Annotated in this window: 355 protein-coding genes and 3 tRNA genes (1 of these 358 cut by a window edge); 176 read left to right on the forward strand and 182 right to left on the reverse strand. The window is 69.1% G+C overall.

Translation table 11 applies throughout. From position 1 onward, the window contains the following. Nucleotides 1-110 precede the first annotated feature (110 nt). The gene (locus CMC5_RS01240; RefSeq protein ID WP_082362146.1) at nucleotides 111-1,427 is read left to right on the forward strand and encodes a S1C family serine protease; all 1,317 of its coding nucleotides are present in this window, start codon (nucleotides 111-113) and stop codon (nucleotides 1,425-1,427) included. A gap of 177 nt (nucleotides 1,428-1,604) precedes the next feature. Continuing rightward, nucleotides 1,605-2,378 (forward strand): Stp1/IreP family PP2C-type Ser/Thr phosphatase, encoded by a 774-nt coding sequence (locus CMC5_RS01245; protein WP_050428705.1) that lies wholly within the window; start codon nucleotides 1,605-1,607, stop codon nucleotides 2,376-2,378. Between the two features lie 153 nt (nucleotides 2,379-2,531). Here the strand turns inward: CMC5_RS01245 and CMC5_RS01250 are convergent, their stop codons facing one another. From CMC5_RS01250 to CMC5_RS01265, 4 genes are all read right to left on the reverse strand, one after another. Continuing rightward, nucleotides 2,532-2,948, reverse strand: a complete 417-nt coding sequence (locus tag CMC5_RS01250; RefSeq protein ID WP_050428706.1) for a hypothetical protein — start codon at nucleotides 2,946-2,948, stop codon at nucleotides 2,532-2,534. Further along, entirely contained in the window at nucleotides 2,945-3,598 is a 654-nt protein-coding gene (locus tag CMC5_RS01255) for a sigma-70 family RNA polymerase sigma factor (RefSeq protein WP_156338027.1), read from the reverse strand. Before CMC5_RS01255 ends, CMC5_RS01250 begins: the two co-directional genes overlap by 4 nt. A 184-nt stretch (nucleotides 3,599-3,782) precedes the next feature. Beyond that, a tRNA-Gln gene (locus CMC5_RS01260) sits at nucleotides 3,783-3,856 on the reverse strand. Nucleotides 3,857-3,895: 39 nt separating this feature from the next. Further along, nucleotides 3,896-5,080, reverse strand: a complete 1,185-nt coding sequence (locus tag CMC5_RS01265; RefSeq protein WP_156338029.1) for a DUF4339 domain-containing protein — start codon at nucleotides 5,078-5,080, stop codon at nucleotides 3,896-3,898. An 814-nt stretch (nucleotides 5,081-5,894) separates the two neighbouring features. On the opposite strand from CMC5_RS01265, the gene CMC5_RS01275 reads away from it, so the two are divergent. After that, nucleotides 5,895-6,488 carry a hypothetical protein gene (locus CMC5_RS01275; RefSeq protein ID WP_050428709.1) on the forward strand — a complete coding sequence of 198 codons (594 nt, stop codon included), beginning with the start codon at nucleotides 5,895-5,897 and terminating at the stop codon, nucleotides 6,486-6,488. A gap of 55 nt (nucleotides 6,489-6,543) precedes the next feature. Here the strand turns inward: CMC5_RS01275 and CMC5_RS01280 are convergent, their stop codons facing one another. From CMC5_RS01280 to CMC5_RS01325, 10 genes are all read right to left on the reverse strand, one after another. Next, nucleotides 6,544-7,116, reverse strand: coding sequence for a hypothetical protein (locus tag CMC5_RS01280; protein WP_050428710.1), 573 nt, complete (start codon nucleotides 7,114-7,116; stop codon nucleotides 6,544-6,546). A 30-nt stretch (nucleotides 7,117-7,146) separates the two neighbouring features. Further along, nucleotides 7,147-7,785, reverse strand: coding sequence for a glutathione S-transferase family protein (locus CMC5_RS01285; protein ID WP_050428711.1), 639 nt, complete (start codon nucleotides 7,783-7,785; stop codon nucleotides 7,147-7,149). A gap of 48 nt (nucleotides 7,786-7,833) precedes the next feature. After that, nucleotides 7,834-10,455, reverse strand: a complete 2,622-nt coding sequence (locus tag CMC5_RS01290) for a hybrid sensor histidine kinase/response regulator (protein WP_050428712.1) — start codon at nucleotides 10,453-10,455, stop codon at nucleotides 7,834-7,836. 667 nt (nucleotides 10,456-11,122) lie between these two features. After that, complete coding sequence (locus CMC5_RS01295; RefSeq protein WP_082362147.1) at nucleotides 11,123-12,577, reverse strand: OmpP1/FadL family transporter; 1,455 nt, start codon at nucleotides 12,575-12,577, stop codon at nucleotides 11,123-11,125. 27 nt (nucleotides 12,578-12,604) lie between these two features. Then, nucleotides 12,605-14,362, reverse strand: a complete 1,758-nt coding sequence (locus CMC5_RS01300; protein WP_050428713.1) for a hypothetical protein — start codon at nucleotides 14,360-14,362, stop codon at nucleotides 12,605-12,607. An 18-nt stretch (nucleotides 14,363-14,380) separates the two neighbouring features. Further along, entirely contained in the window at nucleotides 14,381-16,309 is a 1,929-nt protein-coding gene (locus tag CMC5_RS01305) for a hypothetical protein (RefSeq protein WP_050428714.1), read from the reverse strand. A gap of 98 nt (nucleotides 16,310-16,407) precedes the next feature. Next, the gene (locus CMC5_RS01310; RefSeq protein WP_082363350.1) at nucleotides 16,408-17,649 is read right to left on the reverse strand and encodes a ketopantoate reductase family protein; all 1,242 of its coding nucleotides are present in this window, start codon (nucleotides 17,647-17,649) and stop codon (nucleotides 16,408-16,410) included. A 91-nt stretch (nucleotides 17,650-17,740) separates the two neighbouring features. After that, the gene (locus tag CMC5_RS01315) at nucleotides 17,741-18,688 is read right to left on the reverse strand and encodes a diacylglycerol/lipid kinase family protein (protein WP_050428715.1); all 948 of its coding nucleotides are present in this window, start codon (nucleotides 18,686-18,688) and stop codon (nucleotides 17,741-17,743) included. Nucleotides 18,689-18,797: 109 nt separating this feature from the next. Next, nucleotides 18,798-19,796 (reverse strand): NAD-dependent epimerase/dehydratase family protein, encoded by a 999-nt coding sequence (locus CMC5_RS01320; RefSeq protein WP_050428716.1) that lies wholly within the window; start codon nucleotides 19,794-19,796, stop codon nucleotides 18,798-18,800. After that, nucleotides 19,793-24,643 (reverse strand): AMP-binding protein, encoded by a 4,851-nt coding sequence (locus CMC5_RS01325; RefSeq protein WP_050428717.1) that lies wholly within the window; start codon nucleotides 24,641-24,643, stop codon nucleotides 19,793-19,795. Before CMC5_RS01325 ends, CMC5_RS01320 begins: the two co-directional genes overlap by 4 nt. Before the next feature lie 338 nt (nucleotides 24,644-24,981). Between CMC5_RS01325 and CMC5_RS48885 the strand changes: the two genes are divergently transcribed. Continuing rightward, nucleotides 24,982-25,437, forward strand: coding sequence for a DUF6484 domain-containing protein (locus CMC5_RS48885; RefSeq protein WP_425394850.1), 456 nt, complete (start codon nucleotides 24,982-24,984; stop codon nucleotides 25,435-25,437). Nucleotides 25,438-26,546: 1,109 nt separating this feature from the next. Here the strand turns inward: CMC5_RS48885 and hutU are convergent. Then, nucleotides 26,547-28,223 (reverse strand): urocanate hydratase, encoded by a 1,677-nt coding sequence (gene hutU, locus CMC5_RS01345; RefSeq protein ID WP_050428720.1) that lies wholly within the window; start codon nucleotides 28,221-28,223, stop codon nucleotides 26,547-26,549. 127 nt (nucleotides 28,224-28,350) lie between these two features. Between hutU and CMC5_RS01350 the strand changes: the two genes are divergently transcribed. Continuing rightward, nucleotides 28,351-28,641 (forward strand): hypothetical protein, encoded by a 291-nt coding sequence (locus CMC5_RS01350; protein WP_156338031.1) that lies wholly within the window; start codon nucleotides 28,351-28,353, stop codon nucleotides 28,639-28,641. On the opposite strand, the gene CMC5_RS01355 is transcribed toward CMC5_RS01350, so the two are convergent. The 4 genes from CMC5_RS01355 to CMC5_RS01370 form a co-directional block, all read right to left on the reverse strand. Continuing rightward, nucleotides 28,617-30,710, reverse strand: coding sequence for a protein kinase domain-containing protein (locus CMC5_RS01355; RefSeq protein WP_050428722.1), 2,094 nt, complete (start codon nucleotides 30,708-30,710; stop codon nucleotides 28,617-28,619). The genes CMC5_RS01350 and CMC5_RS01355 overlap by 25 nt on opposite strands. Before the next feature lie 6 nt (nucleotides 30,711-30,716). Next, nucleotides 30,717-31,619, reverse strand: a complete 903-nt coding sequence (locus tag CMC5_RS01360; protein WP_050428723.1) for a hypothetical protein — start codon at nucleotides 31,617-31,619, stop codon at nucleotides 30,717-30,719. A gap of 111 nt (nucleotides 31,620-31,730) precedes the next feature. Beyond that, complete coding sequence (locus CMC5_RS01365) at nucleotides 31,731-32,561, reverse strand: hypothetical protein (protein ID WP_245678216.1); 831 nt, start codon at nucleotides 32,559-32,561, stop codon at nucleotides 31,731-31,733. A gap of 91 nt (nucleotides 32,562-32,652) precedes the next feature. Next, entirely contained in the window at nucleotides 32,653-32,958 is a 306-nt protein-coding gene (locus CMC5_RS01370; RefSeq protein WP_050428724.1) for a YfhL family 4Fe-4S dicluster ferredoxin, read from the reverse strand. Nucleotides 32,959-33,278: 320 nt separating this feature from the next. Between CMC5_RS01370 and CMC5_RS46345 the strand changes: the two genes are divergently transcribed. The 6 genes from CMC5_RS46345 (at nucleotide 33,279) to lpdA (ending at nucleotide 39,881) form a co-directional block, all read left to right on the forward strand. Continuing rightward, nucleotides 33,279-33,878, forward strand: a complete 600-nt coding sequence (locus CMC5_RS46345; RefSeq protein ID WP_063796193.1) for a hypothetical protein — start codon at nucleotides 33,279-33,281, stop codon at nucleotides 33,876-33,878. A gap of 17 nt (nucleotides 33,879-33,895) precedes the next feature. Continuing rightward, nucleotides 33,896-34,972, forward strand: coding sequence for a HEAT repeat domain-containing protein (locus CMC5_RS01380; protein ID WP_050435635.1), 1,077 nt, complete (start codon nucleotides 33,896-33,898; stop codon nucleotides 34,970-34,972). 63 nt (nucleotides 34,973-35,035) lie between these two features. Continuing rightward, nucleotides 35,036-35,668: a DUF4149 domain-containing protein gene (locus CMC5_RS01385; RefSeq protein ID WP_245678217.1), complete on the forward strand. Its 633-nt coding sequence runs from the start codon at nucleotides 35,036-35,038 to the stop codon at nucleotides 35,666-35,668. A 48-nt stretch (nucleotides 35,669-35,716) separates the two neighbouring features. Continuing rightward, on the forward strand, nucleotides 35,717-36,925 hold the full coding sequence (locus CMC5_RS01390; protein WP_245678218.1) for a thiamine pyrophosphate-dependent dehydrogenase E1 component subunit alpha: 1,209 nt from the start codon (nucleotides 35,717-35,719) through the stop codon (nucleotides 36,923-36,925). A 224-nt stretch (nucleotides 36,926-37,149) separates the two neighbouring features. Further along, the gene (locus CMC5_RS43855) at nucleotides 37,150-38,220 is read left to right on the forward strand and encodes a hypothetical protein (RefSeq protein WP_050428725.1); all 1,071 of its coding nucleotides are present in this window, start codon (nucleotides 37,150-37,152) and stop codon (nucleotides 38,218-38,220) included. A gap of 254 nt (nucleotides 38,221-38,474) precedes the next feature. Then, a complete protein-coding gene (gene lpdA / locus CMC5_RS01400; protein ID WP_050428726.1) occupies nucleotides 38,475-39,881 on the forward strand; it encodes a dihydrolipoyl dehydrogenase in 1,407 nt (468 codons plus the stop codon). Between the two features lies 1 nt (nucleotide 39,882). Here lpdA and CMC5_RS01405 read toward each other — a convergent pair whose 3' ends face one another. Then, nucleotides 39,883-40,875, reverse strand: a complete 993-nt coding sequence (locus tag CMC5_RS01405) for a hypothetical protein (RefSeq protein WP_050428727.1) — start codon at nucleotides 40,873-40,875, stop codon at nucleotides 39,883-39,885. A gap of 314 nt (nucleotides 40,876-41,189) precedes the next feature. On the opposite strand from CMC5_RS01405, the gene CMC5_RS01410 reads away from it, so the two are divergent. After that, nucleotides 41,190-42,623, forward strand: a complete 1,434-nt coding sequence (locus CMC5_RS01410; protein WP_050428728.1) for a vWA domain-containing protein — start codon at nucleotides 41,190-41,192, stop codon at nucleotides 42,621-42,623. Between the two features lie 39 nt (nucleotides 42,624-42,662). Here the strand turns inward: CMC5_RS01410 and CMC5_RS01415 are convergent, their stop codons facing one another. The 3 genes from CMC5_RS01415 to rplU form a co-directional block, all read right to left on the reverse strand. Continuing rightward, nucleotides 42,663-43,496 (reverse strand): HAD family hydrolase, encoded by an 834-nt coding sequence (locus tag CMC5_RS01415; RefSeq protein ID WP_050428729.1) that lies wholly within the window; start codon nucleotides 43,494-43,496, stop codon nucleotides 42,663-42,665. Nucleotides 43,497-43,633: 137 nt separating this feature from the next. Continuing rightward, a complete protein-coding gene (rpmA, locus tag CMC5_RS01420; RefSeq protein WP_050428730.1) occupies nucleotides 43,634-43,894 on the reverse strand; it encodes a 50S ribosomal protein L27 in 261 nt (86 codons plus the stop codon). Between the two features lie 19 nt (nucleotides 43,895-43,913). Beyond that, complete coding sequence (gene rplU, locus CMC5_RS01425; RefSeq protein WP_050428731.1) at nucleotides 43,914-44,222, reverse strand: 50S ribosomal protein L21; 309 nt, start codon at nucleotides 44,220-44,222, stop codon at nucleotides 43,914-43,916. A 450-nt stretch (nucleotides 44,223-44,672) separates the two neighbouring features. Between rplU and CMC5_RS01430 the strand changes: the two genes are divergently transcribed. Then, complete coding sequence (locus tag CMC5_RS01430; RefSeq protein ID WP_156338033.1) at nucleotides 44,673-48,383, forward strand: hypothetical protein; 3,711 nt, start codon at nucleotides 44,673-44,675, stop codon at nucleotides 48,381-48,383. 313 nt (nucleotides 48,384-48,696) lie between these two features. Here CMC5_RS01430 and hxsA4 read toward each other — a convergent pair whose 3' ends face one another. The 9 genes from hxsA4 to CMC5_RS01475 form a co-directional block, all read right to left on the reverse strand. Beyond that, on the reverse strand, nucleotides 48,697-48,942 hold the full coding sequence (gene hxsA4 / locus CMC5_RS49080) for a His-Xaa-Ser repeat protein HxsA4 (protein WP_050428733.1): 246 nt from the start codon (nucleotides 48,940-48,942) through the stop codon (nucleotides 48,697-48,699). A gap of 43 nt (nucleotides 48,943-48,985) precedes the next feature. Continuing rightward, the gene (gene hxsB / locus CMC5_RS01440) at nucleotides 48,986-50,485 is read right to left on the reverse strand and encodes a His-Xaa-Ser system radical SAM maturase HxsB (RefSeq protein WP_050428734.1); all 1,500 of its coding nucleotides are present in this window, start codon (nucleotides 50,483-50,485) and stop codon (nucleotides 48,986-48,988) included. Then, nucleotides 50,482-50,754 carry an HxsD-like protein gene (locus tag CMC5_RS01445; protein ID WP_050428735.1) on the reverse strand — a complete coding sequence of 91 codons (273 nt, stop codon included), beginning with the start codon at nucleotides 50,752-50,754 and terminating at the stop codon, nucleotides 50,482-50,484. The genes hxsB and CMC5_RS01445 overlap by 4 nt, the downstream gene beginning before the upstream one ends. Then, the gene (gene hxsD / locus CMC5_RS01450; protein WP_082362150.1) at nucleotides 50,751-51,314 is read right to left on the reverse strand and encodes a His-Xaa-Ser system protein HxsD; all 564 of its coding nucleotides are present in this window, start codon (nucleotides 51,312-51,314) and stop codon (nucleotides 50,751-50,753) included. The genes CMC5_RS01445 and hxsD overlap by 4 nt, the downstream gene beginning before the upstream one ends. A gap of 16 nt (nucleotides 51,315-51,330) precedes the next feature. Continuing rightward, complete coding sequence (locus CMC5_RS01455) at nucleotides 51,331-53,046, reverse strand: MopE-related protein (protein WP_169796425.1); 1,716 nt, start codon at nucleotides 53,044-53,046, stop codon at nucleotides 51,331-51,333. A gap of 108 nt (nucleotides 53,047-53,154) precedes the next feature. Then, nucleotides 53,155-54,120, reverse strand: a complete 966-nt coding sequence (locus tag CMC5_RS01460; RefSeq protein ID WP_050428738.1) for a radical SAM protein — start codon at nucleotides 54,118-54,120, stop codon at nucleotides 53,155-53,157. Further along, on the reverse strand, nucleotides 54,120-55,037 hold the full coding sequence (locus tag CMC5_RS01465) for a radical SAM protein (protein WP_050428739.1): 918 nt from the start codon (nucleotides 55,035-55,037) through the stop codon (nucleotides 54,120-54,122). Before CMC5_RS01465 ends, CMC5_RS01460 begins: the two co-directional genes overlap by 1 nt. Further along, nucleotides 55,037-55,555 carry a hypothetical protein gene (locus CMC5_RS01470; protein ID WP_050428740.1) on the reverse strand — a complete coding sequence of 173 codons (519 nt, stop codon included), beginning with the start codon at nucleotides 55,553-55,555 and terminating at the stop codon, nucleotides 55,037-55,039. Before CMC5_RS01470 ends, CMC5_RS01465 begins: the two co-directional genes overlap by 1 nt. A 293-nt stretch (nucleotides 55,556-55,848) precedes the next feature. Next, entirely contained in the window at nucleotides 55,849-58,461 is a 2,613-nt protein-coding gene (locus CMC5_RS01475) for an ATP-dependent Clp protease ATP-binding subunit (protein WP_082362151.1), read from the reverse strand. A gap of 76 nt (nucleotides 58,462-58,537) precedes the next feature. Here CMC5_RS01475 and grxC point away from each other — a divergent pair, with 76 nt between their 5' ends. Continuing rightward, on the forward strand, nucleotides 58,538-58,828 hold the full coding sequence (gene grxC, locus CMC5_RS01480; protein WP_050428741.1) for a glutaredoxin 3: 291 nt from the start codon (nucleotides 58,538-58,540) through the stop codon (nucleotides 58,826-58,828). A gap of 154 nt (nucleotides 58,829-58,982) precedes the next feature. Here grxC and CMC5_RS01485 read toward each other — a convergent pair whose 3' ends face one another. Further along, nucleotides 58,983-60,710, reverse strand: a complete 1,728-nt coding sequence (locus CMC5_RS01485) for an OmpA family protein (protein ID WP_050428742.1) — start codon at nucleotides 60,708-60,710, stop codon at nucleotides 58,983-58,985. Between the two features lie 323 nt (nucleotides 60,711-61,033). Between CMC5_RS01485 and CMC5_RS01490 the strand changes: the two genes are divergently transcribed. The 4 genes from CMC5_RS01490 to CMC5_RS01505 all read left to right on the forward strand — a co-directional run bounded on the left by CMC5_RS01490 (nucleotide 61,034) and on the right by CMC5_RS01505 (nucleotide 65,757). Beyond that, entirely contained in the window at nucleotides 61,034-61,870 is an 837-nt protein-coding gene (locus CMC5_RS01490) for a PEGA domain-containing protein (protein WP_169796426.1), read from the forward strand. After that, a complete protein-coding gene (locus CMC5_RS01495) occupies nucleotides 61,867-63,894 on the forward strand; it encodes an NHL repeat-containing protein (protein WP_050428744.1) in 2,028 nt (675 codons plus the stop codon). Before CMC5_RS01490 ends, CMC5_RS01495 begins: the two co-directional genes overlap by 4 nt. A 44-nt stretch (nucleotides 63,895-63,938) precedes the next feature. Beyond that, nucleotides 63,939-64,700 carry a glutathione S-transferase gene (locus CMC5_RS01500; protein WP_050428745.1) on the forward strand — a complete coding sequence of 254 codons (762 nt, stop codon included), beginning with the start codon at nucleotides 63,939-63,941 and terminating at the stop codon, nucleotides 64,698-64,700. A 64-nt stretch (nucleotides 64,701-64,764) separates the two neighbouring features. Beyond that, nucleotides 64,765-65,757: an amidohydrolase family protein gene (locus CMC5_RS01505; protein WP_082362152.1), complete on the forward strand. Its 993-nt coding sequence runs from the start codon at nucleotides 64,765-64,767 to the stop codon at nucleotides 65,755-65,757. A gap of 43 nt (nucleotides 65,758-65,800) precedes the next feature. Here the strand turns inward: CMC5_RS01505 and CMC5_RS01510 are convergent, their stop codons facing one another. After that, nucleotides 65,801-66,757, reverse strand: a complete 957-nt coding sequence (locus CMC5_RS01510) for a hypothetical protein (RefSeq protein WP_050428746.1) — start codon at nucleotides 66,755-66,757, stop codon at nucleotides 65,801-65,803. 222 nt (nucleotides 66,758-66,979) lie between these two features. Here CMC5_RS01510 and CMC5_RS48890 point away from each other — a divergent pair, with 222 nt between their 5' ends. Further along, entirely contained in the window at nucleotides 66,980-67,312 is a 333-nt protein-coding gene (locus CMC5_RS48890; protein WP_342673921.1) for a hypothetical protein, read from the forward strand. A 119-nt stretch (nucleotides 67,313-67,431) separates the two neighbouring features. On the opposite strand, the gene CMC5_RS01520 is transcribed toward CMC5_RS48890, so the two are convergent. The 5 genes from CMC5_RS01520 to CMC5_RS01540 all read right to left on the reverse strand — a co-directional run bounded on the left by CMC5_RS01520 (nucleotide 67,432) and on the right by CMC5_RS01540 (nucleotide 72,565). After that, nucleotides 67,432-69,399: a permease gene (locus CMC5_RS01520; RefSeq protein WP_050428748.1), complete on the reverse strand. Its 1,968-nt coding sequence runs from the start codon at nucleotides 69,397-69,399 to the stop codon at nucleotides 67,432-67,434. 127 nt (nucleotides 69,400-69,526) lie between these two features. Beyond that, on the reverse strand, nucleotides 69,527-69,988 hold the full coding sequence (locus tag CMC5_RS01525; protein WP_050428749.1) for a Fur family transcriptional regulator: 462 nt from the start codon (nucleotides 69,986-69,988) through the stop codon (nucleotides 69,527-69,529). An 80-nt stretch (nucleotides 69,989-70,068) separates the two neighbouring features. After that, nucleotides 70,069-70,524: an ArsR/SmtB family transcription factor gene (locus CMC5_RS46810; RefSeq protein WP_218920217.1), complete on the reverse strand. Its 456-nt coding sequence runs from the start codon at nucleotides 70,522-70,524 to the stop codon at nucleotides 70,069-70,071. Nucleotides 70,525-70,590: 66 nt separating this feature from the next. Continuing rightward, nucleotides 70,591-71,772: a glycine oxidase ThiO gene (gene thiO / locus CMC5_RS01535; protein WP_245678221.1), complete on the reverse strand. Its 1,182-nt coding sequence runs from the start codon at nucleotides 71,770-71,772 to the stop codon at nucleotides 70,591-70,593. 85 nt (nucleotides 71,773-71,857) lie between these two features. Continuing rightward, nucleotides 71,858-72,565, reverse strand: coding sequence for a hypothetical protein (locus CMC5_RS01540; protein ID WP_245678222.1), 708 nt, complete (start codon nucleotides 72,563-72,565; stop codon nucleotides 71,858-71,860). 194 nt (nucleotides 72,566-72,759) lie between these two features. Between CMC5_RS01540 and CMC5_RS01545 the strand changes: the two genes are divergently transcribed. From CMC5_RS01545 to CMC5_RS01570, 6 genes are read left to right on the forward strand one after another with little or no spacing between them, the layout of a single operon-like run. After that, nucleotides 72,760-73,284 (forward strand): hypothetical protein, encoded by a 525-nt coding sequence (locus tag CMC5_RS01545; RefSeq protein WP_050428751.1) that lies wholly within the window; start codon nucleotides 72,760-72,762, stop codon nucleotides 73,282-73,284. Between the two features lie 20 nt (nucleotides 73,285-73,304). After that, on the forward strand, nucleotides 73,305-73,706 hold the full coding sequence (locus CMC5_RS01550; protein WP_050428752.1) for a hypothetical protein: 402 nt from the start codon (nucleotides 73,305-73,307) through the stop codon (nucleotides 73,704-73,706). 42 nt (nucleotides 73,707-73,748) lie between these two features. Next, nucleotides 73,749-75,437 carry a signal recognition particle protein gene (ffh, locus tag CMC5_RS01555; RefSeq protein ID WP_050428753.1) on the forward strand — a complete coding sequence of 563 codons (1,689 nt, stop codon included), beginning with the start codon at nucleotides 73,749-73,751 and terminating at the stop codon, nucleotides 75,435-75,437. A 6-nt stretch (nucleotides 75,438-75,443) separates the two neighbouring features. Further along, the gene (locus tag CMC5_RS01560; RefSeq protein ID WP_050428754.1) at nucleotides 75,444-77,567 is read left to right on the forward strand and encodes a patatin-like phospholipase family protein; all 2,124 of its coding nucleotides are present in this window, start codon (nucleotides 75,444-75,446) and stop codon (nucleotides 77,565-77,567) included. Beyond that, nucleotides 77,564-78,754: a hypothetical protein gene (locus tag CMC5_RS01565; RefSeq protein WP_156338037.1), complete on the forward strand. Its 1,191-nt coding sequence runs from the start codon at nucleotides 77,564-77,566 to the stop codon at nucleotides 78,752-78,754. Before CMC5_RS01560 ends, CMC5_RS01565 begins: the two co-directional genes overlap by 4 nt. A gap of 22 nt (nucleotides 78,755-78,776) precedes the next feature. Continuing rightward, nucleotides 78,777-80,336 (forward strand): carbohydrate-binding family 9-like protein, encoded by a 1,560-nt coding sequence (locus tag CMC5_RS01570; protein ID WP_050428756.1) that lies wholly within the window; start codon nucleotides 78,777-78,779, stop codon nucleotides 80,334-80,336. A gap of 44 nt (nucleotides 80,337-80,380) precedes the next feature. On the opposite strand, the gene CMC5_RS01575 is transcribed toward CMC5_RS01570, so the two are convergent. Then, entirely contained in the window at nucleotides 80,381-81,022 is a 642-nt protein-coding gene (locus CMC5_RS01575; RefSeq protein ID WP_050428757.1) for a universal stress protein, read from the reverse strand. A 159-nt stretch (nucleotides 81,023-81,181) separates the two neighbouring features. On the opposite strand from CMC5_RS01575, the gene CMC5_RS01580 reads away from it, so the two are divergent. Beyond that, entirely contained in the window at nucleotides 81,182-83,161 is a 1,980-nt protein-coding gene (locus CMC5_RS01580; protein WP_050428758.1) for an ABC-F family ATP-binding cassette domain-containing protein, read from the forward strand. An 82-nt stretch (nucleotides 83,162-83,243) separates the two neighbouring features. Here CMC5_RS01580 and CMC5_RS01585 read toward each other — a convergent pair whose 3' ends face one another. Together CMC5_RS01585 and CMC5_RS01590 are read right to left on the reverse strand one after the other, a co-directional pair. Beyond that, nucleotides 83,244-85,547 (reverse strand): S46 family peptidase, encoded by a 2,304-nt coding sequence (locus tag CMC5_RS01585; protein ID WP_082362153.1) that lies wholly within the window; start codon nucleotides 85,545-85,547, stop codon nucleotides 83,244-83,246. A gap of 204 nt (nucleotides 85,548-85,751) precedes the next feature. After that, complete coding sequence (locus tag CMC5_RS01590; RefSeq protein WP_050428759.1) at nucleotides 85,752-86,012, reverse strand: hypothetical protein; 261 nt, start codon at nucleotides 86,010-86,012, stop codon at nucleotides 85,752-85,754. Between the two features lie 242 nt (nucleotides 86,013-86,254). On the opposite strand from CMC5_RS01590, the gene CMC5_RS01595 reads away from it, so the two are divergent. From CMC5_RS01595 to CMC5_RS01630, 8 genes are all read left to right on the forward strand, one after another. After that, the gene (locus tag CMC5_RS01595; protein ID WP_050428760.1) at nucleotides 86,255-86,635 is read left to right on the forward strand and encodes a response regulator; all 381 of its coding nucleotides are present in this window, start codon (nucleotides 86,255-86,257) and stop codon (nucleotides 86,633-86,635) included. A 5-nt stretch (nucleotides 86,636-86,640) separates the two neighbouring features. Continuing rightward, nucleotides 86,641-88,755, forward strand: a complete 2,115-nt coding sequence (locus CMC5_RS01600; RefSeq protein WP_063796458.1) for a chemotaxis protein CheA — start codon at nucleotides 86,641-86,643, stop codon at nucleotides 88,753-88,755. Continuing rightward, nucleotides 88,752-89,183, forward strand: a complete 432-nt coding sequence (locus CMC5_RS01605; RefSeq protein WP_050428762.1) for a chemotaxis protein CheW — start codon at nucleotides 88,752-88,754, stop codon at nucleotides 89,181-89,183. Before CMC5_RS01600 ends, CMC5_RS01605 begins: the two co-directional genes overlap by 4 nt. Beyond that, complete coding sequence (locus tag CMC5_RS01610) at nucleotides 89,180-91,801, forward strand: methyl-accepting chemotaxis protein (RefSeq protein ID WP_050428763.1); 2,622 nt, start codon at nucleotides 89,180-89,182, stop codon at nucleotides 91,799-91,801. Before CMC5_RS01605 ends, CMC5_RS01610 begins: the two co-directional genes overlap by 4 nt. After that, the gene (locus CMC5_RS01615; RefSeq protein ID WP_050428764.1) at nucleotides 91,798-93,825 is read left to right on the forward strand and encodes a HEAT repeat domain-containing protein; all 2,028 of its coding nucleotides are present in this window, start codon (nucleotides 91,798-91,800) and stop codon (nucleotides 93,823-93,825) included. The genes CMC5_RS01610 and CMC5_RS01615 overlap by 4 nt, the downstream gene beginning before the upstream one ends. Then, entirely contained in the window at nucleotides 93,825-94,649 is an 825-nt protein-coding gene (locus CMC5_RS01620; RefSeq protein WP_050428765.1) for a CheR family methyltransferase, read from the forward strand. The genes CMC5_RS01615 and CMC5_RS01620 overlap by 1 nt, the downstream gene beginning before the upstream one ends. Beyond that, nucleotides 94,646-95,710 carry a chemotaxis-specific protein-glutamate methyltransferase CheB gene (gene cheB, locus CMC5_RS01625; protein WP_050428766.1) on the forward strand — a complete coding sequence of 355 codons (1,065 nt, stop codon included), beginning with the start codon at nucleotides 94,646-94,648 and terminating at the stop codon, nucleotides 95,708-95,710. Before CMC5_RS01620 ends, cheB begins: the two co-directional genes overlap by 4 nt. A gap of 71 nt (nucleotides 95,711-95,781) precedes the next feature. Then, a complete protein-coding gene (locus CMC5_RS01630; RefSeq protein ID WP_169796427.1) occupies nucleotides 95,782-97,455 on the forward strand; it encodes an ATP-binding protein in 1,674 nt (557 codons plus the stop codon). Between the two features lie 561 nt (nucleotides 97,456-98,016). Here CMC5_RS01630 and CMC5_RS01635 read toward each other — a convergent pair. The 12 genes from CMC5_RS01635 to CMC5_RS01695 all read right to left on the reverse strand — a co-directional run bounded on the left by CMC5_RS01635 (nucleotide 98,017) and on the right by CMC5_RS01695 (nucleotide 111,929). Next, nucleotides 98,017-98,769 carry a hypothetical protein gene (locus CMC5_RS01635; RefSeq protein ID WP_050428768.1) on the reverse strand — a complete coding sequence of 251 codons (753 nt, stop codon included), beginning with the start codon at nucleotides 98,767-98,769 and terminating at the stop codon, nucleotides 98,017-98,019. A 363-nt stretch (nucleotides 98,770-99,132) separates the two neighbouring features. Beyond that, nucleotides 99,133-101,232, reverse strand: a complete 2,100-nt coding sequence (gene glyS, locus CMC5_RS01640) for a glycine--tRNA ligase subunit beta (protein WP_050428769.1) — start codon at nucleotides 101,230-101,232, stop codon at nucleotides 99,133-99,135. Nucleotides 101,233-101,244: 12 nt separating this feature from the next. Beyond that, nucleotides 101,245-103,584, reverse strand: a complete 2,340-nt coding sequence (locus CMC5_RS01645; RefSeq protein ID WP_156338039.1) for a serine/threonine-protein kinase — start codon at nucleotides 103,582-103,584, stop codon at nucleotides 101,245-101,247. A gap of 92 nt (nucleotides 103,585-103,676) precedes the next feature. After that, entirely contained in the window at nucleotides 103,677-104,483 is an 807-nt protein-coding gene (dapB, locus tag CMC5_RS01650) for a 4-hydroxy-tetrahydrodipicolinate reductase (RefSeq protein ID WP_050428771.1), read from the reverse strand. Continuing rightward, on the reverse strand, nucleotides 104,480-105,391 hold the full coding sequence (gene dapA / locus CMC5_RS01655; protein WP_050428772.1) for a 4-hydroxy-tetrahydrodipicolinate synthase: 912 nt from the start codon (nucleotides 105,389-105,391) through the stop codon (nucleotides 104,480-104,482). The genes dapB and dapA overlap by 4 nt, the downstream gene beginning before the upstream one ends. A gap of 805 nt (nucleotides 105,392-106,196) precedes the next feature. Further along, nucleotides 106,197-108,308 (reverse strand): serine/threonine-protein kinase, encoded by a 2,112-nt coding sequence (locus CMC5_RS01665; protein WP_082362155.1) that lies wholly within the window; start codon nucleotides 108,306-108,308, stop codon nucleotides 106,197-106,199. 63 nt (nucleotides 108,309-108,371) lie between these two features. Next, nucleotides 108,372-108,803 (reverse strand): hemerythrin domain-containing protein, encoded by a 432-nt coding sequence (locus tag CMC5_RS01670; protein ID WP_050428775.1) that lies wholly within the window; start codon nucleotides 108,801-108,803, stop codon nucleotides 108,372-108,374. Nucleotides 108,804-108,884: 81 nt separating this feature from the next. Further along, entirely contained in the window at nucleotides 108,885-109,373 is a 489-nt protein-coding gene (locus CMC5_RS01675; protein WP_050428776.1) for a hypothetical protein, read from the reverse strand. A gap of 137 nt (nucleotides 109,374-109,510) precedes the next feature. Continuing rightward, nucleotides 109,511-110,212, reverse strand: a complete 702-nt coding sequence (locus CMC5_RS01680) for a hypothetical protein (RefSeq protein ID WP_050428777.1) — start codon at nucleotides 110,210-110,212, stop codon at nucleotides 109,511-109,513. Nucleotides 110,213-110,216: 4 nt separating this feature from the next. Continuing rightward, nucleotides 110,217-110,510 (reverse strand): hypothetical protein, encoded by a 294-nt coding sequence (locus CMC5_RS01685; RefSeq protein WP_050428778.1) that lies wholly within the window; start codon nucleotides 110,508-110,510, stop codon nucleotides 110,217-110,219. A gap of 52 nt (nucleotides 110,511-110,562) precedes the next feature. After that, nucleotides 110,563-110,982, reverse strand: coding sequence for a hypothetical protein (locus CMC5_RS01690; RefSeq protein ID WP_245678224.1), 420 nt, complete (start codon nucleotides 110,980-110,982; stop codon nucleotides 110,563-110,565). Further along, nucleotides 110,964-111,929, reverse strand: coding sequence for a prepilin peptidase (locus CMC5_RS01695; protein WP_050428779.1), 966 nt, complete (start codon nucleotides 111,927-111,929; stop codon nucleotides 110,964-110,966). Before CMC5_RS01695 ends, CMC5_RS01690 begins: the two co-directional genes overlap by 19 nt. A 78-nt stretch (nucleotides 111,930-112,007) precedes the next feature. On the opposite strand from CMC5_RS01695, the gene CMC5_RS01700 reads away from it, so the two are divergent. Beyond that, nucleotides 112,008-113,234 (forward strand): formylglycine-generating enzyme family protein, encoded by a 1,227-nt coding sequence (locus CMC5_RS01700; protein WP_050435644.1) that lies wholly within the window; start codon nucleotides 112,008-112,010, stop codon nucleotides 113,232-113,234. Here CMC5_RS01700 and CMC5_RS01705 read toward each other — a convergent pair. From CMC5_RS01705 to CMC5_RS01730, 5 genes are all read right to left on the reverse strand, one after another. After that, the gene (locus tag CMC5_RS01705) at nucleotides 113,221-113,634 is read right to left on the reverse strand and encodes a CesT family type III secretion system chaperone (RefSeq protein ID WP_050428780.1); all 414 of its coding nucleotides are present in this window, start codon (nucleotides 113,632-113,634) and stop codon (nucleotides 113,221-113,223) included. The two genes, CMC5_RS01700 and CMC5_RS01705, sit on opposite strands and share 14 nt — an antisense overlap. Before the next feature lie 64 nt (nucleotides 113,635-113,698). Then, nucleotides 113,699-114,568, reverse strand: a complete 870-nt coding sequence (locus CMC5_RS43865; RefSeq protein ID WP_156338041.1) for a hypothetical protein — start codon at nucleotides 114,566-114,568, stop codon at nucleotides 113,699-113,701. 356 nt (nucleotides 114,569-114,924) lie between these two features. Next, on the reverse strand, nucleotides 114,925-115,989 hold the full coding sequence (locus tag CMC5_RS01720) for an alpha/beta fold hydrolase (protein WP_245678226.1): 1,065 nt from the start codon (nucleotides 115,987-115,989) through the stop codon (nucleotides 114,925-114,927). Further along, nucleotides 115,970-116,197, reverse strand: coding sequence for a TIGR04563 family protein (locus CMC5_RS01725; RefSeq protein ID WP_044244894.1), 228 nt, complete (start codon nucleotides 116,195-116,197; stop codon nucleotides 115,970-115,972). The genes CMC5_RS01720 and CMC5_RS01725 overlap by 20 nt, the downstream gene beginning before the upstream one ends. Before the next feature lie 188 nt (nucleotides 116,198-116,385). Further along, on the reverse strand, nucleotides 116,386-118,296 hold the full coding sequence (locus CMC5_RS01730; RefSeq protein WP_245678228.1) for an aconitase family protein: 1,911 nt from the start codon (nucleotides 118,294-118,296) through the stop codon (nucleotides 116,386-116,388). Nucleotides 118,297-118,623: 327 nt separating this feature from the next. On the opposite strand from CMC5_RS01730, the gene CMC5_RS01735 reads away from it, so the two are divergent. From CMC5_RS01735 to CMC5_RS01750, 4 genes are read left to right on the forward strand one after another with little or no spacing between them, the layout of a single operon-like run. After that, nucleotides 118,624-119,961, forward strand: a complete 1,338-nt coding sequence (locus tag CMC5_RS01735) for a protoporphyrinogen/coproporphyrinogen oxidase (RefSeq protein WP_063796194.1) — start codon at nucleotides 118,624-118,626, stop codon at nucleotides 119,959-119,961. Next, entirely contained in the window at nucleotides 119,958-120,668 is a 711-nt protein-coding gene (locus CMC5_RS01740; RefSeq protein WP_050428785.1) for a glycosyltransferase family 2 protein, read from the forward strand. Before CMC5_RS01735 ends, CMC5_RS01740 begins: the two co-directional genes overlap by 4 nt. A 30-nt stretch (nucleotides 120,669-120,698) precedes the next feature. Next, nucleotides 120,699-122,591, forward strand: a complete 1,893-nt coding sequence (locus CMC5_RS01745) for a glycerol-3-phosphate dehydrogenase/oxidase (protein WP_245678230.1) — start codon at nucleotides 120,699-120,701, stop codon at nucleotides 122,589-122,591. Next, nucleotides 122,576-123,838: an FAD-dependent oxidoreductase gene (locus CMC5_RS01750; protein ID WP_082362156.1), complete on the forward strand. Its 1,263-nt coding sequence runs from the start codon at nucleotides 122,576-122,578 to the stop codon at nucleotides 123,836-123,838. The genes CMC5_RS01745 and CMC5_RS01750 overlap by 16 nt, the downstream gene beginning before the upstream one ends. On the opposite strand, the gene CMC5_RS01755 is transcribed toward CMC5_RS01750, so the two are convergent. Continuing rightward, nucleotides 123,835-125,154: a S41 family peptidase gene (locus CMC5_RS01755; protein WP_245678231.1), complete on the reverse strand. Its 1,320-nt coding sequence runs from the start codon at nucleotides 125,152-125,154 to the stop codon at nucleotides 123,835-123,837. The genes CMC5_RS01750 and CMC5_RS01755 overlap by 4 nt on opposite strands. 351 nt (nucleotides 125,155-125,505) lie before the next feature. On the opposite strand from CMC5_RS01755, the gene CMC5_RS01760 reads away from it, so the two are divergent. The 4 genes from CMC5_RS01760 to rpsT are packed head-to-tail and all read left to right on the forward strand — an operon-like array spanning nucleotide 125,506 to nucleotide 128,142. Then, complete coding sequence (locus tag CMC5_RS01760) at nucleotides 125,506-126,093, forward strand: RNA polymerase sigma factor (protein WP_050428786.1); 588 nt, start codon at nucleotides 125,506-125,508, stop codon at nucleotides 126,091-126,093. After that, nucleotides 126,090-127,604, forward strand: coding sequence for a hypothetical protein (locus CMC5_RS01765; protein WP_050428787.1), 1,515 nt, complete (start codon nucleotides 126,090-126,092; stop codon nucleotides 127,602-127,604). Before CMC5_RS01760 ends, CMC5_RS01765 begins: the two co-directional genes overlap by 4 nt. Before the next feature lie 55 nt (nucleotides 127,605-127,659). Further along, a complete protein-coding gene (locus tag CMC5_RS01770) occupies nucleotides 127,660-127,851 on the forward strand; it encodes a hypothetical protein (RefSeq protein ID WP_050435649.1) in 192 nt (63 codons plus the stop codon). Between the two features lie 9 nt (nucleotides 127,852-127,860). Then, the gene (gene rpsT / locus CMC5_RS01775; protein WP_050428788.1) at nucleotides 127,861-128,142 is read left to right on the forward strand and encodes a 30S ribosomal protein S20; all 282 of its coding nucleotides are present in this window, start codon (nucleotides 127,861-127,863) and stop codon (nucleotides 128,140-128,142) included. 288 nt (nucleotides 128,143-128,430) lie between these two features. Here the strand turns inward: rpsT and polA are convergent, their stop codons facing one another. From polA to CMC5_RS01795, 4 genes are all read right to left on the reverse strand, one after another. Continuing rightward, on the reverse strand, nucleotides 128,431-131,136 hold the full coding sequence (gene polA / locus CMC5_RS01780) for a DNA polymerase I (protein ID WP_050428789.1): 2,706 nt from the start codon (nucleotides 131,134-131,136) through the stop codon (nucleotides 128,431-128,433). A 54-nt stretch (nucleotides 131,137-131,190) separates the two neighbouring features. Continuing rightward, complete coding sequence (locus tag CMC5_RS01785) at nucleotides 131,191-132,489, reverse strand: carboxypeptidase regulatory-like domain-containing protein (RefSeq protein ID WP_050428790.1); 1,299 nt, start codon at nucleotides 132,487-132,489, stop codon at nucleotides 131,191-131,193. A 9-nt stretch (nucleotides 132,490-132,498) separates the two neighbouring features. Continuing rightward, on the reverse strand, nucleotides 132,499-132,732 hold the full coding sequence (locus CMC5_RS01790; RefSeq protein WP_050428792.1) for a hypothetical protein: 234 nt from the start codon (nucleotides 132,730-132,732) through the stop codon (nucleotides 132,499-132,501). 109 nt (nucleotides 132,733-132,841) lie between these two features. Continuing rightward, complete coding sequence (locus tag CMC5_RS01795) at nucleotides 132,842-134,686, reverse strand: S8 family peptidase (RefSeq protein WP_050428793.1); 1,845 nt, start codon at nucleotides 134,684-134,686, stop codon at nucleotides 132,842-132,844. A gap of 123 nt (nucleotides 134,687-134,809) precedes the next feature. Here CMC5_RS01795 and CMC5_RS01800 point away from each other — a divergent pair, with 123 nt between their 5' ends. The 3 genes from CMC5_RS01800 to CMC5_RS01810 all read left to right on the forward strand — a co-directional run bounded on the left by CMC5_RS01800 (nucleotide 134,810) and on the right by CMC5_RS01810 (nucleotide 138,769). Further along, nucleotides 134,810-136,042 (forward strand): aminotransferase class I/II-fold pyridoxal phosphate-dependent enzyme, encoded by a 1,233-nt coding sequence (locus tag CMC5_RS01800; protein WP_050428794.1) that lies wholly within the window; start codon nucleotides 134,810-134,812, stop codon nucleotides 136,040-136,042. Between the two features lie 104 nt (nucleotides 136,043-136,146). Continuing rightward, nucleotides 136,147-137,694 (forward strand): Kelch repeat-containing protein, encoded by a 1,548-nt coding sequence (locus tag CMC5_RS01805; protein WP_050428795.1) that lies wholly within the window; start codon nucleotides 136,147-136,149, stop codon nucleotides 137,692-137,694. Continuing rightward, complete coding sequence (locus tag CMC5_RS01810) at nucleotides 137,678-138,769, forward strand: sulfate ABC transporter substrate-binding protein (protein ID WP_050428796.1); 1,092 nt, start codon at nucleotides 137,678-137,680, stop codon at nucleotides 138,767-138,769. The genes CMC5_RS01805 and CMC5_RS01810 overlap by 17 nt, the downstream gene beginning before the upstream one ends. On the opposite strand, the gene CMC5_RS01815 is transcribed toward CMC5_RS01810, so the two are convergent. The 8 genes from CMC5_RS01815 to CMC5_RS01850 all read right to left on the reverse strand — a co-directional run bounded on the left by CMC5_RS01815 (nucleotide 138,754) and on the right by CMC5_RS01850 (nucleotide 148,745). Beyond that, the gene (locus tag CMC5_RS01815; RefSeq protein WP_050428797.1) at nucleotides 138,754-139,872 is read right to left on the reverse strand and encodes a S8 family serine peptidase; all 1,119 of its coding nucleotides are present in this window, start codon (nucleotides 139,870-139,872) and stop codon (nucleotides 138,754-138,756) included. The two genes, CMC5_RS01810 and CMC5_RS01815, sit on opposite strands and share 16 nt — an antisense overlap. A 75-nt stretch (nucleotides 139,873-139,947) precedes the next feature. Further along, nucleotides 139,948-142,053, reverse strand: a complete 2,106-nt coding sequence (locus tag CMC5_RS01820) for an HTTM domain-containing protein (protein ID WP_050428798.1) — start codon at nucleotides 142,051-142,053, stop codon at nucleotides 139,948-139,950. A 14-nt stretch (nucleotides 142,054-142,067) separates the two neighbouring features. After that, nucleotides 142,068-144,266, reverse strand: a complete 2,199-nt coding sequence (locus tag CMC5_RS47170) for a DCC1-like thiol-disulfide oxidoreductase family protein (RefSeq protein ID WP_063796195.1) — start codon at nucleotides 144,264-144,266, stop codon at nucleotides 142,068-142,070. 2 nt (nucleotides 144,267-144,268) lie between these two features. Next, nucleotides 144,269-145,381, reverse strand: a complete 1,113-nt coding sequence (locus tag CMC5_RS01830) for a tryptophan 2,3-dioxygenase family protein (RefSeq protein ID WP_050428799.1) — start codon at nucleotides 145,379-145,381, stop codon at nucleotides 144,269-144,271. A 97-nt stretch (nucleotides 145,382-145,478) separates the two neighbouring features. Next, entirely contained in the window at nucleotides 145,479-146,126 is a 648-nt protein-coding gene (locus tag CMC5_RS43870) for a hypothetical protein (RefSeq protein WP_050428800.1), read from the reverse strand. Beyond that, nucleotides 146,116-146,637 (reverse strand): hypothetical protein, encoded by a 522-nt coding sequence (locus CMC5_RS01840; protein WP_050428801.1) that lies wholly within the window; start codon nucleotides 146,635-146,637, stop codon nucleotides 146,116-146,118. Before CMC5_RS01840 ends, CMC5_RS43870 begins: the two co-directional genes overlap by 11 nt. A gap of 73 nt (nucleotides 146,638-146,710) precedes the next feature. After that, nucleotides 146,711-147,085, reverse strand: a complete 375-nt coding sequence (locus CMC5_RS01845) for a hypothetical protein (protein ID WP_050428802.1) — start codon at nucleotides 147,083-147,085, stop codon at nucleotides 146,711-146,713. Between the two features lie 16 nt (nucleotides 147,086-147,101). Further along, a complete protein-coding gene (locus CMC5_RS01850) occupies nucleotides 147,102-148,745 on the reverse strand; it encodes an MBOAT family O-acyltransferase (RefSeq protein WP_245678232.1) in 1,644 nt (547 codons plus the stop codon). Between the two features lie 11 nt (nucleotides 148,746-148,756). On the opposite strand from CMC5_RS01850, the gene CMC5_RS01855 reads away from it, so the two are divergent. Together CMC5_RS01855 and CMC5_RS01860 are read left to right on the forward strand one after the other, a co-directional pair. Continuing rightward, on the forward strand, nucleotides 148,757-149,293 hold the full coding sequence (locus CMC5_RS01855) for a hypothetical protein (protein ID WP_050428803.1): 537 nt from the start codon (nucleotides 148,757-148,759) through the stop codon (nucleotides 149,291-149,293). 5 nt (nucleotides 149,294-149,298) lie between these two features. After that, nucleotides 149,299-150,099 carry a polysaccharide deacetylase family protein gene (locus CMC5_RS01860; RefSeq protein ID WP_050428804.1) on the forward strand — a complete coding sequence of 267 codons (801 nt, stop codon included), beginning with the start codon at nucleotides 149,299-149,301 and terminating at the stop codon, nucleotides 150,097-150,099. 474 nt (nucleotides 150,100-150,573) lie between these two features. Here CMC5_RS01860 and CMC5_RS01865 read toward each other — a convergent pair whose 3' ends face one another. Continuing rightward, the gene (locus CMC5_RS01865) at nucleotides 150,574-151,302 is read right to left on the reverse strand and encodes a DUF4145 domain-containing protein (RefSeq protein WP_218920218.1); all 729 of its coding nucleotides are present in this window, start codon (nucleotides 151,300-151,302) and stop codon (nucleotides 150,574-150,576) included. 1,812 nt (nucleotides 151,303-153,114) lie between these two features. On the opposite strand from CMC5_RS01865, the gene CMC5_RS01875 reads away from it, so the two are divergent. Then, nucleotides 153,115-153,777, forward strand: coding sequence for a DUF2914 domain-containing protein (locus tag CMC5_RS01875; RefSeq protein WP_050428806.1), 663 nt, complete (start codon nucleotides 153,115-153,117; stop codon nucleotides 153,775-153,777). A gap of 424 nt (nucleotides 153,778-154,201) precedes the next feature. Continuing rightward, nucleotides 154,202-154,990: a SirB1 family protein gene (locus CMC5_RS01880; RefSeq protein ID WP_050435653.1), complete on the forward strand. Its 789-nt coding sequence runs from the start codon at nucleotides 154,202-154,204 to the stop codon at nucleotides 154,988-154,990. A gap of 120 nt (nucleotides 154,991-155,110) precedes the next feature. On the opposite strand, the gene CMC5_RS47175 is transcribed toward CMC5_RS01880, so the two are convergent. After that, entirely contained in the window at nucleotides 155,111-156,856 is a 1,746-nt protein-coding gene (locus CMC5_RS47175; protein WP_050428807.1) for a sensor histidine kinase, read from the reverse strand. A 2-nt stretch (nucleotides 156,857-156,858) separates the two neighbouring features. On the opposite strand from CMC5_RS47175, the gene CMC5_RS01890 reads away from it, so the two are divergent. Both CMC5_RS01890 and CMC5_RS47180 read left to right on the forward strand, forming a co-directional pair. Further along, on the forward strand, nucleotides 156,859-159,612 hold the full coding sequence (locus CMC5_RS01890) for a sensor domain-containing diguanylate cyclase (protein WP_050428808.1): 2,754 nt from the start codon (nucleotides 156,859-156,861) through the stop codon (nucleotides 159,610-159,612). Nucleotides 159,613-159,656: 44 nt separating this feature from the next. Then, on the forward strand, nucleotides 159,657-160,193 hold the full coding sequence (locus CMC5_RS47180) for a hypothetical protein (protein WP_245678234.1): 537 nt from the start codon (nucleotides 159,657-159,659) through the stop codon (nucleotides 160,191-160,193). A 75-nt stretch (nucleotides 160,194-160,268) separates the two neighbouring features. On the opposite strand, the gene CMC5_RS45595 is transcribed toward CMC5_RS47180, so the two are convergent. After that, on the reverse strand, nucleotides 160,269-162,032 hold the full coding sequence (locus tag CMC5_RS45595) for an outer membrane protein assembly factor BamB family protein (RefSeq protein ID WP_050428809.1): 1,764 nt from the start codon (nucleotides 162,030-162,032) through the stop codon (nucleotides 160,269-160,271). Continuing rightward, complete coding sequence (locus CMC5_RS45600) at nucleotides 162,029-162,991, reverse strand: HEAT repeat domain-containing protein (RefSeq protein ID WP_169796428.1); 963 nt, start codon at nucleotides 162,989-162,991, stop codon at nucleotides 162,029-162,031. The genes CMC5_RS45595 and CMC5_RS45600 overlap by 4 nt, the downstream gene beginning before the upstream one ends. 423 nt (nucleotides 162,992-163,414) lie before the next feature. Here CMC5_RS45600 and CMC5_RS45605 point away from each other — a divergent pair, with 423 nt between their 5' ends. The 10 genes from CMC5_RS45605 (at nucleotide 163,415) to CMC5_RS01955 (ending at nucleotide 174,364) form a co-directional block, all read left to right on the forward strand. Continuing rightward, the gene (locus CMC5_RS45605; protein WP_050428811.1) at nucleotides 163,415-164,539 is read left to right on the forward strand and encodes an AAA family ATPase; all 1,125 of its coding nucleotides are present in this window, start codon (nucleotides 163,415-163,417) and stop codon (nucleotides 164,537-164,539) included. A 100-nt stretch (nucleotides 164,540-164,639) separates the two neighbouring features. Beyond that, the gene (locus CMC5_RS01915) at nucleotides 164,640-165,179 is read left to right on the forward strand and encodes a DUF2505 family protein (protein ID WP_050428812.1); all 540 of its coding nucleotides are present in this window, start codon (nucleotides 164,640-164,642) and stop codon (nucleotides 165,177-165,179) included. A gap of 2 nt (nucleotides 165,180-165,181) precedes the next feature. Continuing rightward, complete coding sequence (sppA, locus tag CMC5_RS01920) at nucleotides 165,182-167,710, forward strand: signal peptide peptidase SppA (protein WP_245678235.1); 2,529 nt, start codon at nucleotides 165,182-165,184, stop codon at nucleotides 167,708-167,710. Between the two features lie 21 nt (nucleotides 167,711-167,731). Then, nucleotides 167,732-168,661 (forward strand): ABC transporter ATP-binding protein, encoded by a 930-nt coding sequence (locus CMC5_RS01925; RefSeq protein WP_050435654.1) that lies wholly within the window; start codon nucleotides 167,732-167,734, stop codon nucleotides 168,659-168,661. A 25-nt stretch (nucleotides 168,662-168,686) separates the two neighbouring features. After that, entirely contained in the window at nucleotides 168,687-169,325 is a 639-nt protein-coding gene (locus tag CMC5_RS01930) for a hypothetical protein (protein ID WP_050435655.1), read from the forward strand. Next, the gene (proB, locus tag CMC5_RS01935; RefSeq protein WP_050428814.1) at nucleotides 169,318-170,472 is read left to right on the forward strand and encodes a glutamate 5-kinase; all 1,155 of its coding nucleotides are present in this window, start codon (nucleotides 169,318-169,320) and stop codon (nucleotides 170,470-170,472) included. The genes CMC5_RS01930 and proB overlap by 8 nt, the downstream gene beginning before the upstream one ends. A gap of 264 nt (nucleotides 170,473-170,736) precedes the next feature. After that, nucleotides 170,737-171,279 carry a hypothetical protein gene (locus tag CMC5_RS01940; protein WP_050435656.1) on the forward strand — a complete coding sequence of 181 codons (543 nt, stop codon included), beginning with the start codon at nucleotides 170,737-170,739 and terminating at the stop codon, nucleotides 171,277-171,279. Nucleotides 171,280-171,548: 269 nt separating this feature from the next. Beyond that, nucleotides 171,549-172,346 carry a trypsin-like serine peptidase gene (locus CMC5_RS01945; RefSeq protein WP_050435657.1) on the forward strand — a complete coding sequence of 266 codons (798 nt, stop codon included), beginning with the start codon at nucleotides 171,549-171,551 and terminating at the stop codon, nucleotides 172,344-172,346. 170 nt (nucleotides 172,347-172,516) lie between these two features. After that, nucleotides 172,517-173,152 (forward strand): signal peptidase I, encoded by a 636-nt coding sequence (gene lepB, locus CMC5_RS01950; RefSeq protein WP_050428815.1) that lies wholly within the window; start codon nucleotides 172,517-172,519, stop codon nucleotides 173,150-173,152. A gap of 429 nt (nucleotides 173,153-173,581) precedes the next feature. After that, complete coding sequence (locus CMC5_RS01955; protein ID WP_156338047.1) at nucleotides 173,582-174,364, forward strand: FHA domain-containing protein; 783 nt, start codon at nucleotides 173,582-173,584, stop codon at nucleotides 174,362-174,364. Between the two features lie 18 nt (nucleotides 174,365-174,382). On the opposite strand, the gene CMC5_RS01960 is transcribed toward CMC5_RS01955, so the two are convergent. The 5 genes from CMC5_RS01960 to CMC5_RS01980 form a co-directional block, all read right to left on the reverse strand. After that, nucleotides 174,383-175,048, reverse strand: a complete 666-nt coding sequence (locus CMC5_RS01960) for a GbsR/MarR family transcriptional regulator (RefSeq protein ID WP_050428817.1) — start codon at nucleotides 175,046-175,048, stop codon at nucleotides 174,383-174,385. A gap of 51 nt (nucleotides 175,049-175,099) precedes the next feature. Beyond that, a complete protein-coding gene (locus CMC5_RS01965; RefSeq protein WP_050428818.1) occupies nucleotides 175,100-175,750 on the reverse strand; it encodes a TlpA family protein disulfide reductase in 651 nt (216 codons plus the stop codon). 51 nt (nucleotides 175,751-175,801) lie between these two features. Then, a complete protein-coding gene (locus CMC5_RS01970) occupies nucleotides 175,802-178,039 on the reverse strand; it encodes an FG-GAP repeat domain-containing protein (protein WP_050428819.1) in 2,238 nt (745 codons plus the stop codon). Between the two features lie 47 nt (nucleotides 178,040-178,086). Next, nucleotides 178,087-179,616 (reverse strand): B12-binding domain-containing radical SAM protein, encoded by a 1,530-nt coding sequence (locus tag CMC5_RS01975; protein WP_050428820.1) that lies wholly within the window; start codon nucleotides 179,614-179,616, stop codon nucleotides 178,087-178,089. A gap of 215 nt (nucleotides 179,617-179,831) precedes the next feature. Next, the gene (locus tag CMC5_RS01980; protein ID WP_050428821.1) at nucleotides 179,832-182,246 is read right to left on the reverse strand and encodes a DNA internalization-related competence protein ComEC/Rec2; all 2,415 of its coding nucleotides are present in this window, start codon (nucleotides 182,244-182,246) and stop codon (nucleotides 179,832-179,834) included. 261 nt (nucleotides 182,247-182,507) lie between these two features. Here CMC5_RS01980 and CMC5_RS01985 point away from each other — a divergent pair, with 261 nt between their 5' ends. From CMC5_RS01985 to CMC5_RS43890, 6 genes are all read left to right on the forward strand, one after another. Further along, nucleotides 182,508-183,686, forward strand: coding sequence for a S1 family peptidase (locus CMC5_RS01985; protein ID WP_218920219.1), 1,179 nt, complete (start codon nucleotides 182,508-182,510; stop codon nucleotides 183,684-183,686). A gap of 7 nt (nucleotides 183,687-183,693) precedes the next feature. After that, a complete protein-coding gene (locus CMC5_RS01990; RefSeq protein ID WP_050428823.1) occupies nucleotides 183,694-184,599 on the forward strand; it encodes an ABC transporter substrate-binding protein in 906 nt (301 codons plus the stop codon). Continuing rightward, nucleotides 184,596-185,348: a TlyA family RNA methyltransferase gene (locus CMC5_RS01995; RefSeq protein WP_050428824.1), complete on the forward strand. Its 753-nt coding sequence runs from the start codon at nucleotides 184,596-184,598 to the stop codon at nucleotides 185,346-185,348. The genes CMC5_RS01990 and CMC5_RS01995 overlap by 4 nt, the downstream gene beginning before the upstream one ends. A gap of 142 nt (nucleotides 185,349-185,490) precedes the next feature. After that, nucleotides 185,491-186,669: an ABC transporter substrate-binding protein gene (locus CMC5_RS02000; protein WP_245678238.1), complete on the forward strand. Its 1,179-nt coding sequence runs from the start codon at nucleotides 185,491-185,493 to the stop codon at nucleotides 186,667-186,669. A 24-nt stretch (nucleotides 186,670-186,693) separates the two neighbouring features. Further along, nucleotides 186,694-187,575, forward strand: coding sequence for a branched-chain amino acid ABC transporter permease (locus CMC5_RS02005; protein WP_050428826.1), 882 nt, complete (start codon nucleotides 186,694-186,696; stop codon nucleotides 187,573-187,575). A 28-nt stretch (nucleotides 187,576-187,603) separates the two neighbouring features. After that, nucleotides 187,604-188,212, forward strand: a complete 609-nt coding sequence (locus CMC5_RS43890; RefSeq protein ID WP_050428827.1) for a hypothetical protein — start codon at nucleotides 187,604-187,606, stop codon at nucleotides 188,210-188,212. A gap of 86 nt (nucleotides 188,213-188,298) precedes the next feature. Here CMC5_RS43890 and sdhB read toward each other — a convergent pair whose 3' ends face one another. From sdhB to CMC5_RS02025, 3 genes are read right to left on the reverse strand one after another with little or no spacing between them, the layout of a single operon-like run. Further along, nucleotides 188,299-189,171, reverse strand: coding sequence for a succinate dehydrogenase iron-sulfur subunit (gene sdhB, locus CMC5_RS02015; RefSeq protein WP_050428828.1), 873 nt, complete (start codon nucleotides 189,169-189,171; stop codon nucleotides 188,299-188,301). Next, a complete protein-coding gene (gene sdhA / locus CMC5_RS02020) occupies nucleotides 189,168-191,195 on the reverse strand; it encodes a succinate dehydrogenase flavoprotein subunit (RefSeq protein ID WP_050428829.1) in 2,028 nt (675 codons plus the stop codon). Before sdhA ends, sdhB begins: the two co-directional genes overlap by 4 nt. A gap of 46 nt (nucleotides 191,196-191,241) precedes the next feature. Then, nucleotides 191,242-191,973 (reverse strand): succinate dehydrogenase/fumarate reductase transmembrane subunit, encoded by a 732-nt coding sequence (locus CMC5_RS02025; protein WP_050435658.1) that lies wholly within the window; start codon nucleotides 191,971-191,973, stop codon nucleotides 191,242-191,244. Nucleotides 191,974-192,131: 158 nt separating this feature from the next. On the opposite strand from CMC5_RS02025, the gene CMC5_RS02030 reads away from it, so the two are divergent. After that, nucleotides 192,132-193,937, forward strand: a complete 1,806-nt coding sequence (locus CMC5_RS02030) for an ABC transporter substrate-binding protein (RefSeq protein WP_050428830.1) — start codon at nucleotides 192,132-192,134, stop codon at nucleotides 193,935-193,937. A gap of 693 nt (nucleotides 193,938-194,630) precedes the next feature. On the opposite strand, the gene CMC5_RS02035 is transcribed toward CMC5_RS02030, so the two are convergent. Beyond that, the gene (locus CMC5_RS02035) at nucleotides 194,631-197,111 is read right to left on the reverse strand and encodes a DUF2169 family type VI secretion system accessory protein (protein ID WP_082362162.1); all 2,481 of its coding nucleotides are present in this window, start codon (nucleotides 197,109-197,111) and stop codon (nucleotides 194,631-194,633) included. Nucleotides 197,112-197,258: 147 nt separating this feature from the next. Between CMC5_RS02035 and CMC5_RS02040 the strand changes: the two genes are divergently transcribed. From CMC5_RS02040 to CMC5_RS02050, 3 genes are all read left to right on the forward strand, one after another. After that, nucleotides 197,259-199,475 carry a LysM peptidoglycan-binding domain-containing protein gene (locus CMC5_RS02040; RefSeq protein ID WP_050428832.1) on the forward strand — a complete coding sequence of 739 codons (2,217 nt, stop codon included), beginning with the start codon at nucleotides 197,259-197,261 and terminating at the stop codon, nucleotides 199,473-199,475. A gap of 132 nt (nucleotides 199,476-199,607) precedes the next feature. Continuing rightward, the gene (locus tag CMC5_RS02045; RefSeq protein ID WP_050428833.1) at nucleotides 199,608-200,855 is read left to right on the forward strand and encodes an aminotransferase class V-fold PLP-dependent enzyme; all 1,248 of its coding nucleotides are present in this window, start codon (nucleotides 199,608-199,610) and stop codon (nucleotides 200,853-200,855) included. Nucleotides 200,856-201,134: 279 nt separating this feature from the next. After that, a complete protein-coding gene (locus CMC5_RS02050) occupies nucleotides 201,135-202,943 on the forward strand; it encodes a cytochrome-c peroxidase (protein WP_050428834.1) in 1,809 nt (602 codons plus the stop codon). Nucleotides 202,944-203,147: 204 nt separating this feature from the next. Here the strand turns inward: CMC5_RS02050 and CMC5_RS02055 are convergent, their stop codons facing one another. From CMC5_RS02055 to folP, 3 genes are read right to left on the reverse strand one after another with little or no spacing between them, the layout of a single operon-like run. Next, entirely contained in the window at nucleotides 203,148-204,083 is a 936-nt protein-coding gene (locus CMC5_RS02055) for a CdaR family protein (RefSeq protein ID WP_050428835.1), read from the reverse strand. Further along, complete coding sequence (gene cdaA, locus CMC5_RS47185) at nucleotides 204,080-205,333, reverse strand: diadenylate cyclase CdaA (RefSeq protein ID WP_082362163.1); 1,254 nt, start codon at nucleotides 205,331-205,333, stop codon at nucleotides 204,080-204,082. The genes CMC5_RS02055 and cdaA overlap by 4 nt, the downstream gene beginning before the upstream one ends. Continuing rightward, nucleotides 205,330-206,235, reverse strand: a complete 906-nt coding sequence (folP, locus tag CMC5_RS02065) for a dihydropteroate synthase (protein WP_082362164.1) — start codon at nucleotides 206,233-206,235, stop codon at nucleotides 205,330-205,332. The genes cdaA and folP overlap by 4 nt, the downstream gene beginning before the upstream one ends. A gap of 236 nt (nucleotides 206,236-206,471) precedes the next feature. Here folP and CMC5_RS02070 point away from each other — a divergent pair, with 236 nt between their 5' ends. After that, nucleotides 206,472-208,292, forward strand: a complete 1,821-nt coding sequence (locus CMC5_RS02070) for an HDIG domain-containing metalloprotein (protein WP_082362165.1) — start codon at nucleotides 206,472-206,474, stop codon at nucleotides 208,290-208,292. A gap of 51 nt (nucleotides 208,293-208,343) precedes the next feature. After that, nucleotides 208,344-210,071, forward strand: a complete 1,728-nt coding sequence (locus CMC5_RS02075) for an acyl-CoA dehydrogenase family protein (protein ID WP_050428836.1) — start codon at nucleotides 208,344-208,346, stop codon at nucleotides 210,069-210,071. A gap of 12 nt (nucleotides 210,072-210,083) precedes the next feature. On the opposite strand, the gene CMC5_RS02080 is transcribed toward CMC5_RS02075, so the two are convergent. Next, nucleotides 210,084-210,575, reverse strand: a complete 492-nt coding sequence (locus CMC5_RS02080) for a hypothetical protein (protein ID WP_245678239.1) — start codon at nucleotides 210,573-210,575, stop codon at nucleotides 210,084-210,086. A gap of 275 nt (nucleotides 210,576-210,850) precedes the next feature. Beyond that, nucleotides 210,851-211,732, reverse strand: coding sequence for a DUF362 domain-containing protein (locus tag CMC5_RS02085; protein ID WP_156338049.1), 882 nt, complete (start codon nucleotides 211,730-211,732; stop codon nucleotides 210,851-210,853). A gap of 586 nt (nucleotides 211,733-212,318) precedes the next feature. Here CMC5_RS02085 and CMC5_RS02090 point away from each other — a divergent pair. From CMC5_RS02090 to CMC5_RS02110, 5 genes are all read left to right on the forward strand, one after another. After that, complete coding sequence (locus CMC5_RS02090) at nucleotides 212,319-212,918, forward strand: ComEA family DNA-binding protein (protein WP_169796429.1); 600 nt, start codon at nucleotides 212,319-212,321, stop codon at nucleotides 212,916-212,918. 46 nt (nucleotides 212,919-212,964) lie between these two features. Further along, nucleotides 212,965-214,446, forward strand: a complete 1,482-nt coding sequence (locus CMC5_RS02095; RefSeq protein ID WP_050428839.1) for a UDP-N-acetylmuramate--L-alanine ligase — start codon at nucleotides 212,965-212,967, stop codon at nucleotides 214,444-214,446. A gap of 661 nt (nucleotides 214,447-215,107) precedes the next feature. After that, entirely contained in the window at nucleotides 215,108-215,929 is an 822-nt protein-coding gene (locus CMC5_RS02100) for a cupredoxin domain-containing protein (protein WP_156338051.1), read from the forward strand. A 3-nt stretch (nucleotides 215,930-215,932) separates the two neighbouring features. Next, on the forward strand, nucleotides 215,933-217,645 hold the full coding sequence (locus tag CMC5_RS02105) for an MXAN_5187 family protein (protein ID WP_050428841.1): 1,713 nt from the start codon (nucleotides 215,933-215,935) through the stop codon (nucleotides 217,643-217,645). Nucleotides 217,646-217,680: 35 nt separating this feature from the next. Further along, a complete protein-coding gene (locus CMC5_RS02110; protein ID WP_082363361.1) occupies nucleotides 217,681-219,270 on the forward strand; it encodes an OmpP1/FadL family transporter in 1,590 nt (529 codons plus the stop codon). 16 nt (nucleotides 219,271-219,286) lie between these two features. On the opposite strand, the gene CMC5_RS02115 is transcribed toward CMC5_RS02110, so the two are convergent. From CMC5_RS02115 to CMC5_RS02135, 5 genes are all read right to left on the reverse strand, one after another. Beyond that, complete coding sequence (locus CMC5_RS02115; protein ID WP_050428842.1) at nucleotides 219,287-219,799, reverse strand: DUF2085 domain-containing protein; 513 nt, start codon at nucleotides 219,797-219,799, stop codon at nucleotides 219,287-219,289. Nucleotides 219,800-219,801: 2 nt separating this feature from the next. After that, nucleotides 219,802-220,359 (reverse strand): uracil-DNA glycosylase, encoded by a 558-nt coding sequence (locus CMC5_RS47190; protein WP_050428843.1) that lies wholly within the window; start codon nucleotides 220,357-220,359, stop codon nucleotides 219,802-219,804. A gap of 401 nt (nucleotides 220,360-220,760) precedes the next feature. Further along, complete coding sequence (gene trxB, locus CMC5_RS02125) at nucleotides 220,761-221,720, reverse strand: thioredoxin-disulfide reductase (RefSeq protein ID WP_050428844.1); 960 nt, start codon at nucleotides 221,718-221,720, stop codon at nucleotides 220,761-220,763. Between the two features lie 177 nt (nucleotides 221,721-221,897). After that, nucleotides 221,898-222,332, reverse strand: a complete 435-nt coding sequence (locus tag CMC5_RS02130) for a hypothetical protein (RefSeq protein ID WP_156338054.1) — start codon at nucleotides 222,330-222,332, stop codon at nucleotides 221,898-221,900. 343 nt (nucleotides 222,333-222,675) lie between these two features. After that, nucleotides 222,676-223,287, reverse strand: coding sequence for a biopolymer transporter ExbD (locus tag CMC5_RS02135; protein WP_245678240.1), 612 nt, complete (start codon nucleotides 223,285-223,287; stop codon nucleotides 222,676-222,678). Between the two features lie 613 nt (nucleotides 223,288-223,900). On the opposite strand from CMC5_RS02135, the gene CMC5_RS02140 reads away from it, so the two are divergent. After that, a complete protein-coding gene (locus tag CMC5_RS02140; RefSeq protein WP_050428847.1) occupies nucleotides 223,901-227,656 on the forward strand; it encodes a serine/threonine-protein kinase in 3,756 nt (1,251 codons plus the stop codon). A gap of 294 nt (nucleotides 227,657-227,950) precedes the next feature. Here CMC5_RS02140 and CMC5_RS02145 read toward each other — a convergent pair whose 3' ends face one another. The 3 genes from CMC5_RS02145 to CMC5_RS02155 form a co-directional block, all read right to left on the reverse strand. Next, a complete protein-coding gene (locus tag CMC5_RS02145) occupies nucleotides 227,951-229,582 on the reverse strand; it encodes a SulP family inorganic anion transporter (RefSeq protein WP_245678242.1) in 1,632 nt (543 codons plus the stop codon). Nucleotides 229,583-229,636: 54 nt separating this feature from the next. Then, nucleotides 229,637-230,308 (reverse strand): carbonic anhydrase, encoded by a 672-nt coding sequence (locus CMC5_RS02150; RefSeq protein ID WP_050428848.1) that lies wholly within the window; start codon nucleotides 230,306-230,308, stop codon nucleotides 229,637-229,639. A gap of 260 nt (nucleotides 230,309-230,568) precedes the next feature. Continuing rightward, the gene (locus CMC5_RS02155) at nucleotides 230,569-231,819 is read right to left on the reverse strand and encodes a GNAT family N-acetyltransferase (protein WP_050428849.1); all 1,251 of its coding nucleotides are present in this window, start codon (nucleotides 231,817-231,819) and stop codon (nucleotides 230,569-230,571) included. A gap of 35 nt (nucleotides 231,820-231,854) precedes the next feature. Between CMC5_RS02155 and CMC5_RS02160 the strand changes: the two genes are divergently transcribed. Beyond that, nucleotides 231,855-233,861, forward strand: coding sequence for a thioredoxin domain-containing protein (locus CMC5_RS02160; RefSeq protein ID WP_050428850.1), 2,007 nt, complete (start codon nucleotides 231,855-231,857; stop codon nucleotides 233,859-233,861). 210 nt (nucleotides 233,862-234,071) lie between these two features. Then, nucleotides 234,072-235,265 carry a DUF6882 domain-containing protein gene (locus tag CMC5_RS02165; RefSeq protein ID WP_156338057.1) on the forward strand — a complete coding sequence of 398 codons (1,194 nt, stop codon included), beginning with the start codon at nucleotides 234,072-234,074 and terminating at the stop codon, nucleotides 235,263-235,265. Here CMC5_RS02165 and CMC5_RS02170 read toward each other — a convergent pair. Together CMC5_RS02170 and CMC5_RS02175 are read right to left on the reverse strand one after the other, a co-directional pair. Then, the gene (locus CMC5_RS02170) at nucleotides 235,262-236,473 is read right to left on the reverse strand and encodes an argininosuccinate synthase (protein WP_050428852.1); all 1,212 of its coding nucleotides are present in this window, start codon (nucleotides 236,471-236,473) and stop codon (nucleotides 235,262-235,264) included. The two genes, CMC5_RS02165 and CMC5_RS02170, sit on opposite strands and share 4 nt — an antisense overlap. Before the next feature lie 70 nt (nucleotides 236,474-236,543). Then, the gene (locus CMC5_RS02175; protein WP_156338060.1) at nucleotides 236,544-237,938 is read right to left on the reverse strand and encodes a hypothetical protein; all 1,395 of its coding nucleotides are present in this window, start codon (nucleotides 237,936-237,938) and stop codon (nucleotides 236,544-236,546) included. Between the two features lie 212 nt (nucleotides 237,939-238,150). Here CMC5_RS02175 and CMC5_RS02180 point away from each other — a divergent pair, with 212 nt between their 5' ends. Beyond that, nucleotides 238,151-238,795: a hypothetical protein gene (locus CMC5_RS02180; RefSeq protein WP_050428854.1), complete on the forward strand. Its 645-nt coding sequence runs from the start codon at nucleotides 238,151-238,153 to the stop codon at nucleotides 238,793-238,795. 160 nt (nucleotides 238,796-238,955) lie between these two features. Here CMC5_RS02180 and CMC5_RS02185 read toward each other — a convergent pair whose 3' ends face one another. Continuing rightward, nucleotides 238,956-239,336, reverse strand: coding sequence for a hypothetical protein (locus CMC5_RS02185; RefSeq protein WP_050428855.1), 381 nt, complete (start codon nucleotides 239,334-239,336; stop codon nucleotides 238,956-238,958). A gap of 163 nt (nucleotides 239,337-239,499) precedes the next feature. Here CMC5_RS02185 and CMC5_RS46815 point away from each other — a divergent pair, with 163 nt between their 5' ends. Together CMC5_RS46815 and CMC5_RS02195 are read left to right on the forward strand one after the other, a co-directional pair. Next, on the forward strand, nucleotides 239,500-240,471 hold the full coding sequence (locus tag CMC5_RS46815; RefSeq protein ID WP_050428856.1) for a histone H1-like repetitive region-containing protein: 972 nt from the start codon (nucleotides 239,500-239,502) through the stop codon (nucleotides 240,469-240,471). A 367-nt stretch (nucleotides 240,472-240,838) separates the two neighbouring features. Continuing rightward, nucleotides 240,839-241,390, forward strand: a complete 552-nt coding sequence (locus CMC5_RS02195) for a DUF2231 domain-containing protein (RefSeq protein ID WP_050428857.1) — start codon at nucleotides 240,839-240,841, stop codon at nucleotides 241,388-241,390. Between the two features lie 56 nt (nucleotides 241,391-241,446). On the opposite strand, the gene CMC5_RS02200 is transcribed toward CMC5_RS02195, so the two are convergent. The 4 genes from CMC5_RS02200 to CMC5_RS02215 all read right to left on the reverse strand — a co-directional run bounded on the left by CMC5_RS02200 (nucleotide 241,447) and on the right by CMC5_RS02215 (nucleotide 246,100). Beyond that, complete coding sequence (locus CMC5_RS02200) at nucleotides 241,447-241,938, reverse strand: response regulator (RefSeq protein WP_082362167.1); 492 nt, start codon at nucleotides 241,936-241,938, stop codon at nucleotides 241,447-241,449. A gap of 147 nt (nucleotides 241,939-242,085) precedes the next feature. After that, entirely contained in the window at nucleotides 242,086-243,153 is a 1,068-nt protein-coding gene (gene miaA, locus CMC5_RS02205; protein ID WP_245678244.1) for a tRNA (adenosine(37)-N6)-dimethylallyltransferase MiaA, read from the reverse strand. Then, complete coding sequence (mutL, locus tag CMC5_RS41900; protein ID WP_082363364.1) at nucleotides 243,150-245,453, reverse strand: DNA mismatch repair endonuclease MutL; 2,304 nt, start codon at nucleotides 245,451-245,453, stop codon at nucleotides 243,150-243,152. Before mutL ends, miaA begins: the two co-directional genes overlap by 4 nt. Beyond that, a complete protein-coding gene (locus CMC5_RS02215) occupies nucleotides 245,450-246,100 on the reverse strand; it encodes a hypothetical protein (protein ID WP_063796197.1) in 651 nt (216 codons plus the stop codon). The genes mutL and CMC5_RS02215 overlap by 4 nt, the downstream gene beginning before the upstream one ends. A 188-nt stretch (nucleotides 246,101-246,288) precedes the next feature. On the opposite strand from CMC5_RS02215, the gene CMC5_RS02220 reads away from it, so the two are divergent. The 3 genes from CMC5_RS02220 (at nucleotide 246,289) to CMC5_RS02230 (ending at nucleotide 250,718) form a co-directional block, all read left to right on the forward strand. Then, on the forward strand, nucleotides 246,289-247,617 hold the full coding sequence (locus CMC5_RS02220; RefSeq protein WP_082363365.1) for an RNA polymerase factor sigma-32: 1,329 nt from the start codon (nucleotides 246,289-246,291) through the stop codon (nucleotides 247,615-247,617). 3 nt (nucleotides 247,618-247,620) lie between these two features. Continuing rightward, on the forward strand, nucleotides 247,621-248,463 hold the full coding sequence (gene rsmI, locus CMC5_RS02225; RefSeq protein ID WP_050428861.1) for a 16S rRNA (cytidine(1402)-2'-O)-methyltransferase: 843 nt from the start codon (nucleotides 247,621-247,623) through the stop codon (nucleotides 248,461-248,463). A gap of 146 nt (nucleotides 248,464-248,609) precedes the next feature. Beyond that, nucleotides 248,610-250,718, forward strand: coding sequence for a DUF2169 family type VI secretion system accessory protein (locus CMC5_RS02230; protein WP_050428862.1), 2,109 nt, complete (start codon nucleotides 248,610-248,612; stop codon nucleotides 250,716-250,718). 9 nt (nucleotides 250,719-250,727) lie between these two features. Here CMC5_RS02230 and CMC5_RS02235 read toward each other — a convergent pair whose 3' ends face one another. The 6 genes from CMC5_RS02235 to CMC5_RS02260 are packed head-to-tail and all read right to left on the reverse strand — an operon-like array spanning nucleotide 250,728 to nucleotide 258,218. Then, nucleotides 250,728-251,336, reverse strand: coding sequence for a hypothetical protein (locus CMC5_RS02235; RefSeq protein ID WP_050428863.1), 609 nt, complete (start codon nucleotides 251,334-251,336; stop codon nucleotides 250,728-250,730). A gap of 27 nt (nucleotides 251,337-251,363) precedes the next feature. Continuing rightward, a complete protein-coding gene (locus CMC5_RS02240; protein WP_050428864.1) occupies nucleotides 251,364-252,599 on the reverse strand; it encodes a DUF4150 domain-containing protein in 1,236 nt (411 codons plus the stop codon). Next, entirely contained in the window at nucleotides 252,590-253,705 is a 1,116-nt protein-coding gene (locus CMC5_RS02245; protein ID WP_050428865.1) for a beta-ketoacyl synthase N-terminal-like domain-containing protein, read from the reverse strand. Before CMC5_RS02245 ends, CMC5_RS02240 begins: the two co-directional genes overlap by 10 nt. A 30-nt stretch (nucleotides 253,706-253,735) precedes the next feature. Beyond that, a complete protein-coding gene (locus tag CMC5_RS02250; RefSeq protein ID WP_050428866.1) occupies nucleotides 253,736-254,734 on the reverse strand; it encodes a DUF2169 family type VI secretion system accessory protein in 999 nt (332 codons plus the stop codon). Then, the gene (locus CMC5_RS02255; protein WP_050428867.1) at nucleotides 254,718-256,004 is read right to left on the reverse strand and encodes a TIGR02270 family protein; all 1,287 of its coding nucleotides are present in this window, start codon (nucleotides 256,002-256,004) and stop codon (nucleotides 254,718-254,720) included. The genes CMC5_RS02250 and CMC5_RS02255 overlap by 17 nt, the downstream gene beginning before the upstream one ends. 3 nt (nucleotides 256,005-256,007) lie before the next feature. Next, entirely contained in the window at nucleotides 256,008-258,218 is a 2,211-nt protein-coding gene (locus CMC5_RS02260; RefSeq protein WP_245678245.1) for a type VI secretion system Vgr family protein, read from the reverse strand. A 403-nt stretch (nucleotides 258,219-258,621) separates the two neighbouring features. On the opposite strand from CMC5_RS02260, the gene CMC5_RS02265 reads away from it, so the two are divergent. Continuing rightward, entirely contained in the window at nucleotides 258,622-259,020 is a 399-nt protein-coding gene (locus tag CMC5_RS02265) for a hypothetical protein (protein ID WP_050428869.1), read from the forward strand. Nucleotides 259,021-259,878: 858 nt separating this feature from the next. Here the strand turns inward: CMC5_RS02265 and CMC5_RS02270 are convergent. From CMC5_RS02270 to CMC5_RS43900, 3 genes are all read right to left on the reverse strand, one after another. Then, nucleotides 259,879-260,694 (reverse strand): DNA adenine methylase, encoded by an 816-nt coding sequence (locus tag CMC5_RS02270; RefSeq protein WP_245678246.1) that lies wholly within the window; start codon nucleotides 260,692-260,694, stop codon nucleotides 259,879-259,881. Between the two features lie 395 nt (nucleotides 260,695-261,089). Further along, complete coding sequence (locus CMC5_RS46820) at nucleotides 261,090-261,782, reverse strand: hypothetical protein (protein WP_050428870.1); 693 nt, start codon at nucleotides 261,780-261,782, stop codon at nucleotides 261,090-261,092. Between the two features lie 6 nt (nucleotides 261,783-261,788). Then, nucleotides 261,789-262,055: a hypothetical protein gene (locus tag CMC5_RS43900; RefSeq protein ID WP_156338063.1), complete on the reverse strand. Its 267-nt coding sequence runs from the start codon at nucleotides 262,053-262,055 to the stop codon at nucleotides 261,789-261,791. Between the two features lie 773 nt (nucleotides 262,056-262,828). Between CMC5_RS43900 and CMC5_RS02285 the strand changes: the two genes are divergently transcribed. From CMC5_RS02285 to CMC5_RS02295, 3 genes are all read left to right on the forward strand, one after another. After that, nucleotides 262,829-263,560, forward strand: a complete 732-nt coding sequence (locus CMC5_RS02285) for a hypothetical protein (protein WP_050428872.1) — start codon at nucleotides 262,829-262,831, stop codon at nucleotides 263,558-263,560. A gap of 64 nt (nucleotides 263,561-263,624) precedes the next feature. Continuing rightward, nucleotides 263,625-264,284 (forward strand): peptide-methionine (S)-S-oxide reductase MsrA, encoded by a 660-nt coding sequence (msrA, locus tag CMC5_RS02290; RefSeq protein WP_050428873.1) that lies wholly within the window; start codon nucleotides 263,625-263,627, stop codon nucleotides 264,282-264,284. A 233-nt stretch (nucleotides 264,285-264,517) separates the two neighbouring features. Next, nucleotides 264,518-265,384 carry a DNA adenine methylase gene (locus CMC5_RS02295; RefSeq protein WP_050428874.1) on the forward strand — a complete coding sequence of 289 codons (867 nt, stop codon included), beginning with the start codon at nucleotides 264,518-264,520 and terminating at the stop codon, nucleotides 265,382-265,384. A gap of 42 nt (nucleotides 265,385-265,426) precedes the next feature. On the opposite strand, the gene CMC5_RS02300 is transcribed toward CMC5_RS02295, so the two are convergent. Beyond that, nucleotides 265,427-268,573, reverse strand: coding sequence for an alpha-amylase family glycosyl hydrolase (locus tag CMC5_RS02300; protein ID WP_050428875.1), 3,147 nt, complete (start codon nucleotides 268,571-268,573; stop codon nucleotides 265,427-265,429). A gap of 180 nt (nucleotides 268,574-268,753) precedes the next feature. Beyond that, nucleotides 268,754-269,713 (reverse strand): carbohydrate-binding protein, encoded by a 960-nt coding sequence (locus CMC5_RS02305; protein WP_050428876.1) that lies wholly within the window; start codon nucleotides 269,711-269,713, stop codon nucleotides 268,754-268,756. Nucleotides 269,714-270,001: 288 nt separating this feature from the next. On the opposite strand from CMC5_RS02305, the gene CMC5_RS02310 reads away from it, so the two are divergent. From CMC5_RS02310 to CMC5_RS02325, 4 genes are all read left to right on the forward strand, one after another. Beyond that, nucleotides 270,002-270,688, forward strand: coding sequence for an N-acetylmuramoyl-L-alanine amidase family protein (locus CMC5_RS02310; protein WP_245678247.1), 687 nt, complete (start codon nucleotides 270,002-270,004; stop codon nucleotides 270,686-270,688). A gap of 20 nt (nucleotides 270,689-270,708) precedes the next feature. Further along, the gene (locus tag CMC5_RS02315; protein WP_050428878.1) at nucleotides 270,709-272,949 is read left to right on the forward strand and encodes a M1 family metallopeptidase; all 2,241 of its coding nucleotides are present in this window, start codon (nucleotides 270,709-270,711) and stop codon (nucleotides 272,947-272,949) included. Continuing rightward, nucleotides 272,940-273,911 (forward strand): hypothetical protein, encoded by a 972-nt coding sequence (locus CMC5_RS02320; RefSeq protein WP_218920220.1) that lies wholly within the window; start codon nucleotides 272,940-272,942, stop codon nucleotides 273,909-273,911. The genes CMC5_RS02315 and CMC5_RS02320 overlap by 10 nt, the downstream gene beginning before the upstream one ends. Nucleotides 273,912-273,988: 77 nt before the next feature. Next, on the forward strand, nucleotides 273,989-274,963 hold the full coding sequence (locus CMC5_RS02325) for an alpha/beta fold hydrolase (protein WP_050428880.1): 975 nt from the start codon (nucleotides 273,989-273,991) through the stop codon (nucleotides 274,961-274,963). Between the two features lie 117 nt (nucleotides 274,964-275,080). On the opposite strand, the gene CMC5_RS02330 is transcribed toward CMC5_RS02325, so the two are convergent. Continuing rightward, nucleotides 275,081-276,016 (reverse strand): STAS domain-containing protein, encoded by a 936-nt coding sequence (locus CMC5_RS02330; RefSeq protein ID WP_050428881.1) that lies wholly within the window; start codon nucleotides 276,014-276,016, stop codon nucleotides 275,081-275,083. A 309-nt stretch (nucleotides 276,017-276,325) separates the two neighbouring features. Between CMC5_RS02330 and CMC5_RS02335 the strand changes: the two genes are divergently transcribed. The 11 genes from CMC5_RS02335 to CMC5_RS02385 all read left to right on the forward strand — a co-directional run bounded on the left by CMC5_RS02335 (nucleotide 276,326) and on the right by CMC5_RS02385 (nucleotide 290,510). Then, on the forward strand, nucleotides 276,326-277,018 hold the full coding sequence (locus tag CMC5_RS02335; protein WP_050428882.1) for an RNA polymerase sigma factor: 693 nt from the start codon (nucleotides 276,326-276,328) through the stop codon (nucleotides 277,016-277,018). Nucleotides 277,019-277,023: 5 nt separating this feature from the next. Further along, a complete protein-coding gene (locus CMC5_RS02340; RefSeq protein WP_156338066.1) occupies nucleotides 277,024-277,698 on the forward strand; it encodes a hypothetical protein in 675 nt (224 codons plus the stop codon). Beyond that, nucleotides 277,695-279,200: a DUF8173 domain-containing protein gene (locus tag CMC5_RS02345; protein ID WP_050428884.1), complete on the forward strand. Its 1,506-nt coding sequence runs from the start codon at nucleotides 277,695-277,697 to the stop codon at nucleotides 279,198-279,200. The genes CMC5_RS02340 and CMC5_RS02345 overlap by 4 nt, the downstream gene beginning before the upstream one ends. 378 nt (nucleotides 279,201-279,578) lie before the next feature. Next, nucleotides 279,579-280,445, forward strand: coding sequence for a hypothetical protein (locus CMC5_RS02350; protein ID WP_156338069.1), 867 nt, complete (start codon nucleotides 279,579-279,581; stop codon nucleotides 280,443-280,445). Next, nucleotides 280,445-280,906, forward strand: coding sequence for a type II toxin-antitoxin system VapC family toxin (locus CMC5_RS02355; RefSeq protein ID WP_050428886.1), 462 nt, complete (start codon nucleotides 280,445-280,447; stop codon nucleotides 280,904-280,906). The genes CMC5_RS02350 and CMC5_RS02355 overlap by 1 nt, the downstream gene beginning before the upstream one ends. A 120-nt stretch (nucleotides 280,907-281,026) precedes the next feature. After that, a complete protein-coding gene (locus CMC5_RS02360) occupies nucleotides 281,027-283,810 on the forward strand; it encodes a M1 family metallopeptidase (RefSeq protein WP_050428887.1) in 2,784 nt (927 codons plus the stop codon). A 66-nt stretch (nucleotides 283,811-283,876) separates the two neighbouring features. Beyond that, a complete protein-coding gene (locus tag CMC5_RS02365; RefSeq protein ID WP_050428888.1) occupies nucleotides 283,877-285,127 on the forward strand; it encodes a hypothetical protein in 1,251 nt (416 codons plus the stop codon). Between the two features lie 11 nt (nucleotides 285,128-285,138). Further along, a complete protein-coding gene (locus CMC5_RS02370; RefSeq protein WP_050428889.1) occupies nucleotides 285,139-286,506 on the forward strand; it encodes a hypothetical protein in 1,368 nt (455 codons plus the stop codon). 54 nt (nucleotides 286,507-286,560) lie between these two features. After that, nucleotides 286,561-288,549 (forward strand): serine/threonine protein kinase, encoded by a 1,989-nt coding sequence (locus tag CMC5_RS43905; protein WP_050428890.1) that lies wholly within the window; start codon nucleotides 286,561-286,563, stop codon nucleotides 288,547-288,549. After that, a complete protein-coding gene (locus CMC5_RS02380) occupies nucleotides 288,546-289,988 on the forward strand; it encodes a hypothetical protein (protein WP_050428891.1) in 1,443 nt (480 codons plus the stop codon). The genes CMC5_RS43905 and CMC5_RS02380 overlap by 4 nt, the downstream gene beginning before the upstream one ends. A 15-nt stretch (nucleotides 289,989-290,003) precedes the next feature. Then, the gene (locus tag CMC5_RS02385) at nucleotides 290,004-290,510 is read left to right on the forward strand and encodes a hypothetical protein (RefSeq protein ID WP_050428892.1); all 507 of its coding nucleotides are present in this window, start codon (nucleotides 290,004-290,006) and stop codon (nucleotides 290,508-290,510) included. Nucleotides 290,511-290,712: 202 nt separating this feature from the next. On the opposite strand, the gene CMC5_RS02390 is transcribed toward CMC5_RS02385, so the two are convergent. From CMC5_RS02390 to CMC5_RS02410, 5 genes are all read right to left on the reverse strand, one after another. After that, nucleotides 290,713-292,560 (reverse strand): ABC transporter ATP-binding protein, encoded by a 1,848-nt coding sequence (locus CMC5_RS02390; RefSeq protein ID WP_050428893.1) that lies wholly within the window; start codon nucleotides 292,558-292,560, stop codon nucleotides 290,713-290,715. A 51-nt stretch (nucleotides 292,561-292,611) separates the two neighbouring features. Continuing rightward, nucleotides 292,612-293,670, reverse strand: coding sequence for a metallophosphoesterase (locus CMC5_RS02395; protein ID WP_245678248.1), 1,059 nt, complete (start codon nucleotides 293,668-293,670; stop codon nucleotides 292,612-292,614). Between the two features lie 105 nt (nucleotides 293,671-293,775). Then, complete coding sequence (locus CMC5_RS02400) at nucleotides 293,776-295,146, reverse strand: RsmB/NOP family class I SAM-dependent RNA methyltransferase (protein WP_050428894.1); 1,371 nt, start codon at nucleotides 295,144-295,146, stop codon at nucleotides 293,776-293,778. A gap of 45 nt (nucleotides 295,147-295,191) precedes the next feature. After that, a complete protein-coding gene (rseP, locus tag CMC5_RS02405; protein WP_050428895.1) occupies nucleotides 295,192-296,865 on the reverse strand; it encodes an RIP metalloprotease RseP in 1,674 nt (557 codons plus the stop codon). 64 nt (nucleotides 296,866-296,929) lie between these two features. Next, on the reverse strand, nucleotides 296,930-297,586 hold the full coding sequence (locus CMC5_RS02410; RefSeq protein ID WP_050428896.1) for a hypothetical protein: 657 nt from the start codon (nucleotides 297,584-297,586) through the stop codon (nucleotides 296,930-296,932). A gap of 162 nt (nucleotides 297,587-297,748) precedes the next feature. Here CMC5_RS02410 and CMC5_RS02415 point away from each other — a divergent pair, with 162 nt between their 5' ends. Further along, complete coding sequence (locus tag CMC5_RS02415) at nucleotides 297,749-299,770, forward strand: hypothetical protein (RefSeq protein ID WP_050428897.1); 2,022 nt, start codon at nucleotides 297,749-297,751, stop codon at nucleotides 299,768-299,770. Between the two features lie 245 nt (nucleotides 299,771-300,015). Here CMC5_RS02415 and CMC5_RS02420 read toward each other — a convergent pair whose 3' ends face one another. Further along, the gene (locus CMC5_RS02420; protein WP_082362171.1) at nucleotides 300,016-300,513 is read right to left on the reverse strand and encodes a TraR/DksA family transcriptional regulator; all 498 of its coding nucleotides are present in this window, start codon (nucleotides 300,511-300,513) and stop codon (nucleotides 300,016-300,018) included. Nucleotides 300,514-300,625: 112 nt separating this feature from the next. Continuing rightward, the gene (locus CMC5_RS02425) at nucleotides 300,626-302,215 is read right to left on the reverse strand and encodes a bifunctional metallophosphatase/5'-nucleotidase (RefSeq protein ID WP_050428899.1); all 1,590 of its coding nucleotides are present in this window, start codon (nucleotides 302,213-302,215) and stop codon (nucleotides 300,626-300,628) included. 239 nt (nucleotides 302,216-302,454) lie between these two features. On the opposite strand from CMC5_RS02425, the gene CMC5_RS02430 reads away from it, so the two are divergent. Then, entirely contained in the window at nucleotides 302,455-303,060 is a 606-nt protein-coding gene (locus CMC5_RS02430; protein WP_156338072.1) for a hypothetical protein, read from the forward strand. Between the two features lie 285 nt (nucleotides 303,061-303,345). On the opposite strand, the gene def is transcribed toward CMC5_RS02430, so the two are convergent. Beyond that, nucleotides 303,346-303,921: a peptide deformylase gene (gene def, locus CMC5_RS02435; RefSeq protein WP_050435665.1), complete on the reverse strand. Its 576-nt coding sequence runs from the start codon at nucleotides 303,919-303,921 to the stop codon at nucleotides 303,346-303,348. A 206-nt stretch (nucleotides 303,922-304,127) separates the two neighbouring features. Here def and CMC5_RS02440 point away from each other — a divergent pair, with 206 nt between their 5' ends. The 3 genes from CMC5_RS02440 to CMC5_RS02450 all read left to right on the forward strand — a co-directional run bounded on the left by CMC5_RS02440 (nucleotide 304,128) and on the right by CMC5_RS02450 (nucleotide 306,300). Continuing rightward, nucleotides 304,128-305,342: a hypothetical protein gene (locus tag CMC5_RS02440; protein WP_050428901.1), complete on the forward strand. Its 1,215-nt coding sequence runs from the start codon at nucleotides 304,128-304,130 to the stop codon at nucleotides 305,340-305,342. A gap of 28 nt (nucleotides 305,343-305,370) precedes the next feature. Further along, nucleotides 305,371-305,658, forward strand: coding sequence for a hypothetical protein (locus CMC5_RS02445; RefSeq protein ID WP_050428902.1), 288 nt, complete (start codon nucleotides 305,371-305,373; stop codon nucleotides 305,656-305,658). 183 nt (nucleotides 305,659-305,841) lie between these two features. Then, on the forward strand, nucleotides 305,842-306,300 hold the full coding sequence (locus tag CMC5_RS02450) for a hypothetical protein (RefSeq protein WP_050428903.1): 459 nt from the start codon (nucleotides 305,842-305,844) through the stop codon (nucleotides 306,298-306,300). Between the two features lie 68 nt (nucleotides 306,301-306,368). Here the strand turns inward: CMC5_RS02450 and CMC5_RS02455 are convergent, their stop codons facing one another. The 3 genes from CMC5_RS02455 to CMC5_RS02465 form a co-directional block, all read right to left on the reverse strand. Beyond that, nucleotides 306,369-307,478, reverse strand: a complete 1,110-nt coding sequence (locus tag CMC5_RS02455; RefSeq protein WP_050428904.1) for a UDP-N-acetylmuramate dehydrogenase — start codon at nucleotides 307,476-307,478, stop codon at nucleotides 306,369-306,371. A 141-nt stretch (nucleotides 307,479-307,619) separates the two neighbouring features. Next, complete coding sequence (locus CMC5_RS02460) at nucleotides 307,620-311,528, reverse strand: hypothetical protein (protein ID WP_050428905.1); 3,909 nt, start codon at nucleotides 311,526-311,528, stop codon at nucleotides 307,620-307,622. A gap of 176 nt (nucleotides 311,529-311,704) precedes the next feature. Continuing rightward, the gene (locus CMC5_RS02465) at nucleotides 311,705-315,070 is read right to left on the reverse strand and encodes a hypothetical protein (RefSeq protein ID WP_050428906.1); all 3,366 of its coding nucleotides are present in this window, start codon (nucleotides 315,068-315,070) and stop codon (nucleotides 311,705-311,707) included. Between the two features lie 821 nt (nucleotides 315,071-315,891). Here CMC5_RS02465 and parA point away from each other — a divergent pair. The 6 genes from parA (at nucleotide 315,892) to tssI (ending at nucleotide 325,402) form a co-directional block, all read left to right on the forward strand. After that, nucleotides 315,892-316,575 (forward strand): ParA family partition ATPase, encoded by a 684-nt coding sequence (gene parA, locus CMC5_RS02470; protein ID WP_050428907.1) that lies wholly within the window; start codon nucleotides 315,892-315,894, stop codon nucleotides 316,573-316,575. Continuing rightward, nucleotides 316,526-317,554 carry a hypothetical protein gene (locus tag CMC5_RS02475; protein WP_050428908.1) on the forward strand — a complete coding sequence of 343 codons (1,029 nt, stop codon included), beginning with the start codon at nucleotides 316,526-316,528 and terminating at the stop codon, nucleotides 317,552-317,554. The genes parA and CMC5_RS02475 overlap by 50 nt, the downstream gene beginning before the upstream one ends. A gap of 400 nt (nucleotides 317,555-317,954) precedes the next feature. Further along, nucleotides 317,955-318,317 carry a c-type cytochrome gene (locus CMC5_RS02480; RefSeq protein ID WP_156338075.1) on the forward strand — a complete coding sequence of 121 codons (363 nt, stop codon included), beginning with the start codon at nucleotides 317,955-317,957 and terminating at the stop codon, nucleotides 318,315-318,317. A 264-nt stretch (nucleotides 318,318-318,581) separates the two neighbouring features. Beyond that, nucleotides 318,582-319,430: a peptidoglycan-binding protein gene (locus CMC5_RS46355; RefSeq protein WP_082362173.1), complete on the forward strand. Its 849-nt coding sequence runs from the start codon at nucleotides 318,582-318,584 to the stop codon at nucleotides 319,428-319,430. A gap of 38 nt (nucleotides 319,431-319,468) precedes the next feature. Then, nucleotides 319,469-321,352 (forward strand): type VI secretion system Vgr family protein, encoded by a 1,884-nt coding sequence (locus CMC5_RS02490; RefSeq protein WP_082362174.1) that lies wholly within the window; start codon nucleotides 319,469-319,471, stop codon nucleotides 321,350-321,352. A gap of 96 nt (nucleotides 321,353-321,448) precedes the next feature. Continuing rightward, a complete protein-coding gene (gene tssI / locus CMC5_RS02495; RefSeq protein WP_082362175.1) occupies nucleotides 321,449-325,402 on the forward strand; it encodes a type VI secretion system tip protein TssI/VgrG in 3,954 nt (1,317 codons plus the stop codon). A gap of 260 nt (nucleotides 325,403-325,662) precedes the next feature. Here the strand turns inward: tssI and CMC5_RS02500 are convergent, their stop codons facing one another. After that, nucleotides 325,663-327,699, reverse strand: a complete 2,037-nt coding sequence (locus CMC5_RS02500) for a serine/threonine-protein kinase (protein WP_169796434.1) — start codon at nucleotides 327,697-327,699, stop codon at nucleotides 325,663-325,665. A 451-nt stretch (nucleotides 327,700-328,150) separates the two neighbouring features. Between CMC5_RS02500 and CMC5_RS02505 the strand changes: the two genes are divergently transcribed. The 3 genes from CMC5_RS02505 to CMC5_RS02515 are packed head-to-tail and all read left to right on the forward strand — an operon-like array spanning nucleotide 328,151 to nucleotide 330,662. Next, a complete protein-coding gene (locus CMC5_RS02505) occupies nucleotides 328,151-329,314 on the forward strand; it encodes a hypothetical protein (protein WP_050428913.1) in 1,164 nt (387 codons plus the stop codon). A 3-nt stretch (nucleotides 329,315-329,317) separates the two neighbouring features. Continuing rightward, nucleotides 329,318-329,833, forward strand: coding sequence for a tRNA (adenosine(37)-N6)-threonylcarbamoyltransferase complex ATPase subunit type 1 TsaE (gene tsaE / locus CMC5_RS02510; RefSeq protein WP_050428915.1), 516 nt, complete (start codon nucleotides 329,318-329,320; stop codon nucleotides 329,831-329,833). A 25-nt stretch (nucleotides 329,834-329,858) separates the two neighbouring features. Then, nucleotides 329,859-330,662, forward strand: a complete 804-nt coding sequence (locus CMC5_RS02515; protein ID WP_082362177.1) for an MlaE family ABC transporter permease — start codon at nucleotides 329,859-329,861, stop codon at nucleotides 330,660-330,662. Nucleotides 330,663-330,692: 30 nt separating this feature from the next. On the opposite strand, the gene CMC5_RS02520 is transcribed toward CMC5_RS02515, so the two are convergent. Continuing rightward, nucleotides 330,693-331,871: a beta/alpha barrel domain-containing protein gene (locus CMC5_RS02520; protein WP_050428916.1), complete on the reverse strand. Its 1,179-nt coding sequence runs from the start codon at nucleotides 331,869-331,871 to the stop codon at nucleotides 330,693-330,695. 66 nt (nucleotides 331,872-331,937) lie between these two features. Next, on the reverse strand, nucleotides 331,938-332,930 hold the full coding sequence (locus tag CMC5_RS02525) for an ArsA family ATPase (protein WP_050428917.1): 993 nt from the start codon (nucleotides 332,928-332,930) through the stop codon (nucleotides 331,938-331,940). 154 nt (nucleotides 332,931-333,084) lie between these two features. On the opposite strand from CMC5_RS02525, the gene CMC5_RS02530 reads away from it, so the two are divergent. Then, nucleotides 333,085-333,807, forward strand: coding sequence for an O-methyltransferase (locus CMC5_RS02530; RefSeq protein ID WP_050428918.1), 723 nt, complete (start codon nucleotides 333,085-333,087; stop codon nucleotides 333,805-333,807). Beyond that, complete coding sequence (locus CMC5_RS02535; protein WP_050428919.1) at nucleotides 333,804-334,571, forward strand: phosphoadenylyl-sulfate reductase; 768 nt, start codon at nucleotides 333,804-333,806, stop codon at nucleotides 334,569-334,571. Before CMC5_RS02530 ends, CMC5_RS02535 begins: the two co-directional genes overlap by 4 nt. Nucleotides 334,572-334,578: 7 nt before the next feature. On the opposite strand, the gene CMC5_RS02540 is transcribed toward CMC5_RS02535, so the two are convergent. Next, nucleotides 334,579-335,205, reverse strand: a complete 627-nt coding sequence (locus tag CMC5_RS02540) for a hypothetical protein (protein WP_050435668.1) — start codon at nucleotides 335,203-335,205, stop codon at nucleotides 334,579-334,581. 103 nt (nucleotides 335,206-335,308) lie between these two features. On the opposite strand from CMC5_RS02540, the gene CMC5_RS02545 reads away from it, so the two are divergent. Then, nucleotides 335,309-335,932 carry a TetR/AcrR family transcriptional regulator gene (locus CMC5_RS02545; RefSeq protein ID WP_050428920.1) on the forward strand — a complete coding sequence of 208 codons (624 nt, stop codon included), beginning with the start codon at nucleotides 335,309-335,311 and terminating at the stop codon, nucleotides 335,930-335,932. On the opposite strand, the gene CMC5_RS02550 is transcribed toward CMC5_RS02545, so the two are convergent. From CMC5_RS02550 to CMC5_RS02560, 3 genes are all read right to left on the reverse strand, one after another. Continuing rightward, nucleotides 335,922-338,138, reverse strand: a complete 2,217-nt coding sequence (locus CMC5_RS02550) for a molybdopterin oxidoreductase family protein (RefSeq protein WP_050435669.1) — start codon at nucleotides 338,136-338,138, stop codon at nucleotides 335,922-335,924. The two genes, CMC5_RS02545 and CMC5_RS02550, sit on opposite strands and share 11 nt — an antisense overlap. Nucleotides 338,139-338,218: 80 nt before the next feature. After that, nucleotides 338,219-339,238 carry an LLM class flavin-dependent oxidoreductase gene (locus CMC5_RS02555; protein ID WP_050428921.1) on the reverse strand — a complete coding sequence of 340 codons (1,020 nt, stop codon included), beginning with the start codon at nucleotides 339,236-339,238 and terminating at the stop codon, nucleotides 338,219-338,221. A gap of 84 nt (nucleotides 339,239-339,322) precedes the next feature. Further along, nucleotides 339,323-340,774, reverse strand: coding sequence for an aminotransferase-like domain-containing protein (locus CMC5_RS02560; RefSeq protein ID WP_156338078.1), 1,452 nt, complete (start codon nucleotides 340,772-340,774; stop codon nucleotides 339,323-339,325). A 148-nt stretch (nucleotides 340,775-340,922) separates the two neighbouring features. Here CMC5_RS02560 and yedA point away from each other — a divergent pair, with 148 nt between their 5' ends. Further along, the gene (yedA, locus tag CMC5_RS02565; RefSeq protein WP_082362179.1) at nucleotides 340,923-341,957 is read left to right on the forward strand and encodes a drug/metabolite exporter YedA; all 1,035 of its coding nucleotides are present in this window, start codon (nucleotides 340,923-340,925) and stop codon (nucleotides 341,955-341,957) included. Nucleotides 341,958-342,083: 126 nt separating this feature from the next. On the opposite strand, the gene CMC5_RS02570 is transcribed toward yedA, so the two are convergent. The 4 genes from CMC5_RS02570 to CMC5_RS02585 form a co-directional block, all read right to left on the reverse strand. Next, the gene (locus CMC5_RS02570; protein ID WP_156338081.1) at nucleotides 342,084-343,949 is read right to left on the reverse strand and encodes an IgGFc-binding protein; all 1,866 of its coding nucleotides are present in this window, start codon (nucleotides 343,947-343,949) and stop codon (nucleotides 342,084-342,086) included. Between the two features lie 233 nt (nucleotides 343,950-344,182). Then, a complete protein-coding gene (locus CMC5_RS02575) occupies nucleotides 344,183-344,638 on the reverse strand; it encodes a universal stress protein (RefSeq protein WP_050428923.1) in 456 nt (151 codons plus the stop codon). A gap of 209 nt (nucleotides 344,639-344,847) precedes the next feature. Then, nucleotides 344,848-345,873 (reverse strand): hypothetical protein, encoded by a 1,026-nt coding sequence (locus tag CMC5_RS02580; RefSeq protein WP_050428924.1) that lies wholly within the window; start codon nucleotides 345,871-345,873, stop codon nucleotides 344,848-344,850. 112 nt (nucleotides 345,874-345,985) lie between these two features. Beyond that, nucleotides 345,986-348,049 carry an ATP-binding response regulator gene (locus CMC5_RS02585; RefSeq protein ID WP_050428925.1) on the reverse strand — a complete coding sequence of 688 codons (2,064 nt, stop codon included), beginning with the start codon at nucleotides 348,047-348,049 and terminating at the stop codon, nucleotides 345,986-345,988. Here CMC5_RS02585 and CMC5_RS45620 point away from each other — a divergent pair. Then, complete coding sequence (locus tag CMC5_RS45620; RefSeq protein WP_050428926.1) at nucleotides 348,048-348,275, forward strand: hypothetical protein; 228 nt, start codon at nucleotides 348,048-348,050, stop codon at nucleotides 348,273-348,275. The two genes, CMC5_RS02585 and CMC5_RS45620, sit on opposite strands and share 2 nt — an antisense overlap. On the opposite strand, the gene serS is transcribed toward CMC5_RS45620, so the two are convergent. Next, nucleotides 348,259-349,560 (reverse strand): serine--tRNA ligase, encoded by a 1,302-nt coding sequence (gene serS / locus CMC5_RS02595; protein ID WP_050428927.1) that lies wholly within the window; start codon nucleotides 349,558-349,560, stop codon nucleotides 348,259-348,261. The genes CMC5_RS45620 and serS overlap by 17 nt on opposite strands. Nucleotides 349,561-349,606: 46 nt before the next feature. Next, entirely contained in the window at nucleotides 349,607-352,351 is a 2,745-nt protein-coding gene (acnA, locus tag CMC5_RS02600; RefSeq protein WP_050428928.1) for an aconitate hydratase AcnA, read from the reverse strand. Between the two features lie 104 nt (nucleotides 352,352-352,455). Here acnA and CMC5_RS02605 point away from each other — a divergent pair, with 104 nt between their 5' ends. From CMC5_RS02605 to CMC5_RS02620, 4 genes are all read left to right on the forward strand, one after another. Next, complete coding sequence (locus CMC5_RS02605; RefSeq protein ID WP_050428929.1) at nucleotides 352,456-353,415, forward strand: SOS response-associated peptidase; 960 nt, start codon at nucleotides 352,456-352,458, stop codon at nucleotides 353,413-353,415. Nucleotides 353,416-353,448: 33 nt separating this feature from the next. Next, nucleotides 353,449-354,408: a hypothetical protein gene (locus tag CMC5_RS02610; RefSeq protein WP_050428930.1), complete on the forward strand. Its 960-nt coding sequence runs from the start codon at nucleotides 353,449-353,451 to the stop codon at nucleotides 354,406-354,408. Between the two features lie 601 nt (nucleotides 354,409-355,009). Beyond that, a complete protein-coding gene (locus CMC5_RS02615) occupies nucleotides 355,010-357,397 on the forward strand; it encodes a sulfatase-like hydrolase/transferase (RefSeq protein ID WP_050428931.1) in 2,388 nt (795 codons plus the stop codon). Nucleotides 357,398-358,022: 625 nt separating this feature from the next. Beyond that, complete coding sequence (locus CMC5_RS02620; RefSeq protein ID WP_050428932.1) at nucleotides 358,023-359,300, forward strand: hemerythrin domain-containing protein; 1,278 nt, start codon at nucleotides 358,023-358,025, stop codon at nucleotides 359,298-359,300. A gap of 145 nt (nucleotides 359,301-359,445) precedes the next feature. Here the strand turns inward: CMC5_RS02620 and CMC5_RS02625 are convergent, their stop codons facing one another. The 7 genes from CMC5_RS02625 to CMC5_RS02655 all read right to left on the reverse strand — a co-directional run bounded on the left by CMC5_RS02625 (nucleotide 359,446) and on the right by CMC5_RS02655 (nucleotide 370,983). Then, a complete protein-coding gene (locus CMC5_RS02625; protein WP_050428933.1) occupies nucleotides 359,446-363,318 on the reverse strand; it encodes a response regulator in 3,873 nt (1,290 codons plus the stop codon). Nucleotides 363,319-363,504: 186 nt separating this feature from the next. After that, nucleotides 363,505-364,593, reverse strand: coding sequence for an isocitrate/isopropylmalate dehydrogenase family protein (locus tag CMC5_RS02630; protein WP_245678249.1), 1,089 nt, complete (start codon nucleotides 364,591-364,593; stop codon nucleotides 363,505-363,507). 16 nt (nucleotides 364,594-364,609) lie between these two features. Further along, nucleotides 364,610-365,722, reverse strand: coding sequence for an alanine dehydrogenase (gene ald, locus CMC5_RS02635; protein ID WP_050428934.1), 1,113 nt, complete (start codon nucleotides 365,720-365,722; stop codon nucleotides 364,610-364,612). A 288-nt stretch (nucleotides 365,723-366,010) separates the two neighbouring features. Then, nucleotides 366,011-367,654 carry a DUF4388 domain-containing protein gene (locus CMC5_RS02640; protein WP_169796436.1) on the reverse strand — a complete coding sequence of 548 codons (1,644 nt, stop codon included), beginning with the start codon at nucleotides 367,652-367,654 and terminating at the stop codon, nucleotides 366,011-366,013. Nucleotides 367,655-367,679: 25 nt separating this feature from the next. Beyond that, on the reverse strand, nucleotides 367,680-369,845 hold the full coding sequence (locus CMC5_RS47195) for a diguanylate cyclase domain-containing protein (protein WP_245678250.1): 2,166 nt from the start codon (nucleotides 369,843-369,845) through the stop codon (nucleotides 367,680-367,682). A 5-nt stretch (nucleotides 369,846-369,850) separates the two neighbouring features. Further along, complete coding sequence (dapF, locus tag CMC5_RS02650) at nucleotides 369,851-370,642, reverse strand: diaminopimelate epimerase (RefSeq protein ID WP_050428937.1); 792 nt, start codon at nucleotides 370,640-370,642, stop codon at nucleotides 369,851-369,853. After that, the gene (locus CMC5_RS02655) at nucleotides 370,639-370,983 is read right to left on the reverse strand and encodes a DUF167 domain-containing protein (protein ID WP_050428938.1); all 345 of its coding nucleotides are present in this window, start codon (nucleotides 370,981-370,983) and stop codon (nucleotides 370,639-370,641) included. The genes dapF and CMC5_RS02655 overlap by 4 nt, the downstream gene beginning before the upstream one ends. Before the next feature lie 149 nt (nucleotides 370,984-371,132). Between CMC5_RS02655 and CMC5_RS02660 the strand changes: the two genes are divergently transcribed. Next, nucleotides 371,133-371,951 carry a hypothetical protein gene (locus tag CMC5_RS02660; protein WP_050428939.1) on the forward strand — a complete coding sequence of 273 codons (819 nt, stop codon included), beginning with the start codon at nucleotides 371,133-371,135 and terminating at the stop codon, nucleotides 371,949-371,951. A gap of 67 nt (nucleotides 371,952-372,018) precedes the next feature. Here the strand turns inward: CMC5_RS02660 and CMC5_RS02665 are convergent, their stop codons facing one another. Continuing rightward, nucleotides 372,019-372,612 carry a hypothetical protein gene (locus tag CMC5_RS02665; RefSeq protein ID WP_050428940.1) on the reverse strand — a complete coding sequence of 198 codons (594 nt, stop codon included), beginning with the start codon at nucleotides 372,610-372,612 and terminating at the stop codon, nucleotides 372,019-372,021. Between the two features lie 113 nt (nucleotides 372,613-372,725). Here CMC5_RS02665 and CMC5_RS02670 point away from each other — a divergent pair, with 113 nt between their 5' ends. The 3 genes from CMC5_RS02670 to bioD all read left to right on the forward strand — a co-directional run bounded on the left by CMC5_RS02670 (nucleotide 372,726) and on the right by bioD (nucleotide 375,063). Further along, nucleotides 372,726-373,058 carry a cell division protein ZapA gene (locus CMC5_RS02670; RefSeq protein WP_050428941.1) on the forward strand — a complete coding sequence of 111 codons (333 nt, stop codon included), beginning with the start codon at nucleotides 372,726-372,728 and terminating at the stop codon, nucleotides 373,056-373,058. Next, a complete protein-coding gene (locus CMC5_RS02675) occupies nucleotides 373,058-374,179 on the forward strand; it encodes an aminotransferase class I/II-fold pyridoxal phosphate-dependent enzyme (RefSeq protein ID WP_050435673.1) in 1,122 nt (373 codons plus the stop codon). Before CMC5_RS02670 ends, CMC5_RS02675 begins: the two co-directional genes overlap by 1 nt. Nucleotides 374,180-374,346: 167 nt before the next feature. Beyond that, the gene (gene bioD, locus CMC5_RS02680) at nucleotides 374,347-375,063 is read left to right on the forward strand and encodes an ATP-dependent dethiobiotin synthetase BioD (protein ID WP_245678251.1); all 717 of its coding nucleotides are present in this window, start codon (nucleotides 374,347-374,349) and stop codon (nucleotides 375,061-375,063) included. 607 nt (nucleotides 375,064-375,670) lie between these two features. Here bioD and CMC5_RS02690 read toward each other — a convergent pair. Then, on the reverse strand, nucleotides 375,671-376,333 hold the full coding sequence (locus tag CMC5_RS02690; protein WP_050428944.1) for an ABC transporter ATP-binding protein: 663 nt from the start codon (nucleotides 376,331-376,333) through the stop codon (nucleotides 375,671-375,673). Between the two features lie 4 nt (nucleotides 376,334-376,337). After that, entirely contained in the window at nucleotides 376,338-377,681 is a 1,344-nt protein-coding gene (locus CMC5_RS02695) for a serine/threonine-protein kinase (RefSeq protein WP_050428945.1), read from the reverse strand. Between the two features lie 1,514 nt (nucleotides 377,682-379,195). Between CMC5_RS02695 and dnaN the strand changes: the two genes are divergently transcribed. The 4 genes from dnaN to clpB all read left to right on the forward strand — a co-directional run bounded on the left by dnaN (nucleotide 379,196) and on the right by clpB (nucleotide 387,002). Next, nucleotides 379,196-380,326, forward strand: coding sequence for a DNA polymerase III subunit beta (gene dnaN, locus CMC5_RS02705; protein ID WP_050428947.1), 1,131 nt, complete (start codon nucleotides 379,196-379,198; stop codon nucleotides 380,324-380,326). Nucleotides 380,327-380,412: 86 nt separating this feature from the next. Further along, nucleotides 380,413-381,531: a DNA replication/repair protein RecF gene (gene recF, locus CMC5_RS02710; RefSeq protein WP_245678252.1), complete on the forward strand. Its 1,119-nt coding sequence runs from the start codon at nucleotides 380,413-380,415 to the stop codon at nucleotides 381,529-381,531. A 280-nt stretch (nucleotides 381,532-381,811) separates the two neighbouring features. Further along, complete coding sequence (gyrB, locus tag CMC5_RS02715) at nucleotides 381,812-384,292, forward strand: DNA topoisomerase (ATP-hydrolyzing) subunit B (protein ID WP_050428949.1); 2,481 nt, start codon at nucleotides 381,812-381,814, stop codon at nucleotides 384,290-384,292. A gap of 100 nt (nucleotides 384,293-384,392) precedes the next feature. Beyond that, complete coding sequence (gene clpB / locus CMC5_RS02720; RefSeq protein ID WP_050428950.1) at nucleotides 384,393-387,002, forward strand: ATP-dependent chaperone ClpB; 2,610 nt, start codon at nucleotides 384,393-384,395, stop codon at nucleotides 387,000-387,002. Between the two features lie 36 nt (nucleotides 387,003-387,038). On the opposite strand, the gene CMC5_RS41925 is transcribed toward clpB, so the two are convergent. The 6 genes from CMC5_RS41925 to CMC5_RS02750 all read right to left on the reverse strand — a co-directional run bounded on the left by CMC5_RS41925 (nucleotide 387,039) and on the right by CMC5_RS02750 (nucleotide 394,360). Continuing rightward, nucleotides 387,039-388,280 (reverse strand): CinA family nicotinamide mononucleotide deamidase-related protein, encoded by a 1,242-nt coding sequence (locus CMC5_RS41925; protein WP_082362184.1) that lies wholly within the window; start codon nucleotides 388,278-388,280, stop codon nucleotides 387,039-387,041. A gap of 43 nt (nucleotides 388,281-388,323) precedes the next feature. Next, a complete protein-coding gene (locus CMC5_RS41930; protein ID WP_342673922.1) occupies nucleotides 388,324-389,220 on the reverse strand; it encodes a formylglycine-generating enzyme family protein in 897 nt (298 codons plus the stop codon). Between the two features lies 1 nt (nucleotide 389,221). Beyond that, complete coding sequence (locus tag CMC5_RS02730) at nucleotides 389,222-390,049, reverse strand: hypothetical protein (RefSeq protein ID WP_218920222.1); 828 nt, start codon at nucleotides 390,047-390,049, stop codon at nucleotides 389,222-389,224. A 722-nt stretch (nucleotides 390,050-390,771) separates the two neighbouring features. Beyond that, nucleotides 390,772-391,416: a hypothetical protein gene (locus tag CMC5_RS02740; protein WP_050428954.1), complete on the reverse strand. Its 645-nt coding sequence runs from the start codon at nucleotides 391,414-391,416 to the stop codon at nucleotides 390,772-390,774. Between the two features lie 122 nt (nucleotides 391,417-391,538). Beyond that, nucleotides 391,539-392,090 (reverse strand): cytochrome c-type biogenesis protein, encoded by a 552-nt coding sequence (locus CMC5_RS02745; RefSeq protein ID WP_050428955.1) that lies wholly within the window; start codon nucleotides 392,088-392,090, stop codon nucleotides 391,539-391,541. Next, nucleotides 392,087-394,360, reverse strand: coding sequence for a heme lyase CcmF/NrfE family subunit (locus CMC5_RS02750; RefSeq protein ID WP_082362185.1), 2,274 nt, complete (start codon nucleotides 394,358-394,360; stop codon nucleotides 392,087-392,089). The genes CMC5_RS02745 and CMC5_RS02750 overlap by 4 nt, the downstream gene beginning before the upstream one ends. A gap of 162 nt (nucleotides 394,361-394,522) precedes the next feature. On the opposite strand from CMC5_RS02750, the gene CMC5_RS02755 reads away from it, so the two are divergent. The 3 genes from CMC5_RS02755 (at nucleotide 394,523) to CMC5_RS02765 (ending at nucleotide 400,284) form a co-directional block, all read left to right on the forward strand. Beyond that, entirely contained in the window at nucleotides 394,523-395,845 is a 1,323-nt protein-coding gene (locus tag CMC5_RS02755; RefSeq protein ID WP_281180818.1) for a LeuA family protein, read from the forward strand. Nucleotides 395,846-395,932: 87 nt separating this feature from the next. Then, nucleotides 395,933-397,132 carry an acetyl-CoA C-acetyltransferase gene (locus CMC5_RS02760; RefSeq protein ID WP_050428956.1) on the forward strand — a complete coding sequence of 400 codons (1,200 nt, stop codon included), beginning with the start codon at nucleotides 395,933-395,935 and terminating at the stop codon, nucleotides 397,130-397,132. 404 nt (nucleotides 397,133-397,536) lie between these two features. Then, the gene (locus CMC5_RS02765) at nucleotides 397,537-400,284 is read left to right on the forward strand and encodes a carboxypeptidase regulatory-like domain-containing protein (protein ID WP_156338090.1); all 2,748 of its coding nucleotides are present in this window, start codon (nucleotides 397,537-397,539) and stop codon (nucleotides 400,282-400,284) included. 47 nt (nucleotides 400,285-400,331) lie between these two features. Here the strand turns inward: CMC5_RS02765 and CMC5_RS02770 are convergent, their stop codons facing one another. Then, nucleotides 400,332-400,613, reverse strand: a complete 282-nt coding sequence (locus tag CMC5_RS02770) for a hypothetical protein (protein WP_245678253.1) — start codon at nucleotides 400,611-400,613, stop codon at nucleotides 400,332-400,334. Between the two features lie 393 nt (nucleotides 400,614-401,006). Between CMC5_RS02770 and CMC5_RS02775 the strand changes: the two genes are divergently transcribed. Both CMC5_RS02775 and CMC5_RS02780 read left to right on the forward strand, forming a co-directional pair. Next, nucleotides 401,007-401,660: an HAD family hydrolase gene (locus tag CMC5_RS02775; RefSeq protein ID WP_245678254.1), complete on the forward strand. Its 654-nt coding sequence runs from the start codon at nucleotides 401,007-401,009 to the stop codon at nucleotides 401,658-401,660. After that, nucleotides 401,657-402,979 carry a hypothetical protein gene (locus CMC5_RS02780; RefSeq protein WP_082362187.1) on the forward strand — a complete coding sequence of 441 codons (1,323 nt, stop codon included), beginning with the start codon at nucleotides 401,657-401,659 and terminating at the stop codon, nucleotides 402,977-402,979. Before CMC5_RS02775 ends, CMC5_RS02780 begins: the two co-directional genes overlap by 4 nt. 84 nt (nucleotides 402,980-403,063) lie before the next feature. On the opposite strand, the gene CMC5_RS02785 is transcribed toward CMC5_RS02780, so the two are convergent. Beyond that, entirely contained in the window at nucleotides 403,064-403,456 is a 393-nt protein-coding gene (locus CMC5_RS02785) for an acyl-CoA thioesterase (RefSeq protein ID WP_063796198.1), read from the reverse strand. Nucleotides 403,457-403,631: 175 nt separating this feature from the next. Here CMC5_RS02785 and hpt point away from each other — a divergent pair, with 175 nt between their 5' ends. Both hpt and CMC5_RS02795 read left to right on the forward strand, forming a co-directional pair. Beyond that, nucleotides 403,632-404,159, forward strand: coding sequence for a hypoxanthine phosphoribosyltransferase (gene hpt / locus CMC5_RS02790; protein WP_050428961.1), 528 nt, complete (start codon nucleotides 403,632-403,634; stop codon nucleotides 404,157-404,159). Beyond that, nucleotides 404,156-404,482 (forward strand): tetratricopeptide repeat protein, encoded by a 327-nt coding sequence (locus CMC5_RS02795; RefSeq protein ID WP_050428962.1) that lies wholly within the window; start codon nucleotides 404,156-404,158, stop codon nucleotides 404,480-404,482. Before hpt ends, CMC5_RS02795 begins: the two co-directional genes overlap by 4 nt. Here CMC5_RS02795 and CMC5_RS02800 read toward each other — a convergent pair. Genes CMC5_RS02800 through CMC5_RS02810 form a run of 3 tightly spaced genes read right to left on the reverse strand, consistent with a single transcriptional unit; the run spans nucleotide 404,479 to nucleotide 407,126 of the window. Then, nucleotides 404,479-405,846 (reverse strand): replication-associated recombination protein A, encoded by a 1,368-nt coding sequence (locus CMC5_RS02800; protein ID WP_050435676.1) that lies wholly within the window; start codon nucleotides 405,844-405,846, stop codon nucleotides 404,479-404,481. The genes CMC5_RS02795 and CMC5_RS02800 overlap by 4 nt on opposite strands. A gap of 5 nt (nucleotides 405,847-405,851) precedes the next feature. Beyond that, nucleotides 405,852-406,394 carry a TlpA disulfide reductase family protein gene (locus tag CMC5_RS02805; protein WP_050428963.1) on the reverse strand — a complete coding sequence of 181 codons (543 nt, stop codon included), beginning with the start codon at nucleotides 406,392-406,394 and terminating at the stop codon, nucleotides 405,852-405,854. 9 nt (nucleotides 406,395-406,403) lie between these two features. Continuing rightward, the gene (locus CMC5_RS02810; RefSeq protein WP_245678255.1) at nucleotides 406,404-407,126 is read right to left on the reverse strand and encodes a YggS family pyridoxal phosphate-dependent enzyme; all 723 of its coding nucleotides are present in this window, start codon (nucleotides 407,124-407,126) and stop codon (nucleotides 406,404-406,406) included. Between the two features lie 227 nt (nucleotides 407,127-407,353). Between CMC5_RS02810 and CMC5_RS43915 the strand changes: the two genes are divergently transcribed. After that, nucleotides 407,354-407,641 carry a hypothetical protein gene (locus CMC5_RS43915; protein ID WP_218920223.1) on the forward strand — a complete coding sequence of 96 codons (288 nt, stop codon included), beginning with the start codon at nucleotides 407,354-407,356 and terminating at the stop codon, nucleotides 407,639-407,641. 45 nt (nucleotides 407,642-407,686) lie between these two features. After that, the gene (locus CMC5_RS43920) at nucleotides 407,687-407,998 is read left to right on the forward strand and encodes a hypothetical protein (RefSeq protein WP_050428965.1); all 312 of its coding nucleotides are present in this window, start codon (nucleotides 407,687-407,689) and stop codon (nucleotides 407,996-407,998) included. Nucleotides 407,999-408,031: 33 nt separating this feature from the next. Here CMC5_RS43920 and CMC5_RS02825 read toward each other — a convergent pair whose 3' ends face one another. Further along, on the reverse strand, nucleotides 408,032-408,547 hold the full coding sequence (locus CMC5_RS02825) for a cyclic nucleotide-binding domain-containing protein (protein WP_050428966.1): 516 nt from the start codon (nucleotides 408,545-408,547) through the stop codon (nucleotides 408,032-408,034). A 10-nt stretch (nucleotides 408,548-408,557) separates the two neighbouring features. Beyond that, nucleotides 408,558-409,016, reverse strand: a complete 459-nt coding sequence (locus CMC5_RS02830) for a GNAT family N-acetyltransferase (protein ID WP_050428967.1) — start codon at nucleotides 409,014-409,016, stop codon at nucleotides 408,558-408,560. A 75-nt stretch (nucleotides 409,017-409,091) separates the two neighbouring features. Here CMC5_RS02830 and rpe point away from each other — a divergent pair, with 75 nt between their 5' ends. From rpe to CMC5_RS02850, 4 genes are all read left to right on the forward strand, one after another. Further along, complete coding sequence (gene rpe, locus CMC5_RS02835) at nucleotides 409,092-409,799, forward strand: ribulose-phosphate 3-epimerase (RefSeq protein WP_050428968.1); 708 nt, start codon at nucleotides 409,092-409,094, stop codon at nucleotides 409,797-409,799. Beyond that, on the forward strand, nucleotides 409,796-411,232 hold the full coding sequence (locus CMC5_RS02840; protein ID WP_050428969.1) for a hypothetical protein: 1,437 nt from the start codon (nucleotides 409,796-409,798) through the stop codon (nucleotides 411,230-411,232). Before rpe ends, CMC5_RS02840 begins: the two co-directional genes overlap by 4 nt. A gap of 305 nt (nucleotides 411,233-411,537) precedes the next feature. After that, the gene (locus tag CMC5_RS02845) at nucleotides 411,538-411,765 is read left to right on the forward strand and encodes an MbtH family protein (RefSeq protein ID WP_050428970.1); all 228 of its coding nucleotides are present in this window, start codon (nucleotides 411,538-411,540) and stop codon (nucleotides 411,763-411,765) included. Between the two features lie 124 nt (nucleotides 411,766-411,889). After that, a tRNA-Ser gene (locus tag CMC5_RS02850) sits at nucleotides 411,890-411,979 on the forward strand. 244 nt (nucleotides 411,980-412,223) lie between these two features. Here the strand turns inward: CMC5_RS02850 and CMC5_RS02855 are convergent. The 4 genes from CMC5_RS02855 to CMC5_RS02870 form a co-directional block, all read right to left on the reverse strand. Next, complete coding sequence (locus tag CMC5_RS02855; protein WP_050428971.1) at nucleotides 412,224-413,411, reverse strand: DNA sulfur modification protein DndB; 1,188 nt, start codon at nucleotides 413,409-413,411, stop codon at nucleotides 412,224-412,226. Between the two features lie 530 nt (nucleotides 413,412-413,941). Then, nucleotides 413,942-414,916, reverse strand: coding sequence for a glycoside hydrolase family protein (locus tag CMC5_RS02860; RefSeq protein WP_156338093.1), 975 nt, complete (start codon nucleotides 414,914-414,916; stop codon nucleotides 413,942-413,944). 29 nt (nucleotides 414,917-414,945) lie between these two features. Next, on the reverse strand, nucleotides 414,946-416,223 hold the full coding sequence (locus tag CMC5_RS02865) for a DUF2403 domain-containing lipoprotein (RefSeq protein WP_425394851.1): 1,278 nt from the start codon (nucleotides 416,221-416,223) through the stop codon (nucleotides 414,946-414,948). 65 nt (nucleotides 416,224-416,288) lie between these two features. Further along, a complete protein-coding gene (locus tag CMC5_RS02870; protein ID WP_050428974.1) occupies nucleotides 416,289-417,566 on the reverse strand; it encodes a hypothetical protein in 1,278 nt (425 codons plus the stop codon). A gap of 373 nt (nucleotides 417,567-417,939) precedes the next feature. Between CMC5_RS02870 and CMC5_RS02875 the strand changes: the two genes are divergently transcribed. From CMC5_RS02875 to CMC5_RS02920, 10 genes are all read left to right on the forward strand, one after another. Continuing rightward, the gene (locus tag CMC5_RS02875) at nucleotides 417,940-418,986 is read left to right on the forward strand and encodes a leucine-rich repeat domain-containing protein (RefSeq protein WP_050428975.1); all 1,047 of its coding nucleotides are present in this window, start codon (nucleotides 417,940-417,942) and stop codon (nucleotides 418,984-418,986) included. Between the two features lie 260 nt (nucleotides 418,987-419,246). Next, the gene (locus CMC5_RS02880; protein ID WP_050428976.1) at nucleotides 419,247-420,275 is read left to right on the forward strand and encodes an AraC family transcriptional regulator; all 1,029 of its coding nucleotides are present in this window, start codon (nucleotides 419,247-419,249) and stop codon (nucleotides 420,273-420,275) included. A gap of 373 nt (nucleotides 420,276-420,648) precedes the next feature. Then, nucleotides 420,649-421,578, forward strand: coding sequence for a LysR family transcriptional regulator (locus CMC5_RS02885; protein WP_050428977.1), 930 nt, complete (start codon nucleotides 420,649-420,651; stop codon nucleotides 421,576-421,578). Between the two features lie 969 nt (nucleotides 421,579-422,547). Beyond that, nucleotides 422,548-423,315, forward strand: coding sequence for a hypothetical protein (locus tag CMC5_RS02890; protein ID WP_050428978.1), 768 nt, complete (start codon nucleotides 422,548-422,550; stop codon nucleotides 423,313-423,315). A 391-nt stretch (nucleotides 423,316-423,706) separates the two neighbouring features. Continuing rightward, complete coding sequence (locus CMC5_RS02895) at nucleotides 423,707-424,135, forward strand: hypothetical protein (protein ID WP_050428979.1); 429 nt, start codon at nucleotides 423,707-423,709, stop codon at nucleotides 424,133-424,135. A 407-nt stretch (nucleotides 424,136-424,542) separates the two neighbouring features. Beyond that, nucleotides 424,543-425,649: a type III polyketide synthase gene (locus CMC5_RS02900; RefSeq protein ID WP_050428980.1), complete on the forward strand. Its 1,107-nt coding sequence runs from the start codon at nucleotides 424,543-424,545 to the stop codon at nucleotides 425,647-425,649. After that, nucleotides 425,643-426,215 carry an isoprenylcysteine carboxyl methyltransferase family protein gene (locus CMC5_RS02905; RefSeq protein WP_050428981.1) on the forward strand — a complete coding sequence of 191 codons (573 nt, stop codon included), beginning with the start codon at nucleotides 425,643-425,645 and terminating at the stop codon, nucleotides 426,213-426,215. The genes CMC5_RS02900 and CMC5_RS02905 overlap by 7 nt, the downstream gene beginning before the upstream one ends. Next, nucleotides 426,208-426,474: an acyl carrier protein gene (locus CMC5_RS02910; protein WP_245678256.1), complete on the forward strand. Its 267-nt coding sequence runs from the start codon at nucleotides 426,208-426,210 to the stop codon at nucleotides 426,472-426,474. Before CMC5_RS02905 ends, CMC5_RS02910 begins: the two co-directional genes overlap by 8 nt. A gap of 56 nt (nucleotides 426,475-426,530) precedes the next feature. Further along, nucleotides 426,531-428,309 carry an AMP-binding protein gene (locus CMC5_RS02915; protein ID WP_082363371.1) on the forward strand — a complete coding sequence of 593 codons (1,779 nt, stop codon included), beginning with the start codon at nucleotides 426,531-426,533 and terminating at the stop codon, nucleotides 428,307-428,309. Continuing rightward, the gene (locus tag CMC5_RS02920) at nucleotides 428,306-429,427 is read left to right on the forward strand and encodes an NAD(P)/FAD-dependent oxidoreductase (protein ID WP_050428983.1); all 1,122 of its coding nucleotides are present in this window, start codon (nucleotides 428,306-428,308) and stop codon (nucleotides 429,425-429,427) included. Before CMC5_RS02915 ends, CMC5_RS02920 begins: the two co-directional genes overlap by 4 nt. A 6-nt stretch (nucleotides 429,428-429,433) precedes the next feature. On the opposite strand, the gene CMC5_RS02925 is transcribed toward CMC5_RS02920, so the two are convergent. The 3 genes from CMC5_RS02925 to CMC5_RS02935 all read right to left on the reverse strand — a co-directional run bounded on the left by CMC5_RS02925 (nucleotide 429,434) and on the right by CMC5_RS02935 (nucleotide 430,850). Further along, nucleotides 429,434-429,763, reverse strand: coding sequence for a GlsB/YeaQ/YmgE family stress response membrane protein (locus tag CMC5_RS02925; RefSeq protein WP_050428984.1), 330 nt, complete (start codon nucleotides 429,761-429,763; stop codon nucleotides 429,434-429,436). Between the two features lie 57 nt (nucleotides 429,764-429,820). Continuing rightward, nucleotides 429,821-430,060: a hypothetical protein gene (locus CMC5_RS02930; RefSeq protein WP_050428985.1), complete on the reverse strand. Its 240-nt coding sequence runs from the start codon at nucleotides 430,058-430,060 to the stop codon at nucleotides 429,821-429,823. A 121-nt stretch (nucleotides 430,061-430,181) separates the two neighbouring features. Beyond that, nucleotides 430,182-430,850: a histidine phosphatase family protein gene (locus CMC5_RS02935; protein ID WP_063796469.1), complete on the reverse strand. Its 669-nt coding sequence runs from the start codon at nucleotides 430,848-430,850 to the stop codon at nucleotides 430,182-430,184. A gap of 396 nt (nucleotides 430,851-431,246) precedes the next feature. Here CMC5_RS02935 and exaC point away from each other — a divergent pair, with 396 nt between their 5' ends. The 3 genes from exaC to CMC5_RS02950 all read left to right on the forward strand — a co-directional run bounded on the left by exaC (nucleotide 431,247) and on the right by CMC5_RS02950 (nucleotide 433,483). After that, entirely contained in the window at nucleotides 431,247-432,767 is a 1,521-nt protein-coding gene (exaC, locus tag CMC5_RS02940) for an acetaldehyde dehydrogenase ExaC (RefSeq protein WP_050428987.1), read from the forward strand. A gap of 14 nt (nucleotides 432,768-432,781) precedes the next feature. Beyond that, the gene (locus CMC5_RS02945; protein ID WP_050435679.1) at nucleotides 432,782-433,171 is read left to right on the forward strand and encodes a DUF779 domain-containing protein; all 390 of its coding nucleotides are present in this window, start codon (nucleotides 432,782-432,784) and stop codon (nucleotides 433,169-433,171) included. Between the two features lie 225 nt (nucleotides 433,172-433,396). Next, a tRNA-Ser gene (locus tag CMC5_RS02950) sits at nucleotides 433,397-433,483 on the forward strand. 297 nt (nucleotides 433,484-433,780) lie between these two features. Here CMC5_RS02950 and CMC5_RS02960 read toward each other — a convergent pair. From CMC5_RS02960 to aspS, 3 genes are all read right to left on the reverse strand, one after another. Beyond that, nucleotides 433,781-435,163, reverse strand: coding sequence for a DUF4388 domain-containing protein (locus CMC5_RS02960; RefSeq protein ID WP_050428989.1), 1,383 nt, complete (start codon nucleotides 435,161-435,163; stop codon nucleotides 433,781-433,783). A gap of 102 nt (nucleotides 435,164-435,265) precedes the next feature. Then, nucleotides 435,266-435,592 carry a hypothetical protein gene (locus CMC5_RS02965; protein ID WP_050428990.1) on the reverse strand — a complete coding sequence of 109 codons (327 nt, stop codon included), beginning with the start codon at nucleotides 435,590-435,592 and terminating at the stop codon, nucleotides 435,266-435,268. 5 nt (nucleotides 435,593-435,597) lie between these two features. After that, the gene (gene aspS / locus CMC5_RS02970; RefSeq protein WP_050428991.1) at nucleotides 435,598-437,526 is read right to left on the reverse strand and encodes an aspartate--tRNA ligase; all 1,929 of its coding nucleotides are present in this window, start codon (nucleotides 437,524-437,526) and stop codon (nucleotides 435,598-435,600) included. A gap of 242 nt (nucleotides 437,527-437,768) precedes the next feature. On the opposite strand from aspS, the gene CMC5_RS02975 reads away from it, so the two are divergent. Then, a complete protein-coding gene (locus CMC5_RS02975) occupies nucleotides 437,769-439,700 on the forward strand; it encodes a hypothetical protein (protein WP_245678257.1) in 1,932 nt (643 codons plus the stop codon). Nucleotides 439,701-439,798: 98 nt separating this feature from the next. Here the strand turns inward: CMC5_RS02975 and CMC5_RS02980 are convergent, their stop codons facing one another. The 3 genes from CMC5_RS02980 to CMC5_RS02990 are packed head-to-tail and all read right to left on the reverse strand — an operon-like array spanning nucleotide 439,799 to nucleotide 444,149. After that, nucleotides 439,799-441,973, reverse strand: coding sequence for a transglutaminase TgpA family protein (locus tag CMC5_RS02980; protein WP_050428992.1), 2,175 nt, complete (start codon nucleotides 441,971-441,973; stop codon nucleotides 439,799-439,801). Beyond that, nucleotides 441,970-443,172, reverse strand: a complete 1,203-nt coding sequence (locus CMC5_RS02985) for a DUF58 domain-containing protein (protein WP_082362190.1) — start codon at nucleotides 443,170-443,172, stop codon at nucleotides 441,970-441,972. Before CMC5_RS02985 ends, CMC5_RS02980 begins: the two co-directional genes overlap by 4 nt. Before the next feature lie 11 nt (nucleotides 443,173-443,183). Further along, entirely contained in the window at nucleotides 443,184-444,149 is a 966-nt protein-coding gene (locus CMC5_RS02990) for an AAA family ATPase (RefSeq protein ID WP_050428993.1), read from the reverse strand. Nucleotides 444,150-444,396: 247 nt separating this feature from the next. Between CMC5_RS02990 and CMC5_RS02995 the strand changes: the two genes are divergently transcribed. The 5 genes from CMC5_RS02995 (at nucleotide 444,397) to CMC5_RS03015 (ending at nucleotide 449,162) form a co-directional block, all read left to right on the forward strand. Continuing rightward, entirely contained in the window at nucleotides 444,397-445,581 is a 1,185-nt protein-coding gene (locus tag CMC5_RS02995) for a decaprenyl-phosphate phosphoribosyltransferase (RefSeq protein ID WP_245678258.1), read from the forward strand. A 1-nt stretch (nucleotide 445,582) separates the two neighbouring features. Further along, nucleotides 445,583-446,302 (forward strand): CPBP family glutamic-type intramembrane protease, encoded by a 720-nt coding sequence (locus CMC5_RS03000; protein WP_050428994.1) that lies wholly within the window; start codon nucleotides 445,583-445,585, stop codon nucleotides 446,300-446,302. 41 nt (nucleotides 446,303-446,343) lie between these two features. Further along, the gene (locus CMC5_RS03005; RefSeq protein ID WP_050428995.1) at nucleotides 446,344-447,477 is read left to right on the forward strand and encodes a UTP--glucose-1-phosphate uridylyltransferase; all 1,134 of its coding nucleotides are present in this window, start codon (nucleotides 446,344-446,346) and stop codon (nucleotides 447,475-447,477) included. A 69-nt stretch (nucleotides 447,478-447,546) separates the two neighbouring features. Beyond that, entirely contained in the window at nucleotides 447,547-448,212 is a 666-nt protein-coding gene (locus tag CMC5_RS03010; RefSeq protein ID WP_050428996.1) for an NUDIX hydrolase, read from the forward strand. A gap of 5 nt (nucleotides 448,213-448,217) precedes the next feature. Beyond that, nucleotides 448,218-449,162, forward strand: coding sequence for an NAD(+)/NADH kinase (locus CMC5_RS03015; RefSeq protein WP_245678259.1), 945 nt, complete (start codon nucleotides 448,218-448,220; stop codon nucleotides 449,160-449,162). A 72-nt stretch (nucleotides 449,163-449,234) separates the two neighbouring features. Here CMC5_RS03015 and CMC5_RS03020 read toward each other — a convergent pair whose 3' ends face one another. After that, the gene (locus CMC5_RS03020) at nucleotides 449,235-450,221 is read right to left on the reverse strand and encodes a PEGA domain-containing protein (RefSeq protein ID WP_050428998.1); all 987 of its coding nucleotides are present in this window, start codon (nucleotides 450,219-450,221) and stop codon (nucleotides 449,235-449,237) included. Nucleotides 450,222-450,456: 235 nt separating this feature from the next. On the opposite strand from CMC5_RS03020, the gene CMC5_RS03025 reads away from it, so the two are divergent. Continuing rightward, nucleotides 450,457-450,792 (forward strand): HU family DNA-binding protein, encoded by a 336-nt coding sequence (locus CMC5_RS03025; RefSeq protein ID WP_050428999.1) that lies wholly within the window; start codon nucleotides 450,457-450,459, stop codon nucleotides 450,790-450,792. Between the two features lie 52 nt (nucleotides 450,793-450,844). Here the strand turns inward: CMC5_RS03025 and CMC5_RS03030 are convergent, their stop codons facing one another. Next, nucleotides 450,845-451,546: a hypothetical protein gene (locus tag CMC5_RS03030; RefSeq protein ID WP_082362193.1), complete on the reverse strand. Its 702-nt coding sequence runs from the start codon at nucleotides 451,544-451,546 to the stop codon at nucleotides 450,845-450,847. Between the two features lie 88 nt (nucleotides 451,547-451,634). On the opposite strand from CMC5_RS03030, the gene CMC5_RS03035 reads away from it, so the two are divergent. Next, nucleotides 451,635-452,936: a citrate synthase gene (locus CMC5_RS03035; RefSeq protein WP_050429001.1), complete on the forward strand. Its 1,302-nt coding sequence runs from the start codon at nucleotides 451,635-451,637 to the stop codon at nucleotides 452,934-452,936. 271 nt (nucleotides 452,937-453,207) lie between these two features. Here CMC5_RS03035 and CMC5_RS41940 read toward each other — a convergent pair whose 3' ends face one another. Next, on the reverse strand, nucleotides 453,208-455,016 hold the full coding sequence (locus tag CMC5_RS41940) for a serine/threonine-protein kinase (RefSeq protein WP_082362194.1): 1,809 nt from the start codon (nucleotides 455,014-455,016) through the stop codon (nucleotides 453,208-453,210). A gap of 18 nt (nucleotides 455,017-455,034) precedes the next feature. Further along, entirely contained in the window at nucleotides 455,035-455,178 is a 144-nt protein-coding gene (locus CMC5_RS43925; protein ID WP_156338099.1) for a hypothetical protein, read from the reverse strand. Between the two features lie 311 nt (nucleotides 455,179-455,489). Between CMC5_RS43925 and CMC5_RS03045 the strand changes: the two genes are divergently transcribed. The 4 genes from CMC5_RS03045 (at nucleotide 455,490) to ggt (ending at nucleotide 461,362) form a co-directional block, all read left to right on the forward strand. Further along, the gene (locus tag CMC5_RS03045) at nucleotides 455,490-456,596 is read left to right on the forward strand and encodes a hypothetical protein (protein WP_050435683.1); all 1,107 of its coding nucleotides are present in this window, start codon (nucleotides 455,490-455,492) and stop codon (nucleotides 456,594-456,596) included. 46 nt (nucleotides 456,597-456,642) lie between these two features. Further along, entirely contained in the window at nucleotides 456,643-457,713 is a 1,071-nt protein-coding gene (locus CMC5_RS03050) for a hypothetical protein (RefSeq protein ID WP_050429002.1), read from the forward strand. 964 nt (nucleotides 457,714-458,677) lie between these two features. Continuing rightward, on the forward strand, nucleotides 458,678-459,397 hold the full coding sequence (locus CMC5_RS03055) for a hypothetical protein (RefSeq protein ID WP_050429003.1): 720 nt from the start codon (nucleotides 458,678-458,680) through the stop codon (nucleotides 459,395-459,397). A gap of 111 nt (nucleotides 459,398-459,508) precedes the next feature. Continuing rightward, nucleotides 459,509-461,362 (forward strand): gamma-glutamyltransferase, encoded by a 1,854-nt coding sequence (gene ggt, locus CMC5_RS03060; protein WP_050435684.1) that lies wholly within the window; start codon nucleotides 459,509-459,511, stop codon nucleotides 461,360-461,362. Here the strand turns inward: ggt and CMC5_RS03065 are convergent. Continuing rightward, on the reverse strand, nucleotides 461,341-461,373 hold the 3' portion of the coding sequence (locus CMC5_RS03065) for a universal stress protein (protein WP_245678260.1). It continues 486 nt past the right edge of the window; 33 of the gene's 519 nt are visible here — the last part of the coding sequence; its start codon lies beyond the right edge, outside the window; its stop codon occupies nucleotides 461,341-461,343. The two genes, ggt and CMC5_RS03065, sit on opposite strands and share 22 nt — an antisense overlap.

Consider the following 461,373-nt stretch of genomic DNA (forward strand, 5'->3'; position numbering starts at 1 on the left):
GTCGCCACGCCACGGGCGCTCGGGACCCTTCTCTCAACGTACACTGGTCCACCCTTTGCAAACGGCCCCGACCGCAGCACACTCCGTATCTGCGAACAGGAGCCCGCCCCATGACCGAGATCCGCCATCCGAACCTCGCGCCCGCCGCCCCTGTCGGCCCCGCGGTTGACACCTCACCTGTGAATCGGTGGCGACGGTGGCTCTCGGCCTCCCTTGCCCTCTGCCTGTCCGGACTCGTCGGCGGGTCCACGGCGCTGGCGCAACCTGCACCCGAGCAAGGCGGATCCCAGGACGACGCCGAGGAGGAAGCCGCTCCGCCGGCACCTCCTCCTCGACCGACCAAGAAGAAGGCCCCTCCCCCGCTGCCCGCCCCGACCGCGGACGCCGAGACCCCCGACGAAGAAGGCGGCGAGGTCAAGCCCCCGAAGCCTGCCAAGAAGGCCTCCAAGGAAGCATCCCAGGAAGAGAAGATGCTGCGCGGCGTGGTGACGATCGGACGCGGCGATCAGGTGCTCGGCATGGGCAGCGTGCTCGCTGGTGATGGCCGCATCCTCACCGCCCTCTCGTCGCTCGGACCCGGCAATCATCTCGAAGCTCGCTACGCCGATGGATCGCAGGTGCGGGTCAAGGTCGGTCACCACGACCGCGTCTGGGACCTGGCCTTGCTCGTCCCGCAGAGCGGCAAGTGGAAAGAAGGGCTCACCGCCTCGGTCCGCAACCCCGTCCGTCAGGACGCTGCCATCCGCTCGTTCTCGACGAGCCGAGGCAAGCCGACCGCCGTGTCGATGGTCCTCCGCGGCCGCCGCTCGCTCCTCGGAGGCGACGATCAACAGCTCGACGACGTCCTGGAGCTCGGCTCGCGCGTCTCGCCCACCGATCTCGGCTCCCCCATCATCGACGAAGAGGGCCGGGTCGTCGGCGTCCTCGGCCGGGGCTGCGCCCCCAGCGAGGGCGACAAGCCGTGCTCCCCCGTGGCCTTTGGCGCCCCCATGGAAGCGATCCGCAATTTTTTGCGGTCCGTTCCCCCCACCGCGGTCCAGCCGTCAGGCTGGCTCGGGATCCAGGGGATTGGGGAGACGGGTCCCCTCGCCAAGGGGGTCCGGGTCACCGGCGTCCACCCCGGGGGTCCAGCGGAGGAAGCGAAGCTCAAGGGGGGTGAAAAAGGGGCCGCCGACATGATCCTGGCGGTGGATGGCATCCCGGTCACCAGTCCGGAGGCACTGTCGGATGCTGTCAGGACCCACGCCGTCGGAGAGAAAATTCCTCTCATCGTTCTAGGTAGCGATGGCCGCTACCGGCAGGTCGCCGTTACTCTGCGTGCGGCTCCCGATGCCAAGGCGACGTCTGCCAAACCCCAGCCTGCCCCCAGCACGCCTCCAGCAGCCGATGCACCACGCGGAAAAGCTCCTGCACCCACGCCGCGCTGAGGCTGATAAATTCCCGGGGCGACCGCTACCCACAAAGGAGTTTTGTCCCACGCGCGCGATCCCGTTGACACGTTGCCGATAGAACCTCCAGGATGACCGCTGGAGCCGCCGGCTCTAGCCGCGCTTTCAAGCGCGCCTCTCCGGGCCCGCCGTGACGGGCTCGCTTCCGGGTGACTCGTGGCTCAACCGTTCCGCATCGAAGTCGCCGGCGAGACCAACGTCGGGCGCAAGCGCAACCACAACGAAGACAACTTCGGCATCTTGGTTGAGTACGGCCTGTTCATGGTGGCCGATGGGATGGGGGGCCATGCCTCCGGTGAAGTCGCCTCCAAGATGGCGGTCGACTCCATGCAAGAGTTCTTCGCGGCAACGCAGGAGGACCCGGAGCGAACGTGGCCTTACAAGATGGACCGGACCAAGGGCTACGAAGAGAACCGGCTCATCACCGGGATCAAGCTGGCCAACCTCCGTATCTACGAGACCGCGCAGCGTGAAGCGCGCAAGCGGGGGATGGGCACGACCTTCGTCGGCATCTTCACCGCGAACGACGGCATCTACATCGCCCACGTCGGTGACAGCCGGGTCTACCGGTTCCGCGACGGCAGCCTCGAGATGCTCACCGAGGATCACTCGCTCCTCAACGACTACATCAAGATGAAGCGGCTCACGCCCGAGGAGATCGCGAACTTCCCTCACAAGAACGTGATCGTCCGCGCCCTTGGCATGAAGGACACGGTGAAGGTGGACACGCGCTTCGAGATCCCGAAGCTGAACGATGTCTACCTGCTCTGCTCCGACGGCCTCTCCGGTCCGGTCACCGACGAAGAGATCGCCGAGATCCTCGGCCGGTACACCGACATCCAGACCGCAACGTCGAAGCTCATCGAGCGCGCCAACGAGAATGGCGGCCCGGACAACGTGACCAGCGTGCTGGTCCGCTGGACGCAGTAGCAGCTCACCCCTCGCATCGGCGCCACCTCGTCAGGCGGACACGCGAACGCCGAGATGGCGTCGTGTCCGCGGCCGAGTGGCGCGGCGCTCGCCGAGGCGCGGCGCTCGCCGAGGCATGGTGCTGCACGAGGACGAGTGGACCGCTGACGATCGTCAGGGCAGCGCGCTGCTTCCCCACGGCACGAGAACGATCAGCACGAACGCGATCAGCACGAGCATGAAGATGCTGGTGCTGAGGTAGAGCGAGCGAGGAGAGCGCGCGGTGCTCCATCCATCCGCGTAGAACTTCCCCCGCGAACGCGTGCGGATCCGCCGCTGCACACCGCGCAGCATGTCGCGTGAGGGAGCCGCAGGCGGCTGCAGCGCGCCACGCAGCAGCTCGCGGACGTCGACCTCGTCGAGGAACGGATCCTCTTCGTCGTCCACCTTCCGCTCCGCGGCTTCTCGCTCGTCGCGCGCCTGCACCTCGTCCGTGGGCGCTCGTGCAGCCGGTGCATCGCTGGACGGAGCGTCACGCTCGCCCTCTCCCTCGCCCCCTCGGGCGCGCTCGGGTTCATCCGCTGCGCTCATCTGCCGCCCTTCAGCCTCTCGCCCATCGCCTTCTCGACGAGCGCCCGTAGCTGGACCCGCGCCCGGTGGATCCGGCTCTTCACCGTCCCCTCCGGGAGCCCGGTCACCGCCATGATCTCTTCATAGGAGAGGTCTTCCACGTCGCGGAGGATCAGCACCTCTCGGAACTCGTCCTCGAGCTGGGCGATGGCCTTCTTCACCACCATCTCCAGCTGCATTCCTTCGACCAGTTCGTCGGGGCGACTCACATCCCCGACACTCACGCCCTTTGCGGCCGACAGCGGAGCGCGATCGACCATCGCGTCGACATCGTCCGTCGAACTCGCGTGACGGCGGGAGAGGTACTTCGTCCGGTTCTTGCAGAGATTGACGGCGATTCGATAGATCCACGTCGACAGCTTGGAGTCGCCGCGGAACTGGTCGATCGCCTTGAACACCTGCACGAAGACTTCCTGAGACAGGTCCTCCGCCTCGTCGCGACGGCCCAGCATCCGATACACCAGCCCGTAGACACGACGTTCGTAGGCGACCACGAGTTCGTTGAACGCGCTCTCGTCGCGCGCCACCAACCTCGCGATGAACCGAGCCTCCTCGTCGTCGACCACGCCGTCCGTGCCTCCGGGCTCTTGCGACCCTTGCTCAGACTGCACGGTAAACAACCAAGGCTCGAGCGCGCTACTGCCTCGTCGCGGGTCGGCTGGAAACGGCCCCGGGTCACCCCAGGACGGCCTCGTGACGGGCTCGGGCGGGTCAGCCCTGGGCCGAGCTGGTGGGGGCGAAGATCGTCGACGGCGCTGGTCCAAACCAACGGCTACGAGTCCTCGGGACCTGCTCTGGTTCCGGCGCGTGGATTCGAACCACGATTAGGGGATTCAAAGTCCCCCGTCCTGCCCTTGAACGACGCCGGAGCTCATCCGTTGCTTCCTCGGCAGCGGACGCGGCGCACCTTAGCGCGACTCTTCGCGCTTCGCACCCACGCTGTCGGCTCTTCGCCCTCGGAATCGATCGGCGTGACCCCGGCGCAAGCGCTGCTGGCCCCGCTCCACGCAGTGCGCTCCCTCCGTGGCCCCTTCCAGCGCTCCCGAAGCCGCCGAGACGACCTCGGTCTCTGCGTTGGGGAACACATCGACGGTCACACCGATCCGCTCTCCCCCTGCGGACGCCACGGTCTCACCCATGGGGAGCTGGACCGCCAGGTCCACCGCCAGGGCCGCCGGCGGCGCCCACGTCTCCATCAACGTCGCGCCCGTGGCCACGCCCGCCAGAGTGAACGACGCCGCGACGAACACAGCGTCCTTGCGAAGCCCCAGCCGCTCGGCGAGACGCCGCAGCCTCGAGGCGCGCGCGGGAGCGAACTCCCCTGGCAGCCGCGCCGCCCTGTCCCCCACCCCAGCGACCCGCGCCGCCGCGCCGAGGACGCCGTCGTCCACCTGCGACGCGTCCTGCTCTCCATGTCCCTCCCCAGCGTCGAGCCGCACCGGCCCCGACGTGATCGGCGTGGCTGCGGGCGCCTCCGGGAAGAAGGTCGGTAGCTCCAGAGAAATGGGCCCCTCCGGCTCCTCGGTGGGCTCCGGAGTCGACATCATCGTCGGCAGCACGGAACGCTGCTCTCGATTGAACTGGGTCGACGGCTCCGGCTCATGGAGTTCGCCCGCGGCAGCCCAGTCCCGCATCGCCCCGACCTCGGAGGGCGTCAGGCCCGCGCTGACGAGCGCCGGATCCACGCCTGCGTCGGGTCCACCTTCAACGGACATCAACGGCGACACGGTCCAGCGCAGCTCTCGCACCTGGTGCGCCGGCGTCCAGCACTCGAGGCCCTCACGCCACACCCGCGTCTCTGGCTCGAGGTCCCCCGACTCCAGCGCTTGCCACAGCTCGGTCGTGCTCATCGCCGACAGCCCGCTGCCTCGATCCACGCACCAGGGGATCGACCGGGGCAGTGCGTTCCGCGGATCGTCGGTCGAGGCGATGCAAGGCATCGTGGGGGCTTCGGACGACACCTCGTCCTGGCTCACACAGCCCCCTGGCAGCGCTCCCGCCCCGCTCGCAACGCTCTGCGCTCTGTCGTACGCCGTGTACTCCATCAGCACTCCGCTCCGCGTCCTGGGCCGCTCACCAGACGTGAGCGCCATCCCAGGCCTGCTGCGCGTCCACGGAGACCTGCTGCGCCTCCAGGACGTGCCCCCGTGAGAGCGTCGTTAGCGAAGGTCGTCTGACCGGGCCAAGAAAGCGCAAGGGGCGGGGGTATATATGGAAGTGCCGATCGAACCCGGGCCCCCTGCGCGTCGGTGGCCCGAGCGATGCGGACGAAACCGCTGGAGGTGAACCACCTCCGCACCGGGGGACGAAGGGGGGAGGTCAGCTGCAGCGTGGGGACTGCCGTCACAGAAACGTCTCGACGTGCGACGAGAAGAACGCGGGCTCGTGCACCCCCACGACGCGGGTTGTGCGCTGCGTCGAGTTCACGCCGAAGACCGAGACCTCATCCCATCGCAGCAACGCCTCTGGCCGACGCCGTGCGTGGGTGACCCATCCACACCACGCGTCGCGTCGTGACGGTCTCCACGACGCAGCTGGCCATCACGACGACCTGACCCACCGCCGACGCACATGGGTCATCCATCTGTCGCGCCAACTTGCGACCATTCGACCTCACGGCACGAATACGACGATCTGACACCCTATGCCTCGCGCGAACCTTGCTTATCTGTTGCGGCGCATGTCGAAATCCAGATCGACTCGGAATAGCGCTGCATTGACAGGCGTATCCCTGTTCACGCCGGATGTGGACAGCACCGACGAGCGCGACACGGGAGGACTTTCTCTGTCCCATCCGACGGCTATTTCAATGGGTTTGGGGTGTCATCCGTGTTAAGACCTGAACACCTAAATCACTGGATTGAGCGGTGACCAGATGGCTGGTTCACCGCGACGCAGAGGAGCATCATGGACAAGATCTCGCTGACGTACTTCGTCGACTTCGTGCTCAAGGCCGGGACCCCCAAGCTCGCCGGCGTCCGCGAGTGGAAGGAACGCAAGGACGATCTCAGCTTCGACTTCTATCGTCAGATCCGTGAGGCCATCGTCGACATGCACCGCGGTGGCAAGCCGGACACCGTGCTCGACGAGTTCCTTTCCGCGCAGCGTGACGAGCGTCGTCGGCGCGTTTACCCCTCGATCGTCGAGGGATACCGCAAGTTCCAGTCGTCGGCGAAGATGACCTGGTTCGAGCCGCCGGTCGGTTCGTGCAAGCTCGGAGACGTCGAGATCAACATCAATCCCGATCTGGGGCTCGTGATCGATGGCAAGCCGCACCTCATCAAGGTCTACTTCCGCGGCGAACCGCTCTCCGCCAAGCGCACCACCGTGGTGCTCAACCTGCTCGCGGGAGGCCTCGCCGAGAGCAACCCCGGCAAGGTGCTGGCACTGCTCGATGTGCGGAATGCCAAGCTGCACACCTTCAAGGCCCCCAACCCTCGGCTGGGCGTCCTTCTCCGTGGCGAAGCGGCAGCGTTCTCGACCATTTACGCTGCGCTGTGAACGGCCGAGGGGCTGCCCTGTCGGACCAGCCCCTTCCTTGCCGACGCTATCGGACTCACGACCAGGTGATATCGAATTCGCATACAGGTGCGCCGTCGAAACGGCACAGCTGGTGAACCGATCTCACCGCTCGACCCCCAGCGCTCCTCACGGCCCGCTCCTGCCACGCTGGCACACCAGCCGTGCAGGTCACGCGACCGGGGCCGCGATCCCGCTCCCGCGGGGCCGTGAGGCGGGTCTGGAAGTGATTGGGTCCGACCTCGATCGAATCCATCACACCGATATCGAAATAACGCTCCCATAGAGAGTTGGAGCGGCGGACCACCGTCGCTGGCGACCCCATCTTCAGCAGCACCTTGAAGAAGATCTGCAGGTCCGTCTCCGCGATGCGGTCCGCTACCTGACGGAAGCTCTGCATGTCACCACCGCCGAAGAGCGCCACGTAGCGGTTCACCAGATCGTTCCAGAGCTTCACCGGATACCAGGCGTTCGGCAGGATCAGACCGCCCACGATGTCCGCGTCGTCCTGCATGAGCCCTGAAGTCCACCGTTCCATCCCCGCCGCCCCGTGGCGAAGGATCACGATTTCCTTGAGCTTCCCCAGCGCGCTGCCCTTGACGTTGCTCATGAGCGGTTCACTCCCTCGCTCGAGCGTCGATCACGACCCGAAGTTGCGCTCGAGGACACGGCTCAGGATCGGATGCGCCTCCGCCTGTTCCGCAGCCGCGATGGCACGCGGTGCCACCGCCCGGATGCGCTCTCGACCTGGCCGCCAGCGCGACATGATCGATCCGTAGACATCGATCAGCGTGAACTGCTCTCCGAGCAGATACGTGGACGGGGCGAGCCCCTCCTCCAGCACACGCCAGCACGTCAGGATCCGCTGCACGGTGGCTTCCAGGAGCTGGTCGCGGGCCGCCTGGTCCTTCACCCAGCGCTCGGGGTAATCACCCACCGTGTACATCGGGTAGATCGCCGCGACGAAATAGACCAGCCAGCGCAGAAACGTCCCTCGCCGCGGATCGCCTGGCGGTGGTGCAAGGTTCGAGTCCGGGTGTCGCTCCAGCAACCAGAGCATCACCGCAGCGCTCTCGGTCATGACGCTGCCATCCGGAAGCACCAGCGTCGGCACCTGACCGAGCGGGTTCAATGCCAGCAGCCGGTCCAGGGCTTTCCCTGGCGTCGACGGGTCCACCGCCTCGATCGTGTACGGCTCACCCACGAGTTCGCAGGCAGCCTCGATGATCGCGGAGCCCCACCCTTTCGATCCGTGAATTGTCAGAGACGGAGACGCCATGGGCGACTCTTCGCCCCCCGCAGGCCGTACGTCAAGCCATCTGGCCTCTCACCGTGAGGAGCCCGTCCCCTTGGAGAGCGCGACGGAGCCGAGGATGGTGAGCAGCTCCGTCGGCTCCACCGGCTTCGTGAGATGCATGTTGTAGCCCGACAGCAACGCGCGGGTCCGATCCTCCATCCGCGCGTACGCGGTCAAGGCGACGGCCGGCGTGCGCCCACCTCGGTCCGGGGGCAACGCGCGCACCCGCTCGATCAGGGTGTAACCATCTTCACCTGGCATCCCGATGTCGGAGACCAGGATGTCGGGTCGCAGCGCTTGCAAGCGCGCCAGCGCCTCGGAGGCGGAGCTGGCGCACGTGACGTTCACCCCGGACTCACCGAGCACCGCTGCGATCAGATCGCGGGCGTCGGGTTCGTCATCGACCACGAGCACGCGCAGCCCCTCCACCCCGGGTGGCTTGATCTCCCGGTGCAGCGAAGCCCCGTTCTGTGCGCGCGGTCGCAGCAAGGGGGTCTCCGTCACCACCGGCGCCGCGAGCGGGAGCTGCACACTGAACGACGCTCCGTGACCCGGACCCCGGCTGGACGCCGACACCGTCCCCCCATGGAGCTCGACCAGATGCTTCACGATGGTCAGCCCCAGCCCCAGCCCACCATGGTGGCGCGTCGTGCTCGTATCCGCCTGACGGAATCGCTCGAAGACGTACGGCAGGAACGCGGGATCGATCCCCTTGCCCGTATCCTCGACGCAGATCTCTGCGGCGCTCGACGTCTGCCGGAGCCGCACGCGGACACACCCCTCCCGCTCGGTGAACTTCACGGCGTTGGACAGCAGGTTCCACACCACCTGCTGGAGCCGCTCCGCGTCGCCCATGACGCGGACCACCGCCTCGTCGCTCTGGTGCTCCAGCCGGACCCCCTTCGCCTCGGCGGCCGGCCGCACGGCATCGAGGGCAGCCTCGACGACCAGCGAGAGCTCCACCTGCTTGACCTGCAGTCGCAGCTTCCCTGTCGTGATCCGCGTGATGTCGAGCAGGTCCTCGATGAGCTGGGTCTGCATCCGCGCGTTCCGCTCGATCGTCTCGAGCCCCCGCTCCCGCATCTCGTCGGCGAGCTGTCGCTGCCGCAGCATCGACGCCCAGCCGAGGATCGAGGTCAACGGCGTGCGCAGCTCATGGCTCACCACCCCCAGGAACTCGTCTTTCGCGCGGTTCGCCTCCTCGACCCGCCGCCGCTCCGCTTGCGCCATCTCGAAAAGCATCGCGCTCTCCACCGCCACCCCGAGGCGCCGCCCCAGCTCCTCGGCGAGCGCCAGATCCGTCTCGTCGAGCGAATGACGCGACGCGAGCGACAGGACCCCCAGAGACCGCCCACGCGCCAGCAGCGGCGTCAGGATCGCCGACTGCAGCCCGAGCGCCGCGAGCTTCGCCCCGACCTCCTCGCTCCCTGCGATGCTCGCGAGCACATCGGCCCCTCCCCGGAGCATGCGCGAGCGCCGCACGCGGTGCACCTGCCGGATCGGATGGGCGTCCCCGAGCGGGTGATCCCGTCGGTCGCCCTTCAACAGCCCCTCGAGCGCCTCCCGCTCGCATGCGACATGGCTCTGACCCGAAAGCTCGTCCTCCCCCGCCGCGAGATCGACCATCGCCACCACGGCCAGATCCGGAAGCACCATCCGGAGCACCGCCTCCAGCATCAACGACATCTCGGACGACGCCGTCAGCACGGTGCCGGCCGCCGCCAGGATCTCCATGCCCCGCTGACGCCGTCGCTCTTCCGTGACCTCCTGGCTGACGACATTGATGCCGATCACCCGCTGCTCGGCGTCGAACAGAGGATAGAAGCTCTCCACCCACGTGCGCCGGATCCCGGGCCGGGCCAGCGTCTCTCCCGTCAGCTCGATCCCCACGATCGGCTCCCCTGTCGCGATCAGACGTCGCAGCTCGGGCTCGGCGATCGCTGCGATCGTCGGTAACAGGTCCTTGATGCTCCGGCCGAGGTGAGCCCCTGCCGGCAGCCCGTTGTTCTCGGCGAGCTTGTGGTTGATCCGCACCCAGCGCAGATCGGTGTCGAGCACGCAGAGACCGATGGGTGCGTGGTCATAGACCGATTGCAGCTCGACCATTCGTCGGAGCGCCAGATCCTCGCTGGCGCGGAGCGCCTCAATGGTGGCGCGCTGCCGCTCGGCAAGCTCCTCTGCGCGCTGCCGCGCCCTGACCAGCTCGGTCACGTCATGACCGATATAGACCAGCCCGGTGACGTGACCCCCGCGATCCCGCAGCGGCTGATAGATGAAGTTATGGTACCCGAGCTGCTGCGCACCGTCGGGATGCCGGATGACCATCGGCGCCTCGCGCGCCGAATACGGTTCGCCCGTATGAAAGACCCGATCGAGGAGCGCGAGGTATCCCTGCTCTGCAAGCTCGGGCAGCCCCTCGGCCACGAGCCGCCCGACCATATCGCGTGCCACCGCCGCGCGATGCGCCTCGTTCTGAAGCACGATACGGTGCTCTTGCCCCAGCGACACCGCGATGGATGCAGGCGCCTGCATGAATAACATCTGCATTTGGCGGGGGATGACGCCCGTGTCCTGCTCCGTCCACTCCCCAGCCGCGATGTCGGAGAGCTGGCGGAGCGTACGTGCGGCGTCGGGTGGCAGCTCGTTTGGCATTGAATAATGACTTGTACCTCCGGCGAGGAACCGCGGCCAGTGCAGGCAGACGCATAGCGAAGAGGGCGAACTTCGTGCCGACCGGTCGGCCGCACGACGTCGGCTCACGCCCAGCAATCAACGCGCTGGACATACCAATGCCTTCGCTCGCGTCGCAGCGCGCAAGGCTCTCGGCATCGCCGTCTGACCCATTGTGACGCGAAAGGGGAACTCGTCGGAGCGCAATGCCCCGACACCACCGCGCGCGCCTCCCGCCCCGAGCATCTCGCCGCGACGATGGCCCCCCACCGCAATGCCCTCACGCCGCCGCGTGTCCCTCACCGGCCGACCAGCGAACTACGCCCTCACCGATTTCTCATTCACACGGCAGGGGCACGCGCCCCCGCCGCCCCGCCGAGCCAAGCTCGTCGGGGCCCCACCACCCCGCGATCCACTCGGGAAATTTGGCATGTCTCGCCGCTTCGGGCCTGACGTCGTTGCATCGAGAAGCGGGCGAAGTCACCGGCCGTGTGCATCAGGCGCTCCCTGATGACTTGCCGCCGGACGCCGCGCGCACGCGTGCGCTCAGCCGTCACGCGCTCGCGTGCGCTGAGCCGCCGCGCGACCCCCACGAGACGACATGCCTCGCCCGACAGGGCACGCGCGACGCCTGGCCCTCCTCCAGAGCTCAGAAACGGAAGCGCAGATGGCCGCCGATGGCTGCCAGGAACATCCCGTACGTGCCATTGCCGAGATCGTGATCCGACTCGGTGACCGTACGCGGCAAGATGCCCTGCAGCCGCACGTCGCCCAGGAGCGAGAACCCTTCCGTCACCTGAAGCTCGCCACCCGCGCCCCCGATCAGGCGATGGCCATCCGGCGACGCCACATCGATCGTGCGGTCGGGTGACGCGGGCGATTGATACCCCGCCGTCACCCAGCCCCGCAGCCAGTCCGTCACCCGGTACTGCGCGCGCGCCTCCACCCAGATCGTGTCGTTCCAGTCGCGCGGCAGACGCACCTTCACCCGGTCCCCGATGCCGAGCCGCGGCTGCGCCAGATCGGGGGACTGCGTCTCCACCACGAACGCATCCACGTCCGAGTAGGTCACCCACTGGAGGAACCCATCGAACCGGAGCCGCTCCGTCGCCTGGTAGCCCGCGCCCAGCGTGACCCGCCGTGGAAGCCGGAAGACCAGCTCGGCGTCTCCCTTGAGCAGCGGCTTGTACCGCAGCCCTTGCGACGCCAGGTCTTGCGTGAACATCTCGTCGTTCATGTCGATCGCGAAGTCGCCGCGGTAGCGCATGCGCGTCCCGTGCTGGTAGGCCGCCGCCACGGTCAGCTCGTCCGTCGCTTGCCACGTGAGCCCCACGTTGAACGTCGCGCCGTGCGACATGCCTCGCTTGACGGAGATCGGACGCGAGAGAACATCCAGCTCACGCACCTCGGTCGGCGCCGAGGGACCGAAGTCATTGGGCTGGTTGATCGGATCGTTCGCGAACGCCCGCCGGAATTCATCGAGCGAGGCGAAGTCCTGCAGCTTGGACAGCTCGGCGAGGCCCGTCACGTACGACACACCGAGCCCGACCCCGAGCCGGTCGGTCACCCGCACCCCTGCGCTCGCCGTGATGAACGACGCCACGATGAACGCCTCGCGGAGCTGCCACGCCTGCGCCCCGTCCGCGGGAAAGCTCAGCGCTGCCGCGTGCGGCACGTAGACCCCCGCTCCCAGCGTCAACCGCTCGTGCACCGGCACCGCCAGGAACGCGTCTCCCGTCGGCGCGATCGGCGTTGCCGCGACCCCGTCGGCGAGCCCCGCCTTGCTCGCATCGACGTTCGCGGGATCGAGCGGCGTCTTGAACTGGAACGTGTCCGGGGTCTGGTAGGTCCCGCGCCGCTCCCGCTGGTAGGTCACGCGCCCCAGGATCAATCCCGCGCCGAGCAGGACCTGCGGCCGCTTCACGAACGCGAGCCCTGCCGGGTTCCATTGCACCGAGGCCGCGTCGGCCGTCGTCGGCCCGGCGTCTCCCGGCCCCACGATCGGCGCGTCCAGTCCCGAAGCGTACGCCGCACGGGGCGCGAGCGCCGCACAGACGAGGGCGACGGTCGCCACGGAGGCGAGTTTCAACGGTCGAGCGGTCATACGAGAAGGCTCCTCACCGGCAATTCTTCAGCGGGTACGGGTCAGCGTGAGCGCGATGCGATGTCGGCTCGGCTTGTCGCCGGCATCGATGCGGTAGACGGCCCCCTGGTCGTCCTCGAAGTACACGGAAGCTCCCGGTTCGATCCGGACCTTCTCGTGCGTCGCATCGCCGTCGACCGCCTCCCGCGTCGACACCTTCTCGCTCAGCCCGGCGTCGGCATAGAAGCCAGGCTTCACATAGCCATAAGCGCGGACGGGGTTCCCTTCCTCGTCCAGTCGCAGGTCCGACGCGGCAATGAAATACAACCAGTCCTTGTCGTCGGACGTCCGATAATAATAGAAATCAGCATCCCCCGTGGTGTTGTCATTGAGCTGCTCGGCCACACCACGGAGCGCCGCCGGATTGCCCTGGATGTTCTCGCGGATCTTGGTGACCAGGGTCTCGGTGCTCACTCCGACGGGCACCTCCCGCACCGTGATCTCCACGTTGGCGTCCCCCTCGCTCAAGCCGCCGTCGTGCAACCGCACCTGCGCGACCTCGAGGAGCACATCCCAGAAGTAGGACGGCGGCGGCGGCGGCTCCTCCAGGATCACACTCGGGTCCACCCGGATGTCCACCCACCCGGTCTCGTCCATGCACACCTCGACGGCCTCGAAGGGCTCTTCCACCGTCCCCTGCGGCGCATACGTCGTGCAATGCGCGCTGATGGTCTGCGCCCGCGCATAACCGGCGGTCGCGAGGATGTGCTCCATCTCCCAGGGCGGCGTCTGCCACACCGGCGAGTTGCCGCGCGGCAGCGGCTCACGGCTGTCACCACTCGGAAGGAACGCGGCGTTCTCCCCGATCGCCATCGTCAGCTCACCGACCCGCAGGTCTTCCGCCAGCCCATCGAGCGCGAGCCAGTCCGGCTGGCTGAAGTCGAAGATCTCGTCGATCTGTCCCCCCGTACTGTTCACGCTCGCCGCGGAGACGTTCGTGGCATCGACGCCCTTGTACGGGAGCGCATTGAGGTCGACCTTCACCGTCATCCGGAACGCCTCGGTCGCCGCCGAGACCGGCGACGAGGCCACCACGAAGCCCGGGTGGGCCGGGGCGCCCTCTTCCCAGGCCGGCGCGGGCCCGAAGCGCTCCGCGAGCCCGGCGAAGCTGTTCACCACATCGATCAGGTAGACCGGAATGGCGCCCGGCGTGACCGGATGGAGCCCGTCGGGGTGCGCGGCATCCTTTGGCCCCTTGCGCAGCTGCGCATTGGGGTGCGTCGCGACCACGTTATCGAGCACCGCGCGCGCCGTGATCTCCGTCGAAATGAGCGCGTCGTTCTCATTCACCTGCGCCAGATCGGCGAGGATCAACGAAGGCGGGAGTCCCACCGCCTTTCCCACCCCGAGGAGCGGCTCCAGACGAGTCCCCCGCAGGTCGGTGCTCTCCGCGGTGAGATTGAGCAGCTTCCACAGATTGCGCGCGGGCTGCGCGAGCGTCGCCGCTTCCGCGGGCGGCAGGTAGGCCACCTGCTGGAGGGAGTTTTGCACCAGGCTCGACATGTCGAGGTCGAGCAGCCACGTGTCTTCCAGCACCCGCGTCGGCAATGCTTGAAGATCGTCGAGCGTCAGCGACTGCTTGAACTGCTCGACATCGAACCGAAGGAACCGGAGTTCGATGTCCCGGCTCTCGCCCACGCCCAGTGCAGACGGTGACGGCGTCTCGTCGAGGGTGACTTCGGTCACGCAGCCGGAGAGCGTCGCGACGAGCAGGGAGACGGCGAAGCAACGAGAGACTGTGCGCATGGTCGATCTCCCGGCTCCTCAGGGCGCCACGGGGTGGACGTCGGCGGTGATTTCGAGAGAACCGGCCTCGGGCACGAAGAACCGCACCTCGTAACGCTTCCCTTCGTCGTCCTGCATGTAGAGGACGGTCTCCCCTTGCGGCAGGAGGAACTTCTCGTGCGTCGTGTCGGCCACGCCGTCCACCGTCTTCGAGGAGACCCGGCTTCCCTCGTTCAGATCCGCCTCACGGAAGAAGCCAGGGCGCTCGTAGGTGTAGGGACGCGGCGTGTTCGCGTTGCCGTCGTCGGGGCGCAGGTCGGACTCCGCGACGAAGTAGAGGTACGGCTGCCCTCCGGGCGTGGCGCGTCGGTAGAAGAAGTCGAGCGCGTCGTTGTTCTTCCAGAACCGCCCCAGGATCACCTCGGCGATGTAGCCCTCCTGGTCCTGGAGCATCGGCCGCATCTGCTCGATGATCTCCTCGCCCGTGAGTCCGATCGAGACGCCGTGCAGCGCGAACACCGGAGTTGCCTCTCCCTCCGCGATGTCGGGTACCCCGTCCCCGTCGGGATCGTGTACCGCCACCTGCGCGACCTCGGAGAGCAGCTCCCACAGGAACTGCGGCTCCGGCACGCTGAGCGGCGGCTCACCCGAGAAGGAGATCTGGTTGTTGAAGATCGTCCATCCCAGAGGGTTGCCGTCTCGACCGATCTTGACCCCGGTGCGGCACTGCTGGTTGAACGTGAGGTAGCATTTCTCGAAGGTCCGCTGCTCGTACGTCGAGAGGCCCGCCTTGCCCACGATGGGTTCGAGCAGCCACCGCGGCAGCGTCCACACGGTGCCGGTCCCCACGGGCGTGTCGGGGAAGTTCGCCTGACACGCCGGCGTCTCGGTGCAGGAAGGAACGATCCCCGCCTTCTCGCGGAGCGAGAAGCGCATGTCCATGGTCGGGTTCGCCGCCACCCCCTCGATCTGGAGCCGCTCGGGATCGAGGAAATCGAAGGCCAGCGCCGCGTCCCCCTCTTGCAGGAACATGTCACCCGCCCCCTTCGACAGATCCACCCCGGAGACCCAGCGCAGGTTCGACTCGGCGACCACGCGCATCTTGAAGTCGGGCGACAGCGCGTCGCTCCGCGTGACGAACGACCCGCTGTCGGGCACGAGGACCCCTGGATGCTCCCCCGCACCGCTCCAGGGCGCCGCGCCGATGGGACCGAGCTTGGTCGCGAGCGGCGTCATGTCGTTCAGCGCATCGAACATGGTGATCGGCAAGCTGCCCGTCGTGTTGCCGATGGCCGCATGCGTCCCCATGAGCTGCTCCTGCAGCGCCACCACGAGCTGATCGATCGGCACGAACGGTGCGGTCTTGGCGATCCCCAGGCTCTCGGCCAGCACATCGGCGAAGGAGAACGAGAACGTCCCGGGGTTGCCGTTGATCAGCGCCTCGAAGTCCGCGAGCGACGTCCCGATCACCTTCGCGTTCGCCGGCGTCATGCTGAGGAGCCGCACCATCGCGAACTCCGGCGTGGTCTGCCACGAGGCGCCGAAGCTCTGCCCGAGGGGCGTGGCATTGCAGTCGTGCGCGGGGTTCGCGGCGTCCGCGCGCCACCCCGTCCCGCAAGCGTTCTGGATGCTGTCGAGCACGTTGCCCAGCATCGCCGTGGAGTCGACGTCGAGCAGCCGGATCTCTCGCGCCGCCGCCTCGCCGAACACCTCCAGCGCCTTCTGCTTGTCGAGGTCGAGCACGATCGGTGGAGGCGGCCCGTCCTCGATGCGCAGAAAGAAACGCGTCGGCGCCTCGACGCCGCCCGTCCCGCTGCTCGTGGTCGTCCCACCAGCGCCGCCAGCGCCCCCCGCACCGCCCACGCCCCCCTCACCACCCACCCCATCACCACCACCGTCGCACCCGACGACGGCCCCACCGAGCGCCACGAGCAGCGGAAGCCCAGCGAGGATCGAGAAGCACTTCATTGCAAGCGACTCCCTCTCAGCGCCTGCACCGAGCGCAAGCGCCGACCGTTCCGCTCACGGTACCGGACTTCGCGGCACGCGAGCCATGCACTTGAGCATCACGCCGCCGATATCGGTGGGTCCCGCGGCGCATCCCCGTTCACGGCGGTCACCCCCTCGTCCGCGACAGCAGGCTCGGACGTCCTGGTCACGACCGCGCTGCGCGGGATGGTCGAACTCGCCGTGAGATTCCGCGTCCGATCGTAAAGCGCGCGTGCGTTCGCCATCGCCGGACGGCGGCGACCCGACGCGATGACCAGCACCTCGTCCCGGATCGCCTCGTTCACGGGGGTCGGCACCCCCAGCTCCGCCCCGCGGCTGATCACCTCGCCGTTCAGGAACTCCACGGCAGGGGTCCGCCCTCGCTCGATCGCCGACAGCATCGACGACCGCATCCTGCGGAAGCGCGCGCCCACGGCCAAGAGCAGCCCGTGCTTGGCCACCAGCCCGGCCGATCCGGCGACTTGCCGCTCGGCCTCCGTGAGCGCGATCCAGTCGAGATCCAGCGTCCCGGCGACCTTCTCCAGCCGCACCCGGCTGGCCCGCGCGACCGCGACCACCTCGGTCATGATCTCCAGCGCGAGCCGCCGAACGTGCCGATGCCGCATCAGCACCCCGAGGCGATCGCCAGCGATCGTCCCCAGCGAGGAGATGGCGCAGTTGATGGCCAGCTTCGACCACCTCGCACCGGCCAGGTTGTTCGTCACCGTGGTCGGGCCGATCGCTTCCAGGATCCTGGAGAGCTCGTCCATGCGCGGATCGCTGGCCCCGTCGTGCCGCCCGAGGACGAACCCCCCCGGGCTCGTGCGCTCGTAGAGCCCGGGCTCGATCATCGAGGCGCCCCACGCCACGATCGCGCCGAGGGTGCGCTCGGTGCCAGCGATGCGGCCGATGCGCTCCTCGCACAGGCCATTCTGGAAGCAGACCATCGCGCCCCGGGGTGCCAGGTGAGGAAGCACCTCGCGCGCCGCCTCCTCGACCTGCGGCGGCTGCGTCGCGAGGAGCACGTAATCGAAAGGCCGCCCTCCGGCCTTCGCGCACTCGGTGAGGGACCGCACCACGCGCCCGTGCACCGTGCCGGGCCCGCCATCCCCTCGCACACGGAAGCCGTTGATGCTGATCGCGTCGGCGATCCGCGGGTTGGTCGTCAGCGCGGTCACGTCGTGACCCTGCTCCAGGAGATGCGCCGCGACGACACCACCGATGCCACCGCAACCGACCACCAGGAGGCGCGGCGGGGTGTCGGCAGCTCGTTCCGGGGTGCTTTCAGGCGGGGGCGCGGGGGCGTCGACGTCACTCATGGCCCCACCCATCTACCACCCTCCGGCCGAGGATCCGAAGGCCCTTCGTGGTGGCGCGTCGCGTCGGCGTCGCCGCGCCGACGGCGTCACGTCACGGCGGCCCCATCACTTCCAGCGCCCGCGGGATCACCGAGACCGAGACGGGCAAGCGGCCCAGCGGCTCGCCGTCGACGTCGAGCAAGAAGCGCTCCTCGGCGTCCTTGTTGAGCAGCTCGATCTCGATGCGCTCGCACCGGTGGTGCTTCACGTCCGGGTGACGCAGATGACGTGCCGAGTAGACACCCATGGACACGGCGATGAACCGCGGTAGCGACGCCGCACCGAGATCGACCACTTCGAGGAGACCATCGTCCAGCTCGGCCATCGGCGCCACCTTCATCCCACCCCCGAACACACGCCCGTTGCAGATGGTGAGCTGGCGCGTCTCCATCTCCAGTTCACGCCCCTCGCCGTTCAGCATGAGACGACATCGCAAGCGACCGATCCGGCTCTCGATCAACCCCCGCGCCGAGGCGGCGAAGTAGGCGAGCGCGCCCCCGGCGACCTTGGGGATCCGCGCCACATGCTTGTCCACGAGCCCACCGAGCCCTGCCGAGAGGATGTTCACGAAGTAGGCCTCGGCCGGGCGCCCCTCGTGATCGCGGTAGCTGAACTGCCCGATGTCGATGAGCCGAGGTCGCCCCTGCCGGAGGGCGGCGCAGTAATGCTCGAGCCGGTGCTCGAGCCCCAGGGTGCGGCGGAAATCGCCGCCCGTCCCTTGCCCGATGAGGCCCAGACGCGTGCGGAGCGCACCGCCGTCACGCGCCTGCATCAAGCCGTTGACCACCTCGTGGATGCATCCGTCCCCGCCCACGGCCACGACCAGCTCTCGCCCCTCTTGCGCGGCAACGCGCGCCAGCTCCACGGCATGGCGAGGCCGCTCGGTCCGCTGGACGTCGAAATCGCCCAGCGCGCGACGGATGGTGCCAGTGATGCCGTCGAAGAGCTGTCCGGTCTTACCGCCGGCCGATCGAGGATTGACGATGATGAGCGGGCGCACCCCACGTTACCTACTCCATTCACCCGCTCGGATGGGACCGGAACCAGCGACGCCCGTCGAAACCGATCCGCATGCAGATCGCAGGGACGGGCGTCGAAGGATCACCGCGTCAGACGCGCGGCCAGATGACGCCCCGCGTCTGGAGATCCTCGACGGTGTCGGCGAGGGTGGCGAGCGGGTCACGCGGTGACCATCCCAGCTCGCTCCGCGCCTTGCTCGCGTCCACGTACCAGAAGTGCTGCCCCATCTCCGCCGACACCGGATCGAGCGGAAGCTCGACGGGCAGGTGCTTCTGCAGACGCTCCAGGATCTGCGCGCCCGCCCTGGCGAGGCCGATGCTCCTCGGCAGTCGGATCGTCGGCGCCGGCACCCGGCTGACCCGCTCCAGACGACCGAAGAACGCCTCCAGGGTCATGTTGGCCGCGCTGAGCAAGTAACGCTCGCCAGCACGCCCCTTCTCCATCGCCAGGATCAAGCCGGTCGCGGCGTCGCGCGCGTCGACGAACGAGAGGCCCCCGGCGGGGACCACCGGCACCTTCTGCTCCAGGAACTGCACGACGTCGCCCGTCGACGAGCCGTGCACGTCGCCCGGACCGAGCAGCAGCGAGGGACCCACCGCGATCACCGCGAACTCGGGGCCGCTGCGATCCAGACCGGCGCGCTCGGCGTAGAGCTTGGACCGGTAGTAAGGCCACGCCGCGATGATCTGCATCGGCGGCTCCTCGGTCTCGTCGTGGACCAGAGGCTCCTTGCTCACCGCGGTCACGCCGCTGGTGCTGGCGAGGACGACGCGACGCACGCCGGCCTCACGGCACGCATCGAGCGTGGTCTTCGTCCCGTCGACGTGGATCCGGTAGAGCTCCGCCGCATCCTCGCGACGCCGGGACACCTTGCCCGCACAGTGGAACGCGCCCTCGCAACCCGCTGCGGCAGCGCGGACGCTCGCCGCGTCGAGGATGTCCCCCGGCGCCACCGTCACCCCCTTCGCCGCGAGCTCGGGGGCTGCGCGGCGGCAGAGCGCGACCACCTCGTGCCCTGCCGCGAGGAGCTGGTCGGTGAGGTGGGTGCCGAGGAAGCCGGTGGCCCCGGTGACCAGGTAGCGGCTCATCGCTCCACCTCGACCTGCGCCTGACCCTCGTGGGCCGGAGCGATCCCGGGCCCTCCGTCGCCCGGTCGGAAGCTGTCACCGAGCGCGAACACCCTGGGAAACAGCAAGAGCAGCGACGCGTCGTTCGACTTGACCTGACCGGACATGATCTCGACCGGCCCGGGCACATACCCCTCGCGAATCATCTTCGTGAAAATCTCCGGCGTGGTCTTGAGCACGCAGTCGGCCTGGCCCCCTTCGGGCTTGCCGAGGTGGACCTCGCAGCTCTCGGGTCCCACGCGCAAGGTCCACTTGGCATCGGCCTCGGGGCCGAGGGTGACGTAGTACGTGACGGCCTGCTCGACCTTGCCGGGCAGGTGCCGCGCCTTCACCTCGCGGAACAGCGTGACGAGCGGGTGCTCCTTCTGCGCCTCCGCCTCGTCGATCCGCTCGACCCGGCTCAGATCGAGGACGCTCCCGTCGCGCAGCGCCAGCACGGCCTTGTGGGTCAACTCGGCGACCTTGCGGTAAGCGACCGTCGGCTTCATCCCTGCCGTCAGCCGGCGGAGATCCGCCACCGTGAGCGGCGGCCCGATGCGCGCCACCACGCCGCGCCGCGTGGGCAGCGCACGCCCCTTCGGCAGCGCCTCGAAGGTGCCGCCGAGGTACACCGGCAGGATGTCCACGTCGTGGGTGAGCGCGAGGTGGCCGATCACCGACTTGAACTCGTGGACGGCGCCATCCGGGCTGCGCGTGCCCTCGGGGAAGATCAGCACCGTGCGGCCGCGCTCCAGCACCTCACCCGCCTGGCGGAGCGCCTGGCGCAGCCCGCCCTTGCGGTCGAAGGGCGCGAGGTTCGTCAGGTTCTCGAAGTAGGCGCGGCGCCAGCGATCCTCGAAGAAGTAGTCCTGCGCGGCGAGCGACACCAGGCCGTCGCCGTAGCCGCCGAGCGCGTACTTGACCAGACCCATGTCGAGGTGGCTGGCGTGGTTCGAGGCGACGATGGTGTTGCGGTTGTGCGGGATGTACGCGCGGCCGTAGACGGTCGGGCGCATCACCTTGCCGTAGAAGCCCATCTGCGCGGAGGTGAGCACCTTCTTCGCCGCGTCGGCCACGACCGGCGGCAAGCGGATCGGCTCCTGCTCTTCCTCCACCACCTCGTCGTGGCCCGTGGTCACCAGCGCGGCAGCGCCCGCCTCGGCCATGAGGACCTCCACGTCGCCCACCGTCTCGCAGCGCGCGAGCCGGGTCGGGTCCACGGGCCGTCCGCTCTGGGCCTCCAGCGCGACCGACAGCTCCATGCCCATCAAGGAGTCGAAGCCGAGGTCGCCCTTGAGGGTCATCGCGGGCGAGAGCGCGGCGGCCTTGCGGTTGGCGATGGTGGCGAGCGCGTGGCGGACGGCGCCCGAGGCCCCTGCCTCGACGGGCGGAGGCAGCGACGCCTTTGCCAGCCGGGCGAGGATCTCCTTCGCCTCGTTGCGCTTCACCTTGCGGGTGACGGTGCGCGGCAGGTCGGCGTCGTAGAGGTGGACGACCGACGGCTGCACCGCCTTGGGGAGCTTCTGGATCGCCTCGCGCAGCGCCGCGAGCGCCTTCTCCCGGCGCTCGGTGCGCGCCGCGGCGCCTTCGCCCTCGGTGAGCGGCTCGGGCACGGCCAGGCACGCGACCCGCTCGCCACCGCGCGGATCGTCGATGCCGACGATGACCAGCTCCTTCACCTGCTCGGGCTTGCCGAGGAGGTTCTCGACGTCGTCCGGGTAGACGTTCTCGCCGTTCGCCGAGACGATGACCTCCTTCGCGCGCCCGACGATGACGAGCTGCCCGCGCTTGTCGAGCTTGCCGAGATCCCCGGTGTGCAGCCAGCCGTCGCCGTCGATGGCCTGCGAGGTGGCCTCGCTGTTGCCGAAGTAGCCCTTCATCACGTTGGGGCCGCGCGCGTAGACTTCGCCGACGCCCGAGGCGTCGGGGTTCTGGATCTTGATGCTCACCCCGGGGATGGGCTTGCCCACGTGGCCTGCGCGCGAGCGCGCGGAGGCCTTCGCCACGGTGAGCACCGGCGAGGCCTCGGTGAGGCCGTAGCCCTCGCTGAGGTGGAGGCCGAGGCCCGAGAAGACCTCGGCGGTGTCCTTCGGTAGCGCCGCGCCGCCCGAGATCAGGTAGCGGACGTTGCCGCCGAGCGCGTCGTGGACGCTGCCGAAGAACAGGCGCCCCGCGTTGACCCCGAAGCGCTTGCCGAGCAGCCGGTTCAGCTCCATGCCCCAGCCGACGGCCGTCTCGGTGACCTTCCCCTCCTCCTTCACGCGGGCCATGATCCGGCGCTCCAGCATCTGCCAGAGTGCGGGGACACCGACCATCGCCGTGACGCGGCCTTGCCGCAGGCCTTCGGAGAGGCGGTCGGCTTGCAGCTCGTCGAGGTAGATGATCCGCGCCCCCTGCGAGAGCGGCAGGAGCAGGCCGCAGGTGAACTCGAAGGTGTGGTGCAAGGGCAGCACGCTGAGCACGCGGTCGCGCGCGCCGAGCGGGAAGACGGGCATCAGCGCGGCCATGAGCGCGGTGAAGTTGCCGTGGGTGAGCATGACGCCCTTGGGCTCGCCCGTGGTGCCGCTCGTGTAGATGACGCTGGCGAGGTCCTCGGTGTGCGGGCGGTACGCAGGCTGCGCGACGCCCTCGCCCTCCGCGAGCGGCTCGGTGAACTGCTCGAGGTCGAAGGTGCGGAGGCCCGGGATGGTGCTGCGGGCCGTGTCGCCGATCCGCGCGTCGACGCCGTCGTCCCAGAGGGCGATGGTCGCCGTGGACGAGCGGGCAATGTTCGCGAGCTGAGGCGCTTCGAGGCCCGGGTCGACGGGGACGGCGACGCCGCCGGCGCAGAGGATGCCGAAGTAAGCGATCGGCCAGGCGGGCTGGTTCTGGCCCGCGAGGATGACTCGGTCGCCCGGGGCGAGGCCGAGCGCGCGCAGGCGCGTCGCGGTGGCGAGCGCCGCTTCACGCAGCTCCAGGTAACTCGTGCGGGTGAGCCCCTCGTCGGTGAGGCGCTGGAGGGCGAGCGCGTGGCCGTGACGCTCCGTGAGCTCGTCGAGCATGTCGATGAGGTGGTCGTAGGGGCGGAGCGCCTTGAGCTCGCGCTTGAAGCGGGCGTCGATCTCGGGGAACACCCAGCGTTCGAGGCCCGGCAGGTGGATCTCGAACATCCAGTGCCGCCAGTCGATCTTCTCCGGATACCAGATGAACGCGGCGCGCTCGTCGGGGGGCATGCGGTCGAAGGCGGCGCGGGTGTTGGCGCAGGAGAAGACCCAGTCGCCCTCGGCGGTGAAGGGCTTGAAGACCTCGTTGATCATCGCGGTCTGCGCCTCGACGCGGGCGGCAGATTCGAGGGCCTTGGCGGCGGGCTTGAGGAGTGCCGCGGCGGGACCGACGCTCGCCTTGCGGAGCAGGCCGCCGAGGCCCTCCAGCGTGTTCGCGATGCGGCGGGAGCCGTGGGTCTCGTACTGCTTGAGGGTGATGCCCCGCGGCTCGAAGTACTGCGAGATCATGTCGAAGACGGTGGTGCGCTTGCCGTCCTGCACCTGGCGCCGCTTGTAGAGGCCCATCAGCTCCAGGTAGCGGGTCATGCGGCAGCCATTGCCGTCGGTGGAGCCGTACTGGTACACGGCCGGCGCGGTGCCTTCGATCAGCTCGCAGAGCGAGGCGATCATGCCGCTGCACACCATGTCGACCGGGATGAGATCGAGGCGGACGTCGTGGTCGCCGAGGATCTGCACCTGGCCCTTGGACATCAGGTAGAGCAAGGGCGCCGAGGTGTTGATGCCCTCGTTCCAGCCGACGCAGGGGTACTCGCAGGCCGATTCGATCACGGCGGGGCGGACGATGGTGAAGGGCACGCCGGAGGCGGCGAGGACCTGCTCGCCGATGCTCTTCGTGTACGTGTAGATGTTCGTCCAGCCCCAGAAGAGCGCGCGCTCCTGGCCCGCCTCGGTGAGGTGGTCCTTGATGAACTTGCGCTTCACCTTGGCCAGCTCGTTGTCGAGGGCGCGGCCGCGGCTGGGTTCGCCGCGCTTCTCCAGGTTGTGCTTGGCCTGGTCGAGGAAGGCGCTCTGCCGGAAGGCGTCGTCACAGCGCTGGCGGGCTTGCTTGACGATGTCGAGGCACTCGTCGATCTCGCGCTGCGGATCCCAGTGGGATCGTTCGAGGGTGCGCTTGGGGCAGGAGGCGCCGTACCAGGTGGTCCCTTGCGATCGCGGGAACGGGACTTCCTGGGGGTTGACCTCCTCGATGAGGCCGGAGCGGTAGCCGGCGACGTAGCAGGTCGAGGTGTGGAGGACGGCGGCGCCGAGGGCGCGCGCCAGCTCGGCGAGGTTCTTGACGCCGAAGGCGTTGACCTCGAGCGCCTCGTCGAGCGGCGGGTTGAAGTCGACGACGCCGGCCACGTTGACGACGGCGTCGATCTTGCCGGTCAGCGTCGGCAAGAGGCCCGAGAGGCCGAGGAGGGGCTCGACGATGTCGCCGGCGACGGGGGTGATCTTCTGGCGGATGAAGGCCTCGAAGGCTTCGCCCGGGTGCTGCTCGCGCACGGGATCGAAGACGGGCGAGGGGACGATCTGCGACCAGAAGCGCTCCTCCGGAGACTGATCGGCCTTGGGCCGGACGAGCAGGTAGAGGTGCTCGATCTCGGGGAAACGAGCCAGCAGCATCGACAACCAGACCTTGCCGAGGAAGCCGGTGCCGCCGACGACCACCAGCCGCTTGCCCGCGAGGACGCGCGCGGGGTGGAGCGGGGGGCGCTGGGGGCTGCCGTGCGTCAGGGCGAGGTGGTCGTCGGCCCCCGTCGGGTGGACGCCGTTGGTGCTGCTGTGGAGGCGATCGGTCATCATAACTCCGCGAATCCGCGTCAATTCGCGCCTGGGCCCGGGTGCGTCAAGGCTGTCCTGACGCGAAGGCTGCTACGCGCACCAGGCCGGCGCGCTGCGTCGGGTCGTGCGCCACGAAACTCGGTCGGGCGTGGCTTATCATGTCGAACGATTTCTCGTCCGAGTTCCTCGTGGAGGGCGTGATGACCAAGGCTTTCGTGCAACCGCCGATGGAGGACGACGCGAGCCGCACGTCGTCCGAAGACGATGGGTCGGTGATCCTGCTGGAACCCGAGGAGGCCTCCGGTGAGGGGCATGAGGGGGAGGAAGCGGACGCAGCCGCAGAGACGCTGCTGGATCTGGTGCTCGCCGAGGCCGCTGCCAGGAGCACGGCCGCTGCGGTGACGCTGCCGGAGCGGGTGGACGGGATCCTGGTGGGCCGGCTCGAGGAGGTGGGGCCGGCGGGCGCGCGGGTCGTCTTTCCCGGAAGTCCAGCCGAGGGCGTGATCGCGCGGGCGATGGTGCCGCTCACGTCGGCCGAGGTGGGCGCCGAGGTGGCGCTGATGTTCGAGGGGGGCTCTCCGCAACGGCCTGTGGTGATGGGGCGGATGTTCGTGCCCGGGGCCGCGCCCGGGGTGCAGGCGCAGGTGGACACGGAGCGGGTGGAGCTCGCGGCCGAGAAGGAGATCGTGCTGCGCTGCGGGAAGTCGAGCATCACCCTGACCCGCGCCGGCAAGATCATCATCCGAGGGGCTTACGTCCTCACGCGGTCGTCCGGGGTGAACCGGATCCAGGGGGGCTCGGTCCAGATCAACTGAGGCCAGGGGATCGGCGAGGAAGCTGGCTGGCGTGGGAGGGTCTTGGCGTCACGGGATGAACCGTCGGGTGCCGGGGTGAACCATGGGGCGCGTGGGCGCGTGGGCGCGTGGCGCGTGGGCGTCAGCGGGCGCCGCGTTCTCGTGAATTTTCTTCGGGACGCACGAAGTTCGGTCTCATCGACGCGAATCGCGTTCATGACCACGCGAAGATCTTTCGTGTCACGCGAAGTTGCTTCGCGTCCACGTGAACCTCCTTCGCGTCCACGCGAAGATCTTTCGTGTCGCACGAAGTTGCTTCGCGTCCACGGAAACTTCCTTCGTGTCGCACGAAGTTGCTTCGCGTCCACGTGAACCTCCTTCGCGTCCACGCGAAGATCTTTCGTGTCGCACGAAGTTGCTTCGCGTCCACGTGAACCTCCTTCGCGTCCACGCGAAGATCTTTCGCGTCGCATGAAGTTGCTTCGCGTCCACGTGAACCTCCTTCGCGTCCACGCGAAGATCTTTCGTGTCGCATGAAGTTGCTTCGTGTCCTCACGAACGATGTTCGTGAGCACGAAAAGACGCTTCACGACCACGGAAGCGATCCTTCGCGTGGACGCGAAGATCCCTTCGTGTCCTCACGAACCACCCTTCGTGTGGACGCAAACGATCTTCATGACCACACGAAACACCCTTCGCGTGGACGAGAACGATCTTCATGACCACACGAAACATCCTTCGCGTGGACGCGGAGATCCCTTCGTGTCCTCACGAACCATCCTTCGCGTGGACGCGAACGATCTTCATGACCACATGAAACACCCTTCGCGTGGACGCGAACGATCTTCATGACCACACGAACCACCCTTCACGTGGACACGAAGATCCCTTCGTGTCCTCACGAACCACCCTTCGCGTGGACGCGAACGATCTTCGCGTCCTCAGGGCCTCGTCTTGTCTGTACGGAATCAGAAACCGTGTTCTCGATCACTATGACGGGTCGCCGACAGGTGCTTTCTGTCCAGGCTCCATCCGAAGACAGCAGGTCCCTCGGTGAACTGGTGTCCACACGCACCACCCGGCAGGTGCTACCGCCCTGAGGATGAAAAGCGGCGGCCGGGTGCTTTCGGTCAGCTCCGGTGCGGGACGTGGACGCCCTTGTCCTCGGCCACCTGGATCGCCGTCTCGTAGCCCGCGTCGGCATGCCGGATGATGCCCATCCCCGGATCGCTCGTGAGGACGCGCTCCAGCCGACGCGCCGCGGCCTCGGTCCCGTCGGCGACGACCACCATGCCGGCATGCAAGGAGTTGCCGATGCCGACGCCACCCCCGTGATGGAAGCTGACCCAGGACGCCCCCGCCGCGGTGTTCACCAGCGCGTTGAGGAGCGCCCAGTCGGCAATGGCGTCCGAGCCGTCCTTCATGGCCTCGGTCTCGCGGAACGGGGAGGCGACCGAGCCGCAGTCGAGGTGGTCCCGGCCGATGACGATCGGCGCTTTGACCTTGCCCGTGCGGACGAGTTCGTTGAACGCCAGGCCGACCCGGGCGCGATCGCCGTAGCCGAGCCAGCAGATCCGCGAGGGCAGCCCCTGGAAGGCGATGTGCTGCTGGGCCTTCTCGATCCAGCGGTGGAGATCGGTGTCGTGGGGCATCGCCTCCAGGACGGCCTGATCGGTCGCGCGGATGTCCTCGGGATCGCCCGAGAGCGCCACCCAGCGGAAGGGGCCTTTGCCCTGACAGAAGAGGTCACGGATGTACGCCGGAACGAAGCCGTGGATGTCGAACGCGCGCTCACACCCGGCTTCCTGCGCGCAGGTGCGGATGTTGTTGCCGTAATCGAAGACCTCGGCGCCGCGCGCCTTCATCTCCAGCATGGCCTCGACCTCGATGCGCATGCCTTGCTTGGCGCGCGCGACGTACTCCTGGGGATCGCGGGCGCGGAGCGCGGCGGCTTCGTCCAGGGAGAGGCCAGGGGGGATGTACCCGATCAGGGGGTCGTGCGCCGCGGTCTGCTCGGTGACGAGGTCCGGGGTGATGCCGCGGCGGACGAGCTCCGGGAAGACGTCGGCGGCGTTGGCGCACATGGCGATGGAGCGTGGTTTGCCGGAGCGCGCGCTCTCCTCCACGGCGGCGAGGGCGCGGTCGAGATCGTCGATGCGCTCGTCGATGTAACGGGTGCGCAGGCGCTTCTCGATGCGGGTGGGATCGATCTCGATGCCGAGGCAGGCCATGCCGGCCATGGTCGCGGCGAGCGGTTGCGCGCCGCCCATGCCGCCGAGGCCCGCGGTGAGGAGCCAGCGGCCCTCGCGTGAGGGTACGCGCGCTTCGTGGGCTTTGCGGGCAGCGACGAAGGTCTCGTAGGTGCCCTGCACGATGCCCTGCGAGCCGATGTAGATCCACGAGCCGGCGGTCATCTGGCCGTACATGATGAGGCCGAGGCCTTCGAGGCGGCGGAACTCCTCCCAGGTGGCCCAGCGGCCGACGAGGTTGGAGTTGGCGAGGAGCACGCGGGGGGCGTCCGGGTGGGTGCGGAAGCGGCCGACGGCCTTGCCCGACTGGATGAGCAAGGTCTCGTCGTCGGCGAGGTCCCGGAGCTCGCGCGCGATGACGTCGAACGCTTCCCAGGAGCGCGCGGCCTTGCCGGTGCCGCCGTAGACCACGAGGTCCTCGGGGCGCTCGGCGACCTCGGGGTCGAGGTTGTTGTGGAGCATGCGGAGGGCCGCCTCCTGGATCCACCCGCGGCAGCTCCGCTCCGGCCCGCGCGGGGCGCGGATGGTCCTGCGATGTTGCTTGGCTTCGCCCGACATGGCCCCGGTGCTACCGCAACCCGGCGCGGGCGGCCATCTCCACCGCCGGCTCGCGCGCGGGGCGTCCCCGGGTATCATGGGGGCCGCTGTCAGACGGCTGTCCTTGAACGCCGAGGAGACGCTCATCATGGCTTCGCTCACCGCCCCGCTCCGCCTGTCCGCGCTGGTTCTGCTCGGCACGTTCGCCCTGTGTGCCGGGGGCTGCGCCAAGATCGGCTGCTTCGACTACACGGAGCAGGAGTACGAGGCCTTCAACGGGTGCCCGTCACAAGCGGAGGCGCTGCGGGTGTTCGGGGATCCGAACTGCGGGGGTGAGGTGGAGTCCGTGGACAGCGAAGCGGAGTACCGGGATGGGTACTGCTGCTACGAGATCACGAAGTCGTACGACTACTATTACGACGGGATCTGCTCCCGGTAGCCCTCCAGGGGCTGCTCGGACAGGTGTCGCAGGGCCTCGCGGTCACGCTGCAGGGCGTCGCCCGGGAGCGGGCGCCGAGGGAAGGCGAGCGTGACCTCGTCCCCGTCGAGGTAGACGTGCTGCACGTCGATGAGGCCATGGGCTCCACCGGCCTCGTGCAGGGCCGTGACCGCCTCCAGGAGCCGCGCGCGCTGCTCGGGAGAGAGGGGGGGAGCGCCGTCGGCGAGGGCGCGCCCCCGGGGTGGCGTGATCCAGATCTCGGCAGCACGTCGGTCGACGCGGAGCACCGTCGGCAAGGCGGCGTGGTTGACGCGAGCGAAGGCTCTTGCTCGCCCCAGCGCCTCGTCGGTGAGGGGGAGGACGAGCACGTCACGGGCGATCCAGCGGTCATGCCGGCGCGCCTCGGCGTCTCTGCCGTCGCTGGGTTCGGTGGGCTCCGTCAGGCGCTGGGCGGCGTCGTCCGTCGACGGGAGGGGACGGCCGCTCTGTCGCGCAGGCACGCGCGTCCGGAGCGGAGGGACGCTCAGGGGCCAGGAGAGGGAGAGGAGGGAGCGCTGGGCGGCAAAGGCGTCCTCCGGGCGCGCAGCGGGGTCTTCTTCGAGGAGCTGCGCGACCACGGCGTCGTGGGCCGGGGTGAGGTCGGGGTTGATGGCGCTCGGCGGCACGTCGAGGTGGCCTCCCTGGGCAGGGCGAGGGATCTCTCCGGTGAGCAGCTCCGAGAGCACGGCGCCCACTCCGAACAGGTCGCTGGCGAGCGTCGCAGGACGCCCCAGCCGCTGCTCGGGCGACATGTACGCGAAGGTGCCGATCGCGCCCGCCGTCGCCGTGCCCGAGAGATCGCCGAGGTGCGCCGCGCCGAAGTCGGAAAGGTGCGCCGCGCCCACGGCGTCGAAGAGCACGTTGCTCGGCTTGACGTCGCGGTGGAGGATCCCGAGGCGGTGCGCTTCGCCGAGCGCGCCGAGGAGCGAGCTTGCGATCTCCACGGCGCGGGCGGGCGCGACGCGCTCGAGGTGCATGCGGTCGGCGAGGGAACCGCCGGCCATCCACGCCATGACCAGCGCGGGCCCCTCGGGGTGGTACGCGCGCAGTGCGGCCACGTGAGGATGGCGCAGCCGCGAGAGGGCCTGCGCCTCTCGTTCGAAGCGGAGCAGCGCGTCCCGGCCGCCGCCGAGCGTGGTGCTCGCGAAGATCTTCACGGCCACGGGCTCGCCCGAGATGCGATCCCGGGCTTCGAAGACGCGTGCGTGCGGGCTCACGGCGAGCTCGCGCAGGGCGTCGTAACGGCCGAAGAGGAGCTGGGCTGGCGCGGCGTCGGGCGCTTCCCGCCGTGCACCGGAGGCCTCGCGCGGAGGTCGCGCGGCGCTGGTCGGTGGCTCGTCCGCTGGCTCTTCGACGAGTCCACGCTCGGCGATCTCGCCGCGCACGCGTTGCGCTGCCTCGTCGAAGCCGAGGGCGATCAAGCTGCGGGCGAGAAGCGACAGGGCGCGATCACGTTCCTCGCTGCGCGGTGGGAGCTGCTGCAGCGCGCGCACGGCGGCCTCGTAGCGACCATGCCGTACGAGCAGCTGCCCCAGGCAGAGGCGGAGGGGATGCGCTTCGGGATGGCGCCGCAGCTCCGCTTCGAGGAGGCGTGCGCCGTCGATGGGCCGCCCGGCGCGATCGAACGCCATCGCGGCGCGGCGGAGATCCCGCGCCACGAGGTACGCCTCGGCGGCCTCGGCCGGCTCGTCGAGGTCGTCGAACAGCTGCGCCGCCTGTACGGCGTGACCGCGCGCCAGGAGCTCCTGTCCGAGCCGCAGGACGTCGTCGCGGGAGTGCACGTCGCGCATCTGCGCGATCGCATGCTGGACGAGCGTATCGTCCCCACCGAGGGCTCCGAGCAGCGCGGCGCGCCGGGGGTCCTGCGCGGCGAGCGCTTCGCGCGCGGCGCCGGAGAAGTCACACGCCTGTTCGAGCAGCAGCGACGCGCCGAGCCGATCGCCAGCGGCGAGGAGGAGGGTCACGCCTTCCTGCGTCCTGCCCATCGCCGAGAGTTCGGCGGCGCGGTGACGCAGGTGATCGAAGATCATGCCCGCTCAGCGCGAGACGAGTCTGGCGCGACCGATCACCGAGAAGTCGAAGCGGATCTCGCCGAGATCGACCCCGGAGACCGCGAAGGGCATCTCACGGACGCGGCGCACGGCGATCGTGACGGCCGTGGTGCCTTCGCCGCGCGACTGCTCCTTCATCACCGAGGCGGGGATCAGTGCATGTCCGGTGTCCCTGAACCCACAGCGCACGGCGGCACCGCTCGACGCAATCACGTCGATGTACACCCGGTCGACCTCCGCCGCGTGATCGAACGCACGCCAGGTCACCTCGGCGCCAGCGCCTTCCTCGATCAGCGGCTCGTCGGCGAGGTCGAAGTCCCCGATGCGGACGTCTTCCGGCCCTGCGGGCGCCTCGGCGTCGAACGAGAACCGATCGAGGAGCGTCGAGCCCGAGCTGTCGAACGCATAGCGCGCAGGTGCGGGCAGCTCGCTCGCAGCGTCACGCGAGGTGTAGAAGACACCGAAGACGAGATCACCGACGTCCGGGAAGGCGCGCGCGGCAAGCGGCATCGGGCTCTCGCCAGCGCGCACGGTGACATCTCCGACGTCGAGCAGCTCGATCGGGCCGGTGCCGCTCAGGCTGGAGATGGGCTCCTCGACGGCGCCACCGAGCTGGAGACACGCGCCCACCGAGGGCCGATCGAACGGGGAGCCCACCACGCGCTCGGCGAGGTCCGCATCGGAGGCGGCAGGCAACCGCATGAACTTCGCAGAGACGTTGGTCTGCGGGGCAGCGCCCGCCACACCCGAGCGCTCCACCAGCACGAGGCCCTGCGTGACGCCCCCGTTCGCGTCGGCGAGATCGACGACGGGCGTCGAACACCCGAACGCGGCGAACCCGCTGGAAACGAGAACAATGACGGCTTCGCGGGCCGCATCGGGACGCATGAGGGGCAGTCTATTCCTCCCCTCTCGGCCGGGCAAGCAAGAGCCGGGGTGGCCGGGATCATGAGTTTCTGCCGTCATCCCGGACGGTGTCCTGCACGCATCAGACAGGGATCAGAAGGTGATGATCAAGCCGCCACCAGGCGCCAGAGCGACCTGGTCGAGTGAGAGAGCGGCACCGTTCAGCTCACCATCCGCGCGATGGTAGGCCCCGCCAACCTCGACCGCGACGTGCAGATGACGAAAGCCAGCACGCAAGCCGAGGACGAAGCCGAGCTGGAGATGACGCGCGGAAACGTCGATCAGCTCGGGGGTCTGGTTGGGGTCGGTGCCGCTGCCGCGCGAGAGGCTGCCGCGCAGCAGAGAGAACCCGACGCGGGGGCCGAGCCAGAGCGCGTAGACATCACCGGAAGAGCGAAACCCCAGGAGGACGGGGATGTCGAGGCCACCACCGTAGACGCTGCTTCCGTCAGGCGCGTCACCCCCAGGTCGGCGCGCCATGATGGCCGACGCCCCCAGACCGACCGACAGCGCGGGTCCTCCGAGATCGAAGGCGTGGCGGCCATCGAGGCGCACCGTGCGCCCGGTGTAGGTCAGGCCCGCCTCGTTGCTTCCACCGAGCCCGACCCGACCTCCCACCCACGGCGCGATGCCAGAGGCTGCCGTGAGGTGCTCGAAATCGGCGTGATCCGACGCGCCGAGGGCAGGCTCTGCGTCAGGCGCGCCGGGTGTGCCGGAGGTTTCGGAGGCCCCGCGTGGGTCGAGCAGAAAGGTGCCCGACAGACCGCCAGCCACACTGACCTCTCCCTCGGGCAGGACGTGGGCAGGGTGAAGCAAGGGGGCTCCACCGGCGCAACCCGCGGTCGACGCCAGCATGGCCACGGAGAGCAACCGGGCAGCTGGAACCAGCCCCCGGAGCACGTCGCTGGGCTCGAGGCGCAGCACAGAGGAGGATCGCTTCGAGTTCGAGCGAGCGCGGCTCCGATCTGCCCGGCCTGATGCCAGAGCGCGGAGCGCGCGCCAGGGCGAGATCACGTTACTTGCGGAAGCGAGAGGGGAAGTCGTTCGCGGTCGCCTTCTTCTTCAGCTCACCGTCATCGGGGTGCAGCCGCAGGGCGCGCGAGAGGAGCTGCTCCTCGGTCTCCACGGCCTTGGGATCGGGCAGACAGCACTCCACCGGACAGACGGCCTGGCAGGCCTCGTGATCGTAGAAGCCGACACACTCGGTGCACAGCTCGGGATCGATCACGTAGATCTCGTCTCCCTCGCTGATGGCTTCGTTCGGGCACTCCGGCTCGCAGGCTCCGCAGTTGATGCAGTCTTCGGTGATATAGGTCGACATAGGTTCGTCGTTCCTGGTTGAACCGGCTCCCCTCCGGTCTCTGCGTTGTAAGGTCCGCCGAAGGAGCTGTCAATTCGCACGCAGAGACCCACGGAAAGCACCGTGCCAACGACAGAATCCCGAGGGTGGTCCCGGCGCCGGAATGGGGGGACCCCGGGTGAGGTCTGCTTGCGTGCCGGCGCCTGGCCGGGTACGAAGGCAGCCGCTTCATGCCCAGGCTTTCTGCGCTTGCCTCCTTTGCTCTGCTTGCCGTCGCGGCTCTTTCGGGTTGTTCGCCCGAAATCGGGAAAGCGTGCCAGACGTCGATCGATTGCTCTCAGATGGGCGATCGCCTCTGCGACACGTCGCAGCCAGGGGGCTATTGCACGGTGTTCAATTGCGAGCCGGATTCCTGTCCCCAGGACGACGGGGTCTGCGTCGCGTTCTATCCGACGCTCGATGCCGCCTGTGGCGCGACGGACGATGGGCGATGGCCTCGCTTCGAGCGGACCTTCTGCATGAAGGAGTGCGATGACGACGGCGATTGCAGGGACGCGTACGAATGCGTCGCCCCCGCAGCCCGCCAGGCGCTGATCATCGATCAGGAGCCGCTCGCACCCAAGGTCTGCATGGCCCGCTTCGAGCTTCCTCCACCCGTCTGTGTGTGTGGAGACGGGGTGTGCAACCTCGCGTGCAGCGAGGACGAGACGACGTGCCCGGACGACTGTCCAGCGAATGTCTGCCTGCCGAACCAGGAACAGCCGCCGTACACGCCGTACACGCCGCCCACGGAAGGCACCGGCGGCCAGGGCGGCGCGGGCGGTGAAGGCGGCGCGGGCGGTGAAGGCGGTGAGGGCGGGGGTGATCATCAGGGCGGCGGCGGCGCCGGTGGTGTCGGTGGGGCTGGCGGCGAGGGCGGCGCTGGCGGCGCTGGCGGCTGAACGTGCTCGCGCCGACGATGGCCCGGCGGAACCTCGAGGCCGCCATCCGGGACCTCGGCTCGACGCGTCCAACCGTCCGTGCCGAAGCGATCCGTGATCTGGTCCTGCATGCCGATGAGGCGCGGGAACGTGTCCTTGCAGCGCTCGAAGGCGCCTTGCGAAACGACGAGAGTGGCTCGGTCCGCGCCGCCGCCGCGGTCGCGCTGGCCGACATCCAGGCGGTGGAGGCGCTCTCGAACCTGCTGCTCGCCATGGAAGACGACGACCCCTACGTCCGCCAGATGGCGGTGTCGGCCGTCGGGGAGCTCGGCGACTCCAGGGCGACCGCGCGTCTCCTGAGGGCGCTCACCGATCCGCGCCCCGAGATCCGCTTCCAGGCGGTGATCGCATTTCCGCGCATCTCTACGGACACGGCGCAGGCCTTCGAGGTGCTGCTGGAAGCGACACGAGACGAGGATCCGCTCGTCTGCCACATCGCCTTGCGCATGAGCGAGGAGCTGGGTTCCGCCTCGCCATCCTCGGCCTCGGCGTCAGCAGAAAGGTCGAGCCTGGATCGGCGCGATCTCGCGCCTCTCGATCTACCCGATGCGCTGATGGAGCGGACCCGCACGCTCTTGCACCATGCCTCCGGCCGGGTGCGCACCGCGGCAGCGGTCCTGCTCGCCAGGTGTGGCGAGGAGGTGGCCATTCCGGTGCTGGTCGAGGCGGTCGAGGGCAAGCTGGCAGGCGCCGATCGCGAGGACGAAGCGGCAGCCATCGAGCTGTGCGGTGAACTCGAGGTCACGGCTGCCAGGCCCGCGCTGCAGCGTCGCGCGTTCGGGGGTGTGCTCGGCTTCGGTCGTGATGCGCTCTACTGGCACGCGCGCGTCGCGCTCGCGCGCATGGGGGATCCTCGTGCGGAGCAGGAGATCCTGCGGGAGCTGCGCGCGCGGGACCGGGATCGTCGGACACTGGCGGTCGCCGCGGCCGGTCGGGCGCGATTGCGCTCGGCCGAGGCGCTCCTCGTCTCGATGCGAGGAGACGCGGGCGCCGCGGATCCCGATGCCGTGGAGGAGGCCATCGCGGCGCTCGCCCTCGATCGACGCAAGGGTTGAACCCGTCGAGGGCCAGGGGCACGCGAGCGGGGTGGGAGGATTCATGGAGAGCACGAGCCAGCCATGCAGCCGATGAACGACCAGGAACATCGCTTCACGGAGGCCGACCTGGAGCCGAGCCCCGAGGAGCGCCGTGCGGACAAGAAGGCGTTGATCGATCGGGTGGCAGCGACCCTGGGCGTGCTCGCCGCCGGTACGTGGGGGGGAGGGCAACTCGCCCTCGGCGTCTGCGCGGCGCCCATGGTCTTCCGCATGACCCCCGCTCCTTTCTCGGGCGAGGCGATGGGAGCCGCGTTCGCTCGGTTCGATCAGATCGCGCTCGGGGCCGCGGTGGTGCTCCTCGGTGTGGAGGTGGTCAGGACCTGGGCAGGCGGCCACCGGAGCAGAACACGTGCAGCACGCGCCCGCCGCTTCGTCGCCATGCTCCTGGGTGGTACGGCGGCCTTCATGGGCCTGACCCTCACGCCGCGCATCAACGAGCTGCACCAGAGCGGGGCGCGCCGTGGCGAAGGTAGCCAAGGAGCAGAGCTGGAGCGCTTGCACCACCAGGCGGAGCGCGTGGGTCAGCTCGAGCTTCTGCTCACGACGACGGCCATCGCGCTGCACGTCTTCACGCTCGCAGGGCGGCGCGATGAAGAGGACGACGAGGACGAGGCGCTCTCGCCGCTGCCACCAGGGCCGAGGGGAGCAGCGTAGCGCTCACGCCTTCCGCGCCGCGAGGCTTTCGCGCTATGGTCGGCGTCGATGAGCGAGCCTCGAGACACGGGTGCGTTTCTCGCCACGTCCGGCACGCCTGACGGCACAGCGGTGCAGGTCGACGCGACGGCGGCGGTCGATGGAGCCGAGACGGGCAGCAGTACAGCGCCCGATCTCGGCCTGTTCAGCGTGCTGCGCGACGATGGGACGGCCGCGCCCGATCACGGGATGGATCTCGCCCTGGCGATGCGCGCTTACCGGGAGATCAAGAGGCTGCGCCTGCTCGACGCGCGGATGATCTTGCTCCAGCGCCAGGGGCGCGTCGGGTTCTACGGGGCGTGCACGGGGCAGGAGGCCACGCCGATCGCCACCGCGCTTTCGCTCTCGCCGAGTGACTGGGTGTTCCCCGCGCTCCGGGAGAGCGTGATGATGCTCGTGCGCGGCTTCCCCCTCCGGACGTACATCGCACAGGTCTTCGGAAACTCGGGTGACAACCAGAAGGGGCGGCAGCAGCCCTCGCACATGAGTGGCCGAGCGGTGAACCAGGTCTCCTGGTCGAGCTGTATCGGGACCCAGCTGCCGCAAGCGGTCGGAGCGGCGTGGGCCTCGAAGCTCCGCGGCGACGGGGCGGCGGTGATCGGGTTCCTCGGCGACGGGGCGACCAGCGAGCCCGACTTCCACATCGCCCTCAACTTCGCCGGTGTCTACCGGGTCCCTTGCGTGATCATCTGCCAGAACAACCACTGGGCGATCAGCGTGCCCACCTCGCGACAGACGGCGTCGACGACGCTCGCCATCAAGGGGCGCGCCTACGGCGTGCCGTCCATCCGCGTCGACGGCAACGACGTGCTCGCGATCCATCGGGTGGTCACGGACGCGGTGGCGCGCGCGCGCTCGGGAGGGGGGCCCACCTTCATCGAGGCGCTCACGTACCGGATCGGAGCTCATTCGACGAGCGACGACCCGTCCTTGTATCGCTCCCAGGACGAGGTCGAGCGCTGGATGCAGCGCGATCCCCTGGCGAGGCTCCGCAGGTACCTCGTCGCCCAGGGGGTACTGGACGACGCCGCAGACGCGGAGATGGAGAAGGTGCTGAACGGCGAGATTGCTGCGGCCATCACCGAGGTCGAGGCGCTCTCTCCGCCGGAGCGAGACTCGATCTTCGACGATGTCTACGCGGAGCTGCCCTGGCACCTGCGCGAGCAGCGGGAAGAGCTCCGACGCTCTCGGCCTGCGCCCGGCCACGGGCGCAGCTGACGCGGCAGAACTGGAATCCGTCGCGAGCTGAAGCCCACGTCACCATTACGATGTGCTCCCCTCTATGTACGGGCCCCGCGCCGGAGCACTGTTCTCTACATTCAGATCTGGCCTTGGTGCCCCGCCTTGAGTAGATAATGTCACCTGAGCAGCAGGCACTCAACGCACGCCTGGAGAGCCGGGCCCCTTAGCCTGAGGAGACGCGTACGATGAAATTGGAGCGGATGTCGGTTGTACTGCTCGCGGGAAGCGTGTTCGCGGCAGGATTCTGGGGGTGCGGCGGCGGCGACGACGGCAACGGCGGCGGCGGCAACGAGGGTGGTAGTGGAGGCGGCTCCTCGACCACGACCACGCCGTCGACGACGAGCACGATGTCGGGCGGTTCGTCGAGCTTGCTCGGTGCGACGTGCACGACCGACACGGACTGCGGCAGTGAACTCCGCTGCTCGCCGGCAACGGGGAACGACCCCATCTTCGAAGGTGGCCCCAGCAATGGCTACTGCACCAAGGACTGCGCCTCGAACGACGAGTGCCCCGGCGAGGACAACATCTGCCTGACGGGTGGCGCGGGGTCCCAGGGTCAGTGCGTTCTGGGGTGCACGCTCGGTCAGCCGCCCTTCCAGAGCCTCCAGCAGCCGCTCGACTTCGACAAGTGCCAGGGCCGCGGCGATCTGCGCTGTCAGGCGCTCAACCAGGCGGGCACCATCGCGGGCTGCCTGCCCAGCTGCAACAGCAACGCAGATTGCAGCGGGCGCGCCTGCGACAAGCGTTCGACCGTCTGCGTGGACACGCCGAACACGGGCCTCCCCAACGGGACGCAGTGCGACCCCAATGCGGCCGTGGACCCCTGCGAGGCGCTCTGCGTGAACTTCGGTGACGGCCTCGGCATCTGCAGCCAGGCCTGCAGCCTCGGCGGCCCCGACCTCGCGGACTGTGGTGGTCTGCAGAACGGGCTCTGCGCCTACGCCTCCGGCAACGCGCCTGGGCTCAGCGACCTCGGGTTCTGCGCAGCTCCCTGCAGCGCACACACCGACTGCGCCAACCCGCACCTGTTCTGCACCTCGGTCGGCCAGAACCTCGGCTTCTGCTTCGGCGCCGGTGAATGCCCCAACGGTCAGGGCGACTGTGAGGCCGGCGAGACCTGCCACCAGACGTCGGGAGGCCCGTTCTGCCTCGACAACACCTACCCCTGGAATGACGGCGGGACGGGTGGCGGCGGTGCTGGCGCAGGTGGCGATGGTGGCGCTGGTGGTGCTGGTGGCGCCGGTGGCGCCGGTGGCGACGGCGGCAACTGAGCTGTTCGCATGATCCGTCGCTGAGCTGACTCGGTGACGCGACGCACGCCGAAGGCGCCTTCACGGCGCTTTCGGCATTTTTGTCGGTGGGGTGTTTGCGTTCGCGGCCAGGTCGTGTAAGTCCGGCTCGCGCCGGGTGCCTTGGTGTGGCCTCGGCTTGTCCTGCCGGGCTCCCCTCCCCACGTTCTGGTGGACGTGCTGTAGGGGACTCGTACCGAGCAACCCCCGGCAAGCGTCATCGAGCGGAGATCAGGATGAAGACCTACGACGCCATCGTCATCGGCGCGGGCCCTGGCGGCTACCCCTGCGCGATCCGCCTCGCCCAGCTCAAGCAGAAAACCCTCTGCATCGAGAAGGAGTCGCCCGGCGGGGTGTGCCTCAACTGGGGATGTATCCCCTCCAAAGCACTCATCGGAGCGGCGCATCTCTACCACAAGGCCAAGGATGCCGATTCGATGGGCATCCGCGTGGGCAGCGTCGAGGTCGATCCCGAGAAGCTCCAGGACTGGAAGGAAGGGATCGTCAAGCGCCTCACCGGCGGGGTCCGTGGCCTGCTGAAGGGGAACGGCGCCGACCTGATGATGGGCAGCGCCCGGATCACCGGCCCGCGCCAGGTGGAAGTCACCCAGGCGGATGGGACCGTGGAGACGATCGAGGCAACCAAGGGAATCGTCATCGCCACGGGGTCGAACACGATCGAGCTGCCGTCCTTCAAGTTCGATGGCAAGCAGATCATCGGCGCGAAGGAGGCGGTGAGCCTGCGCGAGATCCCGAAGCGGCTGCTCGTGATCGGCGGCGGGATCATCGGGCTGGAGCTCGGCATGGTCTACCAGAGCTTCGGCTCCGAGCTGACCGTGGTCGAGGCCCTGCCGGATCTGCTCACCGGGATCGATCCCGAGTGCACCAAGATCGTCGAGCGCCGCCTCCTCAAGCGAGGGGCGACCATCCACAAGAACGCCAAGGCCTCGGGCTACGAGCGCCTGGCCGACGGCTCGATCTCGGTGAAGATCGATCAAGATGGCAAGCAGATCACGGCGAACGTCGATGTGGTGCTCGTCGCCATCGGCATGAGGCCGAACTCCCGCGAGCTCGGGCTCGAGCAGGTGGGCGTGAAGGTCGATCAGCGCGGCTTCGTCCCGGCGGACAAGTTCTGTCGGACCAACGTGCCGTCGATCTATGCGGTCGGCGACGTGAGCGGCGTCCCGATGCTGGCCCACAAGGCCACGAAGGAGGGTGAGATCGCCGCCGAGGTCATCGCCGGGCACAAGGCGGAGAAGGACTGGGTGGCCATCCCCAGCGCCGTCTTCACCGACCCCGAGATCGCCACGGTCGGCCTGAGCGAAGCCGAAGCGAAGGAGAAGGGGATCGAGATCCTCGTCGGGAAGTTCCCCTTCTCGGCCCTCGGCAAGGCGATGGCGATGAACGAGACCGAAGGCTTCGTGAAGATCATCGCCGACAAGACGACCAAGCAGGTGCTCGGCGTCCACATGGTGGGCCCCGAGGTCAGCGCGATGATCAGCGAGGCCGCGCTCGCGCTGGAGATGGCGGCGTTCCTCGAAGATGTGTCGCTGACCGTGCACCCGCACCCGACGCTGGGCGAGGCCTTCATGGAAGCCGCCGCCCACGCGATGGGCTCTGCCATCCACATCCTCAACCGCTGAGCTACGAGCGGCGCCGAGCGGCCTTCGGGGGCTCGGCGCTGCGGCGCTCGAAGCACGCATCGGGCACGTTGCGTGCGTCACGCACGAGCCGCGTTGCGTCGACGAAGGCGGCGGTGACCGGGTCGTGGTAGCCGCTCGCCCCCGAGAGGCCCTCCAGCTGGCCCTGGTAGTGCCGCACGATGCGGCCCATCAGCACCTCACGAAGGTACTTTCCCACCATGGAGGCCAGCGCCACGCAGAGATCGCTGGCGTCGCCATCACGGACGAAGGCGATCTCTCCCAGCTCCGGGAAGTGGTACGCGCTCCGAGCGCGGGTCTCCTCCACGACGGAGTGAAGGCGCCCTCCCAGCGGGCCGAAGACGCTCGAGTACTTCCCGAAGCCGCCCACTTTGCCGCATACGGCGGCGACCTCGGCCCCTGCGAGGTCACGCAGCTCGAGTACCAGGCGTTCCATCGCGTGAAGGTCGAGCAGGAAGCGGTTCTTTCCGGCCATCGCGCCGTCGTTCAGGCGGCGGGTACAGAGGATGATGGAGCGGACTGCGACGAACTCGATGCCCTGCGCGGCGAGCCGATCGAGGTCCTCATGAAGCGCCTGCGTGAGGCCGCTTTCGGTCTCGAAGGCCTCTTCGCAGCTCGACCAGCATTGCGATGTCACATGCTCGGGACAGGGGGCTTGCAGGGTCTCGTGGTCATCGAGCGAGAGGGCGTGGATGAGCGCGTCCGGAGAGCTGGCGTCCCTGGTGCGGCCCGCGCCACGCTCCACCAGGGCGCGTGCCCAGGCTTCACCGAGCCCGACGTCTCCGTACGCCATGAACTGCTTGGAATCTCCGAGACGCTGCGCAAGCGCACCACGTGGAGCGCTGCTGGCAACCGACCAGCCGTCCCCATGAACTTTCGCCAGCACCGCAGTGACGATCATCGGCCCCAGCCGTGGGCCGAGGCCGTTCTCGTCCGCTCCCACACGGAAACGGATGGCTGAAGTCGCCGTCGGCATGAGGACCTCTTGCCATACCTCTCGCGGCCTGTTCCAGCGAAACCCCAGCGACGCCGAGCGCGCAGCCCGCGGGGAACCACCGTTACGAGCACACCGTCTTTCGTTCCGGCCCCCACGGTCGAACGTGTCCATGCTCCACGTCCAGTCTTGGTTGGTCCCCGAAGCAGATCGTGCTGTTGTGGGGAGAGCATCGAGCAAGTCGGACAGAGGGGGTCATCGTGACGTCGTGGATCCGGTGGCGAGCCAAGGCAGTGCCTTCCTGCCTCCTGACAGCGCTGGCGGGCTGCACAGTCCTGGCGAGCTGTTCGCCTCCCGTGTTGACCCGCGACGGGAAACTGGTGTTCGCCGAGGGAGGCGCCCGCGGAGCCTCGGTGCTCACCGCGAACGGTGTCGAGTTCCTCGATACGACGGAGACACCGGCGCCCATCCTGCGCCGCAGCGCCGACGAGCCCTGGCAGCCCGCCACCGGCTTCTTGTTGCCGCGCAGTGGCGTCTGGCGCGCGACCTCTCGTCCCGTCGCCATGAGCGGTCCTGGGGTGGCCATGGTGCTCCGCACCAGTGATCACCTGGTGCCTTCCTGGGGTGGCGAGATCTTGATGCGGATCGACACGTTCGTTCCCACCAAGGCATTTCCGGAGGTGGCGACGCGCCCACCACGGTTCCTCGCCGTGGTCATCGACGGACGCAGCCCGAACACCACGGCGCTCGCCGAGGTGGCCCTGGACAATCTCGGGCACCAGGACCGGGTCATGATCATCGACACCACGCCGGTCCGTATCGTGCTCCCTGCGCTGCCTGGGTCTCACCGGACGCTGCTCGGCGCTGCGACCGAGCGCGTGGTGTCGCGGGGATGGCAGAGCAGCGCCAGCTTCGTGCAGTCGTCCGGCAAGCCTGCCCCCCGAGGGAGCCGCGCGCCGGCGCGGGACCTGGCGAAGGCGCTCTCTCTGGCTCGCGCGCAGCTCCGTCAGGGCGCAGGTGCTCCGCAGGCGCACCTCGAACGGCAGATCTTGCTCCTCACCGACGGCGCCGACACGTCACGGGTGCCTTCCTCGGTGGAGCGCGAGGTGGAGTCCTTGCGTGCGGCCGACATCCGTCTGATCACCGTCGGCGTCCAGGATCAGCAGGACCCTCTGGCGCTGCAGTCCCTGGGTGACGAGGTGTACGCCGGAGGGTCCTTCGAGGATCGCGAAGAGGCCCTCGCCGAAGCCATTCCTCCTCCCGGTGAGGTCGTGCTCAAGGACGTCGAGCTCACCCTGTCTTCCGCCCCAGCGCCATTGCGCGTCCTGGAGATGTCGGGCGGCGCGAACGCGCTCTCGCCCGAGGTGGATCGCATCTTCTTCGGTGAGCTCTATGCGGGCGAAGCGCGCACCGAGGTCGCGAGGCTCGTCGTCCCCGTCTGGGTCCCCGGTGAGCCCCTGGAGATTCGCGTGACGGCCACCTACCGCGATGTGGCGACCGGCGAGCAGCGCACGTCGCACAGCACGGTGCATTGTCGCTACTCCGCCGATGTGGAGCGTATCGCCAACGCCCGCCACGGTGACGTGATCGCCTATGCGTCCGCCCTCGCCATGGTGCGACGGCTCCACCGCGCCTTCCTGGGGAGCCGGGTCGATCAGGTAGGGGGCCTGCGGCCTCTGGTCACCTGGCAGGCGAATACACTCGCGTCACTCGCCAAGACGCAGCGTGATCCCGCCATCGGTGCTCAAGCGGAGATCCTGCGAGCGCTCCTCGACTCGATCGAGGAGTGAAGCCGCGAGGGCAACGACGAGCGCGCGCGCTTGGCACGATCAGACGTCGAACGCCCTTCGAATCGCTTCGGCGACGCCACCGCCGAGATCGCCGTGGGCACCGAGGGTGTCCGTGGCAGCGCGCTTCACCGGCTCGGGCGCTTGCATCATCGCAAACGAACGTCCTGCGGTCTGGAACATAGGCACATCATTGATCCAGTCCCCGACCACGACGACCTCGTCGACCGAGCAGCCGTAATAAGCGGCCATCCACGTCACCGCCGTCCCTTTGGTCGATCCCGCTGCGCGCACCACCATTCCATAGGTGCTCTGCGCACGGCTCACAGGGAACGACGCGACGAAGGCCCGCTCATCGAGTTCGGCGCGAATCTCTGCCTCTGCGTCGCGGATCTGCGCCTCCGAGCCCACGGCGACCAAGGCCATGACCCCCGCCTCGTGCTCCCACGAGGGGTGTGAACTCACGCGCTCGACGCACTGGAGAGAGGGTGACCACGTCTTGACGTAGGGAGCGAAGGGTTCCCCGACCGCGTCGTAGACGATGGCGTCCTCGGCGAAGAGGAAACAAGCAGGCTGATGACGGGAGACGACGCGCTTCAAGGTGCTGGCCGCAGCCCCGGAGAGCGTCCTCACGTGATGGTGCTTGCTGCCCTCCGCGTCCACGATATGGCTGCCGTCGACACAGGCGAGTGGGCCGGTGACCCCGATCGAGCGCGCGACATGCCGCGTGCCGGAGTAGAGCCTGCCGGTGGCGATCGTGACCGGAACGCCCGTGGCCTTCAGGCGCTGAATGGCACGCTGATCGTCTTCGTGGATGGTTCCATCACGACGAACCAGGGTGCCATCCACATCGAGGGCGAGAAGCTTGTATGCCATCGGCCGTTCACTCCCAGAGTGCGTCGAGGTGAGCGCAGGCTCGAGCTCCGTGCATTCAACGGTCTCTCGACCCCCAAATGACTTCGGGGGTGCTGCTGGAACCAGCAACACCCCCGGAGTGCTTCCGAAGCGTTCGCTCAGGAAGGCAGCGGATAGACCGATACCTGCTTCTTGGTATTGGACTTCCACTCATACTTCACGATGCCATCGATCAGCGCGAACAGGGTGAAGTCACGCCCGGTTCCCACGTTGCGGCCGGCGTGAAGGGAGGAGCCAACCTGGCGAACCAGGATGTTCCCAGCACGAACTTCCTGCCCTGCGTAGATCTTCACGCCGCGCTTCTGCGAATTCGAGTCGCGGCCGTTTCTCGAGGAACCGCCGCCTTTTTTGTGAGCCATTGCTCTCTCCTGCTTCTAGCTACCCGGTGATCCCGGTGATCTTGAGCTCGGTGAACGGCTGACGGTGACCGGTCTTCCGCCGGTAGTTCTTCCGCCGCTTGAACTTGAAGATCACGATCTTCTTGCCGCGATCTTGGCTGGTAATCTCGGCCGATACGGAGGCGCCGCTCACGAGAGGCAGGCCGATCTTGGGGGTGTCGCCACCGACGAGGAGGACCTCGCCGAAAGTCACCTTGTCGCCCGCGTTGCCGGGGAGCTTCTCGACCCGGAGTTTCTGTCCTTCGGCGACCCGGTATTGCTTGCCGCCCGTCCTGATGACCGCGTACATGGCTTCGCTTCCTGACGCATGATCGCGGCGGCGTCCGCAGCGTCATGACTCTATGAAGATGGTTCGGTGAGAGGGGGTTGTGGCGGGCTGCCAACGCACCCGAGCCATCACCCCGGAAACAGGGGAAGCGGAGTATACGGACCTGACCCTCGTTGGCAAGACTCCGCAAGCGCCGATCGCGCCTATTGCGGCGACCAAGCCTGGCAGGACACCCAGCTCATGCATGCCCGCAGACACGAAATACCCAGGCAGTCACCCATCCGCCCGAAGTAGCATGGTCTGGGGGGGAGTGTTCGGACTCCGACGCTCACCACTTACCACAGTGCTTCCGGAGGCACCATGTCGCTTCGGGTCTCCTGGTCTCGATGGCTCTGGCTCACGTTTGCGACATCTGTCGCCCTCCCCTGGATCGGCTGCGGGTCTGAAGACAGCCCCTCCACCTCGACCACGATGAGCACAGGGACCACGATCCCTGGCCCCACCTCGGGACCAGGGGGTGGGGGTGGACTCGGCGGGAGCGGTGGGCTCGGTGGAAACGGCGCAGGGGGGAATGAAGGCGGATCCGGCGGGACAGGTGGCAGCATCACCTGCGGTGCCGGGGAAAAAGACTGCGGCGGCCAGTGCGTGAGCGCCGACGATCCGCAGTATGGGTGTACCGCGGCCGCCTGTGAGCCCTGCGCGCTGGACAATGCCGGGGCGCTCTGCTCCGGCGGCGAGTGTCAAATTGCAGCCTGCGATCCTGGCTTCGAGAACTGCGACGGCGATCACGGCACCGGGTGCGAGGTCAATACACGCACCGATACCGATCATTGCGGCGCGTGCGGAGCCCAGTGCGTCGTCCCTCATGCCGAGCCCGTCTGCACCGACGGCGCCTGCGGCATCGGGGCCTGCACGGCGCCCTACGAGGACTGTGATGCCTCGTCACAGAATGGCTGCGAGGCCTGGGTCTCGGCGGATCCTCAGCACTGCGCCGGCTGCAACATGCCCTGCGCTCCAGGAGAGCAGTGTCAGAGCGGGGTCTGCGGTGTGTACTGCCCGTCGGATCTCGCCAACTGCGACAACGATGCAGAGAACGGCTGCGAGACCTCGCTCGGGACGCTGGACGACTGCGGCTTCTGTGGCGATGCCTGCGATCTGCCGCACGCCACGGCGGCGTGTACGGCAGGGTCGTGCCAGATCGACACCTGTGACGCCGGCCATGCCGACTGCGACGGCGTGGCAGAGAACGGCTGCGAGGCCTCGCTCGACAGCTCGGCGCTGGATTGCGGGACCTGCGGCACCATCTGTCCCGGCGGGCCCCACTCGACGGCAGTGTGTACGCAGGGTGCGTGCGGCATCGTCTGTGACGGGGGATTCGAGAACTGCGACGGCCTGGCTTCGAATGGCTGCGAGAGCGCCGTCACGACGGACGTGCAGAACTGCGGTGGCTGCGGGGTCATCTGCCCCGCTCCCAATGGCACAGCGACCTGTTCTGCGGGTCAGTGCGGCGTGGCCTCCTGCGCGGCGGGCTATGCCGACTGTAACCAGCTCCCACTGGATGGATGCGAGGTCGACACCTCCACGAGCGTCGGCCACTGCGGTTCGTGCGGCAACGCTTGCCCTGTCGTTGCCAATGGCGCTGCCCAGTGCAGCGGTGGCAGCTGTGGGACGGTCTGCAATCCCGGCTTCGCAAGCTGCAACGGCACGCTCGACGATGGCTGCGAGGTGAACCTGCAGGGCGACACGGCGAACTGCGGCGCGTGCGGCACGGTCTGCAGCTTCCCCAACGCGACGGCGACGTGCAACGCGGGAGCCTGTTCGCTGGGAGCGTGCCTACCCGGCTTCGCAGACTGCAATGGCGTGCTCGCCGATGGGTGCGAGACCCACATCGACACGAGCCTGAATCACTGCGGCGGCTGTGGTCTCAACTGCCTCGTGGCCAATGGAACGCCCACCTGCGTGGGCGGCTCCTGCCAGGTGGGCGCTTGTAACCCCGGCGCAGGCGACTGCAACCAGGATCCGTCCGACGGTTGCGAGGTCAACATCTCCGGCAATGCCAGCCACTGCGGCGCCTGTGGAACCCCCTGCGTCGTCGCCAACGGCACGCCGCTCTGCTCCAACGGCAGCTGTCAGGTGGGAAGCTGCGCGGCGGGGTGGGCCAACTGCGACGGGGTTCACGCCAATGGGTGCGAGATCCAGACCTCGACCAACGCCAGCAACTGCGGCGCCTGCGGCAACACCTGCGCTACCGCCAACGGCACCCCGGCGTGTGTGAACAGCAGCTGCCAGGTCGGCTCGTGCAACAGCGGCTTCGGCAACTGTGACGGGAATGCCGCCAACGGCTGCGAGACCAACCTCCAGAACAACATCGGAAACTGCGGCGCCTGCGGCAACACCTGCTCGACGGCCAACGGCACCCCGACCTGCGCCGGGGGCTCCTGCGCGATCGGGACCTGCAACAGCGGCTTCGGCAACTGTGACGGGAACACCGCGAACGGCTGCGAGACCAACCTTCAGAACAGCGTCGGGAACTGCGGTGCCTGCGGCAATGCCTGCTCGACGGCCAATGGCACCCCGGCCTGCTCTGCGGGCTCCTGCGGGATCGGAGCCTGCAACAGCGGTTTCGGCAACTGTGACGGGAATGCCGCCAACGGCTGCGAGACCAACCTCCAGAACAGCGTCGGCCACTGCGGCGCCTGCGGCACCGTGTGCTCCGTGGCGAACGGCACCCCCAGCTGCACGGGCGGGGCTTGCTCCATCTCCTCCTGCAACAGCGGCTGGGGGAACTGCGACGGCAGCACGGCCAACGGCTGCGAGACCAACCTCCAGAACAGCGTCGGCCACTGCGGCGCCTGCGGCACCGTGTGCTCCGTGGCGAACGGCACCCCCAGCTGCGCTGGTGGCTCCTGCGCGATCGCTTCGTGCAACAGCGGCTGGGCAGACTGCGACGGGAACCCGAGCAATGGCTGCGAGACCAACCTCCTCTCGAACGTCGGCAGCTGTGGCGCCTGCGGAAACGCCTGCACCGCGGCCAACGGGGTGGCGAGCTGCGCCGGAGGGGCCTGCGGTGTCGCCGCGTGCAACCCCGGATGGGGCAACTGCGACGGGAACCCGAGCAATGGCTGCGAGACCAACCTTCTCTCCAGCGCCAACCACTGTGGAACTTGCGGTGTCGCTTGCGTGATGCCCAACGCCGTCGGTGCCTGCGCCGCCGGGGGCTGTGTCATCGCGGCCTGCAACCCAGGCTATGCCGACTGCGACGGCCTCGTCGCGAACGGCTGCGAGGTGAACATTCAGTCGAGCGCCAACCACTGCGGCGCGTGCGGGAACACCTGCTCTGCCGCCAATGGGACGGCTGCCTGTCTCTCCGGGACGTGCGTCGTGGCGAGCTGCGACCCTGGCTGGGGGAACTGCGACGGCGATGTCGCCAATGGCTGCGAGACCAACCTTCAGAGCAGCACCGGGCACTGCGGGACCTGTGGCAACACCTGCAACCCGGCGAACGGAACGGGCGCTTGCTCGGCCGGTTCCTGCACCGTCGCCAGCTGCAACGCAGGGTTCCAGAACTGCGACGGCAACGTCGCCAATGGCTGCGAGGTCAACACCAACACCGACGCTGCCAACTGCGGCGGCTGCGGAAACGCCTGCGGATCCGTCTGCACCAGCAACGTCAGCAGCACGACCTGCTCTGCCGGCGCTTGCAGCATCACGGGCTGCAGTGGCAGCTACCACAACGTCGATGGTGTCTGCACGAACGGCTGCGAGTGCCTGTCGTCGAACGTGAGCTCGAGCTGCAATCTGCCGGCGAGCCTCGGAACGATCGCCCTGGGAGGGCAGACGGCGACGACGGCCAACCTGGTGCCCACAGGGAAGGAGAACTGGTACACCGTCACCTTCACGGGCAACACCAACACCACCTACCACCCGCATGTCCGCTTCACCGCGAACCCGGGGAATGCCTTCCGGTTCGACATCCGCTCGAACTGCGCTGGCGGTGCTCTGCCGTGCGGTGTCGAGGGGGGCCAGAGCAACGGCCTGACGGAGTGGGAGGTCTTCAGAACCGCGGGCACGTACCAGCCCGTCCCTGCCGTCGGCACCAATGGCACCGTCTTGATCCGCGTCTACCGCGTCGCTGGCGCGCCCGTGAACTGCAACAACTTCACGCTGGCCATCAGCAACTGACGTCCACAAACGGCGCAGAGCGCTGCCTCGAGCAACGCTCTGCGGATCCCACCGACTGCGTCTTCACGCTGGCCATCCGCAACTGGCGCCCACAAACGGCGCAGAGCGCTGCCTCGAGCAACGCTCGCGTCGTCTACCGCGTCGTCTCGATGGCCCTCAGCAACATCACGCTGGCCATCGACAACGGGCGCCCACAAACGGCGCAGAGCGCTGCCTGAGGCAACGCTCGCGTCGTTTCTCGATGGGTCAGGCTAGCGGGAGGCTGTACGACGACCGATCTGCGCAGACCGGTCGAAGCGCGTAGCGAGAATCGCTACCAGCTCCCGTGAGACCCATGGCTGCCATGCGACCCATGGCTGCCATGCGACCCATGGCTGCCATGCGACCCATGGCTACAGTGCTGTGCGGGGATCACCCCGCCTTCGCTCTCACCGGGGAAGCCCATCTTCTCTGCATCCTCGGTGGCCTTCTCGGCCATGTCTGCTTCGACTCGCGACAACATCCCGCCGGGCTTTGCCGAGAAGCTCGGTAGCTTGCCGTTCTCGCCATTCTTCGCCATCTCGCGCCTCCCAGTCTGCGCTGCGCGCTCACTCCAGTCCTACCTACGACGCCGCGGGGGTGTGCAGAAAGTGTGACCGTTCTCTCACCGTCGTCCAACGTCGAAGAATTTCGACTGTCTGTGCATCGTTCGCCCGCAGTTTTTCGAAAAGGTAGTCCTGAATCCTCTTGTGCACCGAGCAGAGCGTACTCTCCCGCATCCGCCCGAAGATTGTCCCCTGGGTCCGGTAGCTGTGCTCCGGCTGGATCCCGCAGTACGGGGCATAGGTGCAATTCACGCAATCCGGCTGCACCTCACGGATGGACGACATGACCAGCGCCCTCACCGTCTCGTGCTTCATGAGCCCGCGATAGCTCGCGGTGCGCACGTCGCCGATGAGGAAAGCGTCATCCCCCGTCTCGTGGAGCATGCGCCCTTCATCGCTGGAGAAGATCTTCCCATCATAATTGTACGCGAGTGCCCCGATACCCGAGCCGCTCGGCGAGCGGATGTCGAGAAAATTCGGGTCGTCGTCGCCGAGGATCTTGGTCAGAAAGATGGCGGCGTACCGCTCCAGGACCTGCACGCCTTTGCGGTTGAGATCCAGGATGTGCTCCACGGCCGCTCGATAGAAGTCGTGGAAGGCCGTCCGATCATACTCGACGATCTGTGCCGTTCGCCCTGCAAAACCGAACGGATCCACCGGGCGCAGGAAGATGGCTCGGCAGCCGAGGTTCACGTAAGCGTCCACGATCTCACGAGGATATTTCAGCGCTTCACGCGTCGTCGTGAGCAACGCTTCGACGTGATAGAGCGTGGGATCGAGACCGAGATCGACATAGCGCTTGTTGATGCGCTCGATCCACCGGATCGCTTCGCGGTGCGAGCTGCCGCCCGCAAGGATGCGCTGCTTGTTGTGGAGCGCCTCCGGGCCATCGATGCTGGTGCAGATCTGAACGCGCTTCTCCGTGAGGTAGGAGAGTTTCTCCTCGTCCATCAGCGCGAGGTTCGACACCATGGTGAACCCCAGGTCCTTGCCGTAGGCCCGGTTTCTCGCGAGCGCGTACTCGATCACGTGGCGCATCACAGGGAAGTTCACCAGCGGCTCACCTCCCTGGAACTCGATGGTCACGCCCGGCGAGGTCGACTGCAGCGCCAGGTCGACGCATCGCTCTCCGATCTCGGGCGTCATGTCGGTATGCACCGCCTCCATGTTTGCCCGGCTCGCATGGCAATACACGCAGGTCTCGTTGCATCGGAGCGTCACGACCAGGATGTGCAGGTTGGGCCCGTAGTCGAGAAAGCGTCGCTTCTGTCGCACACGCTTGCTCACCGCCTCGATATCGAGCCTCGAGCGCAGGAAGTTCCTCCCGGCGAGCTGTTCTTGCAGGTCGACCGGGATCTCTCCACGCATCATTGCGGTCAGCTGGGGCCGCGCCACGAAGACCCAGTCGCCCCACTCATTGGTGAGCAGCACATCGTCCCCGATGGGCCTCAAGCGAACCGGGACCAGATCGGAGGGAGCTTGGGGCCGCGCTCCGTTCAGCGCGAGATCGAAGGTCATGCTGGCTCTCCCGAACTGGCAGCGGCCAGCACGTCCTCTGGCAACCGGCTGCGCTCGATGGTCTTCCCGAGCGCATAGTTCGACAGCTCGGCCGCGAGCGTCACCTCGTCGATTCCTTCGGCCAGCGCATGGGGTGAAGCCGAAATCTTCACCACCCAGGTTTCATGCTCGCGTGCGAGCTCGGCATCCAGAAAGTCTGCGTACACGCGCACCGCCTCGTCGACAGCGAACCCGTCGTACAGGTCCTCATGGAAGCGCAGTTCGGTCACGTCGTCTCCCTGCCGCCGTCTGCGGCAGTGGAAGGAGTCGCCGCCTGGGTCGAGCCGGCCGTGTCCGCGCTGGGCTCCGCCGCCTCGCCCGGCTTGGCCTTCTTCTTTCCGTACTTGTCTTCCCAGCTCATGGCGATACCGAGCGGATCGTCGAAGGCCGTGTCGTCGCCGATGTCCATCGCGAGCAGCTCGTCGAGGCCCGGTGGTCCTGCGGCTCCGCCCAGCGCGCGCGCGGTGATCGTCTCGATCAACTGGCGGTTCTGGGACGCGATCTCCTGACGCCACGCCTGCGCGAGCAGCTCGTTCTGGAGTTCGCCAGCGAGCGCGTCCGTCAGCTCGGGCGTGCCTCGCTTTGCCCGCAAGGTGACCTTGATCCGCCCCTCGCCCACCCGATCCAGGTGCACGTAGCAGCGGTCGATGAACACGTACGCGGCCCCGTAGATCACGTCCTTCGGGTAGAGCTGCTCATCGAATTCGATCTCGACGACATGCGGTGTGGCGGACACGGAAAGCTGGCCTGACGGCTCCGTACGCGCTGGCGTCTCCCTGGTACTGCTCATGAACGGGATCTCACCCTCAGTTGGTGTTGGTCGCAGTTACGGTGTAGTTGGTGCAAGTCGGCTGGGACCCGTTGGCGCGGTAGACACGTACGCGCACCGTCGAAGCCCGCGGCGTGCTGTCATTGCAGCAGTTCGGCCCCGCCGAATAGAGGTTGTAGTTCTGCTCCCATGTCGACACGTTGATCCCGTTCTCGTTGTTGGCGCCGCCGAACGTCGAGCATCCAGCAGCCGTGCCCGCGCAGTTCACCATCACATCCATGCGGTACTGGCCACCGCCCGAGTCGGTGAGCTGTACCTTCGGGCGGTAGGGTTGACCGACACCCGGGACGCTGAAGTTGAAGGTGACCCAGTCGCTGCCAGCAGCGGTCTCCACCTTCCCCGTCATGGTCACCGTGCCACCGGAAGGAACGGACAGCGATCCTGCCACGCCACAGCTCGTCGCCCACGAGTCGGTGACGCATTCGCACCCATCCCCGGCAGCGCCGTTGATGTTGGCATAGCCCCCATTGCAGGTCGTGATCTGGCACGTCCCGGTGTTGCAGGCCCACGCTTGCACGTTCGCGGCGCCCGGGTGCTGCGAAGCACAGGCATTGGTCGGGTTCATCTCGTCGACCTGCCCGTTGCAGTCATTGTCGAGGTTGTCGCAGATTTCTGCCTGCGACCCGGGTGTCACGACCGGGTTGCAGGTGAGCGCCCCGCCCGAGCACAGGGTGCGCCCCGCAGCACACACACCGGGAGCACCACTCTGACAAGGGTTGTTGTTGAGCAGGACCGGATCGTCGATCGTTCCATTGCAGTCGTCGTCCAGACCATTGCACGACTCCTGAATGGTGCCGGGCAAGGGTCCGCTGCACGTGAGCTGGAACGGCGCGGAAGAGGGACAGACATAGGTCCCGAACTGGCAGATGCCCAGGTAGCCCGGCCGCGTGCAGGTCTGCCCCACCTGAGGGATGCCCTCGTCGATCATGCCGTCGCAATCGTCATCGAGCCCGTTGCAGGCTTCCGGGAGCTGGCCTGGAGCGACGACCGGAGCGCAGATCACCCCGTTCACGCCGCTGCAGCTCGTGACGCCGCTCGCACATAGACCCATCAGGCCCGTCTGGCACTGCGTCCCGCCTCCGGGGTTTCCCTCATCGACGTTGCCATCGCAGTTGTTGTCGAGACCATCGCAGGTTTCTGGCTGCGGCGACGAGGCGACACACTGCACCTGACCGTTCACGCACTGCTGCGTGCCATGCGCGCACTCGCCGAGCGCTGCGGCCTGGCACGAGGCGCCACCACCCGGGTTGCCCTCATCGGTCTGGCCATTGCAGTTGTCATCGAGGCCGTTGCACAGCTCGGGCAGCTGCCCTGGCGAGGTGACCACCTCGCACTGCGTGCCGTTGGCTCCGTCGCACACGGTGACACCCGTGGCACAGACGCCCGGTAGCCCCGTGGCGCAGGGCAAGCCATCGGTGCCTTCATCGACATCGCCATCACAGTCGTTGTCGATGCCATCGCAGATCTCGGGCATTGGCGTGCAGCCTCCCCCCGCACCGCCGATCCCGGTCGCTCCCCCTTCTCCCCCGGCGCCACCGAGCCCTCCGAAGCCTCCCTGTCCCCCACCGCCTCCCGTGGCGCTGGAGGTCGTCGTGGTCGAGGTGGCGTCCCCGCCAGCCCCGCCGGTCCCTGTCCCCGTCCCCGTCCCGGTGCTCGTCGGCGTGGTCACCGTGTCGCTCTCCGCGCAGGCCATGAGGCTGGCCCCGCTAAGAAAGCACGTGATCGCAACCACCGCGAGAGGACGGGGGTGACCTTGGCGCGTGATGACGTGGCGTCCGCGATTCATCTCCTCACCTCGTCGTCAGACTTCTCCCGCGAGTACGCGGCGGATGATGGGCTCTTTGGGTACGAACACGGGGGCGAGCTCGTCGAGATCGTACCAGTCTCCCAGCTCGAAGAGCCCCCCACAGATCTCGTTGAGGCTGCAGTGCCGACACGCCTCCGCCTTCGGGTGACGGAAATCCGTCTGGCGTACGGTGCCCTTGTCGTCGAGGAAGTGAACGATCCGCTCCTCCCCTTTGATGATCTTGCGGGTCTCCGTCGAGCAATGGGCGAACTCGACCATGAAGCACAGCGGGACCCGCTCCACGCGGAAGGTGCGCCCGGCCTGCGCGAGAAACCGCATGGCGCCAGCCAGCGACACCTCGAAATCTCGAAGCCTGTGTGCCGTGTCGCGGTTGGTTTCCGCCCGGCCCATGGAAGGATCGAGGTTGTTCCACACGAAGTGACGGATGAAGGGGAAGCGCTCCACGAAGTAGCGGACGGTCTCGTCGAGGTGGTCGCAGTTGAACGAGTTGATGACGGTGTTGATGTTGACCGTCACGCCCGCGCCGCCCGACGCACGCTCGGCCGTGTCGATCGCCTGGAGGTTCGTCAATGCGCGCAAGGCCAGCTCGAACGAGCCCTTCACACCCGTGAGGAAGTCCTCCACGTCGGCGCGGCAGGAGTGGATCGACACGTGGTAATGCCGCAATCCGGCCTCGACGAACCGCTGCGCCGTCTCTGGATCCGCGATCTTGGAGCCATTGGTGATCATCCGGACATGCAGCCCCCGCTCCACCGCGTAGCGGGTGATGTCCGGGACCAGCGGTGATAGCGACGGCTCACCGCCCGTCAGAATGATTCCGAAATAGCCACGCTTGACGAAATCGTCGATCTCGCGCTGTGCGGTCACCAGATCGAGAACGTAAGGTGTTTCCGGGTTGGAGCAGAAGCGGCAGTACTGATTGCAGTGCCGAACGAGCTGCATGTAGCCGATGTTCGCCATCAGCCTGCTCCCTTCTCCCGCGGCTGCTCGTCGTTGAAGAGACCAGGGAGAATCCCTCGGAGCTCGGTCCCCGTGCGCCGCTCCCGCGTGCGCACCTCGGCTCGAGCAGGCGCGGGCCTGCCCAGCATGGGAAGACTGACCCGCCCTTCGCTGCGCTCCACCTCCGCTTTGGCTCGACGAGGCTCGCCATCAGCGGTCTCTTCCTCGGCCTGCCCCAGCCCTGCAAACCAGCCTGCCACATCAGGGCCGCTGTCCCGCGCTCCGACGCGCCACTGCAGCCCCATCGCGACGGCCTCTCGCATGGCACGCGCCAGGTGGGGTGAGACCAGCTCCGGGGCAGCAATCACCCGGTCCGCGACGCGCGCCGCGTTGCCGAGAGGGACGGCAGGAGAAAACTGGAGCGCGCGCGCGCCGAGCGTACCGACCAGGCGAGTGATCTCGACGAGATGCCGAAAATTGGAGCGCGTGACCACCGTCGTCGCAGAGAACTCGATGCCTTCGAGCTGCGCGTGCTTCAGCCCCTTCACAGTCTGCCCGAAGCTCCCCGGCGTGGCGGTGTGATAGTCGTGCATCGGCGCGGTGGAGCCGTGCACCGACACTTCCAGCCTGAGCCGCTTCGATGCCGCTCGTAGCGCGGCGGCATAGCCGCGGTACGCGAGCCGCCGACCGTTGGTCTGCACCACGATTTGCGCGGCCCCCCGCGCCTCAGCCGCCCGGATCCAATCAGGGAGCCGCTCGTCGAGCGTCGGCTCTCCTCCCACGAGGGCCACCGTGCTGCCTGCACGGAGTGCAGCGAAACGATGCGCCATGTCCTCGTCTTCGTCCCTCGGCGCCTCTGCGGGCCGCGCACGGAGCGCTCCCTGCGCGCAGAACACGCACGCGTTGTTACACGCGAAGCCGAGGTCGACGACGAACATCAGCTGTGTTCATGCGCTGCAGCGCGCATCATCGCGTCATGGTGCAGCTCGAGCCGCTCCACGTAGGTGAGGAAGCCTTCCAGCTCGGCCTCCCCTTCGTTCGCCCCGAGCACTTGCGCCAGCGCCATCGCGGCCAGACCTTGTTCCTCGCAGGTGGGCAACCAGCCGTCACCGCCGTTGCACACGTAGATCGCGAATCGCTCGGTGAACCCAGGCGGATGCGGCGTTCTCGGCGCATGGCTCCTGGCGAGGACCTCCAGACAGAATGGGCGGCCGTCCGCTCCTGCCACGGTGACGGTGATCGCTCCACGCCGCAGGGGCTCCATGCGCACGACGGTCCACCGACCGAACTGGGATCCTTCAGAGAGGGGAGACAACAGAGCCCGCACCCGCCCCATCTCCCCTTCCGGCGGCGGCACTTCCGAAGTGGCCATGGCAGGCCGGGCCAGCAACGTCACGGCCGCGCTGCTGCCCAGCACACCCACCACAAAGCGACGCGACACCGTCCTCCAGGACATACCCGAGCCCTCCTACCACTTGCCCCGTTAGCAGGATCGGCGGAATACGGGTTCACGTCAACTTGACTGGAGGCCAACCCGTCCAGTCCCATCGGCGCTCACCCAACGCGCCGCGTCAGCAGCGAGCGCGGCGCGTTGGGTGAGCGCCGACGATGCGGCCGCCTCAGGCAGTTCGTCGAGCTCCCTCGACTCCTGTGAGACCGTCGTCGTTGCAAAGCCTCAGGTCATCGGAGTGGGCACGGACACCAGATTCTGTGACGAACGTCTCTCACGCCCTTCTCCGGCATCCCAGCTCACGCCTTGGTGAAAGAAAAGCGCCCTTCCTTGACGTCCACCTGGACCACCTGCCCTGGCTTGTACCCGCCTGCCAGCAGCTCCTCCGCGAGCGGGTTTTGAAGCTCGCGCGTGATGGCCCGCTTCAAAGGCCGAGCCCCCAGGCTCGGGTCGTAGCCGAGGTCCACGAGGCGCCCCTTCGCTCCATCGGAGAGGGACAGCTTGATCTCCTTGTCCGTGAGGAGATGCTCCAGCCGACGAAGCTGGATGTCCACGATCCCACGCAGGTCTTCCTTGCTGAGGGCCTTGAAGACCACGATGTCGTCGATCCGATTCAGAAACTCCGGGCGGAAGAACTCGCGCAGCTCTTCGAGCAGCACGTCCCGGATCGCCTCACGCCCGTCCTCGGAGTCCCAGAGACGTCCATCGGTCTCGAGGATCCGCTTCGAGCCGATGTTCGAGGTCATGATCACGACCGTATTCGAGAAATCAGCTGTCCGACCGCGGCCATCCGTCAGCCGTCCATCGTCCAGGATCTGGAGCAGCAGATTGAACACGTCGGCGTGCGCCTTCTCGACCTCGTCGAACAGCAGAACGCTGTAGGGTCTGCGACGCGCTGCCTCGGTCAGAAAGCCCCCTTGCTCGCTGTCAGCATACCCCGGCGGTGCACCAATGAGACGCTGGGCCATGTGACGCTCCATGAACTCGCTCATGTCGAGCCTCGTCATGGCCTGCTCGTCGTCGAACAGAAACTCGGCGAGCGCCTTGGCCAGCTCGGTCTTCCCCACGCCACTCGGACCGAGGAAGAGGAACGAGCCAATCGGTTTCCCAGGATCGCGCAGCCCGACCCGGCCTCGACGGACCGCACGGGAAATCGCGCGCCCCGCTTCGTCCTGCCCGACCACGCGCTGGGCGAGCCGCTCCTCCATCTTGAGCAGCTTCTCGGCCTCTCCCTCCAGCATCTTCGCGACCGGGATGCCGGTCCAATCATTCAGCGTCGCGGCAACGTCTGCCTCCTCCACCGTATTCGATGAGGCGGCCACCCCCTCGCGCTGCGCTGCCTCTTCGGCCGCGTTGAGCCGTCTCGAGATCTCGGGAATCGTGACGTGCTCGAGCTCCCCGATGCGGGCGAAGACACGGTCTCGCTGGGCGATCTTCAGCGCGGCTTGAGCGTCGGCGAGTTCCTTTCGAATCGCCTGGATGGCGGCGACGACTCCCTGACGCGAGGCGACCCGCGTGCGCATCTCCTGCGCCCGCGGCTCGATCTCCGCGAGCTCCTTCTCCAGACGACCCCGCGTCTGCACACTGAGGCGATCTTCGTCGTCGGCGAGGGCCGCGATCTGAGCACGCAGTGAGTCCGCACGACGGCTCAGGAGATCGAGATCAGCCGGGATACCATCCACCTCGACCCGCTTCCTTGCCGACGTCTCATCGAGGAGATCCACGGCCGTGTCGGGCAGGGCGCGATCCGAGATGTATCGCTTCGCCAGCACCACCGCAGCGGCGATCGCACTCTCTCCGACGCGAACCCGATGATGTTCCTCGTACTTCGTGGTGATGCCGCGCAGGATCTCCGTCGCCTGCGCGATCCCCGGCGCTTCCAGCGTGACGGTCGAGAATCGCCGGAGGATGGACGAATCCCGCTCGTTGATCTTGCGAATCCCCTCCGGCGTGCTCGTCGCGATGATCCGGATCTCACCGCGCGACAGGAGCGGCTTCAACAGCTCCCCCACGCCTGCACCCGTCACGCCCTGACCGAAGAGGGCGTCGAAGTCCTCGACGACCAGAATGCTCTCGGCCGTGGGGTCGGCGCGCAGCTTGTCGACCAGCACCTTGAGGCGCTGCTCGATCTCTCCCCGCAGCTTCGCGCCCGCGACGAGCGCGCCCGTGTCCAGCTCGTACAGATGCGCTCCCGCGAGATTCGACGGGACGTCGCCACGCGCGATCCGCTCTGCCAGCCCCCGGATGAGCGCCGACTTGCCCACCCCGGCCTCACCGATGATGAAGGGATGGTTCTTGTTCCGGCGCTCCAGGATCTGGAGCAGGCGTCGGGCCTCGAGGTCTCGCCCGATGACCGGATCGAATTTCCCCTGCCGCCCATCCGCCACGAGATCACGGACGTACAGAGATGCCTGCCCCGGCTCTCCAGAGGGAGCAGGCCCAGCCGAACTCTCCCGCGCAGCCGCTTCGAGGACGGAGACATGCGGTCGGAAAGCGCCCGGACCGATACCGAACGAGGAGAGAATCTCACCTGCCGGGCCCCTGATTTCCTGCGCCAGTGCGTGCAGCAGGTGCTCGACGCCCACACTGGGCGCCTTGTCACGGGTCGACTCACGCTCGGCGCGCCCCAGCAGATCGAGGAGGCGCGGGCTGACGTACGCGACCGCTCCTGGCGACTTGGGCAGCTTCCGGAGCGCGGCGTCGGCGAGCTGGAGCGTCTCGTTGGGGTCGGCTCCAGCCCGCCGGAAGACCTCCCCTACCCCCCGATCGCGCTCCAGAAGCCGGTACAGCAGGTGAAGCGTGGTGACCTCTTGATGCTGGCGCTCATCCGCCACCTGCTGCGCGCCAGCGACCACCTGCCGCGCGTCCTGCGTGTACCGCTCGAGGTGAATCGTTCCCTCTGTATCCGCCATGGCGGGAGCCTAGCGCAATCAGCCTCTTGCGGGCTTGCATCTGAGCGAACTCGGTCGGAGGTTGTCTTCTGGAATCATGGAAGCCAACGTCACCATCTACGTCACCGGATACTGCCCCTACTGCACCCGCGCCAAGGCCTTGCTGAGCCAGAAGGGCGTCAAGTACACGGAGGTAAACGTCGAGAGTCGGGACGACCTTCGCCGATGGATGCATCAGGCGTCGGGCCAACGCACGGTGCCTCAGATCTTCATCAACGGTCAGAGCGTGGGCGGGTTCAGCGACATCGCCGCTCTCGACAAGGCAGGTCAGCTCGACCCGCTCCTGGCGAAGCCCGCCGGCCCGGACTCTCCCGCCATGCCACGCTGAGCCCACAGACGGACAGCACGATTCGTCCGCAGGACGATGAGATCCTCCACGAGCTGGAGGGGTGAGGGCTTTCATTGCCACCCAATCGATCTGCGGCGCATCGCATCGTGCGAATGCACCCCTCGGCGGGGCAGGACAGGTGCGAAATGCGAGGTCAGGGGGTCTTCTGCAGGACCAGGAGCTGGACGCGGCGATTCTTCTCCCGCCCTGCGTTCGTCGCGTTGTCCGCGATGGGCTTGCTCCCTCCGTATCCCTTCACGACGAGCCGCTCCGCCGGGATCCCTTTGTCGACGAGCCACTTCCTGACCGACTCGGCCCGCGCCGTGGACAACGTCTCGTTGTACTTCGCGTTTCCCGTGTTGTCGGTGTGCGCCTGCACCTCGATCTTCACCCACTCCGGATGCTGAAGCACCACCTCCTTCAGCTCCTCCAGAACAGGATTCGACTTCGCTTCGATGGGCGGCAAGGCGGCGGTCGAGACCCGAAAGAGCACGGGGTCGAGCAGCATCACCTCGTCGCCGCGCACCCGGACCAGCTTCGGGCAACCATGAGCGCTGGGCTCTGTGCTGGCTGGCCCCTTCTCGCCAGGGCAGGCGTCCTCGCCGTCATGGATGCCGTCACCGTCTCGATCGACCACCGGCGGCGGCGCAGGGCAACCAGGACGACCCCCGACCGACTCCGCCGGACCTGACTCGCTGGGACAAGCATCGAGCGAGTCCGGCACCCCATCCCCATCGGCATCGGCAGGACACCCGTTTTTCGAGGGATCGCCCGAGGCCACCCCTCCCTGCTCCGGGCAGGCGTCTTCCGGATCCGGAATCCCGTCATCGTCACCGTCCACCACGGGGCAGCCGTTCCGCTTGGGGTCGGCGTGCTTGGGCCCGTAGGCGTAGGGGCAAGCGTCGCTCTCGTCGAGCACCCCATCTTCATCGGAGTCGGCCGTCGCCTTGGCTTGCACCCGCGGGTCCTCGGCGCGCGGTGCCCAGGCCAGCGTCCCGATCACACGGAAGGACGGCGTCCCCAGCCCCTCACCCAGCCCTGGGCCGCCAGCAGCCCCCACCGCAAGACCGGAAAATACCCACCCTCGGGCCCCGAGCAGGACTTCCGCACGTGTCGCCCGAGCGTGCTCCACGCGCGTCTGTTCGGTGATGCCGAGAGAGCCTCCCTGCAGTGGTGTCGAGGCGTAGATCTCCGGACCGATCTGCAACCGCTCGTTCCAGAACAGCACCGCAGCGCCAGCGCCGTAGACCAGCGTCGAGGGGTTCCCCGAGCTGCGGAACATCCCGCTACCCAGCGCGCTCCACACGATACGCTCGCCGATGCGACCGCCCAGGAGGAGCTGAGGCGAGATCCGGATCGACCCATCTCCCATGTAGTTGTCCGACGCGCCGGTGGGGAGATGAAGCGCGAAGCCCGTCCCGATCTGGAACACGCCGCGCTCTTCACCGAAGAGACGGATACGGGCTCCGAGCCGTAGATCACCAAGCGCCGGGCCTGAAGGGATCGCTTCGGTGGCTCCCCCTGCGCCCAGCGCCCCCTCCCCCGACTGCGCCACGGCGAGCGGAAGCTGCGCGGCGATCTGGAGTCGATCGAACAGCGCGAACGTCGCTCCGATGTGCAGGATGGACTGTCCTCCGACCACCGCCCGCTCTTCACCATTCTGGCTGAGCGTCAGTGGCGAGGCCGCGTGGCTGAAGAGGACATGCCCTCTGGGAACGAGATGGCCACCGATGAAGGGCGACGGGATGCCAAAAAAGGGATCACCGGCCGATGATGGATCCAGGGGGTCGAGGGCAATGGCGCCCGCCTCCTGGGCTGCTGCTGGCGCGGAGAGCATGGCGGCGGCGACGAGCAACGCCACCCCCGAGACAAAAGCCTTCATCAAGTAGGCGACTTTATCCTCGGTGGCAGTCTCAAAGCAAAGAACACGTCATGCCGACCACAGAACTCTTCGGGGAGCGAGGGTTCCGTTCTAGGATGCTGCGAGTCGAGGAGGGTCGGCTCCTCAGGTCGGGCAACAAGGAGCTGGCGATGGAGGGCAGGCGCGGAATGAGATGGACCGGCGTGGCCGTGATGGTGGGGGCTCTGAGCTTGGTGGGTGGGGAGGCATGGGCGCAGACAGCTCCCGGCGCCCCCACGGCACCGCAATCACCTCCCGCGGCCGCCACCGCACCAGCCGCTCCACTCTCGGAGTCGCTCACCGGAATGGCCAGAGCAGAACATGGCGCAGCCGTGGCGCTCTTCAAGGATGGGGACTTCGCCGGGGCGCTCGAACGGTACGAGAAGGCCTATGAGCTCTCTCGGGATCATCGCCTCCTCTGGAGCGTCGCACTGTGTCAGAAGAACCTGCGCCACTACGCTGGGTTGCTCACGACGCTACAGCGCCTCGAGCAGGACGCGGGGGCAAAGCTCAGCGAAGACGACCGGAAGGACCTCGCCGATCTCCGGAGCACCGCCGAGTCGCTGGTGAGCCGGATCGAGCTTGCGGTGAGCGAGGCCGGTGCGACGGTCCTGATCGATGACGTCCCCATGGGGACGACGCCACTCCCGAAGCCACTCGCCGTCGAGCTGGGAGAGCGAAGGCTGCAGATCACGAAGCCTGGCTTCAAGGCTTTCTCGCGCACCCTGCGGGTCGAAGGTGGCAGCCGGATCGGGCTGGCGGCGACCCTGGAGCGCGACGTCCGCCGCGGCACGCTCCTCGTGCAAGCTGCACCCGACGATCTGATCTCGGTCGATGGCAAGCTGGTCGGTCGAGGGCGCTGGGAAGGTCCCGTGACGAGCGGACCGCACGCCCTCCGCGTGAGCGCGACGGGGAAGGAGACCCACGAAGCCGAGGTGCTGGTGCGCGAAGGCGAGCTCCGGCGGGTCGATGTCGGCCTGAACAAGGCGTCGGCAAGCTCGGGGCGGCTGTGGTGGTGGCTCGGTGGCGGCGCCGCGCTCCTCGCAGGCGCGGTACTCACCGGAGCCTTGCTGTACGAGCCCGGGACGCCCGCCGAGCGAGGGACACTGGGGACGATTCCACTCTCGTTCGGAGGTCGATGATGCTGAAGCGCATCGGAGGTTTCGGGCTCGCCGGGCTCTTTGCGATGAGCATGGCTTCCATGCTCGGTGCGTGCGCTGGCTCCAAGGGACAGCTCATGGTCGCCTTCCAGACGGACATGTCCGTTCCGAAGGACATCGACCAGATCCGGATCGTCGCTACCCTCGAAGGCGCGGTCGTCTTCGAGGGGCGTTACGGTCGAGACGAGAACGAGCAGATCCGCCTCCCGGCCACGCTCGGATTCCTCACGCCGGACGATCCTTCTCGGCCTCTCAAGCTGAGGGTCATCGCCACCCGTGGTGGGGACGATCAGGTCCAGATCCTGCGCGAACTGGTGACGACCATCCCCGAGGACAGGACCGCCCTCCTCCATCTCCCCATCCAGTTCCTCTGCTACGGCGCTGCCGAGGTCGAGCGCGACGAGAACGGGCAAGCAAAGCGCGATGAGAACGATCAGGTCATCGTGAAGAGCACCTGCGAGGAGGGAAAGACCTGCATCGCCGGCTCCTGCGTGGCCCAGGAACTCCCCTCGGACGAGCTACCCGAGTTCACCACCCAGGCCGTCTTCGGAGGCGGGACGGGCCAGGGTGACGGCTTGTGCTTCGACACGGTCCGGTGCTTTTCGAACGCGGCGAGCGTCACCTTCGATCTTGACGAGTTCAGGAACACCGGCGGGGAGACGTGCCGCGCCACGCTGCCGACGCCGGATACCACCATCAACCTCGCGCTCCTGACGCAAGGGGGTGGGATCTGCGGCTCCAGCGCCTGTTACGTGCCGCTCGACGCAGAGAGCGACGCTGGGTTCCGCGTGGATGCGGGCTGGCTCCAGCTGCCCAAGGCGGTGTGCGCACAGGCGGAAGCGCAGAAGCTGCTGGGCGTCGCCGTCTCGCCCGCCGGAGAAGGGACGTGTCAGCAAAAGCTGACCGGACTGCCCACCTGCGGCCCCTGGTCCGCGTCCGGGCAGGGACACTACACGGCACCGGATGGCGATCAGCCGCTGCCCGTCGCCCTTGGCCTCAAGAACCCGGTCGAGCTGTTTCTTTCAGGCGCGCGCGTCCTGTGGACCGAGGCGGGCGACTTCGATGAAGAGACGGGCGCATCGCTCGGGCAGGGTGCCGTGAAATGGATCCCGCTCGACGGAGGGAACCCCGAGATCATCGCAGCAAACATGCTGTCGCCGCGGGATGTGGTGGCCGATGACGTCGGTGCCAGCGCAGGCAATCCAGCAACGCTGGGCCCTGTCTTCTTCACCACGGCCGGCGCGGCAGCCGACGATGGGGTCGTCTGGGCTGCAGCGCCCGGGCTGAACCCGGTGGCGCTGCTCGATGGACGAAAGCAACCCGAGGGGCTCGCCCGGCTCGGCGACACCTTGCTCTGGACCGAGCTCTGGGGCGATGAGGTGCTCGAAGTGACGACGAGCGGGCTTGGCGCATCGCTCTCGGCGCAAGGCGCGCCCACCTCGCGAACCCCGGCAGGCTTTCTCGCTCGCGCTCCGTACCGTGTGGCGGCAGCGGCGAACATCGTGTGCTGGACTTACCAGGGCACACTTCAAGCCGGGGATGCCGCGGTCGCCTGCCAGCGACCCGGAGGCGAAGCCAAGATCATCGCCAGCCAGGAAAGCACGGCGAGATCACTCGCGCTCGACATCGACGGCAGCGGGAACGCGCAGGCCGTCTACTGGACGAGCTTCGAGGGTGGGGCCGTCTCTCGCGTGGATCTCACGGAAGAGTCGTTCGGCACGGTGGAAAGGGTCGCGCATTCTCAAGCGCTCCCGAGCGGCATCGCCATCGACGATCGGTACATCTACTGGACGAACCGGGGAGCCGGCACCGTGGTGCGAGCAGGCAAGGACGGCGCAGAGGCCGAGGTCCTCGCCGCTGGACAGCATCGACCAGGATCCATTGCGGTGAATGGCGACGCACTCTACTGGCTCAATGAGGGCTCCAGCGAGTCGGCCGGAGGTCTCGGCGGAGCTGGCGTGATCATGCGCCTTCAGAAGAAGCCTGCGAGCACACCGACGAACTGACGTCATCGTCCGCCGCTCCGATCACGACCCGAGGAGGAGGGACCATGACCAGCCCATCGAGCGATCGCTACGAACTCTACTACTGGCCCAACATCCAGGGTCGCGGCGAGTTCATCCGCCTCCTGTTCGAAGAGGCGGGCGTCACGTACGTCGATGTCGCCAGGCTGCCAGAGCGCGAAGGAGGCGGTGTTTCGGCCATCTTGCAGATCCTCCAGGCGGATGGCGCGCACCTCAGCCCCTTTGCGCCCCCCATCATCCGGGTCGGTGAGCTGGTCATTGCTCAGGTGGCCACCATCCTGCAATTCCTCGCTCCTCGCTTCGGCCTCGCTCCCGAAGACGAGCGGGGTCGCGTCGAGGCGCATCAACTGCAGCTCACCCTCGTCGACCTGGTCGCAGAGGTGCACGACACCCACCATCCCATCAGCACGAGCCTCTACTACGAAGACCAGAAGGCCGAGGCAAAGCGACGCGCTTCGGCGTTCGTCGAAGAGCGACTCCCGAAGTTCCTCGGCTATTTCGAGAAGGTCCTTCGTCACAACCGCGTCGGTGCAGGCCGTCACCTCGTCGGCACGTCCCTCACCTACGTGGATCTGTCGATGTTCCAGGTGCTGAGCGGCCTCGCCCATGCATTCCCCAACGGGTTCGCACAGGTGGCGCAGGACATCCCTCTCCTCCTTGCGCTGCGCGACAGTGTCGCCGCGAGGCCGCGCCTTGCCGCGTATCTCGCCTCGAGACGCCGCCTACCGTTCAACGAGGAAGGCATCTTCCGTCACTATCCGGAGCTCGACGGCACTCCTGCTCGCTGACCCTGGCCACCTCCCCCCCCTCTCTCCGCCACCCCAGGACTCGCTCCCTCTCGCGGATGACGTCATGCTCACCGAGCCCATGTCCTCCGCCCCTCTCCCGTGCCTCGCCGACCTCCAGGAGCCACCGCCTTCTTCGTCCGGCTGGCTCCCCATGGAACGCGCACCGCTGCCTGGCCTCGACGACGAAGAGGGTGAGCGGCTGCCCACCTCTCTGCCGCCCGTCGTGGACGCGCACGTCCATGTCTTTCCCGACCGCGTCTTCGAAGCCATCTGGCGGTGGTTCGACACCCATGGCTGGCCCATCCGTTACCGCCTCCCGGCATCGCACGTCGCGCAGTTTCTGCTCTCGCGTGGCGTGCACCAGATCGTCGCCCTCCATTATGCGCACCGACCTGGCATGGCCCGCTCGCTGAACCAGTTCATGGCAGCCGTGTGCGCAGACGAGCCGCGCATCATCGGCCTGGCGACGGTCTTGCCTGGAGAAGCGGACGCCTCTCGCATCCTGGACGAAGCATTCTCGATGGGACTTCAGGGCGTGAAGATGCACTGCCACGTCCAGTGTTTCGCGCCAGACGACCCTGCGATGCACGAGGTGTACGAGGCCTGCGTTCGCGCCGACCGACCTCTCGTGATGCACGCTGGCCGAGAGCCGAAGAGCACCGCCTACCGCTGTGACACGCACGCGCTCTGTTCAGCGGATCGGGTGGCGCGGGTGCTCGAAGCGCATCCACGCCTGCGCCTGTGCGTACCCCACCTCGGAGCCGACGAGTTTGACGCGTACGAGCGCCTCCTCGAGCGCCACGACGGACTCTGGCTCGACACCACCATGGTGGCTGCCGGCTACTTCCCGGTCGAACTCCCCCTCCGCCTCCTGCGCTGCCGCCCCGACAGGGTCCTCTACGGAACCGACTTCCCCAACCTACCGTATGCCTGGGACCGCGAGATCAAGCGGCTCGTCACCCTGGGGTTGCCGGAGGAGGAGCTCGCAGCGCTGCTCGGTCAGAACGCCCTCCGCCTCTTCGCGGGCACTCCTCCTCGCGGGACTTCGACGGCTTGAACCGCTCTCCTCGGCTCCGCCCGCAGGTGGCGCGGCCAGCGCCTCAGCAGGCTCCGGGCAGCGTACAGGGGAGCGTGTACATGCCCCCCACGCACATCTGCTCGGGGAAGCGCATGTCGGTGCTGAGCGGATTCTGGAAGGAGCAATCGAGCTTCAGCGTCTGCTCTGGCTCGATCACGATCTTCTGGGCCGAAAAGATCGTGGGCTGCGGCTCGGCCCACGCGGTGGTCTCGTAGAGGGTCTGATCGGTCTCCTTCACGCTCATCCGGAAGTGGGTCCCTCCTTCGTGCATGTGGGAGGAAGCGGCGACCACCCGGAAGCGCTCCCCTGCCACCTGCTCGTAGCTCACGTCCGTGGACCCGTGGGCGGGCACCACGAGGCCATACTGCTCCGGCGGGAGCACCGTTCGGAAGGCCAGCCGCGCCACGACCGGCTTGCCACGCCGCAAGTCCAGGGTCGCGCAACCGGCCTGGTCGCTCGCGCCCGTGTTCAGAAAGTGAGCGTCGAAGATGAGCTGCGTCCCTGCGGGGACGTGCAGACCGACCTGCACCGGCACGGACGGGAAATCGTAGGACACGCCGTCGCTCTCGTACGACACGCCAGCGAGCATCTGGAACACACCGTTCTGCTGCGCGTCCATGATCTCGGCCTCGGAACAGGGCGCCACCCCATCGGGCGCGGTGGGGCTCTGGCTGAGCAGCAAGGCGTGATGCCCGACCGCTCCGAGCGTCCCCACGAAACCGCTGATGTCGAGAGGTTCCGGTGTCGTCCACCTCAGGCAGAGCGTCCGCTCCTCTCCAGGGGCGATCGTATCCCCCACGGCGAGGCGCAAGGTGTCGCCTTCGAGCTGCGGGACACAGGCCGCCCCACCGCCCTCGTTCCCACCCCCCGCCCCTTGGCCGCCAGCGCCACCGGAACCTCCGCCAGCACCAGTCCCCGTCGGCTCGCCCGTCGCACCAGGCTCTTCCTTGGACGCGCCGCAGGCCGCGACACCGAGCAACAGTGCGGCGCAAAGCCATTGGACGTGTCTGGACGCAACAGGACCAAGGATGCGGCGTGAACCGGAGCGGTAAGTCATTTTCCGAGGAATATCGGCTCCCCGAAGAGCCCGGTCAAAAATTTGACTCCACCCCGTGCCTCCCTCCATAGTTACCGCATCAGTTGCTAGATTGTGAATCTGAGCAATCGATTCCACCCGAATCCCTCAACCGGAGAATGCGCTGTGACCCACCGAACTCATGACTCGCACGAGCACGCTCACGGGCCGAACTGCGGGCACCAGGCCATCCGCCATGGCGATCACGTGGACTACCTCCACGATGGCCACCTCCACCGCGAACACGATGGCCACGTCGACGAGTGCTCCCTGGATCACGCCGCAGGCTGTACCCCGTCCCATGCCTGTGGTGCCCATCCAGCAGACCATCAGCACGGGCCAGGCTGCGGACACGAGGCGGTCCCCCACCAGGATCACGTCGACTACCTCGTCGACGGCCACCTTCACCACGACCACAACGGTCACTGCGACGATCACGGCCGCGTCGATCTCGCCTGACGGGGCGAGCGCGCGGCACAGGACCCCCGCCGACGCAGGACTCGGGCCTCGCTCGAGTCCGCTGCGCGGTCCGCTGCAGTTCGCGATGTGAGCCGTCCGCTACGCGAGCCGTCGTTCCGCTACGCGAGCCGTCGTCTGGACGCGGGCGCGCGCTCTGACAGCTCGGCTTCTCCCGCACCGGCCTCGACACGTCGCTCTGTCGCGGACTGCGGAGCCCGCTCCGACAGGACGGCGCTTGCATCGACGGACGTGGTCTCGTGCTCGTGACCATGCCCGTGCCCGCATCCATGGCCGTGCACATGGACGTGCTCACCCGACACAGGCTCGCTTCGTTCCACCAACATCGTCGCAAACCAGCCGCGAGGGCCGAGCCTCAGGATGCTCGCCAGCAGCAGCACCGCGAGCACGGCCGCTGCCACCCACTCCACCACCGTCGACTCTCGGGCCACCAGCGCATGCACCTCGGGCGCGCTCGACGCAGGGATGAAGGCGTTGGCGAGCAGACCGATGATCACACCGCACGCGGCGCTGCCCAGCGCGAACGTCACCGCGGCGCGCAACCCCAGATGGCGCCGCAAGAGCGCCAGGATGGCCATGTTGGTCGCAGGCCCCACCAGCAGAAAGGCGAGGACCGCCCCCACCGAGAGCCCCTTGTGGAGCATCACGGCGGCGAGCGGGGTGGCCCCCTGAGCGCACACGTAGATCGGGATCGCGGCGAGCGCGCTGGTGATCAGATCGAGCGGAGGCGGCAAGCCGAGCGCCAGATCGGGATCCACCGTGGCCTCGAAGATGGCCGCGATCACCAGGCCCATGACGTACCAGGCGGCCACGTGATCGAGCGTGGGCCCGACCGCATCCGCGAGGGCGGCCCGCAGACGATGGCGCGCCGGCGGAGGTGGCACCGCCGAGACCGGGTCTTCTCCCGGCTCACCCGGTGGGCCTTCGGTCCGCGCAGCACCGGCCGCCATGGCCACGAGGAGCGCGATCGTCATCGCCAGTGCGACGCTCCCGACGAGGCGCGCGATCGTGAGCGGGACGCCGAGGAGACGAAGCGAAAGGATGGCGCTGCCGACGTCCAGCTCTGGCGCACCGACCGCGAACGCGATGACCGCGGCGGTCGGGATCCCGGCGACGAGAAGCCGCCGCGTCACCGGAAGGACCCCACAGGAACAGAGCGGCAAGGGGAAGCCGAAGACCATCCCGCGCAGCGCCTGGGAAGGAGGGCGCCCCCCGCGGAGCCAGGCCGTGAGCTGGCGCGGCATGAAGGCGTGCACGAGCCCAGCAGCCAGCAGTCCGAGCAGCAGCGAAGGCGCGGTCGCCACGAAGAGCGGGCCGAGCGACTGGAGCACGCTCAGCTCCCGCGGGTGCGCCTCGACGAGGAACTCGGCGGGCTCTGGCGCGCTCACCGCCGCGACGACTCCGACCAGAAAAGCGAGCGCGCCGGCGCGTCGCGCCGACGGTGAGGCCGCGGCGGGAACGGCCGTGTGCGTGTGGAGCGCCATGGCCAGCATGGCGCCGAGGCCCACGGCCACGAAGCCATCGAACAGCTCGTGCGGCACCGAAGAGAGCGCCGTGTCCCCCGCGAAGGCGCCGACGATGGTCGCCAGCCCGACCAGCCCCAGTCGGATGACCGTCCCCGTCCAGCCCAGCTCGGGGAGGAACCTCGTCACGAGGAACAGTCCCTCGGGCATGCGATGCACCAGCAGCGCGACGCCGAGCAGGACGCCCTCGGAGCTACCGTGCTGGGCTGCGGCAGCCGCCAGCGCCAGGCCTGCTCCATCCGTGAACGCGTGCATCGCGAGGGCGGTGAGGATCAGCCCGCGCCCCACCCGCTCCCCGGCCACATGGCGCCAGCGCTCGATGAGGCGCAGCCCCACGTACCCGCTTGCCATCGCCGTGATCGCGGGGACCGCCCCGATGTCCTCGGCGACGTGCGGGAGGTGACGCACCAGCAGCAGCGCCGGCAACAGGCCGAGGGTGAGCCCCTCCATCGCCGCCACGGCGACGACGCGCCCACGGCCTAGGGCGGCGAGCAGCGGGCCGACCGCCAACCCTGCCAGGGACAGCGCGAGTGCCAGGAGAAGCACCCGTGGGGTCTAGTCCTGTCGTCGGTCAGCGAGCAAGACCGATCTGTAGATGCAACTTCGATGCGGTCGCCAGCGCACGCCGCGGCTTCACGCCCACGCCCTCATGCGGCGGTCACCGCGTCCGGGCTTACGCCCCGATGCACCGATCGCAGCGCCCCTTGAGCTGGATCTGTACGCCCCTGCGACGGAGCGAGCGGGGCACGCCGCGCGCGGCCTTGATCTGGACGCTCTCGTCCGGCAGGCAGAGGATGTCACCGCATGCGTCGCAGACGAAGTGCGGGTGCTCGTCGGTCCGGTGCCCCGAACCTTCCTTGAGCAGCTCGAAGCGCCACAGGTGATCCCCCACGTCCGCACGACGGACGAGCCCCACCTCGGTCAGATCGATGAGGTTGCGATAGAGGGTCGCCCGGTCCCAACCCCGCGGCGTCAGCTCGGCCGCGAGCTCCGCATGGCTGACGGGCGTGGTGGCCTGTCGCAGGAACTCGAGGACGGCGACGCGAGAGGTCGTCGCCCGGAGCCCCTTGTCGCGCAGGATGGCGCGCAGCTCATCGAGGGTCAGCGGCTTGGCTGCATGCGACACGGCTACCATTTGTACCTGGGGAGGCTAGGGGCGCAATGGCCAGGCGGGGGAGACGCGCGCTCCGGAGAGCCGCACCCGAGACACCTCGCTCACACGGGATCGTCGTCGTCGTCGGCGGGAGGTGATCGCAACTCACTGGCGTGCTGGAGCGCGTTTCGAACGAGTTCCACCACGTGCTGGTCCGCAAGCGCGTAGAAAATGTGTTTACCGTCGCGGCGCTGCACGACGAGCCCTTCCGCACGCAGCACGCGGAGGCGCTGTGACACGGTGGGCATCCGGGCGCGTGAGGCCTCGGCCAGCTCGGTCACGCACACCTCACGCTGCGCGAGCGATTCGAGCAGCTTGAGGCGCTCGACATCGCCGAGCGCGCGAAACAGCGCCGCCGCGCGCTGAAATGCGACCTTGCCGAAGCTCGAGGGGGGAGGCGCGCCATGCGGCTCTCCACCACACGGGGCCGCAGGATCGCTCTCCTCACGCCGTGAGGCCGCCGTCTCCAGCTCGGACAGAGGCTCGGAATGGGGGTCCGTGCTCGAGGTTCGCTTCACCTGATCAACCCGCTGCAGCGTCACCCTTTGTGACTCAGTTGCAAATGCATCGGGCAGTGCATCGCGTCAAGCGCCTTCCTTGGCGCGCTGCGCGCCTCCCTCGGCGCGCTGCGCGCCTCCCTCGACGCGCAGCCGGTCGGGTGCGAAGGGCGCGACGTCCACCGGCGGTCGCTCTCCTGCCGCCAGCGCCGCCACGATCTCGCCGCTGATCGGTCCGAGCAACACGCCGTTGCGGAAGTGGCCCGTGGCCAGGATGAGCCCCCGCACCGCGCCCTCTCCGAGCACCGGCAGCGTGTCCTGCGTGTAGGGCCTGAAGCCCGACCAGAGACGCGTCACCGAGGCGCTGGCCAGCACCGGCACGAGCCGCACGGCCGCGGAGATCAGATCGCGCACCGCCCCCGCCGTCACGCCAGGCTCGTAGCCCACGAACTCGGTGGTGGCGCCGATCAGCACCCGCCCATCCTCGCGCGGCGAGAGATAGCATCCGGGCCCGTAGATCACGTGGTCGAGCAGGCGTCTTCCCGTCGACAGCTCCACGATCTGCCCGCGCGCAGGGCGTACGGCACCCACCGGCAGCCCCGTCCCTTCGATCTGGGACGTCCAGCACCCCGCCGCCAGCACCAGCTTGCCACCCCGCAGCGAAGCCCCGTCCTCCAGCAACACCCCCGACGCCCTCCCCTCGGACACGAGGATCTTCCGCACCGGCGAGCCTGAATGGAACTGCACCCCTGCCTGCCCTGCCGAAAGCCGCAGCGCGCGCATCCACGACGGCGGGTCGATGCGGGCGTCGTCCGGGAAGCGCACGCCGCCAAGGACGGCTGGAGAGATCTCCGGCTCGATGGCGCGCGCCTGTCGCCCATCGACCGGCTCCAGCGTGAGCCCCGACGTCACCTGCCACGCGGTGTGACCGACGATCTCCTCCCGCTCCTCTGCATCCAGCGCCACGTGCAGCGCACCGGCGCGCCGGTAGCCCACGTCCAGCCCGGTCGACGCCGCGATCTCCGGCGCCCAGACCGCGTACCGGGCGCGACCTTCGAGGCAGAGCCGGACGAGCGGGTTGTCCTCGGCCGCCTCGACCTGAGCCCCGAGGATGCCGGCCGCGGCCCACGAAGCGCCGTCACCCGTGCCTTCGCCCGACGTCTCCACGCCGGCCCGCTCGACGATGCGCACCGAAGCACCACGCCGCGCCAGCGCGATCGCAGACGCGCAGCCGACCACCCCGGCTCCGATCACCACCACATCGGTCATGGGCGCCGGCATAGCACGCCCGTGCACGCCTCGATCACGCGGCCCGACCGTGCGGCCCCCGCAGCGCCGCGTGGACACCGCGGGCTCAGCTCTCTGCGTGCCGATCCTTCACCCGCCGGAGCACACGGAAAACGCCGACCAGGTTCCAGCCCGCGAACCCCAGGAAAAGCGCCACGAGCGCCACCGCCCACCGCGAGGAGCGCGGCGACGATCCATCGATCAACAGCCACGCCCCCTCGGGGACGGACACCTGGGTCTGCTCGCGCACCGACCCAGCGAGCCCCGCGTGACGGATGCCCGCCTTGGGGAGCGGCACCAGCCGACCCGCGAACGAGGTCGGGGGCACGAAGCGGGGCCCTTCGAAGCCCTCGGGCACCCGGATCTCCACCCAGATCGTCGGGTTGCCGGCCACCGGCGCCACCCGGAACGAGTCGGCCTCGGCGGCTCGACCATAATGGATGGCCCCGGACGTGCCGAGCAGCCCGGTGGTCCGGATGTAGCGGTTCTCCAGCTCCACGCCCGGCTGCAGCGATGCCAGATCACCGACGTCCTGCGGGTGGCCTGCGCTGAAGGCGTAACGGGCTTCGCCGAGCAGAGCCAGCGACATCACCGCAGCGGCCACCGCCGTCAGCACCATGAGGATCACCGCCGCGGTCCGCTCCGCACGCGGCGGAGCCGGCAGGGCGGCGAACTCGGGGTCGGGCTCGGCCACCTCGAAGCTCGCCCCCCTCGGGTCGGACGGGTGACCCGGACCGGAGAGACGAGCATCCAGGGATGTGCGTTCGGACGACACGGTTGCCTCGAAGTATAGCCGACATGGCCGGGCCGCGCGTCGCGGCTTCGGCCACCCCGGGTCCATGAGCGCCCAGACACCCGACCCAGCCAGGGGTTCCGCGGAGTTCCGCGGCGGGTTCACTTGCCTCCCCCCTACCCCGTCACCGCCCTCCCTTGCTCACCGCCCCACCGTTGCCTAGCCTAGGCGCCCCGATGAGCCGCCCCGAAAATAGCGCCACCCCGGCCTGTCCCACCTGCGGCACCCTCCGCGTGGGCCTGCCGAACAGCCGACGCTGCGCGTCGTGCGGCGGGCTGCTCGACCCCAACCGCGGCGCCCGAAGCCGCGCCCGCCGGGGAGGCTTCTCGCCCCTCTGGTGCCTCATCGCCCTCGTGGTGCAGGCCATCCTCACCGCCGCGCTCGTCGTGGGCCTGCCCATGGTCGTCCATCAGCTCGACTTCGAGGGCTCGTACGGCATGTCCGTCGCGATCCCCGTCTGGCTTTTGGGCGGCACGTTCTTCGGCATGATCTCCCCGGGAAAGATGATCCTCGAGCCCCTGCTCGCCTCCATCCTGGTCGCCGCCCCCACGGTCCACTACCTGATCCAGAGCCAGACCGTCCGCACGATGCCCGTGTACATGTATGTGATCCTGGGCTCGATCGGCGTGCTCTTCTCGCTGGTGGGCATCTACCTCGGCGAGCGGATCCAGATGGGACCGCCGCCCAAGCCTGCCCGATGAGCCCAGCTACGCGGCGCGCCATGCGCCTGACCCTCCCGCACGTCGTGCTCCTCGCTGCCGCCTGTGGCCCCGGTGCCGACAAGGTCGAGGCCGCGGCCGTCCTCCATGCGGCCAACGTTCTGCGGGACGCCCCCAGCGAGCCAGCTTCGGCGCGTCTCGGTCACCTGGAGAGCCTGGAGCGCGCCCCGGCGACCACGCCCCATGCCGCCCGCGCCCGAGACGCCTGCGCCCACGCCTACCGCCTCCTCCTCGAAGGAAACGCCCTCGAAGCCAAGGTCCGCGCAGCGATCGCCACCCCCAGCGGCCTCACCCCCGACATCCTCCGCGACCTCGGTACTGCCGAGGACAAGATCAAGGAGAGCACCACGGCCATGCCCACGTGCGACGAGGCACTGGCCGACCTCCGCCGCTGGCTCCGCTAGGGGCTCTCCCCGTGCCCGGCCTCGTGCTAAAGACCGCGCACCATGTTCGAGACGCTTTCCCGGGGATTTCGTCAAGCGCGCAACCGGCTCGCCGGGCTCACCGAGCTCACCGAGCAGAACATCGAGACGGCGCTCCGGGAGGTGAGGCTCAGCCTTCTGGAGGCCGACGTCGAGATCGGCGTCGTCAAAGCCTTCCTCAGCCGGGTGAAGGAGAAGGCCCTCGGCCGCACCCTGGAGGTCAAGGTGAAGCACGGTGGCGAGACCCACGAGGTCTCCGCCAGCGATCACTTCATCAAGATCTGCCACGACGAGCTGGAGGCCATGATGGCCCACGAGGGCCAGGAGATCGTCTGGGCCCAGAGCGGCGCGACCGGGATCATGGTGGTCGGTCTGCAGGGCTCCGGAAAGACGACCTCCTGCGCCAAGCTCGCGCGCTACCTCGACAAGGAAGGCAAGAAGCCGCTGCTCGTCGCCGCCGACATGCAGCGCCCCGCCGCCGTCGAGCAGCTCAAGGTCCTCGGCGACCAGCTCAAGATCCCGGTCTTCAACATCCCTGGCGCGAGCCCCGTCGAGATCTGCGCCGCCGCGCGCGAGCACGCGAAGAAGCAGGGCCGCGACGTCATCATCTACGACACCGCAGGCCGCCTGGCGATCGACGAGCCGCTCATGAAAGAGCTGGCCGACATCAAGTCGCGGACCAAGCCGGACAACATCTTCCTCGTCGTCGACGCCATGATCGGCCAGGACGCCGTGAAGACGGCGCGCAGCTTCCACGACCGGCTCGACATCAGCGGCGTCATCGTCACCAAGCTCGATGGTGACGCCCGCGGCGGCGCTGCCCTCAGCATCAAAGAGGTCACCGGCGCGCCCGTTCTGTTCACCGGCCTCGGCGAGACCACGGACAAATTCGAGCCCTTCCGCGCCGACGGCATGGCGAGCCGCATCCTCGGCATGGGCGACGTGGTCGGCCTGATGCAGGACTTCGAGCAGGTCGTCGACCAGAAGAAGGCCGAAAAAGACGCCGCGCGCATGCTCCAGGGGGACTTCACCCTCGACGACTTCCTCGAGCAGGTCCGGATGATCCAGAAGATGGGGTCCCTCAAGGACCTCGTCGACAAGCTGCCCATCGGCAACATGTTCCCCGGCGGCCTCCCGCAGGACGTGAACCTCGACGACCGCGAGCTGGTCCGCATCCAGGCGGTCATCCAGTCGATGACGGCCCTCGAGAAGCGCGATCCCTACGCGCTCATCCGCGAGCCGAAGCGCGTGGAGCGCATCTCCAAAGGCTCGGGCAGCAAGCCCGAGGCCGTGACGGAACTCGTCCAGAAGTTCCTCTTCATGCGCCAGATGATGGGCGGCCTCGGTCAGAACATGGGCATGCTCGGGAAGATCCCCGGCATGAAGCAGATGGCCATGGCGAAGAACCTGAAGAAGGCCATGGCCGGTGGCGGCATGCCCGGCATGCCTGGCATGGGCGGCTTCCCCGGCATGCCCGGCATGGGTGGCTTCCCTGGCATGCCCGGCATGGGCGGCTTCCCCGGCATGCCCGGCATGGGCGGCTTCCCCGGCATGCCCGGCATGGGTGGCTTCCCCGGCATGCCCGGCATGGGCGGTGGCGGTGGTGACGACCCCAGCATGACCAAGATGCGCCAGCTCAGCCCCACCGAGCGCAACGCGAAGAAGGCGCAGCGCAAGCGCGAGCGCGACGCCCGCAAGAAGGGCCGCAAGTAACCCCTCATGCGCCCCAGACCGGCTCGCACCTCGAGTTCAGGCCGGTTCGGGCGCGCCGGGCCCCTGCTGCTCGGCGCGCTCACCGTGGGCGCAGCTTCGTGCATCGTACGCACCGACTTCGTCCCGGCGGCCTTCAACAACGGCGCGCTCGACAGCAAGGGTGACCCCTTCCGCGAACCCGCTGCGGTGCGCGCGGAAGTCGTCGAGCGCCTCGTCTGGGACGAGGTGATCGACGGCTACTTCGGTCAGGGCTCGGGCAGCGCCCCCGGCCACCAGGTGGCGCCGTGGCTCCAGCGGGTCGCGCAGAGCCCGACGGGCTTTCTGGAGATCGCCTCCTGCGCCGCCTTCGGCGCCGGGCCACGCTGCGCCCTGGCAGCCACGACGCCCGAACAAGGCCGCGAGGAGATCAAGACCCGGCTCCGCGCGCTCACCGCCGTCACTGCGGGTGAGGCCGTGGGTCCGATGTGCGAAGGCTTCGGTCGGCCCAACTGGCCCGTCTTCGAGCGCGTGCTCGACGAGATCCGCTTCCGCCAGGCCATCGCCCGCGCCGCCCGCTCCGTCGGCGAGGTCCTCCAGGAAGGCCTCGTCGACGAGACCGCCGTGCTTCAGGGCGCCGAGCGCGCCTTCCAGCACGCCGCGCAGTACATCGGCGACCGGCGCTGGCGCCGCGAGCGCGACCGCCACACCACCGGCCTCGTGGTCAAAGGCGGCGCGGCCACCGGCATCTTCAGCGCCGGCGTGGTGTGGTCGGTCCTCCACCTGATCCACGGCTGCATGTCCGACCCCACCTGCGGCAAGGGGCGTGACCTCCGCTTCAAGCTCCTGTCCGGCACCAGCACCGGCGCGATGATCACCACCGCCGTCGACCGCTTCAACAGCGCCACCACCGCCGCCGAGCGCCGCGCTGGCCTCGACGACATCCCCAAGTGGTTCACCTGCTACTCGCTCACCGACCTCTTCTGTGTCCGCTCCGCGCCCATCACCCGCCTCTTCGACATCGGTGACGCCGCACAGAAGGGCGTCCTCGAGTTCGACGGGATCCGCAAGGTCCTGTCGAGCTGCGTCGACGAGCGCATGCAGAAGAACCGCTCCGAGCTGATCCTCAACACCGTCGAGTTCCGCACCGGCGCCCTCTACGCGCTCAGCGATCAAGCGGAGCTGCGAAGCCCTGCTTGTGTGGTCGAGGCCGCGCTCGCCTCCTCCTTGCTCCCCGTCATCGCCAACCCCGTCGTGCAGCTCCCGGTCGGCCTCCCCTACGATCCCACCCAGCTCGACGCCACCGAGCCGAGCTTCCTCGACGGCGGCATCCGCTCCGAGATCCCCTTGATGCCGCTGGCCCGCCGCGGGGCCGAGCGCGTGCTCGTCGTCTCCAGCGCCAACTCCATCCTCGGCGGCACCCACCGCCTGCGCAACGCCCTGGAGATCGCCCAGCGGTACATCGACGTCTCCGTCGGCGGAGTGACCGAGAGCGATCTCGTCCACGCCAAGCGACACGCCGAGTCGGTGCGCCAGGCCGAGATCGAAGCATGCCGCGAGCGCTTGCGCGAAGGCGACGCACTCTGTCCCCCCGACTCTCCCTGCGACGCCCACAAGATCTGCGAGACCCGCGCCTGGAGCGACGCCTGCTCCAGATCCCAGGGCCTCCCCCCGCCGAGCGCCCCCGAGGAACTCGCCTCTCCTCCTCCCGCGCCCGCCGCCGAGGACGCGAACGAAGCCCAGCGCGTCAAGCGCCTCGGCCTCGACGACACCGACGTCCTCGCGCCTCCCATCGAACCCTTCTGGCGGGTGATGGGCGTCTTTCGCAACGAGTCCTCCGTCGACTCCCTGAACGGCTACAACTTCGAGCCCGCCGAGCTGCGCCGCCTCTTCCGCGCTGGCGCCGAGCAAGGGCGCTTGCGCTGCCTCGACATCGCGCGCCTCCTCGGCATCCCCTCCGACCCCAGCACCGTCGACGCAGCGATGGAGGCCAAGCTCGTGCGCTGGTGCAGCCCCGAGCTCCCCAAGAACGAGGCGCTCTGCGGCGGCATCACCCACGCCGAAGGGTTCAGGAGCTGCGATCAGCCCGCCCCCGACACCTTGAACGCCTGCGGCGTCGCCCCTCCCCTCGGCGCATGCCAGACCTCACGATGAGACGCCCGACGCACGCCATCGCAGCGACGGCAGCGCTGCTCCTCGCCACCGCCGACGCCGGCGCCCAGGCCGTTCCGCCGCCCGATCCTCCCCCCCCGGATCACTCCATCGAGGACCTCCTCCCCATCTTCCGACCCGCGACCCTGCCCGACGAGGGCCTGCTCCCGTCGCGCAAGCACGAGATCACCGTCGCGCTCCCTCAATCCTTCGTGAGCCAGGGCGGCGCGCTCAGGTTCCGCTCGGGCATCTCCGCCGAGGTGGTCCCCTGGTCGGCCCGTGATCTGCAGAGCGTCCGCGTGAGCCTCTATGGCGCCGGCCTCCTCGGCACGTGGAGTGACGGCGCTTCCCTGCGGCCTCTCGTCGAGGGCGGCGTTCGCATGCGCCTCAGCCTCCTTCCCTCGGAGATCATCGACGTCTACGCGCTCCTCGGCGCAGGCGTCATCGCCGGGGGCGACGGCAACGCCAAGATCGGCCTGCGCGCCAGCCAGGGCGGCGGCATCCGCCTGTTCCGGGCCCTCTTCACCGAGATCGCCGTCGACTACCTGTTCGCCCTCGATCGCCCCTTCCTCCACACCGGCCAGCCGCATCACGACGCCATGGGCCTCAGCACCCACGTGGGCTTCGATCTCTGCAGCATCGGCACGTTCTGCGATCACCCCCCCATCCTCCAGGAGCGCGACGACCGCACCTGCTGCGTGTACGACCAGGCGCGTTCCATCTGCGAAGCGGCCCGCACGAGCGGCGCCTCCTCCCCCCTCTGCGCCTCCGTCGAGGCCGCTCTCGACGCCCGCCGCCACGCGGTGCTCGCTGGCGAGGCGCCCTTCGACCGCTTCCTCCTCGCCGTCGCGCAGGAACTCACCGAGCGCGCCTCCGTCGAAGCGAACACCACCGATCCCGATGCGCCTCCTCAGAACCTCCGCCCCGCGCTCGCCGCCTTGCTCGCCGATCTTCACGCCTTGAAGACGAGCCACGGGCGCCTCACCGGGTGGCGCGAGCGAGGTCGAGCCCAGGAGCGCTCCCTCGCACAGCGCCGCAAGGTCATCCGTCGAAAGCGCGTCTACGCCCCTTACGCCAACGAACTCTTGCGCGCGCTCGGCTGTGGCTGGGAACCCGCCTCGGTCGGCGTCTGCCGGGACGTGTGCGACACCCCCTCTCCCGGGGCTGATCCTTGCGCCCTCGCGCGGTAGCTGCGCTACCGTCGCTGACGCCATGCGCCGCCTCGCACTCCGCCGCATCCAGCACCTCGCCGCGCTCGCCTTGCTCGTCGCCGCATGCACCGACAAGACCCCGCAGCTCACCCCGGAGCAGCAGGCCAAGGTCGCGCCGTACATCTCCGCGGGGCCTCCGGCCGGGATGGTCGAAACCAACGTCGACTTCGGCGGCAAGATCAAGCTCGTCGGCTACGTCATCTCCCCCCGCCAGGCCATCTACCTGCCGGGCACCAAGATCGACGCGATGCTGGTCTGGCGCGTCGAGAAGCCGCTCGACCCAGGCTTCGAGCTGTTCACCCACCTCCTGGATGAGAACGGCCAGCTCGTCCTCAACGTCGACGGCGCAGGTCCACTCCGCAGCATGGAGGGCTTCCAGGGACAGCCTCTCCCGCCTTCGGCCTGGAAGACCGGTCCGTACTACCTCGACCTCGTCCGCTTCATCGTCCCCGCCGAGCCTTCACCGAACCTCACGATCGCTGCGGGCATCGCCCACCCCCAGAAGGGGCGGCTCCCCATCCTCGGCGAGGGCGGCGACGCCGAGCACCGCACCGCCCTCCTCCGCCTGCGCACCGGCATGCGCTCCGGCAGGACCAACATCAAAGAGCTCACCGCCCACAAGCTCGCGCCGGGAGACACCATCACCATCGACGGCCGCCTCGACGAGCCCGCGTGGCGCGACGCCCGCAAGACGACGCCGTTCGTCGATCCCCACGCCGGTCGCCCCAACCCTCGGATCCCGGCCCAGGGCCACGCCCGCCTCCGCTGGGACGACACCCACCTCTACGTCGCCTTCGAGGTGCAGGACGCGCACGTCACCGGCGGCTTCCCGGCCGATGCCAAGGACCCGCACCTCTGGGAGCGCGACACCGTCGAGATCATGATCGACCCCGACGGCGACGGCGACAACAAGGACTACTACGAGATCCAGATCAGCCCGCAGAACCTCGTCTTCGACAGCCAGTTCGACGACTACAACGCGCCGCGGGGAGGTCCCGACGGTCCGTTCGGCCACGAGGCATGGAGCGCCAACCTGGAGAGCGCCGTCGTCGTGCACGGCACCCTCGACGACGACACCGATCGCGACGAGGGCTACACCGTCGAGGCGCGCATCCCCTGGGCGTCGTTTCAAAAAGCGCAGCGCAGCCCGCCAGCGCCAGGCGACACCTGGCGCATGAATTTCTACGCCATGCAGCGCAACGGCGGCACCGCCTGGTCGCCTCTCTATGGCGAAGGCAACTTCCACCGCGCGAAACGCTTCGGGCGGGTGAAGTTCGCCCTGCATTCCGACGTTGGCGTCGACAGCGGCGCGCCTGCCCCGTCCTCGTCCGCCAGCGCCACGGCAACGCCCGGCAGCGCTCCGCTCCCCAGCGCATCTCCGAGTGCCAGCGCCCCCGCAGGGCCTGACGTCCCATCGCCCGCAGCGCCCTCGTCGAAGCCCGGACAGCCCGTGAATCCCGGCGCGCCTCCGCCAGCGAAGCCCGCTACCCCCTCACCGGCGGGCACCGCGAGCAGCGATCGAGCCGAGCCCGGGCTCTGGGTGGGCCACCCCGACCGCTGACTCGACCGCCTCCCGACAGGCGCTCACGCCGCCAGCGCTTGCGGTCAGACCCGCGGCGTCGTCCGGTACACCGTCGAGTCTCGCGACTCGGACGAGTTGTACGTGTACGTCCAGCCATGCGGCCGCACGTGCCGCTCCAGGTGGGTCTCACACCAGAGCTGCTGCCCGCCGGTCTCCTGACGCTTCGCCACGCACAGCGGGCACGGCTTCTCGATGTTCGGCAGCTCCGAGGCGTTCTCGTGCTCCTTGGGGCGCACGATCCACACCGCGCAGCGCGCATGGCGAACCACCGACTCCGCCACCGACCCGGAGATCAGCCGCTCCAGCCCGTTCCTCTCCTTCGTCCCGATCACGATCAGGTCGGCGTCCACATCCGCGGCGAGCTGCACGATCTGCGTCGAGGCCGACCCGGTCCGCATGTGCGTCCGCACCCGCACCCCCTTCAGGTCGTTCAGCGCAGGGGCCAGCGTCTTCACCCGATCCCGCACCAGCGCCTCGGTCCGATCGAACGCCGGCTCCACCGTCCCGTTGAAATGCTTGGCGCCTCCCCCCTCGACATGCACCACGTGGATGTCGACCCCGGGGAAGCTCGACGCGAACTGCAGCGCCGCGTCCAGCGCGCGCACCCCCTCCTCCTCGAAGTCCAGTCCCACCACGATCGTCGCCGAAGGCTGTTGCGTCCCCATGAGTCTCCCTCCTTCCGGAACTCCTTGGGGCCCACGGGCCCCTGTCGCCAGCCTCTGGAGGGACGAAAAAGAAGAGCCAGGGCGCCGGCCCTCCCCGACCGCGGATGCGGGCGCCGCTTCCCGCAGCAATCCGCGCAATTCTGACTAAGCTACGCCGCCGTGCCGGTCGTAACAGCCCAGGAGCTTCGCAAATCGTATGGAACGCGCGTCATCCTCGACGACGTCACCCTGACCATCCGGACCGGCGAACGCGTCGGCCTGGTCGGCATCAACGGCTCGGGCAAAAGCACGCTCGCCCGCATCCTCGCGGGCACCGAGGCGCCGGAGAGCGGCACGGTCATGCGCCGCCGTGGCGCCGAGATCGCCATCCTCTCGCAGGATCCGCAGTTCGAGCCCACCCTGTCGGCCCGTGACGTCGTGATCGCAGGGCTCGCGGCCTGGCACGCCGCCCGCGCCCGCCACGACGAAGCGAGCCGTGCCCTCACCCGCGGAGACGGCGAGCACGACGCTCTCCTCGCCGCCCAGTCCGAGGCCGCCGCCGACGTCGAGCGCCTCGGCGGCTGGGACGTCTCGCATCGCGTCGACGCCATCCTCGGCCACGTCGGCGTCACCCGGCTCGACGCCCCCGTGGGCTCCATGAGCGGCGGTGATCGGCGCCGCGTCGCCCTCGCGCGCATCCTCGTCGCCCGCCCCGCCCTCGCCATCCTCGACGAGCCCAGCAACCACCTCGACGCCGAGACGGTCGAGTGGCTCGAACAGTACCTGATCGAAGAGCACACCGGCGCCCTCCTCCTCATCACCCACGATCGCTACCTGCTCGACCGCGTCGCCGAGCGCACCCTCGAGATCGACAAGGGCAAGGTCTACAGTTACGACGGCGGCTACGAGGCGTACCTGGAGCAGAAGGCCGAGCGCCTCGCGCTCGACGCCCGCGCCGAATCGAACCGGCAGAACTTCCTCCGCCGCGAACTCGAATGGCTGCGGCGCCAGCCCAAGGCCCGCACGGGCAAGCAGAAGGCCCGCATCCAGCGCGCCGAGTCGGCCAAGGGCCAGCTCGCGCCCAAGGCCGAACGCGCCGCCGAGCTGCACGTCGCGACCACCCGCTCCGGGCGCTCCATCCTCGAACTCAAACAGCTCGGCGTGCGCGTCGGTGATCGCTGGCTGATCCGCGACCTCGACTTCGTGCTCACCAAGGGCGAGCGCGTCGGCGTCGTCGGCAGGAACGGCACGGGCAAGACCACCCTGCTCCGCGCCATCCTCGGCGACCTCCCCGCCGAGGCCAGCGCCAGCGAACAAGAGCCCCGGCTCACCCAGGGCGAGGCCGTGCTCGGCAAAAGCACCACCATCGCCTACTTCGACCAGCACCGAAGCGGCCTCGATACCGAAGCCTCCATCCTCGAGAACGTCGCCGGCGACCGGGCGCGCATCCCCCTCGGCGAGCATGTCATGGAGCCGCGGGTCTACCTGGAGCGCTTCCTCTTCGAAGGCCCGACGATCAACCAGCCCGTCGGTTCGCTCTCCGGCGGCGAGCGCGCCCGCGTCGCGCTGGCGAAGATGCTCTCGCGCCCCTCCAACGTGCTCCTGCTCGACGAGCCCACCAACGATCTCGACGTCACCACCCTCGCCTCGCTCGAAGACATGCTCGTCGAGCTGGACGGCTCGGCGGTCGTCGTCACCCACGACCGCTGGTTCCTGAACCGCGTCGCCACCACCATCCTCGCCTTCGAGGACGATGGCCGCGTCATCCGGTACGCCGGGAACTTCGACTCGTTCCGCGCGCAGAAGGCGCACGCCGAGGCCGAGGCCAAGGCCGCCGCCGCAAGCGCCGCCGCCGCGCGCACCGCAGCCCCCGAGGCCACGAAGGCGGCGAAGGGTGGTCCCCGCGAAGCGCCGCGCGCCAAGGGCCTCACCTACGCCGAGCGGGCCGAACTCGACGGCATCCTCGAACGCATCGAGCAAGCCGAGGTCCGCGTCACCGAACTCGAAGCGACGCTCGCCGACCCTTCCCTCTACGCCAGCCGTGGCGCCGAGGTGCCCGGCATGGTCGCCGATCTCGAGAAGGCCAAGGCCGAGGTCACCCGACTCACCGCCCGCTGGGAAGAGCTGGAAGCGAAGCGAGACGCCGCAGGCAAGGGCTGACCGCGGCGCCTCCCTGGAACTGACCGCAGCGCCTCCCTGGAGAGGCGCCGCGAGCGGAGAGGCGCCGCGCGTGCAGCCGACCTCAGTCGATCGACGGCTTCACGCCCAGCTCGCGCAGCACATCGTCCGCGCCGCCCACCGCATCCATCACCCACAGCATGTAGCGCAGGTCCACGTGAATGGTCCGGGTGATCGAGGGCATGAACAGCCAGTCCGAGGCCATCGCCTCGTAGTTGCCATCGAACGCCAGGCCCACCAGCTCGCCGCGCGCGTTGAGCGTCGCCGAGCCCGAGTTGCCGCCGGTGATGTCCAGATCGCTGAGGAAGTCGACCGGCACCTCGCCGAGCGCCGGGTGCACGTACGGGCCGAACTTCTTCGCCTTCACCGCCTCGAGGAGCGCCTTCGGCGACTCGAACGGCTCCTTGCCCGTGTCCTTCTTCAGGATCCCGCTCACGCCGGTGAACGGCTCGAACGTCGGGCCATCCTCCTTCGCCTTGTAGCCGCGCACCGTCCCGTAGGTGATCCGCAGCGTGCTGTTCGCGTCGGGGGCGAGCGCGCTCCCCTGGAACTGCTGCAGCGCCTCCACGAACTTCGGCCGGTGCGCGCTCATCGCGCCCGCGTACGCCTTCTTGCGATCCTGCTGCGCCTGGAGGGAGGGCCGCATGGCCACGGCGAGCTTGACCAGCGGATCCTGGCTGCGCTTCAGCTCCGCGGTCGTCGCCGTCTCGAGCAGCTTCACCCGCGTCGCCTCGTCCTCCAGCTTCGTCTTGCCGAACAGCCCGCTGACCGCCTGATCGATCGCGGCCTCCGTCGGCTCCTTCTTCCCGAGCAGCGCCGTGTAGACCACCGGCCGATCCTTCTCCGGAAGCAGCGCCATCCGCCGCAGGAACACCTTCAGCAGCGCGCTGTCGATGCGCCGGTCGTAGCCCTTCTGCAGTGCCGCCTGCGCTTGCTCGAACCGCTGCCAGTTCCGCTGCTGGTACGACGGATCCCGCTCGGCGTCGGGCTTCGGGCGCTCCTCCGCCATCTTCACGATCGCGTCCGCCGCGCTCACCAGCCGGACGAGGCCCATCATCTGGTCGACCAGCTCGTCCTGCTCGCGCGTGGCCTGCTCTGCCGCATGGATCTTCGCCATCTCCTCGATGGCGCCGCCGAAGGCCGTCTGCCGCTTTGGGTCCGCGGCGATCCAGGTCTTCAGGTTGGCCTCGACGGCGGCCTTCTTCTTCGCCAGCCCGTCCTTCACCAGCCCATCGAGCAAGCCCTCCGTCTTGAGCAGGCGGTTCATCAGCCCGTCGATCCGCGGCATCGTCTTGATCTTGAGCGCCGCGTCGTCCTTGCTCAGTCCGTTCAGGAGATCGATCACCTCCTTGTAGAGCTTCACCCGCTCCGGGTACTCCCACGACGACGCCGTCTCCACCTCGGCCGCCGTCCGCAGCCGGTTCGTCCGACCGGGGTAGCCCGCCACCATCACGAAGTCTCCCGCGACGAGCGGCGTGCTGGCGACCTTCAGGTGGTGCGGCGGCTTGTACGGCACGTTGGTGCTCGCGTGATCGGCGGGCTTGCCGTCCTTGCCGACGTACGCGCGGAAGAACGCGAAGTCGCCCCCGTGGCGCGGCCAGCGCCAGTTGTCGATGTCGCCGCCGAAGTTCCCGATGCCCTCGGCGGGGATGTACACCATGCGCACATCCTTGATCTCGAGCTGCTCGATCAGCCGGTACTGGGCCCCGCCGAAGTACTCCGCCACCGAGCAGCGGATCCCGGGGCGGTCCTTCTCGCACGCCGCGACGAGCTGCTTCTCGCGGGTCTCGATCTGCTTCTGTCGCGCGAGGCTGTCCTTGATCCCGTCGAGGCCCTCCCGCACGTCCTTCGACACGTCGCGGAGCGCCTGCGTGACGTACACCCGCGCCGTCGGTCCGGCCCAGCGCTCCTCGGCGCGGCTCTTCGCGAGGAAGCCGTCCTGCTGCAGGTTCTCCTGCGGCGTGGTGTTGAACTGGAGCGCGCCGCCGGAGCAGTGGTGGTTCGTGGCCACCAGGCCCTCGGCGGACACGAACGACGCCGAGCAGCCGCCCAGGCTCACGACGGCGCCCAGGGGAAACGCCGTCGGATCGAGCAGCGCCTTCGGATCCATCTTCACGCCGAGCTGCTCGAGCTGCGGCCCGTGCGAGGCGAGCTGCTCCGGCATCCACATCCCGCCGGGGTTCTCGAACGGGGCCTTCGCCTCACGCGCCGCGGGCGGTGCAGCGGGGGCCGACTGCAAGGTCGGCTCTGCCGGCTCGACGGGCGGCTGAGCGCCACACCCGGAGGCGCAGGCGGCAGTGACGATGGCGAGAGGCAGGCCCGTGAAGCTGCGGAGCGACAGGCCCCGACGGCGGCGCGAGGTGGTCATGGCCCGGGCTCTACCGCCGTCCACCGGACGTGTCCACGCGCTCGTGCTCTCCCGGGAGGGGCTGCGGCTCAGGCCGACTGGCGCCGAGAAATGTTTGTTGCTCCAACCGTTTCCAGACCGAGGGCTGGCCGCGCTCGGTTCACTTCGGGCTTGCGGGCGGGGCGATGGTTCTTGGTCCAACCGTCCCCGACCGCGTGCCTGCGCTCAACCCACCTCGTGCATGCGGAACGAGGCGACGGCGGAGCTGCCCTCCAGGGTCCGGTGAATCCAGGGCGCGTCGCGCTGGGCCACCGCGATCAGGCGGACCTCTCCCACCCCCTCCATGGGCTCCAGGCCGGCGAAGCCCACCTTCTTGGCTTCGTCGATGGTCATGACCTGAGCGCTCGTTTCCTTGATGATCTCGGCGCTGAGGATTTCCTCGGTGGTCTTGCCGCGAACCAAATACACCTCGAAGACGGCCAGCATGCGCCCATCCTCGCCTGGGCGGAGAGCCCTTCGCAAGAGAGGAGCGCCTCCCTCCACCGATCGAGGATCACCCGTGCATTGCTCGGCCGTTCAGCCCAGCAGGCTCTCTCGATCACACAATTTCACGCTATGTCTGCCAGCGGGGGGCCCGGGTAAAGCCCCGCCCTGCTTTCGGGGCATCCCTGATAGAGAACCGTCCACTGCTTGTTAGGTTTTGACCCTTCTGGTTTCGAGGCAATCCCGTGCGCGAGCTCCTCATCGTCGACGACAGCAAGGTGATGCGCGAGATGATCGTGGCGTGCCTGCGCACCGAGCCCAGTCTCTCGTTCACGCAGGCTGGCAGCGGCCTCGAAGCGATCGAGAAGATGTCCTTGAAGCGCTTCGACCTCGTCGTCCTCGACCTGAACATGCCGGACATCGGCGGTCTCGAGGTGGTCGAGTTCATCCGCGGCCAGGACCGGCTCCGCGCGCTGCCCATCCTCATCGTCACCACCCGGGGCGACGATCTGTCGCGCTCCCGCGTGCTGTCCGCCGGTGCGAGCCGGTTCTTGACCAAGCCGTTCACGCCTCAGGCCATCGTGGCCGAGGTGCGCAGCCTGCTCGGCGGGGAGCGCCCACCGTGAAGCCCATGGTGGACGTCGCCGAGTTCCGCTCGGCGTATCTCGCCGAAGTCGACGATCATCTGGAGACCGCCGGTGCGCACCTGCTCTCGCTGGAGCGCACGGCGGCTCAAGGACGGTCGGACCCGCGCGCCGTCCGCGAGGTCTTCCGCGCGCTGCACACCATCAAGGGGCTGTCGGCGATGATGGGCGTCGAAACCATCGTCGCCATCTCCCACCGCATGGAGGGCCTGCTCCGGTGGCTCCAGCAGGGCAGCGCCCCCAGCCCGGCGACCATCGACGTGCTCTTTCAGGGCACGCGCGCCATCGCGCAGAGCGTGCGCGCGCTCTCCGAGGGCGCGCCGCCCACCGAGGCGCCCCGCCCCCTGCTCGACGCCCTCGACGCGCTCATCGTCGGGAGCGCGACCTCCCCGCCGGCCCACGCGCCCACCCTCACCCTGCCCGAGGAGCTCGCCGCCAAGCTGAGCGAGGCCGAGACCCAGCAGCTCGCCGCGGGCGTGAGTGCCGGGCGCCGCGCGCTGCGGGTCGACTTCTCGCCCTCACCGGACCTCGCCGAGCGGGGCCTCACCATCACCAGCGTGCGCGAGCGCGTCGGCGCGCTCTCGGAGATCATCAAGGTCGTCCCGTTCTCGCGACCGCCGACCGAGGAGGCCCCGGCCGGGCTGACCTTCTCGCTGATCCTCCTCGCCACCGCGCCCGACCAGACCATCCTCGATGCCGCCGGCCTGCCACCGAGCGCGCTCACGCCCCTCCTCACGCAGCCGAAGCTCAGCGCCGCGCTCACCACCACCGATCCCCCTCTGATCGACGCCGAGGAGCCCTCCTTCGAGGTGGACGAGGTGCCCCGGCGCGGCGTGCTCCGCGTCGAGCTCGGGCGCATCGACGAGGCCATGGACCGGCTCTCGGCGCTGGTGGTCACCCGCTACCGGCTGGAGCGGTGCGCTTCCGAGATGGCCGAGGTGGGCGCCCCCGTCCGCGAGCTGACCCGCTTGCTCGCGGAGCAGGCCCGTGAGCTGCGCGATCTCCGCTCGGCCTTGCTCCGCGTGCGCATGGTCCCCATGAGCGAGATCCTCGACCGCTTGCCCCTCGTCCTGCGCAGCCTCCGGCGCGACACGGGGAAGAAAGTGCGTCTCCAGATCGAGGGCAGCGGCGCCGAGCTGGACAAGGCGGTGGCCGAGCGGCTCCTGCCCGCCATCATCCACATCGTCCGCAACGCGGTCGACCATGGCATCGAGTCCCCCGAGGAGCGGGCACCCACCGGCAAGCCGGACGAAGGCACCTTGCGGATCAACTGCTCGACGGTGAGCAGCGCGGCGCTCTCCATCTCCATCGCCGACGACGGCCGGGGCGTCGATCGCGCCTCGGTGGCGCAGCGGAGCGGCGTCGCATCGAGCGCGGAGCTCGACGACACCGCCCTGCTCGATCTCCTCTGCTCCCCCGGCCTGTCCACGCGCCTCGAGGCCACCACCACCAGCGGCCGTGGCATGGGCATGAACATCGCTCGCCGGGTGATCACCACCGACCTCGGTGGCGAGCTGACGATGACCACCACCCAGGGCGCCGGCACCACCTTCACCCTGCGCGTGCCGCTCACCGTGGCGATCCTCGACGCCTTCGCCTTCCTGTGCGACGGCCAGCACTACGTGGCGCCCATCGCCATGATCGACGAGATCGTGGAGATCGACCCGGCCTCCGTGATCCATGGCCCCGGGGGCATGCCCCTCTTCGAGCGGCGCGGGACCGCGGTGCCCGTCGTGCCCCTCTCGGTCGCCCTGGCAGGGAACACGGCGCCCCCTCGCCTCCCCGCCGCCCGCTCCCTCGGCGCAGGCTCACCAGGCCCGAGCGCGCAGACCCCAGGCATCGGGGCGCGTGAGAGCGACGAGGCGCGCAAGGCGCTCATCGTGCGCCGCGGCGGTGAGGCGACCGCGCTCACCGTGGATCGGCTGCTCGGGCACCGCGAGGCGGTCATCCGCCCGCTCACCGACCCGCTGGTGCAGGTCACCGGCGTCTCGGGGGCGACCGATCTCGGCGACGGCAAGCCCACGCTGGTCCTCGATCTGATCGCGCTGGTGGGCGCGGTGAACGGTCGGCGCGGCGCGCTCGCGCGCGTGGAGGGTGAATGAACGGCCTGCACGTGGTGTTCAAGGTGGGCGACGGCATCTACGCGCTGTCCGCCGAGGAGGTGCTGCAGCTCGAGGCCTTCGAGGGGGTGACCCCCGTGCCGGGCGCGCCGCACCACGTCGCCGGGGTGGTGCAGAGCCGCGGCCGGGTGGTCCCCGTCGTCGATCTCCGCGCCCGCTTTCGCCTGCCCGCGATCGAGCGGACCATGGACTCTCGGATCATCCTCGTCACGGTCGAGGACCGCGTGGTGGGCCTGCTCGTCGACAGCGCGCGCGAGGTGATCACCCTGCCGCCGTCCGAGATCACCGCGCCGCCGCGCCTCGTGGCGGAGCGCTCGGACGGCTTCGTTCGCTCCGTCGCGCGCGCCTCGGGCCGCCTGCTCATGCTCATCGACACCCGGAACGTCATCGGAGGAGAGCCGCTGCAATGAACAGCCTGGGACACGGGGGATCCAGCGCGATCCTCGGAACTGCTCAGGAGCGCGCCGAGCGCGCCCTCGTCATCCTGCGCCAGGCGACGGCCTCCGCTCGCGCCATCGCGGACGCCTCGTCCCGCCTCGGCGCCGTGCTCGACGAGCAGGTCGCCACGTCGAGCGACGTGCGCGTGGTCCTCGACGAGGTGGGCGACGTCCTCGAGCAGGCCGCGCAGCGAGGCCAGAGCCTCCACCGCTCGCAGCAGATGGCGGGCGAGGTGCTCCGCGAGGTGGAGCTGTCCGTCACCAGCACCGCCGCGTCGTTGCAGGAGGTCACGACCTCGATCAGCAGCGTGAAGAAGGACACCGCGACCCTCGCGTCCCTCTCCGACACGAACGCCACCACGCTCGAGCAGATGGCGCGCTCGATCAAGGGCGTCGCCTCCGACGCCGAGGACCTCGCCGCCGCCAGCGAAGAGCTGCTCGCTTCCGTGACCCAGGCGGCCTCCAACCTGGAGGCGATGTCGAAGCAAGGGCAGTCGTCCTCCGCCGCCATCGAGGAGACCGCCACCACGATCGAGCAGATGGCGCGCGGCGTGAACCGGCTCTCCACGGACGCGAGCGCGGTGTCCGAGCAGATCACCAAGGTCTCGTCCATGCTCGCCGGGATGAACGCGGGCATGACGGACGCCGCCCGCAGCTCCGCCAGCACGCTCGAGGCGATCGAACAGACCGCGACCACCGTCGAGCAGCTGGCGCGCTCCATCGCCTCCGTCGCCGAGCACGCGCGCGGGCTGGAGACCACCACCTCGGCGAACGCGGTCACCGTCACCGAGCTCGCCGCGTCCGTGGAGGAGGTCGCCGCCACGGCCGAGAAGAACGCCGCGGTCATCGACGGAAACGCCACGGCCATCGAGCAGCTCGCGCGCACGGCGCAGACGGTCACCAGCAGCGTCGAGCAGATCAACGGACTCGCCGCGAGCAGCGCCACCGCGTCGGCACAGCTCGAGGTGAGCGCCCGCCGCATCGCGGACCTGGCGAGCGGCGCGCGCGAGGCTGCCGAGCGTGTCGGTCAGGGGGCGCGGGAGGGCGGCGCGACGGTGGCGCGCTCCATCGGCGGCTTCGGCAAGGTCCGGCAGTCGATCCTCGACGCGGCGACGGTCATGAAGGAGATGGGTCGCCGCGCCGAGGAGATCGGCGACATCGTCCAGACCATCAACCTCATCGCGGACCGGACGAACCTCCTCTCGCTCAACGCGAGCATCGAGGCCGCACGGGCCGGGGAGCACGGGCGCGGCTTCGCCGTCGTGGCCGAGGAGATCCGGGTGCTGGCCGACCGCGCGGCCGCCGCGAGCGCCGACGTCGCCAAGATCGTCCGGGGCCTCCAGAGCACCGCGCGGGAGGCCACCACCGCCACCGGGGAGGGCGTGCGCGCCGCCGACCAGGGGTCCGAGCTGGCCAGCGAGGCGGAGCGCGCGCTGGGCGGCATCCTGCAAGGGATCAACGACGTCGTGGGTGCCGTGCGCGAGGTGTCCAAGGCGAGCGCCGAGCAGGCGCAGGCGAGCCGCACCGTCGCCGAGAGCGCGGCCAAGGTGAGCACCGAGAGCCGCATCATCGCCAAGGCCTCGGCCGAGCAGACACAGTCGGTGACGGGGCTCGCCCGCGGCGCCGCGGAGCTGCGCCAGATGGCGAAGCAGACGGTGCAGGCGACGTCCGAGCAGGCCCGCGCGCTGCGCGACGCCGCGCGGACCAACAACCAGATCACCACGAGCGCGGAGCAGGTGGCGCGCGCCTCGCAGGAGCAGGCCGCAGCCGCCGCGCAGCTCGCGCGCTCGGCCGTGCAGCTCCGGGAGCTGTCCCAGACCAACACCGCCATGGTGAGCGAGCAGAACCGGGCCATCACGTCCGCGAGCAGCGCCGCCCAGGAGGTCTCGCAGGCCACCGCGCGCACCGTCACCGGCCTCGCAGAGCAAGCCAAGGGCGCGAGCGAGGTCGCGCGCGCCATGCTCGACGCGCGGCAGCAGGCGCAGGGCACCGCGCACGCCGTCTCCGAGCAGTCCCGGGCCACGCGGCAGGTGGAGGCCGCCGCCCGCCAGGTGGCCCGCCTCGCGACCTCGCTGACCAAGGCGAGTTCCGAGCAAGAGAAGGCGGCGACGCACCTCGCCCGCAGCGGCGAAGAGGTGCGGGTCATCTCGCGACAGACCGCGCGCGTGGTGGACGAGCAGACGGATGTCCTCCGGCTCGCCGTGCAGGCCACGGCACGACAGGTTCAGGGTCTCGGCACCATCACCACCGCCACCCGTGACCAGCTCACGGCGAGCGAGGAGGTGGTGCGCTCCCTCGAGACCGCGAGGACCCGCGCGCGGGAGGCCACCGCGAGCCTGGGGCGGCAAGCGCGGCGCGCCGCGGACGGCACGATGGATGTCCGGCTCATCGCCCGCCACGCCGCGGACATCGGTGGCGCCGCAGCAGGCCCTGTCGCGGCGGGCGCGCAGAGCACGCAGGGCGAGCAGGGCACCACCGCAGCGCCGGGCGATCCAGGTGCCCTCGACAGCGCGAGCGCCGCGCGCCAGAGCGTGGATCCCCGCCCCTCTCAGGATCTCGACGAGCGCGCGGCGCCACAGGAGGCCGAATGAGCACAACGGCGATCGGCACCTCGCTCTCCACGGCGGAGCGCGCGCGCGTGGCCGAGGTGCAGCGGCTGGAGCGGACGGGAGCCGAGGGGGTCCGGGCGCTCGTCGAGGCCCTCGACGACCCGAGCTGGAGCGTGCGCCGCACGGTGGTCGCCGCCCTGGCCCGCCTCGGCGACGTGGCCCTCCCGGCGCTCCTCGCCTCGCTGCATGACGACCGGACCAACGAAGGGAAGGTCGCTGCGTGCGTCGATGCCCTCGCGGCGTCGGCGGGTGACAGCGAGAGCCCCCTGGTCGAGCTGCTCTCCAGCACCACCGATCCGATGCTCGCCTGCGACGCCGCGCAGGTGCTCGGCCGGCGCAAGAGCATGCGTGCGCTGCCCTCGCTCGCCGAGCGCGTGCGCGATCCCGACGACAACGTCGCCGTGGCCGCCATCGAGGCACTCGGCCGCATCGGCGGCGCCGTCGCCATCGAACCCCTGCTCGCCGCCCTCGACAGCGGCAACTTCTTCCGCGTCTTTCCGGCGATGGACGTGCTCGGTCGCACCGGCGATCCGCGCGCCGTCGGTGCGCTGGTCGCCCTGCTGGACGAGCCCCTCTACCGCCAGGAGGCCGCGCGGGCGCTCGGTCGCACCGGTGATCCTGCGGCGTTGCCGCCGCTGGTCGCTCTCCTCGGGCGCTCGGGCGACACCTTGCTCCGCGTGGCGGCCACGGCGCTCGTCGAGCTGCACGATCGCGCACTCGCCAGCCAGGAAGAGCGCGGACAGCAGAGCGACGACTGGGGCCTCGCCCTCGCCGAGGTCGTTCCGGCCAGCCTCACCTCGCTGAGGACCCGACCGTCCATCGCTCGCCGTCTCTCGCAGTGTCTCACCGGCGCCGATGCCGCAGGGCAGACGGCCCTCTGCCGCGTGCTCGCCTGGATCGGGGGTGATCCCTCGATCGCCGTGCTGATCGAGCTGCTCGACGCCGAGCCCCTCGCAGCCCAGGCGGCCGCTGCCGCGCTGCGCGAGATGGGCGCGGCGGCGGAACCCCAGCTCGGCGCCGAGCTGCGAGAAAGCGGCTCCCCTCGGCGCGCGCGCATCCTGCCCCTCGTGGGGCGCGGCGCCAGCCTGGTCCCGGAGGTGCTCGCCGCACTCGACGATCCGGAGACCCGGGTGCGCGCCCTCGCGTGCGACGCCCTCGGCCGCATCGGCGATCCCGCCGCGGTCTCCGCCCTCTTCCGCCGCCTCGAGGACGACGATCCGTACGTGATCCACGCGGCCACCGGCGCGATCCAGGCGCTCGGCGGGCCGGAGGCGGAGGTGCTCGCGCTGGGCGCGGCGCGCTCGACGTCGTGGATGGTTCGCCGCGCCGCCATCCAGATCATGGGCCACCTCGGCTGTGGGACCGGCCTGGAGCTGCTGCTCGAGGCCACCCACGATCCGGACGATCGCATCCGGGAAGCCGCCGTGCAGGCGCTCCCTTCGTGCCAGGACCCACGTGCCTTCAACCAGATCCTGACCCTCACCAGCCACCCGTCACCGCGCACCCGGGCTGCTGCGATGCGCGCGCTCGGCCGGGTCCCGCGGGAGCCACGCTCGGTCGCCGCGCTCCAGCAAGCCCTCGGAGACGTGGACGCCTGGGTCCGCTACTACGCCTGCCAGTCGCTCGGTCGTCTGCAAGAGCAAGGCGCCGCGGAGATCCTGGCAGGCCTCATCCACGACGAGGCCGGTCAGGTGCGCCTCGCCGCCGTGGAGGCGCTGGCGCGGCTCGACTCACCGAGCGCGCGCGACGCGCTGCTCAGCGCCTCGCACGCAGCGGATCCGGAACTCCAGCGCGCTGCGGTGCTCGGGCTCGGCTCCACGAGGCGCCCCGAGGCCTTGCCCACCTTGCTCGAGGCGAGCCGCTCCGACGACCCGACGACGCGCCTCATCGCGCTCTCCGCGCTGCCTGATTTCCAGGCCCCCGAGGTCGACCAAGCCATCACCCGCCTCACCGGCGACCCCGATCCAGACGTGCGTCGCCTGGCCGAACGCACCCAGCGCAGGTGATGTCCGGGGCGCGGCTCTCGCCGCAAGTCTCCACGCTGCTCTGCCGCTTCGTCGAGGAGCGCACCGGCATCCATTACGGGCCGGAGACGCTCGATCTGTTCGTCGAGAAGCTCACCCGACGCATCGCCGTTTCCGGGCACGAGTCGGCGCTCGATTACTACTACTACCTCCGCTACGACCCCGAGGGCGTGGCCGAGATGGACGCCCTGATCGACGCGCTCGTGGTGGGAGAGACGTACCTGTTTCGCGAGGCCACGCAGCTCCGGGCCTTGTGCGATGAGGTGCTCGTACCGGCGGTGGAGGCCGGACGCCGCCCGCGGGTCTGGTCCGCCGCATGCGCCACGGGGGAGGAGCCGATCACCCTGGCCATGCTCCTCCACGAGCGTGGCATCCACACGCAGGTGGAGATCATCGCGAGCGACATCAGCCGGGCCGCCGTGGACCGAGCACGCAGCGGAGAGCTGAGCCGCCGCGCGATCCGGAGCGAGCTCCCCGAGGAGGCAGCGCGCTGGATCCACACGGCCCCCGATGGCTCCGTGCAGGCGAGCCCCTCCCTCGTCGCCGAGATCGACTTCCGCCGCGTGAACCTGATCGACGGGCTCGCCGTGCAGGCGCTCGGCTCGTTCGACGCCATCATCTGTCGGAATGCGCTCATCTACTTCAGCGACGACACGATGCGCCACGTGATCGAGCTGCTGTACGGCGCGCTCGTCCCCGGCGGCTTCCTGCTCATCGGCGCCTCGGAGTCGTTGTTGCGCCTCGGGACGTTGCTCCGGTGCGAGGAGCGGCGCGGGGTGTTCTTCTACAGAAAGGCGGCTCCATGAACCAGAGTTCCGGAAGCGGTCTACCGATTCGCGTCCTCGTCGTGGACGACTCGGCGTTCGTCCGCAAGGTGCTGCGCGAGGTGCTCGGCGCCAGCGCAGACATCGAGGTCGTCGGGGCGGCCCGCGACGGTCTGGAAGCGCTGGAGCAGATCGCCGCCCTGCGCCCGGACGTGATCACGCTCGATCTGATCATGCCGAACCTCGATGGATTCGGCGTCCTCGCGAACCTGCCCACCGAGCACCGTCCGCGCGTGGTCGTGGTGAGCACCCACGAAGCGCAGAGCATCCTCGGCCTCGCGGCGCTGGAGGCCGGCGCCATCGATGTCGTGCACAAGCCGACCGCGCTGGCGACCACCGATCTCTACGACCTCGCCACCGAGCTGCTCGCCAAGGTCCGCGCGGCGGGCAGAGGTCGACCCCCGGCGCCGCTCGGTCCTCCCGCGGCACGGCAGCAGGGAGCACGCGCCGTGCGCGGAGCGCGCGCGCCACAGCTGTATGGAACGAGGCTCGTGGCGATCGGCACCTCCACGGGTGGTCCTCAGGCGCTCGCGCGCCTGCTACCTGCGCTGCCGCAGGACCTGCCCGTCCCCCTCGTCATCGCGCTCCACATCCCCATCGGGTACACCGCGGACCTCGCCCGTCGCCTGAACGAGCGCAGCACGCTGGAGGTCGTGGAAGGCTCCGACCGTCTTCTCTTGCGCCCGGGTCTCGTCGTGCTCGCCCGCGCCGGACAGCACCTCCGTATCGAACACACGAGCGACGGACTCCATGCTCGGCTCGACGCCGTGAGCTTCGCGCCATTCCGTCCTTCCGTGGACATTCTGTTTCACTCTGCCGTCGAGGCTGTCGGTGCGAAGGTCGTCGGCGTGCTGCTCACCGGCATGGGCGACGACGGCTGCGCTGGCGCGCGCGCCATTCATGAAGCGGGTGGGAAGGTTCTGACAGAGTCCGAGTCCTCCTGTGTGGTATACGGTATGCCACGAAGCGCAATCGAGGCGGGGGTCTCGACCGTGAGCTGCACGCTCGAGAGGATGGCCGAGGAGATTCAGCGATGGCTCTGACTCCACCCGTGCGCTCGACGTCCGGCATGCGCAGCAGGGTCCCTGGAGCGGCGGAGAAGACATCGTTGATCGTGACAAGCGCTCGACCCGTCAGCGTCCTGATCGTCGACGACTCTCCGTCCAGTCGACGGGCTGTCGCCACCATCCTGCAGCGTCACGGTTATCGTATCCTGGAGGCGGCGAACGGACAGGAAGGACTCGCCCGCATGGCGGAGCGGCCGGACCTGGTGCTCCTCGACGTGGAGCTGCCCGACATCCAGGGGCCAGAGGTCTGTCGCCGCATCAAGAACAACCCGTTCACGGCGCACACGCCCGTGCTCGAGTTCTCGGCAGCGCACGTCAGCACGGGCGACCAGGCGCACGGCTTGAACGAAGGCGCGGATGCCTACCTGCCGCTGCCCGTCGACCCGGCCGTGCTCGTGGCCACCGTGCGCAGCATGCTCCGCCTGCGCGCCGCACTGGAGCGCGTCGATCGGCTGCACAGGCTCACGACGGCGCTCACCATCACGGCGACGGCGTCCGAGATCGCGAAGGTCGTGCTCGATCACGCGATGGAAGCGGCGGGGGCGTCGGGTGGTGCGGTCGCGCTGCTCGACGGCAGCGGCACCGCCTTCGAGATCACCGTCGAAGCCGGTGATCTGCGGAGCTGGCTCTCCAGCCCCACGGAGCGGGACGATTCACCGCGACAGATCCCGCTGCAGTCTCCCTTTCCACTCACCGTCTGCGCATGGACGGGAGAAGCGATCTGGCTCGAGTCGGGAGAAGCTTATGCCGCGGGGTACCCCCATCTCGCCCGGCCTTCCACGTCGACGGCCGCCGCGGGCGCGGAGATCCAGGGCCTCGCCGCGATCCCGCTGCTCATCGAGGGGCGCTCCGTGGGCGCCCTCGGGCTGGTGTTTCCTGCGCCGCGCGCGTTCCCCGAGCCGGAGCGCGCCTTTCTCTGCACGGTGACCCAGCATGGCGCGCAGGCGCTGGAGCGCGCGCGCTTGTTCCAGGCAGAGCGCGAGGCCCGCGAGCGCGCCGAGCAGGCCATGGAGCAGGAGCGCAGGAGCGCGCGGGCGCGCGAGGACATCATCGCGGTGGTCTCGCATGATCTCCGCAACCCGCTGCACCTGGTGACCATGGGCGGCCAGATCATCCACACCCAGGCCCCCGCGGGGCCTTCGGGAAGCATGATCCGCAAGCACTCCGAGCGCATCCTGCGCGCCGCAGAGCGCATGAACGGTCTGATCCGCGACCTCCTGGACGCCGCGAGCATCGAGGCGGGCGCGTTCCGGGTCGATCTGGGCACGCAGTCGGTCCCCGCGCTGATCAGCGACGCCTTCGACGCGGTGCTGCCGCTCGCCAAGGCCAAGGCGATCGAATTGCATCGCGAGGTGGTTGCGCTGGACGCCGACTGCGATCGCGATCGCGTGCTCCAGGCCATCGTCAATCTGCTCACCAACGCGGTGAAGTTCACGCCGGAGCAAGGGCTCATCCGCCTCTCGGCCGAAGCGAGGGATGGAGGGGTCGTGTTCTCCGTGGCCGACACCGGTCCTGGCGTCGCGCCCGATCAGGTCTCGAAGCTCTTCGATCGCTACGAGCGCCAGAGCCGCGCGACCGGCGGAGGCACGGGCCTCGGTCTGTACATCGCCAAGGCCATCGTGGAAGCCCACGGGGGCACGATCTGGGTGGAGAGCCCGCCAGGCCGGGGCGCGATCTTCTCGTTCTACCTTCCCCGCGCCCGCCGCTCCGACAACCCCTGAAGCCAGCCGCAGGGGCGGCGTGTCGGTCCGTCCGCTCCACCACGCTCGCCGAGACGCCGTGACAGGGCACAGCTCCACATCCTGCGCTCGATGTGACCCTGTGACAGAGCACAGCCCTGCATCCTGCGCTCGATGTGACCCTGTGACAGGGCACAGTCCCGCATCCTGCGCTCGCCGTGACCCTGTGACAGGGCACAGCCCTGCATCCTGCACTCGATGTGACCCTGTGACAGGGCACAGTCCCGCATCCTGCGCTCGCCGTGACCCTGTGACAGGGCACAGACCCGCATCCTGCACTCGACGAGGCGCTGTGACAGGGCACAGCCCTGCATCGGACGCTCACGTCGCCACAAGGATGTGAGGCGTCCCATCCCGCCTCCGAGCGGATGGGACGTCACCGAGAGGCGACACGACCGATACGCACCGCATCCATGAATTCGAGCCGGACCGCAACGCGCCGCCGACGAAGCGTCGGCTGTGACGAAGAGTCGCTGTATGGAAGGAAAGAAGAGAGAGCGGCGCGCCATCTCGACGCGAGGCCAGGCGCACCGCCGGGTGGGATCAGATCGTCGAGCAGGACGAAGGCGCCACCTCATCCGGGTCAGGACCCGACGACGCCGGTGAGGTCGGGCTCACGGGTGCCTGAGGCGTGGGTTTTTGAGCCCTGGGTTTGCGGGGTCGATGCGGAATGACGTCGTGGATGTCCGCTTCGGTGAACCCTGCGGCCTTGTAGAGGCGCTTCAGGTGCGACAACTCGATGCCGAGGTTGCGCACGATGGCGAGGCGCACCCGCTGGAGCAGCTCGATCTGAAGCACTCCGCCCGCCGCGGCCTCCACCGCCGCGCCGAGCTCTTGCGCCGAGGCGGCGATCGCGACGGATGCCGCCTGGGCCTGGGCTGCCGGGAGCTGGGGGTGCAAGCCCGAGATCAGCAGCTTGGAGAGGATCTGCATGCGGTTGGCCTGGCTGGCCATGTCGCCGTCGACGTAATAGCCGATGCCGCCAGGGAAGATGAGCGCGAGCGCCGAGTCGTGACGAGGGCGCCCGACGGCGTTCCAGACCTCGTTGGCGATGCGACCGATCAGGGTGTGGGCGCGATCGCGCGCGGCGTCCCGGGTCGCGACGAGCGGCGCCGTTAAGGCGCGCGCTGCGACGAACTCGGCGTCGACCTCGTCGTGGTGCGCGAGCCCTGCGGCGAGCCGCTGCTCGGCGAGGGTCTGCCATGCCCCTCCGCGTGCGGTGGCATGAATGCGCGCGGTGCGCGCGTCCGCCACGATGGCGTCGGTGGAGGCGTCTTTACGAATCGTCCGTCCCATACGATGGTCTCCTCGGGCTTCGGTGCCCCTGGGTCGTGAAATGGGGAGGAGACCCCCGCGACCGCGCGCGAGCCCCCCCCGGTTGCTGGAAAAGTCAGCTCTTCAGGTAAGCACCGCCCGGGACCGATCAAGGGGACACAGGTAGAAAAGTTGAAGCGGCCGGAAGTTATGTAGGACAGCCTCGTACCCGCTTCACGGCATCGAATCCGACGAGGCGCAGGCGACGGCAGGGTGGCTCGCGGTCAGTGCGTCGCGAGGGTGGGCCGCCGCGCTCCGAAGGACGGAGGGATGTGCTGGCGAGAGGAGGGACGCGCTCGCGACGTTCGTGTGGGCGCCGCGAGAGGTTCGGTCAGGAGGGACGCTTCAAGCCGCCGGCTTGGGGACGTCGCCGAGAAGATCGAGGCGGGCCAGGCTGGAGCAGGTCTCGGCGATGGCGCGCATCAGCCTCAGCCTGTTCTCGCGGAGGGCGACGTCGTCGGCGTTGACGTAGACGTCGACGAAGTACTGGTTCAGCTTCGGCGCGAACTCGGCGACGGCGCTGAAGGCCTCGGCGTAGGCGCCCGTCCGCGCGGCCTGCGCGAGGCGCTCTCGCAGCGCCAGGTAGCCGTCGTGCACGAGGGTCTCGGTGGGGTGGATCCCTTCGCCGGCCGGCGCGGTCGGCTCCCCCGGAGGGGCCTTGTCGGCGATGTTCGCGGCGCGCTTGAAGACCTCGCCCACGCGGGCGCGCACGTCGGCGTCGAGGCTGGCGATGGCCGAGGCGCGGGCGCGCACGTCGAGCGGACGATCCGAGGCCACGGGCAAGCACGCGCCCACGGCGTCGCCAGGGAGGCGATCGGAGAGCAGCCCGCGCAGGCGCTCGGTGAAGAAGTCGCCGAGGCGGGCGACCAGCTCGTCTCGGCCGAGGTCGAGCGTGACGCCAGCGTAGCCGTCGTAGGCGGCGCGGAAGGCGTCGCTGAGGCGCAGGTCGAAGCCGTGATCCAGCACGGTGCGCAGCACGCCGAGGCAAGCACGGCGGAGGCCGTAGGGGTCGGCGGCGCCCGTGGGCGAGAGGCCGATGGCGAAGCAGCCGGCGAGGGTGTCGAGGCGGTCCGCGATGGACACGAGCGCGGCGGCAGGCGTGGATGCGGTGACGTCGGCGGCGCCGCGCGGCTGGTAGTGGTCACGGATGACGTCGGCGACGTCGGGGCTGACGCCCTGGGCGAGGGCGTACGCGCGGCCCATCTCGCCTTCCAGCTCGGGGAACTCGCCGACCATCAGCGAGACGAGATCGCACTTGGCGAGGTGCGCGCCCGAGGCGGCGGTGACGAGCACCGGCTCGGGGAGCTGGGCGAGGAGGCCCAGTTCGCGGGCGAGGCGCTCGACGCGTTCGGCCTTCGAGAGGACGGAGCCGAGGCGCTTCTGGAAGACGATGCCCGCGAGCTTCTTGCGGCGCTCGGCGAGGGGGACGCGGAGGTCTTCGGTGTAGAAGAAGCGGGCGTCGGAGAGGCGGGCGCGCATCACGCGGTCGCTGCCGCGCCGGATGTTCTCGGGGGCCTCGGCGGTGTTCACGACGGTGAGGTAACGCGGGAGGAGGGCGCCAGTGCGCGTGTCGCGGACGCCGAAGTAGCGCTGGTGGCCACGCGCCACCTCGAGGATCACCCGCTCGGGGAGGTCGAGGAACTCGCTGCCGAAGCTGCCGTCGACGACGTGAGGTTCCTCGACGAGCGAGAGGTTCTCACGGGCGAGGAAGTCGTCCTCGATGAGCGTGCCGCCGGCTTCGCTCGCGGCCGCGACGAGGCGCTCGCGCAGGAGCACCGCGCGCTCTTCCGGGTCGACGAGGACGTGGACCGCGCGCAGGGCAGGTACATATGCGGCGGGGGACTGGATGGAGATCTCGGCGGGCGCGAGGAAGCGGTGGCCGCGGGTCGTGCGGCCCGCGTGGATGCCTGCGAGCGCGAAGGGGACGATCGCTTCACCGTGCAGGGCGAGCAGCCACTGGATCGGACGGCCGAAGGCGAAGTCACCGCTGCCCCAGCGCATCGATTTGCGGAAGGGGATGGAGACGATGAGGTGGGTGAGCAGCTCGGGCAGCAGGTCGAGCGCCGCCTTGCCGGCTTCGCGCCGCGTGCCGACGACGTACTCGCCCTTGGGACCGGCGGCGCGGCGCAGTGCATCGACGGGGCAGCCGAGCTTCTGCGCGAAGGCTTCGGCGGCGCGGGTGGGCACGCCGTCCTTGTACGCGGCCTTGACCGGGGGGCCGGTGACCTCTTCTTCGAGGTCGGGTTGGCGTCCAGCGAGGCCCTCGACGATCAAGGTCAGGCGGCGCGGTGTGCCCAGCGCGCGGACGACGCCATGGGCGAGGCGCAGGTCGGACAGACGCTTGGTCGCGAGGTCGGGCAGGACGCGGAGGGCGGCGTCGACAAAGGAAGCGGGTAGCTCCTCGACGCCGATCTCGAGCAGCAGATCGCTCGCTTCGGTCGGCATGGGGCGCGGACGCTAGCGCTTTCCAGCTAGGCGCGCGAGGGTCTTCTTGAATGACGTGTCCTGGCCGCCCTGGGGCTGGTTCTTGTGCCCGAACAGGCTGCCGCCGCCTGCGCGGACGAGGCAATGCACGGACTCGGAGAAGGCCTTCTGGGCCTGCGAGAGCGCCGGATCGTCCGGGCTCGTCGCGGCAGCCGCGGCCGTGCCGAGCGCGTTGAGGGCGTCGTCGAGCGAGCCGCAAGGTGGCGGGGTGGCGGGCAGCGTGAGGGGTTCCGCGCCCGGGCAGCAGCGCGCTCGGAGGGCAGCGAAGGTGGCCAGCTCGTACCACCCGAGCAGCGCCCACTCCCGCATGCCGTCGGAGACGGCGCTGCCTTCGGCGCCGAGCACCACCTGCTTCTTGACGAGGGCGGCGCCGCGACGCGGATCCGTCTCGCCGCAGACGAACGCGAAGTCCGGGGGCCTGCGCGAGACGAAGGTGCCGTCGGGGAAGAGGGGCATCATGCAGGCGTTGATGCCGTCCGAGCTGGTGGCCGTCGTGGGGACGGCGGACGGGGACGCCGCGGTGGGAGCGGCTTGCGCGCCACCGGGGGGCGCGGCGGGGTCGCTCGCCGCAGTCGCGGTTGCGGCGCTGGCCGTGAGGGCGGCGGAAGGCTCTGGAGCAGGATCGAGAGGGTCACTCGGGGCGCTCGGGGAGCCCGAAGGGGAGGGTGCCGCGGGTGACGGCGACGCGGGTGCTGTCACCGGCGATGCGGCCACGCTGCTCGTGCCCGTGACCGAGGGATCCGGCGACGTGCTCGTGCGGTTCCAGAGCCAGGCCGTCACCGCGGCGCCCGTGAGCGCAGCGGCGAGGAAGACGATGAACGGCAGGGCCTTGCTGTGCGGTGCGCTCTGGGAGGCCCCCGCGACGCCGCTCGAGATGAACAGCACCGAGGAGGAGCCCTCTGCCGCTCCGGCGGGGGCCTCGACGTCCGCGGACAGAGGGACGCTCGACGAGACCGGCGCGACCTCGGGCTGGCCGCTGGAGGTCGGCGTCGACGAGGGAGGCACCGGGGAGCTGGGAGCAGGGGCAGGGCTCTCGGAAGCCGCCGGGGCAGGCGGATCCACGAGCCCCGCGAGGCTGGGTCTGCGCATCCCTGGAGGGCCGCTGTCCGGCGTGTCGTCCGCGAGGTCGACACGCGGAGCACGCGAAGCCCGAGGCTTGGCGTCGGGGTTCGGAGGAGGCGCAGCGAGCGCCACGGCGCGCCGCGAGATGACCTCGGTGACGACCTCTTCCGGCGGGAGCTCGGTCTCCGAGTGCACGGGAGAGCGCGGTGTGGTCGGGGGGGCCTCGCGCGTCGCAGGAGCACGCGTTGCAGGAGCGCGCGTTGTGGGAGAGGGGGATTTCGGGCGAGGTGACGTCGAGGAGCTGGCGGTCGCGGAAGCCGTCTTCGGAGAACTCGCGTTCGGTCTCGGCGAGCCTGTCTTCGGAGCGCCCTGAGCCGAGGCGTCACCCCCTGGAGGTGCGCCGCGTGTCGAGTTCGGCGCGCCAGCGCCCAGACCCAGGCTCGCCAGCGCGAGGATCTTGGAGGCCGGGGCGATCTGTCGGGAAGAGGCCGGGCCGGCGCTGGACGAGCCGCGCTCCGGCGAGGCGACGGCTCCGCCGGGTCGTGAGCGGGGGGCTGCGTCGCCACGGCGCGAGCTGACCGGGCCGGAGGCTGGCTTGACCGCTGCGGACTGGATCAGGTCCTCGAGCAGGCCACCGATGTCACCGCGGATGCGGGTGACGGCGTCCTGATCGGCTTCCTCTTCCTCGTCATCCGTGTCGCGGGGGGGTCGTTCTTCCAGCGGAGGGAGCTTGGAGAAGCGGGTCGAGGGGCGCCACGCTTCGAGGGCCGCGCGCAGCTCGGCGGCACGGGAGATGCGCGCGTCGAGATCACGCACCAGGGCACGATCGAGGACGTCCTGGAGCGCCGCGTCGCCCACGCCCTGCTCGGCGAGCGAGGGGATCGGCGTCTCCTCGATGCTCCGACGCACCTCGGATTCATCACCACCGACGAAGGGCTGACAGGCCGTGAGCGCCTCGTAGAGGGTGATGGCGATGCCCCAGGTGTCGTCCTCCGGCGACGTGCCCTCCCCCGCTGCCCGCTCGGGGGAGTGGTATGCGAGCAGGTAGGGCGCCTGGGTCGCGTCGACGAACTCGCCCCGCGAGGTGGAGGAATCTCCAGAGAGGCGCACGCAGCGGGGTGACACATGACCGTGCACCTTGCCTGCGGCGTGCAAGCGCTCGACGTTCTTGGCGAGGCGGATCGCCCAGGCGACGGCGTCCACGTCCTGCAACGCTCCCGCGCGCGCAATCCGGGCTGCAAGCGTCTCCATCCGGCTGGGAAGAGTAGTGCGCTCCGCCGGCGATGACCACTTCTGCGCGCCGCCCGATGGGCGCGAACGCACGGAATGAGGTGAGCCGCGTGTCAGATCACGTCGGACATGGTGTACCGGCCTGGTGAGCGTCCACGCAGAGCGCCGGCAGCTCGGAGCGCTCCACGCGCGAAGAGATCACGGTTCGTGGCGCGGTGAGTCAACTCCAGGCGTTCCCCAGGACCGAGCAGGTGGACGGTGTGGTCGCCGATGACATCACCACCGCGGATGGCCAGGATGCCCATTTCTTCCGGATCGCGAGGGCCCACGAGCCCTTGTCGCCCGTGCACGGGGCGCAGGCCTTCACGAGCGACGCGCACGGCCTGAGCGAGCCGTACGGCGGTCCCGCTCGGTGCGTCGACCTTGGCGCGGTGATGGGTCTCGACGATCTCCACGTCGAAGTCGGGGCCGAGGAGGCGCGCCGCGTCGGCTGCGAGCTGGGAAAGGACATGGACGCCCAGGCTGGTGTTGGGCGCCCAGAGGATCGGGACATGGCGCGCGGCCTCGTCGAGGAGGCGGTCGGTGGCCTCGTCGAGGCCCGTGGTGCCGCTCACGACGGCAACATTGGCGCGTGCGGCGAGCTGGAGAAGTCGCGGCACGGCGTCCGCGCGAGAGAAGTCGACGACGACGTCGGCACCGAGCAGTCCGGCGCTCAGGTCGTCGCTCATCTCGACGCCGAGATGACCAGCGGCCGCGACCTCGCCAGCGTCACGGCCGTGGTGCGCCGAGCCGCGCGAAACGATCGCGCCGACGACCTGGATGCCCGCGGCGACCGCAAGCCGCAGGACGCTCTGGCCCATGCGGCCGCCAGCGCCGTGAACGGCGATCTTGAGCGGTGTCGCCTCCTCGGGCGTGGTCACGCGAGGCCGCCCGCCGGGGTCACGCCGAGCCGGCCGAGCGTCTCGGTGATCTGACGGAGCGCCCCCTCGCTCGCGGGCACGAGCGGCAGGCGTACGTTGGGGTTCATCTTGCCGAGCCACGCCAGCGCCGCCTTGGCCGGGGCCGGGTTCGACTCGATGAACATCACGCCATGCACATCCAGCAAGGCGAGGTGCCTCGTGCGCGCGGTGCCGTACTCACCGGCCATCATGAGCCGAGGGATGTCACTCACCTCGCGGGGGAGCACGTTGGACGTCACGCTGATCACCCCACGCGCGCCCACGGCCATCATCGGGAGGGTCAGCACGTCGTCGCCGCAGAGGATGGCGAGGCGATCGCCGAGGCGGCGGATCAGCTCCTGGCAGCGGAGGACGTTGCCCGTGGCGTCCTTGAGACCCACGACGTTCGGCGCAGCGGTGCAAATCTGCTCGGTGGTCGCGGCGGAGAGGTCGGCCACCGTGCGGCCCGGGACGTTGTAGAGCACGATGGGCGCCGTGACGGCCTTTGCCACGGCGAGGACATGCTCGCGCAAGCCCTCCTGAGAGGGCTTGTTGTAGTACGGCATGACGATCATCACGCCGTCGGCGCCCGCGGCCATCGCCGCCTTCGACGCGGCGATGGTCTTCTTCGTCGAGAACGAGCCGGTGCCGGCGAGCACCTGCGCTCTTCCTCTGGCGACGCTGACCACGCGCTGGATGACGGCGACCGCTTCGTCCTCGGTCAAGGTCGGCGACTCGCCCGTGGTGCCGCATGGCACGAGTCCCTCGACCCCACCGGCGATCTGCGCCTCGACGAGGGCATCCAGCGCCTCGAAGTCGATGGCGTCGCCCTCCGGGGTGAAGGGGGTCACGAGCGCAGTGAACGTCCCGGCAAGGCGTAGATCCGGCATGGCGCCGGACGATGCGTGACTCCTTTTGCTCCGTCAAGCAAACGGCTGGAGCCACAGCGCGGATCCAGTGTCCGCGTACCTGGGCTCCCCCCGTTGTCAGGAGGCTCGCTGGTCAGGGCGCGAATCCGCTCGATGGCATTCTTCCGTCTTCAAACGATCACCCATGCACGCCTCACCCACGCACGCCTCACCCACGCACGCCTCACCCACACACGCCTCACCCACACGCCCTCCCACCTCTCATGCAAGGAGATTCCCTGTTCTCGTCCAGGCACATCGCTTCTTCTCCTGAAGGGGCCCCTCTCCTTCTTCCCACGGGAGGCTGGCGTCTTCCGTTTCGGGATCTCTCGGAGAGGCCGTGCTGTCGGCAATCTCCGGCTGTCGGATGCAGGGGGTGACCCCCCTTCGTCAGCGCCGCGCACCACGCCACCCAGCCCATCCAGCTCGCCCGGCGGGGGTTGCTAAGGGCGGATCGCGGACACACGTTGAGGATATGCAGACGCTACGAGAGTCGGAACTCCTGGGGTTTGTGCAGCTGGAGCTTGGCTCGCTCTCCGTGCGGGTCCCGGTCCGGTCTGCAAAAGCCGAGACAGAACAACCACTCGCTTCCTTCGAGGCAGAGGGAGATGCTTGCGCCATCGTGGTCCGAGGGGACACGTCCTCCCAGGCAGTGAACGCAGCGATGAAGGATGCCGTCGAGGTGGCCGCTCGCCACTTCTCGCGCAAGCTGCTGAACTAGTCCCGCGTGCCCTGCGTCAGGAGCCTGTCGGCCCCTGCGCTCCCGAGGATCGCTATCCCCGCGAGATCAGGGTGCGGGAGGAGGAAGATCGTCACCCGGAGGGAGTGGAATCTCGATCGTGAAGTCGTCGTTCTTCGGCTTGGTGGGCTTGCGAGGTCCCGTCTTGAGGGGACCCGTGGCTGCCGGAGCCGTCTGCGCGGGGAGCGGAGCCACTGCACCCTTCATGGGATCGACGGCTTCGACCGTCGCGCCCGAAGCGCTGCTCGCAGGTGAAGAAGGCGGCTGGGATGGTGTCGGCTCGGGCGCAGGGTCCTGAGCTTGAATGGCCGTCCGCTCGGGCGGCGCTGTTCCGGCGGGTGGCTCGGGCGGGAGCTGGGAGCGGATGACGACCCAGGCCACGATGCCCGCCAGGGCGATGAGGCTGAAGGTGAAGACACGCACCATCCGGCGGCGTCGTCCCCCTCCGTCGAGTTCGGGAGGAGGAGAGATGCCCACGCTGGACACCGGGTCTGGCAGCCGCGCCGGCTCGTGGACGTGCGTCGTCTGAACCGGCAAGCCAACGCGCGGGGCCACCGTCTGCGCAGGTGGGCCGGGATGCGGCGGAAGCTCCCCCTGCAGGACAGGAGAGAGCGGTCGTGAGGTGATGGGGCGCGGAGCGGGTGCGTCTTCGAAGGAGATGTCCTGGCTCTCGAAGGCGGCACGCGGAGGTGGCGCAGTGCCACTGGCCGGAGCTGGAGGCGGGGGCGCTCCCGGCTTGTCAGGAACCGACGGCGCTGCGGTCGGTGGTTCGGGCGCTGCAGACGCTCCGATCGCGAAAGGAGCCACGGCAGCGGCAGGCGCCACAGCAGCGACAGGAACGGGCGGGACCGAGGACGCTTTCGGCTCGGGAACTTCTGCTTCGGCCTCGATGAGGTCGTCGAGGTCGCCGGTCGATGGCTCCTGGAGTTCCTCGATGTCGGCGACGTCGAGTTCGACGGTCCTCCGCGCCACCCGCGCTGCGGACGTGGCTGCGGGTGGAAGGGGAGCGCCGGGCGCCAGAGACGCTTGCTTCTTCGCGGGCGGCGGCGGCGGCGGCGGCCGGGAAGCGACGGGGGCGCTTGCCACCTCGTCGGAGGGCCTGGGTGGCCTCGCCGAGAGCTTCGAGGAAGCAGCACCGTCGTCCGGGAGAGACGGCAGTCGGGGCGCCGGTGGGACGCTCGGCGCAGAGCGAGGGCGCGATTTCGCAGGCGGCGGTGGCGCGGAAGGACGGCGACTTCCCGTGCTGGTCGGTCGAGGGAGTGCGAGGGGCGCGCGAGGAAGGGTGGACTCGGTGGCGCCTGGTGCCTCGGTGCCAGGTTCGACGAGCCGGGTGAGGGACTCGGCGAGTTCGCGCGCGCTCGCGAAGCGGCCAGCGGGATCGCGATCGCAGGCGCGCGCAAACCACGCATCGAAGGACGCGGGCACGTCCGCCTTGACCCGGGAAGGGACGGGGACTTCGCCGATCGAGATCTTGATCAGCAGGTCGCCGACGCCTTCGCTGTCGAAGGGAAGCTCGCCGACGATGCACTCGTACGCGATGACGCCGAGCGCCCAGAGATCGGTGCGGAAATCGACCTCGCCGATGCCCTTGACCTGCTCCGGGCTCATGTAGTGGGGCGTTCCCACCAGGGTGCCGACGCTGGTCTTCTGCATCACGCGCTTCGGATCGCTCACCTTGGCGACGCCGAAGTCGAGGACCTTCACCACTTCCTCGTCTTCGTTCGCGACGATGAAGAAGTTCTCCGGCTTGAGGTCTCGGTGGACGATGCCTGCGGGATGCGCGCGGGAGAGCGCACGCGCGACGTGGGTGACGATGCGCGACGTCTCCTGGATGGTGAGGCGCTTGCGCTTGCGCAGGCGCTCGAAGAGGTCTTCGCCTTCGAGCAGCTCCATGACGATGAAGGGCTGCTCGCCGTCGATGCCGTGATCGAGGATCTGGACGACGTGGGCGCTGCGAAGCTGTGCGGCGGCGGTCGCCTCACGACGGAAGCGCTCTCGCGCGTCTTCCTTCTTGGCGAGCTCGGGATCGATCAGCTTGACGGCAACCTGCGTCGAGAGCGCAAGGTGCTCCGCAACCCATACCGAGGCCTGGGAGCCTTGCCCCAACGGCCGGATGAGCCGGTAACGTTGGCTCAGCACCCTGCCTACTTCGAACGACATCCCGGAGCGTGGAGCCTACGTTGTGAAGCGCGGCTCTGTCGAGGGCTCCCGGTGCATGGATCGTCAAGCACCCTGGCGCACAGTGGCTTTCATGAGCTCGCGCCACTCTTCGTGGGTCAGCTCGGGATAGATGTAGTCGCCTTCGAAATTTGTATGGTGCAGCATGAGCTTGGCGACACGGACGATCACGTGGGCAACGTCTTCGTCCTGAGGAGCCGCCGCGAGTTCCTGGGCGGCCTCGCGGATCGCCGCGTGCTGCTTGCAGGCGACCTGGACCTCCTCGCTCAGCCCGTGCTCTTCGAGATGCGGGAAGACCGCTGTCTCCTCGTACGTGAAATGCCGCTCCATCGGCCCCTGGAGGAAGGCGAGCAAGCTGTCACGCTCGAGGGTCGCGGCTTCGCGCGATTGCTCGGCGAGACCGATGAGCTTCCACGCCATATCACGGGCTCGGTCTTCCTCCTCGAAGAGGCCCGCGAGCATGCGGTCGTATTCCATGGCCTGGGGTGATCTCGTAGACCAATTCGTTCGGCGGGTCGAGGGGAGCGCGCGTCCACGCCTCCCGGAGAACGAGGCGTTTCAGCTCTCCTCGTCGGCCTCGGCCTCCGCGGCTTTCTTCTTTTTCTCGGCCTCCGCCTCGACGCGGACGATCTCGGCAAGCCGGGTGACCACGCCGTTCGCGACCATGGTGAGCACCTGTTTCTCGAGGGCCACGCGCTCCTGGGGCCGGCCTCCGAAGGAGATGCGCGACCTGGCCGGCGCACCTCCCTGAACGCGGCCCACGAGGGTGCAGCTCACCCGGTGGACGTCGCCCCGGGTGACCGAGGTGAACTCGACGATGCGGGCATGGAGGATCACCTTCTTGCCCGAGCCGAAATCTGCCTTGCTCGCCGCGCTCTTGAGCAAGGGCTTGAGCCTCTTGATCAGGAGATCGTGGAGATCACCGGCGGGCGCCTCGACCTTCTTCCACTCGACCTTGGTCTTGTTGCCCGCCTCGCTCACCGCCGGGGTCGCCACCGCTGCGACGGCCAGAAACAAGGCGAAGAGCCACGGAGAGAGGCGGCGCATCCCGAGGTCCTAGCGAGGAGGTCGCAGAGGGGCCAAGTTCACGCCGGAACGAGGGCGCTGCTGGAGAGCACTCGAGATGGTTGCACCGCGCGCAGGTTCTGCGGTGTGAGCCAGGAAGGCGCGTCCGGGCGAAGAGGTCAGAAATCGTGGTAGCCGACGGGCGGCTCGACGAGCTTGGCGGCACGCGCGGCGCCGCGAAACACGTAGTCGGAGTAGCTGTAGGGGCCGTCCGACCAGACCAGGAAATCGTCGTGCAGGACGCCGTTCGGGGCGCCATCGCACAGCTCCGGCGCGGCGATCACCGGGCCTTCCTGGTAGATCGGTGTGGAGGGCTGCTCGATCTCCTCTTCCGCCTCTTCCATGGCGGCGAGCGCACCGGCATGACGCTCGGTGTCGAGCTGGTCGACGGGACAGAGTTCCCAGTCGAGCAGGATGAGCTCCGGGTGAGGAGGCTCCTCGGCGCGTGATGCGAAGGGGGGATGGTCGACCGGAGCGAGGCCTGCCGAGGCGATGGCTGCACGCAGGCGGCGCTGGCGGTCACTTCGCTTGGCTTCGTCGGCCTCCCAGAACGCAGCGAGCGCGGCGATGACGTCCTCGGTCTTGGCTTCGCGCCACAGGCGAGGATCACGCGAGGCCGGATCCAGGTCGGGGACCTTGCGGCGCAGCGCGATGAAGGCTTCAGCGTGAGGAGCGAAGGTGGGGAGGTCTGCGAGGGCGTGATCGACGGACCAGTGGATGCGGTGATCCACCTCGACGATGTACCGGTGGCGCCCCAGGGCGCGCAGGAGACGGCCGATTTCTTCAGGGGTCCGCGCGGCGAAGGACCAGGCGAGCATCATGGCGTTACCCGTCGCAGCGAACGCTGGCGTTGATCATGTCGTGGCGAATCTCGGCGAGACAGCGCTTGGCGCAGTCGTCGAGGATATCGGCCTTCTCGGCCGCGCATCGCTGCAAGCAGGCGTCGCGCTTCGCGTCCTCGTCGAGGTCGCGCTGACCTTTCTTTCCCGAAGCGATGCCGCGGTACTTGCCGTCCATGATCTCGGCGGTGCAGCGGGTCTGGTCACTGCATCCGGTGGCGAACGAGACCACGCCGAAGAGGAGGACGCACCATCCCAGGAGGCTGTCACGAGAAAGCACGGGCGCACTTTACGCCGTCCTGGCGGGCTGTTGTCGATACTCCTCGGTGAACTCAGCGCTTCCCCTTCGGGAAATGCCAGACCCCGCCGAACCAGACGAGGCCGCCGTCAGGGCGGCGGACGGTGGTGGAGGGTGCGAAGAAGGCGCCGGGATAGGGTTCTTCCCAGCGGCCAGGGAGCCAGACCCAGCGACGGTTGCGCCACTGCCACTCGCCATCCACCCACACGGGGTCTTTCACGCCTTCGGGAGGCCCAGGGACGACCTCGACGTGCGCGGGTGGAGGGGGATAAGGGACGATGGCGAAGGGGTCCTGAGGCGAATGCCGCCCCAGCTCCGGGGTGGGGATCGCGTTCCCGCAGGCCAGGGGCGAGAGCGACGCGCACAGGATGAGCAGGCGGTGCGCGGTGGAGGGCAACCACCCGGGCCGCGCGGGTTCGTGCGGGTTGCACAGGATCATCCAGCGTCGATCCATGCAAGGTACGCTCCCAGCACCTCTTGCCCGACGAGGAGGAATTCGAGGGTGGCCAGCGCAAGGAAGGGACCGAAGGCCATGCGGGCCTGTCCGAACCCCTCCCCTGGCGCTTCGGCGAGGGGGTCCTCCGCGAACTCCCGCTCGGCCTCGGCGCGCTCTTCGCCGCTCAGGGCTTCGATCTCGGCGCGGACGCGTTCGCGCTCTTCCCGCACGGCTTCGGGCTCGTCGATTCGACCGCGGAAGAGGAGGAGCGCGATGGCAGCGAGCGTGCCCTGAACGGCGCCCGCGCCGAGGACGAAGAGGGCGCCGCCCCAGCCGAACCAGGCCCCCGCGAGCACGAGAAGCTTGGCATCACCGAGCCCCATGCCCACGCGGCCTCCTCGAAGCCGAGGGTAGATGACCACGAAGGGGAGCCAGACGATGACGAACCCGACGACCGCGCCGATCACGGCGTCGAGAAAGCCGAGGTCCCGCAACGATGCGGTGGCCAGGCCCAGCACGGCGCCCCCGAGGGTGATGGCGTCCGGGATGTACATGTGCTCGAGGTCGATGAACGTCGCAGCCAGCAGCCCCAGGGCGAGGGCGAGATCTGCCGTGTAGATGGCGAGAGCGCGCGCGATGGGCGTGCTGTCGGGCAGGCGCAGGATGATCACTTCGACGATGGCCAGCGAGAGCAGCCCCCCCGCGGCCTCGACGAGGGGGTAGCGCGCGCTCACCTTGGCGCCGCAGCAACGCGCGCGGCCCCGGAGCAGGAGCCACGAGAACAGCGGGACGTTGTCCCAGGGTCGGATGGGCTTGCCGCAGGCCGGGCACGTGGAGCCGGGATGGACGACGCTCATTTCCCGCGGGACGCGGTAGATGACGACGTTGAGAAAGCTGCCCCAGAGGAGGCCGAAGCACACCGCGAAGGCGCGGAGAAACCAGGGGGGGAAGTCGGCGAGGGTCACCGGATGCTGGACCGGAGCATAGCGCGCACTTTGACGGGGGAGAGTTCCCGCAGCATAAAGCTGTCCGTCGTGCGGACCATGCAGAGGAGAAAGCTCGCCCTTGGGCTCGCCATCGCCGCAGGTTTGGCGGGTTGTCGGGGCGGCAGCGGAGGGAGCGGCTCGGAGGATCGTGGGTCGCAGGCCTTGCACCCGAACGGAAAGGTGCTGGAGGCCGCAGAGAACGAGGAGACGGCCGGTAGCGTCGATGCGGGAAGGCGCTCGCCCGCAGCGGCAGGGCCGGCGACGATCGACATTCCCGGAGGGAAGCTCGTGGCCGGGAGCACACCTGGCGACAAGGGGCGCGATCCGACGCTCGAGCCCACGCTGCTGGAGGTCGAACTCGGCGGGTACGGCGTGGACCGCTACCTCTATCCGAACGATCCGAGCAAGCCACCCCTCACCGGGGTGACCCGAGCGAAGGCGGCAGAGCTCTGCCAGCAAGGGGGTGGACGGCTGTGCACGGAGCTGGAATGGGAGCACGCCTGCAAGGGGAAGGAGTCTTCGCCCTATGCCACCGGTGCGGCCTGGGATGCGACCTGTGAGAAGGAGCCGGCGTCGTGCGCTTCGCCGTTCGGGGTGCTCGGGATGGGCGCACTCCGGGAGTGGACCGCGAGCGATGTGAGCGAGATCGAGGACTTGCGCCCCAAGGCGGCGGCGGTGCGAGGTGCGAGCCGCGGGGCGCAGACGCCTGATCATCGGTGTGCGCACCGCAGCGCGGTCGACGCGACGGCGAGCGGAAACGATCTCGGCTTCCGCTGCTGCCGAGGCGCACCGAACGCCGTGAGCGTCCCTTCGCCAGGCTGGCAGCAGACGTACCGGAAGGCGGAGATCACGCCAGCTCAGGTGGCCGAGATGATCGCGTCCGTGCCGAACCTCCGGGACATCGCGGGCACCGAGGTCGTGTTCTTCAAGGAGCCGGAGGACGTGAACACGGTGCTCTCCCGCGCCGATGCCGGCGGGCCGCCGCCCAACACGACGCTCACCACCTCACCGCTGCTGTGGAGCCCGGTCCCCGGGGAGGAACTCCTCGTCGTGGCAGGCCGCGCCGACAAGAACTCGTTCGTGCTGGCCTTCTACAGGTTGCCAGGGGACCGCTACCGCATCGCCTCGTCGCTGGTGCTCAAGGACGAGAAGGGCCCCGTGGTGCTGGGCTTCAACGGCTACATCCGGAAGCGACTTCCCTGGGCCACCTGCCTGGAGTGCCGTGGGGAGTCGGGCCACGTGACCTACCGCGACGATCACCGGGTGGTGATCATCCAGAAGTAGGGCGCGGGAGGGCGATGACGCCGGTGATGATCCGGCGGTAGGTCGCCGAGTACTGGATCAGGCGCTCGACGGCATCGGCGAGCTCGGCCTGGTCGAGCGACTCGGTGGGAAGTTCGGCGCAGAGCAAGGGCTGATCGTGCTCGTCGAAGGCGAACTTGGCGAGGCGCATGTCGCGGTTCGCTTCGAGCAGGTGTACCGGCAGCTCGCTCACGAGCTTGGCGTCGCTGCCGAGCACGTCGAGCATGGAGAGGACGACCCAGCCTTCCGCGTGCTGGATGAAGAACGGCGGGAACGCGGCCACACCTTCCTCGCGCGGCCGAACGCGCAGGGTCGAGGCGTTCTCGATGTCGGCGCGGTAACCGAGGCCGTCGATCCAGCTCTTGAGGGTGGCCAGGTCCATAGGGGGAGGATTTGGCACCGCGTCGCAGCGCGGATCAAGGGTGGTCACACCCCTCTGCTGCCGTTCATAGACCGAGCGCGGCCTCGCCATGGCGCACGCGCTTGGCCTCGATGAGGGACAGCAAGGCCAGTCGCCGTTCATCGAGATCGATCAGCGTGCGTGGCGAGACGAGCCACTGGTCGAAGCCGGTGAGGGGTGCAGGGGCAGAGGGTGCGCCACCACGAGAGGTCACCTCACGAGTGGGGAGGGCGATGCTACCTGGAGCGAGGTGTGCGGCCATCTGGGCACGCCCGAGCTGGAGCAGACCAGCGTGCAGCGTGCGAGGGAAGCGCTCGACGGCGGCGAGACGACGCAGGAGAAGATCGAGGGCGTGCACCGGAACGAGGGCAGGAAAGGCGTCGGCGTTGTCGTCCAGGATCAACGCGTCACCGTCCACATCCAGCAGCAGGTCGGGACGGCGAATGTGACCCGACAGGTAGTCGAGGACGAGCATCTCCACATAATCACGGACCAGCTGCGTGCGCTCTTCGGCCAGGGGTGTGAGAGACGCGGCCCATCGGCTCCACTGCTCCATCTCTGCGGCGCCATCGACGGCTCTGATGCGCCTCGTGCAGCTGGCGGACGGCGGCCGTGGCGCCCCCAGAGGTCTTGATGTACCGAGCGCCTGTCCTTGAACGAGCGCATCGACGGAGCCATCGTTCATCACCACCAGCTCACGGAGCAGTTCCGGACCGCCGGGCTGGCCTTCGAGCAGCCGCGCCACGTCGCCCACCGGAATGCGACGGAGAACGGCGGAGGGTACCGTGCGCGCGCCGAGCGCCGACGCGAGGCGAGCAAAAGCGAGGGGGCGACGCCACGCATGGGTCTGACCTCGACGCGAAAGCCACAGGGTGACCGTGGCCGGCTCGCCGTGTCCGCGCGCGAGCTGCGCCACGAGGCCAGCAGAACGACCTCGCCGAGACGACTCGGGGCAGGCAGACGGCTCACTCTCCGGAGAGCGCAACGACAGCAGACGTCCCTCTCCGAGGAACGTGGAGGCATGGGCCTCGGAGCGGTCGGAGAAACGCGGAGGCTCGAGCGAGAGGGGGTGTCCAGCGCTCGCGCCCGAGTGCAGCGCGGAGGTGCTGGCCGCCTGCGCTGCTCCGAGCGGGTCTTGTAAAGAGAGAGGGACCGGAGGCTTCGCCATCCCAGGTGACGACGAACGATCCTCCGTTCCGATCTCACCTGCCACTTCACCCAGATAAGCGCTCGAGCACCCCGCCAACCAAAGCGTCGCGAGAAGGCCCGCTCTCATGCGCCACGGGCTCGAGGTTCGAGGACCGACGTGGGCGACGACGAGATGCGTTTCTCGTCCGTGCTCGTCGGCGCAAGCACCCGCTCGCGAAGAAAGCGTTCCACGCGCTCCCGCACCATCTCTTTGCGCTCGAGCGGGACCACGTGAGTCCCACCCTGGGCCATCAGGAGCTCACCGCGCGGCAGCGCTGCGGCCATCTCCTCGGCGCGGCGAGACGGCGTGAACGAGTCGCGATCGCCTCCGATGACCAGCGCTGGAATGTCGAGCTGAGGGAGCAGATCCGAGGCATCGCTGTCGCCCGCGCTGCGCAGCATGCGCAGAAACATGAGCACGTCGATGTCGACCATGTGCCGCATGTACGGCATGACGTCATCCGGGGTCACCGAGCGACGATCGACCTCCCCCGTGAGCAGCGCGAAGCGGAGCGCCAGGGGTGGGGGGAGATTGCTCCACAGCGCGCGCGCGAGATCTGGCCTCGCCTCCACGCGCTCGATGACCCGCGGCAGAATCTGCGCGAGCACATCGGTCCCCTTGAACGAGTGGGTCACGCGGCCGGGCGCACCACAGATGAGGATCAGCCCGCGCACCCCTTCACGGTGGTGACGCAGGTGTTCGAGGACCACCTGACAGCCGAACGAGTGGCCGACGAGAACGACGGGCTCGGGAGCGCCAGACGGCGAAGAGCCCATCGCTTGCGGCGGTCCAGCCCCGATGGCTTCCCGCACTGCGGCGAGATCGCGCGCGTGGTCGGTCACCTGGATCGCGTCAGGATCAGCGGGGAGACCGCTGCGACCATGACCGCGGTAGTTCCAGTGCGCGACATCGACCAGGCGCGCCAGGTCGTCCCACAAATACTTCCAGATGAACCCATCGCAGGCGATGCCGTCGCAGAGCACCGCCCGGATACGTTCACCGTCCCCGTCAGGAAGCGCATCACGCTCGCGTTTGCGAACGTAAATGCGCGTGCCGTCGTGACCGACTGCGAACAGCTCACGAACCATGGCGCCCTGCGGGGACCGCCGCGGCGGCGCGGCGGCAGCGCTACCCAGCGTCCTCCTCATCGTCAGCCACGTCGTTGACGCTCGGGAGTTTCTTGATCTCCACCCGCGCCAGCTTCCAGGCGCGCTGCACGACCCAGGACAGCGAGCGATCGAGCCGCGCCGCCTCCTCTTTGATCTCTTGCAGCATCGACTCCGGGAAGTAGAGGCTTTGCTTTCGTTTGTCGGTCTTAGGCGCTTCGTTCTTCGCCAGCGTGTCCTTGTCGGTCATACGCGCTTGAGGCTCCCGGTTCCGAGACGCGTGCGTACGTTACCGTACGGGCCCCTTCCGTGAAAAGGATTCGTTTTTCCAGCCATCTATTTCTTCGACTCCCCGTAACTGCTGCACAACTACCGCATTTACCTGCCCCAACGCCTACCCGTGGGTCTTCGGTGAAGCAGGTGCATGCAGACGCCGTATCACAGCTTTGGGCTCACGATCCGCCCCTCTATTGCACTTGCCGCAACGACGAGAGGGCTGGCCAGGTAAACCTTGCCAGGTCCGCTGCGCCCAGGGAAGTTGCGATTGATCGCGGAGACCGTGACCTGGTCAGGGCTGTTGGAGACGCCAGGGCCCGCCTTGATGCACGCTCCGCAGGATGGATCGACCAGCTCGGCGCCTGCTTGCCGGAAGATCTCGAGGTATCCCTTCGCCTCCGCGTAGCGACGGATGTCCTGCGATCCGAACTGAATGTAGAGATGCACTCCCTCTGCGACCCGACGTCCTTGCTCCACCGCGCGACGCAGCACAGAGGCATACATGTCCATGTCGGCCTTCTTCCCTCCCGTACAGGAGCCGCCATAGGCGATGTCGATCTTGACGTCACCGCCGACCACCTCACGTAGCTGCCCGAGCGGGACACCGTTCCGCGGATCGCCCGGGGTTGCCACCATCGGCTCGATCTCGTCGAGGTTGACATCGAAGGTCGCCATGTACGTGGCGCCCGGGTCGGCGCGGACGATCCTCGCCCGGACATCCTCGGCCTGGAGACCGCGCTGCTCGACGAGGTAGCTGATGATCACCTCGTCGGCCTCGATGATGCCCGTGAACCCTCCGGCCTCGACGGCCATGTTGGTCAAGGTGGCGCGCTCGTCGAGCCCCATCGCGCGCACGCCATCACCAGCGAACTCGAGCACTTTCCCGATGCCCTCGCCGCTCTTCCAGAAGGGCTGCGACAGGAGATGGAGCATCACGTCCTTGGCGGTCACGCCGGGCCGCAAACGCCCGATGAGGTTGAAGCGCGCCGACTCGGGGACGGCCACCCGCACGTCGCGGGTCAGCCAGGCGTTCGCCATGTCCGTCGAGCCGACGCCGAAGGCGAAGCATCCGAGCGCGCCCGCCATGCAGGTGTGCGAGTCGGTTCCGGCCACCACGTGACCCGGCAAGGCAAGCTCCTCGATCACCTTGTTGTGGCAGATGGCCTCGGACCCGACGGTGCGCCCCTCGCGCTCGACCTCTCCGTAAAGCCGGATGCCCTGCCGCTCGGTGAAGGCCTGCTGCACGGTGGCGAGGGAGGCGGCCTGCTCCCGGAGGCCGAGCTTGATGTGGGCCTCGGGCATGATGCGATCGAGGAAGGTCAGATGATCGCGGAATGCGAAGACCGACTCGGGCTCGCTCACCCTCGCCTCGGGGCCGAGGCTCGCTCGGAAGAGGGACTCCGCCATCGGCGTCACGTACTCGTGCGAGAAGCGGATGTCGGTCCGGACGAAGAGGGCGTCCCCCGGCTTGACGGCCGTCACCCCGAGCTGCCCTGTCTTCGCGTCGACGATCGCGTGCGCGGCGATGATCTTCTCGCACAACGTCATGGGTCGAGCGGGCGTGTCGATCGTCGGAGGGGAGACCTCACCCGCGAGGCGCGCTTTGTTGTAGGTGAAGAGGCCGCCGTAAGAGACGACATCGGCGCTGATCGGATCGAGGCCGCGGGTGAACTCCTCGATGGGGATCTCTTCGCCCTTGGCGATCCGATCCAGGATGGAGAAGTCGGTGGTGGTGAGCAGCCCGATGTTCTGGCAGTTCTGTCCGTAGATTTTCTCTATGCTGCGGGCGACCACGAGCTGGATGCCCGCCTCGAGCTCGGAGTAAGGCGCCGTCTCGCGCGAGCTACCGCATCCCTTCGAGCGGCCGCTGACGATGACGCCGAAGCCCCCCGACTTGATCGCGTCGCGCTCGATGACGTTGCCGCGCAACCCGACGAGGCAATACCGGGCCAGGGTCTCGTCGTAGTAGTAACAAACCCAGCCAGGGGTGATCTCGTCGGTGGAAATGTTGTTGATCAGTGGCTCTTGCCCAGGGTCGACCGGGAGATCCTCACCTGCGAGCTGGCGCTTCAAGCGCTCTTGGTCCTCGGTCAGGTAGAGGGTTCTCCCCTTGATTTGGACGGAAGTGCGGCGCGGGATGGGCATCACAGACCTCTCCCTCTCCCGTAGCCGCTCCAGCCCGGAGATCCAACCTCGAGATCCACGCCAGGGCGACGGCGCGCCGCGTCGGCCAGGTCGGTCGACCCGGCGCGTGCGCTTGACGGAGCGGCGACAAGGTGGTCTGGTCTGCGCCGAATCGCGCTCGAAGCTGCCCACTCCGCCACGAAGCTCGTCCAGAGCGGTCGGCGATGCGCGCGGTTTCCATGTCCCGCGCCTGCGAGGGCGGCTCGTTCGACCCGGATGACCCGACTCAGAACCCGCACCCCTGTGGCCATCCTCGGCGCCGGGCTGACCGGCCTGTCAGCCGCCCATCACCTGAGGGAGGCCGGTATTCCCTTCCGCATCTTCGAGCGGCTGTCCCACGCCGGAGGGCATGCGATCACCCTCGAAGAGGAAGGCTACCGGTTCGACCGGACAGGGCATTTGCTCCACTTGCGTGACCCGGGACTCCGACGCCTGGCCCTCGGGTGGATGGGTCCGGAGCATCTGGAAATCGAGCGCCAGTCCCGGATCTGGTCCCACGGCGTCTACACCCGCTACCCCTTTCAGGCGAACACCTGGGGCTTGCCGCCCGAGGTGGCGTACGAGTGCCTGCTGGGCTTCATCCGCGCCCAGCAGGAGGCCCACGCCACACCGCCTCCTCGCAACTTCGAGGAGTTCTGTCGGCTGCACTTCGGCGAGGGGATCAGCCGCCATTTCATGCTCCCTTACAACACGAGGCTCTGGGGGGTCCCCCCCACCGAGATCACCGCCGACTGGTGCTCACGGTTCGTTCCTCTGCCCAAGCTCGAGGACGTCGTGGCCGGGGCGGTCGGCTTGCAGGGTCGAGAACTCGGCTACAACGCGCGCTTCATCTATCCGAAGCGAGGGATCGGACAGCTCGTCGAGGGCATGGTCGCCGCGCTGCCCCCGGACGGGCTTCATGCTGGCATCGAGCTGGGGCGCGAGCCGCTCGCCGTGGATCATCACGCCAAGGAGCTCGTGTTCGAGGACGAGGTGGTGCGTTACGACGTGCTGCTCTCCTCGGCGCCCTTGCCCGTCCTCGTGGGCTTGCTCCGGGATGCGCCGGCGGCCGTCGCCGAAGCGGCGGGGCGCCTGCGATGCACCCACCTCTACTACCTCGATCTCGCGCTCGATGCGCCGTGCGGGCAGCCCTTGCACTGGGTCTATGTCCCCGAGGCGAAATACCCATTTTACCGGGTCGGCTGTTACTCGAACTTCTCTCCAGAGATGGCGCCCGAGGGGAAGGCCAACCTGTACGTCGAGCTGGCCGATCGTTCCCCGCCCGCTCTCGACGGCTTGCTCCCCGAGGTGGCGGCGGGTCTCGAGGAGATGGGGCTGATCGCGGGCCCAGAGGCCATCCGCTTCGCGCGCACGAGGCGCATCGACCACGCCTACGTGGTGTTCGACCATGCCTACTATCCCTCGCTGGAGCAGGTGCGGCCCTTCCTGGAAGCGCACCAGATCCTCTCTGCGGGTCGGTATGGAGCCTGGAACTACTCGTCGATGGAGGACGCGCTGCGGTTCGGCCGCGAAGCCGCCCAGGAAGCCGCGGTCCGTCTCGGAGGCGGACGATGACCGCACCCGACATCTCCATCGTCATCCCCGTCTACAACGAGGAAGCGATCCTGCACGCCGCAGTCGTGGATCTGCGGGAGCGGCTTTCGCCGCTCGACTGGCGGTACGAGATCGTGCTCGCCGAGAACGGGTCTCGCGACGCCACGGCGCGGATCGCCTCTGACCTGGCCGCGAAGTACCCCGAGGTGCGAACCTTCTCGACGGGCTCCCCGAACTATGGCGCAGCGCTCCGCCAGGGCATCGAACAGGCACGGGGCGCCATCGTGATCTGCGAAGAGATCGATCTGTGCGACACCGAGTTCCATCAGCGAGCGGTCCAGCTGCTCGCGGAGGGGGAGCTGGAGATGGTCATCGGCTCCAAGCTGATCGACGGAGCCCAGGACGAGCGCCCCTGGGCCCGACATGCAGCCAGCCAGCTCTACAACGGACTCCTCCGCGTGACGCTCGGCTTTCGGGGCACGGACACCCACGGGTTGAAGGCTTTCCTTCGACGGCCCCTGTCGCCCGTGGTCGACGCTTGCGTCGTGGATCGGGACGTGTTCGCCAGCGAGCTGGTCATCCGCGCGTACCGGGCGGATCTACGGATACGCGAGATCCCCGTGCGGGTGCTGGAGAAGCGGCGCCCCTCGATCAATCTCACCCGCCGGGTGCCGCACGTGCTCCGGAACCTGGCGCGGCTGACCTGGGCCATCCGTGTGCGAGGCTGACGTGTCCTTGGCGTGCTATACGGGCCGATTGTGAGCAAGCAGCAAGAGAGCCCCGACTGGACGCCTGCTCCCGCCGACTGGGGTGGGACGGCTCCGCCTGGAGCCCCGGGTGACGACGCGAGCGGGGATCAGACGTCACACGTGCAGTCCCCCGCCGTGCGGCTGCGCCGCGACGACACCGACGTGGACGTCGTGGTGATCGGCGGCGGCGTCAACGGGGTGGGGGTCGCACGGGACGCCTCGCAGCGTGGCCTCCGGGTGGCGCTGTTCGAGCGCAACGACCTCGCCTTCGGCGCGAGCGGCAACTCCAGTGGGATGATCCACGGCGGGCCTCGCTACCTGACCCACGATCCGCACGTCACGGAGACGTCCTGCCGCGACTCGGGCCACATCCAGGCGATCGCGCCCCACTTGCTCTTCCGCATCCCGTTCCTCGTCCCCGTCGAGCGGAGCGCGAAGGCCCGGGTGATGTTCACCCTGATGGACGCCTTCTTCGAGGCCTACGATCGTTACCAGCCCTTCAAGCGGGGCAAGCCCCACGCACGGCTCAGCGCCGACGAGCTGCGCCAGCTCGAGCCCGGGCTCGCCGGGGATCTCCTCGGGGGCTTCAGCTTCGACGAGTGGGGGATCGATGGGGCCCGCCTCTGCGTCGCGAACGCGGTCGACGCCATGGAGCGCGGCGCGAAGGTGTTCGTCGGCTGCACCGTGGAGCAGATCGAGCGGCGCGAAGATACCGGGGCCGTGCAGGCCGTGCGCTACCGAGACCGTCGCGGCGGCGGGGTGGGGAGGCTCAGGACGAGCGTGGTGATCAACGCGACGGGCGCGTGGTCGTCGCTCACCGCCGCCACGAGCGGGCTCCCTCCCACGGCCTCGCTCGTGCGCCCGGGCAAAGGCATCCACATCGTCTACGACCGGCGCCTCACCAGCTACGCCATCATGGGGCGCACGATCGATGGTCGGCAGATCTTCATCTGCCCCTGGGAGAACGTGAGCGTCATCGGCACCACCGACGATGACTTTTACGGGGATCTCGACGGCGTGCGGGCGACCAGCGAGGAAGTGCGTTACCTGGTCCAGGGCATCGCCCGTGTGTTTCCAGAGGTGCGCCGCGCACGCGCCATCGGCACGTATGCCGGCGTGAGGCCGACGATCCACGCCTACGGCCCGAGCGAGGACCAGCTCTCGCGTGAGCACGAGATCATCGACCACGCGGTCCACGGCGCGCCGGGCCTCTTCTCGATGATCGGAGGGAAGCTCGCCAGCTATCGCCTCTTCGCCGAGGAGATGACCGACATCCTGTCGAAGCACTTCGGCCTCGGAGCGCCCTGCGCGACCCACCTCACACCGCTTCCAGGAGGCGACGCCACCGTCGATCCCTTCAAGCTCGCAGAGCGGCTGGAGATCGACGCCGTCGCCGCCCGTCGCCTGGTCTACCGCCACGGAGCGCGCGCGCTCCGCATCGAGGAGCGGGTGAAGGCCAGGCCCCGAGAGGCGGTCTCGGTCTGCCCCTGCGAGCCGGTGACCGAGGCCGAGGTGCGCTACACCGTTCGGCACGAGCTGGCGCGCACCGTGGGCGACGTCTCCCGTCGCACGCGGCTCGGGCTGGGCGCGTGCGGGGGAATGCGCTGTGCGGCGCGCTGCGGTCAGATCGTCGCCAGTGAGCTGGGGCTGTCGCCGCGCGAGGGGCTCCGACAGGCGGTCGAGTTTCTGGAGAGACAGGCGCTGACCCGTGTCGTGGCGCTCGGACCCGAGCAAGCCCGGCAGGAGGCGCTCACCATCGCGAGCGTCCGTTCCGAGCTGGGTCTCGTGCGCGACGAGGATCTCGAGGCGGCGCCCGCATGGCGGAGCATCGCTCGACTCGCAGAGCAGGAGCCCGGCGCGCACGCCGTGAACCCAGGAGAAATACTGTGCCCCGATCCGTGATCGTGATCGGCTCCGGCGCTGCCGGAACAGCGGCCGCCTGGCGCGCGCAGCGCCTCGGATGCGAGGTGACCATGGTGTCGTCCGGCGCCGGCGCGAGCGCACTGACGAGCGGCGCCATCGACGACGTCCCCTGGGAACAGCAAGCCCGCGCGGCTCGCCTCCTGGGCGTGGAGACGCTGGCGGCCATGCCCGCGCTCCCGGCGCCGCTCGTGGACTGGCTGGAGGCGCTCGGAGCCTGGCGCGTCCCCGCCTCCCATGGATGCCTCCTCGCCACACTGGCCGGTCGCCTCCGACCTGCGCGAGGACATGATTCCGCGTTGCTCGATCTCGCTGCCACCGGCGGTGGGCGGGTCCTCATCCCGCGCGCCTCGAGAGCCGACTGGGACGCCGATGCGCTCTCGGATGCCCTCAACGACGATCCTCGGGCGAAAAAGATGAAGCTCCACTTCGAGGCCATCGACGTCCCCGTCCTGCGCTTCGAGGACGAGCGACGCATCGCGGATGCGGATCTCGCAGTGCGGCACGACCACCAGGATCGACGCGCGTGGCTCGCGGCGGGTCTGCGCCACGCGCTCACGCAACACGGCGCTGTCGCGGCCTTTCTTCTGGGCCCCTGGCTCGGCACGCGCCCCGGCCATGCCCAAGAGATCACCCGCGAGGTGGGCGTCCCGGTGGGTGAGGCGCTGAGCGGGGCGAACTCTCCCGCCGGCCTGCGCTTCGAGATCAGCCGAGACACGCAGCTCACCTCCGTCGGGGTCGAGCGAGTTCGGCGTCGCGTCCGTGAAGTCACCGCCGGGAGCTCCCGCTCATCCGGGCACACGGCCGGCTTCGATGTTCGTCTAGAGGGCCTCGACGCCCCCCTCCACGCCGACGCGGTCGTGCTCGCCACAGGGGGCGTGCTCGGAGGGGGCGTGCTCTACACCCCCCCCGAGCACGGCGCGGGACCCGACATGCCACCAGGAGGGCGGCTCCCGTTCGCGCTGTCCTTCGCTGCCCCCGTGCAGCTCGGTGATGGCCACGGCCCACTCGAGGTCGTGAGTTCGCTCTTTGGTCCTGCGCTCGATGCCATCGGCTGGCCGAGCAAGGACCGCCAGGGCTTGCTGGAGGCCGTAGGAGTCCTTTGCCAGGGAGTCCACGCAGCACCGCGCTTGCTCGTCGCTGGCGACGCCATCGCCGCCCGGCCCCGCACCCTCCTCGAAGCCGCCGCCACAGGGCTGCGCGCAGGCACGGAAGCCGCTTCCGGCTAGCGGCCCTTCCGAGCTTCTTTGAGGAGCGTCTCGTACCCCAGGGACAGGACGAAGTCCTTGCCCTTTCTCGGGTCGGCCGGCACGTCACGGCTGATCTCTGATCCCTCACCGCCACCGACGAGGACGGGTCTGGGCTTGCCTCCGCTCGCGCCCTCGGGTGCCAGGTGCCCTTCGAGGTCGCTCTCCCGCATCACCTCGGCCAGCTTGTCACCCTTCGCCGCCTGCACCACCACGTCGGGTTGCACCCCTTGCGCCTGGATGGAGCGACCGCTCGGCGTGTAGTAGCGCATCGTCGTCAGCCGCATCCCTGCCCCCCCGGGGAGTTCGTAGATCGTCTGCACCGAGCCTTTCCCGAAGGTCGTGGTTCCGATCACCGTCGCTCGCTTGTTGTCCTGAAGCGCGCCGGCCACCAGCTCCGACGAACTCGCCGAGTACTCGTTCACCAGCACCACGATGGGCAACGACGAGAACGCCCCGCCCGGCGTCGCCCGCGCTTCGTCGACGACGACGTTCCTGTGCCGCGTCGAGTAGATCGTACCCGACCCGAGAAATTCGTCGGCCACCCCTTCCGCCTCGTCGACGAGCCCCCCGGGGTTGTTGCGCATGTCCAGGATGACGCCGGCGAGTGGGCTCTTCGAGGCCGCGCGCAGCTTCCCAGCGGCCTGCAGCAGCTCTTCGTGGGTCCCTTCCTGGAACTGCTTGAGGCGGATGTACGCCACGTCGTGCTCCATGCGCTTGGCGACGACGCTGGTGACGCGGATCTCCTCGCGCTTCAGCTCGAAGTTGAGCGGCTCGGTGACGCCAGGCCGCCGGATGAGGACCCTGACCTTCGAGCCAGCAGGGCCTCGCATCAAGGTGATCAACTTGTCGAGGCGCTCTCCGCGCGTTGGCTTTCCGTCGATGGCGACGATCTGATCTCCCGACCGGATCCCTGCCCTCTCCGCTGGCGATCCCTCGATCGGCGCGATCACCGTCGGCGTCTCGTTACGATAATCGACCTCGACCCCGACACCGCCGAACCTCCCGCCGGTCTCCTCCTGAAACTGCGAGAACTCTTCGGCCGTCATGAAGGCCGAGTGTGGATCGAGCTCGGCGACCATCCCCTTGACCGCGCCTTCGATGAGCTTGTTGCGCTGCGCTGGCTCGACGTACTGATTCTCCACGAGCGCCAGCGCCCGGGCGAGTTGCTCGATGGGCGCGTAGGGACTCTGCGTCTGGGAGGTCGCCCCCGCCAGGTGGGAAGAGACCGCGCCGCCGGCAAAGGCAACGGCCGTGAGCCCGATCCTGCGCAGCCACGTTCCAGCAAGGTGTCCCATCGGGCCTGGACGATAGCAGGCGACAGCCGGAAGCCCCTCGACCTCGACATCGCGCCCTCGACCAGGCGCTTCCGCACCGACGAGGCGGGCCGTCCCCGTGGATCCCTGCTTCCTGAAGGGCGCCTCCCAAGATCGGGGCGCATCGTTTGTCCCAAAGGGAGTGTTCGGCTATCTTCGCGCGCCGGAGCTTGAAAGTTACCGCCTCATCGCCTGGCCCTGCCTGCGGAAGCCTCGCGGCATTGCGGGTTCCATCCGTGCGGCCGACGAGCCGACGCGCGAGGCGCGTGATGCGCGTGACGCCAGTGCCATCGTCTCCTGGTCGGAGCGCTCCAGCACGTCGAGGCGCCTAGAATGGCCCAACCCACAGATCGCGAACTCGTCGACAAGGCCCTGGGCGGTGACGCAGAGGCCTTCGGGCTTCTCGTCCGCCGCCATCAAAAACGGATCTTCCGCCTCGCGTTTCACCTGGTGCGATCCGCTGCGGAGGCCGAGGACGTGACACAGGAGACGTTCGTCCGCGCCTACCAGGCCCTCGGCCGCTTCGACGGGCGGAGCGAGCCTTTCACGTGGCTCTATCGCATCGCCGTGAACCTCTCGCTCAACACGATCCGCGCGCGCAAGCCGACACGGGACGCCACGTCCTCGGACGATCCCCGCGTCGAGAGCCTCTTGCGCGAGACGCGGCTCACGTTCGGTGGTGATCCCGCGACGGCCTCTCAACAGAAGCAGCTCGCCACGGCGCTCTGCGATGGCATCGATGCCCTCTCGGACACGCTCCGGACGACGCTCATCCTCGTCTGCATCGACGGCGTTCCTCACGAGGAAGCGTCGAAGATCCTGGGCTGCCCCGAGGGGACGGTGGCCTGGCGCGTTCACGAAGCGCGACGCAAGCTCCGTGAGTACCTCGCGGGGCGGGGTTTTGGAGGCGAAGCCGTATGAACCTCACCGGCAAGCTCGATCTCGATGGCCTGCTCCATGAATGGCCGGCGCCCCCGCAGGGCGACGATGATGCGGAATGGGAGAAGCGGGCAGCCCGCATCACCCAGGCTGCGCTGACACGTTCACCCATGGGTGCGGAAGCCCTCGAGGTCGCGCTGGCCGACCCCTCCCTCGAACCCGAGCCGGAGGAACCCAGAGAGCAGTCGGCACGCTCGAATGTAAGGCAGGCAGGAGAAACCAAGATGTCTCAAGGTTCAGACGATCGGGACGAGGGGCGGCCGTCCATCACGGAGGGGCGCAGCAGCATGACGTCGAGCGCCCCGAGCAAGAAGCGTGTCTCCCTGAAGGAGATCGCAGAACGCGCGAGCCAGTCGGGTCTCGCGGGACCGCCTGGCCGGAACAGCGAGGCCCCCGTCTCGCTGACCGGCAGCAGAGGTCCGACGTCCATCGCGACGCCGCTGTCGTCGGGCGGCTCCGCGTCGATCCCCCCTTCGCTCTCGGGCCTCCCCTCGCGCTCAGGCTCGCTGCCGCCTCCTGGGCGGTCCCCCGGTGAGGCCAGCGGTGAAGACTCGGGTCTCATCAACCTGAAGGCCGTCACCGACCCGCCGCCTGCAGAGAAGCCCGCCAAGGCGCAGCCGCCCGCTGCGGACCTCGACTTCGACGACGGCACGCCGCAGGACACGGCAGACGCTGCCAAGAAATCGCAGCGCCCCGCCGCCGCCCCCGCCGCAGAACAGAAGAAGAAGAAGAGCGGAGGGGTGGTCATCGGCGCCGTCATCGCCGCCGTGGGCCTCGCGGCCTCGTTTGCCATCATCAAGGGACAGAGCGAACCCCCGCCTCAGCCTCAGGCCGTCATGCAGCCCGAGGAACAGGCACCTCAGGAGCCCGCGAAGCAGGCTGCAGCGCAGGAACAGCCCACTCCTGTCGCCACGCCAGAGAAGCCGTCCGCCATGGACCCGTCGCAGCTGCCCGAGGCGACGGCCCCAGAGCCCGACAAGCACGCACACGCCAACCCGACGGGGACTGCCGCTCCAGCCGCCGCCGCCACCGCGGACACGCCTGCTGCCGCCCCCGGAGGGGCCGCGCTCGCCCAGGCCCCCACGGCCGCCACCGCAGCGAAGCCAGCCGCCACCGGCAAGCCGGGAGACCTGAGCAGCGCCATGCAAGCTGCGGTCGGGTCCGATGGCTCGCAGAGCGCCCCCACGGAGGCGATGGCCCCGGCGGCAGGGACGCCCCTCAACCAGACCGTGCCCGAGCAGCCGCCCCAGGGGTCCATCCAGGCCGCCATCCGCTCCATCATGCCCGCCGCGAAGGCGTGCGTCGCGGGCGCGGATGACGTGTCGCGGGCCAACGTCTCGTTCTCTTCGGCGGGCACGGTCTCCAACGTGAGCGTGACCGGCTGGGCAGCCTCCAACGGCCAGTCGGGTTGCGTGAAGTCCGCCATCCAGGGCGCCAAGGTCGGCCCCTTCTCCAAGCCGAGTTTTTCGGTCGGAGTGACGATCCGGCCCTGATCCAACGATCAATCCCATTGACATGGGATCCACCAAAGCTATGCTGCGCGCCCCCATGGTTTCCGCGACGCAGCAAACCAGCCGTATCCGTCAGCGCAAGGCCCGCAGGGAAGGCACCGCCCGCAAGCGCTTCGAGCGCGCGCATGGAACTCCCAAGTTCCCGGTGCATCTCCCCGGGTATGATCCGAGCGCGCCGGATGCCCCCAAGGCAGCCCAAGCGGCAGCCCAGACCGACGCGAAGAAGTAGGAGCTTTTCATGGCCACCCATGCATCCGCCGAGAAGCGCAACCGCCAGCGCATCAAGAGGACGGCGCGTAATCGTGCCGCCAAGAGCGAGCTGCGCACGACCCTGAAGAAGGCGCGCAATTCCGTCAAAACCTCGGCGCAGGACGCATCCACGGCGACCGTCACCGCGCAGAGCCAGCTCGACCGGGCTGCCTCCCGAGGGGTCATCCCCAAGGAGCGCGCTTCGCGCTTGAAAGCACGGCTCGCGAAGAGCCTGCACAAGGCCACGGCCAAGCTCGCAGCAGCGAGCTGAATCGCCGCCGGCGAGCAGCACCATCAGCCCGCTCACCCTCCTGGGTGATGCGGGTGGTTTGCTTTGTCTCGATCATCAGCCGTTCGTGGAAACGGACGGCGTCGATGCTTCGAATCCATCGACACGGCCCGACAGAGCGAGGAGCGCTGCCCCCTCCAGGATGCCCAGCCGCATCGATGCGCGCCACAGAGGAGCGTCGATGCGAGCTGGAGCAGGCGTGCCCCTCGCCCCTGATCCTGCTCACCTGACCGCCTCTCCCGGAAGAGAGGCAGCCCTGAACGTCACAGCTCAGTGGGCCTCGGCCCAGCTCGCCCCGTGCCCGATGTCGACGACCAGCGGCACATCGAGCGCGTAGACGGACTCCATCGCCTCTCGCACCTTCACCGAGGCCTCCTCGACGACACCGCTCGGTACCTCGAACGCCAGCTCGTCGTGCACGGTGAGCACCATCCGAGCGCCGGGCACCACGGGGCGCGCGAGCTTCACCATCGCCAGCTTGAGCAAGTCGGCGGCCGTCCCTTGAATCGGCGTGTTCTGCGCGATGCGCTCGGCATAGGCGCGACGCATGCGGTCGCTGCTCCTCAGGTCCGGCAACAGGCGACGACGTCCGAGCAAGGTGTGCACGGACTCGCTGCGCCTCGCCTCCGCCATGGTGCGCTCCATGAACTCGTGCACGCCACGGTAACGCTGGAAGTACGCATCGATGAAGCGCGCCGCCTCGGCCCGAGGGATTCCCAGCCGCTTGGCCAGGGCTGACTCGCCCATGCCGTAGATGACCCCGAAGTTGATCGTCTTGCTCTGTCGCCGCATCTCCTCCGTGACGGAGGCGGCGTCGACATCGAAGATCTCCATCGCGGTCCGGGTATGAATGTCCTGCCCCGTGCGGAACGCCTCGACCAGCACCGGGTCTCGAGAGAGATGCGCCAGCACCCGGAGTTCGATCTGGGAATAGTCAGCGCTCAGGAAGACGCTTCCTGGAGGCGCGACGAACGCACGGCGGATGCTGCGGCCCAGCGCGGTCCGGATGGGGATGTTCTGCAGGTTCGGATCCTGAGACGAGATCCTGCCCGTCGCGGCGACCGCCTGACTCCACCGGGTGTGAATGCGCCCCGTTTCCGGGTGGACCAGCTTGGGGAGCGCATCGACATAGGTCCCCTTGAGCTTGGCGATCAGGCGGTGCTCCAGCACCACGCCGGGGAGAGGGTGCTCCTCGGCCAGCGCTTCGAGCACGTCGGCGTCGGTGGAGCGCCCCGTCTTCGTCTTGCGCTGCGACTTCAGTTTCAGCTCGTCGAACAGGACGGTCTCGAGCTGCTTCGGGGAGGCGAGGTTCAGCTCGTGTCCCACGATCTCTCGCGCCCTGGTCTCGATGACGGCCAGCTCCTTCGCCATCTGCTCGCCGAGGCCCGTCAGGGCGCCTGGATCGACGAGGACCCCTGCAACCTCCATCTGCGCGAGGACGCCAGCGAGCGGGAGTTCGAGATCGTCCAGCAGCTTCTCCAGCCGCTCCGACCGGAGCCGCGGTCGCAGCTTGTCGCTCACCGCCAGCGCCGCCGCGGGGAACGCGGCCGCATACTTCGCGGCGTCGCTGACCTCGACCTCGTCGAGCCCCCGCGTCGGTTGTCCCTTGCGCTTCGGTGCCACCGCCTCGAAGGGCGGCACCTTGATCCCCGTGTCTCGCTCGGACAGCACGGGCAGCGCGTTGTTGCCTTCCGGGTCGAGCAGGTAGCTCGCCAGCAGCGTGTCGAACGTGACACCCGCGAACGAGAAGCCTTGCCGCTGGAGGGCCACCTCGCAGAACTTCACATCGTGACCCACCTTCGGAAGAGCGGGGTCGGCGAGCGCCGGCCCGAGCACCTCCTTCAGGTCGTTCAGGCTCACCTGCGCCGGCACGCCCAGGTAGCGGTGCCCGAGCGGCACGTACACGCCCTGCCCTGGCTGACAGGCGAGCGCCACCCCCACGAGGCTCGCCGTCATCGGATCCCGACTCGAAGCGTGGACCTCCAGCGCAAGGCGACCCGCCTCGCGCGCCTCGGCCACGAACGCGGCGAGCTCCTCGCGTGACAGGATCACCCGTGACGTCGCCTCCCTCGCCTCGGGCGTCGGGGCACGCACCGCCTTCAGGAACCGCGTGAACCCCAGCGCGGTGAATAGCTCGCGGAGCCGGTCCACATCGGCGCCACCGCCGTACTGCAGCTTCTCCAGATCGAGATCGACCGACGCCGAACCGTCCAGGGTCACGAGCTTCTGCGAGAGCAGCGCGTCCGCCTGGTTCGTCTTCAACGCCTCTCGCGTCCGAGGCTTCTTCACCTCGTCGATCCTCGCGTAGATCGCCTCCAGCGTCCCGAACTGGCCCAGCAGCTCGGCCGCCGTCTTCAAGCCGATGCTGGGGACCCCAGGCACGTTGTCCGAGCTGTCCCCGACCAGCGCCAGCAGGTCACGCACCTGCTCCGGCGGAACCCCGAACTTCTCCTTCACCTCGGCGGCGCCATAGACCTTGTCGCGCATCGCGTCCCACAGAACGACCCGCTCGTCGTCCACGAGCTGCATCAGATCCTTGTCGCTCGAGGCGATCACCACGCGCAGGCCCTTCTCCTTCGCACGGGCCACGGCCACCGCGAGCAGATCGTCGGCTTCGAGCCCTTGCTCGATGAAGATCGGGATCCGGTAGGCCTCGACGATCTCCTTGCAGCGCGCCATCTGCACGGTCAGGTCGGGCGGAGGCGGCGGCCGATGGGCCTTGTAGCGCGCGTCGAGCTCGCCCCGGAACGTCTTGCCCCCCGCGTCCATGGCGACCCCCAGGTACGCCGGCTTCCTCTCCTCCACCAGCTTCGACAGCATCGCCACCGTCCCGTAGGTGGCGTGCGTCGGCTCCCCGCTCGGGCTGGAGAGCGGACTGATGGCGTGATAGGCGCGGAAGACATACCCGGAGAGATCGATCAGGTAGAGGACGTCGGGCGCGCCGGCGGGCGGCAGCGCGGTGGGCCGCGTGGACATGCCTGAAGGCTTAACCCAGCTACGGCGCCGCCGCACGAACGGCGCTCGCCCTCGTCAGCGGACGACCACCTCGCGCAGCACCGTGAGATCCACGGGCCGCCCCTCCCGGTCGACGGAGAGCGAGACCCGCGTCCCGGAAGCCCCCCGCAAGCGCTGGACGCAGTCGGAGAGGGTCATCCCCGTCGCATCGACACCATCGATGCGGACGAGGCGGTCACCCGCCAGCAACCCTGCGCGCTCGGCGGGCCCTCCCTCGATCACCCCCATGACCTTCACCCCCTCGGGCCCAGGCAGCAGCGTGGCGCCGATGCCCGTGAACTCCTCGTTCGCTCCGCCCTCCACACGGCGCCTGAGCCCCACGTCCACCTCCGTGGAGCCCCCCCCGCGCGCGTCGAGACCAGGGACGATCTTCGCCATGTAGTCCGCGTGCTGCACCCGTACAGAGAAAGGCCCCTGTCGCGGAACCCCGGTGATCTCGAAGCGCCCCGCGTCGTCCGTCTTCACCGCGGGGATGGCGCTGGGCCCCGAGGACGTCACCGCATCGAGCTGCACCTGCGCTTCGCCGATCGGCGCCTGCGTCTCCGCATCCGTCACTCTCCCTCGAAGCGTGGCGCCTTGCGCCAGCGTGATTCGCACATGGGCCGTCGTCCTCCCCCGCTCCACCTCGATCCCCTCGCTCCGCGCCGGCGGACGCCCCTCCGCGCTCGCCGCGAGCACGTAGCGACCCGGTGGCAGCCGATCCATGCGGAACAACCCCTCGGGATCCGACACCCTCCGCGACCGATTCCCGTAACGCGCCTCCGGATCCAGACTGGGAACGAACGCCTCCACGGCGAGCTGATACGACGTCACGGGGCGCCCTTGCTCGTCCAGCACGGCGCCCTCGATCACCCCCCCCGCCATCAGCCGCAGCGTGTTCTCCCGCCCCGCGTGGAGCTGCGTCTTCTCCGACGGCTGGTGCAGCGCGTGCACCGCCATCGCCAGGCACCCCTCGGCCTCTGGCGGAAGCTCGAAGCGCCCTTCTCCGTCGGTCGCGGCCGACGCCCTGGGCTCCTCGCACGACACCACCGCCGCCGTCATCGGGTTCCCTTCCGGATCCAGCACCGTCCCGCGCACGGGGACGGTCCGCTCGGCCTCCACGGGCGCCTCGACCTCGTCATGCTGCGCGGCCAGCACCGGCTCGGGTGGCGCCGGAGGCGACGCGACCTCCACCGAGGTGCGCGTCATCGGCGGTGCACTGCGAGAAGGCGCCGCGGGCTTGGGCAAGATCAGCCAGACGATGAGGGGCAACGTCAGGAGCGCGAGCGACAGCAGCGCGGCCGTACCCCACGTCCCCTGTCGATCGCGCTCCATGATTGCCGGTCAGCGAGGCGCCGCACCGGAGGGCTCGGCCTGCTCCCGAGATGCAGGCTCTTCCTCCGACGCCTTGCTCGGCGCTCCGTCGGCCGTATCGATGGGCCGGTCCGGGGTTTCCTCTCCCTCTGGCCCGATCTCGGCGTCATCGGGGACACGAGGCCACGGCGTCTCGCTGGCCGACCCACCACAGCCAAGCCCGGAGAGCGCCAACAACCCAACGAGCAGGATCCCGGACCGCATGGCGCGGCATCCTAGCTCGTTTCGATCCTCTTCGCCTTTTCGAGGAGACACGGGCGGCCATGCGACGCCGCCCCTCACGACCGCGAACGACCTGGAAGAGGCCGGCGCCTCAGCGCTCGTCGACCAGGTTCGTCCGCGCAATCCACAGGCAGGCCGCCGCGTTCAGCCCGCACCAGAGCACCAGCGCCAGCCGACCGAGCGGCCCACCGGCTTCACCGAGCACGACGATCGACGTCAGGTACGCCGCGGTCCCCACCGCGAGCCCTGCCACCAGCGGCCGCAGTGGCTTCACCCCGAAGAGCAGCGCCGTCAGCCCGAAAGGAATCAGCGCGTTCGCCAGCGGGAGCCACCGGTGCACCGAGAGCCCGATCAGCAGATCGAGATCGGCCAGCGGACGCGCCAGGAGGTCCACCGGCAAGCTCACCCGCGGCAGCACCCACGGCGCGAAGAAGAACAACCCGGGCCCAGCGGCCAGCGCCGGCAGCAGGAAGCTCAGCCTCCACGGATTGGTCGAACCTCGCCCCTTGCGCGCCACAGTCCGCGCCAGGAACGCCGTCAGCGCCAGGAGCGCCACGATGCGCACCGCGGCGTGCACCTGCGTGACCCGCGCCACTGCTTCCCCGGCCTGCAGGATCCCGGCTCCGTAGAGCTTCTTGGCCCCCTCCGACTCGTCGACCACCCGCGCCGTCGAGCGCAGCACCTCCTCCACCGCCTGCGGCTCCGACACACCGAGGCTCATCACCAGCGCCGCAGCACCTGCGACGTGCGGCGCAGCCATCGAGGTCCCGCTGAAGGCCTGGAACCGCTCGCACTTGTCACGCCCGCGGTTGCACACCGTCTGCTGCGTCACGTTCACGCCAGGGGCCGCGATGTCGACCTCTTCACCGCGTGACGAGAAGCGCGCGATCTTGTCGTCCTGCCCCGACGCGCTGACCCCGATGACCCCCTTGCTCGCCCCGGGGTAATTGACCGCGCCCCCGCTGTTGCCCGCCGCCGCGATCACCACCGCACCACGCGACAGCGCGTGGTCCACCGCGCTCTGCAGGATCTTCGAGTTACGCGGCCCACCCAGGCTCAGGTTGATCACGTGCGCCCCGTGATCGGCGGCCCACCGGATGCCGTCCGCCACGCTCGCCGTCGTGGCCCAACCGTTCTCGTTCAGCACCTTCACCGGCATCAGCCGCGCGTGGAACGCCATCCCGGCCGCACCCAGACCGTTGTGCGTCGACTGCGCGATCGTCCCCGCCACGTGCGTCCCGTGCCCGTGGTCATCGCTCGCGTGCTCGGAGTTGGCGATGAAGTTCCACCCCGGCACACAGCTCGTGGAGGCCAGATCCGTCCCCTTGTTGAACGGACCGTGCGTCTCGCACGCGATGCCGGTGTCGACCACCGCCACCGTCACCCCTCGACCCGTCGCGAAATCCCAGGCCCTCGTCGCCCCCACCCGCTCCAGGTGCCACTGCTCCTTCAACAGCGGATCGTTCGGCGCAAAGAACGCCCGCACCCGCGCCAGCGGCTCCACCGCCTCCACCCGCGGATCCTTCGCCAGCAGCTCCATCACCTGCTGCTCGCTCCCCGGCGGCACCGAGGCAACGTGGATCCGCGTCTGGTCCGCGAGCACCGTCGGCACGAAGGTCAGCCCTGCGCTCGACGCCAGCGACAGCAGCTCGCTCCCGTCGAGATCGTCACGCGCGTCCACCACGATCTGCCCGGGGACGTCGTAGCTCCGCGCATCCAGATCGGCCGACTCCAGCCCCAGCACCGCGTCTGCGGCCAGCGCCACCGGCTCGGCAAAGTTCGCGAGGGTCCGCGCGGCGGGCACCCGGACCCCCACCGGGTCCACGAACCGTCCCGGGGTCGCCGGATCTTCCGCGTGGGCTGCACCAGGCAGCGCGAGCGCGGCGGTGGCCAGCGCCGCAGCGGCCATGAGGGTGGAGGAACGAGGCGTGTTCATACGGTGACTCCTGCCCGCAGGGTAGCGCGGACCTCTCCCGGCAGCCATGCACGGCGCCCGGGTCGGTCCTCGGGAGACCAACCGTCGAGGCTGGCGCCGCTTCGTGGCGCTCGGACGGAGGACATGGTAGCGCCGCTCGTCATGGAGTTCCTCATCCCGACGCGGACGTCCCGCCCGAGTGACGACCCGATCTTCTCCCTGAACGCCGAGGCGCGTGCCCGGAGTGCGGCGGGTGAATCCATCATCAACGCAACCGTCGGAGCTCTGCTGGACGATGAGGGACGCCTCTCGGTCATGGACGGGGTCGCTCAGGCGCTGCGCGACGTCCCGCCGGCTGTGGTCGCTGGTTACGCCCCCATCGAGGGGAGCCCTGCGTTCCTCGACGCCGTCATCGGCGACATCCTCGGCAATCGCCCCGCAGCGGCGTGGGCCGTCGCCGTCGCCACCCCTGGCGGCAGCGGTGCCCTCCGCCTCGCCATGGCCGACTTCCTCGATGCCGGCCAGTCCACGCTGACCACCTCGTACTTCTGGGGTCCTTACCGCACCATCGCCGACGAGCTGGATCGGAGCCTCTCCACCTTCCAGATGTTCGACGCGAAGGGCCGCCTCGACGTCGCCGACCTGGAACGCCAGCTCGCTCGGCAGATCGAGACCCAGGGCCGCGTCCTCCTCATCATCAACTCGCCGTGCCACAACCCCACCGGCTACTCCTTCGACCCCGACGAGTGGCGCGCGCTCGTCGAGGTCGTCGGTCGTGCGGCCGAGCGGGTGCCGGTCACCCTGCTGCTCGACATCGCCTACGCCCGCTATGGCAAGCGTTCCCTCGACGAAGCGGTGGACATCCTCCTCGGCCTCGCCGGCCGCGCCTTGCTCCTCTTCGCCTGGTCCGCGTCCAAGTCCTTCGCCGAGTACGGCCTCCGGGTCGGCGCCCTCCTCGCGGTCCACCCCGACCCCCAGGTTCGCCAGCGCATCCGCAACGCCCTCAGCTACTCCTGCCGCGGCACCTGGTCCAACTGCAACGCCGGCGGCATGGCCGCCATCGCCCGCGCCCTGACCGATCCCGAGCTGCGCGCCCGGACCGAGAAGGAGCGTGATGCGCTGAAGACCGTGCTCGATCGCCGCGTCGAGGTCTGGAACGAGCTCGCCACCCCCCTCCACCTGAACTACCCCCGGTACGAGGGCGGCTTCTTCACCACCGTCTTCTGTGACGACGCGCCGGATGTCGCGGTGCGTCTGAAGGCGGACGGCATCTTCGTCGTCCCGCTCGGCAAAGCCCTCCGCGTGGCGCTCTGTTCGGTCGCCGAGCGTGACATCCCCCGCCTGGTGCAGGGCATCGCCCGGCACGTCACGCGCTAGTCCCCGCCGCAGCCCTCTGATATCCATCAGAGTCCCATCCGGAGGCGCTCTCGGCGCGTACGGCGCTCGTGCACCTTCCCATCACCCACCGATCCTTGCCGCCCATGCGAACCCCGAACCGCTCGACAACCCTTGTCACCCTCGGCCTGAGCGCGGCGGCGAGTAGCCTCGTCGCCCTCGCAGCTTGCTCGGACTCCCTGCACCTCGATCCCCAGCCCACACCTCCAGGGAGCACGAGCAGCGGCGGCCAGGGTGGCGAAGGCGGCGGCGGCGCCCCTTGCCAGTCCAACTCCGACTGCACCTTCCCCAGCAGCGTCTGCGACCCGGACCGCGGAGAATGCGTCGAGTGCCTCCAGCACAGCGACTGCAGCTACGCGCCAGGGACCATCTGCTCCCAGGGCAAGTGCAGCTGCCCGGAGCCGGGCGCCAACTTCTGTCCCACGCTCGGCGCCCCCAACCAGGCCGGCTACCAGGCCAGCCGCTGCGTCGACCTCTCCGTCAGCACGGCCGACTGCGGCGCGTGTGGCCACACCTGCTTCGGGGCTTGCAACGACGGCGCTTGCGCCGACCCCTGGGAGCCCACCTCCCTCGTCGGCGCGCCCACCGCCCGCTTCGCCCACGTCGCCGTCTGGACGGGCAGCCGCATGATCGTCTGGGGTGGCCAGGCGGTCGACGCGGGGAACGCGAACAGCGGCGGCATCTATGATCCGGTGATGCGCACCTGGACCCCGACCAGCCTGGCCAACGCCCCCAGCGGCCGACGCAACGCGACGGCGGTGTGGACCGGGGCGCGCATGCTCGTCTGGGGTGGAACGAACGGCTCACCGCTCGCCGATGGCGGCATCTTCGATCCGGTCACCAACACCTGGGAGACGCTCCCGGCGTCGGGCCTGGGTGCCCGGATGGGGCACACCGCGATCTGGTCGGGCGACCGCATGATCGTCTGGGGTGGCTTCGACGGAGCCAACAACCGCGACGACGGCGCCGCCTTCAACCCGACGACCCGCAGCTGGGCGCCGCTCTCCGGGAGCAACCGCCCGCATCGCCGCCATCAACACAGCGCCATCTGGTCGGACAGCCAGAAGAAAATGGTGATCTTCGGCGGCCTCGGGTTCGACGAGCTCCTCAACGCCGACGACCAGTACCTGAACACGCTCGGGGCCTTCTCCCCCAGCGCCGGCGCCGACGGCACCTGGGAGGTCGGCTCGACGACGAACGCGCCGACGGCGCGCTACGGCCACACCGCCGTCTCCGCCGAGACCTACATGCTGGTCTGGGGCGGCCTCGGCGACCTCGGCCTTCTCAACTCCGGCGGCCGGTACGACGTGGTCGCCGCCGGATGGTCCGCGATGCACCCGGAGGCCCCCTCGCCTCGCTACCTGCACTCCGCCGCCTGGCTCGGGAGCGCGCGCCGCATGGTGATCTGGGGAGGCCACGACGGCTCGACCTACCTCGACAACGGCGGGGCGTACGACAACGTCAACAACCGCTGGCACCTCGACGTCTCCCGCGGGCCCAGCGCGCGCGGCCAGCACACGGCCGTGGTGACCGACGACGACACGATGATCCTCTGGGGTGGCACCGGGCCCAGCGGCTCGCTCAACTCTGGCGGCATCCTCAAGCCCACAGCCCTCGGTGCCGGCTCGAACTGACCCAGCGGGCGGGCGTCGCACGCTCGCCCTTCTCCTCTTCGTCGCCCTCCTCTGCGCCGCCTGCGAGCGCAAGAGCACCGACTCCTCCCCCGCCGCGTCGCCCGACGCTCGCCTCGTCCTCGCCGCCTACTCTGCGGCACGCGAGCTGCTCGAGCGCGAGATCATCCCCGCCTTCGAGCGGTCTCACCACGCCCGCACCGGCCAGCGCGTCCGCATCGAGAGCTCCTACCTCGCGAGCGGCGCCCAGGCGCGTGCCGTCGCCGCGGGTTTCGAAGCCGACGTCGCCGTCCTCGCCCTCGCGCCGGACATCGACCGCATCGCCGCCGCGGGCCTCATCACCGGCGACTGGACCGCGCGGCCTCACCGCGGCATCTTCGCCACCACCGTCGTCGCCTTCGCCGTCCGCCCCGGCAACCCGCGCACGATCCACGACTGGCCCGACCTCGCTCGCCCTGGCCTCTCGGTCCTCATGCCCAACCCCCGCACCAGCGGCGGCGCCATGTGGAACGGCGCGGCCCTCTACGGCGCGGCCCTCCGCGGCGACGCCGGCGTCCCCGCGAACGATCCCGACGCGGCCACCCGCTACCTCCGCGACGTCCTCCGCAACGTCGTCATCCTCGACAAGGGCGCGCGCGAAAGCATCATCACCTTCGAGAAAGGCGTCGGCGACGTCGCCATCACCTACGAAAGCGAGATCGTCGCCGGCCGCATGGCAGGGCGCCTCAACGACACCGTCATTCCCCCCTCCACCCTCCAGATCGACATCCCTGCCGCCGTCATCGACACCCACGCCGACCGCCACGGCACCCGTGAACTCGCCGAAGCGTTCGTCGCCTTCCTCCAGGCCCCCGCGTCCCAGCGCGTGCTCCCCCGTTACGGCTTCCGCAGCGTGGTCCCCCTCCTCACCGAGCCTCCCCCCGGCTCTTCTCCCCTCCCCGCCACCGCGCTCCCCCTCGCCCCCCCCGGCCTCTGGAACATCCGAGATCTCGGCGGCTGGCCTCAGGTCATCCGCACCCTCTTCGGCGAACAGGGCCTCTTCACGCGCACCTGGGAAGGCGTCTACGCCGAAGACTGATCGCCAGCCGCCCGGCGCACCGCCCACTCCACCGCCCGCAGCGGCTGCAGCACCCCCGCTCCTTGCACCGCGCGATCCACATTCTTCAGCGGCTCCGCGGTCGCCAGCAGCCCCTCGCGCAGCTCCTTCGGCGTCAGCTTCGGGCATGCCTCCAGCATCTGCGCCGCCACGCTCGCCGTGATCGGCGACGCGAACGACGTCCCGTCCACGTGCTGGTACTCCTGCGAGATGTACTTGCAGCGCTCGATGCGCCCGGCCACCGCGCGCAGCAGCCCCTGCACGCTGTTCTGCTCGTCGGGCGTCGCCGTCTGCCGCGTCTCGGAGAACCCGTGCTCCGCCGTCGCCTCCTCCAGCACCGTCAACAGCTGGAACAGCGCGATCGCCTCGCGCGCCACCAGCGTCCCTGGCAGCATCGGCGCCGGCACCCAGATCGCTGGCGCCAGCAGATCCGGCTTGTGCACCCCCGGCTTCGGCGACCCGTAGCTCGACGGCCACGGCGCGTCCTCGCCCTCCTCGATCCCCCGGATGCGCCCCCCGCCCACCGTGATCGCCTCGGCCGCAGCCCCGGGCAACGGCGGCATCTGCCCCGCCGTGTTCCCGGCCGCCGCGAACACCGTGATCCCGGCCTCCACCACCTCCTTCACCGCCCGCTCCACGTCGTGCCGGTCCGGATCATCGTGGAACAGCCCGAGCGACACGTTCAGGATCCGGATCCCGAGCTGCGGGTAGCGCAGCGGCAACCGGATCGCGTGCGCCACGTGCTTGCCGCGCACCCGCCCCCCGTCGATGCCCGCCTTGATCAGCACCACGTCGGCCTCGCTCGCGAGCCCGCGGTAGCGCCCACCGGACACGTACCCGTTCCCCGCAGCGCTGCACGCCGTCATCGTCCCGTGCCAGCCGTAGGGCTGCGCCGTGAAGAACTCGCTCCCCACCGGCTCGTCCTGCGCCGCGTCCGCGTACGCCTTGATCCGCCGGCGCGGCTGCATCAGGTCCGGGTGCGGGTAGAACCCCACGTCCACGAACCCCATCACCACCCCGCGCCCGCGGTGCTCCCGCGACGCCTCCAGCCGCTCGGGAATCGACAGAAACTGCGGCCTCAGCATCGCTCTACTCCTTGCGCCACATCACCTCCGACACCTGCGAGCGCGAGAGGCTAGCGCAGATTCGCCGCCCACCGCTCAATCGCCCGCGCTCTCTTCCTTCAGCGCCTTCGGCAACGGCGGCAGCCCGGCCCGCGGTCGGTAGTTCGGCCGACGGTACGACAGGATCGGGACCGTCTCGTTCGCGTACGCCGTGCGCTCTCCGGGCTTCGGACACTGATCGCGCACCCAGAACACGTCGAACGCGACCACCTCGTCGTCCGCCTGCCCGGTCCGCTCGTGGTAGCGCAAGAGGTACTCCTGGAGACCCTGCGGCTTGCGGAACACCTTGTTCCGATCGAGCCGGATCCGGTTGAAGTAGTCCTGCCGGATCTGGTTCAGCCCCTCGCCACGCGAGTCGGTCAGCACCAGGTCGGGCGCCGTGCCCGTGAACGGATCGACATGGCGCCCATCCACGGTGATCGCGTCCACGGCCAGCACGCCGTCGTCGGTGATCGGGTTCGCGGCGAACATCCCCCACGACTGGTACAGCCGCGGGTACGCCATCGTGGCCCGCATGAACCACGGCACGAACCGGTCGTGCTTCATCACCGCCGACACGCTCTTGTTGTCGTTGATCATCTGGCTCGCCGCGCACAGCCCCACGTACAGCACCACCCCCTCGCGCAGCCGCCGACGCCAGCGACCCATCCACGCGGCAAGCGGCGTCACCACCAGCGGCGCTTCCACCAGCGACGGCTCTGTGAGCGAAGCCTCTGCGAGCGACATCCCCACGAGTGGCATCGACACCCACCGCGACGGCAGCGTGAGCCCGAAGAACCGCGCCACCGCCTCGCGTCGCCGCTCCATCAGCGCCATCCCCCACCGCGGCGCCCCCACCGTGACCACGTTCACCACGGGCCACAGCATGCGTCCCGCCGGGAGCGCCTGCGCGATCTCTCGCAGCGCCTCGCCGCCGACCCACACCCTTCCCGACGCTGGATCACGCGCCGAGAGCAGCGCCGGCTGCACCGACGGCACCGACGGCACCGACGGCACCGACTGCGCCGACTGCGCCCCCTGCACCGACGGCACCGACTGCGCCCCCTGCGCCTCGAACCGCAACAGCCCCAGCCCATCGAACCGCGCGAGCACCCGCGCCAGCGCGAACGCGAGCGGCGATGCCCCATCGACCACCACCACCCGCGGCATCGCCCGCGCTCGGTACCACCGCTCGAGCCCTTCCCACTGCACCGACGTGACGAGCAGGAACGACCAGCCGATCATGAACCACGAGAACGGCCCCAGGCGCATCATCACGCCGAACGACGTGTGCAGCCCGAACATCAACAGCATCGCCAGCGGTCGCGTCACCCGCCGCGCCGTCGGCCACAGGATCAGCGGCGGCAGCAATGCCTCCACCACCAGCACCCCCCACGTCATCAGCTTCATCGCCCAGAACGGCAGGTGCTCCCGCAGCGGCACCGCGAGGCCCGTCACCATCCGGTCCAGGTGCAGCACGTAGTGCACCGTGTCGCCCTCGCGCCAGATGTGGCCTGCCTTGTTGACGACGTTGAAGTAGTAGATCATCGCCACGTTGAGCACGGCGAACACCATCGCCCACGAGACGAACGTCGCTGGCGCTCCAGCGCTCCGAGCCGGCGCAGGCGGCGCAGGCGGCGCAGCCAATGCCTCTGCTCCCGCCTCACGCCGCTCCCGGGAAGAGCGCCGCCACGCGTCCACCGAGAACCGCGCCCCCGTCGGCAGGAACATCGCCCACATCGCGAGCAGGTTCACCACCACGAAACCGCCGTTCTCCACGAGCGGCAGCCGGCTGTCCAGGCTGGTCACGATCACGAACGACAGGATGGCGAACAGCCGCGTCTTCCAGCCGATCGCGTAACAGAAGAAGCACGCCACGGAGAGCGCGAACGCGACGTGCACCTCGCCGAGGGTCGAGAACGCATCGAAGAGGCTGAACGAGTAGCTCCCGCTCGGGCGGTAGTTCACGAAGAGCTGGTAGTGGTTCGAGAGCACCCCCTCGTTCGAGTACGCCCAGTCCGCCTCCCGCCAGCGCCGCAGCCCCTCGGCCACCAGCAGCGTTCCGAACACGATCCGGAACAGCCCCAGCGTCCGCAGGTCCGCGGTCCCGTAGCGCTCGAGGAGCCACTGCTTCGCGCGACGCAGCCTCGTCCCGACGCCCACGGCACGCCCCCCCTTCAGCGGCGCGACCCCGCGCGCACGAGCGGCACCTTGTCCATCCCGGTCCCGAGCCCCCCCTTGCCGTGGCTGAACAGCTTCTCGCGCGTCCCGGTCTCGACCTTCGTCTCTCCCGGCGGCGCGATCGGCTGCGCCACCCAGTAAGCGTCGACCCCGGCGACGATCATCTCCGACGGGATCCGACCCCGCAGCGGCCCACCTTTGCCCAGGTAGTCGCGGAAGGCCCGCTGGTACTCCAGGTACTCCGGCCGCCGGACCCGGTGCAGGTACTCGCCCCAGAGCGGCCCGAGCACGAGCGGCGGTCGCGCCGAAAGATCCACCTCCGGCGCCACGCCCGTGAACAGATCGAGCGACTCGCCGTTGCGCATCTGCGCATCGATCACCATCACCTCGTCGCTCCGCAGCGGCTCCGGCGCCATCAGATCCCAGCGCCCCATCATCCGCGACCACGACGCGATCGCCGCGAGCATCGGCCCTTGCGGCACCTCGGCCAGCGCTTCCGGCACCGGGTTCTCCTTCACCGTCTGCGCCACCATCGCCGCGAGCACGAGCGCAGCCCCCAGCTCACGCCCCGCCCCCGCCACGTGCCGCGCGGTCCGGCGCGCCGGTGACACCTCGGGTGCCGCGGGCAGCAGGGGGCGCGCCCGAGGCTTCGACTTCGCGGGCCCCGCCGTCGCTTCGTCGTTGCTCTCCGTCTCGCCTCTCGCCTCGTCGTCCCGGGTCGCCGCCGCTCCCTCGACGTCCTCCGCGACCTCACCTTGCGCCGAGGTCTGCTCGCCCTTCACCTCGTCCGCGTCGTCATCGACCGACGCGCCCGTGACGGGCCCCCTGATCCCGCAGGCCGTCTTGCCCATCAGCACGCTGATGCGGTGCCGACGGCTCGCCACCGCGTCGTAGAGCCCATCGAGCAGGTGCGACACCCCGGGCAAGGCCAGCGGCAACGCCAGCCACCCGAGCGGCAGCACCCGCAGAATCTCCACGATGGCGCGGCTCCGCACGAAGATCTTTCCCGCGGGATCCACGACCACGATCGTCCGGTCCACGAGCTCCTCGGTGATCGCTGCCGGCAGCGGCGCCGACTTCACCGGACCGCTCGGCGTGCGCCGCACGAGCAGCCCACGCCGATCGTCGTTGCCCTGGAAGGTCACGTGCCCCCGGAGGTCCAGCCGCCGGAGCACCCGCGCGAGCCACAGGCACACGCCGCAGTCGGCGTCGTAGATCACCGTGCGCATCCGCGCCGGCTGCGGCGTGTTCTCGAACCGGTCCCACGCCGCCTCGGGCACCACCAGCATCGCCGCCGCGACCAGCGCCCCCCCGTACAGACCGAGCTGGAACAGGAGCACCAAGCTCAGCCCGTGGAACACCATCAGCCCCGCCGCCGCGAGGCGCGTCCAGCGGAACGCGAACGGCACGAGCAGCAGCACCGGGATCGCGATCTCCGCGTAGCGCAGCGCGAACGTCCACCCCGTGAGCGGCCCGCTCCCGAGCGCGCCCCGCAGCCACGCCCCGATCCCGCTCACCCGCAGGTCGTCGTGCAGCGCGTAGTGCAGCGCGCTGCCGTCCTGCCACGCCGCGCCCGACTTCTGCAGCCACGAGCAGGCGTAGATCACCCCGATCTGCACCAGCACGCCCAGTGCTGCCACCGACACCGGCGACCAGCCCGGCAAGCGCACCGCGTCCACGACCGAGCGCGGGTAGCACCGCCGATCGTTCAGATCCGCCGCGCTCTGCTCGTCGCGCAGCGCCATCGACGCCTTCAAGCCGTCCAGCGAGAACCGGCTCCCGCACGGCAAGAACACCGTGAAGAACAGCAGCGCGATCGCCGCGTAGCTGCCTACCCCTTCGGCGAGCAGGTTGCGCGACGTCAAGCTCACGAAGAGCGCGAGCGACAGCACGTGGAACACCCGCGTGTGCCAGCCGAGCAGGAAGCCGAGGTACACGAGGAGCGTCAGCCACAACGAAAGCAGCCCCTCGCCCTGGGTCGAGAAGGCGTGGAAGACGCTGAACACCTCCTGCTTGCCGCGCAGGTTGAAGAGGTGGTTGTGGTTCGGCAGCACCCCCTCGTTGGAGTAGAACTCCCGCCCCCAGCGCAGGCGACCGAAGAGGTCCCCGATCAGGACCAGCCCCATCACCACCCGAAACAGACCCAGCGAGCGCGCGTCGATGCGCGCGAAGTGATCACGGAGCGGCTTCAGCACGATCAGTCCTCGACCCGGAAACCGTAGTCCTCGGCGTGCGCGATCGGCGGCACCACCGGCTTGCGGAGGAGCACCGTCCGCACCGCCCAGATGTCGGAGAAGATCCGGTAGCGCAGCGCCGTCTGGTCCAGGTAGTCCACCCCCGCCGAGCCGCCCGTGCCCATGCGGCGGCCGATCACCCGCTCCACCATCCGCGCGTGCCGCTGCCGCCAGATCAGCATCGACTGCTCCATGTCGATCACCGCGTCGAGGATCTCGCGCGGCCAGGCGAGGCGCGGCAGCTCGCGGTAGCTCTCGATGAACACCAGCCCCGCGCGGATGGCCTGCCGCTTCTCCCGCGTCTCCTCGTCGGCCGACGGGTCGTCCTCGGCGAGGAGGAACGAGGCGGCGTTGCGCACCTCGGTCTCGTAACGCTCCCGCAGCCGCTCCACGTCGGCCGGGGTGAGCGCCTTCTCCACGGCGATCTCCACCCGTCGGGCCACCTCGTCACGCATCGATGCGATGAACTTCTCCAGGAAGCGGCGCACCACCTTCGGATCGCTCGGCCCGTCGACCGGCGTGCGCGACAGCCAGCGGTAGAGCACCTCCTTCAGCGGTGGGCCCCCCGCGAGCCGCGCCTCCACCCGATCGAGCGCAGGCGCCGGCTCGCCCTGCCCCATCTTCAGCGCTTGCTTGTAGCTCGACTCCTTGCCGAGCGGCACCCGGCGGTCGTCGTCGAGGCCGAGCAGGATCTCGATCTCCCGCAGCTGCGCCGACTGGAAGCCGCTCGCCGGGATGAGCTGATCGCGAAACTCCAGGTAGTCCCGCGTGGTCATCGTCTCCATCACCTGGAAGTGGTTCACCGCCTGCTGGAAGATGGTCACCACCCGCCGGAACGACCGCGCCGCTGCGGCCAGCTCCACGTCGGGCACCGGCTCCTTCATGAACAGATCGCGCGCCGTGGTCAGCTCGCGCAGGATGAGCTTGAACCAGAGCTCGTAGACCTGGTGGACGACGATGAACATCACCTCGTCGTTGCCGAGCTTGCGCTCGTCGCGCTCGTACCCTCCCTGAAGGGAGAGGAGATCCTCGACGCGGATGTAGTCCCAGTAGTTCGTGCCCGGCGGTGTGCTCATCGAGAGTCCTCTGTGTGCGCGGCGAGTCTACTGCTCGCGTTGCCGTGTCGTGAAGAGAAGCGCGCTCGGAGCGAGCAGCGCACGGAAAGAGCGAGGGTCAAGGAGGCGGCGTGACCGGAATCCGCGAGATGCCGTCGGGCCCGAGGTCGACGGGTGGACCGTAGCTCTGGAGTTCCGCCCGCTCGTCGCCTGCGTCACCGCTCACCTCGAGCACGACCAGGCCCACCCCGGGACAGTACGTCGACGAGAAGGTCGACAGCAGCTCGCCAGGCTGGTCTTCCTGCGTCCGGATGCAGCCCGCGAACCGCCCGGCCGGCACCTCCGCGATGACGTCCACCGCCACCACGCGCTCCTGACCTCCGTGCGCGCCCGGCCATGAACTCCCCACGAGGAGCGGTTCCCGCAGCACGTACACGCCGAGCCCCGCCCGCATCACGCCCTCGGGCCGGTAGACGAACCCCTTCGCCTCCGCCCCCACGCGCAGCTCCCCCGTGAGCGCGTCCGCGCGGTGCGCGCGCGTCACCACCACCCCGGCAGGCTGCGCGGCCCGCGAGATCACGTACTGGTAGACGATCCCCTCCACCAGCGGGAAGTAGCGCTCGCACCGCGTCCCCGACGCCGTGGCCTCCAGCACGAGCATTCCCCCGTGAGGCGCGTCGTTCTCAGCATTCCGAGCAGGCGTCGCGCCCGAGCCACAGCCGAAGCCGAGCCCCAGGAGCGCGAGCGCGAGCCCCTCACGGACCATGACCGTGCGACCAGTACCAGGCCGACAGGAACACCAGCAGCCCCACCGAAGCCAGGAGCATCACCACCGCGAGCGGGTCCGGATCCACCCGGCGACGCAGATCCGCTGCCGCGCGCCGCACCGCCTCGCGCTCGCTCCCCTTCGCGAGCTGCTCGGCCTCGACCCGCACCACCGCGTAGTTGCCGTCCTCGAACGCGGCGACCAGCCGGTCCAGCGTGGGATCTTCGGGGTACTGGCGCGCGAACGCAGGCCACCACGCCGGACGCCGCGGCCCCGCCTCGCGCTCGCCTTCGGCCGCGTCGTCCGCCGCGCGCCGCTTCTTCTTCTTCCGCTTCGGCCGCGCCCCGTCGACGTCACCGACGCTTCCAGCGCTCTCGGCGCCCTCCGCCGCCGCACTGGCACGGCTGGACGACTCCTCCACGGCGGCGTCAGCGTCCCCCGGGCGCTCGCGCGGCGCTGGATCGCGCTCCTCGTCCGGAGCCGTACGCTCGCGATCCGCCTCGTCTGCCACGCGGCGCTTCTACCTCACCTGCCGCGCGGCCGCCGAGAAAAAGCGGGCCGCCGGCAGCGCCCCCTCGCGCCCCTCAGCGCGTCACCACGTCCCCGGGCGGCGGCCGGTCGCGCCAGGGGATCGCCGTCTCGTTCTCGCCCGACACCACGCAGCGCAGCCCGTCGCAGGCGGCGCGGTAGCGCGCTTTCCTGCCGCAGCCCACGGCCTTGAACCAGCCCCCCAGCTCCTCCTCCAGGCGCACCTCCTGGTCGGGGCAGTCCAGCTCGTACGAAGCCCGCTCCCGCACCATCGGCGCAGCTTGCTTGTACCCGTTCGCGAACGCACCACAGCCCGACGCGCCGAGGAGCGCGAGCCCACCCAGGAGCCCGACGAGCGCCACGCCACCGCGCGCAGGACCGAGACCATCGCGCCGAACGACTTCAAGGAACGCGGAACCGACGACGGACATCACCCTCTCCATCCACCTAGAACTGGAAGTAAACGAACGGCACCGCCGCCGCACTCGCCGCCTCGTGCAGCACCACCGCCACGAGGAACAGCACCACGCCTTGCAGCGGCGCCGGCAGCACCGTGAAGCCATGGCGAATGCGCTCGTACAGCGCGCGCGGCACGTAGCAGCACCCGATCGCCACGGCGAGCAGCCCCACCAGGATCCCTGGCAAGTTCGGGTGGAACGTGGTCATCGTCGCGAGCTGCTTCAGCACCAGCATCGCCTGCTTGAAGCTCGGCGCACGGAAGAAGATCCACGCGAAGCACACGTAGTGGAACGTGAGCAGCACCATCGCCGCCCGGATGGGGAACGGCCGCCCCTTCGCGCTCTGCTTGCCCGCCTTCGCGCGGCTGCGCTGGAACGCCCGCGTCACACCGAGGCCGAGACCGTGCAGGAAGCCCCAGAACACGAACGTCCACGAGGCACCGTGCCACAGCCCGCCGAGCACCATGGTGATCATCAGGTTGCGGTACGTGTGCCACTCCGACATGCGGTTGCCGCCGAGCGGGATGTACAGGTAGTCGCGCAGCCAGGTGGACAGCGAGATGTGCCAGCGACGCCAGAAGTCGGCGAGGTCGGTGGCCTGGTAAGGGGCGTCGAAGTTCTTCGGGAAGCGGACGCCGAGCAAGAGCGCCGAGCCGATGGCGATGTCGGTGTAGCCGGAGAAGTCGCAGTAGATCTGCGCCGCGTAGCCGTACACGCCGGCGAGCACCTCCAGCGCCGAGTAGTTCTCGGGGCGCTCGAAGACGCGGTCGACGAGGTTGATGGCGAGCTGGTCGCTCAGCACCACCTTCTTGAGCAGCCCGACGGCGACGAGGAACATCCCTTCGCCCGCCTCGTCGCGGGTGAGCGTCGGCATGCGCTCGAACTGCGGGAGCAGGTCACGCGGGCGAACGATGGGGCCGGCGACGAGGTGCGGGAAGAAGGCGACGAAGAGCAGGTAGCGGAAGTAGCTCCGGTGCGGCGGCATCTCGCGCCGGTAGACGTCGATGACGTAGCTCATCGACTCGAAGGTGAAGAACGAGATGCCGACGGGCGGCAGCGTGACCTTGAGGGTGTCGAAGGCAGAGACGGGGGCGCCCGCGAGCAGCTCGCGGACGGTGTGCACGTTCTCGACGGCGAAGTTCCAGTACTTGAAGAAGCCCAGGAACCCGAGGTTCAGGACCACGGTGACGACGAGCAGCGCCTTGCGCACCCGCGGGCGCTCTTCCCGGCCGATGGCACGGGCGAGGAAGAAGTCGACCGTGGAAGAGCCGAAGATGAGCGGCAGATACTTCCAGTTCCAAAAGGAATAGAATGTGTAGCTGAGCGCTAGGAGGAAGATGACGCGAGGCCACGAAGAGCCGAGCCAGCCGAGCGCCCGGTTGCGCCCCGGCGCCTGGGTTTCGTCGTCGGTCGTGCCGGAGTTGCCGCCGGCGCCGGTCGTGCTGCTCCCGCCCGTCGCCGAGAGCGGCCGACGGACGGCACCAGCGAGGAGCGCGAGGGCCCAGGACCCCACGAAGGCGAGCGCGAAAAACCAGGCGTAATCGAGGGTGTTGAAGAGCACGTGGCAGCGTTCGAAGGAAAAGTGGGAGCCCGGGAGGGCCGCCATGTTGAACGGCGCGCGGCGGCGTGCCAAGGAGTGAAGCGATGCTGGGGCGCCTGCTGATCGGGATCGTGAAGGGGCTCATCGTGGGCGCGCTGATCGCCTTCGGTCTCGGGCAGCTCGGCCTCGGGGCTCCTGGCGCGCTGTTCGCCTACGTGGCTGCGGCCGTCACCGGCATCCTCGTCGGCCTCGTCGCCGGCAAGCCCATCTGGGCGAAGGACGCGCGCATCGAGGCCGGGATGAAGGCCTTCGTGGGCGCGCTGCTCGCCGCCGGGCTGATGTACGTGACGCGGCGCTGGCTGACGATGAGCGTGCCGCCCCAGCTCGCCACGGTGGCCGGGCCGACGGGCGGCGAGACCGCGTTCGGCGGCCTGGCGATCACGTCGCTGCCCGCCATCGCCGCGCTGCTCGCCGGCTTCTACGAGGTGGACAACACCCCGGAGGACGAGGCACCGAGCGCGAACGAGGGCAAGGCGGCGCCGCGCGCGACCCCGAACAAGCGCATCGCGGCGAACGCCGACGACCTCGATCTCGACGAGGACCTCGACGCCGACGCCGACCGGAAGCGCGCGAAGAAGTAGCGCGCGTGTCCATCGGTCGGGCGCTCCTCTACGCGGCCTCGGCGGGCGCCATCGCGCTCGCGGTGCGCTCGGTGCTGCTCGGGCCGATCTCGCTCACGGTCGCGGCCGTGGCCATCGCCGCCTACGTGGGGCTCTTGCTCGCCGGGGTCTTCATCCTCCGCCTGGGGATGTACGCCGACGTGATCTGCCGCGGGCCGAGCGAAGCGCGCGGGGTGGCGCTCACGTTCGACGACGGGCCGAGCCCCGTGCACACGCGCGCGGTGCTCGATCTGCTCGACGCCGAGGGAGTGAAGGCGACGTTCTTCGTGATCGGGCGGAAGGCGGAGGCGCACCCGGCGCTGGTGCAGGAGATCGCGGCGCGCGGCCACGCGCTCGGGGTGCACGGCTACGCGCACGATCGGCTGTTCTCGCTGCGGAGCGAGCGGTTCATCGAGGCCGATCTGGCGCGCGCGGTGGAGGTCCTGGAGCGGCTCACCGGCAAGCGTCCGACGCTGGTGCGTCCGCCGGTGGGACACACGAGCCCGCCGATGGCGCGCATCTTCCAGAAGCTCGAGCTGGAGGTGGTGGGCTGGTCGGTGCGGGGGTTCGACGGGCTGGGCAGCGCGCGTCCAGAGAAGGTGGCCGAGCGGGTGATCTCCGGTCTCGGCGACGGCGCGATCGTGCTGCTGCACGACGCCGCCGAGCGCGACGATCACGAGCCTGCCGGCGTGAAGGCGCTGCCGCGCATCCTCCAGGCGATGCGCAACAAGGATCTGGTCGGGGTGCGGGTGGACCGGTGGATCGCCGAAGCCGACGTCACCGGGTGAGGCCGCTGGGGGGGCCAGCCTCTCGCGCCTGGCCCTCGCCATCCGCCCGGCAGCGGGCTATCGAAGCTGCCGGTGTCCGCGCCCGTCAACGCAGAACGGCAGCTTATGCGGGGTAGCTGATCGACGCTCAGCCAGATCGCTCCGTGGTGGGTGGGGCGCCGAACACCCGGTGTTACATGGGGCTTCAGATCCCGTGTACGGCGAGCTACCGGGGCTGGAGTCATGGGACGCGACAGCAGCGCTTGTGGCGGGGTGTCGCCGCCGGGGAGGTTGTCGTCCCACCATGGGGCGCAGAGCATGACAGCACGAGATGGATGGGGCCGCAGGTGAGCGAGAGCGACATGTGCATCTCATGCTGATGCCGCGACGTTGGCCCGCGCAGACGTGCCCAGTGGCCAGCCCGGGAAGCATGAACGATTACGCAACTTCGTTGCGTATGCATTCTCGTAACATCTGGTGGGCTGGTTGGCAGCGCTATTTCTTCGGGGGCTTGCCGACTACCGCCAGCTTTGTGTCCAGTGCCGCCGTCCGCCTGGCATCCTTCGCTTGCTTCACGAAATAGAAATCCAGCAGGTCGTAGAGCACATCGAGCAGCCACTCCGCTTCGTCCGGCTCAACCGGTATGATGGCCCCAGTTTGATGGTCCTCGGTAGGGTGGGCGGCGAGGTTCCCAATGCGGCGGATCACGTCCAACTTCCGGGCGATGCTCGACGGTAGTGTGCCGCCGTCGATGAGCGCCTGGATTTCGCTGACGAGGGCCTTCTTCATGATGCCGGCCTGCTTGTGGATGATGAACTGGAGAGCGCGGCGGCTGAGTGCAGCGCTGGCCTTCGGGCTTGCGGACAGCACCAAGCTCGCCTCCCGGTAGTCCTCGGCAAACTCCTCAGGGACCTCAGGTGGGAGGGGGCGTGCCACGCCCTGGGGCCAGATACGGAAGAACGTCGGGCCGCCCTCTGTACCTCGCGGAAGCGCTGCCTCGATCGTCGACCTGGAACATCCTGCGCAAATAGCGATGCGCAAATACTGCGGGTCCTGCAGGTGCGTGTTGATCGCTTCCAGCATCGTCAACTCGGGGCGAGCCCCCATCGTCGGGCGCGTCCGTCGCTGTCCTGGAATGTGGCCAAACGGCTCTGCCGCGAAGGTGGACTGGGTGAAGTAGCGCCACTGCGGGCTGAAATGCTGGAGGCAGTGAGGGCACTGCATGGAAACCATCCTATAACCGTCGGGGGCTACCGGCGGGAAGGATGACGCCATCACTGAGTATGAGCCACTTGAGGCGAGGCGTCACATGATCACCGCGACTAACATCCACGTCCTGGCGCCGCGGAACTGCTGTTACGGAGCCGGCTCCCCTCCCTCCTGCGAGGCGCGGCCGTCTACGCCTCAGTCGGGGGAGGCGCCCGGAACCCCACGCCTCCGCGCACTGCCGCCGGGCAGAGAGGTTCGGGGTTGTGTCGAAGAGGCCAGGGGCGGCGAGGCCCCACGAGTGCCATATGAGCGCCGAGACCGCCTCTTCCATCCTGACTAGAGCGGCGGCGTAAACCGTTTGGTACAGCGCAGCGCCGCGATACGCACGCGTTACGGAGGCGCGACGGGAGGCTCCCCGCGGTGCGCCTGCGAGCTTAACGGCCGCGTTATATAGCGCGGCCGTCATATACGGCCCTTCGGCGATCCATTGTCCCCGAGCGTCCGACATGCAGGCGGAGTCAGTCCGCGCATGCGGGTGACGAGGGCGCGTGACCCGAAGCCTCCAGGCGAAGCCTCCAGGCCGTCGCTCTAAGCTCGCGGTCGCAGCTGCGAAGGGTCCTCTGGTGCGCCTTGGGAAGGCGTGTCGCTTCGCCTTCGCGCATCCGGGTGAGCTGGAAAGCGTTCCGGAAAGCGCTGGCGCCTGTGCTGGCGTCCATCACCCGCGCGATGGGCGACATCACCTCGGTCGCTGTTCAGCCACGTCCGAGCGTGCCGTGAAGGGTCCACCAGCTTCATCGAGCCACGCTGGACGACCCGAGTCACCTCCGCCTGGTGCCAGGGGATGCCGTCGAGCCCTGGATCGCAGCTTCGTCCCGCCACCTGCTCGCCATCCAGCCCTGGATCGCAACTTCGTGCCGCTACCTGCTCGCCATCCAGCCCTGGATCGCAACTTCGTGCCGCTACCTGCTCGCCATCCAGCCCTGGATCGCAACTTCATGTCGCCACCTGCTCGCCATCCAGCCCTGGATCGCAACTTCGTGCCGCCACCTGCTCGCCATCCAACCCTGGATCGCAACTTCGTCCCGCCACCTGCTCGCCATCCAACCCTGGATCGCAACTTCGTGTCGCCACCCCGCTCGCTGACGACCTCCTCGTGCATACAAAAACAGGTCGGCTCATCCTGGATCGCACTTGCGCGTCGTGACGCCGCTCGCTGGCGACCTCCTCGTGCAGGCCAGAACAGGTAACCGAGGCCACGTCTTCATCGCGCCCGCGGCCAACGGCGCAATCCATCTCACCAACAAGCACGTCACCACCCAGCTTGGCGTCCCAGCTCAGCAGCACCCAGAACGTCGCCCCCACCCGAGCGCCACCACGTCCCACCTGAAGCGCCAGGAGACCGCCCGAACTCGAGACGAGGTCCGCTCCATCCGCCCGAGCTGAAGGCCCCCCCCACCCCGTCGTCCCGAGCCACTCCTCTACAAACAGTCGACAAACAGGTCGGCACCCGACGGACCCGCCACGCGGCCCCAGACGAAGACGCCACCGCAACCACGCCGGCACCCGACGGAACCGCCACCGCGCGCACGACCCCCGCCCCCGACGCTCGCTCCTGGACGGAGACGCCTCCGCCAGCCACCGACCCCCGCGCCTCGGACGCCCCCGGTCCACGGCCATCGTCCAGCAGCGACACAGCGGTGTGGGCGCGGTGCCACGTGGACAGGGTGGGCGGCCGAGTTTCTCCGGGGTTTCTGGCGGTTCTTCGTCGACGCCGGACTGGCCCACAGGTTGCGACACGGAAAGACACGAACCCCCTCGGAGGCGACCATGAAGACTGCGACGACCTGGATCTCGGCCCTGGCTCTCTCGACGGCGATGCTGGCGCTCGGTTGCAACGACGCGACGCCCCGCGAGCAGGTCGTCGCTCCTGTCCAGAACGACCAGGTGGCGCCCTCGGCGCAGGTCGCTCCCGCTGCAACGGCAGCATCGCTCCCGTCGTGCGCCACCCCGACGCCGTCGGCGCTGGCGCAAGCGGACCAGCCCACCTCCGCGGAAGCTGCGCCGAAGACGGCTGCAGCGAAGACGGCTGCAGCGAAGACGGCCGCAGCGCGAGCGGAGGGACGCGCACCGGGCGCGGCGGCCCGGGACGGCGCGCCGGTCAAGGTGAAGCGGCTCGTGTTGACCGAGCAGATCGAGGGGCGTGAGCCCTCGACGGCGAAGTCGACCTTCAGCGGCGCCGAGGCGAAGAAGATTTATGCCTTCGTCGAGGTGGAGAACCCGTCCGAGGGGTCCAGCGAGATCACCGTGTCGTTCGAGCCTCCGGACGGGAGCGGCGCGCGCGGGCAGGTCACGCTGGACGTGGGCGCTTCGCGGCGGTGGCGGACGTGGGCGTTCACGCGCGGGGCCAAGGTGGCGGGTTCCTGGACCGCGGTGGTCCACGGGCCGAGTGGCGAAGAGCTGGCCCGGGCTCCGTTCGAGGTGACGCTCTGAAGCTGGGCCCCGTCGGACAGCAGGGGCACGTTGGCCAGCAGGAGCCCGGTGGCCAGCGGGGCCCCGTCGGCCAGCAGGGCCCCGTCGGCCAGCAGGGGCCCGGTGGCCAGCGGGAGGCCGTCGGCCAGCAGGGGCCCGGTGGCCAGCGGGAGGCCGTCGGTCCTCACGCGGCTGCTCGTCGCGATGTCGACGCGAGTTCGTGGAGCGGCAGCGTCTTCGCCGTGGGCCTCTCCAGGAAACCGGGACGAACCTGGTGCCGGGCCCGACACGAGGGCACGGGCTGCCAAGGACCCGGGACGAACCGGGGGCATGATGTGCTGGTTCTTGCACGCTTTCCGCCATGCGGCTCGGAGACTCGTTCCGTGGGCTCATGCAGCGTGGTGCGTGGCCCGCGAGGCGCGGAGGCGCTACGCTCCTGTGGCCCATGGAAGCGCCTGTGAACCTCACGCTCTTCGCGCACGTGATCGCGCGCTCCGAAGACGAGATCGATCTGGCCGAGGCGGCGCTGCTCATCGCAGAAGCAGAGCACCCCGGTCTGGAGGTACCGCGCTACCTGGCGATGCTCGATCGCCTCGGCGCGGATGTGCGGAGAGCGCTGGATCAGCCGCTCGATCACACCGAAGCCACGGTCGGGAGCGCGCCGGTGGAGCACGTGCTGCAAGTGATCTACGGGCAGCACGGGTTCCGCGGGAACTCGACGGACTACTACGATCCGCGCAACAGCTACCTGAACCAGGTGCTCGACCGGCACCTCGGGATCCCGATCACGCTGGCCATCGTGCTGCTGGAGGTGTGCCGGCGCGCGGGGATCACGGCGCACGGGGTGTCGTTCCCGGGTCACTTCCTGGTGCGTTCGCCACTGCCGGCGCTCCCGAGCAGCGGGCGCGGTGCGCTGAGCAACCGGGCGCTCCTCATCGATCCGTTCGAGGGTCGGCTGCTCGGTCGCGAGGAGCTGAAGGCGCTCGCCGCACGCGCCACGGGCTCGAACCAGGAGCCGGATCCGCGGCTGCTCCAGCCAGCCAGCAAGCGGCAGATCCTGGTGCGGATGCTGAGCAACCTGCGGGCGATCTACTCGAAACGGCAGGACCCGGAGCGCCTGCGCGAGGTGCTCGAGCGCATCCAGGTGCTCTCGCCGTCAGAGGAGCTGCGCAAGGAGCTGGAGCAGATCGGGGGTCGTCAGCCCTGGCCCCAGCGCGCGCACCTGTTGAACTGACGCACCGGTTGCACTGACGCGCCCGTTGAACTGACGCGCCTGTCGAACTGACGCACCTGTTGAACCGAGCTGCGGCGCCAGCGTCGCGCGGTGGGGCGAAGCGCGTCGGTCATCCAGGTATCAGGGCTCCACCGGGGTCCGCGGCAGGCACACCACGAAGCGGGCGCCGCCGCCGGGGACGTCGTCGACGGTGAGGGTGCCGCCCGCGGCGTCGATGAGGCCGCGGCAGACGGCGAGTCCGAGGCCGGTCCCCTGCCCCACGTCCTTGGTGGTGACGAAGGGCTCGAAGAGGTGATCTCGGATCTCGGGCGCGATGCCGGCGCCGTTGTCCTCGACCTCGATGCGGACGCCGCCGGTGAGTTCGCCGTCGGTGAGTTCGCCTTCGGTGGGGCTCGACGCTTCGGAGGAGAGCGCGACGTCGGAGGTGATGAGCGCGGCGCGGAGGGTGATGCGGCCTCCGGGGGCATCGCCCCAGCGTGCGGCCACGGCGTCGGCGGCGTTCATGGTGAGGTTCAGGAAGACCTGGACGAGGCGCTCGTGGGCGAGCGGGACAGGGGGGAGCGCCGCAGCGATCTCCTGCGCGAGGGTGATGTCACGCAGGGCCTTCTGCGGCTGGACGAGGGAGGTGACGTCGGCGATGGCCTCGGCGATGGAGCCGCTGGGGGGGCGCGCTGGCATCAGGGTCGCGTGCTGGGCGCCGCGGCGGGAGAGCGCGCTGGAGGGGCTGCGGCTGCTGGGAGCGTCGGAAGTGTCGGAGGCGTCGGAGGCGTCGGAGGCGTCGGAGGGACCGTGCGCGTGTCGAGCGCCGTGCGCGTGTCGAGTGCCACGTGCGCCGCGGGGGCCGAGTGCAGAGGGGGCGAGGACGTCGCTCGCGGGGCGCGCGAAGTCGAGCAGGTCGCGCAGGATGCGGTGGATGCGCTCGGTTTCGCGCTGCATGCGCTGGAGGAAGTCGCGCTCTTCGTCGGGCGGGAGGCCGCCGGTGAGGAGGAGGGACTGGAAGCCGAGGATGGCGGCGAGGGGGTTTCCGATTTCGTGGGCGAGGCCGGCGGAGAGGCGGCCCACGGAGGCGAGGCGTTCGCTGCGGATGAGGCTCTCCTGGGCGCGGCGGAGGTCTTTGGCGGTGCGCTGGGCCTCGGCGATCTTGGCGCGGAGGGCTTCTTCGTCGGCGCGGAGGCGCTCGGTCATGCGGGCGAGGCTGTTGCCGAGGTCGACGAGCTCGCGCGCGCCGGTGCGCGGGGCGTCGAGGCTGCGCGCACCGGCCGCACCGGAGGCGACGCGTTCGGCGGCGCTGGCGAGGCGATCGATGGGGCGCACGACGAGGCGGGTCATGACGATGTACGCGGCGACGAGGAGGGCGAGGGCGACGACGCCGGTGTAGAGGGCGACGAGGCGCACGAGGGGAGCGCTCGGTGCGGTGGAGGTGGCGGGGTCGATGTGCATGAGCACGGCGACGGCGCCCGCGAGCGGGGCAGGGACGACGACGAGGAGGCCGTCGCCACGCGGGGTGGGGACGGGGGTGACGGCTTCGGCCGCGGGATCGAGGAGGGATGGCAAGGCGGCGGTGCTGTCGCGCGCGCCGGCGCTCGTGAGGAGGGTGCCGTCGGTGGCGTAGACGCCGATGGCGCCGACGCCTTCCTGGCCGAGCTGGGCGTCGAGGAGGGAGTGCAGCGGCTCGGGGACGTGCGCGGCGCCAGCCGCAGCGACGTGTCCAGCGACGGCGCGGCCGAGGGCGCGGGCGCTGGCTTCGCGGGCGGTCTCCAGGGTGGCCTGGGTGAGGCTGGCCACGGCGAAGAAGAGGGGGACGAAGGCGAGCACCAGCAAGGCGCCGAGAGCGAGGAGGAGCTGGAGCCGGATGCCGAGGCGCATGGGTGGGAGATCATCTCCCATTCGCTGGGCAGAGGGCGCGCTTCTTCGCGGCTCCGAGCGTGGTGGTCGCGTCGGGGTTCGTCGAGAAGTGGTCCCCGATCCGAGGTCTCTGGTACGGGCGATCCCTCCGTATGGCCAACCTGGTGCAGGCGATCGTGTCGGTGCGACGTGCGACACGCAGGGCCGCGGCGCTGCTGGGAGCGCTGGGTCTCGCGGGTCTTTTGCTGCTGGATGCGTCGGAGCCGCTCGCGACGCCGTACGCGGCGGTCGCGGCGATCGGGCTCGGGCTGCTGTTCGCGCACCGGGTGGCAGCGCGACGGGCGGTGGCGGTGGCGCCGCCCACGTCGGCTGGCGCGCGCAAGGGCAGCAGCACGGGAGGAGCCGCGCTGCTCGATCTGGAGATCGGGGCGCTGCTGGTGATCGCCACGGTGGGGGCGGTGCTGCGGATCGAGGGGACGCTCGATGGTCGGGCGCAGGCGGCGATGTACGTGGTGATCGCGCTGGTGAGCGCGTTCGCGCGGCCGGCGTCGTCGATCGGGGTGGTGCTGTTCGCGGGTGCGCTGGACGTGGGGGTGCGGTGGGTGACGGGCGGCGCCGCCGGGGAGCTGGGCCTGGCGATGGTGCCGCACCTGGGGTTCATGGGGGTGTTCGCGCTCCTGAACGCGGCGGTGCTGCGGGCGGAGCTGGGGCGGGTGCGGCGGATGTCGCGGGGGCGGTTGCAGGCGGAGATCGAGCGGCTGCGCGATGATGCGCGGAGCTACCGGCTGCTGGGGGCGCCGTCGGTGACGCCGGCCGCCGAGAAGCGAGAGGCCGAGATCACGACCACGGAGAAGGCGGCGGGCGGAGGCGCGAGCACGAGCACGAGCGCGGACGTGGAGCGGCTGGTGCGCTCGGGGGTGGAGGAGATCCATCAGTCGGTGCTGTTCGCGCTGCGGCTGTTGCGGGAGTCGCTGCGGCTGCACACGGCGATGCTGCTCTGGCAGAACGATGCGGGGACGCACCTGCGGATCAGCGAGCTGGCGAGCGATGCGACGGATCTGCTGGAGGGGCCGTTCCTCGCAGGCGACGGGGTGTTCGGTGCGGCGCTGACGCAGCGGGCGCCGGTGGTGGTGGGTGGGCTGAAGCCCGGGTACAAGCTGCCGTACTACGAGGGGGCGTGCCCGGCGCGGGCGGTGTGCGCGCTGCCGGTGTTCGAGCACGGTCGGGTGCGCGGGGTGCTGGTGGTGGACCGGGTGGAAGACCGGCCGTTCCTGCCGAAGGAAGTGGATCTCGTGGAGGAGGCGGCGCGCTACGCGGTGCGGGCCATCCAGAACGAGCGGGTGTTCGTGCAGCTCGAGCGGGCGAAGGCGGAGCAGGGGAAGCTGTACCGCGCGGCCGAGGCGCTGGGTCGGGCGACGACCGAGGGCGAGGTGGTCGAGGCGGGGGTGCAGAGCGCGCGGGAGATCACGTCGGTGGACTTCGCGGCGGTGACGCTGTTCGACGAGGGGAGCGGGCACCACGAGATCCGGGCGGCGAGCGGTGAGGGGGTGGAGGAGCTTCTGGGGCAGCGGTTCCGGCAGAACGCGGGGCTCGTGTCGATGGCGCTGCAGAACCGGCATCCGCTGCCGTACCGGGGGGAGTACGACGAGAAGCGGCAGGTGGTGTTCACGCGGCGGGTTTCGCCGCCGAGCATGCCGTCGATCTACGTGATGCCGCTCCTGGTGCACGATCGTCCGCTGGGAACGCTGGTGCTGGGGTCGCGGCGTCGCTCGGCGTTCAACGACTCGGTGCGGGGGACGCTGGAGGTGCTGGCGAGCCACATGGCGGTGTCGCTGTCGAACGCGCGGATGCTGCGGCGGCTGGAGGAGCTGGCGACGACGGACGGGATGACGGGGCTGCTGAACAAGCGGGCGATGCTGGAGATGGCCGAGCAGAAGCTGACGGCGGCGCGCAGGTTCCAGCGGCGGCTGTCGGTGCTGGTGACGGACATCGACTTCTTCAAGAAGGTGAACGACACGTACGGGCACGACGCGGGCGACGTGATCATCAAGGGGCTCGGGGAGATCCTGCGCAAGGCGAAGCGGACGACGGACGCGGTGGCACGGTTCGGTGGGGAAGAGTTCGTGGTGATCTGCGAGGAGACGGACGCGCGGGGGGCGATGCTGCTGGCGGAGCGGGTGCGCGAGGAGCTGGAGCGGGCGACGTTCCACACGCCGGGCAAGGAGGGGGCGGTGCCGGTGCAGGTGACGTGCTCGGTCGGGGTGGCGACGTTCCCGGAGGCGGGCTCGACGTGGGACGAGCTGTTCAAGGCGGCGGACGAGGCGCTGTACTCGTCGAAGCGGTCGGGCCGGAACCGGACGACGGCGTGGTCGCCGGCGCTGCGCGGGCACGGGGCGGAGGCGCCGAAGGAGAAGGCCACGCCGAAGGAGAAGGCCGCGCCGAAGGAGAAGGCCGCGCCGAGCCTGGCGGGAGCCAGCCACGGGTCGATGGCGCCGAGGTCGAGCAGCGGGTCGATGGCGCCGAGGTCGAGCGGTGGTGTGCAGGGGACACTGGGGACGCCGAGAGTGGCGACGCCGAGCGCGAGCAGCGGGTCGATGGCGCCGAAGGCACCGAGCAGCGGAATGAGCAGCGGCAAGCCCGCGAGCATGACCCCGCCGCCGGGACCAGGAAAGCTCGGAGGGTCGGGGACGGGCGGGGCAGGCGGCGCAGGAACCACGGGCGGTGGCGCGCCGGGCAAGGGGCGCGGGGTGAAGTCCCCCGCGCGCACGGCGGCCTGAACGCTCCTTGCGGCGCGGCGATGGCGGCCGCATAGATGCGATCGATGAGCACCCGGGACGACCGCGACGACCGCGACGAGCGTGAAGACCCGAAGGACGACCTGAAGCAAGGGCTCGGCCTGCTCTGGCGTGCTGCCCGGTCGACGGCGAACGGACTGCGCAAGGATCTGGATCGCACGCAGGTGGGACGCGCGCTCGACGACGCAGGGCGCGAGCTGGTGCGCGCCGCGAGCAACGTGGTCGGCCGGCTGGGCGACGAGCTGAAGAAGCGGCAAGCGCCAGGCGAAGCGGGCTTCGGCGGCTTCGGCGGCTTCGGGGGCGAGGAGCGCGACAGCGGCGAGACGCTGGATCCTGCGCACCCGCCGGATGGAGGGGCTCCGCTGTGGGAGCGCCAGCGCCCGGCCGACGGAGCGGCATGGGACGCGGAAGCGCGGGACGCGGAGGCGCGGGACGCGGAAGCACGCGCGGGTGAGACGCGGGCGGGTGAGACGCGGGCTGGCGAAGCGCGGACTGGCGAAGGTGGGATGCGGTTCGCCGTCGAGGACGACGAAGCGTCTCGACGCGACGAGCCCAATCGATAGAGCGTCAGGGCTTGCGGGCGGGAAAGCGTCAGGGCTCGCGGGCGGGACGCGTCAGGGCTCGCGGGCGGGAAAGCGTCAGGGCTTGCGGGCGGGTGAGGCCCCCGAGGCCTCCAGGTGCTTGCGAAGGGCGGGGGCCGTCCAGGGGTCGGTGACGGCGCGGGTCAGCAGCTCGACGGCACCGAGGCGACGGAGGGTGTCCGAGACCTGCGCGAGGGCTGGGTCGAGGGACTCGTCGCTCACGCCCCGGTACATGGCGAAGAAGGTGCGCAGGGAGGGAAGTTCGGCAGGGCCGGCGAGCACGGCGAGGGCCGCGGCGACCTGACCGAGATCTGCGGTGCTCGTCTCGGGGTCGAGGAGGTGCTCGGTGAGCAGCGGAGCGCCCTTCTTCTCCTTCATCGCCGCGAGGGCCTCGGCGATGGGGCCGACCGGCGGCGCGCGCAAGCTCCCCGCGAGGAAGTCGACGCGGCGTTCCAGGGCTTTCAGCAGGAACTTCCCGCCGTTGCGGCGCTGGGCGAGGGCGCGGCGGGCCTCGTCGTGGAGGGCGGTGGCGCCGCGGCCCTGGCTGGCCACGTTGATCAGGACGGAGGTGACCTCTTCTTCGGGCTGCTTCGCGAGCTCGCGCAAGACGAAGCGCTGGATGGCGGCGAGTTCGGCGTCGGGCAAGGAGACGACCTGCTCGAGCTGCTTCCAGAGCGGTTCGTTCCTCGGCCGGGGAGCGATCTTGATGCCGTCGGCCTGGACCACGCAGGAGCGGAGGGGGGCGCCCAGGGAGAGGCGCGCGGAGGCGGCGCCGTGCGCGGCGTCGAAGAAGGTGATGTCACCGCGGTCGTCGCAGAGGACGAAGCCGCCGTCGTAGGCTGCGCCGCCGATGAAGTCGGCGTCACCGACGTTGACCCAGGCGAGGCCACCGCTCCGGGCGTCGAGGCCGGTGACGACGCGGAAGTAGGTGGCGGCGAAGCGATCCCCGACGATCCCGGCCGGGCCCGTGGCGCTCGGGCGGGCGTAGATGCGGGTCTTGTCGAGGGCCGAGGTGCGGGGGGAGATGACCTCGGTGCCCGAGGGGATCCACTGGGGAACGCCCGGGAGTTCGACGGACGGCAAGGCGACGGTGGTGGCCTTGTTCTGGGCGCCGAGGCCGATCTTGTCGTCGAAGCGGGTGACGGCGGCGCCGCCGAAGAAGAGGGCGCCGCCCACGGCGAAGGCGCGGCTGGTCTCGGTGCGGAGCAGCGCGCGCGCTGCCTCGTTGCCGCGCAGGAGGTCGAGGGCGGTGACGAACTGGCCTTGCCAGGGGAGGAAGGCATAGCGGCCAGCGACGGCGGGCACGCCGATGTCGTGCTCGTCCTCGATCTGGCGGAGCACCTCGCCTTCGTGGGTGACGACGAAGAGCACGCTGCCGCGGCCGGTGCGGGGCTCCATGGAGATGACGGTGGTGTGGCCGTCGTCGCCCGCGGCGCGAAGGCGCCCCTGGACGAGGCGCGTCCAGAGGAGCTTGCCGGTGGCGGCGTCGAGCGCGAAGAGCTTCCGGTCGCCGAAGCCGATGACCACGGTGCCGGTGACGGTGGGCCGCGTGTCGAGGGCGTGCTCGAAGCGCCAGGGGTCGCCGCCGCGGAGGGGAGCACCGAGGAGCACGGTGCGGCCGCCTTCGCTGGCGACGCCCACGGCGACGTCGACGCCACGGGCGAGGGGGGCGCGGGCGATCTGCTGCTGGAGCTTGGTGATCGCGGCGCCATTGTCGTCGGCCCAGAGCGGGTCGAAGACGGCGCCCTGCGTCTGGCCGCCGCCGCAGCTCGACGCGGCCACGGCCAGGATCATGCCGCTGAGCCAGGCGGTGGTGCTCACGGATAGGTCTCCGAGGTGTCGGTCGCGGGCGCCCCTTCGGGTTCCGACGGGGTGGACTCGACGCGGATGGCGGCGATCGCGGCCTCGAGGGCCGCCTTGATCCGCGACGACGCGGCCGAAGGCCAGCGGGCGTCCACGTCGACGAGGAAGCGTCGCGCGTGCGGGGTGGCGAGGTTGCGCACGCGCTCGACGATCTCGAGGAGCACGGGCTCGGGGAGCGCGGTCGGGCGCAGGAGGCAGCGCTCCAGACCGCTGGTGAGCGTGTCGAAGGAGATGGAGCCCATCTTGGCGAGAAGCTTGCGGCACGCTGGCGGGTCGCACAGCAGGCCGATGGCTGCCGCCGAGCCCGGGACGTCACGGTCGAGCGCGAGGAAGAGCTCGGGCAGGGCGTCGCGCGATCCGAGCTGGCCGAGGCCACTGGCGGCGAGTCCACGCAAGACGGGATCGCCGCTGCGCAGGGCGTCGCGGAGCGCGGCGAGGGCGTCAGGGCCCTTCGTGGAGGCGAGGGCGCGCGCGGCTTCGTGGCGGACGCTGGGGACGCGATGGCGTACGTAGGGGCGGATCACCGCGCTCGAGGTGACCTGGCCGAGGGCGCCGAGCGTCTTCACGGCCGCGGTCATGAGCGGGGGGGTGGCGCCACGCCGGAGAAGCTCCTCGACGGACGGCGCGAGCGCCGCAGCCGAAGGCCCTGCCGACTGGGCGTCGAGCAGGGCGCTGTCCACGTCCGCGGCGTCGGTGCTGGCGAGCTTGCGCTGAAGGGAGGCGATGTCGCCCGCAGGGAGCGGCGCCGCGGGTTTGGTCTTCCCGCCTGGAGCGTCGTCCTTGCGGGGGGCAGCGTCGGCCGGCGTCGCCGCCTGGACCTCGAATGCCGCCGTGGACGATACGGCGTGGACGATCAAGCTCACGATGAGCGCCGCCGAGCGTGCACGGCCGACGTTCTCCCGGCGCAAGTCAGGCACGGTCATCCTCCTCTGCCGCGCGTCCTACGCGGCTCGGCCGAGCGCGGCAAGCCATCGCGCGATGCGTCCCGGCCATCCGTCGCAAAAGGGACGCGGCGGGGCGCGTCCGCCCCACGGCGCGACGCGTCCGGATCCACGCGATGTGCCCCATGGATCGTGGGCCCGATGCGGTGCGTGAGGCCGGCGCGGCGCGTGAGGCCGGCGGGGCATGCGAGGCCGGCGGGGCGCGTGGGCCCGGCGGGACGACCAGCGCGTGGCGAGGTCGCGCAGGCGACGGCGAAGAGGGCGTGCGATGGGGCGCGTGGCGTGCTGCCATACCAGCAGGGGGCGCCGCGAACGGGATCGCTTGCCGCGAGCGCGCGGTGTGCGCTTCACTGCGGCAAGGCCGCCGTTCATCCAAGCAAAGGCAGGCGAAGGGACCCGATGATCACCCAGCTCACCGTGCGCAATTTCCGGTGCCTGCAGGACGTGACGACCACGCTGTCGCCCTTCACCGTCCTGATCGGGTCGAACGACAGCGGCAAGAGCAGCCTGCTCGACGCGATCTACACCCTGGGGCGCACGGCGCGGGAGCCGCTGCCGGAGAGTCTGGTCACCGAAGGCTCCCACGGGCCGACGCCGTTCGAGGAGCTGGTGTGGCAGCGCAACGTGGCGCGCTCGATGGTGTGGCGGGTCCAGGGCGACAGCCGCGGCAAGCGCTTCGCCTACGAGCTGGCGGTGCGCGCTGGGCCGTACGTGCGGTTCGAGAAGCTCCCGCTCCACCCGGTGCACCTGGTCGCCTCCGCGGCGACGCCCCGCGAGACGCGGCTGCGTGCGTCGCTGCGCAGCCAGCCCGAACTCGCGCCGCTGGTGGCAGGGTTCACCTCGGTGGGCAAATACAGGTTCGACCCGCGCGCGCTGCGGCGGGTCGCGCCCATCGCCGCCGATCCGCAGATCTCGTCGTCCGGTGACAACTTCGCCGCCGCCCTGGACGCGCTGCTCACCGGCCCCGACCGCGCGACGCTGCGCGCCTTCGAGCTGGGGCTGCGGGAGGCGATCCCCACGCTCGCCGGGGTGTCGATGCGGGCCGTCCCTTTGTCGAACGGGTTCGGCAAGGCGGTGGAGTTCATCCTGGCCGGGACGAGGCCGCCGGTGACCGTCCCGGCGTCGAGCGCGTCGGAGGGGGCGCTGCTGTTCGCTGCCTTTCTGATGCTCACCTACGGCGCGACGCCCGACATCCTGCTCATCGAGGAGCCGGAGAACGGCCTGCACCCGAGCCGGCTGGAGGCGGTGATCGCGCTGCTCCGGAGCGTGTCCGAGGGCGAGGTCGGGGTGCGGCCCCGGCAGGTCATCTTCACCACGCACAGCCCGTGGGTCCTCGGGCACGTCAAGCCCGAGGAGGTGCGCATCTTCCGTCGCGACGCGGAGAAGGGCACGGAGATCATCCCGCTGTCCAGTGTGCCCGATCTGGACAGGCTACGGACGCTCCCGCCCCCCGACCTCTGGTACTTCCTGACCGAGAGCGGGAACATCGGCACGATGGACGACCTGCGCCCCGCACCGCGCTGACGTCGTGACGGACGTCGCGAGGGTCGGTCGGCGCTCGGAGGGCGGGTGGACCGTGACGCGCGAGGGCGCTTCGGGCCGCGGCCCGTGGTAAAGCTGCCGCGTGCGGTTCTCGATCGTCCACGAGCTCGACGCTCCCTTCGACGCCGTCTCGCTGGCGCTGCTGTCTCCCGAGCTGGGTCCGAGGCTCGGACAGCGGGTCAACAGCCTGGAGAGCGTCGTGACGGTCGAGCACGCGATCCACGAAGGGGAGATGCGGCGGGTGCTCCGCTTCCAGGCCGCGGCGCCGCTGTCGGTGTTCAAGGGATACGATCTGGCCCGGGACGCGATGGCCTGGGACGAGATCTTTCACTACAAGCTGGCCGGGGGCGCTTCGTCGTGGCGGATCGCGCCGGTCGCGCTGGAGGGGAGCGCCGGCTCGGGGGAGAAGAAAGGCCGGGAGCGCTGGAAGGATCACTTCCGCGCCGAGGGCACGTACCGGCTGGAAGCGCTCCCCGGGGGTCGGACCCGCCGGAGCGTGGAGGGGATGCTCGACGTGCGGCTGTCGATGATCGGCGCGCTCGTCGAGCGCATGGCGCTCGTCGAGGTGCGCAAGACCTACGACGCCGAGGCGGACACGCTGCGGGAGCTTGCTGTCGTATGATCATGAGGAACCGTCTCGCGCTTCTCGTCACGGCCTGCGCTTCGTCGGCGCTGGTCTCGGTCTCCAGTGTCGCAGCGCCGCCGGAGCGGGCGTCTCAGGCGGTGCCGGATCCAGGCCGTTCGCTGGCGGGCGGCGACGATGCGTCGGCAATCGCCGTCAATCCCGCCAACCTCGCGTTCCTGCCCGCGCCGGAGTTCCGCTGGATGTGGGTGCGGCCAGGGTCTTCCTCGCCCATCCCGGCGGCAGGGCACTCGTTCTCGCTGGGGCTGCCGCTCTGGGCGCTGAGCACCGGGCTGCGGCTCGATCTGCTCGATCCGCCGGACGCAGCGCCCGCGCCGTTCGATGCGCCGTACCGGTGGGTGCGCTGGGGGCTGGCGCTGCGCGCGAGCGACAGTTTCTCGATCGGAACGACACTGGGGTGGGGCTCTTCCGGAGCGCTGGCCCTCGACGGGCACTTCTCCGTGACGACGGGGTTGACGCTCCGGCCGCTGCCTCACCTGTCGATCTCTGCGGTCGCCCGGGACTGGAACGAGCCACAGAACCGGCTGGGTCAAGCGATCGAGCGAAGTTACGATGTCGGTGTGGCGATCCGGCCGCTGGGGCGGCGGATGCTGGAGCTGGGCGCGGAGGCGACGTACTTCGAGCGCTCGCAAGAGGTGTCGCCGCGGTTCACGATGGGCGTCGACGTGCCGCGGGTGGGGCGGTTGCGGGGCGAGATCGCGCTGCGGGATCTCACGGGCCCGGCGCGTCCGGGGATCGCAGCGATGGCCGGGCTCGAGGTGAACGTGTCCGGGCTGCAGGTGCTCGGCGGTGGTGTGTTCGGCGATGCGTACACCCGTGGCGGGTCGGGGTTCTACGTGGGCGCGGCGCTGCGCGCGTACCGGGAGCCCGGGGTGCTGGCGACGCGGCGGGTGGCGAAGGTGCGGATCGACGCGACACCAGGGGCACGCGCGCATACGCGGCTCTTGCAGAAGCTGTGGCGCCTGGCCGACGCAGGCGAGGTGGACGGGGTGGCGCTGGTGGTCCGCTCGGAGCCGGCGAGTTCCACGGCGCACGCGGAAGAACTCGGGGATGCGCTGCGGCTGCTCCGGAGCCGCGGGAAGAAGGTGATCTGCCACCTGGAAGATGCCGGGGGTCGCTCGCTGCACGTGTGCTCTCAGGCGGACGCGATCGCGATGAACCCCGCCGGGGGGCTGCGCTTCGCGGGCCTGTCGACGCGGTACTTCTACTTCGGGGACCTCTTGCGGAAGCTCGGCGTGCAGGCGGATTTCGTTCGCATCGGCGCGCACAAGCTCGCCGCCGAGCAGCTGGCCCTGCCGCGGGGGACACCCATCGCTGCGGAAGATCATCAGCAGCTCGTCGATCGGCTGAGCGATGTGTTCGCACACGACGTGGGCGGTGGCCGCCGCATCCCGAAGAAGGAGCTGTCGCGGCGGATCAGCCGAGGGCCGTTCGTGGCGCGGGAGGCGAAGGAGGCGGGGCTCATCGACCTGCTCGCGTACGACGACGAGCTGGACAAGGTGGTGGAAGAGGTGATGGGCGCGCGCGTGTCGGTCGTCGACGACAGCCCGCCGAAGAACGCGCCGGAGCGGTGGGGGAGCGAGCCGAAGGTGGCGATGGTCTACGTCGACGGGGACATGGTCGACGGGGAGAGCCAGAACATTCCGCTGGTGGGCGTGCGGCTCTCGGGTTCGTACACGGTGGCGCGGGCGCTGAAGAAGGCGCGGGAGGACCGGAGCGTGCGCGCGGTGGTGCTGCGCGTGGAGACGGGCGGGGGCTCGTCGCTGGCCGCCGACGTGATCCTGCGCGAGGTGATCTTGACCGCGCGGGCGAAGCCGCTCGTGGTCTCGATGGGTTCGAGCGCGGCGAGCGGGGGTTACTACGTATCGGTCGGGGGAGGGACGATCTACGCGAACCGCGCGACGGTGACGGGGTCGATCGGGATCTACTACGGCAAGGTCGATGTGAGCGGGCTGCTGGAGAAGCTCGGGATCAAGGCCGAGGGGTATCGCTCGTCGCCACGCGCGGACGCCGAGTCGTTCTTCCGGGCGTACACCGACGAGGAGCGGGAGATCCTCGGGGTGAAGGTGAAGCAGTTCTACGACACGTTCATCGGGCGGGTGGCGGAGGGGCGGAAGCTCAAGCCGGAGCAGGTCGACGCCGTGGGGCGGGGGCAGGTGTGGACGGGGGCGCAAGCGCTGGAGCGAGGGCTCGTCGACAAGCTGGGGGGGTTGCGCGAGGCGCTGGCCGAGGCGCGGGAGCTGGGTGGGCTGCGCGAGGATGCGCAGGTGCTGGCGCTGCCAGAGGAAGACGAAGGGTTGCTCGGGCTCGCGCTCAAGCTGGCGGGGGTGTCGGCGGGCGCTGCGGCGCAAGGGCTCGGCCCCGTGGCGGCGATGCCACCCGCGCTGCTGGACATCGCGCGCTCGCTGTCGCCCTTCCTGGTGTTCGAGCCGAGCCGGCCACTGGCGCGGATCGAGGTGGTGGAGGAAGCGTCGATGGGCGGGCGGGTGACCGTGCCCGCGGAGCCCTGAGGGCGTCGCTCGGTGACCTCGGTGATCCAGCTGTCCACGCCGAGCGCGCTGCTCGAAGCTCGCGGAGCGCGCGTCTCGGTCGATGACGTGGTCGCGCTCGAGGGCCTCACGTTCGTGGCCAGGGGCGACCGGGTTCTCTGCGCTGGCGATACGCAGGCCTTGTTCGCCGCGGTGTCGGGGATGCCGCTCATGCCGCGAGGGCAAGCCACGCCTGGAGATGCGCCCGGGGAGGCGCGGGTGGTGGCGGGCAGCTTGCTGCTGGCGGGTCGCGACGTGAGCCGCGCCGAGCAGCTTTCGGTGATGGGTGTGGCGCCGCTGGATCCGCCGCTACCGCCGGCGTGGACCGCTGAAGCCTATGTGACGTGGAGTGCGCGGCTCGGGGGCGCGGGGGCGTTCGTCGCGCGCGGCACGGCGGCGGCATCGCTCACGCTGGTGGGCCTCGGGCACGCACGGCATCGGCGGCTGGACGGTCTGGCGCTGCCGGAGCGCCGCGCCATGATGCTGGCGGCTGCCATCGTGCTGTCACCGGAGGTGGTCGTGCTCGAGGATCCGCTCTCCGGCCTCGACGGCATGGCCGCGGCGTTCGTGCTGTCGGCGATCGCAGCGGCGACCCGAGGGCGGCGCGCGCTGATCTCGACGGGGAGACTCGATCGGACCGGGCCGACCGGCGCGCTCGTGGGCGGGGCGAGTGATCTGCTGGTGCTCTCGGCCGGGGAGCTGGTCTTCGCTGGTACGCCCGCCGACGCGTCGGGTGGACGACGGCTGTTCGCGCTCGTCGTGCGAGGGCAAACCGAGTCACTCCAGGAGGCGCTTTCTGCGAGAGGACTCACCCTCCGCGCCGGGGCAGGGCGGCTCCTGGTGAGTTTGCCCGAGGGGGCATCCACCCGCGCGATCGTCGAGGCCGCGGCCGAGGTCCGCGCCCCGATCGTGGAGATGGTGCCGGTCATCTAGCGCGCGGCGTAGTACGGTGGGCTCGATGGTCACCAAGAGCTCCGTCGCCACAGCCGCCTCTCCCATCACACCGCCGCAGGGTCGCCTGGCCGTCCTCACCGGCTTCGCCGTCGCCGCCGCCGCGGTCCCTGTCCCTGTGCTGCCGGCTCGTCTCCTCGCACGCGTGCGAGGAGCCATCGTGCACGACATCGTCTCCCGCCATGGCCTCAGCCTCACCACCGACGCCCGGAAGATCCTGGCCGATCCAGGCGAGGGTCACGCGACGTTGCGCAAGGCCGCCGAGACGGTGGCGCTCGAGCTGCTCCGGCGCTTGCGCGCGCTCGGCTCGGTCGCGGCGGCGGTGCGCGGGCTCGAGGTGTACGCGCTGGGGCACCTGCTCGACCGCTACATCACCACCGTTCGCCGCACCGGGACCATCCGGATCCATGCCGACGAGGCGCGGAAGATCCGGGAGCTGATCACCCGCGCGATCGCGCGGACGCTGTCCCCGAGCCTGACCCCCGCCGCGGCGTTGCTCCCTGCCGCAGGAGAGGATCTCCGGGACGAGTTCACGCGCTGGGTGGACACGCTGCTGCTCGGGAGCGCGTCGGCGCCCGACTACCTGAAGCGCCGGTTGAGCGCGGCGTTCGACGACATCGTGAGGAGCTCGTCCACCGGTGACTGATGACGCGGAGCACGCGGCGCCAGCCCAGGGCGCCGACGAGCAGACCATCCGCGCGGCGCTCCGCCGCTGCCAACGTGTCGTCATCAAGATCGGCTCGAAGAGCCTGTCCGGGGACGCCTGGGATCGGCTCGCAGCGGAAGTGAGCGCGCTCCGCAGCGGTCGCCAGGGCACGGGGCGCCGCGCTGCGAGCGCCGGCCGCGGCGTCGTCCTGGTGACGAGCGGGGCCATCGCGCTCGGCGTCACCAAGCTGGGCTTCAAGTCGCGCCCGAAGGACATGGCGCGGCTGCAAGCTGCCGCGGCGGCTGGCCAGAGCGTGCTGATGCAGCGGTACGAGGAGGCCTTCGGCAAGGTGGGGCTGGTGGTGGCCCAGGTCCTCCTGACCCACGCCGACCTCGCCGACCGGACGCGCACCAACAACGCCCGCGAGGCGCTCGAGGCGCTGCTCGAAGCGGGAGCCGTGCCGATCATCAACGAGAACGATGCGGTCGCGGTCGAGGAGATCCGCTTCGGTGACAACGATCAGCTCTCGGCCATGGTCGCCCCGCTGGTCGGCGCCGATCTGTTGCTGCTGCTCTCCGACGTCGAGGGGTTGCTCGACGACGGCGGTCAGCGGGTCTCCTTCGTCCGCAGTGTGGCTCGGGAGGCGCGGCATCTGGCGGGCAAATCCACCTCGGGGGTGGGAACGGGCGGGATGGCGAGCAAGGTCGAGGCGGCGCGACGCGCGACCCTGGCCGGCGCGCACGTGGTGATCGCTGCCGCGAAGGCACCTCAGATCGTCACCCGTGTCCTCGCTGGCGAAGAGGAGGGGACGCTCTTCGGCGCGGTCCCTCAGCGCATCAGCGCGCGCAAGCACTGGATCGCCTACACGCTCCGCCCTCGTGGTGCGCTCCTCGTCGATCGGGGCGCCGCCGACGCCATCACCGCCAGCAACCGGAGCATCCTCGCCGTGGGTGTCCTCGGCGTGCGTGGGACCTTCTTGCCCGGCGATGCCATCGCCATCCTCAACCCGGATGGAACGGAGATCGCGCGGGGGCTCGCCCGGTTCTCTGCCAGCGATGCGGCACGGATTGCCCGGAAGAAACGGCCAGACATCGAGGACGATATCGTCGTGCACCGGGACGACCTGGTGGTGCTTCCCGCCGAGTGACAGGCTCCTGCCGAGCCGAGGACTCCCGCCGAGTAGCAGGCTCCTGCCGAGCCGAGGGCTCCCGCCGAGTAGAAGGCTCCCGCCGAACCGAGGGCTCCCGTCGACCAGGAACCCCTCGCCGACCCGAAGGGAGGAGCCGTGGGCCCTGCACACGCCCAGAAGTTCAGGTGGGACAGGCTCCCACTTTCTTTCTCCCTGCCCCGAGAAACCCGGAACCCCGCGCGACGGTCGGTGTCGGTCGCGTGGCTGCTGGAGGGTCTGGACATGCGCTTCGGGTTCGTCATCGCCAATGCCTGCGTCCTTGCTGGGATCACCTGGATGACCGCGTTCGGGCCGGGTCTACGGGCGGCGGAGGTCCTCCCCTCGCGGGGCGGTGTGGGGGACATCCCGGCGCTGGAAGCCCGGACGGCGCACACCCCCAGTGCCCAGAACATCACGGCCTTGGCCGCCGCCTATCTGGAGCGAGACCAGCCAGGGCTGGCGTCCGCCGTGATCCAGAAGGCGCCACGTGACGCTCGGGTGCGTCCAGAGGTCAGCCACCAGGAAGCCCGCGCCCTGCTTCGCCGTGGTCAACTGCGCGAAGCGCTGGCCGTGGCGGAGAAGCTCCACACGCGTTGCGCGCTCGGAGATGCAGACGCTGACGGCGCCGCCTGCCCCGCCTGGCTCGCAGCGAAGACGTACCGTCAGGTCGCCTTCCTTCGCGAGGCCCTCGCCGCAGGGATCGAGGATCCGCGGCACGATCCGGTCGGCATCGAGGCCGCATACGAGCGCAGCGCTGGCCAGGTCCCCCTGGTGGCGATGCGCTGATGCGGGGATGTCATCGTGAGGACCAATCGCCGCCATCGGGACGATAAAACCCAAGCCATCACGTTCTTCACGGTCCAATGGCGCGCCTTCGAGCTTTGACCTAGCCTGTAGATCTCGCCCGTGGCTTCAGGCGCCGGGCGAGGCCGCGATCGTCTTCACCTGACTGGGAGGGTTCGCTCCGGGTGGAACAGCCGCAACCGAGCCGGTCCGATGCCGATGCCTCAGCGCCTTCGCCGCTCGGGGCTCTCGCCGTTTTGTGGGTCGCCGTCATGTCCTCTCTCGCCGGGGTGGGATGCGGGCGCGCCGCCACGAACACGCCACCACCGATGCCCGCTGCGCACACGCAGCAGGAGGAGCGCCCCTTCCGGTTCCAGCCGCCCATCGCGCTGGCCCATGTCGACGATGCGATCGTACGCATCGCGAGCGAGGTCGCCTGCACCGGCACGCTCATCGCGGAAGACCTGGTCCTCACCGCCCACCACTGCGTCGCCGCGCGCGACCATCAAGGGCGCACCTTGCGGCGTGACGTCGATCCAGAGCAGATCTCGGTCGAGCTGGGGGGGGACTACCTGCCGTGGGGTGAAGTGAAGGTCCGGGAGATCGTCTCGCCGGACTGCGGCTACAGCTCGGGAGACGGGGACATCGCGATCCTCGTGCTGTCGCGTCGGCTCATTGGCATCCCGACCCTGGTCCCCAGGCTCGAAGAGGAACCGGCGTCGCGAGAGCAGGTGATCCCCGTCGGCTTCGGGCGATGCGCGCTCTCTCCTGATGGAATCCAGCGGGTGAGGCGCATCGGCGGAGGCGTGGACGCGGTCGCCCCCTCCCACTTCGTGGCCGTCGCTTCGATCTGTCCAGGTGACTCGGGTGGCCCAGCGCTGAGCCAGGATCGAGCCGATGTCGTCGGGGTGATCTCCGCCAGCGTGATGGACGCCGACGAGAACACGGTCGGCACGTCGCATTTCACCCGGCTCGACATCTGGCGCGAGCTGTTCTCCGCAGCGCGGGAGATCGCGCGGGGGGCGAGCCCCAGTGAGCTGCCCCCCTTCCGTGGCTGCGCGGCCCGGTAAGACCCACGAGCGAGGACGCCGCGGTGACGGGACGAGGGTGACGCCCTTCGTCGTTCGAGCCTCGGCGTCTCTGCGATGACGCTCCCATCGTCAGGAGACATCCGGGTGCGCTAGTCTCACGTGCTCTCAGCGCGCGAGGCCAGGCGGACGTCGCCGCGCCGGAAAGTACAATGCAGAAGCTCTTCAAAGGTCTGGGATGGACGCTGGGGATCCTGGCGATCATCGCGCTGGCCCTGCGCGCCCTGATCCTGGACGTCTGGACGGTCCCCGAGGATCCGGTACTCGATGCCTCCATCGCCCCGACCCTGGCCTCCGGAGACGTGATCGTGACCCTGACCCGTGGCGTCCCGACCTTCGGGGAGCTCGCGCGCTGTCCCGACCCGGATGCCCGAGGGGGTTACGTGATCGGTCGCGTCGCAGGCGTCCGGGGTGACGTGGTCGAGGTCGATGGCGTCAGCCTCACCGTCAACGGCACCCGCTACGATGCGGAGAGCGTCTGCCCCGAGCCCAAGATGTTCGTCAAGCATCCCTCGACGGGGAACGAGGTGGAGATCCGCTGCGACGAGGTGGTGATGGGCGGGGGCAAGCACACCCGAGGCAACAGCCCCAAAGGTCCGCTCGAGCGCAAGCTCCGGCACGAGGTCCGTGAAGGGACGGTCTTCCTGCTGAGCGACAACCGCAACCTGCACGACGACTCGCGCGACTTCGGGTCACAGCCCCAGGCGACCTGCCAGCAGATCGTGTTCCGCTTGTGGGGGAAGGGGGGGTGGGAAAATACCGCCCGGCGATTTTCCTTCGTGCGTTGATCCGTGGGAATTTCGGCACGAGGAACACCGTCCCACTCATGTAACAAGAACTACAATTGGAGCCACCGAACGCCCAAGCTTGACCGTTCTCGGGCTGGACGTCTAGAACCGTGGCTCTCGGAGACCGAGGAACCGTTGCAGCATCAGCAGCACGAGATCGGCGTCGTTTGCGGCCAGTGCGACACGTGGAGCCCCATCAGCACCACGCGATGCCCGGTCTGTTCCAACGATCTGTCCCTGTTCACACCTCAACGCCAGAACGCACAGGCGACGGGGGCGTCCAGGACCACGTCGCCTCAACGCTCGAGCCGCAGCGGCTTCGACCCGCAGGAAACGGGACAGACGGAAGTCCCCCGTAAGCAGCCTGCGCATGACGCGAAGGCACAGTCACCTCGCAGCGAGTTCGCCGATCTCTCTCAGGAGGAGCTCATGGAGCAAGCCCGTAATTTCGTCTGCCGTTCCTGCTCGAGCGGGGTCCCGACAGGCCACAAGTTCTGCGGGCGCTGTGGCACCGCGGTCCCGGTCGAGATCCTCAACGCGCAGACGCTCTTCTTCGGGGACATGCAGAACCCGGCGAAGGCGAAGCTCATCCTGATCCGCGGTGAGGGGATGGACGGGCTCTCGTACCACCTCAAGGCGGAGCAGCACATCGTCGGCCGCAATGGTCAGATCGTGTTCCCCGACGATCCGTTCGTCTCGCCGAAGCACGCGAACTTCTTCTACCGCGACGCGAAGCTCGTCGTTCGCGACGAGGGCTCGCTGAACGGCGTGTACATCCGCGTGCGGGGGACGGTGGACATCACGCCGGGCGACACCTTCCTCGCAGGAGAGCAGGTGTTTCGACTCGACCCGACGCCCCGCGCCTCGGACGGGCAGGACACGGACGGCACCTACTTCTACTCGTCCCCCAAGCACCCGAGCCCCTTCCGGCTGACGCAGATCCTGCAAGGCGGTGCGATCGGCATGACCGTGTGCGCGCGTGGGAGCTCGCTGCAGATCGGGCGCGAAGGCGGCGACCTGAACTTCCCCGTCGATCTCTACATGTCGGCGTCGCACTGCCGCATCGACGAGCACGGCGGCAAGTTCAGCCTGACCGATCTCAACAGCCGCAACGGGACCTACGTGCGGATCAAGGCCGAGCGCGAACTCCAGCACGGCGACTACCTGTTCGTCGGCCGCAAGCTGCTCCGCGTGGAGATGAACACGAACTGAGGCGCGCGCCGTCTCGCGCTACGGCGTTCGCGCAGAGCGCTTGCCGAGGCGCGCCGCGACCGCGAGCGCCTCGCCAGCGGCCCACGCTGCACTCGCGGCGGCGGTGAAGGCCTGGAGCACGGGGTCGGGGATCTTCGCGAGCAGGGCCTCGAGATCGACGGGTCCGTCGATCTTTGGCAAGAGGCGCTCCATCAGGTCGGCGAAGAGGTCGTACTTGCGGGTGAGATCCCCGAGTCGGCTGCGAAGCGCCTCGGCCTCGGCGCCGCGCGCTTCCCCGAGCAAGTTCAGCGCGCGCCGCGAGAGTGCGCGCTTGTCCTGAACGACGCGGCGCAAGCGGCTCACGTAGGCGCCGATGATCACATCGGGGTACTTGCCGCGGAGGGCGAAGGTGTCGAAGCGCGCACCGTGCTCTCGGCGCCGCTCGATGATCCCCGCAGCCTCCAGCCCGCGGAGGTTGCCGAACACGTTGCTCTTGGAGCGCCCCAGCTCGACGCTGAGCTGCTCCATCGAGAGGGGGATGTCGGCGAGGTACAGGGCCGCGATGAGCTGGCCCCCGAGCCGGGTGATCCCGGGGAACGAGGCTGCAACCTCGGCGCCGACGCCTTCGAGCAAGGCCTGCCGCGCCGCGTTGATCCGTTCTTCGTCGCTGGGACCGTCGTCTACGCGCTGCTTACGGGATGCCATGCGCGACCATGCATATCGAGGTTTGGTCGCTACGCCAAGCGGTCGGCAGGATCAGCTCTCGTCTTCGCACACCGTAGCGAACTGTCCGCGCGGGGCGCCTTTGAAGAACTCCACCGGGCAAGATCCAGGGCGTGACACCGTCGCGCCGACATCCACGGCGAGCGCGCCAGCCCAGTCACGGGGGCCATCGAAGCGCGCCCGGATGATGCCCTCCGGATCGATGATCCAGGTCTCGGGGAAGAGCTTGGTCCCGTAGCGGTCTGCGACGACGGCGGACTCCGGATCGAAGAGCACGGGGAAGGGCGGCTCGCCGCCGAGGGCCACCTTGAGGGCATCGCGCACCGCGTCAGGCCCTTCGTCGGTCGAGACGGTCAGCACCACGAAATCGTTCCGGTGCCTGGAGACCCGCGCCAGATCGGCCAGCGCGGGCATCTCTTCGAGACAGGGCGCGCAGGTCTTCGTCCAGAAATTGAGGAAGACGGTCTTTCCCCGCAAGGAGGAGAGGCGAACCTTCCTGCCATTCATGTCCGGCAGCTCGAAGTCGGGCGCGATGCGGTTCTGGCCCGCGTAGGTAGGTTTGAGCGCACAGAGCGCCGTGCACGATGTCCTTCGGTGATCGATCTTCGCGGCACGAACGAATCCGAAGATCACGATCGCGGCGCCGAGGATGAAGACGAGCTGCAGAATCTTCGCGGGCTTCACGCGGGAGCAGGGTAGCGCGCGGCTCCCGCGGTGACTACTGCGCGGACCGCGCTATTGCACGGCCGGGCAGGTGACGCCGTCGAGCCTCGCGGTGTTGTTGTCCTCGAGGCACTCGTTGAAGGCGTCCTGGCCCATGTCGGGCTTGTCCACTTCGACGAAGAAGGACAGGCCCTGGGCGGCGCTCGTGACGGTGAAGGTCATGGTCACGAGCTCGTACTGCCCAGGCAGGAGGGCCGTCGTGGTCTGCGCTTCCCCGACGAAGGTGCCGCTGTCGTCGACCCCCTGGTAGAAGCGTACCTTCACACCGGGCGGCACGCCCAGGCTGCCCTGGTTCTGCACGAAGGCGCGCAGCACGACCGCCGCGGGGCACTGCGCGAGGGAGGCCTCCAGGCTCACCTGCAGGTCGGGCGCGTTGAACACGCCAGCGCCCTGGCTGGACTGGCGGTAGTTGTTCAGGCCTTGCGGCCCGATCCAGCTCGCCGGCTCGGGCGAGGGGACCGAGCCGTCCGCGTTGACGTTGGTGATGTGGTACGCATGCTGGTTCCACACCCGGCGGGTGCGGACCCAGTTGTCGCCCGCGTCACCGTAAACGAAGACGCCGTGCCGCGGGGTCGCGCCCAGGGACGCATACGTCGGGCACATCGAGTTGTTCTGGTGGTTCGCGTCGTTGGCGGCGAGCACGACCTCGGTGTTGTTGTCACCGTCGACGTCGACCACGACCGGGTACTCGTGGATGGTCGCCGACGAATTCGGGACCTGGTAGAGCACGGTGCCATCGATGCCGGTGTAGACGCGGAAGAAGCACTCGTCGTTGTAGACGACCTCGGCGACCCCATCGCCCTGGAAGTCGAACACGCTCGACCCGGTGCGGTTGGACGACTGATCCTGCGTGGCTTGCTGCCACTTCAGCGTCAGCGCCGGAGGGTTCGCGCTGTACTCGAAGACGGCGTAGGCGGTGCCGTTCGCGGAGGCGATCTCCGGCACGCCGTCGGCGTCGAAGTCGGCGATGGTCGGGGGCCCTGCGAGCCCGCTGCCAGGCATCGCCGCCTGAGCGAGCACGAGGCCCGTGGTCGGGCTCTGCACCCGCACGGTCCCCGCAGAGATGACGACGAGCTCCGGGGTGCCATCGAGATCGAGATCCGCGATGGCCGGGTAGCCATCCGACAGCCCGTTGTCCCAGTAGGTCGAGCCATCCGCGCGCAGGGCGCGGCGACCGCTCACCACCTCTTGCGGCATCGCGCCGTCGAGATCGGCGATGATGCTGACGGCGCCGTAGTTGTTGCCATTGGCCCCGAAGAACACCCCACCGTCGGAGCGGAGCGTGCCATCGGCGTTGAAGATCACGCCTCCGACGACGATCTCCACGGTGCCGTCGCCCTCCAGATCCGCGATGGCGATGGTCGCCGACTCGAGGACCGTCGACCACGGGGTCATGCCGCCGGCCAGGGTCGAGCGCCACTTGAAGGTGCCGTCGTGCTCGAAGGCGATGAGGCCACCCCCTCGACGGCCGGCGATGATCTCCACGTAGCCGTCGCCATCGATGTCGGCCGCCGCTGGCGTCACCCGCGGGGCGACCTCGTTGCCTGCCTGGTAGACGCCGGCAGTCGCGTCCCACTTCTCGACGCCGTCACGGCCGTTCAACGCGCGCAGGTAGGCGATGCCGCCCGTCGAGTAGCCCGTCGAGGTGACGATGACCACGTCGGGGGTGCCGTCCTTCTCCAGGTCGACCACCACCGGCATGTTGATGACCTGGTAGTACGTCGGGAAGATCGGGCTGTCGGTCCAGGACCACTCCAGCGTCGGGGTGAGGGGCCCGACGGGGGGCTTGTACTCGCACAGCGGCTCGCCGTCGGGCTGCGGGAGGCAGGCGCCGATGGTCGGCTCGCAGAACTCGTCCTCTTCGCAATCGGCCCATTCGACGCACGGGTTGCCCGGCGGAACGCAGCCGCCAGCCACGCAGTACTCGCCCTGGGAGCAGCAGACCGAGAGATCGGGACCGCACCGGACGCTGGACGCACACGTCGGGCGGCACGTGTTGACGACACACTCTTCGCCGCCAGCGCAGCACTCACCTGCCCCACAGACGATCCCGGAGGGGCAGCCCGGCAGAAGGCCTCCACCCTGACCGCCAGGCCCCACAGCGCCCTCGCCCCCCTGGCCTGCCCCGCCTTGATGACCACCGCCGTGTCCTGCGGCGCCGCTCGCGCTGTCGTCCTCTCCGCACCCCGAGCAACCACCCATGGCGCCCATGGCGAGCAAGCCACCGATGATCCATGCCTTCTGCCGCATGCACTACACCTCGTAACCTCCGAGGACACCGGCGATCGGGTGCGACGTCAAGGACGAGACGCCGCCGCGCTCGACGCGGCCAGCGGAAGACTGCGCCGCTTTTTCGGCGCGGCCTCCGATCCCGTCGACGCGGATTCCAGTGCAGCGAATGCTCGCTGCCACGCGCGGAATGCGCCTCCCGCTCGCGCCGCCTCCATCACCGCGCGCCCTTCCGGTTCGCCGCCCTTGGCGAGCACGGCCTCCACCCAGGCCCAGCGCGCGCTCGTCGCGCGCACCTCGGCGCGACCGCGTAGCCCCCGTCGCAGTCGCTCCAGCCGCGCCTCGACGACGGAGATCCCCGCGAACGAGGCGTCGGACAGGGGCGTGTTGCGCTTCGGGCAAAAGGGCGCGATGCCCAGCGCGATCGGGTTGACCCGTGACAGCGCCGTCACGAACTCGACGCACTCATCGATGTCGGCGTCGGTCTCCCCGGGGACGCCGACCATCAAGTAGAGCTTGAGCCGCGCCATGCCGTGCTTGCGCGCCAGCTCCGCGGCCCGCTCGAGGTGACGGATCCTCGCGCGGCGCTCGAGCGACTCGCGGACCCGTTCGCTCGTCCCGTCCATGGCCGTGGTCAGGGTGCGGTAGCCAGCCAGCTTCAGCGCGCCCACGAAATCATCGTTGAGCCGATCGGGGCGGAGGCTGCTCAGCCCGACCTCGCAACCACGCTCGGCGAGCGTACGGACGATCTCCACGATCTTCGGATGATCGCTGACCGCAGCGCCGACCAGGCCGACCCGCCTGGCGTCCTCCGGGATCAGGGAGAGGATCCTCTCCTTGGGCACGATGCGCATGCCACCGTTGGTCGAGCGCCGCATCACGCAGTATGCACACCCGCGCGAGCAGCCACGCTCGGTCTCGACCAGAAACATGTTCGACAGCTCCGCCTCCGGCGTGCGGATCGGCGCCCACGCCGGGAGCAGCGCATCGTCACACTGGGCCACCGTGGGGAGCCAGCCGCCGCCGGGATGCCGCTCCGGGACGAAAACGTGCGGCATCTGCGCGAGGGTGTCGAGCGCGTCCTCGCGGGAGGTGGCGTCACGCAGGACCCGGAGCACGTCGATGGCCAGGGTGTCCGCCTCGCCCATGATGATGGCGTCCACGAACGGCGCGAGGGGCAGCGGGTTGGAGAACGTGAGGGGGCCACCGGCGATGATGAATGGCTGCCGCCGATCGCGCTCCTCGCGCAGCGCGGGGATGCCAGCGGCGTCGAGCAGGCGCACCACACCGGCCAGCTCCAGCTCGTAAGCGACCGACAGGGCGATGACGGGGAAGTCGCCGAGGGGCCGGAGACCCTCGTAGGTGAGCGGCTTCTCCCTTCCGTGCTCGTCGTCCGGGAGGAAGGCGCGCTCGCAGCTCATGCCGGGCTCGGACTGGATCGCCTTGTAGATCTGGAGATAGCCCAGCGAGCTCATCCCGGCGTTGTAGGGAGATGGGTAAGCCAGCGCGATCTGGAAGGGCGCATGCTTGTCCATGCGACCGATCTCGGTGGCGAGCCGGCGCCGGATCGCGCTGACCAGGGGGCTCGAACGGGCCATCGGGGCGGAGGGTCCTCCATCGGGCGTTGCGGTGCAAGCCGCGCCTTGGATTTCCACCGTGTGTCACCCGACGCTCCGCGCGCGTCGGCTCGCTTCGCAGACGCTGCGGTTCTCCCCGCCAGCACGGCACGCGAGGAGGCGGACCCAGGACCTGGAGAGGTCGAAGACTGCGCGAGGCGATGAGGCACGCGAGGAAGCGTGCGATGAGGCACGCATCACCGGGCATCGCGCGGTGGATGGCGCGCGGAGAGAGCGCCGGGCCGACGCACCCAGACGGTGCTTCCGTCCGTCTCCCAGACGATCGCCCCGCCCCGGTCGGTGCGCACCACCTCGACGCCCGCCGCCGCAAGCGCCGCCCTGGTCTCCGGGTGAGGGTGACCGAACCGGTTGCGCACCCCGCAAGAGATGGCCGCAAGCGACGGGCGCACCGCGTCCAGGAAGGGAGCGCGGGTCGAACTCCGGCTGCCGTGGTGACCCACCTTCAGCAGATCGGCCCGTAGCCCCGCCCCGTGACGCTGGATCAGCACGTCCTCGGCCTCGTGCTCCGTGTCCCCCACGAGCAGCACGGCGCGCGCGCCATACTGGATCCTCAGCACGAACGAGTTGTCGTTCGCGCTCCGCGCCGTGTCGACCCCAGGGCAAGGGGCGAGGACCTCGACGGTCGCGCCGAAGAGGTGCTTCGGTGGACCGCAGAGCGAGTCCGGTCGGTGCACCACCACACCGCGCCCTCGAAGCTGCTCCAGCAAGGCCGCATAGACTGGCCCCGCACCTTCGCTCTCGCCCTGTCCCGTGTCCCACAGCTCGCCGACCTGCACGCCCGAAAGCGCCGCCGGCAACCCACCGAAATGGTCCGGGTGGGGATGGGAGAGGACCACCACATCCACGCGGTCGCGACGTCTTGCGCGGAGCACCGGACGGATCACCCTCGCGCCAGGGTCCACCGGGCTCCCGATGAAGCCACCGCCATCGACGAGCAATGTCCCGCCTTCCGGCAGATCCACCAGGATCGCGTCCCCCTGACCGATGTCGAGCATGGTCACCCGGAGCCGCGCGCGGGGAGCTCCCCCCTGGACCGCCAGAATCTCGAGCAGGAGCCACCCTGCAACACCGAGCACCAAGGTGAGCCAGCGTTTCCACCGGGCATGAACGGCCCAGGTGGAGACGATGACCACCACCAGCACCGCCATCTGCGCGGGTGAAGGGTCGAGCGCAGGAAGCACCATGTCCACGCGGGCCGTGGCGCGGGCTACCGCGCGCACCACGAGCAGAGCGCCCGACCCCACCCACGCCGTGCCTCGCTCCACATCGGGGGCCCAGGGAAGCACCGCGTGCGCCAGACAGAACGGCAACGCCGCCAGCTCGCCCACCGGGGCCGCCACCACGTTCGCGGCGATCCCCAGGAGCGGGAAGCTGCCTCCCTGCAACAGGAGCAGCGGGGTACAGCCGAGCATCGCTGCGAGGGTGGTGGACACGGCCGAGAGCAGCTTCCTGAGCAACCACGGGCCGCGCACGAGGAAGGCGGAGAGCGGTCGGTTCAAGGCGATCAACCCAGCCGTCGCCGCTGCGGAGAGAGAGAAGGAAAGATCACAAGCAACCAGCGGATCGGCCAGCCCTCCCCCGACCAGCGACCACGCCAGACACCGGACAGGCGCCGGCCGCAGAGCGAGCGTGCGGGCCAGCATCGCGCAGCTCAGCATCGCGGCAGCGCGGATCGCCGACCCACCACCGCCCGCAAAATCTGCATACAGCCAGGCAGCGGGGATGCAGAGAGTCGCGGTGAGCCGACCGATGTCGACGCGCGCCGCGAGGGACTCGATCCGGACCAGGACCGCGCGCAACACGGCAGCCAGCCCTGCCACGGCCAGGACCAGGTGAGTCCCGGAGACCGCGAGGAGATGCGCCAGCCCGCTGTCACGGAACGCGGTCTCGTCATCCGGATCGAGATCCGTCTCTCCAAGGACGAGGGCGCGCCCGAGCGCCGCCGCGTCCGGGTGGTAGGTGGCAAGGATCCGAGCGCGGACCGCTGCACGTGCGCGATCGATCCTGGCGCCCACGCCGTCACCGCGCTCATCGACCTCCAGCGCCACCACCGACCCGCTCGCCGTGATCCTCGTCCGGGCAATCCCGGCGAGGGCGTCGCGCAGCTCCTCGTTCCGGAAAAGATGGACGGGAGCGAGGTCGACGACCAGTGACACCTGGTCTCCACGAGAAAGCTCGAGCGGGGCGCCATAGAGACGCACCCGCAAGAGCTCCGTCAGCGGTCGGTCGCCGCAGCTCCCTCCGCTCAGCGCAACATCGATGCGCGCCGATGGTGGCTCATCCGCGCTGCGATGCCACTCCCCCACCAGCACCGGGGGCGCGATCACCACGCCTCTGACCTCACAGCGCGCCGGAGGGCTCAACAGCGAAGCAGTCCAAGCGTAGTGCGCTGCCGCCTCGTCCAGCGCGGCGCGCGCACGCAGGCCCGAGAACACGAGCGCGAGGAGCACCGCTGCGAGCGACCAGCGCGAGGCGCGCCAACGCAACGCGAGCCAGCACAGCGCAGCAGCCACGGCCGCGGGCAAGGGAGCCAGCGCCAGCGCGGCACCGCTGGCGAGCGCGAGCCCGACGAGCAGGACGGGGTCAGCCATTCCACGAGGCAACAGCAGCGAACGTGCCGACCGAAGTAGCGGCAGAATCGTGCGGTGAGCGTGAGCCGGCATCCATGGCGGCGCCATGACGGCCAACGACCCACGCGACACCGTCGTACCGTCGGGTGCCGGGCTGGAAGCGCGTGCGCGGACACCGACATCCCCCTAGAATCGCCCGACGCCAGGCGCTGCTTCATGCCTGCGCTGCTCCGTGGAGGACTTTTGCAGAACGCTCGCTCCCTCAGTCCCTTCCTTTGCTTCATGGCCGCCGCGTCCCTCGCCGGGTGCGTCGGCGAGGCCGTCGACGACACGACGCAGGATCCGTCGATCGGCGAGTCGTCCCAGGGAATTCGAGGCGGCTACGAGACGAACGAGCACCCCGCCATCGTGGGGATCCTCGCACTCTTCGAGCGGGACAGCGCGCTCTGCACCGGCACGCTGATCGCCCCCAACGTCGTGCTCACCGCGCAGCACTGCGTCGCGGACATCGAGAACGACGTCAACGGCGGGGTTGCCTGCGGGCGCACGACGTTCGGCGCGCCCTACCGCCCGGGCCAGTTCTTCGTCACGACCCGGCCCTCCCTCTCCGACGAGATGGAGGACTACGTCGCCGTGCGTGACGTGCTCGTGCCCGAGGGGCGCATCCAGGTCTGTGGTGACGACGTGGCGATCCTCGTCCTGGACCGACCCCTCACGGCAGAGGAGGCGGTCCCCGTCACCCCGCGCGTCGACGAGTCCCTCGTGAAGAACGAGCAGTACACGGCGCTCGGATACGGTGCGACGGACGACTTCGGCTCGGGCGCAGGCTCGCGACGACAGCGCGATGGGCTGACCGTCACCTGCGTCGCCGAGGCGTGCCCCGCGTTCTACGCAACCCCGGCGGAGTGGCAGGGGGACGCGGGCATCTGCCAGGGCGACTCCGGTGGACCGGCCATCGACGCCGCAGGCCGGGTGGTGGGGGTCGCGTCCCGGGGGGCCGCAGAATGCGAACTCCCGATCTACGCCCACGTGTTCGCCTGGGCAGACTGGCTGAAAGAGAAGACCGTCCACGCCGCAGGGCTCGCGGGCTACGAAGCACCGCCATGGACGCGGGGCACCCCCACCAACCCCGTCTACGAGGCGCCCACCGGAGCGAGCTGCTCATCCGACGAAACGTGCGCTGGCGGCATCTGCCACGACGGCTACTGCTCTCGGCCTTGCACGGAACTGGCTGCATGCCCGAGCGGCTACACCTGCAAGACGGCCACCGACGCCGAGAGCGAGGAGGCCTTCTGCGCCAGGTCGGCCACCCCGCGCAGCGACGAGGACGCCAGTGCACAGAGCAGCGGTGCGCTCTGCAGCGTCGGATCGCCCGGGGAAGACCCCACCAAGCCGATTCCCTGGATCGTGAGCGGAGCAGTCGGCGCGCTCGCCCTGCTCCGGCGCCGACGCGCCTGCTGATGGTCGCTTGATCCAGAGCCGCCGTTCGACCCTCCTCGCCCTCGCTTCCTTCGCGCTCGCCGCCTGCGGCAAGCGCAAGGAGGAAGCCGCAACCACGCCCGGCGGGGCCCCTCGCGTGGTCTCCCTGTCTCCGAGCACCACCGAGGCGGTCTTCTCCCTCGGCGCGGGTCCAGCGCTCGTCGGCCGGTCGCGTTACTGCGACTCCCCTGCGGAGGCGAAGCGTCTTCCGGCGGTCGGCGGGTATGCCGATCCGAACGTGGAGGCGATCCTCGCGCTGCAGCCCACCCTCGTCGTTGGCGCTCGGGGTCCGGCGGGTCCCGCCCTCGAAGAGACGCTCCGCGCCCACGGCGTCGCCACCTTCTTCCCCGAGACCGAGTCCATCGCCCAGATCGAGCAGATGCTCCTGGATCTCGGCCAGCGTCTCGGGGTCGAGCCCGCAGCAACGCGCACCGTCGCCCGGATGCACACCCGCTGCGAGGCGGTCGAAGCCGCCGCGCAAGGACGCCCTCGGGTGCGCGTCGCCCTCCTCTTCGACGCCGGACCCCTCGTCGCCGCGGGCCCGGGCGGCTTCCCGGACGAGCTGCTCCGCCGCGTGGGTGGGGAGAACGTGATCACCCGCGGCGGCCCGTACCCGACACTGAGCATCGAGGCGCTCCTGGCGCTGGATCCAGAGGTCCTCCTCGACGCCACCGAGGTCCACGAGGGAGCCCCTGGTCCCTCGCGGCTGCTCGCGCTACGCGACACCCCTGGTTTCCGTGAACTCCGCGCCATGCGAGAAGGACACATCCGTGTGCTCGACAGCGCCACCGCGCTCCGCCCTGGCCCGCGCATCTGCGACGGCCTCGCCGCGGTGGCACGCGCCGTTCACGGAGATGCCCTCGCTCTCCCCGCCTTGCCCGAGGAAGCTCCATGACCCGCGCGCGCGCCGACGCCCTCCTCGTCTCTTCCGGGCTCGCTGCCTCACGAACGCAAGCCCAGGCGCTGATCATGGCCGGGCGCGTCACCACGGCGAGCCAGCGCATCGACAAACCCGGCACCCTCCTGCCCGGCGACACCCCCCTCTTCGTGGCGCCCGGGCCGCGCTTCGTCTCCCGGGGTGGTGAAAAGCTCGATCATGCGATCGCCGCGTTCACCGCGGTCGGCCTCACCGTGGAGGGAAAGTTCTGCCTCGACGTCGGTGCCTCCACGGGCGGGTTCACCGACTGCCTGCTCCAGCGCGGCGCCGCGCGCGTGGTCGCCGTCGACGTCGGCTACGGCCAGCTCGCCGCCAGCTTGCGCACCGATCCGAGGGTCGACGTGCGCGAGCGCGTCAACGCACGCGACCTCCGCCCCGAAGACCTGGGCGCCCCGATCGACCTGGTCGTCGTCGACGCATCGTTCATCGGCATCGGCAAGCTCATCGACGCCATCGCCACCTTGCTGCGGCCCGGCGGTGAGCTGGTGGCCCTGATCAAGCCCCAGTTCGAAGCAGGACGCCGCGCCGTCGCCCGGGGTCGCGGCGTCATCCGCGACGAGGCCACGCGCCTCGAAGCCGTCGCCACGGCGCGCCACGACGTCGAAGCCGCAAAGTTCGACGTCCTCGCCGAGGAAGACAGCGCACTGCGTGGCCCCAAGGGCAATCTGGAGCGCTTCCTGTACGCCCGGCGCCGGGATGGGGGCTGACGGCCCCGGCCCTTGGTGGTAAACGCTGGCTACACCAAGGAATTCTCGTCGCCTTCGGGCGCCGGACCGAACGGTGGGTCGCCGAGCACGGCGCCCCCGAAGGGGAAGAGGGGAGATGCTCGGACGTCGTCGTTGGATGCACATGATCGCGAGTGGAATTGCGATCAGCGCCTTGTCGCTCGGGTGTTCGAACAAGGGCGGCGCGGACGGCGCCGGATCGGGTCGTAGCGCCGCGAACGCGTCCGAGTGGAAGGTCGGCGCCTACGTGAGCCTCTCCGGCGAAGACACCGCCTTCGGCACGGACAGCAAGGAAGGCATCGAGCTCGCCGTCGAGGAGATCAACAAGGCCGGCGGCCCGAAGGGCAAGCCGATCAAGATCCTCTTCGAGGACGACAAATCGAAGCCCGAAGAGGCGACCAACAAAGTCCTCCAGCTCATCGACCGGGACCACGTGATCGCGATCCTCGGCGAGGTCGCCTCCGCGCGCTCACGCGCCGGCGGAATCGTCGCCAACAAGAAGAAGATCCCGATGATCACCCCCTCGTCGACGCACCCGGACGTCACGAAAGATCGCCCCTTCGTCTTCCGCGCCTGCTTCACCGACGACGTGCAGGGCCGCATGGGCGCTCGCTTCGTCGTGAACGAGCTGAAGAAGAAGAAGATCGCGCTCCTCTTCGCCTCCGACGACCTCTACTCCTCGGGCCTCGCCACCGAGTTCCGCGACGAGGCGAAGAAGCTCGGCGCCGAGATCGTGATCGAGAAGAAGTTCCTCAAGAAAGAGACGAACTTCACGACCTACATCAACGAGATCAAGTCGGCCAACCCCGAGATCATCTACGCCCCCATCTACTACAACGCGATGGCCCCCATCGCCCGCCAGGCCAAGGCCGCCGGTGTCCCCGGCAGCATGTTCATGGGCGGCGACGGCTGGGACGCGCTCGAACTGGTGCGCGACGCTGGCGAAGAGATGGAAGGCGCCTACTTCACCAGCCACTTCGCCCCCGACGTCCCCTGGCCCAACTCCAAGGACTTCGTCGAGAAGTACAAGGCGCGCTACGGCGGCAGGACCCCCTCCGCCATCGCTGCCATGGCCTACGACGCCACCCGTCTCCTCGCCGACGCCATCGGCCGCGCCAAGGCCGACACGCCCGAAGCCGTCCGCGACGCGATCGCGGAGACCAAGGGCTTCCAGGGCGCGACCGGGACCATCAACATCGACAGCGAGCGCAACGCCGACAAGCCGATCGTCGTCGTCCAGATCAAGAACAAGCAGTTCACCTTCCACAGCGCCGTCGGCACCAACGCCCCCGCACAGCCCTAGCCCGGCCCCCTCCCCGAGAGCCCCATGAAGATCTTGAGCGCCCTGGTCACCGGGATCGCGCAGGGGTCGATGATCGCCCTCATCGCCCTCGGCTACACGATGGTCTACGGCATCCTCAAGCTCATCAACTTCGCGCACAGCGAGGTGTTCATGATGAGCGCCTTCATCGGCCTGTTCGCCATCACGGCGTTCGGTGGCGCCGACGCCCCCCTCGTCGCCGGCGTCGGCGGCATCCTGTGCGCCATGGCCTTCGCCGGCGTCCTCGGCGTCCTCGTCGAGCGGATCGCCTACGCCCCGCTCCGCAAGCGCGGCCGGGGCCTGTCGAACACGCGCATCACGCCGCTCGTCACCGCCCTCGGGATGAGCGTGCTCCTGCAGAACGTCGCCCAGCTCCTGTTCACGGCGCGCTACCGCAACTACCCCCAGCTCCTGCCCATCGAGCACACCCGCAAGATCATCTTCGTCACCGCCCTCGTGGTGATGATCGGCCTCGAACTCCTCGTGAAACGCACCTGGATGGGCAAGGCCATGCGCGCCATCAGCATGAACCCGGAAGCCGCGCGGCTCATGGGCATCAAGACCCACCGGGTCATCGCCATCACCTTCGTCACGGGCTCGATGCTCGCTGCCATCGGCGCCGTGCTCTTCTGCCTCGACCAGTCGCCCGTCTACCCCACCGCCGGCGTGGTCATCGGGACCCGCGCCTTCGTCGCCGCCGTCATCGGGGGCATCGGCAACATCACCGGCGCGATGCTCGGCGGCCTCCTCATCGGCGTCATCGGCGAGCTGACCAAGCTGACACCGTATTCCGGCCTCCAGGATGTCCTGGTCTTCGCCGCGCTGATCGTCGTGCTCCTGGTGCGTCCGACGGGCCTCCTGGGCAAGCCGGGCACCGAGAAGGTGTAGTCGCCCGGAGAGGCGCTATGCTTGCGGGATGAAGCCGCTCGCCCTGGGTCTCTTCGCGCTGGCGCTGGGCTGCAGCGCCGGTCCGCCCGCGAACTGGGCGCGCGGCGGAGCGCTCCTCGACCTCCCGCGCGCCCGGTGGGTGCTCGGGTCCGGCGCGGTGGACATCCTGCCCGACGGCCGCATCCTGCTGAACGGGCAGCACGAGTTCACCCTCGACCGCGGGGGTCGGTTCTACGATCTCGAAGGCGAACCGCTTGCGCTCCTCGAGCCGGATGGCCGGGTCGTCGGCCCTGGTGACGCCGATCTCGGCCGGGTGGGGGCCTTGCACGCCTCACTCCCGGAAGAGAAGACCGCGTGGCTCTCCGTCGCACAGACGGGGGTGGTGATCCGCTACGACGACGAAGGCGAGCGCTTCGCGTTCGGCGTCTGGATGGGCTGCAACGTCAACCTGTACACCCACCAGGCCTGCACGCTGGTCACCCACCTCATCGGCCTGCGCATCCGCGCGGTGGAGCGCTCGGGACCACGCTACATGCCCGGCATGGGCTATCCGGGGGTGGGAGCGCCCGGCATGGGTGTCGGCGTCGGCGTCGGTGTCGGTGTCGGCGTCGGTGTCGGCGGCGGCCTCGGCCCGTGATGGCGAAAGCGCGGGTCTCGGCGTGCTCCGAGGCCCCGTAGCGCCGAGGTGAACCGAGACCGAGCGCGCGCTCGGTAACAGCTCGCCTACTTCAAAAGCCAGCCGAACAAGAGGTGCTTGGTCGCATCGCGGGACACCGACGCGATCGAGTCCACGAGCGGAATCTCTTTCGGGCACACCTCCACGCAGTTCTGCGACTTGCCGCAGTCGGTCACACCGCCCTCCCCCATCACCGACTCCAGCCGAGCGGTCTTCTGCAGCTTGCCCGTCGGATGCAGGTTGTAGAGGCGCACCAGGCTGATCGCGAACGCACCCACGAAGTCGTTCGAAGGCCCGTACTGCGGGCACGCCTCGACACAGCAGCCGCACGTCATGCAGCGCGAGAGCGGGTAGCGCTCCTGCTGTGCTTCCGGTGACTCACGCGGACCAGGGCCAATCTCGTGCGTCCCATCGATGTCGATCCACGCGTGGACCCGCTTCATGTCCTCGAACATCCGACCGCGATCGACGATCAGATCCCGCACCAGCGGGAACTTCGACATGGGCTCGATGGTGATCACCTCACCCTTCGGCGCGAGGGCATCGACCAGCGTCGAGCAGGCCTGACGCACCCGCCCGTTCACCACCATCGTGCATGCACCGCAGACCTCCTCCAGACACACCGCCTCCCAGACCACCGGCGCGACCTCCTGGCCATCCGCCGTGCGCGGGTCCTTCTGGATCTGCTGGAGCGCACTGATCACGTTCATGCGCGGCAGGTAGGCGACCTTGAACTCCTCCCAGCGGCCCGTCTCGGGCCGATCCGGCGCATCCTGCCGCCGGATGCGGAGATGCACCACCCGCCCGCTCCCCTGCGGTGCGTCGGCGTGCTCGCTCGCGGACGCCGCGCCGGCCCTGCCCTTCCTCCCGGCCCCGCGCTTCGCCGCCCGCTCTCCGCTCGCCTCGCTCGCGTCCGTCATGACGACGCCCCCTCCTGCTCCGCCGTGCTCTTCGCGCTCGCCGCGCCGGCGTGCTCGTAGCGGCGCTCCCGGGGTACCACCAGCGAGGTATCCACCGCATCCGTCACGTGCACCCTCTCACCAGCGCAAACGTAATCGAAGGACCGCACGAAGCGCACCTCGCCCGGCCCGGCGTGCTGCACCAGCGTGGTGCGCAGCCACTCCGCGTCATTCCGCTGCGGAAAATCCGGCTTGAAGTGCGCACCCCGGGACTCGTCCCGCCGCATCGCCCCCTCGGCCACCACCCGCGCCAGCACGATCATGTTCTCCAGGTGACGCACGAACGGCGCCCCCTGGTTCACCCGCGGCGCGGCGTCGGTGCAGCGCACCCGCTTCACCCGCTCCTCCATCTCACCGAGTTCGGCGAGCACGCCGGACAGGAGCCCATTGTCACGCTCGATGGTGCAGTCGCGGAGCATGAGTTCGCCCAGGTCTGCATGCAGACGGTAAGCGTTCTCGATGTCCCCCTCGCTGTGCTTCTCCATCCGGTTCTGCGTGAGGATGCGCTGGTACGTCGCCTCGTGACGCCTCTCCGCCTCCTCGAAGACGGAACGCGGAACATCGAACGCACTGCGGCGCAGGCCCTTCCGGTAGCTCGCCACCGCAGGCCCGGCGACCATCCCCGCATAGAGGCACGAGAGGAGCGAGTTGGCACCGAGTCGATTCGCTCCGTGATACTGGTACTCCACCTCGCCGACCGCATAGAGACCGGGAATGCTGGTCGCCTGGTTCCTGGGCGATCCCACCTTCAGCGACCCGCTCGCATCCGCCTCGAAATCGACCCAGAGACCGCCCATCGAATAGTGCACGGCCGGAAAGACCCGCATCGGGTTCCTGTACGGATCGACGCCCGCGAACTTCTCGTAGATCTCCAGCACGCCAGCCAGACGATCCCGCAGGAACTTCTCGTCCTTGTGGGTCAGGTCCAGGTAGACCTCGAGTTCATTGCGCCCCGTGTCTGGGCTGAAGACACCGCGCCGTTCGTGGAAACAGGTCTTGAAGATCGCGCGGGAAGCAATGTCGCGGGGAACGAGGTTGCCGTAGCCCGGGTACATCCGCTCCAGGATGTAGTCGCGCTCGCGCTCGGGGATCTCCTTCGGATCGCGGCGATCCCGGACATCCTTCGGCACCCAGACACGCCCCCCTTCCCCGCGCGCGCTCTCCGAGATCAACCGCAGCTTGTCCGCCCCCGGGATGGCCGTCGGGTGGACCTGGATGAACTCACCGTTCGCGTAGACGGCCCCCTGCTGGTACACGGCCGAAGCCGCAGTCCCCGTGCAGATCACGCTCATCGTCGACCGACCGAAGAGCATGCCGCAGCCTCCCGTCGCGAGGACCACCGCATCCCCGGTGAAGGCCCGGATCTGCATCGACTTGAGATCCTGCGCGACACAGCCGACACAGGTGCCAGCCTCATCGAGCACGGCGCCGAGAAAATCCCAGTGCTCGAACTTGCGCACCATCCTCTCGCCTGGAATCCCCACGCCCAGCTCGTCTTTGACGTCGACGACCTCGTAACGGCGCACCTGCTCGTCGAGCGCGTAGAGCAGCTGCTGGCCCGTGGTCGCGCCCGCGAAGGCGGTGCGGTGGTAGAGCGTGCCCCCGAAGCGGCGGAAATCGAGCAACCCCTCCGGGGTCCGGTTGAAGGGGACACCCATCCGGTCGAGCATGTGCACGATGCCCGGAGCCGCGTCGGCCATGCCCTTGACCGGAGGCTGGTTCGCGAGGAAATCCCCCCCGTAGGCCGTCTCTTCGAGATGAATCTGCGCGCTGTCCCCTTCGCCCTTGGTGTTGACCGAAGCGTTGATCCCGCCCTGCGCACACGCCGAGTGCGAGCGCTTCACCGGAACGAGAGAGACGAGATCGACCGGAACCCCGGCCTCGCAGAGCTTGATGGTGGTCATCAGCCCGGCGAGCCCGCCACCGACGACCACCACCCGCCGGATCTTTCCCCCCTCACGCTTGATCATGTTCTTCGCGGCCATGGTCGAACCCGTCGTGTGACGCCGCGGCGTCGCGGCCTGGTGGGAATCAGGGCGTGGGCACGTCGACGCCCGTACGCGCGCCGAGGGACGCCGAGCCGAAGAGCCGGGAGCCCGTCGAGAAGTAGATCGCCGTGTTGGCCCCGAGCAAAAAGAGGAGCAGCCCGAGGACGCCGAACACCCACGCCGCGGTGGCCTGCGCTCGCCGGGAGACGGTGATCCCCCAGGAGAAACAGAACCCCCAGAGACCATTCGCGAAGTGGAAGACGCTCGCCGCGATGCCGACCAGGTAGATGAGCCCGATCAGCGGAACCGGACCGACCATGGACGACAGATTGGCGGAGAGGGCGGGGTAGAACTGCTCCGGAGCCATCCGCCCGAGCCACTTCGGCCCCCAGTACTCCCACAGGTGGAAGCCGACGAAGAGGAATGCGACGATGCCCGTCACCCGCTGCAGGGTGTACATCCAGTTGCGGGCGTAGGGATACTTGCCCACGTTGGACTTGCCCTCGAAGGCGAGCTTGACGCCGTAGAGAGCGTGAAACGCGAGCGGAAGGATGATGAGACCGATCTCCAGCACCGGCACGTACGGCATGCGTCCGATGTCGGCGACCGCCCTGTCGTACGCTTCCTGCCCTTGCAGCGCCTTCGCGTTCGTCCAGAGGTGGAACACCAGAAAGCCGCCCACCGGGACCACCCCGCTGAGCGAGTGGAGCTTGCGGAGCAGGAAGTGTCGGCGGCTCGGATGAAAGAGCGACTTCGCGGGCGCTACCTCGGACACGCTGACCTCGGCTCGTGGTTCCTGGGAGCCGGGGCGACGCGCGGCGCCTCCGCGCAGCACACCGGACCCCCCATCGGGCGGGCGCGGCCGGTGTATGGGATGGTGGCGGAGACGTCAAGGTGAAGGGCCCACGCAGTTTTCTCGGTGTTTGCTGGGGCGTGTTCCTGGGTCTGGGCCTCGGTGCGGCCGCGATCGCCTGTGGTGGCTCCGGCAAGGAGGGAGAACTCCCTTCCCCCATCCTGAGCGTGTCGATCCCGGCCCAGACCGAACTGCGTCAGCTCTTGCTGCGCTTCGCAGGCGCAACGCGACGCGAGCGCGCCGGGCTGGAGGGTGAACTCAAAGCCCTGCGCGCGCGGTATCCAAGCGACGAACTGGCGCGCGTGATCGACGCCCACCTCGCCTGGATCGCCCTCGACACCGACGACATCCCGCGCGCCGAGACCCTCTCCGCGCGGGTGCGCAGCGGCCCCCCTGGCGTGACCCGCGACCTGGCGCAGGTGATCCAGGGAGCCGCGAGCCGGCGCCGCGGCCGACCGGCAGAGGCCTACACGACGCTGCGGCCACTCGTCGGAAAGATCATCGATGACTACGTGAGCCGGATGCTCAACTGGGAGGTCGTGAACGCGGCCACCGAAGCGGGGCGCTGGGAAGCCGCGATCGATCTCGCCGACGTCTGGCTGCACGAGGCAGGCGAGGGCGAACGCACGAACGTGAGCAACCGCATCGCGGCCCTCCTCCCGCGCATCCCCGCCGAGGAGCTGGAGCGCGCGCTGCGCAAGCGTCAGGCCGAGCAGCAGGAAGATCTGGCAGAATCACAGCGGCTCTTGCGCGCAGCGCTCGCAGAGCGCCTGGCGGCGGTGGCACTCGAGAAGCGGGACGTACGCCTCGCGAAGGAACTGCTGCAATCCTCCGGCCCCTTGCTCGGCGCGATGGGGGATCGCATCGCCCAGCTCGCCGGTGGCGCGACCATCGCCCGGGTGGGCGCCCCGACCGTGGGGCTGCTGCTGTCGGTGCGCACCGCAGAGGCCCGACGGCGAGGGGCACAGATGGCGGCCGGCGTGTCGTTCGGGCTCGGGCTGCTGCGCTCGACGGGAGCGCCGAAGCCGCAGACGCAGCCGGCGCAGCTGGTGAGCCGGGACGACGGCGCGCTGGACGAAGCGGATCGAACGGACGAAGCGCTGACCGCGCTCGTGGGTGAAGGAGCCGCCGTCCTGGTGACGGGGGTGGATCGGGGTCAAGCGACGGCGGCCGCCTCGTTCGCGCGGACGCACGAGATCCCGGTGCTGCTCCTGCATCCTCCCGATCCAGGCGCGGTGGTCGGCCCGTTCGTGTTCGTGGTGGGGGAAGAGCCAGGCCGGGTCTCGGAAGGCCTGACCGCGGCACTGGGAGCGCGCGGGGCGCGGCCTATCGCCCTGGTGGACGAAGCGTCGAACCTGGGCTCGGCGGCGCGCCCCTCGGGCGTCACGGTCGCGCTCTCCTGCGACGGCTCGATGGAGGAGCGGACGTTCCGGATGGCATCGGTGCGTGGCCTGGCCTTGAACGGGGACGTGGGCTGCGCGGAGCGCGCCCTGCAAGCGACGAACGGCCTGCGCCTGGAGGTCGCCTTCGGGCTGGAGGCAGCGTACGCAGCGACCCCGCACGCCATCCATGCGGTAGCGGGGCAGTTCCCGTTCGATGCCGACGCCGACGCCTTGATCGAATGGTCGCGGGTGCAGACCGGAGTCCCCGGCTGGTGGGCGGCGCTCGGGCGTGACGCAGCGCTGCTGGCGCAAGCTGGCGTGCTGGGCCTGCCGAACCGTGAGACGGAAGATCCAGGCGAAGTGAAAGCACGTCGGCGGTCGGTTCGAGATCGGCTCGCAGAGGCCAAGGCTTCGCTGTGGACGACGGCAGCACCCGGTTTCGGGGGAGCGCAGCGTTTGTCGCGCGAGCTGCAGACGCGGGAGACGACGGGCACGCAGCGCTGAGGCGGCGGGCGGGGCCCCCGAGGGGACCAATGAAACGCGGGGAAGGAGCCGGAGGCCCGTTGACGACCCGAGCCTCCGTCTCTCGTGAACCGGCCGCTCCCCGACCGACCTCCAGCGCTGAGCCACCTGGAGACATCCCCACGACCAACACCGCTTTCCTGAACCCCGGGAGGCTCGCTGCAAACTCCGGGAAGCCGGCTGCAAACCCCGGGAGGCCCGCTGCAAACCCCGGGAGGCCCGCTGCAAACTCCAGGAGGCTCGCTGCAAACTCCGGGAGGCCCGCTGCAATCTCCAGGAGGCCCGCTGCAAACTCCGGGAGGCCCGCTGCAATCTCCAGGAGGCTCGCTGCAATCTCCGGGAGGCCCGCTGCAATCTCCGGGAGGCTCGCTGCAATCTCCGGGAGGCTCGCTGCAATCTCCAGGAGGCTCGCTGCAATCTCCGGGAGGCCCGCTGCAATCTCCGGGAGGCCCGCTGCAATCTCCGGGAGGCTCGCTGCAATCTCCGGGAGGCTCGCTGCAATCTCCGGGAGGCTCGCTGCAACCTCCGGGAAGGCCGCTGCAACCTCCCGGAGGCTCACTGCAAACTCCGGGAACGTCCCTTCTGGATCCACAACCGTCGTCGCGAGAACCCGTCAGGGCCTCCGGCCCCTCGCCCGCGCAGCAGCACGGCGCGCGCACGCCCCCCTTCGCAGCCTCAGCGGCGCCCGCTGCCCACCGTGACCACACGCGCCACGGCCAGCGCCTTCAGCGCGGTGGGGCTCCCCTCGTAGGGATCCTGTTGTGGATGGACCTCCGCGATCAGTCGCGCCCGCATGCGCGGCGAAAGCGGAAGCTCCTTGCTCAGGGCTTCCGGCAGGTACGTCGCGACGGGCTCGGGAGCGTTCGCCGTGTGCAAAAGACTGCGGATCCACGTCTGACCGAGCACCGAGCGCTTCTGGTAGGCGCGCTGTTCCACGAGCATCCGTTCTACCTGGGCGTCGAACTGAGCGGGGCCCACCGGTCGTGCACCAGGGGCGGGAGCTGGACTCGGGACCTGCGCGACGGCGTCACGAATCCGCAGGATCAGACCCTCCGCCACGCCGGGTGCCCGCTGAACGCCCGGCGTCTTCGTCACCTCGGCAACGCCCTCGAGGGCGTCCTTGACCCGCTTGTCGGCCGCGTAAGGCGCCGAGGCAGCGATCGTGGCCTGGAGGGCTTCCCAGGGATCGAAGGGAAACGACAGCTCACCAGCGACCAAGGCCAGCGGAGGTACCAGGGAGCCATCGGGGCGGATGGCGCCGTGCAAGGCCTCCTCGATACCGGCACCATCGACGGCGTCGCCGCGCGCGAGGACCCGCTGGACCAGGCGCCGCTGCTGGATCTCCTGCGTCTCGGCGCCTTCTTCCTGGGACTCGGGCTCGTCCAGGGAAAAGTCGAGCGGATCAGCCTCCGCCTCCTCGGTAAGCTCGGGGATCGGTTTCGGCGGCGTGAGGGCCTGCAAGGTCGTCCAGCGAGGCTCGGCGAGGATGACGTCGGCCTGCGCCGCATCGACCCAGAGCAGCGTGGTCGCGTCGCGGCCAACGGGGCGGGCGGGCGCCGACGGCGTCGCCGGCTTGGGAGCCACCTCGGCCGTCGAAGAGCGCTCGAGGATCGCGGCAGCACCACCCGGGCCGACCGCGCCCGTCATCGCCGCCTCGCCGATGGTCCGCGGGGGAGGCGGAGGAGGCGGTGGCGGGGGCGCCGGCTGCACCATCGCCGGAAGGGGCGCCGGAGGCGGTGCAGGCGGCGGGGTCAAGGCCACACCGAGGGGAAGCCCAGGGACCGGCGGAGGCGCAGGGACCACGAGGCCAGGAGAGCTCGGCACCGGGGGAGGTGCCGGGGTGACATGGGGAACCGGAGGCTGCGGCGCGGGCATGCCGGCCCACGCATTGCCGCGAGACGAAGGCCGCGGCGGTGGCGGCGCGGTGCGCGAGGGGCGCGACGGGCGCACGGGCGAAGGGAGCTCCGCCGTCACGTTGGGATCACCAGGAACACCGCGAGGACGAGGGGGCTGTACGGGGCTGGCGACGCTGGGGATGCCGCGGCCTCGGACGGCCTGCGCCGGGGAGAACGGGAGGACCGTCGCGTCGGTGACGACGGCCTCGTAGGTCAAGTCACCGTCGAAAACAGGATGATCATCGCGGGTCTGATCGGGTCGCGCCACGGGAGCGGCCCACCCGGCGCGCGCCCCGGCGCCATCGAGGGAGACGACGACCTGACCGGGAGGATTGGGGCGGTCGAGGGAGAGCTGACCTCGCCACACGAGCGAGCAGGTGCCTCGATCGGTGTCGATCCAGAGCGTATCGCAGACGAGACGCACCTCTTCGGGGCCCGCGCCGGGGCGCTCCACAAGGGCGACGGGGGCAGTGCCAGGGAGCGCCGTGACGAGCCGCGCATGCTGAGGATGCAGGTGCTCGAGCACGATCCGGGTATCGGCACGCAGCTCGTCGAGCTGCTGGTCACCCGGCGCGGCGTTGAAGAACCGAAGGTCGATGCCTTCGGGCATGGGCTGACCGAAACGCCCACCGGCCTGCAAGAACGCGGAAGCGTGCTGGTGGAGCTTGTCGAGGCGCGAGGGCCACGTGGGCGCGATGGGACCAAACCCCACCGGCGGAACGAGATCGCCACGTCGCGCGAGGTGCAGGCCAGGGGGCTGCAGGTTGGGGATGGCAATGGCGCCGTAGCTGTCGGCGACATCAGGCCTCATCCCGACGGGGTTCGTGGTGTCCGGCCCACCGCCCGCACGCTCGTAGCGCAGCGGCATCCGCGCGAAGCGAGGCCCTTCGCGTAGCTGGCCATCGAGCGTCCAGGCCCGGTCACAGACGACCTCCACCGTCTTGTCCACGTCACCCACGACGAGGCGCGCGGTCAGCGATCGCGTCGCTTCCCCGTGCGGCGCGAACGCATGGCCCACGAGCAGGACATCACCGCGCACCTTGAACGGCACGAGATCCGTCGGCGCATAGAGGCTGCGCGAGGGATCGTCGTTCCAGTAGTTGTCGTCCTCGTTCGGGTCATCCTGCTGACCTGCGAGCTCGCAGACACCTGGCGCGAGGTGATACGTCGCCTTCACGGCGAACGAGAGGGCCCACATTCCGACGCGGGGTTGCCAGTGCAACGACGCGACCCGGAGCGAACAGGTCGAGACAACCTCCATGATACGACGCTGATATATCACCGCCGAAGCGCGCCGTGCATCCGGCGATCCGTGATTGTTCTCCGCACTTTACCGACCGGGAGCCGGCGCTTACGATGGCGCGTTCCTCCCGCGCTGCGGAGGCAGAAGGAGCAGAGGCACACCCCCATGGCACGCGCAGGCAGAGTCGGGGATCAGGCGTTGTGCCTGACGGACGGTCGGATCGGTCCCGGCAAAGAGGGCTCACCCGATGTCTTGATCAACGGGCGCGCAGCGCTGCGGGTCTGCGATCCCGGCGAGCACCACGTGGGCGGCTCATGGGAAGCGGCGAAGGGCAGCACGGGTGTCTTTTTCAACGGCATGCCGGCCCATCGACTCGGTGATCAGACCAAGCACGGGGACGCGCAAGGTCAGCTGACCGACGCCAGCCCCAACGTCTTCATCGGAGAGATGGGTGGAGGCGCCTCGAAGTCGGTCCCCCACGACCGGTCAGTGACCCTCGAAGTCACCGATGGCAGACAGCGCCAGATCCAGCAGGCCGTGGCCCGCGTCACCTGCCCGCACAAGACGTACGAAGACCAGACGTTCACGCACCGCGTCGTATTGACCGGACTCTGCGATGGCGCCTCGGTGACACTGGTGAAATCACTCCAGCAGGGAGAGTGGGACGCTGCGACCACCCGCGGAGGAACCGTCTCTCCCTCCTACGCCCTGCTGAACGGCGGCGAATCCGCAGCGGCGACCCCTGCTGCCGGAACGACGGCTGGAGCCTCTGCTGCCGCAGCGCCCGCAGCTGCCGCACCGCCCGCCGCAGCAGCACCTGCCGCTGGCGTCTCCGGGGCCGCAGCCCCACCTGCCGCGGTGATCCCTGGTGCAGCAGCCTCACCTGTCGCCGTCGCTCCAAGCGCAGCCGTCGCTCCGAGCGCAGCCGCCCCACCTGCCGCGGTAGCGCCGGGTGCGGCAGCCTCACCTGTCGCCGTCGCTCCGGGTGCAGCCGCGACGCCCGCCTCGGCAGCCGCCGCAACGCCTGCCGCAGCCGCGACGCCCGTCTCGGCGGCCCCCCCTGCCGCGGCGGCCACGCCCTCGGCCAGCCCCCCGGTCGCACTCCCTCAGGCCTCGAACCTCGTCTCGTCCGCCGCGCCCACCAGCTACACCGTCCAGCGAGGCGACACGCTCAGCGCCATCGCCTCGCGCAACAACACCACCGTCGCTGCCATCCGCCAGGCGAACCCGCAGATCACGAACCCCAACCAGCTCTCGGTCGGCCAGCAGATCAAGATGCCCGGCGCGGCCACGCCGCAGGCCGCACCTCCAGCGACCCCCCAGCAGCCGGTGCAGCCCGGGCAGCAAGCGGTCCACGCGCCTGCGCCCTCCGGCACCCCGGGCGGCGAGAGCCAGGTCACCGTCGCGCGCCCGAGCACGGCAACGACCCGTGTCCAGCTCACCACGGTCCACAACTGGGTCGAGACCATGTACCAGGCCTTCGGCCTGACGCTGCCCACGGGCGCGAAGCAGGTCGCACTGCTGGGCGTGCGCGAGGCTTCCCTCGGAGGCACCGAGGCCAACGCCGCGGCCGGCAACAACGTCGAGACGCGCAACAGCCGCGTCGCGGCCATGAGCACCGCGACCAAGTACGACGATCTCCTCTACGTCGTCTGGACCGACAACGACGCCGCCGCGACCCAGAAGGTCGAAGTCTTCGCGTGCACCATCGACCCCGGTGGCACGGCGAGCAGCCTCGGGACCCCCTACCTGCTCGAAGGCAAGGAGTACCTCTGCAAGCCGGGTCATCACATCCCCAAGAAGTATCCCGGGAGCGACATCGCGCTGCACATCTACACGGCCAACTACGGCAAGATCAAACTCGCCCGTGAGGTCACCAAGTCCTATCGAATCTTCCGCGACGTCGCGAGCGCCAAGACCTCGAACAACTGGAAGTTCGTCAACACCGAAGACAACACGACCATCCACATGCACTTCGGCGGCACGGGCGCGAACGTGGGCGGGTGGTCCGTCGGATGCACGGTGCTCCAGCACCAGATCTCCTCCGCACGGTACAGACGCTTCCAGGAGATCTACCGAGGCGCATCCAACAAGACGCGGATCCCCTACCTCGTGGTCTCCAGCCAGTACGTGCGCCTCTACTCCGAGTGGGTGAAGAAGGTCGACGAGACCCCAGGCCAGCCGATCGAGACGAAGAGCATCATCGTCGAGAGCGCGCTGAAATCGCCGCGAGGCAAGACCGGCCAGTACATCCCGTCGATCATGACCGAGGCCTTCGCCAACGCGATCCTCGATCTCGCCGACAGCAACAGCACCAACGCCGTCCGCGCGGCCAACCTGCGCAACTCCCTCGACGCCTCGCTGTTCACGCTCTCGATCTAGAACACCACCTCCCTGGGCAGCACTGGCCCGCGAGACGCGAGACACCATGGCGCGTTGCAGCGGGCAGCCGAAAGCTCCCGCCCGGCGCGCTGGTGCTCGCGAAGGCGGCAGAGCCGGCGTTACCCTGCACCGATGCGTCAGCCAGCGTTTCCGGTCGCACCGCCCCTTGCCGTGCGAGATCACTGGTTGCTCGATCCCGCGATCGCCTTTCTCAACCACGGCTCGTTCGGAGCGTGTCCACGCCCCGTGCTCGACGCACAATCGCGTTTCCGCGAGCAGATGGAGCGGGAGCCCGTGCGGTTCTTCACGCGCGAGCTGGAGCCACTGCTCGATGGCGTGCTGAGCGCGCTGGCAGCGTTCCTCGGAGCCGACCCCGAGGAACTCGCCCTCGTCCCCAATGCGACGGCTGGCGTGAACACGGTGCTCCGCTCGCTCGAGCTGGGCCCAGGAGACGAGCTGCTCACGACCGACCACGCCTACAACGCTTGCCGCAACGCCCTCGACGACGCGGCGCGGAGGGCAGGCGCTCGGGTGGTCGTCGCCCCGGTCCCCTTCCCCGTGAAAACGGCAGACGAGGTGATCGAGGCCGTGCTCCGCGCGACGAGTCCCCGGACCCGGTTCGCGCTCATCGACCACGTCACGAGTCCGACGGGACTGGTGCTCCCGGTCGCCCCGGTCGTCGCCGCGCTGTCACGACGGGGGGTGGAGGTGCTCGTCGACGGCGCCCATGCACCGGGGATGGTCCCGCTCGATGTGCACGCACTCGGTGCGGCTTACTATACGGGCAACTGCCACAAGTGGATGTGCGCTCCCAAAGGTGCAGCATTCCTTCATGTCGAGCGCTCCAGACGGCATCGGATTCGCCCCCTGGTCATCAGCCATGGTGCGAATGCGACACGCCAGGATCGATCGCGCTTCCGCCTGGAGTTCGACTGGACGGGCACCTTCGATCCGACCCCCTTCCTGTGCATCCCCGAAGCGATTCGATTCATGGCGAGCCTCGGACCGGGTGGTGGTGGGTGGAGCGCCCTGATGAAACACAACCGCGCCATGGCCATGGCTGCACGGGCGATCATGGCAACGAAGCTTGGCTGTGCGCTGCCCTGTCCCGAGGAGATGCTCGGCGCACTGGCCGCCCTCCCCTTGCCACCTCGGCGGGACGCCGTGGAGGAAGGAGCGCTGATCGACCCCCTCCAGACCGCGCTGCTCGAGACGTACGGGGTCGAGGTGCCCATCGTCCCGTGGCCAGCCCCGAGCGGACGCCTCGTACGGATCTCGGCTCAGATCTACAATCAGCAGCAGGAGTACGAGCGCCTGATCGACGCTCTGGAGAGGCTGCTCCGCGGCGCCGGGTCTTCTGAATCCGTCCGTTCACAGTGATCGAGTGACGTCGTGAGCCGGACCCATGGCCAGGGCCATGGCAAGGATGTCACGGTTGGACTGCAGCGCACGGGTGGGAGCAGCGCGAGCTACGCGCTTCGCAGTGGATGAGAAGCGGGGTTTGCGCCACGGGGGACATGGCCCTTTCGTTGCATGGGGCCCGCCTCGGCTTATCAGTACGCTTGTGCTTCTTCGTCAGTCGAGCGAGTGTCGAATGTTCGACGGGGGTCCTGGCTTCCCGCTTGCTGCGTGGCTGACTGCTAGCCGTTGGAGGGATCAATGCGCCGCAGACTTGTCTATCCGCATCTCGGAATCGGGCTCCTCGCGTTGGGCGTCGTCACCTCGGCCGCCCTGGGTTGCTCAGGAGAAGGTCTCACGCCTCCCCCCACGGGGAGCAGCGTCGCGATGACGGCGAACCCGCCGCCCCCCATCAGCGGTGGGACGCTGCTCGTGACGGCGGATGGGCGCACCGCCGTGGCAGGCGATCCCGATCGGCATGGAATCTGGCTGGTCGACCTGGAGCGGGAGGCGGTGAACTTCCTCCCCGTCGGAGAGCTCGAAGAGCCGGGTCGCGTCGTGGAGGGGGCTCTGGGGCGAGCGCACGTCGCCCTGCGCCGCGGTGGAGCGGTCCTCACGCTCGATCTGGAGAGCCGCTCGATCGTGGACCGCCGTGACGTCTGCGTGGCACCGAGCGGGATGGCGTACGACGCCGCGAGCGACACCCTGCACGTCGCCTGCATGGGCGGCGAGCTGATCGCCATGCCGGCAGCTGGAGGCGCGGCGACGCGAAAGCTGCGCCTCGACCGGGATCTGCGGGACGTGGTGGTCGATGGAGACCGGCTCCTGGTGACCATGTTCCGGTCCGCCGAGACGCTGGTCGTGGACGCCAGTGGCGAAGTGCTGGAGCGGCGTCAGCTGCCGGCGTTCGTCTCCAACGGGGGCTCGGGGTTGACCTACGTGCCCTCGGTCGCGTGGCGAATGGCCTCTGTGCCCGGCGGCGGCGCGCTGGTCGTTCATCAGCGGGCGCAGTCCTCGCCCGTGGTGGTGAATCCGGGGCAGTTCTATTACGGAAACCCCGACTGTGACGGCAACATCGTCCACACGACGGTGAGCTTGCTGGGGTCGGCGCAAGAGGCGGGGGACGAGAAGCTGGCGGCGGCCGCGCCCGCAATCCCGATGGTGGGGTTGCCCGTCGACGTGGCGGTGTCGCGCTCCGGTGAGGCGATCGCCGTGGTCGGCGCCGGGAACGACAGGCTGGTGATCACGACACGCTCGACGATCGTGGACGACTCTGGCTGGGGGAGCTGCATGCCGGGCACCCTGGATGAGCCCATGCCAGGGCAGCCGGTCGCGGTGGCATTCAAGGGCGAAGGAGAGGAGCTGCTCGTGCAGCTCCGGGAGCCAGCGGGGCTGGTCTTCTGGCGAGGAGGAAACCAGCGCACGCTGTCGTTCCCCGGAGCCAGCGTGCGCGACACGGGCCACGAGATGTTCCATCGGCCGCCGGCCACCTTCGCGGCCATGTCCTGCGCTTCGTGTCACCCCCAAGGACACGAGGACGGCCACACCTGGAACTTCGATCCCATCGGCCTCCGGCGAACGCAGGCGCTCGGTGGCGGGATCCTCCAGACAGCCCCACTCCACTGGGATGGGGACATGGAGGACCTGGAGCACCTGATGGGCGAAGTGCTCGTGGGCCGGATGGCAGGGAACACGCCCAGCATGCGGCAAGAACGCCTGATGGCGCGCTTCCTGGACAGCATCCCCGCCTTCCCCGCCTCGCCGCCGGAAGATCCGGGGGCGGTGCTCCGCGGAGAAGCCCTCTTCAAGAGCGAGGCGGTCGGCTGTGCCAGCTGCCACTCGGGGTCGATGCTCACGAACAACCGCAACGAGAGCGTGGGCAGAGACGAGACGCTGCAGGTGCCGACGCTCATCGGCCTGAGTGGGCGAGCACCGTTCATGCACGACGGCTGCGCGGCGACCCTGCATGATCGCTTCGATCCCGCGTGCGGTGGGTCGCAGCACGGGGATGTCTCCCGGTTGACGCAGGACGAGCTGGACGATCTCGTCGTCTACCTCGAGTCCCTGTAGCGAGAGCCGGCGCTCCAGCGTCGCGGGGAACCGAGCATTCGCGCGAAGCTCGCGGATGCTCGGCGACCACCGAGAGGCCGGAGCCGCCCTACCACCCGGGCGCCCGCGCCAGCCACCAGGGCGCCCGCGCCATCAGGCACCAGCATCATCAGGGCGCCCTCATCACCAGGCGCTTGACCCCTCAGCGCTCACGAAGAGAGATGCTCACCACTTCACGAGCACGCGCGGCGGGCTGACTTCGACACGGAGCGATCCGACATCCACCACCACGTCGAGGAACGCGCTGCCAGGTTGGGCGGTGTCGACGGTCGTACCCTTGAGCTCGACGAGAGGGACGACGGCTTCCGGGGCCAGCGCGTTCACCTCCTCGGTGGTGCCGGTGATGCGCACGGTGACCGAGGCGGGCGTGGTGCGCGCTCGCGGGAGCCCGACCACCTCGACCTTGCGATCGAACGATCGGGTGACCATCTCGCGGGTCACTTCCAGCGTCGCCTTCACGCTGTCGGCATCATAGACGACCAGCTTCGGCGGACGATCCAGCGCCAAGGTACGATCGTAGGTCCCCGTGGTGAGACCTGTCACGTCGAAGGCCTCGGTCCGCGCGTACTGCATGACCTCGACGATGGACTGGGGCCCTCGCGCCTTCACCGACATCGGCTCGACGGCGATCTTCTCCTTCACCTCGAAGCCCGTCGGCAGCTCGCCAGTCCGGGAGACCTGCACTGGAATGACGCGGGTGATCACGTCGTCCCACCGAAGCTCGATGCGCGGAGGATAGATCTGCTCGGCCGTGAGCCCCTCGGGCACGTGGAACATGGACTGATCGAGCTCCACGTAGGGGACGCGGCCGGTCCGCAGATCGAGCTGCAAGGTGCCGAGGTCATCAGCGCGAAGATCGTCGAGCTGGGTGCGCGAGCCGCTCAACGTGACGGCGACCTCCGTCGGAAGCTGGGTCATGAGCTGACGGTTCAGCTCTTCCTTGGGCATGACGGAGACGACGCTGACCGAGAAGGTCCGCTGCGCGTTCTCCGCACCGTGGATGAAGGCGTAAAATCCCAGCGCGAACGCGAGGGACATCGCCTTCAACCCGAGGTTCTCCAGGAAGGCGGAGCGAAGGATGCCGCGAACGCCCTGGTTCACGAGTCGTCCCGGTGGGGGGTGCTGCCACTGGAGCCCGTCGGCACGAAGGTGCGCTGACTGGGGACGGGTGGCGAAAGTCGCGCCTCGGCGTCGTCACCGCTCTCGGGCGAGGGCGTGCTCTTCGTCTCACCTCGTGGCTCGGCCAGCTTTCCTGCGGGCATGTCCGTCACCGCAGGCCGCGAGCGTTCACCCGAGAGTCGCTCGGTGTCGTGGACGACCGAGGAGCGAACCTCTGCCGGCTTCATGGGGGTCGAGGTGGGCAGCTTGGTCGTGGTCGTCACCAGGGGCATGGAGGACTTCGGGGCGAGCTTGTCCGACGCGCCCGAGCGCGTCAAAGCGGCCGGCTTGCCGACCTGGGATTCCCCGGTCGGCGTGGTGGTGGCCGAGCGAGGTGTCGGGATCGACGGCGGCCCACTGGTGAGCAGCGACGTCCGCGTGGGTCGACGAGCAAAGCGGCGCTTGCGCGAGGAGCGCCCGAACAGCCCGAGGAGAGCATGCTTCAGCGACTGGCCGTCGAGGTTCGAGACGATGTTGCCGCTGAAGCAGAAGCTGATGGTCCCGCGCTCCTCGCTGACCACCACCACCACGGCGTCGGTCTCCTCCGTGATCCCCAGCGCGGCGCGATGGCGAGAGCCGAGGCTGGCATCCAGGATCTTGGTCTCTGGCATCGGGAAGAACACACCCGCGCGCGCGATCTTCAGATCGCGAATGAGCACGGCACCATCGTGCAGTTTGTTCACCGACTCCGGGACGAACAGCGAGACGAGCAGCTCCCGGGTGACCAGGGAGTCGATCAGGATGCCTTCGCTCTTCACGAACTCCAGCACGTTCGCGTCCTGCTCGAAGGCGATGATCGCTCCCATGCGATGACGCGCGAGCTCGGTCGCAGCGGCGACCACCTCGTCGATGACCCGGGACTGCTGCTCACGACCGGCGGAGAACCACGCCTTCCCACCGACCCGGATCAGCGCGCGGCGGATGTCGTTCTGAAAGACGACGACGACGATCAGGATGATCGAGGAGAGCAGCCACGAGAGGAGGCTCAGGAGCGTCGTGAGCCTGAAGACCTTGGCGCCGAGATAGACAAGAAAGACGATCCCGAGCCCCAGGCCCATCTGCATCGCGCGCGTCCCTCGCAGCACCAGCAGCGCGCGGTACACGACGTAGGCGACAATGAAGATGTCGAGCAGATCTCGGAAGATTTGCAGTGGAGGTCTGGCTGAAAATAGACGAAGAAAGCCTTCGATCATCGGCGCGTGCCCTCATCACGTCGAGGGATGGCGAGAGACCCGTGGAGAGCATCTGCAGAAGCTTTGGATCCGTGCGTGGCAGCACCGCGCTCCACCCGTGACACGGCCGCGCTCAGCGCGAGGGCCTGACGGACCGGCGCGACGTCGTGCACACGCACGATGGCAGCCCCTCGCTCCGCGCAGGCGACGCAAGCGGCGATGGTCGCGCCGAGCCGCTGCTCGGGCGCTGCTTCGGGCAGCCCGGAATCTTCGTGGGTTGCTGCCCGCGCAAGGAACGACTTTCGACTCGGACCGACCAGCACCGGGAACCCGAGCGCGCAAAGCTCGCGCAGCCGCGCGACGAGCTCGAGCGAATGGCGAGCATTCTTCGCGAAGCCGAAACCAGGATCGAAGACGAGCTCGCCTCGCGGGAGGCCTGCACCCACCGCAAGCTCGGCCGCCGCCGTCCACTCGCGCGCGACATCCGCGACGACATCCTGGTAGGCATCGTCTGCGTAGGCCGAGAAGCCCTTCATGTCTCCCATCGTCCCCCGGCTGTGCATCAAGACGAGCGCCGCATCGTAACGAGAACAGAGGGCTCCGAGGGCCGCCGCGGCATCGAGGGAGACCGTGTTGACCACTGCCGCCCCTTCATCGAGGGCATACTCGGCGACCGCCGCAGACGTCGTATCGATCGATACCAGGGCGCCCCGCCTGACGGCATCGCGCACACCGCTGCCGAGCCGGGCGATCTGGTCGCGATCCGACACATGCTCCGAGCCAGGTCGCGTCGATTCTGCGCCGATGTCGATGATGTCCGCCCCTTCGGCAAGCATCGCCTCGATGTACGCACTTGCAGCCGCATCACTGGTGAACCGGCCGCCGTCGGAAAAAGAGTCCGGCGTCCTGTTCAACACACCCATGATCAACACACGCTGACGTGCAGAGAGCAGCGTGGTTAACCGAGACATTTCTTGTGGGTAGCAACTTCTACGCCGAACGGCAATTCCCTTGTCGGGATGCAGGGGGCTTTGCTAGTGTCGCGGTTCTGCTTGGTCCCCTGAGGGACGACGCCGATCGTACTGGCGACGCTCTGCAGGCTTCCTGTGGTCAGGCAATGGACCCAAGGACCGGACAACCAGGTAGCTAGAGCCGTTCGATGCTGCGCACGCGTCTTCGGGCAGGGCCGGTCGCCGGCTTCGTCGTGAGCGTCCTCTTCGCCCTGGTCGTCACAGGGATAAGCGTGGCGGATCTCTACCTGCCTTCGCTCGTCCCGAGGATGGGCTCACCGGCGCCCTTCACGCTGCGGCTGCCCTACGGCCCACGGATCGTGCGCGATACCCAGCATCGTCTGGTCTACGAGCACACGCGGCTCATCGTTCCGCGTGGGACCGTGCTCCACGAGTGGGACGACAACCACCGCGCGGCCTTCGCCTACGAGTCCATTCGCCGTCCGCCCACGACGGGACGTCTCGGAAGCCTTTACGTTCTCTACTTCATCATCGGCATGATGCTGACCGCCTACCTCAGGCGGTTCGGGCAGAGCCGGGTCCACCTGCTCCGAGCGCAGGTCGGGCTCCTCGGCTTGATGGCCGGCTCCCTCGTCTTCGCCAAGGCGCTGCTGCTGTTCACCGCCTTGCCCGAGTTCTGGATACCCGTCGCCGCGTTGCCACTCTGGGTCGCGCTTGCCTTCGACAGACGCACGGCGTTTCTCGTGGAGGTCGGAGGAGCGTTCATCGCGGCATCCCTCCTTCGTTTCGACCTGATCCTCCTCTGCGTTCTCCTCGTCCGCGGGATCGCCTCGACGCTGTTCTTCCTCGATCGCAAGCATCCTCGTCAGATGCTGATCGCTGGAGCGCTCGCAGGGGTCGCCGGGGCGATCGGGATGGTCGCGCTGACCGTGATCTTCGAAGGCCGATTCAGCATCGGCGCCGATCTGGCACGCGGCTTGAGTTCAAATGTGCTCGCCTGCGTCGGTGGTGGCGTGCTCGCAGGGTTGCTGGCGCGCGCGCTGCGCGAGCCCGCCGAGCGGGTGATGGGTCATGTCTCTCGGGACAAGCTGCTCGACCTCACGGACCTCGAGCACCCACTGCTCAAAAAGATGGCCGCGGAGGCACCAGGAAGCTGGGAGCACGCGCGCACGATGGCCAACCTCGCGGAGGCGGCCGCCGCAGCGATCGGCGCGGATGCGCTGCTCACGCGGGTCGGCGCGTACTACCACGACCTCGGCAAGACGGTTCAGAGCAAGTACTTCATCGAGAACCTGGGACCAGGAGAGCGCTCACCTCATGAGGATCTGGACCCGGACGTCAGCGCAGACGCCATCATGGCGCACGTCGTGATGGGAACGAAGATCCTGCGCGACGGCCACATCCCCGAGCCGGTGGTGGAGTTCGCCTACACGCATCACGGCACGCAGATGGTGGAGTTCTTCTGGCACAAGTGCAAAGAGCAGGGGAATCCCAAGGGGCTCACCGAGGAACACTTCCGTTATCCCGGGATGAAGCCGCAGACGAAGGAGACGGCGATCTTGATGCTCGTCGACTCCATCGAGGCCGCATCACGGACGGTGTGGCCACCCGAGCAAAAGAAGTTCGAGGAGATGATCCAGCGCGTCGTCTTCCACAAGCTCGCCGGTGGTCAGCTCGACGAGTCTGGCCTGACCCTTCAGGATCTCCGCATCCTCTCCTCCCGGATGGCCTCCACCCTCGTGAACATGTCGCACGGCCGGATCAAGTACCCCTGGCAGCGCGAGGCAGAGCGGGCGCGGGCGACCCAGGCTCAATCGGTCGCGACGCCGCTGCCAGCCGTGACGCCCAGCCCGAAGGCGGTCGACGCTCCCAGCGCAGAACCCACCGAGTCGAGTCGACTCTCGCAGAGCGAGGTGGCCGAGCCCCCCGTATCACGACGCTCGGCTCCGAAACCGGCGGACACCGGCAGTCCCGCGCCCGAGAGTGGCTCTCGGAAGCAGGATCGCTGAAGCCCCGCCAGCCACCAGACCCTCCATGGTTGACCGCTGACGTCGAGCCGCATGTCCTCGATCATCGATCGCAGCCTGATCAAGACACTCTTCCAAGGCGTTGCGACCCAGGAGGGGCTCTTCCCCTTCCCCGAAGTGAACGCAGACGAGCGTGAGCGCGTCGCCGCGCTCCTCGACCGCGTGCGCCGATATTTCAAAGCGCATGTGGACAGCGCCCGCATCGACCAGGAGAGCCGGATCCCGAACGACGTGCTGGAGGGGCTGAAGTCGCTCGGACTGATGGGTCTGCGAGTTCCCCCGAGGTACGGCGGCACCGGCCTGAGCAACACGGCCTACGCGCGCGTGACGCAGGAACTCGGTGGGCTCGACGCGGCGGTCGCTGCCACGCTGGGCGCGCACCAGACCATCGGGCTCACAGGGATCCTGCGCTTCGGCTCGAACGAGCAGAAGCAGCGCTTCCTCCCTGGCCTCGCGGTCGGAGCGCAGCTCGCAGCGTTCGCGCTGACGGAGTCGAACTCCGGCTCCGACACGGCCGCGGTGCGGACCAGCGCGATCCGCTCACCGGATGGCAGCCACTATGTCCTCCAGGGTTCCAAGCGGTGGGTCACCAACGGGGGGATGGCCGATGTCTTCACCATCATCGCGCGGACGTCGGCTCCGGAAGAAGGAAACAAGCCTCGCTTGACGGCGTTCCTCGTGGAGCGAGGCCCCGGGGTCAGGAGCGGCCCGGAAGAGCGCAAGCTCGGCATTCGAGGCGCATCGACCACGGAGATCGTCCTGGAGAGCGCTCGCGTACCCACCGAAAACATGCTCAGCGGCGTCGGCCAAGGCTTTCCTGTCGCGATGGAATGCCTGAACAGTGGGAGGCTCAGCATCGCGGCAGGATGCCTCGGAGCATGTCAGGCACTCCTCCAGCTGGCCATCGAGCGTGTCCAGGAGCGTCGTGCGTTCGGTCGACACATCGGAGGCTTCGGGCTCATCAAAGACAAAGTCGCCACGATGCTGGCCTCGACCTACGCCCTGGAATCGATGGTCTATGCAACGACGGGAATGCTCGACGCCGGACAGGTCGACGGGTTCCTGGAGATCGCCATCTGCAAACTTTCCGCCAGCGAGACCCTCTGGGTCGTGGCCAACGAGACCCTGCAGATCGCGGCCGGCATCGGCTACGCACAGAACTACCCGTACGAGCGCCTCTTGCGGGACGCACGCAGCAACCTCATCCTCGGCGGAACAAGCGAGATCCTCCGGACCTCCATCGCCGTCTCCGCGATGGGTCACGTTCGTCAGGAGCGCGAGTCTGCTACGCCCATCCGCCGCAAGCCGAGCCAGTACCTGGGTATCCTCGGGGACCTGGCCGCACACAAGGCCCGCTCCGTACTGGAGCGCGTGCGGACGAGCCGCGTTCATCCGCAGCTTCGCCACGAAGCGGCGGTTTACGAGGCCCGCGCACGCGAGCTGGGAGCCTGTGTCGAAAGAGCGCTCCAGGAGTACGGGCACGAAGTCTCCGAGATGCAGTCCATCCACAAGAGACTGACGGACATCGCCATGGATCTCTTTGGCCTCGGCGCCTGCCTTGCCCGGACGACCCGCATGATCGAGCGCCGTGGAGAAGAGGGCGCACGTCGAGAGGTCGACGCGACGAAGCTCTTCGCCAGGATGGCTCAACAGCGAATGCAGCAGCAGATGACCGAACTGCAGACGAACGACGACCCACTGCGAAACTCGGTCGCCGAGCGAGCCTACGCAGACCGCGCATACCCGTTCGACATCCTCTGAGGCGTTCGATCGCTAGCGCGCTTTCGTCTCGGGTGCCTCCGAGATCTCCTCCAGCCAGTGAAGTCGAGGCAGCCCCTCACCGATCCAGCGGGTTCGGACGGCGGCCGCTAGTTCTCTGTGGTTCCCCGCCTTGACGGCGAAGGCATGGACCAGACAGGTGCCTGGCCATGATTGATATGCTGCAACGGCTCCGAGATAGTCCTCGCTCGAGAACATGGAGTCGACGCTTCCGTCGACCACCTTCACGACAATGGGTTTGACGTCTCCGTCGACTTCCTGGGTCCCACGAAGCAGCTTGGAGTCTTTGACGCGCACCCCGTACGCTTCGGCGAGCGGCATGTGCTTCTTCCAGAAGTCCTCGAGGCAGGCGTCTGGATCGTCCCTCCCGACGATCGGGGTATAGAGGACGGTCGCCACCGCATAGTGATCGTCACCATAGCGGTAGGTGGCACGCGTCGGCTGGGTCCAGATGCGTACCCTCCGCCATTTCTTGGCGTCGAGCATGGGAACGTGGAGGGTATTGAACCGATCTTTTCGATGCCCCCAAGGTTCCGTCTTTAGTCGCTCGAGCGCAGCCCTCTCCGGATCCGCGGCATCGCCACCAGGGTTGGCCCGCGTGATCGACTCGGGGGTGGGTGGCTGCCCAGCTGCGCGCGCCTGAGAGCCACTCCCACCGCATGCAGAAGCGAACAACGCAACACATACGGAGTACGTCACCGTCACGCTGCGCATCATGGAGAGCCGTCCCATGGCCAAGATAGACCGCATCATACACCGCTCTAGATGGACACTTCACGCAGCAGGATGTGGTTCTTATCGAACACGCCGAGCCCAAGATCGCCGGCCACACGAATGTACGTGGGCTCGCGACCCGCATCTTTCAATGTCGGCAGCGAGTGATTCCGGCGCCACTCTTCGATGACCCCCCACCCAATGACATCCATGGCCACCGGATCGGTGGAAACGTAGACCGACTCGTGCAGCACGCGCCGCTTCTTGTTCTTGTCCAGCGGGCCTTCGTCGTAGATGAGCTTGAACCCGTCCGTGATGTGAAGTCGGACGCGACTCCGCACGACACTCTGCGCGTAGAGCTCGGCGATCTGTGGGCTTGCATTGTGGGCATGGAATGCGTGTGGGTTGATCGTCGAGCCGTGCGTGATGTTCTTGAGACAGCCCGTGTAGCCGCAGATCCCGTGATCCTTGATGAGGGTCACATTGATGACGGCCGTGGCATCCGTGAACGGGCGAACGAATTTCGTGGGGATGCCGCACACGCGAATCTCCGGCATCGTCGCGTCCTTGTTCTCATGGACCATCGCCGTGATCCCTGCAGGGAAAGCGGGATCCAGAACTCGGTTCCGGTCCGCGCACCGCGTCCCGGCGAGAAAGGAAGGATATTGCTCGAAGATGACGATATTTTCCGGGGGTACGCCCGCCGCGATCACCCCGTGAACGATCTCTAGAATCAGCTCTTTGTTCGTCGCCATTGTCGCGCCGTTTTTCCCGGCGATCCCGTTGGTCTTGATGGCGACCTTGTCGGACTTCGACACAAAGCGAGCGAATGCTTGGCCGATCTCTGATTTTCCCGTCAGCTCTTCCATCGCGCGATGGAGCATCAATTTCGCGGCGTCGGCTTCAGGCCACAATGCATTGGTCTGCATCGTGTTTGCCTTGCTGACTTTGACGACTCGCCCAGGAATGGACAGTGAACTGAACCCCGACGAACTCTCCGGAAGAGAAGGGCGCGAGGGAAGCGCTCGGCTCTGCTCCGCCCCTGCCTCCCGGGCCGGGAGGAGGGAGCTGGCCGTCACCCCTGTCGCGAGACCCAGGATGGAACGCCGGGAAAGGAGATGAGCTAGGACGTGGCGATCTCGAGACACGGGAGGACCTCCTGGAAGACACCATGAGGGCCGCTGGCGACCCACTGGCTTGGGAGAACATCATCGTCCGGCTCAGACGAAGGCCTGGGAGAGCTGCGGACACATCGGCGACCCCGGGCGGGTGATCGTAGCTGACCCGTGGACAGGAGGCACTGGAGAGAGACGCCTTGGCTGGTCCAGGTCCCTGGTTCGAAGCATCCGCCATGACGCCGTCACCCTCTGCTGCGCTGGCCGCCGGGGTAGACATCTCGCGATCTCCGGCGCTGCCCATCTGACGTGCTGCGGCATGTTCCTCGCTCATGCGCCTGACGCTGCGCGGAGCACGCTCGCCAAGCTGCGTGCGTCTGCCTGTCAGGAGATCGGGTTCATGATCAAATTGGAACATTCCGACGAGGGTGAGCCTCCCGCTGTGGACGCGACAGCATCCAGACACGAACTCTGGAAACGGGCACTCGGGGCGATCGCTCAATCGACCTGGCTCCCCGTTGGCGCCCGGGTCGTTACGGGCCTTGTCGGCGTTCTTGCTCTGGCGATGATCGGCTCGGGGCAGGCCTTTTTCTCGATCCCCGTCGTGGGGGCTGCTCCCAGCATCCCCACGACGCTGGCTGCTGGAGAAAGCGAGGGGCGACCGACCGGAGAACCCAGCGCTCAAGGGGATCATGCTGCCGAACTCGCCAGCGCCCCGACGCCTGGTACGCCGGACGGCACGGTGCTCGACGGCGGGATCGCAGATGCAGAAGTCCCGGCGACCGCGGTCTTGCCGGATGGGCGGGTTGTTCTCAACCTCGCAAGCGCGGAGGACCTCCGGCGACTCCCGGGGATAGGACCGACCAAGGCCGCAGGAATCCTCGCGCTGCGAATGAAACTGAAACGCTTCCGGAAAATCGAGGATTTGAGGAGAGTGAAGGGCATCGGCAGGCGCTCGCTCGAGCGGTTGCGGCCGCTATGCGTCGTGGACCCACCGTAGCGGTTTTGTTGCCGCGTGACGCTGCCTGGGCAAGATCCTGGCACTGATGCATGTGCATTTCATCGGGGTCGCCGGGTCAGGCATGGGCGCACTCGCGGGCCTCTTCAAGGCAGCCGGTCATGATGTCTCGGGCTCGGACGTCGCGTTCCACCCCCCCATGGGGCCCGCACTGGAGCGCTGGGGGATCCGACTCCTGCCTGGTTTCGACGCAGCTCACCTGGATCCGCGTCCCGACCTGGTCGTGGTTGGCAATGTCTGTCGACCGAACAACCCGGAAGCGCGCGCGGCCATCGACGCGGGCTTGCCGACCACGACCATGGCCCACGCGCTGGCGGAACATCTTCTGCGCGGTCGAACCCCGCTCGTCGTCGCTGGAACCCATGGCAAGACGACCACCAGCGCCTTGTGTGCTTGGCTCCTGCACCAGGGAGGGCGAGATCCAGCGTTCCTCATCGGTGGCTTGCCCAAGAACTTCGACGCGAGCTTTCGCCTCTCTCAGTCCACGTCGAACCGTGGTCTCCAGCTCGCCCTGGGGCAAGGCGGCGCTGTACGCGCAAACCCCTTCGTGATCGAAGGGGACGAGTACGACACCGCGTTCTTCGAGAAGACGCCCAAGTTCTGGCACTATCGGCCCCAGGTCGGCATCATCACCTCGATCGAGCACGATCACATCGACATCTATCCGGACGAGTCGTCATACCTTGCGGCATTTCGTGGATTCGTGGAGCGGATCCCGGAGGGTGGATTGATCATCGCTGCAGCCCACGACCGACACGTCGTGGAGACGGTATCGTCGACAGCACGCGCTCCCATCGCCTGGTTTGCTCTGGAGGGCGATGACACCCATGGCATGCCTCCTCATTGGCTGGCTGCACCTTCGGGCGCGGATTCAGCAGGTCAATCGTTCGATCTTTTCGCTGGCGGCGTCTTCGCCGGAAGGTTCGGCCTCAAGATCCCGGGCCTCCACAACGTGCGGAATGCTGTCGCGGCGCTCGCTGCGGCGGCTCAGGGATTCGGGATACCCCTGGGAACCCTGGGACCGGCCTTGCCGCAGTTCGAAGGAGTGCGACGCCGTCAGGATCTCGTCTTCGAGGTCGATGGCCTCCGCGTCTATGACGATTTCGCGCATCACCCCACCGCAGTGGACGAGACGCTGAAAGGGCTCCGGACCAAGCACGCATCAGGGCGCCTGTGGGCGGTCTTCGAGCCACGGAGCGCCACAGCTTGCAGAGGGCTGCACCAGCAGGCCTATGAACACGCCTTCGATGCAGCGGACAGGATCGTTCTGGCACCACTCGGCCGCTCCGACATCCCTGCAGACGAACAGCTCGACCGCCCTCGCCTCGCCGCAGCGCTCAAGTCCCGAGGAAAAGACGCAGACGCCGCGACGTCGATCGATGCGATCGTCGATTCGATCGCACGAGATGCACTCCCTGGTGACACCATCGCGCTGCTATCGAACGGCAGCTTCGGCGGTATTCACGAAAAGCTGCGCGCCAGGCTCGCGAAGAAGCAAGACGAGGGTTGAACGCATCGAAGGGAACGGCAAAGGCGGACCACAGGCCGATTCGCCTCCATGGGTTCACTCGGCAATCAGGTGGCCCGGCACATCTCCGAGGCAGCAGTCTGCCTGAGCAGATCGCGGCGCATTTCGTCGCAAGAAGCAAGTCGATCCAGGGGAGACGCTTCGCTCTGGTGCAGGTCGAGGAGAGTTGACGCTGAGCGAGGCTGACCTACACTCTGTCGTGTTCCCTCTGCCTGTTCAGTGGGTAAGGACGAATGAATCCCGAGTAAGCACGAACCAGGGAGCCTCTCGCTGCCGTGGTGAGCTAGGCCCGGAACGAAGTCACCGGGAAGCCTGAAGCGGTATATCGGCTCCCACCTAGCGTCAGCTAGGGGTTCACGTCCTTTCGCTCACGTTCAGGTGGTACGGAACGGCTACGGGCCGATGCTTTGGCGTCGGCCCGTAGCTTTTTGTCTCGTTCATCCCAGGGCTCACCGAGATGCGCCAGCCGGATGGCGCGTGCTCGGCGCGTGGATGGCACGGCGCATATTTTCACCCCTTGCTGTCGATGCCCTGTGGGAAGGCTGTCGGAGACCGGAATGCGTGAAGCCGTACCGTGGCTCGACAGTACGGCCGCCTGCTTTTGTTTCATTTCCTTAGATCATTCCGGTAGCTTGCCCCTGCGATGGAGACGAAATCCCCTCAGTTCGCCGGGGCGGCTCACCCGGATGACGGCCGGCATACGAGTGGAGCTTCTGGCCTTCGACCCCCGTTCCGCACAAGCCGGCTCCTGCGTCGTGCAGCCCTCACCCTGGCCATCGTCCTGATGCCCGGTGCGGCCATCGCGGCGTCCGTGACCGTCAAAGGCAAGCTCGTCGGAGCCACCAAGCTTCTGAATCAGGTCTGGAACGAAGCCAAAGAAGCCAAGTCCAATCGCTTCACCTTTCGTGAGCCGTCTCCGACCGTGCGCGCCGACGTCCGCGCCTTGACGAGCTATCTGCCCAAAGAGGTCTGCGTCGCGGCACTCGGGAGCAAAGGCGCCCCCATGAACGCACCGCTTCGCGTCGTGGTCGCCGGGGGTCGGACGTCTCCCGTCACGCTCGTCGTGGCAGAGGGGCAGCAGATCCTCTTCGACAATCAGGATCCGTTTCCTCACAAACTCTACGACACCCAGAGCAAGGGGCTGCAGGCGGTCGAAACAGCGGCCGGCAAGTCGCGCACGTGGACCCCACCAGGGCCTGGGAAATACGAGATTCGCGATCAGCTCGCGCCGAGCGTCCGCTCCTGGATCGTCGTCGAATCGAGGACGGTCGCCGTGGGTTTCCCCGATCGGCTCGGCAACTTCGCCATGGATCTCCAGCCGGGGACGTACACGCTGCGCGGCTACCACAACGGCGAGGCCGTGGGCGTCGAGCTACCAATCACGGTGACGCCTGCACCTGCAGAGCAGCTCCTCCGGGAAACGCTGAAGGTCGCCGAACCCGATACCAAGGCGAAGGAGAAGTAGACGATGCTGCTCTCCCGATTCTGGTACGGCGTGCTCGCCCTCGCACTGGGCGCAGCCGTGTTCATGCTGTTCGTCGCGGCCGAGGTGTACAACCGTGTCGGCAATCGCGCCATGAGCGAGTCACTGAGCGCCGACTCGAGTGCGGTCGAGTGGTACCTCAACGACGACGCGCGGAAGCGCTCAGCGCTTCTGATCCGACCGTCGCTCAACACCGATCTTCGCGCCGCGCTCGCCAAGGCCTCGACGGAGGTCAAGCCGGGTGCCGAGGTCCGCGAGAAGGCACGCAAGGCGCTGCGCGGCGACGTCGACGAGTTCCCGGCCGATCTGAAATTCGACGCCGTCTGGGCCGTCGATGCAGGTGGCCGCGTCATCGCAGCGGTGGGCTTCGAGCACCGCGAGGACTGGGAGCTCGGCGGCTACCCGGCGGTCGCTGACGCGCTTCATGGCTGGATCCGGGACGATGCGTGGGTGTGGAAGGGTCGGATCTACCGGGTGACGACCAGGCCGGTAGAGCAGGAGGTCAACGGCGATCCCGTAGGGGCTGTGATCGGCGCCAAGATCGTCGATGACATGTTCGCCCGCGCTGTCTCGAAGCGGACCGGCGCCGCGATCGCTTTCTACGCAGAGGGTGCGCGTGTGGCCTCCGGGGCGCCGGAAGGCTTCGACAAAGCGAACCTCGACCAGATCACCCAGGACCTGAAGCTGCTCGACGACAACAAGGACTACAAGGAGAAGGGCCGCACGGAGGTGCGCGTCATCGGTGCCCATCTCGGCGTCGTCTATGCGCGGCTCGCTGGTGAAGCGTGGGAGCTCGGCGCCGGCTATGCGGTCGGAAGGCTGGCCGCTGCCGTGGACTCCCCGGCAGGATTTCTGGACCTCGCCACCAATGACGACAAGGCGAAGGTGCCGACGATCTTCATCCTGCTCGTGGTCGTCGCCGCAGCGGGACTCGGCTTGCTGTTCTCGCTCCTCGAACACACCCGTCCGCTGCAGGTTTTCCGAGCCGAAGCCATTCGACTGGCCAAAGGTGAGATCGACGTCCTCGCGCCGAGTCGTTTCCGGGGCGCGTACAAGAAGATCGCGGCAGAACTCAACGACGGCATCGAGAAGGTCGCGGCGAAGGGTGGCGCTCCGAGAAAAGCTGCGGACCTCGAGCAAGTGCTGGGACCCATCCCTGCACAGCCAGCGATGAGCGCCTTTGCCGTGCCCGACACCTCTGGTCCCGTGAGCCAGCCGCGCTCCGGACCGCAACGTCCTCCGTTGAGCGGACGAGGTGCTGGCCCACGACCTCCGGGAGCCATCGGCGGTGGTCCCTCTTCGGGCCGCTCGGACGAGGCCGCCGTCGAGCTTCAATCCGAACCTCCGGCCGCCATCGGCGGCCCGCCCCGGCCTCCGCCTCCCCGACGCCCAGCACCCCCTCGGCCTCCTGGGGCAGAACTCTCGGAGCCAGGCGTGGCGCAGGAAGCTCCTGGTGAAGCTCACGAGGAAGGCCAAGCCGTCGATGAGCTCACCGAATGGCGTGCTGTCTACGAAGAGTTCCGTACCGTGAAGCAGCAGTGCGGAGAGCCCGTCGATTCGCTGACGTTCGAGAAATTCAAGGCAACGCTGCAGCGCAACAAGGACGCGCTGGTGAGCCGCCACCAGTGCTCGCGGGTCAAGTTCACGGTGTATGTGAAAGACGGCAAGGCAGCGTTGAAGGCATCACCGGTGAAGTGATGCCGCCCAGCAACGTCGTGGGGGGGGTAACGGGCATGACGAAGACCGACACAGCGTCTTCCTGGTCGTGGCATCTGGGACGTCTTCTGGCCGTGGGTAGCGCCACGCTGCTCACGCTGACGTCGAGTCTCCCTGCCGCAGCGTCGACGGGTCTGGACTCCCCCGAGATCGGTGTGAGCCAGGCCGGCCGCGGGAGCGCGTGGGTCGCTCGTGCCGACGACCCCATGGCTGCCTACATGAACCCGGCAGCCCTCGTCACCCAGGCGAGCGGCGTGCACGTCGGGGCACACCTTCTCGTTCTCAACCGGTGCTTCACACGGCGTGGCCCAGGGAACACGCCAGTACCGCCCAGCGCGAGCGCACCTGGCACCTTCCCGGCCCCTGGCACGCCAGGAGGCCCCCCTGCCGCCGTGTGCATGGAGGGGGGCGCATTCCCGAATCCCCAGGCGGCAGCGACATTTCGGATCACCGATGATCTCGCCATCGGCCTTGCCGTCCTCGGTCCACATTCGAACGGCGCGATCGTCTTTCCGGAGACCGTGACCGAGCAGGGCAACCGCGTACAGCCCGCCGCTCAACGCTACCAGCTCGTCTCCTCGGACTCTCTGATCCTCTCACCGACCCTGTCGGTGAGCTACGCGATCACGCCTGAGCTCTCCCTGGGAGCTGGCTTCATCTGGGGTGTCGGAGCCATCGACGTGGTGAACTTCTCCGAGGCGACGTCATCTCCCGGTGGGGACGACTTCAACGCGCACCAGGATCTGAAATCTCGTCTCCGAGGTGTCGACGCCTTCATGCCCGGCTTCGTCCTGGGAGCGCTTTGGTCACCGACCTCGCGCCTCGATGTCGGCGCCTGGTTCAAGTGGCAGGACGCGCTCCGCACGTCGACCCGCATCACCATCGAGTCGCTCTACTGGTCGCCCTCTGGTGGAAAGAATGAGCAGCGATGTGCTGGCGCCGAAGCAGGCTGCAATGTGACCGACGCTGAAGACGCGGGCACCTTCCACCTCCGCATCCCCATGGAGGCGCGCCTGGGTTTTCGATACCACCACCCGCGCGCCGGCTCTGCTCGACCAGCATGGGCCTCGACAGATCGCCGCGTGCGAGACCCGATGAGCGAGGACCTCTTCGACGTCGAGGTCGACTTCACCTGGGCACACAACAGCGTCGTCGATGCCATCGAGGTCCGCTTCAAGCCGAACACCATCCCTGTCCGCGATACGCCAGGCTTCGTCCCCGCCAATGCAGACATTCCGCACGCATGGCGTGATGTGTTCGGCGTGCGCGTCGGCGGAGACGTCGTCGTCCTCCCCAACCTGCTCTCACTGCGTGGGGGTGGGTTCTACGAGACGAAGGGACAGGATGACGCCTACCTGAACGTCGACTTCCACCTGGGCTGGCGCCTGGGAGTGGCCGGTGGCGCGACCGCTCGACTCGGGCCCATCGACCTCTCCGTGGCTTACCAGCACACCTTTTTTGGCGCGCTGGACAACGGGGGCGAGGGCAAAGTGAAAGCCCTCTCCGGTGATGCGGCGACTGGTTATCGCAGTGTCCAAGCGATTAACGGCGGCCGGTTGACGAGCAGCCTCAATGAAGTCGGCCTGAGCGGGACGATGAGGTTCTGAACAGACGCGCCGCAGGTCACGCCCGCTCTCCGGAGACGTGCGTCACGAAGGCGACGGCCATGCAGTACCCCACGGAGAACCCTGTCGCGAGTCGCGCTGAGTGCGACAGCGGACGAATGCCCAGCTCTTGAATGACCACGTCCCCCACCATGGCAGCGCTCGCGATGCAGAGCAGCACACGCCATGTCCGCATGGAAAGTAGCGGCCGCGCGATCATCGCCCCCACGACCAGTCCCGAGAAGATGCCAGCGCACCGGCTGCAGACGGGCATCAGCACACTCGTCACCACCAGGGTTCGTTCAGGCAACCGGTGACACATCGGGGCGAACATGCGGTCCAGCGCGTCTCCGACCACGCCCAGCTCGAAGTAGGCGCGGGCGACCGGGAGCCCCCACGGGAGAACGCCGATCAGCACCAACCCCATGCGCATCGTCGCGAGGACCACGGCCTGGGCCTCGCGCCGCGCAGCGGCCTCCGAGCGGGGAATGCAGTCATCACGCAAGCCGACCTGTGGGTCGGGGCAGGTCACGCTCAGCTCCGCGCAGGCACGGCGCGCCCGAGGAACTGCAGCACCCCTTTGAGATCGCTCCACACCTCACGCTTGGCGCTCGGTTGCCGCAGCAGATAAGCAGGATGAAAGGTGGGCATCAGCGGGATCGTGCCCTTGTAGAGCTTCCAGGTTCCACGCAGCCGGGTGATCCCCTCCGCAGTCCCAAGGAGCCCCTGCACTGCCGTCGCACCGAGGGCGACGATGACACGCGGCTTCACGATGTCGAGCTGCCTGGCCAGATAGGGGCTGCAAGCCTCCATCTCCTGGGGCTCTGGCTTCCTGTTCTTGGGAGGCCGACATTTGACGATGTTGCAGATGTAGACGTCATCTCGGCCATACCCCATCGCCACGATCATCTTGTCGAGGAGTTGCCCAGCAGCACCGACGAAGGGCTCACCGCTCAGATCTTCTTCCTGACCAGGACCCTCCCCGATGAACACGATCTCGGCATTCGGACTTCCCCGATGCAGCACGGTGTGGGTGCGGCCAGCATGGAGCCCGCAGCGCTGGCAGCCGCGGACCTCCTGATCAACGAGCACAAGGCGTGAATGTCGTCCCTCCAGGCTGTCGTCGGTCGCTGCTCCAGATCCGGAAGGCTCGACCCCGTGGAGCGAGGGTGGCGAAGCCGAGGACCGTGCTTCCGGCTCCACCTCGGCCGGGGGAGGGAGACGTACTGCTGGCGGTGCAACCTGCGGGGGCTCCTCAACCTCATACGGCGAGGCGGACAAAGGATGCGCCACCTCTGGAATCGCCGCGGACTCCTGACGCGGAGGCGCCGCTTGGGTCAGCTCTTGCGTCTCGAAGTGAAGAGCTTTCAGCTCCTCAGCGGGAGGGAGGCCCGTCGTCCCGGAGATTGCATGCCACTCCAAGAAAGCACGTACTGCCGATGTCAGCTCTGCAATCTCCGCGCGAAGCGCCTCCGTCTCCATCATGGGCTCGCTCAGTGACCGCCCTGCGCCGCAAGCCAGCGCTCGGCATCGAGCGCCGCCATGCAGCCAGATCCAGCGGCCGTCACCGCTTGCCGGTAGGTCCAGTCCTGCACATCGCCGGCGGCGAAGACGCCAGGGACGCTGGTGCGCGTCGAGCCTGGCTCCGTCTTGATGTACCCGTTGGGATGCACGTCGAGCTGTCCCACGAACAGCTCCGTCATCGGCGTATGTCCGATTGCCACGAACATCGCCGCGACAGGGAGATCACGCTTCTCGCCTGACTTCAGATCTTTCACGCGCAGGCCGGTGACGGAGTCTTCCTCGACCCCCAGTACCTCGTCCACCGCGCTGCTGTAGAGGATGTTGATCTTCTTGTTCGCGACGACGCGCGCCACCATGGCCTTCGAAGCGCGGAACTCATCGCGCCGGTGGATCAGCGTCACCGACGAGCAGAGACCTGACAGGTACGCAGCTTCCTCCATCGCGGTGTCCCCACCACCGACGACGGCGACGTCCTTGTTGCGGAACAACGCGCCATCGCACACGGCGCAGGCGCTGACGCCTTTGTTCTTCAGGGCATCCTCGCTGGGCAGGCCGAGGTAGTTCGCCCGAGCGCCCGTCGCGATGACCACCGTCTTTGCCAGGTGGAGCTTGTCGTCTTCCCAGACCTTGAACGGGTAGGCGGACAGATCGACCTTGGTCACATCCGCGGTGATGATGTCGGTCCCCTGATGCACCGCTTGCTCACGAAAGCGGGTCATGAGTTCCTGCCCGGTCACCTTCTCGGGGAAGCCCGGGTAATTCTCGACATCCGACGTGAACATGAGCTGGCCGCCAGGGATGAGTCCACCAGCGTTGAACCCCTCGAGGCAGAGGGGTTTCAGATTTGCACGCGCCGCATAGATGCAGGCGGTCAACCCAGCAGGGCCGGAGCCGATGATGATGATGTTTCTGACGTCGGAATCACTCATGGTGACCCGAATTTATAGGCCCGCGGGCCCCGCACGTCGACCATTCGCTGATCCCTGTTCACGAAAGCGGAACGGTTGCTGCACGAAGGAGAGCTGCCGTCCGGGTGCGTCGAAGAAATCTGACGAGCGTCGACCCTCTATGCACCGAGACGAGGTGAAGCGGAGCGGCGACCACCTCTATTTTCGACCCCCCATGGCCGAGCACTCGTGCACGGGTCCCTTGGTGGCCGTTCGTACGCAGTCGCTGTAGGCAGCGATGCCTTCCTTCCACTTCCCGGAGTCCTGCAGCGCAGAGCCCAGGTAAAGATAGGAGAGCGCATCGGTCGGGTCGGCGGCAATGGCCGCTCGAGAGACCTCGATGGCGTCCGCGTTCCTGCCCCGATTCAGCAGGCTGAGCGCCTCCTTCTGCAGCTTCTTCGCATCCTCGGGTGCCGCTGCCGCCAGAGCGGTGGACGCTTCACCTTTCGAATCCGCCGTCGACGCCGGCTCCGCAGAGGGTGTGGGCGCCTCGGTTACCGGTGACGGCACCGGAGGATTGATCAGCGCAGCAGGGACGCTGCTCGACGCAGCAGGCGCGCGCACCTCCGCTGGCGGCGCCTCGTCGGCAGCCACGGGTGCGCGTTCGGCGTCCGGACTCTTGTCAGGGGCCCCAGTCCGAAGCAGCTCTTTCGTCACCGCTACAAAAGCAAGGACACTCGCAGCTCCGACGAAGAGCGCAACGATCCCCCGGAGGACCGCCCGGCGGTGCTGGATCTCAGGCGAAGGGGGCTCCGGTCCGCCATCATGTGACGGCAGCCCCTCACCCATCGACGAGTTCGAATCAACATCGGGGCCGGCTATCGGAGACACAGGTCCTCATGCGTCGGTGAACGGAAGTGGCGCTTGGGAACAGTCTACGTCTGTTGCGCCGCCGTGGTTCGTGCTCCCCACGTCGGTGGCGCCATCAAACCGCTCCTCAGCTTCCAGAGCCTATTTTCACGGGGCGACCGGCGACGGGCGCGGTCCGCAGCAACACCAGCGACTCGATCTTCTTCTTCTTGTCGGATTGAACGACCGTACCCGCGAGGTTATGGGTCATCTCCCATACGATGGGTTCGTCGCCCGAGAAGAACGCCACATTCCCATTACAGCCAGCGATCTCTCGCTCCAGTGTCTCTCCCGTGTGAGAAAGATCCGGCCCTGCCAGGCCCTTGCGCTGCCGCTTGCCCAGACCTCCTTTGAAAGGCCAGACCGCCGTCGAGAGGTCCTCCAGCACCATGGTGGCGACAGCGCAAGTCGTCGGCGCACTCACGCGAGATTCAGGGGTCACTTCGATCTCTTTTGGAAGGTCGTCCCGGCCATCGGTCTTGATGAGGACCTTTGGCGCGCCCGCGACCCCGAGCTCATAGACGACCGCCGCCACGGCGGGCGTACGCGCTTTCCGGTCAGCGAGAAGCGTCACTGGTTTGCCCTCGATCGGCAGCTCCTTGACCACCTTTGCCAGCTTCTCGGCCCCGTCTTGCTGCTTCAGATCGACCCGCCGGCCACCCAGGTAGGGTCCCAGCTCATCGACGAGAAGCTCCGGCATCCCCTTCGGCTTGACGGGGGGTGGCGCCGCGACGGCCTGCGTAGCCGGTGTGGACGCGGTCGCGCCCACCGACGAGGGCTCCGATTTGTCGCATGCGGACAGGAGAACCACCGGAAGCGCGCACGCGCTCCATTTCCAGAGAGCTGACATCACGCGCGCAGTCTACCTGAACCCCAGCCGTGATGGGCAACCTCGGCGGTGCCGCCGTGACGCTCGCGTCACGGCGCAGGATCGCCTCACTCTGCAGCCATCTGGATGCGAGGCTCACGCCACCTGCAATGCCGAGCTTGCGCTCACACGTCACGAATCTCAGCGGCATGATCGTTCTGTACGCGAGGCGCATCCATCAAGGCGTCTCAGCTCGAGCCAACCATGAGTGTTCTTCTCCTGCTGCGACGGCCGCGGCCCATACGTCCATCCAGTCAACCCGCTGCTGCGAACGCCACGAGACCACAATGCCCTCGAAAGGGCATGAGGTCGCAGGAATGGCAGGCCCCCATTCGACGGCGCATGAAGACCTTGTGCCCCCACCCGGGAGGTGCTCTCTATCTGAGCAATGCCTCCTCGGAGCGTATACCCGAGCCACGAATTCCCTGGCACGGGACGTTTCCAGGTGGTGCGCCGTATCGGTGCAGGCGGTCTCGGCGTCGTCTACGAGGTACTGGATCGAGAGCACCAGCGACGCCTCGCCTTGAAGACGCTACGTCGACTCGACGCGCAGGCGAGGATACGACTCAAGCACGAGTTCCGAGCGCTCCAGGACATTCACCATCCGAACCTCGTCGGGCTCGGTGAGCTACACGAGGACGAAGGGCAGCTCTTCTTCACGATGGAGCTGGTGCGTGGCGTGGATTTCCTGGTGTACGTCCAGGACCACGAGGATGGCGGAACGCCCGAAGAGGCCGAGCGCCAGCGGGATCAGGACTCGCCGCCCCTGTCGTCCGCGCCTCGGAGCGAGCAAGGCGGGAACCTCGGCCCCGCGTCCGTCGCGCCCAACTCGCAATGGCGCAACCGACGCAAGCTGCGCCTCCATGAAGGACGCCTGCGAGAGGCACTCAAGCAGCTGGTCGAAGCCGTCGCAGCGCTCCATGCGGCGGGCAAGGTGCACCGCGACATCAAGCCTTCCAACATCCTCGTCACGGCTGAAGGTCGCGTCGTTCTGCTCGACTTCGGGATGATCGCCGACGCCGAGGGCCTGGCCATGGATGCCTCCATCGTCGGCACCGAGCACTACATGGCCCCCGAGCAAGCCGCCGGATTGCCGGCTGGACCGGAGGCGGACTGGTACAGCGTCGGGGTCGTGGTCTATCGAGCCCTCACCGGGGAGTACCCGTTCCAGGTCGCCCCCTTCATGGTCGTGGATCTCAAGCAGCGCGTCGAGCCAGAGCCGCCATCCAGCCTGGCGGACGGACTGCCCCAGGATCTCGTGAGCCTGTGCATGGGGCTCTTGCGTCTGGATCCATCAGCACGTCCGAGCGCCGGGGAGGTGCTCTCGCGCCTCGGGGTCAGCCAAGCGCGGAGCGAGACCATCATCCCCTCTCGACGCGGGGGCGTCTTCGTGGGCCGCGCCGAGGAGCTGGACATCCTCACCGAAGCGCTCGCCGAAACGGGGCGAGGACGATCCCTCGCCGTGCTGATCGAGGGCGAGTCCGGCATCGGAAAGACCTCCCTGATGCGCAGGTTCCTCGAGCGCATCACCGGCGGAGCCGATGTGCTCGCGGGGCGCTGCTACGAGCGCGACGCCGTACCGTACAAAGCGATCGACGAGGTCATCGACGCCTTGAGCCGCACGCTCGCGAAGCTCGGACGACAGGATGTCGAAGCGCTCCTCCCCGTCCGTGCGGACCTGCTCGGCACCCTTTTTCCGGTGCTCGGACCTGCCCTGCAGCTTCCGGAAGAACCCACGGCTTCGGAATGGCCCCTCGACCCGGACGAGCGACGGCTCGAGACGTTCTCTGCGCTCCGGGAGCTCCTGTGCCGGCTCCGTCAACGCGGCCGCATCGTGATCGCCGTCGACGACCTCCAGTGGGCCGACGAAGACGGCCTCGAGCTGCTCGCCCATCTCCTGCGTCCACCTGGTGAGCCTGCCTTGCTCTTCGTGGCCACACTTCGCACCGGGACCGGCGCTCCATCGGCCGAACTCCTGGAGCGGCTCGCCCTCCCCAGAGAGGCCGTCTGGTCCATCGAACTCGGTCGCCTCCCGCGCGCAGAGTCGCGCGAGATGCTCCACCAGCTCATGGCAGGTGTCGTTTTTGGTGAGGAGTCCGCCCTCGAGAGTACCCTCCAGGAAGCCGACGGGCACCCGCTCTTCCTCGACATCCTCGCCCGTGAGCGACTGACACGCGGCGAGCAAGGCGGAGAGACTCGGCTTCGCGACCTCCTCCGAGAGCGCATCGAGGTCCTCGAACAGGGCGCTCGTGACCTGCTCGAGCTGCTCGCCGTCGTGGGAAAGCCCGTCCTGTTCGACGTCGCGCGACGCGCCACTCGAACAGACGGCCCACAGTTCGCTCGTCGCTTCGCGGCCCTGCGCGCCGCGAGCCTGGTCCGCTCGCGAGGTGCGACCGAGAGCCAGCATCTCGAACTCTATCACGAGCGGATCCGTGACGTTGCCCTGCGCGGCATCTCCGCGCAACGAAGACGCGAGTGGCATGGCCGCGTGGCGGTCGTCCTCGAAGACGAGGACACCAGCGTCGCGCCGGCATCCCTCGCGGCGCACTGGTGGGAAGCCGGCGATCTCGAAAAGGCTTTCCGCTACACCGTACACGCTGCGAAACACGCTGCCAGCGGAGGCGCCTTGAGAGACGCCGTCGCCCTGTACCGAAATGCCATCACGCTCCTGCAAAGCCTCCCCCCTCCTCCTGGAGAGGAGCGGCAGGCTGGAGAGGAGCGGCAGGCGCGCGAGCGTGCATCATCCCTGCAAGTCCAGCTCGGGGACGCGCTGAGCCGCCTCGGTCAGCCTGCTGCGGCGGCAGCGGCCTACCACCTCGCGCTCGAGGATGCGCTCGTGCCGGAGGCCCTCAGCATCCGACATCGGCTGCTCGAGGCCCATTTCCATGCAGGGCAGGTACACGAGGGGCTCACTGCAGCCCGCCCTCTGCTCACAGCACTCGGGCTGGCCTTGCGCGACACGAGCCAGGACGACAGCGAGCTGCGCCAGCTGCGGCTCGCGCGAACTGCGCTTCAGAGCCTCCCAGTTCACGAGCGCGCCCTTGCGGACGTCTCACCCGACGCCCTCCGCCGCCTCGACGTCACCTGGACGATGGCGCTGGGGCTCATCTTCGGCGACCCCCGGCTCTCCGCCGTGTTCCGGTCGCGCAACTTCATCGAGACGCATGACGCCGGTGACCTGGCGCGTATCGTGCGCGCACGGGCGCTCGACGCCGTCTGCGTCGCCGCAGGAGGCGCCCTCGAGCCGGAGCGCATGCAGGAGCTTCGAGAGCTCACGAGCCGTACCGCACCTCGGTCCGACGGCTCCCCCATGGAGGGCCTCGTCCTGCTGGCCGAGGGCATCTCGGCTGGCCTGCAAGGGCAATGGAAAGCGAGCACCACCGCGCTGGACGAGGCCGATCAGTACTTCGCCGAGCGCACCCCCGGGGCGACACAAGAGCGAGACCTCGCCCGCTGCTTCTCGGTCTGGTCCCTGTGGTTCCTTGGCGATCTCAGCGAATTTTCACGCCGGATCCTCGCCCACCTGCGAGACGCCGAGGAGCGTGAAGACCACCACCTCGCAGCGCACCTGCGCACCTCGCAGGCCAACGCCATCTGGCTCTTGCGTGGTGAGCCCGACGCCGCCCAGCGTGAGGTCGCGTCCGCCGTGGAGACCTCGACGCAGGCCGGGATCCACCTCCACGAGTACTTCACCCTCCTCGCCCAGACGCACATTCACCTGTACCGAGGCGAGGGCCGTCGCGCGCACCAGCTCCTCGAAGAGCGCTGGCCTCAGCTCGAACGCTCCGGGAGTCTGCGCGTCCAGTTCGTTCGTATCTACCTCACCTACCTGCGCGGAACCGCCTTGCTGTCCGCGGCTGACCGTTCGACCACGACCGATTCACGGCTCGCAGGCGTCCTGTTCGCTGCCGCTCGCATCGACGAAGAAGGCGTTTCCTGGGCGTCTCCACTCGCTTCGTTGCTCCGCGCCAGCGCCGCGGCCCATCAGGGGGATCTCGCGGTCGCAACCGAGCTCCTCGACCGCGCTGCTGCGGCCTTCGACCGCGCCGAGATGGCCCTCTACGCGGCGGCTACGCGGCGCCGTCGGGGTGCACTGTCCGACGCCGGCCTCGTCGTGAGAAGCGATCTCTGGATGCGGCAGCAAGGCGTCGCCGATCCTGCTCGATTGGCCCAGATGCTCGTCCCAGGCCCACCGACCTGACCCCAAGATCGCCCTCACGGCCGACCGAGCTGGTTGGAAGAGCTACGAACTACGCCCTGTACGAGGTCATCTCGTCTGCGCCAAGGAGACGAAACGACGGCTCGGGGGGACCGATGGAAGCCTCCCTGGCCCCTGCTGGAGCGGTATCCTGGAGGCCCTTCGAGATCTCCCATCGCCGATCTGTAGCGACGTGTCGCGCGCCTGCCCGGCGCATGCTCCAGCGCACTGGAGCGCATTGGCGGGCGAGCAGCGTTCTCTGACGGACTTGGTGGGGGCTGGTGCGGAACGCTCGGCTCAGCCCGGCGCCACGGGGGCCAGCTTGAGCCCGCGGACCTCGACCTGAATGTTTCGCAACCCGGCAGACGACTGGAAATCCCGGATGGCATCGGCGACGTCGTGGTCGACGAACGGAGCGGCCTCCGCATCGAGGATCACGTGCGTATCGCGAGGCAGCTCCTCGAACAGCGAGACGAGCTTGCCGCGGCTGAAGAAGAAGGCCTCCTTGTTCAGCCGGATGGTGACCAGCTGGCCCTCACGGCTCACCTCGTACACACGCGACATCGACTCGCGCAGCACGAACGCCAACCCCACCGCCAGACCGATGGCCACCCCCTTCAACAGGTCGGTGAGCACGATGGCCAGCACCGTCACCATGAAGGGCGTGAACTGGCTCCACCCGAGCCGGTACATGTCCGAGAACAGCTTGGGCTTTGCGAGCTTGTAGCCCGTAGTCAGCAGGATGGCGGCCAGGCAGGCGAGCGGGATCCTGGTGAGCAGGGGCGCCATGAAGAGCACCGCGAGCATCAGGAACAGCCCGTGGAAGAGCGCCACCGCTTTGGTGCGCCCGCCAGCGTTCACCCCTGCGCTGCTGCGCACCACCACCGAGGTGATCGGCAGCCCCCCGAGGAGCCCCGAGGTCAAGTTGCCCATCCCTTGCGCCAGCATCTCCCGGTTGGGGGGAGACTTGCGACGCCAGGGATCGATCCGGTCGACGGCCTCGAGATTGAGCAGCGTCTCCAGGCTCGCGACCACGGCGAGCGTCACGGCGAGCGTCCACACGTCAGCGCGCGTGATCGCGGACCAGTCCGGCAGGTGCAATGCTCCGAGCAAGCCGCCCGCGCCATCGGTGGAAGGCAACCGCACCAAATGTTCGGACTGCAGCGCGACGGTCTGGTAGTTCCGCTGGAACAGCTCATTGGCCAGCGTCCCACCCAGCACGGCGACCAGCGGCCCCGGGAGCCAGGTGAGCTTCTTCAGCGCCGGGACCTTGTCCCAGAAGACGAGCAGCGCGACGCACCCGACGCTGATGATCGCCGCCCCCGGCTGGATGACCTCCAGCGCGCGCGCGATGAGCGAGAAAGTATTTTCTTTGCCCACCTGGAAGCTCATCGCGCCGAACTCTTCTACATCGAGCCCGATCGCATGCGGGAGCTGCTTCAGAATGAGCAGCACCCCGATGGCCGTCAGCATCCCCTTGATCACCGACGAGGGGAAATAGTGGGCGATTCCTCCAGCGCGCAGCACCCCCAGCACCAGCTGCATGACCCCCGCAATCACCACGGCGAGGGCAAAGACGCTGAATGAGCCGAGGGCGCTGATGCCCGTGAAGACGATCGCCGCCAGCCCAGCGGCCGGGCCGCTCACGCTCAGAGGAGCTCGGCTGATGAGCGGGATCACGAGACCGCCCACGATGCCCGCGATCAGACCGGAAAACAGTGGCGCTCCCGAGGCAAGCGCGATCCCTAGACAGAGGGGGAGGGCCACCAGGAAAACGACCAACCCGGCAGGGAGATCCGTCTTCAGCACGTCGAGTGGACTGACCTTGCTGGATTGTGCGGTCACGTCGGGCTGCGAGCGCTGCTCCCCGTCCGACCCGCGGTCCAGGACATCGAGCTTGTCCGCCATCTCGGTTGTTTGAGGCATCATGGGAGGTGATGGGCTGCAGAGACCAGTTCAGGTCACTTGGAACGGTCAGGGAGGCTAGATCGACGCTCGCTCGCGGAACTTCGCGGGCACAGGGGCGATGCCGGACGGGTCCGAGATGAGCTCGAACTGATTGCGCTCGGGCTCGTACTGAAAGACCTCGCCCGTCTCGATTTTATAAACCCAACCGTAGATCCGCAGCTCACCCTTCTCGAGACGATCTTTCACCGTCGGGTGCGTCTGCAGGTTCTCGATCTGGGTGAGGACATTCTCCTCGGCCATCACGGTCACCTTCGCGTCCCCCTCCAGGTTGCGATAGTTCTCCGCGACGAACTGGCGCGCCGACTCCGCGTGGTTCAGCCAGCGCTTCAGCATTGGCGTCCCTTCCAGCTTGCTCGGCTCGACCAGACCCCGCATGGCGCCGCAGAGCGTGTGGCCACAGACCACGACGTGCTGAACGCCCAGGCCGGCCACGGCAAACTCGATGGTGCCCGCCTCACTCGAACCCGCAGCGTCTTCATAACGAGGGACGATGTTGCCGGCGTTCCGCATGATGAACAGGTCTCCCGGCCCCGTCTGGGTCAGGAGATTCGGGTTGATCCGGCTATCCGAGCACGTGATGAACAACGCTTCGGGGTTCTGTCCTTTGCAAAGGGTCCGGAAAAGATCCTTGTGGGACTGGAAGTAACCCGACTGGAACTTGTGAAGTCCGTCGACCAGCTTTTGCATGAACTCTGTGCCTCCTAGACGTTGCGCTGCCGAGAGACGAAGAGATCTCCGTCAGGGCGAGCGGCACGTTGTCTATGCACAGGCCGCGCCGACGAAGCCCCCATGAGGATTCTCGGCATACACCGCTGACTGCAGTGGGGCGAATTGTCCCTCGACCGATGGGGTGCGGCGGAAAGCCCCGATCTGCGTTCCGAGAGGCCGATGTCAACAACGACATGGAGGCGGGCGTGAGGAATGACGGCCGCCCCAGATCGGTGGCGTCAAGCGTCCAGTTCCCCCTCGGTCATCCACCATCGGTCCGGATTCACCAGCTCGGCGCGCAGTGTCTCGGGAAGCTGCTCGTCCAGGCGAACGATCAGCCACCGGGAGCCGACCTCCTTGGGGAGAGGGCGCTGGAAAAAGCCGAGTGTGCTCAGGCGCGCTCCGATCGACGGGGGACCAACATAGATGAGGCCCATGGCGTCGTGGCCTTCCCTCCGCATTCGCTCCGCCAGCTTCAGCAAGACCAGGGGAGCTTGCGCGTCCAGGTCCTCGCAGAACAGGTCGGCGATGACCACCTTGTTCCCGTACAGGTAGTAGATCGCGTAGCCGATGAGCTGACCGTCCTTGCGATCGGTGACACAGAAAAAGCGGTAATCCGTGGTCTTGAACGTCGCATAGCGCCAGTTCAGATAAGCGGCCGTGCGTTCACCGAGAATGTAGCGTGGCGCCGAGCGGGCCCACAGCTCGTCGAAACGCCCGTCGGCCCGCCTGGCGATTTCACCATCGACCCTGCGTCCTTGCGCCACGAGGAGGGCGGCGTCACGCGCCGTGAGCGCCGCATCGGCCGCGCGCAGGGCGGCGCGGACGAGCGGGTGTTCGGGCGAGCCGATGGCGTCGACGACCCGATCTTCGATCCACTCTGGCAGAGCGCCTTGCCAGAGAGACTGCCAGGCCTCCACCGGGACCGCGCGGCGCGCTCGGGAGGCCAGGCGATCGACCACTGCGTGCGCGGTATCACGCCGATCTTCCGGCGGAGCGCTGGCGAGCTCCTGGAGCTTGTAGGCCGCGGAGAGAGGCTTCACCCACATCGCGGCATCTGCCACTTTGGTGTAACCGCAGCGCTGGAAGATGGGAAACGACGCCCGGTTCGGAAACGCGTAGAGCACCTCTGCGCCGGCCGCGCGAGCCCCCTGGGCGATGGCACGCTGCACGGCCATGGCGGCACCAGCCGTCCGGTGCGCCTTGTCGACCGCAAAGTCTCCGAGGATGCCCGCCCGCAGCCGCTCACCGGCGACGACGGTGTGGCGTGGATAGAACGAGGCGCACCCGATCACCGCCCGCTCGCCGCCATGCACACCGAGCCACGTTCGCGCAGCACCGGCCGGGTTCTGCTCGTGGAACCAGCGCATCCGACGCTCGACGAGCTCATCGTCGACCTCGCCCTCGGCAAGATTGTCCCGCCAGAGACGGCCCAGCGTCGTCAGGTGCTCCGTCGGCTCGATCCGGTCTGCGGCGTACGTCTTCTGCATGACTCCCTCTTTTCGGGCCAGGGTAATGTAGGCCGATGCCTCGTCGCGCTGCTACCTCCCTCGTCACCCCGCTCGCACTCCTGGTGACGCTCACCGCCTCGTGCACCTCCGGCCTCACCGGATCGTTCATGCAGCCCGCCGAACCATCCAGCCAGGAGCGCGCCGGAGCGCCCACCATCGCCGTGGAACCGTCCTCGGACGACACGGCGGGCTCCTTGGTGGAAGACGAAGCACCAGGCCCCATCCCGATCACCCGCGAGGATCCCGTCCGTGGGCGCCAGGACGCGCCGGTGACGCTGGTGATGTTCACCGACTTCGAATGCCCCTTCTGCAAGCGGATGCACAGGACGGTCGAGCAACTCTGCCACCTCTACGGCCCGGAAAAACTGCGGGTCGTGTGGAAGAACTACCCGCTCGCGTTTCACAAGAACGCTCGCCCCGCCGCCGAGGCGGCGATGGCCGTCTTCACCTCTCGCGGTCCTGCCGCCTTCTGGGCGTTCCACGACACCCTCCTCGCAGCAGAAGAGCCCCTCACTGCCTCGCTCCAGGAGGACGCAGCGCACCGGGCGGGGCTCGATCGCGCTGGCTTCAACGCGCTGCTCGAGACGGGGACCGCCCGGCAGCAGGCCGCGCGCAAGGTGGACGCGGACCTGGAGCTGGCCCAGCAGCTCGGCGTCACCGCCACGCCCGCCTCGTTCATCAACGGTGTCTTTCTGGGCGGCGCCCAGCCCCTCGAGCGGTTCACCGAGATCATCGATGCCCAGCTCGAGGCAGCCCTGCGACTCCGTCGCGCCGGCGTCCCCGCGTCCAGGGTGTACGGCACGCTCACGCAGATGAACCACACCCCACGCGCGAAGCCCCAGAGCGTGCAGGCGGCGGAGGACTCCAAGCGTTACCGAGTTCCCGTCGGAGACTCCCCGGTTCGCGGCAAGGCGACCGCGCTGATCACGATGGTGATGTTCGCCGAGATCCAGTGCCCGTTCTGCGCCAAGGTCGAGCCCACCCTCGACCAGCTCGCCGCGCAGTATGGCGACGACCTGCGCATCGTGTGGAAGCACAACCCCCTGCCCTTCCACCCGCGCGCCGAGCCGGCCGCGCAGCTCGCGCTGGAAGCCCGTGCGCAGAAGGGTGATGCCGCCTTCTGGAGCGCCATCGAGCAGCTCTTCACCAACCAGCGCAACCTCGACGACGACACGCTCGCCGGCATCGCGAAGTCCCTCAAGCTGAGCGTCCCCGCCACCCTGCGGGCCATCGCCACGCACAAGCATCGCAACGCGATCGAAGCCGACCAGGAACTCGCCGACGACGTGGACGCCCGCGGCGTCCCTCACTTCTTCATCAACGGCCGAAGGCTCACGGGAGCGCAGCCCCTCACGAGCTTCCAGGCCTTGATCGACGAGGAGCTGGCGCTGACGAAGGTCCTGGTGGCCAAGGGGACGCCCCGCGACAAACTCTACGAGGAACTCCAGAGAGAGGCCGTCGAGCCCACCCCTCCGCCCAAGGTGAGCATCGCCGCCCCCACCGCCCGCAACCCGCGACGCGGAGCGCCCCAGGGCAAGGTGGTCGTGCAGGTCTTCTCCGACTTCCAGTGCCCCTTCTGCGCACGGGTCAACCCCACCCTCGACGCGCTCCTCAAGGCCTACCCGAACGAGGTGAACATCGTGTGGCGCAACAAGACCCTGCCCTTCCACGCCGAGGCGCAGCTCGCCGCCGAGGCCGCCATGGAGGCGTTCACACAGAAAGGGTCGACCGGCTTCTGGCGGATGCACGATCTCCTCTTCCTGAGCGCGTCCCCCGACAACCTGGACCGACCGGCGCTCCAGCGACACGCCGCGCAGGTCGGCCTCGACATGAAGAAGTTCAACACCGCGCTCGACAGCGGGATCCACCGGGCTGCGGTCGAAGCCGACAACGAGGTCGCGGAGGCCGCCAAGCTCAACGGAACCCCGAGCTTCGTGATCAACGGCTATGTCGTGACGGGAGCGCAGCCCCTCTCGACCTTCAAGAGGGTGGTGAAGCGTGCGCTGGCAGAGGTGAAGTGAGGCCGCCCGAGGAGGACCCCTTGCCGGAGCAGCTCACCGCCCCACCTCGCGCGTCGTTCATCGTGATCCAGCGGAGCATTCGGTGCTCGGCACCAGCACATTCCCTCGTATAGCATCCTGGATCTCATGCACCGCGGTCGTCGTACCCAAGCCGAGAAGGAGCGCTCCGCGCGGCTTGCCGCGACCAAGTCGTCAGGGTCTCGGGTACGCGTGAAAACCTCGAACGAGGCCAAGCCCGAGCGCCGCGTCTCTCCGCGGACAGGCAACACCGCCGTGGCCACGCCAGCGCCACGCAATGCCAGAGGCCAGGCCCCTGCGACGCGACCGCGCAGCGCCAAGGAGGACAAAGGCTCCTCCTTGCGCAGCAGCAAGCAGACTCCCCGCACCCAGCCCAGCGCCAAGCCCGCGCCCGCGGCCCGCGGTGCAGCAGCACCCAGTGCAGCCGCGCCCAAGGCGGCGGCCCCCGATGCAGCGCCCGCCGGCGCAGCGCCCCTCCTTCCCGCAACCCCGAAGGCGGCCCGCCGCGCCCCGATTCCCGAGCGCTCCCCGCCCCCTCGTCCTCTGATCAGCGCCGCCGCTGCACCGCAGCCACCACCGCAAGAGCCAGAGCTCGACTGGGACGACATGCCCGCCAAACCCGACTGCGGCGTGCTCGCCCAGCGCTGGGCGGCGCGTGGCCAGTCCCTCTTCCAGCGCCTGACCGAGCATGGCATCGCGCAGCACGAGGTCCGCGTCGACCTGAAGGATGGACTGTTCGTCTGGGTCGACGGCGAGGGGTGCGTCTCTGCGGAAGCGCACGCGCAGGTGCTGTGCAGCTTCTGTCAGGCCACCTCCGTGGTCTCGATGGGGTGGGCGGACCCACTGGTGCGCGCGGCGGCCGTGCCGCGTATCGACGGCATGCTCTCGGAGCGCGACGACATCGACGAGGAGGGCGCGTGGCAGATCGCCATGGAAGCTGCAGAGGCCTGCGGCGTCTCGTACCTCTACCGGGTCTCCGCTCCTCACGCCTGGTACTTCCTCGGCCTGACCGGCCTCAGCTTCGAGCCGACACGTCAGTGGTTCCACCCGGGCCCCCCGGTAGGCCTGGTGCTGCGCGCGCTCGCCGAGGTACGGGCCGCGATCGAGGGACGCGCCGAGCCCCGCGACGTGATCCGGGAGCGCCTTTGCGCCCTTGGAAATGCCTTGATCCACCAGGCCGCATACACCTACCGCGGCACGGACTGGGTGGCCCGCCTGGAGCGCGCGGGGCGGCTCCTGCTCCAGCTCGCGAAGCGCCTGCCCCGCCCGAGCTTTGGCGCGATCGCCTCCGGACAGGCCGTTGAGGACTGGCTCTGCCGCGAGTTCGCCATGGACCTCGTGAAGTCCATCGAACTGCTCGAGGACGAGTGGTCCCCGTTCAGCTAGGACCCCGAGCCGTCACGCATGGATCGGAGCCGCAGCCGGAGCGCGTTCAGGCGGATGAAGCCCGTCGCGTCGGCTTGGTCGTAGACCGTGTCCTTCTCGAACGTGACGAAGTCTTCACGGTAGAGCGACGCTTCGCTCCGCCGCCCCACGACCGCCACGCTCCCCTTGTAGAGCTTGAGACGCGCCGTCCCGCTCACCTTCTGCTGCGTCTGATCCACCATCGCCTGCAGCATCTCCCGCTCTGGTGAGAACCAGAACCCCCGGTAGACGAGCGCCGCATACTCGGGGACGAGCGCGTCACGGATGCGCATCACCTCACGATCCATCGTGAGGGATTCCACCGCCCGGTGAGCCTTGTGGAGCAGCGTGCCTCCCGGCGTCTCGTAGACCCCGCGCGATTTCATCCCGACGAAGCGGTCTTCCACCACGTCCACCCGGCCCACCCCGTGCTCACCCGCGATGGCGTTCAGCCGCTCCAGCAGCGCCACCGGCCCCAGCCGCTCCCCATCCACGCTCACGGGATTGCCCGCCTCGAAGCCAATCTCCACGTAGCGAGGCACATCCGGCGCCTCCTCTGGCGCGCGGGAGAGCTGGAACATGTCGCACGGAGGCTCCGCCCACGGGTCCTCCAGGATCCCGCCCTCGTACGAGCAGTGGAACAGGTTCCGATCCATCGAGTAGGGCTTCTCGACGGTCGCGGTCACCGGGATCCCGTGCCGACGCGCGTAATCGATGCAGTCCGTGCGCGAGCGCAGATCCCACTCGCGCCACGGCGCGATGATCTGCACCCCTGGATCGAAGTGCAGCGCCCCCAGCTCGAAGCGCACCTGATCGTTGCCCTTCCCGGTCGAGCCATGAGCGATGGCGTCGGCTCCGGTCGCCTTCACCGCCGCCATCATCCCCTCGATGATGCAAGGTCGGGCGAGCGAAGTACCGAGCAAATACTCCCCCTCGTAGATCGCCCCGACCCGCAGCGCCGGGAACACGAAGTCTCGAACGAACGCCTCTCTCAGATCGGCCAGCAAGAACTCGCTGGCCCCGCTCGCGAGCGCCTTCTCGCGCAGCGGCTCGAGCTCCTCCCCTTGGCCGAGATCGGCGCACCAGGCGACGACCTCACAGCCAGTGGTCTCGATCAACCACCGCAGGATCACACTCGTATCGAGGCCACCAGAGTAGGCGAGCACCACCTTGCGCACAGATCGGGACATGGCCGCGGCGCTTTGGCAGAGAGCTGTACCCGAAGCAAGGGGCGGCGCGCGCCTGGGCGTTCGCCAGACCTCACCGGGCGAACCACACCGTGCATCCCCGGGCCGAGGTGGGGTGCTCCGGGTCGAAGGGCTGGCTGCGGTCGTCGCCTCCCAGGTTCACGCCGACCACCAGCAACCCGGAGAGTCCGGACAGCCCGATCACCGTCCGCTGCGCCCGCGTCTCGCCGTAGACCCCGCCGAACTCCACCCGCCCTGCCTCGGCCCCCGCCCGGTCCACCCGGACCACCGCCCAGCGGAAGAGCGCCGTCGTCTCCCAGTCGGCCACGACCGTCACCTCGTCCGCGTCCCCCACGGTCGCGAGGTCCAGCCACACGTACGTCGCCCCCGTCGGCTCGATGGGACGCAGCGGCGCGAGGCGGCGCGGGAGCGAGGCGAAAGGAATCGACCAGTCCAGCCGGATCCTACCTGCCTCTCCGAGCCACGCGACGTCCGAGAGATGGAGCCCGTCGCTGCGACCCCCGACGAACGCTCGCGCCACCGCGAAATCGAGGAGCACCCCGTCCAGATTCCGATCGCGTGCCTGGAGCGAGAAACGCAGCGCGTCGAACATGTCGGGCTCATTCCTGAAGTGCAACGAACCGACGGGGGTCTGCTGCCACGCGATGGAAAGGAGCCCCAGCAACACCCTGCCGGGCACGCCCGTGCCGTACACATCGTCGAGGTAGCGACCGAACAACATCGAACCATCGCGTCCACCGGCCGACCCACCCATCAGCGATCGCTCGGGCGTCCTCTGAAACGTGGCCACCGCCGGCAATTCCGCGATGGGACAAGGCGCCGCGATCGACGCGAGGTGGCTCGCGAGCATCGAGAGCTCACCTGCCGCCACCCCCCCATCGGCACGGACACCGATCGCGTGACCGAGGGCGTACGCCATGTCTGCTCCGACCCAGCATCCGCCACCCACTGCAGCTCGTGGCAAGGCCACGAGCGCGAAGCTGCTCGCGCTGTCGTACCCCAGGGCCAGCGCAGGGAGATCCTGTCCCGGCCTGGGAGAGAGGGGCACCACGTCGGCGCTCAGGTAGACATCGTACTCGGGGCCTCCACCCCGCCCTTCATCGTCGCGCGGGCGTGGCAAGCCGAGTGTGTCGTAGACACGCTGGGCATCTTCCAGCGCCGCGAGCATTTCGCGCACCCCGGACCACGCAGCGCCGGCGGGCGCATGAACGCAGAGTGGTAGCTCGACGGAACACACCCGAACTGGCACGCTGCTCGGCAGCGGACGGAGCACGTCGGAGAGAAACGCGCGGCCCTCCTGAGCGCCGCCGGCAGCGTTCTGAAGACGCTCGACGCCCCCATCCGCGAGCGCTCCATCACGCGCTGCTTGTGTGGAAATCTCCGAGGGTGCGGGTGCGTCGGCGCCCCGCTCCACGCGTCCATCGACACCACCGCAAGACGCGCTCATCACGGCCACGACCGCGTGCGCGCATGTCGCTCTCAGCGCACGTCGTGCTGGCCCGGGGTCGATTGACATGCTCGCTTGCAGGGCTCTACAACCATCGAGAAGGCCGCCGGCCAGGGCTGTGCCGTTACCGGCGTACACCAACGCTCTATACGCGCTCCTTCCCGGCGCCGCGAGGCGGCCGCCACGGCTCGGGGCGAGAACTTCAGGCGGCGATGCAAGGGTTGCGATTCGATCCTTCGAAGGCGGTCATGTTCGACCTGGAGAACGGGCTCGTTCACCTGGAGGGCGCCCCCTCGCGCGTGCTCACGCCAGCCGCCGCGCTGGGCGCCCTGTGCAACGCGGCGGGCGCCGAGGCAACGACGGCGTTCGGTCGCGAGATGGGCATGGCCATGGGCCGACGGCTGGCCGAGCGCCTCTCCGTCGCGGCAGGGCCGCGCCCCTCGTCCTCTCCGGTCGCCGCCACGTCAGCCGGCCCTTCTGCGGGCAGCGCCGCGACGCGCAGCGTGCGCGCCACCTCGCTGGAGTCTCTGGTCGAGCACCTCGGTGGCGAGCTCGCCCTCGCCGGGCTCGGCACGCTCGCCGTCGAGCGCTGGGGTCAGGCCCTGGTCATGGTGCTCGACCAGTGCCCGCTCGATGCACGCGCCGACCGGCTGCTCGAAGCCGTCTTCGAAGGAGCACTCGAGGCCGCCGCCGGTCGCACGGCGCGCGCGCTGCGCCTCGACCGTGACCCATCACCCGCTCGCTTTCTCATCGCGAACGGCAACGCCGTGGCGCAGGTTCGAAGCTGGCTCGCCTCGGGCATGAGCTGGGAGGAGGCCCTCGCCAAGCTCCATGGCGCCACGCGAGGCAAAGCGTGACCCCTGAAGAGCGCATCACCGCCCTCGAGTCCTTGCTCGCCCGCATCCAGCGCAACGCGGCGGAGCCGCGCCCCGTGGACCGGCGTGGCCCTCCATCCCTGGAGACGTGCGCTCCGGAAATGCCTCTCGCGCTCGAGAGTCCGGACGTGACTCCCGGGCGTTACGCGATCACCGAAGACGGTCCAGCACGACGCCCGTCGCTCTCGACGCGTCCGACCACAGCGCCTCCGGAACGACCCCGGACGACCCCCCCCGCAGCACGACCCGCCACCGTCCCCCCAGCACGGCCTTCGACGAGGCCTCTCTTGAAGCCGGGGACGGTGCCGCCTGGCAGGTCGGACTCCGTGCTGCCGGCCAGGCCCTCCACGGTGCCGCCTGGCAGGTCGGACTCCGTGCTGCCGGCCAGGCCCCCCACGGTGCCGCCTGGCAGGTCGGACTCCGTGCTGCCGGCCAGGCCCCCCACGGTGCCGCCTGGCAGGTCGGACTCCGTGCTGCCGGCCAGGCCCCCCACGGTGCCGCCGGGCAAACCAGCGACGCTCACTGCAGTGCGGGCAGCTCCTCAGCCGGGAGAGGCGACGAGGAGCCATCCTTCTGGGCGACCAGCGCCGCCCCCTCTCCCTCCTCGTTCGCCCGCAGCATCGGGTCCCTCAGCCTCGACCACGACTGCAATTCGTGACGAGATCCTGGAACTCGATGATGTCGATGTGGAACTCGAGGAGGAGGAGAGGGCACGTGCAAGTCTCACAGAAGCGCTGATCCAGCGGGAACTGGAGCGGCTTGGACTTGGCCAAAGCGCGCTGAAACAACCACGAACTCCTACAGGCAAGGCTGCTGCCGAGAAGGCGGCTGCCGAGAAGGCGGCTGCCGAGAAGGCGGCTGCCGAGAAGGCGGCTGCTGAGAAGGCTGCTGCCGAGAAGGCGGCTGCCGAGAAGGCTGCTGCCGAGAAGGCGGCTGCTGAGAAGGCTGCTGCCGAGAAGGCGGCTGCCGAGAAGGCTGCTGCCGAGAAGGCGGCTGCCGCGAAGGCGGCTGCCGAGAAGGCTGCTGTCGAGAAGGCGGCTGCCGAGAAGGCGGCTGCCGAGAAGGCGGCTGCTGAGAAGGCGGCTGCCGAGAAGGCGGCTGCCGAGAAGGCGGCTGCCGAGAAGGCGGCTGCCGAGAAGGCGGCTGCCGAGAAGGCTGCCGCTGAGAAGCCCGCTTCAGGTTCGGTCACAGATGAAGCTTCTCCGGCCTCGGCGCTTCAGCCCAAGCCCGAAGCCGAGACCGCCACCGACAGTGACCTCTCTGCTCTCGTGGGCGAAGACGAAGCGGACGCACCGCCAGCGTCTGGCAAGATTGCCAGCCAGCGCCAGATCCTCGGAGGCGGGGAGCGTGGCACCACCAGCCTCGAAGCGTGGGGTTCACCTCCGCCACAGCGGCCGCATGAGCCGTCACCCGACATCCAGCACGTCACCAGGCCCTCGTCGCTTCCCCCCCACCTCGCCCGACCACGCAGCGAGGCTCCTCCAGCCGTCACGCACGCTCTCGAGGCCGAGGTGACGCGCCGCCCGCCCCAGCAAAGCCTCCACGGCGGCATCGCGCATTTCGTCGAGACTCGCCGCGAACGCCGTCCTCTCGATTTCGGCGAGATCCTCGATCTCGCCCTCTCCCTCGGGGACGGCTCACCGGAAGCGCCGCCGTAGCGCCCCCGCTCGTCATGACAGAGCGGACAGCCCTGGTGAGCGCACCACCCGTCGCCGAGGTCGAGCAACACGACGTCATCGGTTGGCCGCAAGGCCGCCCCACCGCGCCCAGCAAAGGAAGTGAGCCGAAGGCCGCATCGGCGCTCTCCCGTTCGGTGCTGTGCTGGCTTGCCACGGGGCGGTCCCGCCCTGGGCCTCGGCGCAGGCTTTGCTGGACGAACGGCGAGGATCGCACCGAGCGAGACTCGCCCACGTCATCTGCGACGGGCACGCCCGCATGGCCCACGACTGCTCGGCACGACCATGCCCCAGCGGTCCGTCACCACCGAGGGGCCCACGACAGCCCAGCGAACGAAGGGAGCGCCGCATGGCACGCACAGCAATCCCGATCGATCAGCAAAGCGCCGCTCGATTTCACATCGACCAGGAAGCCGATCCCGAGAAGAGCGGCCTGCCCCTGCTCGTTCCCCGCAGCGCGGCCACCATGAACCCGCACCGCGCTCGGACGCCGATGCAGCGACGGCCTGGCTGGCCCATCGACCTGCCTCTGGGCGCGTGGATGACGGCGCAGCTCTTCGACACCATCGTCTTGCTCGGCGGCCCTCGACGGCTCAGGCGCAATGCCGACCTGACCCTCTCGCTCGGCCTCGTGGGTGCTGGCATCGCAGCGCTGGGGAGACTGGCCGGAGAGCGCATGCCACAGGACGACAGCACCAGACGCCCGAATCGTCTCGTGAGCGCGGCCCGGGTCGCGGTCGTAGGCCTCTATGGCGCCTCCCTGATCGCCCGTCAGCGACATCAGCGGCGCCTCGGCGTCGCCCTGTCGAGCGCCGGCTTTGGCCTCCTGGTCTTCGGTAGCTGGCTCGGGGGAGCGCTCGGCATGCGCACAGCCGAGCGCCTGGAAGGCTCAGGCGCCTGAGCCAGAGGGCCCATCAGCGACGCAGAAGCGGTGCGCGCGGTGCGGCACGGCCCCGCTCAGCTCTCGCCGAGCAGCTTGCGCACCGACGTCAGCAGCTCCTCTTCCTTGAACGGCTTCACCAGGTAGCCATTGCAGCCGTTCGCGTAGGCCACCTTCACGCTCTGCGGATCGCTGCGCGTGGTCATGATGATGATGGGCACCGTCTTCGTCGCCTCGAAGGCACGCAGCCAGCGGCACGCCTGGAAGCCATCCATGCCGGGCATGTTCACGTCCATCAGGATGAGATCGGGGCGCTCGGTGATCGCTTGACGGATCCCCTCACGCCCGTTGCGCGCGAGGACCACGTCGTAGTCGGCAAGCGTCCCTTGCTGCGTCGACAACGACGTGAACGAGTCGTCGACGACCAGGATCTTCTTCTTGGAGCGGGTGGACGTCGGCTCGCGCCCGCTGTCCACCCCGCTTCGGCTTCCAGTGCTGGATACGGGGCCAGATTTGAGGCCGCTCTCCGGCTCAAGATCCCCGCTGAGGGGGGAGTTCTTTTGCGGCATGTTACGACCATCGCGCATGAGTGTCTCCCTTCCGACACACGCACTGTGCAGGGTGTCGGCATATGGGACCGTCTGACTCGACCCCCATTGAATTCTACCAGGTACTCCGTACCCCTGGCATGCCTTTCGGCGAAACGCCAACCCACATCAACTTCGCAGGTAGGTAACGCCCAGATCGCGTAGCCACGTCCGCTGTCGCCGAACGAACACCCGTGTCGCCCGGACGGCGGCTTCTTCGAGCGCTTCGGCGGGGAGCTGGCCGTCCACGTGCTCCCGGACTTGCTTGTAACCGACAGACCCCATGGCCCGTGCCCCTCCATACCCTCTTGCAACGAGCACCCTGACTTCCTCGATCCAGCCGTCGTTCAGGAAGCCCCGTACACGTGCCGCGATGCGGCGATCCAGCTCTTCCCGCTCCCGGTGAACGCCGACCAGGCGGGCCACGTGGCGGCGCTCCTGAAAGCCGTGCGCCGCGTGCCACACGCTCTGCGGTCGCCCCGTCAGCTCGTAGATCTCCAGCGCGCGACTGACCCTCACCAGATCGTTCGGCGCGAGCCGCGCCGCGCTCTCTGCGTCGACCTGCGCGAGCTGTGCGTGCAGCGCCTGCCGCCCCGCGTGCGCTGCCAGCGCCTGATGCCGGGCGCGGATCTCGGGATCTGCAGGAGGAGCAGGCGAAAGTCCCCACACCAGCGCCTTCACCCACAGGAACGTCCCCCCGCAGACGATCGGGACCCGCCCGCGCTTGCGGATGTCGGCCAGGGCTTCGCTGGCCAGCGAAGCGAAACGCTGCGCGTCGGCCGGGTCGAGCGGATCGAGCACGTCGATGAGGTGGTGAGGCGCCCGCGCGCGCTCCTCGGCGCTCGGCTTGCCGGAACCCACATCGAACGCGCGGTAGATCTGCACACTGTCTGCGCTGATCACCTCGCCACCGAAGCGCTCCGCGAGCCGCACCGCGAGCTCCGTCTTCCCGCTGGCGGTCGGACCCACCACCACGATCAGCTCTTCCTCCGTCGGCGGAGCGAGTGCAGTCCAGTCGATCGGCGCTTGCGGCTCCGTGTCGTTCGGCGCTTGCGGATCCGTGTCGTTCGGCCCTTGCGGCTCCGCGTCCATCGGCGCTTGCGGCTCCGTGGCCATCGACGTGCCCGGTGTCGACTCCGCCCGCGCGTGCGATGCCGTGTCCAGCGGGGTGGGCGCGACTCGTTGCGCCTCGCTCATCGCCGCCCCACGCGGTGCTCCAGCTCGGGCCACCCCACGCGCATCACCACCGGCCGGCCGTGGGGGCAGTGACCAGCGAAGTCCACCTCGTCGAGCGCGTTGAGCAGCGCCTGTGCCTCGTCGGGTGCCATGGGATCGCCGGCGCGCACCGAACCGTGACAGGCCATCGTCGCGAGCGAGAGGTCGACCGCGCCAGAAAACGCGCGCTCTCCAGCGTGGCTCAGCTCGTCGAGAAGATCGCGCGCCAGACGCTCAGGCGCCGCGCGCGAAAGGATCTTCGGCACGGCGTGGATCGCGAGCTGCGCAGGCCCCGCCGGGCGCATCTCGAGCCCGGTGCGATCGATGTCGTCCTGCGCTTCCTCCACCAGGGCCACCTCGGCGGGCGTGGCTTGCACCAGCACCGGGAAGAGCAGCTTCTGGGACGCCACCTGCCGCGCCAGGTACGCCTCGCGCAGCCGGTGGAAGGTCACACGCTCGGCTGCGGCGTGCTGGTCGAGGAAGTAGATCCCGTCCGCCCCCTCGCAGACGAGGAACATCCCGCGCACCTGCGCCGCAAAGCGCAGGTTCCGGAACACCATCGGTCGATCCGCCGCCGTCGCCAGGAGCTGCCCTGCCGTCGGGTACGCCGTGAGGGGGGCGCTCGTCGACGACGACGCGACCCCGAGGCCTGCGATCGGGAGCTGCGTGGGCGCAGGCGTGGCCGCCCTCGGCTCCACCCGCGGGGAGGCACCGGGAGACGTGACCTCGCCGCCGAGGTCCCAAGGATCCGCGGGCGTCGCCGTCGCGCGGTGCTCCGGGTCGGCGTCGGCGCCCACCGACGCCTCGCTGCTCGCCAGGGACACCGAAGGCTGCGCGTGCCGTGGCGCCAGGCCTGTCGTCGACGAGGGCGATGGCGTCGCGTCATGGGCGAGCCCGCGCTGCCCGAAGGGGGCCTCCGCGCCAGGCGCCGCTTGCGCCGACGCGCGCGCGAGCGTGACGCCCTCTTCGCCGCGCCACGCCCCGCCGGCGGGTGTCTCCTCGACCTCGTGAGCCTCACCCCGTTGCACCTCGGCCAGCCCGTGTGATCCCGGTCGGCGCTCGTCCCGCGCTTCCACCGGGAGAGCGCCGTCGAGCGGCACGGGCGCGCCCTCGAACGCGCTCGGGAGCGGCATGCTCGCACTCGGCGTCGGAGCGCTCGCGCTCGGTGCATTCGACCAGAGCCACGCCGCGCCCTGGGACTCTGCAGCAGGCTTCTGCTTCCGATGGCCCCACCCACCGCCGCCAGGGCCGGGCGAAGGCAACCCGAACGCTGCCGCCACCTGCCCGGCGATGATCCGCTGCAGCGACTCCGCCACCGCGCGCCCCTCGGCGAAGCGCACCTCGGCCTTCTGCGGATGCACGTTCACGTCCACCAGCGTGGCCGGCAAGTCCAGGAACACCGCGCCCACCGGGTAGCGCCCTGGCTCGAGCACGCTCCCGTAGGCGAGCCCTACCGCGCGCGCCAGCGTGCGATCCCGCACATGGCGACCGTTCACGAAGAGCCAGAGCCACCCGGCTCCAGCGCGCGCCCGCTCGGGTCGCGACACGAACGCCTCCACCCGCAGCGGCCCCCGCTCCCCCGCGCACGTCGCCAGCTCCTCGCCGTCGAGCGCCGCCCGCACCCGCTCGGCGCGGCTCCCGGCGCGCAGCCACTCGCGCACCACCCGCCCCTCGCGCGACAGGATCACCGTCACGCCGGGCTCGCTCAGCGCGGCGGCCTGCACCACCTCGGTCACGTGCGCCGACTCCGTCGCCACCGCGCGCAGGAACTTGCGCCGCGCCGGCACGTTGAAGAACAGATCGCGCACCTCGACCACCGTCCCGGCCGCGCACCCGCAAGGCGTCACCTTCGGTGGTCCGCCCCCCTCCAGCCGCACCTCGGTCCCTTCCTGATCCTGCTCCCGCCGCGTCCGCAGCGAGAAGCGGCTCACCGACGCCACGCTGGGCAACGCCTCGCCGCGGAAGCCGAAGCTCTGGATGGCGTGCAGATCGTCGATGTGGGTGATCTTGCTCGTCGCGTGCCGCAGCACCGCCAGCGACGCGTCTTCCCGCGCCATGCCCGAGCCGTCGTCCGCGACCCGCGTGAGGATCACCCCCCCGCCCTCGATGTCCACCCGCACCCGGCGAGCACCGGCGTCCAGCGCGTTCTCGACGAGCTCCTTCACCACGCTCGCCGGCCGCTCCACCACCTCGCCCGCAGCGATCTGGTTCGCCAGATCGTCGGGCAGGACGGCCACCCGGCGCTCGTCACGCGGCGTGTCGCCCCTCGCCCCGGAACTCACGGACCCTCCGCCTCGTCCCTGGACGCGGCCGCCACCATCGCGAACCACTGCCGCGCGCGCGTCGTGCTGAGCGCGGCCGCCATCAACACCATCCCGAGTTCCACCATGATCAGCCGCGTCCGGTGCGCTCCCCACCAGAACTCCGGGCTGACCAGGCGCTCGCGATCCGGCAGTTCTGGAGGCAAGAGTGCCCCCGCCTGCGCGAACAGCTCGATCCAGGTCGCGCGCATGTCCCGGCTGAGCACGTAATCGAGCGCAGTGAACGCAATGTTCACGGCGAGCGCCTGCATCACCAGCGCCCGCGAGCCCCGTCTGCCCGGCAGCGCCATGAACCCGACCACACAGAGCAGCCCGCCCAGCAGCATCCGTCCCACACTCAAGGGAAAGGTCACCTTGGCGTGGTCGGCCATCGCGCGCACATGGGCGGCCTCGTGGACGCGGAGCAGGAGCTGGTACGGGTCTTCCTCCCGCGCCTGCTCGGCCACGGCGTGGACGTCCGGGACCGTCCCTTCTCGCAGGAATGTCGTCGCGACGCAGCCGGTTGTCAGGTCCTGCAGACCAAAGGTCACGGCGAGCACGAGGGCCATCATCACGTACCAGGGTCTCAGGGATCTGGCGCGGAGGATGGGCGGGATTGACGAACTCACGGAGGCTGCGCTGCGTGTATCACGTTCTCCCCCATCGAGTAACCTCGGCGTCCTCAACGGCCGACCCGGGTGGGCTTTGACCGCTGGACGACGCCTCCTCCGCTCATGGCGCCCTCGGAGATAGCTGTACTATACAGAGGACGCAGTCACAGCGAGGTCCAGTGGCGAAGAACAGCGAGCCGCGAACGATGCAGACCGACGAGCCCGCCGCGCCGACGTCGGGCGCGGAGAACCAGCGAGTCGACGGGACCGAGCCTTCCGCCGTGGTGGCCGAGGTGATCGTCGAGCCGCCGAACGAGCCTGCCGGGCGCAGCGGGACGGCGCGCCCGAAGGCGACCCGGGCCGCGAAGACCACGAAGCCGACCCGGACCCCGAGGGCCGCGAAGGGGACGAAGTCCGCAAAGCCCTCCACCGCGCCCAAGCCCACCGCGGAGGTCGTCGACCGAGGCCAGGACGACGACGAGGAGAACGACGGCGGCACCGCGCGCGGCGGCGACGGCGAAGACGTCGTCGAGGCCGAGGGCGAGATCGTCGAAGACGGCGGCGAGGAACACGACCACGAAGACGGAGGCCGCGCCGGGTTCCGTGACGCCGACGTGTTCTCTGCGGCGCGGCGCGCTGGCGCCGAGGCCGAGGACGAGTTCCCCGTCAGCAGCGGCGCCGCGCTCTCGCGCACCGATCCCCTCCAGGCTTACCTGCGCGAGGTGCAGCGCTATGCGCTGCTCACGCCAACCGAGGAGAAAGAACTCACGGTCAAGTACGCGCAGACCGGCGATGTGAAAATCGCCGCCCGGCTCGTCACCGCGAACCTCCGCCTCGTGGTGAAGCTCGCGTACGAGTACCGCCGCGCTTACAAGAACATCATGGACCTCATCCAGGAGGGGAACATCGGTCTCATGCAGGCCGTGAAGCGCTTCGATCCCTACCGTGGGGTGAAGCTCTCGTCGTACTCGGCCTGGTGGATCCGCGCGTACATCCTGCGGTTCATCCTCAACAACTGGCGCCTCGTGAAGCTCGGGACGACCCAGGCGCAGCGCAAGCTCTTCTTCAACCTGAACAAGGAGAAGGCGAAGCTCACCGCGATGGGCATCGACCCGACGCCGACCGAGATCGCCAAGCGCCTCGACGTGGAGGAGCACGAGGTCATCGACATGGACCGGCGCCTGTCGAGCGGCGAGTCGTCCCTCGATGCGCCGGCCGGCGACGCCGAGGGCCGCACCATCTCGCGCGTTGAGCTGATCCCCGGCCCCTCGGAGAGCCCGGAGACCTACTTCGAGACGCAGGAGGTCGGCCACCTCGTCCACCAGCGCCTCGCCGAGTTCCGCAAGACGCTCACCGGCAAGGAGGTGGACATCTTCGAGAAGCGGCTGACCGCCGAAGATCCGATGACGCTCCAGGAACTTGGCAACGCCTTCGGCATCTCCCGCGAGCGCGTCCGCCAGCTCGAGGCCCGCCTCACGCAGCGGCTGCGGGAGTACCTGCGCGAGGAGCTGGGCGACGCGGTCGAGGCGCACTGACCCTTGGGCACGGGCACGCTCTATGTGGTGGCCACGCCCATCGGCCACCTCGGTGACATCACCCAGCGCGCCGTCGAGGTGCTCCGCACGGCCGATCGCATCCTGGCCGAGGACACCCGCCGGGCGCGCGCGCTGCTTTCCCACCTCGGCATCGGCGGCAAACCCGTCGATCGGCTCGACGAGCATGCCACCGACGCCGACCTCTCGCGCGCCGCCGGCCACCTCGCCGAGGGAGAGCAGCTCGCCTTCATGACCGACGCCGGCACCCCGGTGGTCAGCGACCCCGGCAATGCCCTCGTGCGCGTCGCCGCCAGCGCTGGCGCACCGATCGTGGCCATCCCGGGAGCCTCGGCGGTGATGGCGGCGCTCAGCGTGTCGGGGCTGGTGAACGGAGGCTTCCGTTTCGTGGGGTTCCTCCCGCGCAGCGGCCGTGAGCGCCGCGAGGCGCTGGCGCTGGTCGCCTCGACGCCGGAGACCGTGGTGCTCTTCGAGTCGCCGCACCGCACCAGCGACACCTTGCGGGACCTCGCCGAGCGCGTCCCTGGCCGGAAGGCGCTCGTCGCGCGCGAGCTGACCAAGGTCCACGAAGAACTCCTGCGCGGCACGGTGACCGATCTCGCTGCCCTCGACCGGGAGTGGCGCGGCGAGGTCACCCTGGTACTCGGTCCCGCCGAGGTCGACGCAGCTGGCGAGCGCGCCGCGCTGAGCGACGAGGAGATCGACCGCCGCATCGACCGCGATCTCGCCCTCGGGCGGCGCCCGCGCGAGATCGCCGACGAGCTGTCCGTGGAGCTCGGCGCCTCACGCCGCGAGATCTACACGCGGGTACTCGCGCGCAAGGGTTGAGGCACCGCAGCGATCGGAGCCTCTGCCGTACGGCGACACCTCTGCCGCGCAGACCGGCTGCGTGAGATCGACCCGTGGCCTGCCGCGCGAGGGGGATGGCCGCAAGGTCGAGCGCTGGGCAGCTGGCTGGTGGTAGTTTTTCCTCCATGGATGTCGTCTCCGCCTGCCCCTTCCGAGTCGCCTCGGTCGTGTGGCGATCGAGGCCGCACACCTGGGCATTCACCCTGATCGTCAAGGCGACCTATCGGCTGGAGCCACTGCACTCACCCCTCCATGAGACGCAGGAGGAGCCGACCGACGTGGATCGTCACTGGAATGGCGACCCGGCACGAAGCCTCTACATGCCTTCGGACCGCGTCCCCTTCAAACGACGCCCGGAGGTGATGCTGGTCGGCCATGCCTTCGCGCCTGGAGCGCAGCCGGTTCGATCCCTCCTGGCTCGCCTTCAGGTGGGCGAGGTGAACAAGGCCATCGAGGTCTGGTGTGATCGTGTCTTCATGCAAGACGGCCGTCTCGTGGAAGGGCCTCGCTTCACGAAGATGCCCCTCGCGTGGGAGCGAGCCATCGGCGGCCCCACGACAACGAACCCCGTGGGCATGCGCCTCGACGCGATGCCAGACATGTACGGCAGGATCTCGGTGCCGAACCTGCAACCTCCCGGGCGACACCTGAACTGGAAGGGCGAGTCCTTCGAGTCGATCGGGTTCGGTCCGCTCGCACCGATCTGGCCGGCGCGCGCGAGCGGGATGTCGAAGGAGCTGGCGGCTTGGTGGTCGTCCTGGTGGCCTTCGCAGCCGATCCCCGAGGCCTTCGAGCGCAAGTTCTTCAACGCGGCTCCTCCCGATCAATGGGTCGAAGAGCTGCATGCGAACGAGCGCCTCGTCCTGGAGAACCTGCACCCCGCCCACGCGCGTCTGGTGACCAGCCTCGCCGATGTGAGACCCCTGGCCGCGATTCACCGCGCCGGAGGCGTGAGCGAGAGCCTCGCACTCCACGCGGACACCCTCTGGATCGACAGCGATCGTGGGCTGGCCACGCTCACCTGGCGAGGCACCGCGGCGCTCAGTCACCCGCGCGAGCCAGGGCGAGCGGTCGTGTGGACCGAAGACCTGCTCGCAGGCATCAAGGAACGCCAAGGTGCCGCCGCTGGACACGGCGACGACGCCAGGCAGTCGGAGACGGTGGATGCGGCGAGCGACGACAGCGACGCCACCCAGACGCTGGTGCGAGGGACGGCGTCGCCCGCCATGACGGCCGTTCCTTCCGCCCAGCCCATCCGACGCGCCAAGCAGACGCTCGATCTCTCGGGAGAAGTGAAGGCGGCAGCTGCGCTCCCTTTCGGAGAGAGCACGTCACGCCATCTCGCTCCACCTCCACCCCCCGTCGAAACCGAGCCGTCGTTCGCACCAAGCACTCGGCCCCCCTCAAGGTCGGTGACGCAAACCCAGAGTGCTTCCCTCGAAGCCGCGCCGAGCGATGTACTTCCCTTCCGGAGCCCTCCCGGCCCACCCCCCCTGGGGAGCACGCCCATCCTCGCGGACGTCACGCCGCCCTCTGCGCCACCGTCCGACCTGCCCACGCCAGCGCCGCCACCTCCTCCCCCCTTCCGGCTTCTTCCAGACGAGCCGCCACCTCCTCCCCTCGCCAGACTTCTTCCCGACGAACGGCCGCCCTCTCTCGACCTCCTCGTCGCGCCCGACGCCCCCATTGCTGCGTTCGACGCCCCCGTCGCCACGCCCCAGGCCGAACCGGTACCCCCTCTCGCTCCCCCACCTCCACGCAAGCTCGACGTGCCGCCCTCCACCCCAGGCACCAGCGCCGAGCCGCTCCCCCTCGACGCGTACCCGATCGAGCGCTGCGCTCGCATCGCTGCCCGGCGGGCGCTCCGCCCACCCGACCAGAGCGCGATCCTCCAGGCCGAGTCCTTGTCCGAGAACACGTGGGAGGCCCTCCATGGACACTGGCTCCAGCAGCTGGAGGTCGCCCCTCAGCGCCGGCGGAAGACGCTGCTCTCGGCCTACGACAGCGCGTACGTCGCGCAGCTCGAAGCCGAACGAGGGCCCATCACCGTCGAGGAACACGCCCAGCTCGCGGTGGCGGCGGAGCGGGGCGACACCGCACGCGCCCTCCAGGAGCTCGGGCTGCCCCTCGAGGTCTTGATGCGGCTCCGCCGCGTGTGGATCGCGAAGATTGCCGCCGATCAGGCGCTCGGCGTTCGGGTCCGGCGCGCGATCAACGCCGAACGCGACCGCTGACGACTCGCCTCACGGCGACCCGCCCTTGCGCCAGACGACCCGCTCGCCGTCGCCCTGGACCTCCGCGATCGCCTGCTTCGCCAGCGGCCCGTTCTCCAGCCGCACGCGCACCACGCTCGTCGGAGGAGGCGGCGCCTCCCCTCGGGCATGCGCATGGCTCGCGCGGTTGACCTCGACGAACACCGCGTCGTTCCCGTACATCCACTTGCCCACGATCAGCCGCGTGTCCCCAGGCCTCGACGGGTCCGACAGCCGGGTGGTCACCGCGCCAGCCTCCATGCCGATCCCCGGCACGCGCGTCCAGCCAGCGCGCTCCACGAGGTCCACCGTCTGCACACAGACGCGGCCCGCTTGCGCGTCGTCGAGCCCCCCGGCGTGCGGGCAAGCATGCACCCCGGTGAGCTTGCCAGCACGAAACGCCAGCGTGATGAGGGCCGCCTCGGGCAGCTCGAAGCCCCCTGGCGTCCGCACAACCACGCAGCGCACCAGCGCCGTGACGGCGACGAGGTCGATGTCGTGGAGCGTCTCGACCTGAATCGGATAGGTCGACGCAGCCAGGACCTGCTCGATGCCGTCCCCCAGGGTGAACCGGACAGCCGGTACGATTTCCGTGCTCATGATCCCTCTCTCCTGGCCTCTCCGTCATCACTTCAGCGGGAGCACGGTCCCTGCCGGAGGCCCCACGCGGCCGGGCGCCGTGAGGATCGTGCCGTGCTGCATGATGGCCATCTGATCGCTCATGTACTCGGGCCACCGGGACTGGACCTGGTCGAAGGACAGCGAGACCCGTTTCGCCATGTCGAGCCGATCACGCGTGTTGGTGATGCTTCCCTCGAAGGGAATGCGGGGCCCTCCACCACAAGCGGAGGACATGAACACATCCGGGCTCTTCGCCCCGAAGGGACGCCCTACCCACCAATCGTGAGTGGTTTTGTTCAGGTCCAGCGCATCTCGGAAAGGCTTGTTGCTCTGCATCATGGTCTCGAGCGTCCCTCGCTGCTCCTGGGTCGCGACCAGCATCGTCGCCTTCTCGATGTTCTCCTGCCCCCCCTTGGCGAAGAGATCGAACGCCTCCTTCATCTCCTCCGTGACGCCGTTCGCATCCGCGCACCGCTGGAACGCATCGTTGCCGTACTTCGCGTAGAAGAGGAACTGAGGGTAGATGTCCCTGAAGATGGCCTTGTTTCCGTCGGCGAGCCCCTTGAACACCGTGTTGGCGGTGGATGCGCGTGGATCGTAGCCCCCCAGGCCGTCTTTGATCCCCTTCGCTTCCTTCATCCCGCAGCCGGCCTCCTTGGAGACGAAGGCGCCCATCCCCGCCCACTTCAGCTCCGGGTGCGCGCGGTAGACCCGCGCGTAGGCGGCGGTGATGTGCCGGTTGCGCGTGATGGGATCGGCATCGCCGCCGTGGCTCAGCACGTCTTCCACCTCCCGGTTCACCTCGTCCCACATCGCCTGGCAGTCGAGGTCGTCGCCCTTCACGGGGGCCTGCATCTCCCCGCCGCAGTTGAACGTGTTGCCGTGGTTGTGAAGCATCTTGTCGGTGAGCCGACAGGCCGCTTCTCCCTCGAACTTCACGTCGGCGGAGAACGTCAACCAGCTCGCCTCCTTCGTGAAGGTGCCGCTCTTGACGCCCCCCATCGTGCCCGGCTCGTCGCCGGTGCTCTTCGCGAAGATCGAGGGTCGGTGCGCGATGCTGTTGCCTCCGTCGGCGAACACCGTCGTCGTCCCCTGCGCAAGATCGCTGGAGTAAGCGACGTTGGGATAGGGGATCGGCACGCCCGGCGGGGTGACGCACACGTCCGGCGCCGTCGCGATGGTGATCCCGTCGCTCCCTTTGTGACAGAGCGACAGGCCGTTGACGTTGACCTTCACCGGCATGATGCCTCCCTGTCGACGCAGCGCGCGGCGACCAGCGTCGCGGCGCGGGCGCCCTCCTCCGAACTCGTCCAGACCAGCGCGCGCGCGCCCTTCGCAGCGCCCCGCGCCGCAAGGTGCGCGACCAGGGCCAGGTGGAGCGGCCCCGAGGCAGCCCCCACATCGCCCCAGGCGAGCGCAGGAGCCGCGAAGCGCCCTGGCTCGACGAGGCGCTGCGCGACGCGCGGGATGGACATGCCCGCCTCGTCGCCGCGCCACCGCTCCCCGTTGAGATCACAGACCACCTCGTCGACCCTCTCGCCCCCCGACAGGGGCGTCAGGGCGCCCCAGAGCGCGGCCGTCAAGCCGTCACCGCGGGACGGGATCTCGCCGCGCGCAGGAACCTCCTCGTGGGCCACACCGGCGGCGAGCACGGTCAACGCCGGCGCGCGCCGAGACCCGTCGTCTGGCGAGATCGCGCGCGTCTCCGCCGCCGCAGCGCGGCTGACGACGCAGAACCCCGCCCCTTCGCTCGGGATGAACCCCCAGCGGTTGCGCCCGGACTTGAGCTGCTCGCGCTCGTGGAGCCAGGCCAGGGTCTCCTCGGCGATGTACGAGTCCACGCCGCCGACGAGGCACAGCCCGCACTCCCCCGCGTCGAGCTTCCGGATCGCCCGCTCCAGTCCGACGATCCCGGCCGCGTGGCCCAGCGGCAGCACCTCGACCACCCCACGTACGTCACGCTCGGCCAGGTCCGCCTCGACGCGACCCGCCACGATCTCCGCAGCCTCGGCAGGGAGACCTGGACGCACCGGCGGCATGCCGAGCAGCACGGGCAGGGCCTCACCCCGCGGCGGCAGGACCCCGTGCATCGCCTCTCCCAGCGCGCGGCTCACGAGCGCCAGCAGGCGTGGCGTGGCGGTCGCCTCGGGGATGCGCATCGGAGACAGGTACGGGGCCGGGGCCATCGTGAACGCCTCGGCGCCGGCGACGGCCCCGTGCACCCCGCGGAGAAAGCGCGAGATCGAAGCCCGCGCAGCCGCGCACGAGCCCACCACCGTCGGCGCCACCGAGGTGCAGCCGCCGAAGCGCAGCAGCGCCGCCCTGACTGCAAGATCGCGCTTCCTCACCCTCCGCTCCCCGCCAGCGTGCCCCGCCGGCTACACATGAGCCTTCTCCCAGATCAGGGTGCGATCGAGGTGGTGCTCCTTTCCCTGACAGGGAAGCGCCGTGTGCCAGACGACCATCACCCGGCGTGCGTCCGGCTCCACGAGCACCGTGTGGAGTCTGGCCCGGTGCTCCACCGTATGCCGCCCGAAGAACGTCCTGAAGCAAGGCCTCCGCTTCGGGAGGTGAAAGGCGAGCACCCCCTCGGGCGTCATGTTCAGCAGCTCGACCTGCGTGCCCTCCCGGAGCCCGCCGGGCACCTGCTGATCCACAGGCGCCGAGAAAAAGAACCGCGCATCGAAGTCCAGTGGAAGCAGCGGCATCCGTCGCTCCTCCCATGCCTCGTCATACGTCCCCGCGTGCGCGATGCGCGGCGACCAGTCACGCGCCAGCGCCCCGACGCCAGTTGGCGCCGGGCGCTTCTCCTCGGCAGCCCTCGGCGACGTCGGAGCAGCCTCGATGTTCGGAGCCGGGCGGCCAGCGAGGCGTGCTGCCTGCTCTGCGAATCCCACGCCGATCGGGTTCCGAGGATCACGCACGCCCGTCACCGGATCCACCCCACCGAACGTGCGCTCGTACCGGAGCGGCATCGTCACGAACGGCTGCGCATCGGACATGGCGACACCCCCTGGCCGATACACCCGATCGCCGAACACCACGAGCCGCTTCTCGATCGGTCCACAACGCAGCCCCACCTCCACCCGCGCGGCAGGAACGCCACCTGGCGCGTGGGCGCTGCCGTGCACGAGGACATCGGTCCCTGGCTTGGTGAGCACGAGGTCGGCGTCGCAGCGCAGGCTCGACAGCCCCCGCTCCCCCACATAGTCCGCCGTCAGCGCCACCGCATCCTGGTGCTCGGCCACCTCGACCCGCCCCCCTTCGCGAATCGCGAAGGTCCCTTTCACGGCGACGATCCACACCTCACCACCGTGCTCGTCACGCGCGAAGCAGCGCTCTGCTGCGTAAGGGGTGCGGTTAGTGAGGCGCCACATCCGCGCCTCCTTCGCCGCCTTCGCGTGACCGAAGCAGCCGGCTCTGGCGGAAGGCGGGCGCTCTGACGGAGAACAGCGGCCCCCTTCGCTGTCCGCGGAACTCGTCGAGCGCCGCGGCCGCCCGGAGCACCTGCGACGCCTCGACGGCCGCTGCGAGGGCCGTGGCGTCCTCGATCGGGTGACCAAACCTGTAGCGCACCCCGGGGAGGAAGCTGGTCGCGATCTTTGCCCACAGCGCCCCCACCCGCGCGGGGTCGGGCCAGGGCAGCGACGCGTCGGGATCCATCGAGACATCGTGCTCCAGCGGGCTGTCCGTGGGGCCCTCACGAAAGCCGGGGGGTGGAGCGGCTGCGAGCGCGCGCTTCGAGAGGTCGACCCCGGTCATCGCCGTGAAGGCCCACCCGACGAGGCGGGCCAGCTCAGGTCGGGCCGCGGAGGCGAGAAGCCAGGGCACGACGCGGACGTCTCCCCAACCTCCGGCCACCGCGATGGCGCGCCGCTCCTGTCCCGTGGCGGCCAGTTCGCGCAGCAGCGCCGCCGCCTCATCCGGCGCGACGGCGCGCACCGCGACCTCGAGCGCCCGCTCGCCAAGGGGAGCGCAGCCCGCGCGGCAGATCGCGACCAGGGCAGCGGCGCACCGAGGCGCGCCAAGCAACGCCCCCGACCACGCCGCCCACGCATGGCACCGGGCGTCTTTGTCGTCGAGCGCGTCCAGCAGAAGCCCCATGAGATCCGCTCGGCCCAGCTCGCCGATGGCGCGCAGCGCCGCCGCCCGTACGCTCCCATCGCCCGAAGCCGCTCGGAGCGCCAGGAGCTCGCCCGGATCGCGCCGGTGGACCCGCATCGCGTGGAGGCGCAGCGCCGCCATGACGCCCTGTGCGCCCGTGCCCTCCGTCGTCGCCTCGTCCGCGTCCGCCCACGGAGCCCAGCCGAGCGCCGCCACCACGTCCCGCAACGGCCCACGCCCTTCCCCCGGCGCTTGCGCGGCGCGCGTCGCCACCTCGTGCAGCAGCGCACCCCGCCGGAGCCGCACCGCCAGAAACGCCTCCACGAAGCGCTCGCCGGATGCGCGTGCCACCGTGACCGCGGCGCCCTCCGCCTCGGCAGAGAGGAGCAGCGCATCCACCTGGGCTTCGAGGCGCTCGTCGAGCCGCGCCAGATCCGAGAGCCCAGCCGTGCGCGACCGGACGAGGCGCTCCCTCTGCGCACGCAGAAAGCCGCTCGTGTCGACGAGCTCCTCCTCCACGTCGGGCAGGAACATCGCGCCCATCGGTCAGTTGATGTCGACGGTGCTTCCCTGCACCTTGATGGCCCCCCCCGCCATCACCTTGACCACACCGCCCGCTTCGACGAGCACCGGTCCGCTCGACTTCATCACGATGTCGGAGGCGGTGATCGTCACGTTGCCCCCCGCGTCCACGTGGATCGAGCTGGCGCCGCACGACAGCTCGTAGACCTCACCGACCACCACCTTCTTCGAGACGCCGATCGACTCGCTCTGGCTCTCGCCCACCGCCACGTTCATCGTCTTGCCGACCTGGATCTCGTAGCTCTTTCCGGCCTGCAGCACCTTCGTCACCCCCACCGTCTCGGCCGACGCGATGCCCACCGTCTCGGTCTTGGCGAGCTGCACCTGCACGCTCATGTTCTTGCCGACGCTGAGGCTGTCATTGCCGCCGACCTGCTCGTCCTGGTGGCCGCCCACCTGCGAACTCTTGTTCATCCCGACGACCTGCGATCGGTTCCCCCCCACCTGCGCGTCCTCGTCACCACCGACGGTCTTCGAGCGGTTGCTGCCGATCGTGATCGACTCGTCGTTCCCCACCTGACGGCTCCTGTCGTTCACGACCCGCAGCAAATCGTCGTGCCCCACCTCTTTCGTCCTGTCGTTGCCGATGGTCACGGACTCGTCGTTCTTCACGAGTTTCTTCAGGTCACGCTCGGCCTGCATGCGCAGCAGCTCGCTCCCGGAAGCGTCCTCGAACATCAGCTCGTTGTAGCCTCCGGTCTTCCCTGTCGAGTTGCTCTTCCAGCCGCTCTGCGTCTTGTTCTCCGGCAGCTTGTACGGGACCTTTTGCAGGTTCGTGTACAGCCTGCCCACGATGACCGGCCGGTCCGGATCGCCACCCAGGAACTCCACGAGCACCTCTTGCCCGACCCGCGGCAGGTTCGTCCCGCCGAACCCCGCGCCGCCCCAGGGCTGGCTCACGTGGATCCAGCACGAACTCCGGTCGTCCATCGCGCTCTCGCGATCCCAGTGGAAATGCACCCGAACGCGACCAAATTCGTCGGTGTGGATCTCTTCTCCGGCAGGCCCCACCACCGTCGCGCTCTCCACGCCGATCGCCTTCGGTCTGGGGGTCGTCAATGCAGGTCGGAACGGCACGTCCGCGCTCCTCACCTCGCACGCATGCGACCACGCGCTGGAGAAGGTCCCGGAGTGCGTCATCTCCACCACGAGGAGCCTTCGATCGGGCCCGAGATCCGGGCGCGGGTGGTCGAGGAGGCTCAGGACCATCCCCGGCGCGAGGTCGGGCGCGTTCGTATCGAAGGTGCAGGTCTTCGCGCTGGCACGCTTCGCCTCCAGCCGTTTCTGCGAAAGGAGCGCGGCCTCGCCCTCGTCGGTCCGGGCCTTGCCCCGATCGTCCGCTGAAGGCGTGTCGTCTCCCCGGTCGGTGCCGAACAGGAACGCCCCTGGCGTGTAGTGGAAGCGCTCCAGCCGCTTCTCGATGCTCACGTTCGCGGCCTCGGCGCTCGACAGGGGCTGGTTCGACGAGGCGCGTCGGTAGTCGTGGTCCCTCATCGTGTAGCGGCCGGGCCTCACCCGCTGGCCGATGCGGAGCCGGGTGGCGTACTCGCCCGACTCCATCGAGATGTCGTCCTTGAAGGGGAGCTTCGACTGCCGAGGGGTGGCGAAGTGGGGGGCGTCCGAGAGGACGAGGCGGGTCCCTCCCTCGATCGGCGCAAAGTAAAACGAGATGCCGGCGTCTTCGAGCATCCGGCTCATGAACGCATAGTCGGACTCGGCGTACTGGACGCGGTACTTGCGCTTCTTGTACACGCCGGTGAGCCGGACCTCGGGTTCGATGCCCCACTCCGCGAGGAGCTGGAGCACGATGTCTGGCTCGGAGAGCTGCTGAAAGATGCGGTAATTGCGCCGCTGCGTGGCCAACCAGAGATCCGGGACGAGCGTGATCTGGTAGGTCGAGAGCCCCTCTTCCTCCACCCCGACCTGGTGGAGCTGGCTGCAGATCCCCGCCCAGGTGCGCACCTGGGATCCCGCACGGAGACTGAGACCCGCCGGCTGACCCACCACTGCGTCGAAGTCGATGGCCGCGTTCCCGCTCATCACCACGACGGTGGCCTCGAACAGAGACGAGATCCGCTCGTGAACGGAGAAATGCCGCACATCGAGGGCGTCATCCGAAGCGACCACCATCTCGAGAGCGTGCCCCTCGGGAGCGGCGGAGGAGAGCAATGTCACGATGATGTCCCCTTCGTCTCTTGGGTTCGAAGCGGTCCGGTGACCGCAGAGGGTCCCGAACTCGGGCGCAGCCCTGGCGTCGCCATCGAGAGACCCCCTGAAGAAGGGATGCCGTCGCCCTGAGACGTCTCCCCTCTCCGCTGTCGACGCCAAGGCTACCGACCTCCTGCGAGCCCAGTCAACGCCGCCCCGCCGACGCTGACCCCCGGAGCGACCCGTCGAGCAGGCCTCCGCACGACACGCGGGAGCCCGACGCGCGTCCCCTCGCGCGCAACGGGCTCGAGCGTGTCACCACCGCACCGCGAGGCGCAACGAGCGCCCGGCTCGGCGCGATCGGGCGTTCGTCGCGCCGACGGAAACCTCGTCGTGCGCTGCTTTCGTCGCGCTGTCATCCTTGGTCTTCATGAGCGAACCGATCTGGAAGCGGCTGGCGGAAGACATCCAGACCGAGCGCATCGACGGCGCGTACAAGGATCGCGTCCACAGCCGCATCCCGTCCGCAGGGCGCGAGAGCGTCGCCGTGGAGCTGGTGCGCGAGATGGCCTCAGCGCTGCGGCGCTCGGAAGAGAAGGTGACCTGCGCGATCCAGACGCTGGAAGCGCAAGGCCGGAAGATCGATGCGCTCCTTTCGAAGCCGTCGTCCCCCGATCCGGTGGAGCTGCGCTACCGCATCGACGAGCACAACCGGCAGCACGACGCCGCGAAGAAGGCGCTCTGGGAGCTGCTGGTGCACCGCGAGGCCCTCGGCTTCCTGCGCAACGAAGACCTGCCCGCGCTCTATCCCATCCCGCCACGACGCTGACGCAGGCGCGCGGCAGGCGACGACGAGGAGCGCGCGCGCTGGTCGTGTCCCCGAGGCGCGGCGCGTGCGCCCCGCGTCGCATGGGGTGACGCCGCTCTCTCGTAGGCGAGGATGCCACCGAGGGAAGAGGCCAAACGTAAGACAAATCACGGTGACTCAGCAAGGGAGGGGGTGGGAACGGTCCAGAGGGTCGTCGCTGCACCAGCAAAGCCCTCGGGGAACGGTCCGAAGCGCCGTGGCTGCACCAGCAAAGACCCCGGGGAGCGGTCCGAGGCGCCGTGGCTGCACCAGCATCGACCCCGGGGAACGGTCCGAGGTGCCGTGGCTGCACCAGCAAAGACCCCGGGGAGCGGTCCGAGGCGCCGTGGCTGCACCAGCAAAGCCCTCGGGGAACGGTCCGAGGCGCCGTGGCTGCACCAGCAAAGACCTTGGGGAACGGTCCGAGGCGCCGTGGCTGCACCAGCAAAGACCTTGGGGAACGGTCGGAGGGCTTTTCTTTGTGCTGGCGTGGCCGCCCTTCCCCGAATTCACGGCATCGAGGCCGGGAGGCGAAGGCGCTGGAGCGCCTTTTCCAGCTCTTCCGGGGGTCCAGCGACCCAGCCTGGGACGTTCTTCCTGAACTTCCTGGGGCGCTGGCCCTTCCGAGAAGGCCCCCTCTCTCTATTTATAGATCCACAGACTTCCCACAGCGGCTGCCAGTCCCGGTGAATGTACGTTTGCCTACAGCGCGCCCCCTCACCTTCTCCCGGACGACCGCTGACGTGCCGGCGGAAGGCAGCGGGAGCCGCCCGCTCTTGCCACCGTTGAGCCGCGGGCGCGTCCGCGGAGAGCGGCGAGCGCCACCGACCTCGCCGCGCTTCAGCGGATGAGCAGCTCTTGGACCCGGCCGCGCCCCGCCGCCTTGCAGTTCACGGCCCGGGTCGCCCCCACCGACGCCAGCTCGAAGCCATCGCCGTACAGTGCGTGGACCACGGGCGCCGACGAGTTGGACAGGAGCACGCTCACCCCGCGCGCCTTCAACGTGCGCGCCACGTCGCGGAGCTGCGCGTGCTCGGCCATCCCGAAGCCGCCGCGGGTGTAGGCGGTGAAGTTCGACGACGGCGAGAGCGGGACGTACGGCGGATCGAAGTACACGAAGTCGCCAGGGCGCGTCCTGTCCACCACCGTCTCGAACGATGTGCAGAGCAGCTCGGTGTGGCGCAGCGCGCGGGCGCAAGCGCGCAGGGTGTCCGCGTCGCAGATCACGGGGTTGTCGTAATCGCCAAAGGGCACGTTGTAGATGTTGCTGCGGTTGACGCGGTAGAGACCATTGAAGCCGGTCCGGTTCAGGTAGATGAACCAGGCCGCCACCTCGGCGTCGCTGCGCCGGTCGACGTCGATGCCGCGCATCTCCAAGAAGAAGTCGCGGTCGTGGGGGTAGCTCGAGAGCAGCCCGATCACGTCCTCGACCTTGTCACGGACGCCGCGGTAGGTACGGATCAGGCGCTCGTTGGCGTCGGAGAGGACGGCGCGGCGAGGCTGATGGTGAAAGAACAGGGCGCCGCCGCCCACGAAGGGCTCGTGGTAGGTGCCATAGTGGGAGGGAATGCGCGGCTCGAGCTCCGGCAGGAGCTGCCGCTTGCCGCCAACCCACTTGAGGAAGGGCTTCGCCTTGCCTCGTTCGGGCGCGATCACCTCGCGCTTCTGCTCTTTGCCGCGCGTCCTCGCGAGGCCGGGCCTCGCCGTGGGAAGGGAACTGCGCAGCGATATCCGTTGGGGTCGGGCCGCCTGCTGGAGCATGGGTCTACCCACGCGGTATCGGAGGCGGAGCGATCGGGCCAAGTTTGTGACGCACAGCGTTCGTCGGCGTCCCCCACCGTAAGCTGCATCGCAGCACATGCCGCAGGGTTCCATCCGGTCAGACGCAATGCAGGACGCACGCTGGATCTGGCATGGATGTCCGCGCCGGGGTCGACGTGGGGCGTGTGGCGACGAGCGACGACCTCGCGCGGTCAGGTCAATGCGCGACGTGCTCGCAATGGTGAGATGGCCCGGGAACTGCAAGCTCCGAACGTCAAGACGCGCGAGCGTCACAAAGGAGACAGCATCGTGCCCAGCAAGCAGACGATGAAGCGCGCTCGGAAGGCCAAGCGCGAGGGGAAGGCACCGACCACGCAGGCCGGTGAGTTTGTCCGCGAGGAGATGGAGCACGTCCGGAAGGGCAAGCACGGGGTGAAGTCGAAGAAGCAGGCCGTCGCCATCGGTCTGAACAAGGCACGTCGCAGCGGCGTCGATCTGCCGGAGAAGGGGTCGAAGAAGAAGTCACAGGCGAAGTCCTCCAGCGCGAAGCCGACCGCTTCGAAATCGAAACCGTCTCCGAAATCGGCGTCGGCGAAATCGACGTCGCCCCGGTCGTCGACGACGAAATCATCGACCGCGAAATCGGCACCGAAGAAGCGCAAGAGCAGCGCCACAAGCACGACCCCGCGCAAGCGGGCCACGGGCTCGACGGCCAGGCGCTCGACGGGGACAGCGAAGCGCACCACGACGACGGCCAAGCGCGCCACGGGCTCGACGGCCAAGCGCGCCACGGGCTCGACGGCCAAGCGCACCACGGGGACAGCGAAGCGCGCCACGACGACGGCCAAGCGCGCCACGGGCTCGACGGCCAAGCGCGCCACGACGACGGCCAAGCGCGCGACCGGCGCGACCAGCCGCAAGCGGGCCACGGGCACGACGGTCAAGCGCTCGACGCGCGCCGCGAAGAGCACGACGGCAACCACGCCGCGTCACCGGAGGTCTGCCACGACGACGCGAAAGCGCGCGACCGGCGCGTCACCGCGGCGCAGGACCACGGCCGTGTCGACGCGCCGTCGGAGCGCCGGGACGACCGGGAGAAAGCGCAGCGCCGGCGCGACGTCGCGACGAACGACGGGCGCAGGCAAGCGGAGTCCCCGTGCTGCCACCGGACGCCGCAGCACCACGGGAACCCGCCGCCGACAGGGTGCGCGGTAGCTGCACACCGGCGCGAGCAGCGCATCGAGATCCGTGGGCACTTCCTGCCCTCGTACTCGAAGCAAGCCATGCGTCGCGCAGAGCGCTCCTCCGAGCGCGATCGTCCAGGAGCAATCGAATCGACGAGCTGGTGCAGCCCACGCGGGCTCGTCGAAATCGAGCCGGGACAGCGAGATCCCACCGCACGCTTCAACCAACGCCCTCGACAGCATGGACCGAGCCGGTGCCCCACCAGGGCGCGGCAGCGACGCGGGCGAATACGCTGTGTAATGAAGCGCTGCGTCAGCAGCGATGGGATCACATCGCAGTGCGCCACGAATGGAGGGACGTGGTCGCGTCACCCGCCGCCCCTCCCCCTGTGGCCTGCGGACGTCGCGCGCGGCGCGTTCTCTGGTCGATGGCCAGGTGCCAGCGTGGCGTGCGGCGCTGCAAGTCGACAGGTCATCCGCCGTCTCGGCGCAGAGGTCCGTGTCCTGCTGGCTTCGATGCATCGCGTCCTGCTGGGCCGCGATGCCTCGCGCTTCGCTGGCCGCGATGCCTCAGCGTCCGGCAGGTATTGACCGCCGATGCGCATGACCGCAGTCGTGCATGATCGCCGTCGCGCATGATCGCCGTCGCGCATGACCGCAGTCGTACAAGGTCACGAGCACTCATGACTGAAGGCGCTCATGGCCGCGTGCACGCATGACGCTGAACGAGCACGGTTTCGCCTGAGCAAGCTCGCCTGTCCTCTGTCGCGCTCTCCTCGCGGCAGGTACGGTGGAGGTTCTTTCATAGCGTCCAGGGCGGCAATCGCAGGACGGGGAGCTTCTCCATGCGAGCTGGTGTTTCCAAGCAAGACCTGACCAGGTGGCTCGGGTTTGCGGCGGTGGCGAGCGCCTCGGCGCTCCTTCTGGGGTGCCCGAGCTACTCCTCGATGACCACGGCCAAGGCGGTGACGCCGGGGCAGTTCGAGCTCGGGGTGTCGCCTGGCGCGACGGGACTGAGTTACGGCGCCCTCGGCGGCTCGGGCGCGGGCAGCTCGGGCATGGTGGTGATTCCCAACGTCGATTTCGGCGTGCGGTACGGGTTCCACGAGCGATTCGACGCAGCCTTCCAGATCAGCGGCTGGGGCAACTTCGGCGTCGACGCCAAGGTGAACTTCCTCGACACCGAGCATTTCGCGCTGGCCATCGACCCGGGCGTGAACTCGACGTTCCTGGCCGCAGGCGAGAATGGCGCAGCATTCGTTCAGTATCAGATCCCGCTGCTCGTCGACATTGCGCCCGCCGACTGGGTGCGGATCACCCTCGGGCCGCGCTATGTGGGGCTCTATGCCTTCAGCAACAACGAGAGCGCCTACGAGAACTTCGTCGGCGGCTCGGTGGGTCTCGAATTCGTGGCCTCGAAGCGCATCCGCTTGCAGCCGCACGCCGGCCTGGTGACCTGGCTCGGTGACACCCAGTCGAGCTCGAACGTGCTCTTCTCGGCGGGCTTTGCGATAAAATTCCGCATCGGCGATCCTTACGAGAAAGAGCCGCCCCCGCCTCAGGCCGCCAGGCGCTGACGCCAGCGGACGGGAGCTATCGACCCCTGGTCAACAGGGCGCCGATCGCCCAAGATCGGTCCTCATGTGGATCGATGCGCGCAAGCTCCAGGTTCCCACGAAAGAAGAGGCGCTCCCCGGTCGGGCCGAGCGCATGCCCGTGCCCGAGAAGCATTACGTGAACGGCCGCCGGATCTCGCCTCCCTTTCCGGACGGTCTGCAGCGCGCGCTGTTCGGGATGGGCTGCTTCTGGGGCGTCGAGCGCAAGTTCTGGAAGGTGAAGGGCGTGTACACCACGGCGGTGGGCTACGCGGGGGGGCACACGCCGAACCCGACCTACCGCGAGGTCTGCACCGGCGGGACGGGACACAATGAGGTGGTCCTCGTGGTGTTCGATCCGAAGGTCGTCTCTTATGAGGAGCTGCTCCGCCAGTTCTGGGAGAACCACGATCCGACGCAGGGTATGCGGCAGGGCAACGATGTGGGCACCCAGTACCGCTCCGGGATTTACTGCTATGACCCGGCGCAACGGGCGGCGGCGGAGGCCTCGCGCGCGCTGTACCAGAAGGAGCTGACCGCGGCCGGACACGGCGCGATCACCACCGAGATCGTCGAGGCGCCGGAGCTCTATTACGCCGAGGGTTACCACCAGCAGTACCTGGAGAAGAATCCCGACGGGTACTGCGGCGTGGGTGGCACCGGGGTGTCCTGCCCCGTGGGCTTGATCCGCCCCACCCAGCCCTGAGAGGCGCCCGCCCGGGCCTGATCCAAGGCCCTTCGAAGCCCGCCGCGAACCCCGCAATCCCCAATGGATAGGGGGTTCGTCGTCCCCTAGCCCCAATGGGTCGTGGTGCGGATCGGATGCACGATCCGCTCTGAAAATAGCGGATCCGTCGCGATCCGTCGCTTGAGACACGTCTGGATCGCGTGCTAAGGTCCCGATCCGCAAAGACGCTGTTATGCGTCCCCGGAGGCATCATGCCGACCTCCTCGGCCGCCGTCCGCCTTTTTCAAGGGCAGGATGACGCACTTCGTGCGCGTCCATTCTTGAAGTGGGCAGGGGGCAAGGGCCAGCTTCTCGAACAATATCGACCCTTCTTTCCGAAGCGATTCGGCCGCTATTTCGAGCCCTTCATGGGGGGCGCAGCGGTGTTCTTCCACCTCCGCGCATCGGCCGCGGGATCGCTCGGTGCGGCCCTGACGGACATCAATGAGGAGCTGGTCAACTGCTACCGGGTGGTGCGCGACGATGTCGAGGCGCTCATCCGGGGGCTGAAGGGTCATCCGTACGACCGGGACCATTACTATGCGGTACGCGGCCTCGAGCCCGAGGTGATGCACCCCGTGGATCGCGCGGCGAGGACGGTGTTCCTCAACCGGGCCGGCTTCAATGGCCTGTACCGGGTGAACCAGGACGGGCGCTTCAATGTGCCGTTCGGGCGCTTCGCGAAGCCGAAGATCTGCGACGAGGCCAACCTGCGGCTCTGCGCTGGGGCGCTCCGGGACACGCGGATCGAGGTCCGTGATTTCTCCGGGGTGGTCGACGAGGTGCGGCCTGGCGATTTCGTGTACCTCGACCCGCCGTATCCGCCGGTGTCCGCGACGGCGAACTTCACGTCGTACATCCCGGGTGGGTTCGGCTGGAACGAGCAGGTCCGCCTGGCCGAGGTCTTCCGGGAGCTGTCGCGGAAGCGGGCCTTCGTGATGCTCTCGTGCTCGGACGTGCCGCAGATCCGCGAGCTGTACCAGGATTTTGCCATCGATCCGGTCCAGGCATCGCGCAGCATCAACAGCAAGGCCACCGGCCGAGGCAAGGTGGGCGAGGTCGTCGTCCGGAACTACTGAGCCGGGCCCGCTGGACGAGGTCGGCGAGGTCGAGGTCCCGATCTACAGCATCGGGCAGTTCGTCCGCCGGGCGCGGGGGATGCGGGTCAGCGCTTCGGCGCGCACCCGCTGCATGGCCTCGCCGTTCCACAGTTCGAGGAGGGTGTGCTCCAGGAGGTTGCCGAGGGGCGGCTGCTCGTAATCGACGGGACGCACGGTCCCGTCGGGGTCGATGGCGGCTTGCTCCCAGGCCATGCGGCAGGCGTCGAGGCGCGTCCGGTTGGCGTAGTCGTCGGCCTCGCGGAAGGCGCGTAGCTCGGGTTTGCCGCGGGCCTCGCAGGCGCAGCCGCCCGGGGGGTCGCGGTGGTCCACGAGTACGACCGGAGAGCCCGTGAGGGCCTCGCGGAGGGCGGCGACGGCGGCCTCGACGCGGGAGGCGCGGGGGGCGAGCAGCTCGCGGGCGGCGAGGGGGGTGGAGGGGACGATCTCTTCGACCTTGAGCCAGTCGACGCCGAGGTCCCGGGCGAGGTGGCCGAGGGCGGGGAGTTCGTCGAGGGCGCTGCGGGTGACGACGGTGGAGATGCCGACGCGAAGGTCGGCGCCGAGGGCGCGGCGGGCGGCGAGGGTGTCGCGGAGGTTCTGGAGGATGCGGTCGAGCTGGCCGCCGGCGCGAAGGGTGTCGTTGGTCTCGGCGGTGGCGCCGTCGAGGGAGAAGGCGAGGCTGGTGACGCCGAGGTCGATGAGGCGTCGGGCCATGTCGCCGTCGAGGAGCATGCCGTTCGTGAGGAGGTGGACGTCGGTGGGCTGGCCGCTCCGGGCGCGCTGGATGGCGCGGAGGACGTCGGGGAAGAGGGGGGCGGTGAGGGACTCGCCGCCATGGACGAAGCCGACGTAGGTGGCGGCGGCGAAGGCCTCGGCGAGGGCGTCGAGGAGCCAGGGTTTCAGGGTGCGCGCGGTGCCGTCCGCGGTCCTTCCGGGGGCGGTGGTGATGCAGTGGCGGCAGCGGAGGTTGCAGCGCTCGGTGACGGTGAGGTAGAGGCGCGCGGGGAGGGTGAAGGGGGCGAGGTCGCCTTGCTTGAAGGCGGCGACGGCGCGGCGTGGGCTGGTGCGGAGCAGCTCGGTGGCGAGGGCGCCGAGGTCTCTGGGGAGGACGCGGCGGAGGACGATGGCGGCGCGGGGGCCGAGGTGGACGAGGCCGCGCTCGGGGTCGACGGCGGCGTCGCCCTGGACGAGGAGGGGCTCGGCGCCGGAAGGGGCCCCCGCAGGGAGGGGGACCTGGACCGGGGTGCGGTCGGCGTTGAGGAGGATGTCGACGATCTCGGCGCCAGCGACGCGGCGGAGGATGAGGAGGCCGTCGGCAGGTGCGTCGTCGGTGGAGGGGTGCTCCCCGGGAGGCGCGAGGGGGTCGGCGGGAGGGAGCGCGGCGGGGGGATCGGGGGGGAAGTCGGCGGGGAGGAACAGCTCGTCGCCTTCGCGGAGGGCGCGGGTCTCGCGGCGGAGGTGGAGGGCGCGACGGACCAGGTCGAGGGTGTCGTGGTCCCAGCGGGAGCGATCCCACTCCATGGGGAGGCGGTCGGGCCAGGCGTCCTCGAAGGCGCGCTCGCCAGGAGGGCCGGCGAGGCCGATCTCGTCGCCGTAATACAGGGCGGGGATGGCGGCGCGGAGGAGGACGAGGAGGTGGCCGAGGCGGGTGGCTTCGGGGTCGCGGAGGCGGGTGAGGAGGCGAGACTGGTCGTGGGTGGCGGTGAAGGCGATGGAGGAGTGGCCGGGTCCGCCGCGAAAGAAGCGGCGCCGCAGGAGGATCTGGCGGGCGCGCTCGGCGCCGCGGCCGTGCACCAGCCAGTCGTCGAGGGCTTGCTGGGCGCCGAAGTCGGTGGCGGCGTCGAGCAGGCCGCCGGTCCAGCGGTGGAGGTTGTCGGGGATGACCTCGCCGAAGAGGGCGACGTCGGGGCGGACGGCGCGGACTTCGCGGGCGAGGTGGCGGACGGCGGCGAAGGGGAGGTCGGCGGCGGCGTCGATGCGGATGCCGTCGGCGCCGAGTTCGACCCAGCGGGTGCAGGCAGCGGCGAGGTAGTCGAGGACCTCTTCGTGGGCGGTCTCGAGGAGGGGGAGGTGCCAGTTTTCCTTCTGGTAGTGGGCGTAGCCGGGGTCCTGGCCGTCGAAGAAGGGCCAGCGGTGGGCGCGGAACCAGTGCCAGTAGGGGGACTCGGGGCCCCGCGCGCGGACGTCGGCGAAGGCGAAGAAGTCGCGGTGGACGTGCGTGAGGGCGAGGTCGACGAGGACCTTGAGGCCGCGGCGGTGTGCCTGGTCGAGGAGGCGCACGAAGGCGTCGTCGCCGCCGAGGGCGGGGTCGGTGGCGCGTGGGTCGATGGCGTCGTAGCGGTGGGCGGAGGGGGAGGTGGAGAGAGGGGTGAGGTGCAGGGCGGTGACGCCGAGGTCGACAAGGTGGTCGAGGCCTTCGAGGAGGCCGTCGAGGTCGCCGCCGAGGCGGTCGCGCTCGTGGGCGAGGGCAATGGGCCAGGTGCCGCCGGTGCCGCCGCGCCGGAAGCGATCGACGAACACGGTGTAGAGCACGGCGTCACGCCACCACGCAGGCGGCGCAGCGGCGAGCGCGCGGGGGGCCACGCGAAACGCCTGGCCGGCGCCGCCTTCGCGGCCGACGTAGCGGCCGTCGTCGAGGAGGAAGGCGTACTCGACGTGGCGGGCGGAGGCGGGGAGGTGGGCTTCGAGCAGGAGGTGCTCGTCTTCCTCGGCGGCCAGGACCATGGGGGCGAGGCGGAGGCCGTCGCCTTCGTCCCAGCGGACGCGCAGGCCGTCGCCGTGGCCGCGGCGGAGGCCGGCGCGGACGATCAGGCGGCCGTCGTCGGTGCGCGCGAGCCAGGGTCGCGCAGGGGCGTGGAGCACGGGCTCGGCAGCGCCGCCGACGGAGAGGACGCTGTTCTGGATGCCGTCGACGGCGCGGGTGCGCGGGTTCCGGGGGTCCGTCTCCCAGGTGCCGTCGATGAGGTTGAACTTGTAGCCGTAGATGCCGGTGCCGACGCGGACGCCGACCTCGAAGCGGCCGTCGGCGGCCGGGTGCATCGGGTCGGCGTGATACCAGTGGGTGAGGTCGCCGCGCAGGTCGAGGAACGGGACGGGGCGAGAGGGGCGGTGCTGGAAGAGCAAGAGCCCTTCGTCGGGCAGGTGCAGAGGGACGAGGTGGCGCGGCACGAGGGCGAGGGAGTCTACAGGCAGAAGGCGCCGCGCTTGCGCGCGGAAGCGGTGATGGCGCGCGCAAGGGGCGATGCCACGCGGAATGGCGTGGGCGGGGGAGGGCGGTGGGCGGGGGAGGGCGGTGGGCGGGGGAGGGCGGTGGGCGGGGGAGGGAAGGCGCTTCGGGCCGTCCGTCGTCTACTGGCGGTTGACGACGTAGTTGGCGCCGAAGTTGTTGTCCCAGAACTCGTACACGTCGGCGCCGTTCACCACGCCATGGCGGTAGACGATGGCGTACTGCAACTCTTGGAAGTCACCGGGCACGTTGAACTCGTGCTCCCAGCGCTCGTACGTCGACGAGATGTCCTCCACGAACGACAAGGGGGTGTCGGTGGAGGTGGCCCAGCCGTCGGTCGTCCACCGGACCACCACGTCCTTGTCGTAGTCGAGATCGGCGAGGTTGACGCGGACGCGCCCCTGGACGCCGCTGGAGTTCACGGCGACGTTGGTGTTCACCGTGTCGCGGTAGATCACGGTCGACGTCGCGCCGTAGTTGACCACGTGCAGCTCGCCGCTGTTGTCGTCGTAGTAGGTGTTGCCCGCGCCGTCCTGGTACCAGGCGTTGAACGTGAACACCTGCTGCGAGTAGGTCGGCAGGCTGATCTTCACGTGCCACTCCTCGTCGCCGTTCGAGCGCGTGGCGTGGTAGGTGCCGGTCGCCGTCACCTCGGTGCCCTGGCCGCCGGTCTTGTAGATGACGCCGATCCGCTTGAAGTCCAGGTTGGCGCCGGTGACGGGCTTGATCCGCAGCTTGACGAACACGTCGACCCCGGTGCAGCCCATGCGCGAGCCGCAGCCGGTGTAGTTGTGCCAGTGGGACTTCTCGTACGACACCATGGCGGTGTTGCGCTGCCCCTCGTACTGCGCCCAGTCCAGCTCGACGAGGTCGTGCTCGCCGATCTCCATCGTGGCGGCGTCGCCCGCGTTCGCGAGGCAGCCGGCCGCGGTGGGACCTGTCGCGAGGGCCATCGCGCCCGCCACGGCGCCCGTGCGCAAGACCTCGCGGCCGCTGATGCGCATGGTGAAGAGCGCACGCTCGAACGCGTCTCCGAAAGTGTGGGGCGTGATCATGCGACCAGACAGCTTGGTGTTGCGCATCGGATTCCTCCTCGGATGGAGCGCACCGCCGAGAATGAGGGTCGGCTGGCGCGCGACGGTAGCTTGCCGCTACCATCGGCCATGAGGAGAAGCAACGGGCCGCAACCCGCGCGTGAGCGATAGATTTTGGTCTCTCGGAGGAGCATTTTGATCGGAGTGGCCGGCGCCGTCAGCGCAGCAACGCTGGCGTGGGCGACGATGCCGCGGTGTCGTGGTCCAGAGCGACGAGCGACGCCGGTCTTCGCCCCTCGGTGGCCCGCCGCAGGCGCGACGCTGACGCTGCCGGCGATGAGACTCCCCGCCCCGGGCATCGCGCGGCGGGTGGTGCTCGATGCGGGGCATGGCGCCTCGAACAACCACGGCAACACGTCGTGTCGTTGCGAGGCGGAGGAAAGTTTCACGCTGACCGCCGCGCGCGCAGTCGCCGACCGGCTCGAGAGCACGGGCGCGTTCGCCTTGCGCATCAGCCGGGAGAGTGACCGCGCCGTGGAGTACCGCGAGCGCGTCGAGGAGGCCGAGACCTGGGGCGCCGAAGCGTTCGTGAGCCTGCACTCGGATGTACGTGGACAACCGGAACGTCATGTCGGGGGCTGCCCGGTGAGCAACCTCTCGCCAGGCTTCTCGGTGCTGTGGTCGGACGAGGGGGAACCCGCGCTGTCGGCACGCCGCCTCGCGCTGGCCAGGGCGGTGGCGGCGCGCATGGAGGAGGCGGGGTTTCTCCCCTACGGCGGCGCGGAGTACACCGGGCTGTACGAGCCGGATCCAGTGCAGCGCGGCGTGTTCGTCGATCGCCACGAGCCGACGAAGCGCATCTTCGTGCTTCGGCAGCCGACGATGCCATCCGTCCTGGTGGAGACACACCACGCGCTCGATCCGCGCGAGGTCGCTCGCTGGGACGAGCCTTCCACGCTGGACGCGTTCGCTGCGGCACTCGGTGCGGCGCTGCTCGACACGCTGGAGCCTGAGGCACCTTAGTGGAGTAGAGTCGCCCCGCCATGCACCTCCGCTCTCCGCGCGGTGGCTCCGCGGGTGGACACCCCGCAGCCCCTCCGAACCTGGGTCGCCTCGCCGTCGCCGCGTGCGCCGCCGCCGCCCTCTTCCCGGCAGAAGCCGAGGCCCTCGAGCTGCCCGCGGTCGCGGTCACCTACCGGATCGAAGCGTCGCTCGATCCGGACACGCGCGGGCTCCTCGGGACGGAGGAGATCCGGTGGCGCAACGACACGGGGTCACCGGTCACGACGCTGCCGCTGCACCTCTACCTGAACGCCTTCGCTCATCAGGAGTCGACGTGGATGCGCGAGTCGGCGCCCCGGCGCCCCGGCGAGTCGGAGCTGCTCGCGCGCAACCCCGACCCGTGGGGCTACATGGAGCCGACGTCGATCAGCCAGCGGGTGGAGGGCGAGGCGCGCGCGGCGAGCTTCCGCCCCATCCAGCCCGATGACGGGAACCCGCTGGATCGCTCGCTCGCCGAGATCACCCTGCCGGTGGCCGTGGCGCCCGGGGAGGAGGCGGTGCTCTCCATCGCGTTCGAGGGCCGGCTGCCCGAACCCATGGCGCGGACCGGAGGCGGACGCGGCTACTTCCTGGTGGGCCAGTGGTATCCGAAGATCGGCGTCATCGAGGCGCCGGGTGTGCGTCACGCCCCCGCAGCCCGCTGGGCAGCGCGCCAGTTCCACGGTCCCACCGAGTTCTACGCCGACTTCGCGGACTACGACGTGACGTTCGCCGCTCCGTCGGGGTGGCTCGTGGGCGCCACCGGCCGCACCGTCGGCGAGCCGACGCCGCGCGCCGACGGGCTGGTCGCCGTGCGGTACACGCAGCGGGCCGTGATCGACTTCGCGCTGGTCGTGGGGCAGCACCTCACCGAGCGCTGGGAGCGGCACAGCCCCGCCGGTGGCGGTCCCACCGTGGACATCCGTCACGTCTTCCCCCCGGGCATGGAGCACGAGGTGCCGCGCTGGCAGCAGTCGATCGCCGGGGCCCTCGACGTGCTCGGCAGCCGCGTCGGGCCGTATCCCTACGACGTGCTCACCGTGGTGCAGCCGCCTTACTGGGCCATGGCCACGGGCGGAATGGAGTACCCCACGTTCATCACGGGCGGGCCTGGCGATCCGCTGGTCTCTCATCCGCTCATCGCGCCCTTGCGCCTCGTCGAGGTGGTGAACATCCACGAGTTCGGGCACCAGTACTTCCACGGCCTGCTCGCCTCGAACGAGCAGGACGAGGCCTTCCTCGATGAGGGGTTCAACAGCTACTGGGAAGACGAGATCACGCGCACGATTTACGGCGAGGCGGCGTCGTCGGGGTACCTGTTCGGCCGCGCCCTCGAGGGTGTGGAGCTGTCGGCGCTGCGCCTCGGCGCCATGGGGGGCAAGATCCGCGAGCCGATGCGCAAGCGCCCCACCTGGCTGTTCGAGGACGGCACCTGGGGGCTGCAAGCCTACCCGCGCAGCGCCGTCACCTTCGCCACCGCCGCGGCGCTCTTCGGTCAGGAGACGGTGGATCGCGTGTTCGCGGAGTACTTCCGCCGCTTCGCCTTCCGTCACCCGGACACGGAGGATTTCCTCCAGGTCGCAGCCGACGCGGGCGGCGCCGAGTTCGAGGCGTTCTGTCGTGAGGCCTTCGGGCAGGGGCGGCTCCCGGACTATGCGGTCACGGACGCGACCGTCACGCCCTTCAAGGCACCGCTCGGCAGGATCATGACGGCCGAAGGGCCGGTGACGGTCACGCGGGAGAGCCGCGCGCAGCACCCCGAGATGGGGCTGCCCGACGCGGCGCGGGAGGCCGACGGGCTGGTGACGCTGGAGGTCCTCGACCCGGGCTGGGTGAGTGACGAGGAGGATCGCACCGGCACCGTGCGCCGGGTGAAGTTCACCCCCGAGCAGCGCGCATCGTCGCCTGGCCACGCTGCGGGCAAGGGCTACTTCACGAGCGAGGTCACCCTGTCGGGCCCGGGATGGTCGACGCTGCCCGTCGAGGTGGAGCTGCGCTTCGCCGACGGGGTGGTGGTGCGCGACAGGTGGGACGGGCGGGCCGCCTGGCGACGCTACCGCACGCTGCGCGGCGCGCCGCTCGTGGACGCGCGCGTGGACCCTGGGCGCAAGATCCGCGTGGACACGACACCTCAGAACAACGCGCTCTCGGTCGAGGCCGACGGGGGCTTCGTGAAGGACTGGGGCCTCTGGCTCGGGGCCGTGTCGGAGTGGGTCGCGGGAGGGTTCTCGCTGTGGCTGTGAGTCCCGTGTTTCGCCCTGTTCTCGACGGCCTCCGGCCGCCTCCGAGCGCGCTCCGTCTGGCCCTGCTGCGGCTTCTGGTGGTGGTGCTGACCTCGCTCCCCGCGCTGATCTCCGCACTCTCTGGCCTCGACGCAGGCGCAGCGCGGCGGCCCCACTACACGGAGACCGCAGGCCGCCTCCCGATCGCGCGGCTCGTGCAGCTCCTCCGCGATCTGCCGGACGGCTACGTCGCCGCCCTCGGCGCGTCGGTGGTGCTGGCCGTGCTCGCGGATCAGCTCCTCACGGGGGCCGCGATGTCACTGCTCGGACCCCGGCCGCCCAGGGAGCCGCGCGTGCTCGCCGCGGTGTGGCGCCAGGGGCTCACCCACCTCTGGCCTTTCCTGCGCTCCGCGGCGCTCGGCGTGGTCCTGATGGGGATCGGGGCCACGGTGATCGGCCTGCTGTTCCGGCGGCTCGACGTGATCGGTTACCGCGAAGGGTGGACCGGAGAGACGCGCGTGCTCGTCCTTCCGCTGCTCTCCGCGGCGCTCACCGCGTTGTGGTTGGCCAGCGTGGGCGCGCTCGTGTTCTGGTGCAGGCTGCTCACCGCCGCCGATGGGCGCCGCCGCGTGCGCCGCACGGCGCTGCTCGCGCTCCGGGTCCTCTGGCGCCATCCCTTCCGCTCGTGGGGCCTGTTCGTCTCCTCGACGCTGGTCACGACGCTGCTGCCCGCCGTGGTCCTCGCTGCCTGGCGGCAAGCGGAGCCGGTCCGCGGCGCCGCGCTGTCACTCCTGCTGAGCGGCTGGCTGGCTGCGCTCTGCCTCCAGGCCCTGGTGTGGGTCTGGCTGGTGCGCGCGGGCTGGTTGCTCTACCTCCACAAGGGCCTCCTGGATCTCCGCCACGCGCCCGACGATGCCTGGGGTGTCACGGCCTGGCTTCGGTCGCTCGTGCGAAAGATCGTGCCGTCCGGCAGCGCGCGCTGATACGCACCGGCCCACCCTGGCGATCCACCCCTGACTCCCCTCGTCACTTCACCGAGCCCGCGATCGACGTCCACACCATGAGCAACGTTTACGCCGTGGTATCGCGCCCAGGTCCCGTCGAAGAGCGCCTCCTCGACGAGCTGGCCGCTTCGACGCAGCCGTTCTCCGTCATGCGGCGGGGCGCAGCCGGAATCGCCCTGCGCTACCTGGACGCCGGGAGCGGCCCGCCCCTGGTGCTGCTGCACGGTCGAGGGCATGCGGCGACGAGCTGGCTGCCCCTGCTGCCGGCGCTCGCGCGCCACCGGCGGGTGATCGCGGTGGACCTGCCGGGGTTCGGGCACTCGGCGTGGCGGCCCTTTCCGGCATCGGCGCGCGCTGGAGCGAGTCGCCCTCCAACCTCGGCGCCAGCGCCCCTGATACCGGGCGGAGACGGCGACGACCTCGTGGCGCGCGCCCTCGACTTCTTCGTCGATCCGGTGGAGGCACTGCTCTGTGATCTCGGCCTGAGCGAGGCCCCGCTCGTCGGTCACTCCCTCGGGGGCCTGTGCGCCCTCGCGATCACCCTCCGGCGCCGTGCGCGACCGCGCTGGCTCGCCCTGATCGGCGCGATGGGCGTCGGCCCCGAGATGAGCGCCCTCGGACGCGCCTACTTCCTGCTGGGTCCGGAGCGCGCTGCCGGCCGCGCCTCCATCGCTCTGTTCCAGCGTTTCGGAGCGCCTACCGAGACCTCGTGTACCGCACGCCTCGGTGCCCTCCATGCCGAGCTCGCGTCGGTCCCCGATGGTCGCCGCGACGCCGCCACCGCGTTCCGCGTTCTCGCCCCGCTTCGCGGACCTGTGCCGCACCTTCGAGAGCGCCTCGGCGAGATCGAGACCGACACCCTCCTTCTCTGGGGTGAACGCGATGAGCTCTTGCCGGCTCCGCTCGCCATCGGCGCCGCGGCGCGGATGCCGCGGGCGACGTTGAAGCTCCTGCCGCGCGGGCACGCACCTCATCACGAGGCGCCCGAGGAGACCTTGCGTCACCTCGCCCCGCTCCTCGATCGCAGCTAGTTCCGCGCTCCCCGGGTCTGTTCCGGCACGTCCCCAGGCGGGCTGTGAAGCGAGCGAGGATCGCGACGAACGGGAGCGTGGGTTCGACGGAGCCCAGTGCTCAGGGAGGGCAGTCCCCTAGGACGAGCCAGAGGCCTTCTCCGAGCCCTTCGTGTGGGGCTTTCCGGCCTCGAGCTCCTGCCGGCGCATCTGCACGATGCAGTGACGCAGTCCGGCCCGCAGGTTGCCCAGGGTGGTGATCTCGTTCAGCTCGACGCCGAGCAGCACGATCGTCTGCGCCACGCTGGGCCGGATGCCGGTGATCACGCCCTCGGCCCCGAGCAGGCGGATGGCGCGCACCAGATCGATGAGGTAGCTCGCCGTCTTGGTGTCGACGGCCTCGACCCCGGTCAGGTCGAGCAGCGCGAAGCGGGCTCTGTCGCGCACGACCGCCGCGAGCAGGCTGTCCATCACCTCGGCGGTGCGCATGCTGTCGATGACACCGATCATCGGCAACGCCAGCACGCCGTCCCAGATCTGCAAGATGGGCGTGGAGAGATCCTGGATGACCTGCCGCTGCCGGCTCACCACGTCGAGCTGATCCCGCAGCTCGCGCTCCACGCGCCGCGCCTCGGTGGTGTCGAGCGACAGGCCGATCACGCTGGTGACGTCACCCTGCGCGTTGCGCACCGGGATCTCCCAGTTCTCCCAGCAGACGCCGTGCGCTTCCACCTGCGCATGGACCAGCTTGCCGCCGAGCGCTTGCCGCACTGGCGCCGAGATCTCGTCGGGATAGAGATCGAAGGCATTCTTGCCGACGAACTCACCAGGCGGGCTCTCGGCCCCCTCCATGCCTCGTCCGTCGTGGAACAGGATGGTCCCCTCCTGGTCGACGCGCCACGCGACGATGGGGAGGTTGTCCAGGATGGCGCGAAGCATTTCCTCGAGATCGCGGCATCGCGCCATGAGCCGCGTGCGCTCGTCAGCCTCTCCGCCCGCCCGGTCTCCTCCCACGTCGTCGACCGCGGCAGCGTCACTCGAAGCGCCCTGCTCTCCTGGCCCTTGATTCGCCATGATGATCCCCCTCGTTCGCGCGGAGCCGGGCGCTTCGCAGACCGCGCCACGCCTCTCTCGAGGCTAGCTCATCCACCCAGGCGGGAACAAACGCTACCCAGCACTCCTGCGCGGCGCCGAGACGACGCGGAGAATGTGCGACAAACCACCCGCCGCCCGGGTCAGCCTGCACCCTGGCCCGGTCGGCCCCTCATCCGTCGGCTCCTCCATCCGTCGGCTCCTCCATCCGTCGGGTCGCCAAAAAAAAGACGACGGCTCGTCGGTCGGTGAAATTTCTCCTGTCCTTCGGGCGAATGGACGAGCAACCGGATGCTGCATGCCGCCCTGCCCGCCTCGCGCACCAGCGCGCCCCCGACAGCACCGTCGGAGCACGCCACCGCGCCCCGGACGGCCGGAGGAGAGCCCCAGCGTTCCCAGGGAGACGGGAAACCAAGGCGAGCGCAGCACGACCGAGGGACCGCGGAGCAGGTGACGGCCTCGGAACGCCATGGGCCTGAGCTGACCACGCTCGGACCCGCTGTCCGCGCGCTCATCGCCAGCGTGCTGGGCCGGCCCTACCAGGACGCGGACGTCGAGGACTGCGCGCACGAGGCCCTGGCGCGCGCGCTCGAAGGCCAGAACCGCCTCCGGGAGGGTGAAGCGCTCCGGCCGTGGGTGCTCGGCATCGCGCGCCATGTGGCGCTGGACGCGCGGCGCCGCGCACGACGCGATCGCCGGGGAGGCCTCGCTGAGGACGGGGAAGGCGGGTCGGAGGAGGCGCTCGAGCGACTGGCCGACCCTGGGCCCGGACCCGAGGACCACGCGGCGTCCACCGAACGCGCACGGCGCCTGAACGACGCGCTCGCGCAGCTCACCGAGCCGCAGCGCGAGGCTCTCCTCGCCTTTCATCTGGAGGGGCAGAGTTACCAGGAAATCGCGCGCCGCCTCGGCATCCCGCTGGGCACGGTGGCGACGTGGATCACGCGCGGCAGGCGCAGCCTCGCCGAGGCACTCGGAGAATGACGCCCATGGAATGCGACGAGAAGCTTCCCCTGGAGCTGGTGTGGCGAGACGACGGCCACCTCACCGAGGTCGCGCTCACGGTCATGGCCGATGGAGAGCTATCCCTCCTGCCGGGCGACGCGGCCCCCCACGCCAGCCACTGCGCCACCTGCGCCAGCGCGCTCGGAGCGGCGGCGCTCCTGTCGCTGCGCGTCGGGGGGGCGCTCGGCGCGCACTCTGTGGTCGCCGCTTCGAGCGCCGATCCCTTCGCAGCACCGACCCTCGTCACATCGGCCCTTGCCGCACCGGCCCTCGTCGCATCGTCGGGCACCGACGACCTCACCACACCGGCGCATGCTTCGAAGGCGCCCCTGGTCCCGAGTGCCACGTCGTCTCCGCCGTCAGCCCTCGCGGTGGCGCGCCCCTTGCCGCTCATGGCGCTGCTCGCCTCGCTGGGGCTCGCCACGATCGCAGCCACCCCCCGTCTGTCGACGCTCGAGCAAGACGCACAGTCCCTGGGACGCTCGCTGCTCATGCTGACGCGCCTCGCGCGCACGGTCGTCGCGAGCGACTCGTTCGCGTCTCACAGCGCGCGGGCGCCGCTCCAGTGGCTCTCGGCGCTGCTGCTTCTGGTGTTCGGTCTCGTCGTGGCGCGCGCAGCGCGCAGCCGGATCCTCGTGGAACAAGGAGAACAGGGATGAGGTCATCGATCGGCAGAGGGTGGGCGACGCGCGGGCTCGGCGCTTGTGCCGTGGCGGCGCTCGGGCTCTCGGTTTCAGGCGTGGCGTCGGCCACGGTCCACAGGGAAGGCGCGTGGCCCGACAGCGACGAGACCGTCTCGCTCGAGCTCCAGAACGTGCCACGGAGCGAGGCCTTGAAGCGCCTCGCGCGCGCGGCCGGCTGGAGCGTCATCGTCAACGCGCCCGCCTCCGCTCCCGTGGACCTGCACGTGACGGCACAGCCTGCCGGCAAGGTGCTCGACCTGCTCCTCGCCGATGGTGAGTACGTCGCACGCCGCGACGGGTCGCTGATCGCCATCACCCCCTCCTCGCGCCCCGGTCCGGTTCCCATGGCGTCGCTGGAGCCGTTCAGCCCCCCGATGCCTCCACTTCCCCTCGCGCCGCCTTCCCCGGAGCCGCCGGTCGAGCGCCCAGCTGGCGCGGTCGATCCCGCCGGGGCCACGGGTGAGCCCTCTGCGAGGCCCGACGCCACGGTAGACACTGCAGCGCCGGCCGACGAGGCCGACCCGTCCCTCGCCGCTCCCTCGACGAACGACCCGGCGTCTCAGACCAAGGTGCACGACGACGACGACGACGACGGCGACGAGGCGAGCCGCAAGGCCCGTGGGCGGGATCGGACCGTCGCGGGCTCCAGCCTTCGCATCGAGAAGGAGGAGGTCGTCCACGATGTCTCGCTGGTGGGTGGCTCGCTCGAGGTGCTCGGCACGGTGACCGGAGACATCAACGTCGCCGGCGGGTCGGTGAACGTGCGGAGCGGCGCGCGCGTACGCGGTGACGTCATGGTCATGGGTGGCTCGCTGAACATCGAGGACGCTGCCCGCATCGACGGCAACATCGATGTCACGGGTGGCTCGATCCGGCGCGGCCAGAAGGCGGTGCTCGGCGGCGACGTCAACGCCACCCGTGACGAGGAGGCCCGCGAGGGCGGCTCCGCCGTGCAACGCTTCTTCAACGAGGCGGGCGACGCCGTGATGCGCATGGCTTTCCTGTTCGCGCTGGGCGCTGTGGCCCTCGCGCTCGCGCCGAACCGGATGGATCAGCTCAAGGTGGAGATCGCCGCCCACCCCATGCGCTCGTTCGCACGTGGCGTCATCGGGGTGCTCAGCGGCGTGGTGATGCTGTGCGCGCTGAGCATCACCGTGATCGGCATCCCCTTCGCCGTGATCGCCCTCCTCTGGGCAGTGCTGGCCGTGTTCGTCGCGGCGTGCTCCGTCCTGGAGACGGCTGGTGCAGGCCTGATCGGCCACCGCACACGAAACCCTTACATTCACCTGGCGATCGGCTGCGCCGCCCTCCTCGTGCTCGGCGCGATTCCCTACCTGGGCACGCTGCTCTGGTCGGCCGTGCTCCTGATCGGCGCTGGCGCGCTGGTCACCACCCGCGCGGCCGGTCTGCTCAAGCCCCGCACCGCGACCGGAGCGGCCACGGCGGCATCCCACCCCTTCCGTAGCCTCTTCGGCTGATTCCCCCTCGCGAGCCCCGCACCACCCCCCGCCTCGCACCGCGCTTGCGGCACGCTCAGCCGCCCGCCGGCGCAACCGCCTCGCACATCTCCAGCCAGACCTCTGCAGGCCTTGCGAGCCGTCCCGAGGCCTTCAGCGTGAGCCTGTCTCCGCCACACTCATCCACTCGAGGCGGGCCTTCGACCAAGCTGTCGAGGACACGCCTGGCGGATGCCTGCCGACGGGAGGATGTCTGCACCGGCGTCGGATACCGTGACGCCACGGGTGCTCGGTCGTGCGGGCGGCATCCTCGTTGCCACCGGTTCCGGCGACGACGGCCGCCGGCCTGACACGCTCGTCATGTGCGTGGCCGTCGCTCGCCGCGCTACGCTTGCCGACGTGCGCCGCGAGATCGCCCTCCGGTTCGAACCTCACAGCGGCAGGACGGTCGTCTCGGCAGAGGCTTACGTCGACACGCTGCGGGCGGTCTTCGATGGACTCGGTGAGTTACGTCGCGCCGCCGCACCGGTCTTCGCGCTGCACCGCGGGTGGCCGACAGCGCAGGTGCGGCAGGCGCTCGAGCTTTCCGTCGGCCGGACCCACGACGACAAGCTGCTCGTCCCGCTCATCGTCGGCGCCAGCGAGCAGGGAGCGCACCTCGACATCCACGTCCTCGCCTCGATGTTCTGGCGGCTGGGGGCACGCTCGCTGCGCCAGGCGGCAGCGGGGCGCGCGACGAGCGTCGAGGTCACCGCCTCCTGCGCCGAGGCCTTCGCCCGCGCCGCACACTGCGCCGAGGAGGGCGGGCACAGCCGCCTCCTGCTCGTGGTGCGGGGCCCCGTCTCCCCCCACTGGCGCACGGTGGCGGATCTGTCGAAGCTCGCGCCAGGCCTCCACCGGCATGCGGCGCGGCGCGCGACGGCGAAGCGGGCGCAGGCACAGATGCTCGGTCAGCTCGTGGCGCTGGACCACACGCCCCCCACCGTCGTGATCGCCACCCCGTACGGCAGGCGCACGGTCGCCTTGCCCGAGGCGCTCCGACAGGATGCCCGGCAGCTCTGGGGGGAAGAGGTCATCGTCGACGTGGAGGCTGCGGTGACCAGCGAGGGGCAGCTGCACGAGGCCACCGCACTGAGGCTGCGCCGCGCACGTCGCGTGGCCGACGCGGTCGAGGATCACGAACGCTCGCGTGGGGCGCTCGGCGAGGTGTGGGGTACGGATGACGTGCGCGAGTACCTCGACTCCCTCTGGCCGAGGTCGAGCTGATGCGCATCCTCTTCGACACCAACGTCGTGTCGTACTGGATGGGTGATCAGGCGCCGTTCCGGGTGCCACTGCGACGGGCGCTGTCGAGCTTCAAGGCCCACCCGACCTTCTACATCTCGACGGTGTCGCTCCAGGAGCTGATGGTGTTCGCGCGCGTGCATGGGGACGTGGAGCAGACACTCGGCTTCGTGGGCGAGCGTTTCAACGTGCTGTCGTTCGACGAGCCCTGCGCGATCAGCGCCGCCGCGCTGGCCGTCCGGGTGGGCGTGCCGAGGAAAAAGGGAACGAAACAGGAGCGGCGCGCCGTGATCAATGCCTGGCAGCGCGACGCGGCGATCGCCGGCACGGCCGCGCACCATGGCATCGACATTTTGCTGACCGCGAACGGGAAGCACTTCACGCAGTTCTTGCCCTACCTCGGCTGCGAGGTCCGCGTGCTGGATCCCGCGCTGGGTCGGTGATGTCACACGGCGTCGTCCCATCGACCGCCTGCCGACGTCGTGCCGAGACGCAGGGCCGGTGCGTCCATCGATCCCCCTGGGCTACCATGCGCCGCCCCCCGCGCTCGCCCTGGAGGATTCATGCGCTGCCTCGCGCTCGCTGCCGCCATCATCGCCCCGCTCATCGCCGCTTCGTGTGCCCCCCCGAGCCAGCCGCCGCCGGCGGGTCCACCGTCCGGAGCACCAGCCGGGCTGGACGGCGCGGGGAATGAGCATGCCGGCGAAGAAGCATCCGGCCTCGCCTCGCAGCCCGGGTTGCGGCTCCCGCGCACCGTGTCGCCCGAGCATTACCGCGTCACCCTGACCGTCCTTCCAGGCGACGAGGCCTTTTCCGGGGAGATCGAGATCGATCTCGCGCTGACGCGTCCCACCGAGCTGCTCTGGCTGAACGCCAAGGAACTCTCGGTCTCCCAGGTGAGCGTCGTCTCGGCAGGCGCCCGGATCGCGGCGCGCGTGGTGCCAGGTGGCGAAGATCATCTCGGCGTCGCGTTCGAGCCGGCGCTGCCCGCAGGGAAGGCGAAGCTCACGATGCACTATCGGGGGGCCGTCTCCGCGAAGGACGACCGCGGCGTGTTCGTCGAGGAGGAGGGAGGCGCCAGGTTCGTCTTCACCCAGTTCGAGAGCATCGAGGCGCGGCGCGCGTTCCCCTGCTTCGACGAGCCCTCGTTCAAGGTCCCATGGCAGCTCTCGCTGCGTGTACGCGCCTCGGAGGTCGCGCTCTCGAACACGCCGGTGGTGTCCGAGGAGCCAGCCGGAGACGGCCTGAAGCTCGTGCGCTTCGCAGAGACGAAGCCGCTACCGAGCTACCTGGTGGCGTTCGCGGTGGGGCCGTTCGAGCTGGTCGACGCCGGCAAGGGAGGCAAGAACGGCACGCCGATACGGATCGCGGTCCCCCCTGGGCGCAAGGCGGACGCGCGGTGGGCGAAGGAAGCGACGCCGGCGCTGCTCGGGGTGCTGGAGAGACAGCTCGGGCTCCCGTACCCGTACGAGAAGCTCGACGTGGTGCCCGTGCCTCACCTCGCCTCGTTCGGCGCCATGGAGAACCCGGGACTGATCACCTTCGACATGACGCGCTCGCTGGCGAAGCCGGGTGACGAGACGCCCCGGTTCAAGCGCACGTTCGGACGGATCATGGCGCACGAGATCGCGCACCAGTGGTTCGGCAACCTGGTGACGTCGGATTTCTGGGACGACATCTGGCTGAACGAGGGGTTCGCCGACTGGATGACGTCGCGCGCGGTGGCAGAGTGGCAGCCGGGCTGGGACGAGGCCATCGCGCAGAGCCGAGCGACTTCCTGGGCCATGTCCGAGGACACGCTCCTGTCGGCGAGGAAAATCCGCCAGGAGATCGTCACCAAGGACGACATCTTGAATGCCTTCGACAGCATCACCTACGCGAAGGGTGCAGCCGTTCTCTCGATGGCCGAAGCTTGGCTCGGCCCCGATCGGTTCATGAAGGGCGTGCGGAGCTACCTGGAGAAGCACGCGCACAGGACCGCGCGGTCCGACGACTTCCTCGCAGCGATGGCCGAGGTGGGCGGAGACGAGGCGAAGACGGTGCTGGCCAGCTTCCTCGATCAGCCCGGGGTGCCGCTCGTCCGTGCCGAGATCGCATGTGATGCGGGTTCGGCGCCGCAACTCCGCCTGACGCAAGGGCGGCTCCTGTCGGTCGGACCGGCGGGTGGAGCGCAGGAGGATACGCCCGATGAAGCGCAGGAGGCGGCTCCGGCCACAAGTTCGAGGTGGTCGATTCCGGTCTGCTACCGCCTGGATGGTGGTTCTTCTGGGCAGACCTGCGCGGTGATGTCGCAGCCATCCGCTGTGGTGCCGCTCGGCGCGGGGCGGTGCCCGACCTGGGTCATGCTCCAGGCCGGCGGTACCGGGTACTACCATGGGGCGTACGACGGGAAGGTGCTCGACCGGCTGCTCGGTCGCGGGGAGGCGCGGCTATCGACGGTGGAACGGGTGACCGTACTGCGCGACGTGAACGCGCTGGTGCAAGCGGGCCACCTGCCGATCGGCGATGCGCTCGGCGCGATCGTCGAGGTGGCGAAGGACCCGGAGCCTCACCTGCTCCAGGAGGCGCTCCAGATCGCCTGGGAAGTGCGCGAAGCCCACCTGCCTGAGGATCTCCAGCCAGCCTATGCGCGCTTCGTACGCGAGGTGTTCGGCTCACGCGCGCGCACGCTCGGGTTGCGTCCCAAGGCTGGCGAACGCGAGGCGCTAGGACTCACCCGCGCGTCGCTCGTGGAACTCGTGGCGACGCGCGGTGGGGAGACCGCGCTCGTGACGGAGGCGCGACGGCTCACGGATCGATACCTCGGGGATCCGCGCACGCTGGAGGCAGAGGCCGTGGACGCGGTGCTGACGATCGCTGCCTACCACGGCGATCAGGCCCTCTTCGATCGGCTCCACGCAGCGCTGCGCAAGGAAAAGGATGGACGGCGGCGCGGCCGTCTCCTCGACGCGATGGGGGCATTCAGGAAGCCGGAGATCATGCGCCAGGCAGTGTCCCTGGTGCTCTCCGACGAGCTGGACATCCGGGAGTCCTCGGAGTTGCTCTCCTCGCATGACGAGCGCGCGGCGGCCGTGGCCTTCGGGCTGGTGAAGGAGCACTTCGACGGCCTGGTCGAGCGGCTCCCTGCCGAGGTCCGCGGCTACCTTCCACTCGTGGGTGAAAAGCTCTGCGATGCAGCGTCGGCTGCCGAGCTGGAGGCGTTCTTCAAGCCGCGCCTCGACCGCCTCACAGGTGGACCACGGCATCTCGCTCAGGCGCTGGAGAGCATCGCGCTTTGCACGGCGCAGCGTGATGTGCAAGGCGCGAGCCTGCGCACGTTCCTGCAGCGTTATGTGAAGAAAGGCTGAACCAGGAAGGGCGGATCACCGCTCCCCGCTCTTCCCGGACACAGCCGGCACGGATATGCTCCGGGCATGCGCCGCGCATGGCTGGCCGCAGCGTCCCTTCTCGCCTCGGGCTGCGTGCCCGAGCTGGGCGATGCTCCGTTCGCGTGCGGAAGCGCTGGGCCTTGCCCGGAAGGGTACACCTGTCAGGCGACGGTCTGCATGCGGGAGGGCGCCGCGCCGGGGCCTGCGAGGCCGGCGCGGGTGACCTGGATCAATGCGGCCGAGCTTCACTGGGTGGAGCGCGCAGGGGGAGGCGCGGCGCTGGTGGTGAACGACGGGTTCTCACCGGACGCGCATGGCCTGTACGAGATCCTGGTGTCGCCCGATGGGGAGGTCGGCGCGCCTCGGCTCCTGTTCGGCTACGGCGACGAGATGCCCATCGCGTCGAGTGTGGTCGCGCTGGACGACAGTCGCTACGCGGTCGCGATGCTGCGCTTTCCTCGCGTCGACGAGGACGCGATGACGCTGGAGGTGCTCGCCGTGGACCGGGAGCCCCCCGAGGGAACTTCTCCTGGCGTCGAATCGCTGCACCGGGAACAAGAGCGCTTCCTCGGCGGGGTGGAGCCGCCCTACATCGGCGCGGTGGCCAGACGGGGGATGATCGATGTCGCCTGGACGCGCCCCAGCGAAGGCGGACGGCTGGAAGTGCTGCGCATCGAGCGGAGCGGCTCGGTCTGGAGTCGAACGATGGCGATGAGGCAGCCTTTGCCCGACGAAATCCTTCCGCTCTCGGGAGACTGCACGCTCTGGCGAAGCAGCGAGGACGAGCTGAGCGTGCGCGTGGGCTTCGAGTCGTTCGCCGTGGGACACGTCGACACGAGCGGAGCGCTATCGCCACCGCTCCGGGTGGAAGGGGTGCCGCTCTACGCGCTCGGTGGTGAGATGCTGGTGATGCGGCGCGGCGCCTACGACGAGCGGTCCAGGAGCTACCCGGTGAGCTTCGCCCACCTGGGCGCGGACGGGCAGGTGCTCGGTGAGGCGCCAGGCGGGGTGCTGCAAGCCGCGATGGAGCCGTTCACCGGCACGCCTCACGCGCAGGGGGCGCTCGTCACGCCGCTCGCCGCAGACGCGTCGTTCACCACGTTCGACGTGGGCTTCTGGACGCCGGGAGCCGCGGCGCCCGTACCCGTGGCGCGGGTGGAGCGTACGAGCACGAACGAGATCTACTCGGCCCGGGCGTTCGCTGCCGACGGCAAGGCCTACGTGGCCTGGACCGAGTTCCACGAGTCGCTGATGGATCTGTGGGTGTCGACGGCATCGCTCGAAGGGGGCCTGTGAACTGGCGATGGATGGGTCTGCTGACGCTGACCCTCGGTGCGGGTGGGGCGTGGGGCGTGAGCGCGTGCGGGGCGCCCGAGTATGGTCCGCTGCCGGCGCTGTGCTCGGAAGGCGCCTGCCCCGACGGATACGACTGCATCCACGGGGTGTGCGCCGAGCCAGGGACGCCGGTGCCGATCACCGTCACGCGCGTGGAGAACCTCCGCGGCGAAGATCTCAAGCTCGTCCCCCAGAGTGATGGGGTGCTGGTCGTGTGGCAGACCTATGCCTACGGCCCTGAAGGGCAACGCTTCCGTGGAGCGCGGGTGCGCGCCGACGGGACGGTGAGCCGACCGATGGACCTGGTGACGAGCTTCGTCGCCGACGAGGGGTCGGTGGAGCCGTTCTACGACGTCCTCGGGCTCTCGGACGAGGACCTCTTGCTCGCCGTGAGCGCGACCCGGTTGCCGGACGACGACTCGCCACGAGCGCGGCTGCTCACGTACCGGGTGCGGCTGCCCGCGCCGGGCAACGAGGGACGCGGGGTGCAGTTCGCCGCCGCGTGGCCGGGAGAGGAGCGGATGGAGACCGCCGGCTACGGTGCCGTCTCGCGGCCGAAGCTCCTGCGTCGCACCGACCGGGTGGAACTCGGGTACGTGCGCACGCGGGAGCTCGCGGCAGATCCTGAAGCGGAACCGACGGCGGTCGTGATCGGAGAGCTCGGGGTCTTCCCGCTGGCGCTGGACGGTGCTCAGTTGGCCCCGCCAGCGTACTTCCAGGTGCGAAGAGAGCAGTCGGTGGCCGTCGGGGTGAGCGCCGCCTTCGCCAGGACCGACGGGAGCGCCGGAGACGACTCTGCCTTCTGGGTGCTCGACGACGTGAGGCCGAGTGCGGTCGTCGTATCGTCGGGGGGCGCGTCCTCGGAGCTGCGGCTGGAGCGGCTGGGCCACGCCGTGGAGGTGACGTCGCAATCCCTGCTCTACCTTCAACCGTCGGCGCGCGCCGGTGAGAAGTTGCCGACGGATCCTGTGGCGGGCGATGCTCTGCTCCGCCGGGTGGAGGCGGTCGAGGTGGGGGATCCTCCGTTCATGCTGACGGACGACGTGGTCGGGGCGCTGGGGGAAGTGAGGGACACGCCGAGGCCGGCGTGGGTCGCCCGAGAGGGCCGGCCCGCGCTGCTGGTGACGCCAGGTGCCTCGAGCAATGCCCCCTCGCTCCAGGTGTACAGCGTGGACCAGGCGTCCGGCGCGACCACGCTGGTGACCCGCATCGAGCGCTTTTCCTCCACCCTCGTGGACGCGGCCGCTGCCACGGTGGTGGGTGGCCGTCTCTATGTCGCCTGGACCGACGTCACCGAGGCCGCAGCCGTGGTCCGCATGGCCGTCATCCCCGAGCCCTGATCCCGTGCGTCACCTGGAACCGAAGCAGATCCGAGAGGTCAGGGCGTGGGAGCGATGATGCCCGGAGCCGAGCGCGCCGAGGAGCTGTTCGCCGGCAAGTACCGCCTGATCCGGATGCTCGGCAAGGGCGGGATGGGCGAGGTGTGGCTCGCCGAGGAGGAAGGTCCCCGCAACTTCCGCCGCCGGGTGGCGCTGAAGAAGTTGCTCTCCAAGAGCGAGATCGACGACTACGCCTACGAATCGTTCTTCGCCGAGGCGCACGTCATCGCGCGGCTGGATCATCCGAACATCGTGCGGCTGATCGAGCTCGGCGTCGCCGAGGACACGGTCTTTCTGGCCCTCGACTACGTCGACGGCCCGTCCCTGGATCGCCTCGTCCGCAAGGGCGGAGGGCCTCTGTCGGCGCCCGCTGTCGCCTACGTGGGGCGCGAGGTGGCGCGGGCTCTGGAGGCGGTACATTCGCTGTGCGACGACGACGGGCAGAACTTCGGGGTGGTCCACCGGGACATCTCGCCAGCGAACATCCTGCTCGCGCGTGACGCGCGCGTGCGGCTCACCGACTTCGGCATCGCGAAGATCTCGGGCTTCGTCGGCGAGAAGACCGAGACCGGCGTGTTCAAGGGGAAGCTGCCGTACATGCCCCCGGAGCAAGCGCGTGGTGAGGCGTTCGATCAGCGTGCCGACGTGTTCTCGCTCGGCGTCACGCTCATCGAGTCGCTCACCGGGCGGCGGGTGCGCAAGAGCGAGACGCAAGCGCAGCTGATGATGCGGGTGGCGACCGCGCCGGTCCCCTCGGTGCAGGAACTCCTGCCCGACATCCCCCCGGCGCTCGCGTCGGCCATCGACGGCGCGACGGCGTTCGATCCGGACAGCCGCACCCAGGACGCGGGGACGCTGGCGGCCGCCTTCGACGCCGCGCTGTGGGCACTCGGTCCGTCGGCGGAGCAAGAGGCGCGGGCGGAGATCAAGCGAAGGGTGGAGACCACCCTCGCCGCGCTGGGCGAATCGGTGACGGGGACGCACCGGCAGACGCCAGGCAACCGCTCGGCAGGACGCGGGACGCCGGGAGCGCCGACGACCCCGAGCGCACCGAGGACGCCCGGCGCGCCCGTGAAGACGCCGAAGCCGGCCGTGTCCGAGATCCACGCGCGCGGCGTCGTGGTGTCGTCACGTCCTGACGAAGCCGGTCCCCCGAGCTCGAACTCTGCGCCCACGGTGCTGGAGAGGGGAGGCCGTCGCGCCGCGCCCGATGATGGCGGGCTGGAAGCAGGTCGCGGCTCTACCCCCTCCCTGGAGCCTGCGGTATCGCGACCCTCCACGAAGGCGGCCACTTCGCTCGGGGCCGCGTCATCGCTCGAAGGCGCGTCGACCAGACCGTCCACCGCGACGGGCAAGTCACCAAGCGAGCGACGACGCGCATCGCTCCTCTTGCTGCTCGCCGTGGCGCTCGGCGCTGCGTTTGCCGTGTTCCTCCTCTGGTGGAGCCAGCAGACCTCGCGGACCCAGCCCTCGGACGCCGAGGCGTCAGCGACGAGCATGCCCTCCGATCCTCTCGCCCCCAGCGGGACAGGGAGTCCCGGCGCGAAGGAGGTGCCACCAGGAGCCACGGCAGAGACCGCATCACCGAGCGCCTCGTACCTGCCGACGACCCCTTCTGCGAGCGCGTCCACCCCGGGCTCCCACCCCACCGGAGAGCCTTCCACCGGCTCGACGGCAGGAGAGCCAAAACTCTTCGGCAAATGGCCTCCCACACGGGGAACGGCTGCGCCCGAGGCCAGCGCCACCGCGACCTCTGGAGGCGCAGCCGAGGAGACGAGTGGAACGGGCTCCCTCCAGGTGGTGGTGCTGCCCTGGGCCGACGTCAGCGTCGATGGCAAGCCGATGGGCACCACCCCCATTGCGCCCATCCCGCTGTCCCCCGGTCCCCACAGCGTCGTGCTGCGCAACGCCGAGCTCGGCGCGGTGCGGAACCTTTCCGTCGTCATCAAGGCGGGCCAGCCGTCGCTATTGCGCGTCGATCTGCGCCGCACGGAGTCGCCATGAGCCGCCCTCCCCCCTCGGGCTCCATCCGGAGACGAAGTCCGCACCTGATCACGCGCGACGAGCGCGAGACGCATCCCTGGTGTGGCAGCACTGCCGCGTGCGGCGCACGCCCTTGGCGCGGCACGCCCCTCCTCGCCGCGGTGCTCACGTTCACGGCAGCGCTGGGCTCCACGCTGGCACCTCGCGCGGCCTCGGCCCAGGATCTCGCCGGGGTCGTCGCGCGTGCCCGGGAACAGGTCGAGAACGGTGCCTACGCCGACGCCTCGAAGACGCTGGCCTCGCTCCCCGCGACCGGCGTACCGGACGCACTCCGCGTCGAGGCTGCGCTCCTGGAGACCACGGCGGCCCTCGTGCTCGGTGGCGTCACCGCGGCCGAGACGGCCTGCGCCAAGGCCGTGGTGGCCTCGGGGTACGATCCCGAGGTGGCGCGTGACCAGTCGCCGAAGGTGCGGACCGTGTGCAGGACCGCAGCCGAGAAAGAGCGCGCTCAGCGGCTCGGTCGGGAGCAGATCACCGTGTCGGACCTCAAGGTCGACGCGCCCTCCGTGGCGTGGCAGCCCGTGCGGATCTCGGCGACGGCCAACCAGATGCCCGGCTGGCTGCGGGTGGTCGCCCGGGTGACATCGTCGGCACTGGAGGGGTCCTTCGAACTGGCGCTCGCGCCATCGATGGAGGGTCCGCTGCGTGGCACGCTCGACCCTTCCTGGTGCCGGCCCGGCGCGAAGATCACGGTGGAACTCGTCCCTCAGGACCGGCACGGTGACCTCGGCATCGCCGGCCCCCCCACGGCCGCTCCAGCAGGCGGCGCGGGACCCAAGCCAGACGCCACCACGGCGAGCGCCGTCTCGTTCGTCGTTCCGACCGCCGAGGCGATGATCGCCCTCGGCGAGCTTCCCGGCGGCGCGCTCGTCGCCGTCGACAACGCCGCGGTGAAGCCGGCCCCGGGTGGCCGGATCCCCGTCGCGCCGGGGCACCACACCGTCACCCTGGAACTCGCCGACGGAGCCTTTGCCAGTGCCGCGGTGGACGTGTCCCGTGGCGTGGTCGCACGCGTCGCCCTCTCTCCACAGCGCGAGGCGAGGAGCCGCACGCTGGCCTGGATCGCCACGGGGACCGCGGTGGCGCTGGGCTCGGTGGGTGGCGTGCTGATGCTGACCGCCGACGGGCGCCGACGCGACATCGAGGAAGCCTCGGCGCGACGTGAGGCCGGCTCGAACCTGCCCGCCGTGGAGTACGCGCAGCTCCAGGCCATCGACGAAGAGCGAAAGACGCTGACCACGGTCGGGGTGGGCCTTCTTATCGGCGGCGGCGTCGCCGCGGCCGCCGCGGCGACCCTCTGGCTCTGGCCGGAGAGCCGCGGACCACGCGGCGCGCCGGCCTCTGCGACCGTCGGCGCACGCATCTCCCCTTCGGGCGTCACCGTGATCGGGAGCTTCTAGATGGCGGGATCACCCATGTCCTCGCCTGCAGTCGAACGCGAGTGGTGGAAAGGTCCCACCTGGGAGATCCAGATCTTCTATCCAGCACCCGGGGTGCTCTACACACGCGCCGAGGGTCAGGCCGACCTCGAGTGCGCGCAGCACGCGATGCAAGCGTTCGATCGGGTCGCTGCGGCCACGACCGAGAAGGTCGCGGTCTTCCATGACTGGGAAGGCATCACCGCCTACACCGCCGAGGTCCGCTCCACCTACACCAAGTGGTCGAAGGGGCACGTCGAGCGCCTTGCTGGCGTTCACATCCTGATCCGATCGCGCATGGTGGCCATGGCCGTGACCCTGGTCAGTGCGGCGGTGGGCGGGGTGATCACGGCGCACTACGACCGCAATGCCTTCGAGAAGCTGCGCGCCGAGACCATCCTCCGACGACGCCGGGCGAGCGAGAACCCACCGGACGACGGCGGTCCTCCGACGAGCGGTCCCTACTCGATCCGCCGTGGCTGGATGACGAACAACGGGCAGTAGCCGCAGCGCCGCTCGCTGCGCCACGCACGCCGCGCGCTGCCCCTCATGCACACGGCTGGAACCTTCGCCCGCTTCTCGATGCACCGACGTCAGGCCCGAAGCGGCGAGACATGCCTGATTTCCAGGGTGGATCGCGGGGTGGTGGGGCCCCGACGAGCTTTGCTCGGCGGGGCGGCGGGGGCGCGTGCCCCCGCCGTGTGAATCAGCTGTAGCCCTCGGCCTGGAGTGCGAAGAGCTGCGCGTACCTCCCTGCACGCGCGAGAAGCTCGTCGTGCGTCCCTTCCTCCAGCACCTCTCCTCCCTCGATGACGACGATCCGGTCGGCCATGCGCACCGTGGGGAAGCGGTGGGAGATCACGATCGTCGTCCTGCCCTCGGAGAGGGCGCGGAAGCGCTCGAACACCGCGTGCTCCGCCTCCGCGTCGAGCGCCGCCGTGGGCTCGTCGAGGACGAGGATGTCCGCCTCCTCGCGCATGAACGAGCGCGCCAGCGCCACCTTCTGCCACTGCCCCCCGGACAGCTCGACCCCTCCCTTGAACCAGCGCCCGAGCTGCGCGTCCAGCCCCCCCGGGATGATGGCGGCCACCTCGGTCGCCCCGCCCCGCTCCAGGGCGCGCGCGAGGCGCGGCTCGTCGTGCAGGTGTGCGATGCTGCCGAGGCCGACGTTCTCGCGCAGCGGGAACTGGTACTGCGCGAAGTCCTGGAACACCACCCCGATGCGCTCGCGCAGCACCGCCATGTCCCAGGTGCGCAGGTCGCGCCCGTCGAGCAGGATGCGGCCCTCCGTCGGCTCGTAGAGCCGCGTCAGCAGCTTGATGAACGTCGTCTTGCCCGCACCGTTGTGACCGACGAGCGCCAGACTTTGCCCCGCAGGGATGAAGAGGTGAACGTCGTGCAGCGCCCACCGCGTCTGCCCCGGGTACCGGAAGCCTACCCCCTCGAAGCGGATCCCTCGCTCCTCGGACGCCACCGACGCCGACGACGGCATCACGGCTCGCGGCTCCAGCGACGACGCCTCCTGGCCCGGCGTGGCCAGGGGAGATGCCGTCACCCGTTGCTCCGTGGTGGGGATCGCGAGGTACTGAAAGAGGTTCGACATGTACAGGTTGTGCTCGTACATGCCGCCCACGGACGACAGGATCGACTGGAACGCCTGCTGCCCTTGCCGGAACGCTGCGACATAGAGGGTCAGTTCGCCGAGCGTGAGCTTGCCCGTCGCCGCGGTCAGGGCCATCACCGCGTAGCATCCGTAGAACGCTCCCGTGCCGAGCAAGGACAGGCCGAACGCCCAGCCGCCGCGGCGCAGCGCCAGGCGTCGATCCTCCTCGTAGAAGCTCGCTCCGAGCGCGCGATACCGCGTGAGCAGCTCTGGCCCGAGGCCGAGCAGCTTCACCTCCTTGGCGTGGTTGTCGTTGGCGAGCACATGCTCGAGGTAGCTCAGCTTGCGCGACTCCGGAGAGCGCCAGTTCCGCAGCCGGAACGCCGTGTTCGAGAACCGCACCTCGGCCACGGTCGCGGGGATGGCGGCGACGACCAGCACCAGGACGGCCCAGGGGCTGAACCCGATGAGGAGGGCGGCATAGCCGGCCAGCGTGATCAGGTTCTGCAACGTGCCGAAGCTCTCGGTCACGACCGACAGCGGCCGCGACGACGCCTCGCGCCGCGCGCGCGTGAGCTGATCATAGAACTCGGGATCCTCGAAATGGGGCAGCTCGAGGCTGAGCGCCTTCTCGAGGATCCTCCCGTTGATGTCCATCGCGAGCCGGGCCCCGAGGAGCTGACGGATCAGTGACAGCCCCCTTTGGTTCGCTGCGAGTGCCGCGACGAGGCCCAGCTCCACGAGCACCCAGCGGAGCGTCGCCGCACCGTCACGCGCCACCACCGCGTCGACGATGGCCTTCCCGGCGAACGCGATGGCCAGCGGCAGGACGGCCGCGACGAGGGTCAGCGCGCCCAGGGCGAGGGTCGAGGCGCGGGAGGACTTCCAGACGAGCCTGAGGGTTGGAGGCGTGTAGGCGAAGCTACCGCGCAGTCGGGATAGTCCGAGCATCGGAGCCCGGAATCTAATCACACGGCGTCGCCGGCGCTGCCCGAGCGCACCTCAGCTCGGCGGACGCTGCTTCCGTTCGCGTTTTTCGCGCTTTCGCACCACCTGCTCGGCACGCTTCGCCTGGACCACGGGGGACGGCTTGCGGCCCTTGAGGGCAGGCTGCTCCGTGTGATGCTCCTCGAACGAGCCAGGCGCCGCCCCCAGCTCGAAGACGGCCACCTCGCGCTGCCCTCGATCCCCGAGCCGCAACGGGATGACGGAGGCGCCGATCCCTGCGCCGACGTACACCGCGCCTTGCTGCGGCCCTGCCGGGCTCCGCGTGCCGTAGAGCCCGTGAACGTACTTGTGCCCGGCCAGCTTCCCGATGGACAGCTCGTGCAGCCGTGCCACCGTCACCTGTCCCGCGTGGGTGTGCCCCGAGAGGACGAGCGGCACCCCGTGCCGCCAGAGGCCATCCGCCTCCTCGGCAATGTGCGACAGGCCGATGGAGGGCAGATCGTTTCGAAGCCCTTTCACCGCCCGCTCGCGCTGCGCGTGACCGGTGTACGCATCATCGAGCCCCACCACCTGGAGCCGCTGGTGCCGCACGGTGACCACCGTGTGTGCGTTGCAGAGGACCTCGGCCCCAGCGCGCTGGAGCGAGCGCTTCACCTCGTCACCACCCGACCAGTGATCGTGGTTGCCCAGCACCGCGAAGACGGGCGCATCGAAGGAGCGGATCAGCTCCTCGAGTTGATCGAGGTAGAGCTGGCTGTGACATACGAAATCCCCCGTCAACATCACCAGGTCGGGGCGTTGCTGGTTGGTGAGGTCCACCGCCTCGCGCTGCACCTTCATGGGCGTCACGCGGCCCACGTGCTGATCGGTGAGGTGGGCGATCCGGAGCGGCGCGAGCTGATCCAGGTACGTCGCCGGCCCAGCGAAACGACGCAGCCGGATCGCGCGCGGATTCACGGACGTGGGAGCGCCGACCTCCTGCACCACGCCCGCCTCCAGCTCCTCCGGCCCTGGCCAGGAGGGCGGCGGCGAAGCCGGCCTTCCCGAGCCTGGCTCGGGCCACAACCGCTTCAGATAGCTCGACAGCCTCGCCCGACGGGGTTGTGCGTCCACCACATCAACGAGTGTACGGGCTGAGAGGGGGCGTGCCATGGGATTTCACCGAGCCCCACCTCCGGCTCCCCCCGACGGCACGATGCCGAAGAGTGCGCTCGTGCCTCAGTGATGCACGGTGAACATCGCCGCGAAATAGCCGTCCGTCCCGTGCACGTGCGGGAGAAGCCGCACGCTCGACGCCCCCTCGGGCAGCCCGAGTGCCAGCGCCTCCTCGGCATCGAACGGCGTCGGCACGAGCTTCACCTCCGGCTCACCCGGGCCAGGATCGCTCGATAGCCGCTCCACGACCCCCTCACACTCCTCCCGCAGCACCGAACACACCGCGAAGACCAGACGTCCCCCCTCCCGTGCCCGGCTCGCCGCACTTCGCGCGATCGCCACCTGGAGCGACGACAGTCGCTCCAGATCGCCCGCCTCACGCTTCAGCCCGATCTCCGGACGCCGCCGCAAGGTTCCCACACCCGAGCACGGCGCATCCACGAGCACCCGATCGTACCCCTCCGGAACACGCCCCGTCCCGGCGCTCCAGTCCACGGCATAGGTCGCGCGTGCGCCCGTGGTCGCCGCGACCCGCAGCTTGTTCGGGTGGAGATCCGCCGCCTCCACGTCACCCGTCGCGCCCACCCGCCGCGACAAGAGCCACGTCTTGTTCCCCCGGCCCGCGCAAGCATCCAGCACGCGCTCTCCAGGCTTCGCTCCGAGCAAGAGCGCCACCACCTGGGCGCCTTCTTCCTGACCGATCCACGTCTCCCCGAACCCGGGAAGCCGCCGCAGCTCGCCCGCGCCCCGCACCAGGATCGCGTGCGGAGACGCCTTCCCTGCCTCGATCGTCGCCCCCTTGGCCGCCTCGCCCAGCCGCGCGATCCAGGCCTCGCGATCTTCAGCTGGCGCGAGACAGAGCCCCAGCGGCGGCGGCACCGGCCCCGCAGAAAGAAACGCCGACGCCCCTGCACGCCCGATGGCCCGCCGCAGCGCCCCACGCAGCCACCCGGGCGCCGAAGCCACCACCGCGTCGATCAACGCGGGCCGCCCTTTCGCGGCCTCGTCGGCGAGCCGCCGCAGGACCGCGTTCGCGAACGCCCCCACCCGATCGTCGGCAACGACCCGCATCGCGTTCACCGCCTCCGACACCGCGGCGAAGGCCGGCACGCGGTCGAGGAACAGGAGCGAATACGCGCCCATCAGCAGGTGCGCCCGAACCGCCGGATCGCCCGCCCAGCGACGGCTCACCGCCAGCTTGTCGATCTGCTCCTCCAGGAACGCCTGCGTCCGCAGCACGCCGTACACCAGCTCCGTCGCGAGCCCGGCGTCGCGCCCATCCAGCACCGTCAAGCGAGACAGCTCCGCGTCCAGCGCCGCCGACGCAAACGCGCTCTCCTCCCAGACGCGCTCCAGCACCCGCGCCGCAACCCGGCGCGCGTCGCCCGCCAGCGCAGGCCCGGACGCGTCCGGCCCCTCTTGCTCCGCAGCCACGTTCTCTCCTGCCTCTCGCCTCGTCCTGATGCTCAAAGTGCCCTGCTATCCCGCCAGCTCTCGGAACTGCCCCTGGATCACATCCCAGCGCCGCTCCACGTCGTTCTTGAACGCGATGCCCATCAGCCCCACCAGGATCATCAGCCCCGCGAGGCTCGCGATCTCGCGGACCCGGAGCGGCAACGGACGCCGCAGCACCGCCTCGAAGGTGAAGAACAGGAGGTGCCCTCCGTCGAGCACGGGGATGGGCAGCAGGTTGATGAGCCCGAGGTTGATCGAGATCACCGCCATCGCCCACACGAAGTAGCTCACGCCCTTCGCGCCTTCCTCGCCGACCACATCGTAGACCGTGATCGGGCCACCGAGCGTGGAGATGCTCACCTTGCCCTCCACGATCCGCAGGATCCCCACCATGATGAAGCGGATCACGTCGTACGTCTCGTCGAGTGCGTTCTCGAACGCGAGGCGTATCGCCGCGGGGCCACCTTCCACGTAAGGCTCCGGCACCATGGGGGACCAGTTGGTGGCGCGCAGGAAGAAGCGCGGGCGCGTCTGACCGTATTCGTCGAGGTAGTCCTCGCGCCGCAGCTCGATCGTCCCGCTCTTGCGCTGCCCGGCGCGGAGCCAGGTGATCACGTGCGGCTTGTCGGGCGAAGCGAACAGCCGCTCGGTGAAGGTGGACCACGCCGTCACCTCCACGCCGTCCACCTCGGTGATCCGATCACCGGGCCGCAGATCCGCCTTCCACTCCGCCGACCCCTGGGGCACGTCGGCCACGTAGAGATCGGCGTGCTCGATCCCGGCCCGGCTCTGCAGATCGGCCACCCCGGACTCGGGCGTCAACGCCGCGACGCCGGACTCGTACACCGCCATGTCGGCGAGTCCGCCGAGCGCGCGCGTCACGGGCATCGGCCGCAGGTAGGTCACCGGCACCGTCGCGCCGCGGTTGTCGGTGAGGGCCTGTTCCAGATCGGTCCAGGTCTTGATGGGGCGCCCCCCCACCTCGGTCACCAGATCGAAGCTGCGCAGCCCGGCGCGGTAGGCGGGCGAGTCGAGCCGCGAGATGCCGATCACGGGGGCGGGTCGGCTGGGCCGGATCCCCAGCTCCCCGATGCGCTCGACGATCTCCAGCGGCTTCTGGATGACCTTCTCCTCCGGGATGACCTTCACCTCGACGTGCTGCCGGTCCCGGAAGACCTTGAGCTTCAGCTCCTGGCCCGGGTTCTTGGCCACGATCCGCTGCAGCTCGGCGAAGGTGGTGATCCGCTCGCCATCCACCTCGAGGATGCGATCACCGGGGTGGAGCTTCCCCTCGGCCGGATGCGCCGGGAGTACCGCGCCCACCGTCGGCGGCACGAAGCGTGTCTCCCCGACGAACACCGCGAAATAGAGCAGCACCGGGAACAGCACGTTCATCGCCGGCCCGGCCAGGACGATGATCACCCGCTTCCACAGCGCCTGCGCCTCGAAGGTCCGCCGACGATCCTCGGGGAGCACGGGCTCCTGCCGCGTCTCCTCGAGCATCTTCACGAACCCGCCGAGGGGGAGCAGGCCGACGCAGTACTCGGTCTCTCTCCCGCGGAGCCGCAGGATCTTGGGCCCAAACCCGATCGAGAAGGTGAGTACCTTCACGCCGAAGAGCTTCGCGCACACGAAATGCCCCAGCTCGTGGACGAAGATGAGCACGGAGCAGAGCAGCGCGAAGTAGAGGAGATCCACAGCGTCGGGGGACGTTGTAGGCGACTGCCGCGCCGGGGTCCATCAGGACGGCGCGGCGTGGACGCTACTGCTTCGGTTCGGTCGGCGCCTTGGTGGTGATGTGCAAGTAGGCGTTCGGCAGCTTGCTCAGCTCGAAGTAGGCGAGCCCCATCGCGTCGTCGATCCGCTTCGGCGCGACGACGATCCAGTCGATCTTCTCGCGCCCCTTGTCGTCGAGGGAGATGGTGCCGATGGCGAGGTTCGCGTCCTTCTTGTTGCCCGCAGGGAACGCGAGTTCGAAGACGGGGCCGGCGCTCTCGATCTCTCGCGGCGTTCCGTCGGGCGGCACGACCCCCGAGGTCCGGTACACCTTGCCGATCGGGGGCCCCGAGGTCTTCCCTTTCTTCTCGATCTTGAAGGTGATGTTCACGCCTTGGGACAGCGCGTTCTCCGGGATCCTCAAGGTCGCGCGGCCGGTGTCGTCACCCAGCTCGAGCTTCGCGGCCGGCGACGAGCCGAAGCTGTCGGTGATCTCCTCCGGATCGCTCTTGAACAGCGGCGTCCGGCCCGAGCTCTGCGCCGGCTCGGGCTTCGCGTCCGCCGGTGGCGCCGAGGGCTCGGGCTCCGGCTCGGGCTCCGGCTCCGCGACGGGCGGAGGAGGTGCAGGCGGCGGAGCCGCGGGCGGGGGCGGCTCGGAGGCGCCACACGCGGCGAGCGCCCACGCTCCGAACAGAGCGGACATCGGGACAAGGCGGTGCAGCCGAGACTTCATACGAGAGGGCGTACGGCCGCGGGCGATGGAGATCAAGAGCATCGGCGGATCGACCCGACACCGCTCGCGGCGCTCGCGGCGCCCGCGGCGGGGTCGACTCGACCTGAACGCCGCCGTATAAGGGCTCTCGTCATGCGCACACTTCTTCCGCTGAGCTTCTCGACCTTGCTGGCGGTCGGCTGTGGCCCTGCGACGCCCACGCCGGACGACCCCACGACGCCTCCGTCGACCTCACCGCCGCCGGCGGCGGTCGCCACCTCGGCGCCGTACGATCTCTCGCCGGTGCCGGAGCCCGGCGACGTGGTGGGCTTTGCGCGCTGGGCGAACCCGGCGAACACGATCACGACGCTCGCGGGTTGCGCGGGCGTCCCTCCGCAGCTCACCGAGGGCACCTCGCGCTTCGCGGTCGAGGCCATCCTCGATGCGCTGTTCCCTGGCGCCACGGATCAGAAGCAGCTCGCGGCGGTGGTGGCGCTCGACGCGCCCGTGTTTGCAGTGACCGTCCTGGATCCAGGCTCGAAGCGGGGTCGCCCGCTGTCCGCCGTCTCCGTCGGCCTCACCTCACTGGAAGGCGCGCGCGGCGCCGTCGAACGGCTGGGGACCCCCACGGAACTCTCCCCCGGCGTCTGGCGCGTCGGCGGCAAGGAAGAAGCAAAGTTCTCCTGCGCCATCGCAGCCGCAGCCGGCTCGGCGCCAGCGCGGCTCGTCTGTGCCGAGCGCGAGCGCGATCTCGTCACCCTCACGCCCTACGTCACCCGCACCCTGCCGAGCACGCCAGCAGAAGGGCGCGATCTGCGCGCGGAGATCCGGCTGGTGCCGATCACCGACAAGTTCGGCGGCATCGCGCGGCAGCAGCTCCGCGGGATCCCCATCCTCGCCCAGAGCCAGCTCACCATCGGTGATCCCCTCTTCGACAGCACCGTCATGGAGACGGCGAACGCCCTCGCCACCGAGGTCGGCGCGCTCATCGGAGACGCGGACAAGCTCTCGCTCGAGATCGGCAGCGACCCGACGAGCTGCCTCACCGTCTCCGGCGCGCTCGCGCTGCGGGGCAACACGTCGTGGCTCGGGGCCACCATCACCGACCAAGCGCGCGTCATGGCCCCCCCGCCCGCCCTCTTCTGGCGCCTGCCCAAGGACAGCGAGGCCGCCACCTTCAGCCACGGCGGCGACGGCCCCCGCCTGGCGCCGATCTTCAAGAGCCTGGGTGACCTGCTCGAGGGATATCTCGGCAAGGAGAAGATCGGTGGCGCCGCGGACCGCAAAGCGCTCGCCGACCTTCTGCGCAAAGTCCCTCTGTCCAAGGACGTCACCGGCGTCTCCGCGAGCGGCGGGGGACAGAAGCAAGCTCCACCCAGGTCCGACAAGGCCCCCGCAGCCCAGCAGGAACTCGAGCAGCTGCTCGATGATCTGCTCGGGTGGACCCTCATGGGCATCACGGAGAAGCCGGATGCCATCAACACCTACTTCAAGAACCTCGTCGCGGCGTACAACCGCCCGGGGCTGCTCAACACGCTGAAGAAGGAACTCAAGAACGACGCCAAGTTCCTCCCTGTGGTGAAGACCGTGCCAGCGCCCAAGGAGCTCGGCAAGAACGGGTTCGCCGTCCAGATCAGCTGGAAGGACCTGCCTGCGCCGAACACCGACCCGCTCGACGGCGCCGGCCCCACTGCCAAAGGCAAGGCCGCGAAGATCACCCTCGATGCCTACGTCTACGTCATGGATGAGGGGACGACGACCTGGATGGCCGTCGGCACGAACAAGCAGGAGCTTCTGAAGCGTCTCTCGATGGTGAAGGCCGGTGCCCCCGAGGACGCCACCCTCGCCACCCGCGCCGACCTCGCGCAGCTCAAGAACGCCAAGGTGGGCTCGGGCGGGTACTTCACCATCGCGCCCTTCACCCGCTCGGTGGGTCAGTCGCTCGGCGCGGTGTTCCGTCCGCTCGGCGGCGGGACGCCGGCCCTCCAGCAAGCCCTCGGCGTGCTGAACGGCCTGCCCCACAAGGGCGCCGGTCCCATCTTCTTCAGCACCCTCAGCGAAGGTGGGAGCGCGCCGAAGGCCAGGTTCACGATCAACATGACCAAGCCTTCCCTCGAAGACGCAGGTGCCTTGATCGCCAGCGGGCTGAAGGTCGCCCAGTCCCTCCGACCCTGAGCTGCGCCCTCCTTTCGCCTGCGAACGGCGACGTCACGGGTTCCACGAACCGTGACGTCGCCGCGCTCGACGACCCCCGGCACCGCCGTCACGTTCCCCCGAGCCGCCACGTCACGACGCCTGCGACCGACGACGTCGACGCTCTCCCCGAATGGTGACGTCGCGACGCCTTCGAGCGGCGACGTCCCTGTGTCTCAGCGGATGGAGCGGCGCCGCGCGAGGTCTTCCCCTGCGCGGCGACGTCGCTATCGACCTCCGCGAGTTCGCTCCTGGCGCTCCAGCTCCTCCTGGTACTCCACGCTGAAGCGGGCCCAGGGCTGGAGGCGCAGGCGCGCATAGCCGATCGGCTCCCCCGTCCCCTCGCACACGCCGTACGCATTCTCTCGGAGCTTGGCCAGCGCCCGGTCGATCTCGAAGAGCAGCCGCACATCCCGTTCGAGCAGCTTGCCCGTCATGGAGGTGGTGCCTTCCAGGGTCGCCTCATCCATCTCGTCGCCGACCACACGGGAGCCGCTCACGTCGCGCTCCTCGTTCTGCCGCTCGCCGATGCTGCCGACGATCGCGGCGCGCCGGTCTTGCAGCATGCGCCGGAGTTCGTCGAGCTGCGCGGCGCTCAGCTCTTGCGGGCCATCGTCATCGTCCTGGGGTGCGCTGGCGCGCGTGGGGGGCCGGGCGGGTGCGCCTGCGGCAGGCACCCCTGGTCCCACGTTTCGCTTCGACCCGCTGCTATCTTCAACCGACATTACCGCCTTATACGGCAAGCGACATACCGCGGAGAAGCGCGCGCTGACTGCCCGGTGGGATCGCCCGGCGCCCCTCGCGCCTTCCGAGGACCCCGGGCCCTTCGCGCCCTCCTCAGTGAATTTTATGTTCCAGCGGCGCGGTCGGGGTGGTGACCAACGTCCTGGTATAGGAAATCACGGGTTCTCTCCAGTCGACCCCGGTCCACCGCGGCGACGGGTCTTGCCCCTGGAAGGTGAACCCGTCTCCCCCGAAGTACAGAAAATCCACCGTGGCCACCGTGTACGTGGCGTCCTCGTCGAGTGGACGGCCTCCATCGAGGGTGAACCGCCCGTTGCGCCCCGGGGTAATGCCGACCCCGACGGCTTCGCGATGTCCCAGGTGCTGCACGATCTCCCGGCCTTTGAGGGAGCAGACCAGCAGCTTGTTGTCGAAGGGGAGCACCGAGTAGACCGTCGCCTTGGTGATCTCGCCTCGGGGCACCGCCTGGCGAATGCCTCCCTTGTTGAGGATGGCCACATCCACCCCCAGCACCTCGCGCCACGAGGTCCCGATCCAGTGGCTCAGCGCGCGGGAGTCGCGCTCCATGCCCCCCGTGTAGCCGATGGGCTCCCCCAGGGCCTGCTCGAGCTGCGCTTGCCAGGTGGCGCCGACGCGCGCCACGCCCTCGTCGGCGGGCGCTTCCCCTTCGGGATGGCTGACCTCGACGATCTCCGCCTTGTTCGAGAGCACGCGCTTGCCGAGCGGGCGGCGAGGATCCACCTCGAGCTGCACCCGGGCATAGCTCCGCAAGCGCCAGCCCGGGTTGACCAGGGGCGCATCGCCGACCCGCGTCTCGCTCTTCTTGTGGCAGTGCCCGCCGCCCACGAACGAGAAGCGCCACTCGGGATGGCGCGCGAGGATCGGCTCGAGCTTGGTGGGGCACTCGTGGGCGATGAGCACCAGCGCGTCGGGCTCCGCGCGCCACGCCTCGGGCACCACCCGTTCCAGCGCGGCCTCCTCGCTCTCCAGCTCGATCCCGTCGAAGCGGCTCGCCATCGCCGTGCGCAGCGTGTCCTCCGTCGCCAGGCCGATGACGCCGATGCGGATCCCGCGGCGCTCGTAGATCGCGAAGGCGGGGAGCTCCAGCGCGGCGAGCCCCTGGCCGCGCACCTTCAAGTTCGCCGCGAGGTACGACATGCCCGACACCGAGCGGTTGCGAAGGAAGCCGGCGCTCCCGAAGTCGAACTCGTGGTTGCCGAACGCCGAGGCCGCATAGCCCATGCGCCCCATCGCTTCGGCCATGGGCACGCCCTGGAAGTACGAGGAGATGGCAGGCCCGGTCGCGTTGTCACCACCCGAGAGCGCGAGCGTGCCCGGATCCTTGCAGGCTTGAACCTCCGGCGTGCGCGCCCCCGGTGAGCCGGGGCAGTGCCCTTCGCGGGTGATCCACTGGGCGAGCAGCTCGGCCGCGCCGCCGCGCACCTCGCCTTGCTCGTGGCTGGGCAAGAGCCAGCCATGTTCGTCCGTCGTGTAGAGGAGGGTCACCGTGGCCGGGGCGCGATCCCTGTCCTCGACGGCGCGCGCCGGGCCCGCTTCGGGCGGCGTGGTGGCGCGACCGCACGTCAGCAGCACGAGCGGGGCGAGCAGCGCGAGCGCCCCTGCGAGGTGGCGTCGACGACGGGAAAGGAAAGATCGCGTCTCGCGGCTCCCGGCGTGCTCCACGCGGTCATTGTAACCGGATGCGTGCCGCGATGAAGGGAAAGGCAGCACGCGCCCCACGCCGCATGCCCGCCTGGCCAGCATGCGACACGCGCTCGCTCCGCTGCGGCGGTGATTGTTCGGCATTGATGCGCATGCCCCCACGCGCATCGGGTTACGCCGCAGGCTCGCCTCGGATAGCCTCGCTCTTCCGGGAAGCTCGCATGACCCTCTCTTCTTCGCGTCTCCGCAACGTTCTCTTCGTGGCGTTCATCCAACTCTTCGGCGCAGCTTGCAGCGCGCAGGGGTCGGGAAATGCAGGCGCAGGCGGCGCCACGTCGACGAGCAGCAGCGAGAGCGGGCTGGGCGGTATCGGCGGTCTGGGTGGCGCCGGCGGTGCCGCGGACGAGCCGCTCGAAGGCGTCGCCACCATCTGCTTCAACGTCTGTGATTCCTTGCAGCAGAGAGGGTGCCTCCTCAGCAGCTTCGAGGACTGCGTGACCAACTGCATCGAGACCTTCGTCTCCGTGCCCGAGTGCGCCCGCGAGCGCGCCGTGTACGAGCAGTGCCTCATCGATGAGCGCACCGCCGACTGCGCCGAGCCCGCCGTGTGCGCCGAGTCCCTCGCCGCGTGGCAGTACTGCACCACCGGCGGCTGCGTCGACGTGCTGTGCAGCCCCAAGAACGGCGGCTGCTCATGCAAAGGGACGTGCCTCGACCGGAACGTCACCGTGGAGTGCGTGCCCAACGACGACGAGGGCGCCACGTGCACCTGCAAGGAAGGCAGCACCACCGTCGGCACATGCCAGAGCGAGCTGATCGCCTGCTTCCCCTCGAAAGGCTGCTGCGCCCCTCTTCTCAATCTTTAAAAGCAGGGGCCTATCGGCCCCTACGCTCCCGAAATCAGGGGCCCGTCGGCCCCTACGCTCCCGATGGTCGCTACCCGGGATGTCGCTGCAACGCGTCCGGCGATGAACTGAAAGCAGGGGCTGTCGGCCCCTACGCTCCCGTTGGTCGCTACCCTGGGTGTCTCCGCAGGGCGTTTGACCGCGACCCGAGACGAACGTGGGGACGCTGTCGACCCGCCTACTCCCTCCGAAGAAAGCAAGGGTAGCGACCATCGGGAGCGTAGGGGCCGACAGGCCCCTGATCCGCTAGCCCTCGGTGCGGCGGACGAAGGGCACGATGCGTTCGACGAAGGCCTGCTTGTGGTAGCGGTCGAACTCCGCCCAGGTGCACAGCGTCCGCGGGTCCTTCACCCGATCCACGAACAGTACCCCGTCCAGGTGATCGGTCTCGTGCTGGAACGTCCCCGCGCTCAGCCCGCGGTAGAGCCGATCGATCGGCTTGCCCTCGCGATCCCAGCCCGTCAGGCGGATCTCGACGTGCCGCTCCACCACCCCGCGCAGGTTGGGCACGCTGAGGCACCCCTCGTAGTTCTCGAACGTCTCCTCGGTGAGCTTCTCGATGACCGGGTTCACCACCACGGTGAGCGGGATCTTCGGCTTGTAGGGATAGCGCGGGTTGTTCTCGACCTCGACCGCGACGATCCGTACCGGCTCGTGCACCTGCGTCGCCGCGAGGCCAGCGCCATTCGCGTCACGCATCGTCGCGATGAGGTCGTCGATGAAGCGCTGGGTTGCCTCGCTCGCCAGCTCTTCCTGCGTCACCTCGCGCGCCCGCTGCCGGAGGATGGGATGCCCGATCTGCGCGATCTTCAGGAGGGTCACGCCGAAAGCATACCACGCGCGCTCCGGCTGCCTCGTCACCTCCCCGGCCCTGGTGGAGGCCTCCTCTCTGGCGCGATCCCTGCGCGGGCGTCCTCGCCACGACTTTCTCCCGGCGCGGTTGCCCCCGCGGCGCCCAGCGGGGTCGCGCACGCGGCGCTCGAGCTCCCCCCTTTGCCTCTCTCCCTGATCATGGCACCTCTCAGCACATGGGCGCCGCCATCCCGCCGCCTTCGAGAAGGCTCACCCCGTCGCGCCTGCTCCGCACGCTCTTCGTCGCGTCGCTCACGCTCGCTGGCGCCGCGCTCGTCCCACGCGCCGTGTGCGGACGCCGCGCCGAAGCGCTCTGGCAAGGCGATCTGGAGGCGCAGCGCGCCTTCGCCGTCGAGGTCGCGAGCGAGGTCCGCAAGGAGGTCGGCCCCTCGTCCTTCTCGACCGGCAGCGCACGCTTCGATGGCGAGTGGGCGCTCGTCACCCACCAGATGACCGCGCTCGGTCTCGGTCAGGTGATCCTGGCGCATCCCGAGCACCCCGAGCTTCGCAACGCTTACCTGCCCGTCATCCGCCGCTGCGCCGAGCGACTCCTCGCGCCCGCGTCGAGGGCCTTCGGTACGGAGGCCTGGGGCGAGGACGGCCTTCATCAGGTCGACTCGGCGAAAGGCCACGCCTACCTGGGCTACGCCAACCTCGCGCTCTCGATGCTCAGCCAGCTCGACCCCGAGCACCCCTTCGCGGCGATCAACGATCTGCTCACCGAGGCCTTCGCCCGCCGGATCGCCGCTGCACCGCATGCCCTCCTCGACACCTACCCGGGCGAAGCGTACCCGGCCGACATGGCCGCCGTGATGGGCTCCATCGGGCTCCACGATCGGGCGCGAGGCAAGGGGCGCCATCGGGCCGCGCTGCGCGAGGCCACCCACCGACTCACCACGCAGTTTCTGGATCCCAGCTCGGGCCTGTTCCACCAGCGTGTCGATGCACGCTCGGGCAAGCCGGTCGGCCCCCCGCGCGCGAGCGGAACGGCCATTGCCGCCTACTTTCTCTCGTTCGCCGACGCCGCCGTCGGGCGCCAGCTCTTCGCCGGCATGGCTGCGCGGCAGCGGGCGTCCTTCCTCGGGTTCGGCGGCGTCCGGGAGTACGCGGCGGGCGAGGTGGGCCTCGGTGACATCGACTCGGGCCCCGTCCTGTTCGGTGTCTCCGTGTCCGCGACCGGCTTTGCCCTCGCCGGCGCCCGTCTCGCGGGCGAGCACGCGATGTTCGTCGAGATCTACCGGACCGCAGATCTCTTCGGCATCGAGCTGCACGGCGCCGCGGGCGGGCGGCGGTTTCTGAGCGGAGGCCCGCTGGGCAACGCCATCCTGTTCGCGATGACCACTGCGGGTCCTCCGGCGTTGCTCGACCCACCGGAAGGGCGGGCGCCATGAACGAGCGACGACGGGAAGAAGTCACGTCATGAGCACACGACGCTCATGGCCTCACCAGGTCCTGCTCGCTGCGGTGCTCTTGACCGCACTGTACGTCACGCTGCTGTACGTGCTGGATGCCGTCGGTCTCATGGAGAGCCTGCTCGCACCGTCCGGTCTCCGCGCGCTCCTGGTGCTGCCGCTCGCGCTCGGACTGCTCGCCGCGCGCCTTCTGCTCCTGTTCGTGATGCCAGGGCTGGTCGTGGCCGCCTTGCTCACCCTTCTCCTCCAGCGTCGCGCACGGGGAGCGCACCGCACGCCCCGCAGCACCTCCTGAGCTTCCGACGGCGGGTACGCTGCGTGGAGCGCCCCCCGCGACGTGGTGACCGTCCGTCGAGCCGGTGAGGGTGCTCCTGGCCTCGAGGTGCGGAGCCATCCGCTTGATGCCTTTGCGAGCGCCCGCTAGACCCGGCGAGGTCCCCGGCCGTCACAGGGTGAGACACCCCAGAGGTCACCGCGCATGAACACGCCCTTTGCCTATCTCCTTGTCCTCGCTGCCGCCCCGCTCTCGCTCGGGTGCAGCAACACCACCTCGTCCGATCCCCCCACGACGCCCACCACCGTCGAGCCTCCCGCACCGCTGGCGGACGGGACGCCGACGACCGCCGAGCCGACGGCACCGCCCGCGGAGACGCCGCCCGGCGACCCCCCCACCGACGAGCCCAAGAAGCCTGGCGCGGACGAGGGGCGCCTCGCCTTCACCACCTGCACCCCCGAGTCCCGCCAGGCGAAGGGATGCACCCGCGAGTACAGGCCGGTCTGCGGCCACGTCGACACCCGCATCCGCTGCGTCAGGGCGCCCTGCCCCTCGGTCGCTCCCACCACCTTCCCCAACGCCTGCACCGCGTGCGCAGACGCGAAGACGACCGGCTACTTCCCGATGGCCTGCGAGGACATGCAGAAGCCCTCAGCGCCCTGACCTATCCAGGCAGCGCCGTCCCTCGGCGCAGCCCCGCCTCTCCCGTCAGCTCGACCCCACCTCTCCCGTCAGCCCGACAGCGCGGCCAGCTCCTCGGCCGTGAATCCCCAGGCATCGGGCTCGGGCAGCAGCGCCACCCCGAACCGGGCCCGCACCTCACCTCGGATACGCACCGCGAGCGCCACCAGCTCCTCGGCCGTTGCGCCGCCCCGGTTCACCAGCGCGAGCGCGTGCTTCGTCGAGATACCCGCTCGCCCCGAGGTCGTCCCCTTCGCGAACCCGGCCCGCTCGATCAGCCACGCCGCGGGCACCTTCACCCGCCCCTCGCCTCCCGGGAACGTCGGCATCGACTCGCCCGCAGAGAGCACCCCGGCCGCCTCGACCCGCGCGCGCACCGCCGCGAACGACGCCGCAGCGAGCGTCGGGTTCATGAAGAACGACCCCGCGCTCCGCCCGTTCTCGTCCGCAGGGTCCAGCACCATGGACTTCGACCGGCGCAGCCGCAGCACCACCGCGCGCACCTCGGCGAGCGGAGGCGACGCCGCAGTCTCACCGAGCGCGCGCCGCAGCTCCGGGTAGCGCACGGCCGCAGCGCCGCCCGGCGTCAGCGCGAACGTCACCGCCGTGACCAGGTAGCGCCCGCGCACTTCTCGCTTGAACGCGCTGTCCCGGTAGCCGAAGCGACACTGCGCAGCGCTCAAGGTCACGGCCTCGCCGCTCCCCCGATCGAGCGCCTCCACCGCGACGATCGTCTCCGCCACCTCTTGCCCGTACGCCCCCACGTTCTGGATCGGCGTCGCCCCCACCTCGCCCGGGATGCCCGACAGGCACTCGATCCCTGCCCAGCCCTCTTGCGTCGCGCGCTCCACCAGCGCGTCCCACGGCTCACCCCCGCCCACGCGCACGAGCACCCGCGCGTCCCTGCCCGCGCCGGTGCGCGTCACGGTGATCCCTCGGAGCCGTGCCCGCAGCACCACGCCGTCGATCCCCCGGTCGGCCACCAGCAGGTTCGACCCACCCCCGAGCACGTGCAGCACAGCGCCCCGCGACCGCGCGAAGCCGAGCGCCTCACGCAACCCGCCCTCGTCGTCCGCCTCGATCAACCAGCGCGCCGGCCCGCCCACCCCCAGCGTGGTGAGCGGCGCGAGCGGCGCCTCCTCCTGCACCGTGAGCGTCACGCTGCCTCCTCCTGCACCGTGAGCGTCACGCGGATCCCTCGCGCGCCGTGGTGCTCACGCCGCCTCCTCGCGCGCCGTGGTGCTCACGCCGCCTCCTCGCGCGCCGTGGTGCTCACGCCGCCTCCTCGCGCGCCGCCCGCCTCACCGTGCCCCCTTCGGACGCGTCGCTCCGGGCGACGTCGGCGTCTTCGGTGCCGGCGTGGCAGACGCCCCCGCCTTCGCGGGCGCCTTGGCCGTCTCCGCGGCCCCACCGCGCGACACCACCCGGATGCCCGCCATGAACCCGCTGTCGATCGCCTGCACCCGCCCCACGAACGCCTGGTACTCCCCGGCCGGCACCGTCCCCGTCGGCAAGCTCATCGAGAAGTCCTCCTCGATCACCGCCCCGTACGTGCCCTTGCGCCGCGCCGCGAGCCGCGCGTCGTCGACGGCCACCTCGGCCGGCGCGCGGGATACCTCCATGCCCTCGGGCAGCTCGATCCGCCGCCGCACGTGGTACTGCAACGTCGTGTCGATGCTGAGCGCGCTCTGCCGCGCCCCGCGCGACGCGTACGTCGCCCCCAGCGTCCCGGCGAACCCGCGCGGGAAGCTGAAGTGCACCGGCTCGATGCCCGGCAGCGTCCACGTCGTGCCCCCGCGCCCCTCGGGCCGCGCGAAGCCGTGGATCGCCACCTCTGCCCGGAGTGCCACCTCCCACGACCCCTGACGCGACGACACCGTCACGTCCTCCACGTCGGCCCACGGCACCCAGCCCAGCACCACGTCGCGGAGCATCTCCCGCCGATCGGTGCCCACCACCGTCTCGAAGGCCTCCGAGAGCGACTGCGCCGCCCGGCCGCGCAGGAGGATGGTGAAGTGCCCGCGCGCATCCCCGCGCGCGTCGACCACGAGGCGCAGATCCACCTCGTCGTTCGCGTCGGCGCCCGCGGCCTGCACCGTCACCATCCGCCCGTCGGAGAACATCGCCGCGCGCCCGCGCAGCTCCGGGCTCACCCGCCCTGGAGGCAGAGGCGGCCCCTCCACGTCGGCGTCGATCCACACGTCCCCGGCCTTCCCCCCGAGGTGCGCGATCACCAGCGGATGCCGGAAGCGCCCCACGTGCGCCGGGAACTCGGACGACGCGCTGAACGGCTCCATCTCGGCGATCGCCAGCTCCGCCTTCACCCCCAGCTCGCGCAGCGCCCGGAAGATCACCCACGAGCGGCTCCCGTGCCCCAGCTCCAGGATGGTCCGCGCCGTCGTGCGCTGCGACCCGCCGCCGTAGATCGCCGCGATGTCCGACAGCTCCGCGCTGTCCGCGACCTTCACCGCCTTGCCCACCGCCGCCACCACGCGCTCGACCAGCGCGGGTGACGGCGTCTTGTCCGCGCCCGCTGCCTCCGCCGCCCAGCGCGCCACGTAGGGGTCGCGGTCCTCCAGCGAGCGCAGGTTCTCGCCGATCGCGCGCCCCACGTTCGCCCACGTCTGCGTCCCGATGCTGATGCCCACCCCCTGCTCCATCCGGGGCACCCCGTCCTCGATGCGCCGCGGGGCGAGGTCCTTCACCCGCCACACCGTGACCGCCACGTCCTTCTCCGTGCGCTCCTCGGGCTCACCGAGCAGCGGGTGCGCCCACTGCTGCAGGTCCACCGACGCGGGCCGCCGCACCTCGAACTCCGCCTCGCGCACGCTCGTGCGATCGGGCATCAGATCGGTCGTGTCGATCACGAGCTGTCCCGTGTCGCTCGGCAGCGTGTAGCCCTCCAGGATCTGCTCCACGTAGTCGCCCTGCTCGAGCTGCGACAGATCGCTGTGGGCCTGCGCGGCGAAGGCGGCCGCGTCCGGCGTCAGGATCCGGCCGTCTTTCTTGTGGATCCTCCGGCGCAGGAGCCGCGGGTTGCCGCGCCCCTCGATCAGCGGCCCGTACGCGCCCGCGCCCATGGCCACGTCGGTCGTGCCCGAGACGCGGCGCAGGTCGTAGGCCACGTAGTGGAGCAGCCCGTCCGTCGCGATCTCGAAGCGCTCCAGGTGCCGGAGCACCAGCGTCGCCGCCCCGGGCACGGCCGGCGCCTTCTGGTCGGCGAGCACCAGCTTCCGCCCCTCGGCCTCCAGTGCAGGCGCCACGTCGGGCGACAGGCCGAGGGCCCGCTGGAGCACGCCCACCGCGTGCGGCGCGTCGCGCGCCGTCGACCGATCGCGCGCGAGCCGCCCGCGCACCGCGCCCCCGTCGTTCCTGCCAGCGGCCACCCCGAGCGCGTCGAGCAAGCGCCGCTCGGCCGGGGGCATCGCGTCGTGGACCTTGAGCGCCGCCTTCAGATCGCCGCGGGCCACCTGGATCCCGAGCTCCACGTTCTGCAGCGCGTGCGGCGCACGGCGCAGCCGCCGCAGCCTGGACAGCTCGGTCAGCGCGCGGTCGTAGGCTTGCGCCTCGCGCAGCGCGTCCAGGCATGCTCGGTCCGAGCGATCCCGCCCCGCGCCCGAGCACCTCACCTTCACCGCGTCGCCGCCCACCCGCCCGTGCAGGGCGTCGTCCACGTTGGCGAGCACTGCCGACCCCTTGGCGATGGCGGTGAGCCGCTTGTAGGCCATCTCCGACGCGTCGGGCATCCCCGCGCGCTGCGCCATCATCGCGGCCCGCGCGAGCACCACCCGGTCCACGTCCGCGACGAGCGGCAGCGCGTCCTTCGTCGGGCCCTCGGCCTGCGCCGTCACCCCGAGCCGGTCGAGCGCCTCGATCACGCCCTCGCCCTCGCCCAGCCGCCGGTCCGCGAGTTCCGCGGCGAGCAGCCGCGCCTCCCACGACCACGGCCACGCCTTGCCGAGCCGCGTGCTCACCGAGGACAGCCGCTCGGCCACCTTCACGTCCGGCAGGTCCCCCGCGATCGGCAGCGACCGCGCGTACAGGAGATCCAGCCGCGGGTCGGGCGGCGCGTCCTTCGAGGCGCCCGCAGAGACCTCGAGACGCGCCTCGAGGAGGTGCTCGGCCTGCCGCGCTTCTCCCACGCCGAGCAGCGCCGCGACGCGCAACGCGAGCTTCGGATCGTCCGCGCCCGCGGGCGGCCCCACCTCGATCGCTTGCGCCTTCGACGCCCGCGCCCCGGCGACCTGGCCCGGCGCCGGCGCCCGCGTCCGCAACGGCGTTCCTTGCGCGTCCCACGCCCCCAGCTCGATCCCTCCGCCGTCGTTCTTCTGCGCCACGCGGACCACGACGCGCACCCAGCCCCCCTCGACGTGCAGCGACGCCATCCGCGTCACGGGCAGGCCACCCGCCTCGTAGCCACGCCGCAGCGCCGTCACCCCGCCCACGTCGACCACCGCCGCCGACGACGAGGTGAGTGCGAGCGCGATCCTTTGCGGCGCGGGCACGTACAGGTCCACCACCGCCGCGCGCGTCCCCTGGAGGAAGCTCACCGCGTTCGTGTCGATCTCGCACATGTCCGCGCGCACCCGCAGCGGCGCGACCTTCTCGGCGAACGGCGCGACCCCCGGGTAGCTGCCGTCCAGCGGCTCGGCCAGCGTCCCCACGGGCGAGCGCCCCTCCAGCCCCCGCAGCGAGGTCCAGTCGAGCGGCCCGACGACGGCCGCGTCCTGCGCACACCCACGCCGCGACCCCCAGGTCATCGCCGCCTGCTCGTCCCCCACGAACAGCGCGATACGGTGCAGCGCCCCGGCGATCGCGCCCCGCATGAACGGCATCGCCGGCGCTCCCTTGCCGTGCTTGCCCGCGAGCGCCCACGCATGCCCGAGCCGGCTCACCACCGTGGGGAGCGTCTCCATCGACCGGAACACCGCCCCGCCCGGCGAGGTGTCCACCGTCGGCGAGGCCCCCACGGTGAGCGCGTCGATCGCGGCCAGGGTTGCGGCGAGGGCGTCCTCCATCTGCGGCGCCGCGGCCGCACGGTCGAGCAGCTCCAGGTAGGGCCCCACCTCGACGGAGCTGCGCGCCTCCGCTTCCATCGCCGCCGCGAAGCCATCGCTCAGCACCGACCCGCCCGTGCTCGGCGCCACGGCCGGCGGCGTGCAGGCCACGCTCGACGCCCCCGAGAGCAGCGCGACGAGCGCGGGCGCCACGGGGAGCCGAGACCGTCGAGGCGCCGCCGACGCCGGCTGAACCAGAGACAGAGAGGGCGGCGAAGAGGAAGAGGGGTCGGGGGTGGGGGGGAGGCTCACGGGGCTCGGCTCGCTGGGCGCTGGGCGCCGGGTCCCCTGGTCTAGAGCCAGTGGGAGAGGAAGTAAAACGGCACGTGTCAGCGCGCCACGGCGGCCGGCTTGCGGTCGGTCCGGGTCAGCTGCAGGAGTTCGTGCATCTCCTTGCCGGTCTCCAGAGAGATCAGCCGCTCGGTGCGGCGCTCCTCGGGCTTGCCGAAGTCCTCGATGACCGTCGCGTGGACCTTGGTCCGTGCCGAGGCCCGGTTCCGGTCCGACGCGAAGTATTTGGCGCGGATCAGGTACCGCCCCTCCGGCGCACGCGGCAGCACGTACATCTCCGGCCCGTAGCCTTGCGTCACGTCACGGGTGAGCTGCCCGCCGCTCTTCGTCTTCCGGTGACCGTAGAAGCACTCTTCCCCGCTCGGCTCGATCACGTGCAGGTCCACGTCCGTCGCGTCGGTGTTCCAGGTGATCGTCACCACGACGTCGGCGCGCTCCACCCCCACCAGCGAGCGCACGCCCGCGAACCGCTCGCGCGCGAACTCCGGCACGCTGCTCTTCGCCTGGTTCGTGGCGATGCGGCGGAGCAGGTCCAGGTAGTCGAGCGCCAGGATCTGCCGGAAGTCACCGAACCTGTCGTCCCAGCTTCCGGCGAGGCCCACCTCGAACCAGGCCATCGCCAGGTCGTTCATCCCGTGCCGCGCCAGGCTCCGCGCCATCGCATGGTACGTCTGCGGCTCGTGGGGCCGCGTCACCGAGACCCGCCGGAACAGGTGGTAGGCGTCGGCCACGAGGCCCATGGTCATCGCCGAGGTGCCCACGTCACGCGCGAGCACCGCGTCGCCCGGGTTCTCCTCGACGAGCGAACTCCACGACTTCAGCGCATCGCCCGCCCCGAAGGTCTTGAACCGCTCGCCCGCGTCGTAGGCGATCCAGTCGTAGGAAAGCTCGTGCCGCGCGAGCATGCGCTGCACGTCCTCGGCGAGCTTCGACCGCTCGCGCGCCTTCACCACGAGCGGGGGCGCGCTCACGGAGAAGCTCGACACCGGCATCTTCTCGAGCGCTGCCCGGAACGACGCCGGGAACGAGAGCGTCAGGTTCGGCACCACCTTGGGCAGCCGCTCCAGCCACTGCAAGAAGGCGCGCTTCGGATCTCCCCGCGTGCCCTCTTCCTGGCGGAGCGCGTCGGCGACGAGCCGCGACACCGCGCTCGACCGCACCACGCGCGCGTCGTCCGCCGGCTGGATGCCGAAGCGCGCGTAGTCCGCCTCGGACTCCAGCATGAGCAGCGAGCAGGTCTTGCCAGGCACGCGGAAGTGCGTCGCATACGGGCGTGCCGAGCGCTCCGTCGCCGGCGAGAGTTCCTCGAGCTGGCTCACCGCCACGAGCCCGTACGCGCGCGTGGCGATGGGCGACGGGATCGCGTCGCCGAGAGGCGCCCGCACCACGCGGCTCACGCCATCGCTCTCCACGGAGAGTTCCAGCGCCGCGCCCTTGGCGGGCACGCCGCGGCCGGCCACCCGCAGCCGCTGGCCCGGGAACACGAAGCGAGGCCGACCCCCGAGCAGCACGTCGCTCGCGCCGGCCACGCGGACGTCGAGCAAGCGCAGCGGCCTGGCACGGTGCGCCACCGACGCAGCCCGCACCTCGGCGTCGCCCGTCACCGAGAACAGCGCGCCCCCCGTCTCGCGCGCCAGCAACGACAGCGCGTCCGTGTCCGTGCCCGGGAGCCCGGTCTGGTAGGCGTACACCGCGCGCACCGGGCTCCCGTCGAGCCGGTGCGCCATCGCGCGGGTGTCCGCATCGCCCCACGTCGCGGCGCCATCGCTGAGCAGGAACACGTCCCAGCGCGTCGGCGCCCCCGCCTCGTTCTTGCCGGGCGGCGCCATCGCGGCGCGCAAGGCCCCCCCGAGATCCGTCGCGCCCTCCAGCGCGAGCTGCTCGGCGTACGCGCGCAGGGACTGCACGGCGCTGGCGTCGTTCTTCAGGAAGCGCGGCTGGAAGAAGCGCTGCTCGATGTCGAAGAACGCCACGTTGAACTGCTGGAGGGTGTCGCGGTTGTTCGCGAGGATCGCTTCCAGCAGGCCGAGCCAGACGTTGAAGCGGTCCGGGTTCGACGAGAGCGAGGTGTCGACCAGGAACAGTGCCGCCGCGGTGTCACGGCCTCCCTTCACGGCAGCCCCGGCGCTCGCGGTGCCCGCGGCACCCGGTGCGCCCGCTGCGCTCGCGATGCCCGTGGTGCCCGCGGCACCGGGTACGCCGAGTGCGGACGGTTCGGGCATGACCTCGGCGGTGAAGTAAGCGCCGGTCGCGTCGTCGGTGGCGACGAGGTGAGCAGGCTTCGGGTTGCGGATGCGGAGCGCGATCTCCGCACCCGTGGGTGACTCGTAGTGGAACGTGCGGCGACCCGGGCTGGCAGCGGCGGCGCCAGCAGCGACGGCAGGGGTTCCAGCGACGGCAGGGGTTCCAACAGCAGGGGCGCCAGCAGCAGAGGCACCCGCAGCAGGGGCGCCAGCAACCGCGGGGGCTCCGGCAACGGCGAGGGCGCCACCCGTCACGGGAGCGTTCGCGGCATCCGTGGCCGGTGTCGTCGCCTCGACGCGCGCGCCCGCGGGCGGCGTGACGGTGACATCGACGACGGTGCGCTCGACGCGCTCGGGCAGATCGAAGGTGTACTGGAGGTCGCCGCCGATGGACGTGAGCGGGACGTCGTAGCCGACGACGATGCGGTGCGAGCGCCGGCCGGTCAGCGGAAAGACGCGCGCGTTGAAGATGCTGGGCCCTGCCCACTCGACGAGGGCGGGATCGACGGCACGCCGAACGGTGTCTCCGTAGGCGAGCGCGGCGACCTCGCGCGGCACGACGCGGGCTTCCTTCACCCCCTGCCAGACGCGCTCGCGGTCGGCGAAGATGCGGCCGGGATCGGCGCCCATGGCGAGCGTCTGCTCCCGCGAGAACAGCACGGGCTGCGGGTCGCCGGCGACCTGGAGCGTCGACTCCCCGAAGGCGAAGTAATAGGGCGACGCCCCTTCGGGGAGGCGGAGCTGGAAGTTGCCCTCGTACGTGGGACCGCGGTCGTTGTGGACGACGAGATCGAGCACGACGCGCGCGAGCGTGCCATCGACGGTGACCTGGGCCTGGAAGGTGCGGACCGGGATCTCCTCGGTGTCGCCGATCTTGATCCGGGCCGCGTGGGCGCGGAGCCGGGAGCGCTTCCAGGTCTCGGCGGGCTTGTCCTTCTTCCCTCCCGCCGCGTCGTCCCGAGGCGCCTCCTCCTGCTTCGCCTCCATGGACGGAGCCGCCGGGGCGGACTCCATGGAGGCACCGGTGAACGCGCTCGGCTCGGGCGCCATCGCCGCCGTGGCCGCGTCGTACGCTCCGCCGCCGCACCCGCTGCCGACCCAGGCGCCGAGGACGAGAAGGAAGAGGGGGGGAAGGATCTCCGGGGGACGAGCGCGAGGCATGGTGACAGCCTCAACGGGATCCGCTGCGCTGTCTTACACGAAGCGAACGCATCTAGAGCGGCGGTGTGGACCGTTGGGTACAGCGCGCCGCCTGCACGAGACGGGAACATCGAGTTCGGTCATCCAGAACCCCTCTCGCGCTTCACCTTCCGTATGAAACCGCATGAGAGCGGCGCGATACGCATTCCCGAGGCGCGACGGGAGCGCGTGTCCCAAAGCCTCCAGGCCGTCGCTCTACATTCCGTCTCGAGCGTAGATTGCTTCAGGCCCGACGCTCGCCCCCTCCCGTCGAACCCCTTCCGGCGGTCGCACAGCCCGACGAACCCCTCCATTCATCGGGCTTTTTGACCTGGGCTGCCCAGGCATGCCTCCCGACCCCTCGGGACGGTCACCTGGGCTGCCCAGGCATGCCTCCCGACCCCTCGGGATGGTCACCTGGGCTGCCCAGGCATGCCTCCCGACCCCTCGAGACGGTCACCTGGGCTACCCAGGCATGCCTCCCGACCCCTCGGGACGGTCACCTGGGCTGCCCAGGCATGCCTCCCGACCCCTCGGGACGGTCACCTGGATTGCCCAGGCATGCCTCCCGAGGCCTCGGGGCTGACCTGGGCGCCCCAGGCATGCCTCCCGACCCCTCGGGAAGCTCGCCTGGGCGCTCGAGGTCACGTTCGTCCACCGTGAACGGATTCACTCCGTGTTCCTCGACGCTCCAGGACGGGTCGGACGGACGCATTCTCCTCTCACTGGACCGCGACCCACGATTGCTGGGCAGAAGCACGCAAAATTGGGCCATGACGCAGCGCGTCCGGTAGTCGGGGCCCATGATCATCGCGCTCACCGGACAGAAGGGTGGGATCGGCAAGAGCACGACGGCCGTGAGCTTGGCGGTCGCCGCCATGGAGCGGGGCCGGAAGGTGCTGGTCGTGGACGCGGACCCGCAGGGCACCATCCGGACGTGGGGCGAGGTGGCGTGCGAGGCGGGGCATCCGAGCCCGACGATCGTGGCCATGGGCGCCGCGATGCACCGGCCGGGTCAGCTGCTCGCGGTCGCGCCGGCGTACGACGTGGTGCTCATCGACTGCCCCCCGCGGCAGGGTGACGTGGCGCGCTCGGCGCTGATGGTCGCCGACCTCGCGGTGTTCCCCTGCGGGCCGACGGCGGCCGACGCGTGGGCGCTCACCGCAGCCGTGGAGGTGTTCGAGGAGGCGCGCGCGGTGCGCGAGGAGCTGCTCGGGTGTGTCCTCATCACGCGCAAGCAGGGCCGAACGGCGCTCGGAAAAGGAGCGCGCTCGGTCCTGGAGACCACGGGGTTGCCGGTGCTCCAGACGGAGCTCGGCTACCGGATCGCCTATCAGGAGGCGCTGGCGATGGGGCAGGGCGTGAGCTCGTACGCCCCGCGTGACGCCGCCGCCCGCGAGATCGTTCAACTGTTCGACGAACTGGAGATGCTCTGCCATGGCCAAGAAGCACGTCAAGGTGTCGCTGCGCAAGCCGCCGTCGCCTGAGAAGCTCGACGCCTTCGTCGCGGCTTCCGCCGAGACGCAGTCTGCGACCCCGTCCCCGCAAAGGTCTCGTCGCGCGCACGTCGCACCGGCGGTGACGGCCAGGATGGCGCCGACGGCGTCGGTGGCCGCAAGCGACGGCGCGCCGGCCGTCGCCGTCGAAGGAGCAAGCGTCGAGAAGGTGCACGTCGAGGCCACGAGCGTCGAGACGGCGAGCGTCGAGACGGCGAGCGTCGAGGCCACGAGCGTCGAGACGGCGAGCGTCGAGACGGCGAGCGTCGAGACGGCGACGGCTGTCGACGAGAAGGCGAGGGTCGCGGCTTCCACGGCTGCGCCGGGAGCGTCGACCGCCGAGGCAGCGGCGACGACCGCGATGACGCACGAGACGTCGGAGCGGGTCGATGCTTCGGCAGCCGCCGAGGTGAAGGCGAGCGTCGAGGCACCGGCCGTCAGCGAGGCGTCGTCCGCTCGGAGCGAGGCCGCCGTGTCACCCGACCCGTCTGCAACGACCTCCGAGGGCGCGCCGACGAAGGAAGGCGACGGCGGCGCCACCGCGGAGACCGCCGCAGGCAGCGCCGAGCCTTCGCGCGCAGGCGGCGCACCGGACCCGGTGACCCCTTCGCCGGAGCCCCCGGTCGTGGATGCCACGGGCAGGACGCTGATGCCCGTCACCGTCTACCTGCCCCAGCCGCTCGCCGAGCGTCTGGCGATGCACTGCATCGCGCAGGACCGCGACATGAGCAACGTGATCGGCGAAGCGCTGGAGCAGCATCTGTCCCGCCGGCTGGGCGCAGGCTCGTGGTCGAGCGGGTTCCATGCGGCCGACGACAAGACCAGCGACGCGCGCGGCGCCGGGTCGTCCCGCTGGGAAGATCCACGTCGCTGGGCCGAGTCGTTCCGGTACGGGAGCCGGATGGAGCAAGTCCTCCAGGTGGGCCGCGTGCTCGTGGGACTCTGGCAGAAGCGCCCCTGGGCAGCCTGAGCCCCCGCGCGTTCTACCCCCGCATCTCCCCCGCCCCGTCTCACCCGTCGCGCACTCACCCGCCACGTCTCACCCGCCACGTCTCACCCGTCGCGCACTCACCCGTCGCGCACTCACTCGCCGCGTCTCACCCGCCGCTTTCCCACCTGCTACGACATGACGGCCACGGGGCGCCGCCGTGCGCCGTGCGACAGGATCGTGCGGTTCGCGCCTCAGAGCATCGTTCTCGTGAGGCAGCACGCACGGCGCGCGTCCGATGGGACGATTCGCCCCACCGGCAGCGAACGGCGCGGTGGGCCGTCGTGGCCGAGGCGTGACCCCCACGCGTCGACGCGCGTACCGGATGTCGCGCAGCGCCTTCATGCTGCACCTTCTCCGAGACCGCCCGTAGAATGCCCCCATGAAGAGTTTCTCGGTCCAGCTTCGTTTTGGAATGCTTGCGGTCTCCGTTCTTGCCTTGGTCGCTGGCTGCGGTGGTGATGATGGAAGCGACGGCAGCCCGGATCCCGACGTGCTCGTCGAGTGCCCGCCCGACTCCGACGCGCAGCAGTCGCGTGGCGCGTCGGTCATCGCGAACCAGTGCGTCACGTGCCACTCGACGGCCGGGGGCTCGCAGGGCGGCCTCGACTTCAACAACGCGACGACCGTGAAGGCGAACGCCGAGAAGATGATGAGCGAGGTCGAGTCGGGTGCGATGCCGCCCGGCGCCACCGTGGAGAAGTCCTCGGTCGACGATCTGCGCGTCTATCTCTCCTGCCTCTGAGCCTCTCCGCAGAGACGCGCGGCGTCCGCCCCTTCACGGTCCATGTCCGGTCGCGGGCCGCGCCTGGTCGCTCTGGTCGCGTCCGCTCCTTGGTGAGCCAACGGATCCTGCGGTGGCGACCCTCGGTTCTGCGCATGGCGCGCCGCGTCCTTCAGCGGCGAGCGAACTGTCCGATATCCCTGCACTTATTTCGTGTTTGGCTGGAACTTCTCGGGTTCCAAGGATGGTGGGTGATCAGCTACCGTCTCACACCTTGGGAACCGCATGACGAGCCTCAAACAAGGCGCGCGTGGTCCGGAGGTGGCCGAGCTGCAACGGCAGCTCAACCAGCACCTGCCTGCCAGTCAGCGCATCCCCGTCGACGGCGACTTCGGTCCGCGTACCGCGACTGCCGTCCGAGAGTTCCAGCGTGCGCAGGGCCTCGACCCCGATGGCGTGGTGGGACCGAAGACGCGCGCCGCGCTCGGCCAGGCGCCCGGTGCATCGTCCGGCGGCAGCGGCAGCGGCGGCGGCTCGGGAGGCGGGGCGCAAGCGCCCGTGCCCTCGGGGGGCAAGGGCGGCGTCGCGCCAAAGCTGGTGACGCTGGATCAGCTCTGCCAGGTGATGACCGTGGTCAAGCGCGCGCGCGCCGAGACCATGCTCGACCCGCTGAACCGCGCCATGGGCGAATTCGACGTGAACTCGCGCCTGCGCATCTCGGCGTTCCTCGCGCAGATCGCGCACGAGAGCGGCGAGTTCCGCTGGATGGAAGAGATCGCGTCGGGGCAGGCGTACGACATCACCGTCAACCGCAAGAAGGCGCTGGAGCTCGGGAACGTGAACCCCGGCGACGGCAAGCGGTACAAGGGGCGCGGGCCCATCCAGCTCACCGGGCGCTACAACTACCGCGCCGCCGGCAAGGATCTGGGCCTCGATCTGGAGGGGAACCCGACGATCGCGAGTCAGCCGTCGGTCGGGTTCCGCATCGCGGGCTGGTACTGGAAGAAGCGGAAGCTCAACCCGCTCGCCGACGCCCAGAACTTCTGGGACCTGACCTACCGGATCAACAGCGCCCGGCTCCACTACGAAGACCGGAAGAAGTACTACAACCGGGCGCTCAAGGTGCTCGCCTAGCCCCCGGGCAACGGGAAGCGGACAACGGGAAGCAGTCGATGATGATCCTAGAGAACCTCGAGCTGTCCTTCGCCTCCGGCCTCGATCTCTCCGTGCGCCACTTCGGGGTGAGCGAGTCCATTTCCGGTCTGTTCGACGTGTCGGTGGTCGCGGTGTCGCGCATCGACGATGTGGACTTCGACGCGGTGGTCGGTCAAGGCGCGTCGTTCCGCATCAACGGCGGCGTGCTCGGTGGCGCCGCGCAGTCGCGCGCGTGGACGGGAATCTGCTCGCAGTTCGAGCAGGTGCAAGGGGAGGAGACGGGCCTGTCGACCTACCACCTGCGCCTCGTGCCGCACCTGTGGCTCGCGACGCAGCGGCAGAACAACCGGATCTACCAGCACCTCTCCATCCCCGAGATCGTCGAGAAGCTGCTCGCGGAGTGGCAAATCACGCCGAGCCTCAAGATCGACAAGGGGCAGTACCCGCGCTTCGAGTACCGGGTGCAGTACGCGGAGACGGACTACGCGTTCGTGAGCCGGCTCCTGGAGGAGGCGGGGATCTCGTTCTTCTTCGAGTTCGACGCGGAGAGCGGGCAGAGCCAGCTCGTGCTGTCGGACCGGCCGCAAGCGGCGGAGCACCGGCCTGGCGGGGCGATGACGTTCCACGATCAGCCGCAGGCCGAGGCGCGACAGGAGTTCCTGACGCGGATCACGGTGGCGCAGCGGGTGCGGCAAGGGGCGTACACGGTACGGGACTTCGACTTCCAGCGGCGGCCGGACTTCGAGCTGTTCGGCAAGTCGGCGGCTGGACGCGCGCCGGAAGACAAGCTGGAGCACTACCAGTACGAGCCTGGGGCGTTCCTGGTGGAGGGGACGTCGGGCGGGGACGTGAGCGCGGCAGGGGCGGCGCGACACGATGAGAAGGAAGGCGCGGCGCTGGCAGCCCGCGCGCTGGAGGGAGAGCGGAAGAGTCGGGTGGTGGTCGGCTTCGAGTCGAGCGCGCTCACGCTGTCGCCAGGGACGATCTTCTCGGTGGCAGGGCATCCGCACCCGGTGTTCGGCGAAGGGCGGACGCTGCTGGTGACGGAGCTGTCGCTGAGCGGTGCGCCGGGCGCGGAGTGGAGCGTGAGTGGTCGGGCGGCCCTCGCGACCGAGCCGTTCCGGCCGGCGCGCAAGACGCCGCGGCCGCGGATCACCGGCGTGCAGAGCGCGGTGGTGGTCGGGCCCGAGGGGCAAGAGATCCACACCGACGACTTCGGGCGGGTGCGGGTGCAGTTCCACTGGGACCGCGAGGGCCAGATGGACGACAAGAGCTCGTGCTGGATCCGGGTGAGCCAGGGCTGGGCAGGCGGGGGCTACGGGATGATGACCATCCCACGCATCGGCCAGGAAGTGACGGTGGGCTTTTTGGAGGGGAACCCCGATCAGCCGCTGATCATCGGGCGGGTCTTCAACAACACGACGCGCGTGCCGTACGCGCTGCCGCGGAACCAGACGCGGAGCGGGTGGAAGACGAGTTCGACGCCCAGCTCGGACGGGTTCAACGAGATCTCGTTCGAGGACCAGAAGGGGGCGGAGCTGATCTCCATCCAGGCGCAGCGCGACCTGACCAAGCTCGTGAAGATGGACGAGGTGGAGCGCACGGGCGGGAGCCGGACGATCACCGTGGGGCGGAGCCGGAAGGCGACGGTCGGCGGGATGGACTCGACGGTGGTGGGGACGCGGCACGAGGTGGTGGTGAAGGGCGAGGGCGGCGGCGGTGGCGCGCCCACGAGCCTCACCATGTCGGACAAGAAGATCGTCTACACGACTGGTCAGGCGTCGCTGACGTTCGATGGTCCCGATGTCGCGCTGGAGGCGGAAGGGAACATCACCATCACGGCGCGCTCGGGGGACGTGATCATCAAGGGCGGCCCCAACGTGAAGATCAACTGCGACTGAGGTGACGTCGTCCGCAGGGTGCTCCCCCCATGACGCCCAGGGGGAACCGCCGAGCGGGCACCGCGTCACCCCCGAACCCACGGATCCACGGCACCGATGGCCCTTTTGGAGCTCTCCTTTTCCGACTCTCCGGCGGACGCGGCCGGCCTCTCCGTGCGGCACTTCGAGGTGCAGGAGGGGCTGTCCACGCTCTTCGAGGTGGCGCTGGTCGCGATGTCGCCGAGCCCGTCGATCGATCTCGATCAGCTCGTGGGCAAGCCGGCACGCTTCCAGGTCGACGGGGGCCCGCTGGGGCAGCGGTCCTGGGGCGGGGTCTGCTTCGGCGCCGAGCTGCTCGACGTGGAGGAAGACGGGCTGTCGACGTACCGGGTGAGCCTGGCGCCGACGCTGTGGCTGCTGACGCAGCGGGTGAACCACCGGATCTTCCAGCACCAGTCGGCGCCGGAGATCGCCGAGCAGCTGCTCGGGGAGTGGCAGGTGCCCGTGGAGCTGCGGGTGGACCAGGGGCGTCACCCGAAGCTCGAGTACCGGGCGCAGTACGGGGAGACGGACTTCGCGTTCCTGAGCCGGCTGCTGGAAGACGCGGGGATCAGCTACTTCTTCGAGCCGCTCGGCGAGGGGGCGTCGACGCTGGTGCTCACCGACCGGCCAGAAGGGGCGACGTCGGATCTCGCGCCCCTGCCGTACATCGACAACCCGGGGGAGCGCGCGAGCACGCCGTGGGCGACGGCAGTGACGATGTCGACGGAGGTGAAGCCGGGCAAGGCGGCGATCGTGGACTACGATTTCCGGCGGCCGCGCTACCAGCTGACGTACCGGTTCGAGGCGTTCGGGGAAGGGGAGGAGCTGCTGGAGCAGTACCGGTACGCACCCGGGATGGGGCGGATCGATCTGCCGGCGTCGGGGGAACTGCCGAACGATTCGCCGGTGGCCGACGACAAGAGCCACGCGCGCGTGAGCGAGCACGAGGGCTATGCGCTGGCGACGAACCGGCTGCACGGGCTGCGGGGTGAGCGGCGCGGGGTGCAGTTCTCGTCGAACGTGATCGGGCTGTCGGCCGGCAGCGGGGTGCGGCTTTCGGGTCATCCGAAGCCGCAGCTCGGGCCGGACCGGAACCTTCTGGTGGTCGGGCTGGAGGTGCACGGGGACGCGACGGGGGAGTGGACGCTGGGGGTGACGGCCGCGTTCGCGGACGAGGCGATCCGGCCAGCTCAGAAGACGCCGCGGCCGGTGGTGCACGGGCTGCAGAGCGCGATCGTGGTGGGGCCCTCGGGGCAGGAGATCTACACCGACGAGTTCGGGCGGGTGCGGGTGCGGTTCCACTGGGATCGCGAGGGGGCGTTCGACGACAACCGGACGGCGTGGGTGCGGGTGAACGAGGGGTGGGCCGGTGCTGGCTGGGGGATGATGGCGATCCCGCGGGTGGGCCACGAGGTGATCGTGGACTTCTACGAGGGGAACCCGGACGAGCCGGTGATCGTGGGCCGGGTATACAACGGGGCGGCGCCGCCGCCGTACGGGCTGCCCGCGAACCAGACGAAGAGCGTGTGGCGGACGCGGTCGACGCCGGAAGGGTCGGGCTACCACGAGCTGTCGTTCGACGACAAAGCGGGGCTGGAAGAGGTGTTCCTCCGCTCGGAGCGCGACCTGCAGAAGGTCGTGAAGAACGACGAGGCGGAGACGACGCGGCGGGACCGGACGCAGATCATCGGCAGCGATCTGGGGGTGAACGTCGGCGAGGACGACGCGATCGAGGCCGGGGCGGGGCACGCGGTCACGATGGGCAAGGTGGAAGGCAAGGAGCGGGTGGCCGACGCGGCCGATCCGGTGGTGTCGGAGAGCGCGACGCGGCGAGAGATCATCGCGGGGCGGATCACGGTGACCACGGGCGGCGCGACGATCCAGCTCAACGGGCCGGACATCATCGTGACGGCGGAGTCGAACATCGCCATCCGCGGCAAGGAAGTGAAGATCAACGGCGGGCCGTTCGTGCAGATCAACCCGCCGGTCGAGGTGCGGCAGGGTGACGCGTCGAAGGCCGCGGTGAGCGACCACGAGGTGTGGTTCAAGCTGATCTCGGACGACGGGAGCCCGATGGCCGACGTGACCTGCTACGTGGAGCAGGGCGACGGGACGACGTCGGCCGCGCGCCGGACGGATGGGCGCGGGATGGTGCGGTTCCCGGTGGAGCAGACCGGGGACTACCGGCTGGTGGTGGGATCGCCACCGCCTGCGGCTGCGGCACCAGCGGCGGGCGCGTCGGGCGCGTCGGCGGCAACGCAGGCTTCGGCGGCACCTGCGGGCGCGTCGGCAGTGGCTCCAGGCGCGGCGGCGACGCCGGTCGCGGCCGCACCGGCCGCAGCGCAAGGGGGAGCACCCGCGGCTGCGGCGGCGAGTGCACCGGCCGCAGCAGCACCGCCCGTGGCAGCGCCGCAGCCGGCGATCACGCCGCCTGCGGGGCAAAACTACCGGGTGAAGGGCGGAGATACGATCGGCAAGATCGCCCAGCAGAACGGGACGTCGGTGGGCGCGCTGCTGCGGCTCAACCCGGAGATCACGAACCCCGATCGGATCCAGGTGGGTCAGCAGATCCGGTTGCCGGCGAGCAGTGGTGCGGCCGCAGGGTCGCAAGCGCCCACGCCGGCCGCATCGAGCGGGACGCCCTCTGCCGCAGCGACACCCGCACAGGCACCCGTGCCGCAACCTCGACCCGCCGCCGCGCAAGGGCAGCAAGCAGCGCAGCAACCGGCAGCAGCACAACCGGCCGCGCAACCCGCCGCACAGCCGCAGACGCAACCGCGGGTGCAGGTGGGCCAGACGCCGGCGCAGTCCACGCGCTCGGCACAGCCGACGACGCACGCGGTGCCGATCCAGATCGAGGTGGTGTCCCCGACGGCGAACAGCCAGCACGAGATCGAGCCGGGTGGACACCCGACGCCCGATCCGTCGATGCCGAAGCTGAAGCTGCACGCGAAGGTGCAGTTCCAGGGGCAAGAGGTGTCGTCGGGCAAGCTGACGTGGGAGTTCACGATCAGCGGGACGTACCTGACGCGCGATCCGCAGCGGTCGAGCCGCGGGATCCGGCAGCAGTACCGGCTGAGCGGGGGCAGCACGACGACGACGCCCGGCGAGGAGAAGGAGTTCGAGCTGACGCCCGGAGAGCTGGTGGGCGGCGATCTGGAGCTGACGGTGACGTACGAGGGCGGGCCCGAGATCGGCAACCTGAAGGCAACGAAGACCGTCACCGGGATGAAGGTGAAGGGGAAGAATGCGACGCGGGCGCACGTGGAGGCGTTGATCGCGGAGATCGCGGGCGATCAGGCGTGGTGCTTGCTCCGCATCATGTGCCACGAGTCGGTGCACCGGCTGGAGCAGTTCGAGAACGGAGAGCCGCTCTACGGAGCGCCTGCGGGCGTGGGGATCGCGCAGCGGGATCCGGTGGCCGACGAGTGGGTGTGGCCGCAGAACCGGGTGACGGAGCCGAACAACTTCTTCCCGCGCATCTTCTGGGACTGGAAGAAGAACGTGCGGGAGGGCGTGCAGAGCTTCCGCAACACGCACATCGCGACGTCACGGCGGCTTCTGGCGCGGCTGCGGCGAAACAACCCGAACCTGCCGGAGGCGCCGGAAGGGCTGGTGCTGCGCGGAGCGATCCGCGCGTACAACGGCGGCAACGAGTTCCGGGCGGCGCCGGGCGGTCGGCAGTACGTGGTCGATCCGTTCCTCAACATCCAGAACGGTCAGCACGTGCCGCTGCCGGACAGGAACCAGAACTACGTGAACCAGGTGCTGAACGACACGCACGGGAACGTGGCGAACTACCCGATCCCCGCGGAGGTGCGCGCGCAGATCTGGCCAGCGGCGGCGCAGCCGGCGCAAGGGGTGCGGGGAGGGCAGCAGCCAGGGCAGCAGCAGCAAAGGCCGGGGCAGCCACCGGGTCAGCAGCAACAGCGGCCGGGGCAGCCGCCAGGGCAACAGCAGCAAAGGCCGGGGCAGCCGCCGGGTCAGCAGCAGCAAAGGCCGGGGCAGCCGCCCGGGCAGCGTCGCTAAAAGCGTCAGGACGCGGGTGGTCGGCAGAAGCGCGACGTCGGTGAGCACGTCAGGTGGTGCTCACGCGATGGTCATCGAGGTGAGCACGACACGTGGCGCTCGCGTCATGGCCCTCTGGGTGAGCACGTCGAGGTGCTCCCGTACTCCGGGAGCGTGAGCGGGTGGCGGCCTCGGTTTCGTTTCCCGCCGACGTTGCGCCCCACGACGTTCCGCTCCCCCTCGACGTTCCGCTCCTCTCGACGTTTCGCTTCTCTCGACGCTCAGCGCTTGCGGGCTCTCGCCGGGCGGGCCGCGCGCTGTCGGTCGACCGCAGGCGCCGGGATCGCCGCGGCAGAGCGGGCGGCGTTGGGGAGCAGGTGCCGCAGGTTCCAGCTGTGCATGAAGAGGCGGCGCTCCAGCTCCTCGGTGCGCGCGCGCGCTCGCTGGATCATCCAGGCCGGGACGACGACCATCGCCACGCTCATGATCAAGAGAAACGCCGGGGTGATGAGCGGAGGGAAGCCGGTCATGCGGGCGATGACCGTCATCCCGGCCTGCTGGAACTCGTACGAGGGCGGGAGGATCCCCAGGGTCTGGAGCAGCACGGGGACGGCGATGGCCAGCACGTTCACCGTGATCGCGTGGGCGTGGTAGCGACGATCCCCCTGGACCACGAAGCCGATGGCGTGGCTCGCGGCAAGGGCGGGGACGATGACGAAGGGGCCCATCCAGAGGCTGAGCAAGCCCATGACCACGGCGGCGAGGGCATGGACGGCGAGGGCGGCGCGCGCGCCCGCGGGTCGCCTCGCGGCCCAGACGGCGCCGCCCACGAGGAGCACCATCAGCCCGATCACGACCCAGTACGAGACGCTGCGGATGCCGAGCGGCATGGCGAGGAGCATCCCGGCGAGCCAGCAGGCGTACGCGATGACCATCGCGCGTCGGCCGGCGCGGGAGACGGCGCTGCGGCTCGTGTCGAACTCCTGACGCGCCTCGGGCGGCATCTCTCCAGGGACGAACAGGAGCAGCCTGGCGAGGGTCTCCAGGGCCGGGGCGCTGTGCGGGTCGAAGGCCAGCGCGGCGAGGGCGTTCTGCAACGCCGTCTCGCGCGCCGCCATGGCCTGGGCGCCGCCGCGAGCGAACGCACCCGCTGCGCGCTCGGCCTCTTCGGCGTGCGCCGAGGCGAAGGCGCGCCGGCGCTCGAGGTCGCGGTCTCCATCGAGGAAGCGCTCCAGGGCTTCGTGCATTTCCCGGGTGGTCTGGTAGCGGGCTTTCGGATCGAGCTCGGTCGCGCGCACGCAGATGGCGTCGAGTTCAGGGGGGATGTTGCGGTGGGGGGCGCGTACCGAGGCGCGGGCGTCGGCGCCGTCGAGCGTCGACTTGAACAGCGCTTGCAAGGTGGGCCGCCCGTGGAGGCCTTCCAGGGTGACGAGTTCGAAGAGGATCGCGCCCAGCGCGTAGACGTCCGTCGCGGGCCCCTGGGCCTCGATCTCGCCGCGCATCTGCTCGGGGGCCATGTAGCCCGGGGTGCCGAGGATCTGGCCCACCGCCGTCTTGGTGGCGAAGCGAGGATCGGTGGTGATGGAGGTCTGTCCTGCCTCGGGGTTCATGATCTTGGACAGGCCCCAGTCGAGGACGTGCACCTCGCCGTAGGCGCCGAGCATGATGTTGCCCGGCTTGAGGTCGCGGTGGAGCACGCCGCGGGCATGCGCGAAGGCGATGGCGAGGCACACGTTGCTGAAGGCGCTGAGCAGCCGGCGCAGTGAATACTTTGCCGACAGCTCCGGGTCGCCCTCGGCGAGGCCGTCGATGATGTCTTCGAGGGTCTCGCCATGGACGCGCTTCATGGTGAAGAACGCTTCGCCGTTCTCCTGGATCCCGAGGTCGTAGACGGGCACGACGGCGGGGTGCTCGAGCTGGCCCTGCACGCGGGCCTCGCGCTCGAAGCGCGCGCGCACCTCGTGGTTCTCCATGTACTCGGCGCGCATGACCTTGACGGCGACGTCACGACCGATGAGGCGATCGGTGCTCAGGAAGACCTCGCCCATCCCGCCTTCACCGAGCAGCTCTTTGACCTCGTAGCGCTGTGCGGTCTGCAACTCGTCGAGCGAGCCGAGCGCGACGTTGACGCTGGCGGGCGGCAGGGACGAGTACGAAGGGCGCGGCACGTCTGCGGCGCGGAAGAAGGGCTGGGTCTTCCGCGCGTCGTCGAACAGCGAGTCCGCCTCCACCGGTCCCTGCGGGACGCCCATCGGTCCCTGCGGGACGGGCGGCGCTGCATGAGCCGGCTGAGCTGGATGCGGCGTCATCGGCGTCATGGCGGGTGCGTAGGGCGGGGGGGACCACGCCGCGTGCGGACCGGGATGCGGTCGGGCGAGGGTCTGCGCGTCGATGGAGTCGGCAGACACGGGCGAAGGCGACGCGGACGGAGCTGGCGCGGACGGGGGCGCGAGGACCGCCGTTCGCGGCGGCCACGCGGGGGAGCGTGGGGGCCGCTCGGGAGAAGCTGCGGCGCCGGGGCGATGAGGCGGAGGCATCGCGCGAGGCGGCTTCGGGACGGCAGCCATGGCTCCGGAGGCTACCCAAAGTCGCGGCGGAGCTGCGAACTCATCCACACATCTCCACGTTCACCTGCTCACACGCGCAGCCGCCCGACCGAGGCGCACGGGGGCATCTCCAGGCGAGAGACCCGCTCGGGTCGGGCCGGTCCACCGACGGAGACGAGCCACCCACTTGGGGAGAGGCCTCACCCCCGCTAGCATCCGCCCGATGATCCGCTGGCTACCCTGCCTCGCCGCGGCCCTCGCGACCTCCCTCTCCGCGGGAGCTGCGCGCGCCGATCGCGTGGCGGTGCTCCCCGCGCGCGGTGGGACCGATGATGCCGCCCGACAGACGGCACAGGCCGACGTGGTCCGGGGTCTCGCCGCCCTGGGTCACACGGCGGTCCCCGAAGGCGAGGTCACCGCGTCGCTCTGGGCCGTGCTCGACGGTGTTCCCGACAGCGTCGACGAGTACCGGACCCTCGGGGCCGCGACCAGCGCCGACTGGGTGCTGCTCGGGCTGGTCGAGCCGGCGGTGAAGACGACGCGGGTCGAGCTCATCGCCTTCCACGGCCCCACGGGGCGGGTCGAGTCGGTCGCGCGGGAGGTCGAGCAGGACAAGGCGGGTCCGCAGATCCAGGAGATGCTCTCCGTGCTCGTCCGGATCGAGGGCATCGGCGACGGCGAGCTGCCGTGGGAGCGCGCCGCGCTGCTCGCGAGGCTCCCTTCGGCCGCGCCACCCGCGCCTCCACCCGCCTCCGCGGCGCCGCTCGCGACGGAGCCGCCACCTCCCGCAGACCCGGCGAGCTCCGAGGAGCCCGAGAAGCAGCTCGCCCGCATGCAATACATCACCACCGTGCGCAGCGTCTGGCCGGCGTACTCGGGTGGGAAGCCCTTCGGCGTGTCGGCGGTGCTCGGCTTCTCCTTCCCGGTTGCCCGCGCAGAAGGCGCGCGCGGCACGGGCGCTTCGGTGGTCGAGACCATCCGCCTCGGGTACGCGGTCGGTGGGGTGCTGGAGCCCTTCGTCCAGCTGGGCAGCAACATGTCCGGGCCCTCGGCGGTCTGGGTCGAAGGGGGAGCGCGTTATCTCTTCACGCCGAGCTTGCACCGGGGTGCGAAGGGGCTGGAAGGGACGGCCATCCACCTCGGGGTGGAGGCCACGGCCGGAGCGTTCATCCGACCGGGCGCGAACGACCTGGAGGGGCCTCGCGGCGCGACCTTCGAGCGCGAGACCCAGGCCGGCTTCACCATGAGCGCCGCCACGACGTTGATCATCGGGTTCTACCCGGGCCTCCAGATCGAGGCCCAGCTCGGGAACCTGCGCTTCGTCCCCCTCGCCGAGGGCTTCCTGCTCCTGGTCGGGGCCACGGCGGGCGTCGGGATCCGGTTCTGAGCCTTGAAGATCGAGCTGCCCACGCGCCGCCACACGACGCGGCTCGCCGGCGCCCTCGCGCCGCTCCTGAAGCCCGGCGACCTCGTCGTGCTCACCGGGGATCTCGGGGCGGGCAAGACCTTCTTCGCCCGCGCGCTGTGCCGGGCGCTCGGCGTGCCCCACGAGGTGCCGGTCACCAGCCCGACCTTCACCCTGGTCCACCAGCTCGAGGGGCGCCTCCCCATCGCCCACGCCGACCTCTACCGGCTCGGGTCGGACACCGCCGACGCCTCCGAGGGGGAGCTGTCGCAGCTCGGTCTCCGAGAGCTGCGCGCCGAGGGCTCGGCCCTGCTGGTCGAGTGGGGGGAGCCGTTCCTCGAGGCCCTCGGCGGCGACGCCTTGCGCATCCACCTGATCACCTGCCCGCCGGACGCTGGCGCCCAGCGCGCCGCCGTGGTCTCGGCCACCGGTCCCCGGAGCCTGGTGCTCCTCACCTCCCTCCCATCCCCGGCGACGCTGCGAGCGAGCAGCGGCAGATAGCCGGGCCCGTGTTACAAGGGCCGCCGTGGCGAAGGATGATGCGGACCGGAAAGAGCTCCTCGCCAAGGTGCTCGAGCCGGTCCTCTACTGGCTCGACAACATCGGCAACGTCGTCACGCTCACGTTCCAGACGCTGACCTGGCTCTTCCGGCCTCCGTTCCGGATCAGCCAGTTCCTGGCGGCGATGGAGTTCCTCGGCGTCCAGTCGATCTTCATCGTGGGGCTGACCGGGACCTTCAGCGGGATGGTGCTGACGCTCCAGACCTCGTACGCGCTGCGCGCCTTCAGCGCCGAGGGGCGGGTCGGCGGCCTGGTGGCGGTGTCGCTGCTCCGGGAGCTGGCGCCGGTGTTCTCCGCGATCATGGTGACCGCTCGCGCCGGCAGCTCCATGGCCGCCGAGCTCGGGAACATGCGGGTGACCGAGCAGATCGACGCGATCACCACGATGGGCGTGAGCCCGGTGCAGTACCTGCTTTCACCGCGCCTCTTCGCCTCGGTGGTGATGCTCCCCTTGCTCTGCATCCTCTACTCGGTGCTGGGGATGGCGGGCTCGTACCTGGTCGGCATCGTCTTGCTCGACGGCGACGTGGGCGTCTTCCTCCAGAGCATTCGCGACACGGCCGTGCCCAAGGATCTGTTCATGGGCCTGATCAAGGCGGGCGTGTTCGGGTTCATCCTGTCGTCGATCTCGTGCCGGCACGGCTTCTACGCGAACGGCGGCGCGCGCGGCGTCGGCCTCGCCACGACGCGGGCCGTCGTGGAGAGCTGCGTGACCTTGCTGATCGCGAACTACATCCTCACGCAGATGCTGCTGGACACGGAGATGTAGCGCGGGCCCTGCTTTCGAGGAACGCAGGACCTAGGGGCGGCGAGGGTCCGCGTCGCGGAGCTGGACGACGGCGGGGGACGGCTCCACGCGGTAAGGGGCCGGGGCGTGGAGGTAGGTGACCGAGGCGGGGAGCTGGTGTCGGCCGGACACGGAGCGCTCGCGACCGGCGCGCGGTGCTTCCGGGGCCTCGAGGGCGCGACCGTTGCGCAGCACGGCGCGCGCGAGCGGGAGCAACCGCGCGGCGCCCAGGCCCCGGGGGGAGCGCATGCGCTCGTGCGCGAGGTGGACGACGTCGGCGACGGCTCGGCTGTCCGCGTCGAGGTAACGGGCCACGATCTTGCGCCCCGGGAGCACGTCGGCGCGGTCGCTCAGGCCTCGCCGCGGCACCCAGGCCCCCTCTTGCTCGAGCGCGACCACCTCGTGGCGCAGCGCGATGGACACCCCGGAAGCGGCGAGACCGAGCGCGATCCAGCCGCTCGCCCGGACGTCGAGGCGATGCGCCTCCACGAGCTGGGCCTCCTCGTCGACGCCGGCGAGGGCGACCAGGCGGTCTGGCGGACCCCAGCCATCCTCCGCGCGCAACCCGGCCGCCGACAGCCCTCCGAAGTCGAGCATCGCCTCGCCGCGGAACGGGATCCCGAGCTGGCTCGCGGCGACGGCGCTGGTCGTGGCTGCGGCGCCGCCGACGTGGGCCGCACGCGCGATGGCGAGGGCCTCGGGGACGGACGACGCGCGCGTCGCCGAGCCATCGATCAAGAGGCCACCTCCTGCCGCCAGGTGCAACCGCGCGGCGCGGGTGGCGATCTCCACGGCACGCTTCAAGATGGGCGCGATCACCGCGCAGGCGAGGAGGGCTTCGACGAGCGGGCCGTCGATCGACGCGAGCGGCGCGCCGGCGAAGATCGGCGTTCCTTCCGGCACCGCGTCCATGTCGAGGGCCGAGATCCCGGTGGCGAGACGGCGCGCGAGGTCGTCATGAAATCCCACGGCGCGCTGGGCTCTTCGCACGTCGTCCTCGCTGGGCGCAGGCCGCGCGAGCATCGCCGCGGCTTCTTCGAGACCAGCGGCCACCAGGAAGCCCGTGTGCCGAGGCATCTCGGCCACACTGAACTCGAAGCTCGCCCGGCGCTCACCGAGCCCAGCGTGCAGCGCACGATCTGCAGCAAGGAGCGAGAGGCCGTCCCACAGGAGGGGGCTCGAAGCGATCATTACCGGCCAGGATACCTCAAGCGAGGCCGACGCGGCGCGCCGCCAGGGGATGGCCTCGCCGTGGCGTCACAGCCGCTCGGCGAGCCGCCTCGTGCCAGCTGGCGTGGAGGCCTCGTCGAAGAGGAACGGGAGCACGACCATCGGCAGCGTGATCGTGCGGCGCAAGCGGATCATCGTCTCGTGCTGCACCGACTCGCGCATGGCGCGTCGGGCCCCTGCGACCAGGGCGATGTGCGGTGTGCCCGCAGCCGTGGCGGGCGCCTCGATGTCGAGCAACTGCTCGTCGCGCAAGAGTGCCCGGCGCTCCTCCTCGGAGAACAGGGGATCCATCACGCCGTTCACCACCAGCCGGTGCACGGGCAGTCCGAGGTCGGTCTCGATCGCCGACGCGAGCTCGATGGTCTCCGTCGCAGGCATCTCCTCGGGCAAGGTCACCAGCACCACCCCGGCCTGCCGTGGATCCTGGAACATGGCCCACGCCGCCTCGGCGTCGCGGCGCAGCACGCCGGGAGGAGCGACGTCGAGGATGATCTTGGGGACGCGGAGCATCTCCATCCCGTGACCCGTCGCCGGTGCGTCGAGCAGCACCACGTCGAAGCGCGGGGAGCCGTCGTCGAGCGTCTCGGTCGCGTGAAACCACGCCTTGCCGAGCATGGCCCACTCGGAGAGGCCCGGGACGGCGCGGAAGAAGGTCTTCGTGTACTTGTTGTCGAAGACGGCGTGCGCGACCGTCTTCACCTTGAGGACCATCTCGCCGTACTCGCGCAGCGCCTTGTCCGGCGAGATGTTCACCGCCCAGACGCGCTTCGACACCTCCACCAGCTCGTCGCCGATGGGGGGCGAGCCGAGGATCGCGGAGAGGCGCTCCTTCGTGTTGCACATGGCGACCAGCACGCGCTTGCCGCGCGCCGCGAAGGCGAGCGCGAGGGCCCCCGAGACGGTCGTCTTGCCGACGCCACCTTTGCCGATCACGAACAGGAAGCGCCGTTCTTCGAGGACAGGAGCGTGCGCTGGGGCGGTGCGGGCGGACTGGCTCGTGCTCTTCTGGCTGGTCGTCATCGCAGACTGGCTTCGAGTTAAGCTCAGCGGGAAGCGGCCGCAACCCGGATCACCCGGCTCGATGCTCGGACGACGTGCACCACCGCGCGCCGGCCTATACTTCCCGACGGGAACGCCGAGATCTCGGTCCACGCACCCACCCAGAGGAGCCTCGATGCGCACTCATCCCAGCCCGCTCAGCCGATCGACGCTGCACCGCCCCGAGGTGCGCGCCTTGCTCGATCGGCTGCACGCCGATGCGCGGCGTGACGTCTTTCGTTTCGCGAAGAAGATCCCCACGGTCGCCACCTCGCTCCTCCAGGGGAAGCGCCTGAGCGAGATCGTGGCGGAGAAGGGCACGATGAAGGACGTCTACATCTCGGTGTCCCGCGAGCAAGGCGAGCTGCTCTACCTCGTCGCGCGCTCGATCGGGGCGCGTCGCATCGTGGAGTTCGGGACCTCGTTCGGGATCTCGACGATCTACCTGGCCGCCGCCGTGAAGGACAATGGTGGAGGGGTCGTGGTGGGCACCGAGCTCGACGAAAGCAAGCACCGCGTTGCCACGCAGCACCTCGCCGAAGCAGGGCTCGGCGAGTTCGCCGACGTGCGCCTCGGTGACGCGCTGGAGACGCTCCGTGACGTCCCGACGCCCGTCGACCTGGTGCTGCTCGACGGCTGGAAGGATCTGTACATGCCCGTGCTCGACCTGCTCAAGCCCAAGCTGCGACGCGGCGCGGTGGTGCTCGGCGACAACATCCACACCTTCAAGAAGGCCCTCGCGCCCTTCGTCGAGCGCATGCAGTCGGGCCGTGACGGGTTCGTCTCCACGACCCTCTCCCTCGCCGACGGGTTCGAGTTCGCTTACTACGAAGGCGACGGTGAGGAGGCGCAAGGGTGAGGATCACCCAAGCGGATCTCGTCCCGCTCAACCAGCGCTTCGAGGACGCGGCGCCGCTCGACATCCTCCGCTTCGCGCGGGAGGTGTTCGGGGAGCGCGCCGCCATCCTGAGCAGCATGCAGCGCGCTGGCACCGCTCTCTGCCACATGGCGGATCGGGCGGGACTCGACTTCGACGTCCTCTTCGTGGACACGGGCGTGCTCCACACGCAGACGCTCGAGACGCGAGACGCCCTCGCGAGCACCCACCGCCACCTGCGCATCCACACGCTGCACCCCGAGCGCGGCTTCCTCGAACAGACCCGCGAGGAAGGTCTGCTCTACGTCACGCCCGAGGGACAAGAGCGTTGCTGTGACCTGCGCAAGACGGCACCCCTGCGCTCGGTGCGAGGACGTTACGACGCCTTGATCGGCGCCCTTCGGCGAGGGGAGGGCGGCGCACGCGCGCGGGTGCAGCCGTTTGCGCTCGACGTGGACATGAACACGCTGCGCATCCACCCGCTCGCGCACGTCACGAGCGAGACGCTGAACGCTTACTTCACCGAGCACCCGGACGCGCTGCAGAACCCGCTGCACCTCATGGGCTTTCCCACCATCGGTTGCTTTCCCTGCACCACGCCGGTGCTCCCCGACGAGCCGGAGCGGGCTGGACGGTGGCGCCACCTCGCCAGCGTGGCCTACTGCGGCATCAACCCCACCGATCGGGGTGCGCTGGGGGATGGGGTGGTGCTCGACGATCGGTACGTCACCGCCCTCCAGCCCTGACCGAGCGTCACGCCGTCGCGCGCGCTTCCTTGTCGGTGCGAAGGCGTCGGATCATCCCGACGGCCAGCAGCACGGGCGCCACGAGCACGAGGAGCAGGATCGACAGAAGTCCCATGATCAGACCCGCGACCACCACCAATGGGAATAGCACTGCGTCGGAAGCTCGGGCTTTGGTGGGCCGATCGAGACCGCACTCCGCCATGACCTCGCCGATCGTGCGATCGAGAAGCGCTTCGTAGTCGCGCCCGTAGAGGGACGAGGTGCGGCGCCCACGAACGAACGCGCGGAAGGTGCGACGCGGCGCGATGAGGACACCCCCGGCGACACCCCCCAGGTTGAGCTGCCACGCCGCCCAGTACGATCGGCATCCAGCCCCGATCTCCCAGGCGGAGATCTCGAACTCGCCCGTCGCCTGATCGGCGCGGTAGCCGGTGATCAGGTGGTGCATGTCGTGGTAGCGCACCGCGCGCACACGCGCGGCCGTGTTCGGGAAAGGGATCGGGACCGGACCGAACTTGAAGGTGACCCAGGTGGCGCCGTACCCACCGTCGTCTCCGAAGTGGTTCTCGGCGAAGTACTTCGGAAGCGCCTCACGAAGAGAGAGAGAAGGATCCCGGGCGGCTCCTGGAGACATGCTGTTCACCTCCAACAGTGACTATAGTCAGTTTGTTTCCAGTTTCAAGACCCGGGCAATTAAGGTAGCCACCTCGTACGCTGGACTCCGCACCTCACCAATTATGAGTACGGTCACCAAAACGAAGCCCCGCCGACGCGAGCAGCAGAAGCTCGACAAGCGGGAGCGCATCCAGAAGGCCGCGTGGGACCTGTTCTCCACGGCGGGCTACGAAGCCACCACCACGAAGCAAGTGGCCGAGGCCGCCCAGGTGGCCACGGGGACGCTGTTCCTCTACGCACGAGACAAGCCGGACCTGATCTGCATGGTCATGCACGACCGGCTCGCAGCCGCCGTCGATGGGCGCTTCCAGACCCTTCCTCGGCCGGCTTCGCTGCTCGATCAGCTCATGTACCTCTTCCGTGGTCTCTTCGAGATGTACGGGGAGCACCCTCGCGTCTCGCTGGCGTTCGTTCAGCACTACCCCGGCGCAGACGGGCCGAATGGCCAGCAGCTCACCGCGTTGACGGCCAAGTTCCTCTCGTTGATCAGCCAGCTCGTCGTCGACCGGCAAGCGCGTGGCGAGGTGGGAGCCGAGGTGGACCCGAGGCAGGCCGCGACCAACATCTTCTCGCTCTACTACGGCGCGCTCATGAGCTGGATGACGGGAGCCCGCTCCCTCCCGGAAGCGCTGGACCCAGGCCTCCGGTCTGCCCTCGCGCTCCAGATCCGCGGCTTCAGGCCGTAACGCCGCGAGGCGCTTCTTCTGCCGGCGCCTCGATGCCCTCGACACGCACGGGCACCCCGTTCAAGACGGCGTTCCCGGTGGCGACGTCGAGGGCTTGCTCGTCGGTCAGATCGTTGACGCTCGTCCCTGCGTGGCGTGACGCCACACCGAGCCGCACACCCGGCCGATCGTGCCCCCAGCCGTGGGGGATGCTCAGCACCCCGGGCATGATCTCGTCGCTCACTTGCAGGGTGACGTCGACGCTCCCGACCCGGGACGACACGCGCACGCGCTGTCCATCGGCGAGGCCGCGCTTCGTCGCGTCGTCCGGATGCATCAGCGCGGTGCAGCGCTCCTTGCCCTTCACCAGCCGCTGGCTGTTGTGCATCCACGAGTTGTTGCTGCGGAGCTGGCGTCGCCCGATGAGGAGCAGCGCATCCTCCGCGTCGCCCGTGGCGGTGCTGGCGCTCCAGTGCGCCTCGACCCGCGCCAGGTCGTTCAGGAAGGTCTCGGGCGCGAGCTGGATCCGCCGATTGCGTGTGAGCAGGCGCCCTGGCAAGCAGGGGGTGAGGGGGCCGAGATCGAGGCCGTGCGGGGATTGCTCCAGCGTCCGGAGCGACAGGCCCGCGCGCAGTCCCTTGCGCAGGCCGTAAGGTCCGGCGCGGAGGCCCAGGTCGACGAGGTGGCGGGGCGTGACACGGCGGAAGACGGCCTTGCGCGCCGCGCTCTCCCAGCGACCTCGCAGGCCGGGACGGGCTTCCATGCGCTCCGTCAGGGCGGCCAGGATCTCCCAGTCGTGCCGCGTGTCTGCGGGCGGCGCGAAGAGGGCGGGGGAAAATTTCGCCGTGTTGCGGACGGCGAGCACATGGAAGATCACGTCGTAGTGATCGCGCTCCAGGGGGCCCGTGGGGGGCAGGATCACGTGCGCATGGCGGGTGGTCTCGTTGATGTAGAAGTCGATGGACGCCATGAACTCGAGCGAGGCCAGCGCCTCGTCGAGCCGACGGCCGTTGGGCGTCGACAGCACGGGGTTGCCTGCCGAGGTGACGAGGGCGCGGATCTGGCCAGGTCCCGGGGTCAGGATCTCGTCGGCCAGGGTGGCCACGGGGAACTCGCCGCCGAACTCGGGCAGGCTACGCACGCGGCTCCGCCTGCGGTCGTGGTGGCCTCGCATCGACGAGCGCGCCGTCAAGCCCACCACATCGAGCGCGGGGCGGGTGAACATCACGCCGCCTTCCCGGTCGAGGTTGCCGGTCACGACGTGGAGCACGTTCACCAGCCAGAGACAGAGGCCGCCGAAGGCCTGGGTGCACGCGCCCATCCGCGCGTACACCACGGCGCGCTTCGAGGTGGCCAGCGTGTGCGAAAGCCGGCGGATCACGTCCGCAGGGACGCCGGTGATCGCGGCGGCGCGCTCGGGCGTGAAAGGCTGCACCGCGCGCTCCACCGTGGCCATGCCGTCGACGAAGCCTTCGAGCCGCCCGGGAGCGACGAGCCGCGCGGCGAAGATCTCGTGGAGCATCGCAAGGAGCAGCATCACGTCGGTGCCAGGCCGGATGAAGTGATGCTCGTCCGCGAGTGCGGCGGTCTCGGTTCGGCGGGGGTCGACGACGACCACCCGTCCACCTCGCGCGCGGAGGTCACGAAGGCGCCGCGGCATGCCCGGCGCGCTCATCAAGCTGCCGTTCGACACGGCCGGGTTCGCGCCGACCACCAGGAGGAGGTCGGTCCGATCCAGGTCGGGGATCGGAAGGAGCAGCTGGTGGCCGAACATGAACAGCGACGCGAGGTGGTGAGGAAGCTGGTCGACGGAGGTGGCCGAGAAGCGGTTCCTGGTGCGCAAGCTGCGCAGGAAGGGGGCCCCGAAGAGGAGCGCGCCCAGGCTGTGGACGTTGGGGTTTCCGGCGTACGCCCCCACGGCGTTTCGGCCGTGCTGCGCCTGGACGGCCTTCAGCCGCGTCGCCACCTCGTCGAACGCTTCGTCCCACCCGATGCGCTGCCATCCACCCGGGACCCGGCGCACCGGGTGCCGCAGCCGATCCGGATCCTCGTGGAGGTCTTGCAGCGCTGTGGCCTTGGGGCAGAGGTAGCCGCGGCTGAACGGGTCGTCTTTGTCGCCGCGGATGGAGAGCACGCGCTCCGCTTCGACCTCGATCGTGACCCCGCACATCGCCTCGCACAGCGTGCAGGTGCGGTGATGCAGCCTCCTCCCCGGTGACGTGCTCATGCAGCGGAGCGTCCCACGAGCGGCCTGGGGCGACAATCGCGCCCGAGCCGCTCGACGTACGCGACGCGCTGCGGCGGCCCTCAGTCCGGACGCTGCGCGTCGAGCCCGAACGCCTCGGCGAGCTGCTCGTAGGAACGCCTCCGGGTGGCCGCGTCCGGCGCGATGGTCACGATGGCCACCTCGTCGACGCCGTACGCTGCGGCCATCGTCCGCAGCGCCGCTCGGACCTCGGCCGGCGTACCCCCGATCCCTTGATCGAGCCGCGCCTCGATCAACGCGGCCTCGTCGGCGCTCCAGCCAGGTCGCTGCGTCTCCACCTCGTCGGGGGTGGGGAACGTCCCGCCTTCTCCTTGCACCAGGCGCGTCGCCCAGCAGGCCGACGGCGTCGCCAGCCGCCGCGCCTCGTCGACGCTCTCGGCGCACATCACCGAGACGGCGATCGCGCCACGAGGCGCTTCGAGCCAGGGCGAGGGCTGGAAGCGCCGCCGGTACACGGCCATCGCCTCCTCGCCTCCTGGAGCAAAGAAGTGCGCGTAACAGAAGGAGATCCCCAGCGCCGCCGCCCGCTCCGCGCTCTCGACCCCGGAGCCCAGGAGCCAGACCTCGGGCGCACGGACTCCCCGCGGCACCGCGTGCACACGATGAAAGGGGTGACCTTGCGGCACGCGGTCGACGAGGAAGTCGAGGAGCAAGCGAAGCTTCTCGGCAAACGCTTCGCCTTCCAGATCCGAGGTCCCGAGCGCCTTCGCCGCCCGCGGCATCCCCCCCGCGGCGCGCCCGAGGCCGAGGTCCACGCGCCCTGGATACAGAAGCTCCAGCATGCGGAAGCACTCGGCGACCTTGAGGGGGCTGTAGTTCGGCAGCATGACCCCCCCGGAGCCCACCCGGATCCGACGGGTCTCCATCGCCACACGGCCGATGAGGATCTCCGGCGCCGATCCCGCAAAGCCACCGGCGCTGTGGTGCTCAGCCAGCCAGTAGCGACGGTAGCCGAGCCTGTCGGCGACCCGGGCCAGCGCCAGCGTCTCGGCGATGGCCTGGGCCGCGGTACTCCCCGCGCGGATGGGCGACTGATCGAGGACGCTCAGAGACAGATCCATCACCTCACTCCCTCCATGAAACTCCTGGCGAGCCCTTCGCGTCGTCCGGACGACCGCCGGCGCGCACCGCGCATCCTGCCTCGCTCAGCTTCCCGAGAGCTCTCCGACCAGCCGACCCAGCGTCCGCACCGCCTGATCGAGCTGGTCCGTCCAGGGGTAGCCGCAGTTCAACCGCACGCAGTTCGAGAACCGGTGCTTCGCCGAGAACAGCGGCCCCGGGGCCACACTGATGCCCTTCTCCATGGCGCGCGCGTGCAGGTCGAGGGAGCTCACGCCGAAAGGAAGCTCCACCCAGAGCACGAACCCCCCCGCGGGCCTGGCGACACGCGTGCCCGCTGGGAAGTGCTCTGCCACGGCCTCGCTGACCCGGACGACCTGTGCGGCCAGCCGCCGCCGCAGCGCGCGCAGGTGGTGATCGTAGCCTCCCTCTTCGAGGAGCTGCGCCACCGCCATCTGCGGCAGCGTCGGCGACGCCACGCTCTGCGCGAACTTGAGGTGCTCCACCGCGTCCCGGAACCGCCCAGGGGCCACCCAGCCCACCCGGTAACCAGGCGCGAGCGTCTTCGAGAAGGACGAGCAGAGCATCACCAGGCCACGCCGATCGAACGACTTCGCCACCCGCGGGCGCACGTCGTCGAAGTGCAGATCCCCGTGGGTGTCGTCCTCGATGAGCGGGATGTCCCGGCGCCCCAGCAACCCGACCAGGCGCTCCTTCGACTCGTCGGGCATCACTGCGCCCAGGGGGTTGCTGAAGTTCGGGATCGCCACCACCGCCTTGATCCGGTGCCGCCCGAGCGCTTCCTCCAGCGCGTCCAGGTCCATGCCCGCACGCGGGAGCGAGGGAATCTCCACCGCGCGAATCCCCAGGCTCTCGACGAGCTGCAACAGCCCGAAGTAGGTCGGCGACTCGATCGCGATCGTCTCTCCGCGGCGCGCCACGACCCGCAAGCACAGGTGCAGCGCCTCCGTGGCACCGCTGGTGGTGACGATCTCGTCGGGCCCGAGCGCACACCCGCCGTCGACGGCCCGACGCGCCACCTGGCGGCGCAGCGCGGGAAGGCCGGGCGGCGGATCGTAAGCCACCCCGGCCCACCCCGCGCTCCGAGCGATGACGGCGAGGATCCGGTTCAGCTTGTCCGTGGGCAAGAGTTCCGGACTCGGATACGCGGCCCCGAAGGGCACGATGCTGGGGTCGCGCGCCGCGGTGTACACGCGCGTGACGAGGCTTCGCACGCTCACCTTGCACGCGGTCGTCGTGGGCCGAGGCGACCTGGGCTCGGGAGGGAGCGGTGCTCGCCGCGCGCGCACGTAGTGTCCGGACTGCGGGCGCGCCTCCACCAACCCTCGATCCTCCAGGCCCAGGTAGGCCTGCACCACCGTCGCCACGCTCACGCCCCGCTGCCGGCTGAGCCGCCGCACCGAGGGGAGCCGATCGCCCGGCCGTAGCGCGCCTGCATCGATCAACGCGGCCATCTCGGTGATGACCTGCTCGTAGAGGTGCACCTCGGGGCTCCCGTCGGCGGCTCGCATGGTCATGAACTGTACCGTCTCCTGACAGCCTCCTACCAGTACAGTTGCTCGGTGGGACGACCAGCACAGAAGCGCCCTCGCCCCAACTGTACTGGTGGCAAATACGGTCGGCTGAATCTGTGCTGGTTCGCGATCCCCGACCAAGCTAGGCCGCATGCCCACCGCGGACACCACCCTCGTCGCGCCCGAGTGCGATCTCCCACCACCACCTGCGCCGGCGCCGGCGCGGGCAGGGCGCGCCCGTCGACCCACCCCGCCGAGCTTCTCCCCGGCGCTCAAGGAGCGGCTCTTGATCGCGGCGTCGCTCACCGCGCTCTACCTCATCTGGGGCTCCACCTACCTCGGCATGAAGGTGGCCATCGAGACGCTCCCTCCCTTCCTGATGGCCGCCATCCGCTTCATCACGGCCGGTGGTCTCCTGTACGGAGCGCTTCGCCTGGCGGGCGTGCCTGCGCCCGATCGACGCCAGTGGGGGGCGTCCGCGCGGACCGGGGCGCTGCTGCTCGTCTGCGGGAACGGCTTCGTGGCGGTCGGTCAGCAGTGGGTCAGCTCGAGCTTCGCGGCGGTCGTGGTGGCCACCATGCCGCTCTGGATGGCGCTCTTCTCGACCGTCCAGTCGGCCCGCGGCGTCGCCGGAGCGCTGCGGCCCTCGCGGGTCGAGTGGCTCGGCCTGCTCATCGGGTTCGCTGGCGCCGCCTTGCTCCAGGCCGGCGGTGAGCTGCGGGCTGCGCACCCGGCCGCGTTGCTGATCCTGTTCGCACCCGTCTGCTGGGCGCTCGGCTCTCTCCAGAGCCGCACCCTGCCCTTGCCCAAGGGCCCCATGGCCACCGCCGCCCAGATGCTCACGGGCGGCGTGGCCATGCTCGGGGTGAGCTTCCTCCTCGGCGAGCGCATCACCGTCGCTCCCTCGCCGCGCTCCTTGATCGCCGTCGCCTACCTGACCCTCTTCGGTTCCATCGTCGCCTTCAGCGCCTACGGCTACCTCCTCCGACGGGTCCGACCGGCGATCGCCACCAGCTACGCCTACGTCAACCCGATGGTCGCCATCGCGCTGGGCGCCTTCTTCGGCGGCGAGACGATCCCGCTCTCCACCTGGATCGCTGCGGTCGTCATCCTCGTCGGCGTGGCGATCTCGGCGAGGGCGCGTGCGAGCAGCGCCCCCCATCCCGTCACGCCGCTCAAGGCGTGACAGAACGCGCCAACGCCCTGCTTCCTTGGCCGAGTTCCTCGACGCCCCTCGGAGAGACCTCGATCGACCCGTCCTGAAAGCAGGGCGCTCGTCACGCGCGTTCGCCACGCGCGCTGGTTCAGGGATTCACTGCGGAGCGGTCGGCACCACCACGTTGCTGATCGCCTGCACGCTCGCACCGGCCGGATACGCGTAGCTGCAGTACTGGGTGTAGAAGCCGGACACGTTGGGGTTCGAGATGTCTCCGCCCGTCGCCGAGGTGCCCCAGCCCCAGACGGTGAGCGTGAAGGGCTCCTCGCTCTTCATCTCGCGGCGGCCGTTGTCGCAGCTGCCCTGGGGCTGGAAGTTCCCACGCACCAGATCGAAGCGCGTGTACTCGTACATTCCGCTGGCGTCTGCCGGCTGCCAGCCGCCGAGCACGCCAGCGCAGTCGAGCGTGACGTCGGCGAAGCCGTTCGCGCCCCGCTTGCGCACGATGACCAGGTTCGTCTCCGGGTAGGTCGGGTCGGTGAAGAACACGTAGTTGTTCAGGTACTGCTCGGTCGGGATCACGTTGACCGACTCGGGATCGCCTGGGCACCCCACCGGAGACGGCGACACGGACGAACAGCCCGTCATGTGCGCCGACATGTAGAAGGGATGCTCCTTGTCCTGGCTCCGCACGGTGAACGGCCCGGGCGAGTTGAACTCCACCACCTGCCCGGTCTCCAGCGACGAGGGGGCTCCGGGCGGCTGGGAAGGCTCGTAAGTGAGCGTGGTGCCACCGACCGCACCGACCAGACGCCACGGAACCGACTCGTTGCCCCCGTCCACGCGCGACCGGTAACGCACGGCCACGTACTCGCGACCGAGCGCCCTCACCGGCGGAATCATCTGGTGGCCAGCGTCGCACGCGCTGCTCGACGCGGGGATGGTCATGCAGCGGTTGCCGCCGAACAGCCCGATGGGCTTCGTGGACTGGATCGGGCTACCACTCAGCTCCTGCGCCTGGCTGAACTGCAGCACCTGCCCTCGCTGGAGCGAATAGCTCATCGGCTGCCCGGCGCCCGTCGCCGGCACCCCGGTTCCGCCCTGGATCGCCGCCGTGGGGCTGATGGTCACCTGGGTGTTGTCTTCGGCGGCCACGATCTGCAGCCAGGAGAAGAAGTCCGCGCTGCTCGACGTCGTCTGGTAGGGCGCCACGCCCACGTAGTTGGTGTCCCACGCGGTCGTCGGCAGAAGCAGCGTCGCGCTGGTGATCGCGCTCTTGCCGCCGCCGTACGGGAAGATGTCGTACGCCACCACCGGCGCCGAGGTGCGGATGTGGAACGACTTGCCGATGCCCGTCCCGTGCAAGGCGGCGTCCTCGTTGCTCACCGCCGGGACCACGCCCGCGGGACATGCGGGCGTGTAGAGCCGCTCCGGACCGAACTGGGCCAGGAACAGGATCGCGATCTCACCAGCAGGCAGCATCCCGTTCGGCAGCGGCGCGTAGGTCATCGACTGCCCCGATCCCGAGGGGATGCGCGCGAACGTCGAGGCGTCGAGCGGGACCCCATCGCGCTCCACCCTGATCTCCACCGGCGCGCTGAAGGTGTTGGCGACGAACGCCGCGAAGCACGCGCCCGCCGAGAACGTCACGTCGGGATTGACGGTGTAGTAGTCACAGCCGACGGTGCTCTTGTTGATCTCCGCCGCCTGACACGGGGGCATGCACTCGCCGTTGGCGCAGCGCTGGTCGGCCGGACACGCGGTGAGCACCTGGCCATTGCAGAGCACCTCGTTCGTGCTCGCGGAGCATGACCTCTCCCCGGTGCAGCCCGTGCCGCCGTCGGTGTCGAAGAGCACGCCGCCTTCGCCCCCCGTGCCGCTCGGGGTACCCGCACCCTGGCCGTTCGCCCCGGTGCCGCTCGTGAAGCCGTTGCCATCGCTCGTCGCCGAGCACGCGAAGAAAGCGGCGCCCGTGCTGCCGAGCGTCATCGCCATCAGGAACCAGGAAGCCGCTCGTCTCATGCTCTCTCTCCGGGTGGTCGCCCAAACGCGCTCGGGCGGAGCATCTCACGCTCCCCGGCTCCCGTCAGCTCCGCAGCACGGACGACGACCCCGATCTCCGCCCGCTGCAGTGCGGCACAGCTGCCCTGCACATCGGTCGCTGCGCGACAATTCCTGTGGCTTCGGAGCGGGCCGCAGAGAGCGGATGAATCTGGGCCGCGCCGGCGTACGTGCCGATGCGGCCCAGCGCTGATTCAGGCCGACTTCACCGGCTTCTCCCGGACCACCAGCACCGAGCGGGTCGCGTGGTTCACGACCCGCGACGCCGTCGTTCCGAGGAGTCGATCGATCCCTTGATACCCGTGCGAGCCGATCACGATGAGGTCGGCGTCCGCCGCGTCGGCCTCGTCGCAGATGACCTGCCACCCCACGCCCGTGCGCACCTGGATGCCGTGCAGCAGCCCTTCCGGCACCGCGCGCGCACGCTGCTCGAGGTCCTCCCGCGCGATGCGCCCGAGGATCTCGGGCACCGCGTTCGGCGTCGCGCTCAGCGCCTCCGGCGGGATCTCGTGCGGGATGCCCACCGCGCGCACCAGGAGGACCTTTCCCCCGAGCTTCTGCGCCAGATCCACCGCCTCCTCGAGGACGCCTGCCGCGCGCTGCGAGGTGTCCAGCGCGGCCACGATGATCTTCGGGTGCTTGAGGCTCATCTCTCGCTCTCCTTCCAGTTCCAGGCCTCCTGACCGGCCTGACGCGCGACAGCCTAAGGGTCCACGGCGCCCGCGTCCATGCGCGCCGACGCTTCACCGCGCCGACGCTTCACCACGCTGACGCCTCGGCTCCGACACCGCGCTCCTCCGCGCGAGGCCCTCTCGCCTCATGCAGCCTCGCGCCGGCCCTCGGCCCGCAGCCCTCGGGGTCAGACCCGGATGGGCACGCCGTGATCGCGCTCGTCGGTCAAGATCTCGAACGCGGCGCGCCGGTCCGCGCGGAGCGTCTCGACGGAGACCACATGACCTGCCCGCTTGCGGCGCACCGTCAGCTCGCACGAGCCGATCTTCGTGTTCAAGCAGTGCTTGTCGCCCCCGGGCGGGTTCTCGTAGCGAAGCCCCACGAAGTCCTCGATCGGCGCGTGGAGCGACCCCTCCACCGCCACGCGCTCGTCCTCCGCCTGGAACCGCCAGGAGAACCCCTCCACCACCGCCTTCGTCCGGATCAGGTCGCGCACCGAGTTCAGCGCGAACTCTTCCCCCTCGTGCCGCAGCACCAGCGGCGTGATTGGCGGCGTCCAGATCGGCCCGAGCTTCAGCCGCGCCGTCGCCACCTCCAGAAACGTCTTCGGTGCCCCATCGAAGCCCGCCACCTGCCCCCACGCGTACCGATCGGTGTGGCGGGTCCCCCAGTTGTGGTTCTGGCTCCCCACCCACCCGTCGACGGGGATCTCCTGCTCACCCACCCGGATCGTCCCTCGGTAGACGCAGAGCGGCGCCCCGACCAGGCTCTTCGCCCGCGGCAGCCGCGCCTCGTAGAGCGCCTTCGGCAGCAGCAAGAGCGGCCTCTCTCCACCCTCCCACGAGAGATCCCAGCCGATCCTCTCCGCACCTGCGCCCGCCGCCCCCGCGAGCTGCCCCGGCGCGAGGCGCGCATCACCCACCGTCACCGAGAAGCCATCACGCGCGAACCCGCAGCGGCTCGCGAACGGCAGCTCCTCCTTCGCGGCATGATGAGCCCCCGTCTCGCCATCGAACAGGATCGCCCACAGCTCCCCGCGCGCCAGCTCCGGGTGGTCCGCAGGACTGAACAGCGTGTAGCGCACCCAGAACGCCAGCGGACGCGTGGGGTGGTTGGCCCGCTGGAAGAAGCTCTCGTAAAACCCCTCCCGCTGCCCGTCGTAACGAGCGTGATTCACCCTCTCCACGAGCACCCCCGACGCCTGCGATCCCATGACCTGCACTCTAGCAAGCCAGCGCCACGAGCCAGCATAAGCCAGCCCCACGAGCCAGCGCCCGACGACCTGCTTCCGACCGTCTGCCCCTCGCCCGCACGCCCCCGGCGCGTCAGCTCGAAGCCCGCTCGCTCTGGCGCAAGAGATCCGCGATGGCCCTCTCCAGGTCACCCAGCGCGATGGGCTTGGCGATCTTCGGGTTCGGTACCCGCTCCACGAACTCCCGCGCGCGCGCCGTGAACGCACCGCCGGACATGAACGCCATCCTCGGACGGAGCGCCGGATAGCGCTCGCCCACGGCGTCGTACAGATCCATCCCGCTCATCTGCGGCATCAACAGATCGCAGATGATCGCGTCCACCTTCCCCTCGCGCGCCCCCAAGATCTCGAGCGCGGCCTCCCCGCTCGACGCGATCAGCACCTCGTGCTGCCCTTCGAACGCCCGCGCAAAGGCGCTCAGCAACATCGGCTCGTCGTCCACGAAGAGCACCGTCGAGCTCCGCGGCGGAGGCGGTGCCTGAGAGGGCGGGCGCGCCATGGGAATCTCCTCGGGGCCGAGCCCCATGAGCCGGATGGTAAAGCATGTTCCCACCTCCGGGGTGCTCGTCGCGACCATCGACCCACGCTGTTCTTCGAGGATCTTCCGCGACACCCACAGCCCGATTCCGGCCCGCGTGTGCTGCTCCTTGGTCGTGAAGAAGGGGTCGAAAATGTGCTCCAGGACTTCCGGGGTCATGCCACGCCCGTTGTCCTCGACCTCCACCTCGTGGGATCCCGCCTCGTAGCGCGTCGTTACACGTACGACGTTCTCGTCACGCGGCCGCGGAGGCATCGCCTGGGCCGCGTTGAGGAACAGATTCACGAAGACCTGCGAGAGCTTGCCCGGGTAGCCGATGAGCGGAGGCATGTCGCCGTACGACCGCTCGATCCGGCAAAGCTGGCTGAGCTGCGGCCCGGTCATCCGCAGCGCCAGCTCGATCACGTCGACCAGGTCCATCCGCTCTGGACGCCGCTCGTTGCTGCTGGAGAACACGTTCAGGTCGGTCACGATGTCGCGCATGCGCTCGACCCCGGCCAGTGCCTCGTGACACGCCGTGTCGATCGACTCGATGGCGCGGAGCAGCTCCATGTCGAAGTCGAGACGCCGGCCCACCCCGAGCAAGCGCACCGACGCGCCCCGGATCTGCTCCAGGTTCGCCATCACCCACGCCATCGGGTTGTTCAGCTCGTGGGCGACGCTCGCCGCCACCTGACCGATCGACGCGAGCTTCTCACCGAGCAGGATCTGCGCGCGACGCGCCACCTCCTCGGTCACGTCGCGCATCACCACGAGGAGCGCCTCGCCTCCGGAGAGGGGTGAGAACGCGAACGACATCATGCGCATCGCGCCGTCCCGCGCCGGGCAGCGGACCGACAGCTCTTGACGTGGGACCCCCCCCACCGCCGCCGTGATCGCGTCGCGCACGGTGGGTGCGTCGGCGGGGGTCGCCATCTCCTCCAGCGGGCGACCCAGCCACGCCTCCGCGGGCTGCCCGAGCAAGGGCTCGATCCGGTTGTTGATCTGGGTCAGCCGCCCGCCGCGATCGAGGGTGGCGATCACGTCCGTCGCCAGCTCGAAGATCTCCCGGTAGCGCTCCTCGGACGCGAGCAACGCCCGGCGCGTGTACGCCTCCGCGAAGTGGTGCTCGAACTGCAAGAGCAGCTCGTCGGCCGCGAGCAGCACGTCGAGCGCCGGCGGCAGCGGCTCGTCGTGCGGCTCGACGTGCATCGTGTCGAGCACCCCGGCCACCGCCGCGCGGAACTGCGAGGCCGCGAGCAGCGGGCTGCCCACCGCCGTGCCGTCCGCGAGCCGCTGCTCCACCAGCTCGGTCACCAGCTCTTCCAGGAGCTGCTCGCCGCCCGTCTCCAGGATGTCGGTGAACGCCCCCAGGCAGGCGAGGATGGTGTCCATCACCTCCGTCATGGGCCGATCCGCGAAGCGCGTGCGCCCAGGCGGCAGCGCCAGCACGTTCTCCAGCCAGTCGTTCAGCAGCTCCTGACGATGACGCTTGCAGATGGTGAGCAGCCAGCCCCGCGCGAGCGCCCGCGACTTCTCGTCCCGCGAGATCCCCCCGCGGGGCAGCGCTTCCGGGCTGGCGTTCCGCGACGCCAGCCGCGAGGACGACACCGGGCTCATGCTGGTCCGCGCCTCCGACGACACCGGTGCCATGCTCGCCCGCGCCTCCGACGACACCGGCGCCATGCTCGCCCGCGCCTCCGACGACACCGGCGCCATGCTCGCCCGCGCCTCCGACGACGCGTCGGAACCTTCCCATTCTCCCGAGCCTGACCGCGGCGAAGCCTCCGGTGCCGTCTCGCCGTCGCTGCCCTGCTCCGGGTCCATCCTCACCGGCCCCGGATGACGTCGCACCCCATGAAGGGCCGGAGCGCCTCGGGCACCACCACGCTGCCATCGGCCTGCTGGTACTGCTCCAGGATGGCGACCAGCGTGCGCCCCACGGCGAGCCCCGAGCCGTTCAGCGTGTGCAACAGCCGCGGCTTCGCCTTCGGCTCGGGCCGGTAGCGGATCTGCGCGCGCCGCGCCTGGTACTCACCGAAGTTCGAGCAGCTCGAGATCTCCCGGTACACCCCCTGCGACGGCAGCCACACCTCGAGGTCGTAGGTCTTCTGCGACACTGCGCCCATGTCCCCCGCGCAGAGCAGCGACACCCGGTAGTGCAGGCCCAGGCGCTTCAGCACCTCCTCGGCGTTCCGGGTCAACCGCTCGTGCTCCTCGTTCGACGTCTCCGGCGTCGCGAAGCGCACCAGCTCCACCTTGTCGAACTGGTGCTGCCGGATGAGACCGCGCACGTCACGCCCGTGGCTCCCCGCCTCGGCGCGGAAGCACGGCGTGTACGCCGCGTAGGCGATGGGCAGCGAGGCCGCGTCGAGGATCTCGTCGGCGTGCAGGTTGGTCACCGGCACCTCGGCGGTGGGGATCAGGAACAGGTCGTAGTTCCGCTCCGCGTCGCCGCGGTGGATCTTGAACAGGTCCTCCTCGAACTTCGGCAGCTGGCCCGTGCCGAAGAGGGCCGAGTCCTTCACCAGGAAGGGCGGCAGCACCTCCACGTAGCCCTGCTCGCGGGTGTGCAGGTCGAGCATGAAGTTGATGAGCGCCCGTTCGAGCCGCGCCCCGGCACCGAAGAGCACGGTGAAGCGCGAGCCCGAGAGCTTCGCGGCCCGGTCGAAGTCGAGGATGCCGAGGCCGGTCCCGATGTCCCAGTGCGCCTTCGGCGTGAACGCGAACTCGGGCTTCTCGCCGCCGGTCCGCACGACCACGTTGCCCGACTCGTCCGACCCGTCCGGCACCGAGGGATCCGGGATGTTCGGCACCACCGCGACCAGCTCGCCGAGCTTCTTCTCCAGCTCCGAGAGGCGCGCCTCGCCCTCCTTGATGCGGGTCGACAGCGCCTTCAGCTCGTCGCGCTTCGCCGCGAACTCGGGCGACTTCTTGTCGAGCTTGGCCATCGCCTCGCTCTCGGCGTTGCGCTGCTGCTGCCCCGCTTCCACTTCCTGGATGGCGGCACGGCGCGCGCGCACCGTCTCGGCGAAGTCCTCCCCGAGGGACGCCGCGGCCGCCGGAGAACGGCGAGCCAGCGCGGCGCGGACCTCATCGACGTGATCGGCAACGTAGCGGGGATCGAGCATGCCCCGGGCTGTAGCTGAACCCGGGGCGCGCGTCAGCAGGTAGGTGTCAGGCGCCGAGGCTGCGCAGCACGAACTGGAGGATGCCCCCGTGCTGGTAGTAATCGACCTCGTTGGGCGTATCGATGCGGGTCAGCACGGTGAAGGTCTTCACCGAACCGTCCTTCGCCGTCGCCTTGACCTCGAGCTTCTTGCCCGGGGAGAGGTCCTTGGCGATCCCGCCGATGTCGAACGTCTCGTGCCCGGTCAGGCCGAGGGACTGCGCGTCTTCGCCGTTCGTGAACTCCAGCGGGAGCACGCCCATGCCGACCAGGTTCGAGCGGTGGATGCGCTCGAAGCTCTTGGCGATGACGGCGCGGACCCCGAGGAGCATCGTCCCCTTGGCGGCCCAGTCGCGCGACGACCCGGTGCCGTACTCGGCGCCGGCGATCACCACGAGCGGCGTCCCGTCCTTCTGGTAGCGCATCGAGGCGTCGTAGATCGTCTCCTTGTCGCCGCTCGGCACGTGCACCGTGATCCCGCCTTCTTCCCCTGCCCGGAGCAGGTTCTTCAGCCGGATGTTGGCGAAGGTGCCGCGCATCATCACCTCGTGGTTGCCGCGCCGCGCGCCGTACGAGTTGAAGTCTTCGGGCTTCACCCCGTGCTCCTGGAGGTACTTCGCCGCGGGGCTCGACTTGGCGATGTTGCCCGCCGGCGAGATGTGGTCGGTGGTCACCGAGTCCCCGAGCAGCGCCAGCACGTGCGCACCCGCGATGTCCTTCAGGGGTGCCGGCTCACGGCTCAGCCCGTCGAAGAACGGCGGACGGCGCACGTAGGTCGAGTCGTCCTGCCATGCGAACGTCTTGCCCTCGGGCACCGGCAAGGTCTGCCAGGCCTTGTCGCCCTTGAACACGTCGTCGTACTGCTGCTTGAAGTGCTCGGGCTTCACCGCCTCGCGGATCGCCTCGGTCACCTCGGCCGTGCTCGGCCAGATGTCCTTCAGGAACACCGCCTGCCCGTTCCGATCGTAGCCGACCGGCTCCTGGTACAGGTCCGCGTCCACGTCCCCGCGCAGCGCGTAGGCCACCACGAGGGGCGGCGACGCGAGGAAGTTCATCCGCACGTGCTGGTTGATGCGGCCCTCGAAGTTGCGGTTGCCCGACAGCACGCTGGCGACCACCAGATCGTTCGCGCGCACCGTGTCGGCGACCACCTCGGGCAGCGGGCCCGAGTTGCCGATGCAGGTCGTGCAGCCGTAGCCCACGAGGTGGAAGCCGAGCGCCTCCAGGTACGGCATCAGGCCCGCTTCCTTCAGGTAGTCGGTCACCACCTTGGAGCCGGGCGCGAGCGACGTCTTCACCCACGGCTTCACCGTGAGCCCGCGCTCCACCGCCTTCTTCGCGAGCAGCCCCGCCCCGAGCATCACCGCCGGGTTCGAGGTGTTCGTACAGGAGGTGATCGCCGCGACCACGACCGCGCCGTGGCGCAGCGTGTAGCGCGCCTCGCCCTGGGTCACGTCCGCCGGGCGCATCACCTTCTCCAGCGCCACGTGCTTGGCCGCCTCGCTGCCTGCGCCTTCGGACAGGTAGCGGCTCACCGCCTCCTTGTCCGCCTCGGCGAAGTCCTTCTCCAGCATGCTCTGGAGCGAGGTGCGGAACGCCTTCTTCGCCTCGCGGAGCAGCACCCGGTCCTGCGGCCGGCGCGGCCCGGCGATCGACGGCTGCACGTCGCCGAGGTCGAGCGACAGCGTGTCGCTGTACTCCGGGTCGGGCGTGTCGTCGGTGCGGAACATCCCCTGCGCCTTGCAGTAGGCCTCGCAGAGCGACACCGTCTCGGCGGGGCGGCCGCTGAAGCGCAGGTACGAGAGCGTCTCCTCGTCGACGGGGAAGAAGCCGACGGTCGCGCCGTACTCGGGCGCCATGTTGGCGATGGTCGCGCGGTCGGGCAAGGAGAGCGCCGAGAGGCCGGGGCCGTAGAACTCGACGAACTTCCCGACCACCTTCTTCTGCCGCAGCATCTGGGTCACGGTGAGCACCAGATCGGTCGCCGTCGCGCCCTCGGGCAAGCTGCCGGAGAGGCGGAAGCCGACCACCTCGGGGATGAGCATCGACATCGGCTGGCCGAGCATCGCCGCCTCGGCCTCGATGCCGCCGACGCCCCAGCCCACGACGCCGAGGCCGTTGATCATGGTGGTGTGCGAGTCGGTGCCGACGAGCGTGTCGAAATACGCCAGGCTCGCGTCGTTGCGCATCACCACGCTGGCCAGGTGCTCCAGGTTGATCTGGTGGCAGATGCCCTGCCCCGGGGGCACCACCCGGAAGTTCATGAACGCCTGGCTGCCCCAGCGGAGGAAGTTGTACCGCTCGATGTTGCGCTCGAACTCCAGCTCCTCGTTCTGCTTCGCGGCGAGGCCGGTGGCGAACCTGTCGACCTGCACCGAGTGATCGATCACCAGGTCGGCGGGCTGGAGCGGGTTGATGCGCATCGGGTCGCCGCCGAGCTTGGCGAGCGCCTCGCGCATCGCGGCGAGGTCGGCGACGGCGGGCACGCCGGTGAAATCCTGGAGGAGCACGCGGGCGGGGTGGAAGGCGATCTCCTGGCTGGGCTTCGCCTTGGGATCCCAGTTGAGGACGGCTTCCACGTGCTCGCGCCGCACGACGCGCCCGTCCTCGTAACGGAGCAGGTTCTCGAGGAGAACACGGAGGGAGAAGGGCAGCCGCTCGACCGGCTTCCCGGCCTTGGTGATGTTGAAATACGTGTAAGTGCTGCTGCCGTGAGTCGTGAGGGAGCTCTTCGTACCGAAACTATCGACCATGCGCGGCCTCCGTGGAGCCTTGTGCGGCGAAACCCAAACGGGCCCTGCTCTTCCCGAGCGAACGGCGCTTTTGTAGGGGCATCCGCCTCGCTAGGCTAGGGAATATGTGTGCGCGTTATACCCTCACTGTCCCGGATTTCGGCGCGCTCGCCCAGGCTCTCCTGGTTCCGCTCGATGATGAAATTGGATCTCATTATCGACCTCACTTCAACATCGCTCCGGGAACCACCCAGCTCATCCTTCACCTGGCCCCCCCGGATCGGGATGAAAACGCGGAAGAAGCCGTGGTCTCTGGCCGGACGCGGGGTGCTGGACCGCGCGCGCAGGCACCTCGCTCCGGGCGAGCGGGGGGCGCCTCGGCGGCAGGGGGCCGCGTCCTGGTCGAAGCGAACTGGGGGCTGCTCAACCGCTGGGTGAAGGATCCGGCCGAGGCCCGGCGCCACGTGAACGCGCGCGCGGAGGGGGTGCGTGAGAAGCCGTCGTTCCGTGAGGCGTTCGCGCGGCGGCGCTGCGTGATCCCGGCCGACGGGTTCTACGAGTGGACGGGGCCGAAGGGGGCGCGGCAGCCGGTGTGGTTCCACCCGCAGCGCGGCGGTCTGCTCCACCTGGCCGGGCTGCACGAGACCTGGCACGACCCGACCACGGGCGAGGGGTTCAGGACGTTCGTCATCCTGACCACGGCCGCCAACGATGTGGTCGCGCCTCTGCACGATCGGATGCCGGTGCTCCTGGCGCCCGAGGACGTCGATGCGTGGCTCGACGTGGAGGGGAGCAACCTGGACGAGGTGGAGGCGCTGATGCGTCCGGCGCCGGCGAAGGTGCTGGCGCTGCGTCCGGTGTCACGGCGGGTGAACACGACGCGCGAGGACGATCCCGGCTTGCTCGACGCCGTGGAGGAGGAGGCGGAGGCGCCGCGCGAGGCGTCACCCGCCCGGAGCGCCGCGGGGACGCACGGGGCGCCGGCAGGGCGAGGCGGAGCCGTGAAGGGGAGGGGGAAGAAGCACGCCGTGGATGACGGGCAGCTCGCGCTGCCGCTGTTCGGGGAGAAGCCCGGACGCGGCTGACGCACGAAGCCGTGCCATGGCCTCTGTGGGGTCATGGCCGCGCGGCACGATCTCCTCGCCCGCGGGCACGCTTTCCGGCTTCCCGAGGTCATCGCCTTCGGCGAGCATCGCCGCTGCCGCTCTGCGCCGCTGTTCCTTTTCCGCAGAGCAGGCGAAAGGAGCCGCATGGCCACCACGGATCTCTCCTCGCTGTTCAGCCTCTACGAATTATCGACGGGCCGACGCCTCTTCGCCCTCGCCCAGGTGGTGAAAGCCGCCGACGGACTGGGGCTTCCACCCATCGCCACGCATGCGCGCGCCGCCCTCGCGCACGACACCCTCACCCGCACCCTCGACACCCGCTGGGCCGCACGCGCGCAGCCGCCTCCGCTCGACGCGGTGCTCAAGCCCATCGACGCGAAGCTCGATCGCACCCTCAGCTCGCTGCGCGACGCGGCACGCGCGCAGGCCGAGGTAGCGACGCCCGCCGACGGACTCGCCGCCAAGGTGGAGACGTTCCTGCGCGAGGTGTTTCCGATCGGCGTCGGTGCGATCACCTCGCTGGTCTACGTCGAGGAGCTGTCGCAGGTGGATCGCATCCTCGACAAGGTGCGCGGCCCGAACGCGCCGCTCGCCGATCTCGTCACCGAGATCGGCCTCACCCGGCACGTGGAGCGGCTCGCTGAGCTGGCGGAGCAGTACAGGAAGGCGCTGGAGGTGCCGAAGAACGATCTGACCTGGGGCGAGGTGCGGGCCGCCCGAGCGCGCGGTCAGAACCTGCTTTTGGAGACGGTGGCGCTGATCATCGCCTACACCGCTGGCGACACGCCCGAGCGCGCGACGGCCCGCGCGACGCTCCTCGCGCCGATCCTGGTGCAGAACGAGGCGGTGCGGCAGTACCTGCGCGCACGCCGTCGGGTGGAGGACGTGGACCCGGTGACCGGCGAGCTGGATCTCACCGCGCCGCCCTCGGGCCCTGACGCCGAAGCCCTGTTCGCCCCGCACGCGGGCTGATCGTCCCCGGGCCGAGCCCCCTCCTCCAGGCGAACTCTCTTCCTCACCGAGCCCCCCGGCGGCCTCGCCCGTCGGGTTCCCGTCCCTCCTCCACCCCCCGTCGAACCCCCTCGACGACCCGTCGCCCCACCCGACCCCCCGTCGAACCCCCCCTCGTCGACCCGTCGCCCCACCCGACCCCCCGTCGAACCCCCCTCGTCGACCCATCACCCCACCCGACCCCCCGTCGAACCCCCCTCGCCACCCTCCCACCCCTCCTTTTTTCCACAGCAGCCCCCCCTCGCCGACCCCTGCGGCCTCCTGTTCCGCCCATCCGACCCCCCTCGCCGACCCCCGAGGCCTCCCACCCAGCCCCCCGCACCCTCCCCCCTCCACCCCTGCCCCCTCGCGCCTCGCCACCCCCACCTCACCCCCTCGCCCCCCGACCCCTCTCCTCCGGTCCCCTGCACTCCCCCCGCCCAACCCCGCTCACCTCGCCCCGCACCACCCGGACCTGCCCCCCCGATCCCCGCTGGGGTCGCTCCCTGCCCGACCCCCTGCGCCCCCACCCGAGGCCGTTCCTGATCGACCTGACCGCCCGCGGTGGTAGTAGACCGTCCGCGTGCGAGCCGGAGCCACATCCAGACCCCACCTCCTGGCCTCGCTGGCGACGTCCGCCCTCGCGACGCTCGCCCTCACCCTCTCCGGCTGCCGCGGCTGCGACGCCGCCCCCCGAGAGCTGCCCGCGAGCGCCGCCACCGCCTCGGCCGAGGTCCCGCCCCCCGAAGCCCCGCGCGCCCAGGAGCTGATCCAGCTCGCCGACGAACTCCCTGGCTGCGACGTCGAGCACCGCGGCCTCCTCTTCGACTGGTCGGCGCTCAACCTCCCCGGACGCATGACCTGGGGCGGATCCCCGACCGAGGCCAAGCCCCACCCCTTCGAGGACCAGCCCCGCTCCGCCTTCCTCCAGGCGCCGCTCCACTCCGGCGTCCTCGCCGTGGAGCACGCCGGATCGACCTGGGCCCGCATCTCCGAGCGCCAGATCAAGATCACCTTCGTCCTGCCCGAGGCGAGCCCGGTCTTCGTCTCCATGCGCGTCATCGGCCTCGCCTCCCGCGTCGCCACGATCAGCCTGGACGACTTCGTGCTGGGCACCGTGCGCCTGCAGCGCGACCAGATCCGCATCGCATCCACCAACACCACCACGCTGCCCCTCGATCGCGGCCTGCACACGGTCACCGTCCGCTTCTCGGGCCGCAGCGTGGACAAGCAGGCCTTTGCCGACGTCGACTGGATCCGCGTCGGCACGCCGGACGAGCTGCCCTCGGCGTACGGCGCACCGACGCGCCGCGATCTCATCGCCGCGGGCGCGGCGCTCGGCGGGGTGCCGCACCGGTCGATCTCGCTCCGCGCGCCAGGCGCCGTGCGCTGCCCGGTGCGGCCCGCGCGCACCACCCGCCTGCGCGCCTCGGTGGGCATGCTCGGCCCCGGCGAAGGCGACGCCGACATCCGGGTGATCGAGGACGGCAAGGAGCCGATCCTCCTGCATCAGCTCCACGTCACCGGGACCGACAAGGCGACGTGGACCGAGGTGGACATCCCCCTCGATCCCTTCGCCGGCCGGGTGGTCTCGCTGGAGCTGCGCGCCGTCCGGAGCACGCGCGGCGGCCGCATCCTGTTCGGCGACGCGGCGCTCATCGGGCCGCCCGAGCCGCCGCCGACGGTCCCGCGCGCGCGGGCGGTGGTGGTCGTGGCGCTGAACGGCGTGGAGCGTCAGGATCTGCCACCGTGGAGCGGGCGCGCCGATCCTCGCTTGCCGACGCTCTCCGAGCTGGGGTCGACGGCGGCCACCTTCGATCGGCACCGGGCGCCGAGCACGATCACCGCCTCGGTGATCGGGTCGCTGCTCACCGGGGTGCCACCGCAAGCCCATGCGCTCGTCGACCTGGGCTCGCGCCTCTCGGAGCGGATGACCACCCTCAACGCGGTGGCGCGGGACAGCAGCATCCGCACCGCGATGTTCACCGGCGTGCCCATGAGCTTCGGCGCCTTCGGGTTCGGTTCCGCCTGGGGCACGTTCTTCGAGCACCCGCCCGCGAGCGGCGACGCGGCGACGACGCCGATCGATCGTGCCACGGCCTGGGTGACGGACGTCGCGCGCGAGAACAAGAGCGTGCGGCTCTTCGCGTTCATCCACGCCCGCGGGGGGCACCCGCCGTGGCAGGTGAGCGCGAAGGAGCTCGGCGCGCTCAAGCCCGTCGACTATGCCGGGCCGATCGAGCCGCGCCGCGCCGGGCAGGTGATGGCCCGGGTCCGCGCGAGCCGGCGGCGCAACAAGGCGCTCGGCCCGAACGACCACGACAGGATCCGCGACCTGAGCGCCATCGCCCTCGGAGAGCAAGACCGGGCCGTGGGTGCGCTGATCGGCGCCTTGAAGAGCGCCGGGCTCTGGGACGAGACGCTGTTCATCGTGACCGGTGACGTCTCGAGCGGGCCTTCGAGCGAGGCGCTGTTCGGCGATGCCGTGGACCTCGCGGAGGCCCCGCTGACGCTGCCGCTCTACGTGCACTTCCCGGACGATCTGTATGGAGGGCGGCGGGTCGGGGCCCCCACCGAGGTGGTCGACATCTTCTCCACGGCGTTCTCGGCGCTGGGGCTGGGCGCCATGCCCGGGCGGCGGGTGTACGGCCGGGATCTGACCTCGGTGGCGTCGGGTCTGGAGGGCGTGGGGCGCGATCCTCAGGTGGCCGTGCTCGGCGAGCGTTACTCCAGCCGGTGGGGCGACTTGGTCCTCTACGGTCGCTTCGGCTCGGCCCCGTTCCTGTGCGACCTGTCGCTGGATCCGACCTGCGCGTTCAACCGGCGCGACATGATGCCGCTCGCCGCGATGATGCTGTTCCGCAAGACGCTCGCCTTCGATACGAGCGCCCGCGCCTCGGCGCCGCAGCGCGAGCCAGCGACGGTCGACGCCGATACGTCCGCGCAGCTCAGCGTGTGGGGCGCGCCCTAGGACGGCGTACCCTGGGTCAGGGGTCTGTCGACCCCTGCGCTCCCGAGGGTCGCTACCCCTGTTCCTTCGTGGAACGCAGGGCCGCGCAAGGCCGTGCGGTCGCGCCTCGACGAGGGACGGGTGGCGCGCGTCCTGAAAGAGCGCTCCTCGCGCCACCCGGCGCCCATGCCGCGCGTTCTCACACGCCCACCGCGCATCCTGCCACCGCGCCTACCTCCACCGCCTCCCTCCCTCGCGCTGCAGATCCAGGCCCGAAAGAAGCCACGCCAGGCGAACCCGCTCGCCGCCACGCGATGCCGCGCATCGCCGCCACGCTGGGCGATCCGCGAGGTCGCCCCCGGCTCACGGCGCGTTGCTGCGCAGCGCCACGCACTGCGGCGTGGGTGGTCTCTCGTCAGCGCGGGTGGGTAGCTTTGCGCGGAGGCGCTCCGTTTTGCCGTCCCGATCGTGGGTGACGTGAGGTGCCCATCCTCGGCGCGAGGTGCGCCGCACGCCGCGCCGTGCGCGCTGCGCTCGCTCCGCTGCGTGCATCGCTTGGCATGCTTCGCGCACACGCAGCCCTCCGCGAAATGCAGCGCAGGCGCCTGAGGAAGCGCGCCGCGCCGAACCTGAAGCAGGAGCCGTCATGAAGGCGACCGAACTTTTGAAGACGCAGCACAAGGAAGTGGACTCCCTCTTCGAGCAGATCGAGGCGGCGGAGCCCGGCGAGACGCGCGGTCTGGTCGAGGAGCTGGCCGCAGCGCTCGTCGCGCACTCCACCATCGAGAAGGAGATCTTCTACCCGTGTGTCGCGGACGCGCTCGACGACGTCGAGCTGCACGAGGCATACGAGGAGCACGCGCTCGTGGAGTTCGCTTTGCAGAAATTGCTCAGCACCGAGCCGAGTGACGAAAGCTTTCACGCTCGCTGCGAGGTGCTGAAGGAGGTGGTGACGCACCACGTGAAGGAAGAAGAGACGTCGATGCTTCCCCAGATCGACCAGCGCGTGAACTCGGACCGGCTGGAGGAGATGGGGCTGCGGATGGAGGTGCGCTTCGAGGAGGTCCGCACCCAGGACATCCGACAGATCCTGGCGAAGTCGGTGCGCGAGGCGATGCAAGAGGCAGCGCCCGAGACGGGACGGCGGCGCGGGGCGAGCACGCGGAAGACCGGGCGGAAGACGCCTGCTCGCGCTGCCGCCAAGCGCGGAACGGCCAAGCGCGGGACGGCCAAGCGCGGAACGGCCAAGCGCGGGACGGCCAAGCGCGGGACGGCCAAGCGCGGGACGGCCAAGCAAGGCGCCACCGCGCGGAGCACGGCGAAGCGGACCACCGCCAAGCGAGGAGCGACCCGGAGCAGCGGGACGAAGCGCGCCGGCGCCAAGGAGACCGCGGCCAAGGGGACGACGGCGAAGGCCAAGGGGACGCGCAGCCGCGCTGGAGCGAAGGAGACGACCTCCACGAAGGGACGTGCGTCGGGTGGCAAGCGCACCACGAGCACGAGGAGCACGGGTTCTGCGGACACGAAGGCGGGCACCAGCACCCGGTCGACGTCGACGCGCTCTCGTGCTCGGGGCGCACTGGCCAAGGGGGCCGCTGCGGTGCGATCCGTTGCCAAGAAGCTCACGGGCAAGGGGGCGGCGGCGGCGCGCACGGTGGCCGAGGGCGCCACGAAGGTGGGGACCCGGGCGAAGCGTGCCGTGAGCAAGGCGGGCTCGACCCGCGCCTCCGCGAAGAGCGCCACGGGCATGGCGCAGGGCCCGAAGACCCCGCGCGTCACCTCGACGGCCAGGCGCACGGGTCGGCCGCAGCGGCCGGCGCAGGCCCGGAGCCGAGGACCGGCGCGCGGTCAGGCACGGACGGGCGTGCGGCGAGCGAGTCCGCGAAGGGCGAGCACGCGCCGGGTGGCCAGCCCGGCCACGTGACCTGCAGCGTGCGCGGTGCGAGGGGCGGCCAGCCCCGCGGCGTGGTCTGCGAGGAAAATCAGGGGGGCGACCCTCGGGAGGGTGGGGGCCGGAAAACCAGGGGGGCGACCCTCGGGAGCGCAGGGGCCGAGAGGCGCCTGCTCGGTCAACGCCGCCAGGGGGGTGCGAGGCGGAGGCGGGTCATGCGGCCCGCTTTGACCTGGATGAAGCGCACGCGTTCCTCGCCGCGCAGCCGCGCGCGAACCTCGTGAGCGCCTTCCTTGGGCTCGATCGACGCCCGGACCGTGCCCTTGCCGAGCAGGCGGCCGTCGATGAAGACCTCGTCGTTGGGACCAGCGACGATCTCGACGAGGCCCTGGCCCGCGGGGAGCTTCTGGTCGGCCGGCAGGGGCGCGTCCTCCGGGAGCACCGGGTTCTCGAGGGTGTCCCCCGGGCTGAGGGGCTCGGTGGCGGCGGACGACGCGGGCTCGGCCGGGGTCTCCGGTGCGGGCTCTTCGAGTTCGGGCACGGGGGCCGGCGCGGACGGGGGCACCGTCGCCTGGAGGTCGCGCTCCCGGGCGAGGCGGGCGCCCACGGCGAAGACGAAGGCAGCGACCGCGAGCAGGACCCACATGGTGGTGCGGCTCTCGCGCGGCGTCTCGGCCGGGGCCGGCGCCGGCGGCGACGGTGCGAATGCCGACGGCTTGCGGACCCGGCGCGGCGTGGGCGACGGCGTGAGATCGGGCGGCGGCGCCATGCGGTGGTTCGCCGGCAATGCCGTCTCGAGGACGGGCGGCGGCGTGAGGGAGCCCAGCGTGGTGAGCGGCCGGGGCGCTTGCGGACGCTCGTCACGCGCCGGCGCAGCGGCTGCGGCTGGCGCGGTCGGCGCGGTCGGCGCGACAGGAGCGCGGGTCGCCTCGGGAGCTGCGGGCGCAGGAGCGACTGGAGGCAGCACGGTGACCACGGGCGGGAGTCGGGTGCCCTGAACGGCGTACGCCGCCGTGGCGCTGGTCCCATGGGCGCGGTTCGAGGTGCCCACCACGGCCACGCTCGGGGCGCTCCCGGCGCTCGAGCCGTTCATCGCGCTCGACCTGCTGGCGACGCTCGACGTGCTCGCAGCGCTGGCGACGCTCCCGGCGCTCGCTGAGTTCATCGGCTTCGAGGTGCCCGCGGCGCCCGCGGCGCCCGCGGCGCCCGCGGCGCCCGCGGCGCTCGCGCCAACCGCAGGGGCCGGCGAGGGCTGCGCGGCCAGCGGCGAGACCGGCGTGGCGCTGGTCTGTACCTCGGGCGCCGGGCCGACCAGGGTGGTGCGGTGCGCGGTGATCTCGTCGAAGCCGTCGTCGTCGGTGGCCTGCGGCTCGGGGGTGATCTCGCGCGGCGGCAGGTTGCCGAAGGGCTCCCAGGGGCGGGTCAACCGCGGGCGCGTGCCGTGCTCGTCGTCACCGAGCTCCTCGATGGCGATGTCGCCGGAGGTCGCGTCGTCCTCCTCGAAGGCGTGCGATGCGCTGAGGACCTCGCCGCTCTCCACCACCTCCACGTCGCCGTCGACGAAGGGCGCGCTGAAGGGGCCGTCGCTGAAGGGCGCCTCGACGCTGTCGGCTTCGTGATCGGCGAGCGCGCGCTCCATGGGGGTGAAGTCGGGCGGCGGGGGAAGCTCGGCCGCGTTGCTGGTGCGGCGGCGGCCACGGAGGACGTCGGCCTCCCGGGCGATCGCGGGCGCGAGGAGGTCCTCGCCGCTGCGATCGAGGATGCGGCTGACGCTGCCATGCGCGGCGGCGTCGCAGAGGACGTCCTCGAGGAGACGGGCCGGGGCCTGGCCGCCCGCAAGGAGGGCGCGCGGGGAGGCGCCGGCGATGAGACGGCGGAGCAAGGCGCGCGCGGGCTCCGGGGTGGCGTCGACGTACGAGGAGAGGCGCTCGCCGTCGATGACGACGCGCTCGACCTGGGTGAGGCCAGGGCCAGCGAGGAGGCGCTGGGCGCCGCGGGCTGCCGCGATCGCGGGCAGGAGCTGCTCGGCGAGGGGCGCCTCGAAGCCGGGGCGGGCGGAGGGCGGCGGCGCGTCGGCGTCGTCGGTGGGGCAGACGGCGAAGCGGCCCGAGCCCACGCCGAGCAAGGCGGCGAGCACCGAGGGGCCGCGCTGGAAGGTGCCGTCGGGCGCGGTGCGGGTGGCCGAGGTGGGGCGGCCGCCGTGGATCTGCACTTCGTAGAGGAAGGCGGCGTCGCGGACCATGACCCGCGACTCGGGGCGGCGGGCGCAGGCGAGGGCGAGGAGGGTGCGGGTGGTCATGCCGTCGAGGCGGCCGCGGGTCTCGCCACCGGCGGCGATGCGCTGGGTGACGCGCTGGCGCGGGCGGAGGACCTCGCTGACGCGCTGGACGATGGCGGCGGCGCTGGCTTCCTTGCGGAGGTAGCCGTCGGCGTCGGCGCCGAGTTCGCGGAGGCGCTGGAGGAGGTCTTCCTTCCAGGAGAGCAGGATCACCGGGACGTCGCGCAGGACGACGTCGCGCTTGAGGGCGCGGCAGAGGGCGAAGCCGTCGAGGTGCGGCATGACCACGTCGGAGACGACGAGGTCGGGGCTCGCCTGGAAGGCGAGGTCGAGGGCGCGGGCGCCGTCGTGGGCTTCGAGGACATGGGCACCCGCGGCGCGGAGGACGCCGGCGAGGAACCAGGTGACGGCGGGGTCGTCGTCGGCGACCACGACGGCGAGGCCTTCGAGGGAGATGCTGGCGCCCGGGGTAGCGTCGCTCGCGGCGCGCTGGATGGGCGAGATGCTGGACTGGGGGCGGCCCGCGGTGGCGCGCACGGCGCGCGCGTTCGGGGTGTGGAGGTCGGGACCGAGCCAGGGGGCGAGGGGGAGGGCGCCTTCGGGGCCGCGGGGGGAGAAGCGGACGGTGCCCTGGGAGCGGATGGTCACCAGGTCGCGGATGCGGGCGACGGCGCCCCAGAGGGCACCGAGGACTTCGGCGCCTTCGCCGAGATCGACGCGGGCGCCGCGGCCGCGGGCTTCGGCGGCGTCGCAGAGGCCGCGGCGCAGCTCTTCGGCGAGGCGGGCGCCGAGCTGGTCGAGGCTGACTTCACCGAGCGGGGCGCGGGTGACCTCGCCGCGGACGTAGGTGGCGGCGGCCTCGGCGGCGGCGCGGCGGAGGGTGTCGGGGGACGCGGGGCGGGGGAGGGCGCGGGCGACGCCGAGGGTGAGGAAGGGGGCGGCGTCGTCGGGGCGCGCGAAGTGGCCGACGACGATGATCGGGGTGGCCTCGGTGAGCGGGTCGCTCATGAGGGCCTCGACGAGGGCGCGGGCGCCCGGCAGCTCGGCGTCGAGGACGAGCAGGTCGGGGGCGACGGCGCGGGCGAGGTCGAGGGCGGTGGTGGGATCCTCGGTGCGCTCGACCTCGAAGCCCGCGGGCTCGTCGGTGAGGGCGTCGGCGAGGGGGGCCGGGCCGACGACGAGGGCCGTGAGGGAGGCCATGCCCTCGACGAGGCCTTCGTCCCAGCTCGCTTCCCCTGCGCGGGTGAAGGCGCCGTGGGGGGAGAGGAGCGTCGCAGCGTCGCCCGCGGATCCCGGGACGAGGGGAGGGTTCTGGAAGGAGCGCGGCGAGGCCTGGGCGCCGTCGGGCCTGGCGCCGCCGCGGGTGCCGGCAGCGCGCGGGTGCTGTTCGCCCAGCGCGGCCTGTCCCCAGGCGAGGGCGGGCAGCTCGTCGAGGGTGGCGCGCAGGGTGGTCAGCTCGGCCTCTCGGAGGATCTCGCCTTCGCCGGGGGCGTCGATGAGAAGCTGGGCTTCGCCCACCCGGTCGGCGAGCTTGGCGAAGCGGAGCAGCCGGGCCGCAGCGCCGAGGGCATGCAGCCTTCGTCCCAGCTCCTCGCGGAGCACGGCGGCGTGTGGCTCGGCCTCCACCTGGGCGAGGGCCGCCCGGAGTTCGGTCGCTCTCCGGCCGAGGTTCGCCACGAATTCGGCCCGGGCACCGCCCAGACGTTCGTGGCGCGCCTCGGCGGGCGCGCTCTGTTGGAGTTCCTTGGGATCCACCGCGGTCAGTGCGCCCATCGAGGCTGCCGTATCACAGGCGCTCCGGGTGGCTGAATTTTCGGCGGATCGCGGGGGGGGTCGCGGGGGTCACCGGGCCGGCGTCGCGATGGACGTCGTGGCCGTGAGGGCGAGGCCGTGGGGTTTGATGAAGGGGGTGGGATCACCAGGCCAGGGTCGCGACAGCGACCCCGGGAGTGACCTTGTTCACAATTCGGCGGCGACGCGCTCGCGCAGCCAGGCCGCGGCGGCCTGGGTGCCGAGGGTGCCTCCGACGTCGACGGTGCACTGGCCCTCGTCGACGGCCTGGGTGACCCAGCGCTCGATGCGCTTCTCCTCGTCGGGCCACCCGAGGTGCGCGAGCATCATCCCGACCGTCAGCAGCGCCGCGAACGGGTTGGCGATGTCCTTGCCCGCGAGCGGCGGCGCCGAGCCATGGACCGGCTCGAAGAGGGCGACCCGCTTCGGATCCGAGGCGTGCACGTTCGCACTCGCCGCCATCCCCAGGCCTCCCTGAAACGCCGCGCCCAGATCGGTCACGATGTCGCCGAAGAGGTTGTTCGTGACCACGACCTGGAACTTGGACGGGTCCTGGATGAGGTAGAGGCAGAGCGCGTCGACGTAGACGTGGTCGGAGCTGATGTCGCCGTACTGGGCGCGGACCTCGTGGAAGACCCGCAGCCACAGCTCGTGCGCGTGCCGCATGGCGTTCGACTTGTCGGCCATGGTGACGCGGGTGCGGCCATGGGACCGGGCATACTCGAACGCCGCGCGGATGATCCGCTCGACCCCCTTGCGGGTGTTGACGTCCTCGTTGATCGCCACCTCGTCGGGCGTGCCGCGCTTGAACTGCCCGCCCATGCCCACGTAGATGCCCTCGGTGTTCTCTCGGAACACGACGAGGTCGACGTCCTTCGCCCCCCGACCCTTCAGCGGTACCAGCTTGTCGCTGAGCGCCTTGACGGGCCGGATGTTGGCGTACAGGTCGTAGCCGAAGCGCATGCCGAAGAGGATGTCGCGCGCGTGCTCGAGGCCGGGCACGCGCGGGTCACCCAGGGCGCCGAGCAGCACGGCGGAGCACTCGCGCTGGATGGCGATCTGGATCTCCTTGGGGAAGGTGGTGCCGTCCCGCAAGAAGCGGTCGGCGCCGAGGTCGAGCTCCCACAGGTCGATGGGCAGGCCCGCCTTGTCCCGGTACACCTCGAGCAGGAGCTTCGCTTCGCGGGTCACAGCGGGGCCGATGCCGTCCCCGCCGATGATCGCGATCTTCTTTCGCTTTGACTTCTCGGATCCCACGAGCACCCGCTCCCGATCAGCCCAGCGCCCGCTCGACGGGCAGGTGCTCCATGCGGTGCGCCGTGGCCACCGGACCATAGGTGACGTGGCCGCCGTAGGTGTTGATGCCGAGCATCACGGCGGGATCCGCCTTGGCAGCCGCTTCGAGGCCCTTGTTGGCGATGGAGACGGCGTAGGGGACCGTGACGTTGGTGAGCGCCCAGGTGCTGGTGTGCGAGACCGCGCCCGGCATGTTGGCCACGCAGTAGTGGACGACGCCATCCACCTCGTAGGTGGGGTTGTCGTGGGTGGTGGGCCGGCAGGTCTCGATGCAGCCTCCCTGGTCGACGGCGACGTCGACGACGACGCTGCCCTTTTCCATGCGGCCGATGAGCTCGCGGGTGACGAGCCGCGGGGCCTTGGCACCGGGCAGGAGCACCGCGCCGACGACGAGATCCGCGCGCTCGACCGCCGCCTCGATGTTGGCCGCGTTCGAGTAGAGCGTCTCGATCGCACCGCCGAACACGTCCTCGAGGTAGGCCATGGTGTCGGCGCGGACGTCGAGCACGGTGACCTGGGCGCCCATGCCGATGGCGATGGTGGCCGCGTTGCGGCCGACGACGCCGCCACCGAGGATCACCACGCGCCCGCGGCGGGTGCCCGGCACGCCGCCGAGGAGGACGCCCTTGCCCCCGCGCTCCTTCTGGAGGCAGGAGGCGCCGACCTGGACGCTGATCTTGCCGGCGACCTCGCTCATGGGCCGGAGCAGCGGCAGCGAGCCGTCCGGGAGCTGGATGGTCTCGTACGCGACGCCCTGGACCCCGGTGCGCGCGAGCTCACGGGTGAGCTCTGCCTCGGCGGCGAGGTGGAGGTAGGTGTAGAGCACGAGGCCCTTGCGGAAGTAGGGGTACTCCGCCGGCAGCGGCTCCTTGACCTTGACCACCATCTCGGCACCCCATGCATCGGCCGCCGTGCCGACGATGGTGGCGCCCGCGCGCACGTAGGCGTCATCCGAGAGGCCGCTGCCCTCTCCAGCAGCGGTCTCGACGAGCACGCGGTGGCCATTGTCGACGAGTGCGCGGACGCCTGCCGGCGTCATGCCTACGCGGTACTCGCGTGTCTTGATCTCCTTGGGCACACCGATGAGCACGTTGACGAACTCCTCTCTTGGGCGGCGCCACCGCGCCGCGGCGGCGGACCATAGCAGAAGAGTCACACGGGAAATCTGCGGAAGATCACGACGCAGTGCGGCGAAAATGGCGGTGTTTTCTTCGTGCCGTGGTGAGGGTCTGCCGGCGTCGACGCGGGTGCGGGAGGCGAGCGCAGGCGGGTTGCGCCTCGGTGCAACGCCTCGTGTCGGTGCAACGCTTCGTGTCGGTGCGACGCTTCGTGTCGATGGAACGCCTCGCGCGATCGTCAGCGCGTCGCGCTCGCTGCCCTAGACTCCGGCGGCGGATTCCAGCGCCGCCCGGACCAAAGCGGCGATGTGGCCCGGGGCGGCGATGTCGAAGGAGCCCATCAGGCTCTCGGCGTCGAGGAGGAGGAGCTCGAGGGTCTGGCAGTGAGCCGCCAGGGCTTCGCCGCCGGCGTCGCTCAGGCGGATGACGGCGGCGGCGCCATGCAGGGCCAGGGGCCAGGTGGGAGAGAAGGCGTCCTCTGCGGGCAGGCCCATCAGCGAGAGTTCCACCCCATCACCGAGGCGGAGGACACCGAGCGGCCGAGGAAGGGACGCGCGCGGGGGCGGCTCTGCGGGTACGGTCGCGTCGGCGATGCGGCGGACGGCGTGGGCGAGGGTGGGGATCCGACGGCTGCTGGTCGCGATCATCAAGCTGGGGGGCGGGATGAAGCCGAGGCGCGTCAGGCGGCTGACGAGGGAGCGGAGAACAGGGAGCTGCTCGGGGGGCGCGAACGGGGTGGTGAGGTCGGCCAGGGAGACGCGCCGCACGCGGCCCTCCTGGAGGAGGCCGCGGAGGACCTCCAGGATGGTCACGTCGGAGGCGTTCACCTCGTCGAGAAGCTCGTCGAGGTGGTGAGGCATCTGGAGGAGGGTCGTCACCTGGGCCGCCACCTCGTCGCGCTCGGCCTGGGAAGGGACGGGGGGGCTGGAGCCGAAGCCGTACCGCGCGAGCAGCTCGGGATCGGCCGCGCGCAAGGTGGGCGGGACGGAGCTGGGGCGGCGCGGGGGGATGTCCTCGATGGTGGGTGGGGTGATGGTGGGCGGGGTGGGGGAGGCGAACTGGGCGGTGGGGAGGGAGACGGTGCCCGAGTCGGGGCGCGCCGTGGGGAAGCTGGAGGGGCGTGAGTCTTCGCCGCGGCGGGTGGGGGCCCCGGCGGTGATCGAGGGGGCGCCCGTCTCGCCGCTCCAGCCTTCGTCGGCCTGGGGCTCGTCGAGGAAGAAGGCTTCGCCGGAAGGGGCAAGCTCGACGCGGCGGCGCCGGGCCTCGTCGACCTGGCGCATGGCTTCGAGGAGCAAGGTGGAGGTCTGGCCGAGGATGCGGCGGACGGTGGCGGGCTCGCCCGGGGTGAAGGCGAAGTGGCCGTCACGCTCACCGAGGAGGCGGAAGAGGGCTTTTTCGCCTTCGAGTCGGCGGTAGACGGCGTCGATCACTTCGCCGGTGGCGAGGCGGACTTCACCGGCGCCGCTGGGGGTGGTGATGCCGAGGACGCCGCTGCGGCGGTTGATGGAAAGGAGCTGGAGGAGGTCGATGAGGGGGACCTGTTGGAGATCGCCCCGGGTCTCCTGCGCGCTGGGGTTGCGGGAGGGGCGCGGAGAGATCTCGGAGATGCGGGAGATGATGCGGTCGATGTCGCTGCGGGGGACGTCGTCCGGGCCGAGTTCGGCGGCACTGTCGACCAGGTAGAGGATGGGCATGTCCGCGAGTTCGGGGACGATGGCGAAGGCCTCCGAGAGGGCGCCATTGTCGTCGACGCCCTTGAAGGCGAGGATGGCGTCGGGCCGCCGCTTGAAGGCGAGCTCGACCGCCTCGAAGGCGTCATTGGCGTTGGCCACGGTGACGCCGCGCGCGCGGAGCGCAGAGGCGAGTTCGCCGAGGGCTTCGACGTCCGAATCGACCAAGAGCACCCTGCGCGACATAGATCTTTCTAACTCAGCCAAAGACTCGGAGGCCCGCGGCCCGGCCGATGCGTTCGGCCATGAAGTCCGCGAGCAGGGGGTCGGCGGCATGAACGCCGCGCATCAGGCCGTCGCGGCTCCTTCCCAGGAAGGCATAGGCGCCGTGCTCGGCGAGGATGCACAGCGCCTCGACGTCATCGCATCCGGGGATGGAGCGGATGTCGAGGGCGTGGAGGATGACGTCTTCGCGCGGCGTCCCGAGCGCGCCGCGCACCGCCGCGCCGAGGCTGAGGCCGGGGTGGTGGGCGACGACGATGAAGGCCGCGCCACCGCGCAAGGCGCTGCGGACGGCGGAGGTGGCGAGGGCGACCGCTTCGGGAAGCGCGAGCTCGAGGAGGCGTGGGGCGCTGATGGGGAAGGCACGAGGGGGGACGGAGCCGCCACCTCGGGCGGCCTCCGGCACGCTCGGGGGTGGGTCGGTCCTGTTCCCGGCAGCGGAGACGGTCGCGATGAGCGCGTCGGTGATCTCGGCGAGGGTGCGGGCCTCGCGGGGGAGCCGGTGCACGATGGAGTCCTTGGTGGCCTCGGCGCGGCGGCGGGCGATGCGGAGGAGCTGGGCCAGGTTCTGGCCGTCGTGGGGGAAGGTGGTGACGCCCATGAGGAGCCCCCGCGGGAGGCGTCCTTCCTGTTTGTCGCTGGCCGCGAGGCGCGCGACGACGCGCCGGTAGCAGGCGTGCGCGTCGAGGCCAGCGGTCTCGGGCATGAGCAGGTGGAACTCGTTCTCGTCGACGCGGGCGAGGATGTCGGTGTCGCGGGCGGCGTCCAGGAGGACGTCGGCGAGTTCAGCCGGGTCCATGGCGAAGGGACTCGGTTTGCCGGTGGGCGCTCCGCTCGGAGGGATCGAAGGCTCGGTCCACGAGGTGCGGACCCCGGGGGGTCCACTCCAGGCGGCGTCCACGTCGGCGCTCAGGGGGAGCTGGAGCTCGGCCGGGGGGGGCATCGGGATGCGGACCGGGGCGTCGGTGACGGAGGGCTCGATGAGGATGGTGGCGATGCTGAAGCGCCGACCGTAGCGCCGGGCCTTGTCGATCTCCCGGCCCGCCACGTCGACGTAGTAGGCGAACGAGTACGCGCTGGAGGTCGGGTCCTTCATGGCCGCGCCACCAGAGGCGCGGTCGCGCTCCCCGAGCAGGGCGAGCGCCGTGGTGGACTGCATCGCCAGGAGCTTGAGGAGGCCACCGAGCAGCGGCGCGCGCCTCGAGGGCGGCGCCAGCGGATCGCCCGCGAGCGCCGGCATGGAGGAGGAGGGGCGGGCGCTCTGCTCGGAGGACTCGGGTGCGGACGCTGGACCGTCGTCGCCGTGGGGATGAATGCCCTCGTGAGCGCCGGACCATGCCGGCTGCCCGCGCCCGCCCGGGGCGCCGTCGTCGAGGACCAAGGGTGCCGCTGCCGTCTGCAAGACGACGTGGCCAGCCGCCACCTTGCGCAGCGCCAGGGGCACCACGGCGAGGCGCTCCCGGCGCGCGTAGTCGAGCAGATCCACCTCGGTACCGAATGAAGGCGCCCGCTCGAGCGCGCCGATGGCTGCGCTGCGCATCAGCTCCGTGGTCCGGTCGCCGACGACGAGGTAGACCGCCACGCCAGCCGCGCCCGTCGACTCGGAGAAGATCTCGGCAACCTGCTGGGCGGCCGCGCTGCGGTCCCGCGCGTCCGAGAGGGCGGCGAGTCGTGCGATCCAGGTGGCCGCGCGCGAGGTGACTGCCGAGTCGCGCTCCAGGCGTGCCCGAAGGCCTCGCTCGGCGAGGCGGGTTCGCACCGAGCTCAGCGCGTTCAGCACCTCATCGCCGCCGAGGGGCATGAGGAACAACCCCGCACCTCCCAGGGCGAGCGCGTGCGCCCCGGCTTCCAGCTCGTCCTGATCGGCCAGCGCGAAGATCGTCGAGTCGGGCACCAGGGCCTTCAGGTGATGCACCATCGCCAGGCCCGCGCCGTCGTTGAGGCCCACGTCGACGAAGGCGATGTCGGGGACCTCGGTCTCGGCCAGGGAGATGCCCTCCGAGAGATCCTCGGCGACGACGAGGCGGTCGCTGGTGATCACGCGGGGTAGAAAGGCGCGGGTGTTCTCGTCGCCCACCACGGCGAGCACGGTCAGTCGCAGCTCGTCCGCGAGGCTGGCGGCCGCACCCCAGTCGCTGTTCATCGCCATCACGTACTCACCACCTGGCCGGTGAAGACACGGCGTGCCGGCCCACGCATGGTGATGGCTCGGGTGCCCGAGGCGACGGTGATGGTGAGTGCGCCTCCTGGCAGCACCACCTCGATGGGGGCTTCGTAAGGGGTGAGCCCCGCCTCGCACGCAGCCGCTGCCACCGCACAGGCGCCCGTCCCGCAGGCGAGCGTCCGACCCACACCGCGCTCCCAGACCAGGACCTCGATGCGACGAGGACCGATCATCCGGCACAGCTCGACATTGACCCCGGCGGGAGGTGCCATCGAGATCCGGGGTGCGATGGTGTCGATGGCGTCCTCCGGATGGCTCTCGAAGGTCACGGCGTGTGGGTTGCCCATGTCCACGCTGGTGAAGTGGTGTTCCCGGTCGTCCAGCCGCACGCTCAGCGGTTCTGTGAGCCGGGCGCAGCCCATGTCGACGGTCACCTCGTAGAGATCCGGCTCGACGACGACGACCTCACACCGTTTCTCTCCCGCGTCGGTGGCGACGCGAAGTCCCTCGGGCGGTACGGCAAGGCCCTGGGCGACGAGCCAGGCGGCGGCGCAACGGAGGCCGTTCCCGCACATCTCGGGGCGGCTGCCATCCGCATTCCACACCTCCATGCGCGCAGGTGATCGATCCAGGAGGAGCACGCCATCGCCGCCGATCCCAAGGCGCCGATCACAGAGCCGACGCACGCGTTCCGCGTTCAGGGGTAGGCCTTCGACGAGGATGAAGTCGTTGCCCAGCCCCTCCCACTTCTCGAATGGCGAAGCACGCCGGCTCATCGTCGCGCCCTTTCCAGACGCGCCCTCGTCTCCATGGCGTTGAGCCCGTGGACCGCGATCACCTTGCTGCGGCTGCTGGTCCCGACGGCGATCTCGATGTCCCGGTTCCTCACCTCCAGCGCTCGGGCGAGGAGCCGGATCACCTCGGCGTTCGCTGCACCATCTGCCGGAGGCGCCGTGACGGCCACCTCGAGCGAACCTTCGCGTACACCCAGGATGGTCGAGCGCGATGATTTCGGTCGTACCTGGACCGAGAGACGGACCCCTTCGGGACGATCAGTGATCGCCAGCCGTTCCCACGTGCCGATCCCCCCGCTGGCCTCCTCCTCCACCCTGCTCATCGTGCGGCGCCATGGTAACCTACTTTCGGTTGATGGCGTGATGGGTGGTGGCATCTGTGCTCGACCTCCGCGAATTTGGCGCCGACCAGACGAACCCGGTACGCTGCTAGGGCGCTGACCCGGACCCGGTCAGTTTCGGAGGTTCTCGGATGACTTTCCAGGCGAACAGGCCTGTCAAGGCGATGCCCACCACCCAGCTCAAGCGAGGCTTCGCGGCTGTGCTTCTGGCCCTGTCCGCAGGGGTGATCGCGCCCGCTTGCGCTGACAACGAGAGTTCTCTCTTCATCCGGGACTGCGTGCCGGCGGTCCCGACCGACCAGGGGTGCGTCACGCAAGACGCCTCGAGCGCCAGCGTCTACCTCTTCAACGGCAGGCTCGACCTGGCGTATCAGCCGGCTTACTCCTGCGCGCTGCGGGTCGGCAATCAGCTCGTGCAGCAGGGTACGAACACCCAGATCCGCACGGAGACCTCACGCATCTCTCTCTATGCGGCCGACGTCAGAATCACCGACGCGAGTGGGAACGCGATCACGTACGCGGATGGAAGCGCCGTCGCCTTCTCTGTCCCGCTGAGCGGCTTCATCGATCCAGGCTCGGGGACCTCGGCCGGGTACGGCTACGCCAACATTCTGATGATCGACCAGGCAGCCGGTCAGGCGATCGGTCGTTCCCTGGCCAGCGCAGGCGTCATCTCCACCGATATCCTCGTCGGGGTGATCGTCTACGGGCGCAGCCTGGGAGGGCAGGAGCTCGAGACCGTGGAGTGGTTCTTCCCCATCCAGGTCTGTCTTGGCTGCGCATGCACCGAGCCGGAGGGCTGCACCGCCGACGACGGGACCTCGGACGTCAGCCCCCCTTGCACCACGGATTCCCCCATCGACTGTCGCGTCGCCCAGGGAATCCCTGGCGGGGCGCGCACGTGCAGCGAGCGTATTGCAGCCGCTGCCCAGTACTACTCCCAGCTGTGAGGCGAGCGCGAAGACAGCCTGCTTCTCCAGGCGGGCTGTCTGGAACATGGCCTCGGCGGCATGGACGTCACTTCACGGGGGCGACTTCAGGCGACGGCCGGAGCGCGTTGATGAGCAGCACCACAGGCATCGTCAAGATCGCCAGATCGAGCTGAGCCCCGACGACGATCGAGGTCTCTCGGGAACTGCCCAGCCCTGCCCTGAATTGCGCGAGCAGTCCGCCGGCCATTCCATAGCTGCTGTGGAAGTTGTAGCTGCGACTTCCCCAGAAGATGGAAGCAGCGAGGCCTGGCTCGAACCCGTTTCCGTTCTCTGCAACGCGCCCGTAAGCGCCTCCTGAGAAGACGAGCGGCATCGTCTCCAGGACAGGAACCAGGAGAGCGGCCCCTCCTCCCAGCTGGAACTCATCGAACGCGTGGGTGAGCGCCTCGGCATAGGGGCCGAAGCCGAAGTCGTGGGCATCCTGGCGAAAGAAGAGGACGTCGCCACGGAGGCCGAGGTGGAAGGCCGTATTGTCCCAGACGCGGCGCTCATTCCCTCGGCCGGCCATGCCGATGGTGACTGCTGCCGTGGCCTGAGGTTCGGCGCTTGCTCGACCGCCATGGGCGAGGACGACGAACGAGGTCGCGCTGAGGGCGACGAGGAGGCGCGCCATGGGCATCGCGACGTGATGCTACTCATCATGTGGCGGTCGACGCGTTCAATTCGATCTGCACAGTTGATCGACCTGGACGCGTAACCTCTCGCCAGTGTCGTGATACCGTCGCCCCTGTCATGGGCCGCCGCACTGTGCAGCTTCGCCTTGGAGGCACGACGTACCGCGTGGTGACGTCTGCCAGCGATGAGGAGCTGCAGCGCCTCGCGGCCATGGTGGATCAAAAACTGGCCGCGCTCTCGGCCCCAGGTCGTCCGCTCAGCCCTCAGTCGATGCTCCTCGCGGCGATGGCTCTCGCTCACGACCTCGAAGAAGAACGCGCGCGCTCTGCTCGCCTCCTGGGTCGTGCGCGAGAAGCTTTCGGGCGCATCCTCTCGCGGGTCGACGCCACGCTGGCCGCTCTCCCCGGGACGACGCCGGCTGGTGACACGCCTGCTCCCGGGGGCTCGTGATGGTGCTCGATCCACTGCGCCATCTGACCGAGGACCTCGCCGCACTGGAGCGCAGCGATCTGCTGCGCGACCCCTCGAATGCTCCACCACCACCCGGCGCGCTCGTTCTCTGTTCGAACGACTACCTGGGGTACGCGTCTCTCCCGTGGGGTGCTGTGGACGCTGCCGTCGCAGGGGGTGCTGGTGCCTCTCGTCTCGTCAGCGGCAACCACGCGACGCATCTGGAGGCTGAGCGGGCCATCGCGGACTGGCTTGGTACGGAGGCCGCGCTGCTGTTTTCCTCGGGGTATGCCGCCAACGTGGGCCTCCTGTCATCGTTGCCTGGCCCCGGCGACGTCATCATCTCCGACGCGCTCAACCATGCGTCCATCATCGATGGGTGCCGGCTGTCTCGTGCCGCAGTCGTCGTCGTCCCTCATCTGAACCTCGAGGCCGTGGAGACCGCGCTGAGGAATGCGGGGTCGTCTCGACGTCGATGGGTCGTCACCGAGGCCATCTTCAGCATGGATGGTGACCGTCCCGATCTGCATGCGCTTCGCTCCCTCTGTGATGCCCACGATGCCGCGTTGCTGGTCGATGAGGCGCACGCGCTGGGTGTGGTCGGACCTGCTGGCGCGGGGCTGTGCGCCCACCAGGGGGTTCGCGCGGACGTGCGCATCGGCACGCTGGGCAAGGCGCTCGGACTGCATGGAGCGTTCGTTGCCGGCTCGACCGCGCTCCGGACGTGGCTCTGGAATCGCGCCCGGAGCTTCGTCTTCAGCACGGGTATCAGCCCTTTTCTCGCTTCGGCAGTCGTCGATCGTGTAGGTCGCGCCGCCGCTGATGATGCAGGCCGACGTCGACTGCATGCGACTTACGATCAGCTGCGGGACGGGTTGAGGAAGCTTGGCGCGCCCATTCCGGTCACGTCGAATGCGCCCATCCTTCCCTGGCTCCTGGATACTCCAGGAGCGGCAGTCGCCCTGTCGCGGCGACTTGCTGCAGCGTCGATTCTCGTTCAACCCATCCGGCCGCCGACCGTACCGCAAGGTAGCTCGAGGCTCCGCATCACCGCGACCGCGTGTCATACCAGCCAGGCGATCGAGCACGCGCTTCATGTGTTCGGGGGACTTCTTCGCTAGAAGGACGGGCACGGTCTGAGCTCGCCCGTGGGCGGGTTCTGACGCTTGTGCCTTGCTGAGCGTCGACAGAGTGTTGACGTCTGCAGGTTCGAGGCAGGAGAACATTGGCCTGCTTCGGGAGAAGTCGGTGACGGTCGCTGACCGTCGCGCTGGTAGGCTGGACGGGCATGAACGTTTCACGTGAAACACCCCCGTGGCGCATCGTCATCGCTGGAACTGGCACGGAGGTGGGGAAGACCCATGTGGGGGTAGCCCTGGTGGCTGCTCTGGCCGCTCGAGGTGAACCTGTCTGTGGGATGAAGCCGGTCGAATCCGGGATCGTGGCAAATACGTGGAGTGATGCGGATCGCTTGGCTCAAGTGAGTGTCGTCCGGGCGTCCGAGGCACCCTTTCGGTTCGAGCCCGCCGTATCGCCCCACCTCGCAGCGAGGGAACTCGGCGTTTCGATCGAGCTCGACCAGGTGCTTTCGTGGGTGGGGACGCAAGGGGCATCCCTGGAGGTGATAGAGACAGCGGGAGCGCTGCTTTCCCCCCTGGGTCGACAGCTGACCAACCTGGACATGATCAAGGCCCTGGAGGGTGATGGGCTCATCCTGGTGGGGTTGGATCGGCTGGGCATTTTGCATGAGGTTGCCGCTTGCCTGCTCGCCCTTCGAACCCTCGCGCCGGAGCTGCCGCTACCCGTCGTCGTACTGAATGAACCGTCACAGCGGGACGCCTCGACAGGGATCAACGTCGGCGAGCTTCAGACGCTGGGGTTGATCCAGGATGGCGTGATGATGCCGCGCGGAGCTGTGGACGATAGGGAGACGCGGAAGGCAACGGAGAAGCTCATCGCGCTGCTGGAGGCCTCCCGCCGACACCATGACGCTGCGTCGGCTTGAGCCGAGTCAGGCGGCCCCTCGGGGGGGGGTCGGTTGAGGGTCGTGTCGCGCGGCCGGGCCCGCATGCGATGGGTGGCCTGGGTGAGGCAGCGTCCTGATGAGCTGGCCCAGGTGAGCCGAGGATGTCTGAAGAAGCAGGCCTTCGGTCGAACTTCGCTGGGCAGATTCTGGACTGCCTACGATCGCCACGAGGTGAGCGCTCGTGAGCGGGCGGCCCTGTCCAAGGTCCCTGCAGACGCGACCTGTGCCGAGTTGCCCCTCATCATCTCGGTGACGAACGGGCGGCGAAGCACCAACCGTCGGGCCACGCGAGGTCTGGCCCTCGATCGGGAAGTGCGACCGAGCGTCCTGGTGATCGCTTCGCGGCTCAAAACGACCGAACGCCGAAAGCGGATGAGACAAAGAACCCAGAGGCATTGGGGAATGCTGGTGAGCACGGCCGCGAAACTCTGAAGCGATGACGTCAGGGCCCCGGTCGCCCAGCAACTGTCGGATACGACATCAGCCAGACGCGCGTCGATGCAGCGCTGTCACGGAGCGCAGGTGGTTTGCCCGCCCTTCCGAATGACCAGGTGGTGGCACATCAGGTGGCGCGAGGAACGCTGGACTACGCCTGCGGGACGATGCGCCCACGGTCGAGGACCAGACGCGCAGCGTCGCTCGCACCAAAAAGATCAGGCTCATGGGAGACGACGACGACAGCGGCGCCACGGTCCACCTCGGCCTGGATCAGCAGGAGCAGTCGGGAGACGCTGGCGGCATCAAGGCCCGTGGTCGGCTCATCGAGGAGGATGAGCGAGGGATGGTGAACGAGAGCACGGGCGAGAGCGAGCCGCTGGCGTTGCCCGCGGGAGCAGGTGCGCAGGGGTCGAAGGGCGAACTTGCCAAGTTCGAAGCGCTCTTCTGCTTCTTGCCAGGCATCCTGGGTGGGTAGACCATGCATTCGGGCGGCGAGCTCGATGTTCTGGCGCCCCGTGAGATCGGGATAGGCGAGCGACTCATGCGATAGCCAGCCGATCGAGGCACGAGCCATCTCCCGGTCGTCGCCGAAAGGCTCGTAGGTGACAGCCCCCGACGTGGGACGGATCACGGTCCCCACGATGCCAAGGAGGGTGGACTTGCCCGAGCCGTTCGCGCCTTCGATGCGGGTGAGCCGCGCAGCTTCGATGGTGGCGTTGACCCCACGGAGCGCGACCGTGCTGCCGAAGGTTTTGACGAGACCACGGACCATGACCCGCTGGATGGGCGGAGCTGCGCCGAGGCTGCGCATGGGCTCAGCTGCGGTCGCGTCGTGAGATGGGATCACGCCGAACCATGGTGACACTGTCGTCCTGGAAGTTCGGCGGGTCGACCATCGTGGACTCTTCTTCGATGATCGGGCCATCGCCCGGAATCGTGGTGGGATCCTCGATCACGCGTGGCACGGAAGCAGGGGCACGGCTCGAGGGAGGGGCCGCTGAGCGTTGCTCGTGGCTGAGGGGAGGGGGGCTGCCAAAGGTGGGGGCAGGGGGTGGAACGACCGGCGGAGCGGAGGGCGCGGGAGGCGCGGGGCGCGCGGGGGCAGACCTCTGAGGGCGCGGGGAGGGATTCTCGAAGGGAGAAGGGGAAATGGGTCGACCCCTCGCGTCGCGCTCGGCAACGACGATCTCGCGGGCGTCCTGGACTCGAGCGAACACGATGGTGCCGTCATCGGTGTTCTCGTCTGCGATTTCATGGACACGGATCTTCGGATCAGGCCGCGTCGTGACTCGGGGAGCAGGGATGCTCGAGGAGAGGCGGCGCTTGAACTTCCTGATCCCTTCGAGGAACTCCGTGGCGCTCTGGAAGCGCTCTTCGCGGCCTTTGGCGAGGGCTTTGTCCACGAGCTTCGCCATGCGGTGGGGCACGCTGGGATTCAGTTCGTGGACTGGCCTGTGCCACGCCGTCAGGATCTGGACGAGGAGGGCATTGTAGTTTCGGGCGACGAACGGCCGCTGGCCCGTCAGCGATTCGTAGAGGATGACTCCGGTCGCCCAGAGATCCACGCGGTGATCGATCTGGCGATCACCTCGCGCCTGTTCGGGCGCCATGTAGTAGGGCGTCCCCATCACCATGCCTGGCTGGGTCAGGTCCATGGCGGTGTCTTCCACCCCGACGAGCTTGGAGATGCCAAAGTCGAGGATCTTCGCGAGAGGAAGCATCCCGGCGCGCTGGGAGAGGAAGATGTTCTCGGGCTTCAGGTCGCGATGGACCACATCACGCTGGTGCGCTGCGACGAGTGCCGAGAGCACCTGCAGCATCATGTCGGCGGCCTCGTAAGGGTTCAACGGGCCGCCATTCTGGATTCGTTGCGCAAGGGTCTCGCCGTGCAGACGCTCCATCACGAGGTAGGGACTCCCGTCAGGGAGCCGGCCGATGTCGTAGACCTCGCAGATGTTCGGATGACCGATGCGGCCTGCAATACGCGCTTCGTGTTCGAGCCGTGAGATGGCCTCCTTCTTTTCGGCCTCCTTGGGGTGGAGCACTTTGACGGCGACGAGGCGGCCGATGTGCATGTGCTCCGCTTCGAAGACCGACCCCATCCCTCCCTCGCCGATGACGGCGCGGACGCGGTACTTGTCGCTGATGATCTGACCCACCAGCTCGCTTCGTTTCCCGATCTCGGACCCCGTGCTCGGTCGGGCCAGGGCATCCTGCGTGATCGCGGGGACAGGAGACGATGCGCCAGCCGAGGCGTCAGCGGGACGGGCGGAGGGGGACGCGAGCCCGTAGGCGCCAGGCGGACGGGGAACCGTAGCGGGTGGTATGGCGGCGCCGCGTGCCGATTCCGGTAGGAAGGGGTGGGAGCCTCTGGCGGAGCGGGGACTCGCGGACGGAGGAGCCGCGTCGCGAACAGACGCCGGTCCAGCTGCATCGGTGAGGGGGGAGGCAGCCCGCGAGGAAGCAGGGGCGCCAGGAGCAGGAGCAGAGAGCGTGCGCGCGGTACTGCGTCCCTCTGCGCCACTTGCTGGTCCTCGTGTCGAGGCAGGAGCATCATCAGGCGTGGAGGGAAGGCGTGCACGACCCGGGATCATCGGGGGCGGTGGAAACGGTCGCGGTGGCGCACCCGCTGTCCCGAACTGCCGGGCCAGCGTCGCCCCCCTGACCGAACTGGGGCCCGCCGCCTCCTCGTGACCGATCGACGGCCTGGAGACAGCCGGCTGACCAGTGGGCGGCCTGGGGACGGAGGGAGGCCGAGGATCATGCGAAGGCGTCTGTCCCGGCAATGCGGATGGACCAGGTCGGGCCTGGCCAGCCAGGGGAGGTCGCGCTGGCGTCGCAGAGGGGCGTCCAGCGAGAGGATTTCCGAGAGCGCGCGCCGGACTTCCGGAACTCAGCGGGGACGGCGCTGACACTGAAGGTCCCGGAGGGGGGGGCGCCGGCGGTACGACGCGCGCGGGGAGGCTCGGACGCGGGCTGGATGTGGGACCGGGCCTCGGGATTGCCGTTCCGGCCTGAGGTGCAGAGGCGTGAGGGTAACGCTGAGGGTCTGGGGGCGCGGGTGAGGTTGGCTGACCCGTCCCTGGGGGAGACCGACGGAGACGGTTCGCCTCTGGTTCGAGAGGAATACCTGTAACCGGGCACACGAATGCCTCTGAGTCGTGCAGGCGGCTGCAGTGGAGGCATCGGACCAAGCCCAAGGGTGTGTACCTTCTGTCATACGCCGTTCGAAGGCCACTGAAAACACAGCCCTTGATCGTCGCGGCAGGGCGACTGGACCCCCTGCCAGGAAAGGTTGGGCGCGGGTCAGACCTGGCACTCTTCTCGGGAGTCTCCCAGACACTTCTCAGGGGAAACCTTGGGGAAAAGTACAGGTAAAGACCTGGGGGCAGAGTGAGGAAGAGTCCTCATCACACCGGCTTGCTCCCCTTGCCCACCCTCCGTCCTGGATCTCGACCTCCGTTTGTCCTCAGGGGGAAACCTGGCAACTCATCGTTTCCTTTTCCTATTTCGACTTTTCCCCATCCTCCACAGGGCCTACTACGAAGACCCTAAAGATCATCTACTTCTGAGAGAGAGAAGAAGAAGCCAGAGCAATGCCTCTCAGCGCCTGCATTTCAGCCGCACCACCGGGCGCTAACCCTGCTAAAGGGTGCGGGCTCCGGAGCCGCCCATGGACCTTGAGATCCCCAAGAAAGACCTCCTCCGCCTCGTCAGCCGTTGCCAGGGAGTGGCGGACAAGAAGAGCGCGATGCCAGCCCTCGCGAACGTCCTTCTCTCGGCGGATGCCAACACGCTCTGGGTCTCGGCAACCGATCTGTACCTCGGGGTGACCGGTCACCTCGGCTCGCAGGTCAAAACGGCCGGCTCCGTGGCCGTCCCGGCCCGTGATCTGCTCGAGCGCATCAAAGCGATGCCAGATGGGCTGTTGCACGTGACCACCACCGAGGGCGCGCAGACGACCATCAAGGCCGTGGGCAGCCCCAGGCGCTACACCCTGCCGGGGATACCAGGCGCCGAGTTCCCCCAGCTTCCCACGGCCGCCGAGGACGCCCCGCGGCTGGAGCTTCCGGTCGACCTCCTGGCGCTGCTCATTGCCCGGACCCACTTCTCGATCTCGACGGACGAGACGCGGGCGCACGTCAACAGCGCGCTGTTCGAGTGGTCGGGCGATCGCGTGAGGATGGTGACGACCGACGGGCATCGCCTCTCCAAGATGGAGGCCACGGTGTCGGGGAGCTCCGCGACGGCGACGATGCTCATCCCCCTCAAGGCGATCCACGAGCTGCGTCGCCTGGCTGACGAGGCGCGGGCCGAGAAGGACGCGCCAGTCGTGAGCATCACGCAAAGCGGACCGAACGCTTTCTTCATGATCGCGGGGACACAGTTCTCGGTGAAGCTGGTGGACGCACAGTTCCCCCCCTACCAGCAGGTCATCCCTGCCATGACGGAGCGGTCCATCCGAGCTCCTCGTGCTGCGCTGGCCGATGCCTTGAAGGCGATCTCCCTTGCCGCGAGCGATCGAACCGGTGGTGTGAAGGTCACCGTCACCAGCGGTTCGCTTCGGATCACCAGCGAAAGCCCGGATACGGGCAATGCCTTCGATGAGCTGAGCGTCGACTACGATGGTCCCGAGCTGACCATCGGGTTCAATGCGAAGTACTTCCTCGATGTTCTCAACGGCGTCGACGATGAAGAGGTAATCCTCGGCATCTCCGGAGAACTCGATCCCGCCGTCATCAAGGCTGGCAACGAGTCGAATGAACAAAGCTACGTCGCCGTCATCATGCCGATGCGCATTTGAGCGACTCCCCTTCAGCTTCGGGAGACCGCCAGCAGGCCACGCCTGACGTTCTCTCCAGTGACGAGGCTGCAGCGCCGAGCTTGTTCTTGGCACGTCTCATCGTCCGCTCGCTGAGGAATCTCGAGCACGTCGAGTTCGAACCCTCCCCCCGCTTGAATGTCATCTCGGGCAGCAACGGGCAGGGGAAGACGAGCTTGCTCGAGGCGATCTACTTTGCTGCGACGTCGAGAAGCTTCCGCACCCACCGGATGGGGGACCTCGTTACGCATGGCAGCAGGATCGGGAGTTCTCGCGCGCGGTTCGTGCAGACTCATGAAGGAACCGAGCCACTGTCGCGAGAACAGGTGGCGTCGATCGAGGGAAAGCGCTGTGTGGTGCTGGTCGACGGGAACCGTCCCTCCTCGCTGGCCAGCTTTGCCACCCTCTCACCCGTGGTCGCATTTCATCCGAATGAGATGACGCTGACGACGGGGCCGGCCAGTGGACGACGGGTGCTTCTGGACCGACTGGCCCTCTTCATGAGCCCGAGCAGCGGTGACCACCGGCGGCGTTATGAGACCGCCCTTCGTGCACGGCAGGAAATTCTTCAGCACGGCCAGGCAGGACGCCTCGACGAGCTGGAAGCCTACGAGGAACTCTGCGCAAGACACGGCGCTGCCGTGACCCGCGCTCGGGCCGCGGCCGTGGACGCCCTCATGCCAGAGCTGATCGAGGCCTTCGCGAGTATCGCTGCCCCAGAGCTCTCGCTCTCCGTGAACTATGCAGCTGGCGGCAGCCAGGACGTCGAGGTGGCTCGTGTGGCACTACGGGACGCACGAAGCCGTGACGCTCGCCGCCCGACGGCCTCTTTTGGTCCCCACAAAGACGACGTGGATCTCGCGCTGGATGGACATCCGGTCCGGCTGGTGGCGTCCCAAGGGCAGCACCGGGCACTGACGCTGGCGCTCAAGGTGGCCGAGACTGCTGCCATCCGTAATGCCCGGCGTGTCGAGCCCGTCCTCTTGTTCGATGACGTCTCGAGCGAGCTAGACCGAGAGCGGACCGAAGCGCTGATGACATACCTCGGTCTGACCCGGGGTCAGCTGTTCCTGACGACCACTCGTCCCGAACTCATCGTCACCCCCCGAATGAACTCGGCCGAGCGACGAGATTTCCACATCGATGGCGGCGTGATCCTGGGCACTCCTCCGCGCCAGGGATCGTGAAAGCGACCGAACGCCCTGGCGCCACTCGCGCTGCGCAGACAGGCGCTCGGCGAGGGTGAGTACCTTGCCCGATCAGCCCATTTCGGCTAGATTTTCAAGCCTCTGGCGGGGCTTCAAGGGCCGCATACACGCGACGGGTTGAGATGCTGGCAGGCCAGCTGTACGGGGATGACCCGTACATGCTCACAGCCTTCCATGGGGCTCAACCAGGCCGCGAGGTGCTCCCTGGAAGCCTCAGCAGATCGCGGGGCCACCTCGACCAGTGCCCCACAGGACTACGATGATCGACACCACAGCTCATTCCCAGCCGGCCGTACCACCCCCGCCCACCGCGTATGATGCGAACAGCATCACCGCGCTCGAGGGGCTCGAAGCCGTGCGCAAGCGCCCCGGAATGTACATCGGTGATGTTCATGATGGGTCCGGGCTTCACCACCTGGTCTGGGAAGTGGTCGACAACGCAGTCGATGAGCATCTCGCGGGGGCGTGCACCGAGATCCACATCACCGTCCACTTCGATGGCTCGGTATCCGTCGAAGACAATGGCCGGGGCATTCCCGTCGGAATGCATACGAAGGGCGTCAGCGCGGCAGAACTCGTAATGACCGTCCTCCACGCTGGGGGAAAGTTCGACAACTCGAGCTACAAGGTCTCCGCTGGGCTCCATGGCGTGGGCGTGAGCGCAGTGAACGCTGTCTCGGAGACGCTGAAACTCGAAGTCAAACGCGAGGGCAAGGTCTGGTTCCAGGAGTACGAGCGAGGCGCTCCGAAAGATCGACTCAAAGCGATTGGTGAGACCGACAAGACTGGCACCAAGATCACGTTCAAGCCCGATACGCTCATCTTCTCGACCACGGACTTCAGCTTCGACGTCCTCGCCAGCCGTCTGCGAGAACTGGCATTCTTGAATGCAGGGTTGCGCATTCATCTCGAGGATCAGCGGCCTGAAGGGAAGAGTGAACTCTACGAGTACAAGGGAGGGATCGGCGAGTTCGTGGCGCTGCTCAACAAGACGAAGGAGCCGGTCCACGATGAGGTCGTCGATTTCGTCGCTCAGCAAGAGGGCGCGGGGGACAGTGGACGCCTGGGTCCTCCGATCACCGTCGAGGTGGCTCTGCAGTGGAACTCTTCCTATCAAGAGTCCATCTTTTGCTACACGAACAATGTCCACAACAAGGACGGCGGTACCCATTTGACGGGACTCCGCGCGGCATTGACCAAGACAATCAACAACTACGGCGCCGCGCAGAATCACTTCAAGGACCTGAAGCAGGGTCTCCAAGGAGAAGACGTCAGGGAGGGGCTCACCTGCGTGCTCAGCGTGAAGCATCCGGATCCCTCCTTCGACTCTCAGACCAAGTCCAAACTCGTCTCGAGCGAGGTGAAGGGGATCGTCGAGAGCATCGTCAATGAAAAGCTCGCGCAATATTTCGAGGAAAATCCTCAAAACGCCCGGAAGATCATAGAGAAAGCCGTCGTTGCGGCCAAAGCCCGCGAGGCAGCGCGCAAGGCGCGCGAGGTGATCAGGAAGGGGACCCTCGATGTCACGTCTCTTTCGGGCAAGCTCTCGGATTGTCAGTCGAAGGATCCGGAGAAGAGCGAGCTGTACATCGTCGAGGGGGAGAGCGCGGGCGGCAGCGCGAAGCAAGGCCGTGACCGGCATTTCCAGGCCATACTCCCCCTGAGGGGAAAGATCTTGAACGTCGAGCGCGCGCGCCTCGACAAAATGCTGAGCTCTGCGGAAGTCGGGACGTTGATCACCGCGCTGGGATGCGGAATCAACGAAGCTGGTGGGTTCGAAATCGACAAGCTGCGCTATCACAAGATCATCTTGATGACAGACGCCGATGTCGACGGTTCGCACATCAGGACCCTGTTGCTCACCTTCTTCTTTCGCCAGATGCGCGACATCATGACGAACGGTTACCTGTACATCGCGCAACCTCCGCTCTATCGAGTCCGCAAGGGGAAGCGCGATCTGTACCTGAAGGACCAAGCTGCCCTCGATGAGTACCTGGTGAACAATGCCGTCGAAGGGCTCGAGCTTCTCTCGGCAGACAACCGAACGACGGCAGGACAGCCACTCTACCGACTGGCCCAAGGCTTGAAGCGCTTCAAGGCTGTGCTGTCCAACCTGGACAAGCGCTGCGATGCGCGGATGGTTGCGGCGGTGCTACGGTCGAGTGCTCTCGCGCGCGAAGATCTGAGGGACGCGGCGAAGGTCGCCTCCGCTGCCTCACAGCTGCACGGTTATCTCGAGCGGCGCTATCCGGACATGTTTCCACTCACGGTTTCCACGCCTCACGACAGCGAGCACGGGACGAGTCGTATCGAGATCCAGCCCCGCGCTGGAGCCAGCGCAAGGAAGAGTGTCATCGATTGGAACCTGCTCGATTCGCCCGAGTACCAGGAGGCACTCTCCATCGAGAACGACCTCCGTTCGGTCGGGGCAGCTCCCTACCGAGCGAAGGGCGCTGGTTTCGAGCAGGAGATCCTCGACGGTGAAGCGCTCAGCGATTTCCTGGAAGAGAGAGGCCGCAAGGGGATCAACATCAGCCGCTACAAGGGTCTTGGCGAGATGAACGCTGATGAGCTCTGGGAGACGACGATGAACCCCGATGCCAGAACTCTGCTCCAGGTACGCATCGATGATGTGGTGAAGACCGATGAGCTGTTCACCATTCTCATGGGGGACCAGGTGGAGCCTCGACGTCAGTTCATCGAGCAAAATGCACTCCACGTGAAGAACCTGGACATCTGACCTCCACGCCTGGTCCACAGGCCAGGTCGAACGCATTGGCAGGAGGCTTGCTCCGGCAAGCCCTTGCGAGGCGGCACACCCGCCTTAGCTTGAGCGTGCCATGCGAATCGACCGGATGACGACCAAAGCCCAGGAAGCCGTGCGCGCGGCGGTAGATCTCGCCAGTCGGCGAGGGAATCCCGAACTCTACCCGGAGCACCTGCTTCGGGTCCTGATCGAGCAAGAAGGGGGAGTCGTCGGACCCCTGCTACAGAAAGCAGGAGCTGAGCCCTCTGCCGTGGTGCGTCAGCTCGACAGCAGGATAGACAGCTACCCTCAGGTGAGCGGCGGAGCCGAGCCGAACCTCGCTCGACGTGCGCTCGCGGTGCTCCAGAGGGCGGAGGACGAAGCCAAAACCCTCAAGGATGACTTCATCTCGACCGAGCACCTCTTGCTCGCAGCGGTGAAGGTCGACCGCGAAGCGCAGCAGCTATTCGAGCGATCGGGGCTGAGCCACGACAAGATCCTGGCGGCGCTGGCTTCCATTCGCGGAAGCCAGCGGGTGACTGATCGGGATCCTGAAGGGAAGTTCCAGGCGCTCGAGAAGTACACCAAGGACCTGACGAAGCTAGCGCGGCAAGGGAAGATCGATCCGGTCATCGGGCGAGACGAAGAGATCCGTCGAGTGATGCAGGTGCTGTCGCGCCGTACCAAGAACAACCCCGTGCTCATCGGTGAGCCGGGTGTGGGCAAGACGGCGATCGTCGAGGGGCTCGCGCAACGGATCGTGGCTGGCGATGTTCCCGAGAGCCTCAAGGACAAGCAACTGGCCGCATTGGATCTGGCAGCAATGGTCGCCGGGTCCAAGTTCCGAGGGGAGTTCGAGGACAGGCTCAAGGCGGTCTTGAAAGAGATCGAGGCGGCGCAGGGCAAGATCATCCTGTTCATCGATGAACTCCACACCCTTGTCGGCGCGGGTGCCGCGGAGGGAGCGATGGACGCCGCAAATATGCTGAAGCCAGCCCTCGCGCGCGGCGAGCTGCGCTGTATCGGAGCAACTACTCTCGACGAGTATCGTAAACGTATCGAGAAAGATGCTGCGCTGGAGCGGCGTTTCCAGCAGGTCTTCGTTTCGCAACCTACCGTGGAAGACACGATAGCCATCCTCCGAGGGCTGAAAGAGCGCTACGAAGTTCACCACGGCATCCGCATCCAGGACGCGGCCTTGGTCGCTGCAGCCGTGCTGTCGAATCGCTACATCACCGAGCGCTTCTTGCCGGACAAGGCGATCGATCTCGTCGATGAGGCAGCATCGCGAATTCGAATGGAGATCGACAGTCTGCCGACCCCTATCGATCAGGTAGAGCGCAATTTGCTCAAGTTGCAGATGGAGGAGCAGGCGCTCACGAAAGAGACCGACAAGAACAGTCGGACGCGACTCGAGGAACTCAAGCGGGAGGTTGCCGATCTACAGGCGCAACGCGATGCGATGCGCGCACAGTGGATGCGAGAGAAAGAGGTCATCGGCGAAATCCGAAGCCTGCAACCACAGATCGAAGAACTGAGGATCGAAGAGGAGCGGTACAAGCGCACTGGCGATCTTGGTAAGGCGGCCGAAATTCATTACGGCCGCATCCCGGAGACAGAGAGAAAACTCGAAACACTTCGCGAAACCCTCGCCCAGGTCCAAGGGAAGGGGAGCTACCTGAAGGAGGAGGTGAACGACGAGGACATCGCGGCTGTCGTCTCGAAATGGACGGGTATCCCTGTCTCGAAAATGCTCGAAAGCGAGATGCAGAAGCTCCTTCGGCTGGAGGATGAGCTGCGGAAGCGTGTCGTAGGCCAGGAGGATGCGCTTCGAGCTGTCGCAAACGCCATCCGACGCAGCCGCGCAGGCCTCGGTGATGAACGACGACCGATCGGCTCGTTTGTCTTCCTCGGTCCCACGGGTGTTGGAAAGACCGAGCTGGCGAAGGCGCTGGCCGAGTTCTTGTTCGACGACGAGCGGGCGATGGTGAGGCTCGATATGAGTGAGTACGGTGAACGACATGCCGTGGCTCGACTCATCGGCGCTCCTCCGGGTTACGTCGGCTACGAAGAAGGTGGTCAGCTCACGGAGCCAGTGCGTCGCCGCCCGTACACGGTGGTGCTCTTCGACGAGATCGAGAAAGCCCACGCGGATGTGTGGAACGTGCTGCTTCAGGTGTTGGATGACGGCCGCCTGACGGATGGTCAGGGCAACACGGTGGATTTCAAGAACACGATTCTGATTCTGACCTCCAATTTGGGGACCATGGTGGCAGCGAACATCGAGGATCAACTAGACCTTGATGCGGACGAGAAGAGTGAGCTGGTAAGACGTGCTGTCCTAGATGAGGTGCGCAAGCACTTTCGGCCAGAGTTCCTGAACCGACTCGACGATCTCATCGTTTTCCGTCGACTGGGGCAGGATCAGATGGAGCGGATCGTGGAGATCCAGCTGGATTTGCTGAGCAAACGATTGGAACGTCGTGCGCTCAAGTTGAGTGTGTCCGATGCTGCAAAGCGATTCCTCGTCGAGCAGGGATGGGACCCGCAGTATGGAGCTCGCCCCCTAAAGCGGGCGATCCAGCGTCATATCGAGGATGAACTAGCGAAGCGCGTACTCAGTTCGGAGTTGCGTCAGGGTGACACGGTGGCCATTGACTGCCGTGAAGACCGACTGATCTTCACGAAGATGGCATCCACCTGAGCCTGCGCCTGGAGGCGGCCAACTTCCGGCGAGCTTCTAACGGACTGAGAGGTTGACCGCTGTGCGGCGAAGGAGATCGAGGGCTGCGTATGCAGCCCCATACCGTACATCGTCTCGACCTCCCGGGAATATCCGGTGCTGAGCCGAGGTGCCACCGGGGTGAGCGATGGCCCAGTGGACCAAACCAACGGGCTTGGTGGCGGTACCGCCGCTGGGCCCAGCAATTCCTGTCACTGCGAGTGCAACGTCGACCTGATGAAGCCTTCTAGCCCCTTCTGCCATGGCGATAGCTACTTCGGCAGAGACGGCGCCATGGGAGCGCAGCATCTGATCAGGTACGCCAAGAAGGCGAGTTTTGGCATCGTTCGCATAAGTCACCGCGCCCCCCACGAAGTAGGAGCTGGCAGGAAACGAGGTGAGGAGATGGGAGAGCAAGCCGCCAGTGCAGGATTCGGCGACAGCGAGCTGCCATCCTCGCGCGCTGATGGCGCGACCGACGATCTCTGGAAACTCTTCCTCTCCTTCTCCGAAGACGACATCTCCAAGGCGTCGACGCACTTCCACCGCTGCCTCGCAAGCGACATCACGAGCGACGGACTGAGTCGTCGCCCGAACGTGAACCTTCACGTCGACCTCTGGGAAGTGGACGCGATACCCCACGGTGAGGCCAGGATAGAGGGTTTCGAGTCCCGCGAGGTGCTGCCCCACGATCGATTCCCCATAGCCATATGTTCGAAGTCGTATTTGATGCGTATTCGAAGGTGACTGGCTGCGGATTCGTGGGAGGACCTGTTCGGTGAACATGGTCTTCATTTCGCGTGGAACACCGGGAAGAAAGGCGATCGAGGCGCCTGTCGCCGTGAGCAAAAATCCGGGAGCCGTTCCAGCCGTGTTGGGAAGAACCTCGGCGTTGGCCGGGAGATCTGCCTGCTTCTCATGGCCAGGGTTCAGAATGGCTCCTCTGGATTCGACTCGCTGTCGAATCGCGAGGAGTGCGCTCTCGTTGCGAACGAGGTCGACGCCGAGGGCCCGCGCGGCAGCGACAGCGGTGAGGTCGTCCGTCGTCGGGCCAAGTCCGCCCGTGGCGATCACCAAGAGATGGGTTCGGAGGAGGCGCTGAATGCACGTGACAATGCGGTCGAGGTCGTCATCCACCGTGTCAGCGGCGGTGACTGTGAACCCGGCGGCGGTGAGCTCACCGGCCAACCAATGGGCATTCGTATCGAGGATCTCGCCTCGTGTGAGTTCGGTCCCAATGGACAAGATCGCGACAGTCATGTAGCGAACGAATGTAACGCAGCCAAAGCGACGAAGGACAGGTTCATCGGGCCGCGTAAGCGCATCGGAACCCGATGTCATCCGACCGCGTTGTCGCCTCGACACTCCGTACGTGCCACGTACGGAGGGCTGTTGCACTCTCGTCCATCCAGGATCCACCCACGACGTGACCTGCAGACGTGCTGGCTCCCGTTACGATGGTCCATTCAGCCACGTTCCCGGCTAGATCGAGTACCCCTTCTGGCGATGCTCCATCTGGGCGCGCTCCGGTCAGTTCGGGTCCTGAAGTGCCCCGAGCGCACGGGCCATCACGGAGGCCGTACGAAGCACGACGACAGACTGCACCTGTGTCACCCCACGGGTAACGGCGTCCTGAGAGTCCCGACGCCGCCAGAACGAATTGTTCGCGCGACGGGAGTGCGCCTCCCGCGAAGTGACAAAATTTCTGGGCCTCATCCAGCGTGATACTGGTCACAGGAATACCAGGCTCGCCTCGTAGAGGAAGCTGAGGGCAGGAACCCGCAAGGACACACTGGGTGTATCGGGCCTCATTGACCTCCAGACGATCGAGGTGGAATCCTGGAACCCACGCTTCATAGGAGCGGACAGTGCCTTGTGCCTCCCAATCGCTTGGCGCAAGACGGAGCAACCCCCCGGCGAGGCTCACTTGGTCGTTCTCTCCTATGCAACCTGCTGGAGTGAGGCGAAGGCCGTGTGAGCAACGGTGAGGCTCGCCTGTACAACGCCCTTCGCTGTCGACGCGCTGACCCTCCCCGCAGCATCTGGAGCCGAGCGAGGTGAGGCCGACTGGGCAACGTGCCGTGGGCCCCGCAATGGTCAAAGCACACCAGGTAACGATGCCAAGCAGAGAGGGTGCCCCAGCGATACCCGCGATCCTCATCCACCCTGGACTCGCCGCGTCTCCGGCAAGCAAAGCCATTTCAGGCCGAGTCGCTGGTGCTTGACCGCCCTCGAAGGTTTTCTCGACGGCTGCTTCTGTTCCGCCTCGTATCTGTCTCTAGCTTGCTTGCGGGTTCACCAGTTGCAGGGAGAGTCGGATCGATACCTTCGGCCATCGATACGATTCGAGTGAGCGCTTCGAGCAGAGCACTTCGTACCCTTGAATAGGCTTTCGGTCCGATATCCTCGCGGTTGCGGGCCCGCTCCAGCTCCACGAATTCATTCAGAAGTGCGTCACGTGCATCCAGTAGATCCTGCCGAGTTCGTGGATCGAGGGCTGCGGGTCCGTCCTCTTTCCTCAAGAACACACCCAACGCTCCAAGTACGGCCACTGCAGCGAGACCTATCGCGATCCACCGACCGAACGGCGGCGTGGGGAGGCCAGTCAGGGCGATGGTCAGAGCCTTCAGCCCGCCACTCTGACGCTGAGCGCGCTGCTCCGTGAACAGCACCTTCATCCCGTTCTGAAGTTGCGTGCGCTGGGCCGCAGGAAACCCGGTGACCTCCAACCCCATGTTCTTCGACGCTTCAGCGATGACACGCGCCTGCGCGAGCCGGGGCGGCGTTTCGATGACGAGCGCCTGCCGCTCATTCTTGTCGAGCGGCACATTGTACCGAAAGCTGAGATCGTGCCGCCCCGGAGCGACGGTTCCCCGTAGAGCAATCCCGACCTGATGAATCTCATCGAGCCGAAGATCTGACGTGGGCTCCTCCTTGTTGAGGGCCTTGAACCCAGGCGGTAGTTTGATGGTGAAATCGGCGAGCCAGGCCGTCGAGTCGAGGTTTCCCAGCGTGATGGATTGCTCCACGACAATGGCATCCTCTCGGAGCGCAATGAAGATGGTCCCTTGTGACAGAACGAACACACGATCGAGTTCTGTGGTCGACTCGTAAGCGTGCACGATGGCGCGCTTGCCGACCTGATCGCCCAGCGCGAACGGAGAGGCGGAGAACGTGGCTGGTCCTCGCGTCGTGGAGACGCGATACGATACGCCAGAACCGATACTGAGCCCTTCGAACCGAGCGGAGCCGGTCGCGTCCCCTATTGCTGTCCGACGCTCCCGAGAATCACCGCGAGCGACAGAGCTGTGCAAGATATCGAGTCGGATAGGGGCATCCGGGATCGGACGGTCTTCTGCATCGCGAATGGAGACGACCAGACTCCCCTTTGGCAGTGCAGCATCTTCTTCAGCTCCATTGGGGAGAGGGACAAAGAAATCCTGCTCGCCCGTAGCTCCATGCACTCGACCCGTCGCTGGGACCGGCGGGTGTCCTGATGGCATCGCTGGTTCGGCCGGTGCTCCAGACACTGGCGGGTGTCCTGGCGGCAGTGAACTGGCGGCCGGTGTCGTTGCGCTACCCCCTGCATCCGCCCCCGCATCTGTGGTCGCGCGACCGCCGACAGCTGCCCCCGCATCGGCGGTCGCGGTGTGACCACTGCCTGTCGTCGAGCCCTGTGCGTACACGGCGAGGGGAGTGAGGCACCCCAGCACCAGGAGCGCCGCGACCTGCTCATAGCGTCGCATCTTGGTCAAGACGCCTCCTCAGGTGCTCGTTTCGTCTCATCTTGCTCGTCGACAGTCCTTGATTGAACTTCATCGTCCGTCTGCCGAGCACCACACTTCTTGCAAAAGATCGCGTCAGTGTCATTCAGCGCGGAGCATTGGAGGCAGGCCAGACCTTGTGGTGAGCCCGACAGGTCCTTCTCCTCAGGTTCGACCCCCGAAGTTTGCGGCTTTGCGTCGCCATCAAGTCCGGAACGGCGCAGATGCTGTGCAACCAGCGCTTCAACCTGCTCTCGCCTCGGTCTCGAGTCTTCATCGAGGATGCGCAACAGCCGCTTGGCGTCAGCACGGAACCTCGAGACGAGTTCGCGATAATCCTCTTCGCTGATCTTGCCGACGCTGCGTTCGAACTCGAGATCTTTGAGGGCCCGCAACACCGCCTGCTTTTGCTCTTCTTCAGCCCGCGGAGCGCCGATGGCGTAGGCATCGGCACCGCTGAGTGAGGTCTCACCGAGCAAGGTACGAAGGCTCGCCCAGAACAGCAGGATGACCCCGATCAACGCACCACTCGCGAGGACCAGCACGGCCAGCGGTGTTCCGACGAAGTAGCCGGTGAGGAGACAACCGCCAAATACGAAGATCGGATAAGCGATCTTCGCAACCTTCGTCACGTGGTCGTCCAGGGATGTTCTGCGCGGACGCGCGGATGTGGACGAGGCCGTGGGAGCGCGCTCGCTTTCCTCGACCGACTCGGTGTTGCGCGAAGCAGGGGCTGAAGCTTTTCTATTACGGCTCATTCTCTGTCGAGCTTTTCCAGCTCCTGGTCGAGCCGGTCGTCATATTCATCGCGCTTGCTTGCAGTAGACGTCCTCTCTCGTAGATTGCGTGCAGAGAGGTCTTCGTCGGCTCGGCGCCGCCAGCGTCTCAAGGTCACCACGAGAAGGGCCGCGCCAAGAGCCATGGCAAAGAGCGGGACCAGATACAGCATGCGGGAAGCGCCTTGGTTCCGTGGAACCGCGAGCGCTTGGGGACCGAACCGATCGACGTAGGCGTTCTGGATGTCTGAAATCGTCTTTCCGTCAGCCAGTTGAGCGCGGAGCTCGTCACGGATGGCATGTGCTGTACCGCAAGTACACGTGCCGAGTGTCTCGCGCGGGCAACCGCACATACAGAGAAGACTCCAGAACAGCTGTCGCTCATTCTCGTTCTCGATGCCGACCGTACCCCAGCGTGCCATCACCCCTTGACCATGTGCTGGCTCGGGAGACTGCAGCATCACCAGAAGCCCGAGCACCCCTGCGAGGATGAGGGCTACGGCCTGAAGAATTCTTCGTCGAGTGCTCATGGCGTTGCCGGTGCTTCCTCACCTACCGCTGCGTCGTTCTTCCGATCCAACACGGTCGGCCTCTCGAGCACCCTGTCAGGCTCGGGGAGGGGAACAGCCATCAGGCCTCGTCTCGTCGATTGCCATCGCTCGGCGCCCGGCGACCCGTCGTAGGCGAGGGCTGGACCCCCCGCGAGTAGCAGGCCGAATATCGCAGCCGCTCCCACCGAGGCCGCCGCTCGCACATAAGCAAATGCTCCAGCCTCCTCGAAGGTGACCTCGGGCCACATGGACACCAGCGCCCCGAGCACCAGGATGATCCCACCGACCCACATGAACGAGATCAGATTGTTCACATGGAGCTGAAACGAGGCGCGCTTGTCTTGAGGATTGGCCATGCCCAAGACGACATAGAGATCATTCCGGAGCGTGACATGAAGCGCAACTTCGCTCGATGGCATGTCGCCCGCCTTGTAGATGAACTTTGCAGGACTGATGCGGCCCACGGCTTTTCCATGACGCTCTACATCCAGATCAGCGAAGAGCATCCGCTTCTCTGTATCGACGTCCATCCTGGTCCCCTGGTACGTGAGCCTGTACTCCTCGATGGTCACCTGTTCACCGGGCCGAAGCGTGATCTCTTTGTCGACGCCCCAAGCACGACCCGCAAAGCCGACGAACATGACCGCAATGCCGACGTGGACGATGTAACCGCCGTAGCGTCGCCGTGATTTCGATACGAGGTTGTAAAGTGAGCCGAAGATCGTCTCACCACCGCGTCTCTGGCGTGCGGCGATACCGCGGGCGAATTCCTGTACGACGACGGTGACATTGAAGGCCGCGAAGGTGATCGTCAAAAATGGATACGTCGACGCCATGCTCGACAGAACCCGCCCCAGCGTACCGTCATAGATCGGATCGACAGGAACGAAGGCAGGAAAGCCGATACGGCCACCCAGCGCGACGTGAGCACCGGACACCAGCGCCATGACCAGGACCGGCCATCGGAAGCTCTTCCGGAACAGTTCTGGCGAGGTCTTCCGCCACCCGAGGAGGGGAGCGATCCCCATGAGAAGAAACACGGTGAGGGCGAGAGGAGGGATCCACGCATTGTAGAAGGTCGGGCCCAATGCCGACTTCTGATCGAGCAGCCACTCACTGATGCGTGGCCATACCGTCGCTGCAGCAATGAAGACCATGAGGCTGAAGAGGCCCCAGTTGTTGAGGAGGAAGGCGGTCTCGCGCGATAGAACCGACTCGAAGCGACCCTGACTCCGCAGCTCGGGAAGCCGATAGATGATCAAGGCTGCGCATGTCGCCAGGATGAGCGCCATGAAGTAAACGAAGAAGATCCCGATGCCGGACTGGGCAAAAGAGTGCACGCTGGCGATGAGGCCGGAGCGGGTGAGCCAGGTGCCGAAGATCGTGAGGAAGAACGTCATGCAGATCAACGAGACGTTCCACACCTTGAGCATCCCGCGGCGCTCCTGGATCATCGTGGAGTGCACGTACGCGCTCGCCGTCAACCACGGCAGGAACGCAGCATTCTCCACGGGATCCCATGCCCAGGGTCCTCCCCAGCCGAGCTCCTCATAGGCCCAGAGCATCCCGAGCACGTTGCCGATCGACAGGAAGAGCCACGAAAACAGCATCCATTTCCTGGTTGCGACAATCCACTCACTGTCGAGGCGTCCAGTCGCGAGCGCAGCGATGGCGAAGGCGAAGGGAATCGCCGCGCTGGTAAACCCGATGTAGAGGCTCGGGGGATGGATGATCATGTAAAAGTTGCGCAGCTGGAAGTTCAGCCCGTTTCCATCGACGGGTGCGCCAGCCACATTCGTGGAAAACGGATTGGCTGCGAAGATCATGAGAATCGCAAAGAACATGAGGATGCTCATGAGCGTTGCGATCACGTAGGGCTGTAGCTCCAGATAGCGGTGTCGGAGCCATGTGACGCAGCCCGCTGAAAACAGACCGGTCAGGAACAACCACCAGAGCAGTGAGCCGTCCTGGCCACCCCACAAGGCTGCAATCAGGTACGGCGTGCTCATCGAGCGATCGCTATACCGAGAGACATAAGAGAGCCGGAAATCATGGCTCACGAACGCGTAGGCGAGTACCAGGACGCCAAGGCCGATCAGCGTGACGGTCCCATACGCACCCAGGCGCGCGGCCTGCAGGAAACGAGGGCGTCCTCGGGCCGCTGCCAGCGCTACCGCGAAGGTGTACGCCGCCGCCACGAGGATGGCGTAGAGGACCCCAGTGCCGAACTCAGGTAGGGACTGCCACATGGAAGTGGGGGCAGCTTAGGCGCGGTTGGTGTTGGGGGCTAGCGGCAGCGCGTGTTGACGGTGCACGTCCGCCTGTGGCGATCCGAGAGGCCGCTCGGATGAGTGAAAGGCGGTCGCGGGAACAACCCTGCGGCGCGTCAATCAGCGCGCTGGCAGACAGCCATGATCGCGACCCATATCGGCACCAACTCCAGGCTCTCGAGAGCCCCGCTGTACTATACTGATCCTATGGGTCAGCAAGCCGAGAGCCTCCACGCCGACGACCTCATCTATGACTGGAACGAGGTGGGTCGAAAAGGACGCTTGATCCCCGCGGGCGTCACCTTCTTCGACGAGACGCTTCGAGACGGGCTTCAAAATCCCTCGGTCGCCGACCCGAACATCGAGTGCAAGCTCAAGCTGCTGCACCTCATGGCCAAGGTCGGCATCCATGTTGCTGACATCGGCTTGCCCGGGAGCTCGCCGCGCGCCTTTGCGGACGTGCTCCGGATGTGTCGAGAGATCTCGGACAACCGGCTACCGCTCCGCGTCGCATGCGCTGGGCGCACCGTGGCCTCCGACATCACGCCCATGATCGAGATCTCACAGCGCGCAGGTATGCCTGTCGAGGTGTACGCTTTCATCGGCTCGAGCCCGATCCGCCAGCTCGCCGAGCAGTGGGACGTGGACCTGATCGCGAAGCGAAGCGCGGAAGCGATCGATGTCGCGGTGAAGGGTGGGCTTCAGGTTGCCTACGTGACCGAGGATACGACGCGCTCTCGGCCCGAAGTGCTGGCGACCTTGTTCAAGATGGCCATCGATCACGGCGCATCACGCCTCTGCCTCTGTGACACCGTAGGTCATGCGACACCGGACGGCGTGAGGAACTTGATCAACTTCACCCGGGCCATCGTGTCTGGCTCCGGCGCTGATGTTGGTATCGACTGGCACGGCCACAACGATCGGGGCCTGGCCCTGGAGAACGCGCTCTGGGCCCTGGAATTCGGCGCCGACCGTGTGCATGGCACTGCGCTCGGCATCGGAGAGCGGGTGGGGAACGCAGCGATGGAGCTCATTCTTCTGAATTTGAAGCTCCTCGGGTTGCTCGAGCATCAGGATCTCACCTGTCTCCTCGACTACTGTGAGACGGCAGCAGAGGGCGTGGGCTGGGACATCCCCATCAACTATCCGCTGGTCGGGCGTGATGCCTTCCGGACCGCCACGGGTGTGCACGCTGCAGCCATCATCAAGGCCAAACAGAAAGGGGACGACTGGCTCGCGGACCGTATCTACTCGGGCGTCCCTGCGGGGATGTTCGGCCGCAAGCAGGAGATCTGCGTGGGGTACATGTCGGGCGCGTCGAACGTGAACTACTGGCTGAGACAGCGCGGTATCGAGCCCTCGAAGGAACTCTGCGACGCGATCCTTGCCAGGGCAAAAGCGTCCGATCACATCTTGAGTGACGACGAGATCCTCGCGGTCGTCACGCAGAGCGCCGGCAAGTGAGTCGACACTGAGCAGCCAGGCGTTGCGCCATCGGACGCAGCATCGCAAACTCCGCGCCCACCGCTCTTCGGAAGCGCAGGAGAAGACATGGCCAAGCTCAGCAAAGAAATCGTGATCGTCGGTGCGAAACGCACAGCCTTTGGAACGATGGGAGGTGCCCTGAAGGGGGTGACGGCCACCGATCTCGCTGTGCACGCGGCGAAGGCTGCCGTCTCTCAGAGCGGCGTGGCGGCTGGCGAGATCGGCCACGTGATCGTTGGCAACGTGATGCAGACCAGCGTCGACGCCATCTACTGTGCCCGTCATGTCGGCCTCAAGGCGGGGCTGCCCATCGAGGTCCCCGCGCTCACGGTGAACAGACTCTGTGGTTCTGGCTTCGAAGCGGTCGTTCTGGGCGCAGAGCGGCTGCTCCTCGGTGAGGCTGAAGCGGTGCTCGTGGGTGGTACCGAGAACATGTCTCAGGCGCCACACATCCTTCGAGGAGGCCGCGAAGGATACCCGTTCGGCAAAGCACCGGCGCTCGAGGACTCGCTCTGGAGCGCGCTCACCGACAGCTACTGCAACGCGCCGATGGGAATCACCGCCGAGAACCTCGCGACGAAGTACGGTGTGACCCGCGAGATGTGCGACGAGTACGCGCTTCGCAGCCAGAAACTGTGGGCGGCGGCGAACGAGGCGGGGGCTTTCAAGGACGAGATCACTCCCGTCGAACTACCCGGCAAGAAGGGCGCACCGCCGGTGCAGTTCGCGGTGGATGAGCATCCTCGTCCCCAGTCGTCGAAAGAGACGCTCGCGAAGCTGTCGCCTGTCTTCAAGAAGGACGGCGTGGTGACCGCAGGCAATGCGAGCGGCATCTGCGACGGAGCTGCGATGCTGGTGCTGACGACCGCGGACGTGGCGAAGGCCCGAGGACTCCAGCCTCTGGCGCGCGTGCTGCAGTGGGGCGTGGCCGGCGTCGAGCCTTCCCTCATGGGCATCGGCCCCGCCTACGCGATCCCGAAGGCTCTCGAGCGGGCTGGCCTCACCCTGGCGGACGTCGATGTCTTCGACATCAACGAGGCGTTTGCTCCGCAGTGGCTTGCGGTCCAGAAGCACCTGGAGCTGCCCATCGACAAGTGCAACGTGAATGGTGGCGCGATCGCCCTGGGCCACCCACTCGGCGCGTCGGGTGCGCGCATCACGGCTGACCTCGTGTACACCTTGCGCCGCAGCGGCAAGCGGATCGGGGTTGGGAGTGCTTGCATCGGTGGTGGTCAGGGGATCGCCATCGTCCTGGAGTCGCTCTAGAACGTCGAGCAGGACTGCACGGACCGGCTCAGAAGAGCTGCTTTTTCCCCGGTGCGAGCGTCAGCCGTGGAGCTGACCGCTTGCGCCGGCGCTGAGGAGGCGGTGAGCTATCTTCGAGGCTGGCGACAGGGGGCCTCCAAATACAGGGTACACAGTCCATCTCCGTGGCTGCTTCACCTTCCTCACCGTCGAAGACCGGGCGCGCCCTCCTGGACAGGGTGATCGTCAGGCTCGCCGCCCTGATCTGTCTCTTGGTCGTCACGACCCTTCAGGATGTGATCCTGATAGGACTGCCACTCGCCCCACTTCCTGCTCCTCCACTTCCGGAAGAGGTCAGCCTCCGAGACGCACACCTCATCGTCACGGTGAACGACGAACAAGGTCGTCCCGAAGCCGACACGAGCGTGAGAGTCTTCGCCATTCACGACGACCGTGCGTGGTTCGTCGGAGAGCAGCGTGCTGGCTCGGATGGCGTGACCCACTTCTCAGGGCTCCCGCGCGGTGAGGTCTGGGTGATGGCGTATGGCACGGCGCGTGCTCGTGCCTCGTCCCGTCTGATGCTCGATGCCGGCCCCCGAGCGATCGACCTCACTTTGTCTCCTGGCAAGGTGCTCGATGTGCTGGTCGTGGACGAGAGCGACCGTCCGATCGATGAGGCAGAGATCACGGTCACCACTGCGGAGCCATTGCCTTTCGTTGCGCTCACCAGGGAGGGCGGGCGAGCGCGCTTCGATCGGCTGGGTCCTGCTCCGTACGTCGTTCGCGCGACGGCGCCAGGCTTCGAGGAGACGACCCGCACAGGCATCATGCCTGGCCCGTTTCCTCTCCGGATCAAGCTCGACCGCCTTGGCTCTCTCACGGTGCGGGTCGTCGACGGATCAGGTCAGCCAGCGGAAGGCGCCGAGGTGCTCGCGGCGGGGACAGCGCTCTGGCCAGCGCGTCGCACGAGCACCGATGCCGCTGGCGAGGTGCACATCGCCGGCCTGCGAACGGGCGTGTACGATCTCAAAGCGCACCGCGGCGACGAGGTGAGTCCTACGGCCTTCGCCGTACCCGTCGAACAAGGGCACGGCAAGGTCGTGGAACTCGTCCTCACGAAGGGGCGTCGGGTGCGCATCCTCGTCACCGATGGCGATGCTCCGAATGCTCCGCCGGTCAAAGGGGCGAGCGTCGTCCTCGTAGAGAACGGGCTGTCTGCGTTTCCCCTCCACGGGCGCACGGGTGACGACGGAAGCCTCTCCTTGGGGCCGCTCACGGATGGTCCAGCGAGCGTCTCCGCATGGGCGCCTGGGTTCGTGCAGCGCAGCGCCGTTTCCCTGGGTGACACCGCGACGGAAGTGCGTGTTCCACTCCTGCGCGGTGCGGCGCTCGTCGGAGAAGTCGTCGACGACAGGGGTTATCCTGTCGCCGGTGCGACCATCGAGGTCATCGGAGCGGACCAGGACGGCATGCCCATCGATGAGACGATGGCCATGACCGAATTTCGTGAGGGTCACTTCGCGCGCTCTCTGCTGGGTCCAGCGCCGCTCATCCCGGTGGGTGAACTCGGGGTCATGGCAGGTCCGATACCGGACATCCCTCGTGGAGATTCGCCCATCCCCGTGTCCGTGGGCGTCGGAGACCCTGTCGCGCCTCCAGTGAATCGAGGTGGAGAGCCATGGGTCACGCGGCGCGACGGCGCGTTTCGCGCCGAACCCGTCACGCCAGGGCGAGTTCAGGCCATCGTCCGTCATCCCGATCATGTCGAGGCCATCAGCGAAGCGGTCACCCTCCGACCTGGCGGCGAGGCGCGCATACGCATCGTGCTGCGCCAGGGAGGGCTCCTCGAAGGCAGGGTGCTGGAAGAGGATCGCGCTCCAGTCGCCGGTGCGCGCATCGAGCTCGCGGCGACCCAGGGCGCGCTGGAGCGCGTGGCGTATGCCAAGGACGACGGCACCTTCGCGTTCGCTGCTGTTCCTGACGAGGTGCTCCTCTCGGTGGCTCGGCCTGACTCGCCCGGCGATGTCGTCGTGCGTGTCGTCGTCGCGGTCCCCGATCGTGCGCGCAAGCAGGTGGAGATCCTCCTCCCGCGACGGCGAGAAGCCGTGTCGATCCACGTCGACGACGATCGTGGCTATCCCCTCGATCGTGTCGAAGTGCGCGTCATCTCGCTCGACGTCGCGGTCCCGTTGAGGCGGACCCTGTTCACTGACGACGATGGGAACGCGGCTCTCCCTGACGCCGAAGGTTTGCCGCTACGGCTCACCCTCCTTCGACCTGGCAGCGCACCCCTCGTAGAGTCGACGGCGGGAGCCCGGAAGGAACTTCGTTTCGTCATGCATCGCGGCCTCCGCGCGACGGGTGAGGTGACGGGTGGAGGAGGGCGCGAGCGCCTCGAAGGTGCAGAGGTGACCGCGTACACGGCGGCCGGTGTACGTCGGACCCGCACGGACGATCAAGGCGCATACACCCTGACCGACCTCGCGCCCGGCAGGTTGCGCATCGTCGCTCGGCACGACGAGTACGCCCAGGCCGAGGCGCTCCTTTCGGTCGAAGGGGATCCTGATCGTCCTGCCGATCTCGGCGCCCTGGATCTCGTCGCGGCAGGCGAGGTCGAAGGGGAAGTGGTCGACCCGGAGGACGAACCCGTAGCGGGCGCACGTGTCGCTCGAGAGCGGGTGCCGAGCTACCTGCCCCTGGGTTCCCTGCCGCCCGGTGTCGTGACCACCGATCGCAACGGCCGCTTCACCTTGAAGGGGGTGCCCGAGGGGAACACGCTCGTCGAAGCGTACACCGCGGAGCTCGGACGAGGTGACGAGCTCGTCCCTGTGAGAGCAGGACAGACCACGACGCGGGTGAAGATCATCCTGCCCGGTGATCCTCCACGCCCGGAAGCAAAGGGAGCCGGCAGCGTGGCGCTCACGCTGGGCACGGCTCGAGGGGCGGTCGTCGCCTTGCTCGTGCCTCCAGGCGGCGAGGCGGAGCTGGCCGGCATCGAGCCGGGAGATCGCCTTGTCGCTGTGAATGGCAGGGAGGTGCGGTCGATCGATGAAGCGCGGCGCCGGCTGACGGGCCCGCTGTCGGAGGACGTCGTGATCCAGATCGACCGAGAGGGTGCCGGAGGGGCTACGCGCTGGATGACCCGGGTTCGGCGCGAACGGGTCCGGCGCTGAGGCCCTACCCGAGGTGACAGCTGTGTGGGGCCGAGGAAGAGGGCCGATCAGTTCTGGATCTTCGCCAGCACGATCTCCTGCCCACCACCGATGTTCCAGTGCAGCTTCTTGTCATCAGGCCCCATCTGGAACTCCGCTTCGTCGCGACTCCCCTCGGGTCTCAAAAAGGCGACCGTGAGCCGATCCCCCTCGGCCTTGGTGACCTTGAACGTCCCGTTCCGCGGGCTTTCAGCGGGGATGGTCACGGTGACCTTGCTCCCGCTGAAGTCGAGCGCCGTTCCGGTCACCCAGCCAGTGGCCCGGGTCACCTGATCGGAGGGAGCGTTCACGATCGACTCTCCAAGCCAGCGCCCCTGCAGTCGATCTCGAGGCGATTTTGAGCAGCCGGCGACGGCCGGGAGAGCGATGGCGAGCGCGAGAGCGGTCGAAACCCGAGTGCGCATGGGGACAACTCCAGTGGATTGTGTTCGGAAAATCGTACCCAAGCTGGAACGAAGGGCCAAACAAATGTAGGACAATCGAGCACATAGACCCACGCGAGGCAGCGCGGCAACTTCTGCCATCCGCTGGTTTCGCGCTACGGTCGCCTCGAACCCCCGACCCGAGCCCCCCTTCGCACCTTGAGCAACGAATTCAGCCACCTCCGACTCACCTCAGCGGACCGCACCCACTTGCTGGACGACATCGTCCGCCGATCCGCTGATCGAACCAACGGTCCTCCCGTGATCGTGTTCGATCTCGATGGCACCCTCATGGACAACCGCCCGCGGGTCGTCGCGATCCTGCACGAGCTCGCGGAAGAATGGCGACGCAATCACCCCGAAGCCGCGGCGCGCGTGGCGGATGCTCGCGCGGAGCACATCGGCTACGGCTTCCAGGAGAACCTGCGCCGCCTGGGTGTGCTCGACGAGGCCCTTCACGCGCATGGGTTCGAGTTCTGGAAGAGCCGCTTCTTTCAGGATCCTCACATCCGCCATGACATCGAGGTGCCCGGGGCCCGCGCGTTCGCATGCGCTTGCTACGAGGCTGGAGCCACCCTCGTCTACCTGACGGGGCGAGATCTGCCGAACATGGCCCTCGGATCGTTCGCGAGCCTGCGCGACCTCGGGTTTCCCATCGGCGTGGTCGGCACGGAGCTGGTCGTCAAGCCTGCGTTCGAGATCCCCGATCACGAGTTCAAGCGCAACGTCGCCCCTGCGCTGGCGCGGCTGGGGAGGGTCATTGCTGCCTTCGACAACGAAGCTGCCAACTGCAACCTCTTCGTCGAGCATCATGCCGCCAGCACGGTGGTCTTCCTCGACACGCAGTACGCACCGAACCCACCACAGCTCGAGGCTGCGGTGCGCGTCATCGATTCGTTCGAGCGCTCGACGTGACATCGAGGCAGATCGAGCGTGTCTTCCTCGGCACCCTGCTGCTCGCGGGGTGCGAGGCACCAGCGCCATCGACTGCCGGCTCACCCGAGGCGGGGACGAGCCCGAACGCCAGCATCCTCCCCGCCCCTCTGGCCAGTGAGACGCTGGACCCCATGGATGCGGGCGCGCCGTTCGACGCCTCCGATGCCGCCATACGCTCTCTCACTGCCGACGAGCGCCGCCGCCCCAGCGTGCCCGACGGGGGGGCGCCCCCACCAGTCCCTTTCACCCCGGATACCGCGCTTCCGGCTGAAGCGTCTTCCACCCGCGATCTCTCCGGCCTGACCCTGGAGGCCGCCTGGCGGTGGCGTGATGTCCCGCCCCCACCACGAGCCCCTGAAGTCGCCGCCGATGGGATCAAGGCGGCGCAGCGTCTCACGACGCTCTCCTGGTCGATCGACCTCAGCGAGACGGGCCGTTTGCGGATCCGCTTCACCTCTCGCGCCCTCCCGCTGCCTGGCGGCTCCGAGCTCCGCGCCCGCTCGGATCGCTACGGGGCCATCGTCCTCTGGCCGAATGCGACCGATTACCGGGTCATTCCGCCTGGCGCCTTGCGCACGACCCTCGGGGAGCGACGTGTCGACGTCACGCCACTCGCCACGGGCACGGTGACCCCGGACGGCGAGGGGCGGCGCCTCAACTTGCCCGTGCGCAAGCTGGAGATCAACTCTGGCCTCGGTTCCCTGCGGCTGGAGATGGCCCGCATCCCGGAAGCCGGTGAGGGAGGCGTTGTGCTCTGTCGTGCGCTCGTCGAGCTTGCGGGCATCGATCCCAGAACGTCGGAGTGTCAGCCGGGCGAGGTGCCGCTGCTGGCGTCTTACGCCTGGCACGACGGTGGCGGGGCGGCGCTCGAGGTGAACGCCATCGCCAAGCGGGTGGATCTCGCATCGAACGACATGCTCGTCCCGCCACCAGGCGCAAAGTGGAGCTCTTCGGGCTTGCCGACGGCGCCGGGTGGCGTGTTCCTCACGCGCGAAGAGATCGCCGCTTTCCGGTCAGCACCGCTCGATCTTCCTCCGCCGACAGCGATCGGTGCCCCTGGTGAAGGGTTCATCGCCGTCAACCAGCTGGACACCTTGCACTACCTGCTCCTCGATGGCGTCGCCGTCGTGGCCGTACCGCCTGTCAGCGAGCGCTACGTGATCGGCACGACGCGAGGTCGTTACCACGTGCAGTGGCGCACCTTCCTTGGCGAGTTCATCGGACCCGTGATCCAGACAGAGATGCCAGCCCGCCTCACGCTGGGTGATGTCGACGCGGGGGCTCCAGACGGCGGCTGATGGGTGCAGGTCAGCCCGTCTGGGCGCATCGAAGCCGACCCGTGCAAAACTCGCACTCTGGATCCCTCACGGAACAATCTCGGATCAGCGCGGCGTCTCCGGGCGCATGAACACCTCCCGGAGCGCATCGGGGAGACGTCGAAGCCCCAGCTCGTGGCTGACGGTCGCGAGCAACGTCTCCCCTTCACAGATCAGATCGCTGTCACGCAGGATCCGGTAAGTGAACCGGAGGGTCGCGCGCTTGATCTCGTGGCACGTCGTCTCCACGACGAGCTGCTCGTCGAAGCGCGCAGCTTTGCGGTAGCGCACCCGCGCCTCGACCACGGGCAGATGGATGCCCGCTTTGACGAAGTCATCATAGGAGACACCGCGGCGATGCAGCCAGTCGACCCGGCCTGCCTCGAAGTACGTCAGATAGCTCGCGTGATGAACGATCCCCATGAGATCGGTCTCGCAGAACCGAACGAGCAGCTGCATGCGAGAGGTACGGTGCTCGGGTGAGTCGATCGGTTCGTGCGCATTCATGCGGGCGCAAGCCTAGTCCAGCCGGGACCAGCCCGCTGCCCTCGTGGTTCCGTTCTCGGAGCTGGCCAACCTGATACGCCTGCGCGCCCCTCTAGGCGCCGACGCGCCGAGGTGTTAGCTCGCGCTCATGGTGAATACCAACGTCCGGACCCTGCTTTCAGCCGACGAGATTGCAGCCCGCACGCGCGAGCTGGGAGCCCAGATCACGAAGGAGTACGCAGGTCGGAGGCTGGTCCTCGTGTGCGTCCTCAAGGGCAGTTTCGTGTTCACCGCCGATCTCATGAGGCACATCGACCTGCCGCTCCGGGTCGAGTTCCTCGGCGTGCGCAGCTACGGTGAGGGCACGAGTTCGACCGGCGTCGTCCAGATCACCCAGGATCTCAACCAGCCCATCGAGGGCGATGACGTCCTCATCGTGGAGGACATCGTCGACACCGGCCTGACGATCTCTCATCTCCTCCAGCTCCTGCGCACGCGAATGCCCAGCAGCATCAAGGTCTGCTCTCTTCTCCACAAGCCGGCCCGCTCCCGCGTGGAGGTGCCGATCCACTTCCTCGGCTTCACCATCGAGGACAAGTTCGTCGTCGGCTATGGCCTCGACTGGGCCGAGCGCTACCGCAACCTGCCCTTCATCGGCGTGGTGGAGGCCCAGTGAGCAAGCGCCTTTTGATGCTGGAGAAGATGACCCAGGCAGGATCGAAGGACCCCTTCCACTGGTACGCGCTGGCGCTGGAGTACGCGGGTCAGGGACGCCAGGACGACGCGCTCGCGACGTTCGTGTCGCTCCGCGCTGCCGACGAGAACTATGTCCCCATGTACCTCATGTGCGGGACGATGCTCGCGAAGGCCGGCCGCCCCCTCGAAGCCGAAGAGTGGCTCACCCGGGGGATCGAGGTCGCCCAGCGCAAGGGTGACGCGCACGCCCTCTCCGAGCTGCGTGAGGCCCTGAGCGGGGTCCACGACATCACCGAGCACTAGCCAGAGCCACCTCCACGCAGGCGCGCGAGCCGCTCGGCCACGGATCGCTCGTAGCCTCGCCCGCTTGGCTCGTAGAACCGCTCCCCCGACAGCTCTTCCGGCAGGTACGTCTCCCCCTCGACCACCGCATCGGGCTCATCGTGCGCATACCGGTAGCCCTGGCCGTAGCCCTCCTTGCGCATCAGCGCGGTCACGGCGTTGCGTAGCTTCATCGGGACCGGGAGGGCTCCCTTGTCCTTCACCGCCGACTGCGCTGCCTGCCAGGCCACAGTGCAAGCGTTCGACTTGGGCGCGGTCGCCAGGTAGAGCGCCGCCTGGGCCATCGGGTACATCCCCTCCGGCATCCCCAGCCTTCGGAACGCAGCATCGGCGGCGACCGCGACCTCGAGCGCCTTCGGATCCGCGTTACCGACGTCCTCGCTCGCGAAGATGATCATCCGCCGCAGCAAGAAGAGAGGATCGTCTCCGGCCTCGACCATGCGCATCAACCAGTAGATCGCGGCGTCCGGATCCGACCCCCGCATCGATTTGATGAAGGCGCTGATCACGTTGTAGTGCTCCTCGCCGGACTTGTCGTAGAGCAGCGTCTTCTGCTCCGTCGTCCCTGCGACGAGGTCGCGGGTGATCCGTGACGTCCCCATCCGCGACGCCTCGTCTGCGACGATCTCCAGGGTCGTCAGCGCTCTCCGTGCGTCGCCCTGCGCCAGCGCAGCCACCGCGGAGAGCGCGTCCTCATCGGCCTCGACAGCGCCGTTCAGCCCCTCCGGAGCGCTCAGAGCGCGTCGGAGCAGCTCCACCAGCTGCTCGGCGCCGAGCGGCTGCAGACGGAACACCTTGCAGCGGGAGAGCAACGGCGCGTTCACCGCGAACGACGGATTCTCGGTCGTCGCGCCGATCAGCGTGATGGTCCCATCTTCGACGTGCGGCAAGAAAGCGTCCTGCTGTGCGCGGTTGAACCTGTGGATCTCGTCCACGAACAGGATCGTCCGCTTCCCCTCGTAGCCGCGCGCCTCTCTCGCCTCTTCCAGGATCCCCCGGAGTTCGGGCACCCCCCCGAGCACGGCGTTGAACGGCACGAACCGCGCCTTCGTCGCTCCTGCGACCACCCTGGCCAGGGTCGTCTTCCCCGAGCCGGGTGGCCCCCAGAGGATCATCGAGGGCACCCGGTCGGCCGCGATCGCGCGCGCGAGCAGCTTCCCCTCGCCGAGCAGGTGCTCCTGCCCGAGCATGTCTCCGAGCGCGTGGGGCCGCGAGCGCTCTGCCAGCGGCATCGTCGCCTTGAGCGCCGGATCCCGCTGCGCGGCAGCCTCGAACAGGGTTGGCCCTTGCCGCCCCGAGCCACCCCCGGATCGGCGCCCACGCATCGGATTCATTGCAGCACCGGCCTTCGCCCCTCCGACAGCAGCACCTCCACGGCACGCCGCGCGAGGCCCGGATCATCTCCCACCCAGCGCACCCTGCCGTTCGCGTCGATCACGAAGGTGAGCGGGAGCTGCGAGACCCCGTAGTCGCTGGCGATGCGCCGGGAAGGATCCATCACGATCGGGAACGACGTCCTCAGCCGCTGCGCCATCCGCACTGCGGCCCCCTCCGACTCGTCGACGCTCACCCCGATCACCATCACCCCGTCCACCTGCCGCTCGCGAAAGAGCATCTCCAGGGCGGGCATGGTCACGTTGCACGCGGCGCACCACGAAGCCCAGAAGTCCACGACCGTCACCCGCGTCAGGTAGTCGCCGGGCACGCCGACCGTCCGGATCCCGCTCCCCTCCCCCTCGAACGCGGGCGCTTCGACGCCCATCAACGGGTGCCTCGCCGACGGAGGCATCCGCGGCGCGCCACACCCGCACAGCTGGAGCGCGCCGACCGCCGTCAGAGCCACGAGCGCGCGCCGTGTCAGCCGATCCTCCATGCGTCGACCCTACTGCACCCCTTGGGCGCGCGACCCGAAGATCGCCGTCCCCACCCGCACCCAGGTTGCCCCTTCGGCGATCGCCACCTCGAAGTCGTGCGACATCCCCATCGACAGCTCTGGCAGCTCCACCTCGCCGCCGTGCTCGTCGCGCAATGCCCGGAGCGCGGCGAAGTACGGACGCACGGCTCCGGGGTCGTCCAGGTAAGGAGCGATGGTCATCAGCCCGATCGGCCGGAGGTTCGCGCACGCGCGCGTCGCGTCGAGCAGTCGTCCCACCTCCGCGGGGGTACATCCGCCCTTCGCGGCTTCCCCGCCGACGTTCACCTCGACCAGCACCCGCAGCACGCGCCCGAGCGATGCCGCGCGGCGATCCAGCTCGACGGCGAGTTCTGCCCGATCGAGCGCGTGCACCACCTCTGCCACCTGGGTGACGACCTTCGCCTTGTTGCGCTGCAACCGCCCGATCGCGTGCCACACGATCCGCGGCAGATCGCCCAGCGCTTGCGCCTTGTCGCTCAGCTCCTGCGCGTAGTTCTCGCCGAAGTCGAGCTGACCTGCGCCATGCGCGATCCGGATCGCCTCCGCCGGTTTGCCCTTGGAGACCGCGATCAGCTTCACCGAGCCCGGCGCTCGACCTGCTTGACGCGCAGCCTCCGCGATCCGCCTGCGCACCTCGTCGAGCCGTGTGGCGATGCCCACCAGCTCGTTCGCACCATCGACAGAAATCACGGCGCACCATACCGCGCCGCCCGGGACAGGGCGACTCACCCACCAAGGCAGCCGGATCAGGGTGCGCTCCCCCCCATGCCAGTTTGTGCCGAGCCAGGAACGACGACCATCTTCGAAGGCCGGATTTCTCCCCCTGGACGCCAGGCATGGGCTTTGCCATGGCACACGGTGCCATGCGGACCCCCTCGAAACGCCTCCTGGTGTCTGCGGTGCTAGCCGGCGCTGCGATGGTCGGTTGCATCTTCAATCCTCAACCCGAACCTCCGGCCATCGATCATGACCTGGGTGCAGGTGCGAACGATCCCGAAGGCGGGACGACGGGTGAAGGAGCGGGCGGTGCGGGGGGCAGCCTGGATGGCTCCGGAGGCCGCGGGGGAATGGGCGGCACCGGCGGCGAAGGTGGCACAGGTGGCGAAGGTGGCGCTGGCGGTGACGCTGGCGCTGGTGGTGAAGGCGGCGGCGACGGTGGCGCTGGTGGTGAAGGCGACGCGGTCGGCTCCAGCGGAGCGCAGTGAAGGTGGGCGAAGCCAACCGCGACTGCCGGTAAGATGGAGGTACCCGTGCGCACGATACTCATCTCTTTCGCCAGCGCTCTGCTCCTGATCGCGTGTGTCTTCAACCCGCAGCCCGAGCCGCCGGCGAACACCGAAGCGACCAATGGCGCCGGCGGAGCGACATCCACCTCCACCGGGACCTCCTTGCCGAGCGACGGCTCGGGCGGGGGTGGCGCCGATAGCGGAGGTGGTGGTGCCGGCGGCGCTGGTGGCAGAGGGGGTGAAGGTGGCGCTGGCGGTGACGCTGGCGCTGGTGGTGAGGGAGGCGCCGGCGGTGAAGGTGGCGCTGGCGGCGATGGTGGTGCTGGGGGCAGCTGACGAGCTGCCCGGTGAAGCTGCTGAGCGCCCGCGTCAGGTGCGGCGTGGCGGCGAGCGCGGTCTCATGTACTCGTCGAGCATGTTGGCGACGAAGTCCGCGAGGAGCCCGTCCGCCACCCGCAGCCGCCGTGACATCTCTCGCGCGATGTTGAGCACGAGGAGCGCGTACGCCTTGAGGTCGCGGCGATAGAGCGCGTCGAGATCCTGGGCGCTGAGCCGAAGCACCCGTGAAGGAGCGATGGCCTGCACCGTGGCGGAGCGGGGCATCACGTCGAGGATCGACATCTCCCCGAACCAATCGTTCGGTCCGAGCACGGCCATCCGCGCCTCGAGGTTGCGCTTGGAGCGCTTCAGCACCTCGATTTCTCCGTCGAGCAGCACGAACATGTCTCGCCCGCTCTCCCCTTCGCGGAAAATCACGTGCCCCGGCTCGAGATCCTGCACCTCCAGCGAGCTGGCGAGGAGGCGGAGCACCTCGTCCGTGAGCCCACCGAAGAGGCCAATCTCGCGTAGCCGAGAGGCTAGATCAGGTTCCTGGATTGCGGGCATGCGGCCGATCCTAGCTCGCCTTCTCAGCGCTTGGGGCGAGGTCCTTGGTGAACACGATGCGCGGTCGCCCGGGGCCGGCGTAGTCCGCCACCTCGTCGGCGGACCACCCGAGCGCGGCGTGGAACCGCACTGAACCCTCGTTGCCGAGCGTGGTGATGGCCTTCATTGCCAGGCATCCCTCGCGCTGGCAGTCCTCCTCGAACGAGACGTAGAGCAGCTTGCCCACACCCCGGCGGCGGTAGCCCGGGTGGATCCCCACCAGGTGGACGTAGCCCACCGGCTCCTCGGGGCAGCGGAAACCGAGCAGGAACCCGACCATCTGCCCATCCGCCTCGACCACCCGCGCCAGCCTGCCGAGCTGATGGAAAAACATCGGATGAGCCAGCGCGCTGGTAGGACCGCCCCACCAGTGGTCGATCACGCGGACGATCTGTTCATAATCCAGCCTGGTCATCGGGCGTGTTTTCATCCAGCTCCCTGTCCTCCGATCAGCCTAGTACACCCTCCCCTGGCCGCGGAAGGCGCCCCCTGCTAGCCGTAGCGCGTGAGCCCTCCGAAGGTCCTGATCGCCCCGTCGATCCTGTCCGCTGATTTCGGTCGCCTCGCCGAGGAGGTGCGTGCCGTCGAGGCCGCCGGCGCCGACTGGATCCACGTCGACGTGATGGATGGTCGCTTCGTCCCCAACATCACCCTGGGGCCGGTCATCGTACGCGCCGTGCGCGCCGCCACCCGACTGCCGGTCGACGTGCACCTCATGATCGTCGAGCCCGAGCGCTACGTCGCCGATTTCGCCGACGCGGGCGCCGACCGGATCACCGTCCATGTCGAGGCGTCGACGCACCTGCACCGCACCGTCCAGCAGATCCGAGCCGCCGGCGCGCTCCCGGGCGTCACCCTCAACCCCCACACCTCCGAGGAGAGCCTTCGCTACATCCTCCCGGACGTCGATCTGGTCCTGGTCATGAGCGTCAACCCTGGTTTCGGAGGCCAGCGCTTCATCCCGGGCGCGCTCGACAAACTCCGCGCCCTGCGTTCCATGATCGACGCCACGGGCCGTGACATCGCCCTCGAGGTCGACGGCGGCGTCACCGCGGAGACGGCCCCCGACGTCATCGCCGCTGGCGCCCGGGTCCTCGTCGCCGGCTCCGCGGTCTTCGGCGCCGCCCGACCTGGCGTCACCGAAGACGAGCGCATCGCCAGCTACACGGACGCCATCCGCGCCCTGCGACCCCGCGCCGACGAGGCCTCGTGAGACGACCTGCCCCCGCGCTCGCCCTCGCCCTCTTCGCCACCGCCTGTGGTGGACCCACCTCCCCGACGACGACCCCCACGGCGCCCTCGTCCACGACTCCCCTCGTCGTCGCGTCCCCTGACGACCCCTCGTCGGAGGGTGTTGACGCTACGGCGTCCGAGACCGGCGCCGCGAACGCCGCCGCCCAGCAAGAGGTGCAGCGCATGCTCGCCATCGTCGCCCGGGCGCGTGGACTCCCGGTCCGACGCCTCGTCCCTGGCCGGGTCCTCGACCGCCCGGGCATCCTTGCGCGCATCCGCGAGCACGTCGCCCGCGAGATCCCTCCCGGCGTGCTCGGCTACCAGGGTGAAATCCTCGCTGCCCTCGAGATCATCCCCGCCGACTACGACTACCTGGCGGGCACCTACCGACTCATTCAAGGCCGCATCGCCGGCTTCTACGAGCCCGCCGACGCCTCCATGTACCTCGTCGACGATCTCGACGACGCCGAGGCGAAGGAGACGCTCGCCCACGAGCTCGTCCACGCCCTCCAGGACCAGAGCTACGACCTCGCCAAGCTCCTCCAGTACCGCCCTGGCGACAGCGACCGGCTCACGGCCGTCCACGCGCTCATCGAGGGCGACGCCACGAGCGCCATGCTCGACGTGGTGGCCGGCTCCGCGTTCGCCATCGACGAGGCCGTCCTCCGCAAGCTCGTCGCCGTCTCCACCGCGATGTCGACCGTGGGCGACACCCCGCGCGCGCTCCAGGAGTCGCTCGCCGTCCCCTACACCGACGGTTTCGCCTTCGTGCAGCGCCTTCGTCGAAAGGGCGGCTGGCCCGCCGTCGACGCCATCTGGCGTGCGCTCCCGGAGAGCACCGAGCAGCTCCTGCATCCCGAGAAGCTCGCCGCGCGCGAGCCGCCCATCCACGTCCCGGTCCCCCCCGTCGACCCGCTGGGGGCCGATTTTCTCCCCGTGTTCGACGACGTCATGGGCGAGCAAGCCCTGCGCATCACCTTCGAGGAGTACGTTCACCGCGACACCGCGGCGACCGCTGCCGCTGGCTGGGGCGGCGACCGCCTCGTGCTCGCGCGCCGCGCTTCCACCGAGGCCCCCGGCAGGACGGAGTACGCCCTCGCCTGGCGCCTGCGCTTCGACACCCCCGGCGACGCCGCGGAAGCGAGCCGCGTCCTCACCGCGCGCTTCGGCCGCACATGCCGCATGCGCCCTGATCTCGGCCCGATCTCCTGGGCTCACCAGGGCGCCGACATCGCCCTCGTCGCCGGCCCGTACGAGCGTGCCGCTGCAGCGACGCCTGCGCCCCCACCACCCGCCCTCGTCGACGACGACAGCCCCACGAGCCCCGCTCCCGCCGCGCGCGCGACCGGCAGCTGCGCTCGAGCGAAGACCTGGCTCGACAAGGTGCTCAAGACGCCGCTCGCCGGGCCCTGAGTCATCGGCGCGAGCATCACGAGGGCGCCGCGGTGCGAGCGTCAGCGCGATCACTGGGCGCCCGTGTCGACACGGTGGATCCAGCGTGGGCGCGCGCCATCGTCAGCGACGAACGCGCCGCACCTCATCGCGCCTCGCCATGCGCTGATCGTGGAGAGGGCGAGCGTCGTGGGCCTCCTCGCCGTTCAGGCCGCGTGGTACAACCTGGGGCAGGTAGAAAGTGCAGCCCTCGTGCATGCTTCGGGGCGCTGTGCTCATCCCGCCCGCGCTGCCGTCGCCGTACGGGCCACCCAGGGAGGCACGACATGAGCATCCTCGACGACGAAACCGCCATCTTCAACGTGGTGGTGAACCACGAAGAGCAGTACTCGATCTGGCCCGCCGACCGCGAGATCCCGCTCGGCTGGAAGACGGTCGGCAAGACCGGTCCCAAGAAGGAGTGCCTGGCCTACATCGAGGAGGTGTGGACCGACATGCGGCCCCTCAGCCTCCGCAAGAAGATGGAAGAGGCCGCGAAACAAGGCGGGAGCTGATCCCCGCCGCGCTGCTCGACCCATCCTCCCCGAGGACCTCGGGCGCGTCGGGACACGGGTGGGTCGGCACCAGCGTTGACAGGCGCCACGGAAAAAGGCACGAACCACCGCCACGTCATCTCCTGGAGGAGTGGCCGAGTGGTCGAAGGCAGCGGTTTTGAAAACCGCCGTTGGGGTAACTCAACCAGGGGTTCGAATCCCTTCTCCTCCGCCAGTTTTCGAAGATCCCGCGAGGCTGGGCGAAGAGCTGAGCGAACAGGTGGGTCCTGTGGATTTGGGTGGGGACGCTGAGTCTCGGCACGTTGAGCGAGGGTGTTAGGAACATCTGACCTTGCTCCCGTGGAGTCTGGCGTCCGAACGCCCGCTTTGCGTGTCGAATCGGGTCGAGAAGGTTGACTTTGGGACAATCTCCACGCGGAGTTCGGCATCCCACCTGCTGTCAGGCTCGTGTTCAGCCGTTACTCTGCAGCCATTGCGGACGCGCCACGTACCTGGCGACCTTCGGGAGACGCCGGGTCGATTAGGGCCTTGTAGATAGTGTAGCCCACCTCTTTGGGTCCCCCGACGGTAATGTCACCCTTTTTGCCGACCTTACCGGCGATGTTGAACCAGGCAGGGCCACGCTCCCAAATCACGCCGCGCAGCTTATTCACGAGTTCCTCACGCTTGATGAGGCGGCCTTCCTCGTCGTTGGCAAACGAGAGCAGGTCGTGCCCCATCGCGCCCAGTGCGGCGAGTACCGCACCCGTCGCCATGATGCCGTGCTGCTTATCTTCCAACTCCTTCGAGTAGATCTGACTGAGCAGCGAGAACCACTCGATGGCCACCTTCTGCACGTTGGCCACTTGCAAAGGCTGTAGGTCGAGAGGCTGCGCGCCACGCTGTACCCCCTTGATGCCCTCCGCCAGCGTGAGCACTCCGTTTCGCATTGCCGTGATTGTCACGAGGTCGGACGAATTCTTCCCAACCTGCCGCGAAGCCGTGTTGATGCGCCCAGTGAAGAGCGGAATCTGCTTCTCAAGCACGCGGACGATGCGCATCGCAGGGTCTTTCGTGTTCATTGCGAGGGCCACGCCAGCATTCGGTGTTACTCCGCGCACGTTCAAGTCGTAGAAAGCGTTGCGAGCCCATTCCGCCGAGCGGCCGTGACAAATCTTGATGGTGACGATCGTGTCTGCCATCTCTGGACGGCGCTCAAGGGCCACGTAGCGTGCAGCGAGCTGGGTCTCACCATCGATGGCAATCAACCGCAGGCTGTAGGGGACGGCGACCTGACCAAGTGGCGCCTGTGGGAAGCGCTGGACACGAAGCGGGGTCGCAGTCCACAGGATGACCTCCGGCACCGCGCCATCCTCACCGTCTAGCAGCGTGCTTTCGAGGTACTCGCTGTAAGGCTGCACGTTGCTCGCCTTCGCTGACGATTTGGAACCGAATAGTCGCTGCACTTCACGCCGCTTCTCATAGAGTGCGGCGAGCTCAGCGCTTTTAGCCCGCAGCTTCGGGTTCTCGCTCTCACGCGGATCGAGAGTGAGCAGCATGAGCTGCCCCTGCGTGATAGCGGCTACGAGTGTATGCTCATCGGCAATAGCGCCCAGGACCAGCTGACCGTTGTGAGACGTGAGAGTATTCTGGATATCCGTTTCCATCGCTCTCGCCCTTCGCTTGCTCAAGAGATGGACCCGCCTTGGCTGCACTTGCAGCCGTTGCGCCTTCGGGGGCCATCGGTTCAACGCCTGGGTCGCTGGAACGACCCAGGCGTTTTCATCTGAGTCGGTATTCACTATTTGCTTCACTCGAGTCAATAAATAAGGACACAAATGAGAACTCAGGTTGGTATTTTGTCAGATCCAGGAAAACTTAGTTTGATCCTGTTCATTGGCTCAGTATCCAACTGGGCATCAGGACCGATTCGACGGTACGCACTGCCACAACACGGCTGATAGGGGTACTGCTGTGGTGATCTGCCCGCCACGGTCAGCGACGTGCGCGAATTCTAGGGGCCAATGCTTGACGCGCAGGAGGTTGCGCATGGCGGCATCCCATCGTTGGAACCGACACCACCACCTATGCGTGCTCGCAGGTTACGGACTCACGTGTGTGCGTCACATCGGCTGGGCGGGAATATGGTCGTTGCGATTTGATTCCGCCGCCCAACAGCGAATGAGCCAGCAGTCCGTCACTCGCAAGGCGTCTGAGGAGCGGCCACGTACGCTCGGCCGAGTTCCGTCAGCACCCCGTCGCTTCCCAGGAGGCTCGCGTTCGCCACGTTGTCGGCGCGACCAGAGAACCACGCATACCGAGCGATGCGCGGCTCGTTCTCCAGGTACGCGAGCGCGTCGACCAGGAACGCCTCTTGTTCGGCGAGTGAACCGGCGTTGTCACAGGCGAACTCGGTCAGCCAGATCGGCTGGTCGAACCGCGCCTTGTAGCGCTCGATCTGATCGATGAGCCACCGCGCCTTGTTGGTCCCGTCGCCCTGGCACGCCGTGTAGATGTGGACGCCGATGGCGTCGACGCGGCACCCCGCACACGCCGCGAAGAAATCGTCCAGGTATGTGAAGGGATCCGTCTCCTGGCACGATCCGCCGCAGTAGTTCACGGCGGGCGACACCAGCTCGAGCCCCCGCGCACTGGCGATCGCCTCCACGTGAGGCCAGAGGGCTGCGGCCTCGGACGCCGACAGGTTGGCCTGCTCCCCGAAGTTCGGCTCGTTGAACCCGAGAAGAAAGCGCACCCCTCCGGGCATCTCGTCCGCGATCTGCGTGGCACGCGCCGCGTCGAGGCCACCCCCGCCCCACACCATCGGCACGTACTCGACCCCGATCGTCGTGTAGGCGTCGGGTCGAACGCCCTCGTCTGGCACGTGCGTCCAGTTGTACCACCACGACACCGCGGGCGAGAGCGCCAGCATGTCCGCCTGCGAGTGGTAGCCGTACGCGACGCCGCGCTTGCACCCCGTGGGCTGGCTACTCGGCGGCCCACCGCCCATCGCGCCAGCGCCACCGTCCCCGCTCCCGCTCGTCGACGCGCCGGACCCACCACTCCCCGTGCTCGACATGGGTGACCCATTGCTGGAGCTGCACGCGGCGAGCGAGATGAGTCCAGCCATCACCACGCCCACCCACCCTCTCGTCTTCGTCTCGTGGATCATGAGTTCACAAGCCTCCGCGTGGGTGTGGATCACTCTGGCAAACGCATCGAGAGCAGCGCATCGATCGTCCCGCGGGACAGAGCGCCAGGAAGCCCCGGGAGCATCTCGGCAGCCGCCCCAGGGATCCTCTCCGGGTGGATGACCGCCACCTGGATCGCTCGCTGCTGCTCGTCGAGCAGGATCATGAAATACCGATCTCCCTCCGGACGGCGCCACACCGGGCACCCGTCCGCGCTGCCGCTGACCGCGATCTCCGGCCCGCTCGCATAGGCCTGCTGCCCGCAAGCGTCGACGACCTCGATGTCGTCGGCGAAGACGTCACGGCGACAGCCCTCTCCGCAGACGTTCCCGCCGACATGACCAGCCTGGTACGAGCGAACGCCGGTGCTCATGAACTCGCGGTTGCTGTACTGATTGTTGTCGAGCACCACCTCGAAGACGTTGATCTCCCCGCAGCCGTCACCGACCGATCCTGTCTTCGAGTAGCAGTTGCAGAGCCCGTTCCACTTGCGTCCGCCATCGCGAATCAACTCGGATGCGACGAACGCGACCCACGGCCCCGGGTGCCCTTGCCCCCCGCCGTCACACCGCTCGACGCCGGCATCATCGAACGTCATCGAGGCGAGGAAGACGATGAGCTTCGAGCCCGACCAGCCGAGGTGGTTGATGCCCGGATCGTTCGGACAAAAGTAGTCGCGCCCGTCACCGCACGGGAAAGACGCCTCTTGCATGAAGTAGTTCACGCAGTCCTTCTTCGTCAGGTCTCCGGTGAAATCGGCGGACGTCATCTGCCCATCGGTGACCACGAGGTTCGAGCCGTGGCCGCGCTGCGCGTCCCACGAGGAGACCATCGACCAGGAAGCAGCGCTCTCCCCTGGCTGGTAGACGGCGAGCTGCTTCAGGCGGATCGCCTTCATGACGAGTGTCATCTCCTCGTCGAAGGGCGCGAGCGTCGTGCTCGTCGTGTGCTGCTCCTTCATGCAGCAGTGCCCACCCCACGTGTCCGTCCCATCCTTGTAGCTGCAGGCTGGATCGCCTGGGTCGCGATCGATGCGACGCGGCCACCACCCTGGCGCACCGACGTTGGTGAAGGTCATGGTCCCGCCCCGTGTGGGCGTGCTCGGCTCCGTGGGGTGCGGCCCCAGGCCTCCGCCAGCGCCGCTGCCCGAGCCGTTCGTCGAGGTCGATGTCGACGTCGTGCTGCTGGCACCCGCGCCCCCTTCGCCACCCGCGCCGTCGTCGCTCGTGCTCCCGCAGGCACAGGCGAAGAGCAGGAGACCTGCGGGCACGACCCATCGCGAGATCATCGTCATGGCTGGCGTCTCCTGGTCAGCGTCGAAGCAAGGTGGCCACATGCTGGATCTCCGCCAGCTCAGAGATCCTCGATCACCACGAAGGCGCGCTGCCCCTCGCCCAGATGCCCGCTGATCCGGTATGTCGACCGCGCCGGATCGATCGGGATGAGCGCGTCCCCTGTGGCCTTCGGGAGCCACTCGTCCCCATCCCACTCGTAGAAGAGTTCCCCCAGAAGCTCGACGGCGCCGCTCGGATCATTCTGCCGGTACACCTTGATGCGGTAGAGGTGCTCCTTCGGAATCGCCTCGATTTCGCCGGCAAGGTACTGGTCGCGCTTCTGTGCGCGGAGTTCTGGCCAGGTGAAGCCCTCGGCGTGGGCCACGCTGTAGCCATCGGGGCTGCACCCCCCGCCGAAGGGCTTGTCGAAGTTGCCCGGCAAGGTGTCGTCCCACTTCGCGACATCGACCATGGGCTTTCCCTTGTGACCCCAGTACAGGTGCCCGTGTGAACTGAGGCTCGCGTACCCGGGCATGACCGTCTCGGCCATGTAGTAGGACTCGTCGCCGGGGAACTGGGTGCGCGTCACCGGCACCGGCTGCGACGCCTTGTTGATCAGCACGCAGCGAAGCTCCTCGTTCCACCACGTTCGCCCGAGCGGCACCCCCTTGGGGATGTAGACCTTCCCGTCGGTGTCGACGAGCAAGCCGAAGCCGATCTCCTGGTTGATCTCCCTCGGGTTCCAGCCACCGCGGTGACGCGGCCACGCGGTGTCGGGTGGCGAGAAGAAGCGCAGGCTGACGTCGCTACCGTTCTTGATGAACCGCCACGTGGGCCGGAACGCGCCGAAGATGTCGCCGCCGCCGTCGTTGTGGTCGGTGAAGTAGCCGTACTCGTGCCCTGGCGTGACGTGGTAGAGCACCGGGAGCGCGCCGAGCCTCGCCACCTCGGCTTCGACATCCATGCCGTTCGCCCAGCCCTTGTTCTTGTCGCCGGGCGTGTAAGCCACGTTGTCCATGACCCCGGGGATGTACGGGAGTTCGAACTGGCTATCGACGACGTAGAACGTCTCCCGCTCCTCGACGGGGAAGTCCTTCTTCCCCTGGATATGGGAGAGCACGTACGCGCACGGCGTGGCGGTGATGACCTCGAACGTCTCGCCTTCGAACTGTACGGTCCCGATGGATCGGACCTCGAAGTCGCTGCTGTCGCAGTCGGCACCTTCGACGAGCGGCGGCGTCGGCTCGTTGCCACCGTTCGACGGAGGAGGCGTCGTCGATCCCGAGGAGGTCGCCGGGTCTTCGCTGCTGGAGCAGCCGATGAGCACGACGAGGAGCGCGAGGGAGCGCGGAGTCATGCGGGAATCTCTCTCCTTGGCGGGCCGCCGGGAGCGCCGTTTGCGAGCGCTGTTTCGTGGAGGGATGGTCAGCCGAACGACATGGCGCGTCAAGGGAGAGGGGTCGCGCTCACCGACGTCCCGGTGGATGGCGGAAGGCGTCGGCGCAGCCTGCCACCCCGACGCCGTGATCGTGAGACGAGCGCTGGCGTCATCGACCGACGACGACAGGAGATCGACACTTCACGCCATCGGATGGCGTCCTCCGGGCCATGGACGACCCTCGCTCCTGCACGGGACTGGACGGAAGCTGCGCGTGTGTTCGTCGCGTTTTCCAGCCCGGATCGGGTGTCCACGAGCCATGAGCTCGCCATGCGAAACGAGGAGACGGGTGATGCAGTACGGACTGGACGACGAGTACACCTGGTACGAGTGGGCCGAAGCCCTGCCCACCGAGGAGACGCCGAGCCCGGAACTCCACGCGATCGCAGCCGGCTTCGCGGCGCACGCCCGACATTGCCTCCCCACCTGGTGCCACGCGGGAGCGCTCTCGCCCCTCGCCGCCCTGGCGCGCGCCTTCGGCCCGCGCGAGGCTGGTCTCGCGCAGGCGCAAGGCCTCCAGGTCAGTCACTTGCGGTTCCTCGCCGCGCCCCAGCTCACCGAGCAGCTCGCCGCGCTTCCTGACCTGACTGGCCTCGAAGGCGTGGAAGTCTCTGGCGACGAGGGCAGCAAGCTCGCACCGAAGGAGTCCGCGGCGCTCGTGCAGCTGGCCAAACTCGGGCTGCGCGAGCTCGACCTCGAGGGCGTCCCGAGCAGCAAGGACATCGAGCCCTTGCGACCCACCCTCGCGCGCCTCTCCCTCCTGCTCCAGGACAAGCCGCGCGCCACGGAGCTGTTCGAACGACCGTGGCCGGCGCTCCGGGAACTCCGGCTCGAACGCGGCAACGCCACCGACATGGCAGGCCTCGCTGCGCTCTTGCCTGCGATGTACGAGCGGCTGCCAGCGTGCGAGGCGCTCGATCTCTTCGAGACCTCGATCACCAAGAAGGTGCCCTTGCTCGAAGCCATGCCGTCCAGCCCGTGGATCGCCCAGCTCGTCGCGTTGCGCATCAGCGATCATGATGTGCCCCCCGATCGCCTCATGCACCTCGCCCAGGTGCCGTTCCAGCGACTCAGGCACCTGGGCCTCGGGATCTCGCAGGCGCGCCCACAGCTCGCGAACGCGCTCGCAAGCTCGCCGTCGCTCTCCGCCGTGGAGACCCTTCAGATCCACGCCAAGGTCGGCAAAGCCGGCTTGCAGTGCCTCATCGAAGCGTGGCCCCACCTGCGCCGGATCGCGGTGTGGGATCCACCCACCGAGAGCGTCGACGAGGTGATCGAGACCTTCGGACTCCGACCCTTCGTCGCGCGGGGCGGTGTCGTGGTGCGACGCGTCTCGTGACGGGGCGCGAGCAGGAGGCGCACCCCTCCGATCCCCGCCTCGCAAGCACGCAGGCGGCCATCGACCTCGCGCCTTGAGCCGAGGGTTCAGTGCGGCTGGAAACCGCACCTCGGAGAATGACCCGCGGCCAGCGCGTCGGTGCTGGAGGGCACGAAACCCCCGCCATTCGCTGCCGTACTTCCACGCAGCCAGTGCTCTTCACCGACCAAGCTCCTCCATGAACGGCGACGATCGGGCTCTTTCCGGTATCATCACCCGTCGTGCAGCCAGCTCGCCCCGACCGACCTGCGTCCGTCGAGCCTCCGAGCGCGTCGCCCATCCGCGTCTCGCCGTTCGTGCTCACCTGGACGCGCATCCTCGGCCTCTCGCTCGTCGAGGTGGCGCACGCCTCCGGGCTCCCCCGCGCGACGCTCGAGGCTGCCGAGGAGCTGAGCTACGAAGAAACGCTCAAGCTCTGGACCGGCATCGAGGCGCTGACCGGCGATCCAGTCTGGGGCATCCACGCCGGCGCCCAGTTCACGATCGACCAGATGGGCGTGGTCGGACCGGCGCTGGCGCACGCGACCCACCTCGACGCCGCGCTCGACGTGCTGGTGCGCGTGATGAACCTCTTCGTCCGTAACGCGAAGATCCGCCGCATCGACACCGAGCGTTGCGCCGGGTTCGAGTACGTCATGCCCACGCTCCGCTCGCGCCAGGGGGCCGACACCATCTTCGCGGCGGCCGTCGCGCTCATCCGACATTGCACGGGCGAGTGCGTCGTACCCCACGCCATCGAGCACCAGATGCCTCGCCAGTCCGAGGACGAATACCTCCGCATCTTCGGCGTCGTCCCGCGCTGGGACCGCCCGACCACCCAGCTTCTCTTCGCGCGTGCCGACCTCGCCCGACCCTTCCGTGGCGCCTCGCCCGTCCTCGCCGAGCTGCTCTCCGAGCACGCCCCTCGGCTGCTCGCGCCGTCGGGTCAGCCCTCTTCGTTCGATCAAGACTTCGCGTGCGCGTTCTGGAGGGCGCACGAGTCGGGTGGCGCGACCCTCGAGGCCGTCGCCGAAGCGATGGAGACCACGGCACGGACGCTCCAGCGCAAGCTCGCTGCGCAAAAGACCTCTTTCGCCGCAATGCGCGCCGAGCTGCTCCACCGCCGCACGACCCAGCTCCTGACCGAGAGCACGCTGCCGATCGACACGATCGCCGAGCGCCTCGGTTACAGCTCACGCGCCGCCCTGGAGCGCGCCTACCGGCGCTGGAGCGGACGCACACCCCACGCCGTCCGCGCCGGCGCCGTCTGAGTCGACGCTGCGCACAGCGCATTCCATCACCACGCGACGGACTTACGACGAGCGACCCGACACGCGAGATGAACCTCTGCCGCGCGACGAAAGCATGTCGAGCGACCCGACGCGTACTACCGTGCCGCCGCCCGCATCCTGCCCTGTGACTTCCTCGCCGCGATGGGTGCCGTGCCATGACCACAGCGCGCGTCACCGCCATGGAGTGGCGTGAAGTGGAGGACATCTGTCGTCATCGGTCGTCTCTCCTGCACCACGGCATCCGACGACGCGCACAGCGCGCATGACGCGAGGGTCGAGCAGCCATTTCGACGGGTTTCACGGCCTCGCATGAATTGTCGCGGCGTCATGACCGTGATGACATCGCATCGTCATGATCTCGTCCTGGGACGATCTCCGCTACCTCGAAGCCTTCGAGCGACTCGGTACGGCGGGCGCCGCCGGCCGCGAACTCGGCGTGGCCGCGTCGACCATCTACCGGCGCGTGGCGGCGCTCGAACAGTCCGTCGGCTTCCCCTGCCTCGTGCGCGGCAGGGGCATCACGCCTGCCGGGCGTGAGCTGGCGCAGCTCGCACGGACGACCGGCAACTCGCTCCAGAGCATCGCCCAGCGCGCCAGCGAGCAGCGCGACGAGGTGCGCGGCCCTGTCGTCTTCGCGACGCTCGACGGGCTCGAGCCGCTCCTCTCGGCGCCCTTCGCGGAGCTGTCGATCCTCCATCCCCAGCTCCGGGTGGACGTGCACATCACCGCCGCCTGCCCGAGTCAGCGGGATCCTCCGGCCGACCTCGCGCTCACGCTGCTCCGCAAGCCACCGCCCACGTACGTCGGTCGCAAGCTCCTCACCATCCGGTTCGGTGTGTATGGAACACGCGCGCTCGCGAGCGACCCCGAGCGCGCCCGCTGGGTGGTGCTCGGGGAGCCGCTCGACAAGTCGTGGATCGGTCGCTGGGAGCGGGAGCACGTCCCCCGAGAGCAGGTCGCCGCCGTCACCACCTCCCGGCGCATGTTCCTCGACCTCGTCACCGCAGGCGCGGGCGTCGGCCTGTTGCCAGAGGCTCTTGCCGAGAACCATCCCGAGCTGGTCGAGCTGACGTCTTACCGAGAGAGGAGCGCAGACCTCGAGCGACCCGCATGGCTCCTGGTCCCACCCGAGCTCCGGAACGACGTGCGGATCACGACCGTGGTGAAGGTCCTGAGCAAGCACCTCCGCCGCTCCTCCGGGCCTGACGTGTCGAGCGCGCAGGAGATGCAAGACTGCGACAGCGAGTCGCAATCTTGCGATGTCCGCTCGGTTGCCTCCTGATCGAGAGGGAAGCTGGCACGCCTACAACCCGGGTGACGGGGACCTCGGCCTGGAGACAGGGACGCCAACGTGTCGCTCGCTGGGCTACACGGAGTCGACCAGCCCGGGCTCGTCCATGCGACGCCCGAGCGGCTCTCGCTGATCGAGAACCTCCCAGGTCACGGACGGGAAGATCGAGCGAGCCAGGACCGCGGACGCGACGACGAGGGTCGAGCGGTCGCCTGATGAGCGTCGACGCTCACCAGCCATCGTTCATCCCAGCGGAGCGCAGCGCCGGTCGTACGCAGGCGCCGAACGTTCGTGCTCCCCAGCGCATCCATCGCGTGCACGCGAACGACCTCCCGATCCATCCCTGGTGGCGTCGCGCGCAGGAAATCGCCGGTCGGAACGTTCCCCGGAGCCGTTCACCGCAGGAAACCGACGTTTGGAGCGTTCCCCGGAGCCGTTCACCGCAGGAAACCGACGTTTGGAGCATTCCCCAGGGTCGTTCACCGCAGGAAACCGACGTTTGGAGCATTCCCCAGGGTCGTTCACCGCAGGAAACCGACGTTCGGAGCGTTCCCCGGGGTCGTTCACCGCAGGAAACCGACGTTCGGAGCGTTCCCCAGGGTCGTTCACCGCAGGAAACCGACGTTCGGAGCGTTCCCCAGGGTCGTTCACCGCAGGAAACCGACGTTCGACGTGATCACTGCAGGGATCCACGGCGGCCCCCTGTCATCCCGATGCCGTCGCAGCCTTGCTCCGTGACGCTGAACACGAGCGGCCAGCGCGGCGTACCGAGCAACTGAAATCAGCCCCCCTCCTGCCACCCTTCAGCAGGCCATCCCGCCATCGGTGACGGGTCGTCGCTGACGTCCACGCTGTTTCGTCGGCGGCCGACTCTGCAATCTTCGAGATTCGTTGAATAGGATCCCTTCTCGCTCGTTTCCTCCATCGCAGGACCGTCGTCTCTGCGTCCAGGAGGCATCCGTGACCCACCTCTCCCACATCCCGCGCCCCGAGAAGCTCTCCATTGCCCGCAGCGTCCACGCGAACCTGTTAGAGCGACACCGCGAGGGAGCCGCCGAACCAGCCCTCGACGGGTTCATCCCCTTGCTCGAGGCCGTCATCGAGCAGCTCGCCGAGCACGTGGGCGGTGGCGCGGCGGCCCATGCCGAGCGGTACGCGCTGCTCGCCGAGGCAGCCATCGCCGACAACCGCGTCGACACCTGGTACCGGCACATCGAGAGCTACCTCTCCATCGAGGCACGGAACGACGAAGGGCCTCACGCCCTCGCCGCGCGGGCGGCCCATGCCTCGGCCTGCCCTGACGGCCTCGCCCATGTCGACGCCCGCATCGTCGAGGAGAACATGCACTGCCGCAGCATGCTGCTGGCACTCAGGGACCCGGTGCATGCCGCGCTGCTCGCGGCAATCGAGTTTCCGATGATCTGGCTCGACCGGCTCGAGGCGGCGCTCGATGCGAGCGAGGCTGCGCAGGACCGCCTCGCGCAGACGAGGCAGGAGCGGAGCACGCACGTCTTCCTCGGCCGCCATGCCGAGAAGGCGTGGGTGGACGTGCTGTGGCGGCTGCGACGTGCCATCGAGGCCCGCGCCGCGCGTGACGAGACGGCGCGACGCCTGGAAGGTGCAGCGCTCATCGCGCCGCTCACCGATGCCCTCGGCAGGCTGCGTGCCCAGGAGGCCGCGCGGAGGACGCGGCGGAAGACCGTCGGAGCACCCGCTGCGCAGACCTAGTACTGCGTACCCTGAATCAGGGGCTTATCGACTCCTACGCTCCCGAGGGTCACTACCCTTGCTTTCTTCGCAGGTCGCTCGGCCAAGGACCCGGGCCGAACCTGGGGAAACACGGTACTGACCACGCTGCCGTCGTCACGTCGTCGTCCGTGTCGACGATGACGCTCCTCCCTTGCCCGTGAGTGACCTCGTCGTCAGCGCGTCCCGCGCGTTCACACCACGGTCCGGGACGGCTGCCCTCCATGCACCGTGGCCTCTCCGTCTGCTGGCACATTTTGCATGAAGCTCCGCCAACTCCGAGGCACGCCTCATGCTCTCTCCCCGCGGCGACATCGCAAGAACTTCAACACGAACGGGCTGCTCTCTCCGGGCGGCCATGGGGAGGTCCGGGATGAACTGGAAACAATTCGCAGCATGGGGGACGGTCGCGCTGAGCGCTGGCTTCTCGATGACTGCATGCGCCGTGGGCACCGGGGAAGGTGTGGAGGCTGGTGAGGTCGCACAGGACGCGCTCGAAGAGTTCGGCGAGCAGTTCTGTGGCGGCATCGCGAACATGCCGTGTCCGGATGGCTTCGCGTGCGTCGACGATCCGCACGACGACTGCGATCCGCGGCGTGGTGGCTACGACTGTGGCGGGATCTGTGTCCCCGAGAGCGACGAGAACACGCCACCTGGGGCCCAGGAAGCGTGCAGCTACGACGAGGAGGACAAGAACTACGTCCTGCGGGACCCACAGACGTGCATGGCGGCCCTGTTCCGTTGTCCCGACGGTCAGGATGCGTTCTTCGACCACTGCGGCTGTGGGTGCCTCGTCGAGTAGGCACGCATCACGCACGCTCGCGTCGCATGTCGCGCGTCGTTCAGCGCGTGCGTCGAAGGCAGCATGCGTCGTGCGCCTGCGCCGCGTCTCGCGTGTCGTGCGCACGGTGCGTCGAGCGGCGGTGCCTTCGTCGAGGGACTGAAGCGGCGAGTGACTCGCCGAGCGGACTGCATCGGCTGCACACCCCGGTCGTGACCTCGTCAGGGGGCGCAGAGGCCTCCCGGGCTTCCTGCACCTACCCGTCACGACCCGCGCGCTAGAGGAATGCCACCTACGCTGGTACAGCGCGCGCCTTACGTGCGTCGAGGCGCGGCCCTCCAACATGCGCGAGATCCGAGGAAGGACGACAACCGCGCAGCGTGAGTGCTGTATGGTTCGCGCAGATCGGGAGGGAGACAGCACAACGCATGCGCGTCCGAGATCCATTCGATACGGAGGCTGCGCCCACGCTTCGCGCCGTCGAGCGACGGTTGCCTGCGCACTACGCGTCCCAGGAGCGCATCCTGGGCGCACTGCGCGAGCTCTGGGCGACGCGCCACTTCAACCTCGACCGGCTGGAGGACCTTCATCGGGCAGTGCTGGTCTCGGGGCGACACCTCGCGCTCCCGCTGGAGGCATATCCGGCGCTGGAGCGCTTCGAGCAGCGGAACGACGCCTGGATTGGCGCGGCCGTCGAGCTCGCCGAGGAGGCGGTGCGGGGGGCGCTCGCGCGGGCGGGGCTCGAGCCCGAGGACGTCGACCACATCTTCTTCGTGACGGTCACCGGCATCGCCACACCGAGCGTCGACGCACGCCTGGTCAACCGGCTGGGCCTCCGGGAGGACGTGCGCCGGACGCCCATCTTCGGGCTCGGGTGCGTGGCGGGTGCGGCGGGGACGGCGCGCGTCGCCGACTACCTGCGGGGGCACCCGGACCACGTGGCGGTGCTCGTGTCCGTGGAGCTGTGCTCGCTGACGCTCCAGCGGGAGGATCTCTCGATTCAAAACGTCATCGCCTCTGCGCTCTTCGGTGACGGGGCAGCGGCGCTGGTGATGGAGGGGAGCGCGCGGGCGAAGCGTGCTCGAGGCGATCTGTCTCGAGGTCCACGGGTCGTGGACTCGCGCGCGGTGTTCTACCGCGACACCGAGCGCATCATGGGCTGGGACGTCGTCGACTCGGGCTTCAAGGTGGTGCTCTCGGCGAAGGTGCCGGAGCTGGTGCGCTCGCGCGCGCGTGGCGACGTCGACGTCTTCCTCGCGCAGCACGGGCTGGGCCGCAGCGACGTGCGCCACTGGGTCGCTCACACCGGCGGGCCCAAGGTGCTCTCGGCGATGGAAGAGGCGCTGGAGCTGGGGCCGGATGCCCTTGCGCGCTCCTGGAGTTCGCTCCGGCAGTACGGCAACCTTTCGTCGGCCTCGGTGCTCTTCGTGCTCGGTGACACGCTCGACGCGGGCGTCGCGGCACCAGGCGACTGGGGGTTCATGATGGCGATGGGGCCAGGGTTCTGCGCAGAGATGGTGCTGCTCCAGTGGTGACCTCGCAGGCGCTCTACCTCGGGTTCCTCGGCTTCCTCGCCGTGGAGCGGCTGGCGGAGCTGCACCTCTCCAGCCGCAACGCGGCGTGGGCGTTCGCGCGCGGTGGCGTGGAGATGGGGCAGGGGCATTACCCGATCATGGCGGCGTTCCACACGCTGTTCCTCGGGGCCTGTGCGACCGAGGTGCTGTTCCTCGACCGCGCCTTTCCGGGCGCGCTCGGCTGGATGGCGCTCGCGCTGGCTGCTCTGGCGCAGGGGCTCCGTTACTGGGCCGTCTCGACGCTCGGCCCGCGCTGGAACACGCGGGTGATCGTCGTGCCGGGGCTCGCGCCGGTGGTGGGCGGGCCGTACCGCTTCCTGCGCCACCCCAACTACGTGGCGGTGATGATGGAGATGGCCGTGGTGCCGCTGATCCACGGGGCGTGGATCAGCGCCGTGCTGTTCTCGGTGGGCAACGCGCTGCTGCTCTGGGTGCGCATCCGCGCCGAGGAGCGGGCGCTCGGTCCGCTGTGGGCCGACGCCTTTGCTGGCAGGCCGCGATTCGTTCCGGAGGTGCGCCGTGAGTGAGCTTGGCGTGGACGAGCGGGAGATCGAGGCGATCGGAATCATCCAACGGGTGCTCGCCGGGGAGCTCGAGCGGGAGCACCCGGTCGAGCCAGCGCAGAGCCTGCGCGAGCTCGCGCTCGACAGCATGGAGGTGACCGTGCTCGTGGTGGAGCTGGAGAACCACTTCCGCGTGCGTCTCGACCCCGCCGATGCCGCCGAGGTCGCGACGCTCGCCGATCTCGCCCGCCTCGTCGCGGCGCGCGCTCGGGAGGCGTCGTGACCGCGGCGGTCCCGGTGGGGATCGGGAGCGCTGCGGCCCTCGCCGCTGGGGAGGCGATGATGCGCTCGGGGTCGCTCGCAGGTCCGCGGCTCCCGCCGTCGCCGTTCGCGACGGTGGGCGAGGCGCTCGCGGCGGCGGCGGGGACGCGCGAGCGGCTGGTCCTCGTCGACGCGGGCGAGCAGGAGCAGGTGTTCTCGTGGGCCGAGGTGCGGAGCCGGGCTCGACGCGCGGCCGCGGCGCTGGCGCGCATGGGGGTGATCTCGGGCGATCGGGTCGCCATCATCCTGCCGACGTCGATCGGGTTCATGGATGCGTTCTTCGGCGCGCTGCTCGCCGGCGCGACGCCGGTGCCGCTGTACCCTCCGGTGCGGCTCGGGCGTCTCGACGAGCATCTGCGGGCGACGGCACGGATGATCAAGGCTGCCGGCGCGGCGGTGGTGGTGACCGACAACCGGATGCGCTTGCTGCTCGGGCCCGCGCTCGCCGAGGCGCGCCCGCCGCTCGGGAGCGCGTCCGTGGACGATCTCTTGCGGATCACCAGCGAGTTCGAGGCACCTCACGACGCCGAGGCGCTGGCGCTGATCCAGTTCTCCTCGGGCTCCACGGTGGACCCGAAGCCGGTGGCGCTCCGGCAGCGTCACATCGCGGCGCAGATCACGGCCCTGATGGAGGAGATGCCGCTCCCCCGAGGCGAGGGCAACACGGGCGTCTCGTGGTTGCCGCTGTACCACGACATGGGTCTCATCGGCTGTCTGCTCTCGGCGCTGTACTACCGGGGTTCGCTGGTGCTGGTGCCCCCCGAGCTGTTCCTCGCGCGGCCGGTGCTCTGGCTGCGCGCGCTGTCGCGTCATCGGGGGCTCATCTCGCCGGCGCCGAGCTTCGCGTACAGCCTGTGCTTGCGGCGGGTGCGGGACGAGGATCTCGTCGGCGTGGATCTGTCGGGCTGGGAGCACGCGCTCTGTGGCGCCGAGCCGGTGTCGCTGCCGGCGCTGCGCGGGTTCGCCGAGCGGTTCGCGCGCTGGGGGTTCCGGAAAGAGGCGCTGCGGCCGGTGTACGGGCTGGCGGAGGCGTCGCTGGCGGTGACGTTCTCCCCTGCCGGCGAGGGGGTGCGCGCGATCGGCGTGGATCCGCAGGTGCTCGCCGCGGAGGGGCATGTGGTGCCCGGGGAGCACGAGCTCGCCTCGGTGGGGCGTCCGGTGGCCGGGTTCGAGGTGGAGGTGCGCGACGAGGAGGGGCACCGGCTGCCGGAGCGGCACGTGGGGCTCGTGTTCGCGCGGGGGCCGTCGGTGATGGATGGCTACTACCGCGCGCCAGAGGCGACGGCGAAGGCGCTGGACGGCGAAGGGTGGCTCGACACGGGTGACCTCGGGTTCCTCGCCGACGGGGCCCTGTACGTCACCGGGCGCGCCAAGGATGTGGTGATCATCCGCGGAGCGAACCACGCGCCGCAGGCGTTCGAGGCGTGCCTGCTCGATGTGGAGGGTCTGCGGGAAGGGTGCGCCGTGGCGCTGGGCTTCACGCCGCCCGAGGGGGCCGAGGAGGCGCTGCTCGTGCTGACCGAGCGGGCACGGGACGAGCGGGGGGACGACGCGGCGCTGGAGGCGCGGGCACGCACGGCGATCGCCGAGGCGACGGGGGTGCGTCCACACACGGTGGTGTTGCTCCCGCCGGGCGCGCTCCCACGCACCAGCAGCGGCAAGCTTCGTCGGCGGGAGGCGCTGCGGCGGTTCCTCGCCGGAGAGCTGGGCGCGCCGGCGCCGACGGGGCCGTTGCGCCTCGCGCTCGCGGCGGCGCGCGGGGCGATCGCGCTGGCGCGCGCCAGGCGCTGGCCGTGATCCGCTGTGACGTCGCCATCGTGGGCGGCGGACCTGCCGGGCTCTCGGTGGCGATCGCGGCCGCGGCGCGCGGGCTCCGCGCGGTGGTGCTGGAGCGCGGCGCGCTGCCCGTGGACAAGGCGTGTGGCGAGGGTCTGTTGCCGCTCGGCGTGGCGGCGCTCGAGCGCGCTGGCGCCCTGTCGCTGGTCGATCCGCGTGCGTGCGCGAAGCTCACGGGCATCCGCTACGTGCAGGAGGACGGGTCCACCGCCGAGGGGCGCCTGCCAGCGCCAGGAGGTCTGGGGATCCGACGCACGGCGCTCTCCGAGGCGCTGGCCCGGCGCGCGGTCGCGCTCGGCGCTGTGCTGCGCGCCTCGTGTCCGGCGCTCGCACATCGGCGGGTGGGGGGAAGGATGGAGATCACCACCCCGGAGGGGCTCGTCTCCGCGGGGCTGCTCGTCGCCGCCGATGGCCTCACGTCACGGGTGCGGCGCATCGAGCGGCTGGAGGCGGAGGCGCCGAGCGCGGCGCGTTCGTCAGCCGTATCGAGCGCGCCGCGCTTCGGCTTGAGGCGTCACTTCGACCTCCCGCCCTGGTCCTCGTTCGTGGAAGTCCATCTCACCGAGGGCGCCGAGGCGTACGTGACGCCGGTGGGCGCAGATCAGGTGGGTGTCGCCATGCTCTGGCGCGGGGACGGCGGTGCTTCCCCGCGGTACGACGAACTCCTGGCGCGCTTCCCACGGCTCGTGGCGCAGCTCCGCGGTGCAGCACCGACGTCGCGACTGCGCGGCGCGGGACCGTTCGCGCGCTCGGCGCGTGTGCGGGTGGCGGACCGTCTGGTGCTGGTGGGTGATGCGGCCGGCTACGTGGATGCGGTGACCGGCGAGGGGCTCTCGCTGGCACTGCGGTGTGCCGAGGCGCTCGGAGAGATCCTCCCTGCCGCGCTCGCGAGCGGCGCGACCCGGGAAGCGCTCTCGCCCTACGAGGAGGCCTTCCAGCACATCTTTCGCAAGTACGCGCTGGTCACGCACGGCCTCCTCCAGCTCGCCGCCCGCCCCTGGTTGCGCCGCCCCGCGGTGCGCTGGCTCGGTCGGAACCCGGGCATCTTCGAGGCGGTGCTGAGGCAGGTGGTGGCCTAGCGCGCGCTAGGCGTCGCGGCGGGAGCGGCGCTTCTGGAAGAGCTCGACCCCGAAGGCCAGGATGGTCGCCCCGATCAGCGCCGAGATGACGGGGATGCCTGCGATCCTCGGGCCGAGGGGGCCGATCAGCAGGGTGCCCAGCCAGCTACCGAGCAGACCCGCGCCGATCGCGCCGAGCCAGCCGTAGGGAAGGTCCCCAGGAACGATGCGGTCTGCCAGCCACCCCACCGCGGCGGCGACCGCCAGGGTCACCAGCAAGCCGAAGAGGCTGAAGGTCAACCAGATACCCACCACGGCGACCGCCAGCATGGTCGCTCCGACGACGAGAGCTTGCATCGTTCGCTCCTCCGTTTCGCAAAAAGATTGGGCCTCCCCGCTCCTCGATCAAGCGGCTCAGTCCTTCTTTTGTGTCTCCTCGCGGATCTTGTCACCCGCCTCTTCCATCTTTTCCCCGGCTTTCTCGACGCCTTCCTCGACCTTGTCGCCCGCTTTTTTCGCACCCTCCTCGATCTTGTCGCCAGCCTTGTCGAGGTCCTGCTCGACGGCGTCCGGCGTCTTCGGCTCTTCCTGGGATCGGCAAGCAGAGAGCAGTGCGACAGGGACGACGAGCAGAAAACACGCGAGCTTTCTCATGGGCGGACTTGCTTTCCAATGAGCGTGCCAACCTCGCGCGAGCACGGACGGGACACCTGACCGGGGGCGCGACGGCTCCTGGCCGGCGGCGGAGGAACGAGGGGAAGGCGATCGAGCGCCATCAGGGGGCGGCGCGCACGAGTGGGGCCGCGAGCGCGTCGGCGAGCGGGTCGCCGAGGTGGGCGGCGTCGTTCCACACGACGAGGCGCAAGGCGCCGGTCTCCCGCCGCTCGAAGACGCACACGGCGGTGTTCGTGGGGACCTGGAACTGGCGCATGCGTCCGGTGGGTACGCCCAGGGCCAGGGCCGTGAAGGTCTTGATCGCTGCACCGTGAGAGACGACGGCCGCCGCGCCACCTCGATGCAGGTCGGCGATGCGGTCGATGGCGCCGACGATGCGCGCGCCGAGCTCCGCGTACGTTTCGCCGCCGCCGCGTCGGACGTCGTCACCCCGTTGCCACGCCGCGTACTCCTCCGCGTAGCGCGTCTCGACCTCGCGGGACGACAGGCCCTGCCAGGCGCCGAGGTTCACCTCGCGCAGCGAGGGGTCGGTGATGGGGACGAGAGAGAGTGCCTCTCCGAGGATGGATGCCGTCTCGTGCGCGCGCTGGAGATCGGAGGCGTAGATCGCGTCGAGGTGGACGCGGGTGTGCACCAGTCGGGCGGCGAGCCGCGCGGCTTGCTCTCGCCCGCGTTCGTTCAAGCCGTGACCTGCGTGGCCCTGGAAGACCTGGCGCTGGTTGTCGTCGGTCTGACCGTGGCGGATCAACACGAGCTTCGTGGCGGTCATGGTGCCCATGTACCACGGGCGATGGATCCGTCAGGTGTGTGCGTCGTCGGCCGTGGAGGGAAGGGAGGATCACGCGTGAAGGTGGGAGTCGGCCCCGCGGACGCTCACACGTGAGGGGCGATGCTGCTCGTGCCGCGCGGCGGCGTTCACGCGATGGCAAGCGACGGTGAGCGGCGGTGCTCTCGTCGGACGGCGCTGGGGTGGTGTACCGAGGTGCTCACCTCGGGTCGCATGTGCAGGGGTCGTGGGAGCGAGCGATGCGCACGAGCTGGCGCGACCCTCCGCTACGTCGCTCTGCGTCAAGCCGCGTCAAGCCGCGAAATCCTGCAGGCGGCAGTGGATCTTGGGCGGCGATGGGTGATGCTAGGGCCCGAACCGGATCGAGGAGGTCGCATCATGGTGTACAGCCCGCCGAATACGTCTGGTGCCAAGGTCGCGTTCAAGTCGCGGTACGGGAACTTCATCGGAGGGGAGTGGCGAGAGCCCATCAAGGGGCAGTATTTCGAGAACATCACGCCGGTCACGGGAAAGCCGTTCTGCGAGGTCCCGCGCTCGACGGCGGAGGATGTCGAGAAGGCGCTCGACGCAGCGCACGGCGCAAAGGGTGCGTGGGGGAAGACCACGCCCGCCGAGCGCGCCAACATCCTCAACAAGATTGCGGATCGGATCGAGCAGAACCTGGAGACGCTCGCCGTCGCCGAGACGTGGGAGAACGGCAAGCCGGTGCGCGAGACGCTCGCGGCCGATCTGCCGCTCACCGTGGATCACTTCCGTTACTTCGCCGGTGTCATCCGCGCGCAGGAGGGAGGGATCTCGGAGATCGACGCGAACACGTACGCGTACCACTTCCACGAGCCGCTCGGCGTGGTCGGCCAGATCATCCCCTGGAACTTCCCGATCTTGATGGCGGCCTGGAAGCTCGCGCCCGCGCTCGCAGCGGGCAACGCGGTGGTGATCAAGCCCGCAGAGCAGACGCCCGCGTCCCTGCTGCTCTTGATGGAACTCGTGGGTGACCTGCTCCCCGCGGGCGTGGTGAACGTGGTGAACGGCTTCGGCGTGGAGGCGGGCAAGCCCCTCGCGTCCAGCCCGCGGATCGCCAAGGTGGCGTTCACCGGCGAGACGACGACGGGGCGCCTGATCATGCAGTACGCGAGCGAGAATCTGATCCCGGTCACGCTGGAGCTGGGCGGCAAGTCGCCGAACATCTTCTTCGAGGACGTGCTCGACAAGGACGACGACTACCTCCAGAAGGCGCTGGAGGGCTTCGGCATGTTCGCGCTGAACCAGGGCGAGGTGTGCACGTGCCCGTCACGCGCGCTCATCAGCGAGAAGATCTACGGGCAGTTCATCGAGCGCGCGGTGGACCGGGCGAAGAAGCACGTGCCAGGCAACCCGCTCGACCCGGCCACGACCGTCGGCGCGCAGGCGTCGCGTGATCAGCTGGAGAAGATCCTGAGCTACCTCGCGATCGGCAAGCAGGAGGGCGCGAAGGTGCTGCTCGGCGGCGAGCAGGCGAAGCTCTCGGGGGATCTCGAGGGTGGCTACTACGTGCAACCGACGGTGTTCCAGGGGCACAACAAGATGCGTGTGTTCCAGGAGGAGATCTTCGGGCCCGTGGTGAGCGTCACGAGCTTCAAGGACTACGACGACGCGATCGCCATGGCGAACGACACGCTCTACGGGCTCGGCGCCGGGGTGTGGACGCGCGACGGGACGCAAGCGTTCCGCGCGGGCCGCGCCATCCAGGCAGGCCGGGTGTGGACGAACTGCTACCACCACTACCCGGCGCACGCGGCGTTCGGGGGCTACAAGCATTCGGGCATCGGGCGAGAGAACCACGCGATGATGCTGCGGCACTACCAGCAGACGAAGAACCTGCTGGTGAGCTACGACCCGAAGCCGATGGGCTTCTTCTGATCGGAGGGATGGCGATGCCCGTCTCGCGCGTGACCGTCTCCCCTGCCGCCGCGGCGCTCATCCGAGAGCTGCACGGTGAGAACGGAGAGCTGCTGTTCCATCAGTCTGGCGGCTGCTGCGATGGCAGCGCGCCGATGTGCTACCCGCGCAAGGAGTTCCGTGTAGGCGGGCAGGACGTGCTGCTCGGCGAGATCGAGGGCTGCCCCGTCTACATCGGGGCAGCGCAGTTCGAGTACTGGAAGCACACGCAGATCGAGATCGACGTCGTCCCCGGTCGCGGGAGCGGGTTCTCCCTGGAAGCCCCCCGGGGGGTGCGTTTCCTCACGCGCTCCCGGATCTTCAGCGACGCCGAGCTGGCCGAGCTGGAGCAAGAAGGCCCACCCCCCCGCGGCCAGAGTCTTTGAAGCAGGGGCCTGGCGGCCCCTACGCTCCCGTTGGTCGCTACCCGCTCTCGTGGGTCGCTGCCGGCTGCACATGACCCATCCGACATCTCGGGAGAATCCGAGCCCGCTCGTCACGAGCCCAGCTCGCTCGGCAGAGTTACGCCCTGTCGTGCGTGGAGACGCATTTTCTTTTTGCGCATCTACCCATCCCCTGATGTATGTTCCCGCTCCCCTTTGGGGCACCTTGGAGAGGTGGCCGAGTGGCTGAAGGCACACGCTTGCTAAGCGTGCGATCGGGAAACTGATCCGCGGGTTCGAATCCCGCCCTCTCCGCAAACTGTCAGCGTGACGTGGAAGAGCGTCGGGAACGCTGGGGGAAGCGAGCTGGAGACGTCGCCTCCGAGGCCATCGGAGGGGGATCTCGCCGTGCTGGTGCATCGCGCCCGTCGGTGAACTGATGGAGAGCGGCCACCTCGTCGCGTCGGCGCTCCGCACGCATCAAGGCCGCGCAGCGCGTGGTCAGGACGAGGCCGCGCAGCGCGTGGTCAGGACGAGGCCGCGCAGCGCGTGGTCAGGAAAGCGTGGCGTGTCCGAGCGTGTCGATGGCCTGACGAGGCGCGCCGCTGCGGATCAGGCGACGCGTGAGCGCAGCAGCCGGCTCTGGAGGAACTGGTAGATGACCTTCACGGCGTCGAAGGAGCCGGCGGAGCTCTCCTTGATGACCTCGCTGACGGTGCGCGTGCCGTTCACCGCGGCAAGGACGAGCTGCTCGGCGCGGGTGAGCTTCTCCGAGCCGAGGGCCTCGCGGGCCATCTGGTCGACGACGACCACCGAGTCCCAGAGGATCGTGCCCTCCATCAGGCGCCACTCGTCGACGCGGCGGAAGCCTTCGAGCAAGAGCGCGGAGATGCCCAGGCCGAGCCGCGCGGCCTCGGCTTCGGGGCGGAAGTCTTCGCGGGTGAAGGTGAAGCGGCCGTAGGGCCAGCGGAGCATCTCGTAGACCAGCTCACTGGACTGCCGCGTCAGCGCGTCGATCAGGTCTTCCTTCTTCGCGAGGCCCGCGTCGACGATGGCCTGACCCACGGGGGCGCCGTACTTGCGCTCCTTCAGCACCTTGTCGAGCTGCTCGCGCGTGACCAGGCCGCGCTCGATGAAGTAGCGGCCGAGCCGGAATTCGTCGGCCGTCCCGCGCGAGGCCACGTAGTCGACGAGGCCCTGCCGCACGAAGATGGTCACCGTCATCTTGCTGTTGAAGACGCGGAGCACGCCACTCTGGCGCTGGAGCTGGAGGAGCTGCAGCACCTCGGCGAGGGGGACGGCCGAGATGTCGCCGCTCATGACCTCCTTGAGGTCCTGGCCCGGATCGACGTCCCGGAGGGCCCGGGAGAGCTGCGCCACCACGTCCGGGGTCATCGCCGAGGCGATGGCTTGCATGAGGCCGGCCTCCGAGCTGCGGGCCTCGGGCGGCACGGAGAGCAGGGCCGGGGTGAGCACCGTCGCGAGCTGGTGGGCGAGTTCGATGCCGGCGCGCTGCTTGAGCTGCCGCGGCATCATGCTCGGGCGGATGCTCTCGGCGATGGTGTCCTCGTCGGGCATCGCCTGGCCTTCGGGGACGGGGCGGGCGCGGCCTTCGGCCGTCTTGGCCAGCGCGCCCTCGACCACCGCCACCAGGGCGCGGGCGTCGAAGGGCTTGGTGATCGCGTCGACGGCGCCCGTCTGCTGGACGAACTGGCCGCGGATCTTGTCGCCCTTGGCGCTCATCAGCACCACCGGCAGGTTCCGGTGGGCGGGGTTCGAGCGCAGCTCCCGGCAGAAGGCGTAGCCGTTCATGCGGGGCATCACGAAGTCGAGCAGGACGAGGTCGAACTTCGGGCCCTTCTTGATCTGCTCGATGCCGGCGAGGCCGTCGCGGGCCACGAACGGCTCGTAGCCATGGCGTGACAGGATCGCGCTGACGACCTTGAGGATCGTCGGACTGTCATCGACCACGAGGACGCGCGCCTGGGTATCCATGGCGGAAACCGGAGCTACCCTACCAGAAGTGCTCGGGCTGGAACCAGAAAGCCCCGACGAAAAGGCCGATGCGCGGATCCCCGGGCGCCGGGCGTCAGGCCTTCACTCTTCGCAAAGTTCTTTGGCTTCGAGCGCGGCGAGGGCGAGGGCGCAGTCGGAACCCGGTGGATCCTGCGTCCCGTCGGTGAAATCTGGCGGGGCGATGCAGGTGCGGGTGGTGATGAAGATCTCGTCGAAGGCCGAGTGCCAGCAGCGCGGTTCGTTGCAAGGCTCGGGCTCGGGGCCGTTGAGAACGTCGACCAGCCGGGAGGGCCCGAGGCACTCCTCGTCGGGATCATACTGCTGCGCCATGAAGCCGTAGGGCTGGAGGGCCGGCTCGCACGCGAGGAGGCCGAGGGAGCACAGCACGACGAGGAGGGGGGGCCGCATGGCGCTCAGCCGGGGTTCTGGAAGGTGCTCTTCACCTGCAGCTCGGCGAGCTGGGCTGCGTCGACGACCACCGGCGCGCCGGTGAGCTGGTCGGTTCCCTGGTTGGTCTTGGGGAAGGGGATCACGTCGCGAAGGGTCGGCGCGCCCGTGAGGAGCATGGCGGTCCGGTCCATGCCGAGGGCGATGCCGCCGTGGGGCGGCGCGCCGCTGCGGAGCGCGTCGAGGAGGAAGCCGAACTTTTCGCGGGCCTCCTCGTCGTCGATGCCCAGGGTCTTGAAGACGCGGGCCTGGACGTCGGGGTCGTGGAGCCGGATGGAGCCGCCGCCGATCTCGAAGCCGTTGAGCACGAGGTCGTAGCGGTAGCACTCGACGCGGGCCGGGTCGCTCTCGAGCAGCGGGATGTGCTCGTCGACGGGGCGGGTGAAGGCGTGGTGCGCGGCGGCCCAGCGGCCGGTGTCCTCGTCGTGCTCGAAGAGCGGGGGGTTCGTGACCCAGAGCAAGCGCCACTGGTCGCCGTGGCCGTACTCGGGGATGAGGCCCATCCTCTTGGCGATGTCGACGCGGAGCTTGGCCATGACGGTGTGCACGACCGCGGTCTTGCCGAACTGGAAGCAGATGACGTCGCCAGCCTTGGCGCCGACGGCCTCGTTGATTTTCTGCCGCGCCTCGGGGGTGATGGACTTGGCGAGCGGCGACTGGGTCCAGGAGCCGTCCTCCGCGACCTTGGCGCGGGCGAGGCCCTTGAAGCCCTTGATCTCCTTGAGGCCGCGCTCCAGCTCTTCGAGCTGGGGGCGCGAGAAGTTGGCGCTCGCCGGGATGACGAGGGCCTTGACGATCTCGGCGGGGACCTCGCGCCGGTACTGTCCCCCGCTGAACTTCTGCGCGATGTCGGCCCAGAAGGAGACGCCGCCGCCACCTTGCTCGATGATCAGCTCGGTGAGGTCGGTGTGCTCCAGGCCGAAGCGGAGGTCGGGCTTGTCGTTGCCGTAGCGGGCCATGGACTCGGCGAAGGGCAGCCGGGGGAAGTGGCCGTCCGGGTAGAGCGCGCGCAGGTCCTTCTTCAGCACGTCCTCGAAGATGGAGAAGACGAGGCCCTCGATGAGGGAGAAGACGTCGTCCTGGTTCACGAACGACAGCTCGACGTCGATCTGGGTGAACTCGGGCTGCCGGTCGAGGCGGAGGTCCTCGTCGCGGAAGCACTTCACGATCTGGAAGTAGCGGTCGAAGCCGGCGACCATGAAGAGCTGCTTGTAGAGCTGGGGGCTCTCCGCGAGCGCGTAGAACTTGCCTGGGGACAGGCGCGAAGGGACGAGGAAGTTGCGCGCGCCGCCGGGCGTGTACTTCACGAGGAAGGGGGTCTCGAGTTCGAGACACCCCTGGTCCGAGAGGTAGTTCCGGGTGACACGGTTGATGTCGTGGCGCATGCGCAGGGTGCGCTGGAGCGAGGTGCGCCGCAGATCGATGTAGCGGTTGGCGAGGCGGATCTCCTCGCGGGTGTCGAGGTCGTCGGTGATCTCGAAGGGCGGGGTCTCGGCGCGATTGAAGACGACGGCCTCGATGACGATGACCTCGACCTCGCCGGTGGGCAGCTTGGGGTTCTTGTTGGCGCCGCGGGAGACCACGATGCCACGGACGCCGATGACCCACTCGCCGCGCACTTGCTCGGCGAGGTGGTGGGCCTCCTTGACGTGGCAGAGTTCGGCGTCGGCGATCGCGGTGCCGCGGCGCGCCGTCCAGATGTCGGCCTTGGCGTACTCGGGATCGAACACGAGCTGCGCGATGCCCTCGCGGTCGCGGATGTCGATGAACACGCAGCCGCCGTGATCGCGGCGGCTGCCGACCCAGCCGAAGAGGACGACCTCGTTGCCGATGTCCGAGGCGCGCAGGTCGCCGCAGCGGTGCGTCCTCTTGAGCTCGTCGATGAAACGGGACACAGGTGACCTCGAGAAGAGAGTTGAAAGGGGCGCCGAATGTAGCCCAAGCACCTCGGGCTGGGATCACTCCTTCTCGACCTCGGGCGTGGGTTTCGGGGGGCAGGTGAGAGGAAGCTCCGCGCCGGGCAGATCGCCGCCGGGGCGCGTGGGGGCCGCGCCGGTCGGGGCGGGAGCGGGTGACCCCGAGCCGGCTGGTGGCGCAAAGACATGCGGGAATTTGGCCCGCGCAGGTGGACTCTGGCATGGCGGGCGAGGTGCATCCGGAGTCGAAGCGGTGCTGGGTCGATCGGGCGCTGTGTGTCATGGCCACGGCGCTGCCCTTCGCGCTGGCCCTCACGCGGGCAGCCTCCGCCGGGCAGTGGCGCGACGATCTCTCGTCGGTGCGTGATCTCGGGCTCGTGGCCGTCGGGGTCGGGGGTGGGCTGTCGACGGCCATCACCCAGGCGCTGGCGATGATCCCGCTCGGCCCGAGGACGTTCCGCGCGGCCCTCGGCTCTGCGCTCGCGCTCGGGCTGGCTGCGCGGTTGCTCTACGGGCTGGTGCGGGATCTGCTGGTCGCCTCCGCGCAGGCGGCGCCTGGGGGGTCGTTCCTCTCCCGGATCGGGCTCGCGGGGCGGAGCGGTGGCAGCCCGCGTTTGGCGTCGCTGTTCGCGGCCATCGCGACGCTGACGGCCGCCCTCTCGCCGACCTGGCAACGCGAGGGGACGGTGGGTGGGGGCGCCATGATCGCAACGGCAGGGGCGCTGGCGGCGATCCGCCTCGCGCAGCAGGCCGTCGCCCACGGGCGAGCGCAGGCTCGGCCCTGGCTCGGCCTGGGGGTGCTGCTCGGCGGCATCGTGGCGGAGAGCCCGGCGGCAGGGCTGTCGGTGCTCGGGGCCCTCCTGGCGGTCATCGTGGCGACGCGTCCGAGCGCGCCCTGGGGGGCGCTCCCTTCGCGGCGCGTGCTCCTTACTGCGGCGGGCGCGGCCTCGCTCGTGGCGATGCTGCTGCTGGCGCCGCTCTTGCTCCGGCCGCTGGCGCCGCGGGCGTGGGCCGATCTCGGGCGCGCGCTGTCGTCCGAGCGGATGGCGGCGCTCGACATCGCGAGCGCGCAGACGGGCGCGCTGGCGGCGTGGGTCCGGGAGATGGGCGCCATCTCGCTGTTGATCGCTGCGGCAGGTGCGGTGGTCGCCTTCGCGCGGGCGCCGTCGCGGCCCCTCATCGCGCCGCTGCTCGCGCTGCTCGTACTGGACTCCTTGCTGCCCGCACGCGCCGCCGGCGTGCTCTCGGCGGATCCACTGACGGCGGTGCGGTCGCTCGCCGTGGTGGGCATCGCGGCCGGCTCGGCAGTCGGCGTGCAGGAGGCGGTGAACGCGCTGCTGCACGCGCGGGTCCCCCTCTCGCGCACGGCGGCGGTGCTGGTGGTGATGTTCCACGTGACCCTCGTCGCCCTCACCAGCGAGGAGGCCGGCTTTGCGGCCGATCGTGGCGAGCAGATGTCGGCCGAGGTGTGGGTGGACGAGGCGCTCGGGGGGCTCGAGCCGCGCGCGGCGATCCTGGTGCGGTCACCGGCGATGGCGTGGCGCCTGTGGGCAGCGCGGCTCAGCCGGGGGGAGCGCCCGGACGTGCTGGTGATCCCGATCCCGCTGCTCAACCGGGGCCGGGTGGCGCTGAGCCTCCTCCTGCAAGAGCCGACGCTGGAGCCGCTGCTGCGGGATTTCGCGTTGACCGGGGAGCCGAGTGAGCTGGGCCTGTCGTCACTGGCCGATGTGCGGCCGCTGCACGTGGAGCTGGATCGGAGCTGGTCCCGCAAGCTCTTGAGCCACCTCTCCGTCGACGGGCTGTGGCTGGAGTACGCTCCCGAACCGCTGGGACCGTCGGATCGAAAGCTCGCTGCGGCGGAGTCGGTGGTCCCGCTGCGGCGGACGCTGGCGGCCCTGAGCGAAGCGACCATGCCGGATGCGTCGACGTCGGCCGTGCTCGCGGAGACCCTGCGTGGGCACTCCAGCGTCATCGGCATGCTGGGCGAGCGCGTGGTGGCGCAGACGTTCCTCGACACCACCCGACAGCTCTCGGGGCAAGACCCGTTCGTCGTGGGACGGCCGATCCGGCTCGCGCAGACGGGCGTCCGTCAGGCGAGCGTCGCGCGGCGGCCCGTGGTCCCACGGCTCGTCGGGGCGGCGCGGCGCAGGTGAGCGTGGTCCCCGGGCGCGCGAGGGGGCTCTGCGCGGCTGGGGTCGTTCCGGAGGGATGAGCGTTGCGCCCCGGAGAGCGCTTCGTTCGCCGTCATGCGCTAGACGGCAGCCAGGGCGCTCCCACCGCGTGGATCTCTGAGCTCGGTGACGCGGATGGCCTTCACGCGCTGCTCGAACGCACGCGCCTCGGCCTCGGTGATCGCATGACCCCCGAACCGCGCGCTCAGGTAAATCTCGGTCAGCTCGAGGACCTCCTGCGCCAGCGGGTGCTCCAGGGCCTGGAGCAGCTCCGCGTGCTTGAGCGGAGGGACACCGGGGGAGCGAGGGATCCCCTGGACGCCCATGGCCGCGTCGAGCGCCTCGTAGAGGGAGGTCGCCAGGATCGCACTCGGCGAGCGCGCATCGGATTTGCGCCCCTCGCCGTCTCCGGCGCGGCTCCGGCGCCAGTGCCAGTAGAGCAGCCCTCCGCCAACCGAGAGGACGAGGCCGATCACGAGGAATGCAGGGGAGCGGGACCAGCCGCCCGTCGGGCCGCGAGCACCACGTCGGTAGCGCGAGGTGAGCGTCTCGAAGAGGCTCACCTGCTGGTTGAGGTCGTAGCCGACGACGTGTCGATCCCACCGCTGGCTGGTGGCTTCGATGAGGTCCCGAAGGTAGGCCCACATTCCCTGGACCTCGCTCTTCGGCGCGGCGTCGGCTGGCGGCGTGGGATCGAACGTCACCCAGCCTTTGCCATCGAGGAACACCTCGACCCAGGAGTGCGCGTCGCCCTGGCGCACGGCGTAGAAACGGCCGAAGCGGTTCCACGTTCCGCCCACGAAGCCGGTCACGTTGCGGGTGGGCACGTCCAGGGTGCGCAGCATGACCGCCATGGCCGTGGAGTAGAACTCGCAGTGGCCGCGCTTCGACTCGAAGAGGAAGTGGTCGAGGGGCTGCGGATCCTTGCCGGAAGGCGAGGCGAGGTCGTAGCGGTAGTCGGTGCGGAGCCGCGCTTCGATGGCCTGGGCCTTGGCGGCCGGCTCCTTCGCGTCGCCCACCCACTCCTTGGCGAGATTGCGGATGCGCTGCGGAAGGTTGCGGGGGAGCTGAGTGTAGCGCTGACGATCGGCCTGGGTGACGCGCTGGAACGATGACCTCTTCTGCCGGGAGATGAATGCCTCGTAGGTGAGGCCGCGGTCGTCGAGCGGCTGGTAGCGGAACTCGCCCTCGGCTCCGCGAAAGGTCGCCGTCCCCGAGTCCATGCCGAGCTGACCGCGTGGCTTGAGCCGGAGGCCCGTGGCGTAGGGCGGGAGGAAGATGACCGGAGGATCGATGGGCTCGAGATCGATGCGCAGGACCGCGTCCATCGCAGGATCGGGGTAGCGCTCGCCTTCGAGTGCGACGAGGCCGGCGTCGGTGTCTGCCGGGCGCCTGAAGATCTCGCTCTGGGTCCAGGTCCGGCCGTCGTAGGCGTCGAGGGCGGTGCCGCGCAGATGAAGGGTGACGCGCGGGGGCGGCGGGTCGGGGAGGCCGGGGACCTCGACCCGCATGGCGAGCTTGGGATCGCTGCGCAGCACGCCGACCACGCCGAGATCGACCTTGCCGGAGAAGCCGATCATCCGCGGGGTGTTGCCGCGGTTGAGGAGGAGGAGCGACAGGCCGACCCGCGGGAAGATCAGGAACAGGATCGCGGTGAAGGCGAAGATGGGGATCGAGAGCAGGCAGGTGACGGCGAGGAAGGAGCGACCGACCACCCGCCGCGATCGGAGGATGCGGGGAACGTCGACCGGGAGCCCCGTGCGATCGCGCGCGCCCTGACGGTAGTTGCCCTCGACCTCGCGCCGGAGGTGGCTGAGCACCAGCGCGCCTGGCGCGACGATGAGCACGCCGATGAAGCACAGGCCGTAGCCGAGACCACCGCCGAGCACCGTCCCGGCGATGAGGTGCAAGAGCGCGAGCACGATGACCTGCTGGTCGTGCGCGGCGCCCTTGCGGGTGGCGAGGCGGATGACCTGCAGCGCCGCCGCGAACTCGACCAGCACGTCGAGCACGCTGGCGTCGGTGAAGATCACCCGGACGACCTGCGCGGCGACGAGGAAGAGCAAGGCGCCCGTGTCCAGGTGGCGCAGCGCCGGGTGCCGTTGCCACGACTCGCGCACCATGAGGGCGAGGGCGAGGCCGATCAGGATGCCCCAGCTCACGTAGCGGTTGAAGGTGCCGCTCATCACCAGAGCGATGACGCCGAGCGCCGCGAGGGCGTCGGTCATGATCCGGTGGACGACGCCGAACCTCACGACACGCTCCTCGCCGCCCGTGGCGCTGTGGGTACGGCCGGCGGCGGGGCCGCGGGCGGCGCCGAAGGTCGGGGGAGGCGATCGGGCTGGGCGACCGGCGCGGCCGGCTCGTCGACGGCGTCGAGGAGCGCGAGGAACCGCAGGATCGGGTCCGAGCCGATCGACTTGTCGCCGCGCACGCGGTCGCCGCTGGTGGTGGCCACCACGACGCCGTCGCCCCGCTTGATGTGGGCCACGGAGCGCGAGGCCACCTCGCGGATGCGCTTCTCGAACGACGGTGCGAAGGCCTCTCCAGCCTCCTTCATGCGGACGTTGTCGATGAGGATCTGGACGTCGGGGCGCGTCTCACGCGCCCGCTCGCGGAGCACGAGCTGATCGCGCATGGTGCTCTTCTTCCAGTAGATGTCGCGCGGATCATCACCGTCCCGCATCGGTCGGAGCCCGTACGTCTCGTCGCCGCTGCCGCGACCACTCAGGCTGGTCCCCCCTTCACGCCGGCCCGAGTCCTCGGCGGGCAAGCGCACCGGATCGACGGCGGGGTAGATGATGAGGTCGCCCTCGGCCTCCACCTCGCGTGACTTCTCGAACAGGCCGAAGGGAAACCGCGTGGCGATGCGGAATCCGGTGTGTCGGTCGCGACCGCGGCGACCCGGGGTGCGGCGGTAGGCCGCGACCTGGGCGCTGGCGGGGCTGATCTTGAGGAAGAAGCAGCGCTTGTCGGCTGGCTGGCCGGCGCGGAGGTCCTCCACCTCGATGGCGTAGGAGGGGATGCGCCCTTTGTGGTTGTAGACCTCGATCTCGACGAGGTGAGGCCGCCCGACCTGCGCACGGGCCGGGAGCCTCCGGGTCACCGTGAGGTGGCGCAGCGACAGGTCGCTCATCACCCCGGACACCACGATGAGCGACAGGAGCATGCCGAGCAGCAGGTAGAGCAGGTTGTTGCCGGTGTTGATCGCGGCGAACCCGACACCCAGGGTGATGCCCAGATAGTATTTGCCTTCGCGGGTGAACTTCAGCTTGCGCGGGGGGCGCAAGGCGCGGAGCAGCCGCTGCGCGAGCGTGCGCTGGGGCGTGGGAGGCAGCTCGCGGCGTGGCCCGTGCCCGGGAGCGCGGCGTGCTTCCGCCGGTCGGAGAGGGGACGGAGTTCCAGCCTGGGCTGTGCCCGCGCGGCGATCTTGCGCACCCCCTTCTGCGCCCATCCCGTTGCTCCTCAGAGGGGGACCGGCACCCGCGCGACGAGATCGCGCACGGCCGCCTCGCACTCGTCGCGGCTCGGCATGTAGCCCTCGGCGTGCGCCGAGAGGCGGACGCGGTGGGCCAGCACGGGCACGGCCAGATCATGAACGTCGTCGGCGATGCAGTAGTTTCGCCCTTGCAGCACGGCGCGCCCCCGGGCCGCTCGCGCCAGGTTCATGCCAGCACGCGGAGAAGCCCCGAGCGACAGCGTGGGGCTCGTGCGCGTCGCCATCAGCACCGCGTGCAGGTAGGTCGCCAGCGAAGGGTCCAGCTCGACCCGGTCCACTTCACGCTGCATCGCAACGAGCTGTGCGGGGTCGAGGACCTGGGGGACGTTGCGGGCCCGGTCGCCGTCGCCGCCCTGCAGGAGCAGGCGCATCTCGACCTGGGGCGGCGGGTAGCCGATCCGGATCCTGACCATGAAGCGGTCGAGCTGGGACTCGGGAAGAGGGAACGTCCCGGCGAAGTCCTGCGGGTTCTGCGTCGCGAGAACGAAGAAGGGCTCCGGCAGCAGGTTGGTGCTCCCGTCGACGGAGACCTGTCCCTCGTTCATGGCCTCCAGCAGCGCGGACTGGGTGCGGGGGCTCGCGCGGTTGATCTCGTCCGCGAGGAGCACGTTGGCGAAGATGGGGCCGGGCTTGAACGAGAAGTGCCCGTTCCGCTGGTCGAACACGCTCACGCCGAGCACGTCGCTGGGGAGCAGGTCGCTGGTGAATTGCACGCGACGGAGTTCGCCCCCCACGGCCTTCGCCAGCGCCCGCGCCAGGGTGGTCTTGCCGACCCCAGGGACGTCTTCGATGAGGACGTGTCCGCGGGCGAGGAGCGCGATGAGCGCGAGTTCGACCGCCTCGGGTTTGCCCTCCAGCGCGTGCTCCACGGCGGCGCGGAGCTTCAGCAGCAGGGGTGAAGCTTCACGTGCGACCGGAAGCGCCGATGTCATCGGGGGGGATGGTAGCACGAGGCCGCCGTGCGCCTGCCTCGATGCAGGGGTGCTTGGCCGAGGTCGTGCCAGCTGGCCCTGAAACACGGCCTGCGAAGGGTGGTACGCGCGTCCACGGGGCCGGATCGGCGCCGATCGGGCGAGGCTGGAGGGGTGGGTCAGAGGGGCCGGTCTCAGGTGTGGCGCTCGGCGCAGGTGACCTGTCGCTGGATGGCCTGGCCGCGATCCGGCATGTATGCTCGCGGCCGTGACTGCTTCGGGATCCTTGACGCGCCTGAACGGTGCTGCCGACCAACCTGCCTCGGGCACTTCTCCAGGGCGCGAACAGCGTGCAGAGGGCGCCGACGCGCGCGCTGCAGAAGAGAGGAGCGGCGCCTCGCCGGGTGAGCCGGGTGAGGTGAAGGCCCAGCCGAGAGATGCCGCCTCGGCTCCGCCCTCGTCGGGCAGCGGGTCGCTCCCTCCTGCGGGGCGGGTCCCCGAGAGTGACCCGCCGTATGTCAACCCCCTCGCCGAGCCGCCGATCTTGCCGGAGTCCCCCACGGGGAGCTTGCTCTGGCGCGTGCGGGGGATGATCCGGACGCTGCGTCCTCACCAGTGGGTGAAGAACCTGTTCGTCCTGGCGCCGGTGGTGTTCGCCAAGCACCTGACCCACCCCTCGATCATCAAGAGCGCCCTCGGCGCGTTCGCGATCTTCTGCCTGCTCGCCGGGGCCATCTACACGCTGAACGATCTCGTCGACGTGAAGGCGGACCGGGTCCACCCCGTCAAGCGCTACCGGCCCATCGCCTCGGGGCGGGTGCCCATCCCGGTGGCGAAGGTCATGACGGTCGTCCTGGTGGTGGTCGCGCTCGGGGGAGCGTTGATCGGCCCCTTCGAGTTCTTTCTGACGGCGGTCGCTTATTTCGTCCTGAACCTGGCCTACTCGTTCCGGCTGAAGAAGGTGGCGTACCTCGACGTCGGATGCATCGCCCTCGGCTTCGTGCTGCGCGTCCTCGCCGGCGGCTTCGCGACCAAGACGCCGATCTCGGGCTTCATGGTGGCCTGCACCGCGCTGCTCGCGCTGTTCCTCGGCTTCGGAAAGCGACGTCACGAGCTGGCCGGGGTGAATGCTGCCAAGCAGCGCGCCGCGCTCGAGGCCTACTCACCGCGCGCGCTCACGATGGCGCTCGCGCTCACCGGCGTGACCACGGTCGGCACCTACCTGGCGTACACGCTGGATTCGACGACCCGGTCGTTCTTCCAGAGCGAGTACCTCTGGATCACCACGATCCACCCGCTCTTCGGGGTCTTCCGGTTCCTTCAGCTCGTGGCGGGTCGCCCGAAGGCGGAGAGCCCGACGCAGGAGATGCTCCGGGACGTCCCGTTCGTTTTGAACCTGGTCATGTACGTCGCAGAGGTCATCTTCATCGTGTACCGGTTGAGGCCCTCCTGAGATGACCGACCCCGAGGTTCGCCACGTCGAGGCGCCGCGCCCGCCGCCGAAGAGCGATCCGCTCACCGACATGGCGCTGACGCTGCCGATCTTCGTGCTGTACCATCTGGGGGTCGTCTTCCTCCCGGTGCGTAACGCGGCCGATCCGGTCACCGCTGAGCTGCGGTCGCTGGCCAACCACAGCCTCCTCCTTTACGCCGGCCTGACGCTCTCGCTCGGGGCCGCGTTCGTCGTGGTGCTGGGCCTCCTCGGCCGGGGTCACGCCCTGCACACGCGGAGGTTCGCGCTGGTCGCCGTGGAGGGGACGCTCTACGCGGTGCTCATGCGCTTCGCCGGCGCCTACGCGGTGGGCTCCCTCCGCCTGGGGCCTCCGGGCGGCAGCGGCGTCTTCACCGGCATGGTGATGTCGATGGGCGCGGGCTTCTACGAAGAGATCATGTTCCGCGTCGGCCTCTTCGGTCTGGGCGCGCTGGCCATCAAGTTCGTGTTCGGCAAGGGGCTTCAGGGCCTGTTCCTCATGGCCGGATGGGGGCTCATCGCCGCCGCGGTCTTCGCCGGGTGGCACTACGTCGGGCCCCTCGGCGATCCGTGGGACGTTCGATCGTTTGTGTTCCGGATGGCGTGCGGTCTGGTCCTCACCGCCATCTATGCGTTCCGTGGCTTCGCCCCGGCGGTGTGGACACACGTGCTCTACGACGTGTGGGTGATGGTCCTGCGCTGACGGGCGTTGCCGCCCCGATCCCACCGTGCTTTTTCGGTGAGATGGCCCTGAGAGCACAGCTCGCCACCCTCCCCGCTTCCCTCCTCGAGCGCTTGCGGACCCGGGGCTTCGATCCCGAGCAGCTCCTGCGCTGGGCGACGCTGGTGGGCCAAGAGCGGGACGCGCGGAACCGCCTGTCCGGGACCGTGGAACCCCCGGCCCCCGAGGACATCGCCGACATCCCGGCGGAGGGCACGCCAGCGCAGGCCCGGTACCGCGCGCTGGGGCTCGAGGCGCTTCGTCGCGGCGAGGTGGCGCTCTGCGTCCTGGCTGGAGGCATGGCGACCCGCATGGGTGGCGTGGTCAAGGCGCTGGTCGAGGTCTTGCCAGGCCGCACCTTCCTGGACCTCCGCCTCGGCGAGAGCGAGCACCTGGCGCGGGTCGCTGGTGTCCCAGTCCCCCTGTGGCTCATGACGAGCGAGGCCACGGAGAAGCCCATCCGCGAGGCGCTCGGCCCCCGGCTCGGCAGCGAGGGCGACCGCTATGCCACGTTCGAACAGCACGTGGCGCTCCGCTTGACACCATCGGGGGAACTCTTCCTCGACGAGGCCGGAGAGCCGAGCGTGTACGCGACGGGCCACGGGGATCTGCCCGACGCCTTGCGTCGGAGCGGGCTCCTGGAGCGCTTCATCGCGCGCGGGGGCCGCGTGGTGTGGATGGCCAACCTCGACAACCTGGGCGCCTCGGTCGATCCGGTCATTCTCGGCTGGCACCTCGCGCACGGGGGACCGCTGAGCGTGGAGGTCGTCGACAAGGTGGGCTCCGACAAGGGCGGGGGCCCGCTGCGGTGGGACGGCCGGACGATCATCGCCGAGGACTTCCGCCTGCCGCTGGGCTTCGACGCGCAGCAGGTGCCGGTGTTCAACACCAACACGTTCCTCGTGAGCGCCACGGCGCTCCAGGACCTTTCGATGGAATGGACCTATGTCGAGGTGGAAAAGAAGGTGGGTGACCGCGACGCGGTGCAGTTCGAGCGCATCCTGAACGAGCTCACGATCGGTCTGCCTGCCCGTGTGCTCCGGGTACCGCGTGACGGGCTCGCCTCGCGCTTCCTCCCCGTCAAGGACGTGGCCGAGCTGGAGCGTCGGAGACCGGAGATCGAAGCCGTGGCGCGGTCGCGCGGCATGATCCCCTGAGGGGCCCTCCGGCCCCACGCTGACCGGGGTGTTCCCCGACGTTTGGCGCTATGCTCGGGGTCATCGCCGATGCCCCTGCCCAACTTCCCGCGGCTCGCGCTCCGGTGCGTCGAGGCGCTGCCTTCGAGAGACGAGCCGGGTTTTCTGCACCTCCAGCGCCGCGTGCTGCGTGTGGAGTTCGACGATGGCACCCTGAGCGAGCCCTTCGTCTACGATGCGGTGGGGAGGGAGCGCCTGGACGCGGTGGTGATCGCGCCCTACTTCCGTGATGTGCGGGGTGACATGCAGGTGTATCTGCGCTCGGCCTTGCGGCCACCGGCTGCGGCGCGACCCGAGGCGGCGTGGCCCGTCCCGGAGCGGGCGACGCTGGGGCACCTGTGGGAGCTGCCTGCAGGTCTGGTGGAGGTGGGCGAGCGCAGCGTCGACGGCTTGCGACGGTGTGCGGCGCGCGAGCTGCATGAGGAGGTGGGGTTCGACATGGCGCCCGAGGCGTTCGCGGAGCTCGGCCCTCCGTCGTTTCCCGCGCCGGGCATCATCGCGGAGCGTCACTTCTACTTCCATGTCGAGGTCGACCCGGAGCGGAGGGTGAGGCCGATCGAGGACGGCTCTCCCCTGGAGCGTGGTGCGGCCGTGATCGCGGTCGCGCTGCACGAGGCACTCGAGCTGGTGAGGCATGGTGAGATCGAGGACGCGAAGACCGAGATCGGACTTCGACGCCTCAGGGAGCTCGGATGACCGAGATGCGTTTTCTTCCGGCGCCGCGTGCCCGGCCCCGGATCGCGCTGGTCGTCAAGCGTTCGGCGTGGCGGATCTACCTCGAGGAGAGGAAGGATCCGCGCCTCGGACGGCTGGTCGAGATCGGTGATCCCACGGTGGCCCGGCTCCGGGCGTCGCACGATGCCCACGAGCAGACCGTCCGCGAGGTGAAGACGGCCCTCGAGCGCCTCGACGCGGAGGTGCTGCACGTGCGGGGCTCCTCGCAAGCGTTCGACGCGCGGGGGCAGGATCTGGTGGTGACGGTCGGCGGTGACGGCACCCTCCTCAGCGCATCCCACAGTGTCGAAGAGGTGCCCATCCTCGGCATCAACAGCGCGCCAGAGCACTCGGTCGGCTTCTTCTGCGGTGCGCGCAGCGGTGAGGCGGCGTCGGCGATCGAGAAGGCGCTGAGGGGAGCGCTGCGCCGCGCGGTCCTCACCCGGATGATGGTCACCCTGAACGGCCGGGTGGTGACCTCGCGGATCCTCAACGAGGCGCTCTTCTGCCACGCCTCGCCGGCCGCGACATCGCGCTACCTGGTCCGCCTCGGCAAGGTGGAAGAAGAGCAGAAGTCGAGTGGCTTCTGGATCGGCCCTGCCGCCGGCTCGACCGCTGCCCAGCGCTCCGCGGGCGGCAGGGTGCTACCGCTCACCTCGAACAAGCTCCAGCTCGTGGTGCGTGAGCCTTACACCCCGCACGGCGAAGACTACCGGCTCCGCCACGCGCTGCTCGCGCAGGGGACCCGCCTCGTGGTCCGCAGCAAGATGCACGAAGCGAAGCTCTTCTTCGACGGGGCGGTGAACTCGGTCGATGTGGGGTTCGGTGACGTGCTGGAGCTGATGCACGCGCCGCAGCCGCTGACGGTGCTCGGGATCTCGACGAAGCGGAAGTGGGGGACGGGCTCGCCGACGCTGTTCCGGGAGCCATGAGCCCCGGGCGCAGAGCGGGAGGTGACGGCCCACGAAGAGGGCGCCGTCTCCTGTGCCCCGTGTGATCCTTGCTCAGAACGTCCCGACCACGCCGGCCTGCCCAGCGCCGATCCAGGGACGGATGGTCGCGGCCTCCTGCGAGGGAGAGGCCGAGGGGGCGGGGCGCTTCGGGGCGGTCAAGAGCAGCACCGCTCCCGCGGCGAGCCCGACGCCACCCACGACGAAGCCCACGGTGGAGATGGTCCCGTTGCGCAGCGCGGCGTCCCTCGAGCTGACGACGTCCGGCGTATTGGGACAGATGTTCCCCGCGCAGTGCTCCTTCGCCGCGCTCGTCTCGGTGAAGGCCAGGATGCCGAAGAGCGAGCCGACCGCGACCCCGAGGCCGCCCGCGCCGAACGCGACCATCGCCAGCGTGGGCGTCGAACGACGTGGCTTCGGCGGGGGCAAGGGGGCCGGCTCGACCTCCTTTTCCACGCTGCCATCGGGCTCCAGGGTCAGCTCCAGCTCGAGGTGCTCCCCCTCGGCAAGCGCTGGCTGCCGCTCCACGGGCTTGAACCCCTCGGCCTCGACCCGGACCGTGTGCTCACCTGGATCGATCGGGACCTCGAAGCTCGCGTCCGTCTCTTTGCCATCGATGAGGATGCGGGCTTCACCCTCCTTGGGTCCGAGCACGGCGATCTGGATCCATGGGATGCGCGCCTCGACCTCACTCACCATCTTGCGCGCCGCGGCCTGGGTCTGCTTGGCCTGAGGGGTCTCCGCCGGGGCGTTGCCGATCTCGTGGAGGATCTTGCTCGCCTCGACGAGGCGCTGTGCGCCCGAAAGGGCCTGGGCGAGTTCCAGCTTGAGCTGAGGGGTCGGCGCAAGCTCCACGGCGCGGGTCAGGGGATCGATGGCGTCGGCGAAGCGCTGCTGTCGGAGCGCGTTGCGACCCTGGGTCGTGAGCGACTGCGCCTCGGCGCGCTGCTCGGCGCTGAGCTGGGCCGAGGCGGGGTGAGGGGAGGCCGGGACCAGAGCGGCGAAGGTGGCCGCGAAGAGGAGGGCGCGGGGCAGACGCATCCTCCTTATCGTATCCGGATCCGCGTCGGGCAGGGGCGGCGCCAGGGGGGGTCGCGATGCGAACCTGGGAGCCGTCGGCGCGTTGCTCGATCCGGAGGTCGGGGTGGACCCGGGCCATCGCCTCCCAAACCAGGCTTTTTCATGCTCGAATCGATGACTACGCTCTGGATCTGAGACGAGCGTTGTGGTTGTGTTTGGCCCGCGAGAGGCCAAATCCTCCGGAGGAAAGACGAACATGGCTGGCAAGAAGACCGATGGGAAGAAGGTGGCTGCGCTCAGCAAGAGTGCGCTGATCAACGCCGTGGTCGAGTCGACCGAGGGCGAGCTGACCCGCAAGCAGGTCAAGGCGATCCTCGAGTCCCTCACGGACATTGCCTACAAGGAGCTGAAGAAGACCGGCGTGTTCACGATGCCGGGGTTCGCCAAGTTCCGCGTGGTGAAGAAGCCTGCGACCAAGGCGCGCGAAGGCATCAATCCCTTCACCAAGGAGCCGATGACGTTCCCGGCGAAGCCCGCCAGCAAGTCGGTGCGCGCCCGGCCGATCAAGGCCATCAAAGACTCGGTGGCCTGATCTTGGAGCGCTGCTGGTCGATGGCGTGGCCCGCTGTGATGGCAGCGACAGCTCAGTGAGAAGATCCTTCCTGGAGAAGGCCGAAGGCCTCCAGGAAGGAGCTGTACGCGGCGTTCCGGTCGGCCTGAATCGCAAGGATGGCCGACTGGATGGCCTCGACTCCAGCTCCACGCAAACGCGCGTAGAGCAGCTCCGAACGATCTTCGGTCGGTTCCACGCCGGCGCCCGCGAGCACCGTCCCGCCACCACTCAGGCCGGCCGGAATGAGCTGCACGAAAGGATCCGGCGCGCGCCGCAGCAGCCCTACCAGCCGGTGTGCATTGCTCGCGTCGCCGAGCATCTGAGGATGAAAGGTGGCCATCACGGGCGCCTTGTCGTTCACCGGAGGCAGCGGGAAGGTGCCAGGAGCCGTGGCATTTTGACCCGTCCCTCGTCGCAGAGCGTCCCCGACGCGCGCCGCAAAGCGTTCGAACGCTGCAGCAGGAGTGCGGAGACAAGGGAAGACGAGATGGATGACGGAGCTGTCGGCATCACGTGCAGCCGAGAGCGTCGTCTCCAAAACGGGCTCTCTGTCGAGCAGAACGCAGAACGTTCCGAAGCCGCTCGCCGTATCGCGCAAGAACGGGCAAAGCTGGTAACCGGCGACGACCTCGTCGGCGTACCGAGTGTGGATCCGAACGACCTCCGCAGCGAAGCGCGCCGCTTGTGGGTGGCTGGCGAACTCGCCCCGCAGCACCAACTGGACCTGTCCCATAATTCCCTCGGCGCACCAAGAATCCGTGCTCGGTCGACCTGGTGCTTCGTGATAGCTTACGCCGCGCTGCGGCGAAAGGAGTGAGCGCGTGCAACAGACTGCGAAGCTAACGCTGAACGATGGCGGTACGGAGAAGACGATCGAGCTCCCCGTCGTGACTGGCACCGAGAACGAGAAGGCGATCGACATTGGCTCGCTCCGGACGCAGACCGGCTACGTCAGTCTCGATCCTGCCTTCGTCAACACGGCTTCGACGAAGAGTGCCATCACGTTCCTCGACGGTGAGAAGGGGATCCTTCGCTACCGGGGCATTCCCATCGAGGTGCTGGGCGAGAAATCGACCTTCGTCGAGACATCGTACCTTCTGATCTACGGCAAACTCCCGAACAGGGTGGAGCTGTCCAAGTTCTCGACGCTGCTCACGCGGCATTCGTTGATCCACGAGGACATGAAGCGCTTCTTCGACGGCTATCCGTCGACCGCGCATCCGATGGCCATCCTGTCGGCCATGGTGCTGTCGTTGTCGAGCTTCTATCCGGAAGCCATCGACGTGAACAACCACGAGCAGATCGACATCACGATTGCTCGACTGCTCTCCAAGGTGCGGACCATCGCGGCCTTCTCGTACAAGAAGTCGATCGGTCAGCCCTTCGCATACCCGCAGAACTCCCTGTCGTACTGCGGCAACTTCCTCAACATGATGTTCTCGGTCCCGGCGGAGCCGTACGAGATCGACGAGGACATCGTGAAGGTGCTCAACCTGCTGCTCATCCTGCACGCAGACCACGAGCAGAACTGTTCCACGTCGACGGTCCGTCTCGTGGGCAGCGCGAGGACGAACCTGTTCGCCTCGATCGCCGCAGGCATCTGTGCCCTCTGGGGCCCGCTTCATGGCGGCGCCAACCAGGAAGTGGTGGAGATGCTCGAAGCCATCCACGCGGACGGTGGCGACGTGCAGAAGTTCGTGAAGCTCGCGAAGGACAAGACCTCGAACTTCCGGCTGATGGGCTTCGGGCACCGCGTCTACAAAAACTACGACCCGCGGGCACGCCTGATCTCCTCTGCCGCCGAGAAGATCCTCACCAAGCTGGGCATCAACGACCCGCTGCTCGAGATCGCCAAGCGCCTCGAAGAGGCGGCGTTGAAGGATCCCTACTTCGTCGACCGGCGTCTCTACCCGAACGTCGACTTCTACAGCGGCATCATCTACCGGGCGATCGGGTTCCCGAGCAACATGTTCACCGTGCTCTTCGCCCTCGGTCGTCTCCCGGGCTGGATCGCCCACTGGAAGGAGATGATGGAGGACCCCAGCACGAAGATCGGCCGCCCGCGCCAGATCTACACGGGCGAGGTCGAGCGCGCCTACACCCCGCTCGACGAGCGCGCCTGAGCGAGGCCCACACCTGATCGAGGAGCGCCCCCCCCGGCGCTCCTGCAGGTCGCAGATGCGCGTCGGGAACGTCTCCCCTCGCGATCGCCAGACGACACTCCCTCATCGACACCTCCCCAGCGATGCGTACGCGCTACCTTCCTGGCTTGCGTAGGCGCTTCCTTCCTGGCTTGCGTAGGCGCTTCCCGGTCGCGGTGCGCGTGCGCAGGCGACGGCTTCCGACGCGAGCCGTCCGGATGAGGCGCTCGTGTGACGCTTCGCGCGTCGCGGTTCAGCAGGCGCCGAGCGCGATCACCACGAGGCCCAGCAGGATCCCGAGGGCCAGCGACGCTCCACCCACGAGGAGCGCCACCTGGCCCCCCGTGGGCTTGGTGCGTTCTGCCAGGGTCTTTGCTGGCATGGAGGGGTGATCGGGCGCGGTGTACGCCGGGCGGCTCGGCTCGACCAGCGTCGCCGCGGGTCTGACCCCGGAGGGGACGGCGCCGTTCGGACCCGAGGGCGGCTGACGAGGTGTCGAGCCAGGTGCATGCGGGACGAGGCCTGCCCCTGAGCCGGGCGCCGTGGGGATCAAGGGGCTTGGGGCGACGATGGGCGATCCCTGGGAGGCAAGGGGCCCAGAGGCGACGTTGGACCCCGCCGTCGCGATGGGTTCCAGCGACCCGATGGAGCGGTGAGAGGGCGGTGCCACGGGGAACGGGGCCGGATCGGGGGCCGTCGGTGACGGTGGCATGAACCCGGACGCCACAGGGCTTGCAGCGAGGGAGCCTGCTGCGGCGGCGCCCGCAAGTATGGGGCTCGAAGCGACGGGGCTCGAAGCGACGGGGCTCGAAGCCAGGGGCCTCGCTGCCTGGCGTGGCGCCGAAGCGGAGTCGGAGGGGGGGCCCAGGCCGAGGACCGTTGCAGCCGGCACGGGGCGGCGTCGTGGGGCAGTGTCCAGAGGGAGCGCGGCAGGCTGGGCGCCGAGCCGCGATGCGCCGACCGGCACCGCGGCGTCTCGGGGCGGGAGATGTTGCGCGGGGGGGGCCGGCGGCTGCGCGGCCTGGGGCTGGAAGGCGGCGACCTGGGAAGGGTCGGGCTGGGGCTCGGGTGCGCGCGCCGTGAGCGGGGAGGCCACGGGTGGGTGATGGGCAGCGGCGGACACCATGCGCTGACCTGGATGGAGTCGACCTTCGAGGACGGCGCGTGCGTACGGCGCCGGATGGCCGCTGCGCACCGCGCGCACGTCGAGGCGCATCGTCTCCGCGTCGGGGTAGCGGTGGTACTTCACGAACGCGAGAGCACGATCCACGATGGCGGCGACGTCGGCCGGTACGGTCGGAGCGACGGAGGAGAGCGGGGGCGGCGCTTCGGTCGCAGCCGCGATGATCTCCAGGGTCTCGCTGATGTCGCCATGAACGGGGCGACCCGCGAGCAACCGGAACATGGTGGCGGCGAGGCCGAACAGATCCGTGCGTCCGTCGATCTCGCTGACCAGACCCGTTGCTTGTTCGGGTGCCATGTAGGTGGCGGTGCCGAGGATCATGCCGGTCTTGGTCGCCGTCTTTTCGGGCATCCCTTGCAGCCCGTCCAGCACCCGGGCGATACCGAAATCGAGCAGTCGCACGCGCCCGTCGGCGCCGAGGTGGATGTTCTCGGGCTTGAGATCGCGGTGAACGACGCCCCGCCCGTGGGCGACGACCAGCGTATCGAGGACCTGCTCCGCCATCGTGAGGACCTCGCCAGGCGGCATCGTGGTGCTCTTGACCATCCGATCGAAGAGGTTCTCCCCCTGGAGTACCTCCATGGCCAGGTAAGCGATGCCATCGCTCGTGGAGCCCGAGCCGAGCACCCGCACCACCCCGGGGATGGGATCAGGCCCGCCGAGGGTGTTGCCGATGTGGCCCTCGAGGAGGAACCGCTTTCGCACCTCGGGGTGAGCGTTGAGCTCGGTGTGCAACACCTTGAGGGCGACGGTTGCGCCATCCGCCCCACGCCCGAAGAGCACCGCGCCCATCCCGCCGACGCCGAGCACGCGCTCGATGTGCCATTTGCCGGCGAACGTTTGGCCTACCCAGAGCTCCGCGTCGTGGTCGTAGGTCACGCGAAAGCGACTCCGCGTCTAGTTGATGCTGGTCAGCCCGAGGCGGGCCTGGTCGGCATCCTCGAGACGATCCGCCGCAGATTTCAGCCCGGAGGCGACGGCGCGAAACGCCTCCGAGGACAGACGCACGGTCACGCCCGGCCGGAGCAGCGTGACATGCATGGTCCCGCAGGGGCATCGGGTGACGCGCACGGTTTCATTCGAGAGCACTTCGGAATGGGGGCCGCAAGAGCCAGGAGACGCCATGTCCACCTCGCCGGGCATCCTAGCAGCATCCTTCGAGAAGTGTGGTCTCGTGGCCTGCCTGGCGTGGTCGGTGAGGAGCGAGCGGTTCCGCCTGGATGAGGCGTCTCGTCGTTCGCCGAGCGTGAGCGTCGCTACGCCGGTCGATGCGCTCGGGGCGCGGTGGCGAGCCGTTGGCCGGCAACTTGCTTGCGGCTAGCATGGTCTGGCGCTTTCGGGAGGACTGGTTCATGCGGCATGTCGGCTCCTTGGTCTTTCTTGCGGTTTTTCTGGGCGGAGTCGTGGCCTGCGACGGTGACGACGGTGTCACACCGCAGCCTCCAGGGGATGACGACCCCGCCCATCTCGAGCCGCCTCCGAGCGGCGCTGGCTTCCAGCTCGAGAGCGAAGACACCCAGGTCGCTGCGGGGGACGAGGTCCAGGACTGCTACTTCTTCCGCGTGAGCGAGCTCCTGGAGCGGGCTGGCATGCCCGCCGACGCCCCGCTGAACCTCCACCGCGTGCAGATCGCGCAGCGCGATGGATCGCATCACATGAACATTTTCCGGGTGCGTACCCGGCTCGGGCTCGATCCTGAAAAGGAGCGGGTCGTGAAGAACAAGAACGGCGTGGGGGAGTGCTTCAAGAGCCCCAACTGGGCCGACTGGCCTCTGATTGCCAACTCGCAGCAGGATGGACAGCTCGACTGGACCTTCCCCGACGGGGTCGCGAACGTCCTGCAGCCGGACGAGTGGCTGATGCTGCAGACGCACTACGTCAACGCCACCTCGCAATCCACGCCCGAGGGGTACGGCAAGGTGCGGATGAACTTCTGGCACCTGCCCGCCTCGGAGGTGACCGCCGAGATGGGGACGGTCTTTGCCACCAAGCAGTCCATCCGGATCTGCCAGAGCAATCCCGCGCCCATCTTTCACGGCACGTGTCAGATCAACAGCCCCGAGCCCGTGAAGATCATCGGCGCAAACGGACACTTCCACAGCCGCGGTGCGACGTTCGACATGTTCGCGTGGGACGGCGTGTCCATTGCGCCCCCGCCCGAGTCCGAAAGGTTTTACAGCTCCGATCGGTGGGACGACCCGCCCATGCTGACCTCCCCGGATCTCGACCTCGCCGTCCCGTCGCAAGGTGGCGTCTGGTACTCGTGCACCTACCGCTGGAACCAGCCCGATCCGTCGGTGGGGTGCAGCGGGCTCGATAAGTTCGACGCCGAGCGGTACGGCACGTCGGAGGAGAACCTGGACTGCTGCTACACGTTCGGTCCCATCGTCGAGACCAACGAGCACTGCAACGCGTTCATCTACTATTACCCGAAGCAGGACGACGTGAACTGCTTCTGAGACCCTCCTCCCGAACGCTGGCCTCCGCGCACCTCCGAGCCTCATCATGTCGAACGCGACGCTCCGCACCGCGGCTCGAGCCACCGCCGTGCTCTCGCTGCTGGTCTTGCTGACGGGCTGCCCCGAGGAGCCCGAGACCCAGCCACGCCCACCCGAGCCTGCGACCTGGCAGGTCGTGCTCGACGAAGAGGACCTGAGCGGAGCGCTGCTCTCGGTGTGGGGTGCAGGCCCCACGGAGCTGTTCGTGGTCGGCGGGCCTCTGGGCAACTCGGGCTTCGAGACCCAGGCGCTCCGGTACGATGGCACGCGATGGCATGATCTCGCGCCGGGTGGTGAAGAGACCCTGTGGTGGGTCTCGGGCATCACGGCGACCGAGGTCTGGATGGTGGGCGAGAAAGGCCGCATCCTGCGCTGGGATGGGGCTTCCTTCACCGAGCAGGACTCCGGTACGAGCGCGACCCTGTGGGGGGTGCATGCGTTCTCGCCGACGGACGTGTGGGCCGTCGGGGGGACGCCCGGCAAGGGCCTCGACGCGCCGAACGACATCGTCCTGCGCTGGGATGGCGCGGCATGGACGCCGGAGCCCCTGCCCGGCGTCCCGTTGGGGCGAGCCCTCTACAAGGTCTGGGGCACCAGCGCCGAGGACCTTCACGTGGTCGGCGAGGCGGGGACCCTCTGGCACCGCGGTCCGAGCGGGTGGACGTTGCAGTCGGACCCCGAGCTTGCGCGTGGCACGCTGTTCACGGTGCATGGGTGCGGCGCGTCGGAGGTTTACGCCGTCGGTGGTCAAGACGTGCTGCGGTGGGATGGGAGCGCGTGGGCGCGCGAACCCGTCGAGCTACCCAACACGGTCAATGGCGTCAGCTGCGGGGCCCCGGGTGAGGTGGCGCTCGTGGGGTTCGGAGGTCTGAAGCACCGGCTCGTCGATGGCGTCTGGCTGAACGAGCAAGCGGAGGAGCCATTCAGCGATCTTCACGCCGTGTGGGCTGCTGGAAATGGTGACTACTGGGCCGTTGGGGGGGACTTTCTCACCAAGCCCAGCCCCGGGACCCGTCGCCGGGGGGTGGTCGGCCGGTTCGGCTCGGGCCAGGTCCCCACCGAGATCACGCCGCGCTGAAGCGCTGCTCTGATGAGCAGTATGACGGCCTCGCCCAAGACCACGTGAACCCCTGAAGGGATCTGCTGCCGCGGAGACTTTTCGGGGGAGTCGACCGGGAGACCACGCGATTCGACCGGTCACGTCCGTGACCGCGTGAGCGCTGCGGGGGTCGGGAGTCGGTTCACCGATCGCCCTGCCAGAGGCGGTCGCGGTGAGGCCCTGGTTCCGCTCGCTGGGGCAGCGGGAGCGGAGGGGGCGGCTCGGTTCGTCGCATCCCCACCGGACCGACGAAGGGCAGGTGGATGGGTGCATCGGCTGACCTGAAGGCGGTGCTGGTCGAGGGGCGCGAGCTTCGCCGGCGCCTGGGAGTCGGCGCGCGCTGATGGGGGGGTGGCTCGCGAGACATGGTCGCATCAACGGCCGACGGGGGCAGGTCCAGGGCGAGACATGGTCGCATCAACGGCCGACGGGGGCAGGTTCAGGGTGAGACAAGGTCGCATCAGCGGCTGATGGGGCCTGTTTCGCCGGAAACCTGGGGGGCTGGCCCGAAATCCGCGTCATCCCGCCTGGACGCCGCACTCTGGACGGACACGACATGGTGTTCCAGAAGCCAAGCTCGGGGTTCTGGCGAGTGACCCCGGGTGCGTTCCTGCACGTCGAGGCCACCACGGGATGGGAGGCAAATGGCCTCGAGCCCGTCGGGGGTGGGGGAGGGCCCATCGATCGATGGTCCGGGAAAATCGTCAGAGAGGCGCGTCGTCAGAATGAAGTGAACGGGGGGGTTGGCCGTCCGATTGCAAGGGCCAAGCTCGCTCGTCAAAATGGGCCCCACCCATCAGGAGACCTGACCACCATGCGACGCATTGCTCAGCTTGTTCTCGGTTCGCTTGCCATCGTCGGTTCGCTGTTCGCTTCATCCACCGCGTCTGCGGGCATCAGCGCTTGCGGGAACATCAATGTTTCCGCTGAAGCACGATGCGAGGTGGTGGTTGAAGGGGGCTGCACGGCGCGCTGCACCCCCATCAGCTTCGAGGCGGCTTGCTACGGCAGGTGCGACGGCCGCTGCACCGCCTCCGTCAGCGCCGAGTGTACGGCCGACTGTTCGGCTTCATGTCAGGCGGAGTGCAACGTCAATCCCGGCAGCTTCGACTGCGAGGGGACGTGCCGGGGCAACTGCCAAGCCGACTGCAGCGGTCGGTGCGCGGCCGAGGGAGGCTCGGCGGACTGCGAGGCCGCATGCAAGGCGAACTGCGGCGGCGAGTGCAACGTGCAGTGCTCGGGTCAGCCGCCCAGCGCCGACTGCAACGCGCAGTGCAGCGCGTGCTGCTCCGGAGAGTGCCGGGCCGAGGCAAACTTCGACTGCCAGGTGAGCTGCCAGGGCGGCTGCACCGCCGAGCTGGAGGGCGGCTGTCAGGTGCAGTGCACGCGGCCAGACGGAGCCCTCTTCTGCGACGGGCAGTTCGTGGATGCCGGCAACAACCTGAAGGAGTGCGTCGCCGCCCTCAACCGCCTTCTCAACCTCAAGGTGCAGGGCTACGCGGATGCGTCATGCTCTGGAAATTCCTGCGAGGCGGAGGCGGGTGTGAGCGTGAGCGCGTGCTCGGTCCCCGCCGTGGGCAGCGACCTGGATGAACGCGGGCTCGTCGCGGTCGCCGCAGGGCTCGGCCTGGCCATGGTCGTGCGCCGCCGCCGCCGCGGCTGAGCACGCAGAAGGATTCCCTCGAAGCACGTCCCGGTGAGCGTGTTCTTCACGTACGCCGGGACGCGTTCCTGCGCGGGCGGCGCCACCGTCGTGTACAGTTCGCGGCCGCGCATGTCGAACTCCCGACTTCGACGTCTGCTCGTCTCTCTCAGCTTCGTGGGCGCCGTCGCGTGTGAAGCCGGCTCGCCAGCGCCTCCCCCCGCTGGCGCGCCAGCCCACTCCGTCACACAGGTCCCCGCCGAGTCGCTCACCGCTTCGGCGTCATCGCCTCTCGAAGCGCCAGCGGTCCTCCCCGTGTCGGTGGCCGCGCCATCCCCCTCGGAGCCTCCGCCGGAGCTGACCGGGGGAGGCAAGCGCGCGGTGCGCGGTGATGCCGGCCTCGTCACCTCGGTCGAACCTCACGCCACGCGGGCAGGCCTCGAGGTGCTCCGCAAAGGCGGGAACGCCGTCGATGCGGCCGTCGCCGTGGCCTTCGCCCTCGCCGTCACCCATCCCAGCGCCGGCAACCTCGGAGGGGGCGGGTTCATGGTGATCCGACGCGCCAGCGGAGAGTCTCACACCATCGACTTCCGGGAGACGGCGCCAGCGGCCGCCACGACTGGAGGGATCCTGGCGATGGTCAAGAAGGGGGCTTACGGCTACCCGGCCACGGCGGTCCCCGGCACGGTTGCTGGGCTCGAGCTGGCACACCAGCGCTTCGGCTCGCGCCCCTGGTCCGAACTCGTCGCCCCCGCCACCGCGCTAGCCCGCGAGGGTCATCGGCTGGGCGCACGTCAGGCCCTGGTTCTCGGCTGGGCCTGGTCTCGTCTCCAGCAGGACCGCGCAGCACGTGCGATCTGGGGCCGCCAGGGAAAACCGGTCCAGAAGGGCGACCTGGTGAAACAACCGGACCTCTCACGCACGCTGGAGGCGATTGCCAGCGAGGGAGCGCGCGCATTCTACGAGGGGCCGATCGCGAAGAAGATCGCGGTCGCGATGGCCGCCCACCGTGGCCTGGTCACCGAGGAAGACCTGCGGAGCTATCGAGCCAAACTGCGCGCGCCGCTGCGCTTCACCTACCGTGGCTTCACGGTGGACACGATGGGGCCTCCGTCGATGGGTGGCATCGCGTTCGCCCAGATCATGCGCGTGCTCGAACGCGCAAAGGCCCACGAGGCGCCCGCAGGGTCGGGTCTTTCCCACCACCTCTTCGCAGAAGCCGCGCGACGCGCATATTCGGATCGTCGTCGCGCCAGCGCCGATCCCGATTTCAGCCCTGGCGCTCAGCCTCTGCTCGCGACGCTGCTCGACGACGGCTACCTCGAGGCGCGACGACCTCTTCTCGATCGAGAGCGCGCCACGCCATCCGTCGACATCGCCGTGCCGCCCGAGCCCGAGCCCCTGGAGTCACAGCAGACGACGCACTTCTCGGTCGTGGATGCTCAGGGCAACGCTGTCGCCTGCACGGTCACCCTCTCGGCCGGGTTTGGCGCAAAGGTCGTTGTCCCAGGGACGGGGGTCATCTTCAGCAACGCGCTCGCGGCGTTCTCTCCGACGGGTACGAACACCGTGGCTCCGGGCAAGCGCATGCAGAGTTCCATGTCGCCCGCGATCGTCTCCCGAAGCGGGCACCTCGCGCTGGTGCTCGGATCGCCCGGTGGCGACACGATTCCGAACACCCTGGCGCAGGTCTTCAGGAACCTGGTGGACCATGGAATGACGGTGGACGAGGCCGTGGAGAGCCCACGGGTTCACCACCAGTGGCTCCCAGACCGACTACGGATCGAGCGGAACAACCCGCCTTCTCGGTCCGCACTGGAGGATCTGCGCCGCCGTGGTCATGCGCTGCACCTGGACGCGATGCCGATCGGGCATGCCAACAGCATCCTGGTCGACGCATCGGGGACCGCGTGGGGGCACGCCGACAGCCGCGAGGGGGGGATCGCCGAGGGCCACGCTCCTGCTCAAGCTGCCCCCAAGCGGTAACGGGCCGCAGC

It is taken from the genome of Chondromyces crocatus (genome assembly GCF_001189295.1).
GTDB lineage: Bacteria > Myxococcota_A > Polyangia > Polyangiales > Polyangiaceae > Chondromyces > Chondromyces crocatus.

Excerpts from the sequence above, each read along its gene's own strand:
- CMC5_RS01615 (WP_050428764.1), top strand. The coding sequence starts at position 91,798 with ATGAGCACAACGGCGATCGGCACCTCGCTCTCCACGGCGGAGCGCGCG.
- hutU (WP_050428720.1), bottom strand. The coding sequence starts at position 28,223 with ATGTCGGGCGAAGCCAAGCAACATCGCAGGACCATCCGCGCCCCGCGC.
- CMC5_RS02900 (WP_050428980.1), top strand. The coding sequence starts at position 424,543 with ATGCGCGTCCGAGATCCATTCGATACGGAGGCTGCGCCCACGCTTCGC.
- msrA (WP_050428873.1), top strand. The coding sequence starts at position 263,625 with ATGTGGATCGATGCGCGCAAGCTCCAGGTTCCCACGAAAGAAGAGGCG.
- ggt (WP_050435684.1), top strand. The coding sequence starts at position 459,509 with ATGTCGAACTCCCGACTTCGACGTCTGCTCGTCTCTCTCAGCTTCGTG.
- CMC5_RS47180 (WP_245678234.1), top strand. The coding sequence starts at position 159,657 with ATGAGCACCCGGGACGACCGCGACGACCGCGACGAGCGTGAAGACCCG.
- dapA (WP_050428772.1), bottom strand. The coding sequence starts at position 105,391 with ATGCCGGATCTACGCCTTGCCGGGACGTTCACTGCGCTCGTGACCCCC.
- CMC5_RS02545 (WP_050428920.1), top strand. The coding sequence starts at position 335,309 with ATGAGTACGGTCACCAAAACGAAGCCCCGCCGACGCGAGCAGCAGAAG.
- CMC5_RS01575 (WP_050428757.1), bottom strand. The coding sequence starts at position 81,022 with ATGGGGACGCAACAGCCTTCGGCGACGATCGTGGTGGGACTGGACTTC.
- CMC5_RS02255 (WP_050428867.1), bottom strand. The coding sequence starts at position 256,004 with ATGGGCGCGATGTTCCTGCCCGACGTGGAGGAGGAGCTCGTCGACACG.
- yedA (WP_082362179.1), top strand. The coding sequence starts at position 340,923 with ATGCCCACCGCGGACACCACCCTCGTCGCGCCCGAGTGCGATCTCCCA.
- CMC5_RS01550 (WP_050428752.1), top strand. The coding sequence starts at position 73,305 with ATGCGCCTGACCCTCCCGCACGTCGTGCTCCTCGCTGCCGCCTGTGGC.
- CMC5_RS01955 (WP_156338047.1), top strand. The coding sequence starts at position 173,582 with ATGGAGCAAGCCCGTAATTTCGTCTGCCGTTCCTGCTCGAGCGGGGTC.
- CMC5_RS02220 (WP_082363365.1), top strand. The coding sequence starts at position 246,289 with ATGCAGACCGACGAGCCCGCCGCGCCGACGTCGGGCGCGGAGAACCAG.
- miaA (WP_245678244.1), bottom strand. The coding sequence starts at position 243,153 with ATGAGCGAGGCGCAACGAGTCGCGCCCACCCCGCTGGACACGGCATCG.
- CMC5_RS01945 (WP_050435657.1), top strand. The coding sequence starts at position 171,549 with ATGTCCTCTCTCGCCGGGGTGGGATGCGGGCGCGCCGCCACGAACACG.
- CMC5_RS01830 (WP_050428799.1), bottom strand. The coding sequence starts at position 145,381 with ATGAGCACACCGCCGGGCACGAACTACTGGGACTACATCCGCGTCGAG.
- polA (WP_050428789.1), bottom strand. The coding sequence starts at position 131,136 with ATGTCCACGCGGCCCACCGCGCTGCCGCCCGCCGGCGCGCCCGACGTC.
- bioD (WP_245678251.1), top strand. The coding sequence starts at position 374,347 with ATGAACGTTTCACGTGAAACACCCCCGTGGCGCATCGTCATCGCTGGA.
- CMC5_RS46355 (WP_082362173.1), top strand. The coding sequence starts at position 318,582 with ATGACGAGCCTCAAACAAGGCGCGCGTGGTCCGGAGGTGGCCGAGCTG.
- CMC5_RS02530 (WP_050428918.1), top strand. The coding sequence starts at position 333,085 with ATGCGCACTCATCCCAGCCCGCTCAGCCGATCGACGCTGCACCGCCCC.
- CMC5_RS01980 (WP_050428821.1), bottom strand. The coding sequence starts at position 182,246 with ATGGCTGACCCCGTCCTGCTCGTCGGGCTCGCGCTCGCCAGCGGTGCC.
- CMC5_RS02410 (WP_050428896.1), bottom strand. The coding sequence starts at position 297,586 with ATGTCCGCTCTGTTCGGAGCGTGGGCGCTCGCCGCGTGTGGCGCCTCC.
- sdhB (WP_050428828.1), bottom strand. The coding sequence starts at position 189,171 with ATGACGGACGCGAGCGAGGCGAGCGGAGAGCGGGCGGCGAAGCGCGGG.
- grxC (WP_050428741.1), top strand. The coding sequence starts at position 58,538 with ATGGAAGCCAACGTCACCATCTACGTCACCGGATACTGCCCCTACTGC.
- CMC5_RS02475 (WP_050428908.1), top strand. The coding sequence starts at position 316,526 with ATGGCCAAGAAGCACGTCAAGGTGTCGCTGCGCAAGCCGCCGTCGCCT.
- CMC5_RS01560 (WP_050428754.1), top strand. The coding sequence starts at position 75,444 with ATGCGCCCCAGACCGGCTCGCACCTCGAGTTCAGGCCGGTTCGGGCGC.
- CMC5_RS01350 (WP_156338031.1), top strand. The coding sequence starts at position 28,351 with ATGGCTTCGCTCACCGCCCCGCTCCGCCTGTCCGCGCTGGTTCTGCTC.
- CMC5_RS02975 (WP_245678257.1), top strand. The coding sequence starts at position 437,769 with ATGGCGGGCGAGGTGCATCCGGAGTCGAAGCGGTGCTGGGTCGATCGG.
- lpdA (WP_050428726.1), top strand. The coding sequence starts at position 38,475 with ATGAAGACCTACGACGCCATCGTCATCGGCGCGGGCCCTGGCGGCTAC.
- CMC5_RS01675 (WP_050428776.1), bottom strand. The coding sequence starts at position 109,373 with ATGCGCCGCCTCTCTCCGTGGCTCTTCGCCTTGTTTCTGGCCGTCGCA.
- CMC5_RS02420 (WP_082362171.1), bottom strand. The coding sequence starts at position 300,513 with ATGTCGGTTGAAGATAGCAGCGGGTCGAAGCGAAACGTGGGACCAGGG.
- CMC5_RS02050 (WP_050428834.1), top strand. The coding sequence starts at position 201,135 with ATGCGCCGCAGACTTGTCTATCCGCATCTCGGAATCGGGCTCCTCGCG.
- rpmA (WP_050428730.1), bottom strand. The coding sequence starts at position 43,894 with ATGGCTCACAAAAAAGGCGGCGGTTCCTCGAGAAACGGCCGCGACTCG.
- sppA (WP_245678235.1), top strand. The coding sequence starts at position 165,182 with ATGAGGAACCGTCTCGCGCTTCTCGTCACGGCCTGCGCTTCGTCGGCG.
- CMC5_RS01525 (WP_050428749.1), bottom strand. The coding sequence starts at position 69,988 with ATGGTAGCCGTGTCGCATGCAGCCAAGCCGCTGACCCTCGATGAGCTG.
- CMC5_RS45620 (WP_050428926.1), top strand. The coding sequence starts at position 348,048 with ATGCTGGTCCGCGCCTCCGACGACACCGGTGCCATGCTCGCCCGCGCC.
- CMC5_RS01815 (WP_050428797.1), bottom strand. The coding sequence starts at position 139,872 with ATGCTGAGGCCGCAGTTTCTGTCGATTCCCGAGCGGCTGGAGGCGTCG.
- CMC5_RS02240 (WP_050428864.1), bottom strand. The coding sequence starts at position 252,599 with ATGCCGGTGAAGGTCAACGTCAACGGCCTGTCGCTCTGTCACAAAGGG.
- CMC5_RS02345 (WP_050428884.1), top strand. The coding sequence starts at position 277,695 with ATGAGGTCATCGATCGGCAGAGGGTGGGCGACGCGCGGGCTCGGCGCT.
- CMC5_RS02095 (WP_050428839.1), top strand. The coding sequence starts at position 212,965 with ATGCATGTGCATTTCATCGGGGTCGCCGGGTCAGGCATGGGCGCACTC.
- lepB (WP_050428815.1), top strand. The coding sequence starts at position 172,517 with ATGCAGAAGCTCTTCAAAGGTCTGGGATGGACGCTGGGGATCCTGGCG.
- CMC5_RS01880 (WP_050435653.1), top strand. The coding sequence starts at position 154,202 with ATGGAAGCGCCTGTGAACCTCACGCTCTTCGCGCACGTGATCGCGCGC.
- CMC5_RS02785 (WP_063796198.1), bottom strand. The coding sequence starts at position 403,456 with ATGCAGCTGCTCGTTCGGTTCTGCGAGACCGATCTCATGGGGATCGTT.
- CMC5_RS02075 (WP_050428836.1), top strand. The coding sequence starts at position 208,344 with ATGTCCTCGATCATCGATCGCAGCCTGATCAAGACACTCTTCCAAGGC.
- CMC5_RS02505 (WP_050428913.1), top strand. The coding sequence starts at position 328,151 with ATGATCCGCTGGCTACCCTGCCTCGCCGCGGCCCTCGCGACCTCCCTC.
- dnaN (WP_050428947.1), top strand. The coding sequence starts at position 379,196 with ATGGACCTTGAGATCCCCAAGAAAGACCTCCTCCGCCTCGTCAGCCGT.
- CMC5_RS01465 (WP_050428739.1), bottom strand. The coding sequence starts at position 55,037 with ATGTTCGTCGTCGACCTCGGCTTCGCGTGTAACAACGCGTGCGTGTTC.
- hxsD (WP_082362150.1), bottom strand. The coding sequence starts at position 51,314 with ATGAGCAGTACCAGGGAGACGCCAGCGCGTACGGAGCCGTCAGGCCAG.
- CMC5_RS03020 (WP_050428998.1), bottom strand. The coding sequence starts at position 450,221 with ATGCGTCTGCCCCGCGCCCTCCTCTTCGCGGCCACCTTCGCCGCTCTG.
- hxsA4 (WP_050428733.1), bottom strand. The coding sequence starts at position 48,942 with ATGGCGAAGAATGGCGAGAACGGCAAGCTACCGAGCTTCTCGGCAAAG.
- CMC5_RS01300 (WP_050428713.1), bottom strand. The coding sequence starts at position 14,362 with ATGCGCACAGTCTCTCGTTGCTTCGCCGTCTCCCTGCTCGTCGCGACG.
- CMC5_RS01930 (WP_050435655.1), top strand. The coding sequence starts at position 168,687 with ATGGTCACCAAGAGCTCCGTCGCCACAGCCGCCTCTCCCATCACACCG.
- CMC5_RS02355 (WP_050428886.1), top strand. The coding sequence starts at position 280,445 with ATGCGCATCCTCTTCGACACCAACGTCGTGTCGTACTGGATGGGTGAT.
- CMC5_RS02985 (WP_082362190.1), bottom strand. The coding sequence starts at position 443,172 with ATGGGCGCAGAAGGGGGTGCGCAAGATCGCCGCGCGGGCACAGCCCAG.
- CMC5_RS02675 (WP_050435673.1), top strand. The coding sequence starts at position 373,058 with ATGGTGCTCGATCCACTGCGCCATCTGACCGAGGACCTCGCCGCACTG.
- CMC5_RS01385 (WP_245678217.1), top strand. The coding sequence starts at position 35,036 with ATGCAGCCGATGAACGACCAGGAACATCGCTTCACGGAGGCCGACCTG.
- CMC5_RS01380 (WP_050435635.1), top strand. The coding sequence starts at position 33,896 with ATGGCCCGGCGGAACCTCGAGGCCGCCATCCGGGACCTCGGCTCGACG.
- CMC5_RS01275 (WP_050428709.1), top strand. The coding sequence starts at position 5,895 with ATGGACAAGATCTCGCTGACGTACTTCGTCGACTTCGTGCTCAAGGCC.
- CMC5_RS01845 (WP_050428802.1), bottom strand. The coding sequence starts at position 147,085 with ATGTCCGTCGTCGGTTCCGCGTTCCTTGAAGTCGTTCGGCGCGATGGT.
- CMC5_RS02035 (WP_082362162.1), bottom strand. The coding sequence starts at position 197,111 with ATGGAGGTTGTCTCGACCTGTTCGCTCCGGGTCGCGTCGTTGCACTGG.
- CMC5_RS47175 (WP_050428807.1), bottom strand. The coding sequence starts at position 156,856 with ATGCGCCTCGGCATCCGGCTCCAGCTCCTCCTCGCTCTCGGCGCCTTG.
- CMC5_RS02805 (WP_050428963.1), bottom strand. The coding sequence starts at position 406,394 with ATGGAGGATCGGCTGACACGGCGCGCGCTCGTGGCTCTGACGGCGGTC.
- CMC5_RS02800 (WP_050435676.1), bottom strand. The coding sequence starts at position 405,846 with ATGCGTGGGCGCCGATCCGGGGGTGGCTCGGGGCGGCAAGGGCCAACC.
- CMC5_RS03045 (WP_050435683.1), top strand. The coding sequence starts at position 455,490 with ATGCGGCATGTCGGCTCCTTGGTCTTTCTTGCGGTTTTTCTGGGCGGA.
- CMC5_RS02525 (WP_050428917.1), bottom strand. The coding sequence starts at position 332,930 with ATGACGACCAGCCAGAAGAGCACGAGCCAGTCCGCCCGCACCGCCCCA.
- CMC5_RS02145 (WP_245678242.1), bottom strand. The coding sequence starts at position 229,582 with ATGATGCCTCAAACAACCGAGATGGCGGACAAGCTCGATGTCCTGGAC.
- CMC5_RS02465 (WP_050428906.1), bottom strand. The coding sequence starts at position 315,070 with ATGCCTCGCGCTCGTCCCCCGGAGATCCTTCCCCCCCTCTTCCTTCTC.
- CMC5_RS02045 (WP_050428833.1), top strand. The coding sequence starts at position 199,608 with ATGCGTCAGCCAGCGTTTCCGGTCGCACCGCCCCTTGCCGTGCGAGAT.
- CMC5_RS01770 (WP_050435649.1), top strand. The coding sequence starts at position 127,660 with ATGGTTTCCGCGACGCAGCAAACCAGCCGTATCCGTCAGCGCAAGGCC.
- CMC5_RS02540 (WP_050435668.1), bottom strand. The coding sequence starts at position 335,205 with ATGTCTCCAGGAGCCGCCCGGGATCCTTCTCTCTCTCTTCGTGAGGCG.
- CMC5_RS02830 (WP_050428967.1), bottom strand. The coding sequence starts at position 409,016 with ATGAAAACACGCCCGATGACCAGGCTGGATTATGAACAGATCGTCCGC.
- CMC5_RS02575 (WP_050428923.1), bottom strand. The coding sequence starts at position 344,638 with ATGAGCCTCAAGCACCCGAAGATCATCGTGGCCGCGCTGGACACCTCG.
- CMC5_RS02385 (WP_050428892.1), top strand. The coding sequence starts at position 290,004 with ATGTCCTCGCCTGCAGTCGAACGCGAGTGGTGGAAAGGTCCCACCTGG.
- CMC5_RS01620 (WP_050428765.1), top strand. The coding sequence starts at position 93,825 with ATGTCCGGGGCGCGGCTCTCGCCGCAAGTCTCCACGCTGCTCTGCCGC.
- CMC5_RS01765 (WP_050428787.1), top strand. The coding sequence starts at position 126,090 with ATGAACCTCACCGGCAAGCTCGATCTCGATGGCCTGCTCCATGAATGG.
- CMC5_RS02070 (WP_082362165.1), top strand. The coding sequence starts at position 206,472 with ATGCTGCGCACGCGTCTTCGGGCAGGGCCGGTCGCCGGCTTCGTCGTG.
- CMC5_RS43870 (WP_050428800.1), bottom strand. The coding sequence starts at position 146,126 with ATGGTCCGTGAGGGGCTCGCGCTCGCGCTCCTGGGGCTCGGCTTCGGC.
- CMC5_RS01670 (WP_050428775.1), bottom strand. The coding sequence starts at position 108,803 with ATGGAATACGACCGCATGCTCGCGGGCCTCTTCGAGGAGGAAGACCGA.
- CMC5_RS02195 (WP_050428857.1), top strand. The coding sequence starts at position 240,839 with ATGGCACGCACAGCAATCCCGATCGATCAGCAAAGCGCCGCTCGATTT.
- glyS (WP_050428769.1), bottom strand. The coding sequence starts at position 101,232 with ATGCCGACCGAAGCGAGCGATCTGCTGCTCGAGATCGGCGTCGAGGAG.
- CMC5_RS41925 (WP_082362184.1), bottom strand. The coding sequence starts at position 388,280 with ATGACTGTCGCGATCTTGTCCATTGGGACCGAACTCACACGAGGCGAG.
- CMC5_RS02090 (WP_169796429.1), top strand. The coding sequence starts at position 212,319 with ATGATCAAATTGGAACATTCCGACGAGGGTGAGCCTCCCGCTGTGGAC.
- CMC5_RS02865 (WP_425394851.1), bottom strand. The coding sequence starts at position 416,223 with ATGATCTCGCGATGGGTCGTGCCCGCAGGTCTCCTGCTCTTCGCCTGT.
- sdhA (WP_050428829.1), bottom strand. The coding sequence starts at position 191,195 with ATGGCCGCGAAGAACATGATCAAGCGTGAGGGGGGAAAGATCCGGCGG.
- CMC5_RS01700 (WP_050435644.1), top strand. The coding sequence starts at position 112,008 with ATGCAGAGGAGAAAGCTCGCCCTTGGGCTCGCCATCGCCGCAGGTTTG.
- CMC5_RS01290 (WP_050428712.1), bottom strand. The coding sequence starts at position 10,455 with ATGCCAAACGAGCTGCCACCCGACGCCGCACGTACGCTCCGCCAGCTC.
- CMC5_RS02445 (WP_050428902.1), top strand. The coding sequence starts at position 305,371 with ATGAGCACACGACGCTCATGGCCTCACCAGGTCCTGCTCGCTGCGGTG.
- dapF (WP_050428937.1), bottom strand. The coding sequence starts at position 370,642 with ATGAGCCGGCGTGCTTCGCCATTCGAGAAGTGGGAGGGGCTGGGCAAC.
- CMC5_RS01705 (WP_050428780.1), bottom strand. The coding sequence starts at position 113,634 with ATGGACCTGGCCACCCTCAAGAGCTGGATCGACGGCCTCGGTTACCGC.
- CMC5_RS01295 (WP_082362147.1), bottom strand. The coding sequence starts at position 12,577 with ATGACCGCTCGACCGTTGAAACTCGCCTCCGTGGCGACCGTCGCCCTC.
- CMC5_RS01305 (WP_050428714.1), bottom strand. The coding sequence starts at position 16,309 with ATGAAGTGCTTCTCGATCCTCGCTGGGCTTCCGCTGCTCGTGGCGCTC.
- folP (WP_082362164.1), bottom strand. The coding sequence starts at position 206,235 with ATGGGTGTGTTGAACAGGACGCCGGACTCTTTTTCCGACGGCGGCCGG.
- CMC5_RS02265 (WP_050428869.1), top strand. The coding sequence starts at position 258,622 with ATGAGCGAACCGATCTGGAAGCGGCTGGCGGAAGACATCCAGACCGAG.
- CMC5_RS02885 (WP_050428977.1), top strand. The coding sequence starts at position 420,649 with ATGATCTCGTCCTGGGACGATCTCCGCTACCTCGAAGCCTTCGAGCGA.
- CMC5_RS01720 (WP_245678226.1), bottom strand. The coding sequence starts at position 115,989 with ATGAGGAGGACGCTGGGTAGCGCTGCCGCCGCGCCGCCGCGGCGGTCC.
- CMC5_RS02315 (WP_050428878.1), top strand. The coding sequence starts at position 270,709 with ATGCACCTCCGCTCTCCGCGCGGTGGCTCCGCGGGTGGACACCCCGCA.
- CMC5_RS01645 (WP_156338039.1), bottom strand. The coding sequence starts at position 103,584 with ATGGAGACGCTTGCAGCCCGGATTGCGCGCGCGGGAGCGTTGCAGGAC.
- CMC5_RS43855 (WP_050428725.1), top strand. The coding sequence starts at position 37,150 with ATGTCGGTTGTACTGCTCGCGGGAAGCGTGTTCGCGGCAGGATTCTGG.
- hpt (WP_050428961.1), top strand. The coding sequence starts at position 403,632 with ATGGTGAATACCAACGTCCGGACCCTGCTTTCAGCCGACGAGATTGCA.
- CMC5_RS02760 (WP_050428956.1), top strand. The coding sequence starts at position 395,933 with ATGGCCAAGCTCAGCAAAGAAATCGTGATCGTCGGTGCGAAACGCACA.
- cheB (WP_050428766.1), top strand. The coding sequence starts at position 94,646 with ATGAACCAGAGTTCCGGAAGCGGTCTACCGATTCGCGTCCTCGTCGTG.
- CMC5_RS01585 (WP_082362153.1), bottom strand. The coding sequence starts at position 85,547 with ATGACCACCTCGCGCCGCCGTCGGGGCCTGTCGCTCCGCAGCTTCACG.
- CMC5_RS02855 (WP_050428971.1), bottom strand. The coding sequence starts at position 413,411 with ATGGAAACGGATATCCAGAATACTCTCACGTCTCACAACGGTCAGCTG.
- CMC5_RS02925 (WP_050428984.1), bottom strand. The coding sequence starts at position 429,763 with ATGCAAGCTCTCGTCGTCGGAGCGACCATGCTGGCGGTCGCCGTGGTG.
- CMC5_RS02915 (WP_082363371.1), top strand. The coding sequence starts at position 426,531 with ATGATGCGCTCGGGGTCGCTCGCAGGTCCGCGGCTCCCGCCGTCGCCG.
- CMC5_RS02440 (WP_050428901.1), top strand. The coding sequence starts at position 304,128 with ATGGGCGCCGCCATCCCGCCGCCTTCGAGAAGGCTCACCCCGTCGCGC.
- CMC5_RS46345 (WP_063796193.1), top strand. The coding sequence starts at position 33,279 with ATGGGCGATCGCCTCTGCGACACGTCGCAGCCAGGGGGCTATTGCACG.
- CMC5_RS02325 (WP_050428880.1), top strand. The coding sequence starts at position 273,989 with ATGAGCAACGTTTACGCCGTGGTATCGCGCCCAGGTCCCGTCGAAGAG.
- CMC5_RS02200 (WP_082362167.1), bottom strand. The coding sequence starts at position 241,938 with ATGCCGCAAAAGAACTCCCCCCTCAGCGGGGATCTTGAGCCGGAGAGC.
- CMC5_RS01690 (WP_245678224.1), bottom strand. The coding sequence starts at position 110,982 with ATGGATCGACGCTGGATGATCCTGTGCAACCCGCACGAACCCGCGCGG.
- CMC5_RS01790 (WP_050428792.1), bottom strand. The coding sequence starts at position 132,732 with ATGCGGTCCGGGATCCTGCTCGTTGGGTTGTTGGCGCTCTCCGGGCTT.
- clpB (WP_050428950.1), top strand. The coding sequence starts at position 384,393 with ATGCGAATCGACCGGATGACGACCAAAGCCCAGGAAGCCGTGCGCGCG.
- CMC5_RS01940 (WP_050435656.1), top strand. The coding sequence starts at position 170,737 with ATGCGCTTCGGGTTCGTCATCGCCAATGCCTGCGTCCTTGCTGGGATC.
- CMC5_RS02560 (WP_156338078.1), bottom strand. The coding sequence starts at position 340,774 with ATGACCATGCGAGCCGCCGACGGGAGCCCCGAGGTGCACCTCTACGAG.
- CMC5_RS43890 (WP_050428827.1), top strand. The coding sequence starts at position 187,604 with ATGAAGCCGCTCGCCCTGGGTCTCTTCGCGCTGGCGCTGGGCTGCAGC.
- CMC5_RS01800 (WP_050428794.1), top strand. The coding sequence starts at position 134,810 with ATGGTAGCGCCGCTCGTCATGGAGTTCCTCATCCCGACGCGGACGTCC.
- CMC5_RS01590 (WP_050428759.1), bottom strand. The coding sequence starts at position 86,012 with ATGCTGGCCGTCTTCGAGGTGTATTTGGTTCGCGGCAAGACCACCGAG.
- CMC5_RS02370 (WP_050428889.1), top strand. The coding sequence starts at position 285,139 with ATGGGTCTGCTGACGCTGACCCTCGGTGCGGGTGGGGCGTGGGGCGTG.
- CMC5_RS02105 (WP_050428841.1), top strand. The coding sequence starts at position 215,933 with ATGCTGCTCTCCCGATTCTGGTACGGCGTGCTCGCCCTCGCACTGGGC.
- CMC5_RS01405 (WP_050428727.1), bottom strand. The coding sequence starts at position 40,875 with ATGCCGACGGCGACTTCAGCCATCCGTTTCCGTGTGGGAGCGGACGAG.
- CMC5_RS45605 (WP_050428811.1), top strand. The coding sequence starts at position 163,415 with ATGATCACCCAGCTCACCGTGCGCAATTTCCGGTGCCTGCAGGACGTG.
- CMC5_RS02500 (WP_169796434.1), bottom strand. The coding sequence starts at position 327,699 with ATGACGCCGATGACGCCGCATCCAGCTCAGCCGGCTCATGCAGCGCCG.
- CMC5_RS02895 (WP_050428979.1), top strand. The coding sequence starts at position 423,707 with ATGAACTGGAAACAATTCGCAGCATGGGGGACGGTCGCGCTGAGCGCT.
- CMC5_RS02570 (WP_156338081.1), bottom strand. The coding sequence starts at position 343,949 with ATGAGACGAGCGGCTTCCTGGTTCCTGATGGCGATGACGCTCGGCAGC.
- CMC5_RS01545 (WP_050428751.1), top strand. The coding sequence starts at position 72,760 with ATGAGCCGCCCCGAAAATAGCGCCACCCCGGCCTGTCCCACCTGCGGC.
- CMC5_RS02670 (WP_050428941.1), top strand. The coding sequence starts at position 372,726 with ATGGGCCGCCGCACTGTGCAGCTTCGCCTTGGAGGCACGACGTACCGC.
- CMC5_RS02000 (WP_245678238.1), top strand. The coding sequence starts at position 185,491 with ATGATCGCGAGTGGAATTGCGATCAGCGCCTTGTCGCTCGGGTGTTCG.
- CMC5_RS01740 (WP_050428785.1), top strand. The coding sequence starts at position 119,958 with ATGACCGCACCCGACATCTCCATCGTCATCCCCGTCTACAACGAGGAA.
- CMC5_RS01310 (WP_082363350.1), bottom strand. The coding sequence starts at position 17,649 with ATGAGTGACGTCGACGCCCCCGCGCCCCCGCCTGAAAGCACCCCGGAA.
- CMC5_RS03025 (WP_050428999.1), top strand. The coding sequence starts at position 450,457 with ATGGCTGGCAAGAAGACCGATGGGAAGAAGGTGGCTGCGCTCAGCAAG.
- CMC5_RS02005 (WP_050428826.1), top strand. The coding sequence starts at position 186,694 with ATGAAGATCTTGAGCGCCCTGGTCACCGGGATCGCGCAGGGGTCGATG.
- CMC5_RS02610 (WP_050428930.1), top strand. The coding sequence starts at position 353,449 with ATGGCCGCGCGGCACGATCTCCTCGCCCGCGGGCACGCTTTCCGGCTT.
- CMC5_RS02745 (WP_050428955.1), bottom strand. The coding sequence starts at position 392,090 with ATGAGCACTCGACGAAGAATTCTTCAGGCCGTAGCCCTCATCCTCGCA.
- CMC5_RS02040 (WP_050428832.1), top strand. The coding sequence starts at position 197,259 with ATGGCACGCGCAGGCAGAGTCGGGGATCAGGCGTTGTGCCTGACGGAC.
- rplU (WP_050428731.1), bottom strand. The coding sequence starts at position 44,222 with ATGTACGCGGTCATCAGGACGGGCGGCAAGCAATACCGGGTCGCCGAA.
- thiO (WP_245678221.1), bottom strand. The coding sequence starts at position 71,772 with ATGACCGATGTGGTGGTGATCGGAGCCGGGGTGGTCGGCTGCGCGTCT.
- CMC5_RS02390 (WP_050428893.1), bottom strand. The coding sequence starts at position 292,560 with ATGCTCGGACTATCCCGACTGCGCGGTAGCTTCGCCTACACGCCTCCA.
- CMC5_RS02605 (WP_050428929.1), top strand. The coding sequence starts at position 352,456 with ATGTGTGCGCGTTATACCCTCACTGTCCCGGATTTCGGCGCGCTCGCC.
- CMC5_RS01680 (WP_050428777.1), bottom strand. The coding sequence starts at position 110,212 with ATGATGCTCGCCTGGTCCTTCGCCGCGCGGACCCCTGAAGAAATCGGC.
- CMC5_RS01390 (WP_245678218.1), top strand. The coding sequence starts at position 35,717 with ATGAGCGAGCCTCGAGACACGGGTGCGTTTCTCGCCACGTCCGGCACG.
- CMC5_RS01355 (WP_050428722.1), bottom strand. The coding sequence starts at position 30,710 with ATGATCTTCGATCACCTGCGTCACCGCGCCGCCGAACTCTCGGCGATG.
- CMC5_RS02580 (WP_050428924.1), bottom strand. The coding sequence starts at position 345,873 with ATGGGATCGCAGGCGTCGGGGGTGCTCGTGGAGAGGGTGAATCACGCT.
- CMC5_RS01975 (WP_050428820.1), bottom strand. The coding sequence starts at position 179,616 with ATGGCCCGTTCGAGCCCCCTGGTCAGCGCGATCCGGCGCCGGCTCGCC.
- CMC5_RS03005 (WP_050428995.1), top strand. The coding sequence starts at position 446,344 with ATGGCCCTGAGAGCACAGCTCGCCACCCTCCCCGCTTCCCTCCTCGAG.
- parA (WP_050428907.1), top strand. The coding sequence starts at position 315,892 with ATGATCATCGCGCTCACCGGACAGAAGGGTGGGATCGGCAAGAGCACG.
- CMC5_RS01970 (WP_050428819.1), bottom strand. The coding sequence starts at position 178,039 with ATGCGGCAGAAGGCATGGATCATCGGTGGCTTGCTCGCCATGGGCGCC.
- CMC5_RS02155 (WP_050428849.1), bottom strand. The coding sequence starts at position 231,819 with ATGCAGAAGACGTACGCCGCAGACCGGATCGAGCCGACGGAGCACCTG.
- CMC5_RS03015 (WP_245678259.1), top strand. The coding sequence starts at position 448,218 with ATGCGTTTTCTTCCGGCGCCGCGTGCCCGGCCCCGGATCGCGCTGGTC.
- CMC5_RS47195 (WP_245678250.1), bottom strand. The coding sequence starts at position 369,845 with ATGAACAGCGACTGGGGTGCGGCCGCCAGCCTCGCGGACGAGCTGCGA.
- CMC5_RS02380 (WP_050428891.1), top strand. The coding sequence starts at position 288,546 with ATGAGCCGCCCTCCCCCCTCGGGCTCCATCCGGAGACGAAGTCCGCAC.
- CMC5_RS02175 (WP_156338060.1), bottom strand. The coding sequence starts at position 237,938 with ATGAGCGCGTCTTGCGGTGGTGTCGATGGACGCGTGGAGCGGGGCGCC.
- ffh (WP_050428753.1), top strand. The coding sequence starts at position 73,749 with ATGTTCGAGACGCTTTCCCGGGGATTTCGTCAAGCGCGCAACCGGCTC.
- CMC5_RS02825 (WP_050428966.1), bottom strand. The coding sequence starts at position 408,547 with ATGCCCGCAATCCAGGAACCTGATCTAGCCTCTCGGCTACGCGAGATT.
- CMC5_RS43905 (WP_050428890.1), top strand. The coding sequence starts at position 286,561 with ATGATGCCCGGAGCCGAGCGCGCCGAGGAGCTGTTCGCCGGCAAGTAC.
- CMC5_RS01795 (WP_050428793.1), bottom strand. The coding sequence starts at position 134,686 with ATGAACACGCCTCGTTCCTCCACCCTCATGGCCGCTGCGGCGCTGGCC.
- CMC5_RS02235 (WP_050428863.1), bottom strand. The coding sequence starts at position 251,336 with ATGAGCACGGAAATCGTACCGGCTGTCCGGTTCACCCTGGGGGACGGC.
- CMC5_RS01500 (WP_050428745.1), top strand. The coding sequence starts at position 63,939 with ATGACCAGCCCATCGAGCGATCGCTACGAACTCTACTACTGGCCCAAC.
- CMC5_RS43915 (WP_218920223.1), top strand. The coding sequence starts at position 407,354 with ATGGTCGGTTGCATCTTCAATCCTCAACCCGAACCTCCGGCCATCGAT.
- CMC5_RS01755 (WP_245678231.1), bottom strand. The coding sequence starts at position 125,154 with ATGGGACACCTTGCTGGAACGTGGCTGCGCAGGATCGGGCTCACGGCC.
- CMC5_RS01250 (WP_050428706.1), bottom strand. The coding sequence starts at position 2,948 with ATGAGCGCAGCGGATGAACCCGAGCGCGCCCGAGGGGGCGAGGGAGAG.
- CMC5_RS02330 (WP_050428881.1), bottom strand. The coding sequence starts at position 276,016 with ATGGCGAATCAAGGGCCAGGAGAGCAGGGCGCTTCGAGTGACGCTGCC.
- tssI (WP_082362175.1), top strand. The coding sequence starts at position 321,449 with ATGGCCCTTTTGGAGCTCTCCTTTTCCGACTCTCCGGCGGACGCGGCC.
- CMC5_RS02755 (WP_281180818.1), top strand. The coding sequence starts at position 394,523 with ATGATCGCGACCCATATCGGCACCAACTCCAGGCTCTCGAGAGCCCCG.
- exaC (WP_050428987.1), top strand. The coding sequence starts at position 431,247 with ATGGTGTACAGCCCGCCGAATACGTCTGGTGCCAAGGTCGCGTTCAAG.
- CMC5_RS01605 (WP_050428762.1), top strand. The coding sequence starts at position 88,752 with ATGAACGGCCTGCACGTGGTGTTCAAGGTGGGCGACGGCATCTACGCG.
- CMC5_RS01325 (WP_050428717.1), bottom strand. The coding sequence starts at position 24,643 with ATGATGACCGATCGCCTCCACAGCAGCACCAACGGCGTCCACCCGACG.
- CMC5_RS01320 (WP_050428716.1), bottom strand. The coding sequence starts at position 19,796 with ATGAGCCGCTACCTGGTCACCGGGGCCACCGGCTTCCTCGGCACCCAC.
- CMC5_RS02250 (WP_050428866.1), bottom strand. The coding sequence starts at position 254,734 with ATGTGGCGCCTCACTAACCGCACCCCTTACGCAGCAGAGCGCTGCTTC.
- CMC5_RS02285 (WP_050428872.1), top strand. The coding sequence starts at position 262,829 with ATGCGAGCTGGTGTTTCCAAGCAAGACCTGACCAGGTGGCTCGGGTTT.
- CMC5_RS02750 (WP_082362185.1), bottom strand. The coding sequence starts at position 394,360 with ATGTGGCAGTCCCTACCTGAGTTCGGCACTGGGGTCCTCTACGCCATC.
- CMC5_RS02935 (WP_063796469.1), bottom strand. The coding sequence starts at position 430,850 with ATGACCGCCACGAAGCTCGTGTTGATCCGCCACGGTCAGACCGACGAC.
- CMC5_RS02620 (WP_050428932.1), top strand. The coding sequence starts at position 358,023 with ATGAAGGCGACCGAACTTTTGAAGACGCAGCACAAGGAAGTGGACTCC.
- CMC5_RS01610 (WP_050428763.1), top strand. The coding sequence starts at position 89,180 with ATGAACAGCCTGGGACACGGGGGATCCAGCGCGATCCTCGGAACTGCT.
- CMC5_RS02360 (WP_050428887.1), top strand. The coding sequence starts at position 281,027 with ATGCGCTGCCTCGCGCTCGCTGCCGCCATCATCGCCCCGCTCATCGCC.
- CMC5_RS02480 (WP_156338075.1), top strand. The coding sequence starts at position 317,955 with ATGAAGAGTTTCTCGGTCCAGCTTCGTTTTGGAATGCTTGCGGTCTCC.
- CMC5_RS01485 (WP_050428742.1), bottom strand. The coding sequence starts at position 60,710 with ATGAAGGCTTTTGTCTCGGGGGTGGCGTTGCTCGTCGCCGCCGCCATG.
- CMC5_RS02450 (WP_050428903.1), top strand. The coding sequence starts at position 305,842 with ATGAACACGCCCTTTGCCTATCTCCTTGTCCTCGCTGCCGCCCCGCTC.
- CMC5_RS02160 (WP_050428850.1), top strand. The coding sequence starts at position 231,855 with ATGCCTCGTCGCGCTGCTACCTCCCTCGTCACCCCGCTCGCACTCCTG.
- CMC5_RS02415 (WP_050428897.1), top strand. The coding sequence starts at position 297,749 with ATGCGCACACTTCTTCCGCTGAGCTTCTCGACCTTGCTGGCGGTCGGC.
- CMC5_RS02340 (WP_156338066.1), top strand. The coding sequence starts at position 277,024 with ATGGAATGCGACGAGAAGCTTCCCCTGGAGCTGGTGTGGCGAGACGAC.
- CMC5_RS02625 (WP_050428933.1), bottom strand. The coding sequence starts at position 363,318 with ATGGGCGCACTGACCGCGGTGGATCCCAAGGAACTCCAACAGAGCGCG.
- CMC5_RS02960 (WP_050428989.1), bottom strand. The coding sequence starts at position 435,163 with ATGGATACCCAGGCGCGCGTCCTCGTGGTCGATGACAGTCCGACGATC.
- CMC5_RS43925 (WP_156338099.1), bottom strand. The coding sequence starts at position 455,178 with ATGCATGTCACGCTGCTCCGGCCGGGCGTGACCGTGCGTCTGTCCTCG.
- CMC5_RS02875 (WP_050428975.1), top strand. The coding sequence starts at position 417,940 with ATGCAGTACGGACTGGACGACGAGTACACCTGGTACGAGTGGGCCGAA.
- CMC5_RS01240 (WP_082362146.1), top strand. The coding sequence starts at position 111 with ATGACCGAGATCCGCCATCCGAACCTCGCGCCCGCCGCCCCTGTCGGC.
- CMC5_RS01415 (WP_050428729.1), bottom strand. The coding sequence starts at position 43,496 with ATGGCATACAAGCTTCTCGCCCTCGATGTGGATGGCACCCTGGTTCGT.
- CMC5_RS01370 (WP_050428724.1), bottom strand. The coding sequence starts at position 32,958 with ATGTCGACCTATATCACCGAAGACTGCATCAACTGCGGAGCCTGCGAG.
- hxsB (WP_050428734.1), bottom strand. The coding sequence starts at position 50,485 with ATGACCTTCGATCTCGCGCTGAACGGAGCGCGGCCCCAAGCTCCCTCC.
- CMC5_RS02585 (WP_050428925.1), bottom strand. The coding sequence starts at position 348,049 with ATGAGCCCGGTGTCGTCCTCGCGGCTGGCGTCGCGGAACGCCAGCCCG.
- CMC5_RS03050 (WP_050429002.1), top strand. The coding sequence starts at position 456,643 with ATGTCGAACGCGACGCTCCGCACCGCGGCTCGAGCCACCGCCGTGCTC.
- CMC5_RS02490 (WP_082362174.1), top strand. The coding sequence starts at position 319,469 with ATGATGATCCTAGAGAACCTCGAGCTGTCCTTCGCCTCCGGCCTCGAT.
- CMC5_RS02230 (WP_050428862.1), top strand. The coding sequence starts at position 248,610 with ATGGATGTCGTCTCCGCCTGCCCCTTCCGAGTCGCCTCGGTCGTGTGG.
- CMC5_RS02655 (WP_050428938.1), bottom strand. The coding sequence starts at position 370,983 with ATGAGCAGGGTGGAGGAGGAGGCCAGCGGGGGGATCGGCACGTGGGAA.
- CMC5_RS01875 (WP_050428806.1), top strand. The coding sequence starts at position 153,115 with ATGAAGACTGCGACGACCTGGATCTCGGCCCTGGCTCTCTCGACGGCG.
- CMC5_RS01985 (WP_218920219.1), top strand. The coding sequence starts at position 182,508 with ATGGCCGCCGCGTCCCTCGCCGGGTGCGTCGGCGAGGCCGTCGACGAC.
- CMC5_RS02365 (WP_050428888.1), top strand. The coding sequence starts at position 283,877 with ATGCGCCGCGCATGGCTGGCCGCAGCGTCCCTTCTCGCCTCGGGCTGC.
- acnA (WP_050428928.1), bottom strand. The coding sequence starts at position 352,351 with ATGGTCGATAGTTTCGGTACGAAGAGCTCCCTCACGACTCACGGCAGC.
- cdaA (WP_082362163.1), bottom strand. The coding sequence starts at position 205,333 with ATGATCGAAGGCTTTCTTCGTCTATTTTCAGCCAGACCTCCACTGCAA.
- CMC5_RS02080 (WP_245678239.1), bottom strand. The coding sequence starts at position 210,575 with ATGCTCGACGCCAAGAAATGGCGGAGGGTACGCATCTGGACCCAGCCG.
- CMC5_RS02860 (WP_156338093.1), bottom strand. The coding sequence starts at position 414,916 with ATGATCCACGAGACGAAGACGAGAGGGTGGGTGGGCGTGGTGATGGCT.
- CMC5_RS01725 (WP_044244894.1), bottom strand. The coding sequence starts at position 116,197 with ATGACCGACAAGGACACGCTGGCGAAGAACGAAGCGCCTAAGACCGAC.
- CMC5_RS02555 (WP_050428921.1), bottom strand. The coding sequence starts at position 339,238 with ATGGATCTGTCTCTGAGCGTCCTCGATCAGTCGCCCATCCGCGCGGGG.
- CMC5_RS01735 (WP_063796194.1), top strand. The coding sequence starts at position 118,624 with ATGACCCGACTCAGAACCCGCACCCCTGTGGCCATCCTCGGCGCCGGG.
- CMC5_RS03010 (WP_050428996.1), top strand. The coding sequence starts at position 447,547 with ATGCCCCTGCCCAACTTCCCGCGGCTCGCGCTCCGGTGCGTCGAGGCG.
- CMC5_RS03030 (WP_082362193.1), bottom strand. The coding sequence starts at position 451,546 with ATGGGACAGGTCCAGTTGGTGCTGCGGGGCGAGTTCGCCAGCCACCCA.
- CMC5_RS02660 (WP_050428939.1), top strand. The coding sequence starts at position 371,133 with ATGACTTTCCAGGCGAACAGGCCTGTCAAGGCGATGCCCACCACCCAG.
- CMC5_RS02335 (WP_050428882.1), top strand. The coding sequence starts at position 276,326 with ATGCTGCATGCCGCCCTGCCCGCCTCGCGCACCAGCGCGCCCCCGACA.
- CMC5_RS02180 (WP_050428854.1), top strand. The coding sequence starts at position 238,151 with ATGCAAGGGTTGCGATTCGATCCTTCGAAGGCGGTCATGTTCGACCTG.
- CMC5_RS01600 (WP_063796458.1), top strand. The coding sequence starts at position 86,641 with ATGGTGGACGTCGCCGAGTTCCGCTCGGCGTATCTCGCCGAAGTCGAC.
- CMC5_RS01865 (WP_218920218.1), bottom strand. The coding sequence starts at position 151,302 with ATGCAGTGCCCTCACTGCCTCCAGCATTTCAGCCCGCAGTGGCGCTAC.
- CMC5_RS01430 (WP_156338033.1), top strand. The coding sequence starts at position 44,673 with ATGAGCACAGGGACCACGATCCCTGGCCCCACCTCGGGACCAGGGGGT.
- CMC5_RS01495 (WP_050428744.1), top strand. The coding sequence starts at position 61,867 with ATGATGCTGAAGCGCATCGGAGGTTTCGGGCTCGCCGGGCTCTTTGCG.
- CMC5_RS02930 (WP_050428985.1), bottom strand. The coding sequence starts at position 430,060 with ATGAGAAAGCTCGCGTGTTTTCTGCTCGTCGTCCCTGTCGCACTGCTC.
- CMC5_RS01490 (WP_169796426.1), top strand. The coding sequence starts at position 61,034 with ATGGCCAGAGCAGAACATGGCGCAGCCGTGGCGCTCTTCAAGGATGGG.
- serS (WP_050428927.1), bottom strand. The coding sequence starts at position 349,560 with ATGCTCGATCCCCGCTACGTTGCCGATCACGTCGATGAGGTCCGCGCC.
- CMC5_RS01265 (WP_156338029.1), bottom strand. The coding sequence starts at position 5,080 with ATGGCGCTCACGTCTGGTGAGCGGCCCAGGACGCGGAGCGGAGTGCTG.
- CMC5_RS02965 (WP_050428990.1), bottom strand. The coding sequence starts at position 435,592 with ATGCGGCCCCCCCTCCTCGTCGTGCTGTGCTCCCTCGGCCTCCTCGCG.
- CMC5_RS01505 (WP_082362152.1), top strand. The coding sequence starts at position 64,765 with ATGCTCACCGAGCCCATGTCCTCCGCCCCTCTCCCGTGCCTCGCCGAC.
- trxB (WP_050428844.1), bottom strand. The coding sequence starts at position 221,720 with ATGAGTGATTCCGACGTCAGAAACATCATCATCATCGGCTCCGGCCCT.
- CMC5_RS41930 (WP_342673922.1), bottom strand. The coding sequence starts at position 389,220 with ATGGCTTTGCTTGCCGGAGACGCGGCGAGTCCAGGGTGGATGAGGATC.
- CMC5_RS01855 (WP_050428803.1), top strand. The coding sequence starts at position 148,757 with ATGCTGGGGCGCCTGCTGATCGGGATCGTGAAGGGGCTCATCGTGGGC.
- CMC5_RS02665 (WP_050428940.1), bottom strand. The coding sequence starts at position 372,612 with ATGCCCATGGCGCGCCTCCTCGTCGCCCTCAGCGCGACCTCGTTCGTC.
- CMC5_RS01785 (WP_050428790.1), bottom strand. The coding sequence starts at position 132,489 with ATGGAGCGCGATCGACAGGGGACGTGGGGTACGGCCGCGCTGCTGTCG.
- CMC5_RS02135 (WP_245678240.1), bottom strand. The coding sequence starts at position 223,287 with ATGCCGGAGCTTCTCGTCGATGAGCTGGGACCCTACCTGGGTGGCCGG.
- rpsT (WP_050428788.1), top strand. The coding sequence starts at position 127,861 with ATGGCCACCCATGCATCCGCCGAGAAGCGCAACCGCCAGCGCATCAAG.
- CMC5_RS01455 (WP_169796425.1), bottom strand. The coding sequence starts at position 53,046 with ATGGCCTGCGCGGAGAGCGACACGGTGACCACGCCGACGAGCACCGGG.
- CMC5_RS02520 (WP_050428916.1), bottom strand. The coding sequence starts at position 331,871 with ATGATCGCTTCGAGCCCCCTCCTGTGGGACGGCCTCTCGCTCCTTGCT.
- CMC5_RS02845 (WP_050428970.1), top strand. The coding sequence starts at position 411,538 with ATGAGCATCCTCGACGACGAAACCGCCATCTTCAACGTGGTGGTGAAC.
- CMC5_RS01635 (WP_050428768.1), bottom strand. The coding sequence starts at position 98,769 with ATGGGACGGACGATTCGTAAAGACGCCTCCACCGACGCCATCGTGGCG.
- CMC5_RS01665 (WP_082362155.1), bottom strand. The coding sequence starts at position 108,308 with ATGTCGTTCGAAGTAGGCAGGGTGCTGAGCCAACGTTACCGGCTCATC.
- CMC5_RS02870 (WP_050428974.1), bottom strand. The coding sequence starts at position 417,566 with ATGACTCCGCGCTCCCTCGCGCTCCTCGTCGTGCTCATCGGCTGCTCC.
- CMC5_RS01460 (WP_050428738.1), bottom strand. The coding sequence starts at position 54,120 with ATGGCGAACATCGGCTACATGCAGCTCGTTCGGCACTGCAATCAGTAC.
- CMC5_RS01285 (WP_050428711.1), bottom strand. The coding sequence starts at position 7,785 with ATGGCGTCTCCGTCTCTGACAATTCACGGATCGAAAGGGTGGGGCTCC.
- gyrB (WP_050428949.1), top strand. The coding sequence starts at position 381,812 with ATGATCGACACCACAGCTCATTCCCAGCCGGCCGTACCACCCCCGCCC.
- CMC5_RS02295 (WP_050428874.1), top strand. The coding sequence starts at position 264,518 with ATGCCGACCTCCTCGGCCGCCGTCCGCCTTTTTCAAGGGCAGGATGAC.
- CMC5_RS01565 (WP_156338037.1), top strand. The coding sequence starts at position 77,564 with ATGAGACGCCCGACGCACGCCATCGCAGCGACGGCAGCGCTGCTCCTC.
- CMC5_RS02085 (WP_156338049.1), bottom strand. The coding sequence starts at position 211,732 with ATGCAGACCAATGCATTGTGGCCTGAAGCCGACGCCGCGAAATTGATG.
- CMC5_RS02150 (WP_050428848.1), bottom strand. The coding sequence starts at position 230,308 with ATGCAAAAGCTGGTCGACGGACTTCACAAGTTCCAGTCGGGTTACTTC.
- CMC5_RS02110 (WP_082363361.1), top strand. The coding sequence starts at position 217,681 with ATGACGAAGACCGACACAGCGTCTTCCTGGTCGTGGCATCTGGGACGT.
- CMC5_RS01960 (WP_050428817.1), bottom strand. The coding sequence starts at position 175,048 with ATGGCATCCCGTAAGCAGCGCGTAGACGACGGTCCCAGCGACGAAGAA.
- CMC5_RS02990 (WP_050428993.1), bottom strand. The coding sequence starts at position 444,149 with ATGACATCGGCGCTTCCGGTCGCACGTGAAGCTTCACCCCTGCTGCTG.
- CMC5_RS03000 (WP_050428994.1), top strand. The coding sequence starts at position 445,583 with ATGACCGACCCCGAGGTTCGCCACGTCGAGGCGCCGCGCCCGCCGCCG.
- CMC5_RS01280 (WP_050428710.1), bottom strand. The coding sequence starts at position 7,116 with ATGAGCAACGTCAAGGGCAGCGCGCTGGGGAAGCTCAAGGAAATCGTG.
- CMC5_RS01475 (WP_082362151.1), bottom strand. The coding sequence starts at position 58,461 with ATGGCGGATACAGAGGGAACGATTCACCTCGAGCGGTACACGCAGGAC.
- CMC5_RS01360 (WP_050428723.1), bottom strand. The coding sequence starts at position 31,619 with ATGCGTCCCGATGCGGCCCGCGAAGCCGTCATTGTTCTCGTTTCCAGC.
- CMC5_RS02305 (WP_050428876.1), bottom strand. The coding sequence starts at position 269,713 with ATGCGCAACACCAAGCTGTCTGGTCGCATGATCACGCCCCACACTTTC.
- CMC5_RS01995 (WP_050428824.1), top strand. The coding sequence starts at position 184,596 with ATGACCCGCGCGCGCGCCGACGCCCTCCTCGTCTCTTCCGGGCTCGCT.
- CMC5_RS02170 (WP_050428852.1), bottom strand. The coding sequence starts at position 236,473 with ATGTCCCGATCTGTGCGCAAGGTGGTGCTCGCCTACTCTGGTGGCCTC.
- CMC5_RS02690 (WP_050428944.1), bottom strand. The coding sequence starts at position 376,333 with ATGCGCAGCCTCGGCGCAGCTCCGCCCATCCAGCGGGTCATGGTCCGT.
- CMC5_RS01470 (WP_050428740.1), bottom strand. The coding sequence starts at position 55,555 with ATGTCCTGGAGGACGGTGTCGCGTCGCTTTGTGGTGGGTGTGCTGGGC.
- CMC5_RS01760 (WP_050428786.1), top strand. The coding sequence starts at position 125,506 with ATGGCCCAACCCACAGATCGCGAACTCGTCGACAAGGCCCTGGGCGGT.
- CMC5_RS02100 (WP_156338051.1), top strand. The coding sequence starts at position 215,108 with ATGGAGACGAAATCCCCTCAGTTCGCCGGGGCGGCTCACCCGGATGAC.
- CMC5_RS02310 (WP_245678247.1), top strand. The coding sequence starts at position 270,002 with ATGAGACTCCCCGCCCCGGGCATCGCGCGGCGGGTGGTGCTCGATGCG.
- CMC5_RS02945 (WP_050435679.1), top strand. The coding sequence starts at position 432,782 with ATGCCCGTCTCGCGCGTGACCGTCTCCCCTGCCGCCGCGGCGCTCATC.
- CMC5_RS01570 (WP_050428756.1), top strand. The coding sequence starts at position 78,777 with ATGCGCCGCCTCGCACTCCGCCGCATCCAGCACCTCGCCGCGCTCGCC.
- CMC5_RS02550 (WP_050435669.1), bottom strand. The coding sequence starts at position 338,138 with ATGAGCACGTCACCGGGGAGGAGGCTGCATCACCGCACCTGCACGCTG.
- CMC5_RS01805 (WP_050428795.1), top strand. The coding sequence starts at position 136,147 with ATGCGAACCCCGAACCGCTCGACAACCCTTGTCACCCTCGGCCTGAGC.